At 62.1% G+C, this 450,337-nt stretch carries 413 protein-coding genes, 5 tRNA genes and 36 pseudogenes (2 of these 454 only partly in view); 230 read left to right on the forward strand and 224 right to left on the reverse strand.

Features of this window, described 5'->3' with window-relative positions; genetic code table 11:
- On the reverse strand, nucleotides 1-1,105 hold the 5' portion of the coding sequence (locus AC0L39_RS00350; RefSeq protein ID WP_473262451.1) for an SLC13 family permease. It extends 455 nt beyond the left edge of the window; 1,105 of the gene's 1,560 nt are visible here — the first part of the coding sequence; its start codon is at nucleotides 1,103-1,105; the stop codon falls past the left edge of the window.
- The gene (locus AC0L39_RS00355; RefSeq protein WP_473259802.1) at nucleotides 1,102-2,532 is read right to left on the reverse strand and encodes a lyase family protein; all 1,431 of its coding nucleotides are present in this window, start codon (nucleotides 2,530-2,532) and stop codon (nucleotides 1,102-1,104) included. Before AC0L39_RS00355 ends, AC0L39_RS00350 begins: the two co-directional genes overlap by 4 nt.
- A 33-nt stretch (nucleotides 2,533-2,565) precedes the next feature.
- Here AC0L39_RS00355 and AC0L39_RS00360 point away from each other — a divergent pair.
- Nucleotides 2,566-3,763: pseudogene (locus AC0L39_RS00360) on the forward strand (FAD-dependent oxidoreductase); the annotation flags it as partial.
- Here the strand turns inward: AC0L39_RS00360 and AC0L39_RS00365 are convergent.
- The 7 genes and pseudogenes from AC0L39_RS00365 to AC0L39_RS00395 all read right to left on the reverse strand — a co-directional run bounded on the left by AC0L39_RS00365 (nucleotide 3,664) and on the right by AC0L39_RS00395 (nucleotide 13,237).
- The gene (locus AC0L39_RS00365) at nucleotides 3,664-5,073 is read right to left on the reverse strand and encodes a dicarboxylate/amino acid:cation symporter (protein ID WP_473259804.1); all 1,410 of its coding nucleotides are present in this window, start codon (nucleotides 5,071-5,073) and stop codon (nucleotides 3,664-3,666) included. The pseudogene AC0L39_RS00360 and the gene AC0L39_RS00365 overlap by 100 nt on opposite strands.
- A complete protein-coding gene (locus AC0L39_RS00370) occupies nucleotides 5,067-6,566 on the reverse strand; it encodes an N-acyl-D-amino-acid deacylase family protein (RefSeq protein WP_473259806.1) in 1,500 nt (499 codons plus the stop codon). Before AC0L39_RS00370 ends, AC0L39_RS00365 begins: the two co-directional genes overlap by 7 nt.
- A gap of 96 nt (nucleotides 6,567-6,662) precedes the next feature.
- Nucleotides 6,663-7,448, reverse strand: coding sequence for a M14 family metallopeptidase (locus AC0L39_RS00375; protein WP_473259808.1), 786 nt, complete (start codon nucleotides 7,446-7,448; stop codon nucleotides 6,663-6,665).
- Between the two features lie 416 nt (nucleotides 7,449-7,864).
- A complete protein-coding gene (locus AC0L39_RS00380) occupies nucleotides 7,865-9,808 on the reverse strand; it encodes a TonB-dependent receptor domain-containing protein (RefSeq protein WP_473259809.1) in 1,944 nt (647 codons plus the stop codon).
- 685 nt (nucleotides 9,809-10,493) lie between these two features.
- A pseudogene (locus AC0L39_RS00385) lies at nucleotides 10,494-10,988 on the reverse strand (TonB-dependent receptor plug domain-containing protein); the annotation flags it as partial.
- Nucleotides 10,989-11,146: 158 nt separating this feature from the next.
- Complete coding sequence (locus tag AC0L39_RS00390) at nucleotides 11,147-12,025, reverse strand: LysR family transcriptional regulator (RefSeq protein WP_473259811.1); 879 nt, start codon at nucleotides 12,023-12,025, stop codon at nucleotides 11,147-11,149.
- 6 nt (nucleotides 12,026-12,031) lie between these two features.
- Nucleotides 12,032-13,237, reverse strand: a complete 1,206-nt coding sequence (locus AC0L39_RS00395; protein ID WP_473259813.1) for a M20 metallopeptidase family protein — start codon at nucleotides 13,235-13,237, stop codon at nucleotides 12,032-12,034.
- Nucleotides 13,238-13,478: 241 nt separating this feature from the next.
- Between AC0L39_RS00395 and AC0L39_RS00400 the strand changes: the two genes are divergently transcribed.
- Together AC0L39_RS00400 and AC0L39_RS00405 are read left to right on the forward strand one after the other, a co-directional pair.
- Nucleotides 13,479-14,516: a diacylglycerol/lipid kinase family protein gene (locus AC0L39_RS00400; RefSeq protein WP_473259815.1), complete on the forward strand. Its 1,038-nt coding sequence runs from the start codon at nucleotides 13,479-13,481 to the stop codon at nucleotides 14,514-14,516.
- A 25-nt stretch (nucleotides 14,517-14,541) separates the two neighbouring features.
- Entirely contained in the window at nucleotides 14,542-15,444 is a 903-nt protein-coding gene (locus AC0L39_RS00405) for a hypothetical protein (RefSeq protein ID WP_473259817.1), read from the forward strand.
- A 25-nt stretch (nucleotides 15,445-15,469) separates the two neighbouring features.
- On the opposite strand, the gene AC0L39_RS00410 is transcribed toward AC0L39_RS00405, so the two are convergent.
- Nucleotides 15,470-15,988, reverse strand: a complete 519-nt coding sequence (locus AC0L39_RS00410; protein ID WP_473259819.1) for a DUF2141 domain-containing protein — start codon at nucleotides 15,986-15,988, stop codon at nucleotides 15,470-15,472.
- Nucleotides 15,989-16,220: 232 nt separating this feature from the next.
- On the opposite strand from AC0L39_RS00410, the gene rpe reads away from it, so the two are divergent.
- The 8 genes from rpe (at nucleotide 16,221) to AC0L39_RS00450 (ending at nucleotide 25,247) form a co-directional block, all read left to right on the forward strand.
- Nucleotides 16,221-16,883, forward strand: coding sequence for a ribulose-phosphate 3-epimerase (gene rpe, locus AC0L39_RS00415; protein WP_473259822.1), 663 nt, complete (start codon nucleotides 16,221-16,223; stop codon nucleotides 16,881-16,883).
- Entirely contained in the window at nucleotides 16,880-18,787 is a 1,908-nt protein-coding gene (locus tag AC0L39_RS00420) for a heparinase II/III family protein (protein WP_473259825.1), read from the forward strand. Before rpe ends, AC0L39_RS00420 begins: the two co-directional genes overlap by 4 nt.
- A gap of 20 nt (nucleotides 18,788-18,807) precedes the next feature.
- The gene (gene purH / locus AC0L39_RS00425) at nucleotides 18,808-20,430 is read left to right on the forward strand and encodes a bifunctional phosphoribosylaminoimidazolecarboxamide formyltransferase/IMP cyclohydrolase (protein ID WP_473259827.1); all 1,623 of its coding nucleotides are present in this window, start codon (nucleotides 18,808-18,810) and stop codon (nucleotides 20,428-20,430) included.
- A 216-nt stretch (nucleotides 20,431-20,646) separates the two neighbouring features.
- Nucleotides 20,647-20,826, forward strand: a complete 180-nt coding sequence (locus tag AC0L39_RS00430) for a hypothetical protein (RefSeq protein WP_473259828.1) — start codon at nucleotides 20,647-20,649, stop codon at nucleotides 20,824-20,826.
- A gap of 20 nt (nucleotides 20,827-20,846) precedes the next feature.
- Nucleotides 20,847-21,533: a peptide-methionine (S)-S-oxide reductase MsrA gene (msrA, locus tag AC0L39_RS00435; protein WP_473259830.1), complete on the forward strand. Its 687-nt coding sequence runs from the start codon at nucleotides 20,847-20,849 to the stop codon at nucleotides 21,531-21,533.
- A gap of 69 nt (nucleotides 21,534-21,602) precedes the next feature.
- Entirely contained in the window at nucleotides 21,603-22,070 is a 468-nt protein-coding gene (locus tag AC0L39_RS00440) for a Fur family transcriptional regulator (protein WP_473259832.1), read from the forward strand.
- A gap of 142 nt (nucleotides 22,071-22,212) precedes the next feature.
- Complete coding sequence (gene dxs, locus AC0L39_RS00445; RefSeq protein ID WP_473259833.1) at nucleotides 22,213-24,156, forward strand: 1-deoxy-D-xylulose-5-phosphate synthase; 1,944 nt, start codon at nucleotides 22,213-22,215, stop codon at nucleotides 24,154-24,156.
- A gap of 56 nt (nucleotides 24,157-24,212) precedes the next feature.
- Nucleotides 24,213-25,247 (forward strand): serine hydrolase domain-containing protein, encoded by a 1,035-nt coding sequence (locus AC0L39_RS00450; RefSeq protein WP_473259835.1) that lies wholly within the window; start codon nucleotides 24,213-24,215, stop codon nucleotides 25,245-25,247.
- Between the two features lie 3 nt (nucleotides 25,248-25,250).
- On the opposite strand, the gene AC0L39_RS00455 is transcribed toward AC0L39_RS00450, so the two are convergent.
- Nucleotides 25,251-26,402 carry an endonuclease/exonuclease/phosphatase family protein gene (locus AC0L39_RS00455; RefSeq protein ID WP_473259836.1) on the reverse strand — a complete coding sequence of 384 codons (1,152 nt, stop codon included), beginning with the start codon at nucleotides 26,400-26,402 and terminating at the stop codon, nucleotides 25,251-25,253.
- Between the two features lie 235 nt (nucleotides 26,403-26,637).
- Nucleotides 26,638-27,096, reverse strand: a complete 459-nt coding sequence (locus AC0L39_RS00460; RefSeq protein ID WP_473259837.1) for a PaaI family thioesterase — start codon at nucleotides 27,094-27,096, stop codon at nucleotides 26,638-26,640.
- An 80-nt stretch (nucleotides 27,097-27,176) separates the two neighbouring features.
- Here AC0L39_RS00460 and AC0L39_RS00465 point away from each other — a divergent pair, with 80 nt between their 5' ends.
- Entirely contained in the window at nucleotides 27,177-27,509 is a 333-nt protein-coding gene (locus tag AC0L39_RS00465; RefSeq protein ID WP_473259840.1) for a winged helix-turn-helix transcriptional regulator, read from the forward strand.
- A 10-nt stretch (nucleotides 27,510-27,519) separates the two neighbouring features.
- The gene (locus AC0L39_RS00470) at nucleotides 27,520-28,317 is read left to right on the forward strand and encodes a crotonase/enoyl-CoA hydratase family protein (protein ID WP_473259841.1); all 798 of its coding nucleotides are present in this window, start codon (nucleotides 27,520-27,522) and stop codon (nucleotides 28,315-28,317) included.
- Between the two features lie 121 nt (nucleotides 28,318-28,438).
- Here the strand turns inward: AC0L39_RS00470 and AC0L39_RS00475 are convergent, their stop codons facing one another.
- The 4 genes and pseudogenes from AC0L39_RS00475 to AC0L39_RS00490 all read right to left on the reverse strand — a co-directional run bounded on the left by AC0L39_RS00475 (nucleotide 28,439) and on the right by AC0L39_RS00490 (nucleotide 33,524).
- Entirely contained in the window at nucleotides 28,439-29,113 is a 675-nt protein-coding gene (locus AC0L39_RS00475; protein ID WP_473259843.1) for an NnrU family protein, read from the reverse strand.
- A 48-nt stretch (nucleotides 29,114-29,161) separates the two neighbouring features.
- Nucleotides 29,162-30,485 (reverse strand): annotated as a pseudogene (locus AC0L39_RS00480) (amidohydrolase family protein).
- On the reverse strand, nucleotides 30,482-31,864 hold the full coding sequence (locus AC0L39_RS00485) for an amidohydrolase (RefSeq protein ID WP_473259845.1): 1,383 nt from the start codon (nucleotides 31,862-31,864) through the stop codon (nucleotides 30,482-30,484). Before AC0L39_RS00485 ends, AC0L39_RS00480 begins: the two are co-directional and overlap by 4 nt.
- 40 nt (nucleotides 31,865-31,904) lie before the next feature.
- A complete protein-coding gene (locus AC0L39_RS00490; RefSeq protein ID WP_473259848.1) occupies nucleotides 31,905-33,524 on the reverse strand; it encodes a peptide MFS transporter in 1,620 nt (539 codons plus the stop codon).
- Between the two features lie 201 nt (nucleotides 33,525-33,725).
- On the opposite strand from AC0L39_RS00490, the gene AC0L39_RS00495 reads away from it, so the two are divergent.
- Together AC0L39_RS00495 and AC0L39_RS00500 are read left to right on the forward strand one after the other, a co-directional pair.
- Nucleotides 33,726-34,064 carry a GntR family transcriptional regulator gene (locus tag AC0L39_RS00495; RefSeq protein WP_473259850.1) on the forward strand — a complete coding sequence of 113 codons (339 nt, stop codon included), beginning with the start codon at nucleotides 33,726-33,728 and terminating at the stop codon, nucleotides 34,062-34,064.
- Between the two features lie 210 nt (nucleotides 34,065-34,274).
- The gene (locus tag AC0L39_RS00500) at nucleotides 34,275-34,553 is read left to right on the forward strand and encodes an integration host factor subunit beta (protein ID WP_473259852.1); all 279 of its coding nucleotides are present in this window, start codon (nucleotides 34,275-34,277) and stop codon (nucleotides 34,551-34,553) included.
- Between the two features lie 35 nt (nucleotides 34,554-34,588).
- Here the strand turns inward: AC0L39_RS00500 and AC0L39_RS00505 are convergent, their stop codons facing one another.
- From AC0L39_RS00505 to AC0L39_RS00515, 3 genes and pseudogenes are all read right to left on the reverse strand, one after another.
- Nucleotides 34,589-35,071 carry an NAD-binding protein gene (locus tag AC0L39_RS00505; RefSeq protein WP_473259854.1) on the reverse strand — a complete coding sequence of 161 codons (483 nt, stop codon included), beginning with the start codon at nucleotides 35,069-35,071 and terminating at the stop codon, nucleotides 34,589-34,591.
- Between the two features lie 118 nt (nucleotides 35,072-35,189).
- A pseudogene (locus tag AC0L39_RS00510) lies at nucleotides 35,190-35,474 on the reverse strand (cation:proton antiporter domain-containing protein); the annotation flags it as partial.
- 73 nt (nucleotides 35,475-35,547) lie between these two features.
- Nucleotides 35,548-36,138 (reverse strand): annotated as a pseudogene (locus AC0L39_RS00515) (cation:proton antiporter domain-containing protein); the annotation flags it as partial.
- On the opposite strand from AC0L39_RS00515, the gene AC0L39_RS00520 reads away from it, so the two are divergent.
- Entirely contained in the window at nucleotides 36,028-36,291 is a 264-nt protein-coding gene (locus AC0L39_RS00520; RefSeq protein ID WP_473262495.1) for a hypothetical protein, read from the forward strand. The pseudogene AC0L39_RS00515 and the gene AC0L39_RS00520 sit on opposite strands and share 111 nt — an antisense overlap.
- Before the next feature lie 129 nt (nucleotides 36,292-36,420).
- A tRNA-Leu gene (locus AC0L39_RS00525) sits at nucleotides 36,421-36,505 on the forward strand.
- A gap of 275 nt (nucleotides 36,506-36,780) precedes the next feature.
- Here AC0L39_RS00525 and AC0L39_RS00530 read toward each other — a convergent pair.
- The 3 genes from AC0L39_RS00530 to AC0L39_RS00540 all read right to left on the reverse strand — a co-directional run bounded on the left by AC0L39_RS00530 (nucleotide 36,781) and on the right by AC0L39_RS00540 (nucleotide 39,704).
- On the reverse strand, nucleotides 36,781-36,897 hold the full coding sequence (locus AC0L39_RS00530; protein WP_473259855.1) for a DUF2188 domain-containing protein: 117 nt from the start codon (nucleotides 36,895-36,897) through the stop codon (nucleotides 36,781-36,783).
- 160 nt (nucleotides 36,898-37,057) lie between these two features.
- Nucleotides 37,058-38,461 (reverse strand): DEAD/DEAH box helicase, encoded by a 1,404-nt coding sequence (locus AC0L39_RS00535; protein ID WP_473259857.1) that lies wholly within the window; start codon nucleotides 38,459-38,461, stop codon nucleotides 37,058-37,060.
- 1 nt (nucleotide 38,462) lies between these two features.
- On the reverse strand, nucleotides 38,463-39,704 hold the full coding sequence (locus AC0L39_RS00540; protein WP_473259859.1) for a hypothetical protein: 1,242 nt from the start codon (nucleotides 39,702-39,704) through the stop codon (nucleotides 38,463-38,465).
- 171 nt (nucleotides 39,705-39,875) lie between these two features.
- On the opposite strand from AC0L39_RS00540, the gene AC0L39_RS00545 reads away from it, so the two are divergent.
- Genes AC0L39_RS00545 through AC0L39_RS00555 form a run of 3 tightly spaced genes read left to right on the forward strand, consistent with a single transcriptional unit; the run spans nucleotide 39,876 to nucleotide 41,096 of the window.
- Nucleotides 39,876-40,205 (forward strand): DNA cytosine methyltransferase, encoded by a 330-nt coding sequence (locus AC0L39_RS00545; RefSeq protein ID WP_473259861.1) that lies wholly within the window; start codon nucleotides 39,876-39,878, stop codon nucleotides 40,203-40,205.
- Nucleotides 40,108-40,860 carry a DNA cytosine methyltransferase gene (locus tag AC0L39_RS00550; protein ID WP_473262452.1) on the forward strand — a complete coding sequence of 251 codons (753 nt, stop codon included), beginning with the start codon at nucleotides 40,108-40,110 and terminating at the stop codon, nucleotides 40,858-40,860. The genes AC0L39_RS00545 and AC0L39_RS00550 overlap by 98 nt, the downstream gene beginning before the upstream one ends.
- A complete protein-coding gene (locus AC0L39_RS00555; RefSeq protein WP_473259863.1) occupies nucleotides 40,782-41,096 on the forward strand; it encodes a DNA cytosine methyltransferase in 315 nt (104 codons plus the stop codon). Before AC0L39_RS00550 ends, AC0L39_RS00555 begins: the two co-directional genes overlap by 79 nt.
- Before the next feature lie 12 nt (nucleotides 41,097-41,108).
- On the opposite strand, the gene AC0L39_RS00560 is transcribed toward AC0L39_RS00555, so the two are convergent.
- Together AC0L39_RS00560 and AC0L39_RS00565 are read right to left on the reverse strand one after the other, a co-directional pair.
- A complete protein-coding gene (locus tag AC0L39_RS00560) occupies nucleotides 41,109-41,627 on the reverse strand; it encodes a hypothetical protein (RefSeq protein ID WP_473259865.1) in 519 nt (172 codons plus the stop codon).
- A 1-nt stretch (nucleotide 41,628) separates the two neighbouring features.
- Nucleotides 41,629-42,135 carry a hypothetical protein gene (locus AC0L39_RS00565; protein ID WP_473259867.1) on the reverse strand — a complete coding sequence of 169 codons (507 nt, stop codon included), beginning with the start codon at nucleotides 42,133-42,135 and terminating at the stop codon, nucleotides 41,629-41,631.
- A 277-nt stretch (nucleotides 42,136-42,412) separates the two neighbouring features.
- Between AC0L39_RS00565 and AC0L39_RS00570 the strand changes: the two genes are divergently transcribed.
- Nucleotides 42,413-42,589, forward strand: coding sequence for a hypothetical protein (locus AC0L39_RS00570; RefSeq protein ID WP_473259869.1), 177 nt, complete (start codon nucleotides 42,413-42,415; stop codon nucleotides 42,587-42,589).
- A gap of 360 nt (nucleotides 42,590-42,949) precedes the next feature.
- On the opposite strand, the gene AC0L39_RS00575 is transcribed toward AC0L39_RS00570, so the two are convergent.
- From AC0L39_RS00575 to AC0L39_RS00615, 9 genes are all read right to left on the reverse strand, one after another.
- Entirely contained in the window at nucleotides 42,950-43,585 is a 636-nt protein-coding gene (locus AC0L39_RS00575) for a hypothetical protein (RefSeq protein ID WP_473259871.1), read from the reverse strand.
- Nucleotides 43,586-43,589: 4 nt separating this feature from the next.
- Nucleotides 43,590-44,132 (reverse strand): hypothetical protein, encoded by a 543-nt coding sequence (locus tag AC0L39_RS00580; RefSeq protein WP_473259872.1) that lies wholly within the window; start codon nucleotides 44,130-44,132, stop codon nucleotides 43,590-43,592.
- 534 nt (nucleotides 44,133-44,666) lie between these two features.
- Nucleotides 44,667-46,736, reverse strand: coding sequence for a VapE domain-containing protein (locus AC0L39_RS00585; RefSeq protein WP_473259873.1), 2,070 nt, complete (start codon nucleotides 46,734-46,736; stop codon nucleotides 44,667-44,669).
- Complete coding sequence (locus tag AC0L39_RS00590) at nucleotides 46,729-46,974, reverse strand: helix-turn-helix domain-containing protein (protein ID WP_473259874.1); 246 nt, start codon at nucleotides 46,972-46,974, stop codon at nucleotides 46,729-46,731. Before AC0L39_RS00590 ends, AC0L39_RS00585 begins: the two co-directional genes overlap by 8 nt.
- 228 nt (nucleotides 46,975-47,202) lie before the next feature.
- Entirely contained in the window at nucleotides 47,203-47,448 is a 246-nt protein-coding gene (locus AC0L39_RS00595) for a helix-turn-helix transcriptional regulator (protein ID WP_473259876.1), read from the reverse strand.
- Nucleotides 47,449-47,573: 125 nt separating this feature from the next.
- A complete protein-coding gene (locus tag AC0L39_RS00600) occupies nucleotides 47,574-49,073 on the reverse strand; it encodes a hypothetical protein (protein ID WP_473259878.1) in 1,500 nt (499 codons plus the stop codon).
- A gap of 16 nt (nucleotides 49,074-49,089) precedes the next feature.
- Nucleotides 49,090-50,241: a hypothetical protein gene (locus AC0L39_RS00605; protein WP_473259879.1), complete on the reverse strand. Its 1,152-nt coding sequence runs from the start codon at nucleotides 50,239-50,241 to the stop codon at nucleotides 49,090-49,092.
- A 129-nt stretch (nucleotides 50,242-50,370) separates the two neighbouring features.
- On the reverse strand, nucleotides 50,371-50,868 hold the full coding sequence (locus tag AC0L39_RS00610) for a tyrosine-type recombinase/integrase (RefSeq protein ID WP_473259881.1): 498 nt from the start codon (nucleotides 50,866-50,868) through the stop codon (nucleotides 50,371-50,373).
- Nucleotides 50,868-51,542 (reverse strand): integrase arm-type DNA-binding domain-containing protein, encoded by a 675-nt coding sequence (locus AC0L39_RS00615; protein WP_473259883.1) that lies wholly within the window; start codon nucleotides 51,540-51,542, stop codon nucleotides 50,868-50,870. The genes AC0L39_RS00610 and AC0L39_RS00615 overlap by 1 nt, the downstream gene beginning before the upstream one ends.
- A 504-nt stretch (nucleotides 51,543-52,046) precedes the next feature.
- On the opposite strand from AC0L39_RS00615, the gene AC0L39_RS00620 reads away from it, so the two are divergent.
- The 4 genes and pseudogenes from AC0L39_RS00620 (at nucleotide 52,047) to AC0L39_RS00635 (ending at nucleotide 56,666) form a co-directional block, all read left to right on the forward strand.
- A complete protein-coding gene (locus AC0L39_RS00620) occupies nucleotides 52,047-52,673 on the forward strand; it encodes a PilZ domain-containing protein (protein WP_473259885.1) in 627 nt (208 codons plus the stop codon).
- Nucleotides 52,674-52,776: 103 nt separating this feature from the next.
- Nucleotides 52,777-54,391: pseudogene (locus AC0L39_RS00625) on the forward strand (NAD(P)/FAD-dependent oxidoreductase).
- 26 nt (nucleotides 54,392-54,417) lie between these two features.
- Complete coding sequence (locus tag AC0L39_RS00630) at nucleotides 54,418-54,909, forward strand: GtrA family protein (protein ID WP_473259887.1); 492 nt, start codon at nucleotides 54,418-54,420, stop codon at nucleotides 54,907-54,909.
- On the forward strand, nucleotides 54,864-56,666 hold the full coding sequence (locus tag AC0L39_RS00635; protein ID WP_473259888.1) for a hypothetical protein: 1,803 nt from the start codon (nucleotides 54,864-54,866) through the stop codon (nucleotides 56,664-56,666). The genes AC0L39_RS00630 and AC0L39_RS00635 overlap by 46 nt, the downstream gene beginning before the upstream one ends.
- A 21-nt stretch (nucleotides 56,667-56,687) precedes the next feature.
- Here AC0L39_RS00635 and msrB (AC0L39_RS00640) read toward each other — a convergent pair whose 3' ends face one another.
- The 4 genes and pseudogenes from msrB (AC0L39_RS00640) to AC0L39_RS00655 all read right to left on the reverse strand — a co-directional run bounded on the left by msrB (AC0L39_RS00640) (nucleotide 56,688) and on the right by AC0L39_RS00655 (nucleotide 60,987).
- Nucleotides 56,688-57,188, reverse strand: a complete 501-nt coding sequence (msrB, locus tag AC0L39_RS00640; protein WP_473259889.1) for a peptide-methionine (R)-S-oxide reductase MsrB — start codon at nucleotides 57,186-57,188, stop codon at nucleotides 56,688-56,690.
- Nucleotides 57,189-57,282: 94 nt separating this feature from the next.
- Entirely contained in the window at nucleotides 57,283-58,617 is a 1,335-nt protein-coding gene (locus AC0L39_RS00645) for a cytochrome P450 (RefSeq protein WP_473259890.1), read from the reverse strand.
- 93 nt (nucleotides 58,618-58,710) lie between these two features.
- On the reverse strand, nucleotides 58,711-60,015 hold the full coding sequence (locus AC0L39_RS00650; RefSeq protein ID WP_473259892.1) for an ABC transporter permease: 1,305 nt from the start codon (nucleotides 60,013-60,015) through the stop codon (nucleotides 58,711-58,713).
- A pseudogene (locus AC0L39_RS00655) lies at nucleotides 60,012-60,987 on the reverse strand (ABC transporter ATP-binding protein). Before AC0L39_RS00655 ends, AC0L39_RS00650 begins: the two are co-directional and overlap by 4 nt.
- Nucleotides 60,988-61,057: 70 nt before the next feature.
- Here AC0L39_RS00655 and queG point away from each other — a divergent pair.
- Complete coding sequence (gene queG / locus AC0L39_RS00660; RefSeq protein WP_473259894.1) at nucleotides 61,058-62,119, forward strand: tRNA epoxyqueuosine(34) reductase QueG; 1,062 nt, start codon at nucleotides 61,058-61,060, stop codon at nucleotides 62,117-62,119.
- Here the strand turns inward: queG and AC0L39_RS00665 are convergent.
- From AC0L39_RS00665 to AC0L39_RS00700, 8 genes are all read right to left on the reverse strand, one after another.
- A complete protein-coding gene (locus AC0L39_RS00665; RefSeq protein WP_473259895.1) occupies nucleotides 62,103-63,353 on the reverse strand; it encodes an NAD(P)/FAD-dependent oxidoreductase in 1,251 nt (416 codons plus the stop codon). The genes queG and AC0L39_RS00665 overlap by 17 nt on opposite strands.
- A 51-nt stretch (nucleotides 63,354-63,404) precedes the next feature.
- Nucleotides 63,405-64,784 carry an NAD-glutamate dehydrogenase domain-containing protein gene (locus AC0L39_RS00670; RefSeq protein WP_473259897.1) on the reverse strand — a complete coding sequence of 460 codons (1,380 nt, stop codon included), beginning with the start codon at nucleotides 64,782-64,784 and terminating at the stop codon, nucleotides 63,405-63,407.
- A complete protein-coding gene (locus AC0L39_RS00675; RefSeq protein WP_473259898.1) occupies nucleotides 64,714-67,977 on the reverse strand; it encodes an NAD-glutamate dehydrogenase domain-containing protein in 3,264 nt (1,087 codons plus the stop codon). The genes AC0L39_RS00670 and AC0L39_RS00675 overlap by 71 nt, the downstream gene beginning before the upstream one ends.
- A complete protein-coding gene (locus AC0L39_RS00680; RefSeq protein WP_473259900.1) occupies nucleotides 67,928-68,128 on the reverse strand; it encodes a hypothetical protein in 201 nt (66 codons plus the stop codon). Before AC0L39_RS00680 ends, AC0L39_RS00675 begins: the two co-directional genes overlap by 50 nt.
- Nucleotides 68,129-68,376: 248 nt before the next feature.
- Nucleotides 68,377-69,372: an LLM class flavin-dependent oxidoreductase gene (locus AC0L39_RS00685; protein WP_473259902.1), complete on the reverse strand. Its 996-nt coding sequence runs from the start codon at nucleotides 69,370-69,372 to the stop codon at nucleotides 68,377-68,379.
- Nucleotides 69,369-69,689, reverse strand: coding sequence for a tetratricopeptide repeat protein (locus tag AC0L39_RS00690; RefSeq protein ID WP_473259904.1), 321 nt, complete (start codon nucleotides 69,687-69,689; stop codon nucleotides 69,369-69,371). The genes AC0L39_RS00685 and AC0L39_RS00690 overlap by 4 nt, the downstream gene beginning before the upstream one ends.
- Nucleotides 69,607-70,224 (reverse strand): hypothetical protein, encoded by a 618-nt coding sequence (locus tag AC0L39_RS00695; protein ID WP_473259906.1) that lies wholly within the window; start codon nucleotides 70,222-70,224, stop codon nucleotides 69,607-69,609. Before AC0L39_RS00695 ends, AC0L39_RS00690 begins: the two co-directional genes overlap by 83 nt.
- 14 nt (nucleotides 70,225-70,238) lie before the next feature.
- Entirely contained in the window at nucleotides 70,239-70,970 is a 732-nt protein-coding gene (locus tag AC0L39_RS00700; protein ID WP_473259908.1) for an alpha/beta hydrolase, read from the reverse strand.
- Nucleotides 70,971-71,075: 105 nt separating this feature from the next.
- Between AC0L39_RS00700 and AC0L39_RS00705 the strand changes: the two genes are divergently transcribed.
- The 3 genes from AC0L39_RS00705 to AC0L39_RS00715 are packed head-to-tail and all read left to right on the forward strand — an operon-like array spanning nucleotide 71,076 to nucleotide 73,095.
- The gene (locus AC0L39_RS00705; protein WP_473259910.1) at nucleotides 71,076-71,393 is read left to right on the forward strand and encodes a PhoD-like phosphatase N-terminal domain-containing protein; all 318 of its coding nucleotides are present in this window, start codon (nucleotides 71,076-71,078) and stop codon (nucleotides 71,391-71,393) included.
- 37 nt (nucleotides 71,394-71,430) lie between these two features.
- Nucleotides 71,431-72,717, forward strand: a complete 1,287-nt coding sequence (locus AC0L39_RS00710) for an alkaline phosphatase D family protein (protein ID WP_473259912.1) — start codon at nucleotides 71,431-71,433, stop codon at nucleotides 72,715-72,717.
- Between the two features lie 51 nt (nucleotides 72,718-72,768).
- On the forward strand, nucleotides 72,769-73,095 hold the full coding sequence (locus AC0L39_RS00715; protein ID WP_473259914.1) for a hypothetical protein: 327 nt from the start codon (nucleotides 72,769-72,771) through the stop codon (nucleotides 73,093-73,095).
- A gap of 70 nt (nucleotides 73,096-73,165) precedes the next feature.
- Here AC0L39_RS00715 and AC0L39_RS00720 read toward each other — a convergent pair whose 3' ends face one another.
- From AC0L39_RS00720 to AC0L39_RS00735, 4 genes are read right to left on the reverse strand one after another with little or no spacing between them, the layout of a single operon-like run.
- Nucleotides 73,166-73,357, reverse strand: a complete 192-nt coding sequence (locus tag AC0L39_RS00720) for a helix-turn-helix transcriptional regulator (RefSeq protein WP_473259916.1) — start codon at nucleotides 73,355-73,357, stop codon at nucleotides 73,166-73,168.
- Entirely contained in the window at nucleotides 73,354-73,947 is a 594-nt protein-coding gene (locus AC0L39_RS00725) for a hypothetical protein (RefSeq protein WP_473259917.1), read from the reverse strand. The genes AC0L39_RS00720 and AC0L39_RS00725 overlap by 4 nt, the downstream gene beginning before the upstream one ends.
- Nucleotides 73,944-74,555, reverse strand: a complete 612-nt coding sequence (locus tag AC0L39_RS00730) for a hypothetical protein (RefSeq protein WP_473259919.1) — start codon at nucleotides 74,553-74,555, stop codon at nucleotides 73,944-73,946. The genes AC0L39_RS00725 and AC0L39_RS00730 overlap by 4 nt, the downstream gene beginning before the upstream one ends.
- Complete coding sequence (locus AC0L39_RS00735) at nucleotides 74,552-74,728, reverse strand: hypothetical protein (RefSeq protein ID WP_473259921.1); 177 nt, start codon at nucleotides 74,726-74,728, stop codon at nucleotides 74,552-74,554. The genes AC0L39_RS00730 and AC0L39_RS00735 overlap by 4 nt, the downstream gene beginning before the upstream one ends.
- Nucleotides 74,729-75,108: 380 nt before the next feature.
- On the opposite strand from AC0L39_RS00735, the gene thrS reads away from it, so the two are divergent.
- Complete coding sequence (gene thrS, locus AC0L39_RS00740) at nucleotides 75,109-77,124, forward strand: threonine--tRNA ligase (protein ID WP_473259923.1); 2,016 nt, start codon at nucleotides 75,109-75,111, stop codon at nucleotides 77,122-77,124.
- Nucleotides 77,125-77,163: 39 nt separating this feature from the next.
- The gene (locus AC0L39_RS00745) at nucleotides 77,164-77,874 is read left to right on the forward strand and encodes a sulfite exporter TauE/SafE family protein (RefSeq protein WP_473259925.1); all 711 of its coding nucleotides are present in this window, start codon (nucleotides 77,164-77,166) and stop codon (nucleotides 77,872-77,874) included.
- Here AC0L39_RS00745 and AC0L39_RS00750 read toward each other — a convergent pair.
- From AC0L39_RS00750 to AC0L39_RS00760, 3 genes and pseudogenes are all read right to left on the reverse strand, one after another.
- On the reverse strand, nucleotides 77,871-78,005 hold the full coding sequence (locus AC0L39_RS00750) for a hypothetical protein (protein ID WP_473259926.1): 135 nt from the start codon (nucleotides 78,003-78,005) through the stop codon (nucleotides 77,871-77,873). The genes AC0L39_RS00745 and AC0L39_RS00750 overlap by 4 nt on opposite strands.
- Before the next feature lie 42 nt (nucleotides 78,006-78,047).
- Nucleotides 78,048-79,020: pseudogene (locus AC0L39_RS00755) on the reverse strand (agmatine deiminase family protein).
- Between the two features lie 46 nt (nucleotides 79,021-79,066).
- Nucleotides 79,067-80,770: pseudogene (locus tag AC0L39_RS00760) on the reverse strand (M28 family metallopeptidase).
- Nucleotides 80,771-80,995: 225 nt separating this feature from the next.
- Here AC0L39_RS00760 and AC0L39_RS00765 point away from each other — a divergent pair.
- The 10 genes and pseudogenes from AC0L39_RS00765 to AC0L39_RS00810 all read left to right on the forward strand — a co-directional run.
- A pseudogene (locus AC0L39_RS00765) lies at nucleotides 80,996-82,624 on the forward strand ([protein-PII] uridylyltransferase family protein); the annotation flags it as partial.
- Nucleotides 82,625-82,730: 106 nt separating this feature from the next.
- Complete coding sequence (locus tag AC0L39_RS00770; RefSeq protein WP_473259928.1) at nucleotides 82,731-83,576, forward strand: hypothetical protein; 846 nt, start codon at nucleotides 82,731-82,733, stop codon at nucleotides 83,574-83,576.
- A gap of 38 nt (nucleotides 83,577-83,614) precedes the next feature.
- The gene (locus AC0L39_RS00775; protein ID WP_473259930.1) at nucleotides 83,615-84,088 is read left to right on the forward strand and encodes a peroxiredoxin; all 474 of its coding nucleotides are present in this window, start codon (nucleotides 83,615-83,617) and stop codon (nucleotides 84,086-84,088) included.
- Nucleotides 84,089-84,101: 13 nt separating this feature from the next.
- Nucleotides 84,102-84,893: a ferritin-like domain-containing protein gene (locus AC0L39_RS00780; RefSeq protein WP_473259932.1), complete on the forward strand. Its 792-nt coding sequence runs from the start codon at nucleotides 84,102-84,104 to the stop codon at nucleotides 84,891-84,893.
- Nucleotides 84,894-85,050: 157 nt separating this feature from the next.
- Nucleotides 85,051-85,749, forward strand: a complete 699-nt coding sequence (locus AC0L39_RS00785; protein ID WP_473259934.1) for a M23 family metallopeptidase — start codon at nucleotides 85,051-85,053, stop codon at nucleotides 85,747-85,749.
- Between the two features lie 234 nt (nucleotides 85,750-85,983).
- A pseudogene (locus tag AC0L39_RS00790) lies at nucleotides 85,984-87,536 on the forward strand (acyl-CoA synthetase).
- On the forward strand, nucleotides 87,536-88,828 hold the full coding sequence (locus AC0L39_RS00795) for a cytochrome P450 (RefSeq protein ID WP_473259936.1): 1,293 nt from the start codon (nucleotides 87,536-87,538) through the stop codon (nucleotides 88,826-88,828). The pseudogene AC0L39_RS00790 and the gene AC0L39_RS00795 overlap by 1 nt, the downstream one beginning before the upstream one ends.
- Nucleotides 88,829-89,023: 195 nt before the next feature.
- Complete coding sequence (locus tag AC0L39_RS00800) at nucleotides 89,024-89,674, forward strand: YqiJ family protein (protein ID WP_473259938.1); 651 nt, start codon at nucleotides 89,024-89,026, stop codon at nucleotides 89,672-89,674.
- 72 nt (nucleotides 89,675-89,746) lie between these two features.
- Nucleotides 89,747-91,474: a flotillin family protein gene (locus AC0L39_RS00805; protein ID WP_473259940.1), complete on the forward strand. Its 1,728-nt coding sequence runs from the start codon at nucleotides 89,747-89,749 to the stop codon at nucleotides 91,472-91,474.
- Nucleotides 91,475-91,535: 61 nt separating this feature from the next.
- Entirely contained in the window at nucleotides 91,536-92,201 is a 666-nt protein-coding gene (locus tag AC0L39_RS00810; protein ID WP_473259942.1) for a DUF4259 domain-containing protein, read from the forward strand.
- On the opposite strand, the gene galU is transcribed toward AC0L39_RS00810, so the two are convergent.
- The gene (galU, locus tag AC0L39_RS00815) at nucleotides 92,198-93,079 is read right to left on the reverse strand and encodes a UTP--glucose-1-phosphate uridylyltransferase GalU (protein WP_473259944.1); all 882 of its coding nucleotides are present in this window, start codon (nucleotides 93,077-93,079) and stop codon (nucleotides 92,198-92,200) included. The genes AC0L39_RS00810 and galU overlap by 4 nt on opposite strands.
- A gap of 131 nt (nucleotides 93,080-93,210) precedes the next feature.
- On the opposite strand from galU, the gene murA reads away from it, so the two are divergent.
- Nucleotides 93,211-94,494, forward strand: a complete 1,284-nt coding sequence (gene murA / locus AC0L39_RS00820) for a UDP-N-acetylglucosamine 1-carboxyvinyltransferase (protein ID WP_473259946.1) — start codon at nucleotides 93,211-93,213, stop codon at nucleotides 94,492-94,494.
- On the opposite strand, the gene AC0L39_RS00825 is transcribed toward murA, so the two are convergent.
- Nucleotides 94,491-94,721, reverse strand: coding sequence for a ribbon-helix-helix domain-containing protein (locus AC0L39_RS00825; RefSeq protein ID WP_473259948.1), 231 nt, complete (start codon nucleotides 94,719-94,721; stop codon nucleotides 94,491-94,493). The two genes, murA and AC0L39_RS00825, sit on opposite strands and share 4 nt — an antisense overlap.
- A 345-nt stretch (nucleotides 94,722-95,066) precedes the next feature.
- Between AC0L39_RS00825 and AC0L39_RS00830 the strand changes: the two genes are divergently transcribed.
- The 3 genes from AC0L39_RS00830 to AC0L39_RS00840 are packed head-to-tail and all read left to right on the forward strand — an operon-like array spanning nucleotide 95,067 to nucleotide 97,105.
- Complete coding sequence (locus tag AC0L39_RS00830) at nucleotides 95,067-95,441, forward strand: hypothetical protein (protein WP_473259950.1); 375 nt, start codon at nucleotides 95,067-95,069, stop codon at nucleotides 95,439-95,441.
- Nucleotides 95,442-95,448: 7 nt separating this feature from the next.
- Nucleotides 95,449-96,534, forward strand: coding sequence for an alpha/beta fold hydrolase (locus AC0L39_RS00835; protein WP_473259952.1), 1,086 nt, complete (start codon nucleotides 95,449-95,451; stop codon nucleotides 96,532-96,534).
- Nucleotide 96,535: 1 nt separating this feature from the next.
- Nucleotides 96,536-97,105, forward strand: a complete 570-nt coding sequence (locus AC0L39_RS00840; RefSeq protein ID WP_473259954.1) for a GNAT family N-acetyltransferase — start codon at nucleotides 96,536-96,538, stop codon at nucleotides 97,103-97,105.
- A 12-nt stretch (nucleotides 97,106-97,117) separates the two neighbouring features.
- Here AC0L39_RS00840 and phbB read toward each other — a convergent pair whose 3' ends face one another.
- Nucleotides 97,118-97,840 carry an acetoacetyl-CoA reductase gene (gene phbB, locus AC0L39_RS00845; protein WP_473259956.1) on the reverse strand — a complete coding sequence of 241 codons (723 nt, stop codon included), beginning with the start codon at nucleotides 97,838-97,840 and terminating at the stop codon, nucleotides 97,118-97,120.
- Between the two features lie 118 nt (nucleotides 97,841-97,958).
- The gene (locus AC0L39_RS00850) at nucleotides 97,959-98,711 is read right to left on the reverse strand and encodes a hypothetical protein (protein ID WP_473259958.1); all 753 of its coding nucleotides are present in this window, start codon (nucleotides 98,709-98,711) and stop codon (nucleotides 97,959-97,961) included.
- A 371-nt stretch (nucleotides 98,712-99,082) separates the two neighbouring features.
- On the opposite strand from AC0L39_RS00850, the gene AC0L39_RS00855 reads away from it, so the two are divergent.
- From AC0L39_RS00855 to AC0L39_RS00880, 6 genes and pseudogenes are all read left to right on the forward strand, one after another.
- Nucleotides 99,083-99,535, forward strand: a complete 453-nt coding sequence (locus tag AC0L39_RS00855) for a DUF3576 domain-containing protein (protein ID WP_473259960.1) — start codon at nucleotides 99,083-99,085, stop codon at nucleotides 99,533-99,535.
- Between the two features lie 24 nt (nucleotides 99,536-99,559).
- Nucleotides 99,560-102,071, forward strand: a pseudogene (gene leuS, locus AC0L39_RS00860) (leucine--tRNA ligase).
- Nucleotides 102,071-102,578, forward strand: a pseudogene (gene lptE, locus AC0L39_RS00865) (LPS assembly lipoprotein LptE). The pseudogenes leuS and lptE overlap by 1 nt, the downstream one beginning before the upstream one ends.
- A 7-nt stretch (nucleotides 102,579-102,585) precedes the next feature.
- A complete protein-coding gene (holA, locus tag AC0L39_RS00870) occupies nucleotides 102,586-103,626 on the forward strand; it encodes a DNA polymerase III subunit delta (protein ID WP_473259962.1) in 1,041 nt (346 codons plus the stop codon).
- Nucleotides 103,627-103,734: 108 nt separating this feature from the next.
- Nucleotides 103,735-104,592, forward strand: coding sequence for a hypothetical protein (locus AC0L39_RS00875; RefSeq protein ID WP_473259964.1), 858 nt, complete (start codon nucleotides 103,735-103,737; stop codon nucleotides 104,590-104,592).
- Nucleotides 104,568-105,137 carry a sugar transferase gene (locus AC0L39_RS00880; protein ID WP_473259966.1) on the forward strand — a complete coding sequence of 190 codons (570 nt, stop codon included), beginning with the start codon at nucleotides 104,568-104,570 and terminating at the stop codon, nucleotides 105,135-105,137. The genes AC0L39_RS00875 and AC0L39_RS00880 overlap by 25 nt, the downstream gene beginning before the upstream one ends.
- Nucleotides 105,138-105,172: 35 nt before the next feature.
- Here AC0L39_RS00880 and AC0L39_RS00885 read toward each other — a convergent pair whose 3' ends face one another.
- The 3 genes from AC0L39_RS00885 to AC0L39_RS00895 are packed head-to-tail and all read right to left on the reverse strand — an operon-like array spanning nucleotide 105,173 to nucleotide 107,060.
- On the reverse strand, nucleotides 105,173-105,688 hold the full coding sequence (locus AC0L39_RS00885) for an LptA/OstA family protein (RefSeq protein WP_473259968.1): 516 nt from the start codon (nucleotides 105,686-105,688) through the stop codon (nucleotides 105,173-105,175).
- A 60-nt stretch (nucleotides 105,689-105,748) separates the two neighbouring features.
- Nucleotides 105,749-106,414 (reverse strand): LPS export ABC transporter periplasmic protein LptC, encoded by a 666-nt coding sequence (lptC, locus tag AC0L39_RS00890; RefSeq protein ID WP_473259970.1) that lies wholly within the window; start codon nucleotides 106,412-106,414, stop codon nucleotides 105,749-105,751.
- 25 nt (nucleotides 106,415-106,439) lie between these two features.
- Entirely contained in the window at nucleotides 106,440-107,060 is a 621-nt protein-coding gene (locus AC0L39_RS00895; RefSeq protein ID WP_473259972.1) for a ribonuclease D, read from the reverse strand.
- A gap of 100 nt (nucleotides 107,061-107,160) precedes the next feature.
- Between AC0L39_RS00895 and ung the strand changes: the two genes are divergently transcribed.
- The 4 genes from ung to AC0L39_RS00915 all read left to right on the forward strand — a co-directional run bounded on the left by ung (nucleotide 107,161) and on the right by AC0L39_RS00915 (nucleotide 109,433).
- Nucleotides 107,161-107,847, forward strand: coding sequence for a uracil-DNA glycosylase (gene ung / locus AC0L39_RS00900; RefSeq protein ID WP_473262453.1), 687 nt, complete (start codon nucleotides 107,161-107,163; stop codon nucleotides 107,845-107,847).
- A 32-nt stretch (nucleotides 107,848-107,879) separates the two neighbouring features.
- Nucleotides 107,880-108,206 (forward strand): TraR/DksA C4-type zinc finger protein, encoded by a 327-nt coding sequence (locus AC0L39_RS00905; RefSeq protein ID WP_473259975.1) that lies wholly within the window; start codon nucleotides 107,880-107,882, stop codon nucleotides 108,204-108,206.
- A 172-nt stretch (nucleotides 108,207-108,378) separates the two neighbouring features.
- Nucleotides 108,379-109,233 carry a TIGR00341 family protein gene (locus tag AC0L39_RS00910; RefSeq protein ID WP_473259977.1) on the forward strand — a complete coding sequence of 285 codons (855 nt, stop codon included), beginning with the start codon at nucleotides 108,379-108,381 and terminating at the stop codon, nucleotides 109,231-109,233.
- 71 nt (nucleotides 109,234-109,304) lie between these two features.
- Nucleotides 109,305-109,433 (forward strand): hypothetical protein, encoded by a 129-nt coding sequence (locus AC0L39_RS00915; protein ID WP_473259979.1) that lies wholly within the window; start codon nucleotides 109,305-109,307, stop codon nucleotides 109,431-109,433.
- Between the two features lie 105 nt (nucleotides 109,434-109,538).
- Here AC0L39_RS00915 and AC0L39_RS00920 read toward each other — a convergent pair whose 3' ends face one another.
- The 6 genes and pseudogenes from AC0L39_RS00920 to AC0L39_RS00945 all read right to left on the reverse strand — a co-directional run bounded on the left by AC0L39_RS00920 (nucleotide 109,539) and on the right by AC0L39_RS00945 (nucleotide 120,043).
- On the reverse strand, nucleotides 109,539-110,900 hold the full coding sequence (locus AC0L39_RS00920) for a carbohydrate porin (RefSeq protein ID WP_473259981.1): 1,362 nt from the start codon (nucleotides 110,898-110,900) through the stop codon (nucleotides 109,539-109,541).
- A gap of 240 nt (nucleotides 110,901-111,140) precedes the next feature.
- A complete protein-coding gene (locus AC0L39_RS00925; protein WP_473259983.1) occupies nucleotides 111,141-112,577 on the reverse strand; it encodes a glutamate synthase subunit beta in 1,437 nt (478 codons plus the stop codon).
- A complete protein-coding gene (gene gltB / locus AC0L39_RS00930; RefSeq protein WP_473259986.1) occupies nucleotides 112,577-117,217 on the reverse strand; it encodes a glutamate synthase large subunit in 4,641 nt (1,546 codons plus the stop codon). The genes AC0L39_RS00925 and gltB overlap by 1 nt, the downstream gene beginning before the upstream one ends.
- A 257-nt stretch (nucleotides 117,218-117,474) precedes the next feature.
- Nucleotides 117,475-118,011 carry a hypothetical protein gene (locus AC0L39_RS00935; protein WP_473259988.1) on the reverse strand — a complete coding sequence of 179 codons (537 nt, stop codon included), beginning with the start codon at nucleotides 118,009-118,011 and terminating at the stop codon, nucleotides 117,475-117,477.
- 10 nt (nucleotides 118,012-118,021) lie between these two features.
- Complete coding sequence (locus tag AC0L39_RS00940; RefSeq protein WP_473259990.1) at nucleotides 118,022-118,732, reverse strand: hypothetical protein; 711 nt, start codon at nucleotides 118,730-118,732, stop codon at nucleotides 118,022-118,024.
- Between the two features lie 43 nt (nucleotides 118,733-118,775).
- Nucleotides 118,776-120,043, reverse strand: a pseudogene (locus AC0L39_RS00945) (TIGR04063 family PEP-CTERM/XrtA system glycosyltransferase).
- A 104-nt stretch (nucleotides 120,044-120,147) separates the two neighbouring features.
- Between AC0L39_RS00945 and AC0L39_RS00950 the strand changes: the two are divergent.
- The 6 genes from AC0L39_RS00950 (at nucleotide 120,148) to AC0L39_RS00975 (ending at nucleotide 125,247) form a co-directional block, all read left to right on the forward strand.
- Nucleotides 120,148-120,333, forward strand: a complete 186-nt coding sequence (locus tag AC0L39_RS00950) for a hypothetical protein (protein ID WP_473259992.1) — start codon at nucleotides 120,148-120,150, stop codon at nucleotides 120,331-120,333.
- Between the two features lie 18 nt (nucleotides 120,334-120,351).
- Nucleotides 120,352-121,752, forward strand: coding sequence for a putative O-glycosylation ligase, exosortase A system-associated (locus AC0L39_RS00955; protein WP_473259994.1), 1,401 nt, complete (start codon nucleotides 120,352-120,354; stop codon nucleotides 121,750-121,752).
- Between the two features lie 133 nt (nucleotides 121,753-121,885).
- Nucleotides 121,886-122,335 (forward strand): MaoC family dehydratase, encoded by a 450-nt coding sequence (locus tag AC0L39_RS00960; protein ID WP_473259997.1) that lies wholly within the window; start codon nucleotides 121,886-121,888, stop codon nucleotides 122,333-122,335.
- A gap of 79 nt (nucleotides 122,336-122,414) precedes the next feature.
- A complete protein-coding gene (locus AC0L39_RS00965; protein ID WP_473259999.1) occupies nucleotides 122,415-123,596 on the forward strand; it encodes an acetyl-CoA C-acyltransferase in 1,182 nt (393 codons plus the stop codon).
- Between the two features lie 15 nt (nucleotides 123,597-123,611).
- Entirely contained in the window at nucleotides 123,612-124,571 is a 960-nt protein-coding gene (locus tag AC0L39_RS00970; protein ID WP_473260001.1) for a DUF5996 family protein, read from the forward strand.
- A 76-nt stretch (nucleotides 124,572-124,647) separates the two neighbouring features.
- Nucleotides 124,648-125,247: a DUF4126 domain-containing protein gene (locus tag AC0L39_RS00975; RefSeq protein WP_473260003.1), complete on the forward strand. Its 600-nt coding sequence runs from the start codon at nucleotides 124,648-124,650 to the stop codon at nucleotides 125,245-125,247.
- Between the two features lie 47 nt (nucleotides 125,248-125,294).
- Here AC0L39_RS00975 and AC0L39_RS00980 read toward each other — a convergent pair whose 3' ends face one another.
- On the reverse strand, nucleotides 125,295-125,747 hold the full coding sequence (locus tag AC0L39_RS00980) for a hypothetical protein (RefSeq protein ID WP_473260005.1): 453 nt from the start codon (nucleotides 125,745-125,747) through the stop codon (nucleotides 125,295-125,297).
- A gap of 103 nt (nucleotides 125,748-125,850) precedes the next feature.
- Nucleotides 125,851-127,101: a polyhydroxyalkanoate depolymerase gene (locus AC0L39_RS00985; protein WP_473260007.1), complete on the reverse strand. Its 1,251-nt coding sequence runs from the start codon at nucleotides 127,099-127,101 to the stop codon at nucleotides 125,851-125,853.
- A gap of 198 nt (nucleotides 127,102-127,299) precedes the next feature.
- Here AC0L39_RS00985 and AC0L39_RS00990 point away from each other — a divergent pair, with 198 nt between their 5' ends.
- The 6 genes from AC0L39_RS00990 (at nucleotide 127,300) to AC0L39_RS01015 (ending at nucleotide 133,075) form a co-directional block, all read left to right on the forward strand.
- Nucleotides 127,300-129,135 (forward strand): ABC transporter transmembrane domain-containing protein, encoded by a 1,836-nt coding sequence (locus AC0L39_RS00990; protein WP_473260008.1) that lies wholly within the window; start codon nucleotides 127,300-127,302, stop codon nucleotides 129,133-129,135.
- A gap of 151 nt (nucleotides 129,136-129,286) precedes the next feature.
- A complete protein-coding gene (locus AC0L39_RS00995; RefSeq protein ID WP_473260010.1) occupies nucleotides 129,287-130,060 on the forward strand; it encodes a hypothetical protein in 774 nt (257 codons plus the stop codon).
- Nucleotides 129,996-131,462: a M13 family metallopeptidase gene (locus AC0L39_RS01000; protein ID WP_473260012.1), complete on the forward strand. Its 1,467-nt coding sequence runs from the start codon at nucleotides 129,996-129,998 to the stop codon at nucleotides 131,460-131,462. Before AC0L39_RS00995 ends, AC0L39_RS01000 begins: the two co-directional genes overlap by 65 nt.
- Before the next feature lie 65 nt (nucleotides 131,463-131,527).
- Nucleotides 131,528-132,385, forward strand: a complete 858-nt coding sequence (locus AC0L39_RS01005; RefSeq protein ID WP_473260014.1) for an undecaprenyl-diphosphate phosphatase — start codon at nucleotides 131,528-131,530, stop codon at nucleotides 132,383-132,385.
- Nucleotides 132,386-132,485: 100 nt separating this feature from the next.
- Nucleotides 132,486-132,743, forward strand: a complete 258-nt coding sequence (locus AC0L39_RS01010) for a hypothetical protein (RefSeq protein ID WP_473260016.1) — start codon at nucleotides 132,486-132,488, stop codon at nucleotides 132,741-132,743.
- Between the two features lie 83 nt (nucleotides 132,744-132,826).
- A complete protein-coding gene (locus tag AC0L39_RS01015) occupies nucleotides 132,827-133,075 on the forward strand; it encodes a hypothetical protein (RefSeq protein ID WP_473260018.1) in 249 nt (82 codons plus the stop codon).
- Nucleotides 133,076-133,161: 86 nt separating this feature from the next.
- Here AC0L39_RS01015 and phhA read toward each other — a convergent pair.
- Nucleotides 133,162-134,101 (reverse strand): annotated as a pseudogene (gene phhA, locus AC0L39_RS01020) (phenylalanine 4-monooxygenase).
- A 64-nt stretch (nucleotides 134,102-134,165) separates the two neighbouring features.
- Here phhA and ppk2 point away from each other — a divergent pair.
- On the forward strand, nucleotides 134,166-134,942 hold the full coding sequence (gene ppk2, locus AC0L39_RS01025) for a polyphosphate kinase 2 (RefSeq protein WP_473260020.1): 777 nt from the start codon (nucleotides 134,166-134,168) through the stop codon (nucleotides 134,940-134,942).
- A gap of 511 nt (nucleotides 134,943-135,453) precedes the next feature.
- On the opposite strand, the pseudogene AC0L39_RS01030 reads toward ppk2, so the two are convergent.
- The 6 genes and pseudogenes from AC0L39_RS01030 to AC0L39_RS01055 form a co-directional block, all read right to left on the reverse strand.
- Nucleotides 135,454-135,792, reverse strand: a pseudogene (locus AC0L39_RS01030) (HTD2 family dehydratase); the annotation flags it as partial.
- Nucleotides 135,792-137,018, reverse strand: a complete 1,227-nt coding sequence (locus AC0L39_RS01035; RefSeq protein ID WP_473260021.1) for an acetyl-CoA C-acetyltransferase — start codon at nucleotides 137,016-137,018, stop codon at nucleotides 135,792-135,794. The gene AC0L39_RS01035 and the pseudogene AC0L39_RS01030, both read right to left, overlap by 1 nt.
- Complete coding sequence (locus tag AC0L39_RS01040) at nucleotides 137,015-138,271, reverse strand: CoA transferase (protein WP_473260023.1); 1,257 nt, start codon at nucleotides 138,269-138,271, stop codon at nucleotides 137,015-137,017. Before AC0L39_RS01040 ends, AC0L39_RS01035 begins: the two co-directional genes overlap by 4 nt.
- Nucleotides 138,272-138,374: 103 nt before the next feature.
- The gene (locus AC0L39_RS01045) at nucleotides 138,375-139,577 is read right to left on the reverse strand and encodes an acyl-CoA dehydrogenase family protein (RefSeq protein ID WP_473260025.1); all 1,203 of its coding nucleotides are present in this window, start codon (nucleotides 139,575-139,577) and stop codon (nucleotides 138,375-138,377) included.
- Nucleotides 139,578-139,617: 40 nt separating this feature from the next.
- The gene (locus tag AC0L39_RS01050; protein WP_473260026.1) at nucleotides 139,618-139,878 is read right to left on the reverse strand and encodes a hypothetical protein; all 261 of its coding nucleotides are present in this window, start codon (nucleotides 139,876-139,878) and stop codon (nucleotides 139,618-139,620) included.
- The gene (locus AC0L39_RS01055; protein ID WP_473260028.1) at nucleotides 139,875-140,207 is read right to left on the reverse strand and encodes a hypothetical protein; all 333 of its coding nucleotides are present in this window, start codon (nucleotides 140,205-140,207) and stop codon (nucleotides 139,875-139,877) included. Before AC0L39_RS01055 ends, AC0L39_RS01050 begins: the two co-directional genes overlap by 4 nt.
- Nucleotides 140,208-140,391: 184 nt before the next feature.
- Between AC0L39_RS01055 and AC0L39_RS01060 the strand changes: the two genes are divergently transcribed.
- Nucleotides 140,392-141,402 (forward strand): right-handed parallel beta-helix repeat-containing protein, encoded by a 1,011-nt coding sequence (locus tag AC0L39_RS01060; protein WP_473260029.1) that lies wholly within the window; start codon nucleotides 140,392-140,394, stop codon nucleotides 141,400-141,402.
- Nucleotides 141,403-141,406: 4 nt separating this feature from the next.
- Here AC0L39_RS01060 and AC0L39_RS01065 read toward each other — a convergent pair whose 3' ends face one another.
- From AC0L39_RS01065 to xth, 3 genes are read right to left on the reverse strand one after another with little or no spacing between them, the layout of a single operon-like run.
- A complete protein-coding gene (locus AC0L39_RS01065) occupies nucleotides 141,407-141,919 on the reverse strand; it encodes a GNAT family N-acetyltransferase (RefSeq protein ID WP_473260031.1) in 513 nt (170 codons plus the stop codon).
- Complete coding sequence (gene ribA / locus AC0L39_RS01070) at nucleotides 141,916-142,986, reverse strand: GTP cyclohydrolase II (RefSeq protein ID WP_473260033.1); 1,071 nt, start codon at nucleotides 142,984-142,986, stop codon at nucleotides 141,916-141,918. Before ribA ends, AC0L39_RS01065 begins: the two co-directional genes overlap by 4 nt.
- Nucleotides 142,983-143,771, reverse strand: coding sequence for an exodeoxyribonuclease III (xth, locus tag AC0L39_RS01075; RefSeq protein WP_473260035.1), 789 nt, complete (start codon nucleotides 143,769-143,771; stop codon nucleotides 142,983-142,985). The genes ribA and xth overlap by 4 nt, the downstream gene beginning before the upstream one ends.
- 101 nt (nucleotides 143,772-143,872) lie before the next feature.
- Here xth and AC0L39_RS01080 point away from each other — a divergent pair, with 101 nt between their 5' ends.
- The gene (locus AC0L39_RS01080; protein ID WP_473260037.1) at nucleotides 143,873-145,309 is read left to right on the forward strand and encodes an alkaline phosphatase; all 1,437 of its coding nucleotides are present in this window, start codon (nucleotides 143,873-143,875) and stop codon (nucleotides 145,307-145,309) included.
- A gap of 249 nt (nucleotides 145,310-145,558) precedes the next feature.
- Here the strand turns inward: AC0L39_RS01080 and AC0L39_RS01085 are convergent, their stop codons facing one another.
- The 5 genes and pseudogenes from AC0L39_RS01085 to pabB all read right to left on the reverse strand — a co-directional run bounded on the left by AC0L39_RS01085 (nucleotide 145,559) and on the right by pabB (nucleotide 149,623).
- Nucleotides 145,559-146,242: a LolA family protein gene (locus tag AC0L39_RS01085; protein ID WP_473260038.1), complete on the reverse strand. Its 684-nt coding sequence runs from the start codon at nucleotides 146,240-146,242 to the stop codon at nucleotides 145,559-145,561.
- A 106-nt stretch (nucleotides 146,243-146,348) separates the two neighbouring features.
- Nucleotides 146,349-146,516: a 50S ribosomal protein L33 gene (gene rpmG, locus AC0L39_RS01090; RefSeq protein WP_142787457.1), complete on the reverse strand. Its 168-nt coding sequence runs from the start codon at nucleotides 146,514-146,516 to the stop codon at nucleotides 146,349-146,351.
- A gap of 142 nt (nucleotides 146,517-146,658) precedes the next feature.
- A complete protein-coding gene (gene arfB / locus AC0L39_RS01095) occupies nucleotides 146,659-147,075 on the reverse strand; it encodes an alternative ribosome rescue aminoacyl-tRNA hydrolase ArfB (protein ID WP_473260040.1) in 417 nt (138 codons plus the stop codon).
- A gap of 10 nt (nucleotides 147,076-147,085) precedes the next feature.
- Complete coding sequence (locus AC0L39_RS01100; protein ID WP_473260042.1) at nucleotides 147,086-147,817, reverse strand: RluA family pseudouridine synthase; 732 nt, start codon at nucleotides 147,815-147,817, stop codon at nucleotides 147,086-147,088.
- Nucleotides 147,814-149,623 (reverse strand): annotated as a pseudogene (gene pabB, locus AC0L39_RS01105) (aminodeoxychorismate synthase component I). The gene AC0L39_RS01100 and the pseudogene pabB overlap by 4 nt, the downstream one beginning before the upstream one ends.
- 107 nt (nucleotides 149,624-149,730) lie before the next feature.
- On the opposite strand from pabB, the gene AC0L39_RS01110 reads away from it, so the two are divergent.
- The gene (locus AC0L39_RS01110; RefSeq protein ID WP_473260044.1) at nucleotides 149,731-151,305 is read left to right on the forward strand and encodes a helicase HerA-like domain-containing protein; all 1,575 of its coding nucleotides are present in this window, start codon (nucleotides 149,731-149,733) and stop codon (nucleotides 151,303-151,305) included.
- Here AC0L39_RS01110 and AC0L39_RS01115 read toward each other — a convergent pair.
- The 6 genes from AC0L39_RS01115 to AC0L39_RS01140 all read right to left on the reverse strand — a co-directional run bounded on the left by AC0L39_RS01115 (nucleotide 151,302) and on the right by AC0L39_RS01140 (nucleotide 158,029).
- Nucleotides 151,302-152,393: a glutathione S-transferase family protein gene (locus AC0L39_RS01115; protein WP_473260046.1), complete on the reverse strand. Its 1,092-nt coding sequence runs from the start codon at nucleotides 152,391-152,393 to the stop codon at nucleotides 151,302-151,304. The genes AC0L39_RS01110 and AC0L39_RS01115 overlap by 4 nt on opposite strands.
- 31 nt (nucleotides 152,394-152,424) lie before the next feature.
- On the reverse strand, nucleotides 152,425-153,843 hold the full coding sequence (locus AC0L39_RS01120) for a sensor histidine kinase (protein WP_473260047.1): 1,419 nt from the start codon (nucleotides 153,841-153,843) through the stop codon (nucleotides 152,425-152,427).
- Complete coding sequence (locus AC0L39_RS01125) at nucleotides 153,840-154,583, reverse strand: response regulator (RefSeq protein ID WP_473260049.1); 744 nt, start codon at nucleotides 154,581-154,583, stop codon at nucleotides 153,840-153,842. The genes AC0L39_RS01120 and AC0L39_RS01125 overlap by 4 nt, the downstream gene beginning before the upstream one ends.
- A gap of 156 nt (nucleotides 154,584-154,739) precedes the next feature.
- Nucleotides 154,740-155,441 carry an EF-hand domain-containing protein gene (locus AC0L39_RS01130; RefSeq protein WP_473260051.1) on the reverse strand — a complete coding sequence of 234 codons (702 nt, stop codon included), beginning with the start codon at nucleotides 155,439-155,441 and terminating at the stop codon, nucleotides 154,740-154,742.
- A 303-nt stretch (nucleotides 155,442-155,744) separates the two neighbouring features.
- Nucleotides 155,745-156,125, reverse strand: coding sequence for a VOC family protein (locus tag AC0L39_RS01135; protein WP_473260053.1), 381 nt, complete (start codon nucleotides 156,123-156,125; stop codon nucleotides 155,745-155,747).
- Between the two features lie 86 nt (nucleotides 156,126-156,211).
- A complete protein-coding gene (locus tag AC0L39_RS01140) occupies nucleotides 156,212-158,029 on the reverse strand; it encodes an aminopeptidase P family protein (RefSeq protein WP_473260055.1) in 1,818 nt (605 codons plus the stop codon).
- A gap of 183 nt (nucleotides 158,030-158,212) precedes the next feature.
- Here AC0L39_RS01140 and AC0L39_RS01145 point away from each other — a divergent pair.
- Nucleotides 158,213-160,347, forward strand: a pseudogene (locus AC0L39_RS01145) (S9 family peptidase).
- Between the two features lie 23 nt (nucleotides 160,348-160,370).
- Nucleotides 160,371-160,743, forward strand: a pseudogene (locus AC0L39_RS01150) (acyl-CoA thioesterase).
- Nucleotides 160,744-160,750: 7 nt separating this feature from the next.
- Here the strand turns inward: AC0L39_RS01150 and AC0L39_RS01155 are convergent.
- Nucleotides 160,751-162,481, reverse strand: coding sequence for a sensor domain-containing diguanylate cyclase (locus tag AC0L39_RS01155; protein ID WP_473260057.1), 1,731 nt, complete (start codon nucleotides 162,479-162,481; stop codon nucleotides 160,751-160,753).
- A 221-nt stretch (nucleotides 162,482-162,702) separates the two neighbouring features.
- Here AC0L39_RS01155 and AC0L39_RS01160 point away from each other — a divergent pair, with 221 nt between their 5' ends.
- Entirely contained in the window at nucleotides 162,703-163,788 is a 1,086-nt protein-coding gene (locus AC0L39_RS01160) for a substrate-binding domain-containing protein (protein ID WP_473260059.1), read from the forward strand.
- A 19-nt stretch (nucleotides 163,789-163,807) separates the two neighbouring features.
- Here the strand turns inward: AC0L39_RS01160 and AC0L39_RS01165 are convergent, their stop codons facing one another.
- The 5 genes from AC0L39_RS01165 to AC0L39_RS01185 form a co-directional block, all read right to left on the reverse strand.
- The gene (locus tag AC0L39_RS01165) at nucleotides 163,808-164,746 is read right to left on the reverse strand and encodes a sugar-transfer associated ATP-grasp domain-containing protein (RefSeq protein WP_473260061.1); all 939 of its coding nucleotides are present in this window, start codon (nucleotides 164,744-164,746) and stop codon (nucleotides 163,808-163,810) included.
- A 1-nt stretch (nucleotide 164,747) separates the two neighbouring features.
- Nucleotides 164,748-165,890, reverse strand: a complete 1,143-nt coding sequence (locus AC0L39_RS01170; protein ID WP_473260063.1) for a 7TM domain-containing protein — start codon at nucleotides 165,888-165,890, stop codon at nucleotides 164,748-164,750.
- Nucleotides 165,880-166,812, reverse strand: a complete 933-nt coding sequence (locus AC0L39_RS01175) for a hypothetical protein (RefSeq protein ID WP_473260064.1) — start codon at nucleotides 166,810-166,812, stop codon at nucleotides 165,880-165,882. The genes AC0L39_RS01170 and AC0L39_RS01175 overlap by 11 nt, the downstream gene beginning before the upstream one ends.
- 191 nt (nucleotides 166,813-167,003) lie before the next feature.
- On the reverse strand, nucleotides 167,004-169,406 hold the full coding sequence (locus AC0L39_RS01180; RefSeq protein WP_473260066.1) for an FtsK/SpoIIIE family DNA translocase: 2,403 nt from the start codon (nucleotides 169,404-169,406) through the stop codon (nucleotides 167,004-167,006).
- A gap of 74 nt (nucleotides 169,407-169,480) precedes the next feature.
- Complete coding sequence (locus tag AC0L39_RS01185) at nucleotides 169,481-170,017, reverse strand: thiamine phosphate synthase (protein ID WP_473260068.1); 537 nt, start codon at nucleotides 170,015-170,017, stop codon at nucleotides 169,481-169,483.
- Nucleotides 170,018-170,038: 21 nt separating this feature from the next.
- Here AC0L39_RS01185 and AC0L39_RS01190 point away from each other — a divergent pair, with 21 nt between their 5' ends.
- Nucleotides 170,039-170,704 carry a YggS family pyridoxal phosphate-dependent enzyme gene (locus AC0L39_RS01190; protein ID WP_473260070.1) on the forward strand — a complete coding sequence of 222 codons (666 nt, stop codon included), beginning with the start codon at nucleotides 170,039-170,041 and terminating at the stop codon, nucleotides 170,702-170,704.
- Nucleotides 170,697-171,152: a hypothetical protein gene (locus tag AC0L39_RS01195; RefSeq protein WP_473260072.1), complete on the forward strand. Its 456-nt coding sequence runs from the start codon at nucleotides 170,697-170,699 to the stop codon at nucleotides 171,150-171,152. Before AC0L39_RS01190 ends, AC0L39_RS01195 begins: the two co-directional genes overlap by 8 nt.
- Nucleotides 171,153-171,206: 54 nt before the next feature.
- Here AC0L39_RS01195 and AC0L39_RS01200 read toward each other — a convergent pair whose 3' ends face one another.
- The 4 genes from AC0L39_RS01200 to AC0L39_RS01215 all read right to left on the reverse strand — a co-directional run bounded on the left by AC0L39_RS01200 (nucleotide 171,207) and on the right by AC0L39_RS01215 (nucleotide 178,174).
- A complete protein-coding gene (locus AC0L39_RS01200) occupies nucleotides 171,207-171,752 on the reverse strand; it encodes a hypothetical protein (RefSeq protein WP_473260074.1) in 546 nt (181 codons plus the stop codon).
- Nucleotides 171,655-173,553 carry a TonB-dependent receptor gene (locus AC0L39_RS01205; protein ID WP_473260076.1) on the reverse strand — a complete coding sequence of 633 codons (1,899 nt, stop codon included), beginning with the start codon at nucleotides 173,551-173,553 and terminating at the stop codon, nucleotides 171,655-171,657. The genes AC0L39_RS01200 and AC0L39_RS01205 overlap by 98 nt, the downstream gene beginning before the upstream one ends.
- Before the next feature lie 104 nt (nucleotides 173,554-173,657).
- A complete protein-coding gene (locus AC0L39_RS01210) occupies nucleotides 173,658-176,432 on the reverse strand; it encodes a [protein-PII] uridylyltransferase (RefSeq protein ID WP_473260078.1) in 2,775 nt (924 codons plus the stop codon).
- A gap of 20 nt (nucleotides 176,433-176,452) precedes the next feature.
- Nucleotides 176,453-178,174, reverse strand: coding sequence for a class I adenylate-forming enzyme family protein (locus AC0L39_RS01215; protein ID WP_473260080.1), 1,722 nt, complete (start codon nucleotides 178,172-178,174; stop codon nucleotides 176,453-176,455).
- A gap of 198 nt (nucleotides 178,175-178,372) precedes the next feature.
- Here AC0L39_RS01215 and lgt point away from each other — a divergent pair, with 198 nt between their 5' ends.
- From lgt to AC0L39_RS01230, 3 genes are all read left to right on the forward strand, one after another.
- Nucleotides 178,373-179,248: a prolipoprotein diacylglyceryl transferase gene (gene lgt, locus AC0L39_RS01220; RefSeq protein WP_473260082.1), complete on the forward strand. Its 876-nt coding sequence runs from the start codon at nucleotides 178,373-178,375 to the stop codon at nucleotides 179,246-179,248.
- The gene (locus tag AC0L39_RS01225) at nucleotides 179,143-181,338 is read left to right on the forward strand and encodes a class I SAM-dependent methyltransferase (RefSeq protein ID WP_473260084.1); all 2,196 of its coding nucleotides are present in this window, start codon (nucleotides 179,143-179,145) and stop codon (nucleotides 181,336-181,338) included. Before lgt ends, AC0L39_RS01225 begins: the two co-directional genes overlap by 106 nt.
- A 302-nt stretch (nucleotides 181,339-181,640) precedes the next feature.
- Nucleotides 181,641-181,826 (forward strand): DUF2147 domain-containing protein, encoded by a 186-nt coding sequence (locus tag AC0L39_RS01230; protein ID WP_473262455.1) that lies wholly within the window; start codon nucleotides 181,641-181,643, stop codon nucleotides 181,824-181,826.
- Between the two features lie 6 nt (nucleotides 181,827-181,832).
- Here the strand turns inward: AC0L39_RS01230 and AC0L39_RS01235 are convergent, their stop codons facing one another.
- Genes AC0L39_RS01235 through AC0L39_RS01245 form a run of 3 tightly spaced genes read right to left on the reverse strand, consistent with a single transcriptional unit; the run spans nucleotide 181,833 to nucleotide 185,622 of the window.
- A complete protein-coding gene (locus tag AC0L39_RS01235; RefSeq protein WP_473260086.1) occupies nucleotides 181,833-183,371 on the reverse strand; it encodes a glycine betaine ABC transporter substrate-binding protein in 1,539 nt (512 codons plus the stop codon).
- A gap of 16 nt (nucleotides 183,372-183,387) precedes the next feature.
- Complete coding sequence (locus tag AC0L39_RS01240) at nucleotides 183,388-184,182, reverse strand: ATP-binding cassette domain-containing protein (protein WP_473260087.1); 795 nt, start codon at nucleotides 184,180-184,182, stop codon at nucleotides 183,388-183,390.
- A 27-nt stretch (nucleotides 184,183-184,209) separates the two neighbouring features.
- Nucleotides 184,210-185,622: a sensor histidine kinase gene (locus tag AC0L39_RS01245; protein WP_473260088.1), complete on the reverse strand. Its 1,413-nt coding sequence runs from the start codon at nucleotides 185,620-185,622 to the stop codon at nucleotides 184,210-184,212.
- Between the two features lie 312 nt (nucleotides 185,623-185,934).
- On the opposite strand from AC0L39_RS01245, the gene AC0L39_RS01250 reads away from it, so the two are divergent.
- The 7 genes from AC0L39_RS01250 (at nucleotide 185,935) to AC0L39_RS01280 (ending at nucleotide 191,729) form a co-directional block, all read left to right on the forward strand.
- Complete coding sequence (locus tag AC0L39_RS01250) at nucleotides 185,935-187,101, forward strand: isovaleryl-CoA dehydrogenase (protein ID WP_473260090.1); 1,167 nt, start codon at nucleotides 185,935-185,937, stop codon at nucleotides 187,099-187,101.
- Nucleotides 187,098-187,448 carry a hypothetical protein gene (locus AC0L39_RS01255; protein ID WP_473260092.1) on the forward strand — a complete coding sequence of 117 codons (351 nt, stop codon included), beginning with the start codon at nucleotides 187,098-187,100 and terminating at the stop codon, nucleotides 187,446-187,448. Before AC0L39_RS01250 ends, AC0L39_RS01255 begins: the two co-directional genes overlap by 4 nt.
- Nucleotides 187,445-189,052, forward strand: a complete 1,608-nt coding sequence (locus AC0L39_RS01260; protein ID WP_473260094.1) for a carboxyl transferase domain-containing protein — start codon at nucleotides 187,445-187,447, stop codon at nucleotides 189,050-189,052. Before AC0L39_RS01255 ends, AC0L39_RS01260 begins: the two co-directional genes overlap by 4 nt.
- A 3-nt stretch (nucleotides 189,053-189,055) precedes the next feature.
- Nucleotides 189,056-189,454 (forward strand): hypothetical protein, encoded by a 399-nt coding sequence (locus tag AC0L39_RS01265; RefSeq protein WP_473260096.1) that lies wholly within the window; start codon nucleotides 189,056-189,058, stop codon nucleotides 189,452-189,454.
- Between the two features lie 88 nt (nucleotides 189,455-189,542).
- Nucleotides 189,543-190,184 (forward strand): 1-acyl-sn-glycerol-3-phosphate acyltransferase, encoded by a 642-nt coding sequence (locus tag AC0L39_RS01270; RefSeq protein WP_473260097.1) that lies wholly within the window; start codon nucleotides 189,543-189,545, stop codon nucleotides 190,182-190,184.
- Nucleotides 190,177-190,977, forward strand: coding sequence for a DUF1295 domain-containing protein (locus AC0L39_RS01275; protein ID WP_473260098.1), 801 nt, complete (start codon nucleotides 190,177-190,179; stop codon nucleotides 190,975-190,977). Before AC0L39_RS01270 ends, AC0L39_RS01275 begins: the two co-directional genes overlap by 8 nt.
- A 113-nt stretch (nucleotides 190,978-191,090) precedes the next feature.
- Nucleotides 191,091-191,729 (forward strand): hypothetical protein, encoded by a 639-nt coding sequence (locus tag AC0L39_RS01280; RefSeq protein WP_473260100.1) that lies wholly within the window; start codon nucleotides 191,091-191,093, stop codon nucleotides 191,727-191,729.
- On the opposite strand, the gene AC0L39_RS01285 is transcribed toward AC0L39_RS01280, so the two are convergent.
- From AC0L39_RS01285 to AC0L39_RS01305, 5 genes are all read right to left on the reverse strand, one after another.
- A complete protein-coding gene (locus AC0L39_RS01285; RefSeq protein WP_473260101.1) occupies nucleotides 191,726-192,265 on the reverse strand; it encodes a nuclear transport factor 2 family protein in 540 nt (179 codons plus the stop codon). The two genes, AC0L39_RS01280 and AC0L39_RS01285, sit on opposite strands and share 4 nt — an antisense overlap.
- A gap of 67 nt (nucleotides 192,266-192,332) precedes the next feature.
- Entirely contained in the window at nucleotides 192,333-193,112 is a 780-nt protein-coding gene (locus AC0L39_RS01290; RefSeq protein ID WP_473260103.1) for a M50 family metallopeptidase, read from the reverse strand.
- A 3-nt stretch (nucleotides 193,113-193,115) separates the two neighbouring features.
- On the reverse strand, nucleotides 193,116-194,291 hold the full coding sequence (locus tag AC0L39_RS01295) for an AI-2E family transporter (RefSeq protein WP_473260105.1): 1,176 nt from the start codon (nucleotides 194,289-194,291) through the stop codon (nucleotides 193,116-193,118).
- Between the two features lie 55 nt (nucleotides 194,292-194,346).
- On the reverse strand, nucleotides 194,347-196,875 hold the full coding sequence (gene gyrB, locus AC0L39_RS01300) for a DNA topoisomerase (ATP-hydrolyzing) subunit B (protein ID WP_473260107.1): 2,529 nt from the start codon (nucleotides 196,873-196,875) through the stop codon (nucleotides 194,347-194,349).
- Nucleotides 196,876-196,971: 96 nt separating this feature from the next.
- Nucleotides 196,972-197,745: a PIG-L family deacetylase gene (locus AC0L39_RS01305; protein ID WP_473260109.1), complete on the reverse strand. Its 774-nt coding sequence runs from the start codon at nucleotides 197,743-197,745 to the stop codon at nucleotides 196,972-196,974.
- A gap of 271 nt (nucleotides 197,746-198,016) precedes the next feature.
- Here AC0L39_RS01305 and AC0L39_RS01310 point away from each other — a divergent pair, with 271 nt between their 5' ends.
- The 3 genes from AC0L39_RS01310 (at nucleotide 198,017) to AC0L39_RS01320 (ending at nucleotide 202,025) form a co-directional block, all read left to right on the forward strand.
- The gene (locus tag AC0L39_RS01310; protein WP_473260111.1) at nucleotides 198,017-198,697 is read left to right on the forward strand and encodes a PEP-CTERM sorting domain-containing protein; all 681 of its coding nucleotides are present in this window, start codon (nucleotides 198,017-198,019) and stop codon (nucleotides 198,695-198,697) included.
- Nucleotides 198,698-198,744: 47 nt separating this feature from the next.
- Nucleotides 198,745-200,367 carry a tetratricopeptide repeat protein gene (locus tag AC0L39_RS01315; protein WP_473260113.1) on the forward strand — a complete coding sequence of 541 codons (1,623 nt, stop codon included), beginning with the start codon at nucleotides 198,745-198,747 and terminating at the stop codon, nucleotides 200,365-200,367.
- Nucleotides 200,368-200,516: 149 nt separating this feature from the next.
- Complete coding sequence (locus tag AC0L39_RS01320; RefSeq protein WP_473260115.1) at nucleotides 200,517-202,025, forward strand: class I adenylate-forming enzyme family protein; 1,509 nt, start codon at nucleotides 200,517-200,519, stop codon at nucleotides 202,023-202,025.
- 1,011 nt (nucleotides 202,026-203,036) lie between these two features.
- Here the strand turns inward: AC0L39_RS01320 and AC0L39_RS01325 are convergent.
- Nucleotides 203,037-203,363, reverse strand: coding sequence for a UrcA family protein (locus AC0L39_RS01325; RefSeq protein WP_473260117.1), 327 nt, complete (start codon nucleotides 203,361-203,363; stop codon nucleotides 203,037-203,039).
- A 251-nt stretch (nucleotides 203,364-203,614) separates the two neighbouring features.
- Between AC0L39_RS01325 and guaA the strand changes: the two are divergent.
- The 6 genes and pseudogenes from guaA to AC0L39_RS01355 all read left to right on the forward strand — a co-directional run bounded on the left by guaA (nucleotide 203,615) and on the right by AC0L39_RS01355 (nucleotide 208,018).
- Nucleotides 203,615-205,190: pseudogene (gene guaA / locus AC0L39_RS01330) on the forward strand (glutamine-hydrolyzing GMP synthase).
- Nucleotides 205,191-205,288: 98 nt separating this feature from the next.
- Entirely contained in the window at nucleotides 205,289-205,732 is a 444-nt protein-coding gene (locus tag AC0L39_RS01335) for a CHRD domain-containing protein (protein ID WP_473260119.1), read from the forward strand.
- A gap of 29 nt (nucleotides 205,733-205,761) precedes the next feature.
- Nucleotides 205,762-206,637 carry a hypothetical protein gene (locus tag AC0L39_RS01340; protein WP_473260120.1) on the forward strand — a complete coding sequence of 292 codons (876 nt, stop codon included), beginning with the start codon at nucleotides 205,762-205,764 and terminating at the stop codon, nucleotides 206,635-206,637.
- An 8-nt stretch (nucleotides 206,638-206,645) separates the two neighbouring features.
- Entirely contained in the window at nucleotides 206,646-207,353 is a 708-nt protein-coding gene (locus tag AC0L39_RS01345; protein ID WP_473260121.1) for an endonuclease III domain-containing protein, read from the forward strand.
- A gap of 13 nt (nucleotides 207,354-207,366) precedes the next feature.
- The gene (locus AC0L39_RS01350) at nucleotides 207,367-207,873 is read left to right on the forward strand and encodes an endonuclease III domain-containing protein (RefSeq protein WP_473260123.1); all 507 of its coding nucleotides are present in this window, start codon (nucleotides 207,367-207,369) and stop codon (nucleotides 207,871-207,873) included.
- A gap of 22 nt (nucleotides 207,874-207,895) precedes the next feature.
- Nucleotides 207,896-208,018 carry a hypothetical protein gene (locus AC0L39_RS01355; RefSeq protein ID WP_473260124.1) on the forward strand — a complete coding sequence of 41 codons (123 nt, stop codon included), beginning with the start codon at nucleotides 207,896-207,898 and terminating at the stop codon, nucleotides 208,016-208,018.
- A 2-nt stretch (nucleotides 208,019-208,020) separates the two neighbouring features.
- On the opposite strand, the gene AC0L39_RS01360 is transcribed toward AC0L39_RS01355, so the two are convergent.
- Together AC0L39_RS01360 and AC0L39_RS01365 are read right to left on the reverse strand one after the other, a co-directional pair.
- Complete coding sequence (locus AC0L39_RS01360) at nucleotides 208,021-209,007, reverse strand: acyl-CoA desaturase (RefSeq protein ID WP_473260126.1); 987 nt, start codon at nucleotides 209,005-209,007, stop codon at nucleotides 208,021-208,023.
- Complete coding sequence (locus tag AC0L39_RS01365; protein WP_473260128.1) at nucleotides 209,004-209,321, reverse strand: ArsR/SmtB family transcription factor; 318 nt, start codon at nucleotides 209,319-209,321, stop codon at nucleotides 209,004-209,006. Before AC0L39_RS01365 ends, AC0L39_RS01360 begins: the two co-directional genes overlap by 4 nt.
- 137 nt (nucleotides 209,322-209,458) lie before the next feature.
- Here AC0L39_RS01365 and AC0L39_RS01370 point away from each other — a divergent pair, with 137 nt between their 5' ends.
- Together AC0L39_RS01370 and AC0L39_RS01375 are read left to right on the forward strand one after the other, a co-directional pair.
- A complete protein-coding gene (locus AC0L39_RS01370; RefSeq protein WP_473260130.1) occupies nucleotides 209,459-210,433 on the forward strand; it encodes an NAD(P)H-dependent flavin oxidoreductase in 975 nt (324 codons plus the stop codon).
- A 197-nt stretch (nucleotides 210,434-210,630) separates the two neighbouring features.
- A complete protein-coding gene (locus AC0L39_RS01375; protein WP_473260132.1) occupies nucleotides 210,631-211,248 on the forward strand; it encodes a hypothetical protein in 618 nt (205 codons plus the stop codon).
- A 163-nt stretch (nucleotides 211,249-211,411) separates the two neighbouring features.
- Here AC0L39_RS01375 and AC0L39_RS01380 read toward each other — a convergent pair whose 3' ends face one another.
- Nucleotides 211,412-211,798 (reverse strand): hypothetical protein, encoded by a 387-nt coding sequence (locus tag AC0L39_RS01380; protein ID WP_473260134.1) that lies wholly within the window; start codon nucleotides 211,796-211,798, stop codon nucleotides 211,412-211,414.
- 85 nt (nucleotides 211,799-211,883) lie between these two features.
- Entirely contained in the window at nucleotides 211,884-212,144 is a 261-nt protein-coding gene (locus tag AC0L39_RS01385) for a zinc-finger domain-containing protein (RefSeq protein ID WP_473260136.1), read from the reverse strand.
- An 80-nt stretch (nucleotides 212,145-212,224) separates the two neighbouring features.
- Here AC0L39_RS01385 and AC0L39_RS01390 point away from each other — a divergent pair, with 80 nt between their 5' ends.
- On the forward strand, nucleotides 212,225-213,178 hold the full coding sequence (locus AC0L39_RS01390; protein WP_473260138.1) for an ABC transporter ATP-binding protein: 954 nt from the start codon (nucleotides 212,225-212,227) through the stop codon (nucleotides 213,176-213,178).
- 15 nt (nucleotides 213,179-213,193) lie between these two features.
- Nucleotides 213,194-214,168, forward strand: coding sequence for an MBL fold metallo-hydrolase (locus AC0L39_RS01395; protein WP_473260140.1), 975 nt, complete (start codon nucleotides 213,194-213,196; stop codon nucleotides 214,166-214,168).
- A 30-nt stretch (nucleotides 214,169-214,198) separates the two neighbouring features.
- On the opposite strand, the gene AC0L39_RS01400 is transcribed toward AC0L39_RS01395, so the two are convergent.
- On the reverse strand, nucleotides 214,199-214,723 hold the full coding sequence (locus tag AC0L39_RS01400) for a hypothetical protein (RefSeq protein WP_473260142.1): 525 nt from the start codon (nucleotides 214,721-214,723) through the stop codon (nucleotides 214,199-214,201).
- 131 nt (nucleotides 214,724-214,854) lie between these two features.
- Here AC0L39_RS01400 and nadB point away from each other — a divergent pair, with 131 nt between their 5' ends.
- The 7 genes from nadB to AC0L39_RS01435 all read left to right on the forward strand — a co-directional run bounded on the left by nadB (nucleotide 214,855) and on the right by AC0L39_RS01435 (nucleotide 220,302).
- A complete protein-coding gene (nadB, locus tag AC0L39_RS01405; protein WP_473260144.1) occupies nucleotides 214,855-216,441 on the forward strand; it encodes an L-aspartate oxidase in 1,587 nt (528 codons plus the stop codon).
- Nucleotides 216,438-216,893 carry a hypothetical protein gene (locus AC0L39_RS01410; protein WP_473260146.1) on the forward strand — a complete coding sequence of 152 codons (456 nt, stop codon included), beginning with the start codon at nucleotides 216,438-216,440 and terminating at the stop codon, nucleotides 216,891-216,893. The genes nadB and AC0L39_RS01410 overlap by 4 nt, the downstream gene beginning before the upstream one ends.
- Before the next feature lie 142 nt (nucleotides 216,894-217,035).
- Nucleotides 217,036-217,392: a hypothetical protein gene (locus AC0L39_RS01415; protein WP_473260148.1), complete on the forward strand. Its 357-nt coding sequence runs from the start codon at nucleotides 217,036-217,038 to the stop codon at nucleotides 217,390-217,392.
- 10 nt (nucleotides 217,393-217,402) lie between these two features.
- The gene (locus AC0L39_RS01420; protein ID WP_473260150.1) at nucleotides 217,403-218,068 is read left to right on the forward strand and encodes a TraB/GumN family protein; all 666 of its coding nucleotides are present in this window, start codon (nucleotides 217,403-217,405) and stop codon (nucleotides 218,066-218,068) included.
- Entirely contained in the window at nucleotides 218,022-218,345 is a 324-nt protein-coding gene (locus AC0L39_RS01425; protein ID WP_473262456.1) for a TraB/GumN family protein, read from the forward strand. The genes AC0L39_RS01420 and AC0L39_RS01425 overlap by 47 nt, the downstream gene beginning before the upstream one ends.
- Nucleotides 218,346-218,588: 243 nt before the next feature.
- Nucleotides 218,589-219,062 carry a hypothetical protein gene (locus AC0L39_RS01430; protein ID WP_473260152.1) on the forward strand — a complete coding sequence of 158 codons (474 nt, stop codon included), beginning with the start codon at nucleotides 218,589-218,591 and terminating at the stop codon, nucleotides 219,060-219,062.
- Nucleotides 219,063-219,393: 331 nt separating this feature from the next.
- The gene (locus AC0L39_RS01435) at nucleotides 219,394-220,302 is read left to right on the forward strand and encodes an alpha/beta fold hydrolase (protein WP_473260154.1); all 909 of its coding nucleotides are present in this window, start codon (nucleotides 219,394-219,396) and stop codon (nucleotides 220,300-220,302) included.
- Here the strand turns inward: AC0L39_RS01435 and AC0L39_RS01440 are convergent.
- The gene (locus AC0L39_RS01440; protein WP_473260156.1) at nucleotides 220,299-220,889 is read right to left on the reverse strand and encodes an HD domain-containing protein; all 591 of its coding nucleotides are present in this window, start codon (nucleotides 220,887-220,889) and stop codon (nucleotides 220,299-220,301) included. The genes AC0L39_RS01435 and AC0L39_RS01440 overlap by 4 nt on opposite strands.
- Nucleotides 220,890-221,488: 599 nt before the next feature.
- On the opposite strand from AC0L39_RS01440, the gene AC0L39_RS01445 reads away from it, so the two are divergent.
- The 6 genes from AC0L39_RS01445 (at nucleotide 221,489) to AC0L39_RS01470 (ending at nucleotide 225,242) form a co-directional block, all read left to right on the forward strand.
- Complete coding sequence (locus tag AC0L39_RS01445) at nucleotides 221,489-223,549, forward strand: ribonucleoside-diphosphate reductase subunit alpha (protein WP_473260157.1); 2,061 nt, start codon at nucleotides 221,489-221,491, stop codon at nucleotides 223,547-223,549.
- 25 nt (nucleotides 223,550-223,574) lie between these two features.
- Nucleotides 223,575-223,832 (forward strand): hypothetical protein, encoded by a 258-nt coding sequence (locus AC0L39_RS01450; protein ID WP_473260159.1) that lies wholly within the window; start codon nucleotides 223,575-223,577, stop codon nucleotides 223,830-223,832.
- 90 nt (nucleotides 223,833-223,922) lie between these two features.
- Nucleotides 223,923-224,246 carry a PilZ domain-containing protein gene (locus AC0L39_RS01455; protein WP_473260161.1) on the forward strand — a complete coding sequence of 108 codons (324 nt, stop codon included), beginning with the start codon at nucleotides 223,923-223,925 and terminating at the stop codon, nucleotides 224,244-224,246.
- 159 nt (nucleotides 224,247-224,405) lie between these two features.
- Entirely contained in the window at nucleotides 224,406-224,636 is a 231-nt protein-coding gene (locus AC0L39_RS01460) for a hypothetical protein (RefSeq protein ID WP_473260162.1), read from the forward strand.
- Nucleotides 224,637-224,754: 118 nt separating this feature from the next.
- Nucleotides 224,755-224,943, forward strand: coding sequence for a hypothetical protein (locus AC0L39_RS01465; protein WP_473260164.1), 189 nt, complete (start codon nucleotides 224,755-224,757; stop codon nucleotides 224,941-224,943).
- A complete protein-coding gene (locus tag AC0L39_RS01470) occupies nucleotides 224,943-225,242 on the forward strand; it encodes a hypothetical protein (RefSeq protein ID WP_473260165.1) in 300 nt (99 codons plus the stop codon). Before AC0L39_RS01465 ends, AC0L39_RS01470 begins: the two co-directional genes overlap by 1 nt.
- 4 nt (nucleotides 225,243-225,246) lie before the next feature.
- On the opposite strand, the gene AC0L39_RS01475 is transcribed toward AC0L39_RS01470, so the two are convergent.
- From AC0L39_RS01475 to AC0L39_RS01490, 4 genes are read right to left on the reverse strand one after another with little or no spacing between them, the layout of a single operon-like run.
- Nucleotides 225,247-225,798, reverse strand: a complete 552-nt coding sequence (locus AC0L39_RS01475; RefSeq protein ID WP_473260167.1) for a hypothetical protein — start codon at nucleotides 225,796-225,798, stop codon at nucleotides 225,247-225,249.
- 9 nt (nucleotides 225,799-225,807) lie between these two features.
- A complete protein-coding gene (locus tag AC0L39_RS01480) occupies nucleotides 225,808-226,746 on the reverse strand; it encodes a phosphatidate cytidylyltransferase (protein ID WP_473260169.1) in 939 nt (312 codons plus the stop codon).
- A complete protein-coding gene (locus AC0L39_RS01485) occupies nucleotides 226,743-227,390 on the reverse strand; it encodes a lysophospholipid acyltransferase family protein (RefSeq protein ID WP_473260170.1) in 648 nt (215 codons plus the stop codon). Before AC0L39_RS01485 ends, AC0L39_RS01480 begins: the two co-directional genes overlap by 4 nt.
- Complete coding sequence (locus AC0L39_RS01490) at nucleotides 227,390-228,013, reverse strand: CDP-alcohol phosphatidyltransferase family protein (protein ID WP_473260172.1); 624 nt, start codon at nucleotides 228,011-228,013, stop codon at nucleotides 227,390-227,392. The genes AC0L39_RS01485 and AC0L39_RS01490 overlap by 1 nt, the downstream gene beginning before the upstream one ends.
- A gap of 307 nt (nucleotides 228,014-228,320) precedes the next feature.
- On the opposite strand from AC0L39_RS01490, the gene AC0L39_RS01495 reads away from it, so the two are divergent.
- From AC0L39_RS01495 to AC0L39_RS01505, 3 genes are read left to right on the forward strand one after another with little or no spacing between them, the layout of a single operon-like run.
- Nucleotides 228,321-229,367, forward strand: coding sequence for a ribonucleotide-diphosphate reductase subunit beta (locus AC0L39_RS01495; RefSeq protein WP_473260173.1), 1,047 nt, complete (start codon nucleotides 228,321-228,323; stop codon nucleotides 229,365-229,367).
- 5 nt (nucleotides 229,368-229,372) lie between these two features.
- Complete coding sequence (locus tag AC0L39_RS01500) at nucleotides 229,373-229,918, forward strand: super-infection exclusion protein B (protein WP_473260175.1); 546 nt, start codon at nucleotides 229,373-229,375, stop codon at nucleotides 229,916-229,918.
- 12 nt (nucleotides 229,919-229,930) lie between these two features.
- Nucleotides 229,931-230,479: a hypothetical protein gene (locus AC0L39_RS01505; RefSeq protein WP_473260177.1), complete on the forward strand. Its 549-nt coding sequence runs from the start codon at nucleotides 229,931-229,933 to the stop codon at nucleotides 230,477-230,479.
- A 99-nt stretch (nucleotides 230,480-230,578) separates the two neighbouring features.
- Here the strand turns inward: AC0L39_RS01505 and AC0L39_RS01510 are convergent, their stop codons facing one another.
- On the reverse strand, nucleotides 230,579-231,052 hold the full coding sequence (locus tag AC0L39_RS01510; protein WP_473260179.1) for a hypothetical protein: 474 nt from the start codon (nucleotides 231,050-231,052) through the stop codon (nucleotides 230,579-230,581).
- A gap of 133 nt (nucleotides 231,053-231,185) precedes the next feature.
- Between AC0L39_RS01510 and AC0L39_RS01515 the strand changes: the two genes are divergently transcribed.
- Both AC0L39_RS01515 and AC0L39_RS01520 read left to right on the forward strand, forming a co-directional pair.
- Nucleotides 231,186-231,443: a YdcH family protein gene (locus tag AC0L39_RS01515; RefSeq protein ID WP_473260181.1), complete on the forward strand. Its 258-nt coding sequence runs from the start codon at nucleotides 231,186-231,188 to the stop codon at nucleotides 231,441-231,443.
- Between the two features lie 305 nt (nucleotides 231,444-231,748).
- Nucleotides 231,749-231,877 carry a hypothetical protein gene (locus AC0L39_RS01520; RefSeq protein ID WP_473260183.1) on the forward strand — a complete coding sequence of 43 codons (129 nt, stop codon included), beginning with the start codon at nucleotides 231,749-231,751 and terminating at the stop codon, nucleotides 231,875-231,877.
- A 202-nt stretch (nucleotides 231,878-232,079) separates the two neighbouring features.
- Here the strand turns inward: AC0L39_RS01520 and AC0L39_RS01525 are convergent, their stop codons facing one another.
- Entirely contained in the window at nucleotides 232,080-232,532 is a 453-nt protein-coding gene (locus AC0L39_RS01525; protein ID WP_473260184.1) for a DUF4870 family protein, read from the reverse strand.
- Between the two features lie 414 nt (nucleotides 232,533-232,946).
- Between AC0L39_RS01525 and AC0L39_RS01530 the strand changes: the two genes are divergently transcribed.
- The 4 genes from AC0L39_RS01530 (at nucleotide 232,947) to AC0L39_RS01545 (ending at nucleotide 234,175) form a co-directional block, all read left to right on the forward strand.
- The gene (locus AC0L39_RS01530; RefSeq protein ID WP_473260186.1) at nucleotides 232,947-233,261 is read left to right on the forward strand and encodes a YdcH family protein; all 315 of its coding nucleotides are present in this window, start codon (nucleotides 232,947-232,949) and stop codon (nucleotides 233,259-233,261) included.
- Nucleotides 233,254-233,430 (forward strand): hypothetical protein, encoded by a 177-nt coding sequence (locus AC0L39_RS01535; protein ID WP_473260188.1) that lies wholly within the window; start codon nucleotides 233,254-233,256, stop codon nucleotides 233,428-233,430. The genes AC0L39_RS01530 and AC0L39_RS01535 overlap by 8 nt, the downstream gene beginning before the upstream one ends.
- A 150-nt stretch (nucleotides 233,431-233,580) precedes the next feature.
- On the forward strand, nucleotides 233,581-233,799 hold the full coding sequence (locus AC0L39_RS01540; protein ID WP_473260190.1) for a hypothetical protein: 219 nt from the start codon (nucleotides 233,581-233,583) through the stop codon (nucleotides 233,797-233,799).
- A gap of 88 nt (nucleotides 233,800-233,887) precedes the next feature.
- Nucleotides 233,888-234,175 carry a hypothetical protein gene (locus tag AC0L39_RS01545; RefSeq protein WP_473260192.1) on the forward strand — a complete coding sequence of 96 codons (288 nt, stop codon included), beginning with the start codon at nucleotides 233,888-233,890 and terminating at the stop codon, nucleotides 234,173-234,175.
- Between the two features lie 22 nt (nucleotides 234,176-234,197).
- Here AC0L39_RS01545 and AC0L39_RS01550 read toward each other — a convergent pair whose 3' ends face one another.
- Both AC0L39_RS01550 and AC0L39_RS01555 read right to left on the reverse strand, forming a co-directional pair.
- Entirely contained in the window at nucleotides 234,198-234,584 is a 387-nt protein-coding gene (locus AC0L39_RS01550; RefSeq protein WP_473260194.1) for a hypothetical protein, read from the reverse strand.
- Nucleotides 234,585-234,629: 45 nt separating this feature from the next.
- Nucleotides 234,630-235,268: a hypothetical protein gene (locus AC0L39_RS01555; RefSeq protein WP_473260196.1), complete on the reverse strand. Its 639-nt coding sequence runs from the start codon at nucleotides 235,266-235,268 to the stop codon at nucleotides 234,630-234,632.
- 295 nt (nucleotides 235,269-235,563) lie between these two features.
- On the opposite strand from AC0L39_RS01555, the gene AC0L39_RS01560 reads away from it, so the two are divergent.
- Nucleotides 235,564-236,322, forward strand: coding sequence for a sulfotransferase domain-containing protein (locus tag AC0L39_RS01560; protein ID WP_473260198.1), 759 nt, complete (start codon nucleotides 235,564-235,566; stop codon nucleotides 236,320-236,322).
- Nucleotides 236,323-236,342: 20 nt separating this feature from the next.
- Here the strand turns inward: AC0L39_RS01560 and AC0L39_RS01565 are convergent, their stop codons facing one another.
- The 3 genes from AC0L39_RS01565 to AC0L39_RS01575 all read right to left on the reverse strand — a co-directional run bounded on the left by AC0L39_RS01565 (nucleotide 236,343) and on the right by AC0L39_RS01575 (nucleotide 237,814).
- A complete protein-coding gene (locus AC0L39_RS01565) occupies nucleotides 236,343-236,699 on the reverse strand; it encodes a DUF4870 family protein (protein ID WP_473260200.1) in 357 nt (118 codons plus the stop codon).
- Nucleotides 236,700-236,785: 86 nt separating this feature from the next.
- Complete coding sequence (locus tag AC0L39_RS01570; protein ID WP_473260202.1) at nucleotides 236,786-237,340, reverse strand: thermonuclease family protein; 555 nt, start codon at nucleotides 237,338-237,340, stop codon at nucleotides 236,786-236,788.
- A gap of 135 nt (nucleotides 237,341-237,475) precedes the next feature.
- The gene (locus AC0L39_RS01575; protein WP_473260203.1) at nucleotides 237,476-237,814 is read right to left on the reverse strand and encodes a BufA1 family periplasmic bufferin-type metallophore; all 339 of its coding nucleotides are present in this window, start codon (nucleotides 237,812-237,814) and stop codon (nucleotides 237,476-237,478) included.
- Between the two features lie 223 nt (nucleotides 237,815-238,037).
- Here AC0L39_RS01575 and argB point away from each other — a divergent pair, with 223 nt between their 5' ends.
- The 5 genes from argB to AC0L39_RS01600 all read left to right on the forward strand — a co-directional run bounded on the left by argB (nucleotide 238,038) and on the right by AC0L39_RS01600 (nucleotide 241,785).
- The gene (gene argB, locus AC0L39_RS01580) at nucleotides 238,038-238,970 is read left to right on the forward strand and encodes an acetylglutamate kinase (protein WP_473260205.1); all 933 of its coding nucleotides are present in this window, start codon (nucleotides 238,038-238,040) and stop codon (nucleotides 238,968-238,970) included.
- 90 nt (nucleotides 238,971-239,060) lie between these two features.
- On the forward strand, nucleotides 239,061-239,360 hold the full coding sequence (locus AC0L39_RS01585; protein ID WP_473260207.1) for a YggT family protein: 300 nt from the start codon (nucleotides 239,061-239,063) through the stop codon (nucleotides 239,358-239,360).
- Nucleotides 239,360-240,253: a bifunctional methylenetetrahydrofolate dehydrogenase/methenyltetrahydrofolate cyclohydrolase FolD gene (gene folD / locus AC0L39_RS01590; protein WP_473260208.1), complete on the forward strand. Its 894-nt coding sequence runs from the start codon at nucleotides 239,360-239,362 to the stop codon at nucleotides 240,251-240,253. The genes AC0L39_RS01585 and folD overlap by 1 nt, the downstream gene beginning before the upstream one ends.
- An 84-nt stretch (nucleotides 240,254-240,337) precedes the next feature.
- Complete coding sequence (locus tag AC0L39_RS01595; RefSeq protein ID WP_473260209.1) at nucleotides 240,338-241,105, forward strand: hypothetical protein; 768 nt, start codon at nucleotides 240,338-240,340, stop codon at nucleotides 241,103-241,105.
- 59 nt (nucleotides 241,106-241,164) lie between these two features.
- Complete coding sequence (locus AC0L39_RS01600; RefSeq protein WP_473262458.1) at nucleotides 241,165-241,785, forward strand: MarC family protein; 621 nt, start codon at nucleotides 241,165-241,167, stop codon at nucleotides 241,783-241,785.
- A 20-nt stretch (nucleotides 241,786-241,805) separates the two neighbouring features.
- Here the strand turns inward: AC0L39_RS01600 and AC0L39_RS01605 are convergent, their stop codons facing one another.
- The 4 genes from AC0L39_RS01605 to AC0L39_RS01620 all read right to left on the reverse strand — a co-directional run bounded on the left by AC0L39_RS01605 (nucleotide 241,806) and on the right by AC0L39_RS01620 (nucleotide 244,512).
- Complete coding sequence (locus AC0L39_RS01605) at nucleotides 241,806-242,228, reverse strand: MAPEG family protein (protein WP_473260211.1); 423 nt, start codon at nucleotides 242,226-242,228, stop codon at nucleotides 241,806-241,808.
- Complete coding sequence (locus tag AC0L39_RS01610; RefSeq protein ID WP_473260212.1) at nucleotides 242,225-242,872, reverse strand: TetR/AcrR family transcriptional regulator; 648 nt, start codon at nucleotides 242,870-242,872, stop codon at nucleotides 242,225-242,227. Before AC0L39_RS01610 ends, AC0L39_RS01605 begins: the two co-directional genes overlap by 4 nt.
- Before the next feature lie 78 nt (nucleotides 242,873-242,950).
- On the reverse strand, nucleotides 242,951-243,562 hold the full coding sequence (locus AC0L39_RS01615; protein ID WP_473260214.1) for an LON peptidase substrate-binding domain-containing protein: 612 nt from the start codon (nucleotides 243,560-243,562) through the stop codon (nucleotides 242,951-242,953).
- Nucleotides 243,563-243,582: 20 nt separating this feature from the next.
- Nucleotides 243,583-244,512, reverse strand: a complete 930-nt coding sequence (locus AC0L39_RS01620; protein WP_473262460.1) for a tetratricopeptide repeat protein — start codon at nucleotides 244,510-244,512, stop codon at nucleotides 243,583-243,585.
- A 237-nt stretch (nucleotides 244,513-244,749) separates the two neighbouring features.
- On the opposite strand from AC0L39_RS01620, the gene AC0L39_RS01625 reads away from it, so the two are divergent.
- Nucleotides 244,750-244,824 (forward strand) — tRNA-Gly (locus tag AC0L39_RS01625).
- Nucleotides 244,825-245,018: 194 nt separating this feature from the next.
- Nucleotides 245,019-247,217 (forward strand): TonB-dependent receptor, encoded by a 2,199-nt coding sequence (locus AC0L39_RS01630; protein WP_473260215.1) that lies wholly within the window; start codon nucleotides 245,019-245,021, stop codon nucleotides 247,215-247,217.
- Nucleotides 247,218-247,273: 56 nt separating this feature from the next.
- On the opposite strand, the gene AC0L39_RS01635 is transcribed toward AC0L39_RS01630, so the two are convergent.
- On the reverse strand, nucleotides 247,274-248,449 hold the full coding sequence (locus AC0L39_RS01635) for a saccharopine dehydrogenase family protein (protein ID WP_473260217.1): 1,176 nt from the start codon (nucleotides 248,447-248,449) through the stop codon (nucleotides 247,274-247,276).
- A 308-nt stretch (nucleotides 248,450-248,757) separates the two neighbouring features.
- Nucleotides 248,758-249,312 carry a dCTP deaminase gene (gene dcd, locus AC0L39_RS01640; RefSeq protein WP_473260219.1) on the reverse strand — a complete coding sequence of 185 codons (555 nt, stop codon included), beginning with the start codon at nucleotides 249,310-249,312 and terminating at the stop codon, nucleotides 248,758-248,760.
- Between the two features lie 405 nt (nucleotides 249,313-249,717).
- Here dcd and AC0L39_RS01645 point away from each other — a divergent pair, with 405 nt between their 5' ends.
- Together AC0L39_RS01645 and AC0L39_RS01650 are read left to right on the forward strand one after the other, a co-directional pair.
- A complete protein-coding gene (locus tag AC0L39_RS01645) occupies nucleotides 249,718-249,963 on the forward strand; it encodes a hypothetical protein (RefSeq protein ID WP_473260221.1) in 246 nt (81 codons plus the stop codon).
- A gap of 469 nt (nucleotides 249,964-250,432) precedes the next feature.
- Entirely contained in the window at nucleotides 250,433-250,831 is a 399-nt protein-coding gene (locus AC0L39_RS01650) for a hypothetical protein (RefSeq protein WP_473260223.1), read from the forward strand.
- Between the two features lie 129 nt (nucleotides 250,832-250,960).
- Here AC0L39_RS01650 and AC0L39_RS01655 read toward each other — a convergent pair whose 3' ends face one another.
- Together AC0L39_RS01655 and AC0L39_RS01660 are read right to left on the reverse strand one after the other, a co-directional pair.
- Nucleotides 250,961-251,314, reverse strand: a complete 354-nt coding sequence (locus tag AC0L39_RS01655) for a hypothetical protein (protein ID WP_473260225.1) — start codon at nucleotides 251,312-251,314, stop codon at nucleotides 250,961-250,963.
- Nucleotides 251,315-251,465: 151 nt separating this feature from the next.
- Nucleotides 251,466-251,882, reverse strand: a complete 417-nt coding sequence (locus tag AC0L39_RS01660) for a DUF4279 domain-containing protein (protein WP_473260226.1) — start codon at nucleotides 251,880-251,882, stop codon at nucleotides 251,466-251,468.
- A 218-nt stretch (nucleotides 251,883-252,100) separates the two neighbouring features.
- Here AC0L39_RS01660 and AC0L39_RS01665 point away from each other — a divergent pair, with 218 nt between their 5' ends.
- Nucleotides 252,101-252,802: an acyl carrier protein gene (locus AC0L39_RS01665; RefSeq protein ID WP_473260228.1), complete on the forward strand. Its 702-nt coding sequence runs from the start codon at nucleotides 252,101-252,103 to the stop codon at nucleotides 252,800-252,802.
- A 70-nt stretch (nucleotides 252,803-252,872) separates the two neighbouring features.
- On the opposite strand, the gene AC0L39_RS01670 is transcribed toward AC0L39_RS01665, so the two are convergent.
- Together AC0L39_RS01670 and putA are read right to left on the reverse strand one after the other, a co-directional pair.
- A complete protein-coding gene (locus AC0L39_RS01670) occupies nucleotides 252,873-253,403 on the reverse strand; it encodes a hypothetical protein (protein WP_473260230.1) in 531 nt (176 codons plus the stop codon).
- 26 nt (nucleotides 253,404-253,429) lie between these two features.
- On the reverse strand, nucleotides 253,430-256,552 hold the full coding sequence (gene putA / locus AC0L39_RS01675) for a bifunctional proline dehydrogenase/L-glutamate gamma-semialdehyde dehydrogenase PutA (RefSeq protein WP_473260232.1): 3,123 nt from the start codon (nucleotides 256,550-256,552) through the stop codon (nucleotides 253,430-253,432).
- 236 nt (nucleotides 256,553-256,788) lie between these two features.
- Here putA and AC0L39_RS01680 point away from each other — a divergent pair, with 236 nt between their 5' ends.
- Genes AC0L39_RS01680 through AC0L39_RS01695 form a run of 4 tightly spaced genes read left to right on the forward strand, consistent with a single transcriptional unit; the run spans nucleotide 256,789 to nucleotide 259,446 of the window.
- A complete protein-coding gene (locus tag AC0L39_RS01680; protein WP_473260233.1) occupies nucleotides 256,789-258,003 on the forward strand; it encodes a class I SAM-dependent methyltransferase in 1,215 nt (404 codons plus the stop codon).
- Complete coding sequence (locus AC0L39_RS01685) at nucleotides 257,970-258,371, forward strand: hypothetical protein (protein ID WP_473260235.1); 402 nt, start codon at nucleotides 257,970-257,972, stop codon at nucleotides 258,369-258,371. The genes AC0L39_RS01680 and AC0L39_RS01685 overlap by 34 nt, the downstream gene beginning before the upstream one ends.
- 53 nt (nucleotides 258,372-258,424) lie before the next feature.
- Complete coding sequence (locus AC0L39_RS01690; RefSeq protein WP_473260236.1) at nucleotides 258,425-259,117, forward strand: hypothetical protein; 693 nt, start codon at nucleotides 258,425-258,427, stop codon at nucleotides 259,115-259,117.
- Nucleotides 259,118-259,131: 14 nt separating this feature from the next.
- Nucleotides 259,132-259,446, forward strand: coding sequence for a DUF1330 domain-containing protein (locus tag AC0L39_RS01695; protein ID WP_473260238.1), 315 nt, complete (start codon nucleotides 259,132-259,134; stop codon nucleotides 259,444-259,446).
- Here the strand turns inward: AC0L39_RS01695 and AC0L39_RS01700 are convergent.
- From AC0L39_RS01700 to AC0L39_RS01730, 7 genes are all read right to left on the reverse strand, one after another.
- The gene (locus tag AC0L39_RS01700; protein WP_473260240.1) at nucleotides 259,427-260,008 is read right to left on the reverse strand and encodes a VOC family protein; all 582 of its coding nucleotides are present in this window, start codon (nucleotides 260,006-260,008) and stop codon (nucleotides 259,427-259,429) included. The genes AC0L39_RS01695 and AC0L39_RS01700 overlap by 20 nt on opposite strands.
- Complete coding sequence (locus AC0L39_RS01705; protein ID WP_473260242.1) at nucleotides 260,005-261,198, reverse strand: CaiB/BaiF CoA transferase family protein; 1,194 nt, start codon at nucleotides 261,196-261,198, stop codon at nucleotides 260,005-260,007. Before AC0L39_RS01705 ends, AC0L39_RS01700 begins: the two co-directional genes overlap by 4 nt.
- The gene (locus AC0L39_RS01710) at nucleotides 261,195-262,115 is read right to left on the reverse strand and encodes a hydroxymethylglutaryl-CoA lyase (RefSeq protein ID WP_473260244.1); all 921 of its coding nucleotides are present in this window, start codon (nucleotides 262,113-262,115) and stop codon (nucleotides 261,195-261,197) included. Before AC0L39_RS01710 ends, AC0L39_RS01705 begins: the two co-directional genes overlap by 4 nt.
- A complete protein-coding gene (gene leuD, locus AC0L39_RS01715; RefSeq protein WP_473260246.1) occupies nucleotides 262,112-262,732 on the reverse strand; it encodes a 3-isopropylmalate dehydratase small subunit in 621 nt (206 codons plus the stop codon). The genes AC0L39_RS01710 and leuD overlap by 4 nt, the downstream gene beginning before the upstream one ends.
- On the reverse strand, nucleotides 262,729-264,108 hold the full coding sequence (locus AC0L39_RS01720; RefSeq protein WP_473260248.1) for a 3-isopropylmalate dehydratase large subunit: 1,380 nt from the start codon (nucleotides 264,106-264,108) through the stop codon (nucleotides 262,729-262,731). The genes leuD and AC0L39_RS01720 overlap by 4 nt, the downstream gene beginning before the upstream one ends.
- Nucleotides 264,109-264,118: 10 nt before the next feature.
- Nucleotides 264,119-264,547 carry a hypothetical protein gene (locus tag AC0L39_RS01725; protein WP_473260250.1) on the reverse strand — a complete coding sequence of 143 codons (429 nt, stop codon included), beginning with the start codon at nucleotides 264,545-264,547 and terminating at the stop codon, nucleotides 264,119-264,121.
- A gap of 105 nt (nucleotides 264,548-264,652) precedes the next feature.
- Nucleotides 264,653-266,038 (reverse strand): alpha/beta fold hydrolase, encoded by a 1,386-nt coding sequence (locus AC0L39_RS01730; RefSeq protein WP_473260252.1) that lies wholly within the window; start codon nucleotides 266,036-266,038, stop codon nucleotides 264,653-264,655.
- Nucleotides 266,039-266,092: 54 nt separating this feature from the next.
- Between AC0L39_RS01730 and AC0L39_RS01735 the strand changes: the two genes are divergently transcribed.
- From AC0L39_RS01735 to AC0L39_RS01775, 9 genes are read left to right on the forward strand one after another with little or no spacing between them, the layout of a single operon-like run.
- Nucleotides 266,093-266,776, forward strand: a complete 684-nt coding sequence (locus tag AC0L39_RS01735) for an isochorismatase family protein (RefSeq protein WP_473260254.1) — start codon at nucleotides 266,093-266,095, stop codon at nucleotides 266,774-266,776.
- A gap of 7 nt (nucleotides 266,777-266,783) precedes the next feature.
- Nucleotides 266,784-267,677, forward strand: coding sequence for a polysaccharide deacetylase family protein (locus AC0L39_RS01740; protein ID WP_473260256.1), 894 nt, complete (start codon nucleotides 266,784-266,786; stop codon nucleotides 267,675-267,677).
- Nucleotides 267,674-268,588: a polysaccharide deacetylase family protein gene (locus AC0L39_RS01745; protein ID WP_473260258.1), complete on the forward strand. Its 915-nt coding sequence runs from the start codon at nucleotides 267,674-267,676 to the stop codon at nucleotides 268,586-268,588. Before AC0L39_RS01740 ends, AC0L39_RS01745 begins: the two co-directional genes overlap by 4 nt.
- On the forward strand, nucleotides 268,585-270,003 hold the full coding sequence (locus AC0L39_RS01750; RefSeq protein ID WP_473260259.1) for an aldehyde dehydrogenase family protein: 1,419 nt from the start codon (nucleotides 268,585-268,587) through the stop codon (nucleotides 270,001-270,003). The genes AC0L39_RS01745 and AC0L39_RS01750 overlap by 4 nt, the downstream gene beginning before the upstream one ends.
- On the forward strand, nucleotides 270,000-270,461 hold the full coding sequence (locus AC0L39_RS01755; RefSeq protein WP_473260260.1) for a hypothetical protein: 462 nt from the start codon (nucleotides 270,000-270,002) through the stop codon (nucleotides 270,459-270,461). The genes AC0L39_RS01750 and AC0L39_RS01755 overlap by 4 nt, the downstream gene beginning before the upstream one ends.
- Complete coding sequence (locus AC0L39_RS01760) at nucleotides 270,458-271,018, forward strand: DUF1330 domain-containing protein (protein ID WP_473260262.1); 561 nt, start codon at nucleotides 270,458-270,460, stop codon at nucleotides 271,016-271,018. The genes AC0L39_RS01755 and AC0L39_RS01760 overlap by 4 nt, the downstream gene beginning before the upstream one ends.
- A complete protein-coding gene (locus AC0L39_RS01765; protein WP_473260264.1) occupies nucleotides 270,969-272,156 on the forward strand; it encodes a class I SAM-dependent methyltransferase in 1,188 nt (395 codons plus the stop codon). The genes AC0L39_RS01760 and AC0L39_RS01765 overlap by 50 nt, the downstream gene beginning before the upstream one ends.
- Before the next feature lie 10 nt (nucleotides 272,157-272,166).
- The gene (locus tag AC0L39_RS01770; RefSeq protein ID WP_473260266.1) at nucleotides 272,167-272,415 is read left to right on the forward strand and encodes a hypothetical protein; all 249 of its coding nucleotides are present in this window, start codon (nucleotides 272,167-272,169) and stop codon (nucleotides 272,413-272,415) included.
- A gap of 5 nt (nucleotides 272,416-272,420) precedes the next feature.
- Complete coding sequence (locus AC0L39_RS01775) at nucleotides 272,421-273,494, forward strand: zinc-dependent alcohol dehydrogenase family protein (protein WP_473260268.1); 1,074 nt, start codon at nucleotides 272,421-272,423, stop codon at nucleotides 273,492-273,494.
- Here the strand turns inward: AC0L39_RS01775 and AC0L39_RS01780 are convergent.
- The 10 genes from AC0L39_RS01780 to AC0L39_RS01825 form a co-directional block, all read right to left on the reverse strand.
- Nucleotides 273,491-274,645 (reverse strand): FAD-dependent monooxygenase, encoded by a 1,155-nt coding sequence (locus AC0L39_RS01780; RefSeq protein ID WP_473260270.1) that lies wholly within the window; start codon nucleotides 274,643-274,645, stop codon nucleotides 273,491-273,493. The genes AC0L39_RS01775 and AC0L39_RS01780 overlap by 4 nt on opposite strands.
- Nucleotides 274,645-275,367, reverse strand: a complete 723-nt coding sequence (locus AC0L39_RS01785) for a hypothetical protein (protein WP_473260272.1) — start codon at nucleotides 275,365-275,367, stop codon at nucleotides 274,645-274,647. The genes AC0L39_RS01780 and AC0L39_RS01785 overlap by 1 nt, the downstream gene beginning before the upstream one ends.
- Nucleotides 275,368-275,395: 28 nt before the next feature.
- Nucleotides 275,396-276,565, reverse strand: a complete 1,170-nt coding sequence (locus AC0L39_RS01790) for a nitrilase-related carbon-nitrogen hydrolase (protein WP_473260274.1) — start codon at nucleotides 276,563-276,565, stop codon at nucleotides 275,396-275,398.
- Nucleotides 276,566-276,928 (reverse strand): FAD-linked oxidase C-terminal domain-containing protein, encoded by a 363-nt coding sequence (locus AC0L39_RS01795; RefSeq protein WP_473260275.1) that lies wholly within the window; start codon nucleotides 276,926-276,928, stop codon nucleotides 276,566-276,568.
- The gene (locus AC0L39_RS01800; RefSeq protein ID WP_473260277.1) at nucleotides 276,895-278,127 is read right to left on the reverse strand and encodes an FAD-binding oxidoreductase; all 1,233 of its coding nucleotides are present in this window, start codon (nucleotides 278,125-278,127) and stop codon (nucleotides 276,895-276,897) included. The genes AC0L39_RS01795 and AC0L39_RS01800 overlap by 34 nt, the downstream gene beginning before the upstream one ends.
- Nucleotides 278,127-278,339, reverse strand: coding sequence for a hypothetical protein (locus tag AC0L39_RS01805; RefSeq protein WP_473260278.1), 213 nt, complete (start codon nucleotides 278,337-278,339; stop codon nucleotides 278,127-278,129). Before AC0L39_RS01805 ends, AC0L39_RS01800 begins: the two co-directional genes overlap by 1 nt.
- On the reverse strand, nucleotides 278,257-279,426 hold the full coding sequence (locus tag AC0L39_RS01810) for an MFS transporter (RefSeq protein WP_473260280.1): 1,170 nt from the start codon (nucleotides 279,424-279,426) through the stop codon (nucleotides 278,257-278,259). Before AC0L39_RS01810 ends, AC0L39_RS01805 begins: the two co-directional genes overlap by 83 nt.
- Nucleotides 279,423-280,625, reverse strand: coding sequence for a serine hydrolase domain-containing protein (locus AC0L39_RS01815; RefSeq protein WP_473260281.1), 1,203 nt, complete (start codon nucleotides 280,623-280,625; stop codon nucleotides 279,423-279,425). Before AC0L39_RS01815 ends, AC0L39_RS01810 begins: the two co-directional genes overlap by 4 nt.
- Entirely contained in the window at nucleotides 280,615-281,310 is a 696-nt protein-coding gene (locus AC0L39_RS01820) for a VOC family protein (protein ID WP_473260282.1), read from the reverse strand. The genes AC0L39_RS01815 and AC0L39_RS01820 overlap by 11 nt, the downstream gene beginning before the upstream one ends.
- Before the next feature lie 336 nt (nucleotides 281,311-281,646).
- Nucleotides 281,647-284,205, reverse strand: coding sequence for a TonB-dependent receptor (locus tag AC0L39_RS01825; RefSeq protein WP_473260284.1), 2,559 nt, complete (start codon nucleotides 284,203-284,205; stop codon nucleotides 281,647-281,649).
- Nucleotides 284,206-284,715: 510 nt separating this feature from the next.
- Here AC0L39_RS01825 and AC0L39_RS01830 point away from each other — a divergent pair.
- Together AC0L39_RS01830 and AC0L39_RS01835 are read left to right on the forward strand one after the other, a co-directional pair.
- Complete coding sequence (locus AC0L39_RS01830) at nucleotides 284,716-285,081, forward strand: hypothetical protein (RefSeq protein WP_473260286.1); 366 nt, start codon at nucleotides 284,716-284,718, stop codon at nucleotides 285,079-285,081.
- 131 nt (nucleotides 285,082-285,212) lie between these two features.
- A complete protein-coding gene (locus AC0L39_RS01835; RefSeq protein ID WP_473260288.1) occupies nucleotides 285,213-287,708 on the forward strand; it encodes a TonB-dependent receptor in 2,496 nt (831 codons plus the stop codon).
- Between the two features lie 213 nt (nucleotides 287,709-287,921).
- On the opposite strand, the pseudogene AC0L39_RS01840 reads toward AC0L39_RS01835, so the two are convergent.
- Nucleotides 287,922-288,086, reverse strand: a pseudogene (locus tag AC0L39_RS01840) (DUF1838 family protein); the annotation flags it as partial.
- A 79-nt stretch (nucleotides 288,087-288,165) separates the two neighbouring features.
- Nucleotides 288,166-288,735: pseudogene (locus AC0L39_RS01845) on the reverse strand (DUF1838 family protein); the annotation flags it as partial.
- A 144-nt stretch (nucleotides 288,736-288,879) separates the two neighbouring features.
- Between AC0L39_RS01845 and AC0L39_RS01850 the strand changes: the two are divergent.
- Genes AC0L39_RS01850 through AC0L39_RS01870 form a run of 5 tightly spaced genes read left to right on the forward strand, consistent with a single transcriptional unit; the run spans nucleotide 288,880 to nucleotide 293,791 of the window.
- Entirely contained in the window at nucleotides 288,880-289,704 is an 825-nt protein-coding gene (locus tag AC0L39_RS01850; RefSeq protein ID WP_473260289.1) for an HpcH/HpaI aldolase/citrate lyase family protein, read from the forward strand.
- On the forward strand, nucleotides 289,697-290,206 hold the full coding sequence (locus tag AC0L39_RS01855) for a MaoC family dehydratase (protein ID WP_473260291.1): 510 nt from the start codon (nucleotides 289,697-289,699) through the stop codon (nucleotides 290,204-290,206). The genes AC0L39_RS01850 and AC0L39_RS01855 overlap by 8 nt, the downstream gene beginning before the upstream one ends.
- A 23-nt stretch (nucleotides 290,207-290,229) precedes the next feature.
- On the forward strand, nucleotides 290,230-291,429 hold the full coding sequence (locus AC0L39_RS01860) for an acyl-CoA dehydrogenase family protein (protein ID WP_473260293.1): 1,200 nt from the start codon (nucleotides 290,230-290,232) through the stop codon (nucleotides 291,427-291,429).
- 20 nt (nucleotides 291,430-291,449) lie between these two features.
- On the forward strand, nucleotides 291,450-292,667 hold the full coding sequence (locus AC0L39_RS01865; protein ID WP_473260294.1) for a CaiB/BaiF CoA transferase family protein: 1,218 nt from the start codon (nucleotides 291,450-291,452) through the stop codon (nucleotides 292,665-292,667).
- A gap of 23 nt (nucleotides 292,668-292,690) precedes the next feature.
- A complete protein-coding gene (locus AC0L39_RS01870; RefSeq protein ID WP_473260296.1) occupies nucleotides 292,691-293,791 on the forward strand; it encodes a CaiB/BaiF CoA transferase family protein in 1,101 nt (366 codons plus the stop codon).
- Nucleotides 293,792-293,799: 8 nt separating this feature from the next.
- On the opposite strand, the gene AC0L39_RS01875 is transcribed toward AC0L39_RS01870, so the two are convergent.
- Entirely contained in the window at nucleotides 293,800-294,561 is a 762-nt protein-coding gene (locus tag AC0L39_RS01875; RefSeq protein ID WP_473260298.1) for a GntR family transcriptional regulator, read from the reverse strand.
- A gap of 41 nt (nucleotides 294,562-294,602) precedes the next feature.
- On the opposite strand from AC0L39_RS01875, the gene AC0L39_RS01880 reads away from it, so the two are divergent.
- Genes AC0L39_RS01880 through AC0L39_RS01930 form a run of 11 tightly spaced genes read left to right on the forward strand, consistent with a single transcriptional unit; the run spans nucleotide 294,603 to nucleotide 304,005 of the window.
- Nucleotides 294,603-295,832 (forward strand): MmgE/PrpD family protein, encoded by a 1,230-nt coding sequence (locus AC0L39_RS01880; RefSeq protein ID WP_473260300.1) that lies wholly within the window; start codon nucleotides 294,603-294,605, stop codon nucleotides 295,830-295,832.
- On the forward strand, nucleotides 295,829-297,112 hold the full coding sequence (locus AC0L39_RS01885; RefSeq protein ID WP_473260302.1) for an MmgE/PrpD family protein: 1,284 nt from the start codon (nucleotides 295,829-295,831) through the stop codon (nucleotides 297,110-297,112). Before AC0L39_RS01880 ends, AC0L39_RS01885 begins: the two co-directional genes overlap by 4 nt.
- Nucleotides 297,109-298,476: a phenylacetate--CoA ligase family protein gene (locus AC0L39_RS01890; RefSeq protein ID WP_473260304.1), complete on the forward strand. Its 1,368-nt coding sequence runs from the start codon at nucleotides 297,109-297,111 to the stop codon at nucleotides 298,474-298,476. The genes AC0L39_RS01885 and AC0L39_RS01890 overlap by 4 nt, the downstream gene beginning before the upstream one ends.
- Nucleotides 298,460-299,632, forward strand: coding sequence for an amidase (locus tag AC0L39_RS01895; protein WP_473260305.1), 1,173 nt, complete (start codon nucleotides 298,460-298,462; stop codon nucleotides 299,630-299,632). Before AC0L39_RS01890 ends, AC0L39_RS01895 begins: the two co-directional genes overlap by 17 nt.
- A gap of 4 nt (nucleotides 299,633-299,636) precedes the next feature.
- Complete coding sequence (locus AC0L39_RS01900; RefSeq protein ID WP_473260306.1) at nucleotides 299,637-299,945, forward strand: EthD domain-containing protein; 309 nt, start codon at nucleotides 299,637-299,639, stop codon at nucleotides 299,943-299,945.
- A 1-nt stretch (nucleotide 299,946) separates the two neighbouring features.
- Entirely contained in the window at nucleotides 299,947-300,747 is an 801-nt protein-coding gene (locus AC0L39_RS01905; protein WP_473260308.1) for an SDR family NAD(P)-dependent oxidoreductase, read from the forward strand.
- Nucleotides 300,747-301,175 (forward strand): GFA family protein, encoded by a 429-nt coding sequence (locus tag AC0L39_RS01910; protein ID WP_473260310.1) that lies wholly within the window; start codon nucleotides 300,747-300,749, stop codon nucleotides 301,173-301,175. Before AC0L39_RS01905 ends, AC0L39_RS01910 begins: the two co-directional genes overlap by 1 nt.
- A 7-nt stretch (nucleotides 301,176-301,182) precedes the next feature.
- On the forward strand, nucleotides 301,183-302,049 hold the full coding sequence (locus tag AC0L39_RS01915) for a polysaccharide deacetylase family protein (RefSeq protein WP_473260312.1): 867 nt from the start codon (nucleotides 301,183-301,185) through the stop codon (nucleotides 302,047-302,049).
- Entirely contained in the window at nucleotides 302,046-302,804 is a 759-nt protein-coding gene (locus AC0L39_RS01920; protein WP_473260314.1) for an enoyl-CoA hydratase/isomerase family protein, read from the forward strand. Before AC0L39_RS01915 ends, AC0L39_RS01920 begins: the two co-directional genes overlap by 4 nt.
- Entirely contained in the window at nucleotides 302,801-303,703 is a 903-nt protein-coding gene (locus AC0L39_RS01925) for a hypothetical protein (protein ID WP_473260316.1), read from the forward strand. Before AC0L39_RS01920 ends, AC0L39_RS01925 begins: the two co-directional genes overlap by 4 nt.
- On the forward strand, nucleotides 303,700-304,005 hold the full coding sequence (locus tag AC0L39_RS01930; RefSeq protein ID WP_473260318.1) for a YciI family protein: 306 nt from the start codon (nucleotides 303,700-303,702) through the stop codon (nucleotides 304,003-304,005). Before AC0L39_RS01925 ends, AC0L39_RS01930 begins: the two co-directional genes overlap by 4 nt.
- A 10-nt stretch (nucleotides 304,006-304,015) precedes the next feature.
- On the opposite strand, the gene AC0L39_RS01935 is transcribed toward AC0L39_RS01930, so the two are convergent.
- The 4 genes from AC0L39_RS01935 to AC0L39_RS01950 form a co-directional block, all read right to left on the reverse strand.
- Nucleotides 304,016-304,336: a carboxymuconolactone decarboxylase family protein gene (locus AC0L39_RS01935; RefSeq protein ID WP_473260319.1), complete on the reverse strand. Its 321-nt coding sequence runs from the start codon at nucleotides 304,334-304,336 to the stop codon at nucleotides 304,016-304,018.
- Between the two features lie 261 nt (nucleotides 304,337-304,597).
- On the reverse strand, nucleotides 304,598-305,125 hold the full coding sequence (locus tag AC0L39_RS01940; protein ID WP_473260320.1) for a YybH family protein: 528 nt from the start codon (nucleotides 305,123-305,125) through the stop codon (nucleotides 304,598-304,600).
- Nucleotides 305,122-306,099: a quinone oxidoreductase family protein gene (locus tag AC0L39_RS01945; protein WP_473260322.1), complete on the reverse strand. Its 978-nt coding sequence runs from the start codon at nucleotides 306,097-306,099 to the stop codon at nucleotides 305,122-305,124. Before AC0L39_RS01945 ends, AC0L39_RS01940 begins: the two co-directional genes overlap by 4 nt.
- On the reverse strand, nucleotides 306,096-306,731 hold the full coding sequence (locus tag AC0L39_RS01950; protein ID WP_473260324.1) for a hypothetical protein: 636 nt from the start codon (nucleotides 306,729-306,731) through the stop codon (nucleotides 306,096-306,098). Before AC0L39_RS01950 ends, AC0L39_RS01945 begins: the two co-directional genes overlap by 4 nt.
- Before the next feature lie 63 nt (nucleotides 306,732-306,794).
- On the opposite strand from AC0L39_RS01950, the gene AC0L39_RS01955 reads away from it, so the two are divergent.
- Nucleotides 306,795-307,565: a hypothetical protein gene (locus AC0L39_RS01955; RefSeq protein ID WP_473260326.1), complete on the forward strand. Its 771-nt coding sequence runs from the start codon at nucleotides 306,795-306,797 to the stop codon at nucleotides 307,563-307,565.
- A 3-nt stretch (nucleotides 307,566-307,568) separates the two neighbouring features.
- On the opposite strand, the gene AC0L39_RS01960 is transcribed toward AC0L39_RS01955, so the two are convergent.
- The 3 genes and pseudogenes from AC0L39_RS01960 to AC0L39_RS01970 form a co-directional block, all read right to left on the reverse strand.
- Nucleotides 307,569-309,467 (reverse strand): hydantoinase B/oxoprolinase family protein, encoded by a 1,899-nt coding sequence (locus AC0L39_RS01960; protein WP_473260327.1) that lies wholly within the window; start codon nucleotides 309,465-309,467, stop codon nucleotides 307,569-307,571.
- 4 nt (nucleotides 309,468-309,471) lie between these two features.
- Nucleotides 309,472-311,530: pseudogene (locus tag AC0L39_RS01965) on the reverse strand (hydantoinase/oxoprolinase family protein).
- Nucleotides 311,531-311,555: 25 nt separating this feature from the next.
- Nucleotides 311,556-312,464, reverse strand: coding sequence for a hydroxymethylglutaryl-CoA lyase (locus AC0L39_RS01970; protein WP_473260329.1), 909 nt, complete (start codon nucleotides 312,462-312,464; stop codon nucleotides 311,556-311,558).
- A 208-nt stretch (nucleotides 312,465-312,672) separates the two neighbouring features.
- Here AC0L39_RS01970 and AC0L39_RS01975 point away from each other — a divergent pair, with 208 nt between their 5' ends.
- Together AC0L39_RS01975 and AC0L39_RS01980 are read left to right on the forward strand one after the other, a co-directional pair.
- Entirely contained in the window at nucleotides 312,673-313,356 is a 684-nt protein-coding gene (locus AC0L39_RS01975; RefSeq protein ID WP_473262462.1) for a CaiB/BaiF CoA transferase family protein, read from the forward strand.
- Nucleotides 313,247-313,816, forward strand: a complete 570-nt coding sequence (locus AC0L39_RS01980; protein ID WP_473262464.1) for a CoA transferase — start codon at nucleotides 313,247-313,249, stop codon at nucleotides 313,814-313,816. Before AC0L39_RS01975 ends, AC0L39_RS01980 begins: the two co-directional genes overlap by 110 nt.
- Nucleotides 313,817-313,822: 6 nt before the next feature.
- Here the strand turns inward: AC0L39_RS01980 and AC0L39_RS01985 are convergent, their stop codons facing one another.
- On the reverse strand, nucleotides 313,823-314,500 hold the full coding sequence (locus AC0L39_RS01985) for a GntR family transcriptional regulator (RefSeq protein WP_473260331.1): 678 nt from the start codon (nucleotides 314,498-314,500) through the stop codon (nucleotides 313,823-313,825).
- Between the two features lie 175 nt (nucleotides 314,501-314,675).
- On the opposite strand from AC0L39_RS01985, the pseudogene AC0L39_RS01990 reads away from it, so the two are divergent.
- From AC0L39_RS01990 to AC0L39_RS02000, 3 genes and pseudogenes are all read left to right on the forward strand, one after another.
- A pseudogene (locus AC0L39_RS01990) lies at nucleotides 314,676-315,092 on the forward strand (TonB-dependent receptor plug domain-containing protein); the annotation flags it as partial.
- A 61-nt stretch (nucleotides 315,093-315,153) separates the two neighbouring features.
- Nucleotides 315,154-317,199, forward strand: coding sequence for a TonB-dependent receptor (locus tag AC0L39_RS01995; RefSeq protein WP_473260333.1), 2,046 nt, complete (start codon nucleotides 315,154-315,156; stop codon nucleotides 317,197-317,199).
- Between the two features lie 13 nt (nucleotides 317,200-317,212).
- Nucleotides 317,213-317,851, forward strand: coding sequence for an isochorismatase family protein (locus AC0L39_RS02000; protein ID WP_473260334.1), 639 nt, complete (start codon nucleotides 317,213-317,215; stop codon nucleotides 317,849-317,851).
- Here AC0L39_RS02000 and mtnP read toward each other — a convergent pair.
- The 3 genes and pseudogenes from mtnP to AC0L39_RS02015 form a co-directional block, all read right to left on the reverse strand.
- A pseudogene (mtnP, locus tag AC0L39_RS02005) lies at nucleotides 317,848-318,721 on the reverse strand (S-methyl-5'-thioadenosine phosphorylase). The gene AC0L39_RS02000 and the pseudogene mtnP sit on opposite strands and share 4 nt — an antisense overlap.
- A gap of 40 nt (nucleotides 318,722-318,761) precedes the next feature.
- Nucleotides 318,762-319,175, reverse strand: a complete 414-nt coding sequence (locus tag AC0L39_RS02010; protein WP_473260336.1) for a glutathione S-transferase family protein — start codon at nucleotides 319,173-319,175, stop codon at nucleotides 318,762-318,764.
- A gap of 82 nt (nucleotides 319,176-319,257) precedes the next feature.
- Nucleotides 319,258-319,467: pseudogene (locus AC0L39_RS02015) on the reverse strand (glutathione S-transferase N-terminal domain-containing protein); the annotation flags it as partial.
- 189 nt (nucleotides 319,468-319,656) lie between these two features.
- Between AC0L39_RS02015 and AC0L39_RS02020 the strand changes: the two are divergent.
- Complete coding sequence (locus tag AC0L39_RS02020) at nucleotides 319,657-321,084, forward strand: aldehyde dehydrogenase family protein (RefSeq protein ID WP_473260338.1); 1,428 nt, start codon at nucleotides 319,657-319,659, stop codon at nucleotides 321,082-321,084.
- Nucleotides 321,085-321,158: 74 nt separating this feature from the next.
- Here the strand turns inward: AC0L39_RS02020 and AC0L39_RS02025 are convergent, their stop codons facing one another.
- Nucleotides 321,159-321,623, reverse strand: coding sequence for a hypothetical protein (locus AC0L39_RS02025; protein WP_473260340.1), 465 nt, complete (start codon nucleotides 321,621-321,623; stop codon nucleotides 321,159-321,161).
- A complete protein-coding gene (locus AC0L39_RS02030; RefSeq protein WP_473260342.1) occupies nucleotides 321,568-322,500 on the reverse strand; it encodes an alpha/beta hydrolase in 933 nt (310 codons plus the stop codon). The genes AC0L39_RS02025 and AC0L39_RS02030 overlap by 56 nt, the downstream gene beginning before the upstream one ends.
- Nucleotides 322,501-322,595: 95 nt before the next feature.
- Between AC0L39_RS02030 and AC0L39_RS02035 the strand changes: the two genes are divergently transcribed.
- Together AC0L39_RS02035 and AC0L39_RS02040 are read left to right on the forward strand one after the other, a co-directional pair.
- Nucleotides 322,596-323,957 (forward strand): phosphotransferase family protein, encoded by a 1,362-nt coding sequence (locus AC0L39_RS02035; RefSeq protein WP_473260344.1) that lies wholly within the window; start codon nucleotides 322,596-322,598, stop codon nucleotides 323,955-323,957.
- 4 nt (nucleotides 323,958-323,961) lie between these two features.
- A complete protein-coding gene (locus AC0L39_RS02040; RefSeq protein WP_473260346.1) occupies nucleotides 323,962-325,248 on the forward strand; it encodes an acyl-CoA dehydrogenase family protein in 1,287 nt (428 codons plus the stop codon).
- Here the strand turns inward: AC0L39_RS02040 and AC0L39_RS02045 are convergent.
- On the reverse strand, nucleotides 325,245-326,597 hold the full coding sequence (locus tag AC0L39_RS02045) for an APC family permease (protein WP_473260348.1): 1,353 nt from the start codon (nucleotides 326,595-326,597) through the stop codon (nucleotides 325,245-325,247). The two genes, AC0L39_RS02040 and AC0L39_RS02045, sit on opposite strands and share 4 nt — an antisense overlap.
- A 259-nt stretch (nucleotides 326,598-326,856) precedes the next feature.
- Here AC0L39_RS02045 and AC0L39_RS02050 point away from each other — a divergent pair.
- Nucleotides 326,857-329,993: pseudogene (locus tag AC0L39_RS02050) on the forward strand (amidohydrolase family protein).
- 1 nt (nucleotide 329,994) lies between these two features.
- Here AC0L39_RS02050 and AC0L39_RS02055 read toward each other — a convergent pair.
- Together AC0L39_RS02055 and nhaA are read right to left on the reverse strand one after the other, a co-directional pair.
- Nucleotides 329,995-330,861 carry an alpha/beta hydrolase gene (locus AC0L39_RS02055; RefSeq protein ID WP_473260349.1) on the reverse strand — a complete coding sequence of 289 codons (867 nt, stop codon included), beginning with the start codon at nucleotides 330,859-330,861 and terminating at the stop codon, nucleotides 329,995-329,997.
- A 23-nt stretch (nucleotides 330,862-330,884) separates the two neighbouring features.
- A complete protein-coding gene (gene nhaA / locus AC0L39_RS02060; RefSeq protein WP_473260351.1) occupies nucleotides 330,885-332,090 on the reverse strand; it encodes a Na+/H+ antiporter NhaA in 1,206 nt (401 codons plus the stop codon).
- A gap of 231 nt (nucleotides 332,091-332,321) precedes the next feature.
- Here nhaA and AC0L39_RS02065 point away from each other — a divergent pair, with 231 nt between their 5' ends.
- Nucleotides 332,322-332,843 carry a flavin reductase family protein gene (locus tag AC0L39_RS02065; RefSeq protein ID WP_473260353.1) on the forward strand — a complete coding sequence of 174 codons (522 nt, stop codon included), beginning with the start codon at nucleotides 332,322-332,324 and terminating at the stop codon, nucleotides 332,841-332,843.
- Between the two features lie 14 nt (nucleotides 332,844-332,857).
- Here AC0L39_RS02065 and fghA read toward each other — a convergent pair whose 3' ends face one another.
- Genes fghA through AC0L39_RS02080 form a run of 3 tightly spaced genes read right to left on the reverse strand, consistent with a single transcriptional unit; the run spans nucleotide 332,858 to nucleotide 335,179 of the window.
- The gene (gene fghA / locus AC0L39_RS02070; protein WP_473260355.1) at nucleotides 332,858-333,703 is read right to left on the reverse strand and encodes an S-formylglutathione hydrolase; all 846 of its coding nucleotides are present in this window, start codon (nucleotides 333,701-333,703) and stop codon (nucleotides 332,858-332,860) included.
- 1 nt (nucleotide 333,704) lies between these two features.
- Entirely contained in the window at nucleotides 333,705-334,073 is a 369-nt protein-coding gene (locus AC0L39_RS02075; RefSeq protein WP_473260357.1) for a cupin domain-containing protein, read from the reverse strand.
- Nucleotides 334,073-335,179, reverse strand: coding sequence for an S-(hydroxymethyl)glutathione dehydrogenase/class III alcohol dehydrogenase (locus AC0L39_RS02080; RefSeq protein WP_473260359.1), 1,107 nt, complete (start codon nucleotides 335,177-335,179; stop codon nucleotides 334,073-334,075). The genes AC0L39_RS02075 and AC0L39_RS02080 overlap by 1 nt, the downstream gene beginning before the upstream one ends.
- Nucleotides 335,180-335,445: 266 nt before the next feature.
- Here AC0L39_RS02080 and AC0L39_RS02085 point away from each other — a divergent pair, with 266 nt between their 5' ends.
- The gene (locus AC0L39_RS02085; RefSeq protein ID WP_473262465.1) at nucleotides 335,446-338,862 is read left to right on the forward strand and encodes an AAA family ATPase; all 3,417 of its coding nucleotides are present in this window, start codon (nucleotides 335,446-335,448) and stop codon (nucleotides 338,860-338,862) included.
- Here AC0L39_RS02085 and AC0L39_RS02090 read toward each other — a convergent pair.
- The 5 genes and pseudogenes from AC0L39_RS02090 to AC0L39_RS02110 form a co-directional block, all read right to left on the reverse strand.
- The gene (locus AC0L39_RS02090) at nucleotides 338,859-339,191 is read right to left on the reverse strand and encodes a hypothetical protein (protein WP_473260360.1); all 333 of its coding nucleotides are present in this window, start codon (nucleotides 339,189-339,191) and stop codon (nucleotides 338,859-338,861) included. The two genes, AC0L39_RS02085 and AC0L39_RS02090, sit on opposite strands and share 4 nt — an antisense overlap.
- Complete coding sequence (locus AC0L39_RS02095; protein ID WP_473260362.1) at nucleotides 339,160-339,792, reverse strand: polyprenyl synthetase family protein; 633 nt, start codon at nucleotides 339,790-339,792, stop codon at nucleotides 339,160-339,162. Before AC0L39_RS02095 ends, AC0L39_RS02090 begins: the two co-directional genes overlap by 32 nt.
- A 39-nt stretch (nucleotides 339,793-339,831) precedes the next feature.
- The gene (locus AC0L39_RS02100; RefSeq protein ID WP_473260364.1) at nucleotides 339,832-341,652 is read right to left on the reverse strand and encodes an FAD-dependent oxidoreductase; all 1,821 of its coding nucleotides are present in this window, start codon (nucleotides 341,650-341,652) and stop codon (nucleotides 339,832-339,834) included.
- A gap of 79 nt (nucleotides 341,653-341,731) precedes the next feature.
- Nucleotides 341,732-342,106: pseudogene (locus tag AC0L39_RS02105) on the reverse strand (NAD(P)-binding protein); the annotation flags it as partial.
- 2 nt (nucleotides 342,107-342,108) lie between these two features.
- Complete coding sequence (locus AC0L39_RS02110; protein ID WP_473260366.1) at nucleotides 342,109-343,602, reverse strand: NAD(P)/FAD-dependent oxidoreductase; 1,494 nt, start codon at nucleotides 343,600-343,602, stop codon at nucleotides 342,109-342,111.
- 779 nt (nucleotides 343,603-344,381) lie between these two features.
- Between AC0L39_RS02110 and AC0L39_RS02115 the strand changes: the two genes are divergently transcribed.
- From AC0L39_RS02115 to AC0L39_RS02145, 7 genes are all read left to right on the forward strand, one after another.
- Nucleotides 344,382-344,972, forward strand: a complete 591-nt coding sequence (locus AC0L39_RS02115; RefSeq protein WP_473260368.1) for an Ig-like domain-containing protein — start codon at nucleotides 344,382-344,384, stop codon at nucleotides 344,970-344,972.
- 180 nt (nucleotides 344,973-345,152) lie between these two features.
- Nucleotides 345,153-345,470: a hypothetical protein gene (locus tag AC0L39_RS02120; RefSeq protein WP_473260369.1), complete on the forward strand. Its 318-nt coding sequence runs from the start codon at nucleotides 345,153-345,155 to the stop codon at nucleotides 345,468-345,470.
- A gap of 58 nt (nucleotides 345,471-345,528) precedes the next feature.
- The gene (locus tag AC0L39_RS02125) at nucleotides 345,529-346,575 is read left to right on the forward strand and encodes a hypothetical protein (protein WP_473260371.1); all 1,047 of its coding nucleotides are present in this window, start codon (nucleotides 345,529-345,531) and stop codon (nucleotides 346,573-346,575) included.
- Between the two features lie 28 nt (nucleotides 346,576-346,603).
- Nucleotides 346,604-347,590, forward strand: a complete 987-nt coding sequence (locus AC0L39_RS02130; RefSeq protein ID WP_473260373.1) for a hypothetical protein — start codon at nucleotides 346,604-346,606, stop codon at nucleotides 347,588-347,590.
- On the forward strand, nucleotides 347,587-349,200 hold the full coding sequence (locus AC0L39_RS02135) for a hypothetical protein (RefSeq protein WP_473260375.1): 1,614 nt from the start codon (nucleotides 347,587-347,589) through the stop codon (nucleotides 349,198-349,200). Before AC0L39_RS02130 ends, AC0L39_RS02135 begins: the two co-directional genes overlap by 4 nt.
- Entirely contained in the window at nucleotides 349,091-349,657 is a 567-nt protein-coding gene (locus AC0L39_RS02140; protein ID WP_473260377.1) for an RHS repeat-associated core domain-containing protein, read from the forward strand. Before AC0L39_RS02135 ends, AC0L39_RS02140 begins: the two co-directional genes overlap by 110 nt.
- Nucleotides 349,630-349,860, forward strand: a complete 231-nt coding sequence (locus tag AC0L39_RS02145; RefSeq protein WP_473260378.1) for a hypothetical protein — start codon at nucleotides 349,630-349,632, stop codon at nucleotides 349,858-349,860. Before AC0L39_RS02140 ends, AC0L39_RS02145 begins: the two co-directional genes overlap by 28 nt.
- A 716-nt stretch (nucleotides 349,861-350,576) precedes the next feature.
- Here AC0L39_RS02145 and AC0L39_RS02150 read toward each other — a convergent pair.
- Complete coding sequence (locus AC0L39_RS02150; protein ID WP_473260380.1) at nucleotides 350,577-350,966, reverse strand: TrbC/VirB2 family protein; 390 nt, start codon at nucleotides 350,964-350,966, stop codon at nucleotides 350,577-350,579.
- Between the two features lie 8 nt (nucleotides 350,967-350,974).
- Complete coding sequence (locus AC0L39_RS02155; RefSeq protein WP_473260382.1) at nucleotides 350,975-351,394, reverse strand: ATPase, T2SS/T4P/T4SS family; 420 nt, start codon at nucleotides 351,392-351,394, stop codon at nucleotides 350,975-350,977.
- 109 nt (nucleotides 351,395-351,503) lie between these two features.
- On the opposite strand from AC0L39_RS02155, the gene AC0L39_RS02160 reads away from it, so the two are divergent.
- Nucleotides 351,504-354,128, forward strand: coding sequence for a DUF3857 domain-containing transglutaminase family protein (locus AC0L39_RS02160; protein ID WP_473260384.1), 2,625 nt, complete (start codon nucleotides 351,504-351,506; stop codon nucleotides 354,126-354,128).
- Nucleotides 354,129-354,719: 591 nt separating this feature from the next.
- Here the strand turns inward: AC0L39_RS02160 and virB11 are convergent.
- The 14 genes from virB11 to AC0L39_RS02230 form a co-directional block, all read right to left on the reverse strand.
- A complete protein-coding gene (virB11, locus tag AC0L39_RS02165; RefSeq protein WP_473260386.1) occupies nucleotides 354,720-355,691 on the reverse strand; it encodes a P-type DNA transfer ATPase VirB11 in 972 nt (323 codons plus the stop codon).
- Between the two features lie 2 nt (nucleotides 355,692-355,693).
- Nucleotides 355,694-356,128 (reverse strand): TrbI/VirB10 family protein, encoded by a 435-nt coding sequence (locus AC0L39_RS02170; protein WP_473260388.1) that lies wholly within the window; start codon nucleotides 356,126-356,128, stop codon nucleotides 355,694-355,696.
- 56 nt (nucleotides 356,129-356,184) lie between these two features.
- Entirely contained in the window at nucleotides 356,185-356,754 is a 570-nt protein-coding gene (locus AC0L39_RS02175; RefSeq protein WP_473260389.1) for a hypothetical protein, read from the reverse strand.
- The gene (locus AC0L39_RS02180; RefSeq protein ID WP_473260391.1) at nucleotides 356,751-357,452 is read right to left on the reverse strand and encodes a TrbG/VirB9 family P-type conjugative transfer protein; all 702 of its coding nucleotides are present in this window, start codon (nucleotides 357,450-357,452) and stop codon (nucleotides 356,751-356,753) included. Before AC0L39_RS02180 ends, AC0L39_RS02175 begins: the two co-directional genes overlap by 4 nt.
- A complete protein-coding gene (locus AC0L39_RS02185; RefSeq protein ID WP_473260393.1) occupies nucleotides 357,449-358,183 on the reverse strand; it encodes a VirB8 family type IV secretion system protein in 735 nt (244 codons plus the stop codon). Before AC0L39_RS02185 ends, AC0L39_RS02180 begins: the two co-directional genes overlap by 4 nt.
- Nucleotides 358,180-358,974, reverse strand: coding sequence for a type IV secretion system protein (locus AC0L39_RS02190; RefSeq protein WP_473260395.1), 795 nt, complete (start codon nucleotides 358,972-358,974; stop codon nucleotides 358,180-358,182). Before AC0L39_RS02190 ends, AC0L39_RS02185 begins: the two co-directional genes overlap by 4 nt.
- The gene (locus AC0L39_RS02195; RefSeq protein WP_473260397.1) at nucleotides 358,874-359,374 is read right to left on the reverse strand and encodes a type IV secretion system protein; all 501 of its coding nucleotides are present in this window, start codon (nucleotides 359,372-359,374) and stop codon (nucleotides 358,874-358,876) included. The genes AC0L39_RS02190 and AC0L39_RS02195 overlap by 101 nt, the downstream gene beginning before the upstream one ends.
- The gene (locus AC0L39_RS02200) at nucleotides 359,374-361,749 is read right to left on the reverse strand and encodes a VirB4 family type IV secretion/conjugal transfer ATPase (RefSeq protein ID WP_473260399.1); all 2,376 of its coding nucleotides are present in this window, start codon (nucleotides 361,747-361,749) and stop codon (nucleotides 359,374-359,376) included. The genes AC0L39_RS02195 and AC0L39_RS02200 overlap by 1 nt, the downstream gene beginning before the upstream one ends.
- Entirely contained in the window at nucleotides 361,728-361,961 is a 234-nt protein-coding gene (locus tag AC0L39_RS02205) for a VirB3 family type IV secretion system protein (protein WP_473262467.1), read from the reverse strand. The genes AC0L39_RS02200 and AC0L39_RS02205 overlap by 22 nt, the downstream gene beginning before the upstream one ends.
- Nucleotides 361,962-362,155: 194 nt before the next feature.
- Nucleotides 362,156-362,446 (reverse strand): TrbC/VirB2 family protein, encoded by a 291-nt coding sequence (locus tag AC0L39_RS02210; protein WP_473262468.1) that lies wholly within the window; start codon nucleotides 362,444-362,446, stop codon nucleotides 362,156-362,158.
- An 86-nt stretch (nucleotides 362,447-362,532) separates the two neighbouring features.
- Nucleotides 362,533-363,567, reverse strand: a complete 1,035-nt coding sequence (locus tag AC0L39_RS02215; protein ID WP_473260401.1) for a hypothetical protein — start codon at nucleotides 363,565-363,567, stop codon at nucleotides 362,533-362,535.
- A gap of 123 nt (nucleotides 363,568-363,690) precedes the next feature.
- A complete protein-coding gene (locus tag AC0L39_RS02220) occupies nucleotides 363,691-364,161 on the reverse strand; it encodes a hypothetical protein (RefSeq protein WP_473260403.1) in 471 nt (156 codons plus the stop codon).
- Between the two features lie 338 nt (nucleotides 364,162-364,499).
- Nucleotides 364,500-367,595, reverse strand: a complete 3,096-nt coding sequence (locus tag AC0L39_RS02225) for an RHS repeat-associated core domain-containing protein (protein ID WP_473260405.1) — start codon at nucleotides 367,593-367,595, stop codon at nucleotides 364,500-364,502.
- Between the two features lie 175 nt (nucleotides 367,596-367,770).
- Nucleotides 367,771-368,988 carry a hypothetical protein gene (locus AC0L39_RS02230; protein WP_473260406.1) on the reverse strand — a complete coding sequence of 406 codons (1,218 nt, stop codon included), beginning with the start codon at nucleotides 368,986-368,988 and terminating at the stop codon, nucleotides 367,771-367,773.
- Nucleotides 368,989-369,720: 732 nt separating this feature from the next.
- Between AC0L39_RS02230 and AC0L39_RS02235 the strand changes: the two genes are divergently transcribed.
- The 4 genes from AC0L39_RS02235 (at nucleotide 369,721) to AC0L39_RS02250 (ending at nucleotide 373,227) form a co-directional block, all read left to right on the forward strand.
- On the forward strand, nucleotides 369,721-369,918 hold the full coding sequence (locus tag AC0L39_RS02235; RefSeq protein WP_473260408.1) for a helix-turn-helix transcriptional regulator: 198 nt from the start codon (nucleotides 369,721-369,723) through the stop codon (nucleotides 369,916-369,918).
- Between the two features lie 215 nt (nucleotides 369,919-370,133).
- A complete protein-coding gene (locus tag AC0L39_RS02240; RefSeq protein ID WP_473262497.1) occupies nucleotides 370,134-370,883 on the forward strand; it encodes a hypothetical protein in 750 nt (249 codons plus the stop codon).
- A 279-nt stretch (nucleotides 370,884-371,162) separates the two neighbouring features.
- Nucleotides 371,163-371,636: a hypothetical protein gene (locus AC0L39_RS02245; protein WP_473260410.1), complete on the forward strand. Its 474-nt coding sequence runs from the start codon at nucleotides 371,163-371,165 to the stop codon at nucleotides 371,634-371,636.
- Between the two features lies 1 nt (nucleotide 371,637).
- A complete protein-coding gene (locus AC0L39_RS02250) occupies nucleotides 371,638-373,227 on the forward strand; it encodes a type IV secretory system conjugative DNA transfer family protein (RefSeq protein WP_473260412.1) in 1,590 nt (529 codons plus the stop codon).
- Here AC0L39_RS02250 and AC0L39_RS02255 read toward each other — a convergent pair.
- The 3 genes from AC0L39_RS02255 to AC0L39_RS02265 form a co-directional block, all read right to left on the reverse strand.
- Nucleotides 373,157-373,378, reverse strand: coding sequence for an Arm DNA-binding domain-containing protein (locus tag AC0L39_RS02255; protein WP_473260414.1), 222 nt, complete (start codon nucleotides 373,376-373,378; stop codon nucleotides 373,157-373,159). The two genes, AC0L39_RS02250 and AC0L39_RS02255, sit on opposite strands and share 71 nt — an antisense overlap.
- A gap of 161 nt (nucleotides 373,379-373,539) precedes the next feature.
- Nucleotides 373,540-373,626 (reverse strand) — tRNA-Leu (locus AC0L39_RS02260).
- 146 nt (nucleotides 373,627-373,772) lie between these two features.
- The gene (locus AC0L39_RS02265) at nucleotides 373,773-374,783 is read right to left on the reverse strand and encodes a zinc-ribbon domain-containing protein (RefSeq protein ID WP_473260416.1); all 1,011 of its coding nucleotides are present in this window, start codon (nucleotides 374,781-374,783) and stop codon (nucleotides 373,773-373,775) included.
- 178 nt (nucleotides 374,784-374,961) lie between these two features.
- On the opposite strand from AC0L39_RS02265, the gene ftsE reads away from it, so the two are divergent.
- From ftsE to AC0L39_RS02285, 4 genes are read left to right on the forward strand one after another with little or no spacing between them, the layout of a single operon-like run.
- Nucleotides 374,962-375,714: a cell division ATP-binding protein FtsE gene (gene ftsE / locus AC0L39_RS02270; RefSeq protein ID WP_473260418.1), complete on the forward strand. Its 753-nt coding sequence runs from the start codon at nucleotides 374,962-374,964 to the stop codon at nucleotides 375,712-375,714.
- Complete coding sequence (locus tag AC0L39_RS02275; protein ID WP_473260420.1) at nucleotides 375,711-376,667, forward strand: cell division protein FtsX; 957 nt, start codon at nucleotides 375,711-375,713, stop codon at nucleotides 376,665-376,667. Before ftsE ends, AC0L39_RS02275 begins: the two co-directional genes overlap by 4 nt.
- Before the next feature lie 6 nt (nucleotides 376,668-376,673).
- Entirely contained in the window at nucleotides 376,674-377,210 is a 537-nt protein-coding gene (locus tag AC0L39_RS02280) for a YdcF family protein (protein WP_473260422.1), read from the forward strand.
- Nucleotides 377,207-378,028, forward strand: coding sequence for a lysophospholipid acyltransferase family protein (locus AC0L39_RS02285; protein ID WP_473260424.1), 822 nt, complete (start codon nucleotides 377,207-377,209; stop codon nucleotides 378,026-378,028). Before AC0L39_RS02280 ends, AC0L39_RS02285 begins: the two co-directional genes overlap by 4 nt.
- Here the strand turns inward: AC0L39_RS02285 and AC0L39_RS02290 are convergent.
- Together AC0L39_RS02290 and hisC are read right to left on the reverse strand one after the other, a co-directional pair.
- A complete protein-coding gene (locus AC0L39_RS02290; protein WP_473260425.1) occupies nucleotides 377,909-378,814 on the reverse strand; it encodes a prephenate/arogenate dehydrogenase family protein in 906 nt (301 codons plus the stop codon). The genes AC0L39_RS02285 and AC0L39_RS02290 overlap by 120 nt on opposite strands.
- Nucleotides 378,811-379,914, reverse strand: a complete 1,104-nt coding sequence (gene hisC, locus AC0L39_RS02295) for a histidinol-phosphate transaminase (RefSeq protein WP_473260426.1) — start codon at nucleotides 379,912-379,914, stop codon at nucleotides 378,811-378,813. Before hisC ends, AC0L39_RS02290 begins: the two co-directional genes overlap by 4 nt.
- A gap of 83 nt (nucleotides 379,915-379,997) precedes the next feature.
- On the opposite strand from hisC, the pseudogene metX reads away from it, so the two are divergent.
- Both metX and metW read left to right on the forward strand, forming a co-directional pair.
- A pseudogene (gene metX, locus AC0L39_RS02300) lies at nucleotides 379,998-381,111 on the forward strand (homoserine O-acetyltransferase MetX).
- Nucleotides 381,108-381,710 carry a methionine biosynthesis protein MetW gene (metW, locus tag AC0L39_RS02305; protein WP_473260428.1) on the forward strand — a complete coding sequence of 201 codons (603 nt, stop codon included), beginning with the start codon at nucleotides 381,108-381,110 and terminating at the stop codon, nucleotides 381,708-381,710. The pseudogene metX and the gene metW overlap by 4 nt, the downstream one beginning before the upstream one ends.
- Before the next feature lie 3 nt (nucleotides 381,711-381,713).
- Here metW and AC0L39_RS02310 read toward each other — a convergent pair whose 3' ends face one another.
- Entirely contained in the window at nucleotides 381,714-382,103 is a 390-nt protein-coding gene (locus AC0L39_RS02310) for a VOC family protein (RefSeq protein ID WP_473260430.1), read from the reverse strand.
- A 139-nt stretch (nucleotides 382,104-382,242) separates the two neighbouring features.
- On the opposite strand from AC0L39_RS02310, the gene AC0L39_RS02315 reads away from it, so the two are divergent.
- The 4 genes from AC0L39_RS02315 to AC0L39_RS02330 all read left to right on the forward strand — a co-directional run bounded on the left by AC0L39_RS02315 (nucleotide 382,243) and on the right by AC0L39_RS02330 (nucleotide 386,322).
- Complete coding sequence (locus AC0L39_RS02315; protein WP_473260432.1) at nucleotides 382,243-382,611, forward strand: hypothetical protein; 369 nt, start codon at nucleotides 382,243-382,245, stop codon at nucleotides 382,609-382,611.
- A 67-nt stretch (nucleotides 382,612-382,678) separates the two neighbouring features.
- Nucleotides 382,679-383,350 carry a glutathione S-transferase family protein gene (locus AC0L39_RS02320; protein WP_473260434.1) on the forward strand — a complete coding sequence of 224 codons (672 nt, stop codon included), beginning with the start codon at nucleotides 382,679-382,681 and terminating at the stop codon, nucleotides 383,348-383,350.
- Nucleotides 383,351-383,517: 167 nt separating this feature from the next.
- On the forward strand, nucleotides 383,518-383,922 hold the full coding sequence (gene msrB / locus AC0L39_RS02325; protein WP_473260436.1) for a peptide-methionine (R)-S-oxide reductase MsrB: 405 nt from the start codon (nucleotides 383,518-383,520) through the stop codon (nucleotides 383,920-383,922).
- 117 nt (nucleotides 383,923-384,039) lie between these two features.
- Nucleotides 384,040-386,322, forward strand: a complete 2,283-nt coding sequence (locus tag AC0L39_RS02330) for a transglycosylase domain-containing protein (RefSeq protein ID WP_473260438.1) — start codon at nucleotides 384,040-384,042, stop codon at nucleotides 386,320-386,322.
- A gap of 85 nt (nucleotides 386,323-386,407) precedes the next feature.
- Here AC0L39_RS02330 and AC0L39_RS02335 read toward each other — a convergent pair.
- From AC0L39_RS02335 to hflK, 3 genes and pseudogenes are all read right to left on the reverse strand, one after another.
- A pseudogene (locus tag AC0L39_RS02335) lies at nucleotides 386,408-387,942 on the reverse strand (Do family serine endopeptidase).
- A gap of 212 nt (nucleotides 387,943-388,154) precedes the next feature.
- Complete coding sequence (gene hflC, locus AC0L39_RS02340; RefSeq protein ID WP_473260440.1) at nucleotides 388,155-388,991, reverse strand: protease modulator HflC; 837 nt, start codon at nucleotides 388,989-388,991, stop codon at nucleotides 388,155-388,157.
- 2 nt (nucleotides 388,992-388,993) lie between these two features.
- Nucleotides 388,994-390,124: a protease modulator HflK gene (gene hflK / locus AC0L39_RS02345; RefSeq protein WP_473260442.1), complete on the reverse strand. Its 1,131-nt coding sequence runs from the start codon at nucleotides 390,122-390,124 to the stop codon at nucleotides 388,994-388,996.
- Between the two features lie 152 nt (nucleotides 390,125-390,276).
- On the opposite strand from hflK, the gene AC0L39_RS02350 reads away from it, so the two are divergent.
- The 4 genes from AC0L39_RS02350 (at nucleotide 390,277) to AC0L39_RS02365 (ending at nucleotide 396,131) form a co-directional block, all read left to right on the forward strand.
- Entirely contained in the window at nucleotides 390,277-391,266 is a 990-nt protein-coding gene (locus tag AC0L39_RS02350; protein ID WP_473260444.1) for an Mrp/NBP35 family ATP-binding protein, read from the forward strand.
- 3 nt (nucleotides 391,267-391,269) lie between these two features.
- A complete protein-coding gene (locus tag AC0L39_RS02355; RefSeq protein WP_473260446.1) occupies nucleotides 391,270-393,507 on the forward strand; it encodes a xanthine dehydrogenase family protein molybdopterin-binding subunit in 2,238 nt (745 codons plus the stop codon).
- A 116-nt stretch (nucleotides 393,508-393,623) separates the two neighbouring features.
- A complete protein-coding gene (hemH, locus tag AC0L39_RS02360) occupies nucleotides 393,624-394,658 on the forward strand; it encodes a ferrochelatase (RefSeq protein WP_473260447.1) in 1,035 nt (344 codons plus the stop codon).
- Between the two features lie 78 nt (nucleotides 394,659-394,736).
- Complete coding sequence (locus AC0L39_RS02365) at nucleotides 394,737-396,131, forward strand: cytochrome P450 (RefSeq protein ID WP_473260449.1); 1,395 nt, start codon at nucleotides 394,737-394,739, stop codon at nucleotides 396,129-396,131.
- On the opposite strand, the gene AC0L39_RS02370 is transcribed toward AC0L39_RS02365, so the two are convergent.
- Complete coding sequence (locus AC0L39_RS02370) at nucleotides 396,128-396,298, reverse strand: DUF1674 domain-containing protein (protein ID WP_473260451.1); 171 nt, start codon at nucleotides 396,296-396,298, stop codon at nucleotides 396,128-396,130. The genes AC0L39_RS02365 and AC0L39_RS02370 overlap by 4 nt on opposite strands.
- Before the next feature lie 60 nt (nucleotides 396,299-396,358).
- Here AC0L39_RS02370 and AC0L39_RS02375 point away from each other — a divergent pair, with 60 nt between their 5' ends.
- Complete coding sequence (locus tag AC0L39_RS02375) at nucleotides 396,359-397,606, forward strand: RsmB/NOP family class I SAM-dependent RNA methyltransferase (RefSeq protein ID WP_473260453.1); 1,248 nt, start codon at nucleotides 396,359-396,361, stop codon at nucleotides 397,604-397,606.
- On the opposite strand, the gene AC0L39_RS02380 is transcribed toward AC0L39_RS02375, so the two are convergent.
- Entirely contained in the window at nucleotides 397,603-398,433 is an 831-nt protein-coding gene (locus tag AC0L39_RS02380; RefSeq protein ID WP_473260455.1) for a hypothetical protein, read from the reverse strand. The genes AC0L39_RS02375 and AC0L39_RS02380 overlap by 4 nt on opposite strands.
- Before the next feature lie 27 nt (nucleotides 398,434-398,460).
- Entirely contained in the window at nucleotides 398,461-399,006 is a 546-nt protein-coding gene (msrA, locus tag AC0L39_RS02385; protein ID WP_473260456.1) for a peptide-methionine (S)-S-oxide reductase MsrA, read from the reverse strand.
- A 141-nt stretch (nucleotides 399,007-399,147) separates the two neighbouring features.
- On the opposite strand from msrA (AC0L39_RS02385), the gene AC0L39_RS02390 reads away from it, so the two are divergent.
- The 5 genes and pseudogenes from AC0L39_RS02390 to AC0L39_RS02410 all read left to right on the forward strand — a co-directional run bounded on the left by AC0L39_RS02390 (nucleotide 399,148) and on the right by AC0L39_RS02410 (nucleotide 402,420).
- Nucleotides 399,148-400,008: a class I SAM-dependent methyltransferase gene (locus tag AC0L39_RS02390; protein WP_473260457.1), complete on the forward strand. Its 861-nt coding sequence runs from the start codon at nucleotides 399,148-399,150 to the stop codon at nucleotides 400,006-400,008.
- Nucleotides 400,009-400,143: 135 nt separating this feature from the next.
- Nucleotides 400,144-400,929 (forward strand): SIMPL domain-containing protein, encoded by a 786-nt coding sequence (locus AC0L39_RS02395; protein ID WP_473260458.1) that lies wholly within the window; start codon nucleotides 400,144-400,146, stop codon nucleotides 400,927-400,929.
- 10 nt (nucleotides 400,930-400,939) lie between these two features.
- Nucleotides 400,940-401,816: pseudogene (gene aguB, locus AC0L39_RS02400) on the forward strand (N-carbamoylputrescine amidase).
- A 68-nt stretch (nucleotides 401,817-401,884) separates the two neighbouring features.
- Nucleotides 401,885-402,301, forward strand: a complete 417-nt coding sequence (folK, locus tag AC0L39_RS02405) for a 2-amino-4-hydroxy-6-hydroxymethyldihydropteridine diphosphokinase (protein WP_473262470.1) — start codon at nucleotides 401,885-401,887, stop codon at nucleotides 402,299-402,301.
- 43 nt (nucleotides 402,302-402,344) lie between these two features.
- Nucleotides 402,345-402,420, forward strand: a tRNA-Lys gene (locus tag AC0L39_RS02410).
- Between the two features lie 49 nt (nucleotides 402,421-402,469).
- On the opposite strand, the gene AC0L39_RS02415 is transcribed toward AC0L39_RS02410, so the two are convergent.
- A complete protein-coding gene (locus tag AC0L39_RS02415; protein WP_473260460.1) occupies nucleotides 402,470-403,186 on the reverse strand; it encodes a queuosine precursor transporter in 717 nt (238 codons plus the stop codon).
- 197 nt (nucleotides 403,187-403,383) lie between these two features.
- Between AC0L39_RS02415 and AC0L39_RS02420 the strand changes: the two genes are divergently transcribed.
- The 3 genes and pseudogenes from AC0L39_RS02420 (at nucleotide 403,384) to AC0L39_RS02430 (ending at nucleotide 409,639) form a co-directional block, all read left to right on the forward strand.
- Nucleotides 403,384-404,856, forward strand: coding sequence for a NupC/NupG family nucleoside CNT transporter (locus tag AC0L39_RS02420; RefSeq protein ID WP_473260461.1), 1,473 nt, complete (start codon nucleotides 403,384-403,386; stop codon nucleotides 404,854-404,856).
- 57 nt (nucleotides 404,857-404,913) lie between these two features.
- Nucleotides 404,914-405,881, forward strand: a pseudogene (locus tag AC0L39_RS02425) (isopenicillin N synthase family dioxygenase).
- A 281-nt stretch (nucleotides 405,882-406,162) separates the two neighbouring features.
- The gene (locus tag AC0L39_RS02430; protein WP_473260462.1) at nucleotides 406,163-409,639 is read left to right on the forward strand and encodes a TonB-dependent receptor; all 3,477 of its coding nucleotides are present in this window, start codon (nucleotides 406,163-406,165) and stop codon (nucleotides 409,637-409,639) included.
- Between the two features lie 105 nt (nucleotides 409,640-409,744).
- On the opposite strand, the gene AC0L39_RS02435 is transcribed toward AC0L39_RS02430, so the two are convergent.
- Nucleotides 409,745-412,708, reverse strand: a complete 2,964-nt coding sequence (locus tag AC0L39_RS02435) for an ATP-binding protein (protein WP_473260464.1) — start codon at nucleotides 412,706-412,708, stop codon at nucleotides 409,745-409,747.
- A 126-nt stretch (nucleotides 412,709-412,834) separates the two neighbouring features.
- Between AC0L39_RS02435 and AC0L39_RS02440 the strand changes: the two genes are divergently transcribed.
- From AC0L39_RS02440 to AC0L39_RS02450, 3 genes are all read left to right on the forward strand, one after another.
- Entirely contained in the window at nucleotides 412,835-413,527 is a 693-nt protein-coding gene (locus AC0L39_RS02440) for an energy transducer TonB (RefSeq protein ID WP_473260465.1), read from the forward strand.
- Between the two features lie 117 nt (nucleotides 413,528-413,644).
- On the forward strand, nucleotides 413,645-414,697 hold the full coding sequence (locus AC0L39_RS02445) for a mannose-1-phosphate guanylyltransferase (RefSeq protein ID WP_473260467.1): 1,053 nt from the start codon (nucleotides 413,645-413,647) through the stop codon (nucleotides 414,695-414,697).
- Nucleotides 414,694-415,524: a class I mannose-6-phosphate isomerase gene (locus tag AC0L39_RS02450; RefSeq protein ID WP_473260469.1), complete on the forward strand. Its 831-nt coding sequence runs from the start codon at nucleotides 414,694-414,696 to the stop codon at nucleotides 415,522-415,524. The genes AC0L39_RS02445 and AC0L39_RS02450 overlap by 4 nt, the downstream gene beginning before the upstream one ends.
- Here the strand turns inward: AC0L39_RS02450 and AC0L39_RS02455 are convergent.
- From AC0L39_RS02455 to AC0L39_RS02475, 5 genes are all read right to left on the reverse strand, one after another.
- The gene (locus AC0L39_RS02455; protein WP_473260470.1) at nucleotides 415,502-418,108 is read right to left on the reverse strand and encodes an HWE histidine kinase domain-containing protein; all 2,607 of its coding nucleotides are present in this window, start codon (nucleotides 418,106-418,108) and stop codon (nucleotides 415,502-415,504) included. The genes AC0L39_RS02450 and AC0L39_RS02455 overlap by 23 nt on opposite strands.
- On the reverse strand, nucleotides 418,105-418,689 hold the full coding sequence (locus AC0L39_RS02460; protein ID WP_473260472.1) for a biliverdin-producing heme oxygenase: 585 nt from the start codon (nucleotides 418,687-418,689) through the stop codon (nucleotides 418,105-418,107). Before AC0L39_RS02460 ends, AC0L39_RS02455 begins: the two co-directional genes overlap by 4 nt.
- Nucleotides 418,690-418,900: 211 nt before the next feature.
- Nucleotides 418,901-419,197, reverse strand: a complete 297-nt coding sequence (locus AC0L39_RS02465; RefSeq protein WP_473260473.1) for a polyhydroxyalkanoic acid system family protein — start codon at nucleotides 419,195-419,197, stop codon at nucleotides 418,901-418,903.
- Nucleotides 419,198-419,207: 10 nt separating this feature from the next.
- A complete protein-coding gene (locus AC0L39_RS02470; protein WP_473260475.1) occupies nucleotides 419,208-419,966 on the reverse strand; it encodes a hypothetical protein in 759 nt (252 codons plus the stop codon).
- The gene (locus tag AC0L39_RS02475) at nucleotides 419,966-421,198 is read right to left on the reverse strand and encodes a toxic anion resistance protein (RefSeq protein WP_473260476.1); all 1,233 of its coding nucleotides are present in this window, start codon (nucleotides 421,196-421,198) and stop codon (nucleotides 419,966-419,968) included. Before AC0L39_RS02475 ends, AC0L39_RS02470 begins: the two co-directional genes overlap by 1 nt.
- 222 nt (nucleotides 421,199-421,420) lie before the next feature.
- Between AC0L39_RS02475 and AC0L39_RS02480 the strand changes: the two genes are divergently transcribed.
- Nucleotides 421,421-422,974: a TIGR00341 family protein gene (locus tag AC0L39_RS02480; RefSeq protein WP_473260477.1), complete on the forward strand. Its 1,554-nt coding sequence runs from the start codon at nucleotides 421,421-421,423 to the stop codon at nucleotides 422,972-422,974.
- Nucleotides 422,975-423,131: 157 nt separating this feature from the next.
- Here AC0L39_RS02480 and AC0L39_RS02485 read toward each other — a convergent pair.
- A pseudogene (locus AC0L39_RS02485) lies at nucleotides 423,132-424,866 on the reverse strand (fatty acyl-AMP ligase).
- Between the two features lie 143 nt (nucleotides 424,867-425,009).
- On the opposite strand from AC0L39_RS02485, the gene AC0L39_RS02490 reads away from it, so the two are divergent.
- The 4 genes and pseudogenes from AC0L39_RS02490 (at nucleotide 425,010) to AC0L39_RS02505 (ending at nucleotide 427,179) form a co-directional block, all read left to right on the forward strand.
- Nucleotides 425,010-425,684, forward strand: coding sequence for a regulatory protein RecX (locus tag AC0L39_RS02490; protein WP_473260478.1), 675 nt, complete (start codon nucleotides 425,010-425,012; stop codon nucleotides 425,682-425,684).
- 223 nt (nucleotides 425,685-425,907) lie between these two features.
- Nucleotides 425,908-426,015, forward strand: a pseudogene (locus AC0L39_RS02495) (DUF192 domain-containing protein); the annotation flags it as partial.
- A 233-nt stretch (nucleotides 426,016-426,248) separates the two neighbouring features.
- Nucleotides 426,249-426,671 carry an NADH:ubiquinone oxidoreductase subunit NDUFA12 gene (locus AC0L39_RS02500; protein ID WP_473260480.1) on the forward strand — a complete coding sequence of 141 codons (423 nt, stop codon included), beginning with the start codon at nucleotides 426,249-426,251 and terminating at the stop codon, nucleotides 426,669-426,671.
- A gap of 10 nt (nucleotides 426,672-426,681) precedes the next feature.
- Entirely contained in the window at nucleotides 426,682-427,179 is a 498-nt protein-coding gene (locus AC0L39_RS02505; RefSeq protein WP_473262472.1) for a DUF2155 domain-containing protein, read from the forward strand.
- Here the strand turns inward: AC0L39_RS02505 and aat are convergent.
- Nucleotides 427,128-427,844 carry a leucyl/phenylalanyl-tRNA--protein transferase gene (aat, locus tag AC0L39_RS02510; RefSeq protein ID WP_473260481.1) on the reverse strand — a complete coding sequence of 239 codons (717 nt, stop codon included), beginning with the start codon at nucleotides 427,842-427,844 and terminating at the stop codon, nucleotides 427,128-427,130. The two genes, AC0L39_RS02505 and aat, sit on opposite strands and share 52 nt — an antisense overlap.
- A 142-nt stretch (nucleotides 427,845-427,986) precedes the next feature.
- Here aat and AC0L39_RS02515 point away from each other — a divergent pair.
- Nucleotides 427,987-428,062 (forward strand) — tRNA-Trp (locus AC0L39_RS02515).
- Nucleotides 428,063-428,487: 425 nt separating this feature from the next.
- Here AC0L39_RS02515 and AC0L39_RS02520 read toward each other — a convergent pair.
- Nucleotides 428,488-430,005 (reverse strand): alanine/glycine:cation symporter family protein, encoded by a 1,518-nt coding sequence (locus tag AC0L39_RS02520; protein ID WP_473260483.1) that lies wholly within the window; start codon nucleotides 430,003-430,005, stop codon nucleotides 428,488-428,490.
- 334 nt (nucleotides 430,006-430,339) lie between these two features.
- On the opposite strand from AC0L39_RS02520, the gene secE reads away from it, so the two are divergent.
- Complete coding sequence (gene secE / locus AC0L39_RS02525; protein ID WP_473260485.1) at nucleotides 430,340-430,549, forward strand: preprotein translocase subunit SecE; 210 nt, start codon at nucleotides 430,340-430,342, stop codon at nucleotides 430,547-430,549.
- Between the two features lie 41 nt (nucleotides 430,550-430,590).
- Nucleotides 430,591-431,127 (forward strand): transcription termination/antitermination protein NusG, encoded by a 537-nt coding sequence (gene nusG, locus AC0L39_RS02530; RefSeq protein ID WP_473260487.1) that lies wholly within the window; start codon nucleotides 430,591-430,593, stop codon nucleotides 431,125-431,127.
- A gap of 83 nt (nucleotides 431,128-431,210) precedes the next feature.
- Here the strand turns inward: nusG and AC0L39_RS02535 are convergent, their stop codons facing one another.
- Complete coding sequence (locus tag AC0L39_RS02535; protein ID WP_473260489.1) at nucleotides 431,211-431,903, reverse strand: PspA/IM30 family protein; 693 nt, start codon at nucleotides 431,901-431,903, stop codon at nucleotides 431,211-431,213.
- Nucleotides 431,904-432,032: 129 nt separating this feature from the next.
- A complete protein-coding gene (locus AC0L39_RS02540) occupies nucleotides 432,033-433,196 on the reverse strand; it encodes a sensor histidine kinase (protein ID WP_473260490.1) in 1,164 nt (387 codons plus the stop codon).
- A 465-nt stretch (nucleotides 433,197-433,661) separates the two neighbouring features.
- Between AC0L39_RS02540 and rplK the strand changes: the two genes are divergently transcribed.
- The 3 genes and pseudogenes from rplK (at nucleotide 433,662) to AC0L39_RS02555 (ending at nucleotide 435,177) form a co-directional block, all read left to right on the forward strand.
- A complete protein-coding gene (gene rplK, locus AC0L39_RS02545) occupies nucleotides 433,662-434,090 on the forward strand; it encodes a 50S ribosomal protein L11 (RefSeq protein ID WP_473260492.1) in 429 nt (142 codons plus the stop codon).
- Nucleotides 434,091-434,094: 4 nt separating this feature from the next.
- Nucleotides 434,095-434,788 (forward strand): annotated as a pseudogene (gene rplA / locus AC0L39_RS02550) (50S ribosomal protein L1).
- Between the two features lie 164 nt (nucleotides 434,789-434,952).
- Complete coding sequence (locus tag AC0L39_RS02555; RefSeq protein WP_473260494.1) at nucleotides 434,953-435,177, forward strand: hypothetical protein; 225 nt, start codon at nucleotides 434,953-434,955, stop codon at nucleotides 435,175-435,177.
- A 179-nt stretch (nucleotides 435,178-435,356) separates the two neighbouring features.
- Here AC0L39_RS02555 and AC0L39_RS02560 read toward each other — a convergent pair whose 3' ends face one another.
- Both AC0L39_RS02560 and AC0L39_RS02565 read right to left on the reverse strand, forming a co-directional pair.
- Nucleotides 435,357-436,118: a competence/damage-inducible protein A gene (locus AC0L39_RS02560; protein WP_473260496.1), complete on the reverse strand. Its 762-nt coding sequence runs from the start codon at nucleotides 436,116-436,118 to the stop codon at nucleotides 435,357-435,359.
- A 54-nt stretch (nucleotides 436,119-436,172) separates the two neighbouring features.
- The gene (locus AC0L39_RS02565) at nucleotides 436,173-437,681 is read right to left on the reverse strand and encodes a flavin-containing monooxygenase (protein ID WP_473260497.1); all 1,509 of its coding nucleotides are present in this window, start codon (nucleotides 437,679-437,681) and stop codon (nucleotides 436,173-436,175) included.
- Nucleotides 437,682-437,796: 115 nt separating this feature from the next.
- Here AC0L39_RS02565 and AC0L39_RS02570 point away from each other — a divergent pair, with 115 nt between their 5' ends.
- Nucleotides 437,797-439,833 carry a TonB-dependent receptor plug domain-containing protein gene (locus AC0L39_RS02570; protein ID WP_473260498.1) on the forward strand — a complete coding sequence of 679 codons (2,037 nt, stop codon included), beginning with the start codon at nucleotides 437,797-437,799 and terminating at the stop codon, nucleotides 439,831-439,833.
- A 206-nt stretch (nucleotides 439,834-440,039) separates the two neighbouring features.
- Nucleotides 440,040-442,610, forward strand: a complete 2,571-nt coding sequence (locus AC0L39_RS02575) for a TonB-dependent receptor (protein WP_473260500.1) — start codon at nucleotides 440,040-440,042, stop codon at nucleotides 442,608-442,610.
- Nucleotides 442,611-442,683: 73 nt separating this feature from the next.
- Here the strand turns inward: AC0L39_RS02575 and AC0L39_RS02580 are convergent, their stop codons facing one another.
- Nucleotides 442,684-443,847, reverse strand: coding sequence for an acyl-CoA dehydrogenase family protein (locus tag AC0L39_RS02580; RefSeq protein WP_473260501.1), 1,164 nt, complete (start codon nucleotides 443,845-443,847; stop codon nucleotides 442,684-442,686).
- Nucleotides 443,848-444,614 (reverse strand): annotated as a pseudogene (locus tag AC0L39_RS02585) (crotonase/enoyl-CoA hydratase family protein).
- A 116-nt stretch (nucleotides 444,615-444,730) separates the two neighbouring features.
- On the opposite strand from AC0L39_RS02585, the gene AC0L39_RS02590 reads away from it, so the two are divergent.
- Complete coding sequence (locus AC0L39_RS02590; RefSeq protein WP_473260503.1) at nucleotides 444,731-445,999, forward strand: acetyl-CoA C-acetyltransferase; 1,269 nt, start codon at nucleotides 444,731-444,733, stop codon at nucleotides 445,997-445,999.
- The gene (locus AC0L39_RS02595) at nucleotides 445,983-447,593 is read left to right on the forward strand and encodes an acetyl-CoA acetyltransferase (protein ID WP_473260505.1); all 1,611 of its coding nucleotides are present in this window, start codon (nucleotides 445,983-445,985) and stop codon (nucleotides 447,591-447,593) included. The genes AC0L39_RS02590 and AC0L39_RS02595 overlap by 17 nt, the downstream gene beginning before the upstream one ends.
- On the opposite strand, the gene AC0L39_RS02600 is transcribed toward AC0L39_RS02595, so the two are convergent.
- The gene (locus AC0L39_RS02600; protein WP_473260507.1) at nucleotides 447,523-448,167 is read right to left on the reverse strand and encodes a carboxymuconolactone decarboxylase family protein; all 645 of its coding nucleotides are present in this window, start codon (nucleotides 448,165-448,167) and stop codon (nucleotides 447,523-447,525) included. The two genes, AC0L39_RS02595 and AC0L39_RS02600, sit on opposite strands and share 71 nt — an antisense overlap.
- A 3-nt stretch (nucleotides 448,168-448,170) precedes the next feature.
- Nucleotides 448,171-448,707, reverse strand: coding sequence for a VOC family protein (locus AC0L39_RS02605; RefSeq protein ID WP_473260508.1), 537 nt, complete (start codon nucleotides 448,705-448,707; stop codon nucleotides 448,171-448,173).
- 138 nt (nucleotides 448,708-448,845) lie between these two features.
- On the opposite strand from AC0L39_RS02605, the gene hppD reads away from it, so the two are divergent.
- Both hppD and AC0L39_RS02615 read left to right on the forward strand, forming a co-directional pair.
- On the forward strand, nucleotides 448,846-449,976 hold the full coding sequence (hppD, locus tag AC0L39_RS02610) for a 4-hydroxyphenylpyruvate dioxygenase (protein WP_473260510.1): 1,131 nt from the start codon (nucleotides 448,846-448,848) through the stop codon (nucleotides 449,974-449,976).
- Nucleotides 449,973-450,337, forward strand: partial view of a VOC family protein gene (locus AC0L39_RS02615; protein ID WP_473260511.1) — the 5' portion only. It continues 193 nt past the right edge of the window; the window shows 365 of its 558 coding nt (coding positions 1-365); the start codon lies at nucleotides 449,973-449,975; the stop codon falls past the right edge of the window. Before hppD ends, AC0L39_RS02615 begins: the two co-directional genes overlap by 4 nt.

The raw sequence follows: 450,337 nt of genomic DNA on the forward strand, positions 1-450,337 counted from the left end.
GCAAACCGTTCTCGGCGTCTTTCCATACGAGCGCCATTTCGCGCCGGCCGCGCCCCGGCAGCAGGAACAGGGCAACACCCGCAGCGATGGCGATGACCGTGTCGTTAAGCTCGCCCAGCCACGGCGCAGCCGCCGCAATGGACGGCACTTCGGACAGCAGGCCCGGCACGATCCACATGAACGCCGCGCCGCCGAACACCAGAGCGACAACGCGCTCGCCCTGGCTCATTGCGCCGAGTTTGGTGATCTCGTCCTCGATCAGCTTGTCACCTCCGGGGATCTCCGCGAGGTCGAACCGGTAAAGCACCCGCGTCATCAGCGCCCACGCGATGAGGATGAAGATCGCGGCGAGCGGCACGCCGAGCATCATCCAGTCGACAAAGCCGATATCGATGCCCAGTTCATCGCTGGCATACCCTGCGATGATCGCATTGGGCGGGCTGCCGAGCAGCGTGCCGAGGCCGCCCATGCTCGCCGACCACGCGATGGCGAGGACGAGGCAGATACCGAAACGCGCAACATCGGGATCAGGATTGTCGCCCAGCGGGTTGCCCTCGCCCGACATGCTCCCGCCGGACACCAGCGCCAGCACCGAAAAGCCGATCGGCAGCATCATGAGCGTGGTCGCCGTGTTGGACACCCACATCGAGAGGAACCCGGTGGCGATCATCATGCCGAGCACGATGCGGCGCGGCGACACGCCCACGCGGCGCAAGGTCAGCAGCGCGATGCGGCGGTGCAGGTTCCACTTCTCCATCGCAATCGCGATCAGGAACCCGCCCAGGAACAGGAAGACAATCGGGCTGGCATAGGACGCGGTCGTCTCGCCAACGCTGCGCTCGGTCATGGCGGGGATCAACACGATGGGCAGTAGGCTGGTCGCGGCCAGCGGGATTGCCTCGCTCATCCACCACACCGCCATCAGAGTAGCGACGGCAGCCACCCAGCGCGCGTCGGCGGGCAGCTCTGCGGAGCCGAGCAGTGTGTAGACGAGCGCCGCGAGCGCGAGCCCAGCGATGCGGAACGTCCAGGTTGTCTTGGCCGAGCGTGCATGGGCGCCGCGCGGCGCGCCGTAATCTTCGAATTCGCCCTGATGATGCGCTATTGCGTCTCTCCCGGCTGGCGCGTTGCCTCGATCGTGCGCTCAACCTGCTCGATAGCGGGCGCGGCGACTGCATCGGTAGCCAGCAAGGCGGCAATGTCTTCGCCGGTCAGGTGCTGCGTGACGCGCCGCTCTGCGATGAGAGCCTCGGCAAACCCCTGATCGGCGGTGAGCGCGTCCGCGATCACCTGCTTGACCAACGCCTCCGCATCGGTGCGCGGCATATGATCTGCGAGCGCAAAGGCGACCTGCTGCGACATCGCGAAACCGCGCGTCCGGTCGATATTGCGCTGCATGGCGGCGGCGTCGACTTCCAGCCCTTCGAGCAACTGAGCAAGGATGCGCAGCGCGCGAGTGCTTTCGACCGAGATTTCCTCGATCACCGGTGTGAGGCGCGAGGTGTTGTCGCGCTCGAAGAAATTCACGACGTCATCGGCGAGCACTTCGCCGAGGCGCGGGATCGTGCGTCCGGCGTGGATCAGGCGTTCGGGCAGGCGCGGATTGCGCTTGTGCGGCATGGAGGAGCTGCCGACCGTGCCTGCCGGCAGGCTTTCGCGCACTTCTCCGATGTCGGTCCCCTGCAGCAGAAATATTTCCTGCCCGATGCGCTGGTTCGATTTGGCGATCAGGCCGAGCAGCAGGCCATATTCCGCGATCACGTCGCGCGCGCCGTTCCAGTCTGCGGGGTAAGGCGCATCGAAGCCCAGCTCGCTCGCAAACCGCTGCTCGACTGCGATGGCTTCGTCGCCAAGGCCCGAATAATTGCCCACCGCGCCTTTCAGAATGGCGGAGCGGCGCACGCGTTCGCGAAGCTGCGACAAGCGAACGCGGTGGCGGTCATATTCGCCAATCCAGGTGCTGACCTTCTTGCCGAAAGTGATCGGCTGCGCATGCTGGCCGAGCGTGCGCCCGATCATCGGCGTCGCCCTGTGCTCCTCGGCAAGCTCGCTCATCGCTGCAATGTTCCGGACCAGGCAGGCATCGAGCGACTGGACCGCCTTATCGAGCCCGAGCATGGTCGCCGTCCCGTAGATATCGACCGTCGTGGCGCCATAATGCACAGCGGCGTCTGCCTCGTCCGAGAGGCTTTCGCGCCAGACATTGAGCAGCGCGACCATGCGGTGACGCACGCGGGCATATTCCGTATCGAAGGCGTCTTCCGGTACAAGCCCGGCCCGGGCCTTGTCGGTGATTTCCTGAGCGGCGCTGGCCGGGATTATCCCGCTTGCCGATTGTGCTCGGGCCATTGCGGCCTCGACGTCGAGGATCGCCTGAGTGCGGGCCTCGTATTCGAACAGTTCCGAAACTTGGCCGACCGAGCAGGTGGCTGCAGCGGCGGGCGAGGCGGCGGCCATCAGCGCCGCGCCGATCACGCACCCGGTGCAGCCGAATTGCCAGATTTTCCGCCGTGCCCCTCGCATTCCTGCCATAGACCGCATTTATGGCAGAGCCGTCAATCGCTTATGGTGCAGCTGCGCGTCTGCGAACACCATAGGCGGACAAATTGGAATGAGGGGGCGCTCTTGGCGCGCAGGGCAATCGTGATCGGTGCAGGGGTGATCGGTATCGCCAGCGCTTATGCGCTCGCCCGAAGAGGCTGGGCCGTGACCATCATCGATCGGGCGGAGGCGCCGGCAATGGGAACCTCTCACGCCAACGGCGCGCAGCTGAGCTATTGCTATACCGATGCCCTGGGTAGCCCGGCCACGCTGGCCGCACTGCCTGCGCTGCTGCGCGGCAAGGGCGGCGTGTCGATGCGGCCCTTGGGCGGGCCTGATTACCTGCGCTGGCTTGCCGCGTTTGCGCGCAATTGCACCGCGGCCAGGTTCCGCGAAAATACGCTGGCAGTGCTCCAGCTGGGGCTCGAATCGCGCGCGGCGATGGACCGTCTGTGCGCGGCGCATTCGCTCGATTTCGGGAGGAAGGTGACGGGCAAGATGCTGCTGCTGCACTCGGAGGCGGAAAAAGCCCAAGCGCTCCAAAGCCGCGCGATCAAGCAGGGTGCAGCCGATTTCGAGCAGATCGTGCTGGAGCGTGAGGAGCTGGCGGCGCTCGACCCGGCGCTGGAAACGCTCGCGGACGACATTTGCGGCGCGATCCACACGCCCGAGGAAGAGGTCGGCGATCCATTTGCATTCTGCGCCGCGATGATGGCGCTCATGACGCGCGAATACGGCGTCGCCGCACGCTTTGGCGAGGGGGTCGCTGCGATCGAAGAGGCATTGCCCCGCGCCCGCGTCAGGCTGGAGAGCGGTGAGCATCTGGAGGCCGACATGGTCGCCGTCTGCTCCGGGATGGGCAGCAACCGCCTGCTTGCGCCGCTCGGCGAGCGCGCGGCGATCCAGCCGATGAAAGGCTATTCGTTTGAAATGCCGCTCGCCAATGGATCGCCGCGCATTTCGGTGACCGATGTGAAGCGGCGGATCGTTTTCGCCAATCTCGGCGACCGCATTCGCGTCGCCGGATCTCGCCGCGCTGGGGGAGGGTACGACCACGATCGAACCCGAGCGGATCGAGGCACTGCAACGCGTGGCGCATGATTGCCTGCCCAATGCCGGCGATTATTCTCGCGTTTCGAAACCGTGGGCCGGGCTGCGTCCGGCAACACCCAATTCCCAGCCGATCATCGCCCGGCCCCGGCCCGGCCTAGCCATCAATGCGGGGCACGGCGCGCTCGGCTGGACGTTGGCAATGGGATCGGGCGAGCGGCTGGCTGCGCTGCTGGAATAGGTCACACGTCGTCGGCGGATCTCGTATTCCTCGACATCGATCTCGCCCGCCATGCGCCCGACCGCTACCGCGACGGTCGCATCGCCCGTCACATTGGTCATGGTGCGCATCATGTCCATGATGTGATTGATCCCGGCGACCAGCGCGATCGTCTCCAGCGGCACGCCGATGGCGCTCAACACCAGCCCCATCATGATGAGGCCCGACCCGGGTATCCCCGCTGCCCCGACCGAGCCCAGCGTCGCGGTCAGCGCGATCAGGATGTACGACGTCCATGTCAGCTCGATCCCGTAGAGCTGCGCGCCGAACAGCGCGACCAGCCCCAGATACATCGCCGTCCCGTTCATGTTGATCGTCGCGCCCAGCGCCACGACGAAGCTCGAGACCGAGCGCGAGACGCCGAGATTGCGCTGGACGCAGCGCAAAGTCACCGGCAGCGCGGCGTTGGACGAAGCGGTCGAGAACGCAACCGCCTGCGCATCGATGATCCCGCGATAGAAATCGATCACCGGTAGCCGGGCGATCAGGCGCAGGATCAGCGGATAAATCACCAGGATGATGATGAAGCACCCTGCGTAATTGAGCGCCACCATCGTCGCGAGCGGCCAAAGCGCTTCGAAGCCGAATGTGCCGGTCACCCACGCCATCAGCGCGAACACGCCAAACGGGGTCAGCTCCATGACGATCATCGTCATCTGCTGCATCACCGCCGCGCCCGCATCGACCGCCTTGGTGATCGGCGCGGCTTCCTTTCCGGCCATCAGCAGCGAGATACCGAACAGCAGCGCGAACACGATGAGCGGCAGGATCTGACCCTCCGCCATCGTCATAACCGGGTTTTCCGGGACCATTGAAAGCAGCCGCTCGGTCCAGCTGAGCTGCGGCGGCTGGATGATCTCGGCATCGGCGGGCAGGGTGATGTCCAGCCCCTCGCCGGGTTTGAAGATCGTACCCATCGTCAGCCCGAGCGATATCGAAGCGAGCGCGGTCACCAGAAACAGGGCCATCGCCTTCCCGCCGACATTGCCGAGCCGTTTCAGATCGCCCAGCGCAGCAATCCCCGAAACCAGCGAGAAGAAGATGAGCGGCACGATCAGCATCCGGATCGCGCGGATGAACAGGTCGCCGATCCAGCGGATGCTCTCCGCGTCTTCGCCAAGCGCAATGCCGGCGGCGATGCCCAGCACCAGCGCGCCCAGCACGCGCTGCCACAGCGGGATCGCGAACCAGAATTTCAGCACGAAGTGTCCTTGAGCAGAGGCTCGCCCGGCAGCGCGCCGGTATGCTCGCCGCCTGCGATAACCGGCACGCCGTTCACGAAGAGGTGGACCACGCCGCGCGACAATGCGCGCGGGGCCTCATAGGTCGCTTGCGGGGCGAAGCGCTCGGGATCGAAGACGACGATGTCGGCGGCGTAGCCAGGGCGCAGATAGCCGCGGCCTTGCAGACCGATGATGTCGGCGGTCTGCCCGGTGCTGCGCTGGATGAAGCGCGCAAGGCTCATCGTGCCGCCCTGCACGAAATCGCGGTAGGCCTTGGGAAAACTGCCATATTTGCGCGGGTGGCCGGTCGATCCGTCGGAGCCGGTCACGACCCAATCCTGCGCGGCGAATGCGGCAATGTCGTCTGCGTTCATGTTGAAGGAGGCAAGCCGCGCATCGCCGCTTGCGAGGATGGCGAGCGCTGCATCGACCGGCTCGGACCCCTCGTCCTGCGCAATATCGGCGAGGGTCTTGCCTACAGGTGCATTTGAGCCTGACAGCTGGCCAGTCACCAGCAGCTTGTCCGCCCCGCCGCGCCGGGCAATGGCCTCGATCATTTCCGCGCGAATGCGCGCGCGCATTTCGGCGTCCACCAGCCTGCCGCGCAGGGCAGCAAGTCCGCCTTCAAGCGCCCAGCGCGGGACCAGCGCATTGCTGACGCGCGCGCCGGAGGCCGACCACGGATATTGATCGGCGGTCACGCGCTGCCCAGTTGCGCGCGCTTCCTCGATCATCGCGATCATCTTTGCGCTGTGACCCCAGACCGCCGGGCCAAGCGTCTTGATATGCGCGATATGAACCGGAAGCCCGGCCTTGCGGCCAATGTCGAGCGTTTCCGCAACCGCTCCGGTGACGGTGATGTTGTAAGTGCTCTCATCGCGCATATGCGTATCGTAATACCCGCCAAAGCCCGCCGCGATGCGGGCTAGCGCGATGACCTCTGCGGTCTCGGCATAGTTTTGCGGAACGTAATAGAGCCCGGTCGAGAGGCCCCAAGCGCCTTCGCAAAATGCGGCGCGGGTGAGCTGTTCCATCTGCGCCAGTTCCGCGGCGCGGGGCGCGCGGTTGTCGCTGCCGAGCACGGCGCGCCGGACCGGGCCGAAGCCGACGAGATAGGCTGCGTTGGTGCCGATGCCGCCGGTTCGCGCGGCTCTCGCGGTTGCGGCGATATCGAAATTGCCGCCGCCATCATTGCCGACGACGGTGGTGGTCACGCCCTGATAGGCGAAGGGCAGGTTGGCGCGGCGATCGCTCTCATCGGAGGCAAGGTCGCTGCCCGCATGGGTGTGGGGGTCGATAAAGCCGGGCGCAACGACCAGCCTGCTTGCGTCAATCCGCCTCGCACGCGGATAGCGCGAGCCCGCATTGTCGCCGATATGCACGATCCGGCCTCGCTTGAAAGCGACATCGGTCGCGACGCCTGCAGACCCGCTGCCATCGAAGACGGTCCCGCCGGTAATGAGCGTGGCCACGTCCTCTGCGGTACCGGGGGCGATGTTTCAAGCATCGTGACCATCATCGCCATGGCCGCTTCGCGCCCGATACGCTTGATCAGCTCGCGGTCCGTCTCATCGCCGATCTCGAATGTGATTCCCGGAGCCCCGTAAACGTCGAAAGCGTGCGCCTTGGAGATCGGCTCGTCCGGCAGTGTGGCGCGCATCGCGGTCCACTGCGTATCCCGGCATCCGCTCCTGATAGAGCTCGAGCCACTTTTTCGTGAACAGCGGCGGGTCCGTCGGCAGCTCGTCGGGAATGGTGTAGAACACGTCGCGATTGGTCGAGTGAAAGTCGATCAGCAGCCGCAGGTCGCGTGCCGGATCGCGCTCGATCGCGGCCAGCACCCCGTCCATCAGCGCCGTTTCGGGCTGGGTAAACGGCCCCCAATCGCGGTTGAGGTCGACGCCGCCGGTATTGTGCCGCCAGTGACCGCGCACCACGCCATCGGGGTTGAGCAGCGGGACCGTGATTGTCTCGAACCGCGCGCGGTAGGCTTTGGCCAATGCGCTGTCGCCCATGATCGTCTCGACGAACGGCAGCATGGCCAGGGCGCCGGTCACTTCGGGCGGGTGCTGGCGTCCGACAAGCACGACCGTTTCGCGGGGGGCGGCGCCGGGATCGGCGATCCGGAGCTGCCTGATATCGCGCCCTTGTGCGGATTTTCCGAGCAGCGACATCTGCGCAAACGGCGCTCTCGACATACGGTTCAGCCACGTATCGTAGACCGATGGCGGGAAAATTTCCTGCGCGGCGACGAACACCGGCTCATCGCCAAGTTTCAACGTGAGCCGGGCCGTGCGTTCTCCGCGTTCGCCTTCGACTTCAACGGCGCTTTTCGGCATGAAGAACCAGTTCACTCCGTCAGTGCTCGTCTTGGGCCAGTAACGGTGCCCGCAAGTCGTGTAGTCGAGATCGATGGTTATGCGCGCGGCGCGGCGCGGTGTGGCGCGAAAGGCGTACCACGGGCTGCAATTGATATCGCCGTCATCCTCTGGCGCGATCGTCAGCTTGAAATGGTCCGCGCCTTTCGTCTCGCAATCGGCATAGGCCCCTGTGGGAAAGCCCTTGTCGATGGCCGCAGCATTGCTCGCGCAGATTTCGTGCCGGTTCAGCGCTGCTTGCCGTTTGTGCCGCCAGCGGAGAAACTGCGCCTCCCGCAGAAAAGCAGGCGGCCACGACCAGAGGCAGTGCGAGCTGTCGCATGGGTTCCATCTCCATCACTGCAATTCAAAAACGGGCGGAGCTGCTGATCGCCGCTCCGCCCGTCATAACGCTAGAAGTTCTTGCGAATGTCGAAGGAGAACTGCCGACCGCGCCCGCTGTGGAGGCTGCCGTAATAGCCGAAGCTCTCATCCGCGATCGGCGGCGCTTCGTTGAAGATGTTGTTCACCCCGAAACGCAGGCGCGTGCCGTCGAGCGCGGTGTTGTTCTCGATACTGTAGGCGATCCCGAAATTGAGCGTAAACCAGTCATCGACGCGGAAGAACTCCGCAGTGTCATCCTGCTGCGCGCCGGGATCGAAAACCTGATCGACATAGCGGTCGAAGAAATTGATCCGCACCGGACCGCTTTCCCACGCAGCCGAACCCGACAAACGCCATTTCGGACGGCCATCGATTTCAAGCAGCTCGCCGAACCCGAATGGTTGCAGCGCGGCGACATCGCCGGTCGAAAGCTCCGGTATCTGCGAGAGCAGCGGCGTCAGTTCCGTGAACAGCAGCTCGGCATCCGGGCCGGCCGCCTGCTCGAAGCCGAGCAGGCGGGCGGCGTTCACCTGGAAATCGAAATCGCCGATGCCGGTCTCGAATTCATACAGAACGCTGAAATCGAGGCCCTCCGACGTGCGCTGGTCGAGGTTGCGATACGGGTTGAGGATCTGCTGAAGCTCGCCTGCCGGGTTGATGCCCGTCCCGGCATAAAGGTCGAGATCGTCCTGATCGGGTGCATCGCGCACGACAAACGGATTGGAGCTGCCTTGAAGGCGCAGCAGCAGGTCCAGCAGCAGAGCGTTCTGGTTGCCGAAGATGCCGATGATCCCTTCCTGTTTCACCTCCCAGTAATCTGCCGTGAGCGTCAGGCCGGGGATGAAGCTCGGCGTGAGGACAACGCCGAAATTGATGCTCTCGGTGTCCTCGGGTTCCAGATCGGAGCCGCCTTCACGGAAATCGATCGTGCCCTGCGTGCCGCAATCGGGCACATCATCCTCGATCCCCTGAATGATCTCGGCGACGCATTCCACCGCGCGCACGACCGAGTTCGACCGGGTTGTGCCCTGATCGTTGATCTGGATCAGGTTCGGCGCGCGGAAGCCTTGGGACCATGCACCGCGGAGCAGGATATCGCGTATCGGCCGCCATGCCAGCGCGGCGCGCGGGACGAATGCGCTGGAGGAATCGGAGAACTCCTCGAACCGGGCGGCGACCTGCAATTCCAGCTCGGTCACGAGCGGGATGTCCATGTCGTCCGATACAATCGGGATCAGCGCCTCGGCAAAGGCCGAATACACTTCGCGGTTGCCGCTGGTGTCGGGCGAGGGGCTGGAGCCGACCACGTCGCTGCCGAAGAAATCGCCGTTCGCGGCATTGGTGAAGGTGATCGACCCGTCGAGGCGCGGATCGCGGTCATCCTCGAAGGTCTCGCGCCGGAACTCGATCCCCGCCGCGATGCCGACACCGCCGGCGGGCAATTCGAACAGGCTCGAATTCGACACCTTGAAGTCGGCGAGTGCCAGCGTCGTTTCACCCTTGCGGAACACGTCGATAGTGATGGCGTCGATCACGCTTTGCGGGTTGGGCGTGCAATCGGCGCTGTTGGTGCCGAACTCGTCCGGGAAGCAGCCACCGTTGAACGGATTATAGGCCGATGGGTCGGTGCGGTTGATCGCGTCCTGCGCCAGTGTGCTGGAGATGCGGTTCTTTGTCAGGTCGGTCGTGTTTGCCTGAGCATAGAGGAAGCCGGTGTCGTAATCCCAGGCGCCGAACTGTCCGCGAAGCCCGGCGACGAGGCGGAACTCGTCCTTGGTCACCATGCCGCGGCGGGGGCCTGCATCGATGAAGCGGTAATCCTCCATCAGCAATGCGCGGCCATCGTCGCTGACGCCGGAACCGAGGCCGTTGGTGGCGCGGTTGGGGTTGGGCGAGCCATCCGCGAGGAGGACCGGGCCGAGCGGATTGTAATATGCGCTCGCCTCGACGCCCAGCGGGACGGCTGAAAGCATGGTGCTCTGTTCGCGTTCGCGGAAGTTTTCCGAACGGTAGTAGGAGCCCTCGAAATAGAACTCGTACCGCATCGCTCAGCTCGTAGTTGAACAGCGCCTGGACGTTGTAGCGGTCCTTTTGCGAATAGAGGAAGCGGTCGCCCCCAATATTGTAGCGCAGGACGCGATCGACCGTGCCGCCATTGTCGGCGCAAAGGCCATTGCCAAGGTCGATGAAGCGGCCATCGCTGGGCTGGCCGGACGCACCGAACAGGCTGCATGGCTGGATATGGAAATCGTCATCACGCAGGACGGTTGTGTTGGACGAGGTGGCGCGCGATCCCTGAATGTCGAACGCGCCGAACGGGGTGTTGATCGAGCGGTTGTCGAACTGCGTGTCGCCTTCGAAATCGGTGCCGACAAGAAAGGGCCTCAGATCGCTCGATGCGGAATAGGGCCGGTCTTCGGCGCGCAGACCGTTCTCGTGGAAATATCCGCCGTAAACCGTCAGATTGCCGCGTCCGTCGGCGAAATCGAAGCCGATCGAACCGTCGATCTGGTAATTGTAGAGTCCGGTGCCGTCCGAAGCGCGGTAGTTCGCGCGCAGGTAGCCGCCATCGCGCCCGCCGCGCAGGATCGTGTTCACCACGCCGGCCACCGCATCGGCGCCGTAGACCGCCGAAGCGCCGTCGCGCAGCACCTCGACGCGGCGCACGCTGCCGGGGGCGATGGTGTTGAGGTCAGGGGATACGACCGGCACAAACAGCTCGGTCTGGAATCCCGGATTGAGGAGCATCCGGCGGCCATTGATCAGCATCAGCGTGTTGCCGGTGCCAAGCCCGCGCAGATTGATCGAGGCAATGTCGCCGCGTGCACCGTTGACGCCGCCCGCGGTGCTCTGTTCGTTGAATTCGACAGAGCCTGCCTGCGGAATGGCGCGGAAAATCTCGTCGCCCGATGCCGGGTCGATGGCGTCGATCAAATCCTCACCGACGATCGTGACGGGAAGAACATCGTCGACTTGCGCGCCGCGAATTTGCGTGCCTGTGACGACGATGACCGGGCCATCGTCTTCTGCGGCGGTCACGGGCGGAGCGGCCTGCGCTTCGCCGCCTGCATCCTGGGCGGTCGCTGCCGCGCTCGCAAAAGCCAGTGTCGATGCGCCGAGCAGCGCCGTCACACGGAGTGCCGAAATTTTCATGTTACCCCCAATTCCTCAATCGCGGCGCTGATGGCCGCTCCCTTAGTCCCTCGACATCATTAGACGTCAATCGTCTGAAAAGCGCAACAGAATGTCCGCAACAAGTGCTGAAAGGGATATAACCGTGCGTTATGGCAACACTTCTGCCAGCGCCGCGTTCAGCCGAAGGAGGATTGCAGCGCTGCGACGCAGGATCGAACCAGCGGCTTGTCGCTGTCTTCGGCCAGGAACATGGCGGCAAAGGGCAGGGTCGGCGCGTCCACGAGAGCGAGGACTTCGAGGTCGTCGCTCGCAAACCGGCGGGCGGTAAAACCATCGACGATCGCCGGCCCGGCGCCCAGCTTCACCAGCTCGGCGGCGATGTAGTAGGTCTGGGCCGAAATGGTGACGACCGGCTGCGCGCCGCAATGTTCGAAATAATCCTCGATCCGCTCGGCCACCGGACCGCTCGCGCTTAGGCCGATGATCTCCGCCCCGTCGAGCGCAGTCGGTGCCACCGCGCCGCCATCGGACGTGAACGTCCCCTTCTTCGCGAGCAGCGCAAGCTCGACCGAATTGATCGCCTGGCAGCGGATCCGCTCGTCGAAATTCGTATCGAAACCGATGCACACATCCAGCCGTTTTTCGACGAGGGCCGAGGTGATCTCCTCGCTGTGCAGCGTTGTGAGGTCGAAGCTCAGTTCGGCGTTTTCGCTGCGCATCGCCGCGACCAGCGGCGGAACGATGGCAAAGGCAAGCGATGGCAGCGCGCCCAGCCGGACATGCCCGCCGCGCCGCGTGCGGATATTGCCCGCCGTCCGGTCGAGCGAGGACATGCGGGCGTAGATATCCTCGACATCGCGAAAGAGCTCGTCTGCCGCTGCGGTGGGGTGCAGCCGCCCCTTGCGGCGGTCGAACAGCGCAAAGCCCAGCTGGTCCTCGGCATGGCGCAGCACCTTGCTGACCGAGGGCTGCGAGACGCTGAGCCGCCGGGCGGCGGCGCTGATCGAACCTTCGCGGTAGACGTGAAAGAACACCTCGATATGGCGCAGCCGCATGGGCGCTCAGCCGAACCCGTTTTCGAAATATTCGAGCGCGCAACCCGCCAGCATCGCCGCACCGTGAGGCAATGCGTTTTCATCGACATGCATGCGCGGCGAATGGATCGCGCAGCACTGCGTCCAGTCCTCGCCTTCGGGAGCGACGCCCAGGAAGAACATCGCGCCGGGGGACTTTTCGAGAATGTAGGAGAAATCCTCCGCGCCCATGATCGGGTCTGGCAGGTCGCGCCAGCCGCCTGCGCCGCCGATTTCGCGCGCGACCTTCTCTCCGAGCGCCACCGCTCGGGCATCGCAATGGGTGACCGGAAAACCGAATTCGATGTCGCACTCTGCCTCCACGCCGTACGCCGCGGCGGTTCGCGAGGCTGTTTCGGCGATCAAGGTGTGAACTTTCTCGCGGTGGTCCGCGCTCAAGGTGCGGATCGTCCCGCCGAGCATGACGTCGTCGGGAATGACGTTGTGGGCCGTCCCCGCATGGATCTGCGTGACCGTCACGACGACGGCGTTGGTCGCCTTGAACCGGCGGGTCACCATCGCCTGGATCGCGCCGACGATGGCTGAGGCAGCAGGGACCGGATCGGCGCAGTCGTGCGGCATGGAGGCGTGTCCGCCCCGGCCCTTCACCGTGACCGTGAACTGGTCGGCAGCGGCCATCAGCGGCCCGGCGCGCCCGGCCAGCACGCCGTAAGGCGCGTTAGGCATGATATGCAGCGCAAAAGCGGCATCGGGCAGCGGGTTGATCAGCCCGTCATCGAGCATGAAGCGTGCGCCGTGATGCCCCTCCTCACCCGGCTGGAACATGAAATCGACCGTCCCGGTCAGCTCGGCCTGCTGATCCGCCAACAACCGCACGGCTCCGACCAGCATCGCTGTGTGGGTGTCGTGCCCGCAGGCGTGCATGCGCCCCGGAATGGTCGAGGCAAATTCGAGCCCGGTCTTCTCGTCCATCGGCAGCGCGTCCATGTCGCCGCGCAGCAGGACGCGCCTCGCGCCTTCGCCTGCCTTTCCGCCCGCCAGCGTCGCGACAGCGCCGGTGGTCGAGGCACCCTCGCGCCATTCGAGCGGCAATCCGGCCAGCGCCTCGCGCACCTTTGCCATCGTCATCGGGCAGTGAAGGCCCAGCTCGGGCTCGGCGTGGATCGCGCGGCGCAGCGCGACGATTTCAGGAGCGAGCGAGCGAGCGGATTCGAGCAAGGATGTGGTCAGCATGAGGCCAGATTAGCGCCCACAGGCCGCAGCGCCAGCGCGAATATCGAGTCCGCGGCCCGCTTCATCGCCGCGACAGGTCGGCCAGCCTATAAAATGAACGGTGGCGTAAAGAAACGTTCGCACCGGGGTTGCTAATTTTGCAATCAAGCCCGATGTAACCGCTCAGACCCGGCTAACGAATGTGACAAATGCACCGAATGATGGCAGAGGAGCGCCGCTTACCGGAGCGTTAAGGATAAAAATGGCAACTCCGATCTACGAATTTGCGCAAATGCACAGCGCGTCCGCTGGCCACCAGGCCGGGACAGCGCCGCGCCGTGCGCGGGCCGCGGGAGAGGCTCCTTGCGTCGGGGTGATCTACAATCCGCGCAGCCACGGCAATCAGGGCGCGGATTTCGATTGCGGCGTATCGCCTCATGTCCACATCGCCAAGCCGGGTGACCGCTCGCAGCTTCCGCTTGCCCTGAGCGAGCTGGCCGAGCGCGGGATCGAGCTGCTCGTCATCAATGGCGGCGACGGGACGGTGCGCGATGTGCTGACCTGCGGCGCGCCGATCTTTGGCGATGACTGGCCCGCCATTGCGGTGCTGCCCAAGGGCAAGACCAACGCGCTGACCGTCGATCTGGGCGTGCCGTCCGACTGGACGCTGCAAGACGCGATCGACGCGCTCGACAGCGGCTCGCGGGTGCGCCGCAGGCCGATCGAGATCAACACGCTGGGCGGGCCGTCTGCCTCGAAGGTGCTGGGCTTTATCCTTGGCGCAGGCTCTTTCACCAAGGCGACGCAGGCCGGGCAGAGCGCACACCGGCTGGGCGCGTTCAACAGCCTTGCCGTTGGCGTCACGACCGCATGGACCATCGCGCAGGCGCTGTTTGCGGGCGCAGAAAATCCATGGCGCAAGGGCTCGCGCATGAAGATCGAGCTGGGCGCAGCGCGCACGCCAATGGCGCATAGCGGACGCGGCGATCCCGAGTACCGCCAGCTGCTGTTCGCCTCCACGCTGGAACGCCTGCCTGCCGGGACGCATCCGTTCGGAAAGCTCAAATCGGGGCTGAAACTGGTCGCGCTCGATCAGATATCGCGCCGGACCGCTGCGCTGCTCCCGATTGCCATTACCGGCCGGGAGGTCAGCAATCTGCGCGAACGCGGCATCCACCAGCTGAGTGCACCCGAATTCACGCTCGAAATCGGCGACCCGTTCATTCTTGACGGTGAAGCCTTCCCCGCCGGGGAATACCGCATCGGCCAAGGGCCGGAGCTGCAATTCGTCGCGCCCTGAGCGGCGAGCGAAGGACATCGCTGGCGTGACAGACGCGCTCCAACAAAGACTGGCCCAGAGGCTCGCCGCGCCGGTCGATCCGGCGGTGGCCGATTTCGCACGCACTCTTGCCGAGCGCGCCGATGCCCGCGCGGTGCTGTTCTACGGGTCGAACCTGCGGACCGGATCGCTTGACGGCGTGCTCGATTTTTACGTGCTGCGCGCAGGCGAGGACGAGCCTGCGATCTGGCCCGTGGTGAGCTATCACGAGCGCGAGCATGACGGAACGACCTTGCGAGCCAAGGTGGCGACAATGACGCTGGCGACCTTTGCCAAGGCGGCAGCGGGAGAGCTTCGCGATACGACGATCTGGGCACGGTTCGTTCAGCCATCGGCGCTGGTGTGGCAGGCGGACGAGGCGGCGAAGGCGCAGGTGATCGTTGCCCTGTCTGCCGCAGCGCGAACGGCGGCGCGGCTGGCGGCGGCGCTCGGCCCTGACAGAGGGCACGCCAAGGACTACTGGCGGGCGCTGTTTCGCGCGACCTACAAGGCGGAATTCCGGGTTGAGAAGCCGGGGCGCGAAAATGATATCCTGAACGTGAATGCCGAGCATTTCGCGGGACTTCTCCCGCTCGCGCTGGAGGCGGACGGGATCGAATTTAGGCAGGACGGCGATCGGCTTAGCCTTGATATCCGGCACGCGCGGCGGGACAAAATTCTCGCGTGGTGGAAGCGCCGCCAGCGGCTCGGCAAGCCGCTCAATTTCGTGCGGCTGCTAAAGGCCAGCACCACGTTCGAAGGGGCCTCGCGCTACGCTGCGTGGAAGATCGAGCGGCACACCGGGATGCCAGTCGAGATCACGCCGTTCCGCGAGAAATACCCGATCCTCGCCGCGCCCGGCGTGCTGCTCTCGCTATGGCGGCACAAGCGCGGGCGTGGTCGGCCTTGAGGGCGGCGCGAAGCAAGCTTTCCGGTTAGCCGAAATACTTCATGGTGATCTCGATCGAGCTGACGCCCGATCCCACGTTGAAGCGGGTCTTGCTCACGCTCGGTTTGCCGAGGTTGAAGATGTTGATCGAGGGGTTGTTCGACATCGCGCCGCCGTCCTCGCGGATTTCGGTCGACCCGTTGCCGTTGACGTCATGGCGCGCGGCAATCGCATAGGCGCCGTCCGCCGGCACGGGCGCGCAAAACGTCATGCGCCCTTTGCGTGCGGGCATCTCGATCCGGTTCAGCCAGCGGCCTTTTTCCAGCCAGTCGGCCTTTGTGCCCTGATAGACCTGAACGCGCACCTTGCCCGACGCGCTTTTCACGCCATTCACGGTCACGCGCACGGCAGGACCGGCGCCGGGAGCGCAGGCGCGCATGTTGTTGGGAATCTTGTTGCGGTAATCGCCGGTGCTGGTCGCCTGTGCCGCAAGCGGAGCACTGACCATCGAGCCGCCCGCTGCAAACAGCGTCATCGCGGCAAGTCCTGTCGCAAAAGCTTTCATCTCGGTCTGTCCAATTAATGTCTTTGAGCGGGCCAGTGTATCAGCCCTCAGGTAGCAAGGTCGCGGTCCGAATTCCGCCGGTATGACGCCGGTTTGCCGGAATTGCGCTGAATTCTAGCTGAATTGCCCGTAAATCCAGCGGTGCGCGGTGGAAAAGGGGTCGGCCCGCGCTTGTGAGGCGATTCGCCGCTGCTGTAATGCGGTCGGGCCCAAGGAGGGCGCGCGACCCGTCATGCCAGCACCTTTGATCTCTCCCTCGATCCTGTCAGCCGACTTTGCCCGGCTCGGCGAGGAAGTGCGCGCCGTGGATGCGGTCGGGGCCGACTGGATCCACGTCGATGTGATGGACGGGCATTACGTCCCCAACATCACGATCGGTCCGGCGGTGGTAAAGGCGCTGCGCCCGCACACCGACAAACCGTTCGACGTGCACCTGATGATCGCGCCGGTCGATCCGTATCTGGAGGCCTTTGCCGAGGCGGGCGCGGACATCATCACCGTCCACCCCGAAGCAGGTCCCCACATACACCGCACGCTGCAGGCGATCCGCTCGCTCGGCAAGAAAGCGGGCGTTGTGCTCAATCCCGGCACGCCGGTGGAGGTGCTGGACAATCTCATGGACCTCGTCGACCTCGTCCTGGTGATGAGCGTCAATCCCGGTTTTGGCGGGCAGAGCTTCATCCCCTCGCAGCTCGACAAGGTGCGCCGCATCCGCGCCATGATCGAGGCAGAGGGACGCGAGATTCATCTCGAGGTCGATGGCGGGGTCAATCCGGACACGGCGAAGCAGTGCATCGAGGCCGGCGCTGACGTGCTGGTCGCCGGGTCGGCCACGTTCAAGGGCGGGCCGGAACGCTACGCCGCCAATATCGCCGCTCTCAAAGGGGAAACATGATGGCCAGCCTGTTTCGCGAGACCGATGGGGGGCAGGCAGAGGCGGATTTCGGTGCGACCGAGCATGCGCTGGAGCAGGGCGCGCTGGATCTGGGGGCGGAGGCGCTTGCGAATAGCGATGACCCGCTGCGTGCCGAAGGCGAGGACGAGCCGCTTGCCAACGACAATCTCGAGACGTCCCGCGCGCTTGCGCTGACAGACGTCATTGCACCGCGCGCCCGGCCCGGCGAAGCGCTGATCCGGATGGCGTACAAGATGGGCGTGCCGGGACACGCGCTCGCCGCACCGTTCCGCCGCCCGACACCCCTGCGGGTGCTGGCCACGGTCGAAAGCCCTGTGACAGGCGACCGCATGGCGGGGACGGCTTTGCGGGCGGGGCACTTCCTCGTCCACGGGGTCAAACTGCCGATCGCGCAGCTCGATTTCGACGGCTCGGCGCGGCTCAGTCCCGGTATCGAGCGGGCGCTGCACAGTTTCTCATGGCTCTACGATCTTGCGGCGAGCGCGCCGCGCGCCGACTGCGTAACAGTGGCCGAGCGGATCACCTCGCTATGGCTCGCTGCCAATCCCGAGCCTGCCAAAGGTTCAGCGTGGGAGGTCGAGTATGCCGGTCTGCGCCTTATGGCCTGGCTGGTTCATGCGCCGCTGGTCCTGTCGGGACAGGACGGTGCGCTCAAGCCCAAGCTGCTCGCTGCACTTGGCGAGACCGCGGCGTGGCTTGACCGCAAGGCTCCGCGCGATGGGGCGGGGCTCGGCCAGATCGCCGGGCTCGCCGCTGTCACCGCCGCCGGATTGCTGCTGCCCGAAGGCAAGCCGCGGCGGCTTTACGGAGAGGCCGCGCTGATCCGTGCGCTTGGCGATCTGGTGGGCGAGGATGGCGGCGTGCTGTCGCGTTGCCCAGAAGCGCAGATGCAGGCCATCGCCGTGCTGACCGACCTGCTCGCCTGCTATGACGCCGCCGGGCACGAACCGCCCGAGGCGCTCATCGTCATGCGCGAGCTTCTGGTCCCGCCGCTGCTTTCGCTGCGCCACGGCGACGGAGCGCTTGGCAATTGGCAGGGTCAGGGCGCGGTGCGTGCTGACCGGGTTGCTGCTCTGATCGAGGCGACCGGCGTGCGCACACGCCCGCTAAAGGATGTGCAGCATTGGGGCTTTCACCGACTGCGCGGCGGCAAGACCGTGGTGCAATTCGATGCTGCGCCGCCTCCGCGTGCGCGCCATGCCCGCACCGGATGCGCATCGACGCTGGCGTTCGAAATGTCGGACGGGCCATCGCGCCTGATCGTCAATTGCGGCGGAGCGGCGCTGGCAGGCGGACAGGTTCCGGCGCGCATTGGGCAGGGGCTGCGCGCGAGCGCGGCGCATTCGACGCTGGTGCTCGACAATGCCAATTCCACCGCAGTCCTTCTCCACGGCAAGCTTGGCAAGGGGGCCGAGAATGTCGAGGTCGAGCCGCAGGTGCTGCGCAAGAATGGCGGCGAGGCGGTCCGGGTCGAGGCCAGCCATGATGGCTATGCCGCGCGCTTTGGCCTGACCCACGCCCGCGTGCTCACGCTGCGCGGCGATGGCAGCGAGCTGGCGGGCGAAGACATCCTCCTGCCGGTTTCGCGCAAGGGCAAGCGCGGCAAGATCGGCCTTGCGATCCGGTTCCATCTCGGGCGCGGGGTCGAGGCGCACCTGTCCGAGGACGAGCGCGGGGCGAGCCTGCTGCTGCCGGGCGGCGGGCTGTGGCAGTTCCGGCTGCGCGGCGATGGCGCAGGCGCGCCTGAACTGGCGCTGCGCTGCGAGGACAGCCTGTGGGTCGACGGCGATGGCCGTCCGCGCGCCACCGAACAATTGGTGATTGAAGGTCTGACATCGCGCGGCGGGGGACAATTCTCCTGGCTGCTCAAGAAAATGGGGTAGAGCCCCAAGAGGAATAACACTTGGCTTCGACGACGATAAAACGGGCGCTGCTATCGGTGTCCGACAAGAGCGGTCTTGCGGATCTGGGCAAGGCGCTGGCCGCGCGCGGTGTGGAACTGGTCAGCACCGGCGGCACGGCGCGGACCCTGCGCGAGGCGGGGCTGGAGGTGCGCGATGTGTCGGACCTAACCGGCTTTCCCGAGATGATGGACGGGCGGGTAAAGACCCTGCATCCGGCAGTCCACGGCGGCCTGCTCGCGCTGCGCGACAATGACGATCACGTCGCCGCGATGACCGAACACGGCATCGGCGCAATCGACCTTGTCGTGGTCAATCTCTACCCCTTCGAAGCGACCGTGGCGAAGGGTGCATCGCGCGAGGAGATCATCGAGAATATCGACATTGGCGGGCCGAGCATGGTGCGTTCTGCTGCAAAGAACCACGGCTTCGTCACGATCATGACCGATGCGGCGGATTATGACGAATTGCTGTCCGAGCTGGACGCGAATGACGGCGCGACGTCAGACGCGTTCCGCATCCGCATGGCGGGCAAGGCCTATGCCCGCACCGCCGCCTATGATGCCGCCATCGCCAACTGGTTCGCCTTTGGCGATGCGTTCACCAATCCGCTGGGCGCAGAGGCGCTCCACGCAACCCCGTTCACCGACACGATGCCGCTTGCCTTCAAGCGCGCGGACGAGCTGCGCTACGGCGAGAATCCGCACCAGTCGGCCGCCATCTACGTGCCGCAAGTGGCAGGCACTTCAGGCGTTCCGCAGGCCGAGCAATTGCAGGGCAAGGCGCTCAGCTACAACAATCTGAACGATGCCGATGCCGCGCTGGAGCTGGCGGCGGAGTTCGCCGGGCAGGACCCGGCTGTGGTGATCGTCAAGCACGCCAATCCTTGCGGCGTCGCGCAGAGCGGCTCGCTGCTCGATGCGTGGAACGACGCGCTGCAATGCGACAGCGTGTCGGCGTTCGGCGGCATCGTCGCGGTCAACACCGAGCTCGACGGCGCGACGGCGGAGGCGATTGCGAGCATCTTCACCGAGGTTGTGATCGCTCCGAAAGTCAGCGCCGAGGCGCGCGAGATCTTCGCCAGAAAGAAGAACCTGCGCCTGCTCGAAACCGGCGGCCTGCCCGATCCGCGCCGCGGCGGGTTTGCGATGAAGTCGATTGCGGGCGGGATGCTGATCCAGGGCCGCGACAATGGCGCAGTGACGCGGCAAGACCTCAAGGTCGTCACCAAGCGAGAGCCGAGCGAGCAGGAACTCAAGGACTGCCTGTTCGCATGGACCGTCGCGCGCCACGTCAAATCCAACGCCATCGTCTACGCCAAGGACGGCTCGACCGCCGGGATCGGCGCGGGCCAGATGAATCGCCGCGATTCCGCGCGTATCGCCGCGATCAAGGCAAAGGAAGCTGCAGAGACCTATGAATGGGCGCAGCCGCGTACGGTCGGCAGCGCGGTCGCCTCGGATGCATTCTTTCCCTTCGCCGACGGGTTGATCTCTGCCGCCGAAGCAGGCGCAACGGCGGTGATTCAGCCGGGCGGTTCGATCCGCGACGAAGAAGTGATCGCGGCGGTCGATGACGCGGGCCTCGCAATGGTCTTCACCGGGATGCGGCATTTCAGACACTGATTTTGGCGCCTGAGGGCCCACAAACAATCAACTCAGCGCTCTCGATACACGTTCCATCGAGCGCTTAAGCGTCGTGCAAGTTTCGCATCCGTAACTTGTAACCAATCACGCAAATGTAACGAATTGTCTCACGAGCATTCCGTTCACTTTCGCGCAATTTTGCGCGGAGCATTCGGTGGCCGTGAACTCAAAAAAGCACACGAACAGAGACCAATAATGACCCTCTTCACCCCTGACCTTTACCGCAATTTCGCCATTGGCTTCGCCGCCGGAGCGCTCATGGTTGGCGCTGCCTCATTCGATCAGATCAGCGACCTGATTGCGCCGCCCGCACAGGCTGCGCAGTCGTTCGAAGCGCCGCAGCCTTCCGATGATTTCTGGATGCTCGAAGAGTGAAGCCGCGCATGAAGGTGGGCATGAAAGGCAGCCTCGCGCTCGCTCTTGCCGCCGCATCGCTCGGCCTCAGCGCCTGTTCCTCGCCCGCGCTCGCGCTCGAGGAGCCGGTCAATGCGCCTGCGCCCAAGCGCATCGCCAAAGAAGGCTCTGGCCTGAAAACCGCGATCTTTGCCGGCGGCTGTTTCTGGGGCGTCGAGGGCGTGTTCAGCCATGTCAAAGGCGTGAAATCGGCCGTCTCCGGTTTCCACGGCGGATCGGCGGGGACCGCGAGTTACAATCGCATCGTCTCGGGCGGCACGCAGCGCGCCGAAGCGGTCATGATTACATACGACCCCTATGTCGTGCGTTATGACGAGATGCTGCAGATATTCTTCTCGGTCGTCGCCGATCCCACGCTCAAGAACCGCCAGGGCCCCGATGTCGGCGCGCATTATCGCAGCGCCCTCGTGCCGGTGAACGCCGAACAGCGCGCGGTGGCGAAGGCCTATCTTGCGCAGATGGACGGTTCCGGCGTGTGGAGCCGACCGATCGTGACGCGCATCGAAAAGCACCGCAAATTCTACGCGGCGGAGCCCTATCACCAGGACTTCATGGCGAAGAACCCGCGCCACGGATACATCGTGCGCTGGGATGCGCCCAAGGTGCGCGCGCTGAAAGCCATGTTCCCCGCCGATTTCCGGCCCAGCTTCCTGCGCGACGACGCCTGACGTTCTTTCCGCGCGCTGATCCAGCGCCCGCGCTTGGCGAGGGCCTCATGAGCGCCTATATCTGCGCGCATGGCACAGACACACGCGCACGCACACGAAGAACATTCCGGAGAAACCCTGATCCAGGCGGCGCGCGCCGCGCTCACCGGGTCGGGCGAGCAATGGACCGGTATGCGCGAGACGGTCTTTACCGAGCTTGCGACGCACGAACGCCCGGTCTCCGCCTATGACATTGCCGACAATCTTTCCGCCGCGCGAGGCAAGCGTGTCGCGCCCAACAGCGTCTACCGCATCCTCGACCTGTTCGTGGCCAACAACCTCGCGCTCAGGGTCGAAAGCTCCAACGCCTATCTCGCCAACACCCATCCGGGCTGCGAGCACGATTGCATCTTCCTCGTCTGCGACGAATGCGGCGAGGCCACGCATATCGATGACGAGGATGTGAGCCGCACGGTCCGCAGCCTAGCGACGGCGCGCGGGTTCAAGCCCGAGCGCCCGGTGCTGGAGATTCGCGGCCTGTGCCGTGCATGCGCGTGAACAGAGGCGGCCAGCCCGCGCTGTCAGGTGCACTTGACGCAAGCATGGCCGGTCACGATTGACGATATAGAGACGAAACGTTCCGTATGAGCGGTAAAGCGTTCATCGACAGTTTCGTTTCGAGAGTGTAGAGCGAATCCCTATGACTTCGAAGCCCCAGACTCCGCTGCTTGACACGGTTCCGACACCTGACGAGCTCCGCAATCTCGAACCCGACCAGCTGCGCCAGCTCGCAGATGAACTGCGCACGGAAATGATCGATGCGGTCAGCACATCTGGCGGACACCTCGGATCGGGGTTGGGCGTGGTCGAGCTGACGGTGGCGATCCATTACGTATTCAACACGCCCGACGACAAGCTGGTCTGGGACGTGGGCCACCAATGCTATCCGCACAAGATCCTGACCGGGCGCCGCGACCGCATCCGGACGCTGCGCCAGGGCGGCGGACTGTCGGGCTTCACCAAGCGTAGCGAAAGCGAATATGATCCGTTCGGCGCGGCGCACTCCTCGACCTCGATCTCGGCCGCGCTCGGCTTTGCGATGGCGAACAAGCTGAATGACAAGCCCGGACGCGGCATCGCGGTGATCGGCGACGGCGCGATGAGCGCGGGCATGGCCTATGAAGCGATGAACAACGCCGCGCAGGCAGGCAACCGGCTCGTCGTGATCCTCAACGACAACGACATGTCGATTGCGCCGCCGGTGGGCGGGCTGTCGGCCTATCTCGCGCGGATGGTATCCTCGAGCGAATATCTCGGCCTGCGCAGCCTCGCGTCGAAAGCGGTCAAGAAAATGAGCCGCCGGATGCACGAAATGGTCGGCAAGGCGGAGGAATACACCCGCGGGATGGTGACCGGCGGGACGCTGTTCGAGGAGCTTGGCTTTTATTATGTCGGCCCAATCGACGGCCACAATCTCGACCACCTCATCCCGGTGCTTGAGAATGTCCGCGACACCTCCGAAGGGCCGGTCCTGATCCATGTCGTCACGACCAAGGGCAAGGGCTACAAATACGCCGAGGAAAGCGCCGACAAATATCACGGCGTCCCCAAATTCAACGTCGTCACCGGCGAAAAGAAAAAGGGCGCTGCGGGGCCGCCCGCTTACCAGAACGTGTTTGGCGACACGCTGGCGAAGCTGGCCGAAACCGACAGCCGCATCTGCGCGATTACCGCCGCCATGCCCTCGGGCACGGGCGTGGACCGCTTCGCGCAGGCGCATCCAGAGCGCAGCTTCGATGTCGGTATTGCCGAACAGCACGGCGTAACGTTCGCCGCCGGCCTCGCTGCACAGGGCATGCGTCCCTTCGCTGCGATCTATTCGACCTTCCTCCAGCGCGCTTACGACCAAGTGGTTCATGATGTCGCGATCCAGAACCTGCCGGTGCGCTTTGCCATCGACCGTGCCGGGCTGGTAGGCGCCGATGGCTGCACCCATGCAGGCTCGTTCGACATCACCTATCTTGCCACCCTGCCGAACATGGTGGTGATGGCCGCCGCCGACGAGGCGGAGCTGGCACACATGACCTACACGGCGGCAGAATATGACGAGGGGCCGATCGCCTTCCGCTACCCGCGTGGCAGCGGCACCGGCGTTGCGATCCCCGACACGCTCGAAAAGCTCGAGATCGGCAAGGGCCGCCTCGTCAAGGAAGGCACCAAGGTCGCAATCCTGTCACTCGGCGCGCGCCTGGAAGAGGCCAAGAAGGCCGCCGACACGCTCGAGGCCAAGGGGCTTTCGACCACGGTTGCCGACATGCGCTTTGCCAAGCCGCTCGACGAAGACCTGATCGCGAAACTGATGCGCACGCACGAAGTTGTCGTGACGGTCGAAGAGGGCGCAATAGGCGGCCTCGGCGCGCATGTGCTGACTTACGCCTCGGACGAAGGTCTGACCGACGCCGATAGCGGGAACGGGGGACTAAAGGTCCGCACCCTGCGCCTGCCCGATACGTTCATCGATCAGGACGCGCCCGACAAGCAATATGACGAAGCAGGCCTTAACGCGCCGCAAATCGTCGATTGCGTGCTCAAGGCGCTGAAGCACAATTCGGCAGGGGTAGCGGAAGAAGAAGCGCGGGCTTAATCCGCAACCGCGTTCGGTCATCGGCTAGCAATGATCGGGTGTATATCCTCCGCATCATGCACTCTATGTCCCGCGCAATCGCCGCCCTTATTGCCCTTTCCCTGTTCTCGGCCCCTGCACTTGCAGACGCCCCTATGGAACGGGTCGCGAGCGTCATCGAGGAAGGCCGGGCTGGCGATGTAAAGGCAGTCATCGTCGAGCAGGGCGGCAAGGTCCTTTACGAGCGCTATTTTAGCGGAGCGACAGCCGAAGATCGCCACGATATCCGCTCCGCAGGCAAGTCCATCACCGCACTCGCGCTCGGACAGGCCATCGCCGCCGGGCATATTGCATCGCTGGACGAAGCACCGCTGCCTGCTCTTGGCGCATCGAGTGATTTGAGCGGCATCTCCTTGCGCGACCTTGTCACGATGTCCTCGCCGCTCGATTGCAATGACTGGGACGAGAAGTCGCCCGGACACGAAGACAAGATGTATCCCAAGCGCGAATGGACCCCCCATGCCCTCGCCATCCCGCTGAACCCGGATTACTCGCGCGACCGCAATGGTTTTGGGCGGTTCTCCTATTGCACGGCGGGTGTGTTCCTGACCGGACGCTATATCGGGCTGCAAGCGGGAGAGCCGTTCGATGCGTTTGTTCAGCGCAATCTGTTCGATCCGATCGGCATTTCAGACGTCAAATGGAAGCGCTCACGCGCCGGTGAAGTGCAGGCTGGCGGCCAGATCGAGATGCGCCCGCGCGACCTTGTTCGTATCGGCAGGCTTGTGCTGGATGATGGTGCGCATGACGGCCGGCAGGTGGTGCGGGCCGACTGGATCGACGAAATGCTTACCCCCCATGTCCGAGCCACCGACAGCGACGACTACGGTTACCTGTGGTGGCTGCGGGCCTATCGTCACGGCGAATTTGCGACCCCCGGCTGGTACATGCTCGGCAATGGCGGGAATACAGTGGTGATCTTCGAAGAACTCGACGCGGTCGTGACTGTCGTCGCCGCCAATTACAACAAGCCCGGAATGCACCAGATCTCGCGTGATATCATCGAGCGCGGCGCGCTGCCCTTGCTGCTGGACGATAGGGCGCCGGAATAGGTTTCAGTGCGCCGGAAGCCTAAGCAGTCTCTTCGACACCGTAAGCCCGGTCGGCGCAACCGCAACGAGCACCTCATCAGTCCCCGCGCTTTGCGACCACACTTCGGCGCGCACCACGACCTGCCGGTTACCCCTCTTCACCCTCGATCCGGTCTTCGGCTTCATCCTCCTTAAAGTCCTGCATGACTTCCGAGGCTTCTTCCCTGACTTCCGCATCTGCGCCTTCGGCGGCCTCGTTGCGCTGCCTTGCCGGATCGGGATCGAGACACAATTCGGCGATGACCGGTACCGGTGATCGGACCCTACCGGCGCACCGACGCGCATGTCGCGCAACAGGAACTCCTCCGTCACGAACAGGTGATCCAGCGGCCAACCCAGCCACGTCATATCGGACGGGAACGTGGCATACGTCCCGCGCCCGATGCGCGGATCGAGGAAGCTGCCGATCTTCTTGAACAATCTGGTGGTGTCGGACCAGGCGACATCGTTGAAGTCGCCCACTGCAAGAACCGGCATATCAATCCTGCTCGCGTGGTTCGCAGCCACGATGATCTCCGCATCGCGCTCCTCGGTGTCCTGGTTCACGGTCGGAGGGCGCGGATGCAGGCCGATCAGACGGAACTGCCGCTTGCCCGCAGTCAGATTTGCGAAGACGGACGGGGTAACTTCCTGCGCGAGATCCTGAATGGTCGCATCGCTCATCGGCAGACGCGTCGCAAACATGATCCCGTAGGTGTTGTCCAGCAGACGCTGTTTCCGGCCGGTATAGTCCGCCATGATCGGCGTCATCGCTTCGGCCCATGCCGCGTCTGTCTCGGTCAGCAGGAGAATATCGGGATCGATGCGGCGGATCAGATCGGCTGTGCGCTGATAATCGCGGTTGGATTGCAGCACGTTGAGGGTCAGCAGCGTAAAGCAGCCATCGCCGTATTCCTCCTCGGGCAATGTCTGCGCGACCTCGCTGGAAGCGAGCGGCGTGTAGGGAAAAATGCGGTAGACTTGCCAGACGGCCAAACCCGCCAGGACAAGCGGGAGCCAGGGCCGCCATCTGCGGTCGAATACCCACAGACCGATACAGATCAGGATCATGAGGACTAGAATCTGCGCCCTTGGAAAATCCCAGATGCGTATCCACCACTGGTTGAGGTCGGTCATGCTCAACACCGACCCGACAATGAGCAAAGCCGCAATCAGGCGGAGCAGCCAAATCCCAGCTGTTTTCAAACCATTGCCCGAAGTGCGATCCAGCTCATTTCGTCTCATGCTTGGGCCGCTAATGGGTTTTCGGTCTGGAAACCAGCCCTTCCGCCACAATTACAATCGCCTGATTGCCGTTATTGCCGGGAAAGGTCCGGCGGCATAGCCCGCTGATGCCTTTGCTGGGCAATTCCTATGGCGTCTCTTTCGAGGTGGCGATCCCGGTTGGCACGATCGTCGCCTGCGCAACCGCTACCAGCACCTCATCGGTCCCGGCGCTTTGCGACCACACCTCCGCGCGCACCACGACCTGCCGTTTGCCCGCCTTCACCACGCTGCCTCTGGAGCGCAGCCGCTCGCCTCTAGCAGGCGCGAGAAAGTTGATCGTGTAGCTCCCAGTCACGACATCGCCCACGGCGCTGCTCGCCGCCCACGCGCAAGCATTGTCGGCCATCAGGCCTACGATGGCGCCGTGGGCAAAGCCGTGATGCTGCGTCATTTCGGGCCGCACCTCCATCTCGATCTCCGCCTCGCCTTCCCAGCAGCGCACCGGTTCGAGCTGCAGGAAATTGCTGAAGCCCGACCGCCCGACGGCAACGCGCTTCATGTAATCGAGGACCTGCTCTTCATTGTTGAAACCGGGGCGGGGCATGGGCATTCTCCATAAGTCTTGAAACGAGACTTACTTGATCGCGCTTGCGCAATGCTGCGTCAAGTCTAAAATCCAGACGCATGGACCGTTTCAAGCCCTCTCGCTCGCCCTGCCCGGTTGGCCGCGCCTCGCGCATCCTTGGCGACCGCTGGGTCATCCTGATTCTGCGCGAGGCGTTCCTTGGTGCGACGCGGTTCGAGGAATTCCCGCCCAATACGGGGATCAACCGTGCTGCGCTGACATCGCGGCTCGCGGCGCTGGTCGATCACGGCATTCTCGAACGCGATCCGCCCGAGGGCAGGCGCGCCGAATACCGTTTGACCGAGGCGGGCCGCGAGCTGGCCCCGATGCTGGCAATCATGCGCGAATGGGGGGACAAATGGCTGCTTGGCGAAGCTGCCGCGCAGGGCTAGCGTCGCGCGCATGACCCTCCTCGACATCACCCAAGACGGCCCCGTTACCACGCTGACCATTGACCGGGCAGACAGCATGAACCCGCTCGGCGCGCCCGGTGACGGGGACGAGTTTCGCGCCGCCTGCGATGCCATCAACCGCGACATGAATGTGCGCTGCGTGATCCTCACAGGAGCTGGACGCGCCTTCAGCGCGGGCGGCGATATCAAGGCAATGCGCGACCGCAGCGGCACGTTCGGCGGATCGACCCCCGCAATCTCGGACGGCTACCGCGACAACATCCACCTGATGCTGCGCGCGCTTTACAGCCTGCGCGTGCCGGTGATCGCCGCGGTCAATGGCCCGGCGATCGGGCTCGGCTGCGATGTCGCGCGCCTCGCCGATATCCGGATCGCCAGCGACAGGGCGAAATTTGGCGTGACCTTCCTCAAGCTCGGGATCATTCCCGGCGACGGCGGCACGTGGATATTGCCGCGCGTCATCGGGATGAGCCGGGCATCCGAATTGTTCTACACCGGAGATGTGATCGATGCGCATACGGCGCAGGACTGGGGCCTCGTCAGTCGCGTGACAGGGCATGATGCGCTGATGGACGAGGCGCTGGCGCTGGCGGGAAGGATCGCGAAAATGCCGCCGCATTCGCTGCGCCAGTCGAAGATGCTGCTGCGCCAAGGCGCGCAGGTGAACTACGACACCGCGCTGGAGATGGCGGCGAACACGCAGGCGATGATGCACACGACCGGCGACCATGCCGAAGGTGTCGCTGCCTTGATCGAAAAGCGCGAGGCCGAATTCAGGGGCGAATAGGCTTTCCTACAGTCCGCCTGGCGGGGTATCGGACGGGCGTTCTTTGACAATGCCGATCCTCCCGTTCGCCCCACGAGGTTTTAGGCCCCTGGACACTGTCTCATGTGTCTCATGGAAGGCCTCAGAACCAGCGCCAGATCCCTGCGCTGATGCCACCGAGCGGCAGGTGCAGCCAGCTGAAGAACACGAAGATGATGAGGCCCGCCGCCCACGGGAAGGCCCCCGCGCCGACAATCGCGCCCCAGCGCGGCCAGTAGCTGGTCCTGCTTTCCCACTGGCTCCACGCATCGCCCATCAGCCGCTCTTTCTTGCGGTCCTGCAAGCGCGCTCCGACCAGCGCCAGCGCGCCCATCGCCGCCGCCGTGATGGTGGTGCGCAGGCTGTAATGGATGACGATGTGCGACAGCGCCCAAAGCGCAAAGCCCCACATCATGGGATGGCGGGTCACGGTGAATACGCCTTTGGGTTCGGCAAGCGCCTGAGCCTGAGCCTGCGGCGTTGGCAGCGCCGGATTGCCGAGCAGCGATCCCGCCAGCAGGACCATCGCGGGCAGGGTGAGCGCGGTCGCGATGGCCCAGCCGATATCGCCGCTCCCCGGCAGGTCGGCAGGCGGCGCGGCCTTGAACGCGAAATACACCCATGCCAGCGCCGCAAAGCTGACTAGGGTATAGACCAGCTGGAAGCCGATCTCGCCAAACAGCTTGACCATCGGCGTGCGCAGCGGATGCGACATGGCAAAGTGCGAGCCGACGAATGCCGCATTCGCAGCGATCAGGTTTAGCAGTGCTCCGTCCATTCCGCCCTCCCGAAAGACAGGCGGATGGTAACCCGAAGCGAGGCCGCTTTACCAGTCGTAAGCCTTGGGCAGGTCGCTTTCGTCGAGATCGCGGTAGCGGTCGCGCAAGCGGCTCTGATGGTTGCCGAGCGGTTGTTCGACGCCGCCGATGAAGACCCTGGTCGGGACCGAGGTCACCTCGAGCGGATCGCCGTCCCAGATCACCACATCCCCCAGCGCGCCCTGCGACAGCACACCGGCCTGCCCGCCCATGCCGCTGATCTGGGCGGGGATTGAGCTGATCGAGGCGAAGGCTTCGCCCCAGCTGAGCCCGGTCGCACCCGGCACCTTGGCAAGCCCGACAAGGTTGCCCGCCTGCTGGGCGAGCCGCCGCGGGTTCTCCATGCTGGCCGCATTCAGAGCAACCATGACCCCGGCCTGCTTCATCCGCCCGATATTGCTCTGGGTGGAGGCAAGCTGGTCGAAGCCGGTCGGCAGCGCATCGAGCGCGTCGGCGATCACCGGCACCCCGGCGGCGGCGATCTCGTTCGCCACCAGCCAGCCCTCGCTGACGCCGACCAGCACCATATCGAGCCGCGGGAATTCGTCCTTGAGCACGAGTACGCTGCGAATGTCGACGGCGCGCTCGACCGCGATGTAAAGCTTCTGCGAGCCGCTGACGACTTGCTTCAAGGCTTCGGCATCGAAACGGCCGAGCATCACCTCGTCGTCCTTGACGATTTCGGTGGTCTGCGGTGTACCGCGGCTTCCTGTGAGCGCCTGTGCCTCGCGCAAGGCGGCACGGAACAGCACGTAGGCCGCGGCCCGGCTGCCGCCTGCGAGACGCGCTCCGCCTTCGCCCATCGCCGCCATCTGGAAGGCGCGCGGCCTGACGATCGGATTCGCGTCACTGTCGAGGTCGATGATTGCGCCCTGGCCTCCGAAGATCGAACCGTACCGGCATCATCGTGGTCGCAGCGCGGGTGATCCCGGCGGCGCGGTGGATCATGATGTTCTGTGCGTTTGGATTGACGATCGGAGCCACGTCGAGCGCAGCGCTGAATGGCGCTCCGCTGGCCCGGGTATCGTTGGACTCCCGCACCGCTCCGACATCGACGAGGCCGAGCGTCGTCAGCGTCGCGAACAGGCCGGGCGTCACCCAAGCGCCGTCTGCATCAAGGGTTGGAATTGCGGGGTCCGGGCGAACTTCACGGCCAACCGCCACGACCTTACCGCCGCTCACAACAACTGTCGCACCTTCGACCGGATCGCTTCCGTCGCCGATCACAACTGTCGCGTTGGTGATCGCGATATCCTGCGCAGCGGCAGGTGCGGCGAGCATAGCCAGCGCGCTTGCGGCGCCTAGGGCGGATGTTTTCAGGAGCCGCTTCATTTCACATCTCCTTCACCCGGCTGGCCGAGCTCGAAATCGCTCACCGGACGCCGCTTGGGATCCATCGCGTCGTAAAGCAGCGCGCCATCGACCCAGACCTTTTCGGGCCGCGAATAGACCGAGAGCGGATCACCGTTCCACAGCACCACGTCCGCCATCTTGCCTTCCTCGAGGCTGCCGGTCATGTCATCGATGCCCATTGCCTTGGCAGCGTTAAGCGTGATCCAGCCGATCGTGGTCGCATCGGAGATATCGATTCCCATGCGCTCGCCCGCGGCCTGAGCCTTGGCGGCTTCCTGGTTGAGGCGCTGAATATCGTTCTGGCTGTCCGAGTGGATCACGACGCACGCTCCTGCCTGCTGGAGCAGTGCGGCGTTCTCCATGATCCCGTCATAGGCTTCCATCTTGAAGCCGTACCAGTCGGCCCAGATCGCGCTGCACACGTCGTTTTCGCGCAGCAGGTCGCCGATCTTGTAGCTTTCGACCGCGTGGTGGAAAGCGCTGACCTTGTATCCGACCTCCTTGGCCATATCCATCACCAGCGCCATTTCGTCGGCGCGATAACAATGGTTGTGGACGAGGATTTCGCCTTCGAGAACGCCCCTGAGCGTTTCCTTGCCGAGGTCGCGCTTGGCCTCGTCATCGTTGGCGTAGTTGATCGCGTCGTACCATGTCTGCCGGTTCACCGCGAAATTGCCCATCCGGGTCGAAGGCTTGCGCCCGCGCCCGCCATAAACGCGCTTGGGGTTTTCGCCGCAGGCCATCTTGAACCCGTAGGGTGCGCCGGGAAACTTCATGCCCTGCACCGTGCGGCTAGGCACGTTCTTCAGCGTGACAGAGCGCCCACCCATGAGGTTGGCCGAGCCCGGCAGGATCTGCAGCGCCGTAACCCCGCCATTGGCGAGCGCGCGGCTGAAGCCGGGGTCCTGCGGCCAGACCGAATGTTCGGCCCAGACATCGGGCGTGGTCGGCGAGGTTGCTTCGTTCCCGTCGCTATGCGCCTGCACCGAAGGCGAAGGATAATCGCCAAGGTGCGAGTGGATGTCGATGATGCCCGGCGTCACGAATTTGCCGGTGCCGTCGATCAGCTGGTATCCATCGGTGGACAGATCGCTGCCGCCAACCGCGACGACCTTGCCTTCGCTGAATAGCACGGTGCCGCCATCTATCCGGCCTCCTGCGCCATCGAAAACGGTCGCGCCGACCAGCGCTGTCGCAGCGCCGGGATAGGGCGAGTAGGTCGAGGGGAACGGCCCTTCGGCCTCGGTCTTCGCAGCGAAACGCGGTTCATCGTCGCCATTGCTGTCGCCGCTGGCGCTTCCCGCCGTTCCCGTCGTCGCGCATCCCGCCAGCGCAACCGCGCTCGCTACGGCAATCAAGGCTTTGGTTCTCACATTTACTCCTAATACGGTTGTCAGTTCAGTCGCCTTGGCGGGTTGCCGGGTGAATGCCGGCAGCCTGCGGCTCTCCAACCTCACTCTGGCCGAGCAAGTCGTCACCGACATTGTCGTCCTGGAGTGTGTCGAGATGCATATATTTGGCCACGAACCGCGCAATCAGCACGACCGCGATTCCTACACCAATGGCTATGAGGCCAATGGTCCAATAAACACCTAGAGCGGCCTCTCGTGTCATAGCACCATCTTCGCCGCCAGTGGCCGCGCCGATAACGCCAGCGACGAATCCGCCCCCAGCGGTAGCAAAGAACCAAGCTCCCATAATCAGACTTGCCATATGCTTGGGCGAAAGCCGGTTCATGGCAGACAATCCGACCGGGCTTAGACAGAGTTCGCCGGTCGTGTGGAAGAGATAAATGCCGAACAGGAAGATCACCGGAATCTTCGCATCAATCCCGACGGTAGCTGCGCCCCAGACGAGCACCAGGAAACCGAATCCAAGCTGTACCAGTCCAAGCCCGAATTTCGCAGGGGTTGAAGGCTCGAGACCTTTTCTGCCGAGCCAGGTCCAGAGGCCTGCGAAGATCGGAGCCAGCAGGATAATGTAGATTGGATTGATCGACTGGAAGATCGGAGCAGGAACGCCCTGCAGGTCGATAAACTCATTCGTGAACAGATTAAGTGAACCGCCGCCTTGCTCGAACAGGCCCCAGAACAGAGGCTGCAATGCGATCAGGAAAAGGGCCGCAAAGATGCGTTCGCGCGGGTGCTTGTCGAGCTTGAACGCCTCGAAGAGAACGTAACCGAGCAATATTGCGCCCGCAATCAACATCAGCCCGCCCACGAGTGATTGGTACTGGATCAAGACCCACATCACCGCCACACCGACGATCCCGACGCCGTAAACGAGCATTTCCGTATTCTTCGCCAAGGGCGTGGCCGGCTCTCCCTTGCCCATGAGCAGTGGTTTGCCGACGACGAAGACGATGAGACCTAATAGCATGCCGAGTCCGGCCGCGCCAAAGCCGTATTCCCACCCTTTTACGAAACCCAGATAGCCAGCGAGGATGGCGCCGACTGCGGCGCCGACATTAATCCCCATGTAGAAGATGGTGTATGCGCCGTCCCGCCGAACATCGGTCCGCGGGTAAAGTTGCCCGACCAGAACCGAAATATTGGCTTTGAGAAACCCTGATCCAACAATGATGAAAGCAAGTGCAAGCCAGAAAATATTGATCGTCGGATCATTCTGGCCGCCCGTACCTTCAAACGCCATGAGAAAGTGCCCGAAGGTCAATAGAATGGCGCCGAACAGGACCGCTTTTCTCTGGCCGATATATTTGTCGGCGAGCCATCCTCCCAAAACGGGCGTGATGTAGACGAGACTGATATAGGCACCGTAAATTACGTTTGAGGCGCCATCATTAAACAGCCAGTGCTGAGTAAGATAGAAAATCAATAGCGCGCGCATGCCGTAATAGGAGAAGCGTTCCCACATTTCGGCGAAGAAAAGCATATAGAGGCCCTTGGGATGGCCGCCAAATTCGGGCTCCTTGCGAGTGACCGCGTAAGCTCCTCCAATGAGAAACAACCCGAGGACGGTACCGCTGCGATGGCAGCGATCCAGTCCGCTTCCGCCCAAAGTGCGAAATCTTTCATGAAAATTGATCCCCGTATTCTTGTTATCGGCCTCTCCCCGGGCCGGTCATGGCGGCGCACACTAGCGCCTGTTTCGCCTCTGTGAAGCATTTGTTGCAGATGAAACCTGAATGCGCGCCAGAAAGCCGGGAACCTTGACGCGCCTCGCTGTATTATGGCACTGATGCACTGAGCGAGGAAAACAATGAGCCAAAGCCGACCCGTCTACCTGAAATTGCGCGACCAGATCGCGGCGGCAATCATCCAGGGCGAATATCCCGAAGGCAAAATGCTGCCATCGGTCCGGGCGCTCGCCGCCGAACAGGGTGCAAATCCGCTCACCGTCGCCAAGGCGTATCAGCAATTCCAGAACGATGGCCTGGTCGAGGTTCAGCGCGGCGTCGGCATGTATGTCGTCGAGGGTGCAGCCGAACAGCTGCGCGCGCGCGAGAAGGAGCAATTCCTGCGCGAGGAGTGGCCGGAAATCCGTGCCCGAATGAAGCGGCTCGGCCTCGACCTCACTGAATTGGCCGAGTGCAACTGAGCGCAGCATCGCTCAAGTTGCTGTTCGAAAAGCAAACCTCTTGGTGAACCGCGGGTTAAGTAATTTGCGGCTCTTGCTTGCGGCGGCGGCTTCCCTCTGGCATTGATAGCGCTTGGAGTTGCTCGTCGGGTCCGGGCATTTGGGGAAAAAGCGGGGAAACCCGCCAGTGACAGGCCGGCCCTGCGACGCCGGTAGTGTCAGGAGATCGACATGATCAGATCCGAACTGCTGCAAGAGCTGCACAAGGATAATCCGGAACTGCGGGCCGAGGAGGTCGAGCAGGTTCTCGACATCTTCTTCGACGAAATTGCGCAGCGTCTTGCCGAAGGCGGACGCGTGGAACTGCGCGGCTTCGGGGCTTTTTCGACCCGCGAGCGTGAAGCGCGCACGGGGCGCAATCCGCGCACCGGAGAAGCGGTGGAAGTACCGTCCAAGCGTGTTCCGTATTTCAAGGCGGGCAAGGAAATCCGCCAGCGCCTCAACGATTAGGGCGTTCGGCGCGTAGATGGCGCGCCATTCGCCGGTCAGGCAACCTCGAGAGCGGCTTCCTCGTGAGCGCGGCTGGGCGGCGGGCGTTTGCGCTCGGTGCCAAGTGCCGAGAACACTTCTTCGACAACGCGCTCCGCTCCTTCTTCGCCGCCGCTTACGACGGGGATGAGGCCGAGCTCCTCGAATTCCCGTTTCAGATCGGCTGTGGGCAGCGCCACGATCCTGCTGATCGCCGGAAGCCGTTCCTCGACCAGCGGTGTAAGGTCGCGGGTCAGGGCGACATTCCCGGTCGCGACCACCAGCACTTCGCGCCGCTCCATGCCAATCGCGTCCCAGCTGCGCGGATCGGCGGGATGGGCGTGGTGCGCGTGGTAGCCATCGGCAATCGCCTCTTCGAAGCGCATGTGATCGGATTCGATGGCCAAGTATTCGATCTGGTTGAAGCTGAGCGCATCGGCCACCGCGCGTCCGACCGGGCCGAGGCCGATGACGACCACCGGCGCATTGTCGCCGTCCATCTTCTCGTCCGACGGACCCGAGCGCAGCTTGCCCGCGAGCTTGCGGTACGATATTCGAAACCAGCGGAGTGACCGCCATGCTGATCGCGATTGCGGTGACGAGGATCGCCAGGAACTCGCTCTCGACCAGACCGGCGACAGCGGGGATGGCGAACAGCACCAGCGCAAACTCGCTGCCCTGCCCGAGCAGGAATCCGAGCTGGATCGATCCTGGCACCGACCAGCGATTGGCCAACCCTGCAAGCACGTTGAACAGGCATTTGAGGGCAATCAGACCTATCGCCGCGCCGATGACCGTCACCCAATTGTCGGCGATAATGGCCGGGTCGATACCAAGCCCGACCGAGATGAAGAAGAAGCTGAGGAACAGCCCGCGAAAGGCATCGATCTCTGTCTGGACCATTATCCGGTAGCGCGAGATCCGCCACTGCCATCCCGCCGAGGAATGCGCCCAGCGTCAGCGACAGGCCCGCTATCCCCGTCGCCCAGCCCGCTGCGAGCGCGATGAAAAGCGCCGTGGCGGTGTAGACCTCGCTGCTGCCCGCGCGCGAGATCAGTCGGAACAAGGGACCGGTGAGGTACTTTGCGAAGATGACGGCGACGCCGAAAGCCGCCAGCGCCTTCAGCCCCGCCATCCCGAGAGCGGGCGCTATCGACCCGCCGCTGCCCAGCGCGCCTGCCGCGACGAGCAGGAGGATCGCCGCGATGTCCTGAAATATGAGGATCGATTGCGAAGCGCGCCCGACCGGACAGTCCTCCTGATCACGCTCGCGCACCAGTCCGATCACCACGGCGGTTGATGACAGCCCCATCGCAAATCCGCCGATGATCGCAAATTCGGTCGGCAGTCCGAACGCCCAGAACAGCGCCGCGAACGAGCCGCCTGCGACCAACATCTGCAAGCTGCCGAAGCCGAAGATATTCGCCGCCTCTGCCCGGATGCGTCCCAGCGAGAAATGCAGGCCGAGATTGAACAGGAGGAACATGACCCCTGCCTCGGCCATCGCCGCGACGACAGGTCCGCTGAACCCGTCGGCATAGCCAAGCGCCGATATGGCGAGGCCCAGCCCGAGATAGCCTACAATCGGATTGAGGCGGCACGCGCGCGAAACCAGCGCCGCACCAATGCCGAGGCCCAGCAGGGTGATCGCCGGCTGGATGGTCGCAACCACCGACTGCGCGTCGTGAATCTCGCCTGCCATTGTGCTCCGCGTCGATGAATGGGTGTTGCTCGTAGGAAATGGGCTATCGCGCGGTTTCTTGCAAGCCGGACGCGATCTGGCCGGTATGCTCGGTTGCCGAGGGACACGCGGCTGGCTATCGCGCTGGCAGGCTCAGGCAAGAGCGCTGCGGGTGTGGCGGAATGGTAGACGCCGGGGACTTAAAATCCCCTGATCCTTGATCGTGCGGGTTCGAGTCCCGCCACCCGCACCATTGTAAACGTTAGACTTTTTCGGCCCAAGGGTCCGAGATGGTCTGGCGTTCTACGTTTCTAGGCCCGAACTAGGCCCAACGGGTGCAGACGCTACTTCGCCCAATGACCGCTGATCCAATCCCACGCTCGCCGACCGTAGTCATAGCGCCAATGGCCTTTGACCCAGCGATTCTTGCCGATGGGCCTGATGGGCCGGATGCCTTCGATGCGGTCGATGGGTTTGGGCGGACGAGGCGGACGCGGTGGCCGTATCTTCTTCATAGTTCGTATCCCGTCAGTGCTTCGTGTCGCGGGGAGGGTTAGGGTCGTTCCCAGGTGCCACGGTGTCGGAGTCGCGGAAGCGACCATTGGTGCCCTGGATCCGAACTTCACCGCCTCCAAGATTGCCCACAATCTGCTTGGCCCTCGCTTCAGCTTCGCGCTGCGTCGGTGCAACCGCGCTCGCTCAGACTTCGGGCCTTTCACGGCCCAACCTTTCGGGTGCTTCACGACATAACGATCATTGCTGCCCATAATTTTCTCCAGCGTTAGGGATGGCTGCCCTCACAAGTTCACTCCGCATCCGGCAGCCGATTGGTGCGAAGCAATTGACAAAACTCGTCTTGAGTGAGCTGAGCGACAGGGTCGCCGACGGTGCTGTCGCCCAAGAGGCTCCTGGCCAGGGCGGACTTCCGCTCAAGCGACCTCGTGATCGCCTCCTCGATCGTGTCGGCGCCGATAAGGCGAAGGTAGGTGACCGGCTCGGTCTGGCCGATGCGATGGTTGCGGTCCTGACTCTGCGCAAAGTGGTCATAGCGCCAGGAAAGGGACTCGTAGATTGTGTAGCTTGCTGCCGTGAGCGTGAAACCGGTTCCCGCTGCGGCAGGGTTGGCGATGAGGAGTCGGAGCGTAGGATCGCCCTGAAACCGAGCAGCAATCTCCTGACGTTCTGCGGTCGGGGTCGCCCCATAGATCGCCGCTGACCTTTCGAAGCGCTCCAAGAGCATTTCAATCGTGCGGATGTAGTTGGACCAAAGGATGATCTTCCTGCCGGGCACCGAGAGGATGTCCGTGACGAGGCAGTCGAGAGCATCGAACTTGGCGGGCGTGCTGCTGAGATCTGGAAAGAGAAGCGCAGGGTTGCTCGCGATTTGGATGAGGCGGGTGAGCTTCGCGAGCGCCGTCGGCGCGAAGGCCCTGTATTGCTCGCCGCTCATCCCCTCAATCTCGCAGATCATCTCGTCCCGCATGTCGTCATAGAGCCGGCGCTGCCATGCTGGGAGCTCGACGATTACGTCGGTGAAGGACTTATCTGGCAAATCGAGGCACTCCTCCTTGGTGCGACGGAGGACAAGCCTATCGATAACGTCTCTCGCGAAAGTCGCGTTAGGGTCAGCGTCGAGACGGGCCTTGAAGGACTCGAGGGAACCAAGCAGTCCGCGGTAGGGAGCAATGATCTCCACCTGCGTGAAGATGTCGGTCGCAGTGTTAGTCACTGGCGTTCCCGAGAGGAGCCAGCGGAACTCGCAGTACGGCGCGATCGTCCGTGCCGCTGTCGAGGTGAGCGAGTGCCAGTTCTTCGCGGCGTGTGACTCATCGAGTACGAGGATGGTCCGCTGCCGTTGCGCCAAGGCTAGGAGGGCTGTGGTCTCGGCGCGCGCCGTTTCGTAGCTGGTTACGATAACTTGCGCGCGCGACCCCCTGAATGTCGTCCTACGCGAGCGAGGGGTGCCTTCGGCTACATCGACTGAGACCTCCGGTGCGAACTTCTCGAATTCGGCCACCCAGTTGCGCTTGAGCGAGTTGGGGCAGACCACGAGCATGCGGTCCGCGCGGCCCTCACGTACCAACGTACGAAACGCCTCAATAGCGACGAACGTTTTGCCGAGCCCCTGCTCGAAGGCGAGCAGGCCAGCGTCCCGACCCGTCAGGAAGCCCACGCCTTCGTGCTGGTGCTCAAGGAGCTCGAAAGTCACTTCAGGACGCCCCCTGACCATACTGTCCGACGAGGCCCTCGAAGTAGCCGAAAGCCTCGCGCAGCTCGTCGATGTCACTCTGGTCGAGATCCTGCACGTCCGCCCTGCTCGCCTTGTTGAGGGTGCGCGCCGCTTTGCGGACAGCAAGACGATAGGGGTGGACGCCCTCGTGCACCTTGTCCTCAATGAGGTCGATCGTCTGCTGAAGGCTCGCGATGTCCTCATCGTCGAAGGTGTCGTCGCCGCGCTCGATTGCGCGACGGACCGTCTGCGGGATGTTCGCAATGCGCGCCTTAGGGCTGCTGCTCTTGTCCTGCACCTGCTTTGCAAGCTGGTTTGCGATGTGCTTCTGGCCCGACTTGAGCTGATCCCAGGCGTCCTCGTCCTCGTGGAATTCTTTCAAGAAACGAGCGTCGCGGTATTCCTTGAAGACCTCATTGCGGACCATGTCGAAAACGTCGCTGCGGAGCTCGTCGTATGCGGAGTTGTCAAAGTCCCGGAGCTGAGGGCCGACGACGCGAGCCTTGCTGATTTCCTCCAGCACGCTGAACTTCTCGGCGGCGAGCTTACGGGGGTTGACCTCATCGTCGACGTGCTCGACGAACTTCAAGGCGAACTCGTATGCACTCTTGAGGCGTGCGACCCAAGATTCGGATTTACCCATGTTTTCCGCAAGGGTCGTCTGATTCATGAGGGGCGGATGGCCGGGACGACCGGCGACCGTTTCGTAGATGAACTTCGCCTCAATATAGCGGCCCCAGTCGCGGACACCCGATCCGCGAACATGGATGCCCGCAAGCAGGATCGCCACATCACGCTCGGAGAACTCGGGGGGCAGGATCTTCGCGTTGACTTGGCGGAAGACTCCCTCATTCTTTCCGCTCTTGAACTTGCGGTCCAGCTCACGGAGGATCGTGACGCGGGTGGCGCCTTCGAGGACGAGGAACTTTCCTGTGCTGGTGCGCTTGACGTAGATCGACTGCATCTGGCCGATCTCCTGAATGGATTTGCGCAGGCCATCGTAGCCGGGCGACAGACGCAGCGCCTCTTCCAGATCGGTCTCCGAAGAGAAGCCTTCCATAAGGGAAGTCTGCAGGCGCGGGTTGTCGGCCCACAGCGCAACCTCGTTATTCACGTCGAGCTGCACCTCCTCGAGAACCCACTCCTTGGTGCCGATCCTCTCATACACGGTCCGCTTCGCGGTGGTCGGGAGCTCTTCGAGTGCTGCGTCCTGCTCGGCCATCGGATTTCCTTTCATAACTTGCTCAGTCAAGATGTAGCAAGAATAGGCAAGGTTTTTCTGATGTCAAGGGGCTGAAACTCGGCGTGAAAGCCACGCAGGGGAAAAAATCGTTGACTCGGCGCAGAGAGGGGATTCCCCAACCGAGGGAGAACAAGTAGTGAATCTCGTACGATGGCGATCAAACACTACCCTCGGGAATCTGCGTTGGAGCGCGAGTATACCTGCGTCGACCTCTTCTCGGGCGCTGGCGGCCTTGGTGTCGGCTTTCGCGATGCTGGTTGGCAGATCCTGTCAGGAAACGACCTCGATGAGGCCGCGGGGTCGACCTTCCGTTATAACTTCCCTGAGGCGTCGTTCTTCGAAGGCAAGGTCAGCGACCTCGATGCCGACGACATCCTGGATGATGCCGGCTTTCGGCCAGGCGACCTTGACTGCCTGGTCGGTGGCCCGCCGTGCCAGTCCTTCAGCCACAACAACCACCACCGATCGGTACGAGGATGAGCGCGCGCGTCTGTTTGAGCACTACCTCTCGCTTGTGGACGACCTTCGCCCAAAAACTCTCGTTATGGAGAACGTCCCAGGTATCCGATCGATCGCTGGCGGCGCGATACTGACGGAAATTGAGGGGCGGCTGCGTGCCATGGGCTATGACGTGGCGAACACGACCCTCTCAGCAGAGGAGTTCGGTGCGCCGCAAGTTCGACGCAGGGTGATTGTGGTAGCGAGTAGGCTCGGACGCGCCACCGAGTTGATTCCGGAACCCACTCACTGGTCCCCAAACTTCCGCATCCACGCGCGGACGAACATCGTTCGCCCGATTACAGCCAAGAAGAGGCTCGTTACCGTGTGGCAAGCGATTGGAGATCTGCCGGAGCTAGAAAACGGCGGCGGCGAGTTTGCAATGCCGCGTTCTGGCTCGAAAGCCTTCTCTGAATATCAGAGGGAGGCGCGGCGAGGCGTACGGACGGTCTTCAACCACGTCTGCAGCGGCCTCACAGAGGTAAACATGCGCCGGATCATCCACGTTCCTGAAGGGGGAATTGGCGGTCGATCCCGTTTGATCTACTACCCGCCGGCATGCAGCGCGCGAGACCCGAGGACCACACTAAACGGTATGGCCGCCTCGATCGTCAGGGTCTGGCGTCGACGGTCCTGACAAAGTGCGATCCTCACTGGGGCGCCTACATCCATCCGACGCAGGACAGGGTCATCTCGGTTAGAGAAGCGGCCCGGCTGCAGGGCTTCCCGGACAAATTCAGGTTCGCTGGCGAGAGCTTGATGAAGCAGTATGTCCAAGTCGGTAACGCCGTCCCAGTCCAAGTGGCGCAAGCAATTGGCCGAGCTATTCTTGAGCACATCTCAGCAAGTGCGTCGAAGCGCCGAGCGGCCTGAATCAGGTCGGGCCTAATGCTGAATGGGGGTTTCGGCCTTCGCGAGCTCAATAGCCTGCACCAGCGAAACCAGTGTGCCAGCCTTCGCCTTCTCGACCTGAAGCCGCTTGGCGCGTTCGATGACCTCGTCCTCCGCAGCCTTCTGTGCCAGACGCTCGTCCAGGGCCTTGATTAGGCTCGGCGCGGCGGCCTCGATGCGCTCGGCCATGTCCAGGATGTCGGCGAGCGCCGAGCCCACGTCGGTGGCCTCCACCGCGCGCTCCGCCGCAGCACGGGTCATGGCGGGGTCGGCATCCATCACACGTGAGACCATCGTCTCGCGCCGCCTGCGCGCGGCGTCCGCCAGCGCCCCGGCGAGCGGCTGGAGGTCAACCTCGCCACCGTCGGCCTGATCGGTCGCAAGGTCCTCTGCGGCCTTGGCCAGCAGGCCCCACCCGCGCTTCTCGGCGTTCGGCGCGTCGTCGTGGACCATCAGGATCGCGTCCAGCAGGGGCTCACGGGTCCGGCCCACGGTCTTCTCGAACAGGGTCATGTCACTTCTCCTTCGGCTTGGTGTACAGGTTGGCCAGTGGGCGGAAGTTCCGCCGGCTGCCCGGCACCGCCGAGAGCCTGAGGCGCTTCGCGAGCGGACGGGCAGCGTGCCACACGACCGCGACGATGGCGCCGGTGCGGGCGTGTCCGACGACCAGGGGTCGGGCGCCGTCGCCCTCACCGGTCGCTCGTTCCAGCGTCACCGCCCGGTTCGCGAGAATCTCAAGCTCCTCGAAGGCGGCGCTCGCCTGTGCCAGTGCGCGGTCGAACTTCTTGGCCTGCTGGTGCTGTCTCGTGCGGACCTCGCGCAGCTCCTCGCAGGCCGCGGCCATAGCTTCGGCCTCGGCGCGCTCCTGAGCCGCACGCTCCTCGCGCTGGCGCTCCTCCTCGGCGAGCCGGTCGAGCTCCGCGTCCAGGTCGTCCGCCTCGTCGCGCGCCATCTCCTCGACCAGCGCCTTCTTCGCCTTCGCGCGGTCCCTGAGCACGAGCTCCCTCGCTGCCTCGAACATCGGTCCATCTCCTTCCTGGTGTCTGTGGTCCTCGCGCATCGTGCGAGCCGGGGCGCCGATTCCGGAGCCCTCGTTTGACCGCGGGGCCTAACGGCGGTGGAAGCGCGAGTGGGGACGGTACTGGGGCATGGAGCGCTCGTAGAACTGCCCGCGCTCGTCGGGCAGGTCGCCCGCCCGCATCTGGACCCCGTACCAGCGGAGCGTGGCGGGCGAGGTACGGTCCTGCGGTCGGAGCTCGGCCAGGACCTCGAGGATCCTAGCGTAGGTCAGGCCGACAGTGCGGCTCGTACCCGTTCACGCCCACGGTGTGCTCCAGCAGCAGCGCGCAGGCGTGACGGCTGGCGGGCCGCCAGTAGGGCGCCCAGGCGTGGTCGGTCAGGGACGCGGGGAGGTCGGGGTGCGGCTCGGGGAGGGCGAGGGGTCGCCCGAGACCGCCGCCAGCAGCCTGCGGTGATCGGTCACCGCGGCCACCCCTCGGGAAGTTGAAGCGTGCCGGTCGCGTCGACGGTGATGCCCACGTCCTTGAGGCGGCTCGGCCAGCCGCATCCTGCTCATGGGCGCCGGTCCGTAGGTCCGCAGGTAGTGGCCGTGCAGCTCGTCGAAGTCGGCGACGGGGCCGACACGCTGGAGCCAGGTCACGAAGGGCTGGGTGGGCTTTCCGTCCATGGCCAATGACTGCCGCGAGGGCGACCGTCGTTTATGCCAGCGTCTGGACCATCGTTTCGGGCCCGACGTCGGGTTCGGGTCCGGGCGCCCCGCAGGGCGCTGTTATCGCTGGGCAAATCGGGCCGTTTCGGGGGAAGGGGATCCGCGGTCACTCGACGCGACGCGGGAAGGTGCCCCCGAACAGGTCCACGACGTTCGTCGGGGCGTCCGATCCGAACTCCTGCGGCGCCTCCGGCGGTGACGGCTCGGGTTGCTCATCGTCCACGGTGGGAACCGCCACAGGGGGCTCCTCGACCTCCGGCAGGTCCGCGTTCGGCCAGGTGCAGTGGGGGCCGGAGCCTCCCACCGGTGTCCGGGCGACCCGCTCGGCGATGTCGTCCAGGTCGTTCCGCAGGCACCAGGTGGCGCAGCCGAGCCGCGCGGCCTCGTCGGCGAACGGTCGGCCCACGCAGCCCGGCACCGCCACGCCCCCGACGAGCATGGTCTCCGAGGTGAACACGGCGTGGACCTGTCCGGTCGTCTCGTCCCACAGCGAGGCGCCGAAGCGGTCCCAGTCGGGCGGCGACACGAAGGTCAGGAGCGTCTGCGCCTCGGCCGGGCTGACCACGCCGCGCGCGGCGTAGACCTCGGCCCCCTCCCGGTCGCCGTCCGCCATCGCGGCGCGCGCGGAGGCGAGCCTCGCCTCCTCGGTCAGGAAGGGCAGGTCGCGGCCCGTCATCGGTCGGACGTTGGCGTCGGCCTCGATCCCCTCCACGAGCGCCTTGCCGTCCTCGAAAAGGACCACAATCCTAGTCACCCTCGACCTCGGCGCGCAGCGCGTCCAGGTCGATCGGCGCGCCCCTCTCCACGCTCGTCGGCGGGGCATGGACGTTGTTCTGCACGGCCACGAGCGGGGCCGTCCTGGCGTTGAGGTCGCGCATCCGCAGCGCCATCAGCTTCACGGCGATCCGCGGGTCCACGTTCGAGCAGTCGAAGCGGAACAGCGGCTCGAAGTCGTCGTCGAGCTCGGGCTCGCCGGTCTCGTCGTCCAGCGCGGGCACCCAACGACCGGTGCCCATGTGGAGCGCCGTCTGGATGACGCGGCGGGTGAGAGTCTCCTCGAAGGCCTCGACCGCGTCGTCCCACCGCGAGGCGAAGACGGGGTCACGGCCCCGGCGGTCGTAGAGCGAGCGCCGGGCCATGCCGCTAACGTTGGCGGCGTAGGTCACCTGGCCGAACTCCTCCAGCGCCGCGAGGAATCGCTCCCCCACGTCGGCGGGTATCACTGCGCGGGTGTGGTAGCGACTGGGCGCGTCGGCGTCCGCCGGGGGTCTGATCTGCATGGCGCCCATGCTCGCTCTCCTGCTCGGCGCGGTGCCGGGGAATCCGGTCGGGTCGGTCGCGCGCTCGGGATGGATATGCCGCGCATTCCGCCACCGATACCGCCAGCGTTGCTCGTGGGGCGAGAGGCTCCCATCAACCACGGGTGTGTCCGGCCCATCGGGCCAGGTGCAACGTTGACTTTTTAGCGGGAAAATAAGCATCTGATTTCGTTGCCTTGTTTTACTTGTTGAACCTGTTGCACTTCGGTGCCTATATTGTCCCGGTGCGCCGCACAGGCCACGGTGTAGTGCCCTCTACTGCTCTTTCTCGTTATCTTTATAAATCAGTTCAACAAATACAACAGGTACAACAATGCAGTAAAATCAGCCACTTGCCGCGACGCGCTCAGTTCAACGCGGTTCAACGAGGTTCAACGCCCGAAGAAGCCCGCGTTCTCCGGTGCATCGATCAGATAGTACCCCGTAAAGGTCTTGTCGCCCGCACGCAGGCCCCTCCGATAGCGCCAGCCGCCGACGTCGTGCTCCATGATGTTCCTGATCCGCTTACTCTCGACCTGCTCTGGCCTTGCCGCCGCCGCACCCGACAGCATGCAGCAGCTCGGTGGTCGCTATCCGCGTCTCGGAAGGGGCCGGCTCGTCATCGAAGTTGGGTTCGTCAAGCCGATCGACGAGGTGGGCGCGAATCATGTCCGCCCACGGGTCCTCTACCGTCTCCGCCGCCGCGCGTTCGGTCGCCAGGTCCCAGGCCTCGTCTTCGAGCCACCACCGCTTGCCCGCAGCGAACAGAGCTTCTGCCTCGGCCCAGAGCTGGTCGCGGTTCGCGGCGATCCAGTCGACGTCGACGCGTGATCCCTCGGCCATCTCCATCGGCCAGAACCGTCTACCGCCCGTCGGGTCGCGCAGGTAGCCGGTCTCGTTCACGGTGCCGAAGAACACGCAGCGGCGGGGGTAGTCATCGACGGTCTTGCCGTAAGGTGCGCGGTAGGTGTCGACGGCGCGTGAGAGGAAGGCCTTGAGGGTGGAGATGTCCTGGTTTCCCATGCCTGCGAGCTCCGCGTACTCGTAACACCAAGTGCCGCGGAGCAGCATCGCGGCATCCTTCGACTTCAGGTCTGGTATCGCCGCGTCGGATGACCAGTCGTCGCCGAACAGCACCCTCACCCCGGTCGACTTTAGCGACCCTTGTGTCGAACAGACGACGGGCATCGTGTCGACCTTGCAGCCCGGCACCCGCGCGCGCGCGACGGCCGAGATCATGAAGCGCACCCCGCACTCGCGCAGGTAGCGCTCGTCATCAACGCAGGGGAAGCCGAGCGTGAACAGTTCGTGGCAGCGAGACGTGCCGTCCCACTCCAGACCGTCCAGATAGTCGATGACCGGGAGGAACTTGTTCTCGTAGGAGAGCGAGAGGATGGCCTCGTACACGTTCTCCTTGGACGGCTGGAAGTCGACGCCCTGGTACGCCTCGATCAGCAGGTCGCGGACCATGCGAGCTGTGGGTTCAGTGAGATCGCGCCCATAGCTCTCATCCCAGTTCAACGGTCCCACGAACGACACCGACTGCTTGAGCTCGTTGTAGGCGGGCCGCAGACCCTGCCCGAATACGCCCGCCTTGGCGTTCTTGTAGTCGTCGACTGCCCGATTGCTCTTGATGGTTAGCCCGCGATGATACGTCGGCCTGACCTCGCTGGAAGCGCAGGCGACAATGGCTGTGCTTGCATCGACCGGTTCGAGGTCGTCATCGAAGTCGTCCTCAGCCGACACGTGCGGGGGCAGCTTCGACCACGCCAACCCCATGTGGCGTTCGAGCTCGTCGCCAGCGAACTTTCCGTCGTCGTCACCGTGCTCGTCGAGCCAGTGCGGCGCGCGCTCCGACAGCAGATCATGCGCCGCGTCGAATGACACGCCCGAGCGCATGAGGTCGGCGACGACCTGGAACAGGTGCTCGTAACGCGGCCCCGCGCCTTCCGGGCCGTCGAGGCGGTCTCTTAGTAAGGCGACGTCCTCGTCGCTGACCTCGCGACCCTCAGCGCGGTCGAAGTCGACGTCGACCTCTGTGGTGGTAGACGTGCGCATCCGCTGAAAAGCGGCCACGCTGGCTGACTTGAAGTCATTGATGGTCGGCAGGGCCTCGGTCAGCTTGCGCAGCGCGTCGTCGGTCAGCCTGACCTGCCCGCCTGACGACCGAAGGTCGCCATCAACGATCTCGGTGTCGATGCCGCTTTCGTCCTCGAGCCTGAACTTCCAGTTGCGGACTGCTTCGGCGTCATTGCACCGCACCCAGACGTGCCCGCGGTCGGCCCGACCGCTCGTCGAGCGCGTGACGCAGACGACCACGTCGCCGTGGCGCTCGCGGACGAGTTCGGCGGCGGCTTCGGGTCCATCGCCATCGTCGCAGTCGAGTACGACGCAACCGGTTGACGCCGGCTGGATGCCGATCGCGTGGCGTTCCGGGTCCTTGCTGATGTGGGCGAGTGCCTCGGAAAGCGTCGGGCGGAGCTCCGGCCAGTCCTTCTTGAAAGGCCTCTTGTCGCGCAGCAGCACCAGCGCCGGATCGGGGAACTCGGTCTCGGCTGTCTCCATGAACGAGCTCAACAGCGTCGGGTCAGCCATGACGCGCCCCCCGCGAGTCGAGCCAGTCCAAGACCTCGTTCATGCTGTATGAGATGTGCTTGCCGTCCTTGTAGAACGGCGGGCCGAACCGCCTCCCGCGGGTGGACCGGTAGTCGCGCAGGGTGCGGACGCTGAGTCCGCTCATCTCGGCCACCTCGGCGGCGGTCAGGTGGCGGTCGCCGTCCGGCAACGCTGGTATCCCGACCCGCTCTGTCGCGGCAGTGTTCTTCTCGGACATTGCTTGGTTGCTCCTTCACTCGTTGCGAAGCTGTGTCTTCATGGCCCGTCGCGTCGGTAGGTCGCGGCGGGCCTTTTCGTTTCGTCGAAGACAATCGTAGCCCTCGACGTTCGTGAAGGATGCCAGCGCTTCAAGCGCCGCGTCTGCCCTTATTTACGATTCCATCGATATATCAGCTAGATAGAGGGCAATTTTTCGCTTGGTTTCCGCGAATCCGTGCGAATCATCTCACTGTAGAGGCTCTTGACGATGGGTCTCCATGAAGGCGCGAAGGTCCGCCAAGGAGTAGAGCACCCGTCGCCCCACACGGTGAACCGCCGGGCCGGTCGCTTCCATGCGCCACCTGTCCAGTGTCTGGCGGCTCACTCCGATGAAATCGACCGCTTCATCAATGTTCAGGTATTCGCGTGCCACTGGGTTCTTTGCGGACAGCATGCCCTCGATGCGCTCGAGTCTCTCAATGATCTGTTCCAACCTACCGCTCCGAATTTGCTAGCGCTTCAGCGCATCGTAGAGTGCCGTCAGGACTGCGAAGACCATTATGAGGCTTTGGACAGATGTAGGATTGAGGCATCTGGATGAACGAGAAAGGCAAACGTTCAAGGTTCGAAATAGTAGATCGTCGTTTCTGGGTTCGCCATGTAGAACCTTACGCGATTAATATCTTCGCGCATCTCCCTGATCACGCAGGCGCGTTCATCGAACTCGTCGTCGCACGCATAGATGGCATTATAGAAATATTCGTCAGCGCTTTCCACTCTGTCGCGGTTCTGCTCGGTAAGATCGTAGTATTTGCTAAGATCATAAGCTTCTTTGAATTCTCGCTCGATGGAAGCGAGGGTTGGGTCGAAGCAGATGAGAGCTTTCATACGACTTAGGGTTCCTTCGCAACTGAACGAAGGATCTGTTTCCTGCCGATTTCGCCGTGCTGACCTGCTCTCCCCAGAAAAGCTTGAGACAACCAAAATGCTGTCGGATAGATTGAGTCTCGTATCAGCTATCTTCGCCGAGAATCTGAATCTTCCTGGGTCTTCTATGTCGATTGGACAAAACACGAAGCCGGAGATTTCTGAGATTTCTTGACTACAGATAACTGAGGTCTTGCTTCCGCCAGTCTGCGTAACTTGCAGAGCTTGTTGGTCTGGGCTGGCAAACTTGAACTCCACCCTAATTGCATAAGCCGACGCCCCTCCACTTACTAGGGTCCTGCGCTTGGTTTCGAGATAACTCACATTCGCGACCGAACCTGAACGGAGTTTCACGAAAGCGATTTCTCCGAATTCGGGTTCTTTTGGGTTTAGGAATTTAGAGTTTATCCAAGCAACTTGGTCGTCTCCGCGAAACTCGGTCTCGTCTTGAATCGGCCCACCAAACCAAGTTTCTTCGTCTTTTTCGAATGACTGGTTGGCGAGGATTATGGTGCCCTCTTTAACCACTGATTCTTCTGCGTCATTGGGATCAGCACCGATTAGTGCTGGTACAGGCTTGCCGCCATTCATCGCCTCCCTAAGGAATGCACTTTCAACCGGTAATTGTTCCACAGGCTTGGGAATCAACCATGCGATCCCAGCGCCAACTGCAATCAGGAGGAGTAGGCCCAGCGTGAGCAGACAGAACCCGCGACCACCGTCTGCTTGTTTGTCTGCCTTGCGCACCGGAGGATGAGTGATCGTGGTGCGAGATCCTTCCTTGCTGTCTCCAGATCTAATGGCCACAGCTTTGCTTTCGAATTTTGGGCCATTCCTTCCGGTGAAGACAGAAATCAGTTGATCTACATGTCGCTGATGTTGGCCAAGCGAAAAGTCCGATTTGCTTCCAGTATCGTGGGCTGCTCGATTCCCGAGATTTGCTAGCCATTCCAAAGAAGCAGTCTGTTCGGCATTTAAGTGACCACGCCTTTTGAGCCGTTTACCAAAAGCCGCATTTCCCTCTGTTTTTCGCTTTTCTATCCCATGCTGTTCAGAGAGTACGGCAAGAACCGCTTCAACGAGCACTCTCCCGCAAACTGCAACCTCGCGCATAGACCCAGCATCGCTGGCTTTGCGCACGTCACTGTATGCCCGGGTACATTCAAGTTGGAGCGATTTGAGCGTGGGCATCTAACGTTTTGGAGGTCTATTCTTCGACGCCGTCGTTAGCCTCGTCACCATCCAAGCGGTCTTCGACGTGATTCACATGAATCCGTGAAATGTTGCCCGTGTATGCGGCGATAGAATGGTAAAGTGCGTCGCGGCCTCCTTCGGCCCGTTGTAGTTTGCCATCCTGTCGGATTTTTGCCTTCTCTATCTCAGCGGTGATTCTCTCGAGCTCGACAAAAAGCTCACGGTCTTCCGCAAGCAAGACGTCGCGCATTTCTATATTGCCATCTTTGAGCGCCTTAAGATGTCGAACGAATGAATCTCGCTTTCGATCGTCTATGAGAATGAGGTTCAGAGCCGATAGATGTTCTTTCTTCAAATCGAGCTGGAGGCGACTTTCTTCCAGAGCTTCGCTTAGATCAAATTCGCGTTTGGCATAGCCAATCTTGGTGACGTTTTCGCCATGAGAGATATTCGCAAGAAGTGCTTGCTCATTTGCATCCATCTCGATCTGGGCGCGCTTCTCGGCGCGCGCAATCTGTTTTTCAGCTAGCCGAAATTGAGATTCTCGCTTCATTGAACGCAACTTACGCCCCATCTCGCGCTCTTCCTGCTCCTCTTCTAGCCTACGGACTGGCTCCAACGTTTGATCAATCAACGGCTCTTTATCCGCCGCTTCAAATGAAGTGTCGACGTCGACGTCACTAGACGCTGAAATCGAAATGCTGACTAGCTTGTAGGGGACAAGTGCAGTTAGGCGTTCGCCTAGCTCGCTAAGCACATCTCGCTCGAATGCCTCGTCACCATATCTGATGTCCCGATAGACGAATCGTTTTGCAGCTATCCGGAGAGACTTGTCGAGGACTTCCTGAATCTCGTCGAATAGCGAGCCGCGACGTTTGATGATTTGGATCCAGTGTGGCTTGCCTTGTAGCGCTTGAATTCCGCACCTGCCGCTGAGATTATGAAAAATGCGGTCTTGAGACAGCAACTCTTCAGTCGAAAAATCAAAATAGTAGGGGTCAACTAGAACATATCCGGCTAGCTCGGGGCCAAAGAAAGGTGCGTAGCTGCGTTTCGGGAAGTGGATTTCGCCATCCCAATCAATGTAAAAAAGGCGACCACCATCTGCTTCGGGAGCGAGTGGTGAAAGCAACCCTGTTTTTCGTTCTTGAACTAGACCGCTCACATTAAATCCTTTGGGCGATGGATGAACCGCAAGCCTTGTTCGTGCCAACGCGGCTACTTACTATATCTTCGATTTGAACTAGCTAGATTTCTGAAACGTTAGCTAAGTTAGTCCTTCGCGGCAATTGAATCACTGCCCTTGGTTTTGGGCTGAGCGGCTTCTGGCCTCGAAGGCATCCGCGTTGCGATAACTAAGCAAGCGCTCACAGACCCGCTCCTGGCACTCGCGCAGATGGCCAGTCAGGTGGGCGCGGGTCACGTAGTTGAACGAGACGTGCGTGTTCGCGTGATCCATCAGCATCGTGACCGACTGGAAGTCGATGCCAGCCTCCAGCGCGTGGGTCCGGTACGTGTGGCGCATCTGGTGCGGCGCGAAGGGGAACTCCTTGGTCCGCGCCATCCTCTCGATGTAGCCCGACTTCGATCCTGACGACGGAAAGATTTGCGGGCTCTCCAGCGGTGCTGTCAGTTCCTTCACCTCGCCGAGCTCCTGGATGACGAGACGGGGGAGTGGTAGGCGGAAGCTGCGACCAGACTTCGCCTTGGGCACGAACAGCACGCCGTTGTCCTCTAGGTGCTCCCACCGCGCCGACCTCGCGTTGGTCGAGCGCAGTCCCGTGGTGAGCATCAGCAGCCAGGCCGGACCCTGTCCTCCATGTTGTCAAGCCGCCGCCACAAGAGCGGCATCTCTTGCGGACCCACCGCCCAGTCGCGCGGCTCCTCCTTGTTCATGCGGACGCCGCGCGAGACGGGGTTGGGGTCGAGGTCATGGGTCCGTGCCACGTCGTTCAGCAACAGCTTGAGCACCCGCATGGCGCCGTTAGCGCCGTACGGCCCCGCCTTCCGGGTGATCCTCTCGTGCAGGGTACGGACCGTCTCGCGGTCGATGCGGTCGACGGGCAGCTTGCGCAGCGGCGCCAGCGGCACCTCGACCTTCTTGCGATACCAGCGGACGGTCTCGGCGCTGAGGTCCGGCCTGCCAGCCAAGTAGCGCTCCATGGCCTGTTCGATGGTCGGCACCTTGACCTTAGGCCGCCTCGGGTCCTCGCCACGCCGCAATGCCAGCCTGAGCTCCGCCGAGCGTTCCCTGGCTGCTCTGAGCGAGACCTCGTCGGTCCTGCCGATGGTAACGGTCACGTACCGGTCGGTGCCGTCGTTGATCCGCCCGACGTGCTTGTAAGAGGTGCCCTTCTTGCCGACGACGAGCCTGAGGCCCTTCGCCTCGCTGTCGTAGAGCTGCGCGCCCGGCTGGCACTCCTCATTGAGCCGCGACACCGCGGCTTGGGTCAGTCTGGTGGTCATCTGCCTCATCCTTCTAGGCCCAGTCTCAGGCCCGGTTTCGGTGATGCCCCGGTAGGTCTCGGGGCATCGGATGAGGTGATGATGTCGTGTTTTCCTTAGCGCGCGGACCCTGATTAGGCGGCAATAGGTCGCCAGATATGGCCCGCCGAGCTACTTAAAATCCCCTGATCTTTGATCGTGCGGGTTCGAGTCCCGCCACCCGCACCAGTTTCAACTACACGAATCCATCCGGTGGATGGATTAGGGTTGAAACTCCCGAGCGCGAGCGAAGGGGTGCACAACTACACGAATTCATCCGGGGGATGGATCAGGGCCCGAACTCCCGCGCATTAGCGAAGGGGGAGTGCGCTGCGTGTTGTTCCAGGCTGGCAAATGGCGCGCGACCTGACCCCAAGCATTATCGCTCGCTTAATCCGGATTTCAGTAGTTCCGCGGTGCACGGCGTAAGGTCAGGCTACACCCCGTGGGGCATAGAGTGAGCGCACAAGGGGCAGGAACATCGATATGAATAAAGCAGCGATTTCTCCGCGTGTGGATGCCGATGCCGCCGGACCGTCCGAGATGCGCGGTGCCGAGCGCTTTACCCTGCTCATCCGGGCGGCGAAGCTGATCGGACCGCAGGGCGAATTTGTCTGCGTCATCCGCGATGTGTCGGAAACCGGCATCAGCGTCCGGCTCTTCCATGCCTTGCCGCACGGCGATCTCCTCGAGCTGCAAATGCCGGGCGGTCACACCTATCAGGTCCGCCCTGTCTGGGAACGCGGCAACGAGGCCGGCTTCGAATTCGTCAGCAGGATCGAAATCGAAAAACTCATCAGCGAGGCCGGAGAATACCCGAAGCGAGGGCTGCGCTTTGGAGTGTGCTTTCCTGTCGAGGCAAGCACACGCACATCGACCTGCGAGTGCATCGCGGAAAACCTGTCCCAGCAGGGCGCACGCCTTCAATGCAGCGGGTTGTTCTCGACGGACCAGACGATCAGGCTGCGAGCAAAGGGCCTCAAGGACATCTCGGCAAAGGTTCGATGGCGGCGCGATTCCTCGTACGGTGTCGTGTTCGATGACACGTTCACTCTGGGAGACTTCGCCCGCCTGCTCGTCCAGCTCCAGGCCCCGGCTTTGTTGAATGCTTGAGCGTTAAATGTCCCCGTTTACCGGTCGCTAACCATTTTCCTTCACTCCGGTATCCGCGTGGAAGCCGGGATCAGGAACCTGGCGCGCATAACGGGGGCCGTTAATGACTTTGGTTGGCGCAAAGCAGCCTGGAATACTCGACGTCGATGTTGCCATTATCGGAGCAGGCCCTGCCGGCCTGACCGCCGGATATCTGCTCGCCAAGCAAGGCAAGTCCGTCGCGATCATCGAGAAAGACAGCACCTATGTCGGCGGCATCAGCCGCACGGTCGAACACGAGGGCTATCGTTTCGACATTGGCGGCCACCGGTTCTTTTCGAAATCTCAGCAGGTCGTCGATCTCTGGAACGAGATCCTGCCCGACGATTTCATCCAGCGCCCTCGCATGAGCCGCATCTATTACGAGGGCAAGTTCTACTCCTACCCGCTGCGCGCCTTCGAAGCGCTCGGCAATCTCGGCATCCTGCGCTCGACCGCCTGCATGGTCAGCTATCTTCGCTACAAGCTGTTCCCGATCAAGGACGTGAGAAGCTTCGAGGACTGGACCACCAACCAGTTCGGCAAGAAGCTCTATTCGATCTTCTTCAAGACCTACACCGAGAAGGTGTGGGGGATGCCGTGCGATGAGATGAGCGCGGACTGGGCGGCGCAGCGGATCAAGGGGCTGTCGCTGTGGAATGCCGTGACCGATGGCATCAAGCGCTCGCTTGGCCTCAACAAGAAACCCAATGACGGGCAGGAGGTCAAAACCCTGCTCGAGACATTCCGCTATCCGCGGCTTGGCCCGGGCATGATGTGGGATGCCGCACGCGATCAGATCATCGCTAGCGGCAAGGGCACGGTCTTGATGGGCCACGCGCTCGACCGGTTGGCGAGCGACGGCTCTGGCTGGACGATGACGGCTGCCGGACCCGACGGCAAAGTGCAGATCCGCGCCAGGGATGCGATCAGCTCCGCTCCCATGCGCGAACTCGCCAAACGTCTTCACCCATTGCCCGAGAGCACGCTCCAGGCGAGCGAGCTCAAATACCGCGATTTCCTCACCGTGGCGCTGATGGTCAAATCCGAGGACCTTTTCCCGGACAACTGGATCTACATCCACGATGATCGCGTACAGGTCTAGCCGGGTTCAGAACTTCCGCAGCTGGTCGCCCGAAATGGTGCCGCACGAAGACATGGCCTGCGTCGGGCTCGAATATTTCTGTTTCGAGGGCGACGGGCTGTGGTCCGCCTCTGACGACGAGCTGGTCAAACAGGCGACGCGCGAGATGGAAATTCTCGGCCTGTGCGACCCGAGCAAAGTCGTCGGCGGAACGGTGGTGCGTCAGGAAAAAGCCTATCCGGTCTATGACGACGAATACGAAGCCAATGTTGATGCGATGCGCATCGAACTGGAAGAAAAGCACCCGTCGCTCCACCTTGTCGGGCGCAATGGCATGCACCGATACAACAACCAGGATCACGCAATGATGACGGCGATGCTGACGGTCGAGAACATCCTCGCCGGCGAGCGCGTCTACGATACGTGGTGCGTCAACGAGGACGCCGAATATCACGAAGCGGGCGACGAGGGCGCCGAGGTGTCGATCGCGGCGCGCGATGCGCAGCCGGAAACCAGGCCGCTGAGCGATGATCAAGTGGCCGCACTCACATCCTTGCGCGGAGTGCCTGAACGCATTGCCGCGGACGCTGACGAGCCAAAGCGCAAGTCGGCCTAAGGACAGCAACGGGGAGACCGCAACGCATGTCGCAGATGATCAGCACCTTGATTGCCAAGCTGCGCGACGTCCGCTTTGTGCGCTACGTTCTGGCAAGCGTCGGGGCGCTGGCGGTTGATGTCGGCGCCTTTCTCGCGCTGCTGGCAGTCGGCACTGCAGCGGCCCCGGCTTCTGCGGTGGGGTATTCGCTCGGAATCCTCGCGCATTGGCTGATGTCGAGCCGCGCTGTCTTCCAGGACAGTGTTGCCGCAGGCGGGGTCGCCCGCACCCGGCAAAAGGCGCTGTTCGTGATTTCCGCGCTCGTCGGCCTCGGGCTGACCACCGCAATCGTCGGCCTTGCCACTTATGGCGGCGGTGATCCGCGCCTTGCCAAACTCGTCGCAATCGCTGTCAGCTTCACTGCGACCTGGCTGATCCGGGCGCGCATCGTTTTCCGGCTCGCTCACCGAAACGGCACAGGAGGGGTGACGCTATGTTGGTCGAACGCCGCCGGAGCGCACTGCCGCTCGAATTTCTGATCCGGGTAGGGATCGCATGGGCGCTCGTCTGCGCGTTGATGCTGATCATCCACTTCAGCGCGATCGCAGCCGGGCGTTTCCCCGATCCCGACGATATCCTGAGGCTGGTCCAGGTCCGCGACCTGATTGCGGGTCAGAGCTGGTTCGATGTGACACAGTACCGCATCGATGCGGCTGGCGGCGGCGTGGCGATGCATTGGTCGCGGCTGGTGGACATCCCGCTCCTGCTGATCATCGCGCCACTGACCCCGATGATCGGCTCGGCTGCTGCGGAAACAGCGGCGCTCGTGATCGTGCCGCTCGTCACACTCGGTCTGGCAATGCTTCTGGCGGCGCGTATTTCGTGGAAGCTGCTCGGCGACGAGGAAGCGACGCTCACGTCGCTGATCCTCGCGATTTCGGTCCCGGTCCTGTTTCAATTGAGCCCGATGCGGATCGACCATCATGGCTGGCAGATCGTTTGTGCGCTCGCGGCGGTGAACGGGCTCATGGCACGCTCGACCCGGATGGGCGGCGTCGTCGTTGGCGCTTCGCTGGCGGTCTGGCTGTCAATTTCGATGGAAGGGTTGCCGCTTGCTGCTGCGATCTTCGCGGTGCTGGCATGGCGCTGGCTCAAGGAGCGAGGTGAGCGGTTCTGGCTGGTTAGCGCCATCCAGTCCTTTGCGCTCGTCTCCGCCGGACTGTTCGTGCTGACGCGGGGGATCGGTGACGTGGCCAGCTATTGCGACGCCGTCAGCCCGCTGCACCTTGCCATGTTCGCCTGGGGCGCACTTGTCCTGACGATGCTCGCCAAAATGGAGCCACTTCCGCGCGGAATCGTATTTGTAGGCTTTGCGGTTGCAGGCGGCGGAGCGCTCGCCATGCTGTTTGCCGGAGCGCCGCAATGTGCAGGCGGAGGCTTTGCCGATCTCGACCCGGTCGTCTCTCGGTACTGGCACTCGAATGTCGTCGAGGGGATGCCGATCTGGCGTCAGTCCATCCTGACTGCGCTGCAATATGCCGTCACTCCGCTGATCGGATTGATTGCGGCCTTCAACCTCGCCAGCCAGTCGCGCGATTGGCTGCGCCGGTTCTGGTTCGACTATGCGCTGATCCTGGGCGCAGCACTCGTGATCGCGCTGCTGGTCGCGCGCGCTGGAGCGGTTGCCTGCGTGCTTGCCGCACCGCCGCTGGCTTGGCAGGTGCGATCATGGCTGCGTTCGATCCGCTCGATGAAGCGGCCCGCGCCGCGTATGGCAGCGATGGTCGCCGTGGCCTGCGCGCTGCTTCCCGCGCTTCCGATGATGCTGCTGGCCAACGCGATACCCGCTCAGGCCGCTTTCGGCGGCGCGCGCGTTGCACCGACAACGACCGCACCTGCCAAACGCGCCTCCTCGTGCGAGGTCGGCAAGGTTACGGACCAGCTCGGCGCGCTCGAAAAAGGCGAATTCTACGCCCCGATGGACATCGCCCCGGACATCCTGCTCGCGACCGGTCACAGCGTGACTGCGACCGGGCATCACAGGGGCGATGCGGCGATGAAGATTTTGATCGAAACAGCCATCGGTTCATCGGAGGAGGCGCGCGAGAGTCTCGCGGCGCGCGGAACATCCTATGTGATGATCTGCCCTACCCTCAGCGAAGTGCGCAATTATGCTCGCATCGCGCCGGAAGGGTTCGCCGCCAGCTTGCTGAGCGAGGCGCCTCCAGCATGGCTTGAGCCGGTAACGATCGAAAGCGATAGCGGCCTCAAGGTCTGGAAGGTCAGGCCGCAATAAACGGGACCGGCAATCCGGCGCTTATGCCGGGACGAAGTCCATCGCGAGACCGTTGATGCAGTGACGTTTGCCGGTCGGGCGCGGTCCATCGCCAAAGATATGGCCCAAATGCCCGCCGCAATCGGCGCAGTGGACCTCGGTGCGCGGATAGCCGATCTTGTAATCGGTAGACGTGCCGACGGCGCCCTTGCCGATCGCCTTGGTAAAGGCGGGCCACCCGGTGCCGCTTTCATATTTATGCGCCGAGGAATAAAGCGCGTTCCCGCAGCCTGCGCAATTGTAGACGCCTTTGCGCTTTTCGTCGTTGAGCGGCGAAGTGAAGGCGCGTTCGGTCCCGGCCTCGCGCAGGATCCGGTACTCTCCGCTGGTCAATTCGCGTCGCCACTGGGCATTGGTCTTGCTGATGCGGAAGTCCTTGCGCGCCTGCGCGGGCGTGGCTCCGCAGCTCGCCAGGACCGGTATACTCGCAGTGATCGCGGCGGCGGCAATGAAGCGGCGGCGGTTGGTTTTCTCGAACGTCATGGCTTGCAATTCCGGTGCAAATAGAAGGGTTTCTTACCTCTATTTGCGGTGCAAATGCGCAAAAGGTTTCAGTTCGCAAAAATTTCCCGGAGGCCTAGAATTCGGTAATCTCGACCTCGAGCTTGCGGAAGCCGTGTACGAAGTTGGCACGTACCCGTTCCACATCGCCTGCCACGTGCACCCGCATCCGGCGCTTGTGCATTTCTTCAAGCAGGACGCGCAGCTGCAATTCTGCGAGGCGGGCGCCGACGCACCGGTGAATGCCATAGCCGAACGCAATGTGGCGCCGCGCATTCTCGCGGGTGATATCAAGTTTGTGCGGGTCTTCGAACACGCTCTCTTCGCGGTTTGCGCCGAGATACCACAGGACGACCTTGTCGCCCTTCTTGATGGTCTGACCGAAGACCTCGGTGTCCTCTGTGCAGGTCCGGCGCATATGGGCGAGCGGGGTCTGGTACCGCAGGCATTCCTGCACAGCATTGGGGATAAGTTCGGGCTGGTCCTCCAACAGTTTGCGCTGGTCCGGAAACTTGTCGAGCGAGTGGATGATCCCGCTCATCGTGTTGCGGGTGGTGTCGTTTCCGCCGACGATCAGCAGCACCAGATTGCCGATGAATTCTTCGGGCCGCATCTGGTTCATCGCGGGCGAATGGATCATCATCGAGATGAGATCGTTGCCCGGCTCCTTGTCCTTCGTGCGCTCGATCCAGAGCGACTGGAAATAGGCACCCATTTCGCGCAGGAAACCCCAGCGCATGTCATCGAGTTCCGGCACGCCGGCAAGCTCGGTATCGCCCGACCAGTCCGACCAGAACGTAAGCATGCGGCGGTCTTCCCAAGGGAAGCCGAACAGGATCGCGAGCATGCCGGTGGTCAGCTCGATCGAAACGGTATCGACCCAGTCGAACACTTCGCCGCGAGGCAAGGTGTCAAGCAGCTCGCCGGTTCGCGCGCGAATTTCCGGCTCCATGTCGGCCATGGCGCTGGGCGTGAATTTGGGAGCAACCGTGCGGCGCTGGCCGGTGTGCTGGGGCCGGTCCATCGCGATAAACATGGGGAGTTCGCGCGTGGCCCCGCTCTCGGCCTCGCTCTCATCCTCGCGGCGTTCGAGGATCGTTATGCCGCCATATTCCCAGCTGGAGGAGAAGACATCGGGCAATGCCTCGATATGCTGGATCGCCTTGTGGCCGACAACCGCCCAATACGGGCCGTAAGGGCTTTCGGGGATGTAATGCAGCGGGCCTGCATCCTGCATTTCCTTGAAGATCGGCTGCCAGCGGTCTTCGTAATAGATGTCCGACCGGCTCACGTCCCATTTGTGCGGGTGGCTCGGGCGCTCTTCGGGATGCTCTTCGTAATGCGCCTTCAACGCCTCATAGGCGGTTGGCGAGCTGTGAACTTGCGGACGCTCCGGTGCCATCGTGGCCATGTCTCTCTCCCATACGACCGGCTCTTACCTCATCGATGAGTCGCATCCTGCCGTAACTGACACAAGTGTCAATAGTCAGTTTCGATTTGCGACTTATTCGGCAGGTTCGGCGGAAGATTCTTGCGCAGCCCTGCGGTTGAAAAGCCTACGCTTTTTCTTGTCGCGCCCGGCGCCGCCCGATTTCATCACGCGTTTGCGGAACAACATGGACCCGCCTTTCACCAGGAGAACCACCGCCAGAGCCTGCCACAGCAAGGCGGCTGCGTGCGTCCACAGGGTCTCATCCAGCGCCGCGCGCGCCAGCATTGCAAAAGGTGACGAGAGCGGGAACAGGATCGCAAAGGTTTCGAGACCAGAACCGGGCATCGTGATCGTGTAGGCAGCGAGGAAGAATACCATCAGCTGCATCATCGTGACCGGCATCGACATGGTCTGCACTTCGCGCACCGTGCTCGCCATGCCCCCGATGGTCAGGAACAATGATCCGAGCAGCAGATACGCCATCGAGAAATACGCTATGGCCAGCGCCATGAACATCGGCCAGCCGACAGCCGGTCCCGGAAGCTCGCGGTAATTGGTCTGGGTGACGGTGACGATGGCGTCCTCGGCAACCGCCCAGAACGCCCAGCCGAAAACGCCCCATACGGCGAGCCCGACAAAACTCACGCCCAGCATCGCGAACAGCTTGCCCATGAAAACGGCATCCATCGGCAGGGCGGCGGCAAGGATTTCGATGATCTTGTTGCCCTTTTCCTCGGCAAGGTTCGACAGGACCATCCCGCCGAGCAGCATCGTGAGCAGGAACAGGATCATCTGTGCAGCGCCCGCCGTGCGCACCCGCAGCGACCGCTCCGAAGCAGCGCTGGATGCAACCACCGAGCTTGAGCTTTGCGGGAAAGTGCTGGGCGAGGAGCCCAAGGCTGTGCCCGCGAGCAGTTCGACCGGCCCTTTCCAGCGGTCGATCTGGCCCTGCGTTCCGATAATCTCGGGCGCGGAGAGACTGCCGCCTACGATCGCGGCGTAATTGCCCTTGCGCTCTTCGAGATAGGTTCGTGCATCGAAATCCGTAAGACCGCCCGCTTCCGGAACCGGCGCGAGTGTCGGCAGGCCTCCGCGCAATTGCGGCCTGAGGTTTTCGGCGGCTGCGATAATCGCAGCGTTGTCCTCGGCGCTCATCGCAAGACCGATTTCGGAGCTGACAGCGGCGCGCGAATTCTGGCCGCCAATGCTCCCGGCAAGCCCGCCCACAAGGACCGGGAAAAGCGGTCCGACAAGGAAAAACAGAAAGGCCCTGCTGAACAGGACGGCAATGAAATCACGCCGGGCGATGACCCACGCCGCTTCAAGGCGGGAGAGACGCGGGCGGGCATCGATGGCGGTCTGATCGTGAACGCTCATGACGAATCCCCCGTCTGGTCCGCTTCAAGCTGCCGCGCGGCAGCCTCGCCAGCGATCGCGACGAAGGCATCGTGCAATCCAGCGCGCTCGATCGAGAGCGAAAGAATGCCCGCATCGCCTTCGATCAGCTGTTTGAGCAGCGGCTCGACGCCGGTTTCGGGAAGCGAGAAGTAGAAGAAATCGCCCTCGCGCCGCGCGTCTTCCGGCAGGGCTGCGGTCCATGCGCCCTCGCGCGCACGGGTTTCCAGCCTCACCTGCGCCGGGATACGGTCGCGCGCCACCTCGACGCTTCCGGCATAGGGGACCTTGCCGCCTGCAATAATCGCGACGCCTTCGCACAGGCGCTCTGCATGGTGGATGACGTGGGTCGAGAAGATCACCGTCACCCCATCATCGGCGAGCGCGCGGATCATCCGCTCAAGCTTGCCCTGGTTGATCGCATCAAGGCCCGAAAACGGCTCGTCCAGCACGACCAGACGGGGACGGTGGACCAGTGTACCGAGCAATTGGACAGTTTGCGCCATGCCTTTCGACAATTGGCGGATCTGCCGTTCAGCGGCGTGAGCCAGATCATGGCGCTCGAGCAGTTCGCGCCCGCGCTCACGCCCTTCGGCAAGCGGCAGGCCGCGCAGTGCGCCCATGAATGCAATCGCCTCGATTGCTTTCATTGCCGGGTATAGGCCGCGCTCTTCGGGAAGATAGCCGATCAGCCGGTCGATATCATGCGAGCCGGTCATGCCCGAACACGCGGCGCACCCCTTCGTCAGGGTCGATAATGCCGAGCAGCATGCGCAAGGTGGTCGTCTTGCCCGCCCCATTGGGGCCGAGCACTCCGTAGATCGCGCCTTCGGGAACGGACAGGTCAATGCCCTTGACCGCCATCGTGCCGTCAAAGCTCTTGACCAGTCCGCGGGCCTCGATCGCCAGCGCCCGGTCGTCCAGTGTCGGAGCGGGGACATTGCTCGCCGCCATGTGTTCGCCTACTTGCATGTGCATGAGCGCGGGGATTAACGCGCGAAACTGAACGGGAGCAACCCCAAGCGTGGTTAACGGCGCAGCAACGCTTAACCTGGTGGAACGCCTTGGAGAGCAGGCGCGCGCGCTGGGTTTTGCCGCGTTCGGTGTGGCGAGCGCAGGCGAAGACCCGATGCGCGCCGAGCGGCTCGAGACTTGGCTGGGCGAGGGATATCACGGCACAATGGAATGGATGGAGACGCGGCTGGAGCACCGCCGCTCTCCGCAAGGATTGTGGCCCGAGGCGCGCAGCGTCATCGCGCTTGGCATGAGCTATGCCCCGGCAAGTGATCCGATGGCGCTCGAAGATGCGCGCAGCCAAGCGCGGATATCGGTCTATGCGCAGGGCAAGGATTATCACGACGTCGTCAAGAAAAAGCTCAAGGCGCTGGCCCGGTGGCTGGTGGCGGAGCAGCCGGAGGCAGAGGTCAAGGTGTTCGTGGACACCGCACCGGTCATGGAGAAGCCGCTGGGCGAGGCCGCCGGAATCGGCTGGCAGGGCAAGCACACCAATCTCGTCAGCCCGCAGCATGGCAGTTGGCTGTTCCTCGGCGCGATCTACACGACGCTGGACCTGAATGTGAGCGAGCCGCAGCGCGATCAGTGCGGATCGTGCCGCGCCTGCCTCGATGCGTGCCCGACCGATGCGTTTCCATCTGCGTACACGATCGATGCGCAGCGCTGCATTTCCTATCTCACCATCGAGCACAAGGGGCCGGTTGCCGAGGAGCTTCGCACTGCGCTGGGCAACCGGATCTATGGCTGCGACGATTGCCTCGCGGTGTGTCCATGGAACAAGTTCGCCGATCAGGCGCGCGCCATGCGCGAATTCCTGCCGCGTGCCGAGCTGGTCGCGCCGCGGTTGAGCGAGCTGCTCGCGCTGGACGATCCCGGCTTTCGCACGTTCTTTTCAGGGTCTCCGATCAAGCGGATCGGGCGGGACAGGTTCGTGCGCAATTGCCTATATGCGGCGGGCAATAGCGAAGACAGGGGACTGCTCGATCAGTGCGAGGCGCTGCGCGGCGATCCTGATCCGGTTGTCGCCGATGCCGCCGGCTGGGCGGCGGAGCGCCTCAGATCAGTTCCTTGATTGGCACATCGGGATCTGCCAGCAGCTCGCGGTCGACGCTTTCAGTCCCCGCTTCGAGCATTTTGCGCCCCTGGACATAATCCTTCATCGCCCCGACACAGTCGAACGCGATGGGTTTACCTTCCCGGAGATACACGACCGTGAACTTGCGGTTTGCCGGGTCGCCGCGCAGCACGGTCTCGTCGTAACCGAGGCTGAGCCCCGCGGTTTGCAACTTGAGGTCATACTGGTTCGACCAGAACCACGGCAACGCACTGTATTCCTGCTTGTCGCCCATGATCGCCTTGGCCACCGTATTTGCCATGTCGTGGGCATTCTGGACGGATTCGAGCCGGATGACCGCATTGTCGGCATAGGGATTTGCGTGCGCCGCGCAGTCGCCGATGGCATAGACATCATCGAGCGTGGTGCGGCAGCAGAAATCGACATCGACGCCGTTCGATCCGGCGGCGCCCGCAGCGATCAGCGGGGCGACCGCAGGCACGATACCGATGCCGACGACCACCATGTCGCAGTCGACAGTTTCCCCGTTATCGAGCAGCGCGCCGGTGACTTTGCCATCGTCTCCGAGGATTTCTTCCACCCCCGTCGACAGGCGTACATCGACGCCTTGGCGCCGGTGCTCTTCTTCATAGAAACGTGAAAGGTCCTCCCCGGCGACGCGGGCGAGCACCCGGTCCAACATTTCCACCAAAGTAACTTCGCTGCCGAGCTTGCGCAGGACCGCCGCCGCTTCGAGCCCGATATAGCCGCCGCCGATAACCACGGCGCGCTTCGATCCGGCTTCGAGTGCAGCCATCATCGCGTCGGCATCGCGCTTGTCGCGGACGTAGAACACGCCTTTCTGGTTTGCGCCGGTGAAGCCGAGCCGGCGCGGATCGCCGCCGCCGGACCAGATCAGCTTGCGGTAACCGATGGTGCTGTCGTCCGAGAGCGTAAGCGTATGCGCCACCGGGTCAATTTCGACGACGCCGCTGCCAAGGCGCAGGTCGATATTCTTGTCCGCCCAGAATTTCTCGGGCCGGATCATGATCCGCTCGAACCCTTTTTCGCCTGCAAGGTACTCCTTGGACAGTGGCGGGCGCTCGTAGGGGGGCGCGCTGTCGCGTCCGATCATCAGGATCGATCCCTCGTGCCCCTGCTGGCGCAGCGCGATTGCCGCCTGCGCGCCGCCGTGGCCGGTGCCGACAATTACGACATCGGCGCTGCTTCGCTTGCTTCCCTCTCGGTCCATGCGCCGGTGGGTCGCGTCAAAATCGCTCCGCGTCAAGCCGGATCAGCGACCTCAGCGCTCGAGCAGGTTGCGCGCCTGGCTCGCGATTTGCGCGAGCACGGCGGGGGCGACGGGCGGGCGTTCCTGGGCGCGGCCAACCATGCGGCGGAATTGCTCGACCGCCGCATCGTTGCGTTCTGCCCACTCCGCGATCGTGCCTTGAGGATCGTCTTTCCCCGATTTGCGGCGCATAAGCCGCTTGAGGAATTCTAGCCGCATATGCTGGAAATCGCGCGCCAATCCATCGACGAGCAGCCGCTCCCAGATATCCGAAGGCGACATGTGCGCCGCCGTCCCCTGCGCCCAGTCCAGCCCGATACGCTCGCCGATGTCGGTAAAGGCAAGAGTGAGTTTTTCGGGATCGATCCCGGTTGCGCGCGCGAGGTGGGCGAGACCGACCGATCCGTCGAAATCGAACAGGTTCGCGACCCGCATAGCAAGCGCCTCGGGCGCGCCGAGTGAGACGAAGTGGCCGCGCAGCTGCTCCGACCGCTCGCGCGTTTCGGCCGAAAGCAAGGTTTCGCGCGCGCTGGTGAGGACAGAGACGCCGTCCATCAGATTTGCGATCATTTCACCGGCCTGCACCTGGCCAGCCGCGGTGCGCAGAACGTCCGACATGAGGTTGCCAACAGCGGCCGCCAACCGGTCGAACAGGGCAAGGCGCGCGCCTTCATCCATCTTCGACGCATCGAGGTCGTCCCACAATTCTTGCAGGCCGAACAACCGCTCAACCACGACGAAGGCAGCCGCCACGTCGGACAGCCCCACGCCTTCTTCCTCCGCGAGCTCGAATGCGTGGACGAGGCCGATCCGGTTGACGATCCGGTTGGACAGGTCGGTCGCGATCAGTTCGCGGCGCAGGCGGTGCCCGCGGATCTGGTCGGTATAGGTGATCCGCATCGGCTGCGGAAACAGCTCGATCAGCGAATCCTCGAGGATGGGATCATCGGGCAAGCCGCTGGCTTCGATTGCGTCCTGCAGGACCAGCTTGGCCGAGGACAGCAGCACCGCCAGTTCGGGCCGGGTCAGTCCGTACCCATCAGCGGCGCGGCGGGTAAGGGCTTCGCCATCGGCCAGCCCCTCGGTGCGCCGGTCGAGATCGCCCGTGTCCTCAAGCTGCTCGATCAATCGCACATACGAAGCGGTCACGTCCGCGCCGCCCGCTTCGGCAACCGACAGCGCGAGCGCTTGCAAGCGGTTGTCCTCCAGCACGATCTCGCCAACCTCGTCAGTCATCCTGGCGAGCAGAGCATTGCGCTTCTTCTCGGTCAGCTTGCCCTCGCGGATCGCGGCGGCGAGCGCGATCTTGATATTGACCTCGTTATCCGAGCAATCGACGCCGGTACGAATTGTCGATGAAGTCGGTGTTGATCCGCCCCCCAGCCAGCGCAAAGGCGATGCGTCCGGCCTGCGTGATGCCGAGATTGGCGCCCTCACCGATTACCTTGGCCTGCACGTCGCGCGCGTCCACGCGCAGCGCATCGTTGGCGGGGTCGCCGACCGCGACATGGTTTTCGGCCTCGGCCTTGATGTAGGTGCCGATCCCGCCAAACCAGATCAAGTCGAGCTCGGCCTTGAGGATGGCGCTTACCAGCGCATCGGGCTCGATTTCCTTGTCCTCGATGCCCAGCATGTCGCGCGCCTTCTTGGACAGCTTGATGCGTTTGAGGTCGCGTGAATAGACGCCGCCGCCGCGCGAGATAAGGTCGGTATCGTAATCCTCCCAGCTCGAACGCGGCAAATCGTAAAGCCGCTTGCGCTCTTTCCAGCTGGCTGCCGGATCGGGGCCGGGATCGATGAAGATGTGGCGGTGATCGAAGGCGGCGACCAGCTGAATTGCCTTGGACAGCAGCATCCCGTTGCCGAACACGTCGCCCGACATGTCGCCGCAACCGGCGACGCGCACGCTGTCTTTCTGGACGTCGATGCCCATTTCGAGGAAGTGGCGCTGGACCGACACCCATGCGCCGCGCGCGGTTATGCCCATCGCCTTGTGATCGTAACCGTTCGAGCCGCCGCTGGCGAAGGCATCGTCGAGCCAGAAATCGCGGCTTTCCGCAATCGCATTCGCGACGTCGGAGAAACGCGCGGTGCCCTTGTCCGCGGCAACCACGAAATAGGGGTCTTCACCGTCGTGGATCGCAACTTTCTCGGGATGCACGACTTTGCCGTCGACGATGTTGTCGGTGACCGACAGCAGCGTGCGGATGAATACCTCGTAGCTCGCCTGGCCTTCCGCCGCCCATCCTTCGCGGTCGATTGCGGGTGAGGGAAGCTGCTTGGGATAGAACCCGCCTTTCGCCCCGGTCGGGACGATCACGGCGTTCTTGACCCGCTGGGCTTTCATCAGGCCGAGAATTTCGGTGCGGAAATCGTCGCGCCGGTCGGACCAGCGAAGCCCGCCGCGTGCGATTGCGCCCGAGCGCAGGTGGATCCCCTCGACCCGCCGCGAATAGACGAAAATCTCGCGCCACGGCACCGGCTTGGGCAGGTTCGGGACAAGGCTGGAATCGATCTTGAATGCCAGCGCTTCGGCGGCTGCGGGGGCAAAGGCATTGGTGCGTAGGACCGCATCGATCACGGCGCGGTAAAGGCGCAGCAAGCGGTCGTCATTGATCGCCGAAACCTTGGCAAGGCCGCGTGTAAAAGCGGAAGTTGCCGCAGCGATAGCTTCATCGCGCTTGCCGCCGAATTCGGGGTCGTGCCGGGCGGCAAACAGGTCGATCATGGCGCGCGTCACACCCGGCGCCCTGCCGAGCGCATCGACAACCGTGTAGATCGTGAAGCTCATTCCGGTCTGGCGCAGATAGCGGTAGATCGCCCGCAGCCAGCCGGTGTCACGCGCGGCCAGGGCTGTCCCGACAACAAGGCGATTGACGGCGTCGTCTTCGGCAAAACCGTTCAGGACTTCGGCAATTGCCGCCTCAATGGCCGAAGCGCGGCCGAGGATTGCATCGGCATCATCGCCGGGGAGCAGGCGCAGGGTGAAATCGTGGACTGTGCCCAGGGCTCCGCCTTCGAGCCGGGTGGCAGTTTCGCCGATGACCCGAAACCCGAAATTCTCAAGCGCGGGGACGGCATCGGATAACGCCAGTTCGCCGCCGATATGATAGACTTTCAGGCGCAGGCTTCCGGGCGGATCGGTAGGCAGGCGGTAGAGCCGGGCATCGCGGGGCAAGTCCTCGCCGCTGCCTCTCCCTGCCAGCGCGCGCAGGCGCACGATGTCGACCGCCGCTTCGGCAGGACCGTAGATCGTGCGAAACATCGGCGGAAAGGCGCCGGCATATTTCGAGGCGATCGCGGGTGAGCGCGAGGCATCATCGATCTCGGCAAGGCGCATCTCGACCGCATTGCTCCATCCGCGCAGCATATCTTCGAGCTGCGCTTCGATCGCTTCGCCATCGGGCAGGGCCTCGGCGCTGCGAATGTCGAGCAGGTATTGGAGCATCGCCAGCGCGCCGCCTTCGACCTCGAGCGTCCAGTCGAGCACTTCCGTCCCCGGAGCCATGCTGAGCAGGCTCTGGATCTGGAGCCTGACATCGGTTGAAAGCATGTCGCGCGGAAGCCACACGAACGCGAAGATGTGCCGGCCCAGTGGCGATTGCACCATGACCAGCCGCGGGCGTGGCCTGTCGACGAGGCTCATCATGGCGGTGGCGAGCGTCCGGATATCGGCTTCGGTAAAGGCGATGAGGACGTCGTGCGGCAGCGCTGTGAAGGCGTGGACCAGCGCCTTGCCCGCATGTCCGGACGGATCGAAGCCAAGGCCCTCGTTGAGCGACTGAAGCGCGGCGCGCAGCACCGGGACCGCGCTGGGCGGGGATGCGAGCGCGGCACTGGTCCAGACGCCTGCATGGATCGAAAGCGCGGTCACCTTACCCCTCTTGCCGCGCAAGGGGACGACAAACAGGTCGAGCGGCACGCGCCGGTGAACGGTCGAAAGCCGGTTCGATTTGATGATGAGCAGCTCGCGCGACTTGCCATCGCTGTCCGGGCTGTCGAACCAATCGAACGCGCGGTCATAGGATGTCTCGGCCAGCAATTGGCGCGCGCTCTTGCGGCAGATGCCGAGGATATCGGTTTCGCTGCCGTCGCGGTGGAGCGTGATGTGCCCGAGCTGCGTCAGCATCCCGGTGTTGAGCCATTCGAGCAGCGCCGCCGCTTCTTCATCGGCGGCGCGAATTCTGTCGGCATCGGCCTGATTGGCCTTTTGCAGCTTGCCCCAATCGCTCACAGACGCTCTCACATCGCCGAGCGTGACGCGCAATTGGCTGACCAGTTCGCGGCGCTGGCGTGCGTCGACCCGCGGCGTTTCGATATAGATTAGCGATTCGCTCGATGCGCCTTTCGCCTTTGCGCCGGTAAATTTGAGCAGCTCGCCATCTTCGCCGCGCTCCACTCCGATAACCGGGTGGACCAGCCGGTCGATGCTCAGCCCTTGCGCTGCGATGGTCGCCGCGATCGAATCGACCAGGAACGGCATGTCATCATTGATGATGGCAATCCGCAGGCGGCGACGCTCTCCGGTTGCGGATTCAAGCTTGAGCGCGGAGCGAGCCGGTTGGCGCGAGGCGGCGGCACGCAAGCAGGAAGTCGGTGGTCTCGTCGAGCTGGCGCCCGCTCAGCGCATCGTCGCTCGGCAGGACTGCCGCCTCAAGGTGCTTTTTCAGCGCCTTGTGCAACGCCTGATCGCCAGAAGACGCCGTCGGAGACTTGCGCTTGGGCTTGGTCACCATTTTCCTGCTCCGGGTAATATTATTATGCCGGTCTATTCTTATCGTGTTTCCGATACCCGCTTTTGCCGTGGCTGCGCAAGCACCATCGTGGCCGCCGCTCTGCGCCTGCGCGAATTTTTATTCAAGCTGCGCCCGCAATCGGTGTCGGCGATCTATAAGTTAGGTGTGGCGAATGCTCCGGCCCCCTCCTGAGGGCAATTCCGCCGCCTTTGGTGCCCACGTCCCGGGTCCGCTCGCCGAACGAAACGCTACGCTGTTACCCCCGCACCCAATGCGTCCAGCGTCAAGTTCAGCGAGCGGATCCGGGCTACGGGATCGTAGGTCGATCCGCACAGGATGATCTCGTCGGCACCCGTACGCTTGACGAATGCCTCGATGGTCTCGCGCACTTGCGCGGGCATGCCGACCGCCGACGCCTGCCCGACGTGATCGAGCATTGCGCGGTGCGGAGCGGGCAAGGTCCGGGTGTAGTCCTTGATCGGGGGTGGCAGTTTGCCAGGATTACCTGACCGGAGCGCAACAAAGCTTTGCTGCTGGCTCGATGCGAGCGTTTGCGCCGCGTCCTCGCTGTCTGCTGCGAACACGTTCATGGCGACGCTCACATAGGGACGGTCAAGCGCATCCGATGGCTGGAAATCGCGGCGGTATAGCTCAAGCGCGGCGTCGAGGTGATCGGGGGCAAAATGCGCCGCGAACGCGTAGGGCATGCCGAGTTTTGCCGCCAGCTGTGCCCCGAACAGGCTCGACCCGAGCATCCAGAGCTCGACCTTCGCGCCGAGGCCCGGTGTCGCGGCAATCGGCAGCTCGACATCGCCAGTGAGCAGGGCGCGCAGTTCGATCACGTCCTGTGGGAAGTATTCGGCAGCCTGATGCAGGTCCTTGCGCAATGCGCGCTGCAATTCCGGGCCCGCACCGGGTGCACGGCCCAGCCCAAGGTCGACGCGGTCGGGAAACAGCGCATCGAGCGCGCCGAATTGCTCGGCAATCTGGAAGGGCGTATGATTGGGAAGCATGATCCCGCCCGATCCGATCCGGATCGTGCTGGTTGCATTGCCGATATGCGCGAGCACGACCGATGTCGCACCTCCTGCGATCCCGTCCATGGCGTGATGCTCGGCCACCCAGAACCTCTTGCATCCCGCAGCTTCCGCGGCCTTTGCAAGCGCCGCGCTGGCTTCGAACGCTTCGCTCAGGCTTCCGCCTTCGCGCACTGGGACGAGGTCGAGGACAGAGAATTGCGTCATGGATCGCCTGTTTCACTTTCTTTGGGTGCCGCTCCCAGTTGCTCGAGATATTCCTTTGCCGTTTGTGCCGCGAGACTGTCAGGCTGCATGGCGATGACCGATTGCCAGCTTTGACGCGCTGCATCCTCGCGCCCGGAAAGGACCGCGATCACGCCTGCCTCCAGACCGATATCGGCCTCCAGCGGGGCGAGCTGCGCGGCTTGTTCGATGGCTTCCTGCGCATCGCCAAACCGTTCAAGCCGCCGGTAAAGGGTCGCGGTCAGCAGCCAGCCTTCCGCTTTCTCCGGTTCGAGGAGTGTTGCCCGCGATAACGGCACGAACGCATCGTGCGGCTCGTCCAAGCGCGACCAATACGCGCGCTGTGTCCAATGCGGCCAGGGCCTCCAGCGTCGCCGATGCGGCGTTTCGCGCATCCCTCTGCGCAGCCGCCAGCAGCAGCAAGGCGCCCTCCGCATCGTCGCCGCCATGTGCAGCATTGCCCGCCATCAACCCAAAGCGTGCGCGTGTGCGAAGTTCATCGGCTGGTGTCTCGTCACGCGCAGCGAGAAATGCCGCCTTTGCATCGTCCCACAGGCCCAGTTCGGTCGCTGCGAGGCCAAGGCAATGATTGGCGATAATCCGGTCTGTGCCGCTCACTTCGGTCCGCCTGATCTGCGCCTTCGAATGCGCGCGTGCGGGATCTTCGGCCAGTTGGTCGAGGCAATCCTGCAGCCATGCGCTCGTCGGATTATCGGGCGCGGTTATCACGTTGCCGCGCGGCGGGCGGTTCATCAGGTTATCCGACGCATCGAGAGGGTCGGTGGCATTCGGGTCGAGGCCGACCTGGAGCATAAGGGCAAGGAAGATGGACACGTATGCGGGTTCCGTCAGTAAAAGCTGGCGACCAGGCGTTTGAGCAGCGCGATATCGCTGTCCCGCGAGAGCCGGTGATCGCCGTCCTTTACCAGCGTCACCTGTACCGCATCCGAACGCAGGGCCTCGGCAAGTCTGAGGCTCGTCTCCCACGGAACATCGCTGTCGCGCTGGCCGTGCAGGAGGCGCACCGGGCAGCGAATATCGGCGCCGCTTTCAAGCTTCATGTGTTGCTCGGCATCCTTGAAAAAACCGGGATGCGTCGGGGTCGGCTCCGGGCCATAGGGATTGTCTTCGTAAATGATCTCCCCGGCGGCCAGCCTTGCGCGCTGATCGCTCGAATAGCCCCAGCGGGTAAAATCGGGCGCAGCCGCTATGCCGATCATCCCGGCCAGACGCGCGCCGAGGCTCTCGGCGACGAGCAGCATGAGCCACCCGCCCATCGACGATCCGGCGAGCAGGACTGGTCCTGAGATATTTTGATCAATCAGGACCAGCGCTTCCTCGCGCCATTTCGACAGCGTCCCGTCGGCAAACTCGCCCGCGCTTTCGCCGCATCCCGAATAATCGAGCAGCAGGCACGCGCGCCCTTTCGCGCGGGCTTCATCGAACAGCGCCGTCGCCTTGCCGCCCGCCATGTCGGACATGTAGCCGGGGAGGAAGACGAGCGCGGGGCCGTTGCCCTTGATGAAACGATAGGCGATTCGGTCGCCGCCGGGCATTTCGTGAAACTTGATGTCGAACATGGGCGCCACCTTGCCCGCCCGATCACGCCGGAGGCAAGTCTTGTCATTGCTTCGCCGCACATCCGGCGTAAAGTCCGCCCATGATCAAGAACGACCCGGTACGAAATGCCTGCCCGCCAGACCGCCGATCTTTCGCGCCGGAGCCTGTTCGGCCTCGCCGGTGCATCGGCAGCCCTTGCCGCCGCCCCGCTGGCCGCGCGCAGTTTCGGCAGCGGTTTCACCCACTCGGTCGCAAGCGGCGAGCCGCATGCGGACAATGTCCTGCTCTGGACGCGCTATGTCGCCGAAGCTGAAACCAGGCTGGAATGGCAGGTTTCCGAAACCAGCGATTTCAGCCGGGTCATATCCGAAGGCAGCGCCGTGGCGTCACCCGTACCGCGACTGGTGCGCAAAGGCGATCGCAAATGGGCTGAAGCCCGATAGCTGGTACTTCTTCCGCTTTATCGCACCGGGCGGCACGATGTCCGACACCGGCCGGACCCGCACCTTGCCCGAAGGGCCGACAGCCAAGTTCACGCTGGCGGTGTTTTCCTGCTCGAATTTCGGTTTCGGCTGGTTCAACGCGTATGGCCATGCAGCGCAGGCCAATGATTGCGACCTCGCCGTCCACCTGGGCGATTACATCTACGAATACGGCGCAGGCACCTATCCTTCGCCGGATCAGGCCCACCCGATGCGCACTCTACAACCCGATACCGAGATCGTCGCGCTGACCGATTACCGCCTGCGCTATGCGACCTACCGCGCCGATCCGGACCTCAAGCGCCTGCATCAGGTGCTCCCGATGATCGCGGTGTGGGACGATCACGAAAGCGCGAACGACAGCTGGGAAAGCGGTGCGCAAAATCATCAGCCGGAGACGGAGGGCGATTGGGAAGTTCGCAAGGCAGCGGCCAAGCGGGTCTACCGCGAATGGATGCCTGTTTCCGGTGAGCCCTATTCGGCCTATGATATTGGCGATCTGGCAACCCTGCTGCGGCTCGACACGCGGCTGGAGGGACGCGAGGAGCAATTCAGCCTCGCCAGTATTCTCGGCGGCGCCAAAGACGCCGACGGGGCGGCGGCAGCGCTGGTCAATTTTCGCGATGGCGATTGGGCTGACCCTGACCGGCAATTGCTCGGACAAGCGCAAGAGCAATGGCTTGCCAGTCAGCTTGCAGCGTCTTCGGCGCGCGGCGCGACATGGCAAGTGCTTGTCCAGCAGGTGCTGATGGGCAACCTCAAGACCCCGCCCAGCATCATAAGCGCGATCAGCGAAGACATGCCCGAATTCGTCCGCAGCAGCCTGATTGCAGCGGCACTCGCGAGCCAGACCGGCCTGCCTGCCAACATGGACGCGTGGGATGGATACCCGGCAGCGCGCGCTCGCGCGCTCGCTTCGGCGATGGACGCGGACGCCAACCTTTTCGTGCTGGCGGGGGATACGCATAATGGCTGGGCATTCGAGCTCGACCACGAAGGCGCAGGGGCAGGCGTTGAATTCGGCGTGCCGGGTGTCACGTCTCCGGGCCTTGAAAACTCGCTCCGTGCGATCCCGCCCGAAGACTTTGCCCGCACTGCAATTGACGCGAACGATCAGCTCAAATGGGCTGATACCTCGCAGCGCGGCTACATGGCGGTCGAGCTCACTGCGGAGCGGGCAACAACCGAATTTCGCTTTGTAGACACGATCAAGACGCGATCGACACGGCTGGCCGGAACAAAGCGGATTTCCTGTGATGCCGGGTCGAATACGCTGACCGTTTGATAGCGCAATCAGAGCAGCTCCCAGACGGCCACCGCGACCAAGCGAGGCGCTATGCAAGCCGAGTTGTCGGAACCTTGGCGCGCTTCTCCCGTTGGTAAAGCAACAAAGGAGATTGAAATGCTTGGTAAAATTATTGGAGCCGCAGTAGGCGGCAAACTCGCTCAACAGACCAAAGGGATCGGTGGAACCACCGGTGCAATGATCGGTGCAGCCGCACCGTTCATCCTCAGCCGCTTGAGCATCCCTGCGATGATCGCGCTGGGTGTCGGCGGCTATGCCGCGAAGAAATTCTTCGGAGACAAAGGCGAAAAGAGCCTGCCCGAATCGGGCACCGAAGCAGCGCCAGTGGCAAGCATTCCGCAGCCCGCCCCAGCCTGATCTCAGACCATCAGACGCAAGAGAGAGCCGGCGCCAGCGCGCCGGCTCTCTTTTTGTATGCGGACCCGGTTCAATCGCGGCTGAAAATGTCCTCGATTGCGAGGCCAAACACCTCGGAAATTGTAAAGGCCAGCGGAAGCGAGGGGTCATAACGCTCTTTCTCGATCGCGTTGACGCTCTGCCGACTGACCCCGAGCCGATTGGCAAGGTCCTGCTGGCTCCAGTCACGCTCCGCGCGCAGCACTTTCAGGCGGTTGTTCACCGGATTTCCCCGTAGGTGCCGTATTTGATCTTGTTGAAAATGGCTCCAATGCCGAGACCAAAGCACCAGATTGTCGGCCACCAGAACGCGGCAACCGGCTCCACGATGTTATAGGTCTCGAGGAAACCCCAGACCGCAGCCAGCGTGAAGGAGATTGCCGTCGCGATCAGCCCCTGCCGGACATAGAGCATTCGGTAGAACTCATCCTGCTCCTCGATAATGAGGCCGCCGAAAATCCACACCACTCCGGCGAAGGATAGGCCCGGCAGTAAGGCGAGAAAGGCGGCCAGAGGCCCGGTCACGCCGCGCTCCTCGATCATGTTTTCAGCCAGGAACAGCGTGAGCAGGTAAAACGCCATGACCAGCGCCATTCGGGTGAGGTAACGGTGGCTCGCCTTGCCTTCGGTCTGTCCGAGCGAGCGAACGAAGGCAAAAACCATGAGCGCGGTCGGAACGATCGAGAGGATATAGGCGGTGGTGATCCCGATTGCGTCCGATTTCCAGAGGAACAGCACCATCAGCGCGCTGACCACCGAAGATATGGCGGCGATCAGGCAGGTTCTGCCCGAAGGTGAGGAAGTCTCGGTCACATCGCTTCTCCCGCGGTCCCGAATTGCATTTTGTTGGCTATTGCGCCGACGCCCAGTCCGGCGAACCAGACGATCGGCCACCAGAAGGCGTCGACATGCGGCACCAGTCCGAAATTTTCGAGGAAGCCGTAGATCGATGCCGCCGCCATTGCAAAGCCGGTCGCGACGAGCGACTGGCGGACGATCAGCATCTTGAGAAACTCGTCTTCCATCTCGATCATGAGCCGCGCGATGGCCCAGAAATACGCCGCCACCGCAAGGCCGGGCAGCACTGCGAGAACGATCGTCACCAGGGTCAACGGGTCGCCCTGCGCAATGAATGTGAGCGCGGCTATCAGCGAGGCGATGTAGCATCCGGTGATGACCAGCATGCGCTTGACATAACGCGCATGCGGCTCACCCCGCCCGCCTTTTGTATGGCGATCATTGTGCATCGCATTGAGCGCGGCCTTGATCATCAGCAGCAGCGGGCTGGCAATCAGGAGGGCCGCAATCGTGCGGTTCTCAAGGCCGGACAGCGTGACTGCGAGCGGCATGACGATGGCTCCGAGCGCGAACAGCGCAAACCAGAAAATTACCGGTTTGCGGGTTTGCTGTGCGGTCGTCATTGCAGGCATCCCGAGGTGCATGTGTTGCCGGTCGCGAGTGTGGCCCATGCCGCGCCTGACAAGCCGCTCACCACTCCGAACGAAGCGCCCGTGCTGAGGCCTAGCACCGCGATAATCAGCGCCACCGAGATGATGATCGCCGCCCATAGCAACGCTTTGTTACGAATCGTCATTGGTAAAGCTCCCTTTCAAATATGGAAAGGATACTTGTCATCGAGTCGGCATATTGTCAAGCAAACTTTCCAAAGTGGAGCGGGTGCTTTCCGTTTGAGCGCGGGGATGGCAAGTAATGACATTGCAGCGTGCCGCGCCTATATCCCTGCTCATGGCCAAGCTGCTGACCACGACAACCGCAACTACCACCTCGGATTTCCGGGGGCGGGTGGTGGCGGATTGATCGCAGCGCACGCCGCCCGGTTCCGGGCGGCGCGGTGGCCTCCCGAAATCGGCAATACCCAACACCGCACTTCCGGTGCGCGCCCGCTTGTGGCAGTGCGCCTCCCGAATGAGCGCCGCATATGATCGGCGCCGGCAAACGAGACGGACGAGACGAATGACCGAACTGCTCAAAATCAGCCTGCCCGATGGCTCCGTGCGCGAAATGGAGCCAGGCAGCACACCGGGCGATGTCGCTGCGGCAATCGGGCCGGGCCTGGCCAAGGCAGCGCTTGCCGCGCGCGTCAACGGTGAAGTGCGCGATCTGGGCCGCCCGTTCGAGGGCGACAGCGAACTCGCATTGATCACGTCGAAGGACGAGGAAGACGCGCTCGAGCTGGCGCGGCACGATTACGCGCATGTCCTCGCCGAAGCGGTGCAGGCGCTCTATCCCGGCACGCAGATCACGTTCGGCCCGGCCACCGATGACGGGTTCTATTACGATGTCATGGCGCCGGCGGACCGCGAACCGTTCAGCATGGACGATCTCCCCGATATCGAGGAGAAGATGCGCGAAATCATCAAGGCGGACAAACCGCTGCGCCGTGAGGCGTGGACGCGCGAGCAGCTGATCGAGAAATGGCAATCCGAAGGCGAGAGCTTCAAGGCCGAGTGGGCCAAAGAGCTGCCTGAAAATGAAGAGCTGACCGTGTATTGGTCGGGCGACGATTGGCTCGACATGTGCCGCGGCCCGCATTTGCCCTCGACCGGAAAACTCGATCCACAGGCGTTCAAGCTGATGCGGGTGGCCGGGGCCTATTGGCGCGGCGACCAGAAGAACGCGCAGCTCACGCGCATTTACGGCACGGGCTGGCTCAACAAGAAGCAGCTCAATGCGCACCTCCACCGGCTGGAAGAAGCCGCCAAGCGCGACCACCGCAAGCTCGGGCGCGAAATGGACTTGTTCCACCTGTCAGACGTGGCTCATGGCAGCGTCTTCTGGCATCCGAAAGGCTACCGCATCTGGCGCGAGCTGGAGGCGTATATGCGCCGCAAGATGGATGGCGGAGGCTACCGCGAGATCAAGACGCCGCAGCTGATGGATGTGCGTCAGTGGGAGCAATCGGGTCACTGGGGCAAATATGCCGAGAACATGTTTGCCGTGCCCGACATGGTACCCGAAGTGGACGAGGCGGGTGACGGTGCGGCAAAGCCTTCGGTCGAGGCGGATGCCGACTGGATGGCGATCAAGCCGATGAACTGCCCGGCCCATGTGCTGGTATTCAAGCAGGGCATCACGTCCTACCGCGACTTGCCTGTTCGGCTCGGCGAAATGGGCTGCTGCCACCGCAACGAACCGCACGGCGCGCTCCACGGCCTGATGCGCGTGCGGCAGTTCACGCAGGACGATGCGCATATCTTCTGCACCGAAGACCAGGTGGTCGAAGAAGTGCGCAAGTTCTGCAAGCTCGCCGACGAGGTCTACCGTGATTTCGGCTTCACCTACCACGTGAAGCTCGCCACGCGGCCCGAAAAGCGGTTTGGCTCCGACACCGATTGGGACAAGGCCGAGCAGGAACTGCGCGATGCTGTGGCCGAAGCGGGCATGGATAACGAGGATTACGGCTGGGAAGAACTGCCGGGCGAAGGGGCGTTCTATGCGCCCAAGCTCGAATGGCACCTGACCGATGCGATCGGGCGGACCTGGCAGGTTGGCACGATCCAGTCGGACCGCGTACTACCCGACCGGCTCGATGCGACCTATATCGGCGAGGACGGTGACAAGCATCGCCCGGTCATGCTGCACCGCGCGATCTTCGGTTCATACGAGCGCTTCATCGGCATTCTGATCGAGCACTATGCAGGCCGCCTGCCCGTCTGGCTTTCGCCGGTGCAGGCAGTGGTTGCGCCGATCGTGTCCGACATTGATGAGTACGCGCAGCAGGTCGAGGCAAAGCTGGCTTCCGCCGGGCTCCGCGTGAAGAGCGACCTGCGCAACGAAAAGATCAACTACAAGGTCCGCGAGCATTCGCTCGCCAAGGTCCCGCACATCCTTGTGGTGGGCAAGCGCGAGGCCGAGGACGGCAAGGTCACGATGCGCACGCTTGGCGAGAAGGATCAGAGGATCCTCTCGCTCGATGAAGCGGTCGCCGCGCTGAGCGAGGCGGCAACTCCGCCCGACCTTCGCAGCTAGACGGGGCGGCGCGCTATCTTTGGCTTCGCGATCGAAGCGGTGATTGTCGCAGCGCTCACCGCTTTTGCCGCCGGTTTCGTGCGAGGGCTTGCCGGGTTCGGTCTGTCGGTCGTGCTGGTGCCGGTCTTGCAGCTGGCGATCGAACCATCTGCTGCGGTGCTGGTCGGGCTGGCGGCGCTGTTCCTTGTCGGCCTGACCGATATCGGCAGGATCAGGCGCGATGCCGACGGCTCTGCAGTGCCGATTATCCTCATCGCGCTTGCATGCATGCCGCTGGGACTATGGGCATTGAGCGTCCTTCCGCCTGATTGGGCACGGTTGCTGATCGCGCTGGTATCGCTTGGCGCGTTCGTGCTGGTGGTCGTGCCGCTTGGCAAGGTGACCATGCCGCGCCGGCCCGCTTTGGCGATTTCAGGCCTGGCGACCGGTTTCTTCGGCGGATTTGCCGGGATGCCGGGACCGGGGATGGCACCGTTTTATCTTCGGGGAAGGCTGAGCCCGGCAAGCGCGCGCGCTTCGATGATGGCGGTGTTCCTCGTAATGACCCCGCTTTCGGCGCTCCTGTTCATCGCGCTCGGCGTGGGATCATGGCGCGAGGCGGCACTGGCAGGCGCGCTACTGCCGTTTGTGCTGATTGGCGACTGGTTCGGTCACAAGGCGTTCGGGCGTGTCACGGCTGCGCAGTGGCAGGTCGCAACGGTCGTCGTTCTTGGAGGCGCGGCCATCGGCGCGCTGGCGAAGCTCGTTTAAAGTGGCAGCGGCTGGCCAGCAAGGATCAGCGCCGCTCCGCAGCCAAGCACAATCACGCTGCGCGCAAGGTCGGCACTGCGTTCCCGCGCGCACTCGAATGTGCTTCTGGAAAGGGCGATGGCTTTGCTCATATGCGCCATTCTCGCGGCCAAATCCTAACGAGGCGTTAATCTTTAGTCGCGCGCGGAAGGCATTTGCTGGCTAGCACAGTGGAAGCCGCCTCCCCCGGCTAGCACGGCATCGGCGGGGAGGCCCACGCATTCGCGATCCGGAAAGAGCTCGGCGAGAGCGGCCACACCGTCGGCATCATGTCGCGCGCCGAAGGTCGGCACGGCGACTAGATCGGAAGTGACAGCGAAGTTCACATAGCTGGCAGGCTCGATCTGGCCGTCTCGCTCCACCAGCCCCGGCGAAGGGATGCGCACGACATTGACTCCAAATTCCGCAGCCCGACGCGCTGCATCGGCGTAGATTTCTGCGTTGGGATCGCTGGCCCCCGTCGCCTCAGGCACGGCCAGACGGTTCGGCCCGACAAAGCGCGCGAGGTTATCGACATGGCCGTCTGTGTGGTCGTTAATCAGTCCGTCGCCCAGCCACAGCACCCGGTCAAAGCCGAGCGTTCGATGCAGCTCGGCCTCGATGGCCTTGCGGTTCATTTGCGGATTGCGATTGGGGTTGAGCAGGCACTGCTCTGTCGTCGCGGCGAGGCCGGTACCATCGCCGTCCACCGCGCCGCCTTCTAGGATCATCGGCGATATCTCAAGTGGCAGGGACGCGTCTCGGGCCAGCTCCGCGCCGATCGTTTCGTCTCCGGGCATCTCGTACTTCCCGCCCCAGCCATTGAAGTCAAAGCGCCGCGCAGCACGCCGTACCGTCTGCCTCGACCACCAACGGCCCGGTGTCGCGCAGCCAGATATCGCCGTAAACGCGCTGATCGAGAGTGACGGTGTCGCTCACCAATGCGCGCGCGCTTGCTGCATTGGCATCGCCGTGCACCAGCAGCCGCACGTCCTGACCGCTCTCTGCCACGGCGTTCGCAAAGGCCGCGATCTGCTTCTGCGCGCGCTCGAGATAGCCGGGCCATTCCTCGGCCAGATGCGGAAAGCCGATCCACAGCCAGTCCTGCGGCGCCCATTCGGGAGGCATCAGGATATTGGCCACGGACCGGCTCACAGTCGTCTCAGTCTCGTGATCAGCAACCGGCTTCGGCGCTGGCGCAGCTTTCATCGCGGATGGCCCGGAATTCATCGCCATCATTCCAGTTCGGCCAGCTGGTGCTCATCGCCATCATTCGTACCGATGCGGTAGTACAGCTGCAGGTCGCCCATCACGCCTGACCAGTCCCACTCTTCGTTGAACTCGTCTTTCGGGCCGTGATAGCGGTTCTCGGTGTAGTCTGCTGCGACCGCCGCACCTGCTTCGGTGCCGCCGTCGAGCAGGTCTTCGCCGCCATCGATATAGAGCATCGGAACACCCTGCTTGGCGAAAGCAAAGTGGTCGGAGCGGTAATAATACCCCGCTTCCGGCTTGGGGTTGGGCGTGGCGACGCGGCCATCGGCTTCCAGAGCGGCTTCCATAAAGGCGTCGAGCTGTGATTTGCCCGGACCAACCACGGTCACGTCCTTGGCAGGCCCGGCAACCTGGAACGCATCCATATTGATGCCGCCCACCGTCTGGTCGAGCGGGAAGACCGGGTTCGAGGCATAGTAATATGCGCCAAGCAGCCCGGACTCCTCTGCCGTCACCGCAAGGAACACGAGGCTCCGGCGCGGTGCGCCGGCCTTGGCATGCGCCTCCGCGAGCGCGACGAGCGCTGCCGTGCCAGTCGCATTGTCGACCGCGCCATTGCAGATGTCATCGCCGTCCGGTGCGGGCATGCAGCGACCGAGGTGATCCCAGTGCGCGGTGTGCAGCACATATTCGTCCGGCGCTTCGCTGCCTGGCAATACACCGATCACATTCTGCGAGGAGAAGGTGCGCATGTCGTTTTCGAAGCTGGTCGATGCGGTCATGCCGAGATCGACGTACCGCGAAATCTTCCTGTTTCGCAGCAGCGGTCAGATCGTCCAGATCCTGTCCGGCGGCGGCGAGGATTTCGCGCGCGACGTCCTTCTGCACCCAGCCGTTCATGGTGGTGAGCGGCGGCGGATTGTCGCCGCGCGCGGCATAGGCCTGCGGGCCGGACCACGAACTTTCGACTACGTTCCAGCCATAGCTTGCCGGTTCGGTATCGTGCACGATGAGCGCAGCTGCAGCACCCTGACGCGCGGCTTCTTCGTATTTGTAGGTCCAGCGTACCGTAGAATGTCATGGCCTTGCCATTGAAGGTGCCTTCGAGACCCGGCGTTTCGTAATCTGGATCGTTGACGAGGATGACCACGGTCTTGCCCGCGACATCGATGCCCTCGTAATCGTTCCAGCCGCGCTCGGGCGCGTTGATGCCATATCCGACGAAAACCATCTCGCTATTGGCAAGCTGGACCCGCTCTTCCTCGCGGTAGCTCACGCCGACCCATTCTTCGCCAAAATCGTAGACGAGGTCGGTGGCGCCATTGGTGATCGTGAGCGGAGCGAAATTCTTTCCGGTGATCTCAACCAGCGGCACTTCCTGCACCCAGCTGCCGTCATTGCCCGGCTGAAGGCCAGCGGCTTCGAAGCGTTCGGTGAGCAGCGCGACCGTCTTGGTCTCGCCTTCAGTGCCCGGCATCCGCCCTTCGAATTCATCCGAGGAAAGCGTTCGGGTCACGTCTTTCATCGTGGCTTCGGAAAGCTCACCGGCTTCTACTTCCGGGATATCGAGTTCAGGGACGCTTTCGCCGCCCGGCATCATGCCTTCGCATGCGGCCAATGCCAGCGCGCCTGCAACAAGACCGCCAAGGCCAATTGCGCGTTTCATCATCTCAGGTGTCCTCTCGTCCATTGCCAAGCGGCAAATTGATGCGCGCTTCTCTTGCAGAGCGCGGGGGTCACTGCAAGAGAAGCGGGTATGAGTGGAGGCGATCAAGCGGATTGGCAGGGAGCGATCGATCGGGCCGAGGCGCACGCGCCTTTCCTCTCGCGCGCGCTCGAAAAACAGCCCGATTTGCGCGCGCTTCTGGCTGGCGGCGATTTCGATGAGGCGATGCGGTGGGCGCGGGCGCAGGGCGAGCACGAGGATATCGGCATCGGTCTGCGGCGCGAGCGGCTGGCACTGGCGCTGGCAGTCGCCATCGGCGACCTTGCAGGTGCGCTGCCCCTGTCAGGCGTGGTTGGCGAGCTGTCGGATTTTGCCGACCGGGCGCTCGACCGCGCAATCCGGGCTGCGATCCTGGACCGCACGGGCGAAGACGATCCGGCGGGCTTCATCGCGCTGGCGCTGGGCAAACAGGGCGCGCACGAGCTCAATTATTCCTCCGACATCGATCCGATCCTGCTCTACGATCCCGCGACACTGGGGCGCCGGGACAGCGATGATCCCGGCGATGCCGCGCAGCGCTATGCGCGCCGGATCGTCAAACTGCTGAGCGAGAACACCGCAGAGGGCTATGTGCTGCGGGTCGACCTCAGGCTGCGCCCGGCGAGCGAGATCAGCCCGATGGCAGTCCCCTACGGCTCGGCGCTCGCGCATTACCAGGGACAGGCGCTGGCGTGGGAGCGCGCTGCATTCGTTCGCGCGCGCGCCGCGGCAGGCGACGCCGCGGCGGGCACGCGGTTCCTCGATGACATAAAGCCCTTTATCTGGCGCAGCGCGCTCGATTTCGGAGCGGTCGAGGAAATCCGCGATCTGACCCGCCGCATTCGTGAAAGCTATGCAGGACCGGCACGCCCCGGCCCGGGGTTCGACGTCAAACGCGGGCGCGGCGGTATCCGCGAGATCGAGTTCTACGCGCAGACACACCAGCTGATCCACGGCGGGCGCGACGTCAGCCTGCGTATCCGCGGCACCCGTGATGCACTCGATGCGCTGGCGGCGGCGGGGCGGATCGGTGCCGACGATGCGCGCGCGCTTGGCGAAGGCTATGACCGGCTGCGCGAGGTCGAGCATCGCCTGCAAATGGTGAATGACCGCCAGACACACAGCCTTCCCGAAGGCGAAGCGCTTGATGGTGTCGCGCGGCTCGATGGTCTGGAGGGCGGACAGGCGCTTGTGACCGAGCTCGAAGCCCTGACCGAGCGTACTGGCACGATCTACGAGAACCTCATCGGAGAGCAGAAGCGCGGCGACGTGCAGGTCACCGTCACCAGCGATCTTGCGCAGCGCCTTGCCGCGCGCGCGCTTCCGGACCCGGACAAGCTGGCCGAGCGGATCGAGGGTTGGCGCGATGGCAGGTTCCAGTCGCTGCGCTCTGCGCAGGCGCTGGAGGCATTCGACCGGCTGCTCCCGCGACTGCTCGATGCCGTCGCGCAAAGCGATGATCCGGAGCGCGCAATTGTTCGCTGGGAAGGGGTTCTTGGCGGCGCCTCTTCGGCGATCACGCTGTTCCGCCTGCTCGATGCCCGTCCCGAATTGCTCGACCGGCTGGTCGCCGCATTGACGCTCACGCCGACGCTCTCGGACGAGCTGGCACGGCGTCCCGAACTGCTGGATGTGCTGCTCGATCAGGAAGCGCTGGACTTGCCCGGTTCGGTGGAAGAGATCACCGCCAGGATAGAGGGCGCAGCGATACGCGGCGATTATGAGGCGGTGCTCGATGCCATCCGCGTCGTCACCGGCGAGATCCGGTTTGCGCTGGGCGCGCAACTGATCGAGGGGCTGGCCGACCCGCTCGATATAGCTGCAGCGCTGTCGCGCACCGCCGAGGCCGGATTGCAGCTTGCGCTGCGCGAGACCGAGGCGGAATTTGCGCGCGCGCACGTACCGGATCGATGGCAGCGAATTGCTGGTACTGGGGCTCGGCAGGCTGGGCGGCGGAGCGCTTACACACGCCTCCGATCTCGACATTGTCTATCTGTTCACTGGCGATTTCTCGGCGCAATCGGACGGCAAGAGGCCGCTCGGCGCAACGCATTACTTCAATCGCCTGGCGAGCCGGGTGAGCGCGGCCCTGTCCGTGCCCACCGCGCAAGGCGCTCTGTATGAAGTCGACACCCGCTTGAGGCCGCAGGGCGCGCAGGGGCCGCTTGCGGTGAGCTGCGCCGCGTTTGCCAAATACCAGCAGGAAACCGCGTGGACATGGGAGCACATGGCGCTGGCCCGCTCGCGCGCGCTCGCCGGGTCAGACGCGGCGCGCGAAGAGCTGGAGGCGATCGTTCGCGGCGTGATCCTGAAGCCCCGCGAGGAGGACGCCTTGCGCGATGCGGTGACGACGATGCGGGCCGAGATGGCCCAGCACAAGGTCCCCGGCGGACCGCTCGATGTTAAGCTGCTGCGCGGCGGGTTGGTCGATGCGGAATTCCTCGTCCATTTCCTCCAATTGCGCGGCGGAGAGGCACTGGCAGCGGCGTATCCCGGCGCCTTCGATCCCGATCTCGGTACTGCGATTGCCAGCCTCGCTAAAGCCGAACTGCTGCCCTCCGGCGCGCCGGCAGCCTATGACCTGATGACACGCTTGCTTGTGGCCGGGCGGCTGCTCGCACCGGGCGGAACGGTGCCACCGGCGAGCGCGGCAGCAGCCCTGGCGCGCGCGCGGAGCGGACAGCTATGGGGCGCTCCTCCAGCAGTTCGACGATGCCCGTCAGTGCATTGCGAAATGCTGGAACGTCTATTTCGGTCATGCCAATAGCGAGCGACTCTTTCCCGAATCGAAAATGGAGCAGAACGATGACTGATTTTCCCGCCGCCGGTGACGCGATGCCGAACATTGCAATGGGCACCCCCGATGGCGGCACGGTCAAACCATCCGATTTCAAGGGAAAGAAGCTGGTCGTTTTCTTTTACCCGAAAGACAACACGCCCGGCTGCACGACCGAGGCCAAGGATTTTTCTTCGCTCAAAAGCGAATTCGAGAAAGCCGGCGCGGCGCTTCTCGGCGTGAGCAAGGACAGCGCGAAAAAACACCAGAACTTCATCGCCAAACACGATCTGAAAACGCCGCTCGCTACCGATGCCGAAACCGGCGGGCTTTCGGACGCGCTCGGCATCTGGACCGAAAAGAAGATGTACGGGAAGACCTATATGGGCATGGTTCGCACGACCTACCTGGTCGATGAAAGCGGGGAAATCGCGCAGGTCTGGAACAAGGTAAAGGTGAAAGGGCACGCCGAGGAAGTGCTTGAGGCGGCCAAAGCGCTCTAGGCCGGCGGCTTTGATGCAATCCCTTTCCGCCGCCATTCGTTCGGCAATGCTGACCGCCGATCCGCGCGCCAAGTGCTTCGCGGCGCGCAGTGTCACTCGCCGCTTTCGCAGGGGCGAGCTTGCGTGGGAATTCGACGCCGCGATGCCGGATGCGCCTGCCCGTCCCGCTGCGCCCGCACTCCTTGCGCCCAACCAGATGCCGAAACGCGGCAAGTTCGGCTCCGAACGCGCCCGAATCGCTCTGTGGCACAGCCTTGCGCATATCGAGTTCGTCGCGATCGACCTCGCGCTCGATATGGCCGGGCGATTCGGCGAGCAGATGGGCGAGGAATTCGTGGCCGACTTCCTCTATGTCGCTTCGGACGAGGCCATGCATTTCGCATTACTCGCCCGCAAGCTGGAAAGCTTGGGCAGCCACTATGGCGATCTGCCTGCACATGGCGGTTTGTGGGAAGCTGCGCATTCCACGCGGCATGATGTCGCCGCACGCCTCGCAATCGTCCCGATGGTGCTGGAAGCGAGAGGCCTTGACGTCACGCCTGCAACGCTCGAGCGCGTGCGAAGGGCGGGCGATGAGCACGGTGCAAAAATTCTTTCGCGAATCCTTGACGATGAAATTCGGCATGTCGGATTCGGAACCAAATACTTTACGCGCTGCGCCGAAATGGCCGGAAAACAAGCAGAATCTATGTGGAAACGCTTGGTGCGGCAGCACTTCAGGGGTGCGATAAAGCCCCCATTCAACGACTCAGCGCGTCTTGCAGCCGGTTTGTCGCGCGAATTTTACGAAGAAGTTGCGCTTTAACTTTTCAGCCCGATAAGTGCTGTTCACGCAACGGGCGCATTTGGGCCCAGTCATGGTGTTGTAACGTGTGAGCAGTGGGATCGTTCCACGTTCCGGCAAAAATTTTTGCAGCAACACACTCAGAAAGCGGGATAAACCGCACGAAGGACGGGTCAGTATGATCACGCTTGTCAAGCGTCACTTTGCCAAGGCTGCTGCCGTATCGAGCGCCGCTGCGATTCTCGCAGCCGCAGCTCCTGCAGCCGCCAATTCCTCAGCCAACACCGCCGCAGATGTCACCGAACCTGTAAAGGAAGCGCAGGCCGAAGGTCTCGCTTCGGGCGACCAGCGGTTCCGTCAACTGTTCGCCAGCTGGACCGCTCTCGACACAGCAGGCCCCGACGCTCCGATTGAGCGACCGGTCGTGGCCGTGCCGTCGCGTATGCCGCTGGCCGGTGCGAAGTTGACCAGCAGCTATGGCATGCGCAACCACCCGGTCCTGCGCAAGCGCGCCCGTCACAAGGGCGTCGATCTGGCCGCCCCGACTGGCACGCCGATCTACGCAACCGCCGATGGCATCATCGAACGCGCCGACTGGTTCTCCAGCTACGGTCTTTATATCGCGATCGATCATGGCGCCGATCTCGAGACGCGCTATGCGCACATGTCGAAGCTCGCAGTTGCCGCCGGGGATACCGTGCGCAAGGGCGACGTGATCGGCTATGTCGGTTCGACCGGTCGTTCAACCGGCCCGCACCTCCATTACGAAGTCCGCGTCGACGGGGTTGCAGTCAATCCGATTCCCTATATGGTGGAAACCGAAGCGCAAGTCGCACTCTCGAATTCGAGCAGGCTGAACGGCGCGGGCGGCGAGTAAGCCTCCCTCATGGATAACCCGCCTGGAAGCGGGTCGGACATTGGAGAGGGTGTCCGAGTATAGGCGGCGGGTTTACCCGCCGCCTTTTTTATGTGCGCCATTCTCCAGCGCACTTGCTGCTCGTCCCCGGCCCGATCTTGCGGCGATTTCACTTGAGTGCCGCCCGCCTCCCGTTAGATTTCTCCCCGAGAGATAATGCGCCGGTCATCCTTGGCCTGCCTCAGGGAGATATCAATGAGCTTGCATCCGATCATTCACGCTGAAACCCGGCCCGATCACCCCGCCGTGATCATGGCCGGAACCGGCGCGCAAATGACTTTCGGCGAAATGGATGCTGCGGCCAACCGCTTTGCCAACATGCTGCGCGGGCACGGCTTGGGCAAAGGCGATGCCTTTGCAGTGCTGCTTGAGAACAGGATGGAGTTTTTCACGCTCATCTGGGGATCGCAGCGGGCGGGCACGATGCTGGTCCCGGTCTCGACGCGCCTGACCGCGCCCGAAATCGCGTATATCCTGCGCGATAGCGAAGCGAAATTTCTCATTACCTCCACCGAGTTTGCGGATGTCCTTCCCGGCATCCGCTCGGAATGCGCCGACCTGCCGATCCTTGTCATGGACTCAGGCGGGGAAGATGATTTCGGCGCTGCACTGGGGAACCAGAGCGCGCAGCCGATTGCCGACCAAAGCGCGGGTATGGTCATGCTTTACTCTTCGGGCACGACCGGTACCGGCCCAAGGGGATTCGCCCCGCTCCCCCGGAAGATCCCGATCCGAAGGCTGTCGTCCCGCTGGTTGCGCTCGCCACCATGGTGGTCGGGATGCCCGCCGACGGATCGATGGTCTATCTCTCGCCCGCGCCGCTCTATCACGCCGCGCCAATCGGGTGGTGTTCGATCGTCCATCGGCTTGGCGGGACAGTCGTGGTGATGGACAAGTTCGATCCCGAGGCGGCCCTTAAGGCGATCGAGACTTACAAGGTGACCGACAGCCAGTGGGTGCCGACGCATTTCGTCCGGTTCCTGAAGCTCGATCCCGAGATTCGCACCCGCTACGATCTGTCGAGCCACCAGCGCGCGCTCCACGCCGCCGCGCCGTGCCCGGTCCCGATCAAGCGCGAGATGATCGAATGGTGGGGACCGATCATCAAGGAATATTATGCCGGAAGCGAGGGGATCGGAATGACGCTGGTCAATTCCGAGGACTGGCTCGGCCATCCGGGCAGCGTCGGCAAGGCGGTCTATGGCACGCTTCACGTATGCGGCCCTGACGGCGAGGAAGTGCAGGCAGGCGAAGACGGTCTGATCTATTTCGAAATCGATCTGTTGCCGACCTATCACAACGATCCCGGCAAGACCCGAGAGGCCATGCATCCGAAGGGCTGGATGACGCTCGGCGATATTGGTCATGTGGACGCAGACGGCTTCCTGTTCCTCACCGACCGCAAGAGCCACATGATCATCTCGGGCGGGGTGAACATCTATCCGCAGGAAATCGAGAACCTGCTGGTGACCCACGACAAGGTGATGGACGCCGCGGTCATCGGTGCGCCCGATGCCGATCTGGGCGAAAAGGTCGTGGCGGTGGTGCAACCGATCGACATGGGCGATGCCGGGGAAGCCCTCGAAAGCGAATTGCGCGACTTTCTCGCGCCCCAGCTTGCGCGGATGAAGATGCCCAAGCTGTTCGAATTCCGTCCCGATCTCCCGCGCGAGGCAAATGGCAAGCTCTACAAACGGGAGCTGCGCGACGAATACGAAGCGAAGGCGAAAGAAGGCGCGGGCGCCTGATGGCAGGACCGGCCATTCTGCCGACCGATGTCGCCAAGCAGGTGATCGACCCGCATGCCTATGCTGCGTGGGATCCATTGCTCGACACATTCGACCGGCTGCGCGAGGAAATCCCCGTCGCCAAGGTCGTGCCCGATCAGGAAGGGCTGTTCGAGCCCTTCTGGCTGATCACACGCTATGATGACGTGATGCGCATTTCAAAGGATAATGCGACCTTCCTCAACAATCCGAGGCCAGTCGTTTTCAGCTTCAACCAGGCGATAGAATTCAGCCGAGCGGCGACGGGATCGGACATGCTGGTGGATTCGCTGGTAGTGTTCGACGCTCCGATCCACCCCAAGTATCGCAAGCTCACGCAGGACTGGTTCATGCCCCGCAATCTCGGGCGGATCGAAGCCGAAATTCGCGCACTGGCGCACCGCATGGTGGACCGCATGATCGAGCAGGGGCCCGAGCTCGATTTCGTGAAGGAAGTCGCAGGTCCCTATCCCTTGCGCGTTGTCATGCAGATTCTCGGTGTTCCGCCGGAGGATGAGCCGCGCATGCAGATGCTCACGCAGCAATTGTTCGGCGGACAGGATGCCGATCTTTCGGGGACGGGAATGGACGACATGACGCCCGAACAGGTCGTGCAACTGGTCGCGGGCGCTGTGTCCACCTTCGAGGACTACTTCGCGAAGCTTGCAGAAGATCGCCGCGCGAACCCGACCGAGGATGTCGCCAGCGTGATCGCCAATGCCAGCGTCGATGGAAAGCCGCTGCCGCCGCGCGATATGGCGGGCTATTACATCATCGTCGCGACTGCCGGGCATGACACGACCAGCGCCTCGACCGCCGGGGCGATGCAGGCGCTGGCCAGCGATCCGCAGCAATTTGCGCGGGTCAAGGCAGACCGATCCCTGCTGCCAGGGATCGTCGAGGAAGCGATTCGCTGGACCTCGCCGGTCCAGCACTTCATGCGCACCGCAGCCGAAGACGTCGAGATCGGCAGCCAGCAGATCAGGAAGGGCGACTGGATGATGATCAACTACGTCGCGGCAAACCATGATCCGGCGCAGTTCGAAAATCCGCGCCGTTTCGATGCGGCGCGTTCGCCCAACCGGCACCTCGCATTCGGGGCAGGCGCGCATCAATGCCTGGGGCTGCACCTCGCGCGAATGGAAATGCGCATCCTGTTCGAGGCCATGCTTGACCGGATCGAAAGCGTGGAGCCGGCTGGTGAGGCCAAGCGGGCGGTGAGTACATTTGTCGGAGGACTCAAGTCGCTTCCGCTAAGAATTGCGCCGACCTAAGCTTTGTATATGGGGATCGTGCGCAACAAAACAAGGGGCAATGAGCAATAAAAATGCAAAACGCGCATCATAACGGCATCTTGTGCGATTTTACTGTTATTTCGCCGCAACATGTGTTAATCATCCGTTCATGGGAAAAATCAGGATCGAGTTCGTTGCAGGCTTTGCAGCGCTCTTGTTTTCAGGTGTAATCGCATGAGCCTGCTGGAGCCGTACAACCTGCCATTCGCTGTCGCTATCGCACTTCTAGTGTTCGTGGCGATCATCCAGATATTCGGCCTTGCCGACATGTTTGGAGCCGATGCCGAGATCGATCTGGACCTTGATGCCGAAATGGACGGGGCGGATGCGATTTCCGGTTCGGGCTTCATGGAGGGGCTGCTGAGCCTTATCGGTCTGGGCCGGGTTCCGTTTCTGGTCTGGCTCACGATGTTCCTGGTGCTGTTCGCGGCAATCGGTGTTTCAGGACAGGCGCTCGCGATCAACCTGCTCGGAGCGCCGCTTCACTCAGGCGTCGCCGCTCTGCTCGCAGGGATCGGCACCTTGCCGGTCAACGGCATCGTGTCGCGCCCTATCGGAGCGATCCTTCCCAAGGATGAGACTAGCGCGGTCGGGCTCAACAGCCTTGTACGCCGCGATGCCGAAATCCAGACCGGGACCGCGAGAGCCGGCTCGCCTGCGCGGGCCAAGGTCATCGACATGCACGGCCAGCCGCATTTCGTGATGGTGGAGCCGCACGATCCCGCTGCCGAGCTTAAAGAAGGCGAAACCGTTATGCTGGCACGCCGCGAGGGAGGCACCTTCTACGCGGTGCAGTACGAAAATCCGTTGCTCGGCATCGACTAGGCCGGGCGACATACGAAGCGAGCGGTGCAGGATCGGTACCGTGGACGCTGACCACATTGGACAGGAGGAATAATGGAATATCTCGACATCTTCATCTGGGCAGGGATCGCGATCCTCGCCTTCATGGTCATCCTCATATCGATGACCATGCTTTATCGCCGCGCTTCGAAGGAAACCGCCTTCGTGCGGACCGGTGTGGGCGGAGAAAAGGTCGTGATGAATGGCGGCGCGCTGGTGCTGCCGGTCTTTCACGAAACGATGCCGGTAAACATGAACACGCTGGTGCTGGCGGTCATTCGCCGCGATGCCGAGGCGCTGATCACGCTCGACCGGCTGCGGATCGACGTGAAGGCCGAATTCTACGTCCGCGTTCGCCCCGATGCCGGGGCGATTGCGATGGCCGCGCAAACGCTGGGTCAGCGTACGATGCAGCCCGAAATGCTCAAGGATCTTGTCGAGGGTAAATTCGTCGACGCGCTGCGCTCGGTCGCGGCGGGGATGAGCATGAACGAGCTGCATGAACAGCGTGCCGACTTCGTGCAGAAAGTGCAGCAGGTTTCGTCAAACGACCTTGCAATGAACGGCCTTGAGCTGGAATCGGTCTCGCTCACCGGTCTCGACCAGACCAGCATCGAGCACTTCAACGCCAACAACGCCTTCGACGCCGAAGGTCTTACCAAGCTGACCGAGCAGATCGAAGCGCGCAAGAAACTGCGTAACGATATCGAGCAGGACACCCGCGTCCAGATGGAAACCAAGAACCTCGAGGCGGATCAGAAGAGCTTCGAAATCGGACGTGACACCGAATATGCGCGGCTGGGTCAGGAGCGCGAGGTGGAAATTCGCCGCGCTTCGCAAACCTCGGAAATCGCCCGCGAACAGGCCGAACGCCAGCGTGAGGCCGACGCCGCAAGGATCGAGGCGAAGAAGCAGGTCGACGCGCAGCAGATCGAGGCCGACCGCCTTGTCGAAGAAGCGCGGATCGATCAGCAGCGTGCTCTCGAGATCGCCCGGCAGGAACAGCAGATCGCGGTCCAGAACAAATCGCGCGAGGAAAGCCAGGCCAAGGCCGAAGCCGACGCTGCCCGCGCCAAGGCGGTTGCCGCCGAGGAGCAGGTTGCGACTTCGCGAGAAAGCGAGATCGCCGAGCGTCAGAAGAAGATCGAGCTGATCGAAGCGGCCAAGCAGGCCGAGCGCGACGCCATCGGGATCAAGGTCGAAGCCGAAGCCGAGAAGGACGCGGCGACCAACCGGGCAGAGGCAGCCCGCCTCGAAGCGAGGGGCGATGCCGATGCAGAAGTCCTGCGCGCCGAAGCGGACCGGGTCCGGTTCGAAGTCGAGGCAGCCGGTCAGGAAGCCATTAACGAGGCGGCCAACATCCTCTCGATGGACCAGATCAGCCTGCAGACGAAGCTTGCCCTGCTCAAGGTGCTGCCGGAAGTCATCCGCGAAAGCGCCAAGCCGATGGAGGCGATCGATTCGATCAAGATCGTCCAGGTCGATGGCCTGACCAATGGAAATGGCGGAGCCAAGGGTGGCGGCTCGATGGCAGGAGGCGGGAGCGGAAATCTCGCGACCGATGCCGTGTCAGCCGCTTTGGCCTACCGTGCACAAGCGCCTGTGCTCGACGGTTTGATGAAAGAGCTCGGGCTTGATGGATCCTCACTCGGCGCTCTGGCGCAGGGTGCAGCAATTTCGACCGAAGGAAGCGCCGCTCATGCGGAACCTCACGAGCTCAGCGACAATTCAGAGCCGGATATGGACGACACCGAAGCGGCGTCCGAACAGGCCGCCGAATAGCGACTAGCGCTTACGGATGGTAAAGACCTCTCGGGCACACACCGTGCTCGGGAGGTTTTTTATGGGTGCTTGGGGAGCTGGCTCGTTCGAAAACGACGCAGCGCTGGATTTTGCCGGTGAGATTTCCAGCGCTGAAGATCTGCTGAAGCCACTCAGGATCGAGACTCCCGAAACAGAAATCGACGCCGATCTGGCGCGCGAGATCATCGTTGTGGGCGAATGCGTTGCAGCGATGCGGGGGCACCCGTCAAACGACATGCCCGAAAGCCTTTATGAGACCGTCAATTCTTTCGGACGGCCATCGAAGTCGCTGTATCATCATGCGCGCGATCATCTCGCGGCTGTTATGAGCCGCGGCGAGCTCATGGAGCTTTGGGCCGAGGATGATCCCTCGGACTGGAACGCTGCCATGCATGAGTTGATCGAGCGCCTCAATCTGGAAGCGGGCAAGCCTCCAAAGCGCAAGGCCAAGATCGAATTCAACCATTCACCCTGCATGTTCTGCGACAAGCCAATGGGCGAGACCGAACTTTCGATGTTCAACTTCGATCTCGATGTGGGGTCCGGGTCGCCGATGGGCATGGGTGGTTTCGTCCATCTCGAATGCCTCAACGCCGCCTTGCACCCCAAATACATGATCCGGCGCTGGGTCATGCACGACGAGGATATGCCGTCGGACCTGGACCGCATGCTCAAACAAAGACCTTCACTTGACGATCCTGACTAGCCCAGCAGCCGCTTTGCCATTGCGCGCACGTCCGCGCCCATGTCTTCGCGCTCCAGAGCGAGCGCCAGTGTTGCCTCGACAAAGCCCAGCTTGCTGCCGCAATCGTAGCGATTGCCGTCGAAAGTCACCGCGTGGAACGGCTGCGTCCCGATCATCCGCGCCATCGCATCGGTGAGCTGGATTTCGCCGCCGGCGCCTTTGCCCTGTGTCTCCAGCGTGCGCATGACTTCGGGCTGCAGGATGTAGCGGCCCGAGACGATCTTGTTCGAGGGAGCCTCGGCCACGGGCGGTTTTTCGACCAGCCCGGTCACTTCGGTGAGCGCGTCGTTCTCTGCCCCCGGAGCGATCACACCGTAGCTTGAAACCTCTTCCATGGGCACTTCGAGCACGCTGATCAGGTTGCCGCCGACTTCCTCATAGGCATCGACCATCTGCTTCATGCAGCCAGTGCCGCCGCGTTTGCCGATCATCAATTCGTCGGGAAGGAAGATCGCAAACGGCTCATCGCCGACGATGGCGCGCGCGCACCAGATCGCATGGCCCAGGCCCATCGGCACTTGCTGGCGCACGGTCATGATGTCGCCCGGTGTCGCACGGGTCGATTCGAGCACCGACATGTCCTTGCCGCGTTCGTTCATCGTGTCTTCGAGCTCGTACGCCACGTCGAAATGTTCGACGATCGCAGTCTTGCCGCGCCCGGTCACGAAGATCATCTGCTCGATCCCCGCCTCGCGCGCTTCGTCCACGGCATACTGGATCAGCGGACGGTCGACGATTGGAAGCAATTCCTTGGGGATCGCCTTGGTCGCGGGGAGGAAGCGCGTGCCAAGCCCGGCGACGGGAAAGACGGCTTTCTTGATCGGTTTCTGAGTGCTCATGCGTTTCCGGTTACGGTCTGCGGGATCATCTCGTCAACTGGCGGGTTTAAACGCAAGGCGTTCGGCACGGGAGACTCATTCTGCTGGCGCTGCACATTTGCGATGCGCATCAAAAGGGGTAAGGGCACGCCATGGATAAACTCATCATTCACGGCGGCAACCGCCTTTCCGGGACGATCCCGATCTCCGGCGCCAAGAACGCGGCGCTTACGCTCATCCCTTGCGCGATTCTCACCGAAGAGCCGCTCACGCTGCGCAATCTGCCGCGCCTCGCCGATATCGACGGGTTTCAGCATCTGCTGACCCAGTTCGGCGTGTCGGTCAGCATCCAGGGCAAGCGGCCCGAGGATTTCGACCGGGTCGTCACATTCGAAGCCTCGCGCCTTACCTCCACCGTCGCGCCGTATGACTTGGTGCGCAAGATGCGCGCCTCGATTCTCGTGCTCGGCCCGCTGCTGGCGCGCGCCGGTGAGGCGACCGTTTCGCTGCCGGGCGGCTGCGCCATCGGAAACCGCCCGATCGACCTCCATCTCAAAGCGCTCGAGGCGTTCGGCGCGACGATTGAAATGGCGCAGGGGTATGTGAAGGCGATTGCTCCCGATGGGGGCTTGCCGGGGGGCGATTTCGATTTTCCGGTCGTTTCCGTGGGCGCAACCGAGAATGCCGTCATGGCGGCGGTCCTTGCCAACGGCACGAGCCGCCTGACCGGCGCGGCGCGCGAGCCGGAGATTGTCGACCTGTGCAATCTGCTCACCGCAATGGGCGCCGAGATCGAGGGCATTGGCACGTCCGACCTCACGATCCACGGCGTCGACCGCCTGAACGGGGCGACCTACAAGGTGATGCCCGACCGGATCGAGGCAGGCTCCTATGCCTGCGCGGCGGCGATCACGGGCGGCGAGGTCCGGCTTGAGGGGGCAAAGGCCTCCGACATGGTCTCCTCGCTCGCGGCGCTTCGCAATATCGGGGTGGAGGTCGAGGAAGATGCCAAGGGCGTCTCGATCAAGACCAACGGTGCGCTGAAGCCGGTGGACCTGACCACCGCGCCTTTCCCGGGCCTCGCCACCGACATGCAGGCGCAGCTCATGAGCCTGCTGTGCAAGGCCGAGGGCACCAGCGCGCTCAAGGAAACAATCTTCGAAAACCGTTTCATGCACGTGCCCGAACTCATGCGGATGGGCGCGGACATCGCAACCGAGGGCCGCACCGCCATCGTCAAGGGGCCAGTGGACCTGACCGGAGCCGAAGTCATGGCGACCGACTTGCGCGCTTCGATGAGCCTTATCATCGCCGCGCTTGCAGCCGAGGGCGAAACGCAGGTGCGGCGCATCTACCACCTCGACCGCGGCTATGAGCGGCTCGAGGAAAAGCTCCAGCTGGTCGGCGCGAATATCGAGCGGGTCGGCGACGACTAGAGCCGGCTGACCAGCCACACCCGAACCGCACTGGCGAGCCCCGGCGGCGTGTCTGAAGCGATACGCTCGGCATCGATCTGCGCCACCAGCGCGTTGATCGGCACGTCCTCGCTCGCCGCCGCATCGCGCAGCATGTCCCAGAACACCGGTTCGAGGCTGATCGAGGTCTTGTGTCCGGCGATCTCGACCGAGCGTTTGACCGGCGGATGATAGAGCGGCGTGGTCATGGCGCAGCTTGCTATCAGATGTTGGATACGCATGACAGATCGGGCAATGTGTCATGCGCATCCAACACGGCAAGCCACTGATTAATATGACAAAGCGCATGTTGGATACGGGTGACACATATCCAACATGAAACCGGCTTTTCGGGGTTGGGCCAGAAGCCAGCAATGGGCGCGCGGGAGAGCAGACAAACACGCTCGCCCCTAACCCGGCCCTTGCAAGTAGGAAAGCGGGGCCAGTATTGCGCAACCGCTCTCGCCAGCGTCCGCCTTGCACCTTCTTTGACAGTGCCGCTGGCGCATTCTTTGGTCTATCGCTGTGAAACACGCCGATTTGGGAGAGAAATCATGGCGAATGACACAGACCCGATGGATACGATCCGCAAGGCGGTTGGCGATCTGGAATCGCGTTTCGACGAGATGGCAAAGGCGGTATTCGGCACCGATGCCTTTGCCAGGGCCAGCGGAACCGCAACCGAGATCGGCGTAAAGGCGCAGAAGCAGATGGCGGACCAGATGTCGCGCAATCTCGAATTCTTCAACATGCCGAGCCGGGAAGACGTAACCGCTATCGGTCAGCGGCTGATGACGATCGACGATCGCTTGATCCGGATCGAAGCGGCATTGGCCAAGCTTGTTCCCCCCGATGACAAACCCGCCCCCGGCCCGAAACGCACCCGCAAGCCGCCGGCAAAGAAGCAGACCAAAGCCAAGGAGGAATAGGGCGCACATGGCCGGCACAAAAGAAGCGGAGCGGCAAAGCGAAGCGGGCAGCGCGATCCGAACGCTGGTCGAGCGCACGATCCGGCGCAACATCAAGGGTGTGGAATATTTCGCATCGGCAGCGCCGCCGGTAGGCCTTACTCCCAAGGACACGATCCACAAGCGCGGCACGCTGAACCTGTATCACTACAAGCCGCTAGTGGACGAAGTGTACCGCGCGCCGATCCTGATGGTGATGGCGACGACCAATCGCGGCTATGTCTTCGATGTCGCCGAGGAACACAGCTTTGTGCGGTTCCTGCTGAATGCGGGATACGACGTGTTCGTCATGGACTGGGATTATCCGCGGCCCGAGGAAAAGACGCTCAATCTCGATGATTATGCGAGCCGGTTCTTCGATGAATGCATCCGCAAGGTTCAGCAGGCGTCGGGCGAGGAAGAGGTTTCGCTGATGGGATATTGCATGGGCGGTGTTCTCTCCACCATCTATGCCGCGTCGCATCCGGAGGCTCCGATCAAGAACCTCGCGCGCTTTACCACGCCGATCGATTTCTCCGAAATGACGATCTTCTCGCACATGGCGCAGCCGGAATATTTCGATGTGGACCGGCTGGTCGACAATGTCGGCAACGTGTCGCCCGAACTGCTTCAGACTTCGTTCGACATGCTGCGGCCATCGGGCCGGGCGGCAAGCAACCGGATGCTGTGGGACAATATGTGGAACGATGAGTTCGTCGAATTTCATCGCAAGATGGATCGCTGGGCCAATGACATGCTGCCGCTGGCAGGCGAATATTTCCGCGATACGATCAAGAAACTGATGTGGGATAACCAGCTGCTCAAGGGAACGCTGGAGGTCGATGGGCGAACAGCGAAGCTCGCGAATATCACAGTGCCGGTGTTTCACGGCGTGGCGCAGCACGATCACATCGTCCCGTACGAATCGAGCCGGCATCTGATCGCGGAGGTCGGATCGCAAGACAAGGAAGAGCTGGTGATGAAGGGCGGCCATATCAGCTTGATCGCCGGTCCCAATGCGGCGCGCCGGCTTTGGCCCGCGCTCGACACATGGTTTGCCGAAAGGTCTGTTTAGAATGAGCAAGACACTCACCCTCAATGGGGCCGAATTCACCCTGCGCGAAATGACCGCGAAGGATAAGGATGCGGTGCTCGCCTTTGCGCGCTCATTGCCCGATCACGACCTGCTGTTCCTGCGGCGTGACATATCCAAGCCGCGCGTGGTCGATGCGTGGATCGAAGCGACGAAGGCAGGCGCGTTCAGCACCCTTCTGGCTGAGAGAGACGGGGAGATTGCCGGATGCGTGGCGCTCTACACCGATCCCCTCAGCTGGTCCCCGCATGTTGGCGATCTGCGCGCGCTCGTTGCGCAAGGCGCACGCAAGCACGGGCTGGGCCGGCATCTGGTCCAGCAGGGATTCGGCATCGCGCTGGGCAAGGGGCTGACCAAGCTGACCGCGCAGATGACCGCCGACCAGAAAGGCGCGATCACCGTGTTCGAAGAGCTGGGCTTTCGCGGCGAAGCTCTGCTGAAGGATCAGGTGCAGGATGCAGACGGAACGCTGCACGACCTGGTGACACTGTCCTGCGATGTCGCGAATGCGGCCCGCCGGATCGAGGCGTACGGAATCGGCGAGAGCGCCTGACCCGGAGCACCCTTAATACATGTGCTGCCCGCCATTGATGCTCATGGTCGAGCCGGTGACGAAGCCTGCATCTTCAGAGCACAGGAAGCTCACGCCGCGGGCGATTTCCTCGGCTTGGCCGAGCCTGCCAACCGGAATCTTGGCGATGATCTTGTCGAGCACGCCTTGCGGCACGGCGGCGACCATGTCGGTGTCGATGTAGCCCGGCGCGATCGCATTGACGGTCACACCTGCGCGCGCACCTTCCTGAGCAAGCGCCTTGGTAAAGCCGTGAATGCCTGACTTCGCGGCGGCGTAATTGACCTGTCCGTACTGCCCGGCCTGCCCGTTGATCGAACCGATGTTGACGATCCGGCCCCAGCCGCGCTCGCGCATTCCGGGGAAGCACGCCTTGGCCATGTTGAAGCACCCGCCGAGGTTGATGCGCATCACCTCGTTCCAGTCCTCGTAGCTCATCTTGTGCAGTGTGCCGTCGCGGGTGATCCCGGCATTGTTGACCACGACCTCGACCGGTCCGACTTCCGCTTCGATCTGCTCGCATCCGGTGAGCGTTGCTTCGTGGTCGCCCACGTCGAACTTGTAGCACTGGATGCCGGTCTCGTCGGCGCATTGCCTGGCCGCATCGTCATTGCCCGCGTAATTGGCGACGACATTGAAGCCGTCGGCCTTGAGCTGTTCGCACACCGCGCGTCCGATTCCGCGCGTTCCCCCGGTAACTACGGCGACACGGTTCATGGCAAATCCTCCAATGCTGTTGATCGTAAGCGATCCTAGGCATGACGTTACGGAACGCAAAGAAAAACCCCGCCGAAGCGGGGTCTTGCATACGAATGTCTAACGCCTGGCGGAGCGATCAGAAGCGGATTTGCGCGCCCACATAGACTGCCTGACTGTCCTGCACCGAATTGGTCAGCGGATCGAGGCGCTCACGTTCCTGCGAATAGCGGACACCGGCGGTTACATCGAGGTTGGGCGAGAGGCTGAAGCTGCCGCCGACATCGACCGTCTGCGAACTCAGGGAATCGAGCGTGTTGGGCGAACGCCCGGCAATCGCTTCGTCTTCAAGCTCGATCCGCGGCTGGAGGCGGCTCGGCTTGTCCGCTGCCTGCGACTTGGCCGGTTCAAACTCGGTAAGGTCTGGCATGGTCAGGCTGCGTACCGAGCTGGGCAGCTCGATCTGGCGCGCAAAGCTTTGATAACCGCGAGCCGTGCCAAGGTTGAACTTGCTGGACTTGAGCGCGGCAATCGATCTGCCTGCTCCCGGTGCAGATTCAATCGCCGAGCGGACCGAGATGGCCTGCGCGGTTTCTTGATCGACGCGGATCGCAACGGTGACTGTCTTGCCGCGGATCGCCGGATTGGATGCTGCCGGGGTAAAGCGGATACCCTTTTCGCGGGCCTTGTCGGCGACGCGCGCAGCCAGGTCGGGATCGACCGATGCGGGGGTAAAGAAATCGAAGGCGGAGGCATCATCTGTAATGCCGTCCTGGCCCAGGCCAACCACCGCAAGGCTTGCGGTAGGCAGTGCAAGCATCAGTGCGCCGGCCATGCCAAGCAGCGGCAGCTGGCGCTGCGTTCTCGCTGACTTGTTCACTCGGCGTGACATGATTGCTTCCGTATCCCTGTTACGCGCGCCTTGCCGGCACGCTTTGGCTATCATTCGGTTCAAGCAGTCATCGCCTTAACGCGGGCTGAGCGCGCTTTGATTCGAATTACAACGACTTAATCCTAGACCTGCGATCTGGTTCCTAGCAAACTTTTCTGCGGTTTCGCCGACTCTTAATGATAGGAGTGTTGCGCTGCGCACACACGCCAACCCGGCCAGATGCACAATTCAGCAATGCTTAAGGCGGCTCGAGGCTTCAACAAGAGCGAAAAACGGTCGATTTGCACGGGTGATGGGCGAAGCACAAAGCTTGCCGAGCGCGGTGTGCGGGTTATAGAGCCATGAACGACAGACAAAGGGATTTTCCAGCAGTGACACGCGCCAAACTCGCATTTTCGAAAACGACTCGGACCGCACTGGTATGCGGCGCGCTCGCATCCCTGGTTGCCTGCGGCTCGAACGAGCGTCCCACGACCGAACTGCAATCGGCGCAAATCAACACGATCGGCGTGAACGCCTTCCTGTGGCGCGCCGCGCTTGAGACGGTCAGCTTTGCTCCGCTCGCATCGGCCGACAGTGCGGGCGGCGTGATCGCGACCGATTGGTATGCGAACCCGTCGAACCCCGAAGAGCGCGTGAAACTGACAGTCACGATCCTCGATCAGGACCTGCGCGCAGATGCACTGCGGGTCGCCGCGAACCGTCAGGTTGCGCAAGACGACCGCTGGGTCGAAGCGCCCGTTCAGGCCGCGACCGTGCAGAAACTGGAAGACATCATCCTGACGAAGGCGCGCGACCTGCGACGCAAGGCCCTCGCTTCCTGATCCCGTTCGCACTAGCGGTTTCTCATGACTGATAATCGATTCGATCCGTCCACCGCCGACGGACGCTGGCAGCGTGCGTGGGAAGAGGGCGAAACTTTCGTCGCCGATTCGGACAGCGACAAGCCCAAGAGCTTCATCCTCGAAATGTTCCCCTATCCCTCGGGGCGCATTCATATGGGCCATGTGCGCAATTACACGATGGGCGATGTGCTCGCGCGCTACAAGAAGATGCGCGGACGCGAAGTGCTGCATCCGATGGGATGGGACGCGTTCGGAATGCCGGCGGAGAACGCGGCGATGGAGAAGAAGGTCCATCCCGGCAGCTGGACACGGGCCAATATCGAGGGGATGAAGGCGCAGCTGAAGCGCATCGGCTTCGCGCTCGACTGGACGCGCGAATTCGCGACCTGCGACCCCGAATATTACGGCCACGAACAGGCGCTGTTCCTCGACATGTACGAAGGCGGCCTCGTCTATCGCCGTTCCAGCGAAGTGAACTGGGACCCGGTCGACATGACCGTGCTCGCCAACGAGCAGGTGATCGACGGCAAGGGCTGGCGCTCGGGCGCGGAGGTCGAAAAGCGCAAGCTCGACCAGTGGTTCCTCAAGATCACCGATTTCGCGGAAGACCTGCTGGAGGGGCTGGACGACCTGAAGGACTGGCCCGAAAAGGTCCGGCTGATGCAGGAAAACTGGATCGGCAAGTCTTCCGGGCTGGAGTTCAGCTTCGACCTGTCGGACGGTGAAAAACTGCCGGTCTACACGACGCGTCCGGATACGATTTTCGGGGCGAGTTTTTGCGCGATCGCCGCCGATCATCCGATTGCAAAGGCCGTCGCTGAGGACGATCCGCTGGCAGGCCCGTTCATCGAGGAATGCAAGCGCGGCGGCACCACCGCTGCCGAGCTTGAAACCGCCGAGAAGCTTGGCTTTCGCACGCAGTTGACCGCCAAGCATCCCTTTACCGGCGAAGCGATGCCGGTCTTCATCGCGAACTTCGTGCTGATGGATTACGGGACCGGCGCCGTCATGGGCGTACCGGGCCACGACCAGCGCGATTTCGAGTTTGCGACCAAGTACGAATTGCCGATCCAGCGCGTCGTCGCCAGCGATCCTGCGCACGCCGAGGCCCCGATGGCCGGTGAGGCAGAGCCCGGAGACGGCGTGATCGTCAATTCCGAATTTCTAGACGGGATGAGCGTCGAGGACGCCAAGGCCGAGGTGATCGCGCGCGCCGAAAAGGCAGGCTGGGGCCAGGGCACCACCGTATGGCGGCTGCGCGACTGGGGCGTTTCGCGCCAGCGATACTGGGGTACGCCAATCCCGTTCATCCATTGCGATGCCTGCGGTGTGGTGCCTGTTCCGAAAGACCAGCTTCCGGTCACACTGCCCGAGGACGTCGATTTCGAGACACCGGGCAACCCGCTCGAACGCCATGAGACATGGAAGCACACGGCGCGCCCGAAATGCGGCGGCGAAGCGCGGCGCGAGACCGATACGCTCGACACGTTCACCAATTCCTCGTGGTATTTCCTGCGCTTTGCGAGCCAGCCGGAGGGCGCGCCCTTCGATGCGGAAGAAGTCGCAAAATGGTTGCCGGTCGAGCATTATATCGGCGGGATCGAACACGCGATCCTGCACCTGCTCTACGCCCGGTTCTGGACGCGGGCGCTCAGCTCTATCGGCAAACTCGAAGTGAAAGAGCCGTTCGCGGCGCTGTTTACGCAAGGCATGGTGACGCACGAAACCTACAGCTTGGGCGATGGCAGCTGGCTTTCGCCCGACGAAGTGCGAAAGGACGGCGCGGACTGGGTGACAATCGAAGACGGACATCCGGTCACCGCCGTACCGCGTCGTCAAAATGTCGAAATCGAAGAAGAACGTCGTCGATCCCGACAACATCATCGACCGGTACGGTGCGGACGCGGTGCGCTGGTTCATGCTGTCCGACAGCCCGCCCGAACGCGACCTGCCGTGGTCCGAAAGCGGGATCGAAGGCTGCGGCCGCTTCGTCCAGCGGCTCTGGCGGCTGATGGGCCAGATCGAACCGGCGGCGACCGGCGAGGACAAGGCGCTGACCCGCAAGGCGCATCAGGCGATCGTAGCGGTCGCGCAGGATATCGAGGCGCTTGGCTTCAACAAAGCCGTGGCCCGAATCTACGAACTCACCGCAGCGGCGGAAAAGGCCGAGCCGGGCGTGAGCCGTAATTTCGCGATCCGCACCATCCTGCACCTCATCGCGCCGATGATGCCGCACCTCGCCGAGGAGGCCTATGCCCAAATGGGCGCGCAGGGCCTGATCGCCGATGCCGCGTGGCCCGACCACGATCCGGCAATGCTGGTCGAGGACGAGGTGACCATCGCGGTCCAGCACAAGGGCAAGCTGCGCGACACCATCACCGCCCCCAAGGGCGCGGCTAAAGAAGACCTCGAGGCGCTTGCACTGGCGAGCGAGAACGTCCAGCGTTCACTGGATGGAGCGGACATTCGCAAGGTGATAGTTGTGCCCGACCGGTTGGTGAATATCGTCACATGATGCGCGCTTTCGCTGCCCTGTCCCTCACTGTCCTGCTCGCGGCCTGCGGGCTCCAGCCGATGTATGCGGGCGGCAGCAGTGCAGAAGTGGCGCAGGGCCTTGCGGCGGTCGACGTGCCTGCAATTCCCGGACGCGGCGGGTGGCTGGTGCGCAATGCGCTCAATGACCGGCTCGGTGCGGCTGGCGAAGCGGCCCCGGCCTACCGGCTCGACGTGCGGCTCGACGATTCTGCTGCAGGCACTGGGCGCGCTCAACGATGACACGATCAGCCGCGAACGCCGCATCCTGCGCGCGCGCTACCAATTGGTCGATCTGGCAACCGGCGAAATCATGCTCGATGCGACCGAAGGTTTCGATGCCGGGATCGACGTTGTGTCGAGCGAATATGCGACCATCGCGGCGGAGCAGAATGCGCTCGAGGATATCGCCAAGGAAATCGCCGACCGCATGGCGACCCGGATCGCGCTTACTCTGAGGAGCCGGTCGCAGGAATCATCGTCTCAATGAGGCAGCAATGAAGGCCACGCAGAAAGACTTTGCGCGGGGCCTGCCGCGCGGCGCGGACACAGCGAGCATCTTCTTCTTTTGCGGACCGGACGAGGCCGGAGCCTCTGCTGCTGCGGCAAAGATCGTCGAAGCATTGCCCGATCCGGGCGAGCGGGTCGATATCGCCGGAGCGGACCTGCGCCGCGATCCGGCCATGCTGGGGGACGAGGCACGCTCCGGATCGCTGTTCGGAGACACGCGCCACATCCTTGTCCGCGCCAGCGGCGACGAAGCGCACGATGCGGTCAAGGCTCTTATCGAAACCGGTGAAGCGGGCGGCGGCGATGCGGCCCCGGTTCTGATCGTGGCTACCTCGGCAACCGACAAATCCCGCACAGCCAAGCTGCTCGACAAGCGCAAGGATGCGCTGGTGGCGATGTTCTACCCGCCCGACATGATGAGCGTTGCTGCATCGGTGCGGGCAATGGCCGATGCGGCGGGCCTCAGGCTGGGCGGCGATCTCGCGGAGCGGATCGCGCGCGCGGCGGGCCTCGATGTCCGGCTGGCGCAATCGGAAGTGACCAAGCTCGCGCTCTATTGCGATGCTGATCCTCAATCGCCCAAATCGGCCAGCGTGGAGGATTACGCCCAGATTGGTGCGGCAACCGAGGAGGACGGGTTCCAGCCGGTTGTCAACGCGGTGATGGGAGGCGAGGTCAACCGGCTTTCCGCCGAAGTGCGGCGCATGCGCGAGCTCGGCCTCAACCCGGTCGGCCTGCTGCTCGCGCTGGAGCGGCGCGCGGCGCAACTGGCTCAGATCACGGCGAGGCTGGGGCCGCGCGGATCGTTCGACAATCTGAGCAAGGGCGAGAAAGCGCAGCTCGGCATCTTCTGGAAGGAAGAGCGCGACATTCGTCAGCAGCTTGCGCGCTGGCACCGGAAAAAGCTTGACCGGCTGATCCCGCGCCTTGTTGCGTTGCACCGCAGCCTGCTCTCAAACAGCCAGTCGGCGGAGCTCCTGCTCGCGCAAGACCTTGTGGAAATTGCAAGATTTGCGGTGAAACGGTGAATTTTTAGGAAAAACCGCCATTTCGCAGTCGCAATATCTACGCAAATGTGCGTAAACGCAGCTTAGGGGTTAACCCTAAATAATCGCGCTTACCAAGGCAATTGCCGAATGAATAAGCTTACGGGTCCGCTGATCGATGCGACCAAGCCTGATCGGCTTGCAGTCAAGATCGCGCCTTCGCTCGAGCGGAGACGTTTGCGCACCTACACCCTGATGCTGCTGGCCGATGCGATTCTCCTGCATGTGGCATTTGTGACGGCAGCTTTCGTTTATGACGGTTTCTGGTGGCAGAACCGGGCCCTGATCGCAGCCCAGACCATCCTGCCGCTCTATTTCACGATCGCGCTCTACAATGCGTCCTATGGCGCGCGCGCGCTGCGCGACTGGATATTTGCCGCGCGGCAGGCGCTGACTGCACTGGCGGTGGCAGCGGCTTTGGTCAGCTTTGTTGCGTTCTATACCAAGTCGACTGCGGAGTTTTCCCGCATCGGGGTCACGCTGGGCCTGATCCTGTCGGCGGTCCTGCTGGTGGCTTCGCGCTACTTGCTGCGCAGGGCGATCGATTATTTCTGGCAGGGCAAGACGCGCAACTTCCTCGTCATCCAGGATGGCGGCCCTGAATTCGCGCTTGCCACTGCCAATGTGATCGGAGCGCAAGGATACGGTCTCGACCCGGCAAGCCACGATCCCTTCATGCTTGACCGCCTCGGCAAGCTCCTGCGCAACCAGGACAAGGTCGTGGTCAGCTGCCACCGGTCGCGGCGGCATGATTGGGCATTCCTGCTCAAATCGTCCGGCGTTCATGGCGAGATCGTGAGCGAGCCTGCGCATGACCTCGGCGCATTGGGCGCGCACCGCTATGAAGATCCGGATCGCACGACGCTGGTCATTTCGACCGGTCCGCTCGGCCTGCGCGGCCGGATCGCCAAGCGCGCTTCGATGTGGTTGCCGCCCTTGCGGGGTTGATCGTGCTCTCTCCGCTGCTGCTGTTCATCGCGGCGCGAATCAAGCTGGCAGATGGCGGGCCGGTCCTGTTCATCCAGCGCAGGCTGGGGCGCAGCAACCAGTTTTTCGACTTGCTGAAATTCCGCTCCATGCGCGAAGAGCGGCTCGACGGAAACGGCGACCGCTCAACCTCGCGCGATGATGACCGTGTCACCCCCATCGGCGCCTTCATTCGCCGCACGAGCATCGACGAATTACCGCAGCTCATCAACGTGTTGCGCGGCGAGATGTCGATCGTGGGTCCGCGTCCTCATGCGCTGGGCAGCCGGGCGAACAACAAGTTCTTCTGGGAGGTCGACCGGCAGTACTGGCAACGTCACAGCCTCAAGCCGGGCCTGACCGGGCTGGCCCAGGTGCGCGGCCATCGCGGCGCAACCGAGCGGGAGAAAGACCTGACCGACAGGCTGCAATCGGACCTCGAATATATCGCCGGCTGGTCGCTCCGGCGCGATCTGGAGATTACATTCCGGACGATCTGGGTTCTGACCCACGACAACGCGTATTAGGGTCAGTGCCGGGAGCGCAGCCGCGCCCGCTCGGATCAATCGTCGTTCTGGGGGACCGAGAAGGTTCCGGTGACCCGCCCGCCCGAAGACCCGGCTTCACCCGGCCCGCCAGAGGGCCGTCCATCGACGCTCGACACGCCGCTTTGCAGATCGATCACCAGGCGCCCGCCATTGAGCGTGTCTGTGCCCCGGCGCAGGCTGACATCGCCTGCCATCGTGATGATCCGGCGATTGAAGTCATAGATCGCAACCCCGCCCGATGCGCGTTCGTTGCCGCGCGTGACAGTTACGCCTCCGGTTGCGGTGATGCGCTGGATATCGAGCGAGCCATCGTCGGTGAAATTCACCAGCATCCGGTTCGAGCGGACGGTCAGGCCGGCCTGCGTTACGATCACGCCGCCCGATAGAGTGACGCGGTTCTGGCGGTCCTGCAATTCGATGGTCCCGGCATCGTAGGTCACTGGCGCGCGCGTGTTGTGCGACGCGATGCCTTGCGCCTGCAGGCCGATCCCCCCGGCGAGCGCCGCAGTCAGCGCAAACCCGCCCGCCATCCAGCCAAAGGCGATACGTACCGAGCGGTTTTGTTTTCGGAGCGTTGCTGGTTGTCGCTGTCATGGCATCCTCAATTTGCCGGGAATCATTCTGAGCCGGGCATTCCCGTCTAGCGTCACTGTCCGCTCGCCCAGATCGGCGCGCATCGTGTCTACCGAGAACGTGCCCGCTGGCACCTCACCCTCCACGCCGTCATCGCCGCTCATCGTGCGCTCTTCGAGATTGACCGAAACGCCGCGCGCCATCATCGCATAGCCATCGGCGGCTCTCAGCCGAACCGCGCCATTGATCGACACGACCTCCCGATCGATGTCATAGACGCCGCCGGGCGCGGTCAGGCGGGCAGGGCCTTCGGGCAGCAGCAGTTGGGCAATCAGCTCGTCCATTCGCACGAGACCCTCGGCGCTGGACCGCTGGACCGCTTCGCCCGCGCTGATCGAGAACGGTCGGCCATTGTCGTCGCGCCCGCGGTACATGGCGTTGTCGACGCTCAGGCGTTCATCGATGACCGCGACCTTGTTGCGGTCGAGCAGGAAGCTGACTTCGCCGCGCGGGCTGAGCGGGGTAATCACCATCAGCGCGGCCAGCACTCCTACTCCCAGCGGGAGCGCGCGGGCGAGGAAGCCGACCAGCTTGTCATGCGATCCGCCGGGCGCGGCAAAATGCTGCCGCTTGCTGCGCAGCTCTTTCGCTTCACTCGTTTCAATGCGGCGCTTGAGAACCATGGCGAACCCGAAAAACCCTTACCCTTCAGGAGTGGCTGAAAATATCGTTCTCCGACCAGCCCGCAATGTCGAGCTCGGCGCGGGTCGGCAGGAAATCGAAACACGCTTGTGCAATGTGCATCCGCCCTTCGCGTTCCAGCCGCTTGGTCAGTTCATCGCGCAGCCGGTGAAGGAACCGCACGTCGGAGGCGGCGTATTCGCGCTGCGCCTCGTTCAAATCGGGCCCGCCCCAGTCGGAGCTTTGCTGCTGCTTGGAAATACTTTCGTTCAGCAGCTCGTCGGTCAGGTTCTTCAGCCCGTGCCGATCGGTATAGGTGCGCACCAGCTTGCTTGCGATCTTGGTGCAGAACACGGGCGCGGCCATCACGCCGAGATAATATTGGAGCGCGGCAAGATCGAAGCGACCGTAATGATACAGTTTCGTGCGGCTCTGGTCGGCCAGCAGCGCGGTGAGGTTGGGCGCTTCGTAGTCGCTTCCCGGGGCAAAGCGCACAAGATGCTCGTCCCCCGTCCCGTCGCCAATCTGGACGACGCACAGCCTGTCGCGGTGGGTGATCAGCCCCATCGTCTCGGTATCCACGGCGAGCGCCGCAGTCCCCTGGAGCACGCCTTCGGGCAGGTCTTCTTCATGAAAATGTACGGCCATATGGCGCAGCCCTACGCCACATAGAGATGGAGGGAAAGGGGGGATAGAGCGAAAGGGGTGAGTGGCCCGGCGCGCCTCGTCCGGTGTACCATGCGCGGGCATGGCCCATGACGATATCCCCGAAAGCTGGCGCGCTGCGCTCGAACCGGCGCTGGCGACGCCCGAGGCGCGCAAGCTGGGCGGCTGGCTGCGGGCGCAGGAGGATGCGGGCAAGACCATCTACCCTCCGCGCGGTGAGCGGCTGGCAGCGCTTGCGATGACCCCGCTCGAGGACGTGCGCGCAGTGATCCTCGGGCAGGATCCCTATCACGGGCCGGGCCAGGCGCATGGGCTGGCATTTTCAGTCCGGGACGGAGTGAAGGTGCCGCCGTCGCTGCTGAACATCTACAAGGAGCTGGAGAGCGATCTCGGGATCGAGCGGCCCCGGGCAGGCGACCTGTCGCCGTGGGCGCGGCAAGGCGCGCTGCTGCTCAACAATACGCTGACGGTCGAGGCTGCGCAGGCCGGTAGCCATGCCGGGCGCGGCTGGGACGCGCTCACCGATGCCGCGGTCGAGGCTGTGGCCGAGCGAGGCGATCCGACCGTGTTCATCCTGTGGGGCAGCCATGCGCGCAAGAAAGCGGGACGGGTCAGAGCCCTTGGGTCGGGCGATCACCACCTCGTCCTGACCAGCCCGCACCCCAGCCCGCTTTCGGCGTATAACGGCTTTTTCGGATCGCGCCCGTTCAGCCAGGCCAACGCTTTTCTCGAAGCGCATGGCCGAGGCGCAATTGACTGGCGGCTGTAAGCGCCGCACTCTTGAACCGTGAGAGAGCGGGCATGACCGAAGAGGAAGCGAAAGCGGCGCTGATCGCGCGCCAGGCTGAGCTTGCGGAAGAAGACCGCATCAGCGCCGAAGGCCGCGCGCCGGTGACCCTGCAACAGGACAGCGTCGGCAGGCTTTCGCGGATGGACGCGATGCAGCAGCAGGCGATGGCGCAGGCACAGGAGCGCCGCCGCGCACAAGAGCGCGCGCGGATCGCAGCAGCGCTCGCGCGGCTGGATGAAGGCGAATGGGGATATTGCGTGAGCTGCGGCGAGGACATTGCCGCGAAGCGATTGCAGCACGATCCGAGCGTAGCGGTCTGCGTGGGGTGTGCTGGCTGATGCCCAGTATGCGATGTCAGTCCTACGGCCCCCATTGGGTGGGGAGCGGAAATGCCCGAAGATACATTCTCGACCGGCACTGGCATCAAGACGTGTCTTATACCGGTTGAGAATTTGGTGATCAGCAGTTGGTGGCGCACAATGCAAGCAACCATCGGTTGGATGAGGCCCCATGTCCGCACGCATTGTCAAAATTTACTTGCCGGAGACCCATATCGGGCAGCTTGAAGAAGTTTTGCAAAAGCATGCGAGGCGGTTCTGGCGCGAAGCCGTGCCCGGCGGCCTTGAGAAATTCAGTTGCATTGTTCAGCAGCGATATACGGACCGTCTATTGACCGAGCTTAGTGCGACTTTCGCAGATAACCCTCAATTTACGGCCTATGTAGAACAGATTGAGGCAGTGCTTCCGCCAATCGACGAAACGCCCGAAACTGAATTGCCGCTCGACGGCGAGCTTTCCCCGCCGACGGCGCTTGAGCGTTTCTTCAGTCGTGACCGGCTTAGCACCGATGAACTTTACGACGATATCGAGGAGAGCTTGCATGTAAGGCCTTCCTATCTTCTCACTGTTACGCTGTCGGCTGTCATAGCGGGCCTCGGAATGCGGAGCGGTCAAACAGCCGTCGTAATCGGCGCCATGATCATTGCCCCCTTGCTAGGTCCGACAATGGGACTAGCTTTGGCAGCTACGGTAGGCGATCGCATGTTGGGCAAGCAGGCGGCATTTACCTTGATGACCGGATGCCTTCTTGCTGTGCTAGCAGGGTGCGCACTTGGTCTAATCGTCGAGATCGATCCCCTCATACCTGAACTCAAGAACCGTACGATGGTCCAACCAGCCGACGTCGCTCTGGCGCTCGCATGTGGAGCGGCAGGAGTGCTTGCCTTTAGCCGAGGAGCATCACTTGCACTTGTGGGCGTGATGATTGCAGTTGCGTTGGTACCGCCCCTGACGGTACCGCTGGCATTTACATTGGTGCCGACTTTCCCATTGCCGGTGCCAATGCTCTGTTCCTTTTTGCGGTAAACCTGGTGTGCGTGAACGTCGCTGGCATAGCCACTTTCCTGTTCCAAGGCCTGCCTCCCAAGAGTTGGCGAATGACCGGCGGTATTCTGTCGGTTTGGGGCTTCCTCTTAATCGCGATGATGTCGATGATGGCGGGCCGAATATTCCTGGGGTTCGGATCGTGGGATAATGTTCTCGATTTCATCAATGGGCAGATGTGAATTTGGCTGCCGCCACGTTTCGAGGCATGCGCGTCAGCTCAATGGCATTCTAACGCAGTTCGTGCCGAATGCCCGCAATCGGTCCGCAAGCGGACCCCCGCTCGGTCAAAACCCTGTCGTCAGCCGCAATCCAACCAGTACGCCGGTGTCGCGCGCGGCGACGGCGCTGTCGATGACCTGTGCGTTGGCGGTGACCTCGAACCTGTCGGCGATGCCGAGAGTGTAGAACACTTCGATCCCCTCCTCGTCCTCCAGCGCGAGGCGCGGGGCGAGGACATCGACCAGTTCATCGGTCAGTGAGTAGCGGAAATAGCCCGCGCCAAAGCGGTCCTGCGGGCGGCTGCGGGGATTGCCCGAGACGCCGAAGAAGCCACTCTTGTCGAGGAAAGTCGGGTCGCCGAGCGAGGTATAAACCTGTCCGAACACGCCCCAGCCCTTGCCCGGTGCCTCGGGATAGAGCTTCACGAACTGGTAGGCAGCGAGCACGGCGGCGAATTCGCCCCGCGTGTTGCCGAAACTGGTACCCGGCGGCGGGATCAGCACAGCGGGCAGGTTGGACGAGGAGATATCGTCGCGCGTCGACCCGGTCAGTTTCAGCGCATAATAGCCCGGTGCGCCGCCGATCTTGACCGGAACCGTGATCGAACCGAGAAAGCCGACGCCGCTTTCGAAACCGGTCTCGAACCCGGTGCGCTCATATTGCGAATCCGGGTCAAACACCCACAGCCGGTACAGCGCCTTCTCGGTCGGCACCTCGAGCATCGCGCCGGTCAGGGTGTTGGGAATAACGGCAGATGGGGGCAAGGCGAAGCTGAGGTTCTGGAACCCGTAATGCCCGTCGCTCCCCACCACCGGCAACTTTCCGCCGAGATCGAGCACGTTGACCTTGCCCACGGTCAGCTTCGCGCCCGAATTCCAGCGCTTCGATACGCTGACCGAGAGGTCGAAATCGCCCGCATCCTCGCCGCGGAACAAGGCCGTGTTGCTGGGGATGAGGCCGATCGTGCCGTTGGAATCCTCGCCCCATGTGAATTCAGGGCGGATGGTGAGCGTGAAACTGTCATCGAGCCCGAAAGCGCGGCCTTTGACATCGACATACGCGTCGACCCGCCCGGCATAACGCAGCGTATCGGCGGCATCGCCGGCGACCGGCATGTCGAGGAAGTGCGAGGCGACGATCCGCGCATCGATGGGGCCGGACTGTTTTTCAGGAGCGGTCGGGGATGCGGGCGCGACCTGCGCGAGCGGATCGTTGCGGGGCGCGCGGCTGTCGGCGATGACGATGGCTTCGCTGCGCTGGCGCTCCGATGAAGCAGTGAAGGTTTCATCGAAATCGGAAGCCAGATCGGACCGGGCACCGTCTGCCAGAGCTGGGCCGACTGAGGCGAAAGCGAGCGCGCCCGCAGCCACAAGGTTCGTCCCGCGCAGCAGCCTGGTCCGTGTTGTAAACGAATGTGCGACCGTCATTTTCCCGCCCTGACTGTCAGGGCCTATTCCTGGCCCTGCCGTCTTCTTGATACTTTTAGCCCCCTGAAGTGACCCGCCCGCGCCAAAGTCGTCAAACGGAACCCCTTCAAATCAAGCAGGACTATTCCAGCATCAATTGCAGCCGGGATTGTAGCCAAGCGACATTTGCCGCCAATTACTGGCTGCGCGGTAAGGCGTTGCTAACCTTCATAGCGCCGTTTTATGACCGCAATTGTCCGGTCAGCGCGGCAATTGGGTCGCACCCATCAGCGCTTCATCGACGCTGCGTGCACATTGGCGGCCTTCGCGAATGGCCCATACGACAAGGCTTTGCCCGCGCCGCATATCGCCGCAAGCAAACACGTTCTCGGCGCTGGTGGCATAGCGATCCGTATCGGCCTTCACGTTGCCGCGCTCGTCCAGCTCGACCCCGGCCTGTTCGAGCAGTCCGGCTTTCTTGGGTCCGACAAAACCCATCGCGAGCAGGATCAGGTCGGCGGGGATCGTGAAGGTGCTGCCTTCGACTTCCTGCATCTGACCGTCTTTCCATTCGACCCGCGCGCATTCGAGACCGGTCACTTTCTCTCCGTCGCCGATCACGCGCTTGGTCAGGACGGCCCAGTCGCGCTCGACGCCTTCTTCGTGGCTGGAAGACGTGCGCAGTTTCAGCGGCCAGTCGGGCCAGGTCAGCGCCTTGTCTTCGCGCTCGGGCGGTTTGGGCATGATTTCGAGCTGCGTGACGCTTTTTGCTCCCTGCCGGTTGGATGTGCCGACGCAGTCGCTGCCCGTGTCGCCGCCGCCGATGACGACAACGTCCTTGCCGGTTGCCAGCAGACTGCCGCGCGGCGCGGCGCGCACTTCATCGTCGCCGGCATTGCGCTTGTTCTGCTGGGTCAGGAATTCCATCGCGAGCCGAACGCCCGGCATTTCTGCGCCGGGGATGGCAAGCGCGCGGGCATCTTCCGAACCGCCCGACAGCACGATGGCATCGAAGTTTTCCTCGAGGCTCTTGAACGAGACATCGACGCCGACTTCCTTGCTGGTGCGAAACTCGACCCCCTCGGCCTCCATCTGGATGCAGCGGCGGCTGATTAGGTGCTTTTCCATCTTGAAGTCGGGAATGCCGTAGCGCAGCAATCCGCCGACGCGGTCGCTCTTTTCGAACAGGGTAACGCTGTGCCCGGCGCGCGCGAGTTGCTGGGCGCAGGCCATGCCAGCCGGACCGGACCCGACGACTGCGACCGATTTGCCGGTCTTTTTATCGGGCACTTGCGGCGTGACCCAGCCCTCGTCCCAGCCGCGATCTATGATCGCGCATTCGATGCTTTTGATCGTGACCGGCTGGTCGACGATGTTGAGCGTGCAGCTCGCCTCGCACGGGGCGGGGCAGATACGGCCCGTGAATTCGGGGAAGTTGTTGGTCGAATGCAGCAGGTCGAGCGCGTTTTTCCAGTCGCTCTCGTAGACGAGGTGATTCCAGTCCGGGATCAGATTGTTCACCGGGCAGCCATTGTGACAATAGGGAATGCCGCAATCCATGCAGCGCGCGGCCTGTCCGGCCAGCGTCGCATCGTCCGGCTGGACGACGAATTCGCGGTAATTGTTCAGCCGTTCCTTGGGATCGAGATAGTCGCGCTCGCGCCGCTCGATTTCGAGAAACCCGGTATCCTTGCCCATTATTCGGCAGCCTCCATTTCGGCATCGCGCCGTTCGGTTTCGAGAGCCTTGAGCGCAGCTTTGTAATCGCGCGGCATCACCTTGACGAAGTGGCCCAGCGCTGTGTCCCAGTTGGCAAGCATCTCCCCTGCAACTGCGCTTCCCGTGTGCAGTTGATGGCGTTCCACCAGGATACGCAGGCGCTCTGCATCGTGACGCAGCATGTCGCCCATGCCGAAATCGTGTACGGAACGTGGGCGCTGCGCGGGGCGTCCGGTTCCTTCCTCCGCGTCGGCCTCGGCAGAGATCGTTTCCAGATCGACCTGCGCATGGTTCACGAGCTCGCTGAAATTGCCGTCGGGATCATAGACGTAAGCGACCCCGCCGCTCATCCCCGCGGCAAAGTTGCGGCCCGTCTTGCCGAGCACTGCGACAACGCCGCCGGTCATGTATTCGCAGGCATGATCGCCCGCCCCTTCGACCACCGCGATGGCGCCCGAATTGCGCACCGCGAAGCGCTCACCTGCGACGCCGCTGAAAAACGCCTCGCCCGCAATCGCACCGTAAAGCACGGTGTTGCCGACGATGATGTTTTCGCTCGCATCGCGCGGAACGCCGTCCGGTGGGCGCACGATGATGCGTCCGCCCGACAGCCCTTTGCCGACATAGTCGTTGGCATCGCCCGAAAGGTCGAGCGTGACGCCGTGCGCGAGCCATGCGCCGAAGCTTTGCCCCGCAACCCCGGTCAGGTTGATGCGGATGGTATCCACCGGCAGGCCCTCATGGCCGTGCGCCTTGGCAATCTCGCCCGAAAGCATCGCGCCCACCGTGCGGTTCACATTGCGGATCTCGTAATCGAGCTGCACGGGCCTCGCCGCTTCGATGGCGCCCTTCGCGTCGGCTATGAGCGTATTGTCGAGCGCCGCGCCGAGGCCGTGATCCTGGCTTTCGGTATTTTGCAGCGGCGCGCCTTCCTCGATCTGTGGCACATGGAGCAGGCGCGACAGGTTGATGCCGCGCGCTTTCCAGTGGCGGTGCATTCGGGTCATGTCGAGCCGGTCCACCCGGCCCACCATTTCCTCGACGCTGCGGAATCCCATTTCGGCCATGATGCCGCGCAGTTCCTCCGCGACGAAGAACATGTAGTTCACCACATGCTCTGGCGTCCCGGTGAAGCGCTTGCGCAGTTCCGGGTCCTGCGTGGCAACGCCGACCGGGCAGGTGTTGAGGTGGCATTTGCGCATCATGATGCACCCGGCAGCGATCAGCGGCGCGGTGGCAAAGCCAAATTCGTCCGCGCCCAGCAGAGCGCCAATCGCGACGTCGCGGTCGGTGCGCAGCCCGCCATCGACCTGCACCGCGATGCGGCTGCGCAGATCGTTGAGCAGCAGGGTTTGCTGCGTTTCGGCAAGGCCGATCTCCCACGGGCTGCCCGCATGGGTAAGGCTGGTCAACGGCGATGCGCCGGTCCCGCCGTCATAGCCCGAAATGGTGACGTGGTCGGCGCGCGCCTTGGACACGCCTGCGGCAACCGTCCCGACGCCGACTTCGGACACCAGCTTCACTGAAATGCGCGCGTCGTTGTTTACGTTTTTCAGATCGTGAATCAGCTGTGCGAGGTCTTCGATCGAATAGATATCGTGGTGCGGCGGCGGCGAGATCAGGCCAACGCCCGGCGTCGAGTGTCGCACCGCGCCGATGCGCTTGTCGACCTTGTGGCCGGGCAGCTGTCCGCCTTCGCCGGGCTTAGCGCCCTGCGCCATCTTGATCTGGATATCGTCCGAATTGACGAGATATTCGGTCGTCACACCGAACCGGCCGCTGGCGACCTGCTTGATCCGGCTGCGCATCGAATCGCCGTTGTCCATCGGCTTGAAGCGGAACGGTTCCTCGCCCCCTTCGCCGGTGTTGGAGCGCCCGCCAATGCGGTTCATCGCCACGGCAAGCGTCGAGTGCGCTTCGTGACTGATCGAGCCAAAGCTCATCGCGCCAGTGCTGAACCGTTTCACGATTTCGCTCGCCGGCTCGACCTCATCCAGCGCGATCGGTTCATCGGCTTTTTTCAGCTCCATCAGGCCGCGAATGGTCAGCAGCCGTTCGGACTGTTCGTTCACCGACTTGGCGAATTCCTCATAATTGGCTGCGTCGTTACCGCGCACCGCATGCTGCAATTGCGCGACATTGGCGGGCGTCCAGGCGCGCTCTTCGCCGCGCAGGCGGTACTGATATATGCCGCCGACATCGAGCATGCCCTTGTAGAGCGGATTGTCGCCGTAAGCCTGCGCGTGTCGGCGCACGCTTTCCTCCGCCACCTGATCGAGGCCGACGCCTTCGATGGTGGTCGCTGTGCCGGTGAAGTACTTCTCGACAAACTGGCTCGACAGACCAACTGCGTCGAAGATCTGCGCGCCGCAATAGGATTGGTAGGTCGAGATTCCCATCTTCGACATGACCTTGCGGATGCCCTTGCCGATGGCCTTGATGAAATTTTGCTCGACCTCTTCGCGCGGGATGGCTGCATGTTTGCGTGCGCGGATATCCTCGAGCGTTTCGAACGCGACGTAAGGGTTGATCGCCTCCGCACCGTAGCCGGCGAGCACGCAGAAATGGTGCACTTCGCGCGGCTCCCCGCTTTCCACGATAAGGCCGGTCTGCATCCTGAGGCCTTGCCGCACGAGGTGATGATGCACCGCCGCGGTTGCTAGCAGCGCGGGCATCGGCACGCGGTTTTCGTCCTGCGCGCGGTCCGACAGTACGAGGATATTCTGGTCCTGCAGCACCGCTTCGGTCGCGGCCCAGCACATTTCCCTGATCGCCAGTTCGATCCCCTCGACCCCGGCGCTCGCGTCCCAGGTCGTGTCGATCGTGGTGCAGCGGAATGCGCCATCGACCACCGCTTCGACCGAGCGGATCTTCGCCAGATCCTCATTGGTCAGGATCGGCTGTTCCACCTCGAGCCGCTTGTGCGCGCCGGCCTCGTGACCGAGCAGGTTCGGGCGCGGACCAATCATCGACAGCAGGCTCATCACCAGCTCCTCGCGGATCGGGTCGATCGGCGGGTTGGTGACCTGCGCGAAGTTCTGCTTGAAATAATCGTAAAGCAGGCGGGCCTTGTCCGACAGAACCGCAATCGGCGTGTCGGTCCCCATCGACCCGATTGGATCGTCGCCTTTGATCGCCATCGGCTCGAGAAAACGCGAGACGTCTTCCTGCGTGTAGCCAAATGCCTGCTGGCGCTGGAGCAGCGTGGTCTTGGCTTCGGGAAGCTCGGACAGTTCCGGCTCGATATCGTGAATGTCCTCGAGCCTGACCTGTGCCTGCTCAAGCCATTTGGCGAACGGGTTGGACGCGGCGAGGTCGGCTTTCAGCTCGTCATCCTCGATGATGCGGCCCTGTTCGAGGTCGATCAGCAGCATCTTGCCGGGCTGGAGTCGCCATTTGCGCACGATGCTGTCCTCGGCAAACGGCAACACGCCGCTTTCCGAAGCGAGGCAGACGATATCGTCCTTGGTCACGCAGAAACGCGCCGGACGCAGGCCATTGCGATCGAGCGTTGCTCCGATCTGGCGGCCATCCGTGAAACAGACGGCGGCAGGGCCGTCCCACGGTTCCATCAGCGCGGCGTGATATTCGTAGAAAGCGCGCCGTTCGGGGTCCATCAGTTCGTTGCCGTTCCACGCCTCGGGTATCAGCATCATCATCGAATGGGCGAGGCTGTATCCGCCCGCGATCAGCAATTCGAGCGCGTTGTCGAGGCAGGCGGTGTCGGATTGGCCGTGCGGGATGATCGGCCACATCTTGTCGAGGTCCGGACCCAGCAGGTCGCTTTCCATTGTCCGGCGGCGCGCGTTCATCCAGTTCACATTGCCGCGAACCGTGTTGATCTCCCCGTTATGCGCGATGAAGCGGAACGGGTGGGCAAGCCGCCAGCTGGGGAACGTGTTGGTCGAGAAGCGCTGATGCACTAGGCCGAAGGCGGAAACGCATTCGGGGTCGCTGAGGTCATCGTAGAAACTGCCGACCTGCGTCGCGAGCAGCAATCCCTTGTAGACGATCGTGCGGCTTGAAAGGCTCGGCAGGTAGGTTTCGGTCAGGCCGGGGATGCCGTGCTTTTTGGCCAGTTTGGCGAGCGGGTTCAGCGTTTGCTTGCGGATCGCGAGCAGCTTGCGCTCGAACGCGTCCTGATCCGCGCAATCCTCTGAGCGCACGATGATCGCCTGTTGGATGACAGGCATCGAATCGATCACTGCCTTGCCCAGACCATCGGTTGAGGTCGGGACGGTGCGCCAGCCAATGACGTTCTGCCCTTCCTTGGCAGCGAGTTTTTCGAATCGTTCGATTACGAATTCGCGCGCGGCATCGTCCTGCGGTAGGAAGCACATCGCAACGGCGTAACTGCCCTCTGCGGGCAGCGTCAGGCCCTTTTCGCGCGCCCAGCGGCGAATCAGAGCGTCGGGGATCTGCATCAGCAATCCCGCCCCATCGCCCAGCAGAGGGTCAGCGCCCACAGCCCCGCGGTGGTCGAGATTCTCAAGGATTTCAAGCGATTGCTCGATGATCGAATGGCTGCGCTCGCCCTTGATATGGGCGACCATGCCTACTCCGCAGGCGTCATGTTCGTTGGCGGGGTCGTAGAGACCCTGGGAGGTGGGCTGTCCCATGGAAAAAATCCGTTCTGTCAGATGCCAATGCCTGAGACCGCCGCGGCCTCGCCACGCGGTTCCTGCACCGGCAGAATGTCGAGCGCACCGGGCGGGCAGCCCGGACCGCGCTTCGTTTCACACTCCTATTGCCGACGGATTTGTGATTTTGCAACCGCGAAGGGCGAAGTTTTATTACGCATAGGTAAGCATCAGCTATGCATTTCGTGCGATCGCTTTCGCAGTGTCGCCGTGCCGCCGCCTTTCGAAGGGCCCGGTCAGGCCGCTCCGCGCAGCTTTTGCAGCTTGGCGAGCGCCTCGCGCAGGTCGCGGGTCGTGTCTCCAAGCTCACTTTGCGCGGCGTCTGTTGGTGAAGCATTTGCTTCGCCGCCCTCGAATGCGCCGTCGGTGAACATGGTTAGAGCCTTGAGCGCTTCGGCGAGCGGAGCATCGCGGTCGGGCGATTTCGGCCTGTGCGGGTGAGCGCGCTCGTCATTCTGCCGCTCATGCAGGGCGGCGGCGAAACGCTCGACCATTTGGATCAGGCTCAGTTCGTCGGGCGGGATCTGGCGCAGCTTGGTGAGGGCAGCGGGCTGACGCGGCTCCGGGATATCGGCGACCTGCTCGGGCCCGGCTTCGGCCAGGATTTCAGGTTGATCGTCGACTGCGGGGTCCGGTTCGGCAGGTGCTTCCGGAGCGCTTTCGTCCGGTTGTTCGTGAACCCAGACTGCATTGCGCCCGGCCATCCCGGCAAATTCGGTCAGGCCGATATCGCGCGGACCCTCGCGGCTTTCGTGAAGGGCGGGCGCTTGCAAGCCCGGAATATCACTCGCTTGTGTCTGGCCTTCGTCGTACCGAACGCAGCGCCGATTCGAAGTCGCGCATGGTCAGGCAATCTGGCTCTGGGTCAGCGATATCGTCGTCGGTGAGCGGGTGAGCAGGCGCGTGTTCGTGTGCCCGCTCCGCAAGCGCACCCAATGTCGGCGCATGCGTGGCATTGCGCTCCGCCGCCTGTTCAGCGTCCTCTTCGACCAAGGATTGGCCGGTGATTGCGGCAAATGGCTCGGTTTCGATCGGCGCGTCGAAACTGTCGCTGCCAAGTTCTGTCGCCGGGTCGATAGGCTGGACGGCTGCCGACGCTTTTCTTGCAAGTATATGGCCGGCTGGGCCCGCCAGGCGCTGTTTCAGGAGTGCCGCTGCTGCAAACGCAGCGATGCCGCCGATCAGCGCCGCGATACCTGCGAGGACGAAGACCATCGCGCCGCCGAGGTTTCGTACCCCTGACGCAGCTTCAAACCGCAGCGCAAGCTGCTCCGGTGCTGCGAGAACCGACAGCCCGAGCAGCAAGGCGCCCCACGCTGTCAGCATCGGGGTAAACGCCGGATGAGCCGCAACCGAAGGCTGCTTGGGGCGCTTTGCGCGCTTGTTCTTTCTTGTAGCGGCTTCGGCCGCTGCCGGTGCGGACGCGTTCGCTGGGGTGTTGGCCGTGGCCTCACCCGTTTCACGTTCTGCGATCCGCTTCCTGATATTACGCATTTCGCCCCTGCTTCAGAAGGTGAAGCGCGTTTCTCGCGCGCTTCTAGGCCCGTATCTTTTTGTGCTGCGGAGCGGGCTTTGCCCGGTTTCCGCGCGCATTCTCGCTTAGCAAAGCTTGGTAAACGCTTAGATAACGCTGAACATTCACTGCCCAGTCGTGCCGGGTTCGGACATGCTGCTGCGCCTGGCTGCGAACGGTGCCCCATTCTTCGCGCGACGACAGCAAGTCGCCCAGCGCCTCGGCGCAGGCCTCGGGATCGTCCGGCGCGAACAGGAAACCGGTTCCGCCATGCGTGACAAGCTCGCGGTGCCCGCCGACATTGGAGGCCGCGACGATGCGGCCTTGCGCCATTGCCTCGAGCGGTTTGAGCGGCGTGACAAGGTCGGTGAGACGCGAAGCCTTGCGCGGATAGGCCAGCACGTCGATCAGCGAGTAATAGCGCTCGACCTCGGCATGGGGTACGCGGTACCGGTAAAGATCACTGCTTGCGGATCGGGCAATGCCGCCGCCGCAGTGCGCCATGCTTCGTCCATCTCGCCTGCGCCAACCAGCAGCAACCTTGCGCCGGGATGCGCGCGGCGAAGCCGGGGCATTGCCGCGATCAGGTCGTCGACGCCCTCGTAATCGTAAAAGCTGCCGATATAGCCGATCACCGGAGTCCCCGGCTCGATACCAAGCTCAGCGGCCAGCGCATCGTCGCGGGGTAGCGGCTCGCCGAACAGCGAGAGGTCGACGCCATTGGGCATGACCCCGATCTTGCCCGGCGATATGCCGCGCTTGATCAGGTCGCCGCGCAGGCCATCGCAGATCGTGAAGACCGCATCGGCGCGTTTGACCACCTGCGTTTCCAGCCCGCGTGTGAGGTGATATTTCGCTGACCCTTCTGTCCCGGTGCCATTACCGACCGCGGCGTCTTCCCAGAAAGCGCGGATTTCGTAGACAAGCGGGATGCCAAGCGCGCGCGCTGCCCGATAGGCTGCCGCGCCGCACAGCGAGGGCGAGTGCGCGTGGATAATTTCGGGCCGCCAGTCGCGTGCGAGCTTCCTGATGCTGGCCGAAAGCGCCGCGATCTCGCGCGTTTCGCTAACCAGCGCCGGCCCCGATGGCTGGCCGGCGGTCCGGTGAAAGGTGAGCCCGTCGACTTCCTCGTGATCCTCATCGGTCGGGGCCTCGACCTGATGGCGCTGTCCGGTGATACCGCGCACTTCCAATCCGGCGGCTTCCTGCGCTTTCAGGATGGCGCGCGCGCGGAAAGTGTAGCCGCTGTGCAGCGGCAGCGAGTGGTCGAGGACATGCAGAACCCTGGTCATGCAGAACCTGTGCCACGAATGTGCTTAACGGAGCGTCAACTGCGTTCCGTTAAGGCGCAATCTGGGCGCGGAGCTGCGCCTCAAGCCTGGACGCCTGCAAACGCATGATCGATTACATCGCCCTCACGATAGGACACGGCCTGTTGGCATACGCCTTCTGGCACCTGTTCCTGCGCGAAGGGCTGGATGCGGACCCGTTGATCGAAGAGCTGAAATCGGCACGAGTTGGCTGGCCGCAAAGAGACCAGCGCCACCGGGCGCGCGGCAGCGAGAAACAGGGAAATCGATGAGCGGAGCGAGCCTCAGTAATGCTCGATCTCGTTTTCCTCGCTTTCATCTTCTACGTCCTGCTGCTCGGCTTGAGGCGGCCGTTCCTGTGGGTGCTGCTGTATGTCTATATCGACATCATCGCGCCGCAGCGGATCGGCTACACGATCATCACCGATCTCCAGATTTCGCTGATCGCCTTTGCGGCGGCTTTCGGCGGCTGGCTTCTGCTCGACCGCAAGGAAGGCGCGCGCTTCTCATTCCGGCAGGGGCTGATCCTCGCGCTGCTGCTTTATTGCTGGTGGACGACGAGCAATGCCGATTTCCCGGATAGCGCGGTGACGAAATGGGACTGGGTGTGGAAAGCGATGCTGTTTGCGCTGTTCCTGCCGCTCACGCTGACAACGCGCGCCCGGATCGAGGCGCTGGCGCTCGTGCTGGTCCTGTCGATCGCGACAATCGTTATCGGCACCGGCATGAAGACCGTGCTGGGTGGCGGCGGGTATGAAAACCTCAAATTCTTCGTCAACGACAACAGCGGCATCTACGAAAGCTCCACGTTGGCGACGGTCTCGATTGCGCTGGTGCCGCTGATTGCGTGGTTCACCCGCTACGGCACGATCTTCAGGCCGCACTGGATGGTGAGCGCCTTTGCCGCGCTGCTGATCTTTGCCTGCCTGATGGTGCCGATCGGGACCGAGGCGCGCACCGGCCTTGTCTGCATCGCGGTGCTGGCTTTGCTGGTGCTACGTTATACGAAGCGGCGGATGATGCTTTTGACGGCGGGTGCGGCGGTTGGGCTCGCGGCGCTGCCGTTCCTGCCGCAGAGCTATTACGAGCGCATGGCGACCATCACCCAGCCCAGCGGCGATGAAAGCGCTTCGACCCGGATGGCGGTGTGGAAGTGGACCCTCGATTATGCCGCACGCAATCCCACCGGCGGCGGTTTCGACGCCTATCGCGGGAACAGCTTCACCTATGAATTGCCCGTGAGGGTGGAAACCGGTTCAACGACCGCGATCGAATACCGCGAGGTTACCGATAAGGCGCGCGCCTATCATTCGGCCATATTCGAGCTGCTGGGCGAACAGGGCTATCCCGGCCTGACATTGTGGCTGCTGCTGCAAGGCCTAGGCGTGTGGCAGATGGAGCGGGTTCGCCACCGGTGGAAGGACCGCGAGGGCGAGGAAGAGGCATGGATTGCGCCGATGGCCGCCTGCCTGAAACTTGCCACTTTGGTCTATGTCACCGGCGCGCTGTTCCAGGGGATCGCCTACCAACCGGTCATGCTGATGATCATCGGTCTCCAGATCGGCCTTCATACCTATTGCCGAAGGATCGATTCTGCAGCGCGCCAGATTGCCGCATGGGCAAGTGCCTTCCCCTGCCAGCAGCAGAGCATCGTACCGCAAACGAAGCCGAGAGCGCAGGCGATGCCGTAACGGCATAGCAGCGCGCGCGTCTGGCGCATTGCATGAACCTTCCTCGCCTGCCATGTAGCGGGCCATATAACGTAAACGTAAACCGGCTGCGCGGCGGGATGCCGCTCGGCGATAAGGCACGAGGAGAGCCCCCATGACCCCGCAAGAATTGGCCGCCAAGGTAGGCGAGAACATCGGTACCAGCGAATGGGTCGAGATGAGCCAGGACCGCATCAACAAATTTGCCGATGCGACCGGCGATCACCAGTTCATCCATATCGACGAGGAAGCCGCCAAGATGACGCCGTTCGGCGGCACGATCGCACACGGCTTTCTCACCCTGTCGATGATCCCGTATCTCGGCGCAAACAGCGACACGCCAAAGATCGACGGCGTGAAGATGGGCGTGAACTATGGCGGCAACAAAACCCGTTTCATCGCACCGGTCCGCGCAGGCAAGCGCATTCGCGGCCACTGGAAGCTCACCGAGATGATCGAGAAGCGCCCCGGTCAGTGGCAGCAGACCGCCGAGATCACGATGGAGATCGAAGGCGAGGAAAAGCCCGCGCTGATCTGCGAGTGGATCACTCAGTACTTCGTCTGAGCCAACCGGCACAGCCCGCTGAAACCTGCTCCGCCCCGCGCGGACGAACCCTGATACTCCTTGGAAAGGACACCCCTACATGTCACGTGACGCAGTCATCGTCTCCACCGCCCGCACGCCGATTGGCCGGGCTTACAAGGGCGGCTTCAACGCCACCCCCGGCGCCACCCTTGGCGCGTTTTCCTTCAAGCCCGCTGTCGAGCGCGCCGGTATCGACGCTGGCGAGATCGACGATGTCGTATGGGGCGCTGTCCTCACGCAGGGCACGCAGGCGGGCAATATCGGTCGCCAGGTCGCGCTGCGCGGCGGCGCGCCTGTTACCGTCGCTGCCCAGACCATCGACCGCCAGTGCTCATCGGGCCTGATGGCAATCGCTACTGCGGCCAAGCAGATCGTGGTCGACAACATGGATATCGTCGTCGGCGGCGGTCAGGATTCGATTTCGATGGTCCAGACCCCCGAAATGCGCGTCGCTCCCGATCCCTCACTGATCGCGATGCACAAGGACGTGTACATGCCGATGCTCAGCACGGCTGAAACCGTCGCTGCGCGCTACGGCATCAGCCGCGAAGCGCAGGACGAATACGCGCTGCAATCGCAGATGCGCACCGCAGCAGGTCAGGAAGCGGGCAAGTTCGACGACGAGATCGTCCCCGCCACCACCACCATGATGGTGAAGGACAAGGAGACCGGCGAGGTTTCGCAGGTCGAAACCACCATCACCAAGGATGAAGGCAACCGCCCCTCGACCACACTGGAAGGCCTTCAGTCGCTCAACCCGGTCATGGGTCCGGACAAGGTCATCACCGCCGGCAACGCATCGCAGCTGTCCGACGGTTCCTCGGCCAGCGTGCTGATGGAAGCCAAGCTCGCCGAGCAGAAGGGCCTCCAGCCGCTCGGCCGTTATGTCGGCATGGCTGTCGCCGGAACCGAACCTGACGAAATGGGTATCGGCCCGGTCTTCGCCATCCCGAAGCTGCTCAAGCAGACCGGCCTCAAGATGGACGATATCGGCCTGTGGGAACTCAACGAAGCTTTTGCCGTGCAGGTTCTCTACTGCCGCGACAAGCTGGGCATCGATAACGACATCCTCAACGTCAATGGCGGCTCGATCTCGATCGGCCACCCTTACGGCATGACCGGCGCACGCTGCACCGGCCACGCGCTGATCGAAGGCAAGCGCCGCGGCGCGAAATATGTCGTGGTGACCATGTGCGTCGGCGGCGGAATGGGCGCAGCGGGGCTGTTCGAGGTATACTGATAGGAAGCCGGACCGATGATTGCAGGACGCTGGCCTGATCTCGACTACGCCGCCGATAAAGCGGTTATCGAGACCTGCCATGCGTATCTGCAAGTTATCGGCAAGCTGCCGACCCGCGCACGGGTGTGGTGCAATCACGGCTGGCATCTGGCCCTGCGCGCCTGCCCGCGCGGCTTTCGCTCCTATCCAGTGGCGGTCGGCGAGCGCGATGCCGAAATCCTGTTCGATTGCATTGCAAGCGAAATGGTCCTCGAAACATCCGACGGGTTTCGCGGCGCAATGTCCGTGACGGGTCAGACGGTCGCGCAATTCCTCGACGAGTTCGAAGAGCTGCTTGGCAAGGCCGGTATCGCGACCGATGTTGCCGGAGCGCCAAACGAGGTCGATCCGGCAATCCCCTTTGCCGAGGACGAGCGAGAGCGAAGCTGGGATGCCGATGCCGTCCGGCGGTTTCACGCCGCTTTCCGCAGCGCCGACCGGGTGTTCGAGCATTTCCGCAGCGGCTTTGTCGGCAAATCGAGCCCTTCGCACCTGTTCTGGGGCAGTTTCGATCTGGCGGTCACGCGCTTTTCGGGACGCGAAGCGCCGCTGCATCCCGGCGGTTTTCCAAATCTGCCCGACCGCGTCACGCGCGAAGCCTACAGTCACGAAGTGGCAAGCGCAGGGTTCTGGCTGGGCGGCGGCGGCGTGGATGAGGCCGCGTTCTACGCCTACGGCTATCCTTCACCCGGCGGTCTGAGCGACGTGTCGCTCTCGTCCCCGGGCGCTTACTGGCACGGCGATCTGGGCGAATTCGTCCTGCCGTATGCGTCAGTGATCGCGGCGGACGACCCGGATGCGGCATTGCTCGCATTTCTCGAGGAAACCTACGCCGCGATTGCCCAGCGCGGCGGGTGGGACCGCTCGGCATTGGAGATACCCGGCGGCAATTTCGGCGAGCCGTATGACCTGGCAGCGCTGCGGAACCGCGATTGAGCGGCAGGCCTGACCCTCGCTCAAGCCTTGCCCTCACCGCCGATTGTCCGCATTCTTCGCGGCGGGAGGGCACGCTTTGGGCATCATGGAAATCATCGGGATCGCTGGCAGCGTCAGCCTGCTTTCGGGCTGGCGGCTTTACCTGTGCGTGTTCGCGACCGGGCTTGCGATGCGGCTGGATGCGCTGCCTGTGCCCGAGCACCTTGCGAGCCTCGCGGTGCTCGAAAACCCTTGGGTGATGGGCATCGCGCTGATTGGCGCGCTCGCGGAGTTCTTCGCCGACAAGGTGATGTGGCTCGACAGCGCGTGGGACACGGTCCACACGCTGGTGCGCCCGGTCGGCGGCGCGTTGCTGGCGCTGGCGATTGTCGATCCATCAGACCCGGCGATGCAGGTGGTCGCGTTCCTGCTGGGCGGCGGAGCAAGCTTCCTCGCGCATGGCGGCAAGGCCAGCGCGCGCGCCGTGGTGAACACCTCGCCCGAGCCGGTCAGCAATGTCGCGGTCTCGACCACCGAAGATATCGCGGCAGTTGGGTTGCTGTGGCTGGCTTATGAGTATCCCGTGGTCGCAGGTGGGATCGCAGCGGTGCTGCTGGCGCTGATGGTCGCGTTGCTCGTGATGGCACGGCGGGTTATCAAACGGGTGTTTTTCAGGACGCCCAAGGTTGAGGGGTGAGGTTGTGGGGTCGCACTCTATATACGTGATTAGACAAAAGCGGATTCTCAGAGAAGCAGGAAGTCCGCTACTTCCTCGCCGTTGAGCAATGTTGTTACATAGGAACCATGAAGGTCGTCCCCCGCATTTAGCGCTTTGCTCGCAGCATCGACCTCAGAGCTGCTTTCCGCAATTAACTTGAAGACAGCATGATCCATTGCCCCGCTTGTTCTATGGGATCGAGCGAGCTTCAGTGCCCCTACATATTCCGGTTGACGGTTTAGCTTTGCGGTTACTTCTCTCCCTTCGGAATTGGTCGCCGAAACAGTCGGAGAGAAACGCGTCGCTCCAAGCTCTTCAAGGATCGGCCTACTAAACGCCATCGGGAGAAAATTGATCAATCTCCACGCTTCGCCTTTGTCGAACCCCTTGCGTTGAAGTGCTGCGGCCTGTTCATCTTCATCGCAATGCCAAAAAGAAGCGAGTGTTTCTGCCGCAAGGATCAGTCGATTTCTGTCCATGGGTCGCGCGTGCCAAGGTAACCTCATAAAGCATGGAGTTAATCGCTACCGGAAAGCTCCACAACCGCGATCGCAAACAGAGGTTTGGTCGGGGCAGAGACCGTTACCCCGAATGCGCCGCTACAAATTCCTCGACCACCGGCGCCACCTGGTCCCGCCAGCGGCTGCCGTTGAAGATGCCGTAGTGTCCGGCGCCTTCGGCCATGTAGTAGCGCTTCTTGTCCTCTGGCAGGCCCGGCGTCAGTTTCAGCGCCGCGCGGGTCTGGCCGAGGCCTGAGATATCGTCGCGCTCGCCTTCGATGGCGAGCAGCGCGGTGTCGGTGATCTGCGCCAGGTCGACCACCTCGCCCTTGTGCTCGAACGTGCCGTTCGGGATCGAGTGCTTCTGGAACACTTCCTCGACCGTCTGGAGGTAGAACTCCGCCGTCATGTCGCACACGGCGCGGTATTCGTCGTAGAAATCCTTGGTCGCCTGCGCGCTGTCGGTGTCGCCTGCGGTGAGGTGCTTGAACATCTCGTAATGGCTCATCATGTGGCTGCGCAGGTTCATGCTCATGAACGCGGATAGCTGCATGAAGCCAGGATAGACCTTTCGGCCCGCACCCCGGTAATTCATCGGCACCTTCGTGATAACGGTGTTGCGGAACCATTCGATCGGGCGGTTCATCGCGTGATCGTTGACAGATGTCGGGCTTTCGCGCGTGTCGATCGGGCCGCCCATCATCGTGAGTGTCAGCGGGGTGGCAGGCGATTTGTGCTGGTTGAGCAGCGCGGTTGCGGCAAACGCCGGGACAGAGGGCTGGCACACGGCGAGCATGTGCGGACGCTGGCCCGGATTAACGCTCTCGATATATTCGAGGAATTCCATCAGGTAATCGATGTAGGTGTCGAGGTCGAAGTCGCCCTCGTGCACCGGCACCGTCGCGGCGTCGGCCCAATCGGTGATGTAGACCTCGTATTGCTGAAGCATCCGCCTGACCGTGCCGCGCAGCAGAGTGGCGTAATGCCCGCTCATCGGGGCAACGATCAGCATCTTGGGGCGCTTTTCGGTCTTGGCGTCGTCCACTCCGTCGAGCCGGAACCGCTTGAGGTCGCCGAACGGACGGTTGACTACGGTCGCCTCGATCACCGGATAGACCTTGCCGTCCGTTTCGATCTCGGTGATGCCGAAAGCAGGCTTGCCGTAATCGGCGGTCGCGTGGGCAAACACGTCGAGCGCGCTCGCGGCGAGCGGACCTGCGCCCATCTTGCCGAAGGGATTGGCTGGGTTCGTCAGGATCGAGGAACTGATCGACGCCCACGAACTGACGCTGTTCATCCAGCTGCGCTGTATTTCATAGGCGTGGTAAAGCATTGTGGGCCCCTGTTGGCGCTCTCGCGAAAAGATGCGATGAGCAGTCATTCGCCCTGCATGACAGGTACGTTGCAACGTAAATGGGGCTTTCGAGCCTATTGTGCAACGCACAATAATGAGGGCACGGGCATTCTGCCGGGGACCTGTGTGCTTTTTGCACGTGAAATTTCGGCAAGGCGTAGCTAGATCGGCGGCAAGATGGACGCGCAATCGACGCACGATACCCAGCTTGAAGAGCGGGGCAGAACCGCAGACGCGGCGGATGAGCCGCGCAAGCCGCGCTCGCTCGCGCCCTTGCGCATGGTCTACCGCGAGGCGGCCAAATATCCGCGGCAAGTGATTTTTGCGCTGCTGGCATTGCTGATCACGGCTGCCGGCACGCTGGCGATCCCCGCCGCTTCGCAGCTGATCGTCGATCAGGGATTTGGCGGCGCTGGCGGAGAGGCAGGCGATATCGGGCGCTGGTTCCGGTATCTGCTCGTGATCGTTGTCGTCATCGCATTCGGCACGGCGGCGCGGTTCTACTTCGTCAGTTGGATCGGAGAGCGGGTGGTCGCCGATATTCGCCGCAAGGTGCACCGCAACCTCTTGCGCATGTCGCCATCGTTCTACGAAGAGAACAGCCCCAAGGAAATCTCCAGCCGGATGACGGCGGATACCTCGATCATCGAGACGGTGGTGGGGACGACCGTCTCCGTGGCGCTGCGCAACATTTTCCTCGGCATTGGCGGGACGATCTACCTGTTCTGGCTGCTGCCCGGCCTCACGATCTGGCTCGCGGTCGGCATTCCGGCGGTCATCCTTCCGATCGTTTTCTTCGGGCGCCGCATCCGGAGCATCTCGCGCGACAACCAGGACCGGGTCGCGGATGTCGGAGCGATGGTGACCGAGGTGCTGGGCGCGATGAAGATCGTCCAGAGTTTCGGCCAGCAGGAGCGCGAGGCGGACCGCTTCGGCGGCGCTGTCGAGCGCACGTTCGAGACAGCGAAGCGCCGGATCATCCTGCGCGCGGCGATGACGTCAATTATCATCCTTGCGATCTTCGGCTCGATCGTCCTGATCCTGTGGCGCGGGGCAGAGGGAGTGGCCGCGGGCGATATTACTGGCGGTACGATCCTGTCCTTCATCATCGGCGCGATGATCGTCGCAGGTGCGTTCGGCGCGCTGACGGAGGTGTATGGCGAGCTGCTGCGCGGCGCAGGGGCGGCCAGCCGGCTTGCAGAGCTGCTCGAGGCGAAACCGACCATCGCGCCGCCTGCACGGCCCGAAAGCCTACCGCAGCCGCCGCGCGGGAGCCTGTCTTTCCGCAATGTCACGTTCCGCTATCCGGCACGGCCCGAAACCGCTGCGCTCAAGGACTTCACGCTGGAGATAGAGCCGGGCGAGACCGTTGCTATCGTGGGCCCGTCGGGCGCAGGCAAGTCGACGATTTTCCAGCTGGTCGAGCGGTTCTACGATCCGCAGCTCGGCACGATCCGCCTCGACGGTGTGCCGCTGACCAAGGCCGATCCTGCCGACATACGCGACCGGTTGGCGCTGGTCCCGCAGGACGGAGTGCTGTTCAGCGCCAATGCGCGCGACAATCTGCGCTACGGCAATTGGGACGCATCCGACGAGGATATCTGGGAAGCCGCGCGCGCCGCCAATGCCGAAGGGTTCCTGCGTGACCTGCCTGACGGCCTCGACACGTATCTCGGCGAAGGCGGGACCCAATTGTCGGGCGGGCAGCAACAGCGCGTTGCCATCGCCCGCGCGCTCCTGCGCGATGCTCCGATCCTGTTGCTCGACGAAGCGACCAGCGCGCTCGATGCCGAAAGCGAACAACTCGTGCAGCAGGCGCTCGAGACGCTGATGCAGCAGCGCACGACGCTGGTAATTGCGCACCGGCTGGCGACCGTCCGCGCGGCGGACCGGATCATTGTGCTGGAGGACGGCGAAGTGGTCGAACAGGGCAATCACGCCGAGCTTTCCGCAACGGGCGGGCTCTATGCGCGCCTTGCGAAGCTGCAATTCGCGGCCAACGAAGCGGCGTAGCCGGGCGGCGAAAGCCCGCGATATCCTTGCCCCGCGCGGCCAGAATTCGACCAATGCCATGCGCCGTCGGACAAACGACCCCATCGCCTTGTCCGGAAGGCTAAGCAGATTTCCGGGAATTCAAATCTAGTTCAAATCGGGACGCACATTCATGAATCGAACCAAAGCTCTTCTGGGTGCCAGCATCGCTGCACTCGCATTCACCGCGCCTGCCATTGCCGGCACTCACGATGCCGATCCGGCACAGACCATCGAAGCGCTTCTGGACGAGACCGAAGCGGAGGGATCGGGAGCGCCGACCATGGACTTTGGCACATGGGGCGTGGGGACCGAGCTGATCGACGACAGCGTCGATCCGGGCGACGACTTCAACGCCTATGTCAACGGCAAGTGGATCGCTGCAAACGAAATCCCTGCCGACCGCCAGCGTTTTGGCGCGTTCGACATGCTTCGCGAAGGCGCGACAACGGACGTGCGCCAGCTCGTGGAGGCGCTGGTCGCCTCCAATCCCGAGCCGGGCGCGCAGGCGCGGCGAATTGTCGATGCCTACAACGCCTTCATGGATGTCGAGGCCATCGATGCGAGCGGTCTTGTCCCGGCACAGCCTTTTCTCGCCGACATCTACATGGCCAGCGACCTTGACGCGCTTGTCTCGCTGTTCGGCAAGCCGGGCTATCCCTCGCTGGTGAGCGCGGGCGTGACCATCGATGCGCGCAACCCGACGCAATATGCGGTCGGGATCGGTTTCGATGGAATGGGTCTGCCCGACCGCGATTACTACCTCGTGGATTCGGAGAACAACCTCAAGATCCGCGCTGCCTATATGGACTATCTCGCGACCGTTCTGGGCGCAGCAGGATATGCCGACCCCGCTGATGCGGCACGAGGCAGTCTACGCATTCGAGCGCAAGGTTGCCGAGCTTGAATGGGCGCGGCAGATCTTTCGCAAGCCGACCTTGACCTACAATGAGCTGACCCCGGCAGACCTGACTGCGATGGCGGGCGATTTCCCGATTCAAACGCTGCTCACCTCGGCCAAGCTTGACGGCCAGACGCGCTTTCTCGCCTCGCAAATCCCGCCGACCGAAGAGGAGATCGCCGAAGCGGGCCTGACACCGGAACAGATCGACATGATCGGCGGCGGTCTTCCTGCAATGATGGAGCTCCTGACCGAAACACCGCTTGCCACGATAAAGGCCTATATGGCCAAGTCGTTCCTCACTGCGCACGCCCCGGTTCTCTCCAGCGAGCTCGATGATGCGAGTTTCGCGTTCTTCGGCCAGACCATCAACGGGCGCGAAGAGCAGCAGGAGCGCTGGAAACGCGCAATTGGCGCGGTCGAAGGTGCGCTCGGCGAACAGCTCGGCGCGCTGTACGTCGAACAATACTTCCCGCCCGACAGCAAGGCGCGGATGGATGAACTGGTCGCCAACCTCCAGAAAGCGATGAGCGAGGCGCTCGACAATAATGAGTGGATGACGCCAGGCACCATCGCCGAAGCGCGTGACAAGCTGAATGGCTTCGTGCCGATGATCGGCTATCCGGACGAGTTCAAGACCTATGACGGGCTCGAGATTTCGGCTGGCGACCCACTTGGCAATCGCATGGCACAGGCGCGCTGGAACGATGAAGACATGCGGTCGCGCCTCGGCACAGAGGTTGATCCGACCGAATGGGGCATGTTTCCGCAGACAGTGAACGCCTATTACTCGCCGCTCACCAACCGCATCGTTTTTCCAGCCGCGATCCTGCAGCCACCGTTCTTCAACGGCAGCGCCGATCCGGCGGTCAATTATGGCGGCATCGGCGCGGTGATCGGGCACGAGATCGGGCACGGCTATGACGACCAGGGCTCGCAGTTCGATGCGACCGGGACCTTGCGCAATTGGTGGCAGGACGACGACCGTGCAGGCTTCGTCCAGTTCACCGATCGCATGGCCGAATTCATCGAATCCTATTGCCCGGTCGACAGTCCCGAAGGCCCAGTCTGCCTGCGCGGCGGCCAGTCGATGGGCGAGACGCTGGGCGATGTGGTCGGCCTGCAAATGGCCTACCGCGCCTATCGCATCTCGCTGAACGGTGAAGAGGCACCTGTGATCGACGGCCTGACCGGCGACCAGCGTTTCTTCCTTGGTTTCGCGCAGATCTGGCGCGGGATGGAGCGTGAGGAGAGCCTGCGCAACCGCGTGATGACAGCCAACCACCCGCCGGGCGAATTCCGCCTCAACAACGCGGTGCGTCACCTCGATGCGTGGTATGAGGCCTTCAATGTCTCACCCGAAGACGAGCTCTATTTGCCCCCGAAAAAGCGCATTCGCATCTGGTGATTTAGCCCCGCGAGCATTCGCAAACGAATTGACATGGCCCGCGCTTCATCCAAGGAGCGCGAGCCATGACTTTTCTTCAGCTTCTCATCATCGCGGTCGTCCAGGGGATTACCGAGTTTCTCCCGATATCCTCATCGGGTCACCTGATTCTGATCCCGTTCCTGACGGATTTTTCCGATCAGGGCCCGCTGATCGATGTCGCGGTGCATGTCGGATCGCTGCTCGCGATCATCGTGTACTTCCTGAAAGACGTGCTGGTGCTGGCGCGCGGAGGGTTCGCCAGCATCGGGATCGGTGCGGACCGGCCCGATGCCCCGGCAGAGCGCCGCCTGGTCTGGTGGATCGTCCTGGGCACAATCCCCGCTGTCGCGTTCGGCCTCGCGATCAAGCTGGGCGCGTTCAACTCGATTGCCGAAACCTGGTTTGATATCACCGTAGTCGATGACGACCTGATGTCGTCGATCCGCTTCACCGACCTCATCGCCTTCAACCTGATCGTCTACGGCATCCTGCTCGGCATCGCCGACTGGATCGGCAAGGAAGTCAAATCCTTCGAGGACATGACCTGGCGCGATGGATTGATTGTCGGCATCGCACAGGCACTTGCGATCATACCGGGCACCAGCCGGTCGGGCGTCACCATGACCGTGGCGCGGTTCCTGGGGTACAAGCGGGTCGAGGCGGCGCGCTTCTCGTTCCTGCTGTCCATCCCCGCCGTCGCGGGCGCAGGGGTGCTCATCGTGCCCGAGATTTTCGAGGCCGGATCGGTCCTCGCGTTCGATGCGCTGATAGCGGGCGTGCTCACTTTTATCGCCGCATTTGCGACGATGGCGTTCCTGATGAACTTCCTGAAACGCGCCTCGATGCTGGTATTCGTGCTGTACCGCGTGGCGATGGGCTGCGCGCTGTTTTATTTCTTCTGATCCAAACCCCTGAAAAAATGCGGACATTTTGTTTGGAACCACAATGCTAGCGTGCGCATTATGCAAGTGAAAACAAAATTTTGAACGGAAGAATGACGAAATGGCATTGTTGGTGTTGATAGTGCTGGGAGCAACGATAGGCTGGCTGGCCTCGATCGTTACGCGCGTCGAGGCGTCACGCGACATCCTGCGCCTGATGGGTATCTGTGTCGGCGCGACGCTCGTCATCGGACTGATTGTGAACAATGGCACCTTCATTGGCGGCCTCTCGCTCGTCGCACTTGGCGCGGCGCTGGTCGCAGGCATCGGGGCGGTCGCGCTCTATCACACGTTGATCAGGCGCAGCGCCGAAGCTTAGACGAATCAATGGATTGATTTGGGAACAAATTTTCGCCACAATCGCTTTGTTTCCATATTCAACAAGGAACCAAGGGAAATTATATGAACATTCGCACACTCGCACTCGCTTCGGTCGCATCGCTCGGCCTCACCCTCGCCGCTTGTGACAGCGCTGCCGAAAACGAAGCAGAAGACAACATCGAAGCGATGGAAGACGCCCGCGACAACCAGGTTGACGCCATGGAAGAAGCCGGCGCGATCACCGAAGATCAGGCCGACGTGATGGACGACAACACCGACGCGATGGAAGAAGCCGCTGAAGAGCAGGCCGACGAAATCGACGAAATGTAATCGCAAAAAGCTTTTGCTAATGAAAAGGGCGCTGGAGCAATCCGGCGCCCTTTTTCTTTGCAATCAGTCCAGCGTGGCAAGCCGATTCAGACTGGCGCGGCCCCTGAGCCCCTGCCCCCGCGCAGGTGATATTCCTGCGTCCCGCGATGCACCACGTTGTCGACATCGATGATTGCCGAGTTGGCATAGGTGAAATTCGGCGCGAGGCTGCGGTAGAGCCGGTCGAAATCACGCTCGACCGTCTGCTTGAACAGGTCCTCGAAGCTTTCGATCACGAAATATGTCGGCTGCAAATCGCTGATGACGTAATCGGTGCGCATCACCCGGTCGACATTGAGCATGATCTCGGTTCGGGCTGGTCGCCTCCACCGCAAACTTCGCCTCGGTCGGTCCTGACAGGATACCGGCGCCATAGGCCTTGATCCCGTCCGCTTCCTCGATCAGTCCGAACTCGACCGTGTACCAGTAGAGCGCGCCGAGCGCCTTCAGCCGGTTGTAATGCATCGCCTTCCACCCGGCGCGGCCATATTCCTGCATGTAATCGGCATAGACCGGGTCGGTCAGCATCGGGACATGGCCAAAGACGTCGTGAAAGACATCGGGTTCCTGGATGTAGTCGAAGGTTTCGCGCGCGCGGATGAAATTGCCCGCCGGAAAGCGGCGATTGGCGAGGTGCCAGAAAAACACGTGGTCGGGGATCAGCATCGGCACCGGCACGACGCTCCATCCGGTGAGGCTGTCCAGTTCCTCGGACAAAGCGCCGAATTCGGGGATGCCGCCGCGCGCCAGGTCGAGCTTCTCCAGACCTGCCATGAAGGCGCTTGCAGCGCGGCCCGGAAGCACTTCCAACTGCCGCGCGAACAGTTCATCCCAGATCGCGTGATCTTGGGAAGAATAAACGGTTTGCGCAGGTTCCAGCCAATCGTCGCCGAGATGCGGCGGCTTCGCCAGCGGCGCAGTGAAGACATCCTCCGGAAGCTCGGGAAGGGCCGAAAAATCGGTTTCGGGGTCAGCGAGTGTAGCCATAACGTATCATTTGATACTACCACCGCCGCGAGACAAGGACAAACTGGGCCATGAAAGGGCGCACATGGGATTGAGGGGCAAGGAATACCGCAAGGCTCTGGAGCCGCTGACCGAGGAACTGGTTGGGATGGCTCGCTGGGCGAGGACGACGGGCGCACGGATCGTCGTGCTGTTCGAAGGGCGCGACACGGCGGGCAAGGGCGGCGCGATCCGGGCTGTGCGCGACAAGCTCAACCCGCGTCAGTGCCGCACCGTTGCATTGGGCAAGCCGACCGATGCCGAACGCGGGCAATGGTATTTCCAGCGGTATATCCAGCATCTGCCAACGACCGGCGAAATCGTTCTGTTCGACCGCAGCTGGTACAACCGCGCCGGGGTGGAAAAGGTGATGGGCTATGCCGACGACGCGCAGGTTCACGATTTTCTCGTCCAGACGCCCACTTTCGAGAAACTGCTGGTCGATGATGGCATCCTGCTTTTCAAATATTGGCTGACGACCGATCAGGACCGGCAGGAAGAGCGATTGAGGGAACGGCTCGAAGATCCCCTGAAACGCTGGAAGCTTTCCCCGGTCGATCTGGCAGCGCGCGGGAAATACGACGCCTATACCGCCGCACGTGAAGCGATGCTCGAGGCCACCCATACCGACCATGCGCCGTGGACGCTGGTGGATTTCAACGATCAGAAACGCGGGCGGCTGACCCTGATCCGCGACCTGCTCGACCGGATGCCGGACATGCATGTTGCGCCGCCGGAGATCGACTTCCCGGACCTTGGGCGGGAGCCAAAGAATGAAAGCTATTCGGTGCTGAAACCGATTGCGGATTATCCGATCGACTAGATCCTGGCGCTCGCCTTGGTGACCTGCCGCCCGTCATCGGCGAAGGCGGCGAGTTCGAAACCGGCATCGGTACCGTTCGCATGACGATGTGCAGGGGCTCACCCGCAATAGCTGGCGATAGTCCGCGGAACTCAAATGAGCGCAGCGTATTCTCGCCAAGCTGGCTTGCGGCCAGTTGCAGCAGCAAACTGGCAGTGAGCGGGCCATGCAAGACAAGACCGCGATACCGCTCGACCTCGCGCGCATACGGGGCGTCGTAATGGATGCGGTGGGTGTTGAAGGTCAGCGCGGAATAGCGGAACAGCAGGCGCGAATCGGGCGTGATGCTGCGATGCGCGTCCCACGCAGCGGCGTCGAATTTCCAGTCCGAAGGTTTCGGCGGCGAGAGCGGCGCAACGGCTGGGGCAGCTTCGCGGTAGACCAGCGTTTGGGTCTCAATCACCGAAAGCGTGCCGTTGGCGCGTGTTTCGTGCTCGACATTCACGAAGGCAAGAGGCCCGCTGCTGCCCTCTTTCTCGCTGATCGAGGCAACACGGCTGGTCCGTTCGATGACCGCACCGATAGGGATAGGCGCACGGAACTCGATTTCGGATGAGGCCCACATCCGGCGCGGCATCGGAAATGGCGGGAGGAAGCTGGCAGGTCCGGTGTCGCGAGACGGATGGCCGTCTGCGCCAAGCTGGCCGGTTCGCGCTTCGGGCGCGCACAGGCAGAAATGCACGCCCTGCGGCATGATCGGCTGTGCCGGTGCCGGAACATCGAAGGTCGCCAGCCAGCGCGCTGCAAATGCTTCATCGAGCCGGTCGGCGCTGCGCTGCTCACGTCCTATCCAGGCGTCCCAATCGCCCATCAAACGGCCCGTTCGAACACCGCCGCAATCCCTTGACCTCCGCCAATGCACATCGTCTCGAGGCCGTAGCGGACTTCGCGCCGGTGCATTTCGGCGGCCATGTCGGCAAGGATGCGACCTCCGGTCGCGCCGATCGGGTGGCCCAGCGAAATGCCCGAGCCGTTCACATTAAGCATGTCGCGGCGGGAATCGTCCGCAGACCACCCCCATCCCTTGAGCACGGCGAGAACTTGCGGTGCAAAGGCTTCGTTGAGTTCCACGAGGCCGATATCGTCCCAGGAATATCCGCGCCGCTCGAACAGCCGCTTCACGGCCGGGACGGGGCCGATGCCCATGCGCGAAGGATCGCAGCCCGCCGCTGCCCATCCGCCGAACCAGAGAGAGGGTGTGAGGCCGAGCTCATCAAGCTTGTCCTCGGCCACGACCAGACAGGCTGCCGCCGCATCGTTCTGCTGGCTGGCATTGCCTGCGGTGACGATGGCGTCCGCATCGCGCCTGCCATCGATGGCGCGCAATGTGCCGAGCGTCTCCATCGACGCATCGGCGCGGTACCCCTCGTCCTGCGCAAACGTCAACGGATCGCCGCGTCGCTGCGGCACATCGACGGTGACCAGATGATCGCCGAACTTGCCCGCTTCCCATGCCGCTGCCGCGTTCTGGTGGCTTCGCACAGCGAATGCATCGGCTTGCTCGCGGGTGATTTCGTAATCCTTGGCGAGGTTCTCGGCGGTTTCGATCATGCCGGTGATGATGCCGAAACGCTCGATCGGCTGGCTCATCAGGCGCCCGCGTGAAAGACGGTCATGCAGCGTGATATCGCCCATCCGCGCGCCGCCGCGTCCTTGCAGCGTGTAATGCTCGACATTGGACATGCTCTCGCACCCGCCCGCGACGACGACGTCCGCCATGCCCGTCTCGACCATCATGGCGGCGTTGGCGACCGCCTGCACACCGGAGCCGCAGCGCCGGTCAAGCTGGTATCCCGGCACCTCCAGCGGCAAACCTGCGGCGAGCCACGACCAGTGCCCGATCGCGGGCGCTTCGGCATTGCCGTACCCTTGGCTGAAAACGACATCGTCGACGCGCGCAGGGTCGATGCCCGAACGCTCGATCAACGCCTTGAGAATGATCGCGCCAAGTTCCCCGGCGTTGAGGCTGGAGAGCCCGCCAAGAAATTTGCCCACCGGCGTGCGGAGCGGCGATACGATTGCGGCGCGTCTGGTCATGGTCTGTCCTTGTCACTCAAAGCCACGGTCCCTGCATCGACGAGCTTGCCGATCGCCCCGCTCGAAAGTCCAAGCTTGCTGGCCAGAACTTCTTCGGAATGCTGTCCGAGATAGGGAGCGGGAGCGGGGTCGCCTGGCGCCTGAGCCGGCAAGTTGGCGAAGCTGCGGGTGGCGGGGTATTCAAAGCCCGAAGGGTTGGCGGGCGATGGGCCGAACAGCGGATTGTCCGCGACCAGCACAGGGTCGTTCGCGGCTTCATGCGCGGTGCGGTATCGCTCGAAAGTGCACCCCTGCGCGCTCATCAGCGATTCCAGCGCCTTGTAGTCATGGCTGCCCGCGACGGTCTGAAAGATGTCGAACAGCGCGTGGCGGTGCTCGAAACGCGGGCGGTCGCCGTCTGCGAACTTCACGCCGACCTCCGCTTCGAGCTGACCAATCGGAGTGGCCACACCAAAGGCATCGACAAGCCCATTCCACTGTTTGGGCGTGAGTGCCGCCACCATGAAGCGCACCCCGTCCTTGCTGCGGAAATCGCGCCCGAACGCCCCCCAGATCGCATTGCCGAGCCGCGCGCGGTCCGATCCGCGATAAAGCATTTCTGCCATCATCCCTGAATTGGCGACCGTACCGATGGCAACATCGCCCAGCGGCGCGCGGACCTCGCTGCCTTCGCCGCTTGCATCGCGGTGACGCAGGGCAGCCAGCAATGCGAAGGCGCAATAGGCGCCGGTGATGAAATCCCATGCCGGCAGGACCTGGTTGACCGGCGGCGCGGTTGCCATGTCCCAATCCTCCGGCCCGGTCATCAGCGGATATCCGGATGCCGCGTTGACAGTGAAATCCATCGCCTGCCGCCCGTCATGCCAGCCCATGATCCGAACCGATGTCATTTCGGGCGCGCCCCAGGTTGTATTGGCCTGCTGTGCGGCCTTCATCGCGGCATGGCTGAGAAAGCTCTTTTCCGGCAGGTTGGTGATGCACTGTCCGGTCTTTGCCGCCAGCTCTACGCACAGCTCGCGGCCTTCACTGCTGCGCAGGTCCAATGCGACCGATTTTTTCGCGCGGTTGAGGTTCTCCCACGACAGCGAGCGCCCCTCCTTGGTCAGCATGTAGCGGTCGTAATCCAGCCCGCCTGCCTTGTGATCGACGCGAATGACTTCCGCGCCCATCTGCGCGCAATACAGGCCCGCAGTTGGCGAGGCGACGAAGCTGGAGACTTCAATGATCGAGAGGTTGCCGAGGAGGTTGTACATTTATGTCCCTGTGGGTGCGCGAGCCCGTTCCCCTTCCTTAAACCCGAAAGCATTTCCTCAAGGGCGGAAGGAAGGGGGAGCGGGCTGGCAAGGCGAGCCAGGCCTATCCGTGCTCTTTTTCCCATTCGCGCAGCATGTGCTTGGCAATTTGGAGTTGCAGGATCTGCGTTGTGCCTTCGTAGATGCGGTAGATGCGCGCATCGCGATAGAATCGCTCGGCATCGTATTCGGCAAGGTATCCCGCGCCGCCGTATATCTGCACGACGCGGTCGACCACGCGCCCGCACATTTCGCTGGCGAAGACCTTGAAGGCTGCGGCTTTGGTGATGATGTTCTCGCCCCTGTCGGCGCGTTCGGTCACGTCTTTCATCATGCATTCGGCGGCGTAGATTTCGGTTTCGCTGTCGGCGAGCATCGCCTGGATAAGCTGGAAACGCGCGATCGGTTCGCCAAACGCCTTGCGCTCATTGGCGTAGCGCAGCGCGGAATTGAGCGCGCGGCCCGCATAGCCGGTTGCCGCCGCCCCGACCGAGATGCGGCCATTGTCGAGGCTCTGCATGGCAAACCGGAAACCTTTGCCTGTCTCCCCGCCGAGCAGCGCATCGCCGGGCACTTTGACGTCGTCGAGCATGATGTCCGAGATATGCGAGCCTGACTGCCCCATCTTCTTGTCGGGAGATCCGGTCGAGATGCCCGGCGTGTCCATCGGCACCAGAAATGCGCTGACATGCGCGTTCTTCGGCAGCGGCTCTTTCTCGGTGCGCGCCATGATCAGGGCGACGTCGGCATGCGGAGCATTGGTGATATACCGCTTCGTGCCATTGAGCACCCAGCCATTGCCATCCGGATCGGGCGTGGCGGTGGTCTGCATTGCGGCGCTATCGCTGCCCGAGCCCGGCTCGGTCAGGCCGAAGCAGGCGATCTTGCCTTCGACCAGCTTGGGATACCATTCGGCGCGCTGGTCCTCGGTCGCGCCGTTTTTCAGCGCGCTGGCGAACATGCCGACATTGATCGAGAAAATGGAACGGAAGGCGGGCGCGGCAAAGCTCATGGCGTTCACGACGCGCGCATATTGCGACACGTTGAGGCCCGCGCCGCCATATTCTTCCGGCACGCTGATGCCGAACAGGCCCATGTCGCGCATCTCGTCGATGATCTCGGGCGGGACTGCGTCCGCCTCGATCATTTCGGCCTCGGCCGGGATCAGCCGCTCGTTCACATAGCGGTCGAGCTGCTCGGCGAATTGTTCGAAAGTGTCCTCATCCATGCCGGGGTTCGAGCGGACGGGGTTGGTCGGGGCGTTCATCGCATGAGTCCTTGGAAGTGTGCGCGGAGTGTGCCCGCATTCAGTCGGAGTTGTCGCCTGTCATTTCGGCGGTCCGTTCAGCGGCTGCATCGCCGTCTGCGGGCGCGTCGATATCGGGCACGGCACCTTCGGGAAGGCGGCGCTCGTCGAGCATCTCGGCCGCTTCCTCCAATGCCCGCGCCTCACCTTCGCTCACCGCACCGGGAGCCGCGCCGGGCGGCTCGCTGCGCGCGGCAAGCGCAAACGGTGCAAGACCGGCTGCGATGACGCGCGTCGGCCAGCCCGGTGCGCGCAGGATCATTCCTCGACCAGTGCTGCGGCCGCATCAGCGGCGTCTGCGGCAGCGGCAGCTTCGGCAGCCTCTGCGGCTTCGACCGCTGCGGCCACGTCCTCTGCCGCGTCGGCTGCTTCACTGGCGGTTTCCACGCTGACCGGAGCGGGCTCTTCCACTTCCTCGATGACCGCAGCAGGATCCTCGACTGGCTCTTCGGTGACCGGCACAAGCGCTTCGTCAGCCGGAATCTCGACCGTATCGACCTCGAGATCGCTGGACGCATCGTCCGAGCTGCCGCAAGCGGCAAGCGCAAGCGACGCTGCGCCGATCGCGGCAAAGCTGGAGAGTTTCTTCATTGGGGCAGGCTCCTCGTGTATTTCTCTTTTCCCATGCGGCCTCAGCGCGATGCTGCGGCTGGACCGCGCAAGGCACGGGTGTAGCCAAGACTGCGCCCAATCGCCAAGCGCGAATTGCGCCAGCGAAGTGCAGAAATCCGGGATGGTTAACGAGGATTCAACCATTTGCCGTCAGGACGCGCGCATGGTTCGACGCAATTCATCCGATTTTCCGGCCCCGCCCGCTCCGCTCGTTTCGCGCGCGCTGATCTGGGTGAGCCTGGCCATAGCGGGCGTTTCGGTAGCGGCAATCCCGGTTGCTGCGCTGCTGGCACAGGTCCCGCAGCAGCCAGGCTTCACCATCGTCGAGACCGGTCGCGGCTTTGCTACCTTGCAGGACGCGGTCGATGCGGTCGGCTCGCAAAGCGGGACGATCGAGATCGCTCCCGGCACGTATCGCCAGTGTGCGGTCCAGACAGCGGGCGTCGTGACATACACGGCGAGCGATTACGGAAGCGCCGTGTTCGACGGCACGGCCTGCGAGGGTAAAGCCGCGCTGGTCCTGCGCGGAACCGGAGCGGAAGTGCGCGGGCTGACATTCCGGAATATCACCGTGCGCGATGGTAATGGCGCCGGCATCCGGCTTGAAAAAGGCGCGCTCAATGTCGCCTTCACCCGCTTTCTCGATAGCCAGCAGGGCATCCTGACGGCGAATGACCCGCAAGGGCGCATCTATATCACCCGCTCGACTTTCAGCGGGCTTGGCACCTGCGAGAATTCCGCCGGATGCGCGCACTCGATCTACACCGGCGATTACGGCCAGCTGACCGTGCGCGAAAGCCGGTTCGAGCGCGGACGCGGAGGGCATTACCTGAAAGCGCGGGCGCGCGATGTCACCATTGAGAACAACTCTTTCGACGACGCGCGCGGTCGCTCGACCAATTACATGATCGACCTGCCCGCAGGAAGCACCGGGCGCATCGCCGACAACTGGTTCGTTCAAGGGCGCGACAAGGAGAATTACTCCGCCTTCATCGCGCTGGGCGCGGAGCAGCGACTGCATTCCTCCGACGGGCTGGTGGTGACAAACAACGAGGCGCGCTTCGTGCCCGGCCTGCGCCGTTCCAGCACTTTCCTGGCCGACTGGACCGGAGCGAGCATCGCGATGTCGGGTAACCGGCTCGCCGAGGGTCTGCAGCAATACGAGCGGCGCTGAGCCGCTATCCGAAAGCGGGCGCGAATTTCACTTCGCCGCTGGGCAACTCACCTTCGAGCAGCAGGCACTGGAAATACTTCGCCTCCGGTCCCGGATAGGTCAATTGCGGCTGGTGCTCGAAACCGAAGCGCGGGTAATATTCCGTGCTGCCGAGCAGGACGATCCCTTTCGCGCCGCGCTGCCGCAAATCGGCGATCCCGCGCTTGATCAGGGCGCCGCCAATACCTTTGCCGTGCAATTCAGGCCAGACTGACACCGGACCGAGGCCAACCCAGTCTTTCGCGCCGTCACTGATCGTGACCGGCGAGAACGCGACGTGGCCCACAATGCGCTCTGCGTCTTCGGCGACCAGCGAAAGCGTGAGATCGCCGTCGGCGCGCAGCCGGTCGACAAGGTGGTGCTCATCGCCATCGGAAAACGGCATGTCCTTGAACGCCGCCTGTGTAAGAGCGTGGATCGCGGCTTCATCGCCGGACGCTTCGGGGCGAATGGTGATCGGGATTTCGGGACCAATCATTTCAGCAAGTGTCCTGATCTGTCTCGCTTCGTGGCGAGGTAGCGGGCGTTGTGCGGATTGTCCGGAAGCTGATGCTGCACGCGTTCGCTTACAGTGATCCCGGCCTGCTCCAGCGCCTCTACCTTGGCCGGGTTGTTGGTCATCAATCGGATGCTGCGCGCGCCGAGCAGATCGAGCATCCGCGCTGCGGTTGGAAAGTCGCGCGCTTCGTCGGGCAGGCCAAGCCGCCGGTTCGCATCGACCGTGTCGAAGCCTTCATCCTGCAGGCGGTAGGCGCGCAATTTGTTGACGAGCCCGATCCCGCGCCCCTCTTGCCGCATGTAAAGGAGCGCGCCCCAGCCGCCGTCCTGTTCGGCATGCTCGGCCATCGCGGCGAGCGCTGCATCGAGCTGCGGACCGCAATCGCATTTCAGGCTGCCAAGGATGTCGCCTGTCAGGCATTCCGAATGCAGTCGGACGAGCGGCGCGCGGTCGCCGCGCTGATCGCCGATGATGAGCGCCACGTGCTCGCGCGTGTCCTCCGATGAGCGAAACGCGACAATCTCTGCACTGTCGCTGGCGGTGACGGGCAGGCGCGCGCGGGTGACGATCCGGAGCGCTCCCGCGTCCGAATATTCGGCCAGGTCACTTGCGGCAACCCGCTGCGTCTCGCCGGCGTTGTCGGGGTCGACCATGAAAGCGGGCAGGATACCGGCGATGCGCGCCAGCTCCATCGCCGCACTCGCGGTGTCAGCCCAATCGAGATGCTCCGCCTTGAACGGTCCCTTGAGCGGGTTTCTGAGGTCGAGCGCGGGGTCTGCAATCGGCACGGCGCTGGCCATGTCGAAAGGCTCACCGCCCCGGATCAGGACAGGCGTATGCGGCTCGGCGGCCTCAAGCTGATTGGCGAGCTTGAGCGTCGCTGCACGTGCTGCCGAAATCAGCATGCGATCGGATGTCGCCCCGCTTGCAATCGCGGTTTCGACCGGTAGCAGGACCTGCCCGCCCTCGAATGCCAGCGGCCAGCCGTGGCGCAGCGCATCGACCGCCTGCGCGGCGCGGCGGGCCGGCGACGGGCTGCCGTTCAAATATCGAACTCCGTGATGAGCGGGATGTGATCCGAAGGCTTCTCCCAGCTGCGCGCTTCCTCAAGAATGCGGTGCGAGCTCGCCTGCCTGGCAAGCTCGGGGCTGGCCCACATATGATCGAGCCTGCGCCCGCGATCGTTCTTGCGCCAGTCGGGCGAACGATAGGACCACCAGCTGAAATACCGCTGCGGATCGCGAATGTGCTCCCGCCCGATATCGGTCCAGCCATGCGCGTTCTTGAATTTTTGCAGAGTGTCCACTTCCAGCGGGGTGTGGCTGACCACCTTGAGCAATTGCTTGTGGCTCCACACATCGCTTTCGAGCGGAGCGATGTTGAAGTCGCCGACGATCAACGTGGGTTTGTCGACCGCGTCCGCCCAGCGCGTCATGCGCTCGAGGAAATCGAGCTTCTGGCCGAATTTGGCATTCACTTCGCGGTCGGGCACATCGCCGCCTGCGGGTACGTACACGTTCTCGACAATTATGTCCTTGCCGAGAATTTCCACCCCGACATGGCGCGCTTCGCCGTTGTCCTGCCAGTCGTGGCGCGAGATTTCGCGCAGCGGCAGGCGGCTTACCGTCGCAACCCCGTGATAGCCCTTTTGCCCGTGCACGGCCTGATGCTCATAACCCATCTCCGCGAGCGCCTCGGCGGGGAACTGGTGCTCCTGGCACTTGATCTCCTGCAGGCACAGCACGTCCGGTGCCTCCTCGCGCAGGTATTTCTCGACGAGCGGCAGGCGCAGGCGGACGGAATTGATGTTCCAGGTAGCAACAGAGACCATGGGCGATGACTTAGGAGGGCAGCGAAAGCCTCACAAGGTTTAGCTTTCCTGTCACATTGGAAAACGATAGCGAGTGCGGCAATTCTTCAGGAGACCGTTCGATGATCCGCTCGCCCAAATTCGCCGTCCTTCTGGCTTCGGCAGTCATGCCGCTCGCCGCGCGCGCGCCATCCGAAGGCACTGCCGCCTTGCAAAGCGCCAGCGCACCCGCCCAGGCGGCTCCGGCGAAAGCGAAGAACGTCATTCTCTTCATCGGTGACGGCATGGGCATCTCGACCATCACCGCAGCGCGCATCTATGAGGGGCAGAAGCGCGGGGAAAGCGGCGAGGAAAACCTGCTCAGCTTCGAGAAATTCGAGAATGTCGCGCTCGTCAAAACCTACAATACCAATGCGCAGGTGCCCGACAGCGCGGGCACGGCAACCGCCATGCATTCGGGCGTGAAGACCAATATCGGCCTGCTCGGTGTGGGGCCGGCTACGGTGCGCGCCGATTGTGCGTCGGGCCTCGCCAATCCGCTACCTTTATTGGGCGAGGAGGTGAAGGAAAAGGGCCTGGCGCTAGGTATCGTGTCCACGGCGCGGATAACCCATGCGACGCCTGCCAGCGTTTACGCCCGCTCTCCCGACCGCAATTGGGAAGCGTTCATCGATCCCGATGCGCAGCAGGACGGACTGGGCTGCAAGGATATCGCGACCCAGCTGATCGAGGCCGATTGGGACGTAGCGCTTGGGGGTGGAACCGCGGCCTTCTTTGGTAAGTCTGCGGGCGGTCGCAGGACCGAGGAGAATGCGGACCTGCCTGCAACGTGGCGCGCGCGCACCGGCGGAACCTTTGTGACCGATACGGCGGAACTCTTTGCTGCACCGATGGACAAGCCGGTTCTCGGCATCTTTTCGCCCAGCCACATGGCGTACATGGCTGAGCGAATGGAAGAGGCAGCAACCGATGCCAGCGAGCCTACGCTCACCGAAATGACTGCGCAGGCGATCGCGCGGCTGAAGGCCGATCCGGACGGGTATTACCTGATGGTCGAATCGGGCAGGATCGATCACGGCCACCACGCGGGCCGTGCCGGTTGGGCGCTGGAGGAAGCGGTCGAGTTTGCCCGCGCCATTCAACATGCGGTCGACAGCACCGATCCCGAAGAAACGCTGATCATGGTCACGGCTGATCACAGCCACGTCTTCACGATTGCGGGATATCCGCGCCGGGGTAACGATATCCTTGGCCTCGTGGTTCCGCCCGATGAAGGCGGTGAAGAGGTGCGGGATGTGTCGACTGCCGAAGATGGCAAACCCTACACCACGCTCGGATATGGTAATGGGCCCGGCTCGATCGCCAACATGGCCGAGCGCCCGATGCCCGAAACCGGTGTGAATGCGCAGCAGCAATCGGCGATCCCGACCGGCAGCGAAACGCATGCCGGGGAAGATGTGGCGCTATACGCCACCGGCCCGGGCGCGGACGAAGCGCGCGGAGTGATCGAGCAGAACGTGATCTACGACATCATCCGCAAGGCGTTCGGCTGGGAATAGGCCAGGACCCGAACAAGAGCCCCCGAATTCGCAAACAAAAAACCCCTGTCCCGGGGGCGGTGGGACAGGGGTTCCGTTTGAGCGTTCGTCACGCTTGTTCAAAGCGGCTTATTGTGAAGGGTTGGGCAACAGGGGGGAAACCCGCTCTTCAACCGCCTTGTTAAGCATAAATACTCGTTTTTCTCTGTCAGGTATATGAATATCGACGGAGGCTTGTCGCATTCTTACAACCTGTGGGGGGCGAACCGTTCACCGTGGTCGACGAGATGAGCGGCGCGGATCCTGGAACTTAAACGCGCTCTCAGCGACAGACATTCCGTAACGGTGATTCGAAAGCCTTACTGTCGTCCTGTAATTCTGGGCATCGAGCGCGACCCAATGTGTCAGCTCAAGCCCTCCGGGCGCACTCGAATTGCGCACGAAGATAAGATTGATAACCCCAAATTCGGGCCGTTTCGGATCGCGCACTTCGATGCTGAGCACGTCCGAACTGCCGGTCGGGACGAGCTTGCCGTATTTTTTCATATCGCGATTCGGATCAAGCAGTGCGCCCAACGGCGAATTGCGGATCGGCCAGCGTTCGACCTGCCGCACCTCGTAATCGACCATGTAGAGCGAACGGCCATTGGATACGACCAGCAGGTCGGCATCCTTGCCGTAATCGAAGCGAATCTTGCCCGGACGCTTAAGCGTCATCGTGCCGTACGCGACATTGCCTGCGCGGTCGGTCTGGGAAAAATCGGCGCGCATCGTCGAAATCGCGCGCAGCGCGGCAACGGCCCGGTCGAGATCGGCGTTTGCGGTCTGCGCGTGAGCTGCAGGGACGGCGTCGGCCGAAGGCGAGACCGGCAGGGTCAGAGCCAGCGCACCGGCAATACCGGCGGTGGTTACCCGGGCAAGCCGGTTCGAGAGAAAACTGGTCAGCATTGTCATGCCTCGATCACTAGGGATGAAGCGTTGAACTGCGGCTGAACTGGAGAGATTTCAAGAGGCAAGGTGAGCTCGGCGAAAACGCGGAGCGCCTTTATCCGGCGAAGCCTTACTTGATCTTCGCTTCTTTGAATTCGACGTGCTTCTTCGCGACCGGGTCATACTTGCGGAACACCATCTTCTCGGTGATGTTGCGCGGGTTTTTCTTGGTCGTGTAGTAAAAGCCCGTGCCCTCGGTCGAGACGAGCTTGATCTTGACGGTTGCGGGCTTCGCCATGGCGGTATCCTAAATCTGTCTGGTGGGCCGATCATCGGCCAGAAAATATAAAGCGGCGCGCCCGTTTACGTGGTGCACCGCCCTCAGATGCGCGCCAATTGCCGATTCACGGGCAAAAGTCAAGCTTCGCAGCATCGCGCGGCTACCAATCCGATCGGCTGACCTTGCCGCGCTTGGCCTTAACATCGCCCCGCGCTTTCTTGGCTTTCAATCGCTTGGTCTTGCCGATCCGGTTCACTCGCGTCTTGGCGCGCTTCTTCGGCTGGCGATGCGCGGCTTCGAGCATTTCCTCGAGCTTTTCCCGCGCCGCCTGCCGGTTCGCGTCCTGCGTTCGGTGCTGGCGAGCGGTGATAAGGAGGTCGCCCGCCGCGGTCAGCTTCGACCCGGCAATATCGCGCAAGCGCGCGAACACCGGCGGGGGCAGGCGCAGCGCGTAGATGTTGACGCGCAATTGCACTTCGGTCGCGACCTTGTTGGCGTTCTGCCCGCCCGGACCGGACCCGGCGAGGAAGCTTTCCTCGGCCAGGGAATGGGCGCGGTTAAGCAGGTCCTTGTCCATCGCCGGGCGATCAGTCTTCCGGCGGCGCGGCGGGTGACGGTTCGCGCACGGGAGCAGGCGGAGGCTCGGGCGCGGTCAGACCGGCGCGTGCGAAATCCTCGGGGAACGGAGCGAAGGCGCTTACCGGATCCTTTCCTAGACGCGCCATGTAGATCGCCTCTGCGTGGAGCATCGTGCGCGGTGCGCCCTTGTTCTGCCCGCGCACTGGTCCGTAAACCGGATCGCCGAGCAGCGGCGTGCCGAGCCCCTGGAGCGCGTGGACGCGCAATTGATGGGTGCGGCCTGTCTCCGGGCGAAAGCGGATCAACGAGCGTTTCTTGCCCCCCTCCCCAATCGTCTGCAGCAGCTCCCAGTGCGACACCGCCGGTTTGCCCTTCTTCGCCGCGATCATGCGCCAGCCCTTTTCCGCCGAGCTGATCTTGGTCAGGTTCAATTCGATTGTACCCGATTGCGCGGTCGGTTCGAAATCAATCACCGCGAGATAGGTCTTGCCAACCAGCCGATCCTCGAACGCCTTGTTGAAGCGTTTGAGTGCCTTGGGATTGCGCGCCATCAGCAGGCAGCCGCTGGTGTCGGTATCGAGCCGGTGGACCGCAACCGGGGGGCGCTGAAAGCCAAGCTTCAATTGCTCGATATGGTCGAACAATGCCGGGCCGCCGCGCTTGGGCCGGTCGACCGGAAGGCCCGCTGGCTTGTTGATGACGAGAGCCTCGCCGTCTTCGAACAGGATCGGAATATTCATTTCAGCGTGCCTTTGAACAGGCCGCGCACGGCATTGCCGAGCAGAAAGCCATTGGAAAGATCGTCAAGCGTCAATTCGGCTTCGTACCGCGCGCTCCTTCTCGATCAGAAATTCGCGGAGGACGCCCGGTAACAGGCCGAGACGTGCAGGCGGGGTGAGCAGGGTGCCATCGCGCTCGACAAAGACATTCGTATAGCTGCCTTCGGTCACCAGTCCATCCTCGCGCACAAGGATCGCCTCGGCGGCGCCCGCGTCCTTCGCAGCGGCGAGAGCGTCTTCGTAAAAGCCCCTGTCACTGGTCTTGTGCGATAGCCGCCAGTCCGACGGGTCGAGCGGGTTCGGCAGCGCTATGACGGGGGCCGGATCGGGCAGCGGCGCGGGCATCGGCCCGGTCTCCAGCGCGGTCGCCCCGCTGCGCGCGGCGAGCAGTCGCAGCTTGGCCGGCTGGTCGAGTTCGAAGCACAGCGCCTGGATCTGGTTGCGCGCGGCATGCCGGTCGAATTCGAACCCGAGCGCGGCGGCGCTTTTCTTCATGCGCGCCAGATGCAATTCCAGCAGCGCGATCCCGATCTCCGGGTTGAATTCCATCGTTTCAATCAGGTCGAAAGCGGGTGCGGTGTGATCGGGCGTGGACCGGCGCACGAAGCCTGCCTTGACCTCGCATTCGCGCCGTTCGGCCAGTGGATCGCTATCGGCAACGATGGCCGAGCCGATCCCGAGCACCGCTGTCCCTTGCCCGTTTTCAATCGGCGTCAGGCGCAGGGTGCGGATCGCCACGTTGAAAGCGGCATTGCCACCTGCATCGATCCGCCCGATCGCCCCGCAATAGGGGCCGCGGGCATCGCGTTCATACCGGTCGATCAGCTCCATCGCGCGAATCTTAGGCGCGCCGGTGATCGAGCCGCAAGGGAACAGCGCGCGGACAAGGTCCACCGCACTCTTTTCCGGTTCAAGCTGCGCGCGGACGCTGGATACCATCTGGTGCACGGTCGGATAACTCTCGATGGCGAAAGGCGCATCCACCCGGACGCTGCCCGGCACCGCGACGCGCGACAGATCGTTGCGCATCAGGTCGACGATCATCAGGTTCTCGGCCTTGTCCTTGACCGAGGTCGCCAGTTCTTCGGCGAGCGCGACATCGCTTTTCTCGTCCTGACCGCGCGGGCGCGTGCCTTTCATTGGCTTTGCCTTCGCCTGATCGCCGTCCAGCGCCACGAAGAGTTCGGGGGAAAAGCTCAGCAGCCAGTGCGAGCCATCGAACAGCATGCCGCCATAGCCCGCTTGTGCAGACGGGCGGAGCGCTGCGTAAAGCGCGACCGGATCGCCGCGATACGAACCTGCTAGCGGATAGGTGAGGTTCGCCTGGTAGATATCGCCCGCGTGGATCGCCTCGCGCAACGCGGCGAACGCTGCGTCGTATCCGCCGGGCGAAAGCTGCGGATCGAGCGGACCGATGCTCGCTGTGCCCTGACCGCGCGCGGCAAGCCATTCGGGCATCTCGGCAGCCGCTATGCGCTGCGGATCGGCGAACAGGCCGAGCCATACGAGCGGGCCGTGGTCTCCGCTGCGCGCACCGGCCAGACCAGCCAGCTTCGGTTCCAGCGCAAGCCCGGATTCGTAGGCCATATAGCCCGCCAGCGTGCCGCGCCCCTCAGCCTGAGCCTGCGCAGCGCGGGAAAGCGTATCGGCAACTTCTGACGGGCGATAGGCGGCGAATGTTTCGGTTGGATTTTCGTACAGCAGCGCATCTGCCGCATTCTGCGCGCGCGCGTCATCCAGCAAGACGAATGGTACATCGGAACCCATGACAAGCGCCTTAGCCCATTGGCAGATCAAGTCGAGTGCTTGACCGCTTGGATTTGCCTCTGCATTCCCGCTGCTGAACCGTGAATGCGCAAGGGACTGTCAGGGCGATGAGTGAAATTTTTCTGGGACTGGGCGGAAATGGCGAGAAGCAGCATCTCGCGCTGAGCCGTGCGAACCGGCACGGCCTGATTGCGGGCGCAACCGGGACCGGCAAGACGGTCACGCTGCAAGGGCTTGCCGAGAGTTTCTCCGCACACGGTGTCCCGGTATTCGTCGCCGATGTGAAGGGCGACCTGTCCGGTGTCGCCATGCCCGGCTCGCCGACTTTCAAGCATGCCGACAAGCTCGAAGGCCGCGCGGAGGAACTGGGCATGGAAGATTATGCCTATTCCGACAATCCGGTGGTCTTCTGGGATCTGTATGGTGAGCAGGGCCACCCGATCCGCACCACGATCACCGAAATGGGGCCATTGTTGCTATCTCGGTTGCTTGACCTCAACGACACGCAGGAAGGCGTGCTCCAGATCGTCTTCAGGCACGCCGACGAGAACGGACTGCTGCTGCTCGATTTCGGCGACCTGCAATCATTGCTGAAATGGGCCTATGACAACTCGAAGGAGCTTTCCGGCGAATACGGAAACGTGTCGAAGCAGTCGGTGGGCGCGATCCAGCGGCAATTGCTGTCTTTTGAATCGCAGGGAGCAGACCACTTCTTTGGTGAGCCGGCGCTGGAGATCGACGATTTCCTGAAGCTCGATGAGAACGGTCGCGGCCATGTCAATGTACTCGCCGCCGACAAGCTGATGCGCAGCCCGAAGCTGTATGCGACGTTCCTGCTGTGGCTGCTTGCGGAACTGTTCGAAAGCCTGCCCGAAGTCGGCGACCCTGAAAAACCCAGCCTCGTGTTCTTCTTCGATGAAGCGCATTTGCTGTTCGACGATGCCCCCGACGCCTTGCAGGAAAAGATCGAGCAGGTTGTGCGATTGATCCGTTCCAAAGGGGTTGGCGTGTTCTTCGTGACGCAGAACCCGATCGACATCCCCGAGGAAGTCGCTGGCCAGCTCGGCAACCGGGTGCAGCGCGCCCTGCGTGCGTTCACCAAGCGTGACCAGCGCGCGATCAAGGCTGCGGCAGAAACCTTCCGGATCAACGAGGATCTCGATACCGAAGAGGTCATCACCGAACTCAAAGTAGGTGAGGCGCTGGTCTCCACCCTCGACGAGGAAGGCGCGCCGACCATCGTCCAGCGCACTTTGATCAAGCCGCCGCGCTCGCGTCTCGGCCCGGTGACGAAGAAAGAGCGCGCGATTATCCAGTCGGTCAGCCCGTTCGATGGAAAGTACGACGAAGCGATCGACCGCGAAAGCGCCGAGGAAGTGCTCGCGCAAAAGGCAAAGGACGCCGCCGAAACCGCCGAAGAGGTCGCGGAGAAGGGCGAGGAAGAGGTCCGCAAGCGTCCGCGCAAAACGAAATCGATCTGGGAAAAGGCGATGTCCCGCGGGACCAAGGTTGCCGCCGGTTCGATGGCCGGGGCTGCCGCGGCCGCCGTGCTCGGCAAGAAAAGCCGCGCCAACCCGATGCGGTCCGGGATCACCTCTGCTGCCGGATCGATTGCAACCGACCTCGCGGGGCCGATGGCAGGTCGGTTTGTGCGCAACCTGATCGGCGGGCTGATGCGTTAAGCGCCTGCGACTGCCAGCGTGTGATTTTCGTAGGCGAGCCTGACCGGCATTTGAAAATCAATCAGCGCTTCGCCGCCGCATTCCCGTAGCAGGTCTTCGCACGCCGCGCGGTTGTTTCCGCTCAGCGAATGCAGGTAATCGAGGGCGCGCTGGAGCATCCAGAGGCTGAAAGTGCGGGCGATCCCTTCGCCTTGCACGCCTTCGATCTCGAACGGAGCCATGCCGACACCGCGCGGGATTTCGGCGTTCGGATTTTCCGCATGCCATTTGCCCAGCAGCTGCGCTGTCGCTGCAAGAAACGGGACGTGCTCGCGCATCATCCGCGCAAGCACCGGGACCAGCGTCGCAGGCACCGTGTCACCTGGCAGGAATTCACCTGAGAGCGGCGCTTGGGGCTTGACCATTCGCTCTACCCATTCGGCCACACGCGGGGCGAGCCGCTCCATGATCTCGCCCGAGGCCGGGTCGCGGTAGAGATGCGCGTAGAGCGGTCCGATCAGGCCGTAATCGCCAATCGAGGGACGGTTGCCAAACAGGAAGTCGTGCTCGGCGAAATGCACATCGAGATCGGCCAGCAAGGCCTCGTAACTCGCCTCGATCGCCGGGATGGTTTGCTCGTTGATGCCAAGCGCCGGGACAAACCCGCGAAATTGCTCGCCGATCATCGTGCCCGCGGCGATCTGCTGCTCGCGCGGGGCCTCGGGCATCATGTTTCGGCCGAATTCCTCGAGGATCCATTCCGCGTTGTAGTTCCAGCGATAATGCATCGCGGGAATGACAAGCCATTCGTCGCCGAAACATTCGAGAAGCAGCGCGGCAAACCGCTGGCGCGCGGTTTCGGGATAGACCGACGGGCCGGCCTCCGCCTGTTCGAAATGGTCGATGATGAGCGAAGTGTCCTGCAGGATCGTGCCGTCCTCCAGCTTCATGACCGGAATGATCATGCGCCCGACCGCAGGTACGATTACCTCGTTGCGGATTGCGAGATCGGGCGAAATTTCACGGTAATCGACATCTTTCCAGTCGAGAAAAGCGCGCGCCTTCCCGGAGAAAAGCGAAGCGGGCGAGCCATACATTACGTGGGTCATGAGCATCCTTTCGCGCGCGCCGCGCCTTTGGTTACGCGCGGGCGGCCCTTTTCGCGAGGGGAATGCGGATCTCGGCTCTAAGGCCGCCTTCGTCGCGGTTGCGCAGCACCAGCTCGCCGCCATGCTGCTGCGCGATGGCGCGAGCGAGCGTCAGGCCGAGCCCGGCCCCGCCGGTCGCGCGGTTGCGGGACGCCTCTCCGCGCGTGAAGGGTTCCATCATCTCGGACATTCGATCCGGTGCAATGCCGGGTCCGTGGTCGTCGACCCGCAGGATCGCCTCGCCATTTTCCTCGAACACCGCGACCTCGGCGCTCTCGCCGTAGCGCACTGCATTGCTGACGAGGTTGCGCAAGGCGCGCTTGAGCCAAGTCACCTGGACCGGCGCGACCAGGCGCGTGAATTCCCTCAACGCGACCGGCTGGCCCAGATCCTCGAATTCATCGACAACGCTGCCTGCCAGCGCGCCAAGATCAACCGCTTCGGCACTGTTCTGGGATCGCCCGACGCGCGCCAGTGTCAGGATGTCGTCGAGCGTCGCTGTGATATCTTCTATACTGTCTGCCATGCGCTGACGCTGAACCTCGTCGGGCACGCTTTCGATGCGCACGCGCAAGGCGGCGAGCGGGGTTTTCAGGTCGTGGCCAATCGCGCCCAGCATCACGTCTTTTTCATCGAGCAGGGCGGCAATGCGGGTTTCCATCGCATTGTGCGCCGCGATCAGGCGGCGGGTGTCGGCCGGGCCGCTTTCCTCGAGCGTGAGAGTGTAGTCGGGTCGGCGCGAGAAATCGCTCACCCGCTCGGTCAGGCGCGCCAGAGGCTGGGTGATCCGGCGCAGGACGAGGAACAGGACCGCCATCAGCACGACGAACAGGATCGCGGTCTGAACGGCGATCCCGCCAATGACTTGTGGCTCGCGCCGGGGCACGGCGATCCGGGTGATCCGCCACGGACCGCCCGCTTCCAGCTGGATACCGGCGACGAGCAATGTCTCGTCGGCCCAGCCAGGACGCGCAGCGAAGCGAGGATTGCGCTGCGCACGTGCCTGCATCACCGGGTCATCGCCCGCACGCCGCTCGGTCAGCTGAACCGCGACTGTGTCGATGCCCTGACTGTCCAGTATTGCTGCAAGCTGCACGGCGCGGTCCTCCAGCTGCGCCTCACCGGGGAGCAGCGGCGGCGTTTCGCTAATGCGGGTGCGCAGCCTGCGCCCGGGACCGCGGCGAGGCGAGCGAAATTCACCGGACTGCTCGAGGTCGATGCGAAAGCGGCGCTCGCGGGTTTCCGGATCGGTCAGCAAGGCTAGCGCAGCGCGGTTGAGCAAGTTCGCCTCCAGCCTGCTTTCCGCCGCGCGGTAGAGCAGCGTTGCGGATATGATCTGCGTGATGAGCAGGGCCGCGCCGATCGCAAACAGGGTCTGGCCAAGCAGGCTTTTGGGAAACAACCGGGTCATGCGACCGCGTCCGGGACCTTCCGCTTAACATCTGCGGCAAAGCGGTATCCGCCGCCGCGCACTGTCTGGATGAATTGCGGATTGCGGCTGTCGGCCTCGATCTTGCGGCGCAGGCGGCTGACCTGGTTATCGACCGCACGGTCGAACAAGTGCGCCGTCCGGCCCTGCACCATGTCGAGCAGTTTGTCCCGGTCCAGCACTTTGCGAGGGTTATCGAGAAACGCGCGCAGCAGGCGGAATTCGGCGGTCGAGATCGGCACGGTTACGGCTTCGGGATCGGTCAGTTTGCGCTTGAGCGGATCGAGCAGCCAGCCTTCGAATGCGTAGAGCCAGTCTTCCGCCTCGACATGGGGCGCCGGTCCGCGCGCTACCCGCCGCAGCACTGTGCGTATCCGGGCGACAAGTTCGCGCGGTTCGAAGGGTTTGACGACATAATCGTCCGCGCCCAGTTCCAGGCCGACGATCCGGTCGGTGGGCTCGCTTCGGGCGGTGAGGAAGATAACCGGGATCTGCCGGGTTTCGACGAGGTGCCGGCAGAACGAGAGGCCATCTTCGCCCGGCATCATGATGTCGAGCAGGACGATATCGGGCTGCGCGCCCGAAAGCTCGCTGCGCGCTGAGGCCGCGCTGGCTGCTTCGGTCACGGCAAAGCCCTGGCCGCTCAGATATTCCGCCAGCGGTTCGCGCAGCGTCGGTTCATCATCGACCAGCAGAACCGATATGGGAGTGTCATTGCTCATGTCTCGTCTCGCATCGGCCCCGGATTGCGTGAAGCCGGGTCATGTAAGGAACCGGCCCGGCGCGCAACCCATCACGGGGAGCGGGCCGAGCCGGCGGAGGAGCGAACCGGGCGTTACGGGGCGCTGATCGGCCCGGATCGCAACAGGGGAGGCCGATCAGTTGGCCCGGGTGCCGCGGCTGGCGCGGCGCTCGGCGCGGGCCTGTTTGCGCGCTTCCTTGGCGGCGGCGCGTTCTTCGGCAGTAATGCTGCCCGAACCGTCCGTATCGACCCGGCTGAACCGCGCTTCGATGGCGGCGTCGAACTCGGCGCGCGATACGGCCTGATCGCCATTGGTGTCGGCCTCGCGCATCATCCGCATGCCGTGGCCGCCGCGCCGTCCGCCGCGCCGCATTTCGCCGCGCATACCGCGCCGGCCTTCACTTGCTTCGCCGCGCGCCTGTTTGCCGGCTTCGAGCTCGGCTTCGCTAAGGCCGCCGCTATTGTCGGTGTCGAGGCGCTCGATCCGGGCCGCCTGGCGCTCGGCCCGGCGCTCTGCTCGTTCGGCATGGCGGGCTTCGCGCGCGGCGGTCATTTCTTCTGCGGTCAGCTCACCATCGCCATTGGTGTCGGCAGCTTCGAACCGCATAGCGCGGCGCGCCGTACGGTCTTCCTGGTTGAGGACCCCGTCGGAGTTCACATCCATCTTGGTAAAGCGCTCTGCGCCGTGTGCCTTGGCCTCGGCCAAGGTAATGATGCCGTCACCATCGGCGTCGGCGGCCATCGGGCCGCGCTTTGCCCCGTGATGGTCGGCAAGGGCCACGCCAGCACCGCCAAGGGCGAGGGCTGCGGCCGAAAGGGTCAAGGTCAGTTTACGCATCGTTGTACTCCAGAAGGTGGTTTCAGGAGAGCTGCGGCGAGTAGCCGTTGACGATGATCGGCGGCTTTAGGGGAGGGGGCCGCGCTGTCAGGGGAGGGTAGTGCCGTCAGGGCCTACTCACCGCAACTCATGAAACCTGTTCTAGAGGGCGTATGTCGCAGGCTTATCCCGGATACCTGCATTATTGTCGCGAATTGTATCAGGGACGCGCGGGCGTTCATCCACACGCAATTTCGCCCGCGAATTCGTTCACTTGCGGGCAAGATTGCGGGCAATCACTCAGGCCCAATCATTCTGGCCCGATCATTCTGGCGCAGTCATGCAGAACACGTTGAGCTTGTTGCCGTCCGGATCGCGGAAATAGCCTGCGTAAAAGCCGTCATCGCCGCGCGGGCCGGGAGCGCCCTCATCGCTTCCGCCGTGGGCAATAGCAGTGTCGTAGACCGCCTTTACCTTGTCGGGATTGTCGACCTGCAGCGCGACCATCGTGCCGTTTCCGGCGGTGGCTTCCTCACCATCGAATGGCTTGGTAGCCGCAACACCGGGCGCGCCGCCCATCTCTCCCCATGCGACGAACGTGTCGAAGTCCATCATCCGGCCCACACCGAAATGCTGCGCGATGGCATCGTAGAATTTCGCCGCACGCGGCAAGTCGTTTGTGCCAAGGGTTACGTAGCCGATCATGCGATCATCCTCCTGCTGCGAGGGCGCTGGATTGCGACTCGCGAATTGAGAACATTACAGGAACAGATGGCTTGCGACAAGCGCGCTCAAAGCGAGGCGCACTCGCGCTCCAGCCATGCAAGGTCGTCGCCTTCAAGCTGCGGCGCGATCAGCGCGCGTACCTGTTCGTGATAGCTATCAACCCACGCTACCTCTTCGGATGTAAGCAGGCGCTTCTCGATAAGTGTCCGGTCGAGCGGTACGAATGTGAGCGTTTCGAAGCCGAGAAAACGCCCTTCCGCTCCCTCGATCTGCTTCTCTATCGTCAGCACCAGGTTCTCGATCCGGATCCCGTATTCGCCGGCCTTGTAATAGCCCGGCTCGTTCGAGAGGATCATGCCCTCGAACAGCTCCTGCGACGTCCCGGCCTGTCCGCCGCCAGGCTTGGCGATGCGCTGCGGCCCTTCGTGCACGCCGAGAAAGCTGCCCACGCCGTGGCCCGTCCCATGCGCGTAATCGACGCCCGCTTCCCACAGATATTGTCGCGCAAGCGCATCGATCTGTCCGCCATTGGTCCCTTGCGGAAAGGCAATGCGGTCGATCTGGATGTGCCCCTTGAGCACGCGGGTGAAACGGTCCTTCATTTCGGGCGTGGGCTTGGCCGAGCCATCGGCGGAACCCACCCACACGGTCCGGGTGATGTCGGTCGTGCCCGCTGGATACTGCCCACCGCTATCGACGAGATAGATCGATCCGGGAGGGATCGGGATATTGGTGTCCTCATCGACCTTGTAATGCGGCAAGGCGGCATGGCCGGAGGCTGCAGAGATCGTATCGAACGAGGTATCGCGCAGGTCGCCATGTTCGCGGCGGAAGCCTTCCAACTTGGCCGCGGCGGCCAGTTCGTCGATCTCGCCCGAAGGCGCGGTTTCCTCAAGCCAGCGTAGGAACCGGCTGACGGCGGCTCCATCACGTTCCTGAGCGTCGCGGTGGCCCTGTTGCTCGGCGGGGTTCTTGATCGCCTTGGCGAGGATGGTCGGGTCCTGCTTGAACACGAAGTTCGCGCTGCCGGCGCGCAGGCCCTGCGCGATGCCGACTACGCCGAAGTCCGGATCGACGCTTACGCGCTTGCCCGAAAACTCGCCCAGTGCGGTCTCGAATTCGGCGCGATCGCGCACGCTGACGGCGTTGCCGAGGTGCTGAGTGACCTCGGGAGTGATCTTGTCCGGTGCGATGAACAGCTCTGCGCGGCCATCCTTGTGCGCGATGACATAGGACAGCGCGACAGGCGTGTGGGCTACGTCCGTGCCGCGAATGTTGAGCAGCCACGCGATGGAATCGAGTGCGGGCACAACCACCGCATCCAGATTGTTATCAGTTAGCCAGTCGGCGATCCCCGCACGCTTTTCTGCCGAGGGACGGCCGGACATCGCGTCGTCATGGACGATGGCCTCTGCATTGGATCGTTCGGGTTGGTCGGCCCAAACCGCGTCGATCGGGTTGCCATCGGCAGGCACCATCGCAATCCCGCTCGGCTCGACCTCTCGTTCCAGCGCCTCGACCCAGTTCCATGTGTGGAGCCACGGATCGTAGGCGATCCGCGCGCCGCTCTGCACCTTGTCGGTGAGCCAGTTGCCAAGGCTGTCGCCGGGAATGGCGCGATATTCGAACAGGCTTTCATCGACCTGGTCCCTGACCTGCACGGTATAGCGTCCATCGACGAAGATCGCCGCGTGATCGCGCGTAACCGCAGCAAAGCCTGCCGATCCGCCAAATCCGGTCAGCCAATGCAGACGCTGCGCGTAATCGCCGACATATTCGCTCATATGTTCATCGGAGATTGGGACGATAAATCCGTCAAGGTCGCGGCGCTTCAGCTCTTCGCGAAGGGCTTTCAGACGGGCTTCGTGGGTCTGCATCAGCATCGTGGGATCGTCCTGCTAGCGGCGCGGCATTGTGCTGCGCGAATTTGTGATTACTACGCCAACACATAGGCCGCTTGGCCGCCGCTTTCCACCCAGGCGATTCCCCGCCCGCGCAGATCGAAGTCTCCCATGATCCCGTATTCGAAAACCCGTCTTGCTCTCACCGCAGCCCTGGCCTTCGCAATGCCGAGCCTGGCCAGCGCAACCACCAATGAGGAAAATACCGGCGTGACCACTTCCGACACCGCTGTTCCAACGTCCCCGCCTGTCGCCGAAAAGCGCGAGCACAGTTATACCTATCACGGGATCACGATCTCCGACCCGTATGACTGGCTTTATGACAAATCCTATCCCGTGGTCGATGACGAGGATGTGCTCGCATACCTGAAAGCGGAGAACGCCTGGTTCGAAGCGCAGATGGCACCTCAGAAAGAGCTGACCGAAGCGCTGTTCAAGGAAATGCGCGCGCGGATCAAGGAGGACGACAGCACCGTGCCGCAGCGCCGGGGCGACTACCTCTACTGGTCCGAATTCGAGGAAGGCGCGCAATATCGAAAGCATTACCGAAAGCCCGTCGCGGGCGGCGATGACCAGCTGATCCTCGATGAAACCGCGCTGGCCGAAGGGCTGGAATATTTCCGCCTCGGTGCGACATCGGTGAGCAGGAACGGACGTTACCTCGCCTATTCGACCGACACCAACGGGTCGGAGCGCTTCACGGTCCGGATCAAGGATTTGCAGACCGGCGAATTGCTCGCCGACGAAATTCCCGAGACTCTGTCCGGCCTGACCTGGCTGAAAGGCGACACGATCCTCGCCTACAGCCGCGTGGACGATAACTGGCGGGTCAACAATGTCCGCCTGCACACCATAGGCACACCGACCAGCGATGACGTGGAGATTTTCACCGAAGACGATATATCGTTCCGCGTCGGCGCAGGCCTTTCGGCGCAGGAAGACTATCTGATCATCTCGACCGGCGACAACGAGACGAGCGAAGTGCGCTTCGTTTCGGCCGACAATCCGACCGGCGAACAGACGCTGGTCAAGCCGCGCAAGAAAGGCGTCGAATACGATATCGACATCCGGGAAGGCGAGTTGTTCGTCCACACCAATGACGATCACCTCAATTTCCGGCTGGCCAAAGCGACTTTGGATGCTCCAGGCGAATGGGAGACCGTTATCGCGGGCTCGGACGAATTCTACCTGATGGATTTCGACCTGTTCAAAGAATTCTTCGTCACCGAAGGGCGCCTGAACGGGCTCGATCAGGTTCAGTTGCGCAGCTACGATGCCCCCGGCGATGCCAGTCCGATTGCCTTTCCCGAGGCGAGCTACAGCGCGGGCCTTTCCAACAATCCCGAATATGACCAAGCCAAGCTGCGGCTCTCCTATGAAAGCATGATCACGCCCGACACCGTGTTCGATTACGACGTCGCGAGCCGGTCGCTCGAGCAGCTCAAGCAGCAGGAAATTCCGAGCGGCTACGATGCATCGCTCTACACCACGGAGCGGACCGAAATTCAGGCGCGTGACGGGACCATGGTTCCGGTCAGCATCGTTATGCGCAAGGACCGGCCCGCTGGCGGTCCGCTGCACCTCTATTCCTACGGCGCATACGGATATGCCGTGCCGCCGGGCTTTTCGACCACCCGCCTGAGCCTGATCGACCGCGGCTTTGCCTATGCCATCGCGCATATCAGGGGCGGCGACGATCTGGGCCGGCGCTGGTATTTGCAGGGCAAGCTGAATGAGCGCACCAACACCTTCAACGATTTCGTCGATGCCGGGCGCGGATTGATCGCCAAAGGCTACACGGTACCGAAGGCAAGGTCACGGCCAGCGGCGGCTCGGCAGGCGGCGAATTGATGGGCGTGATCATCAACCAGGACCCAGCGCAATATGGCGCGATCGTCAGCCACGTCCCGTTCGTCGATGTGCTGAACACGATGCTCAACGAAGAGCTGCCGCTCACTCCGGGCGAGTGGCAGGAATGGGGCAATCCGATCCTGAGCAAACAGGCGTTTGCCTATATCCTGTCCTATTCGCCCTACGATCAGGTGACTGCGCAGGACTATCCTCCGATGCTGGTCACCGCCGGGCTCAATGACCCGCGCGTGACCTATTGGGAGCCCGCAAAGTGGGTCGCCAAGCTGCGCGAGCGCAAGACGGACGATAACATGCTGCTGCTGAAGACCAATATGGGCGCCGGGCATGGCGGCAAATCAGGGCGCTGGAATTCGCTCTATGAAACGGCGGAGGAATACGCCTTTATCCTGTGGCAGATGGGGATGGCGGACCAGAAAGGCGGCGAGTGAGCCTCAGCTTCACCAGACCCTTTATGGCCCTGCCGGAGCACATCGACGAGCTTGGGCACGTCAACAATTCGGTCTGGGTTCAGTGGATTCAGGATCTCGCCACAGCGCATTGGGAAGCGGTACGCTCGGCCAGCGGATCTCGCGCAGTTCTTCTGGGTCGTGATCCGGCATGAGATAGATTACCGCGGCAATATTGCAGCGGGTGAAACTGCGCATGGCAAGACGTGGATCCCCGATGCGCCGCGCGGGGCCAAGTCGGTCCGCCACGTCGAATTCATTGACGAGGCGGGCAAGCGGCTGGTGTCCGCGCAGACGACCTGGGCAATGCTCGACAGGGACACGCAGCGGCTCGCACGGGTGCGGCCCGAAGTGATCGCTCCGTTCCGGGACGCCTAGCGCATACTCAGGCGGCCCGCTTCTTTCGCCGCCAGCGAGAGGGCGGCGCTTCGTTGAAGACCTTGAGCCGTTCGTAAGCCATGCGATTGCGGCCCGCTTTCTTGGCATCGTAAAGCAGCTGGTCGGCGCGCGCGTAGAAATTCTCGAAGGTCATCTTGCTGCTCGATGAGCGCGGCATCTCCACCACGCCCATGCTGGCGGTCACCGGCCCATCGAGGCCGGGCAATTTGTGCGCAATGTGGAGCGGTACGGCCCGGCGCAGCGCTTCGGCTCTGGCGATCGCGTCGGGACCTCTCAGCAGAACCACGAATTCCTCGCCGCCCAAGCGCACCGGTATGCTGTCGCGGCTGCCCCTCACCCGCAGCGCTTCGGAACAGGCGACGAGGGCGGCGTCGCCTGCCTGGTGACCATGACTGTCATTGACCTGCTTGAAGCGATCCAGATCGACTAGAGCAAATGTATCGAAGCCTTTGGATACCAGTTCCGGGAAACGGGCCATGATCGCCCGGCGGTTCATCAATCCGGTGAGCGGATCGCGCTCCGACAGGCGTGACAGCTCCACCGCGTCCTCAACCGCCTTGTCGCGCTCCTGCCGGATTGCGAAGAAGCGGTCCGCGATCGCCAGGCTGATGACGGTCACCTCGAACCCGGTTGCGACGAACAGCAGCAGGTCGAGCTCCGGTGGTCCGGCATAGACACCGAGCCCGCGCCACAACCGCTCGATCGAGGCCAGGATGATCGGGATCCATGCAACGGTCACGAAACGCGCCGAGCGGCTTCCCCTGAGGACAGCCTCCGTCAGTGCCGCACTGATGACGGCGAGCGCGGGGAGGAAGGTGTAGAAATAGAAACGGTCGTCGAAGGTCTGGGTCGCGTGCAATTGCAACGCGAAGAAGCCGGGCACGAAGATTGTCCATACCCCAGTGGCCTTGACCAGGAACCGCATTGGCGCGGATTGAGCATCGTCTTCGAGGAATTCCGCCAGGAACAAGGTCGAGATCCCGCAGCCGATAGCCCACGCCAGCGGTCCGCCAATTGCAACTGCGGCGACCGGCAGGGTGACCACCAGGTTGATGACTCCGCCTGCAAACAGCACATAGCTCATCATTGCGACCACCATGGCCGCGTGCATGGCGACAAATCGCTCCCGCAATACGATGAAGAACCCGAGGTCGAACATCAGGGGCAGGATCAGCATCCCGATAACCATCGACAGCACCATCATCTGAGTGATCGACCAATGCGACGTCGTGGGATCCTGCGTCAGCCTTGCCTCGGCCAGCAGAGGCGCGGAATGGGGACGATCAATGCGCACGATCAGCATGCGGGTGTCCGGGCCGATTTCAGGCAAGGGCAGGCGGAACACCGGCCCTGCGGCAAAGGGCGTGGCTTCGTTTTCGCGGAACGAAGCGGTTCGCATCGATCCATCGCTATCGATGGCGGCGAATGTGATCGTTTCGAAGCGTGCGATCCGGCTGATGAAAAAGCGCGGCGGCGCCTCGCCGGCCCAGCTTTCGGCTTCAAAGCGGAGCCAGCCCGTCGGCTTGTCGGTGCGGAACCCGTTTGGCTCGCAAGTCCAGACGAGCCGCGATCTCATGTCCTCAAAACTTCGCGTCGGCGCCGATGCCGAGTGGCAGGCAGCGGTCAGGCCTGTCTCGCCGTGCTCGTGCGCAGCGGCCGGCACCGCGGCAAACGCGGTCAGCAGCGCGGTGATCGCAGCGCAAAAAGAAAGAAACACCGTTTTCAGCACACTCGCGCGATACGGCGAAACCCCTTACAATGGGTTTAAGGAAAGTCCGGTTACCCAATAAAATTCTGATTTGTTTGCAGAATATTGGCGGCACGCGAGACCGGTGTTAACCATCGTCAATGCCCGTCAGCGCTCTGCCCGCTTGCCTTGTCCGTCATGCCGCTGTCACAACCGGCGATTAGCGACTTGGCGCCTCTTGGAGATGAACCTTGATCAACGCAAAAACTCTCGCTTTCGGATTGCTCGGCGCGGCTGCAATCACGTTATCTGCCTGCGATGGCGGAGGCGGCGGATCGCGCGATTCCATCCGCGCGGTAGGGTCCTCGACTGTCTACCCGTTCGCGAAGCAGGTCGCCGAAAGCTACGCGCGCTCCAATCCCGATTACAAGTCGCCACTTATTGAATCGACCGGCACGGGCGGCGGTATCCAGTTATTCTGTTCCAAGGTCGGGGCGGATTCCCCCGATATGGCGAACGCATCGCGGCGCATGAAGCTATCCGAATTCGAGCGCTGCCTCGCCAACGGGGTCGAGGAAGTGATCGAATTGCAAGTCGGCCTGGACGGTATCGCCTTCGCCTCGGCTGCAGGGGGTATCGAACTGAACCTCTCACCTAAGATCGTATATGAGGCTCTTGCTGCGAACCCATATGGTGAGGAACAGACAACACAGAACTGGTCGGATGTCGACCCGTCGCTGCCCGATGTGCCGATCCTTGTCTATGGCCCGCCCAGCACTTCGGGCACGCGCGATGCGTTGAAAGAACTTGTTCTGGAGGCTGGCTGCGACACCAATCCGGCGATGAAGGCGCTTAAGGAAGAGGACGAGGACCGCCACCAGCAGATATGTACCGAAGTCCGTTCCGACGGCTCGTATGTCGATCAGGGCGAGCAGGACAATCTCATCGTGCAGAAGATCGAGAGCAATCCGCGTGCGGTCGGCGTGTTCGGATTCTCGTACCTCGATGAAAACTCGGACAAGGTGCAAGGCCTGCCGATGAACGGTGTCGATCCGACCTACGAAAACATCGCCAATTTCGACTATCCCGGCGCGCGTCCGCTCTATGTTTACGTCAAGAAGGCGCATATGCGCGCGATCCCCGGCCTCGACGCATTCTTGCAGGAATGGGTGAAGAGCTGGACGGCAGACGGCCCGCTGGCGCGGATCGGAATGGTTGCCTCGTCACCCGAAAAGATGGCCGAGAACGAGCGCAAGGTGAACGAGCTCGTCATTATGACCCGCGAAGATCTGACCGGGGAGCCCGAGCCAGAGCCGGTCATGGCAGCAGAGGGCTGAGCCGCCGCGCCCACCCGCTCTATTTGAACGACTCGCCGACCGCTGCCATCTGCGCTTTCAGGCCCAGCTGGCAGATGTTCTGGATTTCGATACCAGGGTGCGCGTTGACCTCGATGATCAGCGGGCCATCGTTCTTGTCGAGTACGATATCGGACCCGCTGTAACCCAGCCCGATCGCAGGACCGCACCTGCTCGACAGTTCGAGCGCGCGGTCCCAGCCGGGAACTTCGTAGCCGATCAGCTTCGTGCCGGTATCGGGGTGATGGGTGATCGATTCGCCCTGCACCAGTGCGCGCGTGATCCGTCCGGTTTCCAGTGAGATGCCGGCGCCGATTGCGCGCTGGTGAAGGTTGGCCTTCCCGTCGGACTCGTTGGTCGGCAAGCGCAGCATCGCCATCAGCGGTTCGTCGTGCAGGCAGATCACGCGCAAGTCGGGCAAGCCTTCGGGCACGAGGTCCGCGAGGCTGGGATCGGCGATGATGAGCGGCTCGATCAGCGCTGCATCCTCGCTTGCCGTGTCGCCCGAAAAACCCCCGTCGACCACTTTCTGGATGTGATGCATGACATCGGTTTCGGTCAGCGGCGTGCCGGACCCCTTGAACCACACGTCGCCTTTGCGGCGCACCGCCAGCAGGATGCCGTCGCCCTGCGATCCGCGCGCCGGCTTGATCGCCCAGGAATCGGGCATGTCGCGCGTTGGTTTGAAGGCATTGAGCTTCTGGTGATCGTCGATGACCGCAACGGTGCCAGTGCAGGCAATGCCCGCCGCCTCCAGCGCCACTTTCGCGGCCACCTTGTCGCGCGCACGCTCGATCGCGATGCGCGGATTGTATTTCGCAATCAGGGCGTTGCGCATGTTGATCCCGAGGATTTCCTCCATCGGGGTCATGGTTAGCGGATCGATGCGGGTCGGCGCGCTGCGGCGGCGCGCGAACATCTTTCCGAAGTCCATCAGCATGTCAGACGTCCTCTTCCGACTTGATTTTCCAGGCATTATGGATTGGCGGTCGTCCAGACGCGCCAAGGCGAGGCGCAAACTGTGCCTCGCTATCGGGTTGCCGCTCGGCATCGGGCCGGGGCTGAAGTGGCTGTTGCGGGATCCGCCTTCGCCTGAACGGTTTGAGGTCGCTGGGCGATTGGATCACCCAAATCCCTTCGAGGGGCGGAGCCCGCTCGTTTGCTGCGACGGTCACTTCGATAGGCGGCGGATGAACGGGGGGATCCTCGGCCGGTTCCTCCACCGGCTCGGCATCTTCGACCGGCTTGCGGCGATCAACGAGCACGCCTTCGGGCAGGGTATCGCCCCTGGTACTGCGCCTTCGCTCCAGCCAGATCGGTGCGAACCGTCCGATTTCAGTGAGGCGCAGGCCGCGATATCGTCCGAGGATGGCGATGGCGATTGCGGTCGCGCCCGGCATCAGCAGCGGCGATGCCTCGATCAGCATCAGCGCGAGGTGCGAAACCATGACGAACTGGATCACGACCGAGATCATGAACGTGTTGAACGCCATGCGCGCGGCCTCGTACGGCCCGTCCTTCTCCCACTGGCGCCACCAGCGTTCGACCACGAGAGCGCAGACCACGACCGGGAACGCATCGACCTGCAACTGCGTGTCGAGGATCATTTGCAAGGCGACGAGCACCAGGACGATCAGGGAGATGAGCGCGCCGAGAAAGCCGACGCGCGTCATGCGCAGCTTGAGCAGGCTGGGCGCCACGATCATGCCCACCAGCACCGAGGAACCGAGCACGATCGGACCCATGATCGGACCGATCTGGAGGAAGGCGAGCGCAACCAGCATCGGGGTAAATAGCCCGAATGCCTTCAGCCCGATAAAGCTGCGTGCCAGAACCACCAGAAATGCGCCGAGCGGCAGCACCATCAACAGGTTCGAGGGTTTCAGGCCCCAGATCGCCTGCGAGGTTGCGATGCCCTCCAGTTCGGACGGCATGGCGAAGAAGGATTCGGTGTTCTTCAAGCCGAGTGCGACAAGCACCGCCAGGCCCAGCCCGACGCCAAGCCCGATATGGAAGGGGCGCTTGACCTGCGGGGTCGCGCGCTCCCTTACCTGTCTGATTTTCGAGATCAGATCAGAAGACATACCCGACCGTCAGTGTGAGCCGATAGCCCTCGCGCTCGCGCGTCGGCAGGTTGCTGTCGGAAAAGATGTATTTCGCCTCGGCTTCGACGCGCCAGCGACCCGGCCACCACAGCATTTCGACCTCGGGCACGATCAATTCATCCTCACGCCGCTCGCCATCGGGCGTGAACCGCCCGTCGAAGCGGGTTTTCAGAACCTCGATAGCGGGCCTCACACGCAGGTCGGGCGTGATCGGCTGGGTGTAGGAAACCTTGGCGGATTCGCGCGCATAACCGCGGCGTGGATCGTCAGATTCTATCGACTCCGCGCGCAGGTCGAAAGTCAGGTAATTGTAGCGCCCGAACCGGTGACGATACTGCGCATCGACGCGCGGACCTTCGCCAGTGGTCTCGGGGTCCGCATCATTGTCGTATTGCCGGTCGCGCCAACTGCCTCGCGCGCGAAAGCGATCGGCGCGTGTCGGCTCGTAACTGACCCGCACCGATCCTTGCAATTCGTCGGTATCGCTCGATTCAGCGGTGACGAGGTCATCATAATACCGACCGCGCACCTGCACATCCCAATCGCTGTTCAATTCCTGGTCGAACTGGGCGGTGATCCGGTCGCGATTGGTGTCGCTGCGCCCGTCGCCAAGCCGGACGACTTCGATCCGGTCCGCTTCGAGCCGGAATCGGGTGTTATCATCCTCGAAATCGATCCCGACCTGCGCGCGGAAGGTCAAAGCGTCGCCATCGACCACGATCTGTTCATCGCGCGTGGCTGTTTCGGCGCTGACAATGCCGATTTCGACACGGGCACCCGGTTCGAGTGACCAGCCGCTGTCCTGCGCTGCAAGCTGCGCGGGGAAACAGGCCGCGAGGCCTGCACCCAGGAGGCAAGCAAACGCGCGCTGCGCCCGCTTTAAAGGGAAGTGTGCAACCATCCACGTAGCTCTACGCAGATGTGATTTAGAAATTCCTAACCTTAAATCTAAACCACGAGATTTCGGGCGAAATCAGCCGCAGGGCGCACAATCGCACCCGCCCGGACGCGGCAGCTGTTCACCACTCTGGTTGCATATGAAGGCTCCGCGCCAAGGCGGCACGACGTCACCGCCGGTGTCTGGACTTTGGCTTAAAGAGGATTGCCATCCTGATCGCGGAAGATTTCGCGGCGGTAGACATGGTTGGCCGGACCGACCAGCCCTTCGCTCTCCATCCGCTCGATCCACTTGGCAGCGGTGTTGTAGCCGACACCCATCTGGCGCTGGAGCCACGATCCGGAGGCCTTCTGGTTTTCGATCACGATCTGGCAGGCCTGGCGATATTTGCGCTCTTCGGGGCTGTCGGATGCGGTCAGGTCATCCTCGAAATTGAGACCTCCGCCATCCTCGGGCTCTTCGGTGACCGCGTCGATATATTCGGGCGAGCCCTGGGCGCGCCAGAAATCCGCCACAGCCTCGACCTCTTCGTCGCTAACGAACGGTCCATGCGCGCGGACCATCGCACCGGTATTGGGCTTGTAGAGCATGTCGCCCCTGCCAAGCAGCTGTTCCGCGCCCTGCTCGCCAAGGATGGTGCGGCTGTCGATCCGGCTCGTCACCTTGAAGCTGATGCGGGTCGGCAGGTTGGCCTTGATCACGCCGGTAATGACATCGACCGAGGGGCGCTGGGTCGCCATGATGAGGTGGATGCCCGCCGCGCGCGATTTCTGGCTCAGGCGCTGGATCAGCACTTCGATCTCCTTGCCCACTGTGACCATCAGGTCGGCAAGTTCGTCGACGATCAGCACGATCTGCGGCAGCGGTTCGTAATCGAGCTGTTCTTCCTCGAACAATTGCTCGCCGGTATCGGGGTCGAACCCGGTCTGCGCGCGCCGCCCAAGCGGTTTGCCTTTCGCGGCGGCAGAGCGGACTTTCTCGTTGAACGAGTTGATATTGCGCGAATTGACCGAGCTCATCATGCGGTAACGCCGCTCCATCTCCTCGACCGCCCATTTGAGCGCGCGAACGGACTTGTGCGGCTCTGTCACCACGGGTGAGAGGAGGTGCGGAATGTCGTCGTAGCTCTTGAGCTCCAGCACCTTCGGATCGATCAGGATCAGGCGGCATTCGGCGGGCGTGAAGTGGTAGAGCAACGACAGCAGGATGCAATTGAGGCCGACCGATTTGCCCGACCCGGTCGTACCCGCGACGAGCAGGTGAGGCATGGCGGCGAGGTCGGCGATGATCGGTTCACCGGCAATGTCTTTGCCGAGGATGATCGGCAGATTGCCCTTGTTTTCGGCGAAGGCGGCGCAGGCGGCGAGCTCCTTGAGCATTACCATCTGCCTGTCTTTATTGGGCAATTCGATACCCATGACGGTCTTGCCAGGGATCGGCGAAACGCGCGCGGAAATGGCGCTCATATTGCGCGCGATATCCTCGGCGAGGCCAATGACGCGGCTGGCCTTGATCCCCGGGGCCGGTTCAAGCTCGTACATGGTCACTACCGGACCGGTGCGAACGGCGGTTATCTCACCCTTGACGTTGAAGTCGTCGAGTACGTTTTCGAGGAGGCGCGCATTGCGCTCCAGCGCCAGCTTGTCGAGCTTGGGTCCGGCATCCTCGGGCGGGGTTTCAAGCAGGTCGAGGCTCGGCAGGTTGTAGGTGGCAAACATGTCGCTCTGTTTCTGCTTGGGCGACGCTGCCTTCTTGGGCGGGGCGGACGGATCGCTGATCTCGGGTGCCCGGCGCGGTGAGGGATCGGGCGCATTGGCAGGGTCCGACCTGGCCTTGCGCCGGGCCTTGGGAGCAGGTGCGGCGCCCTCGTCATTGGCGTAGGAGCGGCGCTCTTCGCGCTGACCGCGCCTGAATGACAGGCGCGGCAGCAGCGATCCTCCAAGCGCGCCTCCACCAAGGAAGTTGGGCAGGGTAAGCAATGCGCGCCAGTCGATGGCGAAGATCCGCGTGAGCAGGGTCACCCCGGCGGCAAGGCAGACGACCGCCGCGCCGAGGGTAATCCAGCCCGATGCCTGGTCGCCGAAACGCTCCGCCACCGCCTGGATGCCGCGCGCACCAAGCAGGCCGGACGCGCCGCCCAGTTGTGCGGGCAAGGTCCCGCTGGGGCTGCCGAATGCGAGCGAGAGCACCGTGCCGAGGCAGATCATCGCGATCAGCAGCATTCCAGCGGGCAGCCACCAGCGCGTCGCCTCCGTCTCGGCATGTGCGTCGTCATTTTCCACATCGCGCCATAGCTTGCGCGCCGAAACATACAGCAGCGGGAGCAGCAGCACTGCGGGCAAGCCGAATATGAACAGCGCGCGGTCGGCCACCCATGCCCCGGACAGGCCCATCCAGTTGCTCACCTGATCGGGCGAAGCGGCGGTGGAGGGGCTGGGATCGGTCTGGGTGTAGCTCGCCAGCGACAATGCAAAGAAGATCATCGCTGCGAGCAGAACGCCCGCACCCGTCATCTGCGCAGCGCGGCGGATGCTGCGGCGCAGCCCTGCGCGCCAATCTGCGTTTGATTTCCGGGTATTGATAGCGCGGCTCGCCATGATTTGCTCCTATTGGAACACACCATGAATCCTCGGCGAGTCCGGGTCAAGCTGTGTGCGGCAAGAGGAGCGGGTCAGGATAGTCCGTCGATCGCCGCCCAGCGCGGCCAGTCAAGCGAGCGGGCGCGTGCGCTATCCATGCCTCCCAAAGCGATAACCGGTGCAGACGAATAGCGCGCGAGGCTCCTGAACCGCGCCGGTCCCAGCACTTCTCCCCCCACATGCGACCGAGTGGAGAAAACCGGTGAGATCAATGTTGCATCTGAACCAAAACGGTTAGATTGACCGATTTCGCCGAGGTCATGCGCTGTCGCAAGGTGGAGCAAACCTCGCCTGCGGGGCCACAGCGTTCGCGGCGCGCCATAAATGCCGTCCGCGCCCCATTCGACCGCGGTGAACGCACTATCAGCCAGCACGACTAGGTGTCCGCGGCCTCGGGCAATCCTGCGCAGCGAAGCGAACCGCGCCAGCCGGTCCGCACCATCGAGATGATAATGCCGGTAAATGAACCCCGATCCGCGCGGCAATCGCGCGAGCGCCCGCTCCAGCACCGCATCATTGCGCTCATCGGAAATCAGCCAGAGGTTCGGCAGGGATTGGTCTTGCGCCACGCTGGTCTTATAGGGCGCTGCATGGAAAATGCAGCCTCAAGTCTCGCCGAAGTCCAAGCCAACATCGCGCGCATGTGCAAGCCCGCGCGGCGAGAGCCTGACGAAGTGACCCTGATCGCAGTCAGCAAGACGCATCCGGCGGAGAGGATCGTACCGCTGCTGGAGGCGGGGCACCGCGTCTTTGGCGAGAACCGGGTTCGGGAGGCGCAGGAAAAATGGCCGGCCCTGCGCGAGCGTTTCCCCGAGACCGAACTGCACCTGATCGGCCAGTTGCAATCGAACAAGGCGGATGATGCGGTCGAATTGTTCGACTGCATCCACGCGCTCGACCGCCCGAGCCTGCTGAAAGCGCTCGCCAAGGCGATGGACAAGGCCGACCGCCGGGTGCCGTGCTTCGTGCAGGTCAATATTGGAGATGAGGACCAGAAGGGCGGCTGCCGAATTGCCGAGCTGCCCGAGTTTCTCGCAAAGGTGCGCGCCGCGAATATCCCTGTCGCAGGCCTGATGTGCCTGCCGCCTGCGGACCTTGAGCCCGCGCCCTTCTTCGCACTTCTGGCAAAGCTCGCTGCCGATAACGGGGTCGAGGGCCTGAGCATGGGCATGAGCGGCGATTACGAAACCGCAGTGCAGCTTGGCGCGACGCATGTGCGGGTGGGCACCGCCCTGTTCGGCGCGCGCGGTGGCTGACGCGTTCGCCCGGTTCGAAGCCGCATGGCTCGCGCGTCTGAACAACGGTGCGCGCACGACTTTCCGATACGCTCCGCTGGCAAACGGAACCGGCATTCACTCGGCAATCGCAGACGCGTTCGCGACCAGTCTCGGATACAAGGGGATCGGGTTCAACTGGGAACTGCTCGATGCCGCTGGAGGTGCCGATACGCCGCGTTCGGCCATTGGAGAGATCACGCAGGCACTTGCCAAGGACATCTCGAACCCGTCGCAAGACTGGCTCGATCAGGAACAGGCGCGGCGATGCGCGGGCGAGCTGCTCGGATGCTTCGATCCGGCAATGCTGACGGTGGTTTCAAACCGTTATGACGGGCTGTGGAACCCGATTGCCGGCGCTGCGACCGAGTGGGGCTTTGTCTGCTTCGACGACACGAACATCGCGCTCCTGCTGATCGCCGAGCCATAAAAAAGGGGCGCTCCGAAGAACGCCCCTCTTGTGTCTCAGAGCTGATCGGTGAGATCAGAATTCGAACAGTGCTTCGACACCGACATTCCGGCCGCGTGACAGCGGCGAGAATGTGCCGGCCACGGGCGACTCGCTGAATGGCTGGCGCACACCGTCGGAGAGCGGTCCACCAAACGGCAGCTGAGTGTCGCCGCCGGCCTGCACTTCGTCGAACAGGTTGCGACCGTAGATCGAGAACGAGAGACCATCCATGGGAGTGACCCAGGTGATGTTCGCTTCGAGGTTGCTGATGTCCTGGATGAAGCCGAGGTTGTCATCGGTGTAAGCGAATTCGTCGCGGTACTGATAGTTGATCCGGCTCAGGATCTCGCTGTCGCCGATGAACAGTTCGTGGATGAAGCCAACGCCCCAGGTGACTTCAGGCGCGCGCGGAATGCGCAGATTGAAGTCGTCCTCGGTAATGATACCTCGGCCATCGCCTGAAATGTCGAACAGGATCTCGTCATATTCGTCGTCGATCAGGCCGATATTGGCGGTAAAGACGAGCGAGATCCGAAAGCCGCGCGCGGCTTTCCGCCTCGATACCCATGATGGTCGCATCGGCGGTGTTGACAATGTTCTGGACAACGCCCGCGCCCGGATCGGCCAGATTGACCTCACGCTGCATGTCCTGAACCTTCGTGACATACGCCGCGACGTTCAGGGTGAATGCACCATCGACAGTCTGGAACTTGCCGCCGATTTCGAAATTGTCGACCTGCTCTTCTCCGAAGAACAGATTGCCAGTTTCCTGAACCGAAAATTCGAAGACCGGAATGTTGGTGATGCGGAAGTTGTAGCCGCCCGAACGGAAACCGCGCGTCCAGTGTCCGTAGACCTGGCTGTCGGCGAATTCGTACTGGAGACCAAGCTTTGGTGAAAGGTTGCGGAACCGCACGCTGTCGGAAAAGCCGTTTTCCTCGGTCGGGATGAACGAATTGACGCCGGTCGTTGGACAAGTGCCGTCGAGAACCGAACATTCTGCGCGCGGACGGATATAGGTGATGTCCGCGTCCTTGGTTTCCTGACTCCAGCGAATACCGGCGATGACCGAAAGACCTTCAGTCAGGTAATACTGGCCGTTGGCGAATACGCCGAGAACCTCGTGGTCCTGACGTCCGCCGCCGAAGAAGCGCAGCGGTGTCGAGACTGGAATGTCGCGCCGCTCGGTATAGGCCAGGTCCTGGTCGAAATAGAACCCTCCGACGGTCAGATCGAAATTGTCGGTCGAGACCGCATAACGCAGCTCATTCGAAATCTGCTCCTGGGCCGTGTCCGTGCTCGAGTGGAACAGGAATAACGGAGTGGCATCGATATCTGCATCGGTCGCCGCGCTGTAATCGCGGTAGCCGAAGATATTCGTCAGCGTGCCGGGGCCGATATCCAATTCGGCGGTAAGCGATGTGGTCCAGATCTCGGTGTCGTAGAAACCGCGATTGTCGACCGAGAAATCGAACGTGTCGCGCTCGAAGATGCCGCGGTTCTGACCATTGGGGCCGTCACCGTTCGATTCGAAGTAATCGACCTTACCAGTGAGCGTCAGTCCGCCGAGACGCGCTTCAAGCGCGCCGCGAAGGATGGTGGTCTCGGCTTCACCGAAGTTCTCGCCATCGAACAGGTTGCGGAAATAGCCCTGGTCGTTGTTGTGATAGGCGGCGACCTTGAACAGCAGCACGTCCTCGACCAGCGGGCCGGTTACCACGCCGCTTACGGTGTAGTTTTCACCGCCGCGACCGCCATCGATCGGGCCATCGACTGCCGCACGGAACTTGCCGCGGAAATCTTCGGTCGGGTTGGTGGTGTTGATCAGAACCGCGCCGCCGGTAACGTTACGGTCGAACAGGACACCCTGCGGGCCGCGCAGGATCTCGACACTTTCAAGGTCGAAAATGTCGAACACGACGCCGCCATTGATGCCGAGATACACGCCATCGACAAACACGCCGACAGTCGGGTCGATCGAGGGGATCGAGGAGTTGATGCCGAGGCCGCGGATCGAGAAGTTCGCAGTGCCGCGGCTGGTGCCGATCTGGTCGAGGCTGACATTGGGTGCCTGGAAGGTCAGGCCTTGAACGTCGCGCACCTTGAAAGCTTCGAGCGTGTCGGCGTTGAATGCAGTGACGGCGAGCGGCACGTCCTGCACATCCTCAGGGTTCTGAGTCTTGGTGCCGGTAACCACGATATTGCCGATATTGGCAAGCGTGCCGCGTGCTTGCGGTTGTTCGCCGGCAGTTGCCTCATCGGACACGTCAGGCTCGTCTTCACCCGGTGCCTGCTGCTGTGCGTGAGCTGCAAAAGGGGTCGCAGCGGCGGTGCAAAGCAGAAGCGCTAGGGTGCGCTTTGTTGCGGTACGAAATTTCATGTTTGTCATCTCCCTGACGTAAGGGCATCGCCCATTACCGTTCGGTTCGTAGAATGCAACCTATATCGGTTAACCATTCTACAAGCCGTTAACAGGCTGCGACGTCAGGCGTTTTCCAGCTGTTGCTGTTTCCGGTCGCTCGCCGCTTCGAGCAAGGCCGCTTCGATCTCGGCGAGCCGATCCGGCGCCTCGATCTTGCTACCGGTCAGGTCGGTCACATAAAACGTGTCGGCAGCGGCCTCGCCATACGCCGTGATATGCGCGGACTGGACGATCAGGTTCGCCTTGTAGAGCGCATGGGCGAGACGATTCAGCAGCGCCGGCCGGTCGCGGGCCGTCACTTCGACTACGGTAAAATGGTTCGACGCCGAATTGTCGAAATTGACACCAGGTGCGACGGCAAAGGCTTTCGCCCGTGAATGCGCAAGCGGACGCGCGGCGAGTTTCGGGACCAGTTCGCCTTCGCCCAGCAGCGCCTTGCGAATGCCCTCTTTCAGGCGCGCGATCTGCGTCTCTTCGCTGAAGGGTTCGGCGTTGAGGTCCTGCACCAGGAAGTTGTCGACCGCATATCCGTTCATCGCGGTATGGATGCGCGCGTCGATGATGTTCGCCCCGGCAAGGTGGATGCCGCCTGCGATGCGGTAGAACAGGCCGGGGTGGTCGGGCGCAATAACGCTGACGAGCGTGGCACCGCGGTCCTCGTCCACCTCGCAGTGGATCGACAGGTGGTCCTCGATCCGGCGCGCTTCTTCGTACTGGATGAGGTTTTTCGCGATGATGTCTTCAGGTTCTGCGATCCAGTAGGCATCGCTCATCAAATCGCCCGCTTGCTCGGCGAGATATGCCTTGTCGCCCAGCACCTCGGCAGTCGCTGCCTTCTTCGCCGCCACGCGCTCTCCCCTGCCGCGGCGCTTGTGTCCCAGCCGCAAGCGCTCCTGCGAGGCGTCGTAAAGCTCACCCAGCAGCTGGCCTTTCCAGCTGTTCCAGGTCCCGGGGCCGACCGCGCGAATGTCCACCGCGGTGAGGATTGCGAGGTTGCGGAGGCGCTCGAGGCTTTGCACCTCGGTTACGAAATCCTCGATGGTCTTGGGGTCGGTCAGGTCGCGTTTTTGCGCGGTCGAGCTCATCAGCAAGTGTTGCAGCACGAGCCAGGCGACAAGGTCGGTCTCCTTCTCGTCCAATCCGAACCGAGGGCACAATTTCTGCGCGACTTCCGCGCCCAGAACCGAGTGATCGCCGCCGCGTCCCTTGGCGATATCGTGCAGCAGGACCGCGACGTAGAGCGCGCGGCGCGATGCGACCTTGTGCACCTGACGGGTGGCGCGCGGATGATCTTTCTCCAGCAGACCGCGCTCGATCTGGCTGAGCAGGCCAATCGCGCGGATGGTGTGCTCATCGACAGTGTAGTGGTGGTACATGTCGAACTGCATCTGCGCATTGACCCGGCCAAAATCGGGTACGAACCGGTCGAACACGCCCGCTTCGTTCATCCAGCGCAGGGCGGTTTCAGGATCGTTGCGCCCGCTCAGCAGGTCGAGAAACAGGGCATTGGCACGCGGGTTCCTGCGGACCTTCGTCTTGATGAGCCGCGCATCGCGGTCGGCCTGCCGCATCGTTTCGGGATGAACCTCCAGCCCTTCGGCTTCGGCAAGCTGGAATATCTCGACCAGCCGGACGGGGTCCTCGGCAAACCAGTCATCGCCGGGCGCACGGATGCGTCCGCCGGCAATGACGTAACCCTTGAGGGTGCGGCTCTTCTGGCTCCACCCGGCGAAGAACCCGCTGCGAACCTTGGAGCGCGTGGTCTCTTCTTCGAGGTGCGAGAGGAACACGCCGGTCAGGCTGCCCACGCGTTTGGCCTGCAGGAAATAGAATTGCATGAAGCGTTCGACCGCGCTCTTGCCGGGACGATCGGCGAAGTTCATCCGCTCGGCGACCTGCCGCTGGAGGTCGAATGTCAGGCGGTCTTCGGCCCGGTCGGTGATCACATGCATGTGGCACCTCACGGCGAGCAGGAACCCCTCGGCCCTGCGAAAGCCGCGATATTCGCTGTGCGTGAACAATCCTTCGTCAACCAGATCGGCAGCGGTTTCGACGCGGTGCGTGTATTTGCCGATCCAGTAGAGCGTCTGCAGGTCGCGCAGGCCGCCCTTGCCGTCCTTCACATTGGGCTCGACGACATAGCGGCTGTCGCCCATGCGCTTGTGCCGCAAATTGCGTTCTTCGAGTTTCTCGGTGAGGAACTGGCGCTCACTGCCTTTCACGACTTCCTGCCAGAACCGTCTGCGCAGCTCCTCGTAGAGCTCCTGGTCCCCCCAGACGAGCCGCCCTTCGAGCAGCGCGGTGCGGATCGTGAGGTCTTCCCTTGCCATGCGCATCGTGTCGGCGACCGTGCGGCTCGAATGGCCGACTTTAAGCCCGAGATCCCACAGCAGATACAGCATTGCCTCGATCACCTGCTCGCACCACGGTGCGCGTTTCATCGGGGTGATAAAGGCTATATCGACGTCCGAATGCGGGGCCATTTCCGCTCGCCCATATCCGCCCACCGCCAGCAATGTCAGGCGCTCCGCAGCGGTGCGGTTGTGGACGGGATAGACGTGGGCGGTGACGTAATCGTGGATCACCCGCACGATCTGGTCGATCAGGAACGTGTAGCCCGCCGTGCAGTCATGCCCGGCAGAGGGCTTTTCGAGCAGCCGTTTTTCCAGCTCGGCGCGGCCCTCGTCCAATGCGCTGCGCAGCGCTACGAGGATCGGCGCGCGCGCCTTGTCCCCGTGCTCGTCGACCAGCGACGCAACCGTAGAGGTCAGCTCGCGCCGGTTGACGATAGCGCGCTGGCGGGGAACGCGGCGGCTGGGCAGGCTCCAGGCTGTCATCGCGTTCCCGTATCCACTCGTCAGGCCGCTGCCATGCGTTCTGTGTAGAGCGCACGCAGCGTCTTCTTGTCGATCTTCTGGGTGCCAAGGCGCGGCAGCACTTCGTCGACGACGAAGATATGTTCCTCCAGCGGCACCTTGAACGGCGCGGTGTTGGTGAGAAGAAACTCGCGCATTTGCGCAGCGCTCATCGGTTCGCGCCCTTCCTTGACCCGGAACACCGCTGCGGGAACCTCTCCCATGCGTTCATCGGGCAGGCCGAAGACGGAGCATTCGGCGATATCGTCATGTGCATAGATCGAATCTTCGACCTCGATGCACGAGATGTTCTCGCCGCCGCGAATGATGATGTCTTTCTTGCGGTCGACGATGAAGAGATACTCGTCCTCGTCGAGATAGCCGAGATCACCTGTGCGGAAGAAGCCATTATCGGTGAAGGCTTCCTCGGTCGCTTCGTCATTGTTCCAGTAGCCTCGGAAATTTGCGACCGAGCGAATGCAGACTTCACCGACTTTGCCCTGCGGCAGTTCGTTGCCGTCATCGTCGAGGATGCGCAGGTCGACCATCGGTTTTGATGCGCGGCCCGTCGATCCGGGCTTGGCCATGTAGTTCTCGTTGAAGTTGCCGCAGCCCACCGCATTGGTTTCAGTGAGGCCATATCCCAGCAGCGGGAAACCGCCGGGAAAGGCTTCCTTGATCTTCGTGACATGCTCGACCGGGCGCGGCGCGCCGCCTGCGGCAAAGCTCTTGCGCGCGGACAGATCGTAATTGTCGCGGTTGTCGTGGGTCGCCATTTCATAGCTCATCAGCGGAACGCCGACAAAATAGGTCACCCGCTCATTTTCCATCAGGCGCAGCGCCTCTTCGGCGTCCCATTTGGGCATCAGCACCAGCTTGCGCGCAATCGCATAGCTTTGCAGGAACAGCGGCACTTCGCCCGTGACATGGAACAGCGGCACCGCGATCAGCGCGCATGGTTGGTCGGTAAGTTCCTCGCCCTGGCTTTCGAGCAGCAGCTTGGCCATCGCGCTCTGGCTGACATAGCTCATCACGCCGTGGACCACGCCGCGGTGGTCCGACCATGCACCCTTGGAATTGCCGGTCGAACCCGAGGTGTAGAGGATGGTGGCGATGTCGTCCGGACCGAGCTGGCCGAGCATCTGCATGGCGATGGGCGGCGTGCCCTCCTCTGGGGCGGCCCACACGCTCGAGAGGCCTTCGGACGGCGCGCCGCCATGTTCGAACAGCACCAGCTTGGCCGGATGGTCGGTGCCCTCGAGCCGTTTTGCGCGTCCGGTATCTGCCAGGACGATTGTGCATTCGGCCAGGCGCACCCCGTAGGCCAGCTCCTCGCCCGACCAGAACCCATTGAGCAGGGTCGCGCAGCCGCCGGCCATGACGATGCCCATATAGGCGATCATCCAGTTACCAGAATTGCGAGCGGCGATCCCGATCCGGTCGCCTTTTTTGACACCGTGATGTTTTACAAGCCCCTCGGCCACACACACGGCGGCAGCATAGGTTTCGCCGAAGGTCAGCCGCGTATCGCCGTCGACGATGAAGGGCACATCCTTATGCTCATTGCAGAAATGCGCGAAGTAATGCGCCATGGTGGGCGGTGCATTGACGAAAGCGGGCATTTCGATGCCGTCGCGATTGAATGGGACGGTCGCGAAAGGCTGGCCTTCCTTGGTCAGTTCGCCGATGATCGTTTCGAGCGCGGTGTCCAACTGTGTGGGCATGCTGGGTTTCTCTCCTTCAGGTCTCTCTCGTGTTGCCGCGTAAGCGCTGTATAGCGCTCCGCTGCTATTTGGTCCCGGACAAGCCTGAGCAATTCGCGAGCTCTCCCAAAGCTCTTTCCCCGAACGCAAGGCTGTGCCACAAGCCGCGCGGTCTGGTCGCCCATGCGGCTTTTGCATGGCTATTAAGAGGTTCCTTTGTTGCTGTCACTACTTGCTGCAAGCGGCGCCGTCGCCGACCCGATTTACTGGTCCGACCTCGGACTGCGCCCGGGCATCGACCTCGGCTTTTTCACCTTGCGGTTCTACTCGCTCGCATATCTGATCGGCGTAATTTTTGCCTATTGGCACTTGTCGAAAATGATCAAGCAGCCCGGTGCTCCGATGGCGCAGCGCCACGCCGATGACCTGTTCTTCTACTGCACGCTCGGTGTTATTCTGGGCGGGCGGCTCGGCTATGCGATCTTTTACCAACCGGGCCTGTGGGACAATCCGCTCGACGTGCTCAAGCTTTGGGAAGGCGGAATGAGTTTTCATGGCGGCCTTGTCGGCGTGCTGGTCGCGATCGCCTGGGTGACGCGGCGCGGCAACCTCTCTTTCTTGCGTGTATGTGACTATATCGCGGTCAATGTGCCGATGGGCATGATGCTTGGCAGGCTGGCGAATTTCAACAATGGCGAGCTGTGGGGACGTCCCACCGATGTCGCATGGGCGATGGTGTTTCCGGACCCGCGTGCAGGCGACGTCGCACGCCATCCCAGCCAGCTTTACCAGGCCGGACTCGAAGGTCTGGCACTGCTGATTATCCTGATGCTCTTGTTCTGGACAACAAAGGCGCGCTATCGACCGGGTCTGCTGGTTGGCGTGTTCACCCTGGGTATCGGGATCGCCCGCTTTGTTAACGAGTTTTTCCGCGAACCTGATACACAGCTTGCGGAATTTGCAGCCCGGACCGGGCTATCGATGGGGCAATGGCTGACAATACCGCTGATCTTGATTGGGTTGATTGTAACGCTTTACGCCGTGACGAGAAAGCCGGTGGGAACCGGCAGCGTCACCAGCACCCAGACCGCCTGAACGACGAAGACACCGCGTGGCGCCCGCGTGCGCTGCGCCTGATCGAACCGGACGGAACCGAGACCGAGGTTCCGGCTGCGATGTTCCTTGCCGACATGGCCCCCTCTGGAACCGGCACGGATATCAAGGCCGAACAGCAAGCCGCGGCCAAAGCGAAGGCCGAGGCCGAGGCGAAGACGAAGCGCGAGGCTGAGGCGCGGCGCGAAGCTGAAGAGAAAGCGAAAGCGGAAGCAGCGCAGAAAGCCAAGCTCGAAGCCGAGGCGAAAGCCAAGCGGGACGCTGAAGCGAAAGCGAAGAAGGAAGCCGAAGCCAAAGCCGCAGCCGAAGCCAAGGCCAAGAAAGAGGCTGAAGCGAAAGCCAAGGCCGAAGCGGAGAAAAAGGCCAAGCTCGAAGCCGAGGCAAAACTCGCCGCTGAAAAGAAGGCCAAGGCCGAGGCGGAAGCCAGGGCGAAACGGGAGGCCGAAGCCAAAGCTAAGGCCGAAGCCGAGAAGAAAGCCAGGGACGAAGCGGCGGCAAAAGCAAAAGCCGAGGCGCAAGCAAAGGCGAAGAAAGAGGCCGAAGCCAAGGCGAAAGCCGAAGCGGAAGCGAAGGCAAAGAAAGAGGCAGAGGCCAAGGCCAAGGCCGAAGCTGAGAAGAAGGCCAAGCAGGAAGCCGAAGCCAAGGCCAAGGCCAAGGCCAAGGCGGAAGCGGAGCGCAAAGCCAAGGAAGAGGCCGAGAAAAAGGCCAAGGCTGCAGCCGAGGAAAAAGCCCGCCTCGAAGCGGAAGCCAAGGCGAAGGCAGAGGCAGAAGCAGAAGCGAAAGCCAAGCGGGAGGCCGAAGCCAAAGCGCGGGCCGCAGCCGAGAAGAAAGCGGTCGAAGAGGCAGAGGCCAAGGCGAAACTCGAAGCCGAAGCCAAAGCCAAGCGCGAAGCCGAGGCCAAAGCCAAGCGCGAAGCCGAAGCCACGGCAAGGGCGCAAGCCGAAAAGAAAGCCGCCGAAGAAGCTGAAGCCAAGGCCAAGGCCGAGGCAGAGGCCAAGGCCAAGGAAGAAGCCGCCGCGCGCGCCAAGGCTGCCGATCTCGGCAAGACTTTCCGCCGCCTGATCCGCGAAACCGGCCCCATCAGCCTCGCGCAATATATGGGCGAGAGCAATGCGCGCTATTACGCCAGCCGCGACCCGCTGGGCGATGAGGGGGACTTCATCACCGCGCCCGAGATCAGCCAGATGTTCGGAGAGCTCGTCGGATTGTGGATCGCCGATGTGTGGGTCAAGATGGGTGCATCCAAGAACATCCATTATGTCGAGCTTGGTCCCGGACGCGGAACGCTCGCCAAGGATGTGCTCAAGACCGCCGGCAAATACGATTTCGATCCGCAAATTCATTTCGTCGAAGGCTCGCTTGAGCTGCGCAAGATCCAGCGCCAGGCGGTGCCTTCGGTCCGGTTTCACAACGACCTTTCCACGCTGCCCGATGACCGGCCGCTGCTGATCGTCGCCAATGAGTTCTTCGACGCATTGCCAATTCATCAGCTCGTTCGATCAGCCGATGGCTGGCACGAGCGCATGATCGGTCTGGAGGGCGACAAACTCGCCTTTGTGGCGGGAGACAAACCGATGGATTCGATCGTCCCGACCAGCTGGAGAAGCGCGTCACAGGGCTCGATGATCGAAACCAGCCCGGCGGCGGCGGCGATCATGACCGAGATTGCGCAGCGCCTCACCAATCAGGGCGGGGCGGCGCTGATCATCGATTACGGCTCGAGTGAGCTACGCGCCGGATCGACCCTGCAGGCGCTGAAGGACCACAAGAAGGTCGATCCGCTCGATTGTCCGGGCGAGGCCGATCTCACCGCGCATGTCGATTTCGAGATGCTGCAAGAGGTCGCGGAAAAGAACGGCGCCGAGGTCATGGGCCTGCAAATGCAGGGCGAGTGGCTGCGGCAGCTGCATATCGATACGCGGTTGGAGGCGCTCAAGCGAAAATCGCCCAATATGTCGGACCAGTTCCAGCGCCAGCGCGACCGCCTTGTTGAAGACAACCACATGGGTGTTCTGTTCAAGGTTCTTGGGCTGTGCGGCAGGCGCTGGCCGCGCGGCGAAGGCTTTGATTGATCCGATGTAACCTCGCAGCCCCGCGCAGCGAATTGCAAGTGAGACACCGGAGGCACTCATGACCTTGCGACTGACCCCTGCCGCCATTGCCGCTGCCGCGCTTGCGGCGATTTCCGTGCCTGTAAGTGCGTCGGATTCAATTTCCGGGCGCTGGGTGACCGCCGAAAAGGACGCCGTGGTCAGCATCGGTACCTGCGGCGCGAGCACATGCGAGCCGGATCGCGCAATTCATCGTCCCGCCGCCCGACGGGCTCGACCAGCGCGACATCAACAACCCCGATCCGCGCCTCAGGAAGCGCAAGCTGCTTGGCCTGCCGGTGCTGTTCGATTTCAAGCGTGACCGCGATCAATGGCGCGGGCGGATTTACGACCCGAAATCGGGCAAGGATTATCGCTCGGTCGTGCGGCGCAAGGGCGCTGACGCTCTCGAAGTCAAAGGCTGCATCGGACCGTTCTGCCAGACCCAGATTTGGCGGAAAGCGAAGTAGCGTAGCCTAAAGGCCGATCGCTTCGCCCAGCTGCGCCGCTGCCGCTTTGGGGCTGAGCTTGCCTTCGCCTTCGCGATCCACGGCAAAGTTCGCCTCGCGCATGGCTTCGACGCTGATGGCTCCGATCAAAGGTTCGAGCGCCCTTGCAATGTCCTCGTCACCGGCAATGCGCGGCGACATCATCAGCATAGCATCATAGGACGGCAGCGCCTCGCGCGGGTCTTCGAGCACGACGAGCCGGTCCGCCGCGATCCGCCCGTCCGAAGTGTAGGCGCTGATCACATCCGCCTCGCCAGAGCGCAGCGCGTTGTACATGAAGGTCGGCGAGAAATTGCGCGTTTCGCCGAACCGCATTCCGTAGGCTTCGCGAACCGCAGTCCACTCTGGCCGCTCGAAAAATTCGGGATCGCCCCCGACAGTCAGCTGTCCTGCGACGGGCACAAGGTCCTCGAGCGTCTCGACGCCCAAGGCCTCCGCGCGGTCCTCTCGCATCGCAAAGGCATACGCGTTTTCGAAACCGAGCCTGCCGAGGACGCGCACGCCGTGCTCCTCGGCCTCCCATGCCTTGATCGTCTCGTACATGGCGTCGCGGCCCGGATTGTCCGTGCGCTTCAGATTGTTGGTCCAGATCGTCCCGGTGTAGTCGACCGAGATGTCGATATTGGACGAGGTGACGGCATTGTGCACCACCGCCGAGCCCAGGCCATCGCGGTATTCGACATTGTACCCCGCCTTCTCAAGCTGGGATCCGATCAGCTGCGCGAGGATATATTGCTCGGAGAACTGCTTGGACGCGATCACGATAGCGTCGTCATCATCGCCGCCGGATTGATGGGCGAGTGCGGCCATCAGTCCGAGCGCGACGGCCAGCATTCCTCCGCCCCATTGCCAGGTCTTGCGCGCTGCCAGACCGCGCTCGATCAGGCCCAGCAGCAGGTCGGTGATGAGCGCCAGCCCGGCGCTTGCAAAACACCCGGCGAGCACAAGCGCCCAGTTCTGCGTTTGCAGCCCTGCGAAGATCGGATCACCCAGGCTCGGCTGCCCGATTGTCGTCGAGAGCGTCGCTGCGCCGATGGTCCACACGCTCGCAGTGCGAATGCCCGCCATGATGAAGGGCGCGGATAGCGGCGCCTCGACCAGTCGGAGCTTTTGCCAGTTGGTCATGCCGACACCGTCGGCGGCCTCTAGCACGCCGGGATCGAGATTGGCCTGCGCGGTCACCGCGTTGCGCAGGATCGGCAGCAGCGCATAGAGCGCGAGTGCAAGAAGGGCGGGCAGGAAGCCGAGCGTCGGCAGCCCCTCTCCGAACACTGCGCGCAGCGACAGCAGGATCGGGAAGAACAGCGCGAGCAGGGCCAGCGCCGGAATGGTCTGCACAAGGCTTGCCAATCCCAGCGCGATGCGGCTCACCGCCGGTGACCGGCTCGCCCATACCGCCAGCGGCAATGCCACTGCGATGCCAAGCCCGATGGCGCTGGCAGCGAGCACGACATGCGCGGTCAGCTTGTCTCCGAGCCCAAGCAGGATCTGTCCGAAGTTTTCCATCAGGCCGAGTCCCTGTTCAAGCCAGTCGCCCTTCCATCGCCGCCAGCTTCTCCGCCTGTTGGCGCGGGACGGACACGAGGCCCTGCGCGATGTCTCCGCCGCTTCCGGTCAGGAGTTCGCGCGGGGTGCAATCGGCTACCAGCTCTCCTGCATCCATCACCAGCACTCGGTCGGCAAGCAGCAGCGCCTCAGCCATGTCGTGAGTGACCATGATCGTTGTCAGGCCAAGCCGTTCGTGCAGTTCGCGCACCTTTTCGCCCAAGGCGTCGCGGGTGATCGGATCGAGCGCGCCGAAGGGCTCGTCCATCAGCAGCAGTTCGGGATCGCCCGCGAGTGCCCTTGCCACGCCAACACGCTGCCGCTGCCCGCCCGAAAGCTCATCGGGCATCCGGCTCGCCATGTCCGGCTCGAGCTCGACCAGCGTGAGCAATTCCGCGATCCGCTGCGGAGGCAAGGTTTCGCCGGCCAACCGGGGGCCGATGGCGATGTTCTCACCGACGCTGAAATGCGGGAACAGGCCGATGCCCTGAAACACGTAACCGACCCGCCGCCTGAGCTGCGACTGGTTGAGCTGGGTCACGTCTTCGCCAGCGAACAGCACCCGGCCTGCGCTCGGATGAACCAGCGTGTTGACCATCTTGAGAAGTGTCGATTTGCCCGATCCGGACGCTCCGACCAAGGCGACAAAACTGCCAGCTCCAATCGCGCAATCGACCCCGCCAACAGCAACGACCTCGCCATCGCCGCCATAGCGGCGCTCGACATTGTCGAAGGTAAGGAGGGTGGAGCCGGGCTGGTCGGGTGAAGTCATGTGGAGGAGAGGGTAGCGGGCGGCCCCTTATTCGGCCAGCCGCGCCGCGGGGATCGTGATCGCGGTCGACAGGCCTTCGCTGCGCCAGTCCTGCTCGATCGTGCCGCCCAGCTGGTTCCTGATCGCCATCGTCAGCAGGCGTGAACCGAAACCCGCGCCGTCAGGCGCGCTAGCAGCCGGTCCGCCGGTTTCAACCCAGGTGATCGCGACATCCTCGCCCGTCTGCCGGATCGAGATTGCAAGCTTCCCCTCCGCGACGCTGAGCGCGCCGTACTTTGCTGAATTTGTCGCAAGCTCGTGAAAGACCAGCGCGATAGGTGTCGCGGCGCGCGTGCCCACCGCAACGTCGTCGCCCGAAATCTGCACTGCGCTCTTGTCTGCGGTGCCATAGGGGGCCATCAGTATGCCCAGCAGTGCGTGAAGATCGCTGTCGGAGGGACTGTCGATCTTCAACGCAAATTCCTGTGCACGAGACAGGGCGCGGATATTGTCCGATAGCATGTCGGCAAACACCTTTATCGTCGCATCGCCGCGCGAATGCAGCGAGATCAGGCCGATGACGACGGAGAAGATGTTCTTGATCCGGTGCGCAAGCTCACCTGCGAGCAGCTCGCGTTCCTGCGACATTCGGTACGCGTCGTCGATATCGGTCAGTGTCCCGAACCAGCGCGCGGTCTTTGGATTGCCGGTCGAAGGGATCGCGCGCGACAACACCCAGCGATAACTGCCATCGGCCTGCCGCATCCGCCATTCGTCCTCGAACAATTCGGCTGCCAGGACTGCTTCGGAAAACTTCTTCAGCGTCGCGTCGTAATCTTCGGGATGGATCGCCTGGCGCCAGTCTTCGACGGTCTTTGGCGCCGGAAGCCCGGTGATCGCTTCCCAGCGCGCGTTGAAATAGTCGAACACGCCGCCCGCCGCCGATGACCATGCGATATCGGGCATGGAATCGAGCACGAACCTCACCCGCTCGGCGCTTTCCTCGACCTCCGCGAAAGCACGGCTGAATTCGCGGTGCGCATCGAGCCTTCGCCTCACAGCCATCGCCAGCACTTCGAGACCTTCCATCTGGAATTCGTCGAGCCCTTCGGCGCGCGGCTTGATATCGATAACGCACAATGTGCCCAGCGGCGCGCCTTCGCTGCTGATCAGCGGGATGCCGGCGTAGAACCGGATATGCGGCGCGCCTGTGACCAGCGGATTGTCGGCAAAGGTTGGATGCTCGCGTGCATCGCGAATGATAGTGGGCTTGCCGCCGACCATGGCATGCGCGCAAAAGCTCCACTCGCGCGGGGTCTCTTTTTCTTCCAGACCGGTCAGGGCAAGGAAGCGTTGGCGCTCCTCCTCGACGATGCTGACCAGCGTGATCGGGGCGTTGCACAATTTCGCCGCAAAGCTCGCGATCCGGGCTAGCTCGTCATCGCCATCCAGATTATCCATCCCGTAGGTGGCCAGGACCGTAAGCCGCTCATCCTCCGAGCAAAACTCGCTCGCAGGGGCGGCGCCGCTTGGCCACGTTCTGGATCTCGAATTGGGTCAGGTAGTGATTCCTCGAAGCCTCGTTTCGAAAGCGCCATACAGCAATGCTTCGCCTCGTCAAAACAGTGCCATACGGTGACACCGGGCTGCCAAACGGCAAGACGTTGGCCTTTGCCAGCGCCATTGCTAAGGCCACCGCATAGCAACTGCCGATCGCGGCGCCGGCCTGACCCGTCGGCGCGGCCCAGACGGCACAAAACGGACATAGTATTCATGCGAGCCACGCCCGATTTCGATTTCCAGCTCGGCGAAGCGGCCGAGATGATCCGCGACAGCGTCGACCGGTTTGCCAATGAGCAGATCGCCCCGCTGGCGGCAAAGATCGACCGCGAGGACTGGTTTCCGCGCGAATTGTGGCAGCCGATGGGCGAGCTCGGCCTGCACGGGATTACTGTGGAAGAGGAAGATGGCGGGCTGGGCCTCGGCTATCTGGAGCATGTGATCGCGGTCGAGGAAGTGAGCCGCGCGAGCGCTTCACTGGGCCTCTCTTACGGCGCGCACTCGAACCTGTGCCTCAACCAGATCCGCCGCTGGGGCAATGACGAGCAGAAGGCGAAATACCTGCCGGGCCTCATCAGCGGCGAGCACGTCGGATCGCTGGCAATGTCCGAAGCGAGCGCCGGGTCGGACGTCGTCTCGATGAAGCTGAAAGCGGAGGAAGTTCAGGGTGGCTATGTGCTCAACGGAACCAAGTTCTGGATCACCAACGCACCCGAAGCCGATACGCTGGTGGTTTACGCCAAAACCGACGGCCACGCCGGATCGCGCGGGATCACCGCGTTCCTGATCGAAAAGGGCGACGAGGGTTTCTCGATCGGCCAGAAGATCGAGAAAGTCGGCATGAAAGGCTCGCCCACGGCAGAGCTGGTGTTCGACGATTGCCACATTGCAGAGGACCGCGTGATGGGCCCGGTCAATGGCGGCGTCGGCGTGTTGATGAGCGGCCTCGATTACGAGCGCGTGGTGCTCGCGGGATTACAATTGGGCATCATGCAGGCGTGTCTCGACACGGTGATCCCGTATCTTCGCGAGCGCAAACAATTCGGCAAACCGATCGGCAGCTTTCAGCTGATGCAGGCCAAGGTCGCGGACATGTATGTCGCGCTGCAATCGGCACGCGCTTACACTTACGCGGTGGCGAAAGCGTGCGATGCGGGCCAGACGACGCGCTTCGATGCGGCGGGCGTGATCCTGCTGGCGTCGGAGAACGCGTTCCGGGTCGCAGCCGAAAGCGTGCAGGCGCTGGGCGGCGCGGGCTACACGCTGGACTGGCCGGTGGAGCGCTATATGCGCGATGCCAAGCTGCTCGATATCGGCGCGGGTACTAACGAGATCCGCCGAATGCTGATCGGGCGGGAACTGATCGGGGCGGCGGGGTGATCTGGCTCTGGCTCTCATCGGCTGCGATGATACTCACGGCTGTCATTCACTCCTATGCAGGCGAGAAAAAGCTGATCGGGCCGCTCTTGCAGGGCAGTGCGCCACCCCTCGACAAGAACCAGTCGCGCAAAGTCTTACGCAGCGCTTGGCACTTCACCAGCGCGTTCATGGTCCTGAGCGCAATCGTCGTAGTGTGGCCTGCAATCCCGGCGCAGTTGATCGTGTTCATCGGGGTTTTCTGGATCGCTTTCGGTCTGCTTTCCTTTTTCTCGTCGAGAGGGAAGCATGTCGGCTGGCCTAGTTTGATTGCCAGCGGTGGTTTTGCCGTTTTAGGAGCAATGTCATGAGCGCACCGGCCCTAACGACCAAACTCGACCGCGAGACACCTGAGGCGAAAACCCGCGCGGAGCATAACAAGGCGCTTGCCGAAAGATTGCGTTCGACCGTCGCGGATGCCGCTTTAGGCGGTCCTGAGCGCAGCCGCGATCGCCACGTTTCGCGTGGCAAGGTCCTACCCCGCGAGCGTGTCGAACGCTTGCTCGATCCCGGATCGCCCTTCCTCGAAATCGGCCAGCTCGCTGCGAACGGCATGTACGAAGGCGACATCAATGGCGCCTCGCTCATTTGCGGGATCGGGCGGGTTTCGGGTCGGCAGGTGATGATCGTGTGCAACGATGCCACCGTGAAGGGCGGCACCTATTACCCGATGACGGTCAAGAAGCATTTGCGCGCGCAGGAAATCGCGCAGGAGAACCGTCTGCCGTGTATCTATCTGGTGGACTCAGGTGGGGCGAACCTGCCGCACCAGGCGGAGGTGTTTCCCGACCGCGACCATTTCGGGCGCATCTTTTTTAACCAGGCGAACATGAGCGCGCTCGGCATTCCGCAGATCGCCTGCGTGATGGGCAGCTGCACGGCTGGCGGGGCTTACGTCCCGGCCATGTCCGATGAGACGGTCATCGTCCGCAACCAAGGCACGATCTTCCTCGCCGGACCGCCTTTGGTGAAGGCAGCGACTGGTGAGGAAATCACCGCCGAGGATCTGGGCGGCGGTGATCTTCACGCGAAGAAATCGGGCGTGGTCGATCACCTGGCCGAAAATGATGAGCACGCGCTCACCATTGTACGCGATATCGTTTCGCATCTCGGCGAAAACACGGATGCGGCAAAAGACATCGCGCTCAAAGATCCGCGCCCGCCCAAATTCGACGCGGACGATCTCTACGCCATCGTGCCAGACGATGTCCGCGCGCCCTATGACGTGAAGGAGGTGATCGCGCGGCTGGTCGACGGCAGCGAATTCCACGAATTCAAGGCGAATTACGGGAGCACTCTCGTGTGCGGATTTGCGCATATCTGGGGGATGCCGGTCGCGATCCTTGCCAATAACGGTGTCCTCTTTTCCGAGAGCGCGCAAAAGGGCGCGCATTTCATCGAACTTGCCTGCCAGCGCCGCATCCCGCTGCTGTTCCTGCAGAATATCTCCGGGTTCATGGTCGGCGGCAAATACGAAGCGGAAGGCATCGCCAAGCACGGCGCAAAGCTCGTCACAGCCGTCGCCACCGCGACCGTTCCCAAGATCACCGTGGTGATCGGCGGCAGCTTCGGCGCGGGCAATTACGGCATGGCAGGCCGCGCCTATTCGCCGCGTTTCCTTTTCACCTGGCCCAATGCGCGCATTTCGGTGATGGGCGGCGAACAGGCCGCGAGCGCGCTCGCAACCGTCCACCGCGATGCCGACAGCTGGACCGAGGAACAGGCCGAGGCCTTCAAGGCTCCGATCCGCCAGAAATACGAGGATGAAGGCAACCCCTATTACGCCACCGCGCGTCTGTGGGATGACGGCGTGATCGACCCCGTGCAAACGCGCGACGTGCTGGGGCTGGCCTTCGCCGCGACGCTTGAGGCTCCGATTGCAGAGCGACCGCAATTCGGCGTGTTCAGGATGTGAATATTGCTCTTTTGGACTGAACGCATTTCACTTTCTGACGTCACCGAGAATGGTCTGGCAAAGTCGCTCGGTCAGGAAGAAATCGATGAAGGCTGGATCGCTCAACTCGAGATCACCGGCCAAAATTACTTGCACGCGATGGCATTCGAGCGCCCCGACGGCAGGATGGGTTTCTACCTCGAACGCAGAGGTCCGGACATCGACGAATGGCATGAGGGTGTCACTCCAGACCGATCAAGAGTCGTACTGCCGCATCCTTGGTGGCAGTTCTGGGTGAAAAGCATCGAGGCCTTTCTGTTCGAGCGCGAAGAGATGCTCGTTGCATTTCGGCAGTTCTTGAACGGAGAGGATCGACCCAGTGTGGCGGATTGGAGAGCGATCCCTCCAAGTTACAAGGACTGATGCTCCGTGTATCCTGAAACCCGCACCCTTTCCCTTGCGTAACTCCCCCCAATGCGGGCAAGAACGCACGCAAGGGGAGAGACCTTAATTGTCAAACGACCAAACCCGTGATGCGCGGCGCAAGCCCACTTTGCTTTCGCGCATCGTGCGCCGGATCATCATTGCGATCTACGCGTGGAAAGGCTGGCGCATTGAGGGCGGCCTGCCTAGGAACCTCAAGAAATATGTGATCGCAGGCGCGCCGCACACTTCGAACTGGGATTTCGTGTTCTTCGCCGGCGCGACGCACAAGGAGAAAGTGCGGCCCAATTTCATGGGCAAGCACACTTTGTTTCAGGGCATGATGCGCAACTTCATGTTCGACATGGGCGGCATTCCCATCGACCGGACGAAGAAGGCCAATGCGGTGGAACAGGTCGCCGCAGAATTCGAGGCGCGAGACGAGCTCGCGCTGGTGATCGCCTGCGAAGGCACGCGGTCTTCGGATGGCAAATGGAAGTCCGGATTCTACAATATTGCGCAGGCCGCGTGCGCGCCGATTGTTCCGGCCTACGCCGATAACGAGCGGATGGTGATCGGTTTCGGGGAACCGCTGATCCCCACCGGGAATTATGGCGAAGACCTGCTGAAGCTGGCGGAATGGTTCCGCTCCAAGCTGCCCGACTATGACCGCTTCAAGGTTCTCGAGGCGCAGGCGAAGGCGATTATCGAGGGCAAGAACGATGTTTGAAGCTTTGGCAATCAACGCCGCGGTCCTGATCGTGCTGGTGCTGATCCAGTGGGCGATCTCCGTACGGATCAACGATGTCTCGTTCGTCGATGCGTTCTGGGGCGCAGGCATGGGCGTGATGGCGCTGGTGAGCTGGATCCAGCTCGATGAGCCCGGCCCGCTGGCGACGCTGCTACTGGCGATGACTGCCGCATGGGGCTTTCGCCTCGGCATCTACCTGTTCGCGCGGTGGTGGAAACATGGCGAGGACAAGCGTTACAAGATGATATTGAAAAAGGACCGCGAGAAGGGCAATTTCGTGATGGCCGCCCTGACCAAGGTGTGGCTGGGGCAGGCGGTTCTGCTATTTGCCGTCTCCAGCCCGGCGCAGGTCGGTATCCTCGCCAGTGAAGCGCCCGCGCCGATCACGACGCTCAGCTTCATCGGCCTCGCGGTGTATCTGGTCGGCATCTTCTTCGAGTGGGTTGGCGATTGGCAGCTGACCCGGTTCAAGAACGATCCTGCCAATGATGGCAAGGTGCTCGACACCGGCCTGTGGCGCTATACTCGCCATCCCAATTACTTCGGGGATTTCATGGCGTGGTGGGGCATTTGGCTGGTCTGCGCGAGCGCCGGGTGGGAATACGCGCTCTACACCGTGATCGGCCCGCTGTTCCTGACGTTCACGCTGACCAAGTGGTCGGGCGTGACCTTGCTGGAGAAAGGCATGGATAAGTCCAAGGGCGACAAATACGCCGATTACAAGCGTCGGACTTCGGCCTTCATCCCGATGCCCCCGAAGTCGGCGTCATAAACACGGCAAGGTGACGTAGCGCGTCGCTGCGACGCACAATATTTGTCGGCCCAAGCCTTTAACGAGACGCAATTGCACCCTATTTACGCGCGAGCGAGGAGGGCGCGGCGCGCATGGTACTGAGCGAACAGACGAAAGAGAGCGAACGCGAGCGGATCGCGCAGCTGGTGCTCGATCTGGTGAAAGAACGCGGGTCGGAAATCCCCCATGCGGTGGCGATTACGGAAAGCGGCCTGTCACGTGCCCGCTTCGACCAAGTCTTCGCCGATTACGACGATCTGTTCGATGCCATTGCGCAGGCCTGGCTGAAGCCGCACATGACCGCGATGGAGGAAGTGCTGGCGACCGACCTTCCGCCCAATCGCAAGCTCTACGAATTCTTCCGCCGCCGCTTCGAAATCTCGCGCGACAGGTTTCGCGCCGACCCGGAGTTTTTCACGAATATCTGCGAAATGGGCGCGGCCAATTTTGAGCGGGTGCGCTCCTATGTCGACCTTGCCGACCACTACCAATGCGAAGTCATCGCCGAGGCGCAGGCAGAGGGATATTTTGCCGGGCTTGAAATCGACGAGGCGCTTTCGCTCATCAACCAGATGGTTTCGAACTACACGCTGCCGGACGCGATGATCTATCTCGGCGAGAAGCTGACCGAAGAAAAGCTGGCGCGCATCATAGATACGATATTCATCGGGCTTTCGGGCGAGGCAGGCTCGCAGGCCGCTGGGGTCAATACGCTGCGCATCGCGACCTAGTCCTCGCCTGCCCACCACGTGCAAGACGGATCGTCCGGCGCGCGTTTGCCGCGCCGCGCGAGCGTGTCGAACAATCCGCCGCTTTCCCGCATCGTCGCAGGCTGCTGACGGTTCCAGTCCATGATGTAGAGCCGCTCTGCGATCTGCCACTGTTCCCCACGCCTGACCAGCCGGTCGAGGTACCGTCCGCCGACCACCAGTTCGGTTTCGTCAGTGCCGTGTTGGGCGGGCAGGATGTGGAGCGCGACACAATAGGTTTCGGCCCGCGCGCAATCGCCATTCACTTTGCAGATCACATTGCCGATATTGTGCTGGGTAAGCCGCATTGCCCCCAGGCCCGTCATCAGATCGGCGATCGTTTCACCAATCGGCTTGGGGCCGTCGCCATAATCGATCCTTGCGTCCTCGGTGAATACCTGCGCCAGCTGGTCCGCGTCGCAGCGGTCGATCCCGCGGCAACAGCGCGCAAGCACCTCTTCGATTGCAAGCCGGTCTGTAAGTGCCTGCACCTGCTGCATGGATGGATTACCGAACATGCGCGCACGCTAACCCGGAGCGGCGCGCGCGCCGATTAGCACTTTCGCTTGGGGGAGCGCGCAGCCCCTAAGGCTTGCGTTTGAATTGCAGCACGTTTGCAGGACGCTTCGTCCCGCGCGTTCGCAGGCGATTGCCATTGAGCGCGTATTTGAGGCTGGCGCCGATCATGAGCGCTGACATCAGCAGCAGCACGATGGCCCAGACCCAATGCGGCAAGGCCAGCGCCGCCTCGATCTGCCCGGTGTCGGACAGGATCCGCGCGCCGCCGATCACCGCGACTTCGGTGAAGAGGTAATTGAAATCGGCGAGCATGCTGATTGCAGCGAGCACTCCTAGGAATTGCAGCGTGAAGCGCGCCGCGCCAGCCGGTGCGCGCCATGCGATCACGGCCAGGCCCGCCCCGACCAGTGGCAGAACCGAATATCCCACCGGTGAGCGGACATAGACAATGACCGAGATCAGAATTGCCGCGGCGACGGCCCAGAGCATCGACCGCCATAGCTTGGGATGGGCGCTCGCCATGATCAGTCCGCCACCCACCACGCTCGGCGCAAGCGGTCCGCCCGCCGCGATGGCAGCCTGCGTGAATACCGACGCATCGCCCGCCACCATGCTTTCTGCCACGCCCGACCCATTGGCGAAGATCATCAGCCGCACGAAATCCTGGCCAAATGCGAGCGCGGTCAGGCCATGTCCCATTTCATGGAACCAAGTCGTAAGGATGACGAAGGGGTAGATCAGGTAATTGCCGAAAGGCAGCGCCGGGAGAAAGATGACGACCGCACCGGCGAGAAACAGTCGTCCGACCTGTTCGGCCTGGCTACCCGGTTCGACCAGCGATTGCACCGCTCAGGCCTCTTCACGCTGCGCGGCAGGCTGAGGGTTATCCGGGCCAGGCGTGTCGGAGCGGGCTTTGCCATCGACGTCGACACGGGTCCGGTACCGCGCTGCCGCCTCGGCGTCTTCGGCGCGCTGTTCCTGCAGGATCGACCAGCTGGCAAGGAACAGTCCTGCGACCAGCGGCCCGAGTACAATGCCGGAAAAGCCCGCAATCGAAAGACCGCCCAAAGTGGTCACCAGGATGATCCAGTCGGGAATGCCGGTGTCGCGTCCAACGAGGATCGGGCGAAGCACGTTGTCGACCGAGCTGATCACGATGAACCCTGCGCCGAGCACGAAAATGCCCTGCCAGACCGACCCTGTGACAAGCAGCCAGATGCCCACCGGTGCCCAGACCAGCGCGGTCCCGACGGCGGGGATCAGCGCGAGGATTGCCATCATCACGCCGAGCAGCAAGGCCGAGGGCATGCCCACGATTGCCATGGTGATACCGCCCAGCGTACCTTGCACCAGGCCGACGACGCCCGAGCCCTTGATCGTGGCGCGCACGATACCAAGGAACCGCTCGGCCAGCCGGTCGGCAATCTCGCGTTCGATTGGCGCGGAATGCAGGATCGTCTCGCCGATGCGCGATCCATCGCGCAGGAGGAAATAGGTCACATAAAGCGCGAGGCCGAAGCTGAGGATGAAACCCAGTGCGCCGCTGCCGATGGACACCGCCTGGCTCGCGAGCATCCCGGCGCTCTCGCCGAGGATCTCCTGCAAACGTTCCTGTGCCTCGCTTGTGTCGGCCCAGCCGCTCCGGTCGACCATTTCCTGAGCCGACGCGGGAAGCATCGCATATACATCGGTCGCCAATCCTTCGAGATCGATGGGGTCATCCTGCAAGGCGGCGATCAGGTCCAACGCCTCGCGAACCACCAGCGTCCCCACCCACAAGGCAGGTAGAATCACGGCGAGCAGGATGATCGTGAGCGAAATCAAGGCAGCAGGATTGCGCCGCCCGCGGCATTTGACGAGCGCCCATTTGTAGAGCGGCTGGAACATGATCGCCGCCAGCACGGACCACAGCAATGGCGTCGCGAACGGCCACGATATCCATATCAGCAAGAACGTGACAGCAGCCAGTATCAGCAGGAAGCTGATCTGTTGCAGTTCTATAGTGTGATGGGATTCAGTGGTCATGACGCTCGATGTCGGACCATAGGGTTCAAACAGCAAGCGTCAAAGCGACTTATCATCACACGTCGAGATTGGCGACGTTCAGCGCGTTATCCTGAATGAACTCGCGGCGAGGCTCTACCACATCGCCCATCAGGCGGGTGAAGATCTCATCCGTGACGTCGGCATCTTCCACTTTTACCTGCAAGAGGATGCGCGCTTCGGGATCAAGCGTGGTCTCCCACAATTGTTCAGCGTTCATTTCGCCCAGTCCCTTGTAGCGGGCGATGGACAGGCCCTTGCGACCGGCGGCGAGCACATTGTCGAGCAGCTCGGTCGGGCGGAAGATCGCATCCTCGGCGCTCGCCTCGATCACCTCGCCTTCCTGTTCGGGAACCTCGGGATCCTCTGCATCGGCCACTTTCGCCTTAACCAGCTGGGCGGCCTGCGCATAGACTTCGGCGTGTTCTGCCGCGAGCGTGTGCAGCTTGCGCGCCTCGGCGCTGCCCAGGAACTTCGCTTCGATCTCGTGCGCATCGGTTACGCCGCGCCAGACGCGGGCGAACATGACGGAGCCGTCAGCGCGCAGCTCTGCGGTCCATTTTGCATCATCATCGGCCATCGCCAGACGCTCTGCGGTAAGGGCCAATGCCTGTGCGCGCTTGGCGTCGTCGAGCGCAGGATCGAGCGCGCCCGAAAGCGCCATTTGCTCGACGATGGAGACGTCATATTTGCGCGGCACAAAGGCGATGAGATTGCGGATGCGCAGCGCGTGTTCGACGAGCGCGTGAAGGTCTTCGCCCGAACGCGCGCCGGTGGCGCTTTCGAGCACCCGGCCTGACAGCCCGGCATCGACAAGGTAGCGATCGAGCGCAGGCTGGTCCTTCAGATAGACTTCGCTGCGGCCCTTCGCGACTTTGAACAAAGGCGGTTGTGCGATAAACAGGTGCCCTGCCTTCACGATTTCCGGCATCTGGCGATGGAAGAACGTAAGCAGCAGCGCGCGAATATGAGCGCCGTCGACATCGGCGTCGGTCATGATCACGATCTTGTGATAGCGCAGCTTCTCCAGGTCGAACTCGTCGCGGATACCGGTGCCCATCGCCTGGATCAGCGTGCCGACTTCCTTGGAGCTGATGATCCGGTCGAACCGTGCGCGCTCGACATTCAGGATCTTACCCTTGAGCGGCAGGATCGCCTGCGTCTTGCGGTCGCGGCCCTGCTTGGCCGAACCGCCTGCAGAATCGCCCTCGACCAGAAACAGTTCTGCCTTCGTTGCGTCGCGTTCCTGGCAATCGGCGAGCTTGCCGGGGAGGCTGGCAACGCTCATCGCGCCCTTGCGGCTCATTTCGCGGGCGCGCTTGGCCGCCTCGCGGGCGGCGGCGGCATCAATGATCTTCTGGACGATGAGTTTTGCATCTACCGGATTTTCCTCCAGCCAGTCATTCATCTTTTCGCTCATGAGCGATTCCAGCGGCTGGCGCACTTCGGAGGACACCAGCTTGTCCTTGGTCTGCGAGGAGAATTTAGGATCGGGCAGCTTCACGCTGACAATCGCGGTCAGGCCTTCGCGCATGTCCTCGCCCGAGAGCGAGACCTTTTCCTTCTTCAGCAGACCCGAGCGGTCGGCATAACCATTGAGCGTGCGGGTCAGCGCCGCTCGGAACGCGGCCAGGTGCGCGCCGCCATCGCGCTGCGGGATGTTGTTGGTAAAGGTGAGGACGTTTTCGTAATAGCTGTCATTCCATTCGAGTGCGACGTCGATCCCGATTCCATCCTTCTCGGCGGAAACCGAGATCGGTTCGGCAATCAGCGCATCCTTGTTGCGGTCGAGATATTTCACGAACGCCGCAATGCCGCCTTCGTAATAGAGGTCATGCTCTAGCACTTCCTCGTGCCGCTTGTCGCGCAGCAGGACGCGCACACCCGAATTGAGGAAAGCAAGCTCGCGGTAGCGATGTTCGAGCTTGTCGAAATCGTATTCGGTGACGTTCTTGAACGTCTCGTTCGAATGATGAAACGTGACCCGCGTGCCTTTCTTGAAGCCGTTATCGTCCGGGTTCTGGTCGACCTTGGGCGCATCGCCGCGCACTTCAAGGCTGTTGACCGCCTCGCCGTGCTCGAAGCGCATCCAGTGCTCCTTGCCATCGCGCCAGATGACCAGTTCGAGCCATTCGGACAGCGCGTTCACCACAGAGACGCCCACGCCGTGGAGGCCCCCAGACACCTTGTAGGCGTTGTCGTCGGAAGTGTTTTCGAACTTTCCGCCTGCATGCAGCTGGGTCATGATGACCTCTGCAGCGGACACGCCCTCTTCCTTGTGCATGTCGACCGGAATGCCGCGGCCATTGTCTTCGACCGAGACGCTGCCGTCGGGGTTGAGTTCGATCAGGACGAGGTCGCAGTGGCCAGCCAGAGCTTCGTCGATGGCGTTATCCGACACCTCGAACACCATGTGGTGAAGGCCCGATCCGTCATCGGTATCGCCGATATACATGCCAGGGCGTTTGCGAACCGCATCCAGCCCCTTGAGAACCTTGATCGAATCCGCGCCGTAATCGCCCATTTGTTTTACTTTTTCAGGCGGTGTTTCAGTGTTTTCTTCCATTCGCATTATATAGGCGTTGCAATGGCGAAACCCAAACTTTCAAGGGGGATTGGGTGCCATTTTTCCACCGCCTCGCTCGGCAGCTTGCAGCGCCAGTCAGAAGGCCTCGCGAAAGGCCACCTCGCCCTGCCAGATTCTCTCATCGAGAAGCGGCATCAGCCCGGCGCGCGACGCGGCGTCGAATTGGGTTTCATGGCACTGCGCGGCCGCGTTCGAGCGGCTCATGTCAGCGCCGGTATAGCTGTAGCTTACCGTCAGCAGGTCCGGTGCAGTCTCAGCCCACACGCCGATCTCAGGCGCATCTTCGGTGCGGTCGCTGGCAATGCCGGAATAAAGCAGTGAAGGGCGGCTTGCTTCTCCCAGCGATTGCACGATTTCGGTGACGAGGCTGCTCACCATGCGGTGGTCGGGATGGCCGTACCCGCCATCCGCTCCCCATGTCATGATGACGTGCGGGCGGCGCGAGGCAATTTCCTCGCGCAGCGCCTTGCGCAGCTTTGCCGCCGTGCTTTCCGGGCTGCCAGCATCGTGCGCCAGCTGTCCATCACCAAACCTTAGGAAATGCGGGATGCCGCCCAGCGCTTCGGCTGCGCAGGCTGCCTCCTGTTCACGCTTGCGGGCGAGCGCTGTGCCTTTCTCCATCGCGCTCACGCCCGGACCTGCATCGCCGCTTGTGGCGTAGATGATAATGACCTGCGATCCGCTGCGGGTCTCGGCAGCAAGCGCGGGTGCGATGAACAATTCATCATCCGGATGAGCGACGATGGCCAGGACGAGGCGCTGCGCGGCGCCGGTGTCGGCGAGCGATGATGCTGGTGCGGCAAGTGCAACGGTCGCCGCTACCCAATGCTTCCAGTGACCAACTCGCATTTTTCTGCTCCCCGAAGAATTCGCCCGCACCGACCTTAGTCAGGCGCAAACTCAAGGCAAGTGAGGGGCGCGCTCTGCCGCGCTTCATATGAGCCGCGCCCTTTGTCCCGCGTTGAAACAGGCTTTCGGAAGTTAGGTTAGCAAACTTGTCTGAACTTCCATCTGCCCCCACGCAAGGGACAGCAACTTCACGGCTCGCGATTCGATTTCGCCGCGGCCAGATCACTTTGATACGGGGCCGGCGCCGCTCAGCCGGAACACGGGGGATTTTATGCGTAAGGCTCTTACAATTGCAGCTCTGACGGCGTCGGCATCGCTGGCCGTCGCGGCAGCGCCCGCATCGGCATCGATCATCGAATACGATGTGTCCGACTACAATGCCGGTTCGGGGTGCTCGCACGGCCTCTGGACGAATTCACGCAACAGTGGCTGCGATCGGAATTTCTCGTTTGAGGACGGAACCACTTTCACGGTGGATACCGATGCGCAGACCGGAACTTTCACCGGAACTGCGATCAACAATCTGGGCGAGGTCGCCACGCTCGACCTGTCGTTGACCGGACTTGTCGACGAACTTCCCGGCGGCAACACGTACAAGGCTGGCGGCGGTGCGTACGATCCTGCCAAGATCGATTTTTTCACCGATGCAACCGGAACTATCACCATCGACGGCACGGTCTACAGCCTGCAATCGGGCGATCCGTTCGCAGGCAACACGCTGTTCCAGTTCGGTGAGGGGGCCAATGACAAGACCTCCGTGTTTGGCGGTTCGTCGTGGCTGAACCTGCTCAATCCCAATGGCAGCGACTACACCGGAGGCTCGCATTGGGATATCAACTTCAACCTTTCCGGCGGCACCGAAGTGCCCGCACCGGGAATGCTGCTCCTGTTCGGCCTTGCGCTGGCAGTCTTGCTGCGCCGCAAGCATCACCGCGATGCGGCAACGGCCTGAGTGCGAACCGGGCGGCACTTTCGTATCGCCCGCTCTCGCCGCCTGACATGATCAAGCGCTTTTCTTTCGGTATTGCTTCGGCACTGCTGCTCGCCGCTTGCGATATTGCGAGCAGCGATCCGCGCTCCGAAGCGGATGCGGCGATCGCGGCCAATGACCTGCGCTCGGCGCGGATTCACCTTATCGCCGCGCTCCAGGATGCTCCGCAAGACACGGCCCTGCGCCTTCGGCTAGCGGAAGTGCTGGTCGATATGGGCAACGGCGAAGGGGCGCGCGGAGCGCTCGAAGAACTTTCCATTGCCGATCGGGAATCGTTCGAAGCTGCGGGTATCATGGCTCATGCGCTGCTGCTGACCGGCCAGACCGCTAAGGCGCTTGGAACAGCGCAGACTGTAAGTGAGCTTTCGCCGCGCGCTGCGTGGGTGGAAATCGGCGTTCTTCTGTCGGAAGGAGACACCGAAACCGCTTACGAAACCGCCGATGCCGCTATTGAGCGGTTTGCGCAGGATGCGCGGCTGCTTTCGCTGCGCGGTGAAATGGCCCTTGGCAGAGGCCGGATCGCATCGGCCCGCGAATTTGCAGCCCGCGCCTCAGCTTCCGATCCAGATAGCCTGCACGCCTTGCTCTTGAGCGGCAGGCTCGACCTGCTTGACGAAGACCGTGCGGCCGCGCGTGATCATTTCGCCGATGCGGCGCGGGCGCACCCGACCGTGATCGGGCCGATGCTTTACCTTGCCGCGACCGAGGCGGATCTCGGCAACCGCGATGCAGCGAAGGCCGCACTTTCCAATCTGAACACACTTGCGCCCGGCCATCCCGTCGGGACATTCCTGCGAGCCAAGTTCGCATTTCACGACAGCGACCTGGAAACCGCGCACACCCTAATGCAGACCGTCGAGGCCGATTTGCGTGATATGAGCCAGGCTTCGCTGCTGCTCGGCGAAATCGCCTATCTGCGCGGCAACCAGAAGACCGCAATCGGTCATTTGCGCCGGTTTCTCGATGCGAACCCCGGACATCTGCACGCTTCGCTGGTGCTAGCTCAGGCATACCTCGCCGAGGGTGACGCGAACGCTGCGTGGAAAGCGATCGAAGGCCCGGCGCAGCGCGCGGCAGCATCGCCGCAATTGCTTGATCTTGCCGTCAGGCTGTCACGCTCGCGCGGCGACGCCGAACGATTTGCCGCGCGCATGCCCGAACTGGCGCAGGCCAGCGATGCGCATGAAAAGCTGACAGCAGCGGACCGAGCCATCGCAAACGAAGACTGGGCCAACGCGGCTTCGATCTACCGCGAGCTCGCCAGCAACGGCTTTTCGAATAATGCGCTCGTTCTGAACAATGCCGCCTGGGCGGAGCTCAATTCGGGCAAGCCTGCCGATGCCCTCCGGCTGGCCCGCTCGGCGTATTCGCTGACACCGGACGACCCGCAGGTGCAGGACACGCTTGGCTGGATGCTGCTCGAGGCGGGAGGCGACAAGAGCGAGGCGCTTCGCCTGACCAGCAGCGCGCTCAAGGCGCGGCCCACAGATTTCACCATCCGCTGGCACCACGCTCACGCGCTGGCCGCCAATGGCCGCAAGGCCGAGGCCCGGCGCATCGCCGCGGCGCTGCGGCCATTCGGCGGCGAAGAGCAGGCCGCGCGGATAGACGCCTTGCTCGAACGGCTTTGACAGCGTCCGCGTGGGCCGCTGCGGCCTGATCTTTTCACAAACAAATCCTTTCCCTCGCTGGCCGCTTGCTCCGAATTCCCGGCAAAGCGGCATTGGCAAATGCCGCGGATCGAAGAGGGTGGACATGATCGACAAGCTGCGGACTGATTTTGGGTCCTTTCCCGCTATCCTGCGCGAGCACGCTGGTCGCGCATCCCGACCAGATTGCCCTGATCGACGACACGCGCGACTGCGCATGGGCGGAATTGATCGGACTGGTCGAGCGGCTCGCGGCGCGCATGATCGAGACCGGGTTGGAGCGCGGTCAGTCTGTCGCGATCCTCGGCACATCGTCGATCAATTACGCGCTCGTATTCCTCGCCGCTATCCGCGCAGGCGGCGTCGCCGCGCCGCTGACAACCAGCGCCTCACCGGACCAACTTGCCGGCATGGCGCGGGATTCGGGCGCACGGCTCCTGTTCATCGATAGGGCCAAGGCCGAGGAACTGGGCGCCGATTTCATGGCCGACCTCACTCGCGTGCCGCTGGAGGATATCGAGACATGGATGGCGCCGCCGGGAAGCACCGCTGCGCCCTTCGATCCAAAGCCAGGCGATCCGTTCAACATCATTTATTCGAGCGGCACGACCGGCATTCCCAAGGGGATCGTCCATTCGCACCAGATGCGCTGGCGGCAGTTTGCCTCGACCGCGCTGTCTTATCTCGAAGCGGGCCTGCCGGTGCGCTCGCTCGCCTCGACGCCGCTCTATTCGAACACCACGATGGTGGCATTCCTCGCGCCGCTCTTTGCCGGAGGGACGGTGCGGATCATGGGCAAGTTCGACTGCGCCAAGTGGCTAGAATACGCGCAGCGCGACCGCACCACCGTGACGATGCTGGTTCCGGTGCAGTACCAGCGCCTGATGGACTTTACCGATTTCGACGATTTCGACCTGTCCTCGCTGGCGATGAAGTACTGCACTTCCGCGCCGTTCTCACCCGAGCTCAAACGCCAAGTGCTGGACCGGATGCCGGGAGGGCTGGTCGAGATATACTCGATGACCGAAGGCGGCGTCGTGTGCCTGCTTCAGGCGGACCAGTTCCGGGACAAGCTGCACACCGTCGGCAGGCCGGCGCCGGGCAGCGTGATGAAAGTGGTGGACGATGACGACCGCGAAGTGCCGCCGGGCACTCCGGGCAATCTGATCGGGCGCAGCGAGACGATGATGTCCGGCTACAAGAACCGCCCGGAAAAGACCGAAGAAGCGCAGTGGCGGGATCCTGCGACCGGCGAGGTCTGGATGCGCATGGGCGATATCGGGCGGGTCGACGAAGACGGTTTCGTCGAACTGGTCGGGCGCGCAAAAGACATGATTATTTCGGGCGGGTTCAACATCTACCCCAGCGACCTCGAAGCCGAATTGGAAAAAGAGCCGGACGTGGCAGAAGCCGCTGTCGTCGGCATTGCCTCCAGGCAATGGGGCGAGACGCCGGTCGGCTTCGCGGTGCTGAAGGACGGCGCGCGCAGCTGCGAGGAGATTTGCGGCGCGGTCAATGCCCGGCTGGGCAAGACCCAGCGATTGTCGGCGCTGTACCCGATCGATGAAATGCCGCGCAGCCATATCGGCAAATTGCTCAAGACACAGCTTCGCGACTTGGCGGAACAGCTCGCGCCCTGAGGCTATTCGCTGGCTGCGGCTATGTCATCGATCCACGCGGCTGATGTCAGAGACTTAAAACTCAAATCGCGCCGCCTTGCCAACAGAGATACCGGCACAAAGACGCTAGAGGATTGGCTCCAAGAAGCATAATGCCGGGAGTGCCTACCCGTGTAATCACTCCCGGCAATGCTTGTTTGTCCGCCGGAGGTTTCCGGCGGCAGGCGGCTCAAACGATCAGCGTGTTGAACGAGATCGTGCTGAGGCCAATCGCGATAAGCAGCGCGAAGGTCTTCTCAGTGAACATGCTCATGTTTCTACTCCTGGTATCGCCTCTTGAGAGGCTCACCGGCTGCGGGATGGCGCCGGTCTTGCGCTTATAAATACGAAGTGAAGAGCAATATTGTTACCCCGATGCGCACAGTGATTACCGTTCAGTCTGATCGGGGAAGGCGATTGAAGTGCGGTGCGAGACGTCCGAAGTTGCGCGCAAAAGTGGAGACGCGGCCACCGGTTCAGGGGGAGAGAATGGGTGGCCGCGTCTCGCTCGCTGCTGGATCGCCAGATGGTTCGACACTCTCGGCGGCAAGGTCCTGTGGCGCGCTCATCCGGGCGCGCAGACCTTGCAGCTTCGTGTCCCGTAAGCAACCGAAGCGTAGGGGGAGTACGCTTGTTTCGCTGAATGTGCTGGACAGGTCCTGGAAGATACCTGTCCGCGTTCAGCGTCCGGTTGCTTGCTGGCGACAAGCAGACTGCACCGGGAGGGACCGAGATCGAACCCGTAGCGGTGCAATTTGCAGCGGGAGCAGGGAGGAGAGAGATGCCTGATTGCCCGTTGCAAGGAGCTAAATGATGTTCGATTGCATGAAACTCAAATGCGAAAATGCGCAAGTTCAGTGCAAAATATGCAACATCTGCCGTGCCGCGGCGTCAGACCGCCTCTGGCTCCCGGATCGCGCATGAAAAAAGGGCCGCCGGAACGATCCTGCGGCCCTTTTTGGTGTTTACGGACACCCCGGTAAGGGCGTCTGATCAGTTTGCCGCGACTTCGCGTCCGCTGCGTGCGCGGGCGGCGACTACGCGCTCCACCTGGGCGAGAGCTTCGGCGCGCGCATTGGCAACGCAGCTGTCATCGACAATATCGCGGCCATAGCCGTAGCGCGAATTGGCCTCGATGGTGCAGGCTTTTTCGACCTGCGCATCGATGCGCTGCCGGAGAGCGGCGCGGCCTTCGGTGGTGGCAAGGTCGACGTCGGCGAACGCGATGCGCACGTCGACGATCTTCTCGCCTGCCGGTGCAGCAGCCGAAACCGGTGCCGCGACAGCCGCGAGAGCGAGGATTGGGAGAGAGAAACGCATTGATGATACTCCGATGGAAGAGGGTTCGTGATGCCGCTGGCCGGCATTCGGTTGTTCTTTGAAACTCTGGTGCATTGCACAAGACAATGTTGCAAATGCGAAGTCCGCATCGAAGGTTCCCGGTTTCGCAATAATTTTTCCAGGTTTTTCATGGGATGCACTCTTGCTGCACTGCAATATCTGTCGATAGGTGGCGGGCTGACGTTACGGCATGCTGGACAGGGCCGAGCGCGCTGACGTAACGCGGCGCAATGGACGCAGAGCATCTCCCCGATTCCATCCTTATCGTCGATTTCGGCAGCCAGGTTACGCAGTTGATCGCCCGCCGCGTGCGCGAAGCAGGGGTCTATTCCGAAATCGCGCCGTTCACCGTGGCCGAGGATGCCTTCAAGCGAATGCAGCCGAAGGGGATCATCCTTTCCGGATCGCCCGCCAGCGTCCCGGACGACGGATCGCCGCGCGCGCCCCAGAGCTTTTTCGAGGCGGGCGTCCCGATCCTGGGCATTTGCTATGGCCAGCAAGTCATGAGCCAGCAACTCGGCGGCGAAGTGCGCCCGGGCCACGAAACAGGTGAAGGTGGCGAATTCGTACCGCGCGTACCTCACCGTGACCAAGGATTGCGCGCTGTTTGACGGCCTCTGGAAAAAGGGCGAGCGCCACCAGGTCTGGATGAGCCACGGCGACAAGGTCACGCAGTTTGCACCCGGTTTTGAAATTGTTGCCACCAGCGATGGCGCGCCTTTCGCAGTGATCGCCGATGAGGCACGCAAATTCTACGGCACCCAGTTCCACCCCGAAGTCGTCCACACGCCCGATGGCGGCAAGCTGCTCGCCAACTTCGTGCGCCACGTCTGCGGACTGGCTGGCGACTGGACCATGGCCGAGTTTCGCAAGACCAAGATCGAGGAAATCCGCGACCAGGTCGGCGAAGGAAAGGTGATTTGCGGGTTGTCGGGCGGGGTCGATTCCGCCGTCGCAGCCGTCCTCATCCACGAAGCGGTCGGTGACCAGCTCACCTGCGTCTATGTCGATCACGGCCTGATGCGGCTCAACGAAACCGAGCAGGTCGTTTCGCTGTTCCGCGACCACTACAACATCCCGCTGGTCGCGGTGGATGCCGAACAGGCGTTCCTCGATGGCCTTGCCGGGGTCACCGATCCTGAAAAGAAGCGCAAGTTCATCGGCGGGGCGTTCATCGACCTGTTCGAGAAAGAGGCAAAGGCGGTCGGCGGCGCGGATTTCCTTGCTCAGGGCACGCTCTATCCCGATGTCATCGAAAGCGTTTCCTTCACCGGCGGGCCGAGCGTCACGATCAAGAGCCACCACAATGTCGGCGGCCTGCCCGAGCGCATGAACATGGAGCTGGTCGAACCCTTGCGGGAGCTGTTCAAGGACGAGGTCCGCGATCTGGGTCGTGAGCTTGGCCTGCCAGAGGCCTTTGTCGGCCGTCACCCCTTCCCCGGACCCGGCCTCGCAATCCGGATTCCCGGCGAAGTTACCAAGGAGCGCTGCGACATCCTGCGCAAGGCCGACGCGATCTATCTCGAGGAAATCCGCAATGCGGGTCTTTACGATGCAATCTGGCAAGCCTTCGCCGTGCTGTTGCCGGTCAAGACCGTTGGCGTGATGGGCGATAGCCGCACCTATGACAGCGTCTGCGGCCTGCGCGCCGTGACCAGCACCGACGGGATGACGGCGGATGTCTATCCCTTCGACGCGGCCTTCCTGACCCAATGCGCGACCCGCATCGTCAACGAAGTGCAGGGCATCAACCGGGTGGTTTACGACTACACATCGAAACCGCCCGGCACGATCGAGTGGGAGTAGGCAGGTCTGTTCCTCTCTGCCCCCACTCGAAACGGGGAACACCCACCGCAGCGGTTCGTAGAATTAAGCATGGTGGGTTATCGAGAGAGGAAGACCTAATGAACCGCAACATCCTATTGCTTGGCGCCGCAGCGATCACCCTGACCGGCTGCGAGACGCTGCAGGAAGCCTATACCGAGACGATCTCTTCGACCTACACTGCGGACCTTTCGGGCGCGAACGAAGTGCATGACGGCGATCCCGACGGATCGGGCACGGCGGAGATCAGCTTTGCCGATGAACTCACCCGAGTGTGTTGGGATCTCAACGACCTCGAAGGGCTGGGGCCGATCACCGGGGCGCATATTCACAAAGGTGCGGCCGGAACCGATGGACCGGTCGTGCTCGCGCTGGCGCAGGCCACCGAAGGCGGCTGGCGCGGTTGCAGCAGCGACACATCATGGGTGCAGCAAGCCTTCGATGACGGGCTCGCCAACTATTACGTCAATGTGCACACCGCGGAATTTCCGGCGGGCGCTATCCGGGGCCAGCTGAAGCAATAGCGGGGCGGCTGCGGAACGGGAGAGGTTTGATGCAACGCATCGCGGTTGCCTGCACTGCTTTGCTTCTCATGGCCGGATGTGCGCCCCTTGCAGGCGCAGTTACGTCCGCCTCTGTGGCAAATATTGCCGCAGCACCTGACTGCTCGCAAGCGCCTCCAATCGGCCTGTTCGATCCCGCTCGTGATCTGCTCGTGGCGAATTACGACAGCAAGCCTGATGTCGACGATCTCCAGGCGGTCGCCGGGCTGGGATCGGTGCTCAAGCATCCCGATTTTGCCTGCGTCGATTTTGTCGCCACTGCCGGCGCCTATGGGACACAATCGGGAAAATTCCTGCCCGCAGCCGAGCTGTTCACCCTCGCGTTCGGCAATCGCTGGCTCGATGCGCATCGCCGCCGCGATGAAACCGTGGCGAAGCTGTCGGACCGCATGCGTGATACGATTGCGGCAGGCGGCAAGGTCTGGGTTGCAGAGGCGGGACAATCGGATGTCACGGCGGCAGCGGTCAGGAATTTGCCCGAGGCCATGTGGACCGCTGTGAACGTGGTCCAGCACAGTTACTGGAACGAGAGCCAAACGAGCGCGGATGCCATCCAGCTGGTCGTCTACAATACGCGGTATCACCGGGTTCAAGATGGCAATTTTTCCGGCAACGGATCACCCGCTTTCAACACGAAAGATGGTTCGCACTGGCAGACGCTGCTGTCCGACCCCCGCATCGGCCCCGTCTGGCGCGAGGCGAAGCGGCTTTCCGACCTGCACAATCCGGTCGCTGACTACGTGAACCCGGCCGTTGCCGAGGGCGGGCTCGATTTCTCCGACACGGTCGAGATCGCCTATATTTTCGGTTTCGGCGACATGGAGGGTGTGGGTGATTTCGTGGACCGTTTTGCGCAGGGCGATTGAACCGCTCCATGCAACTCGACCTCGGCTCCGATCCCCGCACCGATATCCTGCGCCGGATGCAGGCTGCCCTGATCGAGCGGTTCGGGCGCATCGTCCGCCCACCTGAAAAGCGCCGCGATCCGGTATGGGTGATGGTCCACGGCGTGATTGGCGCGCAGACGAAGACAGCGGCTTCCAATGCTTCGGCAGATGCGCTGCTCGCCGACTACGGATCATGGGAAGCGGTGGCGGCAGCTCCGATTGAAGAGCTTGAAACGCGGCTTCAGCGGCAGACCTTTCCATCCGTCGCCGCCAAGCGGCTCAAGGACTGCCTGAATGCCATCATCGCCGAGCGGGGCAGCGTGGACCTGCGCCATCTCTCCAATCTCGAAACCGCCGAGGCGATGGCGTGGCTGGAGACGCTTCCGGGTATCGCGCGCAAGAACTCTTCCGGTGTGATGAATGCGAGCAGCTTCAACCGCCGCGCGATGGTGATCGACGGGCATCACCGGCGGATCATGCAGCGTATGGGGATCGTACCTGCCAAGGCCGACACCGCGAAGACCTATGACGCGCTGATGCCGATCGTACCCGAAGACTGGTCCGCCGTGGATATGGACGAGCACCACCTGCTGCTGAAGAAACTCGGCCAGACATATTGCCGCCCGCGCAAGGCTGAATGCAAGGAGTGCCCGGTGCGCGCGGACTGCAAGACGGGAACCGCATCGCCGATCTAGACGCTGTCACTGCATGCTCAGCGAAACACAGGTCGAAGAGGTCTATCGACGCCTGTCGGCGGCGATGCCGGGGCGGACGCGAAACGCCAAAGGGCCAAAGGGCCAGCCCGATGCCTTTCGGTCCTGCATTTCCTGCATGCTCTCAGCGCAATCGCTCGATCGCAACACGGCGGCGGCGACCAAGGCGCTGTTTGCGCTCGCGACGACGCCCCATCAGATGCTCGCGCTGGAGGACGAAGCCATTGCGCAGGCGATCAAGCCGTGCGGGCTCTACAACAACAAGACGCGCAACATCCGCAAATTCTGCGCCGCGCTGATCGAGGATCACGGCGGCACGGTGCCAAGCACGCGGGAAGGGTTGATGAGCCTACCCGGCATAGGCCGCAAATGCGCCGACATCGTGCTGAGCTTCACTTTCGGCAAAGAGACCATCGCGGTCGACACGCATGTGCACCGTGTGTGCAACCGGATCGGGCTGACCGAGGCAAAGACGGCTCGAAAAAACCGCGCAGCAGCTTGAAGAGCGTAGCCCCGATTGGGCGATGCGCGACGGCCATTTCTGGCTGATCCAGTTCGGCAAGCGCGTTTGCCGCGCGCGCCTGCCCAAATGCGAAATCTGCGTCGTTAGCGAGTTGTGCGAGACGGGACCGATCGAGCGAAGTTGAGCCTATTCAGCCGGCTGACGAGCCGCCTTGCGCTGTTCGTGACTCACTGCGCCGAGCGCTCGCTCGCTTACTGGCGTAAGGCCACTGCGAGCGGGCAGAGTGTCCGGAGTCTTTACATCCCAGGCAAGGCCCATCCATCGCAGCAGCCGCACAAACTCCCAGCCGAGGTCGATCTGCCCTTTATATAGGCCGTGGCGCGCCGATGCGGGGAAAGCGTGATGATTGGAATGCCAGCTCTCGCCCATGGTCGGGATGGCGAGCCAGCCGATATTGTAACCCTGAACCGCCGCGTCATCGACAACCCAGTCCTGCGGACCATGGCGATGCGCGTGATGCGCGATGTACCAGTGCATGGTAAAGCAAACCGCGACGCGGACTACGACGCCCCAGACAACCCATGACCAGCCGCCCAGCCAATAGAGGACGAGTGCAACCGGTATCTGGTGCAGCATCCAGGTCTTTTGCAGGAACTGATAGAAGCGATCATCGCCAATGCCCGGGCCGGGATCGAACTGCGGCGGCTTGTCGAAAATCAGTCTGAAATTGAGATAATAGAATCCATCCGCGATCGCGCCTTTGCCGTGGCGCAAGAACCAGTGGCAATCCTTTTGCCGCTGCGCCCAGTGGCGTATGTCGTGCAGGCCCACAGTCCAGATCGGACCGCCCATGCCCACGAGAACGCCGACATAGATCATCGCCCGTTCCAGCCATTTGGGGCAATCGAAGCTGCGATGGATCAGCCGCCTGTGAAACCCGACCGAATGGCCGACGCACAGGGTCGCGCCCGAGAGGAACAGGAAGATGGCAACCCCGCTCCAACTGAAAAACATCGGGCCGAGTATCAGTGCGCCGATGATAAAGCCCATATTCCAGATCGACCGCGCTGGATCCCATACCAGCCTGCCCGATGAAGCATCCGCGGTGCCAAGGCCCCCAAGAGAATTGACCTTGTAGGCACCCGCATCGGCTTCTCCGCGGACCTTGCTCATACCGCGTCATCCTCGTCTTCGCGCGTCAGCTTGCGTTCGGCTGCCAGAGCGCGCGCCTCTGGGCAGAACGGAGTGAGAAACGAATACATCGCATTGGCCAGATTGTCGGCGGCAATGGAATAAATGACCTCCTGCCCGCGTTTTTGTCGGTGCAGCAGGCCCGCATCGTGCAGCATCGCGATGTGTTTGGAGATAGAGGGCATCGCCATGTCGAACTTCGACGCGATCTCGCCAACCGTCATCGGCCCACCGGCCAGATGATTGAGAATACGCCTGCGCGGTGTAGAGGCGAGGGCTTTGAATGCCTTTTCCATAGATACTTTCCTAAATAGGAAAATATCTAAATACAAGCGTCAATTGCTGGTGCCCTTTCCGCTGCGTCATGGTTGCGGCGGGGTGCGAATTTCGACAGGCTCCGAATCGACGACGAGAAATCAACCGGGAGAGATCTATGAAAACCGCCATCACCGAAATGTTCGGCATCCAGCACCCCATCATCCAGGGCGGAATGCACTATGTCGGCTTTGCCGAGATGGCGGCGGCGGTTTCCAATGCGGGCGGGCTGGGCATCATCACCGGCCTGACCCAGGGCACACCGGAAAAGCTCGCCAATGAGATCGCGCGTTGTCACGACATGACGGACAAGCCGTTTGGCGTGAACCTCACCATCCTGCCGACGCTCACTCCGCCCGATTATCCGGGGCTGCTCAAGGCGGTGATCGATGGCGGTGTGAAAGTGGTAGAGACCGCCGGACGCAATCCGGTAGAGCTGCTCCCGCCGCTCAAGGATGCCGGGATCAAGGTAATCCACAAATGCACCAGCGTGCGGCACTCGTTGAAAGCGCAGGACATTGGCTGCGATGCCGTGTCGGTCGACGGCTTCGAATGCGGCGGGCATCCGGGCGAGGACGACATCCCGAACTTTATCCTGCTGCCGCGGGCCGCCGATGAACTCGAGATTCCGTTCGTCTCTTCGGGCGGTATGGCCGATGGTCGCAGCCTCGTCGCCAGCCTCGCCATGGGCGCCGAGGGCATGAACATGGGCACCCGCTTCATTGCGACCAAGGAAGCGCCAGTGCACGACAACGTAAAGAAAGCGATCGTCGAGGCCTCCGAACTCGACACCCGGCTGGTCATGCGTCCGCTCAGGAATACCGAACGCGCGCTGCATAACGAAGCCGTCGACCGCCTGCTCGAAAAGGAAAAGGAACTGGGCGATGCGATCACGATCCAGGATATCCTTCCGGAGGTCGCGGGCGTCTATCCCTCGATCATGATGGAAGGCGAAATGGACAAGGGTGCGTGGAGCTGCGGCATGGTTGCAGGGCTCATCAACGACGTGCCGACCTGCAAGGAGCTGATCGACGGGATCATGAGCCAGGCCGACGAAATCCTCGCCCGGATGAACTCCATGTCGAAAGGTTAACGCGCTTCTCCCGTTCGGCGGACGGGCGGCACTGCGCGTTTGTACGTAGCCACCCGACAAACTCCCTTTAGATGTCGTCCACTTAGCTTGCTGAAATCCGGGCAGTCTCACTCATGTGAATGCTGCGCGGTTGGATGGGGTCATAAATTGGACAGCGTTACTGGTCACGCGCGCGTGACCGGCGGAGGGAATTATATATGATTGAGAATTTTACGCTCGAAATGTGGCTGGTGCTCATTGCGGCATCGAGCATTGCAAGCTGTCTTTCGGGTGAAATGTACGGAGCATGGCGGGTGCGAAAGCGGCTTGACACCGAACGGGCCGAAATGCACGCGGCAAGGGCGTTGCAAGCCCTCCAGCAGGGAAGCGTCGGCCCTGCGATCCCGAACATCATGAGCCGGGTTGCCTTCTCGGACAACCAGCGTCCTCTTGCGTCGCAAACGCCCCGGATGGCTCCGCGTGTACCGCGGGCACCGCGCGAGACATTCGAACACATGCCGAGCCTTGCCGACGTGCGCGGTGAGGCCGAGGACATCCGGAAAAGCGGGAGGGTGTGGGATGCTCGTGCAAGCGCGCTGCCTGCCGGTACCAGAGAAAATGCCCGTGCGGATGCCGTTTCCGGCGCGTGTGCTTGCGCGCGCGTCAACGAGCGCATGAGCATCGACGATCCGGTCGCCTCGCAGGTGCTGCATCACTACCAGAAATCGATCCGCATGCTCGATGCCTATGCGGCGCTGCAATCACGCGGCGCAGGATCGCCTGCATGCGGTCATGATGCCTCGCAGCCCACCGCCGAACCGGCGATGACGGCCTGATCGGCAAGGACCGGTACCGGCCAGGTCCGGCGAGCTTTCCTGAGAGCTTGTCGGACCTGCCGAGTTCAGCCGTTGTCTTCGGTTTGCTCGGCCCGGGTATAGGGCACGAAATCCTCGAAGAAGACCGCCCCGGTGAAGAAGCCCGCAACGCGGTCAGCCGTCGTCACGATATCGAGCTTGCACAGCTGGCTTGCGTTGAATTGGCGGGAGACCAGGATGTCATCGCGGTCGATGTCTTCCGGGTTCTTCGTGCGCTGCACATAGATCGCACGGTACCGCTGCCATAAACATAGGCCGTGTCATCGATCACGCGCAGACGGTTGTTGAGCCGGGTGCGAATGCATCGCTGGGGTTCGCCCGCAACGCGCCCTTCGAGCATTTCAGCGAGCTTTTTCTCGCCCTCGCTCAGTTCCTCGCTAGCTTCGGTCTCGTCCTGCTGTTCATCGGCGAGCGCCGGCTGACTGGCGACAAGCGCGAGAGCGGCGGCAGCGCCGAGGCCGAGGAAGCCGGGTGCGGCGGAGTGCTTGGAAAATATGCGCGGGCGGGTCATGGCATTCTCCTTTGGTTTGACCCACGGAGATACACCATAACACGCCTGAATGCACCCTGACCGGCGAGCTGGCGTTGGCAGCAGACTAGCGGTGGCCGGGATCTGCGCCTTCGGAAATGTCGGGCAACGCCGATTGATCCGCGCCATCGGCGGGGCCGCCCTTCAGCACGAACCGGCGATCGCAATAGCCGCAATCGACATAGCCGTGCTCGTCGATTTCGAGATAGATGCGCGGATGGCCGAGCGCAGCGGGGCGATAATCCTTGCCGCCGCGAATGGCGCTGGCGCCGTCGCAGCTCACGCTCTTGGTATCGACGAGGATCACTTCTGGTGGCGGTTGTATCATGGCCTCCGCGAATAGGCGCGCGCGCTGCCAAATTCAATTGCTGTTTGCGCTAGATCACCTCCCATCCTAGGGCGGCATCCATGTCAACGCCGCCCGCCATCCGCATCGAAAATCTCGTGAAACGCTACGCCGCCCCAAAAGGTGCGAAGGGCGAAGATGCGAAAGGCAAGCTGGCCCTGAACGGGGTGAGCTTCGACGTGCCGCAGGGCTCGATCTTCGGCCTGCTCGGACCCAATGGTGCCGGCAAGTCGACGCTGATCAATATCCTGGCCGGGCTGGTCAACAAGACCAGCGGATCGGCGGAGATATGGGGCTTCGATATCGATAATGCGCGGCGCAATGCCAGCCGCGCGATCGGGATCGTCCCGCAGGAAATCGTGTTCGACCCGTTCTTCACGCCTTACGAAGTGCTGGAGAACCAAGGCGGATTTTACGGCATTGCGGGCATGGATCGGCGCAGCGAGGAATTGCTAGCCGCCGTGCGCCTTGCCGACAAACGCGATGCCTATGCCCGCACGCTGTCAGGCGGGATGAAGCGCCGCCTTCTGGTGGCCAAGGCAATGGTGCATTCACCGCCGATCCTCGTCCTCGACGAACCGACAGCAGGCGTCGATGTCGAGCTGCGCCGCCAGCTGTGGGAACTCGTCACCGAAATGAACCGCGAGGGCGTGACCGTCGTGCTCACCACGCACTATCTCGAAGAGGCCGAGGAATTGTGCGACCGCATCGCCATCATCAATCACGGTGAACTCATCACGAACAAGCCAACGCGCGAATTGATAGAGATGGCGCGCGAAAAGATCGTGCGTGTCGAAACCGATGCCGACATTGCTTCTGCTCCCGAGCACGAGGCGTTCACAAAGGTCGAGATGCTCGATACCCGCGCGCTCGAAGTGACCTATGACAAGGACAAGTTGAGTGCCGGTCAGGTGCTCGCAATCCTTCAGGAAAAGGGCCTGACGGTCGAAGACGTCACGACGCGCGAGGCGGATCTGGAGGACGTCTTCGTCCAGCTCACCGGGACGGGCAGCTAAAGCGGGAGAGATGCGATGCGGGCAGCGCTGGCGGTTTTGGCGATTGCAGGCCTTGCAGGCTGCGACATGCCCGCGAGCCCCGAGCCATCAGCGCTGCTGCCGGGCGACATTCCGCGCGCCGAGCAGCCCGCTGACTGCCCTTCCGAAGGCGCGGCGCTGCAAGTTCTCGGCAGCGGCGGTCCGATTGCCGAGGCAGACCGGGCGGGCACGTCCTACCTGCTGTGGATCGATGGCGAGCCAAGGCTGCTGATCGACGCAGGCGCGGGCAGCTTCCTGCGCTACGCAGAGGCGGGCGCAAAACTGCAAAGCCTCGATGCGATCCTGCTCACACACCTGCATGCCGATCACGCGGGCGACCTTGCGGGCATTCTCAATTCCGGCGGATTTGAAGGGCGCAGCGAGCCGCTCGCCGTGGTCGGTCCCGATGCCGCGCCGCGCTTTCCTACGACCAGTGAATTCCTCGCAAGGTTGCTGTCCAAGGATGGCGGCGCGTTCGCCTATAATGGCGGTTATCTCGACGGAAGCGAGAACAAGCCGCTGATCGAGGCGCGCGATATCGTCACTGCCGAAGGCGCAGGCGGGCCGGTCGGCCTCGATGTATCGGACGACTTTTCGATCATGGCCCACCCGGTCAATCACGGCGTGGTCCCCGCGCTCGGCTACGAAATCGAGGTCGGCGGGAAAGCGGTGGTCATCACCGGCGATCAAAGCGCGGCGAGCGAACGGTTCGTGACCGACCTGACAGACAGCAAGCCTGCACTCCTGTTCGCGCATCACGTCATCAATGGCGAGCAGGGCCAGCCGCGCGGGCTGCACCGGACGCCTGCCGAGATCGGCGACCTGGCAGGCGCGCTTCAGCCCGAGCGGCTGGTCCTCACGCACAACATGCAGCGCTCGCTCAGCCGATTGGAGGAGGGTCTCGCTGCAATCGGTCAAAGCTATGCGGGCGCAGTCAGCATCGCCGCCGACCTCGATTGCTACGCGCTCTGACGAAATGCGGAGCGCAATGCCTGCCGCGCCCTAGTCGGTTTTCAACCGCTCGATATCTTGCCGCAGCTGGCTCTTGCGAAACCCCCTGCCCGATATCAGCCGCTTCCAGTCCGACAGGCGGTCTAAATGCTGCAATTGGCGGTGATAGTAATTGATGTATTCGAGTCCGGCGAGGGCTGCGGAAATGGTCGCAATCCAGCGATCCGCCGTCCCGGCCGCCACCCCGTCTACCGTCCATGCCGCAATTGCTGCGGCAATGGCCAAGGCGCTGGCGAGCGCCATCGGTTTGTCCAGCGCGGCGATAACTTCAATTGTCTTGTCCGGCGACGTGCCATGCTCGATCTGGTGCAGTTTCGCGCGCCAATAGATTGCCCCTATCGCGAGCAAGGCCATCATGGCCGCCATGGCGATGATCGATGCGGCGCTGATCCGATTATCGGCCAGAAACGCCATGAATGCCGGTAGAAGCACGACATTGCCCGCCTCCATCTTCCAATAGCCGGAGAGCCGGGCGATCAGGGCCTCTCGGTTCGATTGCGCATGCGGTTTTGCCATGAGACCCGCCTGACCGGCTATCGCGCCGGGTTCAAGCATTCTGTGCCAAGGAGAGTGCGTGCAACCGCGCAAGCATACGCAATTCACGCTCGGCGCTTGCCCGGTCCACTGTCTATCGGCATGACGCGCTGATGAAAAAAGCAGAATACGATTGTATCGTGATCGGCTCCGGTGCTGCCGGCCTCACTGCAGCGCTCGAGCTTGCTGAAACGAAGCGCGTGCTGGTGCTCGCCAAGGGTTCGCTGACCGGCGGATCGACCGCATGGGCGCAGGGCGGGATCGCTGCCGTGCTCGATGCGGGCGACACGTTCGACGATCACATTCGCGATACGATGGTTGCGGGCGCAGGCCTCAACGACCGCGAGACGGTCGAATTCGTGATCGAGCGCGCGCCTGCCAGTATCGACCGGTTGTGCGAGCTTGGCGCGCCGTTCAACCGCGATGAGGATGCGCTGCACCTCACCCGCGAGGGCGGCCATTCTCACCGCCGCATCGTGCACGTTGACGACGCAACCGGCTGGGCGGTGCAGGAAGCGTTGCTGAAAGCCGCCGACGCCAGCCCCAACATCACGATGCTTGCCGGGCGGACGTGCATCGATTTCATCACCGACCGCCACCGCGAGAAATTCTCCGCTGCGGGCCGGGTGTGGGGCGTCTACGCGCTCAACGAGGAAACCGGGCACGTCGAACGGCATATCGCGCGCGCGACTATACTGGCGGCAGGCGGCGCAGGGCGCGTCTACCAGTTCTCGACCGCGCCGCGCGGCGCGACAGGAGACGGGATCGCGATGGCGTGGCGCGCCGGATCGCGGGTCTCCAACATGGAGATGATGCAGTTCCACCCGACCTGCCTCTATAATCTGGAGGTCAAGAATTTCCTGATCACAGAGGCCGTGCGCGGCGAAGGCGGACATCTGCTTCACCCGGAAACGGGCCACAGGTTCATGGAAGATTACGACAAGGAGCGCATGGAGCTTGCCCCGCGCGATATCGTCGCGCGCGCTATCGATGATCAGATCAAGCGCTTTGGCCTCGACTACGTGCATCTCGATATCAGCCACCAGCCGGCGGAATTCGTGAAAGAGCACTTCCCGACCATTCACGAAAAACTCACCGGCCTCGGCATCGACATGACGAAAGAGCCGATCCCCGTCGTCCCGGCGCAGCATTATACCTGCGGCGGCGTGGTCGTGGACCTCGATGCGCGCACCGACCTGCCCGGCCTCTGGGCAGCGGGCGAGGTCACCGAAAGCGGCCTGCACGGCGCGAACCGGCTGGCGTCCAACAGCCTGCTGGAATGCTTCGTGTTCGGCGAAGCGGCGGCGGGCGATATTCTGCGCCAGTGGGACCGGCTCGAACAGCCGCCCGAAATTCTGCCCTGGGATGAAAGCCGCGTGACCGATTCCGATGAAGAGGTCGTCATCAAGCAGAACTGGACCGAGATACGCCGCTTCATGTGGAATTATGTCGGGATCGTGCGCACCACCAAGCGCATGGAGCGCGCCGCCAACCGGATCGATCTGCTCAGCCGCGAGGTCGAGGATTATTACGGAAGCTTCCGCGTCACCACCGATCTCATCGAACTGCGCAACCTGCTGCAAGCGGCAGAACTGATCGTGAAAAGCGCACTCGACCGGCACGAAAGCCGCGGCCTGCATTACACGCTGGACTACCCCGAGACGGCTGAGGCTGCGCGGGATACGGTGCTCGTGCCGTGAACGGGCCGATTGTCTACACTCCGTTCGACCTGGGACTAGGCTTTCCGATTGGCGACAAGCATGCAGTAGATACGGCAGGCAATTGCCTTGTTCAGTATGCCGATGAGCGAGCCGTTCTCATTTGGGAACTTGCAGGCGCGTCGATGCCGCTGATTGCAATCAAGTTCGACGAAGTGATGACTGTCCGCGTGCTCGATGAAACTTGGATGAGTGTGGAAACTGACTCAAGCCGATGGAGGGGTATAGACGGAAGCTTCGCGCGGACAGTTAATGGAGGCGAATATCCGACCCGAGTGGATTTGATGAACGAGATCGTAGGTCCGGTCGCTCACTATCAGTTTGTGACAATGAATGACTGCGTTGATGTGATTGCTCGCGACAAGCCGAAGGCGGAACTTATTGGTTGGGACGATGTCTCGGAGCAACGCTCGACATTCGGACCGGAGGACTAGCTCCTTTGTTCACCAATCATCTAGGCACGATCCGGCATTCCCTAAAACCATGATGCGCAGTAAAACCCCTTTCGTTGCGTTCGCTGCACTTGCAGTGACAGGCTGCAGCGGTGGTTCGCCAGATTACAGCGCTGCCATTTGCTTGGAAGACTTCGACAAGCGTCACGTCATGGAAATGGACTTTGTCGATACTTTCGAGCGCCACGGCTTCGAAGTTACGTCTTACAAGTATGGGGTTGGGAACCTAGCAAAGAAGGTTTGGGGGCCGACGATTGGCGTCTCATTCGATGCCGGGGGTACTTGGGAACCCGAACGACCAATGATGATAGTGAGCTGGCTCGACACGAATGGCGATCAGGACTCGATTGGTGAGTTCGAGGCCTTCTTTATCGAGAAATGGGGCGGGCTCCCGATTTCGCCAAAGGGATACGGGCACGATCTATGCGATCGGCATCGCGAAAATGAGCCATACAGCAGTGAGCAAGGTGGGTCGGGCTAACGCCCACGACATGTCATTCAGTTCAAGTGCCTGCAGAGATCTAGTCGCCGCCCTGACCTTCGCTTTTCCCGTCGCAGCAATCGCGCAGGACCCCCCACCCACCCAGAACCAGATCGTCGTCACCGCGCAGCGGTCCGGTGCGCCGATGTGGACGATCTATACCGATACCGGTGCGGTCATCCTCGTTGGCGAGATTCGTGCTGTGCCGGAAAGCACGCCGTGGCTGCCCGACCGGCTGGAGGAGGCGACTGGCGAGGCAAACCGGGTCATCATCCGTGCGCGTCCCAAGATCTCGCCGGGCGATATCTTCCGCCTGATATTTCGCGGCGGACGCTTCACCAAATTGCCGGATGACACCGTCGCGGCAGACTACCTCGATACCGCCCAGCGTCAGCGGCTTGCTGCGCTCGAGGCCCGATACGACAAGGATTATTCGCGCGGCAGTTTCCTGATGACCGCTTTCGACCTGCTCGCCCGCCGCCTCGATTTCGACGACGACACTGGCGACGATGCGACCGATATCGTGCGCGAAGCGGCGGAGGATGCCGACGTCACCATCGAACGAGCCGCAGCGTTTTCGCGGCGAAGACCTGCTCGACAATCTGGCGGAGGCCGAGCCAGCCTCGCACATCCCCTGCCTCGAAGCGGCGATGACCGCGACCGAGATCGGCCCTGAGCTGATCGAACAGAGAGGGCGCGACTGGCGCAGTCTCGACGTGCCCGCTGTCATGGCCAATCCGCTCGAAATCGCACTTGGCCGATGCTGGCCATGGGCCGATAACGAGCTGGGCGGAGAGATCAGGGGCATCTGGACCGACGCCATCGAAACCGCGTCAGCACAGGACGGGGTGACTGTCGCGGTGGTCCCCTTGCGGGTGCTCGCCGAAAAGGACGGCGTGCTCGATGCGCTGGAGGCGCGGGGCTTCGAAATTGGCGGGCCTGTGTGGCGCTGAAATTGCGCGCGCATTACGCCGGTCGAGGCCGGTAAGCAGTTTATCGGCATAACAAGCCGCTCAGGCGACATAAACGCCCCTCCGGCGATCCTGAATTGTAACTTTCTAATAATTTGGCATTCTTTGTCTCGACGCGGTGGGCAGCCTTTACGGTAAACTTTGCGACAAATCGCCCACCGCGTCTGATCGACCGACAAAGCCTAGCCACGAGTAATAGGGACTGGTGCTCGGCGCGTCTGGTCCTTGCGATCGATCATCTTCGGGATCTCGAAAGAGGATGATCCAATGACTACTATTGCCAAAACCATTTCCGCCGCCGCCTTGGCTGCTGCCCTCGCCCTGCCTTTGGCAGCCCCCGTTTCTGCTGGTGAGAAAACTGCCAGCCCCGCTTCTACCGCCGAAAGCGCACCGATCGTCGTGCGTTCGGTCAGTGCGATGAAGCAATGGCAGAAAGAGACCACCCAGGATCTCAATAGGGCGTTGATCCGCAATCCGATCACGCGCAAGTTTCAGCCCAACAATGCAATCGTCGAGGTCGCCTTTACCCTGGGTGCCGACGGCAAGGCTGAAAACATCACGCTGATCGAAGGGCGTGGCAACTGGGCTGCGCGCCGGGCCGCAGCCTATGCCGTGAGAACGCTCGATCTCGCTCGGCGATGTGCCGGTCGTCAATCCGTCGGGCACGCCGTTTCTCGCGCGAATTGTTTTCGCCAATAACGAGGAGATCAAGGAAGATCTCTTCGCCGAAATGAAAAAGGCCAGCCCTGCACGCTTCGCGGTTGCCGGGGCTCCGGACGAATACATTCTGCTTGGCGGCTAAGGGAGGAAAGGAACTCCCGACGCCGAGGCCGGCCCCCTAATCAGGGCCAGGCGCGCCGTATCTCCCTGTCTCCAGTCCCGCTTGGTAAGTACCTAGGGGCAGGGCGGGTGCGGCGCGTCTTCGTGTAGCAGGCCGGCCTGCTCCTGCACAAGTGACACTCACGGACTTGGGTTGGCGACGTTTTTCGGGCATCTCTCTGCGGCGAAGCACACGTTACGGAGCGCAAGAATGCCCAAAACCACCGCCAATGGCGTCGAATTGTTTTACGAAGAACAGGGAAATCCGAATGACGAGCCGATGCTGCTCGTCATGGGGCTGGGCGCGCAGATGATCCTGTGGCCGGACGAATTCGTCGAAGCCTTGCGCGGGCACGGTTACCGCGTGATCCGGTACGACAACCGCGATATCGGCCTTTCGCAAAAGATGGAGGGCGCCAGAGCTCCCGGCATCAAGATGCAGGTTCTGCGCAAGGTCATCGGCTTCCCTGCGAAGGTGCCCTACACGCTGGCAGACATGGCCGCTGACGGAGCGGGCCTGCTCGATGCGCTGGAGATAGAGCGTGCGCATGTGGTCGGCGCCTCGATGGGCGGGATGATCGCCCAGTTGATGGCCATAAACCACGCGGACAAACTGCACTCGCTCACCTCGATCATGTCCACGACGGGCCATCCCAAACTGCCGCAAGCCGAAAAGCCGGCTATGGATGCGCTGGTCGCTCCGCTGCCCTCAATGAAGGAGGAGGACCTGATCGCGCACGGCATCAAGGTACAGCAGGCGATCGGCAGTCCCGGCTTTCCCGCCGACCCCGATCGGCGGCGCGAGCGCGTATCCGCGCTGATCAAGCGCAGCGTCTATCCCGCAGGCCTTCCGCGCCAGCTTGCAGCGATCATCGATGACGGCGACCGGCGCGAGCGGCTGAAATCGGTGACTACGCCGACACTTGTGCTCCACGGCGAAGATGATCCGCTGGTGAAGCTGGAAGGCGGCAAGGACACCGCCGCGCATATCCCCGATGCGAAACTGGTCACGCTGCCGGGCTGGGGGCACGACCTTCCGCCTGAACTGATCGACCGGCTGGCGTCGGAGATCGCGGAACATGCCAGGGCTGCGACCCGGGAGAGGGAAGTGTCCGTCTAGGCTGCGAGAGCTGCGAGTGAGCGGGAGAGGTTCGCGCGCGCCTGCTGCTCGAAACGGTCCTGTCCCCATGCGCTGAAATAGAGCTGCTTGCGCTGAGCAAAGTGGCGCAGGACTTTCGCCCGGCCTTCGCGAAAGGCCTCCGCGGGCACGTGCGCGTATTCGGCGCGAATTTGCTGCTCATAGATGTCGAAGCGGTCCGGGGCCGCGCCCAGTATGGCGAGATCCATGTCGAGGAAATGTTCGCAATCCTTGAGCGCGGCACCGGACAGATCGTTTGGCAGGTAATGCCCCTCGGTCGCCTCGATCATGCGGCGCGCCAGCGAGAGGCTCTTTATTCCGATCGGCGGCGATGTCTCGGTCAAGAGGGCCGCGCTGCGCTGCTCATTGTCCCTTGCTTTCGGATCGTAGACCGCATCGTGGAACAGGACCGCGTATAGCACCGCAGCGTGGTCATTGATCCGGTCCTGCACCGCTTCGAAGTGACCAAGCAGCGCTTCTATGTGTGACCAATCGTGATAGCGCCGCTGCTCTTCGCTGTGGCGCTGGCGCAGATCGCCGAGCAATGCGGGCGGAACCGATTCGAGCATGATTCGAGACTAGCGCTGCGGCAGCAGGCCGTCGCCTCAAATCGCCTCGGCAGCATTTTGGGAAAAGGGATCTTGCCCGCCCTCGGGGGCAATCCGGATTCGATTGTTGCGTGCTTGGATTCGAATGATTCACAAGTGCGCCAGCCAGCTTTTGCCAATCAAAATTTTTTCGCAGATTCCTTTTTGGGGTTGCGCGTCTGACAAGTCTAGGAGTTCTGCCGCGTCGCGGCGTTGCAGTAGGGTAATACACCCATGGGACAAGCCGGCAATTTACCTTAATTCGGTATTTACCCTCTTGCGCGCTGGCGGCTCGTGATTCAGTATTTAGTGGTTGTTCGGGGCTGTATACCCACAAGACCTAGTGATCGCAGCGCATCGACCCCATATTGAGAATTGGGGCTTTTGCGTTAGGGATCGGAGTCTCAAACGGGGGGCGACGCTGCACCGGATAGGGTGATCATGGGGATAAATCGCGGGATAGGCTGTGGCCAGCCTGCGGAAATTCTGTTGATCGGTCGGTAGAGAACAGAATCGGAACATGCGCAATTCTTCGCTAGAAGGTCGCAGGGCTTCCGATTCGGGACACGAACGGGGCAGACATGGAATTCAAAGCGAGTGATAACGTGCCGAACGAGACAACAGGCGATATGCTGACCGAAGCGGATGCGGGCGCGACAACCGGCATTCCCGCTCAAGGCAAAGGCGCCAAAAAGGCAAAGGCTGTGAGCATGAAGACGAGCGACAAGGGCAGCGAAGAGCTGGTCGCGGAAAAGGCCGGAGAAGCGCTCGCAGGGGCGATGGCCGAAGTGGCCAAGAGCGCTGTCGACACCGACAGCAAGAAGGTCAACGACCGCCGGTTCTCCATCACCACCGATGAGAGCCGCGACGCGAACCTGACCGAGTTCGGCAAGGAAACGCTGACCGACCGCTATCTGCTCCCGGGTGAGAAGTACCAGGACCTGTTTGCGCGCGTGGCCGATGCCTATGCGGACGATCAGGACCACGCCCAGCGTCTCTACGATTACATCTCCAACCTGTGGTTCATGCCTGCGACCCCGGTGCTGTCCAATGGCGGCACCAGTCGCGGCCTGCCGATCAGCTGCTATCTCAACAGCGTGTCCGACAGCCTGAACGGTATCGTCGACACCTGGAACGAGAATGTCTGGCTTGCCTCCAAGGGCGGCGGCATCGGCACCTATTGGGGCAATGTGCGCGGCATTGGCGAGCCGGTCGGCCTCAACGGCAAGACCAGCGGCATCATCCCGTTCGTGCGGGTGATGGACTCGTTGACGCTCGCGATTTCGCAGGGCTCGCTGCGGCGTGGTTCGGCGGCGTGCTATCTCGACGTGTCGCATCCGGAAATTGAGGAATTCCTCGAAATCCGCAAACCTTCGGGCGATTTCAACCGCAAGGCATTGAACCTGCACCACGGTGTGTTGCTGACCGACGACTTCATGGAAGCGGTGCGCGAAGGGGCCGAATTCGAGCTCAAATCGCCCAAGACCGGCGAAGTGCGCGCCACTGTCGATGCACGCTCGCTGTTCCAGAAACTGGTCGAAACGCGCCTTGCCACGGGCGAGCCCTACATCGTGTTCAACGACACGGTGAACCGCATGATGCCGAAACATCACCGCGAGCTGGGCCTCAAGGTCTCGACCTCCAACCTTTGCTCCGAAATCACCCTGCCGACGGGGGTCGATCACCTCGGCAATGACCGTACGGCGGTGTGCTGCCTCTCCTCGCTCAACCTTGAAAAGTGGGACGAGTGGAGCGGCGACAAGCAATTCATCGAAGACGTGATGCGCATGCTCGACAACGTCCTGCAGGATTACATCGACCGCGCGCCCGACGAGATGGCCCGCGCCAAATACTCCGCCGAGCGTGAGCGCTCGGTCGGCCTCGGCGTGATGGGTTTCCACTCCTTCCTGCAGCAAAAGGGCCTCGGCTTCGAAAACGCGATGGCCAAGGCGCTCAACCTGAAGATGTTCAAGCATATCCAGGCCAAGGCTTCCGAAGCCTCCATGCTGCTTGCACAGGAGCGCGGGCCGTGTCCCGATGCGCTCGATATGGGCGCGATGGAGCGCTTCAGCTGCAAGATGGCAATCGCACCTACGGCGTCGATCAGCATCATCTGCGGCGGCACATCCGCCTGCATCGAACCGATCCCGGCCAACATCTACACACACAAGACCCTGTCGGGCAGCTTCATCGTCAAGAACCCGTATCTGGAGAAGGTGCTCGACAAGAAGTCGAAGAATTCGAACAATGTCTGGAACTCGATCCTGGAGAAGGGCGGCAGCGTCCAGCACCTCGATTTCCTTTCCGCAGAGGAAAAGGCGAGCTTCAAGACGAGCTTCGAGATCGATCAGCGCTGGCTGCTCGAATTCGCCGCCGACCGCGCGCCCTATATCGATCAGGCCCAGTCGCTCAACCTGTTCATCCCGGTCGATGTCGACAAGTGGGACCTGATGATGCTGCACTTCCAGGCGTGGGAAAAGGGCATCAAGTCGCTCTATTACCTCCGCTCGAAATCGGTCCAGCGCGCAGGCTTTGCCGGCGGGGTCGAAGCCGACAACACGAAAGACGCCCCCGAAATCGCGCTGAAAGCCGAACTCGGCGAACAGCAGACCGATTACGAGGAATGCCTCAGCTGCCAGTGATCCAATAATGGAGCTCTGGAAGGCAATGTTTCTAGCCGCTGCCGTCACCATCGGCAGCGGCTTTTCCATGCGCGGTCTTCACGATCGCAAGGTGCGCCTGCACCAAACGAAAATCGATGAACGGCTGGCTGCTGGTGAGGATCGGTATTTCGAGGAATTGCGCTCGCTGGAGGCCTACGATCCGCGCAACCTACTGCCGTGGAAGAATATCCTGAAGGACGTGCTCGTCCTTGCAGCAGGCTTTGTGACTTTGACCGCGTTGCTGAACCGGCTCGAGCTCTGACGGTTTCGCACGTTTACCCCGATTTAAGCACCCCGCGCTAATCCCGTCCGCATCATGCGGACCCGGAAGACATCTCGCAAAACCATAACATTGCCCGGCCGGTATCACACCGGGCTGGGAAGTCATGTCGACGTGATCCTGTCCGAGCTTTCAACCGGGGGATGCCGCTTTGCAGCAGAAGGCAAGAAACTGACCCCCGGCGCGCCGATCCAGATCTATATCGGCGCATCCGGTCCACACCGCGCGAACATTCGCTGGGCGGAAAACGGCGAGGTCGGGGTGACATTCGCCGCCCCGTTTTCCGAAGAACAGCTCGCAGAATTCGCGAGCAGCCACGTGCCCGATATCGCGGCAAAGACGACGCCCGGAGAATTCGAGGAAGAGCCCGGCGCAATGCCGCAGCGCTTCTGCTGATCGCCGCGCTGTCGCAAATGCGCGGCATCTGTGTCATGCTGATATCCTTGCAAGACACGCCGGACAGATGCGGCCAGGCAAACGGCATGATGAGAACGGCGATCCGGGCCGTGACATGCCGCATCGTCATAGCCATGCCGATCTGAGAGAAGGTAGGAAATGGCTGTCCTTACATCGCTGCTCTTGATCGGGATGGGGCTGTTTTTCGGTTGGAGCGGCTGGACAGTCTTGCGCAAAAGGCACGAGCCGATGAAGGGTTCAGGCAGCCCTTACACAAAAACGCCTCTCAATCGGGCCCTGCTCATGGGAACAGCTCGGATAGCAGTGGTCGTCGGCCCGGCGATAGCGCTGCTCGGTGCCGCGATGTTGATGGTCGAGATATCGCCGTGAACGCCAGCATGATCGCCGGTGCCGGATAGCGGCATTCTCGGCGGCGAGCGCGCCTCTCGCACAGTGGCTCGATCTATGTCATATTCTCCGCCGGACCAGACGGAGAGGACACGCAAGCATGGCACCCATACTATGGATCGGGCTTATCGGGACCGTTTTCGGCCTGGCATTCCTGATCAATGCATACCGCACATTGAGCGTGACGATCACCGGTCATGCCGCAAATGCTGCGCGCATCCACATCCCGGTGGTCATCGCGTTCCTACCGATCCTGTGGTTCGTGGTCGCCGTGAGATATTTCTCCTGATGAACCGCCCGGCGATTACCCGGATCGGAGCGGCCTGCGCGCTCGCGCTGCTGCTATCGGCCTGCGCATCGCAGATCGATGCGGGCGTCAGCGCGGGCGAGGACGCGCCCGGTTTCTGGTGGGGCCTGTGGCACGGTTTCATCTTTCCGTGGAGCTGGATCGGATCGCTTTTCAGCCCCGACATCGCCGTCTACGCCGTGCCCAATACCGGCGGATGGTACGATTTCGGGTTCTTCCTCGGCATCACCGTGCTGGGCGGGGGAAGCTTTTTCGGCTCGAAGAAACGCGGCTCGGGCTGACGTTTCAGAACCCCATCACGCTCCAGTACCAGGCGTAGAACCCAACCCATGCGAGCGCGAATGCGCTCCAGACAGGCCCCGCGCCAAAGCGGGCCCGCAGCTTTGGCCCGGCCCAGCCGGCAACCGCAGCGACCAGCAGGAAACGCGGCAGCCGGGCGAAGATCGAGGCGAGGAAAAACAGCGGCAGGGCCGCAAGGCCAGCACCCGGCGCGCTGCCCGCAGCCAATGCGTAGAGCTTGTACGGAACGCCGGAAAAGCTGCCGATCATCATGCCGAGCGCGCCGTTCGCGCGCCAGTCCTCCCGAACCTCGGCCACCATCGCGCCGTCGATTGCAGGGACAGAGAGCACCACGGCGATGACATCCTTGGGGTTGGTACTGGCCCAAACCCAGACTGCGGCTCCGCCAAGCGCCGCTGCAATCGCGGCCAGGCCTGCACCGATCATCGCCTTGCGCATCCCGGCCTTTATCCCGAGCGCCATGATCGGCACGTCAGCGACCACAAAAAACACGCTCGCTTCGGCAATCGCCCAGATCGCGATGAGAGCCAGCAGCACCCGGGCGCCCTAAACTGCGAAGAAATACGCGGTGAGGTGGAAGAATACCGGCGCTGCAAAACTGACCGAATCCATCCGGTCGAGCGCGCCGCCGTGCCCCTCGATCATGGTGCCCCAATCCTTTGCACCGAGCGAGCGCTTGACCGCCGACAGCACCAGCCCGCCCGCAAACCCGGCGAACACGATGGTGAGCGCAAGGCCGCCTGCCTCAAGCGGAGAAAACGGCGTGATCCAGAACAGCCCTGCGCCGATCGCGGCGGCGGACAGGCCGCCTCCGATCAACCCTTCCCATGTCTTGGCCGGGCTGACGCGGGGGGCGACCTTGTGCTTTCCAAACAGCTTGCCGAACACATATTGCAGCACGTCGGACAGCTGCACGACGGTGATGAGGAAGAACAGCAGCAGGAAATTCTGGTCGAAACCGGGTATGTCGAGCAGCAGCAATGCGGGCGCGTGACTGATGCAGAATACGTTGAGCATCAGCGCCCATTGAATGCGCGAGGAGCGCGCGAGGAAATCCTCGGTCTCTCCCTTCAGCACGGCGAGCAGCGGCAGCAGCAGGAACGCCCAGACCGGGATGAGGATCGCGAACAGGCTCGTCCAGCCGATATAGATCAGCCAGTATTGTAGCGGGATGAAGAGATAGAATGCGGCGACGGTGGCGCCGTGATCCTCCGCGCGTGTCGGCGTGATCGAGAGGAATTCGCGCAGGCAGTAGAAGCTCGTGAGCGCGAATAGAGCGACGGTGATTCCCTTGCCGAAGGTAAAGGCGACCGCGAAGATCGCGATCATCAGCCACCACGCCTTGATCCGCGCGTTGAGGTTGGAAACGGTCTCGATCCCGCTTTCGGTCTTGGCCCGCCGCGAGAGGACAAATCCGATGATCGAGGCGGTGAGCAGCAGCGCAAATACGCCGCCGAACAGGGTCATCATCACCGGGTCCATCATTCGCTCTCCTCGTTGGCGGCAGAATCGCTGGGCGCCGGCGCTGCTGCATCCGCCAGCGTGACAAGCGCGGCGCGCGCGCGGCCCAGGAATGCGGCCTTGTCCTCGCCCTCGGCCAAGATCAGCGGCGCGCCGAAATGTGCCGCCGAGCTGATCGGTGCAGGCAGCAGCGCGCCCTTGGGATAGGCGCGAGCGAGGTTGGTGAGGTAGACCGGCACCAGCTCGGTCTTCGGATACTTTTGCGCAAGGTGGTACAGGCCCGCCTTGAAATCGCCGGGGACGGGATCGCTGCGCCGCGCGCCTTCGGGAAAGATGATGAGCGATTCCCCGCGGTCCAGCACCTCGCACAGGGGCGCGAGCGGATCGCGGCTGCCCGAGCGTTCGACCAGCACCGCGTTCAGCACATCGAGCGCGACAAAGCGCTGCACCGCGCCCTTGCCCCAGTAATCGGCGGCGGCGACGGGGTGCGTGGTGCGGCGCAGATAGGGCGGCAGTGCAGCGCACAGGATGATCGTGTCGAGATGGCTTGCATGGTTGGCGAAGTAGATCCGCTGGCGGCGCGAAGGCTCGCTCCCGCGCCAGCGTGCCTGCCCGCCGACCAGGAATTGGGTGACGGCGAACAGCAGCTCGCCGATGATCCGGCCCATCACTTTGCGCCGCCTTTTGCCTTGAGCAGGTTCGCGATGCGCGCTGTCCGGACTGCGCAGGTGAGCGCGCTGCCGATGACGATGATCCAGAGCACCGCGACCAGCACTTGCGCGATACCGGCGAAGAACATCGCCAGCGCTCCCACGGTCAGCACGAACATCCGGTGCTGCTTTGCCATCGGGCCGACGAAGTCCTGCTCGAACCCGAGCGCCCTGCCGCTTGTGCGGATATAGGCGGTGGCAAAAGCGAGGATCGTCGCGCCATATCCGAGCTCGGGCTGGCCCACAGCGTAACCGGCGGCGATGAGCAGCAGCGCATCCTCGGCGCGGTCAGGCAGTTCGTTGAACAGCGCGCCCGTCGCGCTCGACTTGCCTTCCTCGACCGCGACCAGACCGTCGAGCATATTGGCGAGCAGCCGCAACTGGATGCCGAATGCCGCGCCCAGCCATAGCCAGCGATTGCCCGGCGCCTCGATAAAGCACCACGCGCCGATTGCGGCAAAGCCGATCCCGATCACCGAAATCGCATTCGGCGTCAGCCCCATGCCTGCAAGCGCGCTAGCAAGCGCCTTCGCCCAGCCCGCGCCGCGCGTCTTGAGCGGACGCCTGTTTCCGGTCGTCATGTACTGCGATCCCCCCGAACAAACCCTTGATCGGCCTATGAAGCTAAACGCTTTAGCAATGGCTAACCAGCCGCAAATCGCCGGGTCCGGGCAGATGTGCTATGGATCGGCGTGCCTGCCGAAAACGGTACCGGTGTTGCGCAGCGCACAATCGAAGGTGTTGAGCGCCGCGCAAGACACCGCCCCGCGCAATCGGTTCGACTCGGAATATACACGGTTTATCCCCGCTTGAATCTACCTGCTTGCCTTCGAATCCGCACGATGATTCCCTATATGAGTCGCTGGACCCAATCGAAGGAAACACAACATGTCGTTGCTCGAAGCCCGTAAGACCTACAAGCCGTTCGAATATCCGTGGGCTTACGACTTCTGGAAACGCCAGCAGCAGATCCACTGGATGCCCGAGGAAGTGCCTTTGGGAGAGGACTGCCGCGACTGGGCGCAGAAGATCACCGAGCATGAGCGCAACCTGCTTACCCAGATCTTCCGCTTCTTCACCCAGGCCGATGTCGAGGTGCAGGATTGCTACCACGACAAATATGGCCGCGTGTTCAAGCCGACCGAGATCAAGATGATGCTCACCGCGTTCTCCAATATGGAGACGGTCCACATCGCGGCGTATTCCCATCTGCTCGACACGATCGGCATGCCCGAAAGCGAATACAGCGCCTTCCTCGATTACGAGGAAATGAAGGACAAGCACGATTACATGCAGCAATTCAGCGTCGACACCGACGAGGATATTGCCCGCACGCTCGCCATGTTCGGCGGCTTCACCGAAGGGCTGCAGCTGTTCGCAAGCTTCGCCATGCTGATGAACTTCCCGCGCTTCAACAAGATGAAGGGCATGGGGCAGATCGTATCGTGGTCGGTCCGCGATGAAAGCCTCCACTGCGAAGGCATCATCAAGATGTTCCACACCTTCTGCGAGGAACGCGACTGCCTGACCAAGGCGGTGAAGGAAGACATCATCGATGTCTGTCAGAAGACCGTGCGGCTGGAAGATGCCTTCATCGACCTCGCGTTCGAAATGGGCCCGGTGAACGGGATGACCGCGACGGAGATCAAGCGCTACATCCGCTACATCGCCGACTGGCGGCTGAAACAGCTGGGCCTGCAACCGGTCTACATGATCGAAGAGCACCCGCTTCCATGGCTCGCCCCGCTGCTGAACGGCGTGGAGCACGCCAACTTCTTCGAAACCCGCGCAACCGAATATTCGAAGGGCGCCACGACCGGCAACTGGAACGACGTGTGGTCAAGCTTCGACAAGCGCCAGAGCGCCAAGGCCGTCAACGAGGACGAAGCTGCGGATGACGGGCCGGATATGTTCGAGGTTGACGCGGCGGAGTGATCTAGATGCTTACCGGCGTTGATTCGAGCTGGCTCAAGCTTTTCGAACAACGTGTTTGGGTTTTTTGGGCGCTTGCCGTTTTTCTCAGTCTCTTATTGTATTTGACCAGAAGCGGCGCACTGCCGCTCCTTGCTAAAGTGGGTTGGGTTCCTGAGGCGCTGACAGTTAGCGCGCTCTTATTCGGTGTTTTGAGCGTATTCAGTTCCATCAGTTCCGTTTGGAACTGGGCATCGCACAGAGCTCGATCGAAATCGCATAAGCAAGCCACTATCGCGCATCTGGATTCGCTTAGCGATGTTGAAGCCCAGATTTTGGGGGCTCTCGTCCACACTAATCGCAGGTCGTTCAACACGCGGCTTGATAACGGCGATGTGCACACTTTGGTCCTGAAACGCCTGCTCATTCAGGGTGGAGGGACAATCAACATTCTTGAAGCTCCCTACATGGTTCCAGATCTGATTTGGCCTGAGTTGGTAAAAAGGAAGTCGGAGTTTCCAGCGCCTGTCCGGGGTGAGCCAGCTCCTTGGCATCGTCACTGGATGACTTATTGAGAGACCACACCTATGCGTTTCGTGTCCTATCTTTCTGCTGCAGCAATACTGCTAGTCTCGGGGTGGGTCGCTATACAGATCATTCTCGAGGTGCTTCGACTCTATGGAAAGGCGGATTCGGACGTGAAACTTGGAGTGATGACCGCAGGTGGATCCGCTCTGGCTTTCGTAATCAACAATGCAGTCCAAGCTTCAAGAGAGCGTAAGGCGCGCCTCTTTGAGTCGAAGCGTGAGGCCTATGGGTACTTTTTTAAGGCCTATATGTCGTTCTTTCACAGAATGGCCATTGGCGAGAAGGTCGAGGCCGAAGAGATGGTGAAGTCGATACAGAGCCTATCAAGGGATGTAATGACTTGGGGAAGCGCTGAAACCGTGAACGCATACAACAAGTTTCAGAAAGAGAATGCTAAGCCTACTGACGATCACAAGACGCTCTTTCTGCGAAATGAAGAATTCCTGCGAGCTCTCAGAAAGGACCTAGGTCATAGAGATGGAGCTCTCGAGAAGTATGCGCTGACAAAACTGATTTTGAAGGCTGAAGAGCACGATGGTCTCAACTGATTTTTTTGTTCCATAGCATGAACCTTGTTTCGTCGCTCTGACGGCGCATTAGGCCAATAGTAAGCCAAGGGCTGCTGTTCATGGTCGCTGCATTTGCCCTCATCCTAGCGCAACCCCACCCAACAGCACCTTCGAATACCACACATGCGCTGACAACATCGCGCGCCAACCCGACTCGTCGATCCCGCCGACCCACGATCCAAACAAGAGTCGGGTGCTTGCACCGCGCGGCTCGACCGCAAACCAGCTTGCCGTGTTCGTGCCTTTCGAGACCGCCAGCGCTTGGGTTGAGGTGCGCTCCACCAGCTTCCACGCGCCGAACCTCTCCGTCTCGCCGTGCGCAAACGCGCGGGCGTCGGCGCTTGAGGCGGGGGTGCCGAGGGCCTTCAGGATCAGGCGTTCCGGTAGAAACGCCATGCTGCAATAAAACCGCTCGATAAACTCCGCGAGCGTCACCTCGTGCCCTTCGATATTGGGAACGACGCGGCAGAAGCAATCGCGGTAGTCACCCGGTCCGCCAAACTCGGCGAGCAGGCTGCCGAGTGGGACGTCAATCGGTTCGACCTTGGCCATGACGCAGCGATAGCGCGCCGATGCACCCGCCGCATAGTCTTTCCCGAGCGCGGAGACGTTTTGACCTGCATCAAAGCCGCGCCCGCACGCTCCGCTAATCTGCCCTCACACACCAAGGCAGAAAGGCCCCACCATGTCGCAGCACACGCCCAATGAACTCACGACCGTCTTCAAGCGCGACCGTGATCTCATAACCCGGCTCAAGCAGGAGGATGCGCATTATGCGCGGCTTGCGGACGAGTATCACGACGTCAACCGCGAGGTGCACCGGATCGAGGCCGAGGCCGAGGCGGCGAGCGATGACCGGATGGAGGCGCTGAAGAAGAAGCGGCTGGCCCTTCTCGATGACATCACCGCCATCGTCGCCAAGGCGCGCACGTCGGCGGTGTAACACCCTGGCGGGTAGCCACGCAAAAACCGCTTCGAAATCATGGACGTAGGGGATGGGCGCGCGCACCTTCTCGGAACAGTGAGGCGCGCGGCTGCGTTGGTTAATCAAACAGACACAGCAGACAGGCTTACCATGACCAACCGATTTCCCCTTCCCGCCAAGCTGATGACCGCCGCGACCGCTGCGCGCTTCGCCCTCGCCGCCTGTACGGTACCGAAAACCGCGAACCCGCCGACGGGACAGAGGACGGCATCACCGCTCCCGCTGACGGCGCCGACCTGACAGGCGAGCAGATCGAGCAGGCCGTGCCCGGTATCGAAAACGCCGATCCCGAAGGCGAAACCGGCGTGACCGCCGATCTGGGCGAGCCGGGGAATGTCGAATACACCGACGACGCCGACAGCGACCGCGCCGCGCAGCCCTCGGACGACTGATCGCCGCGCGCCTTTCAGCACGAGCGGACAGCTTTCCTACACGGCCATGCCCGCGCTATGCCGGGTGAATGGCGCCTCTCCTGCCCTCCCGCCGCATTCTGGCAGCATCACGAACGGGGGCTAATCCGAGGGGAGCCTTTTTTGCCCCAGGACACTGTCTCAAGTGTCTCATGGGCACACTGCGCAGGACTGCGGACGCGGCTCAGAACAGCCAGGTTTCGGGCCGCGGCATCGGCTTGCGCTCGCCAGCGCGGACCATCGCGATGATGCTGCGCGCGCAGAACCACCCCGCCAGCGCCAGCCAGACGACAAACCCTCCAAAGAAGACGATGAAGAAAGCGGGCGAGGGCGGCTCGCTCTGCCCCGCATCGCCGGCAGCGATCGCGAAGATCGAGCCGAGCCACAGCGCCATCATGACGGCAGCTACCGCAAAGCCGATCCAGAACGTGCGGATCAGGTAGGTGTAGTGAGTCCTCTCCCACTCCTGCACATCCGCCTCGCTGCGCCAGACATAGGCGAGCACGAGACCGACAAACACCGAAAAGCCCAGCACTATGGTGAGCAGGTACAGCAGTGCCACGATGAACGGGCGCTGCAAGGTGACGCCGGTATCCCTCGCGGGTTCTGCCTGATCGCCCTGCGCTGTCTCGTTCATGCCGTGTCCTCCGTTTGTGCCCTTAGGCCCATGTTAACGATGTCGCCCTCGAGGCGTAAAGGCGCGCGTGACCGGGACTTAAGCAAATACGTGCGAGCAGGGTCAAAAAAGCGTTACCGAACAGCCACTTTTCTGCAAACCGGTAACACTTTGTTCACGCCCGTCTTGGATAGGAAGTCTGGTTAATTCAAAGAGGGTTTCACATGGTTTTTCTGGAAGCAATTGGTGGATGCGTGCTCGGCCTACTGGGCGGATTGGCCGTGTTTGCCTACCTCGTCTGAGGCTTCCGGACGGCTCGGGATAAACCGGGCCTGACCCAGTTGGGCGGTGCATTATGGCCGCTTTGACACACATCAAAGACGGCACGCCCGGCGGCACTTACGCTCCCCTCAATATCGAAGGGAGATTGCCGCAATGCCTGCCCACACAAAGCCCGACCTCAAAGGCGGACTGGCAAGCCGCGCCGCTGCGCTGCTGCAAGACACGTTTCCGCACGATGCCGAAGCGCTGCAAAGGCTGGGCCGGGGCGATGCGCATTTCGGCAAGCTTGCCGCGCGCTTCCAGGCGCTCGACCGCGCGATTCACCGGTTTGAAACCGAAGTGGAGCGCTGCAGCGACTTCCATGTCGAGCGGCTGAAGAAACAGCGGCTCGGTCTGCTGGATGAGATTGCGGTGATCCTCGAACATGCCGACGCGCAGGCCTTCGGTAAGGAGGCGGTCCATGCGTAACCAGTTCACGCCTGGCAAGTTCATCCCCGACCGCCGCCGCTTCGATCCCATCACGCAGCTAAGGCATCGGCGGCGTGCGCGTCATGCCGGTGTGGCGGCGATCGGTGCCGTGATTGCCGCGCGCCGAGCGGCCAAGGCAGCGCGCACGCTGGCGCGGCGAATGGGATAAGCTGACAACAACCGCCCTGTCGCCTCTGCGCAAATAGGGCGATCATCCGCGCCGGGCCAAGGCCACCGGGAGAGAGGCGCGGATATCAATGGGGGCAGCGTATGAGGCGATGCGCTGTCCCCGCCAATTCATTTTGGAGAGACCATCTATATGACCGAACCCACCTTCCCTGTCCCCGCCATCATCGCGCTCGCCCTCGCCGCGCGCGGCGGCGGTAGCGAGCGAGAGACCTATGAGGTCGATGCGTCCGATGACAGCGGAGGTGAATTCATCGCGCGCGACCCTTATCCGGACGAGGTTCAGGTGGACCTGCCGGAAACAGCAATGACCCCCGTCCCTGCGGGCGATGACAATGGCAAGGCCGATTAGCTGGTTTGACTGCCGATACGATTCCCCGGACCTTGGAGGGTCTTTGTGCATTGATGGCTTGCAACAATAAGCAAGAAGAGACCCTGCCATGCGAAACCCACTGCCTTTTGCCCTGCCGCTCTGTATCGCGGCGATCGGCCTTGCCGGCTGCACCGGAGAGACCATGCCCGACAGCGGCGACGATGTGAGCGAGGAGGTCATCGACGCCACGTCGAGCGATCTCGAGGTCTCCGATCCCGTGGCGCGCGAAACGCCGATCCCGCCTGATCTCAATGGTGAGAAAAGCGCCGATACCGAGCAGCCAACCCTCGGTACAGATGCGGTTTCCGGCGATCTTGGTTCGGGCGCGGAGCCGGTCAATCCGCCGGGCGGATGATCTGTGAGGCGGCCGGACGATCTTACCGTTTCGGCAGCACTTTGATCGCAGCCAGCGGCAGCAATGCGAACGCGGCCTGACCGAGCAGGCCATAAACTCCGGGAGGCCGCAGCGAGCCGGTGAGCCACTCGCGCATGGCTTGCGCGGCGTCTGTCCCGGGCTGGGAGAGCGCAATACTCGCAGTGAGCGCCAGTTCCGCCGCCATCAGCAGCACGAACGCGCTGGCGCCCATGAGGAGCGCGTCGGCAGCTTTGCGCACGGCAAAGCGGCGGGTCAGCCAGCGGGCCGCGAACCAACTGGCGAGCAGGATCACCGGTATCTCGATCAGGATGAACGCGCCTTCGCCCATCGCCTCAGCGCCCCAGAATGTCCGCACTGTCCCGAGCACGAAGCCAAGCGCGAAGATCACCGCCCAATAGGCGAGCCCCGCTTTTATCGGCGCGAGGGCCCCGCGCTATTCATGACCCCATGCGGGCGGAGGTGCCTCCACCTCTTCGCCGAGGTCGAACTCAACCCTGAAGAATCGGTCCTCGGGCGCGCCGCCCTCTCTCGTTCGCTGCAACTGATAGGCGAAGATGCCGTCTTCGGACGCTGCATCATCGACTTCGGCGGTCCACACATTGGTCACCGATGCCGCCAGCCCCTCACGCTCGAACAGCGCGATGCTTTCGGCATCGACCGGAAAGTCCTGCATGCGGTCCGTCCCTTCGCTCGCCGTGTCGCCGCCATACATCGTGACCGTGTCGCTCTCGCCGTCCTCGTGGCGGTGATCATGCTTGAGCCGGAGACCCTGATCGGTGCGCGTGAAAACCCATGTACGTGACCGGTCCCACTCACCGCCGCTCCGCACATGGAATGGAACCGCGATCCGGTCGTCCGAGCATTCGCGCACATGCATGACCATCTGGGCGCCGGCGAAATCGGCATCGGCTGCGTCACCACTTACGAGACTGCCCGCATAGGCATTCCCGCAATGGCTGGCGAGGCTCTCCCAGAACCGGTCTTGCGGGCTTGCCGCAGCTAATTCGCCGGGCTCATCGGAAGCGGGCTGCGCGCAGGCCGACAGGACAAGCGCCGCGGTGATGACGGCCAAAGCCAAGTTTCGTGATGTCATTCTGTCAGTGTAACCCTTGTTGGCGCGCGTTCCTACTCGGATGACCTGCTCGCTGCCCTTGCTGCGAGAAATTCGTCAGATATACCTTGGCGCAGGGCGCCAGATTTGGGGGATGACATGAGCAACGAAAAAATCGGTCAGGCGCGCACGATCGAGGGCTTTGGCGAGGTGATGGGCGCCGCATCGCAGGGGGAGCGTACCGGGCCACCGGCCATACGAGCCGCAGCCCGGCGATACCTTCATCACAAGCTGGGCGAAGAGCGGCACCACCCTCATGCAGCAAATGTTCCATCAGCTGCGCACCGGCGCGCAGGGCGGGGACATGGATTTCGACGATATCAGCCGCGTCACGCCGTGGGACGATACCGCCTACCTGCTCGATTTCGACATGAATGCGCCGCAGCCAGCCAGCCCGCGCGGCTTCAAGTCGCACCGCGAATACGAACGTTTACCGGCGGGCATGCGCTATGTCGTGACCCTGCGCGATCCCAAAGAAACCTATGTCTCGTTCTACCGCTTCATCAATGGCTGGCATCTTGAACGTGACGCGGTGTCGATGGAGGAATTTCTCCCTCTCTGGATGAGCGGCGGGCCGGGCGGCTGCGATTACTTTACCCATTTGCTCAGCTGGTATGACAGGCGCGCCGAGCCCGGCAGCCTCGTGATGACCTATCGCTGGGCTGTGAAAAACAAGCGTGAGGCGATCCGGCAATTGGCGCAGTTATGCGACATTGAACTGACCCCTGAAATCGAGGCGCTTGTCATGGAGCGCACGACGCGCGAATTCATGCACGATCACAAGGACCGCTTCGATGACGGCATGATCTGCCGGGTGCTCGAGGACAAGTGCGGAATCCCGGCGGCGAGCGATTCCAGCAAGGTCCAGGCCTCCGGCAGCAGCGCCGACGCCCTGCCAGCCTCGATTGCAGAGGCGATCGACGAAATGTGGGCGGAGCGCGCGGCGTCCGTGACAGGGCACCGCGATTTTGCTTCGCTCGCCGCCGAAGTGGATGCGATGTTTGCGCCTGGCTGACCGGGCGCTTCGCACAGTCGTCAGAACAGCAGCGTTTGCGGGTCCGGCATCGGCTCATGCTTCTGGGCCTTCACCAGGCTCATGACACTGCGTACGCCGAACCAGATAGCGATAACCGGGAACATGAAAAACCCGATCAGGACGAATGTCATGAAGATGGCGATGATGGTGGCTGCGAAGCTGATCCAGAATGTCCGGATGAGATAGGTGAAGTGGGAAGCAGCCCAGTCCTCGCTGTTATCGCCTTGCCAGATATGCGCGAGCACGATGCCCACCAGAGCCATTAATCCGCCGCTTACAAGCCCACCTAGATAAAGCAGGTTGATAATGGTCGGTTGATTGAAATCGAAACCGCTATTGGCGTTCTGGCTGGTCATGGCTGATCCCCTAATGCCGCTGACAGGTATGGTTTGCAGTCTATGCGAGGCGCTCGCCAGGGCAAGTGTTTCCTGTGTATCGGGCGTTACCGGCACCAATCGACCGGCAATGCGCCCCACCCGCTTTCCGAGGCAAGCCCGCGCTCGATCATGGTGCGCGCGACATATTCACGCGATCCATCGGGCAGGATCCTGCGGACCTCGCGCAGTTCCCGGCCATATTGGTCGCGCGGCGGATCGCTGTCGCCATTCCATTCGAAGGGACCGCGCGCGAGCCATTCGTGCAGCGCTTGCTGCGCCTCCTCGGCTCGCTGGCTTTCCGCTGCGCAGGCGCCGTTCAGTTCAGGGGTGTCGAAACCGGTCAGCCTGATCCGGCGGCGCTCACGCCCATTGCCGAGCACGACCGTATCGCCATCGACCACGCATCCCGCTGCGCCGGACCACGGCTGTCCGCATAGCGCCAGTTCTTCGGACATGGTCACCCAGCCCTGTTCGTGCACATAGGGCCGGTAAAGGAACCACCATGCGGCACTGACGATGCCGAGCAGAGCTGGCACGCGCCACAGCATCCACCAGCTTCGCAATCGGCTCTGTCTGGAAAACTTCGGGCGGAAGGCGTTGGAATTGCGACGCTTGGGCATTGTCTTGCAAGCTTAGCAGGAACGCGCATCAACCCAAGGGGTGCGGCGCTGGCCATGCAGCAAAAAAGCCGCCCGGTTGTTCCCGGACGGCTTGTTTGCAAGCGCAGCCACGGCCGCGCGCTGTTCCTTGACGGCTCAGGCTTCGATCGGATCGAGTGAGCCAGTGCCGTTCGGAGTTTCGATCTCGAGGCAGGTGCCCGCATCGACATACGTCCACGCATTGCCTTGGTAATCGACAACGGAAGTGCCCGCACAGCTGGTGCCCGGACCGGCAGCGCAATCATTTTCGCCAGCCTTCGAGACGCCGTAGCACTTTTCCTTTTCACCGCTTCCGGCAGCCACCAGCGCGGCTTCTTCGGTGTTTGCGGCTGCGCTTTCCGCTTCTGCGGGCGCATCGGCGCCGCCCGAACATGCAGCGGCAAGGCCGGCAGCTGCGGCGAGGGTAATCGTGCCTTTGATACGTGCGGTGTTCATAAAATTTCCTCCAATCCAAGATCTCGATGAGGGCGCAAACCGCGCCGACACCAAGCGATTCGCAGTGAACAGGCAAAAGGTTACAGTGCCAAGTGCAAAATGTTGAACTGTGCCGTGGGTGCAGCGTGATGACCTTGTGCTTTGCAGTCGCTAGGCGAAGCGGCTAAGCGCGCGGCGTGGTCGATACACGACGCTGCACCTGCTAGCCAAAGGACTGGGCCGAATGACGACGAATGCCGACACCATTGCCGATCAGGCCTCCGGGTCGCTCGACCTTTCGAAGGCGGAAACGCTGATTGAGGCTCTTCCTTATTTCCAGCGCTATGCCGGACGCACATTCGTGGTCAAATATGGCGGCCATGCGATGGGAAATCCGCAGTCGGCGCGCGACTTCGCAGAGGATATCGTCCTGCTTAAGGCCGTCGGCATCAACCCGGTCGTCGTCCATGGCGGCGGCCCGCAGATCGGCGAGATGCTGGCGCGGCTGGGCGTCGAGAGTACGTTCGTCGACGGCCTGCGCGTCACCGATGAAGCCACGGCGAAGGTCGCCGAAATGGTCCTGTCCGGTGCAATCAACAAGGAACTGGTCGGCTGGCTGTCCAACGCCGGCGGCATGGCGATCGGGATTTCGGGCAAGGATGGCCGCCTTGTCACCGCGCGCAAGGTGGAACGCACAACTCGCGATGCCGAAAGCCTGATCGAAAGCGTCGTCGATCTCGGCTTTGTGGGCGAGCCGGCTCATGTCGATACGAGCGTGATCGATACTGCAGTTGCCGCTGGAATGATCCCGGTCGTCGCTCCGATCGCAGGCGGAGAGGACGGCGCGACCTACAACATCAATGCCGATACGATGGCAGGCGCAATCGCCGCAGCACTCGGTGCGGCGCGGCTGTTCCTGCTCACCGATGTTGCCGGGGTCATGGACGGCAATGGCGAATTGATCAGCGACCTTACCCCCGGCGACATCGCCAAACTTCGCGCCGATGGCGTGATCAAGGGCGGCATGGTGCCAAAGCTGGAAACCTGCGTTTCGGCGGTCGAATCCGGCTGCGAGGCGGCGGTTGTACTCGATGGCAGGGTGCCGCACGCAATGCTGCTCGAATTCTTCACCGCGCGCGGCGCTGGGACGCTGGTGCGCGCCGATCCCCACTGCTAGCGACTTGATACTGGATTTTAGCGTATTACATCGGTAACACGCCTCACAGGGCCTGACCGCGAAGCGACTTAAAGAAACAGGAAATCACGAATGTCCGGATTGATTGCAGTTCAACAGATCATCAGCCTGATCACGAGCGCCTTCATCATGCTGATCATCATCCAGTTCGTTATCGGACTGCTGTTTGCGTTCAATGTGGTCAACACCTCGAACCAGTTCCTGATGCAGGTGTACGAATCCATCAATCGCCTGCTCGATCCGGTGCTGCGGCCTATCCGCAACCTGATGCCGAATACGGGCGCCATCGACTTTTCGCCGCTGGTGCTCATCATTCTCTTGCAGATCCTCCAGATCGTGATCGGATCGGTTGTGAGCTCGGCAGCCTACTGATGCCAGCCACGCGGATTGACGGGAAGGCGTTCGCCGCCCGCCTGCGCGAGCGCGTGGGCGAATATGCCGCGCGCTTTGCCGAAGCCGCCGGACGCAAGGCAGGGCTCGCCGTTGTTCTGGTCGGCGATGATGCCGCCAGCCAGGTCTATGTCGGCGCGAAGAACAAGGCGACGCTGGCTGCGAACATGGCAAGCTTTGAACACCGCCTGCCTGCCGATACGTCTGCGGCTGCGCTGCTTGCGCTGGTCGAGCGGCTCAACAACGATGACAGCGCCGATGGCATCCTTGTGCAATTGCCGCTGCCGGATCACCTCGACGAACAGAGCATCATCGCTGCAATCAGCCCGGACAAGGATGTCGACGGCTTTCACGTCATCAATGCGGGCCGATTGAGCGTGGGGCAGAGCGGGTTCGTGCCGTGCACACCGCTCGGCTGCATGATGCTGCTGACCGATCGGCTGGGCGATCTGTCGGGCCTCGAGGCGGTCGTGATCGGGCGCTCCAACATCGTCGGCAAGCCGATGGCGCAGCTCCTGCTCGATGCCAATGCGACGGTTACCATCGCCCACAGTCGGACCAGGGATCTGGCAGGTGTGGTGCGCCGCGCGGACATCGTCGTCGCCGCAGTCGACCGCCCTGAAATGATCCGCAAGGACTGGCTGAAGGACGGCGCCACCGTGATCGATGTCGGTATCAACCGCCTCCCGCCCGAACCCGGCAAGGAGAAGGGCAAGCTGGTTGGCGACGTCGCCTATGACGAGGCCAGCGAAGTGGCCTCTGCGATCACGCCCGTGCCTGGCGGAGTGGGTCCGATGACCATCGCCGTGCTGCTCCGCAACACCCTCGTTGCGGCGCACCGCAATGCCGGGCTGGATACGCCGAACGATTTGTGATCGCAATGAGCACCGGCGCCCTCTAGTCAGCTTGAGTAAATCGCGCGCACCGCAATTGCGGATCTGTGCATCTCTGGAGGCTCGATGAAAAAATTCCCGCTCGCCCTGATGACCGGCACGCTCGCGCTTTCGCTCACAGCCTGCTCGGGCGGTCAGCGTCCCGGACCGCCGACCAAGGTCATCGACCGCGCGCTGAAGAGTGCACCCGGTGCAGCCCAGCCCAGCACCATCGTGAAAACCGAACTCGCCTTTGCCAGAGCTGCGCGGGAGGACGGGCAATGGACCGCCTTTCGCCAGTTTGTCGCACCCGGAGCACTGCTTCATGGCCGCAATGGACCGATTGACGCGAATGCCTGGCTTGCCCCGCTAAGCGATCCCGACGCCGCTGTGCAATGGGCTCCCAAGACCGTGGTGATGAGCTGCGATGGAGCCCTCGCGGTGAGCCTGGGACGATACCGCGATCCCGCGGGGATTGTCGGCAATTTCGTGACCGTGTGGGAGCGGCAGGACAATAATGAATATCGCTGGCTGTACGATGTTGGCGGACCCGATATTCCGCAACCTCCTCCGCGCAAGGAGTTCGAGGATGGGGACATCGTTGTCACCGCCATCGACGCGGTTGACGGGCTGGTCGCAACTTGCCCGCGCGGCGGCGAGGTTGTTCCTCCACCGCCATCGCTGGCAATTGGAGAGGACGTCCCGGGCGACACGCGGCTGTCCCGCGACGGCACCTTGCGCTGGCGCTGGCAGCATAAATCCGATGGTACGAAATATATCGCAGCGGACTATTTCTATCTCGGCGAATGGGTGACCGCTATCGAAGAAGGGCTTGCATCTGCTGGCGAAGGGTGATGAGGGGCTGGGAAACCTGATCGCTGCAATTTTTCTCGGGTGAGCCCGGCCCCATGGTCCTGACCGAACTTTTCATCTCTGCCTTCATCACGCTGTTCGTGGTGATCGACCCGCCCGGCTGCGCGCCGATCTATGCGGGCCTGACAAAGTCTGCGCCGCCAGCATTGGCGCGCAACATGGCGCTTCGTGCGACGGCAATTGCAGCGGTGATCCTGACGATCTTTGCATTTTTCGGTGAAGACCTGCTCAAGGCGCTGCATATCGAACTCGACAGCTTCCGGATTGCAGGCGGGCTGATGCTGTTCTTCATCGCGTTCGAAATGGTGTTCGAAAAGCGTACCCAGCGGCGGACCGAACGGGCAGAAAAGGTCACTGCGTCAGAGGTCGAGGACGTGTCGGTCTTTCCGATGGCAATGCCGATGCTGGCCGGACCGGGCGCGATTGCTGCGATCATGCTGCTGATGAACGAGGCGGAAGGCACCCAGCAGACGATCGAGGTTTTCGCCGCGCTCGCCGCCGTGCTGATTCTTACCGCTGCGGCGCTGGTGGCCGCAGGGCCGCTGATCCGCCTGCTCGGCGACAAGGTCGAGGCTGTCATCACCCGGCTGCTCGGCGTGCTGCTATCGGCGCTGGCCGCGCAATACGTGATCGACGGCCTGCGCGGCAGCTTCGGGGTCTGACATTCCGGGCTTGGGCTCGCCTAAACCAGCGCGCTTGCGATACCGAAGGCCGAACCGAGGGCGACGCCCAGCGTCCCGAACGCGCCCATCGCTCTCATGCCCGCAAAGGCTTTGCGCGCGCCGGTAAGGTCTTCGCCGTGAGAGCCTGCCAGCGATGAGAACCCGAGCGCATGCAGCAAGCGGGCGGCGGCGAACACTGCGCAGAGCGCCAGCACGAAAGTGGTCTGACCGACCAGCATCTCAAACAATGCGATCACAACGAGGAACAGTCCCGAATTTTCAGCGAGGTTGCCGTGGCGTCGCACCTTGCGTTCAAGATCGCGGTCGTCTCCGATCCCGATGAATTGCCCCTTCGAGCGGTGCAAGCCAACGCTCAGCATCAGTGCGACCTGTAGGACTATGAGAAATGCGCCGAGAGCGGCGGTGTAAACCGGCAAGTTCATGAGCCTTGTTGCTCCTTATCAAGTATCGATTTGTCAGGAAATCCGATCAACGCGAGCGATGCGTGCCCCGCGTCGAGAATGCGTCCGGCGTCGGAAGCGACGCGGGCCGATGCAAAGGCACCGTGCAGGAGCTGCGTCAATGTCCGGCCCTGCAGGCTCGCATCGACCGGGACGCGTGTGCGCGCAGCGGCGTCCTCGGCGATCTTGCAAAGGTAGCCTTCAACCTGATCGAAAATGCGCTGCGCTTCCTCTCGGATCTCAGGCATGTCCTGACCAAGCTCCAGTGCAAGCCCCACGATTGGGCAGCCGTGCAGGTCTCCGGTCTCACGCTCCATCCCCAGATGCGCGCCGTAAACCATCCGGTAAATGGCAGCGAGGCGGTCTTCGGGTTTGCTGCAGGCGTCGAAATTCGCCTCGAACACCTCAGCAATCGTCATCTCGCCATTATACCGGATCACTGCCAGAGCGAGGTCGCGCTTGTCGGCAAAATAGCGGTACACTGTCGCCTTGTTCACCTTGGCAGTCTCGGCAACCAGGTCGACGGAGACGCCGTGGAAACTGCGGTGCCAGAACAGGCCTGACGCCGAGGCGACTATATGTGCGCGGGTGCGTTCGCCTTTGGTGGGGAATGCCGCAATGTTCATATGCAACTGAATAGTTACTTATGGGCTTTCGGCAAAGCGCTCTCATGCGACAGGTTGTCGCGCTTGTTCCTGCGCTCGTTATTGCAGCGTCATGATCTCTTCGCCGCCATCGCTGCGGCCAAAGAACTGCATGAGCTGCACCAGCAGTTCGCAGCGCGCGGACAGGTTCTCCGCCTCCAGCAGCGCCTGTTTCGACGCAGGATCGAATGGCGCGATCTGCGACACGCCATTGATGAGCGACTGGTCATCGAGCCGTTCTACCGAGTCCCAATCCACCGAATACCCTTGGCGATCGGCAAACTTTCGCGCCTCGCTTTCGAAGCCGCCGCGCTGGGCGTAGCTGAGCGTCTCGTTCTCATCATCCTCGATAAGCTCGCCTTCGACCTGCCGGAACGCGGTCGCGACATCGAGTTCGCGGATCAGCTTGAAACGGCTCTGCCCTTCGAGGATGAGGTTGTAGCGCCCGTCATCCATCGCCTCGATCTCGCCGATGCGGCCAACGCATCCAACCGTGTAGAGCGGCGCGCCTTCGACGGGGCGCTGCGGCTGGATCATCGCGATTTGCCGGTTGCGCACCAGCGAATCACCGATCAGCGCCTGATAGCGCGGCTCGAAGATGTGGAGCGGCAATTGCAGTCCCGGAAACAGGACCGCGCCGGGCAGAGGGAATATCGAGAGACGGGTTTTCATAGCGGGAATATCTGGCCTGCTTATCCGAACAGGATCTTCGACAGGCGGCGGCGGGCGGCGACCACCCAGTCATCTTCAAGTCCAACCGCTTCGAATATCTGGAGCAACTTGGCGCGCGCAGCGCCGTCGTTCCATTCGCGGTCCTCCTCGATCATCGCGAGCAGCGTGTCTGCAGCGGCATCGCGCTCGCCTGCGGCAAAGGCTGCTTCGGCATAGGCGAGCCTGGCGTCCATTTCGGCGCCGTCTGCCTCTGCTGCCGCTTTGAGGCTGGCAAGCTCGCTATCGTCAACCTGCGTCCCGGCAAGCTCCAGCGCGCTTTTCGCTGCGGCAATAGCCGGGACCTCGGCCAGCTTCGGGTCGGCTTCGATCGCGGTCATGACCTGACGCGCTTCATCGACCTGGCCCAATTGGACGAGCGCGCGAACGAGGCCGGCATGCGCCGGACCGTTGTCTGCGGCAAACTCGGTCACCTGCGCGAATATTCCGGCAGCGCGCTGGGCGTCGCCTTCGGACAGGGCATCTTCGCCCAGTTTCACAAATTGCTCAATTTCTTCGGCGGACGGCCCTTGCGGGTTGCTGGCATCGCCTTCGCCGGCCTGGATCGGCAACTGCGAGAGCAGTTGGTCGAGCGCCTGTTTGAGCTGCGATTCGCTGCGAGCGCTGGTAAGGTCGGCAACCGGCTGTCCCTGGAACATCGCATAGACCGTCGGGATCGACTTCACTTGGAACTGCCCGGCGATGAATTGTTCTTCATCGACATTCAGCTTGGCCAGGATCACGCCCTTGTCCGAATATTCGGCGGCTACTTTTTCAAGCATCGGGGCGAGCGCCTTGCACGGTCCGCACCATTCAGCCCAGAAATCGAGGATCACGAGCTTGGTCTGCGACGGGTCGACCACCTCCTTGCGGAACCGCTCGACTGCCTTCTGCTCTTCGATATTCAGACCCATGCTGGCCAAGTGTACGCTCCTGTTGCGAGTAATTGAAATCGTGTGCGCTCAATGTGGTGCGTCTTGGCGCGATGTGAAGCGCGCTTTTCCGCCTCGGGATTTGCTGGCGGGTTGCAGGCGGGCGATCAAGGCAAATTTGCGCGAACTTTGGGCTTGCAGGGTGCGCGCGGCGCTGTTAATTGCCCGCCTCCCCAGCAGATGGAGTGGCGTATGCCCGAATCTGCTTGGCGCCAGTGAGCGGGCGTAGCTCAGGGGTAGAGCACAACCTTGCCAAGGTTGGGGTCGGGCGTTCGAATCGCCTCGCCCGCTCCATTTTCTTCCAGCCAATCGGTCTGTCACGAGGATCTCGCGCATTTGCGCGTTCCCTTGGCGGTCGCCAGTCGTCTTTTGCCGTGCGCAGTTTGTCGAGGCGAACGTTGCACCGCCGCAAAGGGGCTTGCGATTGGAAAACAACCTGCTAGGGGCATGATACGTTATCACATTATTACGGCAGGTATCTCCCCTTCATGAAACCCCTCACGTCGCGCCTTGCACTCGCCACCGCCATCGCTTTTTGCGCCTCGCCCGCCTTGTCGCAGGACACCGGTGCCGGACAGGATAGCCAGGTAGGTTCGGGCCCCGAAGCCGATGAGCGGATCGAAGACGACCTTCACAACCGTCAGACCGACTACCAGGGCAACATCATCGTCAGCGCGTCCGGGCTCGAGCAGCTCGACATCCTTGCCGGGACCAGTGTGTTCGAAGCGGACGATATCCAGCGCAACCTTGCCGGGCAAATCGGCGAAGTCCTCGCCAAGCTGCCGGGTGTGTCGGCAACCAGTTTTGCCCCCGGATCCTCACGGCCCGTGCTGCGCGGATTTCAAGGCGAGCGCGCGCGCGTCCTCGTCGACGGGATCGGCACTGCGGACGTGTCGAACACCTCTGTCGATCATGCGACCTCGATCGATCCGCTGACCGCCGAGCGCATCGAAGTGCTGCGCGGACCTGCGGTGCTGCTCTACGGGAGCCAGGCGATTGGCGGCGCGGTCAACGTGATCGACAAGCGCATCCCGACCCGCGCGCCGGAGGAAGCTGTCCACCTCGATGCGCTCGCGGCGGTCGATACGGCGAGCGACCTTCGCACCGCCGGCGCATCGGTCGACGTTCCGGTCAGTCCGAATTTCGTCATCCATGTCGACGGGAGCTGGCGCGAGAGCGACGATCTCGACATTCCGGGGTTCCAGTTGTCGCCTCAACTGCGCGCAGAATTGCTCGAGGAAGCTGCTGAAGAAGAGGCCGAGGGCGAGCTTGAGGAAGCTGCAGAAATCCGCGAGGCTGCGGGGCAGCGCGGCTTCATTCCCAACAGCGCCAGCGAAACGTGGACAGTGAATGGCGGGTTCGGCGTCATCCTTGGTGAAAGCACTTTCGGCGCGTCGATCGGATATTACGACACGAATTACGGCGCGCCGGGCCGTCCCGGTGTCGAACATGCGCACGAAGATGGTGATGATGATGCCGGTGATGCCGGTGATGACGGGGACGAGGAGGAAGGCGAGGAGATCGTCACGATCGATCTCGAGCAATTCCGCGCCGATTTCAAAGGCGATATCGCACTGGGTGGAGGCTTCTTCTCACAGCTGAAGCTGCGCGCTGGCTATTCGGACTACACCCACACCGAGTTCGAAGGCGACGAAGTCGGCACCGTTTTCGAAAGCAACAGCATCGAAGCCCGCGCCGAGCTCGTCCAGAACGAAAGCGGCCCCTCGCGCGGCTCAATCGGTATTCAGTATCGCCACCGCGATTTCTTCGCCGAGGGCGCGGAAGCATACGTCCCGCCAAACCTCACCGACCAGTTCGCGGTCTTCGGCCTCCAGGAGTTTGGCACCGGTCCGTTCCAGATCGAGCTTGCCGACCGCTTCGAGACCACCGACGTCGAGGACACGGCAAACCGAATTGCCCGCGACTACGATACATTCTCGGGCGCGGTCGGTTTGATCTGGGAGGGCGATGACGCCCTGCGCGCCGGTGTAAACCTGTCCCGCGCCGAGCGCGCACCGAGCGCCGAGGAGCTGTTCTCCAACGGCCCGCATATCGCGACGCAAGCCTTCGAGATCGGCGATGCGGGTCTCGAGGTCGAGAGCGCCTGGGGGGCCGAGGCATTCGTGCGCGGCACTGTCGGCACAGCCAAGTTCAACCTCGCGGTATTCCAGCAATGGTTCGATGATTACATCTACCTCACCGAAACCGGCGGAGAGGAGGACGGCCTGCCGATCTTCGTCTATCTCCAGCAGGAAGCCGACTATTTCGGGGTCGAAGGCGACATCACTTTCCCCGTATTCGACAATGGCGATTTCGGCCTCGTCGCCGATCTTCGCGGCTCCTTCGTCCAGGCCGAGCTGGCCGACAACACCGCTGTCCCGCGCATCCCGCCGCTCACACTGCTCGGTGCGCTCGAGGCGCAGACGGCGGCGTTCGACATTCGCGGCGAGGTCCAGTGGTTCGCCGAACAGGACGAGGTTGCCGCATTCGAGACCGCGACCGACGACTTCGCGTTCGTCAACTTCCTCGTTTCGTGGCGTCCGCTGCCGAGCCGGGAAGGCCTCACCGTGCAGCTTTCGACCGACAATGTCTTCGATGTAACCGACCGGCGCCATGCCAGCTTCACCAAGGATTTCGTGCCCTTGCCCGGACGCAATATCCGCGCCAGCGCGCGGCTGAGTTTCTGATTTCAAAGAGCCGCGAAGGGGCGGGGCCGGCGCGAACCGGCCCCGCCCAATCGATCCTAATTCTCCGCTGCGAAGGTCAGCTCGGCGTGTTCCTCGAGCCGCTTCACAAGGCCTTCGCCCAGGAATGACCCCGGCGTCCCGATCCCGCCCGGCGCATCGCTGTGCAACAGCGCGATGGCCGTTTCGGCGATCATCCGGCTGGTCGAGCCGTATCCCGGATCGTACTTGCCCTTGACGCTGTAATGCAGCGCCTTTCCGTCGGGCATTTCGCATACGAACAGCACATCGTAAAACCCGTTCTCGCGCTCTTCCGCGGTCGGACCTTCGCCGGGCTTGGGAGGTTTTGCACCGAAGGGGTTTTTCATCATTTCGGTCGCGGCTTCGGCCATCTTCTTGCCCGCTTCGCCGGGGCTGGTGAGGACCATCTCATCATATTTGAAATCCTCGCCGTAAGGGTGTCCGAGCAGGAAGTTCGTGCGGTGCACGTTCTTCGTGTTGATCGGCGCCATCACAAAGGGTGCTGCCCACTTGTCGAGGTCTTTCTCATGTTTCGGCACCATGCCCGATGGCTGATCAGGACCCTCGAAGCCGGGCGTCAGCGCAAACGGATCGCGCAGCACGTTGATCAGTTTCGGGTTCTTGGCTGCCGCCTTCATCGTCGCGCCAAGGCTGGCTGCGGTGCCGCCCGAGAACGTCCCCTGCATCGCGCGCACGCTGCCGCGAATGCGCGGGGCGGGTTTGCCAAAGCGCTTTTTCGCTTCCTTCTGCGCCATCAGCACGCCGAGGTCGAAGGGGATCGAATCGAAGCCGCTTGAAAAACAGATGCGCGCGCCGCTTTCCTTGGCGATGTCTTCGAGTTCCGCGATCTTTTCCGCCATCCATGCAGGCTCACCGGAGAGGTCGCAGTAATCGGTCCCGGTGCGCGCGCAGGCGGCGACCAGCTCGTCGCCGTAAAGCTGGTAGGGGCCGACCGTGGTGATGACGACCTTGGTCCGGTTGCACATCGCCTCGACCGCTTCGCGGCTGTCTGCGTCGGCGACCACCAGCGGCGTATCGCCGGGCGCGCCGATCAGGGTGCGGACATCTTCCAGCTTGGCCTTGTTGCGCCCGGCCATCGCCCATTTCGGCGCATCGGCCTTGCCGCCATATTCGCGCACGAAATGCTCCGCGACGAGGCGTCCGGTGTAACCGGTTGCGCCGTAGATGATGATATCGAATTCACTGTCAGCCATGAGAAATTCTCCTTTGCCCACCCGCAATGGGGATGGGCGTCCGCAGAGTCAAAGCCTCGCGCGGGCCGCTTGGTTTCCTGTTGGGAACGCATGACACTTTGCGGCAGGTGTCATGCGTATCCAACAGGTCTTTATCGTTTAAAGTCAGCAGGTTGTCCGTGTATGATACGCATGACAATTGTCCAACATCAAACGCGCCCGCTTTGAACGTGGAAACACAGCAGGACGGCAGGATGGCGAGGGCGGGCATGGCGCCGCCAGCATGGCAGAGGCCCGCCTTGTAGGAAAATGTCAGAAAATTCCGCGCCCTATAGCCGCGGCAGCGTCACGCCGCGCTGGCCCATATATTTGCCCGCACGGTCCTTGTAACTCGTCTCGCAGCGCTCGTTCCCCTTCATGAAAAGGAACTGGCACGCGCCTTCATTGGCGTAGATTTTCGCGGGCAGCGGCGTGGTGTTGGAGAATTCGAGCGTCACATGCCCCTCCCAGCCCGGCTCCAGCGGAGTGACGTTTACGATGATCCCGCAGCGCGCATAGGTGCTCTTGCCAAGACAGATGACCAGCACGTCTTCGGGCACGCGGAAATATTCAACCGTCCGGGCGAGCGCAAAGGAATTGGGCGGGATGATGCAGACATCGGTCTCGCGGTCGACAAGGCTTTCCGCATCGAATTTCTTCGGGTCCACGGTGGCCGAATTGACGTTCGTGAAAATCTTGAACTCAGGCGCAACCCGCGCGTCATAGCCATAGGAGGAGAGCCCGTAGGAGATCACCCCCTCACGCCGCTGCGCCTCGACGAACGGCTCGATCATGCCATGCGACTGCGCCTGCTCACGGATCCACTTGTCGGAAAGAATCGCCATGGGTCAGTGATTCCCGATTGTGCGGTGGGCGGCAAGGAGCGGGCGAGTTTTAGGTGTGGGAGGTTTGGGGGCAATTGCGCGAATGATGAGCAGAAGCGGACTGACTGTTTACAACCCAATTGCGGACACCCCCGCTCTCGTGGAGCTCGCCATTCACGAGCATTTCATTGGCACCGACGGACGTTTTGAGAGCTCGAATGCATCAAATCAAAATCGGTAAGTGCAAACTTCCTCGAGAAAAAATCTTTTTATCGAGACTATAGGTTTTCTGAAGGCCGCGCTTTTAACGAAATGCTTCATAAAGTCGATGATTTATTCGAGCGAATCAAAAAGTCATTTTTGAAACAGTACGCTCGATTTTGTTAGTTTTTTATTTATCCCGCCCATAAAAAAATGAGAATCTCTGTGAAATACCAATCGCCACAATTGTATGACTTTCACTTCGATATGGAAGCCCGCGAATCCGCCTATATGGAAAGGTGTGCGCAACAGTCAGCTGCAGATTTTCTGCGGGTGATTCAGACGGCGTATCAAGACGCAGGACTGAGCGTATCAGTCGGATCGCAGAAAAAGCTTCAACTATTGGATCTTGCGTCAAAAGGGGATTTGGAGGCGCTGGTATATCACGCGATAGTTGGGGTTGCGAAATAAAGGCAGAGCGAGAAATCCTAATCATTATTGGATTGAAAGATGGAGATAAGTATAGCAATCGCGCTTGTGGTGATACCTTTGGCCGGCGCTATTTTGTGTTGGACTCGATTATTCTCTCTCAAGTTTAACGACGAGCGAGGTCGCGCCAATCTTGAGCTTTGGTTCACTTCAGCCTCCGCACTTACCACATACTCGCTTGTCTCGCTCATCCTGATATTTACCGTTCTGCCGCACGATTAATCGCGGGGCTTTGCGATGCGGCTTCTACTGTTGAATGGTGGTTGCAGAGTCAGGGAAATGCACTGACTAATGTCCGCCTCCACCTCATTAGCGGCATTACAGCGGCCACAGAAGCGATCCCGAGAGCAGACTGGCGTTTACGGCATACCGGCCGAAAGCGACTCGTTCCGCTTCCGACCCGATTGCGGACATTGGGTCAATAGTAAGATTTTGTCAGTATCCTGACTGGATGGACCCAATCGCTGCCTTGGCTGAGAAGTTATCGAGACGCACCGAGTTTGTGTGGTCGAAAGGCGATCAGTGGCTCAAAGTCGAAGCACCCTGTTCTGAAGGCTTTGCAGTTGAGCTTCATCATGAAGGCGATGAATGGGTTGTCTATTTGGGTGAGGGTGGTTGGCACCAACACTTCGATGCCCCAGAAGAAGCAATGGAGTTCATTGCATGGTGCTACTCAGGCAATGCGCGGGTTCGAGAGGTCTGGCGAGGCAGCATAGTTTCAAAGGCCATCCTTGAATCAAGCGGCGGGCAAGGTTGGCGCGCTGTGTCCGAGACCGGTCTTATTTTCAGTCCTTTCTGGAGAAAGCGGCGCGAGGTTGTGCTTGAGAACCCTAACCTTCTTGCCGACTGAGCTTCCGCTTTCCACCCATTAGCGGCCTTACAGCGGCCACAGAAGCGATCCCGAGAGCAGACAGGCGTTTACGGCATACCAGCCGAAAGCGGTCGGTCTGATAACGACCCGATTGCGGACATCGGAGGGTCAGGATTGCGGGATGAAATTCGCAGCTTCCGCGCGGAAGGCCAAGCGTCCACGTCTCGAAAGGAATGAAGGTCTAGCAAGGTAGAGAAGCCAATGATTGCCGTCCAATTTGAGTTCGCTGACAAAGCGACCCGCGACCTTCTCAACGTTGCCTTCTAAGATTTCCGCTCTTTCGAATGACAGCCAACCTCCAGTAGTGGCGACCTCATCATTCGTCCGCGAAACGTTTGGCCACTCATCGTCAATTTGAATAGTCAACGTCTGTCCGTCTAGCGTGGCCGACAGGGCCTTAGCATCGTGTAAGGCTGCTCGATCCGCTAGCCAGCCGTCGGAAACGGATGTTTTAATGGTCATTCCACATCCTATGGCAGATGATACCTAACGTCTGCTTTCCACGATGAGCTGACATTCGCGACCAACCGGGAAGCTGCCGAAAACGGACCGGCTGCTATCACGCTCCCTGCCCCGGAAGCGGACTTTCCGCTTTCGACCCGAATGCGGACATTCACTCGTCAATTGTTCCGCTGTAAATACTAAAGTCGAGTATGAGCCCCCGCTCTCCAACCGCGGTTAGGGTGCTAGGTTGTAGGCTGATGCCCTCGTTAATATCCCGCAAGAACAATCCGCAGAAAATGTCAGCTTTGCAGCGTTGACTAAGATCGATCCAAACCGACATGTCATTACTCAGTTTTGCGAATAGATCATCAACGTGAGCATCTACATCACCGGGGTTTTGATCGGCACTATCGAGGATCCACATGCCACTCTTTGCAATCTTCTCCGTCCCGTTCTCGGAATGCCAAATACCGCCTTTCTTTGCCCCCTTTGTCGGAGCTGAACCAAGTCTATTTGTGAGTTCATTCGGATCAAGCATGTCTCCGAAGAAACGAAGCGATGCGGCGGTCTCGTTGAGTTTGCTCATGCCGATGGCCTATCTCGCTCCAATAGCCGTTTCAACGTGGTCTAATCGAAGTGGTTGCGATGTGCGCTTTCCACCCACTAATGGCCTTACAGCGGTCTAGGACGCAATCCTGACGGCGGACCGGCAGCTTTCGTTGGATGCCAGCCGATAGCGGATGGTCTGCTTTCAACCCGCTTGCGGACATTGCGATTGAGGCGCGTTCAAAGTAGGCTGGCCCAATGGCAGATACTCTTGATCTCGACCCAGAATGGGGTGCTATCGACGTAATCGAAGAGCTTGAGGCGGTCTTTACATTCAAGATGACGGATGAAGAAGCAGAGGGCTGCTGCACGGTTGGTGACGTCTATGACGTCGTGTGCTCCCACACCTCCGATTGGGAAGCCCAAGGCGGAAATTGTGCTTCAGCGATGACGTTCTACAGGTTGAGAAAGGCGCTCGCGCCTGAAGACAAACGTTCTGTTCGACCAAGCACAAACCTCGACACGTTGGGCCTAACACCAAGTGCTTTTTTCGATCTGCTTGCCGAACGTAGTAATCTTCGACTGCCCTCACATTCTCTCGACAAACTTGGCGTTTTCGGAAGCTGCTTGCTCTTTGCTGGTGGCGTCATTTCAATCGTGACCCTGTTCAATTCCTACTGGTCCGCCGCATCGATGTTCGCAATCGTCGCATGTGCTGGCCTGCTGCTAATCTGGCGCGATCCGGGCCGTTGGCCGAATGGTATCAAGACATTTGGGGATTTGACGAGAAGGACTGCACCGCTGAATGTGCAAACACTCAAGGAGGCAGGTGGCAAGCCCTCGGATAGGTGGTCAATCTTGACTGCAATCGCTTCGGAGTATGGGCAGCTCGAACCTGATGCGATTTCACCGGAGACTTTTCTTCACAAGAGAAGCATGGACGAGGCGCTGGCCGCTTAACGTCCGCTCTCACCCCCAAAAACGGCCACTCCGCTCCCGAAACTTCGTGTCCTGACCGGACGCCGAACACCTATTTGACACGTTTCGCCTTCAGCTGCGGATTGAGCGTTGTCACGTGGTTGAGCCACTTCTTCGGGCGGCGCAGCATCTTCTCGGGGTATTCGACCGTCAGGCCCAGGATCTGCGCCATCCTGCCGACGAAGTGGATACAATTGCGCTCCTCCAGATCGTAATATTTGCCGGGCGCATTTTCCCATGCGCGCACTTCCCGGATGATCTCGCGATATTGCTCGTCGGTGATCGTGAGCGTGAAGTGGCGGTTGGTGCTGGTGAGGTATTTCGGTTTCTCGATGCTGATTTCGTGAAACACCGGGCCGTTTAGGATCGCGGGCGAGACCTTCCTGGCGGTGAAGCCGTAATTCTCGTTTACGGCCTCGCCGGTTTCCTCCAGCTCGCCATCGAGCACGATGAAGGTGTGCGGGTAGCGCCCGAACAGCACCGATCCGTTGAAGCTGTGAAAATGGATCTGCACATCGGCGAGCGCAGGCCCGCTCCAGACAAGCGCGATCAGGGCGGCGATGTGAATCATGAAGCGCGGCATGGTGCGGCTTTTATCGCGTAATGGCTTCAACTCGCAAGCAAACTTGCGTTGCCTCCCGCCGCCGTCGTGTCGATGCAGGTAACCCGCTCGGTCGCGAAGCGCGCGAGGTAATGCGGGCCGCCCGCTTTCGGCCCGGTGCCGGAAAGGCCCTCGCCGCCGAACGGCTGGCTTTCGACGATCGCGCCGATCTGGTTGCGGTTGACGTAGAAATTGCCGACCTTGGCGCGCGCCTGCACGAACCGGCGGGTGGCGGCGATGCGGCTGTGCAGGCCGAGCGTGAGGCCGTATCCGGTGGCGTTGATGTCGGCGATGACCTGCCCCAGATCCTCTGAAGCAAACCGCACCACGTGCAGGACCGGACCGAAGTTCTCGCGCTTCAGGTCGAGGATGGAATCGAGCTCGATAATGGTCGGCGCGACGAAGCAGCCCTTGGCCATGCTGTCATCGAGGGCGAGCCGCCACACGGTGCGCTCGTTCTGCTGGCGGCGCGCGACGTGGCGTTCGAGCGCGGCCTGCGCGTCGGGATCGATCACCGGGCCAACATCGGTTGCAAGCAGCGCCGGGTCGCCGACATGCAGCGCCTCGAACCCGCCGCGGATCATGGCGAGCATTTCGTCTGCGACATCGTCCTGGAGGTACAGGACGCGCAAGGCCGAGCAGCGCTGGCCTGCGCTCTGGAACGCGCTCGCAAGCACATCGCGCACGACCTGTTCGGGCAGGGCGGACGAATCGACGATCATGGCGTTCTGTCCGCCGGTTTCCGCGATCAGGGTGGCAATCGGGCCATCGCGCCCGGCGAGCGACTGGTTGATGAGCCGCGCGGTTTCGGTCGATCCGGTAAAGGCCACCCCGGCAAGGCGCGGATCGGCGGTGATGAGCTGGCCGACCTCGCCAGCACCGGGGAGCAATTGCAGCGCTTCGGGCGGGATGCCGGCCTCATGGCACAGCTTCACCGCGAGCGCGGCGATCAGCGGGGTCTGCTCGGCAGGCTTGGCGATGACGGCATTGCCCGCAGCCAGCGCGGTCGACGCCATGCCGGTGAAGATCGCGAGCGGGAAATTCCATGGGCTGATCGTCGCAAACACGCCTCGGTCGTGCATGCGCAGCGTGTTCTTCTCGCCGGTCGGGCCGGGGAGGGAGACGGGATGTTCGAACTGGCGGCGCGCTTCGGACGCATAATAGCGCAGGAAATCGACCGCCTCGCGCACTTCGGCGACCCCGTCGAGCAGGGTCTTGCCCGCCTCACGCTGGCATAGCGAGAGGAACTCGTCGGTGTGATCCTCGAACAGGTTCGCCGCCTCTTCCAGCAGGACCGCGCGCTTTTCGCCGCCGAGCGCATCCCAGCCCGGCTGGATCAGCTCGGCGCGGGCGAAGGCGGCGCCGACTTCTTCCTCGGTCGCATCGCGGCGAGTGCCGACCGTCGCTGTCAGGTCGTGCGGCATTGTGATCGGCGCGGTTTCTCCCGCATCCTCCGCCGGGAATGTCGGCTGCGCGCGCCACTCGATATCGGCAAGGTCGGCAAGGCGTTTCTGAAGCGGGCCGATCACCAGCGGATCGGACAGGTCGACGCCCGCGCTGTTCAGCCGCTCTCCGAGAATATCTTCGGGCAGCGGGATCGCGGGATTGCGCCGCGGTGACATCGCGGCAAGCTGCGCCACCGGATCGTCGACCAGCTCCTCCGCCGGAATATCGGCATCGCCCATCCGGTTGACGAAGCTCGTGTTCGCTCCGTTTTCGAGCAGGCGTCGCACGAGATAGGCGAGCAATTCCTTGTGCCCGCCAACCGGCGCGTAGACGCGCACCGGGGTCGCGTCATTGCCCTCTAACTTGCGAAGCGCATCGTACACTTCCTCGCCCATGCCGTGGAGGCGCTGGAATTCGAAGGGTCTGGCAGATGCCATCTCCTTCACCGCCGCCACGGTGTAGGCGTTGTGCGTTGCGAAGGCAGGGCGGATCACGTCGTCATGTTCGAACAATCGCGCAGCGCAGGCGAGGTAGGACACGTCCGTGGCAATCTTGCGGGTGAAGACCGGGTAGTCGGAGTAGCCGCCGACCTGGGAAATCTTGATCTCGCTGTCCCAATAGGCGCCCTTGACCAGCCGCACGAACAGCTTGCGCCCATGACGGCGGGCCAGCTTTGCCACCCAGTCGCAGAGCGGCACTCCGCGCTTCTGGTACGCCTGGACCGCAAGTCCGAAGCCTTCCCAGCGCGAGCCGTCAGGGCGGGTGAACAGCTCATCATCGACGACGAGATCTTCGATGATGTCGCGCGAAACCTCGAGCCGCTCGGCCTCCTCGGCGTCGAGCGTGAAATGGATGTTGGCATCGCGCGCCTTCAGCGCCAGCCGCCTGACCACCGGCACGATGCCAGCGCGCGCTTCATCGGCATGGAAATGCGTGTATTTCGGGTGCAAGGCGGAAAGCTTGACCGAAATGCCGGGCGAAGGTCCGATCCCGCCCTGCGCCTCGGCTGCCAGCCGGTCGAGCGCGCCTTCGTAAGCGTGCGCATACCGTTCGGCATCGGCGAAGGTCATCGCCGCCTCGCCCAGCATGTCGAACGAATGCGTCAGACCTCTGGCGCGCTCTGGTCTGGCGCGTTTGAGCGCCTCGCCGATGGTCCGGCCATAAACGAACTGTCCGCCAAGGATGCGCATGGCCTGCAGCACCGCCTTGCGGATGACCGGTTCGCCGAGCCGGTTGACCGTGCCTTTCAAGACCCGGCCCATGCCCTTCTGGTGCGCCTCGGGCTGTTCCAGCACTTCGCCGGTCAGCATCAGCGAGAACGTCGCCGCATTGACGAAGGTCGAAGAGCTTTCGCCGAGATGGTCGCTCCACTCGATGTCGCCGATCTTGTCGCGGATCAGCGCGTCGGCGGTGTCCTCGTCGGGCACGCGCAGCAGCGCTTCGGCAAGGCACATCAGAGCGATGCCTTCTTCGGTATCGAGCCCGTATTGCTGCAGAAACGCATCGACCCCGCTCGCCTTTTGCGCGCGCGCGCCCTCGATCAGTTCAATCGCCAGATCGCCTGCCGCCTCGCTCACCTTGCGCGCGGGCGCGGCCTGTTCGAGCCGCTGGGCAATGCACGCGTCTTCTTCTGCGCGGTAGGCCCGGCGCAGCTCGGATCGGTCGAGGTAATGGTCTGAATTCATGGGCTGACTGCTTGTGGTCACTGCGTGCGGTTCACTTTTCCCTGATCGCGACTCGGTGCCTGACGAGCTTGGACCCGCAGGCGCGCGACTTCAAGAAAAGTCGCGCCAGCAGCGGCTAGTGCGTTTGCGCCCTACCGCCCTTTGCAGGAGCCGGAGAAGCGCTTACGCGTTGACAAATGCAGTGGTTCTGGCAAATTTGTCCGGACAAATATTCGACGCCCTAGCGAGGTAGACCAATGGCTTCCGATCTTCCCCCGCCATACACCGCCATGACGCGGCACGAGATGATGCCGCGCGCGAGCCATGATGAGACCGCGCGGTTCAATTTCCTGACGCATTTCAATCGCTACCTGTCCGGCCCGATCGGTGGGGGGAACAAGCTGGCTTATGAAAAGCGTGTGCTTCCCGCGTTCCGGCAAGAACATGGCCGCGATCCGCAGCACCGCTATGAAATCCGCGACGCGATGAACCGCGATGACTGGCACCGGACATGGTCGGCGCTCAAGCGCAATTCGATGGAGATGCGCCAGCATTTCGGGCGGCAAGTGGTGCTGCGCCAGATCGATGAACTGGATGCGATGGCCAAGCAGTATAATGAGCATTCGGGTATGCTCGAACTCGACCCGGCAATCGAGCAGCCGCATTACCAGACCGCTGTCGATATCCATTGCCAGCCGGGCGGGTACCACACCGAGGAACGCAGCGGCGATGTGACCGTCGGCGCGAATTACGATGTCGGTTTGTTCGCGACAACCGGCGGCGCGCTGGGCGGGCTCAACGATGGCGGCGGGCAGGCCGTGGTCGAATGGGTCAAGTCCGAGCGGCCGGACTGGCAGCCCAAACGCATCCTCGATATCGGCTGCACGGTCGGACACAATGCCGTGCCCATCGCGCAGGCTTTTCCCGAAGCGGAAGTGATCGCGATCGATACGGCTGCTCCCTCGCTCCGATATGGCGCGGCGCGCGCTGCGGCGATGGGCGTCACCAATATCAAATTCGTGCAGGCATCCGGCGAAGATCTCTCGCGCTGGGCCGATGAAAGCTTCGACTGGGTGCAGACGACGATGTTCCTGCACGAGCTTTCCTCAAAGGCGATGCCGCGCATCCTTGCAGAGGCGCACCGCGTCCTCGCGCCGGGCGGGTTGATCTTGCATATCGAGCAGCCGCAATATTCGGACGAGATGCCGCTGTTCGAACAATTCATGCGCGACTGGGATGCCTTCAACAACAACGAGCCATTCTGGTCCGCGATGCATGGGCAAGACCTGAAACAGGTGATGGCCGATGCCGGCTTTGCGCGCGATGACCAGTTCGTCGCGGGCGTGCGCGCGGTCGTCGACCCGGAGATTTTCCCGCCATCGCCCGATGACGGCGAGGAGGATTTTGGCCGGGCGGCGATCTGGAACGCTTACGGTGCATGGAAACCGTCGAGACAGGCAGCCGCCGCGTGAGCGCCGGAGACGAGGACGGGTTCGACTGGGTCGCGGCATCGGGCAAACGCGCCAAGGGCAAGCGGCCAGAGTTCTTCGACGAACCCGCGCTCGACCGGCTGTATTCGACCGTCTTCGCGCTGGCTGCCGAGGTTTCCGCGCTGCGCGAACGGCACGACACGGTCGAACGGCTGCTCGATGAAAAGGGCGTGCTCAAACGCGGGGATATCGAAGGCTACAAGCCCGACCGCGCGGCGGGCGAAGAACGCGGCCTTGCAACGCGCGCCTATATCGCGCGCATTATGAGAGGGTTCCAGCAGGAGGTCGAGGCAATGGAGGCGGGCGATCCGCCGATCATGGACGTCGTGGAGCGATTGAAACGGGATTAGGCCAGGCGCAGGGCACTGGAGGGATCACAGCATGCAGCGGGGGATCGGTTGGCATGGAATTTCTATATCTCAATGAGCTGAGCATCCTACGCTGGGTGCATATCCTGGCGATGGTGTACTGGTTGGGCGGCGAATGGGGCGTGTTCCAGACGAGCTACCACGTCACCAATCCCGCGCTGTCCCTCGAAGAGCGCAAGCGGCACATGGAAACCGCCTACCGCATCGATATCCTCGCGCGCACCGGCATCGTGCTGCTGCTGCCGCTGGGTCTGCACATGGGCAAGATTTATGGCTTCGTCCCGCTGCTTGACGGTGCGGGCGTGTGGTGGATGTGGCTGTTCTTCGCGATCTGGCTGGCGATGACATGGACGGCATTTCTCAAGCGGGAGACCGATATCGGGATCACGGTGACGCGCGCGGAAGAATTGCTGCGCTATCCGCTGATCCTCGCGCTCTTCGTGACCGCGTTTCTCGCGTTCGGCGGCAGCGGCCCGATCGAGACGGGTGAGGGCAATCACTGGTATCCGGCCAAGATGGCGCTGTATGCCTTTGCGCTGTGCATCGGGCTGTTTCTGCGGCTCGTCATGCGCCGCTGGACCGAGCGGTTTCGCATCCTTGCGCAGGGGCCGAATGCCGAGCAGGAACAGGCCTTGCAGCGCGAGATCGGGACCGCGCGCCTGTCCGCCTATATCTACTGGATCACCATCGCGTCCGTCTGTTTCCTCGGCGCGGTTAAGCCCTTCTGACCGGAGCCCAAGCCATGCCAGCCTACATGATCGTGACCGCCGCCATCCATGACCGCGAGAAATTCGTGTCCGGCTACGGCGCGGCTGCGGCCGCGCTGATCGAGAAGTTCGGCGGCGAATACCTGCTGCGCGGACCCGGCGCGGAATGCCTCGAAGGGGATTTCGGCGACGGAGCGTCGATGGTGATCTCCAAGTGGCCCGACCGCGCTGCGATCAAGGCGTTCTGGAACAGCCCCGAATATGCCGAGGCGAAGAAACTGCGTGAAGGCCTCGCCGATGTGCAGGTGCTCGTGATCGACGGTCCCGATCTCATTCCAGGATCTGGTTGAGCTCGATCAGGATTCCGTCGGGATCGAAGAAATTGCATCCCATCACGCGGATATCCGGCCCGCCGCCGCGTCCCGGATAGACCTGCAGGCGCGGCTCTGCGGTGAAGGTCACGCCGGGCACCGATTTGGCGGCCTCGCAGCGCCCTTCGACATCGTCGGTGTTGAGCACCATCACGAAATCGCCCGGCCCCATTCGCCTGGGATAATCCTCCGCCGGGATTGCCGGGTCGAGCCATTCCATCAGGCCGACCCAGCCGACCCACGGATCGTTCGAGTTGAGCAGCACCAGCCGCGCGGTGGCGCCCGGCTCGCCTGCGGGCAGGGCAACGCCCGAGGTCGTGACGGTGGTGTCGTAATTGACCTCCAGCCCGATGACGTCGCGGTAGAGCTTCAGAGAGTTCTCGATATCGCGCACGATAATGGTCGAGCGGCGCACATCGGTGGGAATGCGCTGCTCCGGCGCAGCGATCCCGGCCGCGGAGGGCTCTGCCGCGCCGTGATAATTGGTGATGCTGCACCCTGCGAGCAGGGCGGCTGCCACAGCCAGTCCAATGATCTTCATGCGCTCTCTCCCACTGCGCCGCTCGCGATTAGCGCGTCCAGTTTGGCCGCGTCGTAGCCCAGCCGCTCAAGCACCGCGCGCGCATCCCTGCCGGGCTTTGGCAATTGCTGCGGCGCACCGATCCGCTGCCCGTCCATTTCGAGCGGGATCGTGGGCAGGCGCACCTCGGTGCCGTTGTCGAGCGTGACGTCCTCCAGCCCGCCTTGGGCAAGATGCGGATCGCCGAACATGTCCTGCGGCCTGCCAATCGGGGCGAACGGCAGGCCGCTGCCATCGAGCTTCGCAATCACTTCGTCGCGGGTCATGCCGGTGATCAGCTCGCGGATCACCGGCATGATCCGCTCCCTTGCATCGACGCGGGCATTGTTCTCGCGAAGGCTCTCGTCCGCCCACAATTCATCGAGACCGAAGAGCGCGCAGAATTTCTCCCACAGCGCATCGGTCACGACGCCGATGAAGACCGGCTCATCGCGGGTTTCGAACACGTCGTAGATCGCCCAGGCGGAGACGCGCGCGGGCATGGGCGCGGCGGGCGTGCCGGTGACGGCGTATTGCGCCATGTGCTGCCCGACGAGGTAGATCGTCGTCTCGAACAGGCTCGCGGTCACCTTCTGCCCCTTGCCGGTGCGGTGGCGCTCCTCAAGCGCGGCGAGAATGCCGATCACGCCGAACATGCCGCCGGTGACGTCGATCACGCTCGCGCCCGCCCGCAGCGGCTTGCCAGGAGGTCCGGTCATATAGGCAAGCCCGCCCATCATCTGCGCAACCTCGTCAAGCGCGGTGCGCTGCTCGTATGGGCCGGGCAGAAAGCCCTTCTCGCTGCAATAGATCAGGCGCAGATTATCCCTGGCGCAATCCTCGTAGGACAGGCCCAGCCGGTCGAGCGCGCCGGGGCGGAAGTTCTCCACCAGCACGTCTGCACCGGCGATCAGGTCTTTCGCGACCTGCACTCCTTCGTCCGATTTGAGGTCGAGGCAGATCGACTGCTTGCCGCGATTGTACATCGGGAAATAGCCTGCGCCCGATCCCTTGAGGCGGCGCGTGCGGTCGCCGCCGATCGGCTCGACCCGCACGACATCTGCGCCAAGTCCGGCGAGGATATGCCCGACGGTCGGCCCCATCACCATGTGCGTGAACTCGATCACCGTGATCCCTGCCAGCGGAGCCGGAGACGATTGGGATGCGCTCATGCGGCGGTCCTCTGCTTGTAATCGAGCATCGGCCCCGCATCGGGGGTAAAGCCGTAAAGCGGCTCGCCGGGGAGGGCCTCCTCGATAATGGCGCGGACCTCGAGCAATTTCTCAAGGTCGATCCCGGTCGTCAGCCCCATCGAATTGAGCATCAGCACGAGGTCCTCGGTGACGAGATTGCCCGACGCGCCCGGCGCGAACGGGCAGCCTCCCAGCCCGCCGAGCGAGGCATCGAAGGTCGTGATCCCCTCTTCCAGCCCCGCGACCACATTGGCGAGGCCGAGCCCGCGCGTGTTGTGAAGGTGCAGCGTGGTGAGGAGGTCTTCGCCCACTGCTGCCCTGACCTTGCGGGTCAGCCGCCGAACCTGCGCGGGGTCAGCATAGCCCGTCGTGTCGGACAGGCTCAGCTCCTGCGCGCCCGCATCGACCGCCTGTTCAGCGAGCCGCACAACCTGATCCTCGCTTACGGCGCCTTCCATCGTGCACCCGAACGCGGTCGAAAGCCCGACGGCGAAGTGGACGCCGTGCGCGCGCGCGATAGCGGAGGCGGCGCGGATCTCCTCGATCATCGCCGGGTGATCCTTGCGCACATTCTTGAGCGAATGCGTTTCGCTCATCGAGAACGGAATGCTCATTCCATCGACGCCCGCCTCAACGGCGAATTGCGCGCCCTTGGCATTGGGCACAAGGGTCACGGCGGTCAGGCCCTCGATGCCCTTGGCGAACTTCACCAGCTCGGCAGTGTCCGCCATTTGCGGCAGCAACCTCGCAGGCACGAAACTGCCCACCTCGATCTCGCGCACTCCGGCAGCAGCCTCGGCAGCGATCCAGCGCTTCTTTGCCTCCAGCGGCATCACCCGGTCAATCGATTGAAGCCCGTCGCGCGGGCCGACTTCGGAAACGAGAATGTCTGTCATGCGGAGGGCTCCAGGTAGATCCAAGGGCGCAGCAGCCGGTCGGCTTCGGTCCAGTTTTCGATAGAATGCGATTGGGTCAGCGTGAGGTCGATCGCGTCCAGCCCGTCTGCCAGCATCAGCTTGGCTTCGGGATCGATTTCGAACCGGTGGGTCTGTGTCTGCGACCGCACTTCCTGCGCCGCGAGGTCGATGCAGATGATCTTGCCCGCCAGTGCCTCGACTGCTTCGCGGGGCAGCACGACGGGCAGGACCGAATTGCGCAGGCAATTGCCGTGAAAGATCGGCGCAAAGCTTTCTGCGATGATTGCCCGGATGCCGTATTCGGCGAGCGCCCAGACAGCGTGCTCGCGGCTTGACCCGCAGCCGAAATTGGCTCCGGCAGCGATAATGCTGGCACCGCGATATTGCGGCTGGTTAAGCGCGAAGTTCGTATCCGGCGTTCGTGCATCGGCGTCTGTGTAGCGCCACGGCGCGAACAGACCGTCCGCCAGTCCGTCGCGCCCGGTGGAGCGCATTTCGCGGCTCGGAATGATCGTATCGGTGTCGATATTGTCGCCCAGAGATGGACCGGGGATCGGCGCGGCAATTCCGGTGAGGGGTTGGGGGAAGGCGGTCATGCCATCGCCTCCTTGCGCGCATAGTCGCGCGGATCGGCAATCGCGCCTGCAATCGCGCTCGCGGCGACGGTTTCGGGCGAGGCGATATGCGCGCGGATGCCGGGGCCCTGGCGCCCTTCGAAGTTGCGGTTGGTGCTCGAAATGACGCGCGATCCTGGGGCAAAGCCCTCTCCGCCCGCATAGAAACACAGTGAGCAGCCGCTCATGCGCCACTCGAACCCGGCGGCCTCGAAGATACGGTCCAGTCCCTCGGCTTCGGCCTGGCGCTTGACCGCAAGCGATCCGGGCACGACCAGCGCGGTCTTGATCGAAGGGGCGATCCGGCGGCCTTCAAGGATCGCTGCTGCACGGCGCAGGTCCGAGATCCGGCTGTTTGTGCAGCTGCCGATGAACGCCGCATCAAGCGGGGTTCCGGCAAGGCGCGCTCCCGTATCGAGGCCGATATAGTCATGTGCGCGCGCCGGTCCCTGCGGCACTCTTTGATCGATCGGGACCGCGTGCTCCGGACTGGTCCCCCAGCTAACCATCGGGGCGATCGCTGCCGCGTCCAATACTATCTCTCGGTCGAAAGCCGCTCCCTCATCGGTGGAGAGTGTGGCCCAATAAGGATCATCGAAGCGGGCGGGCGCGTATTTGCGTCCGGCGAGGTGATCGAATGTCCGGGTGTCCGGAGCAATCAGGCCGGTCATCGCGCTGAACTCCGTCGCCATGTTGCACAGCGTCATGCGCGCTTCCATGTCCATCGCGCGCACCGCCTCGCCCGCGAATTCGACCACGTGCCCTGCGCCGCCGCCTGCGCCGTGATCGGCGATGAGAGTGAGCACCAAGTCCTTTGCGGTCACGCCGGGCGCGAGCGAGCCTTCGAAAGTCACGCGCATCGTCCTGGGCTGGTCGAGCCGCAAGGTGCCCGTGACCATCGCATGTTCGGCTTCCGACGAACCGATGCCCCATGCCAGCGCTCCGAATGCGCCCTGCGCGCAGGTGTGGCTGTCGGGCGCGACGAGGGTGCAGCCCGGCAGGACGATGCCTTGCTCGGGCGAGATCACATGGACGATGCCCTGATCGCGGTCATTGACGTCGAACAGGGTGATCCCTGCCGCTTTGCACGCCGCGCGGGTCTCTGTGATGAAGGCTTCGCCGCCCTCCATCAGCGTCCCGTCGCCGCGTCCGATGCGCGTGTCGACGATATGGTCCATGACCGCAAATACGCGCGCTGGATCCCGCACCGTGCGCTTCATCTCGGCCATACGCCCGAGCGCCGCTGCGCCCGTGCGTTCGTGCAGGAAAACGCGGTCGATCGCGATCAGGACCGCGCCGCCAGCGGTCTGTCCGACCGCGTGCGTATCCCAGATCTTTTCGAACAGCGTTTTCGCCATGGGGCGGGTTCTATCCTCCGAATTCGACCTGCCGGCCATCTTGCGCCGCTGCCTTCATCTCCGCATCGACGCCGCGCCAATCCCTGGTCACGAACCGCTCCTGAATGGCGGTGCGGGTCTCCAGCATACCATTTCTGATCCAGTGCCAGGTACGGCAGCGGTTCTGGCCGTCGTCGGAAATCTGGATCTGCTCATACAGGTAAAGCGAAGGATCGCCCGTGCGCTGCCAGTAAAGCATCATTGTGCGGTTGTATTCGTCGAGCGGAACTTCGGCGGCCCAGCCCTGGATCAGATCGTTGTCCCACCAGATGCGCCCGTCGCGGTATTCGTACCGGAAATTCGCGAATTTCGGTCTTGCCGTCCGGCCAGCGGTAATGGTTGGTTTGGTGATAGGGCGTTTCCGGGTCATCGGTGATGCGGCACAGCAGGCGGCTGGCATGTTCGTCGATCTTCTCGTTCGCGGCGTTGAAATAGGAGTAGGTGCCGTCCCACACCCCTTCGTGGCGGGCGAGCAGCGGCATGGCGGTCTTGAAATCGGTCATCGTCATCCTCGGTTGAGCGTGGTGAGTTCCTCGTGCCAGCGGCGCGCGGCGTCTCCGGCGCGGATGCGGGCGAGCGCGCGATTGTGCAAAGCCTCGGGGTCGAGCCGAGCGGGATCGAGCGGGACTGCGTTGTCGGCGCTGGCCTCGTACCACGGTTCGAAAAAGCACTCCGCTCGCGCCGCCGACCATGCGCGCTGGAGATATTGGCCAAAGCGGTCGGGCGTCATGTCGGGATAGAGCCGCTCCGGATCGCCGTGGGGCACATCGGGCCAGGCACCGACCTCGGTGTCGAGCGCCTGCGCGGCTTTTCGAACCGCGCCTGCAATGTCGGCGAAATCATCGGACTGGCCGTGGCCGGGAATGTCGATCGCGATCTCTCCCGCGCCCGGTTCCGCCATTTCGGCAGCGGGTGCGTGCAGGACCAGCCGCTCTGCGCCTCGCGCACCCTTCCAGTGGATCAGGCCCTCATCGAACGCGAGCCAGCCCTCCTCCGCGTCCTCGGCAAGCGGCGGGCACGGATCGCCGCCGCCATGCTCCTGCAGGAAAGCTAGGCTCGCTGCCTGATGGTCCGCTGGCGCGCTCACCTTCTCAGCGCGCCAGCCCTCCGGCATCTTGCCCAGCCGGTCGATATGCTCCTGCAGCGGGTCGCCGTCATAGGCGGTGATGAGGCACGGCGGCACGTCGTTGTCTGCGCCAGGTATATCGCGCGGCGCACGCAGTACCGCGCCGTACCCCGCCTGATAGGCATTGCCCGCATCGAGCATTTCGGAGACCGCCTGCGCCACGCGCGGCACATCGGCGTGCGCGACCGACAGACGCGCTTCCTCGCGCGTGTCGAACCACGGGAACACCCAGCTTTGCTCGAGCATCCGGTTCCACAGCCATGTGAGATGCTCGCCATAGGCCGAGGGGTGGAATTCGGGCAGGTAGCGCTCCCCGAAAACGCGCATTTCCGCCTCGGTCCAGATCGCATATCCGCCCACGGCGAGGCATTCGAACCGATGCGGCTGGCGCTTCAGCGCGGTGACGAGAATTATGCCGCCGGAATGGAAACCGTAGGCCGCGCAGCGCGCAATCCCGAGCGCATCGAGAAATTCGCACAGGCCGTCTGCAAACTCGGCGATCTCGGGGTTCTTGCCGCCGGCTTCGGGTAGCGGGTCCGACTGGCCAAAGCCGGGGGTATCGGGCGCGATGCAGGTGAAGTGCTCGCCCCAGCGCCGCATCAGCTCGGCATATTCTGCGCTGGAGCGCGGGCTTTGATGCACCATCAGCAGCGCCGGACCGCTGCCGCAGCGGCGGTAATGGACCTTGCGCCGGGAGCCCGGCAGCGTGAGGATATGGCGAGTGATCGGCTTCAAAAAGTTGTCCGGACAAATTTTGCTCGACAAGGCTCTACGCGCCTTTATTGTGGATTGTCAAAGCTGAATTCGCAGAGGAATAGCATGCCCGATATGGTCGGTACGAAAATGGTCGAAGACGGCAGGACCGCGCGCCAGATCTTCGAGGAAGTCATGGCCAATCCCGCGCGCAAGAAGTTCGGCTTTGGCGAGAAGCTGGCCATCGTGAATGTCGATGTGCAGCAGGCCTATACTCGCACCGACCTGTTCAAGACCGCGTACGAAACCGATCCGCAGCAAATCGATTACATCAATCGGATCAGCGGCCTTGCCCGCACCAGGGGGATGCCGGTCATCTGGAGCCGCGTCGCCTACAAGGACGATGCAGCCGATGCAGGCGTATGGGGAACCCGCACCAATACCGAGGACAGCCTGCAGAACATCAAGTATGGTAGCGAGCGGCACGAATTCGATCCGCGCTGCGACATTCATGATGACGACTTGCAATTCACCAAGCGTATGCCGAGCGTCTTTTTCGAAACGCCGCTGGCGAGCTACCTGACATTCCACCGGGTCGACACAGTGGTGGTCACCGGCGGCTCAACCAGCGGCTGCGTGCGGGCCACGGCGGTCGATGCGCTCAGCCACGGATACCGCACGATCGTCCCGATCGAGACCTGCGCGGACAAGCATGAAAGCTATCACTTCGCCAATCTCACCGACCTCCAGCTGAAATATGCCGATGTCGAGCCGGTCGCAGCGGTGATCGACTGGCTGGAGGCGCGCTGAACCATGCATGAGGGCGCGCCCGATCCGCAGCTTTACGACTATCACCCCTATCGCGGTCCGCTCGAAGATCACCTGGCCGGGCGGAAAGACGTGCGCCGTCTGGGTAGCGCCCAATCTCGAATATTACGAGATCGACCCGCCGATCCATCCCAAGCGCAATCCCTGGCCGCATCTTGCGCCCAGCGTGGCGGGCTATTCGCACCGCGATCATTCGAACCGCGTGAGCCATTGGCGCATGGCCGATGTCATGTCCCGGAACGGCTTTCCGGGATCGGTCAGCCTGTCGGTTGCGCTGTGTCAGCACCATCCCGAAGTCGTCGAGGATGCAAGCGAGCGCGGCTGGGAGTTCTTCAGCCACGGCATCTACAACACGCGCTATTCCTACGACATGACCGAGGCGCAGGAGCGCAGCATCATCGAGGATTCGATCCGCACGGTCGAGGGCGCCACCGGTCAGCGCATTCGCGGCTGGCTCGCGCCCGCGCTCACGCACACTCCGCGCACGCTCGACCTGCTGGCGGAATACGGGCTCGATTACACCTGCGACCTCTATCACGACGATCAGGTGCAGGAAGTGAAAGTGGCGAAAGGCCGGCTCGCCTCGATCCCCTACAGCCTCGAGGTGAACGATCATTACGGCTTTTTCGTCTACAACATGTCGGGCCGCGAATATGCCGATACGCTCGTGCGCCAGTTCGAGCGGCTGGCGGCAGAAGGCGAGACATCGGGCACGGTCATGTGCATCCCACTGCACGCCTACCTGATCGGCCAGCCGCACCGGATCGGCCCGTTCGAGGAGGCGCTGGAGCATATCGCGAAGGATGACCGCGCGTGGATCGCGCGCGCGGGCGAGATTGTCGATGCTTGGCGAGAACAGATCGGGAGGGCGCAGTCCTCATGAGCACGCTCCCCGATAGCTACACCCAATATCCGCGCCGCAGCGAAGGCTACGATCACGACCTCTACGAATGGTCGAACATGCACGAGCGCGCGCCGGTGAAATGGCCCGGCGGATCGGTCGCGGTTTGGCTGTGCGTGAGCCTCGAATGGTTTCCGATTACTCCCGGCGGCCCATTCAAGGCTCCCGGCCACATGGTCACGCCCTATCCCGATTACCGTCACTACACTTCGCGCGATTACGGCAACCGCGTGGGCGTGTGGCGGATGCTCGACGCGTTCGAAGCGGCGGGCGTGAAAGCGAGCTTTGCGGCCAACGCCGCGGTGGCCGAACGCTATCCCGATCTGATCGCAGCGATCCAGTCCGGCGGGCACGAGATCATCGCGCATTCCACGGACATGAACGGGACCATCGATGCGAGCCTTGGTGAGGACGCCGAGCGCGCGCTGATTGGCGGTGCGATGTCGCGGCTGGAAGCAGCAACCGGAGAGCGGCCCAGGGGCTGGCTATCGATTGCGCGCCAGCAGAGCTTCCACACGCTCGGCATCCTCAAGGACGAGGGGCTGTCCTATTGCTGCGACTGGGTGAACGACGAACTGCCCTATCGCTTCAACAACGGCCTGATCGACCTGCCGCTCAACCACGAGCTTTCGGACCGCACGATCATCACCGTGCAGCAGCAGAGCGCGGATAGCTGGGCGACGAGCATGCGCGATGCGTTCGACTGGCTCAGCAGCGAGGCTGCGCGCAGTGGCTCCGGGCGGATGCTGCCGATCCATCTCCTGCCTTACATCATGGGCCTGCCCTACCGGATCGGCGCGCTCGAAGGCCTGCTCGCAGATTTCGCCAAACGCGGCGAAGCATGGTTTGCGGCGGGCAGTGACATCGTCAGCGAATGGGAGTCCCAGCAATGAAGGCCCGCAATCCCCGCACTGGCGAGGAAGACTACGAATTTGCCGCCAGCACCCGCGCAGAGATCGCTGCCGAGGCGGCTCGGCTGCGCGATGCTCAGCCCGCATGGGAGGCAATGGGGCCGGAGGGACGCGCTCAGGTGCTCAACCGACTTGCCGATGCCATCGAAGCCGCTGCTCCGCAGATCGCCGCTGCGCTCACCGTGGACACCGGTCGCGGCGCGGTGTCCTGGATCGAGGTGCAGGGATGCGCCGGCAATATCCGCGGCTGGGCTGCCAAAGGCCCGGCATTGTTCGCCGGGCTCGAGCGCGGTCCCAAAGCCTCCGCCACACCGGGCATCGAGATCGTCACGGAATATTCCGCCTTCCCGCTGTTCGGAGCAATTGCGCCGTGGAACTTTCCGGTCATCCTCTCGCATATCGACGCGGTCCCGGCGCTGATGGCGGGCTGCGCGGCGCTGGTTAAGCCTTCCGAAGTCACGCCCCGCTTTGCCGAGCCGATGCGCGAGGTGCTGGCGCAGGTTCCCGAACTGCCGCTCGCCTATGTCATGGGCGGACCGGATGTCGGTCAGGCGCTGATCGAGGAGGTGGACTACATCTGCTTCACCGGCTCGACCGCGACCGGGCGCAAGGTGGCCGAAGCCGCGGCGCGTCAGCTGATCCCGGCCAATCTCGAGCTTGGCGGCAAGGACCCGATGATCGTCACCGCAAGCGCCGATCCCGAATGGGCGGCAGGCGTCGCACTGCGATCCTCGATTGTCGCCACCGGGCAGGCGTGCCAGTCGATCGAACGCGTGTATGTCGCGCGGGAAATTGCCGAACCGTTCCTCGCAGCTCTGGTTGCGGGGGCGGAGCGGGTGGAGATCACGCACCCCGATCCGGCGCAGGGTCATCTCGGGCCATTCATCTTTCCCGCCCAGGCAGGCAAGGTTCAGGCGCATATCGACGATGCCCGCTCCAAAGGCGCGCTTGTGCTCACCGGCGGAGAGGTCGAAACGCTCGGCGGAGGCAAATATCTGCGCCCCACGGTGCTTACCGGCGTGACGCCGGAAATGGACGTGATGCGCGAGGAGACATTCGGCCCGGTGATCCCGGTCACCGTCTTCGATGATCTTGAAGACGCCATCGCGCAGGCCAATGACACCGAATACGGCCTCTCCGCCGCCGTGCTTGCCGGGTCGCTGGACGAGGCGGCGACAGTCGGCGCACGCCTCGACGCGGGAGCGATTTCGCTACAGGACGGCGCGCTTACGAGCATGGTGGGCGATGCGGCGAACCAGTCGCGCGGGGCATCGGGCCTCGGGCCGAGCCGGATGGGCGATACCGGGATGCTGCGCTTCCTGCGCGAACAGGCGATGATCCGCCAGACCGGGCAGCCGCTCCCCATCGAGGCCTATGCCGAGGGGCAGGGCGGATGAGCAACCGCGCCGAGATGGACGCGGTCATGCCCGCAATGCTCCTCCACGAAGGGTGGTGGGACGGCTGGTATCGCCATTTCGACCTCCAAGGCGGGCTGATCGATGCGCACACGGTCAAGACCCACTGCGAATTTCCCGATGCGGGGACGTGGCATTATATCCAGCACAACTGGCTCAGCTGGGAGGATGGCCGCGAGGCGGTCTACGAATTTGGCGGACGGCTCGAAGGCGAACGGATCGTGTGGAAGACCGACCGGTTCGGCGGCTATGGCTGGCAGACCGGCGAAGAGACGCTGATGCTGAAGCTCGACCGGCTCGACGTGCCGGGAGCGTATTATATCGAGATGATCAATGTTGCGCCCGATGGGCAGAGCCGCGCGCGGACATGGCAATGGTTCAAGGACGGCAAACCCTGGAAGCGCACCTTGTGCGACGAACACCGGATCGAGGCCCCATGATATCCGCCACTCTTGTCCTGTTGCTTCAAGGCGTGCCTGCAGGCGCCGCGCCGCCCCCGCCATCCTCGACCTGCGATGCGCCGGTCTACATGGTGGTCGAAGGCCGCACGCTCGATCGCGCTCGCATGATGGCCTACGGACGCGCGATTGCCGAAAGCGAAATATACCGGAAGCTCGGCGGATATTATGTAACGGTCCCGCGCCCGCTCGAAGTGTTCGAGGGCGAGGTCCCGCCCGATTACGTCAACCTCACCGTGCGCTTCCCGTGTATCGAAAACGCGCGCGCGTTCTGGAACAGCCGCATCTACCAGGAGGAAATCCTCCCCATCCGCCAGAACCCGACGAGCGCAGGCGATTACACTGTTAGCATTTATGCCGAGGCTCCCCTGCGCGAAGATATGATAGGACGGGTGGGAGACGGTACCGGTTCACGTCCGATTTTTCAGGCCACGGTGTCCCGCAGGTTGAAACGCCCGTGGTCGGCCCCGCAGCACAAGGAGAAACACCATGACAGTCGAACTCCAGCATCCCATGAAAGCGGACGCCACGCCGGATGAAACTGCGCGCGGGCGCTTTGTTTCGGGGATGCGCAGCCTGATCCTCAACGATCTCGCCGCCGATATGCGCGATGCCTATGACCGGCGCGCCGCGCCCGCTTTCAAGAAAGAGCACGGGCATGAGCCGCAAACCAGCCGGGAGGCGCACCAGGCGCTGCGCGGCGATCCGGCATTCAACATCTATTCGGCAATGCGCGCGCAGGCGCAGAAAATGGTGTGGTCGAGCGTCGCCGACAGCGTCGAGCGCGAGGCCGACCGGCTGGCACAGGAGGCCGAGAAGTCCAGCGACGCGCCGGGATCGCTGACGCTCGATCCGGGGCTCGATGTGCCCAAGAATGTCCACGCCATCGATGTGCACCTGATGCCCGGCAGCTATGTGCGCGGTGCGGACAGCCTTGAGGCGGGCGCGGTTTACGACCGGGGCCTGGCAGTGTTCTCGATGGGGCTGATGGGCGCGAACCTCGACGATATCGGCCTTTCGATGAGCCAGTATATCAAGCAGCGCTATCCCGATTTCGCGCCGAGCCGCATCCTCGATACCGGCTGCACGATCGGCCACAACACGCTGCCGTGGAAGCAGGCCTACCCCGACGCGGACGTGATCGCCATCGATGCCGCACCCGGACCGCTCGCCTATGGATCGGCGCGCGCGAAGATGCAGGGGCAGGAGGCGCATTTCCAGCAGATGTGCGCCGACGATCTCGCCTTCGAGGATGAAAGCTTCGACGTCGTCTGGTCGAGCATGTTCCTGCACGAACTTTCGAAAAAGCAGCGCGCGAGATGTTTCGAGGAAGCCTACCGCGTGCTCAAACCTGGCGGGCTGATGGTCCACATGGAGCTGCCGCCTAACGAGCAAATGGGCGCGTTCGACGGCTTCTACCTCGACTGGGACAGCTATTACAACAACGAGCCCTATTACAAAGGCTACCGCGACGAAGTTCCGAGCGAGCTGTGCGCCCGCGCCGGGTTTGGTGCCGACGGATTTTTCGACTTCGTCGTGCCCTCGGTCGGGATCTACGGGGAGCAGGCGGTTGCCGATGCCGCCAAGGGCGACCGCGCCGAAGGGGTCGGTCAGCAGACCACAGGCCGCCTTGCCGAAGGCGTGATGTGGTACGGTTTTGGAGCGTGGAAGAAGTGAGGGGGACAAAATGAGCGAAAAGCTGCGCCCGGAAGATGCTCCGCCCAGCCTCTACGACGATCAGGGCAATCCGCGCTTCTTTGCCGATCCCGGCATGGACCGGTTTGTCGCCGTGGTGATGAACCTCGCTCAGGAAGTCTGGGTGCAGGAAGAGCGCCTGCTCGCGCTCGAAGAGGCCAAATCAGGCGCCAGCGTGGACCGCGACGCGAAGGCAAAGGAATTCATCGACCGCGTGTTCGCTCCGATCCGGGAGGCGTGAGTGCCATGAAAGCATGGGAAATCGGCCCGAGAGAGAATGGGCGAGGCGGCCTTGAGAGCCTCAGACTGGTCGAGCGCGAGGCTCCCGCAGCGGGTGCAGGCGAAATCCTGGTCAAGGTCACTGCGGTCGGTCTCAATTACCGCGACCTGATGGTGCTGCGCGGCCAGTATGGCAGCGACCTGCCCGACACACGCATCCCGCTCACCGACGGGGTCGGCGTGATCGAGGCGCTGGGCGACGGGGTCGAAGGGCTGAGCGTGGGCGACCGGGTCATCGCGCACAATTTTCTCGATTGGCTCGATGAGCACGGTTTCGGCTTTCACATTTTCGCGCGCGATATTGGCGTCAATGTCGATGGCTGGCTGGCAGAGAAAATCGTTCTTCCCGCCAGCGCAGCGATCAAGGTGCCTGGCAGCGTATCGGACAGCACGGCAGCGGCGCTTGCAGTGGTTGGCGGGACGGTGTGGCACGCGATGGTCGAATTCGGCGGCGCAGGCCCCGAAAACGCCGCCGGCAAGCTTGTGCTCGCGCAGGGGACAGGCGGCGTCTCGATTTTCGCGCTGCAACTGGCCAAGGCGTTCGGCGCCGAGTTTGCAATCACGTCTTCCAGCGACGAAAAACTGGCCAGAGCGCGCGAAATGGGCGCCGACTATACGGTGAATTATCGCACGAACGAGGATTGGGCGGCGGCCTTGCTTGAGCAGACCGGCGGACGCGGCGCGGATGTTGTGATCGATACGATCGGCTTTGCCGAGTTCGGCAAGACCATCGCAGCGACCGCTGTCGAGGGGCGGATCGGCACGCTCGGCGCGCTCTCCGGCACTCCGCAGGACACACCCGATTTCGACCAGGGGTCGCTGATCGGCAAGAACATCACGATCAAGGGCATCGCCTCTGGTCACAACGGAATGCTGAAGAACGCGCTCGATGCGGTGGCCGAGCATGGGATAGAGATCCTGATCGACCGCAAGTTCTTCTTCGACGAAGCAAGAGCGGCTTACAAGCATCTCGATAGCGGTGCTCACATGGGCAAGGTCGTGATCCAGGTCGCCGAACAGCGCAATACGCCCAGAAGCTAGACGAATGCGGCGGTGGGATCGAACTCCATCATGGCCCGGTTGTTTACCGGCGCGCCTGCCAAGGCAAAGTCGTCCGGGTCAATGCTCTGAGTGATCTCGCCCTGGATTTTCGAGGCCATGTGCACATCCGCGGTGCGCGGGATACGCCGCGTCTCGTATTCGGCCAAAGCGCGCTTCACGTCTCCATGCCGCGCCAGCATTTGCGCCAGTACATACCCATCCTCGACCGCCATCGCCGCGCCCATCCCGAGGAAGGGGAGCATCGCATGGGCGGCATCGCCAAGCATCGTCACGCGGCCCTGCGACCACGTTTCCAAAGGCGCGCGGTCGTAAAGCCCCCACTTGATGATCCCCCCCGCCTCGCCGATCAGTCCGGTGACGTCCGGATGCCAGCCTTTGAATGCCGACAGCAATTCTTGCCGCGAAGCCTCGTGCGACCAGCCCTCCGGCACTTCTTCGCCTGTTTCGACCAGCGCCGCGCCGTTGACGATGCTGCCCTGCGCCATCGAATAGCGGTTGAAAGTGCGCTGCGGCCCGATGAAAATCGCGCTGCGGCCCAGCCCCATGAAGGGGGCGGCACGCTCCATCGGCACCAGAAAACGGTAGGCGACGTGGCCGGTAAAGCGCGGGGCATCGCCGGGGACCAGCTGCGCGCGTATGGCCGAGCGCACCCCGTCCGCGCCGATCAGCACCGGCGCGCTGGCGCTTTCGCCTTGCGCGAAATGAGCCGTGGCCGCCTCCTGCGATTGCTCGAAATGTGCAAGGCGGTGGCCGGTATGCGTCCATCCGCCGAGGCGCTTGAGCTCTGCCAGCAGAACCTTCTGCAAGTCCGCGCGGTAGATATGCCGCACGATGTTCGCCTCGCCATCATCGCCCAGTCCGTCACCTGTATCGAGCGCGCCCATCAGCACGGCCCCGGTGCGGTAATGCAGGAAGGGGAGATTGCCAGCCGGGCACGCCTTCGCCGCCACCGCGCCCTGAACGCCGAGCGCGCGGAACACATGCTGCGCGCCGAGGCCCAGGGTCAGTCCGGCGCCGGTTTCCTCGATCCGCTCGGCGGCTTCGTAGACATCGACGTCGATCCCCAGCTGGCGCAGCGCAATCGCGCAGGTCAGCCCGCCCAGTCCCGCGCCGATGATCGCGGCCCGCATCAGCGCTCAAGTTCGACGAGTTCGTAGCGGTTCATCATGTACCCGTCGATCGAACCATAGACGAGGACGCTGTCGTCATCGGCAGTCACCCACATGTCGAAATCGGGGTGCCGTGTGCCGCCCATCCCCTCGTCGCTGTCATCGACATAGCGATAGCGGCGGCACTGGAAGGTGCCCGCCTCGACGGTCTTTTCCTCCTCGCCGACATATTCCATCACCATTTCGAGATAGGCGATCTGCGGGGCAGTGGCTCCGCGGTGATCGGGCGAGGGGAGGAAGAAGCGCAATCTCCGGCGATGCGGGCCTTTGCTCACGTCCATCAGCCGCGTCGTGAAGCCATCGCCAGCAATCGGATGCGTACCGAAAGCGTCGAACTCGCCCGCCGCGCGAGTTTCGGAATTGCGCCCAATGCCGGGTCCAAAGCTCTCGCACACGATCTGCTCCGCTTCGGCGTCATAGGCCATCCAGCCCGAGCCGAGGAACTCATCGCCCAGCGTCAGGTGGACGAGCAGGTTGCGCGGAATCCGGTCCGGGCCGATATGGCATGTGATGTTGCGCAATACGGCGGGGTCGGGCTCCTCGATTTCGCACTGCGCGCTCATGATGACCGAACCATCGCCGTGGTGCGAGAAATTGAACCATTCGCGCCCGCGCTCCTGACCTTCCATACCCGGCTTCATCGAGGTGTAGCGGATTTTCCCGCGCACGTTCCTGTGTTTCATCGGGCGATGTTCCCCCGGCGATGCTCCATCAGATCACTCCTGCTTTGCCGAGCCGCTCGATCACTTCCGCCTGCGCGCGGCGGAAATATTCGCGGTCGGGGACGGCAGGCGCGCCGCCTTCCATCATGCCGTCAGGCCCCCGGAAAGGTTCAGCGGCGGCGTCATAGGCCTGCGCGAACAGTGCGGGACGCTGGCGCGCGAGGTAATTGGTCATGGCAGGCGTGCGGCGGGCTTCGCGCAATGCGCCAAGATCGACCGGGGCGAAAGCGGTGAAGGTCTCCCCGTCGCCCGATTGCGCGACGATGTTGCCTTTCCAGTCGACCACCTGGCTGTTTCCTTCGGCGCTGGAAAGCGGCATGGCTGTGCCCGAAATCCCGGCGGTGTTGGCCGAGACGACATAAGCAAGGTTTTCGAAGGCGCGCGCCTGTTTGGCAATATCCTTATTGGTCGCGAGCGGCGATCCGACCTCGGATGAGCAATGGCAAAACACCTCCGCGCCGCGCAGCGCAAGCGCGCGGGCAATCTCGGGATAGAGGATTTCCTCGCTGGCGATGGCGGCGAGATTGCCGATCTCGGTGCGTGCCACCGGGAAAACGCCTTCGAGTCCGTATTTATCGAGATAGGCATCCCACACGTCGTGCGGGCTGGGTGCGAACATCGAAAGCAGGCGGCGATAGCGCAGTACGACTGCGCCCGAAGGCGCGACGATGAAGCTTGTCTGGAAATAGAAATCGGGAAACGCCTCGTCGGTTTCGTAGGCGTTCCCGGCGAGGAACACGCCAAGCCGCTCAGCCACCGCCCCCAGCGCCTCGTATTCCGGCCCATCGGCAGCGAACCCCACCCGCTGCGCGAAATCGGGGATCGAGACGCGGCCCGGATAGGAAGTGAAGAGATATTCGGGCAGCACGACCAGCTTCACCGGCTTGCCCGAATATTGCCCCACAAAGATCGCGCTGGTGCGGATTTGCCCTTCGATCTCGGCGATATGTTCGAGTATGGCGGCGCGCGCCGCCGCTCCATCGGGCAACCGCTCAAGCGAGCGCGCGGTCAGCTGCATCGCCATCGCGGAATAGGTCGACCCAGGATCGTTAGTATCGGTCACGTCATCTCCTTTGGCAGCGGCGAGCGGCACATGAGCGACCAGCGCCGAGCACATTCCGGCAGCGATAGCTCGTCTGCGGTCGAGCGCCAGCGACATTTACAGCCCCAGCGATCCCGGATTCATCAGCCCCTTGGGATCGACCTGCTGCTTGAGCGCGCCGAGGATATCCCACGCCGCCGGATCGTGGCTTTCCTTCAGCGGATAGGCGCGCGCGATCTGCAAATGGATCGCTCCCATGTCGCGGAAAATCGCGATAACCTTGCGGCGCAGCTCTTCCACCAGGGCGGTGGCCTCGGGACTGTCGGGCTGCGCCTTGAGCTTGGCGAGGTGATCGGGCTCGATCGCCTGTTTGTGCAGCGGATTGTGCTCGCCGGGCCAGAAGAACACCGGTTCGATCAGGCAGCTGGTGCGTCCCGTCGCCGCGATCAGCGCGCCGGTTTCGACGCCAAGCCGCTCCATGTCCTCGGCATTGTCCGCCCAGAGCCGTTGCAGGCGTTCCCACGCCTCGACCAGCCTGGAATGCGGCAGGAAACCGTGGACCGGAACCCAGCGCTCGCCATCGGGGCCGAGCATTGAATTGGGCGGGGGAAAGGATTGGCGCGCAGGATTTTCGGGATCGAGTTTTCGACCACGCTGCCGCCATGTTCGCGGGCGATCTCCTCGATGCGCTGCATGTCGGCATCGACTGCGCCCTGGTGCCGTCCTTCGGCGACGCAGTGCAGGCTGAACGGCACATCGTCGAGGAAGGAGCGCCCGGCAACCGCGACCTTTGCGCCTTCCTTCACCGCCTTCAATATTCCGCGCGATTTCGCCTGCGCCTTGACCATGTTGCCGAGCTGTCTGGCGTCCTTCAGCAGCGTATCGCGCTTCATGCGCTGGGCTTGCAGGAACGGGTCGAAGGCGAAACTTTCCGCCGCCAGCTCGGCGCGGGCAATGTCGCTCATCGCCCCAAGCAGCGCGTCGTGCTGTGCGAAACTGAACGAGCCATAGGCAAAAGCGCTCGCCTCGCGCACCAGCTTGAGCGTCACCCGCGCTTTCACGCCAAGCGCTCCGCAATCGACCGCGAACAGGCCCGTGAGGTCGGGGCCGAACGGGCGGAAGAATTGCGAGCCGGTGGAGATGATCGTGCCGTCTGCCAGCACGACGTCCATGCTGAGCGCGCTGTCGACCGCGCTGCCGTTGCGCGCACCCCAGAACAGGCCGTTCTGGCTCATCCCGCCGCCAATGCTGGCGCGGATGCCCGAGAGCGTTCCCCATGCAAGGACGCGCAGGTCGTGCGGCTCGAGCTCGCGGTAAAGCCGGTCCCAGCTGCATCCGGCCTCGACCGTCACGGTCATGTCGGCCTTGTTGATATCGAGCACCGCATCGAGGCTGGCGGTATCGACCAGCAGGAAGGGGCCGCCATCGTAGAGGTAGCCGCCGGTATAGCTCATGCCTCCGCCGCGCGGGACAATCGCGATGCCCGCCTTGGTCGCCGCACCGATACCGGCAGCGAGGTCTTCGACGCTAGCCGGGCGGAACACTGCGAGCGGCTGTTTGCCATGCGAAAGCACGTCGTGACTGTAGAGCGACAGGGTGTCGGCATCGGTCAATAGCGACGCATTGCGCACCGCCTCCCGGATGGGGGCAAGGGGGTTATCGGCTGCGAGCGTTGCCATCAGGCGGGCTCCATCTTTGCGGTCGGGGGCTGGGTTTCGGCTTCGGGAAAGTCCTCGGGATAGCGGCCAAGCAGCAACAGCAGCGCGCCGCCGGCGATGAACATGAAGATCGAGATTTCGAGCATCGGATCATAGCTGCCGGTGCGGTCGTAAACCTGCGCATAGATGACCGGCGATGCGGCACTGAACAGGCCGAAGGGCATGTAGAGCATTCCGTAGATCTTGCCGTAATTTGCCATCCCGAAATACCGGTACGGTGAGATAGGCGATCAGGTCGCTTTCCGCTCCTGCTGCAAAGCCGAGCAGGAACCCGGCGAGTGCGGCGAGCGGGAAGGTCATGCTGTCGCCAAGCAGCAGCCACGCCGAAATGGCGGGCAGACACAGCAGCGGGAAGGCCACGATGCCCTGCCAGAACCGGTCGAGCAGCGCGCCGGTAATCAGGCGGCCTGCGAAGATGCCGAGGCCAAGGATGCCCATCACCGTGGCGGCGGTCTGCGCATCGACGCCGCGCAGACGCAACATGGTCGGCATGTTGATGAAAGCGCCTCCGAAAGCGGCGGCTATGAGTGCGATGGAAAGCCAGATCACCCAGAAGCGGTAATTGGCGAGCGCGGAACCCAGAGTGACCCCGGTCAGATTGCCGCTGTCGCTTTCGATTGCCTTGGGCCGCTCCTCGGGACTTGGCTCTCGAAACAGGAAAAAGGCCACGATCAGCGCCGCGATCGGGAATACGGCGACGGCTGCAAACATGGAGCGCCACCCGTAACTTTCGATCACCCACACCGCGAATTTGGGCACGACCATCGCTGCAATGCTGGTCCCCATCAGCAATATGCCGAGCGCAAGTCCGCGGTGCTTGAAAAACCACAGATTGATCGCGCGGCTCCAGGTCACCGGGGTCGAACCAATCCCGACGAATCCGACAACCACCCAGAACCCGTAATAGATGTACAGCGTCTGCGCGTCGTTCGCGGTGGGCGTCAGCGATATCGCTCCGAAAGCGAGGGCGAACGCGAAGAGCGACCACAGCGCCACCGGGCGCACGCCGAAACGGTCCGCCATCCATCCGAATACCGGCGCAAGGAAACTAGCGATCACGCCGAACAGGGTGATCGGCAGAAGGACCTGTGTCTGGCTCCACCCGAATTCTGCCTGCAGCGGCTCGGCGGTGAAGCCGATGACATTGTAGGGGATGGGCGATGCGCCGCACATCACACCGAGCACACCGGCGAGCAGGACAGTCCAGCCCTTGGAGAACTCGCCGCCGGTCTGGCCTGGCTGGTCGGGGCTGGCGGTCACTCGGAATCTCCTGAAGCTGATGCTCCCCGCCATACCACATTGGGCAAGACCGCGTCGTCCCATGCCTCCGGCCAGTCGCGCGCGGCGCGCACTATGACTAGGGCCTTGTCCGGCATCACATAGACTCGCTGTCCGCCGTGCCCGTGAAAGATCACGACCTGAGGCGCGGCGAACGGTTCGCTCTGCCACGGCACCAGCGGAACCCTGGGCGGTCGCTCTCCGCCGACCTGCTGGTTATGCACCCAGACCTGATAGCCGTAGCCGGGATAGGCAGGAGACGGTTCAAGCATTTGCGCGATCCATTCCTCGGGCACGATCTGCGCGCCGTCATGGCGTCCGCCGGTGATGAACAGTTCGCCAAGCCGCAGCCAATCAGCCGGGCGCGACAGGATGCAACAACTGGTCATGACCATCCCGCCTTCGCGGTCCAGCGGCATCGCCGCGTCGGCCAGCCCCAGCGGCTGCCACAGCCAGCGCGAAAGCAATTGCTCGTAATCGTCCCCGCTCGCCCTCTCCAGCGCGAGGCCCAGCAGCTGGTTGACCTGATTGTTGTAATCGAAGGTTTCGCCCGGCGCTCCAACCGGATCGAGCGATAGCAGCAAGCGCTTGTAATCGCTTCCCAGGCTGTGGCGCACGATCGGGTTTTCCGGCGTGACCTGATAGCCGTAGCCGTCATCGCCCTGCTCAAGCCCGGATGACATCCACAGCATCTGCCGCAGCGTAATCTCGCCGCGCGGTTCGCCCTGCCATTCGGTGATATAGCGTCCGATGGAATCGTCCACCGAGGCGATAACCTGCTTGTCGATGGCGATACCGACCATCATCGCCAGCACCGTTTTCGACATGCTTTGCGGATTGAACCGCGTATCGCGGCCAGTCCCCTGCCAGTATTCTTCGAACGCAAGCTTGCCGCCGCGCGCAACCAGCAGCGCGGTCGAATTCTGCGCCTCGGCCCATGCGCTTGCAGCAGCGAGCGCGGTTGGCGAGAGGCCTGCTCGCGCCGGGTCAACAATCGCCGTTGGCCTTTGCGCCCCTTCGACATCGGCGACGGGATCATACCAATCGACCGGAATGGTCAGCGGTTCGTACCCTCCGGCGGCAAGGCTTTGCCAGCGCCGCTCGAACTGAGGATCGTCCTGCGCAGCGACGGGCGCGGTGGCCATCGCCGCGAGCAGCAGGGCAGCCCGATCAATCCGCATGATAAAACTCGGTCAGATTGCCATCGGGATCGCGGAATGCGGCCAGATCGACGCTGCCAAGCCCGCCGACCGGCACGTCCCGACCGGCATATTCGGCCTCAATCCCGCGCGCTTTCAAGTGTTTGAGGTATGCGCTGAGGCCGCGAACCGGATAGCGCACCGAGATGATGCCGAAATTGGGCGGCGAGGCGAAAGCGGAGAAGTCGCGGCCCTCGAAGCCTTCGAACTGCATGACTTCGATCCGGCCCGTCTCGCCCGGAAGGACCGGCTGCGCGACCGCAGCACGGCGCACGAGCTCGGCCGCGAGGTTGGCAGGTACGGAGAAATTGTTGGAGCGCGGCTCGGGATCGGTGAAAGGCGCGTCGAACAGCACTCCGAAACCTAGCCGATCGCGGTACCATGCAAGGCTCGCCGGCTGGTCCTTCACCATGCGCATCGTGTTGAATGCCTGGCTCAGCGGCCCGACCGGGAATGTGGTGAAAGTCGGGGCTTCGCGCTCGTACAGGGCGTAATTGACGCCGTGCGGGCCGCGCACCACGACATTGACGAGGTCCGAGCCTCCGAAGCTGAAGCGATAGGGCTGGCTTTCGGCCCACCACCCGCGCTCGATCGCTGCGTCGAAAGCGGCATTCGCATCCTCGGTCCGCAGCATGATCGAAAAGATGCCGCCAGTGTCCCACGGCACGAGCCGCCAGCCGGATCGGGCGCTGGCCCGCCGCGCCTGCAAATGTCACGAAGCGGACGCAGCCCGTGATTGCCTGCGCCGCGCAGACCTTGCGAAATTCGCCCGTGACCGCCTTTGGAAGCTTCCAGTAATCGAGCTCGCCGCGTGCCAGAGAGCCGTCTGCAACCACTTGCCACCCGCCATGTTCGACCAGCCAGCTCGAACTTTCCGAGAGGTCAGCGACACTTACAACGGCTTCGGACCAAGGCTCTACACCGTGGTCCGAGGCGGCTTGGGCAGAAAGAGGAGAGGCAGCGGCGGCGGAGAAAGCCACCGCCGCCGCTACAGATCTAAGCATCAGAAATCGAACTTCGCCCGGACCGTCCAGGTGCGCGGAGGATTGAGGTAGCTGAAATTGGCAAGCGCCGATTCGACCGCCTCTTCATCGAAGCAGTTCTTGCATTCGGCTATCAGCGACCAGCCCGCGACATTGCTGAGCGTGAGGCCGGCATTGACGATCCAGCGCGCTTCGCTGAACGATCCGCTGATCGGATCGATGGGATTGCCGAGGCCAAGGGTGTTCGACGGGAATACCGCGCCCGATGGTCCGGTGACCGATTGGTCGAACAGCGTCAGCTCGCTCGTCCCGACCTCGCTATCGCTGCGCCAGCTGGCATTGATCGACGGGGTCAGAGTGAAGTCGCCGAAGTCCGCATCGTAGCTGCCGCCGATTGCAACGGTCCAGTCGGGCGTGCGGACCGGTTCGGCCAGCGAGCCGTCCGGTGCGACAATACCGACGCCGCACGACGCCGCATTGTCCGCGCCCGCCGCATTCGGGAGCAGCCCGGCGGCAAGCTGCGTGAGGCAATTGGCCTGCTGCGCGGCAACCGATTGCGCGCCGAAAGCATCCAGCGCGGGGGCGTTTGCGTCGATATTGTACTGATCGTCCTGGTAACCGATGGCGGCAAACAGGTTCAGCCCTGCAACAGGGACGGCAGTGATCTCGACCTCGACGCCCTTGTTCTCGTAATCGGCAAAATTGCGCGTGATGAACGCCAGCGATCCGTCGTTGCGCACGAAAGCGGACGGGGTCTGGAGGTCTGATACGTCGAGGTAGAAGCCGGTGATGTTGAACCGGATAAGCCGGTCGAACAGCTCCGTCTTGGCGCCGACTTCATAGCTCCACGCGGTTTCCGGCCCAAACGGCAACAGCTCGCTGGGCGAGGTGCCGCGCGCGTTCCAGCCGCCCGATTTGAAGCCGCGCGTGGCCGAGGCGAACAGCAGGATGTCGTCGGTCACCTCGTAATTCACGGCAAAGCGCGGGGTCCAGATATCGACCGATTGCTCGGTCGGGATCGCCGATCCGTTGGTGGCGATCAGGTTGACCGAATCGATGCAGGTCGACGGTCCGAATTGAGCCGCAGCAATGCACAAACCGCCTCCAAGCCGCGAGCGATTGTCGCGGATGTCGAATTCCTTGGTCTCGTCGGTGTAACGGATACCGGCGGTCACCGTCAGCGCTTCGGTCAGGTTGATATCGGCCTGGATATACCCGGCCCATGCCTCGGTCGTGTTGGTAAGCGTCCGGTCGGCGAGGACCAGCGGGAACCCGTCGGGGGCATTGAACGGGCCCGGTCCGAGATTGAGCGAGAAAATGTCGCCGAAATCGGTGCGATTGTCCTCGTAGAAATAGTACACGCCGCCCACCAGATCGATGAAGCCATTGCCCAGCGAGGCGTTGAACTTCACCTCTTGGGTGAACTGCGTGTGCTCGCCTTCATTGGCGATGGTGAACCCGCCAAAGGTGAAGCCCGTAACCGGCGGCACCGGGTTCGACGTGCTTGGCAGGCCGCGGCCATCGGCGAAATCGAGCGCGAAATCCTGCCCGATATCGACGAAGCCGGTGATGATGTTGACCGAGAAATCAGGCGATAGCTCGAACTCGAAATTGCTCGAGATGAAATCCATCTCCGCTTCATTGCCGAGCCCGAAACCGTTCTTGCGTCCGGTCAGGAGCGGGCCAAAGATCGCGCTGTCGAATGTGCTGTTCTCGCCCAGTCCGGTCGAAACGAACCGCCCGTCGCAATTGGACGGGTTAGTCGGGTCGCAATCGAAATTGAGGACGTTGGCCGAATCCGCATAGGTGTGGATATACGAGCCGGTCCAGCGCGCCGTATCGGACAGCTCGCCGCGCAGCCCAAGCCGCACGCCCCAGCCATCGTTTTCATTGGTGCGCTCGCCATTGAGGTTGTTGATCGCGTAACCCTCATCGTCCTGCCAGTAGCCGGAGACCTTGATCGCGAAGGTGTCGGCCAGCGGGATATCGACCGAGGCGCGCGCCATGTAGCGTTCGTAGCTGCCGTATCCTGCCTCGACATAACCGGCGAATTCGTCGCCCGGTTCGGTGAGGAAGACATTGACCGCACCGCCGGTGGTGTTGCGTCCGAACAGCGTGCCCTGCGGACCGCGCAGCACCTCGACCCGCTCGACATCGAAGAAGGACAGGTTGTTGGCGTTCTGGCGAGAGAGGTAGATGTCATCGACATAGGTGCCGATCGGCGGATCGAAGGTCGCGATACTTTCGGTGTTGCCGATGCCGCGCAGGTAATACGAGTTTGCCGTGCCAAGACCGGTATTGTTCAGGCCGACAAGGTTCGGCACGAATTGCGCGACTTCGAGCGCGTTGGCGATGCCGCGGCTTTCCAGCTCTTCCTGGTTGAAAGCACTGATAGCGATGGGGACATCCTGAACGTTTTCATCGCGCCGCTGGGCGGTCACGATGATGGTAGAGACACCGGCCTGCGGCTCGTCGGCCTGGTCCTGGTCTTGTGCGGATGCCGACGTGGGGATGGCTGCGATGGCGATGCAGGATGACATGCCCAGCAGCGCAAGTTTCGTTGAAGTGCGCGGAGTCATAAACCCAATTCCTTCCTCATCATGTCGGCGTCGCTACTCGCGCGCCGGTCATCTTTTCCTATCCCTTCCGCAAATTTGTCCGGACAACCTCTTGCTTGTCAAGCACAGAAGTGCAAATTGTCCGGACAAATTTTCCGAATGTGTCGCTACGAGTGCCGTTTCGGCAACAGTTTTGCGAAAGGGGAGTGATGGGGATTTCCGACCTTGCATATCCGGCGCTGGTGTATGCGCACCTGTTGCTGTTCGTCCTGTGGCTGGGGGCGGATGTCGGCGTATTCGTGCTCGGCCAGCACTTTCGGCGGCGCGAGGATTATTCGCTCGACCAACGGATTGCTCTGCTCAAATTGCTGGTCGAGATCGACATGATCCCGCGCAGTGCCTGGGCGCTGATGGTCCCTCTGTCGCTGAGCGTCGTCGACCTGGGTAATTGGTGGGACGTGCCTGCTTGGCTGTTGATTGCGGCCTGGGTGATCGGCCTGTTCTGGCTGTGGCTCGTGTGGGATTCTGCACATGCACGATCAGACCCCGCGCGCGGCGCGCAATCGCAAGGTCGAAGGCTGGCTGCGCTGGATCATCGGCGGCTTCTACCTCTGGCTTGGCGGGCAGAGCCTGATCGCGGGCGCGCCGCTGGCCCCCGACTGGCTGGCGTGGAAGGCGCTGCTGTTTGGGTTCATTTTCGTCGCCGCCATCATGATCGACGTCGCTTTCAAGCCGGTCGGCGCGCAGCTCGCCGCTGTTCTGGAACAGGGATCGAGCGACGAAACCGAGATTCCCTTGCGCCGCACAATGGACAAGACCCGGATCTGGGTGTGGGCAGTCTACATTCTGCTGCTGATCACCGCATTTCTCGGAAACGTGAAACCGTTGCTCGAATGAGTCACAGGGGGATGCTTGACGCGGGCCCATGAAAATTTGTCTGGACAAATTTTCGGCGGTCGGCAGAAATAGCGATTGGGACGGACATTCGCCGGAAGTGGGATTCCGGTGTTCGATGGGAGGAAAAATTGATGAAACGCCTGACTTACGGGGCATTGCTTGCCGCGACCATGCTGACGCCGGGAGCGCTCGCCGCTCAGGATCAACCGGGCGAAGAAGCGGAGCAGCAGCCGCGGCCGGGGATAAATAGCGAGATCATCGTCACCGCGCGCAAGCGCGAGGAAACTCTGCAAAGCGTGCCGACAAGCGTTGCGGTTGCAACGGCGGAGGCGATCGAGCGGCTGAACCTCAACAACCTCACCGACATTGCCCAGACCACGCCGGGTCTCATCTTCGATGACAGCTTTGGTCGCGACGGCAACCGACCGGTCATACGCGGCCAGGCGAATATCCTCGGCGATTCCGGCGTCGCGTTCTTCATCGACGGCATCTATTACACCGGCAGCCTTGCCGATTACGACGTCGATACCATTCAACGCGTCGAGGTCGTCAAGGGCCCGCAAAGCGCGCTCTATGGGCGCAACACCTATTCGGGCGCGATCAACATCATCTCGAAAGTGCCCGGCGACACCTGGGAAGGCCGCGTAACCGCCGATATCGCGGAACACGATCGGTACGAGCTGACCGCCGGCATTCGCGGTCCTATCGGCAATGGCCTGTCGCTCGGGGTGAACGGGCGCTATTACGAGTTCGGCGGCGAATACACGAACCAGTTCGACGGCAACAAGATCGGCGAGCAGATGTCGTGGTCGGCATCGGGCGCGCTGCGCTTCGACGATGGCGGGCCGTTCACCGCCCAGCTGCGCGGCTATTACAACCGCACCGATGACGGACAGCCCGCGATTTTCGCGCAAGGAGCCAACCAGAACAATTGCCTGTTCGACGATGGCGCGCTGTATGGCGGGGGAGGCCGCTATTTCTGCGGCGTCATCGAGCCGGGCACGATCAACACCGATTACACGCGCCAGTTTGCCGATCCCGAGGATGTCGGGCTCGAAGCGGACACCTACAACGTATCCCTTCGCATGGAATACGACCTGACCGACGAGCTGCGCCTCGTCTCGCTGAGCGGCTACAACAACCGCACGGAGACGCTGCTGACGGATGGCGATTACGGGCCGAACAGCTTCCAGACGGCGGTGTTTGCGCGTTTCCCGCGCGGTGCGCCGGTTGGCTTTGGTCCGGCCGGGCCGATCTTTCCGTTCGCTTTCGTAGGCACGACGGTCGATTTCAGCTTCGCCAATCGCGGCGAAACCGAGGATATCTCGCAGGAACTCAAGCTCGTATATGAAAGCGACGCCTTCGATTTCATCCTTGGCGGCTACTACTTCGACCAGAAAGATGACGGGTTCAGCATTCGCGAAGTGCCTGCCGATGCGGCGGCACGCGCGGGGGCAAGCTTCGGAGCCGCGTTCGGCAACGAAATCGCGATGTGCGCCGCAAACCCAATATGCGACAACATCATCCCGTTCTTCGGCCCGGCGACTCCGAACGATCGCAGCGAAAGCCTGTTCGATATCGAGAACATAGCGGTTTTCGGCGCGGTCAACTGGCACATCACGCCCGACATCAATCTCGGTCTCGAAGCGCGCTATGCCGAAGAAACCATCGAGCAAACCCTGTTCGACTTCGACGAAGGCGATCCGCGACCGGCTGGCGAGCAATTTCGCGCAAAGTTCACCAAGTTCTCGCCCCGCGTGACCTTCGATTGGCAGTTCGCGCCCGACAACTTGTTCTATGCGATCTTTGCGCAGGGGCAGAAGCCGGGCGGCTTCAACGGGGTCAACGCTCGCAATGCGGGCGCCGGGACGTTCGAGGAAGAGGAGAACACCTCTTACGAAATCGGGCTGAAAAACGCGTTCGCCGATGGCAGCGTGATCTTCAACATTGCCGGTTTCTACACCGATATCGAAGGCTACCAGCTCACGCAGAATATCTCCGATCCGCCCAACCAGGTGAGTGCGGTCGTCAATGCAGGCGACGCGGAAGTCTGGGGCATCGAGGCCGAGTTGATCGGCGAGATCAGCCCCGGCCTTGTGTTGACGGCCAATTATGCGCTCGCCGATAGCGAGTTCACTCGCGGCTTCGACGAGAACCAGGGCGTGCTCAACGATGTGGCCGACGACCGCCTGGTCAATTGCTCGACCGGGGATCAGTTCCCCGATGTCGACGGATGCCAGAGCCTGTTCGGTTCGATCGCCGGCAAGACCATCCCGCGCGCCCCGCGGCATCGCGCATTCTTCGACGTGAGCTACCGCTCGGCGACCGAGATCGGCGTGGCCGACGACTGGGACTTCTTTGCCGGTGCCAACCTCACCTACACCTCGTCCAGCTTTGCGCAGGTTCACAACCTTGCACGGACCGGCGATGCCACGGAGGTCGATGCGAGGATTGGGGTAGAGAACGACAATTTCCGCATCCAGCTCTACGTCAACAACCTGTTCGATGAAGATGCGGTGCAGCAGATCATCCGCTACGCCGATGGCGACCTGGACTTCCGCCGCAGCTTCATTGCCGGGCTTCGTCCCGGACGGCGCGTGGGCGTGGTCCTCTCAGCAAAATACTGACCGGTAGGGGTCGCAAATCGAAAGGGGGCTGGAAGCGTGAACTTCCGGCCCCCTTTTTCATTGCGAGCCCTCTAAGTCAGGCGCGCGCGGCGATCATTCCTCGCGGCCCTCGCTGGGCTGCGTGCCAGCGGCTTCGCGCTCGGCGTCGGTCAGCATCTTGAACTTGGTCCAGGTGGTTTCGTTGCGGCGCGTGTCATCCACTGGCGGAGCCTGCTCGTAGATCGGGTAATTCGCCCTGATCTCGGTCTTGAGCACGTCGGGCAATTCCTCGAAACCGCCGGGCAGCTTGCGGCCCATCGCGTTGAACACCATCTGGCCGGGCCGTCCGCCCATCTCCATCCACGGCGCCCACGGTGACAGGCGGACCCAGCTGATCATCGGATAGGCGGTCGGCCGGGTCGAGATCGTAGAGTTCGTCCTTCAGCGCCGCGAAGTCGAATATCTCCATCGCGTGATACATGTTGCCGACATATTGCTGGTAACCGCCCGCGAGCGGGTTGGGGTAGAACAGCGGCACTTCGAACGGAATGAAAACATACGGTCCGGCCTCTGTCAGCGTGGAAAGCTCGAACGGCGCGCCATCGCTGCCGACTGCAAAGTTCGGGCGCCCGTTTACCGGGTCGTTGTGGATCTGCATCACCTTGACCGTTTCGCCGGTATAGGGGTTTTCCCATTCATTCACGACCTCACCGGTGTCCGGGTCGAGCATGAGCATGATCTCGCGGCTGATCAACCGCCATCCGGTGCCGCGTTCCGGGTCGGTCACCTCGACGCAGCGCCGGATGTTCATGCCTTCGCCCTTGAACAGCAGCTTGTCACGGACGCCCGGCGCGCGGCCATAGATATTGCCCGACCAATGATACACCGCCGGTTCGTCCGCCGAGACGCCGCATTGCAGGCGTTTGGATATCTCGAGCGCATCCTCGGGATTGCCGGGATCGAGCGTGCGGGCCTGCGCCGTTCCAGCCACCGCCCCCAGACCGGCGAGCAGGCTGGTTGCAACCAAAAGCGTCTTTGTGAATTCCATCAGTTCCCTCCCAAGGGATTGCCGGATAGGAATTTGTCCGGACAATCGTGCATTTCTTCCTTGACTTTAGATTTGTCCGGACAAATTGTGAAGCCTCAAATTCGCCCGCTGTTCGGGCCGCCATTGGGATGAAGCTCCAAACCCGTGCTCACTGCAACCAGCCTCCTGTTCGTTCCCGGATCGCGCGCCGACCGTTTTGCCAAGGCGAAGGCGGGGGGTGCGAACCTGACCGTAATCGACCTTGAAGATGCGGTCGCCGCCGGGGACAAGCCGAGCGCGCGCGATGCCGCACTCGGCCAGATTGCCCAGGAGCGTAAAGGCTGGGCCATCCGGATGAACGCAGTGGCGACCGCTGCGGGCATCCGCGACCTTGCCGGTTTGGTGGAAGCTGACGCTCTGCCCGAGACCATGCTGGTCCCGATGGTGGAATCGAGCGCGGAAATTGCGATTATTGCAGGAGCGCTTGGAGAGACCTGCCCCGATCTCGTCCCGCTCGTCGAGACACCGCGAGGGCTGCGCCATGCGCTGGACATTGCCTCGCATTCCAAGGTTGCGGCCATGATGTTCGGCGGCGGCGATTTCTCCGGTGAACTGGGCGTCGAACTTGAATGGGAGCCGCTGCTCGCCGCGCGCCAGCACTTCATCCTCGCCTGCGCCGAAGCGCGCAAGCCTGCTATCGACGTACCTTTCATCCGGCTCGAAGATGATGCCGGGCTTGCCGAAGAATGCGCCCGCGCCCGCGCCATCGGATTTGCCGGCAAGGCCGCGATCCACCCGCGGCAAGTAGCGGCAATCCGGGCGGCCTTTGCCCCGAGCGAAGCCGAAGTGACCGAAGCGCGTGAAGCGCTCGCCGCCTATGAGGCAGGCGGCCAGCGCGCAATCCGGTTCAAGGGGCGCATGCTGGAGGCGCCTTTCATCAAGAAATACCGCGCGGTCATCGCGCAGGCTGAGGAGCAGGTTAATGCGTGACGGCGTGATCGAAGTTTCACCGGGACGGTTCCGCGAGGTGCAGGGGCGCTACTTCGAGGATTTCGAAGAGGGCCACGTCTACGAACATCGCCCCGGACGCACGATCACCGATGCCGACAATGTCTGGTTCACGCTGCTGACCATGAACACGCATCCCGCTCATTTCGACTACGAGCTGTCGAAGGACACTGAATTCGGCAAACCGCTGGTCGTCAGCCCCTTCACCATCGCGCTGATGACCGGCATGAGCGTCTCCGATACCAGCGGCAAAGCCATTGCAAATCTCGGCTGGGACGAGGTTCGCATGGTCAAACCTCTGTTTGTCGGCGATACGGTCTATTGCGAAAGCGAAGTGCTCGAAAAGCGCGAAAGCAAGAGCCGCCCCGAACAGGGCATCGTCACGTTCAAGACCATCGCTAAGAACCAGCACGGCGACATCGTAAGTCATTACAAGCGCACTGTGCTTGTCTGGAAGCGCGGCTTCGGCTCGCTCGACGACTGATCCACCCCCTCAAGGAAACGAAAATGGCTACCGCCGCAAATCTCGAAGACCAGATCCGCACCATCGACCCGGACGAAGAACGCGCATTCATGGACGCCATCGACCGCTGGATGGAGCGCGAGGTCATTCCGGTGATCCAGCACCACGATCACGGCGATATCTGGCCGGAAAAACTGGTCGAGCAAATGGCAGAAATGGGCCTGTTCGGCGCCACCATAGGGCAGGAATATGGCGGGCTGGGCCTGCCGGCGACAACCTATGCCAAGATCGTGATGCGCATATCGAGTCACTGGATGGCGATCACCGGTATCTTCAATTCGCATCTCATCATGGCAGCCGCTGTCGAGCGCTTCGGGACACCCGAGCAGAAAATGAAGTGGCTGCCGAAATTCGCGACCGGAGAAATTCGCGGCGGGCTCGCCTTGACCGAGCCGAATGCGGGGACCGACCTGCAGGCGATCCGGACCGTCGCAAAGCGCGACGGCGACGATTACGTGCTCAACGGGACCAAGACATGGATATCGAATGCGCTGAACGGTCACGCCTTCGCGCTCCTGGCCAAAACCGATCCGAACGCCGATCCGCGCTACAAGGGCATGAGCCTGTTCATCGCCGACAAACGGTCCGACGAAAATGGTGGGGGCCTGACGACAGGCAAGAAATTCGACAAGCTCGGTTACAAGGCAATCGACAGCGCCGAACTGATCATGGAGGATTACCGCATCCCCGCCGACCAGTTGATTGGCGGGGTCGAGGGACAGGGCTTTTTCCAGGCGACAGGCGGACTTGAGCTTGGCCGCATCAACGTCGCCGCGCGCGGCGTGGGTCTGGCCGAGGGATCACTCCGGCTCGCCACCGAATATGCGCAGCAGCGCGAGACGATGGGCAAGCCCATTGCGCAGCACCAGGCAATCCAGCTCAAACTCGGCGAGATGGTCACCCGCGCCCGCGCTGCGCGGCTGCTGACACTGGACGCGTCCGAGGCCTATGACAAAGGCGTACGCTGCGACAAGGAAGCGGGCATTGCGAAATACTTCGCCTCCGAAGCGGCGGTTGAAAACAGCCAGGAGGCGATGCGCGTCTTCGGCGGCTATTCCTATTCCAAGGAATACGACATCGAGCGCTATTATCGCGATTCCATGCTGATGTGCATCGGGGAAGGGACCAACGAAATGCAGCGGATGATCATCGCCAAGCAGCATCTCAAAGAAAACCAGATCTGAAACCGGGCGGCACGGGCGACATGCACCTTCCGCTAAAGGGCTTTCGGGTCATCAGCGCCGAGCAATACGGCGCCGGACCCTATGGCACGATGTTCCTTGCCCAGATGGGTGCGGAGGTCATCAAGATCGAGCCGCCCGGCAGCGAAGGCCCCGATGGCAAGCGCCGCGGCGGCGGGGACACCGCGCGCGCGGTCGGACCGCATTTCCTGCGACCGGGCGAAAGCACCTATTTCCAGAGCTTCAACCTCAATAAACGCTCGCTCACGCTCGATCTCAGGAGCGATGAGGGTCAGGCGATCCTGCGCAAGCTGGCGGCGACTAGCGATGTCGTGGCCAACAATATGCGCGGCGATCTGCCCGCGCGGCTCGGGCTCGATTATGCCGCGCTCAGGCAAGCCAACCCGGCGATCGTGTGCGCGCACCTGTCCGCCTATGGCCGCGACAACGCGCGCGCGAAATGGCCGGGCTACGACTATTTGATGCAGGCAGAGGCAGGGTATTGCCAGATGACCGGCGAACCCGGCGGCGATCCTCAGCGCATGGGGCTGTCGATGGTCGATTTCATCACCGGGACGATCTTCTGCATCGGCCTGCTTGGCGCACTGGTCGATGCGCAGCGCAGCGGCAAGGGCCGCGATGTCGACACCGACCTGCTTTCGGCGGCAGTCCACCAGACCAGCTATCCGGCGCTGTGGTACATGAACCACGGCGATGAGACCCAGCGCACGCCGCGCAGCGCGCATCCCACCGCCACCCCCAGCCAGATGTTCAAGGCGGCGGACGGCTGGATGTTCGTCATGTGCCAGTTGCCCAAGTTCTGGGATATCCTGACCACCCGCATGGGCCGCGAAGACCTGAAGGACGATCCGCGCTTTGCCGGCAATGCTGACCGGCTGGCCAATCGCGAGGACCTGACACGGGCGCTCGATCAGGAATTCGCGCAGCACCCGATGGCGTACTGGCAGGACTTGCTCGCGGGGCATGTTCCGGTCGCGCCGGTCTACACGCTCGGCGATGCGCTCGATAATCCGTGGCTGGACGAAATCGGCATGCGTGACAGCGTTGCCCATCCGGACAAGCCGGACCTCAACGTGCTCGCAAGCCCGCTCAGATTCGATGGCGAGCGTCCGCCAAATCGCGCCGCCCCGCTATTGGGTGCAGATAGTGACGCGGTCCTGACCGATCTCGGCTATGACGAGGCTGAAATTGCGCAGCTTCGCAAAAGCGGTGTGGTCTGAACAAGCGGGAGCGGACGGATAAGATGGGCAAATTGTCGGGCATCCGGGTCGTGGACCTGTCGCAATTCCTCCCCGGTCCGATGATGACGGTGATGATGGCCGATCAGGGGGCGGAGGTCATCAAGGTCGAGCCTGCGCACGGCGATCCTGCGCGTGAACAAGCGCCATTCGATACTTACGGCGATACCGAGCATTCGGTGTGGTTCGCCAACCTCAATCGCGGCAAGCAAAGCGTCGTGCTCGACCTGAAGAGCGAGGACGGCAAGGCGGCTCTGCGCGATCTCGCCCGGACTGCCGATGTTTTCGTCGAAGGCTTTCGTCCCGGCGTGATGAAGCGGCTGGGTTTCGACTATGACAGCGTGAAGGCGATCAAGCCTGACATCGTTTACTGCTCGATCTCCGCCTTCGGTCAGGACGGAGCGCTCGCACACCATCCGGCGCACGACATGGCGGTGCAGGCACTTGCGGGGTTTCTCTCGGTCAATGACGGCGCGGACGGTGTGCCGGTCGTGCCCGGCGCTCCGAGTGCGGACATGGCCGCCGGGCTTACGGCACTGTCAGCGGTGCTGATGGCACTTGTCGACCGGGATCGCAGCGGGGAGGGCGCGTATATCGATTGCGCGATGTTCGACAGTCTGCTCCCGTGGTGCGCGCACACTGCGGGAAGCGCGATTGCCGGAGGCGACAGCCCCCAATCGGCCTCGCAGCGCTCTTTGGGAGGCGCGGCGTTCTACCAAGTCTATTCCACGAAAGACGGCAAGCACGTCGTGCTCGGCGGGCGCGAGATCAAGTTTGCGCGCAACCTGCTGAGCGCGCTGGGCCGCGAAGACCTGCTCCCGCTGGCCGAAGCGCCCGCCGGGGAGCAGGGCGAACTGATCGCATTCCTGCGCACCACCTTTGCAGGCAAGACCCGCGAGGAATGGGTGCAATGGTTCGAGGGCAAGGACGTCGCCTTCTCGCCCGTGCTCGACTTTCGCGAAGCGCTCGACGAACCGCACATTGCCGAACGTGGGCTGTGGGCGGAGAGCGACGGCGGCGGAAAACACATCGCTCCGGCCATCCGCTTTGCCGGGGAGGACTGGAAACCCGGAGCCGTGCCCGCAAAAGGCGCGCACGACAAATGATGCGGCGCCTACCCCTCGACGTCGATATGCATCGCGTAAGCGAAGCGATCACCGGGGTGATGGCTCATCGAAATCTCGAAAATCTGGCCTTCGGGATCGTAATAGCAGCGCAGGATCCGCAGCACCGGACAGCCCTCGTCGATTTCCAGCGCAGCGGCCGTATCGGTATCGGCGGCGACCGCCTGAATATCCTGCGTGACCTTTCCGATCCGCGCCCCGGCCAGCTTTTCGATCTGGCTGAACAAGGTGCCCGCTGCAAGGTCGAGCTCCCCGATCGCATCCCCGAGCATCTCATGGAAATACGCATCGGTGACGGCGATCGGCAAGGCATCGTCGCTGTGACGGCGCACGCCGCGAAAACAGCTCCATTCGCCGGACGTCGGATCGGCGATCTGCTCGGCGACCTTTTTAGGAAGTGCGCCGCATTCGCTCGGAGCGTATGTGACCTTGCTGTCGCGCGCATATTGCAGCAGCTCGCCGACATTGGACAGCGGCTGGTGCAAGGCGCCGCCCCTTGCCGCTGCGGGCTGCACGGTCGTTCCCGAACCGCGCCGCCGCTGGATCAGCCCTTCGGCTTCCAGCCTGCGCAGCGCCTCTCGCACGGTAAAGCGGCTGACGTCGAACCGCTTGCAAAGCGCCGTCTCGGTCGGGAACTGCTTGCCGTCTGCAAAATCTCCGGCAAGGATCGCTTCGCGCAATTCTCCGGCAAGTTGCAAGTAGCGCGGCGTTCGCGCAGGCTTCTTTTTCGTGTTGGTGGGCTTGGTCGCCAATCCCTACTCCATCGACCCTCTGGCTGCTGCGGAGCGGCGCTGTGAGCGAGCCGTTGCTAGCCTCGTTTGCGCCGACATTAGCGCGGTCGCCCGCGAAAAGCGAGCGAAGACGCGCGCGGCTGCACCTGCTCGATTGGCTTGCCTGCGTCGCGGGTGCACGGCGCAGCGAAGCAGGCACGCTGGCCAAGGCAATATCGCCGCGGGGATGGGAGCGCGCGACCTATCTCGGCAACGTGCTGGAGATGGACGATGTCCACCGCTCGGCGCTGCTCCATCCCGGCCCTGTCATCTGGCCCGCAGCGATGAGCGTGACCGATGCGGACATGGACGCGCGGCTCGATGCAGCTTTGCGCGGATACGAGGCGATGATCGCGGTTGGCGCAGCTTTCGATGCGCACCATTATGCTCACTGGCATCCCACCGCGACCATGGGGGTTTTCGGGGCGTGTGCGGCAGCCGGGTCACTCATGGACTTTAAGGCGGGCCAGTACGCCGATGCGCTGGCAAATGCCGGATCGGTGGCAGGCGGGCTGTGGCATATGCGGCACGATCCGGGTGCCCAGACGAAGCAGTGGCACATCTTCCACGCGGTGCGAACGGGCCGCGATGCGGCGATGCATACAAGGCATGGGGCGAGGGGTCCGCACGCGGTGATCGAAGGACCTCAGGGCCTGTTTGCCGCGATGACGCGCGAGCCGGGACAACTCGCCCGAAGCGCGGACGGCTGGCTGATGAGCGAGGTTAGCTTCAAGCCCTATGCCGCCTGCCGTCACGCACATCCAGCCATCGACGCGGCGATGGAACTGCGCTCGGCGGGCAAGCTCGAGGCGCCCTTTACGGTCGAGACCTTCAAGGATGCGCTCATCTTTTGCGACCGGCCCGATCCTGCAACGGAGCTGGAAGCGAAGTTCTCGCTGCAACACGCCGTGGCAGTGGTGGCCGATGGGCGCAGCGCAAATCCCGAGGATTTCACTCAAGACGCGATTGGGGCGCTGGCCGGTCTGCGGGAGCAGGTTGCGGTTGCCGAAGATCCAGAGATCACGGCGCGCTATCCGGCGCATTTTGGCGCGCGCGTCAACGGGCTGGAACTGGTCGATACGCGCGGCGATCCCGAGCGGCCCGTGGGCGAGGCGGAGATTATCGCCAAGCTCCATACCCTCGCTGCATGGGGCGGTCTCCCGGCAGCCGATGCCGAGCGCGCTGTCCGGCTCGCGCTTGAAGGCGATGATCCGCAGGCGCTGGACTCGCTGCTGGAGGACTGGACCGGATGAGCGCGACCGCCGCCCTCCTCGAATTTGCCGTAGCCGATCACTCGCTGCCCAAAGCCGCGCGCGCCGATGCGCTGCGCCTTCTGGGCGATACGCTCGCGGTCGGCGCGGCGGGGGCAGGCGCTCCCGGTGCGGACGCGGTACTTACAGCCGCCCGGGCAATGGGCGAATGTGAGGAAGCCAGGCTGATCGGGACGCCGGAGCGTCTGCCCGCACCCTCGGCGGCATTCGTCAACGGTTACCGTGTGCACTGCCTCGAATGGGACGCGGTGCACGAGCCTGCCGTCGTCCACGCGCTGAGCACAGTCGTCGCTGCGCTCGGAGCGGCGATCGACCGTAAGGGCGGATGCGAGCCGGACGAGGCCCTCACAGCGCTTGCAGTGGGCGTCGATATCGCCTCAGGTCTCGGCATTGCGGCGACCAGTCCGCTCAGCTTTTTCCGCCCGGCGACCGCCGGGGTGATCGGCGCATCGGCGGCAGTCGCGCGGATCGACGGGGCGCCGATGGCCGACACACTGGGTATCGCCTACTCCAGCGCAGCCGGCACGATGCAGGCGCATGTCGAGGGCCTTGCGACACTGCCGTTTCAGATCGCCAATGCCGCACGCGCCGCCGTGACTGCCAGCGATCTGGCCAAGGCCGGCTTTCCCGGCCCGAAAGACCCGCTCGAAGGCGAATACGGGTATTTCAAACTGTTCGATGAGGGCGACTTGTCCCGCTACACTGCCACGCTAGGCAGTGTCTGGCGGATCAGCGAGGTGAGCGTCAAACCCTACCCATCGGGCAGGGCCAGCCATGCGCTTGTCGCGGCGATACAGGACCTGCGCCTGCGGCCTGCCGACGTCACATCGCTTGAGATGCGCGTGCCGCCGCTGGTGCATCGCCTGATCGGACGGCCTTTCCGCGCGCAGATGGAGCCAGCCTATGCAAGGCTGTGCGGCCAATGGCTGGGCGCGCTGGCGATCACCGACGCTCTGATCGATCCGCGCCGCTTTACACAAGTGGACTTTGCCGATCCCGAGCTTGGCGCGCTGGCGCAGCGCATCGCGATTGTTTGTGATGACAATCGCGATCCCAACGCGCTCGGGCCGCAGGAGCTGACGGTGGAAACCGCCGACGGACAAATCGTGACCCAAATTCCGCACACGCTCGGCAGCCCGGAAAGCCCGCTCAGCGAAGCGCAGCGCGATGCCAAGCTGGCGCTCGCGCGCGATCTGTCTCCCGCCGATGCGAACCCGCGCATCTTCGATGACCCCCTTGGCTACTTCACGGAATGCCCATGACCTATCCGAACTATTTCGAAGCGCTCGATCACAAGCAATTGCTCAAGGATTACCCCATCGGCGACGCGTTCACCGCGCGCTATTGCGACATGAGCCTCGACGAGCTGTTCGCTGTCCAGAACGGGCAGTTCAAGCGGCTGATGCAGCGCGGCTGGCAGGTGCCGTTCTACCAGCGGCTATGGGGTGCGGAGGGGATCGAAGCGGGCGATATTCGCGGGCTCGAGGACATCACCAGGCTGCCGGTCTATGACAAATCCGACCTGATGGCATCCATCGCCGAGCACCCGCCTTACGGCGATTTTCACGGCATGGGCGATCCTGCCACGCGCCCTCCCACGATCTTCCACACGACCAGCGGCACGACGGGCAAACCGCAAACGCTGATGTTTGGACCCAAGGGCCGCGAGGTCGGCAATCTGCTGGTCGGGCGGATGTATCGCTGGATGGGACTGGAGCCGACCGACGTCGTGCATTCGGTCTACGGCCACGGCATGATCAATGGCGGGCACTATATCCGCGAGGCGGTTACCCATTTTACCAACAGCGTGTTCCTGAGTGCGGGGACGGGGATCGAGACCCGCAGCATCAATCAGGTCCGTTTGATGGCCGATTTCGGTGTGACGGCAATCGTCGGTTTCGTCGATTACGTGCGCAAGCTGGCCGGAACAGCGGAGGCCGAGGGGCTGTTCGATCAAATCGATATCCGCATGATCATCGGTCATCTCGGCACGGAGGACCGCGCCAGCACCGAGGCGGCCTGGCACGGCGCGAAAGCGTATGACTGGTACGGCGTCGGCGACACCGGCACCATCGCGGGCGAGGGCCCGGAGCGCGACGGCATGTATGTCTGGGAAGACGCGCAATATCTCGAACTGCTGGACGTCGATAGCGGCGCACCGGTCGCGAAAGGCGAAACCGGAGACATGGTTGTCACCTGCCTCTACAAAGACGATATCGCGCCCTGTATCCGCTTCAACACGCACGATATCACCCACGAACTGGACGGACGCGGGGAGATTGCTTTCAAGCGGATCGCCGGGTTCAAGGGGCGCAGCGACAATATGGTCAAGCTGCGCGGGATCAACGTCTTCCCCCATGCCATCGGTGCGATCATCGAGAACCGCGGCGACCTTACCGGCGAATATGTCTGCCACCTGCGCCGCGACGATGCGCAGAAGGACCACATGAAGGTGACGCTGGAAAGCCGGGGCGGGACGGACGAGGCGGCGCTGGCCGAAACGCTCAAGCAGGGGCTCGGCGTCGAAGTCGAGATAGCCTTGACCGAACCGGGCGGGACGGCCAGCGCGACCGAGATCGATACGCGCCAAAAGCCGCTTCGCCTGATTGATGAGCGAGGCGTATGATGCCGCTATGATCGACCGCTATAACGCCTTTCAATACCGCGACGAGGACGCGGCCGGCGGCGAGGGACCGCTTGCAGGGGTCACTGTCGGCGTGAAGGCGAATATTGCGGTCAAGGGCATGCCCTTCAATGCCGGGCTGGGCGCATGGGCGGATCGCCGCGCGGAGCAGGATGCAGTGGTCGTCAGGCAATTGCGGGACGCCGGAGCCGTCATCACCGGCATCCTCAACATGGAGGAAGGCGCGCTGGGTGCGAAGAGCGACAACCCGCATTTCGGCGCGGTCATGAACCCGCACCGCGATGGCTATTCGCCCGGCGGATCATCCGGCGGCAGCGGAGCGGCGGCTGCAGCGGGTTTGGTCGATGCCGCGCTCGGCACTGACACGATGGGATCGGTCCGCATCCCGGCGGCGCATTGCGGGATTTACGGCTTCAAACCGGCGACGGGCCGGGTGAGTCAGGACGGGCTTATCCCCGCCGACCTCTCGCTGGATGCGATCGGGCCGCTGGCGCGCGATCTCGATATGCTTGAGCGTGTTGCGCGGGTGATGAGCGATTTTGGCGAGGGGGCAATCGAAGGATCTGGAGCGACTTTGACCGCGCACGGGGTGGAACTGCATCCAGCCATCGAGCGCGCTTTCGAACGCGTGCTGGATCTGCTGGCTTCACCCGAAGAACGCCACCTTGCACATCCGCTCTCGCGCATCCGTTTTGCCGGCTTCATCGGGGTGTCCAAGGCGATGGCCGCTGACCTTGAGGGCGTTGCCATGTCGGATCATCTGGCAAAGCTGCTGACCTACGGGCCGCGCCGCTCCGAGGCGGATTATGGCGCGGACCGCGAAATCCTTACGCAGACGCGGGAGGCCGTTCGTGGTATCGCCGAGAAGCACGGCTTCCTCGTCCTTCCCGCCGTTCCCAATCCGCCGTTCCCGCATTCCGAGCCCGAGCCTGCCGCGCAGGCGGATTTTACGTGCCTCGCCAACATTGCGGGCCTCCCCGCGATCGGCATACCGGCCGGATGGACCGACGGTGGCCTGCCAGTAGGTGTGCAGATCGTCGGCAGCGCCGGGGCAGAGGCGGGGCTGTTTCGCATCGCCCGCCAGCTTGATGGCAAATTGCGCGCCTACCGTGCACCAGACCAAACCGAAGGAGCCTGAACCCATGCGCATTATCGTTCCGTTCAACCTGAAACCCGGCACCGACGTTGCCGAATACGAAGAGTGGGCCAGGACCAAGGACGTGCCGACCGCCAGCGCGTTGCCATCGGTCACCAGCTTCACCGTCCACAAGGCGACCGGCCTATTTGGCGCGCCGGATACGCAGCCGCCCTATGCCTATTTCGAAGTGCTCGACATCACCAATCTCGATGACTTCGTGGCCGATGTCTCGGACCCGGAATTCCAGGCGAAGGCTGCTCCGTTCCAGGATTACGCCGACGCGCCGCAATTCATCCTGACCGAGGACTTGTAGCGTGCCCGGTTTCGCGGGGAAAACCATTGTCGTTACCGGATCGGGCAAGCAAAAAGGGCTTGGCCAAGGCATCTTGCAGGCCTTTGCGGATGAAGGCGCGAATTGCGTCGTTTCGGACCTGACGATCGACGATGAGGCAGACGCCGTAGCAAACGAGCTGCGCGAACGCGGCGCGCAGGTTGCGACCATCGCGTGCGACGTTTCGAAGGCCGAGCAATGCCGCGCCCTTGTCGGCGAGACGATCAAGACCTTCGGCGGCATCGACGTGCTGGTTAACAATGCCGGGATCGGGTTCAAGATGAAGCCGCTGCTCGACGTCGACACCGCCGATGAATGGGACCAGGTGATCGCCGTGAACCTGTCCGGCGCGTTCTACTGCACCCAGGCAGCTGCGCGCGCGATGGTCGATGGCGGCAAGGGCGGACGGATCATCAACATCGCCTCGCAGGCTGCCAAGACCGGCTTTCCGCACCTGCCCGCCTATGTCTCGTCGAAGCACGGCATGGTTGGTCTTACACGGGCGAGCGCTGTCGAACTCGGCGCGCACGGCATCACCGTGAACGCGGTCTGTCCCAACCATGTCACCACCGGCCTCGGCGCGAAGCAGAACGCATATTTTTCAAAGTTGCTCGGGTTCGATAGTGTCGAGGCGTATCTCGAGAACATGAGCGCCAAGAACCCGATGGGCCGTCCGGGTCTTCCCAGCGACACCGCGGCGGCATGTGTCTGGCTCGCAAGCGACGAGGCCTTCTATGTCACCGGCGAGGCACTGAATGTGAGCGGCGGAGAGGAGATGCATTGATGGCAGTCTATACCGGCTCTTGCCATTGCGGCACCTTGCGGCTGGAATTCGCGAGCAAGAAAGCACCAGCAGATTTGGGTGCACGAGCCTGCCAGTGTTCCTTCTGCCGCAAGCATGGCGGCGTTTCGGTGAGCGATCCAAACGGTGAACTGGCAATCTTGGCGCCGTCCGAAAGCGCGTTGCTGCGTTATCGTTTCGGGCTGGGCATTACCGATTTTCTGTTGTGCGCCAAGTGCGGTGTTTATGTCGCTGCCACCTCCGAGATCGAGGGCCAGCTGCTGGTGGTCGCCAATGCGAACGTGCTCGATGTCCGATCCGATATCCCGGTTGCCGAGCCAATCTCCTATGAGGGCGAGGATATCGCAGCGCGGCTAGCGCGCCGGGCAACCAAATGGACGCCTGCCAGAATGCAGATAGGACAGGGGTAAGAGCGCAATGCAGGAAGAACGGATCGATTGGCCGGGTGGCGCGAAGATGGCGCTGAGCGTCGTCGTCAATGTCGAGGAGGGCAGCGAAATGACCATCGCGCGAGGGGATCGCGGGATGGAACCGGTCGACGAGCTCGGCGTGTTCGTGAAATCGTCAATGCGCAATTATTCCAACGAGAGCAATTATCTCTACGGGATCAAGGCCGGTGCGCCGCGGATCGTCAGATTGCTGAGGCAACACGACATCATGGCAAGCTGGACCGTGGCGGCGCTCAGCCTCGAAAACCATCCCGAAATTGCCGAAGCCATCGTCGATCTGGGCCATGAGCCGGTGAGCCATGGCTGGCGCTGGGTCCATCAGTTCAAGATGGACGAAGACCAGGAACGTGAATTCATCCGCAAGGCTGTCACCAGTATCGAGAAAACGTGCGGCGTGCGGCCCCATGGCTGGCTTTCGCGCTACCTCCTTACCGACAACACCCGCCGCCTGCTGTCCGAGGAAGGCTTCAGCTATCATATGGACGATTATTCGGGCGACATTCCGTTCTGGGATCGCGAAACCGTTCCGGGCAAACCGATGTGCATCGTCCCCTATCAGCTCGATAATAATGATATGAAGATGTGGACCGATCCGGCGCTGACTCCGCATCAGTGGCTCGAATATGCGAAGGCGAATTTCGATCAGGTCTACCGCGAGGGCGAGGAAGGAAATCCGAAGATGATGAGCCTTGGCCTGCATCTGCGGATCATCGGCAGGCCGGGCCGCATCTGGGCGCTGGAGGAATTCTTCAAGCACATTCGCGCGCATGAGGGCGTGTGGGTGACAACGCGCAAGGCCATTGCGGAGCACTTCATGAAAAAGCACCCGGCATGACGGTTCGCCTTGAGACAGAGGGCCAAGTCGCGCACCTGCTGATCGACCGGGCGGAAAAGCGCAACGCCTTCAACATGGCAATGTGGGAGCAGGTGCCCGGCCTGCTCGAACAAACCGCACGCAATCCGGAGCTGCGCTTGCTCGTAATCCGATCCGCCGAGCCGGGCCGGGCGTTTTGCGCTGGCGCGGATATCAAGGAATTGCTTGCCAACAAGGATGATGGCGACTGGCGCGCGGCCAATCAGGCGGCGATCAACCGCGTGCAACACACGCTTGCGCGCCATCCCCTGCCTACGCTGGCTTTCGTCGAAGGGGATTGCGTTGGAGGCGGGTGCGGCATCGCGCTTGCCTGCGATTTGCGCGTGGCGACCCCTGCCGCGCGGTTCGGGATCACCCCCGCCAAGCTCGGACTGGTCTATCCGCTGCACGATGTGAAGCTGCTGACCGATCTGGTCGGGCCGGGCCAGGCCAAGCGGATTCTTTACACCGGCAGCCTCATCGACGCCGTCGAAGCGCATCGCATCGGACTGGTCGAAGAGCTGGCGGACCATCCTGACGAAATGATCGAGGCATTGCTCGCCGCGAGCCCGCATTCGATCCGCGAAACCAAGCGCTTTGTGCGCCGCGTGCTCGAAGGGCAGGTGGAGGATGATGCCGAGACGCTGCGCATCTTCGCCGAAGCGTTCACAGGCGCGGATTTTCTCGAGGGCACAAGCGCCTTCGTCGAGAAACGCAAACCGGAGTTCGGGAAATGAGTATCGCACACGGGACGATTCTGGGCGGGCTGTCGGTCGTGCCCGATCTTGAACGCGGGCTGGCGGCGTACCGCGACGTGCTGGGGCTTGAGCTGGTGGAGCAGGGCAAGCTGTCCGAAAGCCTCGCCGCAAGCTGGGGCTGCCCGGCCAACGCCGGATCGCGCTACGGGGCGCTGCGCCCCAAGAGCGGCGCGCCGTGCTGGTTCCGGCTCGTCGAACAGCCGGACCACCCCGATTTCAAGCCGACCACAACCTATGGCTGGGCCGCATTCGAGACGACGGTGGAAGATGTGTGGCATTGGCCTGGCGCACTGCCCGGCGACCTGTTCGAGATTGTCGGGCCGCCCAAGGTGCTGGAGAATATCGAGGCTGCCTTCATCCCGATGCAGGCGCTCGGCCCGGGACGCGAGATGGTCTATCTCAACCAGGTGACCGGGGAGCTTCCCGACACGGACCTGCCGCGTGCGTCGTCTCCGGTGGACAAGATTTTCATCGTCGTGCTTGCCACGCCGAGCCGGGAGGACAGCATCGCATGGTATTGCGAGCGGCTGCACCTGACGCGCGGTTCCGACTACACGCTGCCTTACAGCATGATCAACGACGCTTTCGGCTTTGCGCCTGAAACGCAGACGACAATCACGATGGTAAGCCGCGGGCGGATGCCGATTGTCGAGGTCGACGATTATCCCGAAGCGGCGGCTCCGCGTGCGCGTCACGATGGAATGCTGCCGCCCGGCAATGCCCTGGTGACGCTGGCGGTGGAGGATCTCGAGGCGTGCAGCGCGGACTGGATAACCGATCCGGCGCCGCGCGAGGGCGCACTCTACAATGCACGCCGCGCGGCCACCGCAATCGGGGCTGGCGGCGAATTGGTCGAGTGCGTAGAAGTGGGCGAATGACCCTTTACGCATTCTACTGCCGCGACGGTGAGCGAGGCGAAAGCCTGCGCGAAAAGTTCCTCGGTCAGCACCTCGCTCATATCGAGGCCAATATCGATGATTATGCTGTGGCCGGCCCGCTCAAGCAGGCCGGCGCGACGATCGGCTCGATGCTCGTCATCAAGGCCGAAGACGAGGACAGCGCGCGGGCCAAGTTCGAGGCCGATCCCTATTTCGCCGCCGGAGTGTGGCAGTCGATCCGCACCTCGGAATTCATGGGTGTTGCGGGCGATTGGGTCGGCGGCGCAGCTTGGAAGAAATAGCGCGAGGGCGTTAGTGCTCCCCGCGGCTCCAGCCCTTTGAAGCCAGAGTGTCCGCCGCGAATGCGGTCGGTGCTTCTTCGAGCGTCGTCGCGAGCGTGTCATTCCAGCGATTGAGAAACCCGAACATCGCGATCACCGCCATGATCTCGACCTGCTCGCGATTATCATAATGCGCGCTCAGCCGCTCGAAATGCACATCGGTCGCAGCATTGGGCTGCGCACCGGCGGCAAAGGCGAGCGCCAGAGCCGCGCGTTCTGCATCGCTGAACACGGACGATTGTTCGAAGTCGTAGAGCGCATCGAGCTTGGCCTCCTCGATCCCCTGCTGCACCGCGCCGTGCCCGGTATGCGCCTGGCAGTAGCGGCATCCGAGCCGCGAGACTGGCAGCGTGCGCGATCAACCGCTTGAACCCGTTATCGAGCCTGCTCTCGCCATAGATCACCGCCACCAACGCGCGGAACGCATCGAGCATTTCGGGCCAATGCGCCATCGTGAGGACCGAATTCGGGATGTAACCCATCATCCCGCGCGCAAATTCGGCGGCCTGCTCCCCGCCGAGCGCCTCTGCCGGATTCTTGGGAGCAATCCGTGTCACCGGTTAAAGCTTTCGGCGGTCACATCCGGCGCGAGATTGTCGATATCCCGCCAAAGCTTCCATGCGCCGTCTTCCCATTTGTAGACGAGGAAAGACCGGCCAGCGACAATCACGGGGTCGCGTTCTGGAAAGGCGATGTCCATGCGGTACTTCGCGGTGACGATGCCCAGTTCGCCCGCGCCCGTACCCTCCACGAGAACTTCCTCGTTGGCGAAGTGGAAATCGACTTTTGCGCCTGCTTGCGGGAGGCGCTGGAGGAAGGCGACGATATTGTCCGCGCCCACGATCTTGTCCTGCCCCTGCGTCATCAGCACTGCGTCGTCGGCGTAGAGCGCGCGCAAGGCCTCCCATTCGCCAGCTGCATAGGCTGCACGCCAGTCCTCGCCTGCTTCGGCGAGCTGGGCCTGCCGGTCCTGCCGCATGTCCGACCACGTTTGGATCGGCTGTTCCGATGGCGGACAGGCCATCAGCGACAGCGCCAGCGGCACAAGTGCGAGCGCTCTGATCTTTGCTCGGGCGGTCATGGCAACAGCACCGTCGATCCCGTGGTCGCTCGCGCCTCGAGGTCGCGGTGCGCCTGCGCTGCCTCTGCCAGCGGATAGGTCTGGCCGATGGTGACCTGCACCTTGCCGCTGGCGATCATGTCCCACACGCGGGCCATGCCGGCGGCGCGATCCTCCGGTGTCGCGTAATAATGGAAGAGGGTCGGACGGGTCACGAACAGCGAACCCTTTTGCGCCAGCACTCCGAGGTCCACGCCGTCGACCGGGCCGCTGGCATTGCCGAAACTGACAAGCAGCCCGCGCGGGGCCATGCTGTCCAGCGAGGCCATGAAAGTGTCCTTGCCAACCCCGTCGAAGACCACCGGCACACCTTCATCCCCGGTGATCTCGCGCACGCGCGGCGCGATGTCTTCGCGGTCATAGCGGATGACATGATCGCAGCCCGCCTCGCGCGCCAACTGCGCCTTTTCTTCGGTCGAGACGGTGCCGATTACCTGAGCACCGATCGCCTTGAGCCATTGCACCATGATCAGCCCGACACCGCCTGCTGCCGCATGGACCAGCACGCTATCGCCGGCCTTCACTTTGGCACAGCGGTCGACCAGTCCTTCGGTAGTGGCGGCTTTCAGGATCGCTGCGGCGGCGACTTCGTCGGAGATATCGTCCGGCACCTTGAACAGCGCGGAGGCGGGCATGATCCGATGCGTCGCGTAGGCGCCTAGACCGGGGCCCATATAGGCAACGCGGTCGCCTTGTGCATAATCGCTTACCCCCTCACCGACAGTTATTATGGTCCCTGCGGCCTCGAGGCCTAGCCCGCTCGGTAATTCGACCGGGTAGAGCCCCGTGCGGTGATAGGTGTCGATGAAATTGAGGCCGATGGCGCCATGCTCGATCAGCACTTCGCCCGGGCCAGGTGCGGGCACGTCCATTTCAGCCCATTCGATGACTTCGGTGCCGCCGTGCTGCGTGATCTGTGCGCGCTTCATTGTCATTGTTCGGTTTCCTTTTCGACCAGCCCGCAGCTTCCCTGCACCCAGCGCAAATTGATCCCGATCAGGCCCGCATCGGGGGAGGCCCAGCTGTAGCTTTCGGCGCGCTCGGGATCGTCCTTGTGCACGTATAGCACCAGCGAAGGACGATTGCGGCTGCCTTTCGCCCAGGTGACATTGCGCAGCCTGAACGTGACATCGGGCGCTGCGCCATCGCCGGAGACGAACACGCGCCCGCCCTGATCGAAGGTGGCGAGACCGCGGGTAAAGGACCAGTCGGCGCTGCCATCGGGCTTGCCCGCAAACTTTCGAGTGGAGACCCAGCAAGAGAACATGCGGGCCTTGCGCAGTTCGCTCGCGCCGACCTGCCAGCCGCCATCGCTGCGCGCAGAGATGTCCGGAATATCGCCCTCCTGCCAGTCACCACCTGCCTGGCCGAAGGAATCGATGCGGCGCCATCGACTATCCGGCGCGACCTCGAAGCCAGACCATGCGGGCTGTTCGCGGCCTTCCTCTTCGGCGAAATAGGCGTCCTCGGTGTTGGTCCAGATGCCCGGCGTCAGGCGATCTTCGGCAGCGGCCGGTACGGCAAGGGCCAGTGCCGCGAACGAAGGCAGAAAAACGAAAGGATGCATGCGACTTGCCTAACCCAGCGGCGCGTGGTTGAAAAGCTGTCCGGACAATTCGGGAGAGGCGCAGTGAACCCCTTTCGCATTCTGATCGCGGCGTTTGCTGCCTGTTCATGCGCTGCTTTCGCGCAGGCAGAGGAGCCGCGTACCCCGCAGGCAATTGTCGAACGGGCGGTCATGGCACATGGAGGCGATCTGTGGCTGGAGCCGGGGACGTTGATCCTCGAAGGCGAAGCCACCTTCTATTCTCCCGACAGCGCCGAGGCGCGCAGCCATGCGGACGATTACAGGATGTGGCGGCAGATGGGGGAGGACCGCGACAGCGCCCACGGCGCCGACGGAAAGGTACGTATCTCCGCCAGATCGGGCGAGCGCGTGATCTTCGAAGTGGGCTTTGACGGTGAGACCACATGGAATGAGCGCGGGATCGTGCCGAAAGCGCAAGCCGACGCTTTCTGGGCCAGCAATTTCGGATTTGGCATCATTCGCTCGGCACTGCGCGATGGCTTTGAGCTTCAGCCCGTCCCGCCCCGCCAGATCGAGGGCAATCCGGTCGATCTGGTGCGCATAATCGATCCGCAAGGCGCACCGACACTGTTTGGCTTCGACCGCGAGAGCGGGTTCATTCGCTATCTGGCATTCCGATCACCGCGCGGATGGCACGAGCGGCTTTACGGCGATTTCGTCCGTCTGGATAATGGCTGGGTGCAGGCCCGCCGCGTGACGCTGCTGTATGACGGCATCGTCAGCAACATGGTCCTTTGGACCAAGGTCCGCGTGGGCGAGGCAATCGACGCAGAGGTCTTTGCCCCGCCACCGGGTCTGCAGGCAACCGAATAGGCGCTATTCGGCGGCCTCTGCAAATTGCGGATGGTCGCCCCATTCGGGCTGCACTGGCGCGGGCAGGCCGGTTTCCTCTTCGCGCGCGGCGCGCAGGTCTTCGATGCTTGGCCCGTAATCGAAGAGCGGCAATTCGCCGCGCGAACCCTTCTTTTTCTCGCGCAGGGATTTGGTTGCGGCTGCATCTATCGCGCCCTTTTCATCCGCGACGACACCGTAAGCGCGTGCTCCTTCGGGCGTGACGAGGCCCTGGCGAATTTCGAGGCCGACCAGTTCGGGATCGCGTTCCAGCGGATCGCCCCAGCCGCCGCCGCCCCATGTGATAAAGTGGAGCAGCTCGCCTTCCTTCACGGCAACGTCCTCGATCTTGTTGCCGACGATTTCAGTTGAGCCGTCGGTGCGTTCGAGCACCTTCTTTGCCCGCGCACCGGGGTGCCCGCCATTGACGCCCCAAGGCGGCACGAACCAGCGATCGTCATGGATCGCGATTTCACCATCGGCGAGGAAGCGGTAAGTCATGTGAATGCCGTTGCCGCCGCGGTGCAGCCCGGCCCCGCCGCTGTCGGGCTCGGTCGAATAGCGCTCGATCCGCAGCGGGAAATACCGCTCGAGGAATTCGTTGGGCACATTGGTGAAGCCCGGCCACAGCGAATGCCCGTCCGGCCCATCGCCCAGCGGACGCCCCGGTATGCCGCCGAAGCCGATCTGGAACAGCTGGAACCACTCGCGCGAATTCCCGGTGCGCGTATCCCAGCCCGAATAGAACAGGTGCGGAGACGACGAGAAGCCTGCGGCGTTGAGAAATTCCGGCGTGCCCTGACCGAGCAACCCGCCAAGGATGTCGAAGATGCGGCCCAATGCGTGCGTGCGGCCCGACAATGCGGCGGGGAATTGCGGTTTGAGCAGCGATCCTTCGGGGATGCGGACCTCGATCAGGTCGTAGAACCCGTCATTGAACAGGATCTGCGGGTCGAAGACCATGATCATGTAGATCCCGAAGAACATCTTGAACATGTTCTCGTTCAGCAGGAAATTGATCGAGGCAGCGGATTGCGGATCGGTCCCGTCGAAATCGAGGATAACTCTCTCGCCCTCGCGCCACATCGTGCACTTGATCTTGTACGGGCCGAAGCCCTTGCCGTCATCGCACAGGTAATCCTCGAAGCTCACCGGCTTTTCGCCGACCGCCTGCGATAGAAGCGCCTTCATTGCGCGGTGGTTGCGGGCGAGCAGCTCCTGCGTGGCCGAGACATAGACGTCGTCACCGAACCGCTCAGCCATTTCGATCACGCGCTTGGACGCGACCCGGCACGAGGCGATCAGCGCGTTGAGATCGGCCTGACACCAATCGGGTTTGCGCGTCTGGTGCATGACGAGCTTCATCAGGTCGTCATTGTATTCGCCCTTCTTCCAGATCTTGACCGGAGGAATACGCACGCCCTCCTCGAAGATCGAACTGGCATTGATCGGCATCGAGCCGGGGACGGAGCCGCCAATGTCTGACTGGTGGCCGAACATCGCGGTAAACGCGATCAGGCGGCCGTCCTTGAAAACCGGGAGGAGGACGAGCCAGTCATTCGAGTGGCTGACCGCGCCGTCGCACGAATAGGGATCGCTGAGGAAGATCATGTCGCCATCTTCCAGCGTGTCATCATAGCCTTTCAGGAAGCCGTCGATGAAGCTGCCGAACTGGCCGACAATCATCTTGCCAGCCGGATCAGCGATCAGCGGAAAGGCGTCGCCCTGTTCGCGGATGCCGGGCGACATGGCAGTGCGCACGAGCGTCGCGTCCATCTCGATCCGCGCATTGCGCAGCGCGTTCTCGATGATGTCGAGCGTGACCGGATCGATGTCGATCTTCTCGAACGGGGTGTCGTTGGTTTCGATGATTTGTGCAGGCATCGGATCAGCCCTCGCTCGTCAGATTGATAAGGATATTGCCGACCGCATCCACGGTGGCGGTGCAGCCTGTTTCGACCAGTGTGGTCGAATCCATCTCGGTGATGATGGCAGGGCCGGGAATCGTGTCGCCCTGTTTGAGCTTGCTGCGATCGTAAATCGCGCCGTCCTGTTCCTCGCCGTCCATCCACAAGGTGTGATCGCGAATTTTCGCCGCCGAGGGGTTGCCGTCCCCCTTGGGCAGCTCGTTCGCTGGCAGGGCCGGAGCCTCGCCCAGGGCCACCGCGCGCAGGTTCACGATTTCGTGCGGCGTATCCATGTTGAAAGTGAAAAGCCGCAAATGCTCCTCGTCGAAGCGGGCGAGGATGCCGTCTATACCGTCCGCATCCAGCACTTCCTTGTCGATGGTGAGCGGGACTTCGAAAGCCTGCCCGGCATACCGCACATCGACCTCGAACTGCACGACCAGCTGTTCCTCTGGCACTCCATCGGCAAGCAGCTCGCCGCGCGTCTGCTCGGCCATTTCGTCGAGCACCGCCTGAAGGTCGGCAATTGAAGTATCGCGCGCCAGCTTCGAGAAGCTGCGCGCGGTTTCCGTCCGCATCTGCGTGGTCGCATCGCCTAGCGCGCACAGCACGCCGGGGGAGACGGGAGAGACTGCGGGCCAGCTTCCCATCAGCCGCGCGACCGCGTTCACGTGCAGCGGGCCCGCACCGCCAAAGCCCATCAGCGCAAATTCGCGCGGATCGTAGCCCTGCTGGACGCTGATCATCCTGAGCGCGCCGAACATGTTTTCATTGACGATGTCGATGATCCCGCGCGCCGCCTCCATCAGCGACACGCCCAGCGCATCGGCTATCGTTTGCACCGCCGCCTTCGCGCCTTCGCGGTCGAGCTGGAAACTGCCGCCCAGCAGGTCTTCGGGAAGGTAGCCGAGCACCACATTCGCATCGGTAACGGTCGGCAGTTCGCCGCCCTTGTTATAGGCGACCGGACCGGGGACGGCGCCCGCGCTTTCCGGGCCGACGCGCAAGGCCTTGGTCAGCTCCGGCACGTGGGCGATCGAGCCGCCGCCTGCGCCCACGGTTTTCACGTCGAGTGCGGAGGCGCGCACGGACAGGTGCCCGACTTCAGTCGTGCGCACCCGGCGCGCTTCCAATCCTTCTATCAGCGCCACATCGGTCGAGGTTCCGCCGACATCCAGCGTCAGGATGTTCGAGAGGCCCGCATTTTTCCCGACCCATTTCGCGCCGGTCACGCCGCCAGCGGGCCCGGACATCAGGATATTGACCGGATGCTCTTCGGCCTTCTGGCTGCTCATCAATCCGCCGTCAGAGCGTAGCAGCGAGAGGCGCCCTTCCAGCCCCTGATCCTCAAGCTTGTTGCGCAGATTGGAAACATATTTGCTCACAACCGGTCGCACCGCCGCATTGGCGACGGTGGAAAGCGTGCGCTCATATTCCTGCATTTCGGGCAGGACTTCATGGCTGAGCGATACGGGTATGCCGGGCAGTTCTTCGTACCGCAATCTCACCGATGCGCGCTTCGTGTGCGCCGTTGACATAAGCGTTGATGAGACTGACCGTAAGCGCTTCGATGCCCTGATCCTTGAGCTGCTTCAGCACCGCGCGCACAGCGTCCTCATCCAGCGGGCGCACTTCCTTGCCATCGGCGCCCATGCGACCGGGAACCTCCAGCGTATCCTCGAGGTGCGCGAGCGGCTGCGGCTTGGGCCAGACGATCCATGCGGCTAGCCCGCCGGGGACGAAGCTGCGCGCGATCTGCATTACGTCGCGGTATCCCTCGGTCGTTATCAGGCCGACCTTGGCACCTTTCCCTTCCAGGACCGCATTGGTCGCGACGGTCGTGCCGTGGAGGAAGTAGGCGATATCCTTGGCCGACACTCCGGCTTCCTCGGTGATCGCCTTTACGCCGGTTAGGATGCCTTCCGAGCTGTCATGCGGGGTGGAGGGGGTCTTGTGCCGCCAGAACTTGCCGTTCTCCTCGTCGAACAGCAGCAGATCGGTAAATGTGCCGCCGACATCGACGCCCAGCCTGTAAGTCATAAAGTCACCCTGCTCCTCAAACGTGTCAGGCCGCGCGTGCGACCCGGGAAGGCAATTCGCGCCCCAACCGGCTGGCGAACCAGCGATTGGCGGCGATGGCGGCATCCAGATCGATGCCGGTGTCGGTACCTGAACGCTCCATCATGTAGATGAGGTCCTCGGTTGCGATATTTCCAGTGGCGTTGGGCGCGAAGGGGCAGCCTCCAAGGCCGCCCAGCGAAGCATCGTACGTGCGCACGCCTGCTTCGTAAGCGGCCCATGAATTGGCGATGCCGGTCGCGCGCGTATCGTGGAAATGACAGCGCATCGGGATGCGTCCGCCGAGCAGTTCGCCAAGCTTTCCGAACAGCTCCTCCACCTGTGCGGGCGCGCCCACGCCGACCGTGTCGGCGAGCGCGATTTCCGCCGGGTCCTCGGCGGCCATTTCCTCGGCAATGGCGAGCACCGTTTCCGGCTTCACTTCGCCTTCGAACGGGCAGCCGAATGCGGCGCTGATCGTGACCTGCGCGCTCAGTCCTTCGGCTTTGGCAAAACGGATCATGTCGCGGTTTTCGGCGATCCCCTGCTCGATCGTCTGGCCCTGGTTCTTCTGTCCGAACGTGTCGCTCGCCACCAGTACGCAGCCGGCCTGGTCGATCCCGCGCTTCCCGCCTTCCTTGGTGGCGAGACCGCGCAGCGCGCCGCGTTTGTTGAGGGTGAGACCGATATACGTCACATCCTCGCGGTCCGGCAGGCAGGCAATCACGTCCTCGGCATCGGCCATTTGCGGCACCCGCTTGGGATGGACGAAGCTCGCCACTTCCAGCCGCCGCGCGCCGTACCCGATCATGCGTTCGATCATGGCGAGCTTGTCCGCCGTGGTGATGACCTCGGATTCGTTCTGCAGCCCGTCGCGCGGGCCGACTTCGACCAGTTCGATACTGACTTTTTCCATCTCCGGGATCGCCCGTAATGATTGGGGGTATTCCGCGCCTGATACGCAAATTGTATACAAATGCAAATGCTGAGACTATAGGCGCGGTCCATCGGGCCGGTCGGGGCCATCCGGCCACCCAGAATGAAGACGCGCGGTTTCAAGCGCAGCGAGATCGGAAAGGCGGCCTATGTCCCAAGGTGCATTAAGCGGACTGCGATTGATCGAGATGGGCCAGCTCATCGCCGGTCCGTTTTGCGGGCAATTGATGGGCGATCACGGTGCCGAAGTGATCAAGATCGAACCGCCCAAGGTCGGCGATGCGATGCGCAATTGGGGTCAGGGGATACCGCTGTGGTTCTCTGTCGTCGGGCGCAACAAGAAGTCGATCACGCTCAACCTGCGCGAGAAAGAGGGCCAGGCGATCGTCAGGCAGCTTGCCGAGAAGGCTGATTTCCTGCTCGAGAATTTCCGCCCCGGCACACTGGAGCGCTGGAACCTTGGTTGGGACCAGCTGTCTGCCATCAACGAAGCGCTGATCATGATCCGCGTCTCCGGCTATGGGCAGAGCGGCCCATATTCCAGCCGTGCTGGCTATGGCGGCATCGGCGAGGCGATGGGCGGGATGCGCTATGTCGCGGGCGAGCCCGACCGCCCGCCGAGCCGTGCAGGCCTTTCGATCGGGGACTCGCTCGCGGCGACCTATGCGTGCCTCGGCGCGCTCATGGCGCTCAATCACAGGCACAAGACCGGCAAGGGGCAGGTGGTCGATTCCGCGATCTACGAGATCGGTGCTCGCAATGATGGAATCGACCGTGCCGGAATACACCGTGGCGGGGCACATTCGCGAGCGAACCGGGTCGATCCTGCCAAAGGTCGCGCCTTCCAACGTCTACCCAACCAAGGATGGTAGCGTGCTGGTCGCGGGCAATCAGGACAGCGTGTGGAAACGCATGGCGACGATGATGGGCATGCCCGAACTGGGTGATGATCCGCGCTACAATTCGCACATGGGTCGCGGCGAGCGTCAGGGCGAACTCGACGACTTGATCTCCGACTGGACGAAAGAGCATACCAGCCGCGAAGTGCTTGATCTATGTGAAGAACACGGCGTGCCAGCGGGAAATATATACCGCGCTCCTGAAATGCTCGAAGACCCGCATTTCGCCGCGCGGGAGGCGATTATCGAGCTGCCGCATCCGCGCCACGAAAACTTCAAGATGCAGAACGTCGCCCCCAGACTTTCCGCGACGCCTGGCCATGTGGACCATGTCGGTCCGGAACTCGGCCAGCACAATGAAGAGGTCTACGGAGAATTGCTCGGGATGGATTCCAAGACGATGAGCGACCTGGCGGATCGCGGCATAATCTAGGCGGGTCTACTCGGCTGCGTCAGAAGCATCGTCGTTCGCGGCGAATCCTTCGGCGGCGTCGGCAAAGGTATGAAATGCGCGGCGCAAATGGCTGCCCATGACCGCTTCTGCCCATCCAGCATCGCGCGCTCGGAACGCTGCAATCAGCTCATCATGATCGCGCGCGGATTGCTTCAGGTCCTTGGCGGAATAGTGACGCGCCGTGCGCAGCACGACCGGCTGTTCGACCAGCATCGCGAGCACCTGGCCAAGGCGAGGTGATTTCGCAGCCTCGGTGATGATTTCATGGAAGACCCGGTTTGCATCGAGGAACCGCTCGATATCCGGAGCGTCGCCATCCACGGCTTCGTGCAGCTCCTGGTTTACCTGTTCCAATCGGTCGATCTCGTCCTTCGAAAGGCGCTGCGCTGCACGGTTGGCCGCGTGCCCTTCGAGCATCTGACGCAGGGTGAACATCTCGTCGATATCGCCGCGCGACCAGTCCGCCACGAAGATCCGCTTTGACGCATTGCGCACCAGCAGCATTTCGGTTTCCAGGCGGCGCGTGGCCTCGCGCACCGGTGTCCTGCTGACTCCGGCAATTTCGGACAGCTGTTCCTCGGTCACCTGTGCGCCTGGCTCTACTTGCCCGCCGAGCAGGAAACTGCGGATTTTAGCGTAGGCTGTGTCGGACGCCTTGCTCATCGGTTCGAGCCGATTAGGGTCATGCAACGCAATGTGTGGCTGAAAATCATCATTGGCGATCCCGATGCTCTGCAATTTGGCATGCCTATCAATTCTCCTTGACGCAGGCAAATTGTATACAATAGGGCGGGCGCGGGATTGGGGATGAACAGGGCGAGTTTAGGGAGTCCTATCGATGAGAAATGCGAAAACCGTTTTGGCTACAGGCGTCGCGCTTGGAACATTGCTGGCAGCAAATCCGGCATGGGCCCAGGATGCAGCCACCGATGATACGACAGCCAGCGAGAGCGACAACGCCATCATCGTGACCGCCCGCCGGCAGTCGGAAACGCTCGCCGAAGTGCCCAGCTCTGTCACCGTGTTCACCGCCGACACCCTGGAAAAGACCGGGATCGAGCGCGCGGACGAATTCGTTCAGCTGACCCCGGGCGTCACCATCGTGAGCGGCACGGCCGAGGCGGGCGACACCCAGATCAACATCCGCGGGATCAATGGCGCGCGCGATGCGGAAAGCTCGGTTGCACTGGTGGTCGACGGTATACTCAAGACCAACACCGCACAGCTGAACCAGGACCAGGGCGCGCTGCGGCAGATCGAAATCCTCAAGGGGCCGCAAGGCGCGCTGTACGGACGCAACGCCGCGGCAGGCGCGATTGTCATACAGACGCTCAAGCCGGTACGATTTCCTCGAAGCCGGGATCGAAGTCTCCGCTGCCGAGGACAACACCTATTCCGCCAACGGATATATCTCGACCCCGGTGGGCGAGAATGCCGGACTGGTGCTGTCGGGCAGCTATTTTACCACGGACGGGTTCTTCACCAACCGCTTTCTCAATGCCGACGTGGTCGACGATCAGGAAATCTGGTCGGTCGATGGCCGGTTTGTCGTCGATCTCGGCCCGGACACCGAAGTCGACATCAAGGCGCGCTATGCCGACCTGAAGGGCGCTTCGATCAACTACAACACCTCGTTCCACCTGCCCAATTTCGCAGGCGTCGATCCGGCGTTTTTCGAAGATGTGAACGAGCACCCATTCGGCTTCTACGGCAATATCCGTCCGATCAACGAACAGCAGACGTTTGAGGTTTCAGCCAAGCTCGAACACGACTTCGACGCTGTCACGCTGACCGCCTGGGCGCTCTACAGCGATGTCGATCAGCTGCTGATTGCAGATGGCACCTCGGCCGATTTTGCGCGCTTCACGTTCCCTACCGGCACACAGGCATCGCTCGATGCATCGAACGCCTGTTTCGCTTCGACCGCGCAGCTCACCGGCTTTCCGCTCAATGCGCCGACCTTCATCGGTCAGACGCCGATCCCGTTCATTTTTGATCCTGCGACAGGTTCGACCTTCGGCGGTTTCAGCCCGACGACCTGTGACGGCACGCAGTTGCAGATTCGCGAACAGACCGACATCAGCGGCGAAATCCGGCTTGCCTCCAACACCGGCGGACCGCTGCAATGGCAGATCGGGGCGTATTACCTGCATATCGACCGCGAAACCGGCGTCAGCCTCGGGGCTGATCTGGGGCAGGGCGCCTCGCGCGAGCTGTTCAACGCGCCCGGATCATTCAACCCGACCACGCAGCTCTACAACGATGACTTCTCGACCGACGTCTACGCAGCATTTTTTGCCGTCGACTATGAAGTCAGCGACCGCTTCGAGATCGGTGTGGCCGCACGCTATGATATCGAGGATCGCTCCGTAACCAGCCTCGTGCCCAATGCGACCGATCCCTTCACAGGCGGGCCGATCAATCCGGGTCAGTCGTTTGGCCCGATCCCCGACCAGTCGGAGACCTTCCAGCAATTGCAGCCAAAGATTTCGCTGCGTTACGAGCTGGGCGATAACCTCAATCTCTATGCCAACTGGGGCATCGGGTTCAAATCGGGCGGCTTCAACAACCAAGGCTCGGCTGCGATTGTGGACCAGGCATTCAACCAGTTCATCGGCACCAATGTCCTCATCGAGGATCTCTACCGCAAGGAAACGTCGAGCGCGTTCGAAGCCGGCTTCAAAGGATCGGCGCTCAATGGCAATCTGACCTTCGATGTCGCGGGCTACTACACCGAGATCGAGGACATGCAGTTCTTCGAATTCTTCGTTGGCGCCTTTGGCCTGCTCCGCGTTGTTTCCAATATCGACGAGGTCGAGGTTTACGGGGCGGAGGCAAACCTCAATCTCCAAGTCATCGAGGGCTGGGATTTCTTCGGCGCGGTCAATGTCACCGAGAGCGAGATCAAGGAAAACGCGTCCCGTCCCAACACGGTCGGGAACGAATCGCCTTACACCTCGGACTACACGATCAACCTCGGCACCCAGATCGAGGCGCCGCTTTCCGACGCCATGAACCTGCTGGTGCGCGCCGATTACCGCATTACCGGCCCGACATGGTTTCACACGGTGCAGGACGACACTTCGCCGACGCTGTTCAGCGGGCTGCTGCCCGGTTCCGCGCTGGCACTGCCGGCATTCGTGGGCGATGCCGATTATTCGGTGACCGAGCGCGAAGCTTTCGGAGTGCTTGACCTGCGCGTGGGGCTTGAGGGTGATCGCTGGAGAATCACGGCATTCGCCGACAACATGCTTAATCGCAAATATCTCAACGAGGTCATCCCGGCGATCGAGTTCGGCGGATCGTTCATCTCGCCCGGTGGTCGCCGCCGCTTCGGTGTCGAGCTCGGATACGACTTTTAAGGGGGTCGTTCGGGTGAGCGAGACCGAGGACGTAAAGAGCAATTACGCGGGCGTCTTCGAAGGGCGGATAGGGTTCGGGCAGCGCCCGGCTCTTATTCTGATCGATTTTGTCGAGGCGTATTTTGCGCCCGGCAGCCCGCTCTTCGCCGACGTCGCGCCCGCCCTTGCTGCCGCGCTTGAGCTGCGCACTGCGGCGCGCGCTGCGAATGTCCCGGTGATCTATACCAATGTCGAGTTTCATCCCTCGATGCGCGATGGCGGGCGCTTTGCGCAAAAGATCGGTGCGCTTTCCAGCTTCGTGCGCGGCAACCCGCTAGGCGCTTGGCCCAAGGGGCTCGAACCGGACGCAGACGAGCTTGTCATTTCCAAGCAATATGCGAGCGCATTTTTCGGGACGTCGCTGGCATCGACATTGACCGCCAATCGTCATGACAGCCTAGTGATCGCTGGCCTATCGACCAGCGGCTGCGTGCGCGCGACCTGCCTCGATGCCTGCCAATACGGTTTTATCCCGATTGTCGTGGAGGAAGCCGTCGGCGACCGTCATGAAGACGTCCACCGGGCAAACCTGTTCGACATGAACGCGAAATATGGCGACGTCGTCAGCCTGAAAGAGGCCCGTGAGCACTTTGCCGGCCTTGCAGGCGGTTAGCCCTCGCGCAGGACCCTGCCAGCGACAGCATCCAGCTTTGCCATCACTTCCGGGTCATGCTCGTCAGGCGCGGTAATGACCGCATCGTCCAGCGCTGTGTCGATCGGTGACGCCTTGCGCTTTTTCGGCAGGCTCGTGACAAATTTCGCGACCATGTCGCGCGCCAGTTCGCCATTGGCCTCCATCTGCGCGATGACCTGCGCGACATCGACCGCCTCGCCGTCACGCCAGCTATCGTAATCGGTCGCCATTCCGATGAGAGCGTAGGGCAGCTCAGCTTCGCGCGCGAGTTTCGCCTCGGGCATGGCGGTCATCCCGACGACGTCCGCGCCCCATTGCCGGTAGAGCCGGCTCTCTGCGCGGGTCGAGAATTGCGGGCCTTCTATGGCGATGTAGGTCGCTCCAACGGCAGCCTTGCCCTTGCAGGCGGAGATCGCTTTCGCTGCCATTTCGGACAGGCGCGGGCAGACGGGATCGGCCATCGAGACATGGGTGACAAAACCGCTGCCGAAGTATGTGCCATCGCGGCGCGACGTACGGTCGACGAATTGCTCGACCACGGCAAAGCGGCTAGGGCTCTATTTCATCGCGCAGGGACCCGACGGCGGAAATCGCGAGGATGTCGGTGCAGCCAGCCCGCTTGAGCGCGTCGATATTGGCGCGCGAATTGAGCTGCGCCGGGCTGATCGGGTGGCCCCGGCCATGACGCGGCAGGAAACGCACTTTCACATCGCCGAGCGTGCCGCATAGCACTTCGTCCGAGGGTTCACCCCAGGGGGTGTCGATCGCGATCCACTGCTCGTCTTCGAGCCCATCGATATCGTACAGGCCCGATCCGCCGATGATCCCGATACACCATTCGCTCGCCATGTGTGTGCGTGCCCCGTCAGATATTACTTACAGTGCGGCCTTAGGTCAGGTCGAAGCGCTCCGGCAAGGCCTTGCGAATAAAGCCGTCTGCTTTGGTAAAGGGTCCGGCGATGGAGGGCCGCGCCTGCATCCGCTCGAAATGCGCGGCGAGAGCGGGATAATCGTCCAGAGGAGTTTCCGCGACGAGCGAGATCTGCATCAGCGCGCAGGCGACGGTAATATCTGCAATCGACAATACCCCGCCGGCGTAGAATTCCTCATCGCCGAGGGTCGAATCCAGATATCCGAAAATCGGCGGCAATTGCTCCGCCCAGGTTTCGCGCGCCTTGGCGAGGTCGGGCTCCTTGCCCTGGTTCACCGAGAAGAAAATCGGACGGAAGATGCCAAGTCCGCCCGCTGCGGCAAGATTGGTATCGGCGAATTCCTCGATGAATAGCGCGCGGTACGTGTGCAAAGGCGTCTTGCGGATAGAGCGAGGGGGCCGGGTGCTTCTTCTCGATATAGGCACAGATGGCCGAGCTGTCGGCGATGGTGCCGCCGGTGCCCTCTTCGGCGATTGACCGGTCGCGCAGGACCGGAATGCGCTTCATCGGCGAGATGTCGCGGAACCATTGCGGCGGGTTGAACACATCGACCGGCTCAATCTCGAACGCAGCCTCCTTTTCGAGGCATACCGCTGCAACCTTGCGCACGAATGGCGATACCGGACTGCCATAAATCAACAGGTCTGCTTGTGAATCGGTCATCGCTCTCTCCTCTTGGCACCTTGCATAATGCTCATGCCAACCAAGGCAACGTATATGGCGCAACTGATAGGCGATGCAGCTCGCCGCGCCCTGTAAGATCGCTGCGGTATTCACGATTGATTTTCACGCGCGAAGGGCCACTTTCACGTGAGAGAGAAATTCCCCACGAGCTTCGAGAGAGGAAGAGACATGGTCACCCAGTACAAGAACCTGATTAATGGCGAGATGGTCGACACCGGCGAATGGCTGGATGTCGTGAACCCCGCGACCGAGGAGGTGATCGGACAGGTCCCCGCTTGCGGTCAGACCGAGCTCGATACAGCTGTTGCCGCCGCGCGCGCCGCTTTCAAGACCTGGAAGAACACTCCGATCGAGCAGCGCCGCGAAGCGATCATGGCGATTTCCGGCGCGATCAAGGAAAATGCCGAAGAGCTCTACCGACTGCTGACCAGCGAGCAGGGCAAGCCGCACGATCAGGCCAAGGGCGAGATTTATGGCGCGGCCGGGATTTCTGCGGCGCAGTCAACTCTCGAGCTCGAAGAGGAAATCATCGAGGATTCCGACACACGCCTGCACCGGCATCGCCGCGTACCAGTTGGCGTGGTTGGCGGCATCGTGCCGTGGAACTTCCCGGTGATGATGGCCATCCAGAAGATCGTGCCTGCGATGCTTTCCGGGTGCACCATCATCCTGAAGCCATCGCCTTTCACGCCGCTTACAACCCTGAAGATCGCGGAGCTGATCGCGGACAAGGTTCCGGCGGGCGTCGTCAACATCATCACGGGCGAGGATGATCTTGGGCCGATGATTACAGCGCATCCGGATATCGACAAGATCACCTTCACCGGCTCGACCGCGACCGGCAAGAAGATCATGGAGGGCGCCAGCGGCGACCTCAAACGCATTACGCTGGAACTTGGCGGCAACGACGCCTCGATCGTTCTGCCCGATGCCGATCCGAAGAAGGTGGCAGAGCAGCTGTTCTGGTCGAGCTTTTCCAACGCTGGTCAGATCTGCATCGCGGCCAAGCGCGTCTATATCCACGAGGATATCTACGACGAGCTCAGCCAGGCCATCGCCGAATACGCCAAGAATGTGAAAGTCGGCGACGGCGCACAGCAGGGCACGGGCGTGGGTCCGATCCAGAACAAGAAGCAGTATGACCGCGTGCTCGAGCTGATCGAGGACGCAAAGGACAATGGCTACAAATTCCTGCTCGGCGGCGATACCGATCCATCGGGAAGCGGATATTTCGTGCCGCTGACCATCCTCGACAACCCGCCCGAAGACGCGCGGATCGTGGCCGAGGAACAATTCGGTCCGGTCATGCCGCTGATGAAGTTCTCCAGCGAGGAGGAAGTCATCCAGCGCGCCAACAATTCCGAATACGGGCTTGCAGGCGCAGTCTGGACCGCAAACCCGGACAAGGGCGTGGAGATCGCAGAACAGCTCGAAACCGGCACCGTATGGGTCAACGAGTTCCTGCACCTGTCGCCCTTCGCGCCGTTTGGCGGACACAAGCAATCGGGCTTCGGCGCCGAATACGGCAAGGAAGGCCTGAAGGAATTCACCTACCCGCAGGTGATCACGGTCAAGAAGGACAACGTCCCGGCCTGACCCTGACGTTCAAGACAATGAAGATGGCCGCTCCGGGTTTCGGGGCGGCCTTTTTCGTCTTCAGCGACAGGCGTCTATTCGCCTGCGGTCTTGCTGTGCATCTCAAGCCCCAGCGCCCAGCGCCGCTGGAAACCGCGCCAATGCAGAGGCTCGTCATCGCCTGCCATCTTGCCATTGAGCTGCTCGCCGAATGAGGTTTCCCATTCGCTGTCATTCGCGTCCGTGGTTGGGACGTCGAGATAGGCAACCTTATCCGCATCGCCCTTCAAATGCAGGTCGAGAAAGGCGGCGACAAAGTGCTGGTTGATGCCGTTGATCCGGTCCTGCCGCCAGACCGGCTCATTCACAAACTCGATAGCGCGGTAGGGCACATCTTCGCCCTGCTCGAAAGCGTTGCCGACAATGTTGTGGCGGGCTTCGCGGAAAACCAGCATTTTCCGATCCGCGCCGGTCATCGCACCAAATATCCAGCTGATCCCGTCTTCAAAGCCTGACACATCGTCCTGATTGCCTGCGACAATCAGCACTGGCGTGGTCACGTTTGCCAGCGCGTCGGCGCTCCACACCCGGTTGCCGGGCGCGCCGCCCCACGGTGCGAAAGCGACGAGCGCATCGATACCGGCATCCGCGCTGGCTACGGCCTTTACCGGGCCCATCGCTGCATCCGGCACCGAAGAAAAGGGGCCGCTTTCGTAATCGTAGTCTCCACCCGCAGTGGCAATGGCTCCGTATCCGCCCATCGAATATCCGATCAGGCCGATCCGGTCGCTGTCGATCAGCGCATAATGTCCGCTCCCGCCGAGCCGCTTCGGACACGATCTGCTCGATCACCTGCCGCTGATCGAGCGAACGACTTGCGAGCACTTCGGCGAACGAGTGCACGAAATTGGTCAGCCCTTCCAAATTGCGGTCTGCGTGGTCGATCGAGGCCACGACGTACCCGCGTGAGGCGATGTGTTCGGCAAGGTTGCTGAACTGCGTGCTCCATCCGCCAAACCCGTGACTCATGACAACCAGCGGGAAGCTGTCCGCCTCGCCCGTGGCCGGGGCACCGACGAATGCGCGGCCCGCATATTCAAGCGTCACCGGCTCCATATCGGGCGGCGCGATGGTGTGCCGGTAGGTCACCAGCCCCTCCTCGCTCGCCGCCTCCGCAGGGTAATAGAACCGCACCTGCAAGACCCGGTCTTCCCGCTGGACCGAGCCGGTCAGCATTCCGGCTTTGGTGAAGGTCACGCGGTCCGGCAGCGCCATTGCGATTTCCTGTGTGCCCACCGCAAATTCACCGTAGCGGCCAAGCTCGGGCATTTCTCCGGCAGCGCCTTCGTGCATGGTCGGGCTGGCGACGTAGGCGGCGGTGCCCGCGCCGATACCGACAAGGGCAAAAGCGGCAAGGGCGATGCGGCGTTTCTTCATGGTCTGATTTCCGGCTGTAAAACTGGCATTTGCGAGGCTTGCGGCGGAGCGCGCGCCGGTGCACTCATTGCAGCGAATTGCAAAGAGGGGAAGCAATGGCTGCTTCGGTCGAAGACCTTGTGCCGGGATTAAAACGCGCGATGGGGCGTGCTGGCCTTGGTGCGCCGGAAGGGCTGGAGCGGCTGACCGGCGGCGCGACGATGGAGAGCTGGCGGTTCGATGCCGGCGGAAAGGCTTACGTATTGCGCCGCGCGCCGAGCCTCGAATTCATGCACGACCGCCCCTACGGCCACGATGTCGAGGCAGCGGTGATCCGCGCGGCGCGGGCGGCGGGTGTGACCGCGCCCGAGGTGGTAGCCGAGCTTGAGCCTGATGACACAATCGGCTCGGGTTTCGTGATGCGAGCCCTGCCCGGAACGCCGAACCCGAAGGAGATTCTGCAGTTCGACGAGGCCGATGCGCTGCTGCGCGGAGCAGCGCGCGATCTTGCCCGCATTCACTCGCTCGGACCCGGCGATGTGCCGGACGCGGTGCCGGTGATGGGTTACCGCTCGGCCATCGCGGACCTCAAACAGCAGTTTCAGGAGGCAGGCGGCGACCGTCCGATTATCGCGTTGGGCCTGAAATGGATGGAGGACAATTGCCCCGATCCCGTCGATCCCGTCCTGATCCACGGCGATTACCGGATGGGCAATTTGCTGGCCGAACCGGGTAAACTGACCGGAGTGCTCGATTGGGAACTTGCCCATTTCGGCGACCGGCACGAGGACCTCGCGTTCGGTTGCATGGCAGTGTGGCGCTTCCATCGATATGACCGCCCCGCTTTGGGGCTCGGAAGCCTCGAAGACTACTTCGCCGCCTACGAAGCCGAGGCGGGTGTGAAAGTGGACCGCGAGCGCTTTCGCTACTGGCTGATCCACCGAACCGTCTGGTGGGCGCTCGGCTGCCTCAAGATGGCAAAGATCTGGCGCAGCGGCGAAGACCGGATGCTGGAGCGCGTGGTGATTTCAAGGCGGACGAGCGAGCAGGAACTCGATTTGCTGATGTTGCTGGAGGAGGATGCGCCTGAGGAGGAGAAGCAGATTTTGCTTGGACCCGCACTCTTCGAGGGGCCTTCCTATGCGGGCGAAGCCACCGATCAGGAGATGTTGCAGGCTGTGCTGGAGTGGCTCGAAGCCTTGAAGCCGAAGATGGAAGGCCATGACAAGTTTCAGCTTGCGGTTGCGCGCAATGCGTTGGGCATGGTCGTCCGCAGTATGGCGTTTCGACCTGAGGAGTGGGACAAGAAGATTTGCGGTATGATCTTGTCGGGCGAGCTTACTCTCGCTGATCCGCACTTGCTCGCCAAACTGCGCTTTGAGGCGCTAACCAAACTCGAAGCCGATGTGCCCAAGTATCCGTCGTTGGCGGTAGCAAGCGAGCTCTGGCCTGGAATCAAATCAAGAGAATGGGACTAAGCCAATGGACTTCGCAATTCCCGCCGACCTTCAGGCATATCTCGACGAACTCGACGCCTTCATCGAGGTCGAGATCAAACCGCTCGAGCAGCAGGACGACAACATCCGCTTCTTCGATCACCGCCGCGAGCATGCGCGCACGAACTGGGAGGCGGGCGGCTTGCCGCGCGAAGAATGGGAGGAACTGCTCAGGGAAGCTACCCGCCGCGCCGATGCCGCTGGTCACTGGCGCTTCTCCGCGCCCAAGAAGTACGGCGGCAAGGATGGATCGAACCTCTGGATGGCGGTCATCCGCGATCACTTTGCGAGGAAGGGCCTCGGCCTCCACAACGACCTCCAGAACGAACACTCCATTGTCGGTAACTTCCCCTTCGTCGCGATGTTCGACCAGTGGGGGACCGAGGAGCAGAAGCAGGAATTTATCGCCGGCGGCTTCAACCGCGAACGCCGCGTTGCGTTCGGCCTCACTGAACCGCATCATGGCTCCGACGCGACCCACATGGAAACCCATGCCGTGCGCGAGGAGCGCGAGGGCGTCGAAGGCTGGCTCATCAATGGCGAGAAGATGTGGATCACCGGCATGCATGTCGCGACCCACTGTGCAATGTTTGCCCGCACCGGCGGCAAGGCCGGGGATGCGAGCGGGATCACCTGCTTCCTCGTCCCCAATCCCGCCCCCGGCCTCGAGATCGAGGAGTGGATGTGGACCTTCAACATGCCGACCGATCACCCGCGCCTCTCGGTCACAGACGTTTGGGTGCCCGACAGCGCGATCCTCGGCGTGGAGGGGCGCGGCCTCGCACTCGCGCAGAGCTTCGTCCATCAGAACCGCATCCGGCAGGCGGCGTCGAGCTGCGGCGCGGCGCAATTCTGCGTCGATGAGAGCGTGAAATACGCCCGCGCCCGCAAACCCTTTGGCGAGGAGCTCGCCAAGAACCAGGCGATCCAGTTCCCGCTGGTCGAACTGGAAACGCAGTGCGAGATGCTTCGTCTGCTGATCCTCAAGACCGCATGGGAAATGGACAACATGCCGCATGAGGAGATCGAGCGGACGATCTCGGACAAGGTCTCCATGTGCAATTACTGGGCAAACCGGCTGGTGTGCGAAGCCGCCGACCGCGCGATGCAGGTGCATGGCGGCATCGGCTATTCGCGGCACGAACCGTTCGAACACATCTACCGCCACCACCGCCGCTACCGCATCACCGAAGGCAGCGAAGAAATCCAGATGCGCAAAGTCGCGGCGTATCTCTTCGGCTATCTCGGTCCGAAGAAGGGGCAATTCGGTTAGTCGAATTCGGGTTCCGGCGTGTAGGTCTGGTCACGCCGCGCGATGAAATAGAGGCCGGTACCGAGCACAACCAGCACTGCCATCAGCGCAAACGCGGCAAGGCTCGCCTGGCTTGCGGCAAATAACGAATATGCTGCTGCCAAAGCAATGCAGACCCACCATGCCGGCCCGATGGTCTCGGAATGGCCGGCATGTCCCCTGAGCCGAAGAATTACGAACGCGCCAAGCGCCGAGAGCATGACCACCTGGCTGCCAACACCCATCAATTCGGCAAGGAATACGAACCCGCCGCTGAGCGATAGAAGCGCAATCATGCCCGAAAAGAGGTAGATCGCGTAATCGGGAACCTCGCTACGCGGCGACAGGTGGGTCAGCCAGCTGGGAAGCAAGCCGCGCCGCGACATGCCGAACAGGATCCGCGGTCCCGTCATGTAGAAAGTATGCTGGTTCGTCGCGATCGAGAATACCGCAGCGAGCGCCATCATCAGGACTCCGATTTCACCCATCAGCGCGCCGCCCATGGCCGAGAGCGGTGTGCTCGCATCAGACACATCGGGCGCAACCGCGTTGAAGGCGAACTGGACGAACATGTAGAGCGCAATGATCGCCAGCAGTGACTGAATCATGGTGCGCGGGATGGTGCGGCGCGGGTTCTTGATCTCGCCTGCCGCATAGCCATTGGCGATGCCGCCCGCGAAGGCATAATAGACGAGCAGCGCCGTGCTTTCGACCGCGCCAAAAGCTGGCAGCGCGAACTCTGTTGCCACGCCTGCGCTCGCATATCCTATGACGCAAATCAGCAGGATTGGTGTCAGTTTGAGCAGAGTACCGACAATCAAGCCGCCGACCGCGGCCTTCATTCCCAGGATATTGACGAATGTAAGCAGCGCAATCAGCGCCAGCACCGTGACGGAATGGACATTCGGATCGGCAAAGAAAGGAAAGATTGCCGCAAGGTAGGATACGAGAACATGAAAGTTGGCCGCGCGTGAAGCGATGATCGCCAGAAGCAACAGCCAGCCCACTTGAAAACCGGCGCCCGGCCCGAATGCGGCCTGCGCATACAGTTGCGGCCCTCCTGATTGTCGGAACATCGAGGCAAGCTGCGCAATGACCAGCGTGCCGCACCCTACCAAGAGCCCCACGATCAGGATCATCCAAGGCGCGAAACTGCCCAGCGTGCTGTAAAGGATCGCGGGCATTGCAAATATGCCTGCGCCGATCATGCCATTGATGTTCATGAGCGCCGACCCCACCGGGCCGACAGTACGCGGCGGCGTCTTGATCTCGCCTGTGCTGCCTGCGTGAGGCTGCGGCGTGCTTTCAATGTCGATAATCCGTTCCCCCAACAGGAACGCGCCCCGTAGGCCAAGAGGTACGCGAAACCGCAGGACTGTCAAATCCGCTGATCGAAAGCGCACGATCAGCTTCCAATATTGGACCGGCCCATTATGACTGCTTTTCCTCAGCAGGAGAGAGAATACATGCGCCGCCCAATCAGCCGTCCGTCCACCGCCGCACTGCTTGCAGGCTCGATGCTCGCCATGCCGGTACGTCGCTTTTGCCGACGATCATGATGGCGGCAGCGATGGCGGTGCGAGTTGGGATATCTCGGCACCTAAAGGCGCGACCATAGAACAGGTGGCAATCCAGACCGACGAGGGCACATGGATGGATGTCGATGTGTCGCCCGACGGTACGCTCGCTCGCCTTCACCATGCTCGGCGACATTTATACGATGCCGATTGGCGGCGGCACGCCAACGCGGATTGCCGAAGGGCTCGCATGGGAGGTCCACCCGCGTTTCTCTCCCGATGGCAGCCGCATCGCCTTTACCTCGGACCGGGGCGGGGGCGACAATATCTGGGTGATGAACCGTGACGGGTCGGACAAGAGGCAGGTGACGAAAGAGGATTTCCGCCTGCTCAACCAGCCGACCTGGTCGCCCGATGGGCGCTTCATCGCGGCCAAGAAACATTTCACAACGCAGCGTTCGCTCGGCACGGGAGAGATCTGGATGTATCACGTCTCCGGCGGGGGCGGCGTTCAGGTGGTCGAGCGCGCGAGCGAAGCGCTGCAAAAGGAACTGGGCGAGCCGACCTTCGCGCCCGATGGCAGCGCGATCTACTATACCCGCAACACGACCGGCGGAAACACCTTCATCTACGCGCAGGATTCCAACAGCGGCATCTTCGCGATCGAGAGATACGATCTGGATACCGGCGAAGTCACCACCGCCGTTGCCGGTTTTGGCGGGGCCGTGCGCCCCGCGCCCTCGCCCGATGGTCGCGAGATTGCCTTCGTGCGGCGGGACAAGGATCAGAGCCAGCTGTGGATCAAGGACATCGCCAGCGGTGCAGAGCGCATGATCTATGGCGAGCTCGACTTCGACCTGCAGGAAACTTGGGCCGTGACCGGGGTCTACCCGAACATGGACTGGACGCCCGACAGCCGCTCCATCGTGTTCTGGGCTGGAGGAAAGCTGAAACGCATCGACCGCGACGGGACGAACCTTGCCGAGATTCCGTTCACCATCGATGACACCCGCGGGATCGCCGATGCACCGCATCCCGCCATCGAAGTCGCGCCCGATCGTTTCACCACCCGCATGGCGAAATTCGGCACGCTCTCGCCAGATGGCAGGAGCGCCGTGTTCGAAGCCCTTGGCAAGCTTTACACTACGCCAGCACGGAGCGGTACGCCGCGGCTTTTGACCGGCGATACCAGCGATGCGGTCGAGGCGTTTCCAGCGTTCAGCCGCGACGGGCAGCGTCTTGCCTTTGTTCGCTGGACCGATGACGGGCTGGGGGAGATCGTGGTCGCGGGTGCAGACGGACGCAATGCGCGCGCCGTAACCTCGGCGCCCGGGCACTACGCCAATCCAGTGTTTTCCCCCGATGGCCGCACGCTCGCATTCGAGAAACGCGCTGGCGGGTACCTGACGTCACCGGAATATTCCGAGAATACGGGTATCTATACGATGCCGGTAGGCGGCGGCGACGCGGTGCTGGTCAGCCGCAATGGGTCGAACCCGCAATTCGGTGCGGATAACGCCCGCATCTTCATGAACACCTCCGATGCCGGCAAGCTGGCGCTGGTCTCAGCCGATCTCGACGGTGAGGCTGTGCGCACCCATGCGCGCGGCGCGCTCGCCAACGATTTCCGCATCGCGCCCGATGGCCGCACCATTGCTTTCCGGCAGAATTACGAGGTGTTTGCCATGCCGGTCATTCCGGGCGGCAAGCCAGTCGATGTCAGCGAGACGGGCGGCGCTCTGCCAGTAACGAAGGTCAGCGAAGGCGGCGCAGACTATTTCGGCTGGGCGCGCGGCGGCGAGACGCTGTTCTGGTCGATGGGACCGCAATTGATGAGCGCGCAGGTCGCGGACTTTTTCCGTAGCGAACCCAAGGGCGAGGGCGACGAGAGCGATGGCTTCTCTCCGCCTGAAACCGGCATCTCGATGGCAATCAGCGTCAACGCCGACAAGCCGCGCGCCACGGTGGCTATCACCGGCGCGCGCATCCTCACGATGGCCGCCGGACTGGATACGCAAGACGCGGGCGTGATCGAAAACGGGGTGATCGTGATCCAGGGCGACCGGATCGCGGCCATCGGTCCGGTGGAGGAAGTCGCCGTTCCGAGTGGAGCGGTTACGATAGATGCGAGTGGCAAGACTATCATGCCTGGCCTAGTCGATGCCCACGCCCATGGACCCCATGGCACGGGCGATCTGATCCCGCAGCAAAACTGGCTTCTGGTGCAGGACCTGGCGCTGGGTGTGACCACCATCCACGATCCCTCCAACGAGGCCAGCCATGTCTTCGCCTCGGTACGAGCGGCAGAAGGCGGGCGAGCTGCTCGCACCGCGCATTTTCTCGACAGGCGACATCATTTACGGCGCCAAGGATGCGAACATTTTCGCGCGTATCGACACCTATGACGACGCGCTGGCCCATGTCCGCCGGATCAAGGCGCAGGGCGGCATTTCGGTCAAGAACTACAACCAGCCGCGCCGCGAGCAGCGCCAGATGGTCGCGCGCGCGGCGGCTGAAGAAAACATGCTCGTCGTCGCCGAGGGCGGGTCGCTCTTCGGAATGGATATGAACCTCGTCGCGGATGGCAACTCGACCATCGAGCATAATGTGCCAGGTGATGTGTTTTACGAGGATGTGCTGCAATTCTTCGGTCAGTCGAACTCGAATTACACCCCGACACTGACCGTGACCTTTGGCGGGCTCGCTGGCGATCCGTATTGGCGGCAGGCGACCGACGTGTTCGATCATCCGCTGCTCGTGCACACCAGCCCCAAGCACCTGCTTGCATCCTCTGCTCGCCGTACAACCGCGCCCGACTGGGCGTTTGTCGACGATGACGCGGCGCGCGAGGCACGGAAGCTTGCGCAGCGCGGCGTGAAGGTGTCGATCGGCGCGCACGGCCAGCAGGCCGGGATCGCGGCGCATTGGGAAATGTGGAGCTTTGCGCGCGGCGGGATGAGCGCGGTCGAGGCGCTCAAGGCAGGGACCATCGCTCCGGCGCAATCGCTCGGCATGGCCAAGGATTTCGGCAGTCTCGAAGTCGGTAAACTAGCCGACCTCGTGGTCCTCAGCGCAGACCCTAGTGAGGATATCCGCAACTCCGACAAGGTCGAGCAGGTGATGCTCGGCGGGCGGCTGTACGATGCAACAACCATGAATGAAGTTGCCACAGGCGATGCCAAACGCCGCGCCTATTGGTGGGAGGAGTGAGCTATTCGCAAATTGCGGTCCGAATGATCTCCGCCGCATCGGCGGGGTCTTCGAACGGGTGGAAATGGGTGCGGTCGGGCCGGTGCAGATCGGTCCCTTGCGGCATGATCGAGGCCAGCTGCGGCCAGGTTGGCGAGCTCTTGAAATCCTGTAAATCGGTCTGTTTGGCGCGCACGATCAGGGCAGGGATATCGACCTGCCTCGCAGCGTCGTGAATGCCCGCATTGCTCCTGCTTGAGGCATAGACGCTGGCTTCCATTTCCGGGAGGCAGGCAAGCTCAAAGCCCGTGCCATCACCCTTCGGGACCAATCCGAACCGGCAGTAATCCTCGAATACGCGCGGATCGAACAATTCATACGGATCGCGCGATCCGAACCGTTCGATCATCGCCTCGGGACTTTCAAAATCCCGTTTCCTGCGGATTGCGGGATGCGGGGCGTCCGAGGTGTAGAGCTCGGCGTCCTGTGCGTAGAATTCGGGCGCGAGGATCACCGGATCGAACAGCACGAGCCGGCTGAATGCTTCGGGCATGTCGGCAGCGCATTGCAGCAGCGTGTGCGCACCCATCGAGTGGCCGATGCCGACAGCGCCGCGAATTCGCAACTGGTCCAGGAATGCGCACACATCGCTCGTCAGCGTAAGCCAATCGTCGATCGGACCGCCAGTTGACCGGCCATGACCGCGCAGGTCGAGCGAAAGGACGCGGCGGTCCGAGAAGTGCTCGATTATGGCATCCCACTCGCGGGCATGAAAGCCGGTGGCGTGGGCAAACACCAGCGGCGGCTGATGATTTCCCGGCTTCGCGCGCCATTCAAAATAGGCGAGCTTGATCCCATTGACCTCGATCGTGCGCGCGGCTGGCTTCACTTCGGATGGTCCTGCGCGGACATTCAGGCTGCGGGCGCGGGGTCGCCCGCTTTCTGCGTCGGCGCATCGGGCAGGGATACCTTGAGCATGAAAAAGCCCGATAGCGCTGCGACAAGCGATCCGGCCAGCACTCCGAGCTTGACCGCATCGACCTGAGCCGGATCGGCGAAAGCGAGGTTGCCGATAAACAGGCTCATGGTGAAACCGATCGCGGCGAGCAGCGAAAGCCCGTGGATCTGTTTCCAGTTCACGTTCTCAGGCAGGGTCGCAATGCCCGTTTTTACTCCGACATAGGCGAAGCCGAATATACCGACCTGCTTGCCGATCAGCAGGCCGAGCGCAATGCCAAGCGGCAACGGGGCGAGCAGGTCGGATGGCGACAATCCGATCAGGGTGACGCCCGCATTCGCGAAACCGAAGATCGGGATGATCAGGAACGCCACCCAGCTGTGGAGGCCGTGCTCCATCTTTTCCAGCAGCCGCTCTCCAGTGCGAGCGACCATCGGAACGGTCATCGCTGCAGCCACCCCCGCCAATGTCGCATGGACACCAGATTTGAGCACGAACACCCACATCAGCACGGTCAGCAGAGTGTACGGGATGCGCGAGCCGAATTTCAGCCGCCCGATCACGGCAAGCACTGCGAGCGTGATGCCGGCGCCGACAAGCATGTCGATCTTGAGCTCTCCTGAATAAAACAGTGCGATGATAGTGATCGCGCCGATATCGTCGATCACCGCGACCGCCAGCAAGAGCGCCTTGAGCGCGACCGGAACGCGCGGGCCGAGCAGGGATAGAATGCCGAGCGCAAAGGCGATATCGGTCGCGGCAGGGATCGCCCAGCCGTTGATGCTTTCCGGCGAATTCCAGTTGAACGCGACGAAGATCAGCGCCGGGATCGCCATGCCGCCAATCGCTGCGACGAGCGGGAGCGAGGCCTTGTCCCAGCTCGACAGTTGCCCTTCGAGGACTTCGCGTTTCACTTCCAGCCCGATGAGGAAAAAGAAGATCGCCATCAATCCGTCATTGATCCAGAGCAGCAGCGGCTTGTTGATCTCGAAACTGCCATAGGACACGTTCAGCTTCGTCTCGAGCATGCCGAAATACGCGCCAGCCGCAGGCGTGTTGGCGATAACCAGCGCCAGCATTGCGGCGGCGATCAGCACGATGCCTCCGGCGCTCTCCTGCTTGAGGAAGTCTTTCAGCGCAGCACCCACCCGGTCGATCATGGTTCCCGTATCCTGTAAAAGGAGGCGCAGTACGCCAGTCAATTTGTAACGCGTGACAGCGGCGTCCGTGCCCGCAAATCGAGGGCATTGACATGGTTTTTCCATGTCTGCGCCGATTGGCAAGTAGAAACGCACTCGGTCCGCCGCTTTGATTGACAAACAGAAAGCTGTAGGGGAACGCGCGTTGTCATCAGCCGTTTGCAGATCACGTCCCGCCGCGGAGATCCTTTTTTGTCCGACATCCTACCGGCAGACCCGGTCGACCAGACCGAGTTTCGCAAGCTGATGGGCTTGTTCACCACCGGCGTGTGCGTCGTGTCTTTCGGTGAGCAGGATGGCTCGGAACATCCACCGATTTCAGGCATGACCATCAATTCGCTGGTTTCGGTGTCGCTCGATCCGATGCTGGTCAGCTGGAGCTTGCAAAACTCCTCGAGCCAGTTTGAGGAATATCTCGAAGCGCAAAGCTTTGCCTTCAGCATCTTGTCGGTCAGCCAGCAGGTTCTGGCGCGCCGCTACGCCGCTCGCGGAGACACGGCGCTCAACCATAATGATTTCATCTGGACCAAACGTGGACTGCCGGTCGTGCGCGGCGCGCTGGCGACGATCGAGTGTCGCCGGTGGAAAACCTATCCGGTCGGCGACCACACTATCGTGCTTGGTGAAGTGCAGGCGACGGAGGCGGTGGACCCCGCCAGCCATCCGCAAGCGCTCGGCTTCTTCAATGGCCGGTTCTGCCCGGTCGGGGGCTAGGCCGCGCGGCCGGATCAGGCGGTCTTGAGCCTCTCGGCATGCCAGGCGATGTGTTCTGCCATGAAGGTCGAGATGAAGAAATAGGAGTGGTCATAGCCATCCTGCATCCGCACTTTGGCATTGACCCCGGCATCAGGGAGCGCCTGCGAGAGCAGATCGGTTCGCAATTGCTCGTGCAGGAAATCGTCCGCTGTGCCTTGGTCGACCAGTATGTGATCATGCCGCGCACCGTCCTCGATTAGAGCCACGGCATCGTATTTCCGCCAAGCAGCGCGATCTTCCCCGAGATACCGCCCCAACGCCTTTGCACCCCACGGCACGCGCGATGGTGCGGCGATCGGGCTGAAGGCGCTGATCGAGCGAAAGTGCTGAGGGGTCCGCAGGCCGATAGTGAGCGCGCCATGCCCGCCCATCGAATGACCGGTGATGCTTTGCCGGTCCACGTCGGCGGGAAAGCCGGCAGCGACAATGTCCGGCAATTCTTGCTCGATATAGCTGCGCATCCGGTAGTTGGCCGACCACGGTTTCTGTACGGCATCGACATAAAAGCCCGCACCTTTGCCGAAATCGTATTCGTCCTCGGTATCGGGGACATCGTCGCCGCGCGGGGAAGTGTCGGGCGCGACGAAGATAATGCCATGCTCGGCGCAGGCCGCACGGTATTCTCCCTTTTCCATGACATTGGCATGGGTGCAGGTCAGGCCGGAGAGATACCAGAGGACGGGCAAGGTCACGCCCGGTGCGTGATCGGGCACGAACACCGCGAAGGTCATCTCGGTGCCTGTTTCCCGCGAGGCGTGCGAATAGACGCCCTGCACGCCGCCATGGCTGCGAACCTCGGAGACGGTTTCCAGGCCCATTTCAGATATCCACCGGCTTGAACGCGGTGTCTGCATCGCCGGTATTGGGCGTGCCGTCGGCGTCCATCACCAGTAGCTTGACCTCGCCTGCGCGGGCACAGGGGCGATGTTCGACGCCGCGCGGAACGACAATCAGATCGCCTGTTGTCATGCTTTCGGTTCGGTTTCGGAATTCCATGTCGAGGTCGCCTTCGATTACGAGGAACAGCTCGTCTGTGTCTTCGTGGCAATGCCAGTGAAACTCGCCTTCGACCTTGGCGAGTCGCACTTCGTTGCCGTTATAACGCGCGGCGAGGCGCGGAGCCCAATGCTCGGAGAAAAGTGCAAACTTGTCGTCCAGGCAGACTTTCCGGGGCGCGGTTTCCGCCATCAATAGACCACCACGCTGCGGATGCTTTCGCCCGAATGCATCAGGTCAAAGCCTGCGTTGATCTCTTCGAGTGTGAGCACGTGCGTGATCATCGGATCGATCTCGATCTTGCCGTTCATGTACCAATCGACGATTTTCGGCACATCGGTGCGCCCCTTCGCTCCGCCAAAAGCGGTCCCGCGCCAATTGCGCCCGGTGACCAGCTGGAACGGACGGGTGGCGATCTCCTTGCCCGCTTCGGCCACGCCGATGATGATCGATGTGCCCCAGCCCTTGTGACAGCATTCGAGCGCGTCTCGCATCACATCGGTATTGCCGGTGCAGTCGAACGAGTAATCCGCCCCGCCATCGAGCATCTCGACCAGATGCGCGACCACGTCGGAGGTTTCCTTGGGATTGACGAAATCGGTCATGCCGAACTTCTCGCCCCACTCAGCCTTGGCTGGATTGATATCGACGCCCACAATCCGGTCTGCGCCAGCCATCTTCGCGCCTTGGATCACATTGAGGCCGATCCCGCCGAGACCAAAGACAACGACGTTGTCTCCCGGCTCGACCTTGGCGGTGTTGACCACCGCGCCGACCCCGGTCGTCACGCCGCACCCGACATAGCAGGAGGACTGAAACGGAGCGTCCTTGCGGATTTTCGCAACTGCGATTTCCGGAAGGACGGTGAAATTCGAGAAGGTCGAACAGCCCATGTAGTGGTAGATCGTCTCGCCTTTGTAGGAGAAACGCGACGTGCCGTCTGGCATCAGTCCCTGGCCCTGTGTTGCCCGGATTGCGCTGCACAAATTGGTCTTGCCGCTCAAACACATCTTACATTGGCGGCATTCGGGTGTGTAGAGCGGGATCACGTGATCGCCCGCTTCGAGCGAGGTGACGCCCGCGCCCACTTCGCGGACGATACCTGCGCCTTCGTGGCCGAGCGCGCTGGGAAAAAGCCCTTCGCTGTCGAGGCCATCGAGCGTGTAGGCATCGGTATGGCAGATGCCGGTTGCCATGATCTCGATCAGCACTTCGCCCGCTTTCGGTCCCTGGAGATCGAGTTCGACAATCTCGAGCGGCTGTTTGGCTTCGAATGCCACGGCGGCGCGGGTTTTCATGGGGCAAGTCCTCTGTTTCGCAGGGTGTTTTAGGGCGGCATAGCATGGCGCGCGCGGCGTGCGAGAACGAATGCGAAGATGCCTTACATGTCCAAGAGAGCCGCGCCCATTGTGTCTGGCGATCAATCTTGTAATCTGGCGGTAACGAGTGGGGGAAAAATGTCGGACATATTCCTCTCCTATAACCGGGAAGACCAAGCGGTACCGCTGACCTGTTTGTCGAAGGCTTCGAAGCTGCAGGTCTTTCGGTTTGGTGGGACCAGAGGCTGCGCGCGGGCGACGCCTATGACGAGGTTACCGAAGCGGCGTTGCGCAATGCGAAGGCCGTCGTCGTCCTGTGGTCGAAGCGGTCGGTCGCCTCGCGCTGGGTACGGGCCGAGGCTACGCTCGCCCAGCGCAGCGGGTCTTTTGTCCCATGCATGATCGAGGAATGCGACCGTCCGATCATGTTCGAACTCACCCAGACCGAAGACCTCAGCCATTGGCGCGGCAATCAGGACGATCCGGACTGGCGCGACTTTGTTGCTCACGTTCGCGATGTCGTGGGCAAGCAATCTCAACCAGACAAGGCAGAGCAGGAGGCCGCACGGCCTGCTCCGAAAGCGGCAATTCCTCCTGATGAGCCGGCGCCCTCCGTGCCCGTCAGCGAACGCCGACAAATTACCTTCGTCTCCGCCTCGCTCGACGGCGGCGATCAGTTGGTTTCGTCGATCGATCCGGAGGACTGGCACGATTTCCTGACGGACCTGCAGACACTCTCCAAACCGATAATCGAACGCTATGGCGGGCGGGCGACCTGGACGGGGCACTGTCTCACGATCACATTCGGCTTCCCGGTTGCGATGGAGGATGCAGCAAGGCGCGCGATCCGGACCGCCAAGGAATTGCAGTTCGCCGCTGGACAACTCGCATCACCAGGTCGCGGAGCCGACCAGACAAACTGCCAGCTGAATATCGGCGTGCGCGCCAGCGACATGCTGGTCCGGGGCGCAGGCGATAATCTCGAGCTCGTCGGGGACGGCGCTGCCACTTCAGAAGCCGCCCGCGATCGGGCAGATCCCGGCAGCATCGTGGTCACCGCAGCGATCAGATCGATGGCGTCCGCCGCGTACAGGATGGAGGAGATTGCCGACACCCACCACGGGCATCCGCTGTTTCGCGTGACCGGCACGGCCCGGGATACATCGACACGGCGCGATTGGGATACAGGAGAACAAACGGCCTTCGTCGGACGTGAGGACGAAATCGCGCATCTTCGACGGCGCTGGAGCCGCGCGCTCGATGGTGAGGGCCAATTCGTCCTGGTGCGCGGTGAGCCGGGTATCGGAAAATCGCGTCTAATCGATCATTTCGAAAGCGAGATCGAAGGCACAGAGCACACGTCCTTCACGCTTCAGGGGTCTTCGCTATTTCCCAACACGCCGTTCTATCCGCTCGCAAAAATGATCGAGTATGCGACCGATCACGGGAATGGTAACACTCAGGAAACGCTTTCGAGACGGCTCGAGGAACTGGGCTTTCCGCCTGAAATCGAGCCCGCCGTGGCTGCGGTGGTCGGCATCGGTTCGGATGCCGATCCGGCATCGGCCGTCACCATCGACGCTCAGCGACCCCATCTGCTGTCTTCGCTCGCCAATTCGGTTTTCCAATTGTCCGAGCGCAGCCCAGTCGTTCTCTGGCTGGACGACCTGCAATGGTTCGATCCCTCGACCCTCGAACTCGTGCAGATGCTGATCGAACAGGGTGATACCGAGCGCCTTATGGTTCTGGGCACCGCTCGGCCCGAATTCGAACTCCCCTGGTCGGAAAGGGACCATCACAGCCGCATCAACCTCGCACGGCTTTCCAACTCCGATATCACAGAACTGATCGCCGAGGCATCGGGCGACGCAGAAATCGGCGGCAAGACGCTTGAGGCCATTCTCGAAAAGGTCGACGGCGTCCCGCTGTTTGCCGAAGAACTCGCAAAGCTCGCCTCCAGCACTGAGGGGAAGGGTAATCTCGGTAAGTTACCGCCGACCCTGCGCAGCCTGCTGGCCGCGCGAATGGACCGGCTCGGTCCGGCTCGCGGTCTCCTGCAGGTCTGCTCGGTTCTCGGCGCGTGTCCCTATCAGGTGCTTTCATCGATGGCGGACATCGACACGGGCGATCTCGACAAGCAATTGCGGCAATTGACCGAGGAACAATTGCTCATCGTGCGCGGCGCGCCGCCCAATTCGAGTTACAGGTTCAAGCGCGCTCTGCTGCAGGACGGTGCCTATGAGACCTTGACGCGCAAGGCCCGGCAGCAGCTCCATGAACGCGCCGCGACAACAATCCGCGATCAATTTCCGGACATCGCCGAGCTCGAAAAAGAGCGCCTTGCCACCCACTGGACACGGGCGGGCAAGACCGAGGAAGCTGTGGCGGCATGGCTGGAGGCAGGCAAACGCGAATTCACACGCGGGGCGAGCAGGGAAGCTGCGGCGCATCTCAAGAAGGGGCTCGGACTGGTCGGCGACCTCCCAGAAGGGTCTGAGCGCGACCGTCAGGAAATGGAGCTGTGGAGCGCGCTCAACAATGCTCTCCAGCAATCGCTGGGCTATTCCAATCCGCAAACCCTTGAAGCTGCCGACAAGGCGAGCGCGCTCGCCAAGAAGCTCGGCTTGCTCAGCGACGTCATCACCAGCGAGGTCCAGCGCTGGCGCGGCACGGTCAATGCCGGGAACTATAAGGAGGCTGACGAGGTCGCGGCCCGCATCAATGACCTGGCGGGGCAACTTGGCACAGACGAACAGCCTGGATGGATGCCGTTTTTCTCCGCCAACGCGCTGGTGCAAACCGCGTATTACAATGGGCGGCTGCGCGATTTCGAGGAACCCTACGCCGAGCTGGAACATCTGTTTGGCCAGCATGAGGGCATGGTCAGCGTCAATGACGACGTGGTTGCGATGGGCGTTGCCAGCCTTGCCGCATGGGCGGCCGGGCGATCGCCTCTGGCGCGGCAGCGCATTGCCCAGACCATCGAAGTCGCCGAAGGCAACGGCCAGCCCTACGCAGCCGCGGTCGCGCACCATTTTGCCGGAACGCTGATGGCATTCGACCGCGACATGGAGGAGGCGCGCAGGCACACCGAACGCGCGCTCGAAATCTGCGACACGAACGAGATCGAGTTTATCGGCCAGTTGGTGCGCGCAAAGATCGGCTGGTTAAGCAACGATGCCGCGCCGTCTGCGCAAAACATTACTGCGATGCGTGAAATTCTCGAGGCGATGGTCGCGCTGAATGGCCGGGTCGGCCTTGTCATCAACATGAACCGGCTGGCCATGGCGCTCGAGGCCCGCGAAGAATTGGACGAGGCCTACACGGCCGCCTGCGAAGCGCTGGAAGCGAACCCGCAAGAACGGATCGTCCGGCCCGAAACGTTGCAGATCAAGGCGCGGCTCGAGGAAAAGGTGGGCCGGCCAGACGAAGCCGAGGCAGATTTCAAGGCGGCAATCGATCTGGCCGGGGAAACCGGCGCGGCGGCGTTCGAGCTATCCGCGTCAGCCGAATATGCGCGTTTTCTCCAGAGATCGGGGCGGCATGGCGAGGCCCTCGCGATCATTCGCGGCGCAATCGAGAATTGCCGACCCGAGATAGACACACCGGCGTTGGCCGATGTTAAAGCGCTCCAGGCCGAGCTTGCGGACGTCTCTGTCTAGCGGCCCGAAAGCTCGCGCGTGTAATCGACGAGCGTCATCAGGCCTTGCGGATTTTCGGTGTGGACCTGCGCTTCCCATTTCGCATCCTTGGCAAGCGCGTCCAGATGGCACTCCGCATCGGGCAGGTGTTTGAGCATGCGCTCCTTGATCGCCTGAAGGTCTGCGTCGCTCGGGTTGTCCCGGCAAAATTTCTCGCAGATTTCCTTGTCCTGGATGGCGAGGGCTGCCGGCAAGGTAAGGATGCCGTCGCGCAGGTCTTCCTCCCCTCCCCCGCCGAGCGATTCGAGGCCCTTCACATCACCCACATCGTCGCAGCCGTGGTAGAGCATGCCGATCAAGCGAGCAAGATCTGCGCAGGCTATCATCCCGGGTCGCAAGGCATGCGCATGTCTCGAACATCGAGCCTGTGTCCTCGCCCGCAATCTCTTCCCAGTCCGAGACGCCAAGTGGCTGGCGACGCAAGCGCCACTGCGCGCATTCGGCCACCCCGAGCCGGCGCAGAAGGTCAGCAAACAAGCGAATGTCGTGCGGGTCCTCGGCTGACATCGTGAACCCGTCCGCGACGATATAGCCCGACGCCATTAAGGCTGGCAGCATCCCGAACTTCGCATGGAGCGTCGCCTTGCTGCGGCGTTCGTCCGAATGATCGAGGATGTCGTCGATGACGAGCGACATGTTGTGCATCATCTCGAGCACAGCGGCAGAGCGGATCATGGTGTCGGGGATCGGCACATCGCCATGGACCGCGCGGTAACAGCCGAAAATCGTCAGGGGACGGAAATATTTCGACCCGGCCACGAATTGCCAGTCGAACAGCGGCTGCATTTCGGGCGAGGCTTCGCTGATCCAGTTATCGAGCAGCGTGCGCAGCCGGTCCATTTCCTCGTCGAAGCCCAAATTGCTGACGATACTCGCGGTTATCGTGTCCAAAAATTCACCCCTTCATTACTCCTCGTATGCGGCCTTGCGCTAGCGCTTGGTCCGCCACCTGCGGCGGTAGCGGCCCTTGACCTCGGGCCGGCGCTTGGCAAATCCTTGCGCAAGATCTTCGCCCAGATTGAGCGCCGTCTCGATCACTCCACTGGCGATATCGACAGCCCCGGCGAGCGGATCGGGCTTTGCTCCGCCGGTCTTGGCCGTCGCCTCTGGCGCATCCGGCTTTTCCCGGCCCGAGGCATATTCGAACACTTCGCGGGCCACCATGGCCATCGCTTCGGGAAGGCCGATAATGTGGTCGTCATCGTGAGAATGGATGTGAGCTTCCTCTGCGGCCAGATCTTCGTCTTGCGGCGTTTCTCCCATCGGATTGGGGAGGTAAGTGATGCGGTCGCCAAACGGGTCCTTATTGTCCTTGCCGACCGCCGCCCGCGCGAACCAATAGGCCGCCTTCCACCAGTCGATCACGAATTGCGAGGGCACCAGCAGCATATACTCGGCCAGCGTAAACTCATTCTCGTCGAGATGATGATCGCCGTTCTTCATCCGCTCGGCCCATTGCTGGAAAGCCGCCACGGAAAACGCCGCATAGGTGGCGGGAAGATAGAACAGCCGGGCGAAGCGGAACGTCGCGGTGCTGTAGACCGTGTGCGGCGTCACTTCGATCGGCTGCCCCCGGCGCGCATGGCCGTTGAGTTCCGCATCCTGCGCCTGGATCGCAGCGGCGGCCTGCGCGCCTGTCTGGATCGCACCTTCGACCGTTGCCATGTCGACATCGCTGCGGGTGCAATCCCCTGCAAAGGCGACCCTGGGGAGCGCGTCTTCGTACAGGGTCTGCGGCCTCGCGCTCCAGCTGCCGGTGTCGTTGAGAAACAATTTGTATTGCCGGTTGGTGCGTATCCACGATTTGCTCCAGTCGACGTCGCTGTTCGTATCGCCCCAATGTTCGCCCGGATTGAAGCCCGGGAAGAATTCGGCGAATTCCTCCAGCATCAACTCGCCCATTCGCTCGATCTCGACCGAGGGAATGGCTGCGCCTTCGGATGCGGCGAGAACCAGCGCCGTCTTTCCGCCGAACTCGTGCGTGTCTTCCCACAATTGCGAAATATCGAGCACCGTCAGACCGAATTTCGATTCAGCCAGGGCGACGTGATCCCTCGGGAAATCCTCCAGCTTGCGATTGAGATAAAGATCGACCACCGGGATCGATACCGAGCTCAGGTTCTGCATTCTTGAGAGTTCGGGAAGGCGATCCACGATCCGCGTCCCATTGCGCCCGCCCGATGCGCCCATCACCATGTCGGTCATCGGCTCGACCGGCAGCGACATGATCGCGTAGTCGAAATTGTCTTTCGTGACGCGGTTTTCATTATCGCTGTCGCGCTTGGAATCGTGCCTCAGGTGATCGTCGCACGGAACGCGCGAGTAAATCTCGGGCCGGTCCTGCTCATCCAGCCGCACCGCAGTCACCTCGCGTTTCAACCTGATCTTGCAGCCCGCCTCTTCAAGCTTTTCGGTAAAGGGTCCGATCAGGCCCGTCTGGAGGCTGTCTTTCAAGAGATAGTTGAACGGCGCATGGTTGGGGAACTGGAACGTGTGGCGCAGGAAGTTCTGGTACGTTGCTGCCGCTGTCCATGAACTCGGTATCGACCAGATGAGCGTCAGCAGGTAATTCTGCATCGCCGCGACGTCTTCGGTGCCGTATCCGCGCGAATAGATAAAGCCGTTGACGCTCAGCATTTCCATAAGCTTGGAGCCGCTCCGGTCGAAGGGATGCGTTGCAAGGTCGAGTCCCGAATAGCCCAGAAGCCACATTTCGGCGGGGCTCATCACGCCCGATTTCAGATTGCTCACGTACCGCCTCGATCGAGGTTGGGTTGAGCAATTCGCCAAACTCGGTCTCGCCCTTTTGCAGCACCTTGCTGCCCTCGCGCGGTTCGAAGAGATCGTCGGCCTCCCGCCCGAGCTCATCCTCGTAAAGGTCCCAGAAATTGTCGTACCAGGAACAGAACATGTGCGGATACACATCATGTTCGACGCCGTTCACGTGTCGTGAAGACGTATTGCCGCCAAGCCGTTCCTGCATTTCGAAAATCGTGACGTCAAACCCGACCTTGGCCAGCTTGAGCGCCGCGGTCATGCCCGAGATACCGCCTCCGAGCACCGCGACGGTGGGGGCTTTCGGGCCGCTCCGCGAACCGCTTCTGCTCTTTGCTGCGGTCTTGCTGCTAGGCGGCGCCTTTTTGGACGCTGCTGCTTTCTTCGCCTTGGTGGCGGTACGCGTATTCGTCTTTGCTGCTTTCGCCATGGCTACACTCCAATCCAGTCAAACGGACCGCGCAAGCGCGGATTTTCTTTCATCAAGAACGAAGGGGCCAATCGCGCGGCGGACTTCAGGACATCGCCCAGCCATTCCCGGTGCCATGCCGGGTCGGCTTTTAGAGAGGCTTCCCACCCGCGCCGGAACGCCGCCAGGTCGCCTGCCAACCCGTCGGCAGCGAGGCCGCGCCCGGACAGCAGGTTCATGATACCCATCGCGCCACCGCGAAAGGCGTGCTCGAACAGGCTGCGCCAGATCTGGCTGGCCATCGCCATGGGCTGGACATTGAGACCGCCGAATGCCGCACCCGATATCTCACCGAAACTGCGATCATGCTGCGCTTTCTCGAAGCCCTGCCGGGTCGAGCGAAAGCCGAATTCCGCGAAATGGCGGTTGCGCAGGATCGTCGCGCAAAAGCAAAGATACAGCATCGCAGGATCGAAATAGGCCCTGAAATCGCCTTCGTAATCCGCAAAGTCAGCCTGCTCGAATTGCCCTTTTTCGAGCGCATCGAGCACGGTCGCGGAGCCGAGGATCGAGGACTCCATTCCTTGTGTGATGCCTTCGCCGGTCATGGGATCGACGAAGCCGCCCGCATCGCCGACCAGGATGCCGCCTGCAAAATGGTTGCGGCGAATCCCCCCATACATATGAACCGCGCCGCCCAGCGGCTTGCTTGCGACCTGGGCAATGGTGCAGCCGGGATGCCTTATGCGCAGGCGTTCGACCGAATCGCGAAAGCTCTTTTGCACCGAGAGATCGAAGATGTCGCAGGTCTCGCCCAGCAGCCCGACACCCATGTTCGCCCGGTCGCCCTCCATCGGGAACATCCAGCCATAGCCGGGATAGTGGTCCTCATCGAACCAGATCGTGGCTTCGCCCTCTTCGACGTCGATGCCTTCGACATAAACGCGCTGCGACACCCCGGTATGCTTGCGATCGTCGCGCCGCAGACGCAGCGCCTTGGCAACCACCGATTGCACGCCGTCCGCACCCACGACCACCGGCGCGGTCAATGTGTAGCTGCCCTCATCATCCTTGACCTCGACATGCATCAGGCCCTGGTTCCGACTTATGTCCCTGACCGTCGTCCCCTCGATCACCGTTGCACCAGCCTTGCCGGTATTGGTGAGCAGCACCGTGTCCAGCTGGTCTCTGGGAATGATGTAGCCGTGCGGCGGCATCCCGTGCGCGCCATCGTAATACGGGATTTCTCCGTGATATGGCATGCGCGGGCCGAAATAGACCCGGTTCTTGGTGATCGGCAGCCTGCGCCCGAGATCGAGAGCGTCGCGGCAACCCATGATGTCGAGAATGCGCAGTCCGGCCGGTTCGACGAAGTCGCCGCAGACCTTTTCGCGCGGGAATACTGCGCGTTCGACCACGGCCACCGACACGCCTTTGCGCGCTAGCGCCCAAGCCATCGCCGATCCAGCCGGACCGCCGCCCACTACAATAGCGTCGAAACGCGTTCGCTTTCCCATCCAAACTCCGCAAATCTCTGCACTTTGGCGGAGCGACCACGAGCGGAGAATGCAGTCAGTCGGTGCACTATGCAAGGGATATCTGGTTTGTCCTCAAGCACTTCGGAAGACCGCGCCGGCTTACCGGCCTAACCTGCCGCTGCGAGCGGAACGTTTGCATCCCGTCTGCTGGCTAACACAGCGGAAAAGGAGCGGCGCACGTGGTTGGCGCGATCAAGGCGGCACACCGCATCGCAGCGCGCCACGCGCAGTGGTTTGCCGGAGGAGGACAAATTGCGATCCTGGAAGGCTAGGAAAGTATGGTGCGCTCGAGAAGCACCTTCGCTAGGCTTTAAACTATTGAAATGATGAGCGTCAGTTCGATGACCAATATGACGAACCACCTTCCAAGCCACCCTCTTGAGTGACGGCATGGAACGGGTAAGCAGAACATCGACCAACTGAAAGTGCACGATGGCGATCCGAGGCGCGCGACCTAACTTGCCACCTTTCCAGCTAATAATGAGCCATGTTGCCGAGTGAGACCCCGAAATGGCCCTTACTTTATTCTGTAGGGCTCAATCTCATAAATCGCCAATTTCTGCGATTCGTGATCTGAGCTGTGAAATACTTCAATCATAAGTCGTTGACTAATCAAACGGCCAGCGACGATCCTCTGGCGATAATTTAGTTCGCACCGACCCAAAGAATGGGCAGTCGAATTAGATCGGGCACAGGGGAGATATGTAATCAACATTCGTCTGATAGCTTCGACCAGCGCCGGCGTCATCGCGATCGCTTTGACCACCATCGCTGCTGCACAATCTGAAACCAAGCAGCATACTTACGGCCCTCTTGGACGCCTGATAATCACGGAGGTTACAGGCGGAAGCAACAACGACGACACCCGGAAGCTCTGCTACGACGAGATGGGCAACCGGACCGAATTCCAGATCCGGAACGATGGATCGATACCGACGTGTAGTGCTCCTCCAACACCGACACCGACACCGACACCAACACCAACACCAACACCGACACCGACGCCGCCACCGCCTCCTCCATCGAACAATCCACCGGTGGCGAACGATGATCAGTCAGGCGGAGAATGTTCGACGCTCAAGCTGGTGGATGTGACCGCGAACGACACGGACCCCGAAAGTAACTACCCGCTCGCTGTGACAGCCGTGGTCAAGACTTCCGGCGGAGCTAGCCTGTTATCGTTCTCGGGCGGGATCATCGAGGTGCTTCTCGGCCCAGCCTTGGACGCATCGACTTTCACATACACCGTCCAAGATACGCTGGGCGCAACTGATACGGCCACGCTGACAGTCTTTAGCGGCTCGTGCGGTCTCGGCGGCGGCGGTGGACCAGGGATCGACGATCCCTAGACCTGTGCGGTCCACGATCGAATTCTTCAGCACCATCAACAGGGGGCTCAAATGCCGAACTTGGTATCAATCCGTGCGCTAGTCCTGTCTCTGCCTGCTTTTCTGTGTTTGAGTATGAGCGGCATCGCTCATGCTCAGGCAGCACAGGCTCCGTCTATCGGAGGAGAACCTCCACTTTGCATGGCCCGCCCACATGACGATGTTGCACAGGTCAAATCGGCGCAGCGCGGCAAACCTTTTCACATCCTCGCCGTGGAGAGAGCGGTTCCCGGGCTTGAAGCTAAAGGGTTCAAGATCGTCGATTGCACCGAGGCCAAGCTCGCACAGCAGGGGCAAGTAAAGCGATACCGGGACGAAATGTGCAAGCTGGCGTCAACCGGGAACGAGGCTGTCCAGAACCAGATAGAGCGAGCGCTCGGAGAGCGCGCAGCCACGCTTTGCGCAAACGCGCAAATGATCGCCGGTCGATGGCAACGCGGACAATCCACAAGTCAGTAGAGGCCGTCAGGACAACCTCTCGCAGTTACAAACGAAATTCAAACATTCGAGGTCCACAATGCAGGCCAAGCACCTACTCCTTTCGACCGCAGCCGTGTTCGCACCCGCTATGCTTGTTGCGTCGCCATTGGCAGCGCAGTCGGTGACACTGGATCCACCGGAAATCCGCCTGCCACTAGACGAGCATGGCATCAATTTAGCAACCGGCGAGATCGTGACGCCCTCCTCGAGCATCTCGATCGGCGGGGCGAATGGCCTGACGCATACACGTACGCGAGTCGGGAATGGGTGGCGGCACAATTACATGATCTCTGCAGAGATAGAGTCAGGCAATCCCAATGCAGCGATTAATCTTGGCGGCGCGCGCCTCACATTCACGTGGAACGGCACGGTTTACGCATCGGATCAAGGGACCGGCGAAACAATTGCTCATAACTGGTCGACCGGAACCCATACATATACCGCTCGCGATGGAACCGAGATTGTCTTCAAAGAGTCCTATGTCAACAATGGTGAGAGCTATTATGGTACCGCCGATGCCCTCGCCGAAACAATCACGAGCCCTGATGGTCGAACGACTACGCTTCATTACGTAAATAGCCTGTACGCATTCGAGATTTCTCCAGGGTTTTTCGTTGACGTTTATGTGGTTAGGCTTCAGTCGGTAACCAACAACGCGAGCTATCAGCTGCGTTTCGACTACGCCTTTGATTCGATCTGGTCCGGTAACCGCGATGCTTGGCATCGGATTACAAAAGTGACCGCGATCAATAACGCCGAAGAATACTGCGATCCGGTTGGAGCATGTACTCCAGCAAACAATTGGCCCTCGCTCGCTTACGACGTGTCCTACAGCGGCTCGGAGACGCTCGAAACCGTTAGTGATGTTCTGGGACGCACCTCCCGGTTTCGTACGGACTCGTCGGATCGCCTGACCGGTGTGAAGCGCCCCAATGAAACGACTGACGGTGTCGCCATCAGCTACGACAGTAATGGCCGTGTTTCATCGGTGCAGTATCAGGGAAGCTACACACGCAACTATACTTGGTCGACACTTGGGAATCAATTGCAGGCAACTGCGACCGATCTCGCTCGGCAGAAGTAGAACGACAACAGCGTACACCGACAAGGGAGTGGTCTATTACATTAAGAACGCCCTGAACGATGTAACCCTCTATCAGCACGATGCCGAGGGCCGAGTGGAATGGGTCGAGGCTCCGGACGGGCAGCGCACCGAATACACATATGACGCTCGCGGAAATGCTACGGAGGTCCGGCAGAAAGCTAAGCCAGGCACGGGTCTTGCTGACATCGTTTCTACGGCGACCTACCCGGCCTCCTGCTCCAATCAGGTCACTTGCAACAAGCCAACAGCGACAACCAGCGCTGGCGCTCAACCAGTCAGCTATTTCTATGATGCAACGCATGGTGGCGCCACACGGATCGAAGGTCCGCCAAATGATAATGGCGATCGCACGGTCACGAAAATCGATTATGTCGTGCTAACGGGCAAGAAGAAGAATTCATCCGGCGCGCTGGTCAACCAATCGACCTCGCTCACATTGCCATCGAACACTCGCGCTTGCCGGACGCAAGAGCTGTGTGCGGGCAGCGCTAATGAAGCCAACACCGACATCGCCTACGATGCAAACTTCGAGCCGAACCTCAATCCGGTCTCGGTGACAAACCGCGCTGGCAACAACACACTCACATCGACCACTAGCTTCACATACACTGCGCTTGGTAACGTCGAGACAATCGATGGACCACTTACTGGCTCGAACGACGTGAGCACCTATCGTTATGACGATGTGGGGCAAGTGGTCGGCGTAATATCGCCGGACCCCGATGCGGGCGGCAGCTTGCGGCACCTTGCAACCCGAATGACCTACAACAGCGATGGTCAAGTGACACTCACCGAAAGCGGTCACGTCTCTGGTACGAGCGAAGCGGCTTGGAATGCGTTTACCGTCGTCACAGCAGCCGAAAACATCTATGATGACTTTGGACGCGTCACGTCATCTTCGCAACTCTCGCCTGATGGCGCCACGCGTCATTCGATCATGCAGTACGGATATGATTATGCCGGTACCGGCTCGAATGCACCGCGATCCGCATGAATCTAACCAACGCGACCGCGACCCTACCCGCCGATGCTTGCGTGAAGATGACACCCGGCACGTTTGGAGAGGATCGCATTACCAAGCGATACTATGACACTGCTGATCGGGTCACTGAGGTATGGGCCGGGGTCGACACCAGCCTCAGCCAGCAATCTGCCGAGATGTCCTACAACCCCAACGGTACTATCGCCTGGGTCGAGGATGCTTCTGACAACCGGACCACATACACCTATGATGGGCATGACCGCACCAAGCGCACCGTCTTCCCCTCGGAAACGGCAGCCAATACCAGCAACAGCAGTGACTATCAGGAACTCACCTATGACAGCGCCGGCAATGTCAGCACGCTACGGACGCGCCGGGGCGAGACGTTCACGTTCTTTTACGATCCAGCTCGCCGCCTGATCGAGAAGCGCGTGCCTGCGCGCACCGGCCTCAACTCGACCCACACCCGCAATGTCTACTACGAATATGATCTGTTCGGAGCGCTAACCGAAGCGCGGTTCGATGCTTCGAACAAGATCGTGCTTGGCTACGATGGACTCGGTAGGCGGACCAGCGAGACGCAGGTCATGGACGGCACTTCCCGCCTAATTGGCTATCAGTATGATGTTGCCGGACGCCAATCGCGCATCACCCACCCGGATAGCGCATATTGGACGTTTGAGTATGACGAACTGAACAGGCTGCAGCACATTAAAGATGACCAGCCAACGACGCAGATTTCACACACCTTTGATATTGCCGGGCGCCTGATCAAGCGAACGCGCGACTACAACGCACCCGACGAGAATTTCTACTTCGATGGTGCCGAACGGCTGGATCGGATTTTCACGGAGCATCCCGCTTCGACCTACCAGACCTACAACCGCGAATACACGTACAACAATGCCGGTCAGGCCGTCTCCGAAGAAGTTGATCGTCAACAATATGTCTGGGACGGGCATGTTCCGGGCAGCGCCGATGTCGCATATACCCCCGATGGCCTGAACCAGTACGATGCCGTCGACAGCAACAATTTCGCCTATGACGACAATGGCAACCTGATATCGGATGGAAGCACAACCTTCGTATACGACACTGAAAACCGTCTGGTGGGTGCATCGGGCACGAAGAACGCTGACCTACGATATGATCCGCTCGGACGGCTCTATGAGATTAAGGACGGCGGCGCTAACATTACGCGGCTGCTCTACAGCGGCAATGATCTGATCGGAGAGTACAATGCCAGTGGTACTATGCTCAACCGGTATGTGCACGGCTTGTCTGGCGGCGATGATCCGTTGATCTACTACGATGGCGCCAATGCGTCCCGCTCTTATGCGCGGCACCTTTACACCGACCGACTTGGCTCTATCGTGACCAGCTACGACCGCAGCGGAGTTAACAGGTCCCGCAACAGTTATGACGAATTCGGGCTGCCGGGGCCGAGCAGCGGCATCGAGAATATCGTACCGGTTCCGCTATACGGGTCAGATCTATATTCCCGAGCTGGGGATGTATCACTACAAGGCGCGGGCGTATTCGCCGGGGCTGGGCAGGTTCATGCAGACCGATCCGATTGGGTATGGCAATGGTATGAACATATATGCCTACGTTGGGAATGACCCGGTGAATGGAGTCGATCCCTTTGGACTTAGCACAGTCTGTATTGGAGGAACCAAAACGATCACAACATCGCGCTGGGTCTTTGTTCCCGTTAGAACAACTGATGGCTCAATCGAGGTGGTAAGAAAGCGAGAAACTACTACGACGGAGATTCCAACTGAAACCTGTTACTCTGGCCCGGACGGCGGCGAAGGCGGACCAAATGGCACGGGCTCGGGTTCAAATGCTGTGGTTGATCGAGACACGAAATTTTGCCCAGTTCCGCCCGGTAATAGACCGGTCGGTACAACCGGTCGCTTAGTCGCATCGCTTGTCGATCCGTTGGCGTTGGGATCAATTAAAAAAATAAGGAGTGATGCGATTCGTGAGACGCAAACCCGATTTGGTGGCCAGGGGGGGATGACGCCAATGCTTTCCGTCATGTCTATTTGTCGGTTGCGCTTACACGAGCCTTAGGTGCGGATCGTGCTAACTATTGGCTCAACGCAAACGAAGTCAGAAACGTAGACAAGGTTCCGAGCGACACAGCAGCTGATACATACAATAATGCTGTTGGCATTGCGTTAGCCCAAAATTCAGAGAATGATGGAATTTCGCCAGAGAATCTGGCTCTAAGCGCCCTTCAAAGCGGGTGTACTGCAGTTTCTGGAAAACAATAGTTGAAAGAATTTAAACATGCTAAGAAATAACCATTCAATCAAAGTTGGTGTGGTATGTGGACTAGCTTCATTCCCATTCATATATTTGTATTCTTTTGATTATTTGATGGGAGACTGCTTTTTCGAAACAGGCTGCGGAAGATATGAGAATTTTTTGGTCATCGCGATCATTTTATGCTCCATGATATTGTCAGTTGCGTTGGGCGTAAGCGCGAAGATTGTATGTGATCGACTTTAGCTATCTGCCCAGAGGTTCCACGCGGCTCAAATTTGAGCCATTTCAACTGCAGTTGCCCTAAATTCAAGCCTATAGCCGCTTTTTGTTTCATCAGAAGGCGAGGGTTGCAGGAGTTCCATTCGATCAACGCCGATACCAATTATCCTATCGATTCCAAATCCTCTAGCACACCCTTCTGCGGCCCGCTTTGAAAGCCTAAAAATTCTTATCGCGAGAACTGGCCGACCTAAGAGCATAAGGCAGCAAATTAAACCCCGCCGCGCACGGACAGCTTTCCCGTCAGCATTAGGGCTCCGATGAATCCCGCCGCATCGCGCCCAAGCTAATAACTAGTTGTCAGAATAGGACTCGCTAATCCATTTGATTGAAAGGTTCGGATTGTCTGGCTGGACGGTGATCATAGAATCTAGACGTTTAGTGTCAGCGTTGCATCATCGAACAAACGAGTATATTCGATAGCACCAGTTCTCGCTCGACCTCACCAATCGACTGACCCTGAGCGGTCATCTCTAACCGAAGCTTGAGCGTAGGGGTTGTGTTCGGCAGGCGGCGATTCTCCTCGCTCGTCATACGCTTTTTCGGCGATAGGGAGCGGCGGTTCCGCAGAGCTTCGCTCCAGACCGGAAACCAGAAAGACCGAAGCAATCACTGGCGCACCAAGCAGTATCAAGCACCCCAGCACGACGCGTATCCCGTCGCGTACCGGCAGCCTTCCGGTGAGCATCAAAGCTCCGACAAGAGCTACGGCCAGCACACATAGGCCGATGGCCAGCTGTCCGAACAGCACTCCGCTCACCCATTCCATTGAGAAGGATATAGGCGCTCCTCCGGCAGGCTCAAGCAGACTTCGTTGCGTGATGACAGACATGGGCTACGCTACCTCGCCACCAGCACTTGGCTCACCTGTCGTTTGCCAGCGCGCCGTTCCAGCTGGACAAACACATCAACACTCTCGCGCACATAGTGGCGCACATCCTCGCGGCTGAGCTTTGATCCTGCTTGCAGCACGAGCAAGGCAAGCTGTTCGATAGCCCGCTGCGGCGTGTCGGCATGGATGGTGGTCATAGAGCCGGGATGGCCGGTGTTGACCGCGCGCAGGAAGGTGATCGCTTCGATGCCATGCAGCTCTCCCAGAATGATTCGGTCAGGCCGCATCCGCAGTGCCGCGATCAGTAAATCTTCGGCGGATCCCTGCACTTCGCTTTCTTCGCCGCGCGCTGCGATCAGGCCAACGGCGTTTTCATGCGCCAGATGCAGCTCAGGCGTATCCTCGATTAGGAGCAGACGCGCTCTCAATTATTCGCTCGACCGGCACATGGCTAGTCAAGAAACTGTCTGTGTAAGCTATTGTTCTGAATTGCCGAAGATGTCATCACTCATGATGCACCATACAAAGGATCAACTCTTGATACGCTTCGCATTTCTTTGTTCTATCCTCTTGACCGTTTTCGCCACTCCGTCGATTGCAGGCGACGACATCCTCTACGATCCGCGACCAGATTGGGTCGAGATCACCGAGATTGACGGAGAAGACCGCTACTCCGATTCTCCCTTCGTCCTCGTCGATCAACAAGCGCGGATAGAAGCCGGGCAGCTATGGACTTATGTCGAAACCGCAATCGCATTGGATACCCCTCAGGCGCTAACACAATTCGGGACACTTTCCGCCAGCTGGCTCCCCGATAAAGGCGACCTTATCATCCACCGGGCTGAGCTTCTACGCGGCAAAAAAGTCATCGACCTTCTGGAAGGCGGCGGCGAGTTCGAGGTTCTCCGCCGGGAAGAAGGTCTGGAATCGCGCCTGCTGGATGGTGTGCTCACCGCAACCATGACGGTGCCTGGAGCGCAGCTTGGCGACACAATTCGGCTCGCCTATTCCACGACCACCAGCGATCAGGCGATGGGCGATAATGTGCAGTGGCAATCGTCGCTGCCCGCTAGACCTGCCCCCATCGGTTCTGGCCGCGTGTCGATTTCATGGCCGAAGGACATGCCCATCTCACGTAAGCGCCTTGGCGAGGCCGATGTGGCGGACCCGAGTGAGCGGCAAGGGTACCTGGTTTGGAGCACCCAAATTCCTGTCGCGGAACCGAAGGACAAGCCTCTCGACGCGCCGTTCCGCTATCTTGTGGGCGAACTCATGCAAGTCTCCACCTACCCGGATTGGAGCTCTGTTTCCTCGCAGATGGCGACGCATTACAGCGTAGACAATTCAATCAAGCCTGGCGGAGAACTGGCTGCCGAGATCGCCGATATCGCAGCAGCTAGCGATGATCCGCTCACCCGCGCAGCGCTCGCCCTCCGACTGGTTCAGGACGATATCAGCTACCTGATGAATGGTCTTAATGGCGGCAATTACCTCCCGCAATCTCCGGAAGAGACCTGGGAAAAGCGCTTTGGCGATTGCAAGGCCAAATCGGTGCTGCTCCTGGCGATGCTGCGCGAACTTGGCGTCGATGCGGAAGTAGCTCTGGTCCGTTCGCGCGGCGGCGATGCGCTGCCGATCCTTGCGCCGATGCCAGGCAATTTTGATCATATGATCGTACGGGCGGAAATAGGCGGCAAGAGTTTCTGGCTTGACGGAACGGTCTCAGGAACAAGGCTTGATACGATCGATATTGTGCCGCGCTTTGACTATGCATTGCCGCTTCGCATGGACGGCGCAGAATTGATTCCGCTCGAAGAGCGACCCAGTTCAATTCCCGATCAGGTAGTGCGGCTGCAGATGGATCAGAGCGCGGGCATTCGCCTGCCGGCTCTCATCAATATCGAAATTGAACTTCGAGGTGCGCGCGGCGCACAATGGCGACCGGTTGCAGAACAAGCCGATGCTCAAATGGCCGAAGATGCGATCGATGCTATTCTAATGCAGTCTGCCGGAGAGACGCTGATTATCGAACGTTCGGTAAGCTACGACGTGGAAGCTGGTGTCGCTCGGCTGAAAGGTCGGGGCATCCAGGCTTCGCAGTGGAGCAGGGATCGTACCGTCTATGAACTCGAACCACCTGCGCAGACTGCAAAGAACGTATCATTTGAATCCGACCGAGCGCGAGCTGCTTGGCGCGAAATTCCTCTGCGGCTCAATGGTCCGATTCATTTCGCCAGCGAATTTGAGATCGATCTCCCATCGGATAGCGGTGAGTTCGAAATTGAAGGTTCGCTCATGTCGGAAGCGGATGTTGGGGGTGTAGAACTTTCCTCGGTCGTCTCAATGGAAGGCAATCGAGTTCAACTGTCGCAGACAATGCGCAGCGTTCGGAATGAACTTCCCGCTTCCCAGATCTCCGCCGCTCGGCGGAACCTGACACGTTTCGACCGAGCCTTACCAATCGTAAAAGCGCCAAGCGATATTCGCGAGCTATGGGAGTATTTCGGTGATGATCGCGCGCGCCTTGCTGCTCTCGAGGAAGCGTATTCTCAGGCGATCGCCGAAGCCGAACCGGACGAGACATTACAGTTGCTCAATCGGGCGCGCTTTCGTTCGGGGGTGTACGATCACGCGAAAGCGATGGAAGACATCGAGGCAACGATTGCGATTGAGGCATCGCGAGATCTCTATATCTTTAGCTCATACTTACGGAGGGAATTGGGCGATCTCGAGGGCGCCTTGGAAGACCTGAAACTGAGCGAAGATTTGCAGCCTGATGGTTCCACATACGAGACGCAGATCGAGATTTTGGCACAGCTGGGCCGCGCTGACGAAGGGCTTGCATTGGCCGAGGACTTTCGCGGCCTTGCCGATAACCCCGTTGATGAAGACACGGTGTTAGCCACCGCGCTGGGTTGGAGTGGATCGATAGACGCAGGGATCGAAGTGCTGTCGGAGCGATCTGCACAGCGCCCGGGCGATGGCAATTTACTGAACAATCTCTGCTGGTATTCCGCGACGTGGAATGTGATGAACGAGAGCCGTCTCCAGACGTGCATCGATGCGGTCGAGAAGAGCGATTTTTCGCCGAGTCGCTTTGGACAGCAGGGCGCTGGCTCACTTGCGGCTCGGCAACTTGGATGCTGCGAAAGCCGACATTGACGCGGCGTTGCTTGCCGAGCCCAGCCTCGCCGCTTCTCGGCTTCTGCGGGGGATTGTGAGGAAAGCACAAGGCGATGCATCGGGCCGCGAGGAAATTCAGCTGGCGTTGAAAATGCAGCCATCGCTTGCCCGAACCTATCGAGCCTGGGGCCTCGATTTCGACTAGGCTGTGCAGACCCTCAAGGCTTGCATCCGATTGCGAAGGGCCAAACGAGCTAGCGATCGTCCCTTACGGAGGCCTGCGCATACGGGTTGTATTGGGCTGGTTCCAATTCGCTGCGCTCTTGGCCTATTGACTGCTGTGGCACGGGCGGAGGCAACGGGACATCGGCTGACTGCCACCCGGTCAATCTTGCGGCGATAATGGGCGCTCCGAGAAGCAGAAAGCACCCGAGCACCGCGCGCATGCCGCGGCGCAGTGGAAATCGCCCGGTCAGCATAATCGCACCCACCGCTGCTACTGCGAGGATGCACAGGACGAGCCGCAACCTCTCCAAACAAGACGCCGCTGATCCATTCAACGGACGAGCCGAGCGGTGTGTTCGGCAATGGGTCGAAAAGGCTGGCCTGAGATGTCAATGTCATCGCCATCTATTGCGCCACGAGCACTTGGCTCACCCGCCGCTTGCCAGCCCTGCGCTCCAGCTGAACGAACACGTCCACGCTCTCGCGAACATAATGCCGCACGTCGTTGCGCCCGAGCTTCGAACCCGCTTGGAGCACAAGCAAAGCCAGCTGCTCGATCGCGCGCTGCGGCGTGTCGGCGTGGACGGTGGTCATCGAGCCGGGATGGCCGGTGTTAACCGCGCGCAGGAACGTGAACGCCTCGACCCCGCGCAGCTCGCCCAAGATGATCCGATCGGGCCGCATCCGCAGCGCTGCGATCAGCAGGTCTTCGGCGGTAATCTGAGCTTCGCTTAGCTCTCCGCGCGCCGCGATCAGTCCGGCCGCGTTTGTGTGTTGGAGCTTAAGTTCCGAGGTGTCCTCAATCGTAATCAGCCGCTCATCCAACGGGATTTCAGCGAGCAGCGAATTTAGAAATGTTGTTTTCCCGGTCGACGTCCCACCGGAGACAAGGATGTTGCGCCGCTCGCGCACCGCTTGGCGAAGGAACGCCGCCGCCTCGCGCCCTGCGAGTGACCGGAACGTCCGCTCCGCCGCGAGTACTGCGCCGCCGCCTTCGACCTGTTCGAAGGCATCGCTATCCTCCCAGTCGGTCAGCGACAAGTCCGCCGAGACATGCTTGCGGATTGCAAAAGCGTAGCCATCGCGCGTCGCGGGCGGCGCCACCACTTGAACGCGCGAGCCGTCTGGCAGTGTCGCAGCCAGCAAGGGCTGCGCACGGCTGATCCCTTGCGAGGAATGCGCCGCGATCTGTTTGGCGAGCCGTTCGAGCAGCTTCATATCGAGGCTGGGCTCCTCGATCCGTTCGATTCCGCCTCCGAGGCTTTCGATCCAAATCTCGCCGGGGCGGTTGATCCAGATATCGGTGACGTCCGGTCGCTCCATCACCGGCGCAAGCGGCGCGAGGAAGCTGTCGAGATAGTATCGGGCTTCAGCCACGCTTATGGATCGACGCTCGAAAAATCGAGATCGCGCGCAACGAACACCGAGACGCTGGTACCGTGTTTGACCTTGAGTGTGGGCTGGATCGATTCTGGTTCGGTAATCTGCAGGTTTTGCGTGCTGCCGGGAAGCGCGACGATCACTCCGTCAGAAGCCTCGTTGACCGCAATGCCAACCCCGATATCGAGCACCGATTGCAGGATCGCCCCGCCAAAGCGCTGGAGGAACTTACTGTCGACCTTGCCCTTGATTCCGGCGCGCCCGAGCGGATCGGACGAGGGGGAATCGAGCGCAATGGTGACGCCGTCGGGCCGGATGAGCCGGGTCCACTGGACGAGCGCGCGCTTCTGCCCGCGCTGCAGGTTTGCCTCATATTCGCCGTAGAGGCGGCTGCCGCGCGGGATGAGCGCGCGGGTGCCATCGAAGCTGTACATGTCGCGCTGAACAAGCGCCCGCACCCCGCCGGCCCTGGTCGAGATCCAGCGCGGTCTCAAGCACCGCGGGTATCACCGTCCCCTGCGGGATCGTGCGCGATGGGTTGACGAGACGGTCCGCGCTCACCCGTGCGGCGCCTTCGCTGACTGCCGCTGACGTGGGTGCAGGAGGGATCGGCGCACGGTTCTCGAACACTACCTGCGGACCTGGCGGCGGAGACGCGGGCCGGTCGAACTGAGGAAGCGAGCAGAGGCGGTAACGGGACAGGCGCGCGGGGCGGGGCAGGTTGCGGAGTGCGCGGCTGCACTGAGGGCCCAACCAGTTCGTCCGCCCGGAGCCGCGGCTCCAGCTGTGAGGGCCGGTCTTCAAGAAACCGCTCGGGTACGCGCAGCGGCTCTGGCGAGGCGATGCGCCCGGTGGCCGGCTGCGCAGGGACCAGAACCGACGGCGCATTGGCGGCCTCGCGCGCTGACGACAGGACGCTGAACAGCCAGATCCCGCCGATCGCCAAAAGCGCTAGAAAAGCCCACAGACCCCAATTGCCGCTGCTGCCGGTCGCGATCACGGGACGCACGTCATTGGCCTGCTCGCCGGCTCCGGGCTCGATGGCCACGGTGTTGCTCATTGCTCGCTATTCCGCTCTTTGGCTCGCCGCGCGGTCGCCTTTTCCTTATCGATGCGGAAGACGAGTTCTTCGTGAACCCGGTCGATGATGAACCGTCCCCCTCGCATATATCCTGCAACCACCTCTTCATCGCCCGAGGCGCCAATCGCAAACACAGCCGGAAGCGGCTGCCCCCGAAAGTATTCGATCACGGTCTTTGCGCCGTTGTCACGGATCGAGGCCGGGCGCACCGATTTGTCGCCGCGCAGGCGGTAAGACCAGGCAAGATCGCCGACGGGTTCAGTTTGCTGTGTCGCTTGTTCGACCGGCGGAGGGCCAAATTCGAGACGGACAAGGTAGGCTGCCCGCAGTCCGCGTCCTGTTTCGAGGGTAAACTCATACACTCTCGTGTCTGTTTCCAAAGTAAGGCTGGCGGGCGCAGCCTGCGCCTGCGGGGTAATCTGGAAACTGTCGGCCTCCGCCGATACTGTGAACTGCCAGGACCGGTTGCCGCCGAGCGTCACGCGCCGGATGGTCTCGCCCGGCTCAAGCATGACCGTAAGCGCGGTCTGCGGCAGCGCCGTCAGCACGACCGGTTCGCCCGGGCGCCATTGGACGGTCTGGATCCGCGGGGTCTCGCCGCCGGGTGTGGGATAGACCTGCGCATGGCCAGCAGTGGATGCTGCGATCAGCAGGAGCGGTGCGGTCAGGCGGATCACTGCGCCAGCTCCGCGCCCTCAGGCCGTTCGATCCCGTTTATTATGCCTGCCTCGGGCAGCGTTTCGGCATCTTTCCGGTAGCTGGTCACCTGAAAGCCGAGCGGATTGATGTGGCGGTCAGCCTCGCTCATCGCAGCGGCGCTGAACCCGTAGCCGATCACCGCCACCCAGTGCTGCGCAGGCTGCGGCGCTGCGCCCGGATCGATCCGGGTGGTGATGAAGCGTACCATTGCTCTGCCTTCGCCAAGGCTCGATATACTTTTCACCTCGGTTTTGAGGACCGCGCGCGGCGGCAGATAGGCGAGCGGGCTCAACGGATTGGTGGCGGTCATCTCGCGGCTGTAGCGCGTCCGCGCCTCGCCTGCCGACCACAGCGCAACCCGGCGGTAGTCCTCCTGCAAACTGGCAGCGGTGAAACTCTCTCTCGCGATCACGTATTGCACCAGAAATGACCGGGTGAGCGCTGCATCGGGCGCAATCACCTGCGTATCGAGCGGCGCCAGCGCCTCGACACTGCCGGTCTGGCGGTCGACCAGCAGCGTGTAGGGCTCAACTGTCTTGAGGGGGATCAGGAACACCAGCGCGAGCGCCTCGATCAGGGCTATCAATGCGGCGATGATCGCGACAATCCACGCGCGGCGACTCGAGCGTTCAAGGTCATCGGTGACGCTGGTCGCCCAGCTTTCGGCGACCGGCAGGTCGGCAAGATCGTAGTCGGGCTGGGCGGTCATGAAGCGGTGTCCCGGAGATTTGCGGCGCGCGAAGGCCTGGTCGATGAGCGCCGGTACGAACTGCCAAGCCGCGGCGCGGCGGTCTCGCGGCCTGCGGTAGCTGTTGACGCAGGCCGGTCATCGCCGCTGGAAATGCGAACGATGCGTTCGCTCAAAGAGCTCTGTTCGCGCCGGATCGAGTTTTCGATCGTGTTGCTGATCCGCTCGGCGCGCAGGATCCGCGGCTGCGTTTCGATCGCGCGAGCGGATGCAAGGCTTGGCGAGGTCGCCGCCGGTTCGGCAGCGCGCGGAAAGTCCGGCAATGTGAGCCAGCCGCGATGGAACACGACCTTTGCCAGGAACCATAACATGACGAGCTGGACGACCGCGAAAGCAAGCGTGATCGCGAACAGCTCGGTCGGCGCCGACGGGGTCGCATATCCCAGGCTGCGCACCCGCAGCGCATCGGCAAGCCAGGGCTCAAGGATTGCGAGCTGCGCGCTTAGAACCATGGTCGCGCCGATCGATCCGGCAAGGGTCAGCACAAGCCCTTTGAGCCATCCGGCAAAGATACCGCGTGTCTGGTTGAAGAAATATAAAGCGGCCACAATTGGCGCGAGCGCAAGCAGCAGTCCCCCCGCAATACGCAGCAACGCAAGCGATCCGATGACGCTTGAAAGATACAGCAGCCGCGCCGACCCAAACGCGCTGTCATCGCCGAGCGCCTGACCCTGAAACGTTGCGCCAGGCGTGTCGCTGTCGATGAACGCGCCGGTGTTTCTGCCCGCGCCGATTTCGGTCAGACGCACCATCGCGTTGTCGGCCTGCTGAAGCCGCGACGCGAAGCTGGCTGAACTTCCAATTCCGCTGCTGGTCTGGATCACGCTGGCTATCTCGTACCGGTCCCTTGAGCGTCACATCGTAGACCACCGTTCGAAAGGCAGGCCATGAGAACGCCAGCGTCAGCACAATCCCGATCTTGAGCACATCGTAGACGAGATCGCGCGCGCCCGGCGGCGGGCCAAACAGCAGCCGGATACCGAAGAACGCGATGAACAGCGTCAGCAGGCCCGCGACCAATGTAGATGCAATGGAACCCGGCTGTCCCAGCGCCTGATAGCCATAGCTGCCGATCACCTGCGCCTGGCAGTCGATGTGCGCCAACACTCGTTCAAGAAACCGGTCACCGGTGATGATTGCCGGGCAGGCCATCACGCAGCCTGCTCGAGCAAGAGGTGCAGCCAGTTGGCGGGATCGGGTCCGGTCCGCCCGACCAGCTCGTCAAACAGGCGCACGGTCTTTTCGCGGCCTGAGAGGATGGTGAGCAGGTCCTGCTCGCCCGAAAGGTCGAGCCGCGCAACCACGCTCTCGCGGCCATGCTTGATCAAAAAGCAGTGCGAGGTATCCGGCAGCGTGCGCACGAGGTCGAATTCGTGGCGCGAAAGCCCGAACCCGTTGATATAATCCTCGGCGCGCGCCTTGGGGTTGATCATGAATATCTGCGTTGCCGCCTGTTCGATGATTGCGCTCGCGATCCGGCTTTCGAGCGCGTCAGCCGCGCTCTGGGTCGCGAACCCGACCACTCCATTGCGTTTTCGGATCGTCTTTTCCCAATCCTTGATCCGGCGCACGAACACTTCATCATCGAGCGCTTTCCAGCCTTCGTCGATGACTATGATTGTCGGATCCCCATCGAGCCGCTGTTCGACCCTGTGGAAGAAGTAGAACATGGCAGGTGTGCGGACCGCCGGATCATCGAGGATCGCGGTCATGTCAAACCCGACCGTTTCGGCTGAGAGATCGGTCATGTCGCGCTCGTTATCGAACAGCCATGCGCGCTCGCCCTCGCCCCACCATGGCCGCAGGCGTGCGGCCAGATCGTCGGCAGCGGGGCGGGCGCCGCCGCGAAACAGCTCGACCAGATAGCGCAGCCGGCGGCGCCCGACCGGCTGCTGGAAACTGGTGTCGACCGCATCGCGGATCTGGTCGAGCTCGCCGCTCGAAGCGCCGCCAGCAAGCAGCGACAGCCACTCGATCAGGAACTGCCGGTTCGCGGGCGTATCCTCGAGCTGCAGCGGATTGAGACCCGAAGCGGAGCCCGGACTGAGGCGGTCATACTGCCCGCCGATGGCGCGAATGAAGAGTTCGGCGCCGCGGTCCTTGTCGAAGAAGATGGTCCGAGGAGCAAACCGGCGCGCTTGCGCCAGCAGGAAATTGAGCACCACCGTTTTGCCCGAGCCCGAGGGCCCGATGACGGTGAAATTGCCCGAGTCCTGCTGGTGGAAATTGAAGAAATAGGGGCCCGCCGCTGTCGTTTCGAACAAAGTGACTGCCTCGCCCCAGTGATTGCCCTGCGCGCGCCCGACGGGAAAATTATGCAGGCTCGCAAGGCCTGCAAAGTTCGTTGTCGAAACGAGCCCGTGCCTGCCGATGTAGCGGAAATTCGCAGGAAACTGCGCCCAGAAGGTGGGTTCGAGCGCGATATCCTCGCGCACCGCATTGATCCCGAGATCCGCGAGCATTGCGGTGACTTCGGCGACGTGGTTTTCAAGGGTCTCCAGCGCTTTGGCATGGACAGCAATGGTGGTGTGATGCTCGCCAAACCCGGCTCGCCCGGCGGCGACCTCGTCCTTGGCAAGCGCAAGTTCCTCGCGCAGCGACAGGGCCTCGTCCTCGGCCGATTTCATCCGCCGCAGCGCGAGGTTCATCTGGCCGAGCGCAGCCCCGCGCTCCACAAACGCGAAACTCTGTGTAACGTGCAGTTCGAATGGCAAACGGTAAAGCTCGTCGAACATGCCCGGGAAGGTCGTGCCGGGATAATCCTTGACCGACAGCATGGCCAAAAAGCGGCGCGGCAACCCGCCGGTCGGTGCCAGCTCGACCGCATCCTGTCCAAAGCTGATCCGGCGCGCCGGAATGAAATGCCCCAGATCGCCGTGGGGCAGCGCTACAGGGCGCATATCGGCATTGAACAGGCAGGACAGGAATTCGAGCGGTTCGGAGCGCTTGCCCCCGTCGGCATCGTAGACGCTGAGCGCGCGCGGGTCGTACGCTGAAAGTGAGGCCATCAGCGCCTCTCGCGCACGGTCAAGCGCATGCTTTTCTGCAGCCATCAGTCCTGCATTGCGTTTCGAGCTGCGCGCGAACCAGCTGCGCATCCGGTCGAGCGTCCCGATCCGTCCCTGCAGCGGGCGCCGCACGATGGTGACGAACAGTTCGTTCACGTAGAGCTGCTTGGCTCCAAGCTTTTCCTGCCAGCGCTCGTCGAGCCGGGCCGAGAAATCGTCTGCAGTGACGGGCCTCAGTTCGGCTTCCGCCCGCCTGCGGATGACATGGTGATAAACCGCATAGCGCGAGCTGCCGAGCGTGCGCAGCATCGCATCGCGAAGTCCGGCGCGGTAATTGAGTTCCTCGCTGTCAGCCGTCTCGAACAACAGTCCGCCGAGCCGGATTGTCTGGACCAATAGCCCGTCCCGGGTTTCGATCGTCACATCGTCTATGTGCCTTGCATAGGGCAAGTGCGCGCCTGCGGGCGCTTCATTTTGAATAGTCTTGGGATCGCGCGTCAGGGCCGGTAGGAATTGCATTTCCACACCGAATGGTTCTTGATCCGCGGGCAGTTGCGCACCCGCGTAATCCACAGATCGAATATGCGCGGATCGCGCAGGCTCACGAGCATGCCGATGCCGTGGATGGCCACCGCGATCAGCAGCACCCACCAAGCCCGGAAGATCAGGAACAGTTCCAACGCTATGACCGCGTTTATGATGAAGAAGGTGTAGGTAACACCTGCGAACATCTGCGGCCGCGTGAGCGCGACAAACAGCGTATCTCGGCGGAGTTCGTCAGACAATTGCGACCTCTAATTTGGTTTGATGAGTGTGCTTATTTGCGATCGGAATGCAAGCAAAGTCTCGTGTCGCAACGCTAAAACAGGGCTGAGATCGCAATATTCGATCAATCTAGAAGCAGAAATACGGCTTACGTCTCAATTCAATTGGTTGGTCGCTCCCCAGTATAGGGATCGAACGGATTGCCACGCCTTGCGGGCAAAATGGGCGCGAGCTCGCCCCAATCGGTGGGATTGGCCTCAGGTCCAACTTGATAGCTGCCAAACGTATGGGACGGAGATGTCTCTGCCAAAGAAGATGAAAGAGTCAGAAACTGTGCAAGCGAGGCGGCGCCTAGCAAAACAAAGCAACCGATCACCACATTTAAGCCATGCCGCAGCGACGCCCTACCGGAAAGAAGTCTAAATCCGAGCAACGCAATTGCCAGGGTCATCAGCGTAGTAGCAAATGGCCCTGCGACTAGGCCCTGCAGCCAACTCACTGCAGCCCCCAACGCGTTCGAATCAGGAGCATCGCCGATCAAGGCGCGGTGGTTCCGAACTGCTGGAAAACCGCTGTCGAGAAGCTGGCGGAACCCGCCCGCAATCCTAGACCGATTTCATCGAGGCTGCCGCCTGCAGCATTCAAGTAAGCTGACAAGCTTTCTGTGCCGATCAACATCCAGTTGTGGCCGTTGGGGCTGACATAGAGTGAAACCGTATTGCCGTTAACATTAACCCGCACCCACTTCGTTGTATCGGCCAGGAAGTGCACCGCGATCCCGTCGGACGCATAGGAGGTCGCGCTGCTCCAGCGCTGGATGCCGACCGGCCACGTTGGATCCTTCGATGATCGCCCTCGACCGAGATAGACGTGCAGTATGCGACCTGACTGTGAGTTTCTGAGGATGATGGTCGGATAGGAATAGTAGCTTGCCGAGATACTGGTCGAGCCGACGATCTGGTCCACCCGCATGAAAATGTCGAAGTCCGGCGATGTCGGTGCGGCCTGCATCAGGCCGTGGATCTCGCCGTCCATGTCTGCGGTGATCATGAGGCCCTGCGTGGTGTCAGTCGCGACTGCGCTGCCCTGATTAAGCCAGGTGAAATTGGCGAGTGCAGGGATGTCTTGCGGAGAGGCTTCGTAGGCTGATCCCCCGCCCCCTCCACCGCCGCTACCATTGGTGGCCGAGGTGATGCGCCCCTTGCTGTCGACGGTGATGCTGGGGCTGGCGTAGGTGCCTGCAGTGACACCCGAATCCGCCAAGGTTGTGACCGTCGAACCCAAGGTGGTAACATCGCCAGTGAGGTCGCCGCCGGTAATGCCCGTGGCGCTGTCGAACACCGCGATTTCGCCGGTTGTGGGCGTGCCTTCGTGGGTGACGGTCTCGGCTTCAAGATCATCGACGCAGGCGGCGACCGCGTTGAAATTGTCCATCACCTCGGTCGCATCGGCGACTTGGCCATTGGTGAGGGTAAAGGGGACGGCGCATTGTTGAGGTTGGGCGTGAACGATTGCTGGCGCAACGGTAAGAAGCAGGGCCGCAAGTGTCGAGGTTCCAAGAAATATGCGCATACTTGATTTCCTTACTTAGGGGGAGCTCTTCCACTCTTCCTCTGACCTACTACAACGGTAATTAAGTTCGATCGGACTTGCGTCCTTAGGGTCGCCAAAGATGGTTTGAAAATCAGTCGATCTTCATGGGTGACGCCCCACAAGCGAAAGGGGCCTAACAAGCTCATTCCAGGTTGAATAGCTGGCAATCCGCGCGTTAAACTCAGTTTCGTCTTCTCCATTGTGCGCCCACCATTTCTTCTTTGACATAGCAGAAATGTAAAGGTCTCGAGCTTCGTCAAACGTCAGTTGTTCATACTCGTCGTCAAACACATACTCAAACGACAAAAAGACCTTATCTTTGCGCTGGAACAGGTTGAGCCAAGTCCAAGCCATACCTTTGATCTTAACGTCCAAAAGCTCGAAACGGCGCATATCCGCATCAATCGCAAAGCATCCTGCGTCCCACCAGCGTTTGGCTAACGACTTTCGAGTTGCCTGAAACTCCCAGCGTTCCACCACACCACGACCATGCCCGACTTTCTCGATGAATTTTGGATGGAATAGAAGGAAAGGGACGCTTGGTTCAGTCACTGAATGCACCTTCGGCGCCATTCAACCCGCCAGCGACGATCACCGTAGCGCCGAGGCCCTGAACCGGAGGTGGCGCTCCCAAAACCAGTCGAGGCGCATAAGGCAATGGATTGAGTATTGTCTGATGGAACCTTCTTGGTACCGGGTTTAGATTCCATGGTCGATTGAAGGCACGATTCACTAAATCACGCCCTCTCTGGCTTCTCATTCGACCTCGCATGGCCTTCATCATGTTCTGCGTAACTAACCAATGGTGGAGATCAACATCCTTGCCGACAAGACCGTTTTCTCCTCTAAGTCTTTGACTAACCCTTGGGAACTTCCATGATCTGAACCCTCTGGCGGTCTTTGGAGCGGGACTACGAAGCATGCCGGTGAAGAAGCTTCGTACCGAACCCAAGGCCAGTCCCTAGTAACGCGAAGTCGGCCACTTCCCACCAGTTGACACATTCGAGGCGCCCACCATTCTGATGAAGCTGATAACCGAGGTTCGCTCCTCCAAAGATGACCGCTCCCCCAACTTGGCGCAACCACAGCCCATCTGGGTCCATTCCATTCACTGGGTCAGCATTCGCGTACAGATATGGGTTCAGATCCCCCAGCAGCCCGATGGGGTCGGCTTGAATGTACCGCCCAGTCAGCGGATCATAATCCCGCGCCCGGTTGTAATAGAGATCGCTCAGCACCTGGCTCTGACCCGGAAAACCGGGCCGCAGGAAGTCGCTGCCGGGCGCCACCACCTGGCCCGATGCGTTAGTCGTCACCAACGGCACGCCGAGGTGGTTGCCGTGGACCCAGAAAAGCTCAAGCTGGCTCGATCCGTTCTCGGTCACCAGCGCCAGAGGGGCGTAGCCCATGATCTCGTCGCCCCCGCCGAAGGGTGAGACATCGCTCGCACCGGGCGGAAGCGCCCAGATGAACTCGGCCTTCACATCGCTCGCCGAAGCGCCGTATTCACCGATCACCCGCCCGTCGGTGTCGTAAACGAAATGCCGCGTGCCGGTCGGCTTGTCGACGCGCACCCGGTCACCCATGCCGTTATAGCTGTAGGTCTGCGCGCCAATATTGGTGCGGTCGTAGCTCGCGAGCCGCCCGTAGCCGTCATAGGTCGCGGTCACTGCGATACCGCCGGGGCGGCTCTCGCTTACAGTATTGCCGCGCCCGTCATAGGCTATGGTGCGCGTCCCGCTGCTGTCGGCGAGCGAGGCGAGCTGGTTGGTGCCGCCGTTGTAGCTGTAAGTTTCGGCATTGCCGCTCGAGCCGTCCGAGACCGCCATTGTCAGGCGTCCGACCTCGTCATAGCCATAGATGATCGAGTTGGGCGGACTCACCAGATCGGCAATCGCACCGATCCGGCCCACGGCATCGCGGCCATAGGCAAGGTGCGAGACATCGGTCCCGCCGATCGTGGTGTATAGCCTCCGCGAAGCGAGCCGTCCGTCGGATCCCCATTGGTTGGTAACCGACAGACCGTTGCCGAACGCCATCGACTTGATCGGACCGAAGGGTTCGTACTGGTGGCCGCTCGCAACCAGTTCCCAACCCGGTGCAGACGCGTTCTCGCGTGTCTCGACCAGTGCGACGCGTCCCTCAGTATCGTATCCGTAGCGAACCTGCCGACCCGAGGGATAGTTGATCTGCGTGATGCGATCTGCGGTATCGTATTCATAGGCAAGTTGTGCCGCAGCGCTAGTACCGATTGCCTGCTGCTGCGCTGTCTGGTTGCCGCGGTGGTCGTAGGCGAACAGCGTAGTCCCCGACCCGTCGACGACCTTCGCAAGGCGACCGATTTCGTAGGAACCGGATAGTCCGCCGCTGTCATAGTGGTACTCGATCGCTTCTGTTGCGGGGCGACCGACCGGGGTCATCTGCGTTACACGCCCGAGCCAATCATGGGTGTAATTGATCACCTGCTCACGCCCATCGCTCGATTGGGTCATGCGGCCCGCGGCATCATACCAATAGGTGCTGGTCCCGCGATCAGGCGAGACCTCCTCGATCACCTCGCCAAAACCGTTGTAGGTGAAGCCGGTGGTGACCGAGATCGGATCGGTGAAGGTGAGCGGGTTGTCCTGCTCGTCATAGGTCGCGCCGGCGCTTCCGCCATCGGGCGCTATCGTCGAAACCACCCGGTCGAGCGCGTCGAATGATGTCGTAGTGGCAAACCCGTTGGGATCGGTGGCTGCGACAACGTTGTTGACCTTGTCGTATCCCCAACTCGCCGGCGAGCGCGTGCCGAGCGTTTCACGCAGCAGACGCCCAAGCTCGTCGAACTGACGCCGTACCAGCATCGATGTCGAGCCATCGGTGCGAGTTACCGTCTCACGCTCGACATTGCCCGCCGCGTCATAGGTGTAATCCCAACGCTCCCCTGCACCCGAACGCATGACAGCGAGCCGGTTTGCGGCATCGTACTCCATGATCAGCGGGGTCGTGTCGGGCAACGTCAGTTGGGTGACATTACCGACCGCGTCGTAGGCCATCGATGTCGTGGCGTTGAGCGCCGGATTGCTCGGGTGCTGAGCGACAATCGTCGTGACCCTGCCGAGTGGATCGTATGTGAAGCTGGTGACCGCCCCATTGGGATCGGACATTGAGCCGGGGCGTCCGTTGGCATCGTAACCCGCATAGGTTGTTGTGTGCCCCATCGCATTCGTGGCGGTCAGCAGGTTTCCGCTCATGTCGTAGGCGTAGGTGGTGAGGTCATCGTCGGACCCGCTCGCCGCAAGCGGTCCATTCTCGGACAGCAATCGTCCGTTGCTATCCCACGCGTAAGTGTATGTGCGTGTTTGCCCGTTGGTCGCGTAAGGGGTGGCGTGGCTGGTCGTGTCGGTGAGGGTGACCGAAGTTAGTCGACCTTGGGTGTCGTAGCTGCGAACCTCGGTCAGGCCAGGAGCGACGATTGTCTCTGGCACATTGAAAGTCGCATGCCAGGCGATCGTGGTCGTTCGCGCGTCTGCCGTTCCGCTCGCCTCGGTGATGCTGATCGGACGTCCGCGCGCATCACGCGTGGTCGTGATAAGCCGCCTTTCGGCGTCGGTCGTGCTAGTAAGGAAGGTTCCGCCCGGATAGGCAAGGGTAACGTTGGTCGCTTCGGTCGAATTCGTTGCACCGGTGTCGATCGACGTGAGCTGATATTCACGATTGCTCGCGGAGAGTTCGCTGAATGTATACTCGCTCTGCTTGCTGTATTCGTTGGTTATGGTGCGAATGCGGTCGGACCCGCTGTTCGAGTAGGCAAAGGTATTGCGTTCGGCTCCATCTGCCAGTTCGCTTGAGATGGTCCGGCCCGACTCGTCGTAGTCGAATGTAGCGATCCGCTCTCCTCGGTGATCAATGATCCCGGTTACATTCCTCCCGTAAATCTCGTGCTCGTAGAGATATTGAACGGAATCCAGCAGTTCGCTTGTTGCTGATCGACGTTCGACCCCGGCAAGGCGCTCAAACTTGGGCATGTATCGCTTGATTGCACTCGATCCAACACCGCCGGGAGCGGAGCCTCCCCGCCAAGTGTTTGACCAGATTGCTCCCCCTCCATAAGTTGCGACAGGATCTGGAGGGGGGATGTCTTCATATAGGTACTTGAGCGTGGTGCCGTCCGGAAGGCTGATTCTCTCAATCGCGACCGGTTCAGGCGCCGTTCCCGAAGGTGTTGGCACATGGGTGGTAATTTGAAAGATCTTCCACTCGAACGTTGCCGTTCGTACCGAAACTATCAGATATCGAAGCGAGACTTCCATCCGCCGCGTAGGAAAAGGTCTGCTGATATCCGGAGCGCGCTTCCATTGTCGTAGGCCAACCGCGAAGATATTGCCCTCCATTGGGTCCGACGCGAGTTTCAAGCGTCCAAACCGTGTCATCCTTGTCAGTCAACTGCCAGACCGTCGCAGCATCGCGCATTGTCGCCAGATCGGACGGCAAGGCTCCGATTAACTCCAGCTTCAGCGCCCCAGATGAACCCGAGAAATTGGCTCCGCTGTCCTCCGCCCACGTCCCATTTGATTGAAGTTTGAACCCGTAACCCGTGCCATCGGGGAGCAAAATCGCTACTGTTGCATCAGGGGCGGAGGGTGAGCCTTGAAAGATTCCGAGCTGAATCTCGCGATTGAACTCGAAATTCCACGAGCCTTGCAGCCCACTTAGCTGCGCACGCGGCAGCACGCTCTGCTGAATTGGCCGTCCGACCTGGTAACTGCGGTATTGCCTCCCTATTCGAAGAAGGCCATCCGAAGATGTATAGTCAAGAGCCTCGAGATACTTAGCTCCGGTCGAAACTACGACCGGATTGCCAGTCCGGGGGTTGGGCTTTCCATTGTCGTCACAGGGATCACTACAAGTGCGCTCGCGCGACGCACTCAGGCGACAGAGACCATCCTGCGTTATATAATAGCCAACCGGGCAGACGATTTCGGCGTTCGCCGGGTTAATTGTCCCGCAATTTCCAATTCCGCCGGACTGTCCTGGTTCGGGGCATAGATATTGCCATCTGGTCCACTCGCAGTCCACGCGCCGGAAATCATCGCTTTTCTCACGGATTCCTAGAAACCGAGAGGATGGATTATCGCTCTGATACTTTTCCCACTGCGCGTAGCAGGCAGCGTATGCACTGCTGTAGATTCCTCCCGGACCAGCTGGCGAAATCCAGCCCGCCAGCACAGTGTCAGGCGGATCCGATTGAGCTTGAGCAGGATGAGCAACAAGGAGGCTCAGAAGAACCAGGCCAAGTAAGTTCAGCAGAGCTCGTGCAGAGGAAGTGAGTATTGCAGCAAAGCACTTCATTCGGAGCACCTTTGTCTCAGGACACAACGTTTTTGATGGAATTGAAATAGCCTCGACCGCTGCAGCCACCGAATACTAGTTCCATTTTGCGCAACCATAAACCGAAGTTCCCCAAGTCGAGCTGCTTGCAGGAATAGATGAGCTCGTAGAAGAGACGCGATTGCCATTCTCGTCGTAAGTAAAGTAGAAACAGGTGCTGGTGACTGGAACTGAGACGACCAGAAGCGATGCAACTTGCGGAACAATCAGGATCATCGGTCCAGCATGAGCAGGCGTCGCGACAGTAAGCAGGCTAAAAGCTAACAGGAAAATGCCCTTCGGTCCCGTCGCGTGCTTCCTGCGAATACCTTTATTGCCGAAGACACGAAAACTCGCGCAAGGTTTACTAACCCTGATCATTATGATCCACCTTTTCACTTCGTCGATGGTAGTCGTACCTGCATTTGAACGAAACTTTAAGTCAAGCATTTAATAGGTTCGCCCGCTGCAGATGCTTCTTGAAGCGCGCTTTTCTGTGAATTCGTGTACAAGAAATCTCGGGAGAAAACTCTGGAAAGCGAACGATCGGGAGTCTGACTCCCAACGTTGAAGTTACCGAATCAGCAGCGAGTGATTCGATCGAATGTAGCAACCAGAATGAGGTGTCGGACTGCCAGAACAAGGCTTTTGATCACTCCCGCCCAGTCGTGAGACACTTGCTCTTCTTGCGCTTTAGTTCGGATAGGCTAACTTGACTGGGCCTCGAGGGCTATTGCCAACCCTTGAGCATCGCGATGCTCTTTAAATCAAGGAGACATCGTGATGAGGATTTTGTCGAAGCGTCAGGTCAGGGAGTTGGTTCTGTATTCCTCTCAACACATCGCGCGCCTGGAAAAGGCCGGCCTATTCCCCAAGCGGGTACAGCTGGGCCCGTGCCGGGTCGGATGGGTTGAGGACGAAGTGCTGGACTGGCTCCAAGAACGCCTGGAAGCCCGAGACCAACCTGTCCGGCACTCCTGAATAGGAGCGGGTGATCGGGGGTGCACACCCCGGTCACCCATTTGCTTTGGGGGAAGCGAATGATCGAATGCAATAAATGCGGGGCGGCGCTTCAAGCTCGCCAGGCTTTCTGCCCTAAATGCGGGGAACTGAGCGCGCGCAGTGCGCCGCTTGTTGATCGAGCGGGTTCGGTTTTGGGTGGCGGAGCCAATGGCGCCCTAAGGGGCTTGTCTGCGATGTCAGACCATGCTCGCCGACCGGAGAACCGCAGGCGCGGCATTGGCGGGGTAATGCTGCTCGCGGTTCTCCTCATCGCCTTCACCAGCAATCCGATCTCGAGCGGCATCGGAACGATGTTCGAGCGTGAGCCTGAGGCGTCAAAGCTTACTGCTGACGGACTGCCCGACTTGGCCAGTTATGAAGATGTCTATGTGTCTGAGGCGCTCGCTTACACTGTCACGGGTAATGCCAATGTGCGGGCCTTCCCCACCGGCCAAGGCACGGAAGCGCTCTATATTCTCTCCCAAGGATCATTCGTCACCGCTCGTGAAGTCAAGGCTTTCGATCCGAGCTCGCAATGGTTCAAGCTTGGCGACGGTCAATATGTCTGGGGACGCAATCTGGAGAAACTTGAACACACGGCGACAGGATCAGCGGCAGTCTTTCCGGACGTCTTCAGCGGGACATGGTCGTCGATGGACACATGTCGCGGGTATCCGATGAACGCCGAACTCACTGTGAACCCGAAGCAGATACGACTCTATGAAGGCCGCGGAACGCTTGAGAGCATTGCGAGCGATGATCGCGGCAACTCGATCTACAATCTTTCATTCGTCGGTAAAGGCGAGGAATGGAGAGAAAGCTACAGGATCTGGATCTCGGCCAATGGTCTGTTTGTAACGCTCGAGAGTGTCACCAATCCAGCTCAAGGCGACCGGATTTTCCATGACCCTGATGCAGGGTGTGACCGGGTGTTTTTCGAGTGATCAGATGGGGGATACGAATGCGGCGTACTCTATCCCCATCGGACCGCCTCTTCGATCCCCATCCATACTGGTGCATGGCTACCCATGCCGTCTCGCATTGCCATGGGGATGCAGAATGACTTCAAGATCTTTTCTCTCAAATATCAAGAAAAGACTTGGACCTGCGCGGCCACGAGTCGGCGCCTTGAAGGCAGGATAACGATTTGGCGATCAACTTGGGGGGACTATTTGATGAAGGTGCTGCTTAAGCGAGAACAAACGCGTAAAGGGCTAGGACGAGTGAGCTTTAGGCTCTGGGCCATGCTTGCAACCGATGATGACGAGCGCGCGCTCATCGAACGCTACGATATGGACGAGGCACTAGTCCTGCTCGGCGATGACGAAGGCCTCTGGAAGCACGGCGTCCTAATAGGCCTATTGGGGGCAATAGTCGCGTTCTCCATCCTTACCCTAATCGGTTTCGATGCGACGCTTGCCGGTCCCCTTTCACTCGCTGCTTGGATCGGCACTGCCTATTGGTGGGTCAACGAAAAGCGCGAGACGATATTTCTGAAAGACCTGCTTCACGGGCGCAGCTTCAAATGTGCAAGTATCGTCGATCTCGCCAAGAAGGAAGCCGAGCTCGAAGGCATGTGTCAGGCGCTGCGCCAAGTGGTCGAAAGCGCCAAGCACTGGGACGGGGTCGAGCACCGCGATGTGGTCGTCCTCCCGCCCGAAGAGGCCAAGACCTTTATCGTAAAGGCGTTCTTCTAAAATGGTCTGGCGCGCCGGAGCCCGGCTGCATGCTCTCGCGCATGGCCTGCTTCGTCCCAGTGAAGCCGGGCAGACGCGCACGCTTTATGACGAGGTTGCGGTCCGGCTCGATTACCAGAACCTGCGCTCCGAGACCGGCAGGCTGGCGCTGGCGAAGGTGCTGGCCGAGGATGTGCGCGAGGCGCTATCGATCCCCGAAGGCCATGAGCAAGCGGCAATCATCCTCTATCTCATCTGCGGCCTGCTTGCAGGCGATGACCTCTTCGACCTGCCTGAGGTGGATTGGTCGCGGAGGCACACGATTGCCGGGCTCTGGGATATCCGCGAAGAGGTATCGCGCCAGCGCGCGCTGCTCGACCATTTTGAAGAGAACTGCCGCTTGCTCGTCCAAGCTGCTCATGCCCTGATCGCGCCGATCCATGAAGCATGCCCTTCACTCCTTGAGCAAGGGGATAACGATGACGGCATCGCCATCCCGACCGACCTGCTGCGAAGCCTTGGCAATGTCGCTGAGCCGGTCCAGACGATGCTCTCGGTCGGCTTTGATGAAGAGCTTGCCGAAGCGGGACTGCTCACCCGGCTTGCCGAACGTCTTGAGCGCAATCTGATCGCAGCCTCGGGCGGTAATCCGGCCGATCCGGCCAGCTTCAAGCGCGCACCCAAATGGCCCGAGCAGTTCGACGCCAAGACGCCCGAACAATTGGTATCGGCCTATCTCGGGGGTACGCCGCTCGCCGATCTGTTCGACCAGCAGCTGACCTTTACGATCCCCACAAGCGCCCGCTTCGAGCATCACCACATCGTGGCAGGCTCGGGCCACGGCAAGACCCAGACGCTGCAATTTCTTATCGCGCAGGACTTGGCCGCGATGAGCCAAGAAAAGCGCTCACTCATCGTGCTTGATAGCCAAGGCGATCTCATCAAGAACATCGCCAAGCTTGATGTCTTCGGTCCTGGCGGCGCGCTGCACGACCGGCTCGTGCTGATCGATCCCACCGATGTCGAATACCTAGTCTCGCTCAACCTGTTCGATGTCGGTCAGGAGCGTCTATCAGGCTACGAACCGCTCGAGCGCGAGCGGCTAACCAATTCGATCCTTGAGCTCTATGATTTCGTGCTCGGGACACTGCTCGATGCGCAGATGACGCAGAAGCAGAACGTGATCTTCCGCTATGTGACGCGGCTCATGCTCCATATTCCCGATGCGATGATCCACACGCTTCGCGAGCTGATGGAACCGAAGAGCGAGGTAAAATTCGCCGAGCACATCGCCAAGCTTGAAGGCACCGCCAAGCACTTCTTTGAGACCGAGTTTGCCTCGCGCGAATTCGAGCAGACCAAGAAGCAGGTTCTGCGCCGCCTGTGGGGCATACTCGAAAACCAGACCTTCGAGCGGATGTTTGCGCATCCGCGCTCCAAGCTCGATCTGTTCACCGAGATGAATGCGGGCAAGGTGATCCTGATCAACACCGCCAAGGATCTCCTGAAGGAGCAAGGCACTGAGGTTTTCGGACGCTTCTTTATATCCTGCCCAGCTTGCTCGACACGGTATGTCGTGCCTGAGAAGCCCGTTCACGCGCTTCACCGATAGAAACGTCTGGCCAGCGGCAGAGTCCCATTTCGCGGCGCCTTCCATGAACGACTATCTTCAGCATCCAGCGCCCGGCACTCTTGTCGCGTTTAACTAGCCACAAACCTTGGCCATCGGCATGCTTGCCTGGCCCCAGATTCTTGGCTTTCATTTGCGTGAGTGCGCTTAACTTCACAGACCACCTTTCTATCCACCCTGACGTGCGTGAAACAGAGATATGCAATGCTCCGCCATGCGTCAACGCGATCGCGCCAAACCCTCAGGATTTCTGGGCCTTTAGCGATGATATGTTCAGCAATGCTAGAAGAGTAATGGTGCGGTCGAGAAGACTCGAACTTCCACGGGCGTTAGCCCACAACGACCTCAACGTTGCGCGTCTACCAGTTCCGCCACGACCGCACTCAGGTATTCAGGGCGGCGAACCATGCGCTGCCCCTGGTAGGAGCGCGCCCGTAGCAAGGGGTTCGGTGCGGCGCAAGCGCTTTGAGGCGGGCAATCGCCGAACGAGTCGGATTTTCTGGCCGCGTGACCCGCAGAAACCGGAATCAGTTGGGAGACCAGCCAATTTCGACCATGCGCGCTGCAGGCGGAATGTCCGAAATGGCCTCGGTCACATTGAGGCTCTCGCCCGGGGCAAGCTCGCGCTTCGACGGGACGATTGGCCACGTGCCAACCTGCCGCTGTCGTTCGTCGCGGAAGACCACCAGCAACGAAGGCACTGCAACAGTATCGCGGCCCGAATTGGCAATGCTGCCGCGAACGCGGAAAATCTCTGTGCCCGTTTCCAGCTCTTCGGTGCGCTGCTGCTCTGCCGGGAAGTCCAGCGTGAGATCAGGCTTGCCGATACCGAAGGTTGGCTGGTTCACGGGTAGCCAGCTGGGCAGCCCGTAATAATTGACCGCAAACACCGTGGCCGTGGCGAGCAGGGCGAAAACCGCAGCTGCGATGGTCCACATCTTGAGCGGATTGCGCCGCGCGCTGAACGGCGCGACGTAATCGAATGGCGAACTGTCCTCTTCGTACTCGCCTTCTTCAAAGGCTTCCTCGACCGGGTCCGATTCGAAAGCAGGTACAGCCGGTTCTTCCAGAGCGTCTTGCGTTTCCGGCTCTTCTCTGGGTTCGGGGCGCTCGGGGCGGCTCAGTCCCTGGCGCAGCGCCTTGGCGGCAATACCCCCGGCGACGGGGTCTTTCGGGTCGACGCCCTGCGATTTCGGACGGTCCCCGGTCCTCCAATGGCTGACCGACGGTGCGGCTGCGGCATCCTTGCCTCCATCCGTGTCTTGAGGCTGGTCCGCCGCAGGCGCTACCGTCTCTTCCGCTGGCGGAGAGGGCGGCGGTGAAGGTGGTGGAGGCGCAGGGCGAGGCGGCGTTGCAGGCGTTTCAGCCGCGCTGCCGAAAGTTTCCGGCTCACTTGCCCGTGTCGTCAGGTCCAGCGGCTCTGAATCCTGAAACCAGCTATGCTTGCACTTTGCGCAGCGCACCGTCCGGCCTTCGATCCCGATGGCGGTATCCGGCACGACATACCGTGTCGAGCAAGCTGGGCAGGATATAATCATTGCACCCCTCGCATTATAGCAGGGTGTACCGTGCACAAGGGCGGTTGAGCCGTGAGCCCGCAAATCAAGCCTTTTTTCCACACTGGAGCGCGAAAATTGCGCTTTCAGCCCGGTAAACCCACATGTTAGTTGCCATGAACCGCTTCCACCCTTCGAAGGCCGCTGATAAGCCCGCGCGATGAGCGAACGCCCAAGTGAGATTGTGAAATTCGACAATGTCGGGCTGCGCTATGGCACTGATCCCGAAGTGCTGAGCGATCTCAGCTTCACGCTGCATCCGCGCAGCTTCTATTTTCTGACCGGCGCGAGCGGGGCGGGGAAGACCAGCCTGCTCAAACTGCTTTACCTCGCGCAGCGCCCCTCGCGCGGTGCGATCCGCATGTTCGGCAAGGACATGATCACCCTCCCGCGCGAGCGCCTTCCTGATTTCAGGCGGCGGCTCGGCGTGGTGTTCCAGGATTTCCGGCTGGTCCAGCACCTGTCGGCCTTCGACAATGTCGCATTGCCGCTTAGGCTTGCCGGCACGAAGGAGGGCAAGGTGATGAAGGCCGTGTCCGACATGCTCGATTGGGTCGGGCTAACGCACCGTGCGCATGCGGTTCCTGCGACGATGTCCGGCGGAGAGCAGCAGCGGGTTGCGATTGCGCGCGCGGTCATCGCGCGGCCGAAGATGCTGATCGCGGATGAGCCGACTGGTAACGTCGATCCGGAAATGGCGCTGAAGCTGCTGCGTCTGTTCGAGGCGCTCAACAATCGCGTGGGTACAACGGTGGTGGTGGCGACGCACGATGTGCATTTGCTGAAGAAGGTGCCGGATTCGCTCATCATGCGGCTGAGCAAGGGCCGCCTGTCCGATCCTACTGGCGCACTGCGCTTCCCGCCTCGGCCTGAACCGGGCCGGCCAGGTGTGCCGCAGGCAGGCCCATCATGAACACGCCGCCTCTCCCGCAACAAGGCTCGCAGGACGCCGCCGCCGATACTGCGCAATCGGACTATCCCAAGATGCGCGGCGGGTTGGCGGCGAAGCTGCTTCCGCAAACGCGCTTCGGCGGTCCGATACCGTGGGTCATCGCGATCCTCATCGCCCTCGTCGTGATCGCTGCAGCGGGCGGATTATCGCTGCGCAACCTGGCCGAGAACGCCCGCGCTGATTTGTCGGACGCGGTGACGGTCCAGATCCTCGAGGCCAATGCAGAGCGGCGCGCTGCGCTGGCAAGGGCTGCCGCCGATGCGCTGGTGGAGCGGTCGCTGGTTACCTCGGTCCGCGTCGTTCCCGAAGAGGAGCTTGCCGCATTGCTCGAACCGTGGCTCGGCTCCGCTGCGCAGAGCGAGGATGTGCCGATCCCGGCGCTGATCGACGTCGAACTGACACGCCGTGTGACACCGGCAGAGATTGCAGAGTTGCAGACCGCGTTGAACAGCGTCGCGCCCGGTGCCCGGATCGATGCGCAATCCGACTGGCTTCGCCCGGTCTACGATGCGCTCTCGGCACTCCAGTATCTCGCTCTTGCGCTGATCGCATTGATTGCCTTTGCCACGGCTGCGGCGGTCTGGCTGGCTGCCCGCAGCGCATTTGCGAACCACCGCGAGACCGTTGAAATCCTGCACCTGCTGGGCGGGACGGATACGCAGGTGACGCGGATATTCCAGCGATCGGTAGTGCGAGACGCCGCATTCGGGGCTGTGATCGGGCTCCTGCTTGGGCTTGGCGCGGTATGGCTGCTGGGCCAGCAATTTGCCGCGCTGGACAGCGGGATGGTCGGAGGCGGCGGGCTGCGCGTTAGCGATTGGGTGATTATCGGCATGATACCGGTTATCGGCGTCTTGCTCGCGCTCTTGACGGGGCGCATCACGATTAAGCTTGCCCTCAGGTCAATGCTATAAGGCTGAATGATGGTGTTTCGAAGGGCTATTTCTGCGGTTGTCTTGGTGTGGGTGCTCGGCTTTGTGTGGTTTGCGTTTGCGCTGCCCGAGCCGGCGGGTGAGACGGTCACCGACGCGATTGTGGTCACGACAGGGGGCGAAGGGCGGATCGCCCAAGGTCTCGAAGCTCTGGATCAGGGACTTGCAGACAAGATGCTCGTAACCGGCGTTGATCGCGAAGTAACACCGGACGAGTTCGCCGCCGAATTCGAGGTCGAGGAAGCGCGCCTTGAATGCTGTATCACGCTGGGATTTGCCGCGGTCGATACGCGCAGCAATGCCGCCGAAACCGCTCAGTGGGTCGCGGATAACCAGGTGCGCTCGCTCAGGCTTGTCACGACAGACTGGCACATGCGCCGCGCGGCTGGCGAATTGTCACGGGCCTTGCCTTCCGATGTCACAGTGCTGCGCGATGCAGTGCCGTCGGAGCCAAGCTTTGCGAGCCTCTTTCTCGAATATCACAAACTGCTTGCCAGCTGGGCTGCGGGATTGTTCGGATTTTGAAGACCTTCGCCGCGATCCTGCGCAGCTTGCTGTTCTATCCCGTTTTTTACGGGTTTTCCGCCGTGCTCGTCGTGGCATCGGTGCTGGCAGTCCCGTTTGGCCGCGAGCGGCTGAGAGGGGTCGTGGCGACATGGGGCGTGTGGCATCGCTGGTGCGTTCGCAACCTGCTCGGGATCACGATCAGGCAGGAGGGCGAGATACCCGACGAGCCGGTGCTGATCGCGGTCAAGCATGAAAGCTATTTCGAGGCTATCGACATGCCGCGCCTGTTCAGCTTTCCAACCGTGTTCGCCAAGCGGGAACTGTTCATGATCCCCGGATGGGGATTTTCGGCGAAGGTCTATGGGCTGGTCCCGGTGGCGCGTGATGGGGGTGCGAGCTCTCTGCGGCAAATGATCGCGACAGCTCGTCAGCGCGTAATGGAAGGGCGGCCGCTGGTCATCTTTCCGGAAGGAACTCGCGTTCGCCACGGGCAGAGCCCGCCGCTGCAATCGGGTTTCGCCGGCATCTACAAGCTGCTTGGCCTGCCGGTGGTGCCGATCGCGGTCAACAGCGGACCGCTCTATCACCGCCTCGACAAGCGGTACGGGCACGATCACCTACCGGGTTGGAGATACAATCCCGGCGGGATTACCGCGCCGCGAGATCGAAGACCGGGTGCATGCTGCGATCAACGCGCTGAATTGAGCGCTCCGGCCTCATGCATGATCTTCGCGCCCGAAATCGGGGCGATCGTCATCTTGGCCTTCTTCGATCACCTGCCGCCGGATCGCGCGCGCGCGGCTGAACAGGTCGTGGAGCTTGTCGCCGTCGCCTGACCGGATCGCTCGCTGCAGCGCGGTCAGGTCTTCGCTGAATCGGCCCAGCATTTCGAGCACTGCGGACTTGTTCGACAGGAACACGTCGCGCCACATCACCGGATCGGACGCGGCGATCCGGGTGAAGTCGCGAAAGCCGCCGGCGGAATACTTGATGACTTCGCTGCGCGTCACTTCCTCCAGATCGCTGGCAGTACCGACGATGGTGAAGGCGATGAGGTGCGGGATGTGGCTCGTCACGGCAAGCACGAGGTCGTGGTGCTCGGCATCCATGATCTCGACATTCGCACCGACCTTTGTCCAGAACGCGCTCAGCGCCTTCACGGCTTGAGGATCGGCATTGTCTGCGGGGGTCAGGATACACCAGCGGTTGGTGAAGAGACTGGCGAACCCTGCCTCCGGCCCGCTCTGCTCGGTTCCGGCGACCGGGTGGGCGGGAATGATTGTGCGCCCCGGTAGCGCTTTCACCAGCGCTTCGCCGACACTCTGCTTGGAGGATCCCACATCGCTGATGATCGTGTGGCCGGGCAAGGCACTCGCGAAGGCGCGCGCTGCGCTTTCCATCGCGCCGACGGGTACGCAAAGGATCACGAGGTCGGCCTCGCCCACTGCTTCTTCTGCCGTTTCGCATACCGACTGCACCAATCCGCGCGCCTTGGCTGCCTTGCGCACGTCCGGGTCATGATCGAAGCCCGTGGTGCGAATGTCGGGCGCGCGCTCGCGCACAGCGAGGCCGATCGACCCGCCTAGCAGGCCGAGCCCGATTATGGCGACGCTGCGGATCACGGCGCTTCTCCGCACAATTGCCGAAGCGAGGAGATGACCTTGTCCATGTCCTCGCTTCTGCCGATCGTGATGCGAAGGGCGTGCTTCAGTCCGGGTTCGGGCAGGTGGCGAACGGCGTAACCGGCCCCCGCAATGGCATTGAGCGCTGCCCCGGCGCTGACCTCACCGTTGAACTCAACCAGCAGGAAATTCGCCTCGCTCGGTACGGAAGACAGCCCGTGATTGCCTAGCGCAGCGACCGCGTCTTCGAGGCGCACCCGTTCGGCGCAATTGTGCGCCCGGCTTCGCTCGACAAAGTCCTGATCACCCAGCGCGGCCAGCCCGGCTTTCTGGCCGCTTGCCGTTACATTGAACGGCCCTCGAATGCGGTTAAGCACGTCGATCAGTCCCGGCGCGCCGGTCGCCCAGCCGATCCGCTCGGCAGCGAGTCCGTAAATCTTGGAAAAGGTGCGGGTGACGAGCACGTTTTCACTCGCCTCTGCCAGTTCGAAACCGACCTGCTGCAATTCCGGATCGAGATACTCGGCATAGGCCTCGTCGATCACCAGCAGCACATTTCTCGGTATCCCTGCGCGCAATCGCCTGACCTCGCCCGGCGTAATCCAGGTGCCGGTCGGGTTGTTGGGATTGGCGAGAAAGACGACGCGCGTCCGGTCCGTGATCGCTTCGACAAGGGCATCGACATCAGCGGTGAAGTCGCGGTCCAGCGCTTCGACCGGAGTGGCGCCGCAGCGCCTCGCGGCGATGTCGTAGACCGAGAAGGAGTGGCGGCTGAACAGCACTTCATCGCCCGGTCCGGCAAACCCCTGCGCTGCAAGATTGAGGAGTTCATCCGAGCCCGTCCCGCATACGATCCGGTCCGCATCGAGACCGTGCAGCTCGGCGATTTTTTCCCGCAGCGCAGCCGAGGACGGATCGGGATACGTGGCCGCCTCGGCGCGCGCATGCGCAAGCGCTTCGAGAGCGGCCGGACTGGTCCCGAGCGGGTTCTCATTCGCTGACAGCTTGATCAGCGCGCGTCCATCGCTCGCGGTCGATTTGCCCGGTACGTAAGCATGGATGCCTAGGATCCAGGGTTTGGGAGTAGGAAGTGTCGACATGAGGTGCGCCGCGATAACCGCTTCATTCGCTCAAGAACAGTGGAATTGACACGGGCCAGTCTCTCGCCCAATCCGCACGGCCAATGAATACAAGCGCGGCCTCGAATATCTACAGCATTCCCGGCGACCTTCCGCTCGATAGCGGGCAGGCGCTTGCGGATGCCCGGATAGCCTATGAGACCTATGGCGAGCTTGCACCGGACAAGTCGAATGCGGTGCTGATCTGCCATGCGCTGACCGGCGACCAATATGTCGCAAGCAAGCATCCGATAACCGGCAAGCCCGGCTGGTGGGAGCGCATGGTCGGCCCCGGCAAGCCGATCGACACGAACCGCTACCACGTGATTTGCGCCAATGTGATTGGCAGCTGCATGGGTTCGACCGGCCCTGCCAGCAAAGCCGCTGATGGCCAGCCCTATGCGATGCGGTTTCCGGTCATCACGATCCGGGACATGGTGCGCGGCCTTGTGGCTCTGCTCGACGGGTTTGGGATCGAGACGCTTCACACCGTTGTCGGCGGGTCGATGGGCGGGATGCAGGCGCTCAGCCTTGCGGCGCACTGGCCCGAGCGCGCGAGCCGCGCGCTGGTCATCGCATCTACCGCGCGGCACTCGGCGCAGAACATCGCCTTTCACGAGGTCTACCGGCAGGCGATCATGGCAGATCCGGCATGGTCGAACGGCGATTATTACGCGGGCGGGCAATCACCCGACAATGGCCTCGCAGTGGCGCGCATGGCGGCGCACATAACCTATCTGTCGGAAGAGGGGCTGACCGAAAAGTTTGGACGGCGCTTGCAGGACCGGACCTCGAAAAGCTTTGGTTTCGACGCGGATTTTCAGGTCGAAAGCTATCTTCGCTACCAAGGCAGCGGCTTCACCCAGCGTTTCGATGCGAATTCCTACCTCTATATCACTCGCGCGATGGACTATTTCGATCTCGCCGAAGAATTTTCCGGCGGTGAGGCGGGCAGTAAGCTCGCAAATGCGTTCGAGGGAACTGCCGCCCGTTTCTGCCTTGTCAGTTTTGACACCGACTGGCTGTATCCCACGTACCGAGAGTCGCCACATTGTCCATGCGCTCAACGCCGCCGGGGCAAAAGTCAGCTTCGTCGAGCTAAGCGCGCCCAACGGGCATGACAGTTTCCTGCTGGAGCACGAGCAGCTCGACCGCGTTGTGCAGGGGTTCATCGAGTGAACGCCAGCGCACCCACATTACGCCCCGACCTTGCCGCCATCGCCGCGCATGTGAAGCCGGGCACGAGGGTCCTTGATATCGGCTGCGGTGACGGTGCGCTGATGGCAGAACTCGAAAGCGCGAGCGGCGTCGATGCGCGCGGCATGGAGCTCGACGCGGCGCAAGTCGAACGCTGCGTCGCGCGCGGACTTTCGGTGGTGCAGGGCGATGCCAACACAGACCTTGCCAATTATCCGGACAAGGCGTTCGATTACGCGATACTCAGCCAGACCCTGCAAACAGCGACGCGGCCCGACCTGATCCTCGACGAGCTGCTGCGCGTCGGTGAAAAGGCCTTCGTCAGCTTCCCCAATTTCGCGCACTGGCGCACCCGCGCGGCCCTGATGTTCGGAGGACGGATGCCGGTGACCCGCGCGCTGCCGGTCAGCTGGTACGAGACAACCAATATCCACCACGTGACGGTGGACGATTTCCGCGAGCTCGCCCGAAGCAAGGGAGCGGCGATCGAACGCGCGTGGTATTTCGCCAACGAACAGCAAATCGGCGCGCCAGCCGCTAACTTGCGCGCCGAATTCGCCGTGTTCCAGCTTTCGCGCTAAAACCTAGCCGCGATTGATGCCGCAGACCTTGTGGCCGTCGGGATCAAGGAAATAGCACAGGTTCATCGTGCCCATCGTGCTTTCGCGCGGTCCTGGAGGGTCCTCCACACTGGTGCCGCCATTGGCGATCGCCGCATCGTGCAGTTCCTTTACCTGCTCCAGGCTGTCACAGGCAAAGCCGATCGTGAAGCCGTTGGCGCAGTCTGCTGGCTCACCATTGATCGGTTCGCTTACCGAAAAAGTATGGCCGCCATGCATATAGAACAACCGGGTCTGCCCGGTATCATTGACATGTTCCATCGGCTCTCCGGCTCCCAGAACGCCCAAGACGGCATTGTAGAATGCCTTGGACTTCTGGATGTCGTTGCTGCCGATCATCACGTGGCTAATCATGGGTGGAGGTCTCCTCTCGTGGGTGGAGTGCCTGCGTAAGCGAGCCGCCACGGCGCGGCAAGGGTGCGTTTAGGGCGTGCGTTTAGCGAGCACATTTATGTAGTGGGTCGTTCACATCGCGCATGATATGGCGCGCGTCATGATCACACATATTCTTGGCGCAGCCCTGCTCGCCGCTACCCCGCAGGCCGCGGCTCCCGACCTCTCGCGGGAAAGCCCTGACCTCTCGCAGGAAAGCAAGGCGCTGCTGCGCTGCTCGGCGGCGTTCGCCATGGTTTCGCACGGACAATCTATCGGCAATGAAGCCGCGCTGAAATGGCCGAAACTGGACACGCGCGGGCGAGAATTCTTTGTCCGCTCGCTGGCGCAATTGATGGATGAGACGGGCCTTGATCGCGGCGGAATCTCGCAACTGGTCAGCGCCGAAGCGCAGCGCTTGTGGGACGATGGAGAGATCGAGGCGGTCATGCCGGCCTGCCTCGTGATGCTTGAAGCTTCGGGCCTGTGAAAACTTCTCCCGGCCCGCTGCAATGCGATGGATTTCCGCCGCATTTTCAGGCATTGGGTTAACCGTAATGTGGAAGCTGTATCAATTCCCCCTCTGCCCGTTCAGCCGCAAGATCAGACTGCTGATGGGCGAAAAGAACATCGCCTATGAACTGGTCCGCGAAGACCCCTGGACGGCGTCCGATTTCTTCTTCAACCTCAATCCGGCAGGGCGCACGCCCGTTCTGGTGAACGACGACAAGGGCGTCGTCATCGCTGACAGCCGCGCGATCGGCGAATATTTCGAAGAGACGGTCGATCGCTCACCGATGATCAATGGCACTGCGACCGGGCGCGCGGAAATCCGCCGACTCACCGCGCTGTTCGATGAGAATTTCTATCACGACGTGACCGCGCCGCTGCTGTCAGAACGGATGAAGAAGCGCATTGTCCTGCGCCAGCCGCCCGATAGCCGGGCGCTGCGCGAGGCGATGAAGATGGCGCATGGCCACCTCGATTACATGGACTGGCTGATCGACAATCGCCCCTGGCTCGCCGGATCGACGATGAGCATGGCCGACATCGCCGCCGCCGCGCAGGTCAGCGTTGCCGATTATCTCGGCGGGATCGACTGGACCGGGCACGAACAGACGCGCGGCTGGTATGCGGTGTTCAAAAGCCGCCCGAGCTTCCGCCCGCTACTCACCGAACGGATGGACGTTATCAAACCGCCTGCCCATTATGCGCTGGTCGATGGGTAGGGTTGGAACCTCCGTTTAGCCGCACCATTTATGGTGTAATTGAAAGCGAAACGGTTGTGAAACGACCGCAAGGCCGAATGGCTGTCCGCAGCGACGCGATGTCTGATCGCATCAGCTAGGATAGCCAAGCGCGCAAATGTGCCCGCCGGCGTTTGAGGAGAAGAGAAGTGTCTGACGAACCCAAGGCCCTTACCGATGCCGATTGGCGCGAAAAGCTTACGCCAGAGCAATATCATGTGCTGCGCGAGGCCGGGACCGAGCGAGCTTTTGCCGGCGAGTATGACAAGCATTATGAAGAGGGCGAATACACCTGCGCCGGGTGCGGCACTGTTCTGTTCGAAAGTGATGCGAAATATAACAGCGGTTGCGGCTGGCCCGCTTTTACCAAGCCTGCCGAAGACGAGACAGTCGAGGAAAAACGCGATGTGTCCTTCGGGATGATCCGCACCGAAGTCCTGTGCGCAAAATGCGGGGGGCATCTGGGTCACGTCTTTCCCGATGGGCGGCCCGAAGAAGGCGGGATGCGGTACTGTATCAATTCCGCTGCGCTCAATTTCGACAAGGACGATTGACTCTGCGCGAGAGCCGATCCTGTGCTCAAACCGCCGCGCCGGTGTTCACGCCGGGTTACAACTTGCCTAAGCAAAGCCTATGCGGCGAACGCAGGATTGATGGACAGATAAAGCAGCATGTCGAAACGGGGTGACCGATTGCAGAACAAGGGCAAGCGCGGGTCGCGCCGTGCTGCCACTGAGCGCGCATCGTCCCGGTCGCGCAAGAAGCGCAGGAGCAGCACCAAGTCCGGCGCAAGCTCGCCGTTCTGGCGTCTGACGAAACGGGTCATGATTTGGGGCGGCGCAGCGGCGCTGCTCGGCGCAGTCTTTCTCGCCTTCGCGGTGGGTTTCGCGGCGCGCTCGATCCCGAGCTTTTACCAGCTGAAATCCACGCAGAATGCGCAAACGATTCTAGTAAGAGCACGCGACGGAACCGAAATCGTCGAACTCGGCCCGAATTTCGGGGAATGGCTCGACTACGAAGAAATCCCTGAAAACATGAAGAATGCGATGGTCGCGGTCGAGGACCGGCGGTATTTCTCGCATTTCGGGATCGATCCGTACCGGCTGACCGGTGCAATCGTTGAAGGCGTGACCGGCGATGACCGGATCGGCGGCACTTCGACCATCAGCCAGCAGCTTGCGCGCAACATCTTCCTCAATTCCAACCGGACCTTCGACCGCAAAGCGCGCGAGGCGGTGCTGGCAATGGCGCTCGAATGGAAGTTCTCCAAGGAACAAATCCTCGAGCTGTATCTCAACAAGGTCTATTTTGGCGGAGGCTCCTACGGCGTCGACAGTGCGAGCCGGACCTTTTTCAGCCACCCCGCAACCGATTTGAGCGTGGCCGAATCGGCGATCATCGCAGGTCTCGTAAAGGCGCCGAGCCGCTATTCGCCAACGGCCGATGTGGATGCAGCCGTAGCCCGCGCACGCACGGTGCTGCGCCTGATGCGGGAGCAGGGATACATCACCGCGCAGCAGGCATCGGTCGATGTCGATACGGTCGAATTGAAGCAGCAAGCGGGCCAGAATTCGGTGCGCTATTTTACCGATTGGGCGCTGCCTCAGCTCGACATCCTGCTGCCTGAAACCTTTGCGCCGATCGAGGTCTGGACGACCCTCGATGTCGGGATGCAGCGCGCAGCGACTGCTTCGATCGAGGCCAACACGCCCGGCGGAGCTCAGGGCGCGCTGGTGAGCGTGGACCGCGACGGTGCGATCCTGGCGCTGGTGGGCGGCACCGATTACGTCGAAACCAACTTCAACCGCGCGACCAATGCGATGCGTCAGCCGGGTTCCTCGTGGAAGTTGTTTGTCTATCTCGCCGCGCTCGAGGCAGGTTATACCCCGGATGACCGTGTGGTCGATACGCCGGTGACCATCGACGGCTGGAGCCCGCGCAATTCCAACGGGCGCAATATTGGCGAGACGAATCTGCGCACCGCCTTCGCTTATTCGGTGAACACCGTCGCCGCGCAGCTTGGCAACGAGGTCGGCTTTGGCACGGTCGCGTCGATGGCGCGGCGTTTTGGCATCAGCGCGCCGGTATCGACCTTCCCTTCGATGGTGCTCGGCTCCTCCGAAGTGCGTTTGATCGAGATGACCCGCGCTTTTGCGACCGTTTCGGCCAAGGGTGTAGCGGTCGAGCCTTACGGCATTACCAAGGTTGCGACTGCCGATGGCGAGCTGCTTTACGAACGCGAAGAATCGCGCAGGGATAATGCGGTTGTCGCCAGTTATGTCGTGGCTGGCATGACCGACCTGCTGCAAACCGCAGTCCAGACCGGCACCGGGCGCGCGGCGCAGATTGGCCGTCCGGTCGCGGGCAAGACCGGGACGACAAGCTCCAACAAGGATGGCTGGTTCGTAGGATTTTCCTCCGGCATCACGACCGGCGTGTGGATGGGGCGCGATGACGCGCAGGCGGTCCCCGGACTACAGGGCGGGCGCGCGCCGGCCCGCGCGTTCGCAGCCTATATGCGCTATGCGGTAAAGGACCGCGCGGTCGAGCAGTTCGACACCGATCTGAACCTGCCCGAATGGCGGCTGGAACCGGATGACGAATACCTGTTCGGCGATCCGGAAGATTACTACTTCATCGACGAAGACGGCAATCTGATCGAACCGGGCCAGCGCGATCCGTCCAACAATCCATTCGGAGTCGATGGTGAGCGGCGCGATTCCCCTGTCGGCCAGGGGCAGATCGATGTGCCAACGGTCGAGCCGCCACCAGCGGTTAGCGAGGATTTCCTTGAGCGCGCAACCGGCGGCGAGCTGCCGGGCAGGGTAAACGATCCTCCGCCGCCCCAACCAGATCGGGCGCCGCCGGGGCAGCAATCGTCCACGCGCCAGCCAGAAGGGGTCAGGATCATCCGTCCCCGCGCCGCTTCGCAAGCGCGTGAAGAGGCAAATTGAGACAAAAAAGGGGCGCTACGATGCGGATCGTAGCGCCCCTTTTCAATAGCAGAATAACCGCCCAAATATTGGGCTGGCTCAGTCGCTAGCGAAGCCGTACCGGCAGGAAACGCGGAGGCTGACCGCGGCGCTGGATGCGCAGCAGGACCGCATCGCGGCCAGCGGCTTCGGCTGATGCGATAGCGCCGCGCAGGTCTTCGACGGTCGTCACTGCATTGTACTGCGCGGAAAGGATGATGTCGCCGCGGCGCAGGCCCTTGCGCGTCGGCATCCGAGTTCGGATCGACCTGGCCGATGACAAGGCCGGTTGTGCTTTCATCGACGCCCAGTGAGCGCGCGATACCCGGATTGATGGCGAGCACCTGGAGGCCGAGCTTTTCAGCGATCTCGGTGTCCATGTCCTCGGGGTCCATCGGTTCCTCGGATTCGGGATCGAAGGTCTGCTGGCTTTGCAGCAGTTCTTCGTCACTCGGGCGGCGACCCAAAGTCGCGTTGAGCGTAAGTTCGCGGCCATCGCGCAGGACCGAGATCGGGATGCTGGTCCCCGGCTCGAGATTGGCGACGAGGAAGGAGACCGTCTGCTCGGACGTAACCTCGTTGCCGTCGATCGCGGTCACGATATCGCCTGGACGCAGTCCTGCATTGTCGGCTGCGCTGTCATCCTGCACGTTCTGGATGATCTCTCCGCGATTGCGCGCCAGGCCGAGCGAGATCGGCCAGATCGTCGCTCATCGGTTCAAGGCCCACGCCGAGGAAACCGCGCTCGATTTCGAGCCCGTCCTTGAGCTGGTCCACGATCGGGGCTGCGATCTCGGAAGGAATGGCAAAGCCAATACCGACGCTGCCGCCCGAAGGTGAGAAGATGGCATTGTTGATGCCGATCACATTGCCCTGCATGTCGAATAGCGGGCCGCCGGAATTGCCGCGATTGATGCTGGCATCGGTCTGGATATAGCGGTCGTATGCGCCGCCCTGGCCGGTGTTGCGGTAAACGGCGGAGACGATCCCGCTGGTGACCGTTCCGCCAAGCCCGAAGGGGTTGCCGATTGCCACGACCCATTCACCGACGCGGGTCTGCGCCGAATCGCCGAACCGGACGAACGGGAATGTGCGCTGCGCATTGATTTTCAGCACTGCGAGGTCGGATTGCGGATCGGCACCGACCAGTTCCGCTTCGTATTCGGTACCGTCCGGCATCGTGACAGTGATTTCTTCAAGCGTCGCGCGGTTGTTTGGGGAGACGACGTGGTTGTTCGTGACCACGAAGCCATCGGCAGAAATGATAAAACCGCTGCCGAGCGATTGCGCCTCGCGGGTTTGCGGCTGCTGTCGTTCCTGCTGCTGCCCGCGGCGGCGATTGAACAGCTCTGCAAACGGTGTTCCCGCGAACGGGTTGCGGGTGACTTCGACGCGCTGGCGGGTGGCGATGTTGACGACAGCCGGCTGCAGCTGCTCGGTCAGGTCGGCGAAGCTCGCCGGTGCGCCTGCGCGCGGCACCACATTGCTCATCACACTGGAATCGTTCTGCGCGACCTGCGCTCCGGCAGGCTGACCGGTCATCAGCGACACCGCAGCACCGCCAACCAGCAGCGCACTCGTCAAACCATAAACATACCGCACGTTGTTCACGTCCTCTTATTCCTCTTAACAGGGCCGACAACGAACGAGCTTTGCCGCGCGTTCCGGCCTCAGGCTTCCATACACTTACGTGCCCACCATGCGCCTAGACGCACTTAACCGCGATTGAACACGGCTGTAATCGGTAGTCCGGTGTCAACGGTTCGTCGGACGCGGACCCTTAGATTGGCGCGCCCGAAAACTGATAACGAGCCTTAGCGTTGGCCCCGGAACTGACGCAGGTATTCGTTATCGGGCGACAGGATTATGGCGCTATCGCCGCGTCCCTCGCCCCTTGCAAAGCTCTGCTCATAGCTCTGCATGGCGCGGTAGAAGTCGTAGAAATTGCCATCCTTGCCAAAGGCTTCAGCAAAGATGCGGGCAGCTTCGGCGTCGGCTTCTGCACGGATAATCCGAGCATCGCGCGTGCCTTGTGCACGGATAGTGCGGGCTTCGCGTTCACGGTCCGATTCCATCCGCTGGAACGCGGATTCGAGCGGGCGGCCTTCGGGAAGGTCGGTGCGCTTGATCTGAACGTCGATCACTTCAGCACCGTATTGGCGGGCCTCGCGGTCGAGATTTGCGCGGACATTGGCCAAGGCGTTTCCGCGTTCGGCGGTCAGCATCGCGGCAAAGGTGCGGCGGCCAAGCTCCTGACGCAGCGCCGAGTTGAGGATCGGCTCGAGTGCAACCCGCACACCGTCAGTTGACCCGGCACGTTCGACCATGCGGATCGGATCGACGATGCGGAAGCGCGCATACGCGTTCACTAGCAGGCGCTGCTGGTCGTTCGAGAGCACTTCCTCATCGGTCATTTCGAGGTCGAGCACGCGCTTTTCGATCGTGCGCACCGATTCGAAGATCGGAACCCGGAAATACAGTCCGGCTTCGCTGTCGCCGCTCGGGGTGTTCACCGTGCGAACGGGTTCACCTGTGCGGACAACCACGACCTGCTCTTCTTCATTCACGACATAGGCGCTCATGAAAAAGCCGATCACGATGAGAGCGACCGCGATGACCGCCCAGCGATAATTGTTCCAGAGACTTTCCATGATTACTGCCCCTGCTGACTAAGTGTTGGCTGCGCGGTGATCTGCGCCGGCTGCGAACGGCGCCGCAGTTCAGGCAGCGGCAGGTACGGTGTCACGTTGTTCGCCTCGACAACGGTCTTGTCGGTTTGCGCGAGGACCCGCTCCATCGTTTCGTAATAGAGCCGCTGGCGGGTCACTCCCGGTGCCAGGCGATATTGTTCGTATACCTTGTCGAACGCTTCGGCTTCACCTTCTGCGCCCGCAATTGTCTGCTGGGCGTAACCGCGCGCCTGGTTGCGCGCGGCATCGGCGTTCTGTTCGGCGACCGACACGTCGCGGAAGGCGTCGACGACTTCGCTGGGCGGGTCGGCCTTGGCGATTTCGACACCCACGACCTGGATTCCGGCCTGATAGGCATCGAGTGTTTCCTGCATCCGCTCACGAACGTCTTGCTGGATTTCGGCGCGGCCAGCACCGGTAAAGGTCGCATCGAGCGTTTTCTCCGCGACAGAGGCGCGCATCGCGGCCTCGGCCACTTCGTTCACGGTCTCGATGGGTTCGGCGAGCTCGAACTTGAAATCAGCCAGGTCATTGATGCGCCAACGCACGATATAGCTGAGGTCGACGAGGTTCTGGTCTCCTGTCAGGATCAGCTTGGCGCGCTCACCGCTGGACGGAATGTTGACTGCCCGAACGCCCTCGACGTCTTCGATATCGATTGTTTCAATCGGCCACGGCGCTGTAAACTTCAGACCGGGTTCGACCGTGCGGCTGTAATTGCCCAGCGTTTTGACAACGCCGCGTTCGCCGGGCTGGATCAGATGGGTGCTTGAAAGAAACAGGCCGATCAGAGCGATCCCGACGATGATGATCGGAACGAGGCTGCGCCCGCCCGGTCCTTGCGGAAGGCGAAAATTCGGGCCTCCGGTGCCGCCGCCGCGGCGCGGTCCTTCGGGTCCGCGGTTCTTGAAAATGTCCTCGATGCTGGCCGACCGGCGCTTGCCGCTGCCAGAGCCGCCGCCCGGCAGCCACGGATTGCGCGGTCCATCAGAGCCGCCCTCGCCCGGCTTGTCTCCGGTGGGGCCATCACCGCCGACCCCGCCTTCGTTCTTGCCGCCGGAGCCACTGCCCCACGGGTTTTTCTTTCCAGCCATGGCAAGTCCCTGTCCGGCTGTGCCAAAGCGTGCTCTGAAACGATCAAAAATCTGCATACACCCCTTATAGGTATGCACTTCGGCGAAAAACAGGGGTTCTTGTTTGAAAAGAGGAGTGGGCTGGGCAATTTTGATGATAGAGGCTCGTCGCCATGACTGAGGATGAAAATCCAGAAGCCGCAGAAGCGCGCCTGCGCGCGGCAATGCCGGAGCAAATCGAGCGCCGCGCGCAGTCGGTCAGGCTATCGAATGGCCGAGCAATCGTGGTCGCCGATGCCGGCGATTTGCGCCCGGAAGAACGCGAGGTGCTCGAAGTCGCCTACAAGCAGGCGCTGGCACCGCTCGAAGGCGTCGATGAAGTGCGCGTAGCACTCGTCGCCGACCGCAAGCGCACCCGGATCATTGCGATCGGATCGGGCAAGGGCGGTGTGGGCAAATCGACCTTGACGACAAATATTGCCGTGGCTCTGGCGCGGCAAGGGCACAATGTCGGCGTAATCGACGGCGATATCTATGGCCCGTCGCAGCCCAAACTTCTCGCTACTGAAAACGCGAAGCCCGAGGCGAAGGGCGACACGCTGATCCCGCTGAAAAGCCCGCACGGCGTGAAGGTTTTGTCGATGGGACACCTTGTCGCGCCGGGCAAGGCGCTGGCGTGGCGTGGCCCGATGGCGGGCAAGGCACTCGCACAGCTTGTCGACGCCGATTGGGGCGACACCGACCTGCTGCTCATCGATCTCCCGCCGGGCACAGGCGATGTGCAGATATCGATGATGGCCGACAACAAGCCCGATGGCGCCGTGCTGGTCTCCACCCCTCAGGACCTTGCGCTGATCGATGCGGCGCGAGCGGGACAATTGTTCGAACAGGGCGAGGTTCCGATCATCGGTCTTGTCGAGAACATGGCCGGATATGAATGTCCGCATTGCGGCGAAGTGAGCGATCCGTTCGGGCAGGGCGGGGTCGAGAAATTTGCCAAGGCGCTCGACATCCCATTCCTGGGACGAGTGCCGCTGCGGCTGGAAACCCGTATCAGCGGAGATGCGGGCAATCCTCCTGCGGCAGCTGGAGGAGAAGGCGCGGCCCCTTTCGAGGCGATAGCGCAGCGAATTGCAGCCTGGCTGAGCGGCAGGGAAAACTAGGCGATGCAGGTTTCGCGGCGCGGAATATTGGCGGGAACGGCTGTGGGCGGCGGCTTGCTCGTCGCGTGGTACCTGCTTCCCCGTAGTTATCCCAATCCGCTCGATCCGGCGCCCGGCGAGCATGCATTCGACGCATGGCTGAAGATTGCCGAGGACGGCGTGGTCACGGTTGCCGTGCCGCAGCTCGAAATGGGGCAGGGGGTCACGACTTTGCTGCCGCAGATCGTCGCTGAGGAACTGGGCGCGGACTGGCGGCAGATCGCGATCGAGCCTGCGCCGATTTCCGCCGCCTATGCCAATATCCCGCTCGCGCGGCGGTGGATGGCGCTGTGGGATCCGCTCGGGGAGGGGTTGAGCGATGCCACCGATGCCATGATCGCCGAGCGCTTCAGCCGGGAGCGCCGTTTCAACGCGACCGCCGATGGGACATCGATAGAGGCTTTCGAGCTTCCCTGCCGCGAAGCCGCCGCCGCTGCGCGGGCCATGCTCGCGCAGGAGGCCGCGTCACGCTGGGATGTGTCATGGGAGGAGTGCCGGGTGGCGGACGGCATCGTTTCGCAAGGCGACAACCGAGCCACTTTCGGCGACCTTGCAGCTGGCGCAGCCGAACGCACGGCTCCCGATCCTCCGCCTCTGCGCCCCGAGGCGTCACAGGCCGGCAGTCCGCCCGATATCGCCGACGCGCCGCCTTTCTTTCCGCGCATCGACTTGCCCTCCAAGGTCGATGGCAGCCTCCAGTTTGCGAGCGACATTCGCCTGCCGGGCATGGTCTTTGCCGCGATCCGGCACGGACCCAATGACGGATCGGAACTGACCGGCTTCGATGCGGATGCTGCGGACGGCATCAGCGGCGTGGTCGGAGCTGTCAGATCACGCAGCTGGCTTGCAGTTGCGGCGACAACCTGGTGGAGCGCGGAAAAAGCGCTTGCCGCGATGAAGCCGCAATTCCGTGTCGCATATCCGGTCGGCAGCGCGCAGATCGCCGCCCGGCTCGATACGTCGGTCGATCGCGGCGCATCCTTCCGCATCGCCGAAACCGGCTTCGGTGAAGAGGCGATGACGCGCGTCGACATGGCGCGCCGGTACGAAGTCGAACCTGCGCCCGCCGCGCCGCTCGAAACGGCGAGCGCAGCGGCCCGCTATCAGGACGGACGACTTGAGCTGTGGATCGCGAGCCAGGCGCCCGAGCAGGCGCGCAAGGCAGCGGCAAAGGCGATTGGCGTGCCCGTTGAAGATGTGGCGCTTTATCCCATGCCCGCCGGGGGTAGCTTCGATGCGCGGCTCGAGCATGATCACGCTATCGAAATTGCCGTTATTGCCAAGGAACTGGGCCGCCCGGTCCAGCTGACCTGGCCGCGCCGCGACGAGATGATCGGGGCGCGCCCGCGCACCCCGGCTTACACGCTGATCGGGGCGCAATTTTCGCGAAGCGGCGATGCCTCGGTCGAAGCGCTGCGGATGCGCATCGCGTGCCCGCCGGCTGCCCACGAATTTGGCGAGAGGTTTTTCGGCAACCGTACCGCCGCCGCCGCCATTCGCGAAAGCGAGGGTAAAAAGGATCCGCTCGCCTGTGAAGGGGCGGTGCCGGTCTACCGTTTGCCGAGCGTCGTGGTCGAACACATTCCGGTCGAGATCGGTCTTCCGGTCGGGCGCGTGCGCGGCAACTCGCACAGCTACACCGCCTTCGCGATCGAGAGCTTCATCGACGAGATCGTGCAGGAAAACGGGCGCGAGCCGCTGTCCTACCGGATGGCGATGCTGGGCGACGATGTGCGCCTTGCCGCCTGTTTGCAAAGGGCTGCGCAAATGGCGGAGTGGGATGGCGGGAGAGACCAGAGCGGACAGGGCATTGCCTGCTACCGCATCGGCGATGCGGCCACTGGCGGGCGCATTGCGCGCGTGGCAACTGCGCGGCAGGGTGAAGGCGGCGTACGGGTCACTCGGCTGAGTGCGGCGGTCGATATTGGCCGGATCGTCAATCCGGACATTGCGCGCCAGCAGATCGAAGGCGGGCTGATTTTCGGGATCGGCATTGCGCTCGGCAACGCACTGCGGTTTCGCGCCGGGCTGCCGGAAAGCTTCGATTACGCTGACCTCGGCCTGCCCAGCCTGGAGGATTGTCCCGATATCGAGATCGATTTCATCCCGAGTTCCGCCGCTCCGGTACCGATCCAGGCGAGCTTGGCGCGGTCATCGCCCCGCCAGCGATTGCAAATGCGCTGTTTTCTGCGACAGGCTTGAGACTGCGGCGTCTGCCCCTACTTTCAGGCGGGTTATAATCCGGATTATCGGCCACAGCCTGGCGTCCGACCACAAGAGCGAAGGATAAACATCGCCTCCCGGGCGTTACCGAAACCATGACCTGGCAAAAGCAGCGCCTTCCAAGCGACCATCCGCCGGTCAAGAGCGGGTTCATCGGCGTCTTGCTGGTCAATCTCGGCACGCCCGACGGTCCCGATCCGGCTTCGGTCAAGCGCTACCTCAGGCAATTCCTCTCCGACCCGCGTGTGATCGAGATCCCCAAGCTTGCCTGGCAGCCGATCCTGCGCGGCATCATCCTCAACACACGTCCGCAAAAAAGCTCCGAGGCCTATACAAAGATATGGACGGCGCGCGGTTCGCCGCTCGCGGACATCACCGCGCAGCAGGCCGAAGCGATCGCGGACGACCTTGGTGAAAGCATCGTGGTCGATTACGCGATGCGCTATGGTTCACCCTCGATCGAGCAGCGTTTGACCGAACTGACCGAGAAGGGCTGCGACCGCATCCTGATCGCGCCAATGTATCCGCAATATTGTGCCGCCACGACCGCGACCGTGTTCGACGAGGTTGCACGCGTGCTGGGCGAAATGCGCTGGCAGCCCGCGCTACGGTTCGTGCCGCCCTATCACGACGATCCCGCCTATCTCGAGGCGCTGGCTGATGACCTCACCCGGCAGGTGGCCGGGCTGACTTTCAAGCCCGAAGTCATGCTGCTCTCGTTCCACGGAATGCCGCAGCGCACCCTCGAAAAGGGCGATCCGTATCACTGCCACTGTCACAAGACCGCGCGCCTGCTGCGCGAGCGGCTGGCCGAACGTCCTGAGTTTGCGGACGTGCGGTTCGAGACGACATTTCAATCGCGTTTCGGCCCCGCGCAGTGGCTTGAGCCTGCCACCGATGACACGTTGATTGCCGAAGGCGAAAAAGGGACCAAGCGCCTGATCGTGGCCGCGCCCGGCTTCGCTGCAGATTGTGTCGAAACGCTCGAGGAACTTGCGCTGGAAGGGCGCGATGAATTCCTGGAGGCGGGCGGACAGGATTATGCCGTGCTCGATTGCCTCAATGTCAGCGCGAGCGGCGTAAGAATGATCGATGCCCTGATCCGCCGCGAGCTTTCCGGGTGGATCTGAGCATTCGCGCTGGATTTGCGCGCGCCGCTTACTTACACTGAGGTTAGTTGTTAATCCGAACCTGATAACGGACACGTCATGGCCACCTTAGCAAAAGCCGATCCCGCTCCCCCGAAGCACTGGTCCGAGGGCGTGCCGTCCGATGATGACCTGGCACATATCCCCGGAGAGGGTGGTTGGCCGGTTGTCGGCAACACCTTCAAACAGTTGGCCGACCCGCACGGTTTTACCAACCGGATGGTCGAGACCTACGGCAAGGTCTACAAGACTTTCGCATTCGGCGGCTGGAATGTCGCGCTTATCGGCGCCGAAGCCAACGAGATGGTGCTGTTCAACCGGGACAAGATTTTCTCCAGCGAGCAGGGCTGGGGCCCTGTGCTCGACCAGTTGTTCCCGCGCGGGCTGATGCTCATGGATTTCGACCATCACCGGATCGATCGCCGTGCGCTTTCCATCGCGTTCAAGCCCGAACCGATGCGGCATTATTCGGGCGCGCTCAATCGCGGCATCGCCAAGGATGTGGCGAATTGGGAAGGGGCGATGGAATTCTATCCCGCGATTAAGAAACTGACGCTCGATCTCGCCGCAGACAGCTTCATCGGCATCCCATGGGGGCCGGAGGCGGACAAGATCAACGTCGCGTTTGTCGATATGGTGCAGGCATCGGTCGCACCGGTGCGCAAGCCATTGCCCTTCACCAAGATGAAGCGCGGGGTCGATGGCCGCAAATACCTCGTCGACTATTTCACTGCCGAAACGCACAAGCGGCGCGAGCAGGGCGGCGGGCAGGACATGTTCAGCCAGTTCGCGACCGCGACGCGCGAAGACGGATCATTGCTGCCGGTCGATGAAGTGGTCGATCACATGAATTTCCTGATGATGGCCGCGCATGACACGATCACCTCCAGCGCGACCTCGCTGATCTATCACCTCGCGAAGAACCCCGAATGGCAGGACAAGCTGCGCGAGGAGATCGTTGCGGTTACCGGCGGGCCGGACGGTTCAGGCACTCCGCGCGCGCTCGATTACGAAGACCTTGGTAAGCTCGAGCTGACCGAAATGGCGTTCAAGGAAGCGTTGCGGATGGTCCCTCCCGTGCCATCAATGCCGCGCCGTGCGCTCAAGAGCTTCGACTATGAAGGGTATCACATCCCCGCTGGCACGCATGTCGGGATCAACATTTACTGGACGCACCATTCCGAGGAATATTGGGACGATCCCTACACCTTCGACCCGATGCGCTTCACGCCGGAAAAGGTGAAGGCGCGGCACAAATACGCGTGGGTCCCCTTCGGCGGCGGTGCGCATATGTGTCTGGGGCTGCACTTCGCCTACATGCAGGTGAAGATCCTGCTCGCGCAAGTGCTCCAGCGTTACCGGATAGAAGTCGCCGAGGGCTATGATCCCGACTGGCAGGAATGGCCAATTCCGCAGCCCAAGGACGGGCTGAAAGTGGAGTTCAAGACTCTCTAGAAATCCCAGGCGATACCGTCTTTTTCCCAATCGCCGTAGCGGGTGGGAGAAATCTCGCGCGGTTCGTCCTTGAGCGGATCGACCGCCTTGGGCTGGGGCGGTGGTTCGTTGGTCCAGTGCGCTGGCTTCTGAAAGTTCCGCGCGGCATCTGATTTCTGTTTGGTCATGGCGGACTATCAACGCACATACTGGCGCTTGGTTTCAATGCTGGTATGGCGCATCCGCATATGGCCACAGCTCCTGGATTTCCCGCGCGCCGCGCCGCGCTCAAATTGCTCGATGCCGTCCTGCGCCGGGGCGAGACACTCGAACAGACCGAAAGCGCCGCGATGAAGGGGGTCGATGGCCCTGCCGACCGTGCGCTTGCCCGCGCGATTGCAGGTGAGACGCTTCGCTGGCTGACCGATCTCGACACCCTGATCGACAGCGCCACGAAGAAGCGTCTGCCAGATGATGCCAAGCCGCGCACCGTGCTGCGGATGATGCTCGCGCAGGCACTGCGGCTTGATACGCCGCCCCATGCGGTCATCGCGACCTGCCTGCCGCTGCTGAGCGGCGGTCCGCGCCGGCTGGCACACGGCGTCTTCTCGACTTTGATGAAGCGTGAGGTGTTGTTGCCTGAGGTGCCGATCCTGAACGACGCCGTGCTCGCGCGGTGGGGCAAGCGGGCTCTCGAGATTGCACCGGGCCTGATTGACCCGCCCGAGGTCGATCTCGCGCTCAAGGAGCATGATCAGACCGCCGCGCGCGCAACCGATATGGGCGGGACCAGCCTGACGCCGGGCCATGTGCGCCTGCCGCGCGGAACGCCCATCGAGCAGATGCCCAGTTATGACGAAGGCGCATGGTGGGTGCAGGACCTCGCCGCGCAATTGCCCGCGCGTCTACTGGGAGGGGGAGAGGGCAGGCGCGCGCTCGACCTGTGTGCAGCACCCGGCGGAAAGACGCTCGCGCTGGCGGCGAGCGGGTGGAACGTCACCGCGCTTGATATCAGCGGAAAGCGGCTGGAAATGCTGCGCGACAACCTGAAACGGACACAGCTGGAAGCCGAAGTCGTGAAAGCCAATGCGCTAACCTATCATCCGGCCAAGCGCTTCGATGCGATCCTGCTCGATGCGCCGTGCACCGCGACCGGGACATGCCGCCGGCACCCCGACGTGCTGCACCGGATCGGCCCGCGCGCAATCGGCGAAATGACGGAGGTCCAGCAATCGCTGATCCACCAAGCGGTGGAATGGCTGCCGAGCGGGGCAATGTTCGTTTACGCGGTTTGCTCGCTCGAGAGCGACGAGGGCGAGGACCAGGCGGCGTGGATTGGCGAAACCTTCGATCTGCAACAGGTGCCTGTAGCTGTCGATGAATTGCCCGCCGGTATCGAGCCGACGCCGGAAGGCTGGGTCCGCACGCATCCGGGTATGCTGCCCGACGATGGCGGGCTTGACGGGTTCTTTATTGCGCGCTGGCGAAAGCGCTAATCTGCATCCCAGCGCAGGGTGAGCACCGCGCATTCCTTGCCAAGCTGCTCAAGCGTGAAGCGGGCCTCTCCCTGGCCATCGGATGCTGTTGTCAGCTGAAACGGGGCGCCCAGTTCGACATAGCGATTGAGCTCCATCTCGCCGCCGGTCACCGAGATATCGCGATTACTCCGCAGCAGGCTCAGCGCTTGCCTTGCAGCCTCAATCATATGGACCGAATTGACGTGGTCGCCGGAGCCGCCAAGCATCGGGTTGGCCGGAGGCAGTCCATTTTCAGCCGTGATCAGGGCATCGAATGTCGCCAAGCCTGTCCCGCAGCCTTTGCTGACCAGCGGATGCTCGGTCGGTCCGATACCAAGTGCGCCGCGCGGCGCGAATGCGATTGAATGGCCAACCGAAGAGGCTTTTGCTTCGGATTTGGCCGAACCGCGCCATTCTTCGAAATTGCGGTTGCGGAAGACAACCCCGCGTCCGCGCATCCGGACAATCTGGCGGTCGGCCCGGTCGAAAAGCACGATTACGTAACGCTCGCCATCACCCGCTCTTTCGCGCGCGTAGACACCGCGGACCGCATCTCCGACTTCCGCTTTGCCGCAGGTCCAATCGGTCCAGGTCAGGGCAGACCATTGGCCATCCTCCATCCCGCCCAGAGCCATGATGGCGCCTACGCTTGTCCAGAAGTTCTGAGCCTGGATCACGACTGGGTGGTGCGGCCCTAGCGCCAGCCAGGGCCATTCGGATGTATCGGTCGAACACTCGAACGCCACCGATCCATCAGCGTTGACCGTGTGGCCGAATGCATACGAGCGGGAAAATTGCCGGGCCATCTCTCCTCCCGTAATGGCAAACCGCCGCTAGGCCTTCACCTTGTTCTGAAAGCTCTTTCTGAGCTTCATCAATTTGGGCGGGATCACTGCGAGGCAATAGGGGTTTCGCTGGCCTTCGCCTTCCCAGTATTCCTGGTGATAGCCCTCTGCCGGATACCATTCCTTGCCCTGCGCGCCGCCATCGAGACCCTCAATGGTCGTGACGGCCATTTTGCCATTCTCGGCATTCCAGCGCCCGATAGCCGCTTCGGCCTCTCGAGCCTGCTCGTCCGAGAGCGGGAATATCGCCGAGCGGTACTGCGCGCCGACATCGCCGCCCTGGCGATTGAGCTGGGTCGGATCGTGCGCGCCGAGAAACACATCGTAGATTTCGGGCAACGAAATCGTTTCCGGATCGAAGGACACCCGGATCGCTTCGGCATGGCCGGTCTTGCCGGTGCACACTTCCTTGTAGGTAGGGTTCGCGGTCTCCCCGCCGATATAGCCGCTTTCGACCTCGCTCACGCCCACGACATCGCGGAAAACCGCTTCGGTGCACCAGAAGCACCCACCTGCTATAATCGCCTGTTCCATGGCTCTCGATCTCCTTTATTCGATGAAGGACATAGGAGGGCGGACCAGTATTGCCAGTGCAGTGCGCGCAGACCTTGTCATAAATTCCCACCTGCGTAAGGAATGCGGCACAGAGTTTTGAAGAAGAGAGGACCCCCCGTAATGAAACCGCTCAATCTTGCCTCGCTCGCCGCAATTGCCGGTGTTGCCACATTCTCCCTGTCCACTCCGGTGATCGCCGATGATCACGTTGCTGGCGCACCGACACTCGAAGAAGTGCTCGCGCATGAACGCCGCGATAATGATCGTGCGCGCGACCAGTATCGCCATCCGGCAGAAACGCTCGCTTTCTTCCAGATCGAACCGACAATGACCGTTGCCGAATATGGCCCCGGCGGTGCGTGGTACACCCGCGCGCTTGCACCTTGGATCATGCCGCAGGGCGAATATATCGCCTTCAACGGCGACAGCGACGCGCGCACCTACAACAACCGCGCACAGGAAGCGCGCGCCAAAGGCTGGACCGAGCGCTTCAAGTCCGGTGTTGCCGAGGCGATGGGCGTCGAGGCCGATGCCGTGACGGCGTTCGAAACCGACGAGATGCCCGACGAAGTGGCGGGCACTGTCGACCGGGTCGTGATCTTCCGCTCGATGCACGGCCTCAATATCGGCAACAGCGCCGATGACGTGCTGAAGGCGGCTCGCACAATGCTCAAGGACGACGGTATGGTTGGCGTCGTTCAGCACCGCGCGCCTGAAGGGGCGAGCTATGACGATTACGGCGCACGCCAGCGGGGCTATATGCGCCAGCAGGACGTCGTGAACATCTTCGAGGCGAACGGCTTCGAACTTGTCGCCGAAAGCGAGATCAACGCCAACCCCAATGACCCGGCCAATTGGGAAAACGGCGTGTGGACCCTGCCGCCAGTGCTCGCGACTGGTGCCGACGATCAGCGCCGCGACGAATACCTCGCCATCGGGGAAAGCGACCGCATGACGCTGCTGTTCAAGAAGGCAGATTGAACGACCTAAACAATTGAAAATCAAGGGCACGGCGGATGGATGATACAGAGTATCATTCATCCGCCGTTCATTGTACGGCACCGAAACGGTAGGCCTCAACGGGGCCGCACAGGGGCTCCCGAAAAGGAGGTCCTCATGTCCCGCTTCATGCCGCCCATCGTGATCGCATCGTGCATTCTCTTGACCGCCTGCGGCGGCAGGCAAGACGAGGTGCGCGGGGTCGATCGCAGCGAAACGCTTTTGTCGGTCAGCGCCACGGGAGAAGCCGACATGCGCCCGGACGAGGCCCGCTTTCAGGCTGGCGTGCAGAACTGGTCGCGCAGCGCGCAATCGGCCTCGAGCGAAACCGCTGAGGACATTGCCGAGATCGTCACCGCCCTGAAAGAGCTTGGCGTAGCTGAAGACGACATTCAGACTAGCACCGTCAGTGTCCGGCGGATCAACTGGGGCGACCGGCGCGGGCAATTCCAAGCATACAATACCGTGGCTGTCCGGGTGCGCGATATCGAGCAGGCGGGTGCTGCAGTGACCGCCGCGACCAGTGTCGGCGCAAATATCGTTTCCGGCCCTGACCTGCGCCTCTCCGACCCGGAGGCTGCTGCCAACACCGCTTATGCCGCTGCCTACGAAAACGCCCGCAAGCGCGCGGAAGCATATGCCGAGGCTGCCGGGATGGAGATTTCGCGAGTGCTGTATATCCGCGACGGAGGTGGATCGCAGGGTAACCGCTATTTCGCCGGCGCGCAGGCAACCGCGATGGATGCGATGGTGCGCACCCGCCCCGTTGCTCCGCCGCCCCCGCCGACGGCTGACGCAGTGCCGGAGATGCTGGACCAATCCGCCAATGCAGCCAGCATCATGCCGGGCCAGACAACGAGCGCGGTTACGGTGCAAGTGGACTTCGCGCTACGAGAGAAGTAACCGCGCCTGCATGAGCACGATTACCCTCGCCGCCCTTCAGCTAGCCCTCTCCCATAAGGACGAGGCGGAAAATATTGCCGCAGTGTCGCGGCTGGTCGAGCAGGCCGCCGACAAGGGTGCAAAGCTGATTCTGCCGCCCGAGCTGTTTTCCGGGCCGTATTTCTGCCGCGAGGAGGACGAGGCGCTGTTCGCGCTTGCTCGTCCGACAACCGAGCATCCCAGTGTCACCGCGATGCAGGCGCTCGCGGCCAAGCTGAAGGTCGCGATCCCGACGAGCTTCTTCGAGCGCGACGGGCATCACTACTACAATACGCTCGCCATGATCGGCCCCGATGGCGAGATCATGGGCACATACCGCAAGAGCCATATCCCCGATGGGCCGGGTTATGAGGAGAAGTTCTATTTCCGACCGGGCAATGACGGGTTCAAGGTGTGGGACGTGCCAGGCGATCAAGGGGCGCCCGTCCGCATCGGTGTCGGCATTTGCTGGGACCAGTGGTATCCCGAATGCGCGCGGGTCATGGCGCTGAAGGGCGCAGAAGTGCTGCTGTATCCCACCGCAATTGGATCCGAGCCTTACGACGCCGATCTCGACACCAGCCGCATGTGGCGCCGCGCGATGATCGGGCACGCCGTATCCAACTGCATGCCGGTGGTAGCCAGCAACCGCATCGGCGCGGAGGGAGATGACGGCGAGCAGAGCTTTTACGGCCATTCCTTCATCTGCGACGAGTGGGGTGATATCACCGAAGAGTTCGGCGCTGAGCAAAGCGGCGCCCTTGTCACCACGCTCGATCTCGCCCGCGCGGCCACGCATCGCGCAGGAATGGGCTTTTTCCGTGATCGCCGCCCGCAACTTTACGTACCGGATTGCGCAAGACATTTGAGCAGCACCTACCTTGTCGCGCTCGGATCGAACCGGCGGCACCCTCTCTATGGGCGCCCGCGCGAGGTCGTGCGAGCAGCGATGGAGGAGCTCGCCGCGCTCGGGACAGTCAGCGACCGGTCGCAAATTATCGCCAGCGCGCCAATGGGGCCCGCGCAGCGCCGCTTCGCAAACGCGGCAATATTGCTCGAAAGCGAATACAATCCGCCCGCGCTTCTGAGCGCTCTGAAGCGTATGGAGCGCGAGTTTGGGCGGCGCACAGCACGGCGCTGGGGCGACCGGGTTCTGGACCTCGACATCGTCCTGTGGAGCGGCGGAGTGTGGGAGGACCGCAGGCTTACCATCCCGCACCGCTACATGCGCAATCGCGCGTTTGTGCTCGGCCCGGCAAGCGCGATTGCACGGGGCTGGCGCCATCCGATTTCCAATTTGTCGCTCGCCCACCTCAATGCACGCTTGACCAGTCCGCGCGCGCTCCTTAGGTGAGCGCTCCGTTCGGCACGCATCGCGCAGCGCCGAATGCCCGTGGGGGCCCTTAGCTCAGTCGGTAGAGCAACTGACTTTTAATCAGTAGGTCGCTGGTTCGAACCCAGCAGGGCTCACCACCTTTTTGAGCGCTTTGGTTCCCGCGCTGCTGCATCGGCGGTTAGCGCCTCAAGCCGCGGCAATCTCTCCGCGCTGGTCCAGCCATTCCGCCAGTTTCACGCCGAAGGTGATGAGAAACGGTACGAGCACAAGGCTCAGCGTAACTTTAGCCAGCACTTGTCCGATTAGGAGATTCGTGATGTCGAACTCGCCGTAAAAGGCGAGCGTGACGAAAATGATCGAATCGAGCGCCTGGCTCAGCGCAGACGCTATGGCGCCCCGGATCATCAGGCCGATCGTCGTCGCCTCCCCGCCGCCGCGCAGGCGCGAGAATATCCAGACATTCAGCAGCAGCGAGGTGATATAGGCCGCGGGACCCGCCATGAGGATGCGAGGCGTTTGCCCAAGGACGGTTTCGAACGCTGCCAGGTCGGTCGCGCGGAACTCCAGCATCTCAGGCGAAGCCGGCAGCGACAACACGAGATAAATCAGCGCCGCCGAAAGCGCGAGCGGGATAAACCCGATCCAGATCAGGCGATTGGCGAGCTTCTGGCCGTAAAGCTGCGCGACCGTGCTCGTAATCACCACCAGCATCAGGAAGGGGAATATCCCCGCCTCGACCGCAAGCTCGGACGGCCACAATTGCACCTGTTTGAAGGCAACCACCCCGGCGAGCACGGTCATCCCGCCATACAGGATGATGTATACGAACAGCGCCATCGGCGTGGCCATGGCGCGCGCCGCATTGGGGCCAGAGGCCTGCGTTTGGGAATTGGTATCGCTCATGCTCGTGGGCGTAAGGTGCCCGCTTGCAAAAAGGAAGCCAGCACACTGCGGCTTTCACCCGGTTGTACTGCCTGGCTAGGGACAGAGGCGGTTTGGGAGTTGCGCTACCATCTGCAAAATGCCACCCCGGCCCAATCGCGCCGCGTCCACGGCGCTCGGGATCGATCTAGACTTACTATCCGGGGGCACCAATAGCCGTGAGCGACAGTATCACGTCCAACCTGTTCAGCCTGCTTGGCATCGTCGCCATTCTTGGCGTCGCCTTCCTTCTCTCGTCAGGCAAAAGCCGGATCAGGCTGCGCGTCGTGACGGCGGCCTTTGCGCTGCAGGCCTTCATGGCGCTGCTGGTTTTGCGAACGGACTTCGGGGTCGCAACGATCCAGGCGCTGTCTAACGGCGTGATCGCGCTGCTCGATTATTCCAAGGTCGGGATCGAAGCGGTGTTTGGGCCGATGGACACCAACCCCTTCACCAACACTTTCGTGATCGCGGCGCTTCCGGTTATCGTGTTCTTCGCGGCGATCGTGTCGATCCTCTATCACCTCGGCATCATGCAGCGATTGGTGCGCTGGGTCGGTGGAGCAATCGGCTGGATCACCGGGATCAGCAAGGTCGAAGCGCTGGGCAGCGCGGCAAATATCTTCGTGGGTCAGTCGGAAAGCCCACTGGTCGTGCGCCCTTATCTGGCATCGCTTTCGCCGGCGCGGCTGTTCACTCTGATGACGGTCGGCATGGCCGGGGTCGCGGGCACGATCCTTGCCGCCTATGCGAGCTTCATCGGGTCGGAAGCGGTTCCGTTCCTGCTGGCCGCCGCGTTCATGTCGGCGCCGGGCGGTATCCTGATGGCGAAGATCATCATGCCGGACGAGGAAGAGGTCTCACACGAAGCGAGCGTGGCAAAAATGGCCGCGGCGCAGGCGCGCGGGGGATCCACTGTCCCTGCGCAGGCGACGCGGGTGACCATGTATGACGAGAACGGCGACGAAATCGAACTGCCGCAATCGCGTATTTCCGGAGAAGGCCCTGCTGCCATTGTCGAAGGCGGAAAGCCTGCCGAGGTCGAGATGGCCGAGACTTTCGAAGAAGGGCAGCGCCCCGCCAACATTATCGAAGCGGCGGCGCAAGGCACGCAAACAGGCGTGAAACTGGCCGTCGCGGTTGGGGCGATGGTGATGGTGTTTGTCGCGCTGGTGGCGCTGGCCAATGGGATGCTCGGCGGGCTTGGCTCGGGCCTTGTCGCGCTTGCGGCAGGCACAGGAGTTCCCTTCGGCGAGGAAACCGCGACGTGGCTCAGCACGATCAGTTTCCAGAAGCTGCTCGGATACCTGTTTGCGCCCGTCATGTTCCTGATCGGAATCTCGGACTGGGATCAAGCGCAGATCGCAGGCGGATTGTTCGGGACCAAGATCGTGCTCAACGAATTCGTCGCATTCATCGATCTGGGCGCGATGACCGGGAATGAATTGACGGAGCGCAGCCGCGCGATCGTCACGTTCGCATTATGCGGCTTTGCCAACTTCTCCTCGATCGCGATCCAGATGGCGGTGACCGGCGGGCTCGCGCCGAACCAGCGCCCCGTGATCGCGCGCCTGGGGCTGAAGGCGCTCGCCGCAGGGAGCCTCGCCAATCTGATGAGCGCGGCGCTGGCGAGCATTTTCCTGCCCCTGTAGGGCGGAGCGAAAGCACCCTCTTGGCAGGATCGCGCTGGCGGGTGTAAAGCCGCACCCATGAGTGAAGTTACAAATGCAACCACCACCCGCTCTACAGCGGGCATCGCCAGCGTCTCGCTTGCCCAGCCATCGGAAGATATTGCCGATGAGCTTGGGAAAAGCTTTGCCGAATACGGTTTCGCAATCGTGCGCGATCACGGCATTCCCCGCGACCTGATTGCCCGCGCCGAAGCCAAGTCGAAGGAATTCTTCGCGCTGCCTGATGCCGTGAAGCGCTCGTACAAGATCGAAGGCGGAGGCGGAGCGCGCGGATACACGCCGTTCGGCACTGAAAAGGCCAAGGATGCCGAAATCTTCGACCTGAAGGAATTCTGGCATGTCGGTACCGCTCGCTAGGCGATGGTCATGAGCTTTCGGAATACATGGCTCCGAACATCTGGCCCGAGGAAGTCCGTAGCTTCAAGGACACTTTCACCGAATTGTTCGGCGCATTCGACGAAGCCGGCCTGCGCGTGCTCGAAGCCATAGCCCTGCATCTCGGGCTTGAGCGCAATTTCTTTGCACCGACGGTCGAGGACGGGAATTCGGTGATGCGCCTGCTGCATTATCCGCCGCTCGGTCCCGAAGCCCCCGAAGGCGCAATCCGCGCAGCCGCGCACGGCGATATCAACACGATTACGCTGCTGCTCGGCGCAGAGGAAGCCGGGCTGGAACTGCTCAGCAAGACAGGTGAGTGGCTGTCGGTCGACGTGCCCGAAGGCGCTCTAGTCATCAATGTCGGCGACATGCTCGAGCGGCTGACCGGCGGGGTATTGCGCTCAACCACGCACCGCGTGGTCAATCCCAGCGGAGAGGCGGCGCGGCGCTCGCGCTATTCGATGCCGTTCTTTCTTCATTTCCGGCCCGACTACCTGATCGAACCGCTGCCGGGCTGTGTCGACGAAAATTCGGGCGAACCCCTGCCAGAACCGATCACTTCGCACGATTTCCTCCTGCAGCGCCTGCGCGAGATCAACCTGGCCTGACGCTCGGGGATTCGCACCGCTGATGCGGGGAATCCCGGTGTGTTTGTGAGAATCTCAGAGGCCGCAAAATACAATATTCTCGTGGCTTGGTTGCAACACTGGACCGCGAATCGGCTGGATTCCGTGCCTTAGCGCGCCGCGTTTTGACGCATTGCAGCAAAACCGCCTAGGCGGCTCACTCCGTTTCATCGAATTGTCACAAAACAGTCGCTTTTGTGCAGCGCAACGCGCCTAGTCAGAGCGCCGTTCACCGTCATTCCTTTGTGACCAGGGGCTAATTCATGAAACTCAAGTATCTCTTGGCAGCGAGCGTCGTCAGTCTCACTGCCGCCACAACTTTTACAACACCGGTAGCTGCCCAGCAGATTACTTCTGGCATCGAAGGTTCGGTTACCGACGATACCGGCGCAGCACTGCCCGGAGCGGTCGTCACCATCACCGACGAGCGTACCGGTTCGGTCCGCACCGCGACCGCAGGCTCCGAAGGCGGCTTCCGCGTCGGCTCGCTCCCGCCGGGCGGTCCATACACAGTAACCGTCACCGCGTCGGGCTATGAAGGCCAGACCGTCGAGGACGTGTTTACCAGCATTTCGGGTAACACCGGCTTCAACTTCACGCTCGCCGCGACCGCTGCTGGCGGCGCGGACAATGTCATCGTCGTTACCGGCGCGCGCGCCGGCGTGACCCAGCTTGCCGTCGGCCCGGGTACCGCATTCGACACCGCGACGCTCGAAGCATTCCCTTCGATCACCCGCGACGTTCGCGACATCATCCGGATCGACCCGCGTGTCAGCCTCGAGCAGAGCAACGACGTCGATCGTATCTCGTGCCTTGGCGGCAATGACCGCTCGAACACCTTCACCGTTGACGGGATCATCCAGTCCGACGTGTTCGGTCTGAACGGCGCGCCATTTGCTGCACGTAACTCGCTGCCGCTTCCGTTCGATGTGATCGAGCAGACTTCGGTCGAGTTCGCTCCGTTCGACGTCGAGTATTCCGACTTCACCGGCTGCCTCGTGAACGTCGTCACCAAGGCCGGTCAGAACGAATTCTCTGGTTCGGCATTCTACACCTACTTCGACGAGAGCATGCAGAATGACTCGGTCGTCGAAGCCGACGGTACGACAACCGGTATCAATGCCGGCCGCGAAGAGCGGTGGGGCGCCACGCTTTCGGGCCCGATCATTCCCGATCGCCTTTTCTTCTCGCTCGGCTACGAAGAAGTGAAGCTGGCCGACGGCTTCAACCGCGGACCGTTCGGTTCGGGCGCTGCCGACGAGGAAAACTTCGTAACCCAGGCCCAGTTCGATCGCTTCGCGCAGATCGCCAACGACGTCTATGGACAGGACATTGGCGGTCTTCCTTCGCAGCTTCCGGAAGGTAACGTCCGCTATTTCGGCCGTCTCGATGCGCAGATCACCGACGATCACCGCCTTGAGGCTACCTATCAGCGTCTCGAAGAAACCAATGTCGAATTCGACGGCGGCGGGGAGACCTTCACCGGCTTCAACTCGTTCGAAGACGAAGGCACGATCTCCGATTACTACTCGGTCCGTCTGTATTCCGACTGGAGCGACACGATCTCGACCGAACTGCGCCTCAGCCGCGCCGAAGTCGGCGACGTTCAGGGTCCGGTCGGTTTTGGCGAAGCCCAGTCGGACAATCCGACCGTGCGCCTCGTTGTTGGTCTCGACAATGAAAACAGCGGCCTGATCCCCGACGGGGAAGCTGGCGGCCTCGCTACCGGTCCGGGCATCTTCCGCTCGGCCAACCAACTCGACACCAAGATCGATCAGGCCCGCTTCATCCTCAACGTGGATGCAGGCGAAGGTCACTTCCTGAAGTTCGGTGCCGAGATCAACGACCTCGAAGTGTTCAACCTGTTCGCGATCAACGCAACCGGTACGCTGTTCTTCAACGGCCTCGACGATTTCGAGCAGGGTCTGCTCGCACCGGGAACGGGCGGCGACTTTGACGGTCCTGCCGATGTCGTGGCCGGTGATGCGGGTGGCGGTGCCATTCGTGCCGGTATCGACGGCGATATCAACAACGCTGCCGCGCTGTTCAGCCGCCGGGTGTATTCGGTGTTCGCACAGGACGAATGGCAGGCGACCGACCAGCTGAGCCTGACCGCCGGCGTGCGTGTCCAGCTCTATGATGGCGACGCGCCGCGTGCCAACGGTCTTTTCCAGGAACGTTTCGGTTTCACCAACGCGGTATCGTTCAGCAAGATCGATCCGGTCGTGCTTCCGCGTATCGCTGCGACCTACGAATTCGACAATGAAGGCTTCTTCTCGGCAAGCCGTGTGACCGCCGGTCTCGGTGTGTTCGCGGGCGGCGATCCGGTTGTCTATTTCTCGAATGCGTTCTCGAACGATGGATTTGCATCGGTATCGGGCGACACGGGTGACTGCGCTACCGCAGATCTTCCGATTGATGCGGCTACCGGCCAGATCGACGTCGTAACCGGCGGCGGCTTCACCGGCTTCCCGCAATGCGCCATCGATGCAGCGGCCGCTGGCGCGGCTGCCGGTAATGGCGACCTCCAGTCGATCGCACCCGATTTCGACATTCCGACCGCGGTTCGCGCCAATGTCGGCTTCGCAACCGAAATCGGTACCGACAGCGGGTTCTTCTCCGGCTGGCGTCTGAACGTCGATTACATTTACACGCGGTTTAACGACACGCTCAACGTGAACGACCTCGTGCAGGTAATCGATCCGTCGCTCGGGCTTAACGGCTTCACGGTCGATGGCCGCGAACTGCGCCGTCCGATCGACCCGCTGCGGGCCGGCTGTAACGCGACCTTCGTAACCGGCAATCCGCCGACTTTCGATAATGTCACCCCGGAATGTTTCGGCACCAGTCTCGACGACTTCGTGCAGTTGAACAATGGCCCGAGCTTTGACAGCCACAACGCCTCGTTGATTCTGACCAAGCGCTTCAGCGAAGGTCTGTTCACCGACACCGGCAGCGTGAATGTGAACTTTGGTTACGCATTCAGCGATAGCGAGCAGACCAACAACTTCCGCTCGTCGACCGCGACGTCGACCATCGACAACTTCCCGGCCTTCAACCGTCAGAGCCCTGCGGTCTCGCAGTCCGGCTTTGAAACGCGGCACAACTTCACCGCATCGTTGTTCGTCCGTGAAGAATTCATCGATGGTTTCGACACCGGCCTCGGCATCTTCTTCCGTGCTTCGGAAGGTCGTCCGTACAGCCTCGTGTTCGACGATGGCCGCCCGTTCTTCGACGATGCCAGCGCGCGTGAGCAGAACGCGCTGCTTTACATCCCGACCGGCCTGAACGATCCGAACCTTTCGCCTGACAGCGATCCAGCTGCGGTCACCGCACTGCTGGCGGCGATTAATGACGGTACCGGTGTCGTGAGCGACTTGAACTGCGAATTCACTCCCGGTGAAACGATCAAGCGCAACTCCTGCCGCAACGAGTGGTTCTTCGACATGGATATCCGTTTGAGCCAGGAACTGCCGTTCCTCGGATCGTTGACGGGTATCAAGGAAGACCGCATCGAAGTGTTCGCGGATTTCGCAAACTTCCTGAACCTGCTCGACGGCGACTGGAACACTCGCCGCGCACTTGGCGGGTTTGACGGACGGGTCGATCTTGTTGACGGCGCGTTCGACGATCAGGGCCGTTACGTGATCGACAACTTCAACGGCTTTGCCGGTGAAGCGGATACCTTCGTCAACAACAGCATCTGGCGTATTCAGGTCGGTGCCCGCTACGAATTCTAGTTCGTCGCACTCCGATTACAGGAAAAAGCAGCGGCGGGGCCTTGGGGTCCCGCCGTTTGCTTTTGTGGCCGGGTTGCAGCGCATGGCGCGCGGCTCGCTTGCCTATCAGGCGTGCCTTGCTTCTCGCGCTCCGGCCGCGCTTTCGTCGGCAAGATTAAGCAGCTCGGTCGCCAGCGCATGCTGGACGGAGCCATCCAGCTCATTCCTTAGCGCGCGTTCGAGCGCAGCGGCCTGATTGCCGAGTTCAGGCTCGCCAAACATCGCGGCAGTGCCTGCCAGCTTGTGGACGGTCCGCGCGAGTTCGATCCGGTCTTCGTCCGTGAGCGAAGCATTGGCGAACAGGCCTTTGCGCGCGGCTCCGCGAACCGCCTCGACCGCTTCGCTCCGCCGCAAATGCCAGCGCTCGATCAGCTTTTCGGACTTCACCTGCGGAACCGCTGCGAAGTCTGAAACTTGGCCGTTCCTCGGCATCCCTTCTGACCGGCTGTCGGTGCCATCAGCCTGCTCTTGGCCCGGCGCCTGCGCGCCGGACACAGCCGTATCCTCTGGTGCGGTCTCGACGATACGCGTGGGGAGCCAGCGCTGCAGCGCGCGGGCGAGATCGGCGAACACCAGCGGCTTTGCCAAGTGGGCCTGCATCCCTGCATCGCGCGCCGCGGCAATATCTTCGGGAAATGCGTTGGCGGTCAAGGCGACGATAGGCAGCGTATCTGCACAGATACCTTCTGCGCGAATGGCCCGCGTCGCGGCATAGCCGTCACAGCCGGGCATCTGAATATCCATCAGGACAAGGTCGAACGGCGATCCACGCATCACGCTGTCGATCACCATCGAAATTGCCTCGTTCCCGTCATGGGCCACCGCGACCTTCTGGCCGCAGCGCTCAAGCATTTCGGTTGCCAGGAGACGGTTGATGTCGTGGTCCTCGGCCAGAAGAATGCGGGCATCGCTCGGCATGTTTTCAAGAGCAAGTTCGGTTTGAACGGGGCCGTCCGACCGGACCGGTTCTGCGTGCACAGCGGGCAGCGTGAGGGTGAAGCAAGACCCGGAGCCCGGCGTGCTTTCGGCCTCGATAAAACCGCCGAGCAATTCTGCGAGCTGGCGGCTGATCGTCAGGCCAAGGCCGGTTCCGCCGAAGCGCCGCGACGTGTCGCTCTCGGCTTGGGTGAAGGGCTGGAAAATCGTCTCGAGGCGTGATGGGCTGATGCCTATGCCAGAATCGCGGACCTGTACGCTGAACTTGTTTTCATCGACCGTGTAACTCACATTTATGGAGCCGCTTTCGGTGAATTTCACTGCGTTGCCAATGAGGTTGAGCACGATCTGTCGCACGCGCAGCCCGTCCGTTTCGATCCAGCTGGCTCCTCTCTGCTGATCGCCCGATGCCTCGAATATGAGTTCGACACCCTTCTTCTTCGCATTGGCCCGGTGCAGCGATGCGCATTCCTGCAGTGTCAGGTGAATATCGACAGGGGCATGCTCGATCGTGATCTGCCCCGCTTCGATCTTCGACAGGTCGAGTATATCGTTGAGCAGCAGCATCATCGAACGGGCCGATTGCACGATCAGCTGCGTCTGGCGGCGCTGGTCGGCGTCGAGGTCGCTCTGCAGCATGAGCTCGGAAAATCCGAGCACACCGTTCATCGGCGTGCGGATTTCGTGGCTCATATTGGCGAGGAATTCCGACTTTGCATTGGCCGCGTTTTCGGCGTGGCGGCGGGCGCGGGTCAGCAGCAATTCCAGCTCGACCCGCTCGGTCACGTCCCTCGCGGACACGACAATTCCCTCGCGCTTCAAGTTCTCTGGATTGTACGCGATAGCGCAATCGGCTTCGATGAAAACAGGTGTACCATCATCGCTATCGAGGAGGCGGCGATATGTGAAACGCTCCTTGTCGGATTCGCCGGAGACGAGCCTCCTCTGCGCGAGCGTAATTCGGTCCCTGGCATCCTCATGCATCCGGTCCGTGGGCCGCTGTCCGACCAGAACCTCGGGATCTTCGCCAAGCACATCACGGACCGAGGGCGAGGCATAGGTGCACACTCCCTCGAGGTCATAGCGCATCACCGCGTCGGTTATATTGCCCGCCAGCAGATCAAGCTTGCGCTTGCCCCCGTCCAGCTCCTGCATGATCCGGTCACGGCCCGCGAGGATTGCCGCGATCGGCAAACCCGTCAGGAAATTGGCCGCGATGAATGTCTGAACGAGATAGACCTGCGTGACAGGAGACGCGGTTACCCTGTCAATCGGCCCATAGCCCCACCAGGTCATCGCGCTGGTCACGGCGGCGACCGCTAAGACATGAAAGGCCGTGCCGAGGCTTCCCATGCGAAAGGCGTGAAGCAGCGTGATCGGCGGTATGAGGAACAGCAGCGGGTAGATATCCTGACGAAAGACGAAATAGGCGCAGGCCATGCCGCCAATCAGCAAGGTCACCCGCTCGGCGAGCTCAGCGCCCGAAATGCGCTGAGAAGACCGCGCAGCATCGACGATCAGCAGGACTGTGGGTACGATCAGCACCATACCCATGCTGTCGGTCAGAAACCACGCGGTTGCCCCGGACCACATTGCCTCCACATCCGGGCCCATGACGGTTGCTGCAATGATCGCTGAAACAACCGGGCCGGCAACCCCGCCAGCCCAGATGAAGCGCGTGAGATGCGGCAGCTGAGTCATGTCGGGCCGGTCACCGCAGGCCTTACGTGTCAGACCTGTGACGAGGGCGATGTCGACGATATTGGCCAGCGAAAAGACCGGCGTCATTGCCGCCGGGATACCGCCCATCAAATTGCCAAGCATGCTCGCGGCGAAGACGCAGGCGTAAAACGGTATCTCGTTTCGCAGCCTGACGGTCAGGAGAAACGCAACCGCAGCTGCATTGGGAAACCATACGCTGGCGAGCGCCGCGTCGAATTTCGACAGCGACAGGCTGAGCACTGCGAGCAGGAAAAAGCCAAGCCCCCCGAGCGCCGCGACACCCAAATCTGCGGCATCGATCGGGCCCGTTGCGAAACCGCCAGCGCGCTTGCGCGTTACATCCGGGTCTATGCCAGTAATAATCCTCTCCATCGCACTGCGCTCCAGCTTTGGTATAGGAAAACGCACGATCCAGAGGCGCTATCGCCACCGAAATGGACCAGAAAGACAGCAACCCAGTTGACGAGTACCTCCGTAAAAACCCGTTACGCAGGCCCGATGCGCCGCCCTCGCTGGTGGCTGGTCGTGATCATTATCCTGCTACATGTGGCCGCGCTTTATGGATTGGCGCGCGCGCTTGCGCCTGATTTCACCGCTTCGGTCGAAGACAGCGTCGTCTCTGCTTTCACGGTGACGATCACGGCGCCTCCCGATCCGCCGCCGCCTGAAAACGAGTCCGAGCCCGATGAAGGCGCCCAGGGTGCGCCCGGCGAGCAGGCCGTCCCTCAGCCAGTGACCGCGCCCAAGACGCCGATCGAGCAGCAGCCCAGGCCGCTGCCCGAGGCATCATCGACCGGCACCGCAACCAGATCGGGCGCGCGCGAAACGGGCGAAGGCACCGGTGCGGCAGGCTCCGGTCCCGGAACCGGCAGCGGAAATCGCGGCGGCGGGCAGGGCGGAATAGCTGTCAGCAAGCCGGTGCACATCTCCGGCGGGATCGACAACGCACGTGACTATCCGGTCCCGCCCGGCGGGCGGCAGGCGCGCCGCGGGACAGAGGTGATCGTTCGCGTGATCGTCGGGGTCGATGGCCGCGCGCGCCAGTGCTCTGTCTACCGCGCCAGCCCCGATCCGGAGGCCGACCGCATCACGTGCCGGCTGGTCGAGAACCGGCTTCGCTTCCGCCCGGCGCAGGACGGCAATGGCAATCCTGTCCCGGCGCCGTTCTATTGGCGGCAGAGATGGTTCTGAAACAGGCCAGATAGAACGCCGAGCGCACGAAATCAGGCTGGTATCGCGCGGTCCGGCTGATATAGGCGGCGCTATCGCTGCCTTCCACGAATTCTCACGGATACGAAAAGCCGTCTCATGCCCAATACGATCCACCCGGTCATCCTGTGCGGCGGCAGCGGCACGAGGCTCTGGCCGGTCAGCCGCAAGGACAAGCCCAAGCCATTCCTGCCGCTAATCGGCGAACAGACCCTGTTCGAACAGGCGGTTAGCAGGGTCGCAGGCGATGCGCGCTTTGCTGCGCCGGTAGTCGTCGCTGGCGAGCGGCACATCGATCTGATCGAGGCGCAGATCGCTACTTCAGGTGCGGCAGAATCTTCGCACCGCATCATTGTCGAGCCGTGTGCGCGCAACACCGGTCCGGCAATCGCGCTCGCCGCTGCGATGCTCCCGGATGACGATATCATGCTGGTGTGCCCCAGCGACCACCATATCGCGGATGAAACCGCTTTCCGCGCAGCCGCTCTTGCCGCTGCGGAGCTTGCCGCAGATGACTGGCTGGTGTCTTTCGGCATTGCACCGACCCATCCCGAAACCGGCTATGGCTACCTGCATCGGGGTGAGACACTTGGAGCAGGTTTCACGATTGCCCGCTTTGTCGAAAAACCCGATCTTGAGCGGGCCAAGGCCTATCTGGAAAGCGGCGAATACAGCTGGAATGGCGGGATCTTCGCGTTTCGGGCAGGCTTTCTGATGCAGGAGCTCGCCGCGCATCGCCCGGACATGGCGAGCCTCGTGAAACAAGCCGCCGCGCAGGGGCGCGAGGATGGCAGCCTGTTTCATCCCGCCGCCGAACCATTCGCCGCGATCGAGGGAGATTCGATCGATTACGCGGTCATGGAAAAAACTGCCCGCGCCGCGATGGTCCCTGCCGACATGGGCTGGTCCGATATCGGCAGCTGGGCTGCGCTTCATGACGCTCTGAAACAGGGCAGCGATGACGGAAATGTCACGCGCGGCGACGTCGATCTGGATGGCTGCACCGATGTCCTGGCGTTCAGCGACGGACCGCGCATTTCTGCCGTCGGTCTCGACGATATCTGCATAATCGTTTCGGACGGCGAAGTTCTTGTGACTACGCGCGATGGCGCCCAAAGGGTCGGGAAATTGCCCGGCGCTGCCAATCAATGACGACGCGCGCTATTTCTGAGGAGCCGCGCAAGCTTTCGACGAAATTGGTCGAGAAAGTCTGGGGACGTGACACCTTGCCAGCCCCATTTTCGGCCAAGTCCGGACGGCGGATCGGAGAAATCTGGTTCGAGCCTGCGCCCGAATTGCCGCAGCTGCTCGTCAAATATCTCTTCACCAGTGAAAAACTCTCGGTCCAGGTCCATCCCGGAGACGCGAGCGCGCTTCCCGGTGAGGCGGGCAAGGAGGAATGCTGGCTCGTACTCGATGCCGAACCGGGTGCGAAACTTGCTATCGGGTTCGAGGAGCAGCTGGCGCCGGAGACGGTCAGGGAGGCGGCGCAGAACGGGTCGATCGAAGAACTGCTGACCTGGCATGACGCCAAGGCTGGCGACATATTCTATCTGCCCGCCGGGACCGTCCACGCCATCGGGCCGGGCCTGTCGCTGGTCGAAGTGCAGCAGAACAGCGACACGACCTTCCGGCTGTACGACTACGGCCGCGCGCGCGAGCTTCATCTCGAACGCGCGATGGCCGTGGCCGATACGGGGCCATATTCCGGCGCGCATCGCAGTTCGGTGTCGCAGCGCGGACCGGTGCTGATCGATGGCGAGCATTTTCGTCTCGACCGTATTGAAGGAACGCCCGGTGCGTCCTGCGAAGCCGCCTATGCAGGCGGTCTGCTCGCGCTACCGCTTTCGGGCCGGGTGCTGCCGCGCGATGGAAACACGAGCGCCGAAGCGGGCGAGTGCTTATATGCGCCGAACATTGGCGCGCTCGATTTCAGCGAAGCGGGCGTGACGCTGCTTACGCGTCCTTCACATCCCTGACCGGATCCTGCGCCTCACAAGCGGTTTTCAGCAATTGCTCTATATCGCCGCGCCCATAGGGCTTGCGCAGCAATGCCTGCGCTCCAAGCTCTTCGATATTGTCCGCCATCTCGGCATAGCCGGTCGCTAGCACGAAGCGCGCGCCCTTTTCCTTGAGAGCCAAGGCCACAGGTTCGCTGGATTCGCTGCCGAGGTTGTAATCGATAATGGCGAAGTCGGGCAGTTTGGCTTTCAGCGAGGCCAGGGCGCCGGACACGCTGCTCTCGACGCTGACCGATTTCACACCAAGGCGTTTGAGGTTTTCCTCGGTGTCGAGCGCGATGATCATGCTGTCTTCGACCACGAGCACATGGGTCGGCATGGCGGTGTCGCCGTCATTGTCCGGTGCTGCGGCAGGGCTCGAAGCGGTGTCATTCGCGGCCTTCCTGGCCGGATTACTCGGCGACCAGGCTGAATTCTCGGCGAGAAAACGATGCGGAACCGTGAAATCCGCCTCCAGCCCTGTCAGCTTGAAGCGCAGAACGGCATCGCCCTTGAGCTCGTGCGGTATCGAGCGTTCGATGATGGTCGAGCCAAAGCCGCGCCGCGTCGGCGCCTTCACCGGCGGTCCGCCGCGCTCGCGCCATTTGATCTCCAGATCGCCGAAAGCGTTCGCGCCTATGTCGACCGAAATGCTTCCCGTGCTGTCGCACAAGGCGCCGTACTTGGCGGAGTTGGTAACCAGTTCGTGCACCACAAGCGCGAGCACGGTGTAGGCTTCCGGCTTGATCAGGACATCGTCGCCCGTCAGCTTGAAACGGCCCTTCTTCTCGTTGAGATAGGCCCCAAGTTCGGTTTCGAACAGCGCCGAGAGCGGCGCTGGCGACCAGTTTTCGCGGGTAACGTTGTCATGCGCAGAGGCAAGCGCGGATATCCGCCCGCCAATGATCGCGGCAAAATTCGACACGCTCATCGCGTCGTCCTGCGATTGCGATACGAGGCCGCGAATGAGGTTGAGGATATTGCGGACGCGGTGATTGAGCTCCGCGATCAGCAACTCCTGGTGCTCCTGTGCGCGGGCCCGCTCGCGCGCCGTCTCATCGGTCATCCGCAGGATTACCTCGAGCAGGATGACGCGCAGGGATTCCGCTATCTGGAGTTCGTCATCGGACCATTCTTCGCTGTGGCCCTCGACGCTTTCTTCCCACGCGGCAAAGCTGCTGCGCGGCTGGAGCCGTTCACCGGGTGCAGCAATCGCCTTGGTCGGGTCGCCTGCCCATTTCACTGTCTGCGTGAGCGGCTTGCGCCACAGAACCAGGTAATCGCGCGGACTGCGCGATATCGGCAGGATGAGCGCGCCCGCTGCCACATCGCCGAATACCGAAGCGCTGGGTATTTGCCGCTTCAGTTCAGCCGAGGCGATGATCGCGCCGTTCGGCGCGCTGCTCAGCGCCGGGCCGAGAGCCTTGAACTCCTGCTCGCCCGGGGCGGCACCTCTCGCGCTGTATTGCTCCCCGATCCACAATGATGCCCCGTCATGCGGGATGACGTCTTGCAGGACATCTTCGAGGATCGGCAGGCTATCCGCGAGGTCGTTGCCGCCTGCAAATCGCAGCATCAGCTGGTCGTGCAACTCTCGCCCGCGATTCCTCTGCGCATCGGACCGCGCGATCAGGATGCGGTCAAGCATGAGCGAGAACATCTGGCTGAACATTTCCGCCACGGTGCGGAGCGAATACGCTGGCAACTTCGGCTCGGCATGGTGGCATGAGAACATGCCCCAGAGCCTGTTGTGCCGAACGATCGCAATGGTGAGCGAGGCCTGCGCGCCCATATTGCGCATATATTTGACGTGAACCCGGGAATGCGACCGCAGCGCGCTCATCGACAGGTCGAGTGGCTCACCATACATCGACAGGGCCGGTTCGATAGCGACCGGCTCCTCATCCATATCGGCAATGATCCGGAAGCGGTTGCGGCGGAACAGCTCGCGTGCCTGCTGCGGAATATCGGCTTGCGGATAGCGCAGTCCGAGGAACGGTTCGAGGTCATCGCGCCGGTCCTCGGCAATGACTTCGCCGCTTTCGTCGCGGTGGAATTTGTAGACCATCACGCGGTCGTAGCCGAGCATCTGCCGCACGAGCTCCGCGCCTTTATCGCACAGCGCGCCCATATCCCTGATCGGCTCGAGCTGGGACAGGACCGGGCCGATAAGCGCGAGGTGGTCGGAATATTCGGCGTCCGCATGGCGCTCGAATTCGATCACAAATTTGCCGCCGCTGGGATGGATTGCGCAATCGAACAGCTCTCCGCCGCTGGTGAGCCGGAGGCCGAAGATGCGCTCGACCTGATCATCTTCCGATTGCCGGGAAATGGCGCTTTTTAGAGCGTCCATCGCGTTCGGCGTAAAGTGATTGGCAAGCCGGTCACCGACATCCGGGAGGGTGCCGATACCGAGAATGTCTGCGCAATTGACCGAACGCTGGGCGATCACCCAATCGGCATTGACAGCGATCAGGCCGCCAAAGCCCTGGATCGCTGCAATCTGGTGGATCGGTTCCCGATCGCATTCGGTCAGGGCGGAATTTGGATGGCTGTAATTCATGGAGGGCCCATCGGACAGGAATGGTCGGAGGTGCGCAGGTCGGACGTCAGCGCAACATTGCCTTGCGCGTGAGCGAGAAAGTGATCGAACGCCGCTGTAGCGCCGCTGGCGGCAGCTGCAATGTCTTCCAGGGTAGCGGAGCGCTGCATGCGGCGCTTGAGACCGCTCCAGAACATCAGCATCGCCGGATCGCCGAGGAATTCGCTGGGCCAGTCCCCATGATCGGCGCGGCTCAGTTCCTTCAGGATCGAGCGATTGCCGAGCGCCGATCCAGCGAGAACCCACGACACACCGACGGCCTGAGCCTCGCTGTGCCGGTCGAGATCGAAATCCTCCCCGTCGTCGGGAATGGCTGAGCCAAGGGCCGAGAGGTCATGCGCGATCAGCGCAGACTGCACCGGGGGGCGCAATTCGGTGGGCGCATTTTCTGCAAGCCAGGCCTCGACCGGCGCGCGGGCCGCATATTGCAGGTTGAGAAAGCGCGCATAATCCTGACGGTTTTCCCAACCGCTGGCAGCTCGCATCGCTTCGTCCAGCCGGTCATGCGCAGCCGCCGTCGACCTGCGGAGGCAGGACCGCATGTCATCTCTATTGGCCACGTTGCCGATCGGAATGCGCCTCTTTGCGACCGAATTCTAGGCTGTAAGCCGAATTTGTCGGTCAATCTGTAAGCGCGAGATGACAGAATGACGCGCAAAACGCAATGAACTTCGCGAAGCCACTGTCCTGACGCGCTTTCTAAGCTATTGGTTTTGGTCTGTTTCGAGGGATATCCATAATTCTCGAGCTGGATCACTCCAGCAATTTTGATCCCTGCGTCCGCACGGCGTTTTCGAGCGTTCCGCGCAGAAATCCGAGCATCGCCGGCAGGTTCATTTCGATCACGACATGTTCGTCATGCACCTCGACCGCGCCTTCGATCCGCTGGCCGACTGCGGTGACGACCATGTCCATCTGGTCTTCATCGGACCACGAGGTGTCGATGCTCGCCATTCCGGGCGGGAAATAGCCTGCGATCTCGTGGCTGCGCTCGCGCATTCGCTTGCGCACTTCCTCTTTGCCGAGGTCATGGGGGAGACTTACGCGCATGCCCCGTCCTTCAGCTCGACTTGCCGCGAAGGTCTTCGATCATCTCGTCGCCGCCATAGCGGTATTCGAGATAGCGATCCTTGATCGCGAGATCGTCCAGCGCCCCTTCGGCAAGGCGGCGGGTCACGCGGTCGACCTCGGCCGAAAGCTTGGTGAGGCTGTCGGTCAGGCGGTCATCGGCTGTCTTGCCCGCATGGTCTTCGGTTCGCAGGTGTTCAGGCACCTTGCGGTAATTGTCGATCGTCTCCGGGATATATTCGCCGACCAACTCGCGCACTTCGCGCGCCGAAGGGTGATTGGCGTCAATAGTTTCCAGCTGAAGGCCCAGAGCATCGAGCTGCACGCCCAGCTGGTCGACCACCTTCACCGCAGGCGGAGGCAGGGCCGGGCGCTGCGATTCGAGCCACAGCTCGGTCCGGGCGACCATCTGCTTGGGATCGCCCTTGGTGAGTTCTCCCCGTTTGGGGATCTTCACCTTGGGGAAGTTGGCAAATATGAACGCCGCCGCGATCATCGCGAAGAAAGCCGAGACGATCCCCCAGAACCCGATGCCTCCCAGCACGGCTCCCGCTACCGAGGTCGCGATCATGATCGCGATCAGGGCGACTCCGAAATACCCGGCCCGCATGAGCCACGTCTTGAGCTTCGCATTGGCCGAACCCTTGCCGATCGAGGCTTCCATCCGGTGGCGACCACCGGTGCGGTTGTCGCGGACAAGCATCTTGCCCTCCGACAGCGCGCGGTCCGTTTCCTGACTCAAATTCGTCATCAGCTATCCAGCGCCAGCAGCGAAGGCTCGGAGGCGACCTTGGCCTGCGCCTGGGCCTGGCCTTCGGCGCGGGCGATGTAGCCTTTCGACTTCTCGACCTCCTCAGTGAGCACGTTGACGGTCTGTTTCATGCTGTCGAGCGCGCGGACCTTGAACTCGTCGACCTCGTCCATCGTGTCGTAAATGTTCTGGAAGGCGCGTTGCAGCGTCTCCAGCGGGATCGTCGAGGACGCAGCTTGCTCGTGGATTTGCGCGGTCTGTTCGCGCAGCAGCGTGCTGGTCGAATCGATGATGTCGGTCGTGGTCTGGTTGAGCGAGGTGATCTGCTGCAACACCAGTTTCTGGTTGGTCATCGCCTGCGCTACCGTCACTGCCGTGCGCAGCGCGCCGACCGTGGTGGTGCTGGCGCGATCGACGCCCTTCACGAGTTCGACATTGTTCTTCTTGACGAGATCGAGCGCGAGATAGCCCTGCGCGCTCACCGCCATCTGGGTCAGCAAGTCCTGCGTGCGCTGGCGGACATAGAACAGCGCGCTTTCGCGCAGGGCCTTGGCTTTTTCGGGGTCGCTGGAATCGAGTTCGAGCGCCTTGGCCTCAAGCCGCTCGTCCAGCGTCTTGGCGATGTGGATCATCTGTTCCAGCTCGCCCATCGCCTCCCACAGCTTTTGCCGCTCGGTATCGATTGCCGCGTTGTCGAGGTGCAGTTCCTTCTTGCCGCCTTCGAGCCGTTCGAGGATCGCCTGGATGTGGCCCTGCGCGCTGGTGTAGCTGTCGAAGTAGTTCTTGAGCTTGCTGCCGAAGGGAATGATGCCGAACAGCTTGCGCGGGGACAGCAGCTTGTTCTTGCGGCCCGGATCGAGGTCTTCGACCGTGCGGCGCAATTCGGCAAGGTCGCTGCCGACGCTGCTGTCAGCGTCCATCGCGCGCACCGGGCGGTCGAGGAAACGGTTGGAATGCGCGGCAGCGGCGCGAATCTGTTCCTGACCCATGCGCGTGATCTGGTCGACTTTTTCGCCGAACGCGGGGGAATTGGCATCGGATGCGACGAGGTCGGTGACGAAAGCATCGACCTTCATGTCGAGCTTCGACTTTTCCTCGGCAGAAACCGGCACCAGTCCGGCAGCCTTTTCCGGAGATACCTGCGGCACCGGATCGGGAGGCGTAAGCTCGAAATCCGTAGCGGTCTTGGTCGCCGTGGCGATGTTCGTTTCCGGCGTAGGTTCGGTGCTCATACCTGTTGTCTGCTCCCTCGTACACGCGCGCTAGAGATGAAGGTTCGCGGCGCTGATCTGTCTACTGTATTAGTGATCTAAAACACGGCTTTCAAGATTTTCGGCAAGCTAGCGGGTTTCCCCTCCTCGATCCAACGATTTGCGTTTCCGCTATCTATCGGTCTTTATGGCTCGTAAACGGGCCGTATAGACGGCTTTCAAAAGACGGGATCAAAATCAATCGTGACCGAAACCAGCACTCCCGCGGCCTCGCCCTCGACCGAGGAGAAGGAAACGACCGAGGTGAAGCCAAAAGGCTCCACCTTCGGCAGCGTCAAGTTCAGTCTGCTGCGATGGTGGAGGGCGGATGTTGTCGGCACGGTCAACCAGGCCGAAGTCATCGAAAAGCGGCGCGAAGACTGTCTGCTGTCGGAACGCTACCTGTTCATGACCGCGATGAGCGCCGGTATCGCGGTGCTCGGCCTGCTGCTGTCCTCGCCTGCGGTTGTCATCGGTGCCATGCTGCTGTCGCCGCTGATGGGGCCGATCATGGGCCTCGGGTTTGCGCTGGCGATTGGCGACTACCAATGGCTCAAGCAGTCGGCGCGCAGCCTTGCATGGGGCAGCGCGATGGGCATCGGGCTCACGGGCCTGCTCGTCTATATGTCGCCGATCCAGACAATCACGCCGGAGATCGCGGCGCGCACCCAGCCGAACCTGTTCGACCTGTTCGTGGCGCTGTTTTCTGCGCTTGCAGGCGCGTATGCGATGATCCGCGGGCGCGAGGGTACGATCGTCGGCGTGGCCATCGCCACCGCCTTGATGCCGCCGCTCGCAGTGGTCGGTTTTGGCCTTGCAACGTGGAACTGGACGGTCTTTTCCGGCGCGCTGCTGCTGTATGTGACCAACCTCATCACCATCGCGCTAACCGCGTGGGGGATGGCGCGGCTGTATGGGTTCAAGACGACCCTGAGCGCGCGCAATACGATCTTCCAGAATGTCGCGGTCGCCAGCGTGTTCATTGGCCTCGCGATCCCGCTTGCATTCTCGCTCCAGCAGATCGCGTGGCAGACGAATGCGCAGCGGATCGTGCGCGCCGAGATACAGGAAAAGTTCGACAACCGCTCGCTGATCGATGCGCTCGATATCGAGTTCGGGACCGAGCCGCTCACGGTGAATGCGACGATGCTCACCCCGACGCTTCTGGCCGAGGCGGAGGGGCAGATCGAGCGTGCGCTGTCGAGCCGGCTGGACCGTCAGGTCGAATTGTCCCTGATCCAGTATCAGGTCGGAACCAGCGCCAGCGCAGCGGAGCAGGCCCAGCTATCCGCAGCGCGCGCAAGCGAGGAAGCCGCCGCGACTGAACGCGCCGACGATCTTGCCCAGCGGCTCGCCCTGGTTGCGGGCGTCCCTGAAAGCGACGTCCTGATCGACCGCAGCAGGCGCCGCGCGCTTGTCCGGGCCGAACGGCTGGAAGACGCAAATCTCGGTGTTTACCGCGCGCTGGAGGCGCGCATTGCCGCGACCGAGCCGGAATGGACCGTAGAATTGCTGCCGCCCGCAGGCGCGTTGCCGAGCCGAAATACCGTTCGATGCCGATGGCCCGACGATGGAAGGCGCGCGTGCGCTCGGGATTATCGAGTGGGCAGCGACGCGGATCGAGATTCCGATCGTGCTCACCGGCAATGCGGAAACCGCCGCTGCGGCAGCAGAAATCCTGTCCCGGCGCGGGGTCGATGTGGAAGTGCGCGAGGGCGCGGGCCCGCTGCGCGCACAATGGGGCCAGCTGCGGACTGAATAATTCGGTCACGTGGCCGGTCCAGGCAGCCTTTCCACCAGTGCAATCCAATCCGGATCGCGCGCGAGCATCTGGCGGGCAAAGCCTGATCCGACAGCAAGGTAAAAGCGCTTTTCAGCAGTTGAGGACGCCGGAATTATCCGGCCACCGGCCGGATCAGGCGGCCAGTTCCAGCGGCACGATCTCGCCGGTCAGGTAAAGCTTTTTCGCCTTGGCGCGGCTGAGCTTGCCCGAACTGGTTCGCGGCAGGGTGCGCGGCGGGACCAGTTCGACCACGCAGCTCATGCCGGTGACCGAGCGGACCTTGTCGGAGATCTGCTCGCGCAGCTTCACCCGCTCGACCGGATCGGACACGCGGCAATGGACCAGCACTGCCGGGGCTTCCTCGCCGCCTTCGGTCTCGACCGAGAACGCCGCGATATCGCCGTGGTTGAAGCCGGGCAGCTGCTCGACCGCCCATTCGATATCCTGCGGCCAGTGGTTCTTGCCGTTGATAATGATCATGTCCTTCGCCCGGCTCGACGATGAACAGGTAGCCATTGGCGAGGTAGCCCATGTCGCCGGTGTCGAGCCAGCCATCGACAAGGCAGTCCTCGGTCGCTTCCTCGTTGCGGAAATAGGAATGCATGACGCTGGGACCGCTGCACCACACCTTGCCGATCTGGTGATCGCCGCGCGGGTGGCCGTCTTCGCCGCGAATTTCGACCTTCATGTCGGGCAGCGCCTTGCCGCAATTGACGATCGCGCGATAGCGGGCCGGGCGCGATATGTCGCGCGGCGTGCCGGACAGGCGCTCTTCCTCGACCAGTTCCACGCGGATGCCTTCGCCCGGCGGCATGACGGTCACGGCGAGCACCGCTTCGGCGAGGCCATAGGACGGGGTGAAGGCGCTTGCCTTGAAGCCTGCATCGCTGAAGGCGTTGACGAAGTTCTGCATGACATCGGGCCGGATCATGTCCGCGCCGTTGCCTGCGACCCGCCAGCGCGACAGGTCGAACCGTTCAGCCACGTTCGACTGGCTGGAAATGCGCCGCGCGCAAATATCATAGCCGAAGGTTGGTGAGTACGAGAGCGTGTTGCCCTTGTTGCTGCTGATCATGTCGAGCCATGCAAGCGGGCGGCGTGCAAAGGCATCGGGCTTCAGCATGTCGCCGGACACCTGGTTGGCAACCAGCGAGAGGAAACATCCGACAAGGCCCATGTCGTGATACCACGGCAACCAGCTGACGCAGCGATCGTTCGCGCCAAGGTGCATCGTGGTCGAGTGGCCGTAAAGATTGTGCAGCAGCGCCTCGTGCGTGACCGCGACGCCGGTCGGAAACCGAGTCGAGCCGCTCGAATATTGCAGGTAGCAGATATCGCTCGATTTAAGCTCGGGCAGGTCGCAATCCGGTGCTTCGCGTGCGGCGAAATCCTGCCAGCTTGTCCCCGCGCAGCCTTGCTTTGCAGCGGCGGCCATCGCCATTTCGCCAATGTCTTCGGGAAAGATGAGGATCGCCGGGTCGGAGCTCTTGAGCTGGACGGCGAGCTGGTCGATATAACTGTCCTTGCCGCCGAATGTTGTCGGTAGCGGCAGCGGGACGGGCCACGCTCCGGCATAAACGCAGGCGCAGAACAGGCTGGCAAATTCAGGAGCGGTTTCCGCGATCAGGGCAACGCGGTCCTGCGGTTTGATCCCGTAGGCGATAAGGCGGCGCGCCATTACCAGGGCGTCGCTGCGCATCTCGGAATACGGATAGACCCGTGAAAGTTGTCCACGCGTATCGTGGAAATTCAGGCCCTTTTCGCTCTTTGCGGCGTAATCGATTGCCTCGCCAAACGTCTCAAATTGTGCGCGGATGCGCGGCAAATCGCAATCATTTGGTGTCGGCGTCAATGCGTCGTCCCTCATTTTTCTTAGCGATACCCGTAATTTGCAGCGCGCTTAACCGCGCCCTATCATATCCCTCACACGATCCCGGCTCGTTGGCCGGAAACGCTTCAGTCTGTTCCATTTGATAACGACTGTGGCACGAATAAGGCGAAAAAGTTACAATGGGTACGAATTCGTCACCAGATAGTAGCGCTTCGGGCACGGCTGGTCAGGGCCGTAAACAGGCTCGCCAACGCAAGAAATCGCGCCCGTTAGACGAGGCGATGCTGCGCGATCTGGCGCTTTCCTATGCCGCGCGGTTCGCCACGACCGGGGCGAAACTCGAAGGGTACCTCGCCCGCAAGATCCGCGAACGCGGTATTGCAGAGGATGAGGATGGCCGCACGAACGACCTCGATGTGACCGGCCTTGTCACGCAGCTGATCGGGCTCGGCTATGTCGATGACGATGCCTATGCGCGGATGAAGACGCGCGACCTGACTGCGCGAGGGTACGGCGCGCGCCGGGTCGAGCAGGCGCTGTGGGCGGCAGGGGTCGAGGAAAATGTGCGCGAGGACAATGCGCCGGGGGAATATCGCTGCCGCGAGGCGGCTGTGCTGCTGGCGACCAAGCGCCGCTTTGGCCCGTTCGGCCATCCGGTTGGTGACGATGACGACGCTCAGGATTTCGACCAGCGCCGCAAGCTCCGCGAAAAACAGGTTGCCGCCATGTTGCGCGCAGGCCACCAATACGAGCATGTGCGGTTCATCCTCGATGCAGCGAGCCTGCGGGATGTAGAGGACTGGCTCGGCGAAGCCCGAGAGGATGAGGACTATGAGGGACGCGATGGCTTTTGATCTTGTTCGCCCGGTGCTGGGGACGCTCGCGCTGCTGGCTGCCGCCTGCGCGCCTGTCGGTGCGGCAGAGGACGCGCCCTCCTCCCCTGCCGAGCAGGCCCAGCCAAACCGCCATCCGGTCTCCGGCCTCGAAGTGATCGACCTCGAAGTGGTCAGCGGCGCTGAGCGTCATTCCTTTCGGGTCGAGGTCGCCGCCTCCGCAGAGGAGCAGCGACAGGGCCTGATGTTCCGCACCGAAATGGGCGAGGACGAGGGGATGATCTTCCCGAGTTATCAGCCGCAGTCGCGCAGTTTCTGGATGAAAAACACGCCGATGTCGCTCGATATCATCTTTATCGGCACCGATGGGCGCATCACCAATATCGCTGCAAACACCGTCCCCTATTCGCTCGAGTCGGTGCCTTCATCGGGCCTGACATCGAGCACGTGCTGGAACTCGTGGCGGGCCGCGCAGCGCAGCTCGGCATCGAGCCGGGCGACGAGGTTGTATACACGCTGCCCGACCCGCAATCGGAGTGATGTTCTCGCTTGGCGCAGGGCATCAATTGAGCTAACTGCGCGCCCATGGGAATCTTCGGAAAGATCTTCACCTGGTGGGACGGCGCGACGCTCGGCGCGCTATGGTGGGCTAAGCGCGCGGGCGGCGACCATGTCGGCACCGATGCGCAGGGCAACAAGTATTATCGCAAGAAGGCGAGGGACACAGGTGCATCGACCGGCTCCTACACGCAAGGCGAAAAGCGCTGGGTGATCTATAACGGCCCGAACGATGCGAGCCGCGTGCCGTCCGAATGGCATGGCTGGCTGCACGGCGCTTTCGATGATGTGCCCGAAAGCAATTTGCCGCCGGCAAAGATATGGGAGGTCGATTACACTCCCAACGCCACCGGCACTGCGCAGGCTTACCGCCCGCAAGGCGCGCTCGAACGCGGCGGCAAGCGGGCCCGCGCCGATGGCGATTACGAGGCCTGGTCGCCCGAGGGCTGACCCCGTGCCGATGCGCGCTTTTTTCAGGCCCCTGCCGCTATTGCTAGGACTTGCCCTTGCCGCGTGCGGCGGGGAGGCTGAAGAGGCGGAAACCGCCGAGGCTCCGAGCGAAGAGGAAGCGGAAAGCGCCGCGCCTGCAGGTGTCGGAGGCGACGCGCCGCCTGCGCAAACCGGCGCAACCCCGATGGAAGAGCGCGTCGCCACGATCGGCCTGCTCAACAAGCGAAACAATCTGAGCCAGGATTTCGAGATGCGCCCCGGTGAAACCGTCGAGGAAGGGCCGGTGATCCTGACGCTGGCCGCTTGCGAGCGCACCGCGCCCTGGGAAATGCCGCGGGAGACCGGCGCGTTCGTTCAGGTTGATATCCAGAACCGGCGCGACAGCGAGCACACCCGCGTTTTTTCAGGCTGGCTGTTCAAGGATTCGCCGAGCCTCAATGTCGTCGAACACCCGATCTACGATGTCTGGGTCAAAGACTGCGCGATGAGCTTTCCCGGCGACGAGTGAGGCGCTGACAGCGCTGCGTCCTGCAAATTTGCGAACGCTTCACCAAGCGATTTAAGCGCCGGATCTTGCGCCTTTTCGACCAGCGCAAGATAATCACCCTGCGACAGTTCCACTGCGCCCATCGACGCAAGATGATCGGTCATGAACTGGCAATCGAGCAGCTTGTATCCGGCATCCTGCATCAGCGCGACGAGCCAGCACAGCGCGACCTTGCTCGCATTGTCCGCACGGCTGAACATGCTCTCCCCGCAGAACACGGCGTCAAAGGATACCCCGTATAACCCTCCGACGAGCCGCGATTTGCCGCGTTCATCATCCTGCCAGCATTCGACCGAGTGGGCATGACCGGCGGCGTGCAATTGCTCGTAACTCGCCACGATGCGCTCGCTGATCCATGTTTCGGGATGGCCGGGGCGGGGCTGGGCGCAGGCGCGGATGACATCGCCGAATGCGTGGTCGATCGTGACCCGGTAGCGGTCGCTGCGCAGCACTTTGCGCAGGCTTTTCGATACGTGCAGTCCGTCCAGCGGGATGATCGCCCGCTCGCGCGGCTCGACCCAGAATATGTCTGTGTCCTCGCGCCGGTCCGCCATCGGAAAAATCCCGCTGCGATAGGCCAGCAGGAGTGTGTCGACCGGGATAAGGGCGCTGAAGGGAGAGTGCATCGCGTCAGCGTCAATAGCGCGCGCGGCTCTGCAGGCCAGCGCCCAAGCGGCAAAGCGTTGCGCCTGCGCTATCCGAGGCAATTGGGTTGCGTTTCAGATGTTGCCTATCGCCAGCGGCGCGGCTAAAGCGCGCGTCTCGTGCAGGGGCGTAGCTCAGTTGGTAGAGCGTCGGTCTCCAAAACCGAAGGTCCAGAGTTCGAGTCTCTGTGCCCCTGCCAATTTTTTCAGAAACACAATTCTCCTAAAATTTCGTGCGAATTGCGCGGCCTGCGGGTCGTTCGCCGTGCGTGAGGTGCGACTGATCGCCGGGCATACGGGAACCAACTTACTGGATCGCGGTTGAATCCGGCAATATGACAAGTTGATTACCCAAGGAGTTCAATACGATGACACCTGTCCCGATCCGATCGAGCCAGCCGGATAGATGGTCTAATCCGCGCCCGCATACCGATGCCTCCATTCGGCAGATGAAATACGGCCGGATCCAGCCAATGGAAGAGCCAAGCTTCATGGAACGCTTGTTTGGCCGCGTCTGAACCGAACACTTAACCCCGCACGAAAAGGGCGCCGCGGACCAGACCGCGGCGCCCTTTTGTTTTGGCGGATGTGATTGGAATGGCAGCGCGCCGAGGCGCGCCAGCCATCAATACTCTTCCGGCTCTTCCGGGGTTTCCCGCCCGTAGGTCTTGCCGGCGTTTTTCTTGCCCTTGGCAATCGCGAACACAACGCCCGACAGCAGCGCCAGCGCCAACAGGTTGGGCAGCGCCATCGCCGCGTTAGAGATATCGCCGAGGCGCCAGACAAGCTCCGAGGGCTGGGCGGCGGCAAGCCAGATCACGACGCACCAGACCACACGCCAGATGATGTGCAGGATTTTCTCACCACCCCTGCTCGATCCCGGTGTGCGGTCATAGATGAAGGTGATTGCCCGCTCGCCATAATACGACCACGTGAGCAAGGTCGTGAAGACAAACAGGATCAGCGCAATACTGGCGATGAGCGTGCCAATGGGAATGCCCGCCAATTCGATGGGAAACGCTGCGGCAAACGCCCCGCTGGTCATTTCGAACCCGACCCGGTCGGACTGCCATGCATGCAGCACCGCTTCGCCGCCCGAGGTGAAGTCCCCTCGCACGGTCAGGATAACCAGCGCCGTCATGGTGCAGATGATGATCGTGTCGATGAATGTGCCGAGCATCGCCATGCGGCCCTGCTGTTCGGGATCGTTGGTCTGCGCCACGGCGTGCGCGATAGCGGTGGAACCCTGGCCAGCTTCGTTCGAGAACAGGCCGCGTGCGACACCGGCCCGGATCGCGATGATGATCGCCGCCCCGGCAAAGCCTCCGGTCGCCGCCTGCGGGTTGAATGCGCCGTAGAATATAAGGCCGAACGTCTCGGGCAGGTCACCGAAGTTCAGGATCAGCGCAATAGCGGCCATGATGACATAGGCTCCGGCCATGAACGGAATAACCTTTTCCGCCACGCTACCGATCGACTTGATCCCGCCGATGATGACGATGAAGACAAGCACGGCGACAATCGCGCCGCCAATGGCTTCCTCGATACCGAACAGCTCGTTCAGACCATCGGCCACGGCATTGGCCTGGATCGAGTTGCCGGTGACGAGTGCCGAGAACAGCGTCCCGATACAAAAGACAATCGCGAGCCACGTCCATTTCGGGCCGAGGCCCATCATGATGTAGGTCATCGGACCGCCCCGCAGCGCGCCGTCACTGGTGCGCTCGCGGAAGCGGATTGCGAGTGAGCCTTCGGCAAAGGCGAGCGCCATGCCGAACAGCGCCGTGATCCACATCCAGAAAATCGCTCCGGGTCCTCCCAGCGCAATCGCGGTCGCGACGCCTGCCAGGTTACCGGTGCCGACCTGTCCGGAAAGCGCGGTCGAAAGCGCAGCGAAGGGGGAAATCTCACCATCGCCCGAGCCCTTGCGGCTGGCGAACAGCCCCTTGAACGCGCTGCCGAGATTTATCAGCGGATAGAATTTCAGGCCGACCATGATCCACAGGCCGATGCCCAGCAGGATGATTGTCATCGGCGGGAAGGGGAGCACTTCAACCCCGTTCCACGTGCCGCCCCAGATGAAATCCGAAACGTTGGTAATCGGCGCGATCCAAGCTTCCGCGCCGGTCGGTGCTGCAGCCATTATGGCTTCCCCTCAAACATTGATAAGCGTCCCCGAACGGGTGATCCCGAGTTTAAGCGGCGCACGCTAGAGCGGTGTTCCGGCCTTGACTAGTCCCCCAGCGACGCTTTTGCGCCGGCTCGCCGCCGAGTGTATCCGTGCAGTCACGCTTGCTTTTGCCAGGGGCGCAGCCTAAAGGCCGTGACGTCTTCCGACATTGTCAGTATGAAATGCCCCTCCGGCGATCTTGTCCCGGACGCAGACGGCACTTACCTGACAGACATTGGCTGCGGCGTTTCAGGCGCCAAGGTCACTGGCGGAAGCAACGCAGTTTTAGAAGGACGAGGCTGATCCGATGGCCGAAGAGAAAAAGAACAAGACATCCCTGCCCGAGTTCGTGAACCAGGTTCGCACCGAAACGAGCAAGGTCGTATGGCCCACCCGCGAAGAGACGGTTCGCACCGCGATCTTCGTGTTCATCTTCATGGTGATCCTGTCGCTGTTCTTCTTCGGGATCGACTCCCTGTTCAACGCAATCGTCAATTTCCTGCTGACCCTCGTCTAAGACGAAGCGGTATTGGGGCAGGCAGTCTTCAAGGATAATCCATGGCTCGCTGGTACATCATCCACGCTTATTCAGGCTTTGAAAACAAGGTCAAAGACGCGATCCTTTCCGAGGCGGAGCGTCTTGGCCTGTCCGAAGGCGTCGAGGAGGTCGAGGTTCCGACCGAGACCGTGACCGAAGTCAAGCGCGGCAAGAAGGTCCAGGTCGAGCGCAAGTTCATGCCCGGCTATGTCCTCGCAAAGCTCAACATGACCGACGATGTCTATCACCTCGTGAAAAACACGCCGAAGGTCACCGGCTTCCTGGGCAGCGGCAACAAGCCGCAGCCGATCAGCGAAAAAGAGGCCGCGCGCTATTTCGGCGGTGTCGAAGAAGCCAAGTCCGCGCCCAAGCAGCAGGTCAGTGTCGATTACGAAATCGGCGATCAGGTCAAGGTGCTCGACGGCCCGTTCGCGAGCTTCAATGGCGTGGTCGAGGAGCTCGATTTCGACAAGGCGAAGGTCAAGGTTTCGGTTTCGATCTTCGACCGCGCAACGCCGGTGGAACTCGACTTCGAACAGGTCGAACTGGTCAAGTAACGCAGCACGATCCCGCGAGGCGCGGGGTGTCTGCAACCGATACGAGAACTGACGGGCCGCGGTGACGCGGCCCGTTTGCGCTTTTACTTCGCCTTTTTTCGCGGGGCCCGTTTCGCAGGCGCTTTCTTGGTGCCGCTTTTCATGGCTTCGAGCTCCGCATCGACAGCGCTTTCCCGGCGCATTTCGTCGATTTCGCTCTCTACGCTCGCATTGCCGCGCGGCACGGCGCTATCTTCGGCGGCGAACTCGGTGCGTTTTTCCAGCGCCGAGATACGGCTCAGGTGCTTTTCCGCCTTGCTGCCCGCATCGCCGCCCCAGCCGCAGGCCGAACCCGAAGCGCCTCCATCGGCAGCGGCCTGCGCCTTGGCCTGCTCGCGCACTTCGCTCCGCTTGGCTTCAAGCTGTTTGATCGCCGCATCGATCTCGGCGAGGTCTTCATCGGCCTTGGCAATGTCGTCCTTGGTGTCAGCGATGGCCTCGCGGCAATCCTCGCGTGCCATCAGCGCTTGCCGGGCGAGATCTTCGCGGTCGTGATCCATCGCGGTCTTGGCCTTGTCGCCCCAGTCGGCCTCGCGCAGTTCGTTCTGCGTGATGGAAGCTTCGAGCCGGGTCTTGCGCTGGCGTGTCTTGGTCCGTTCGCCTTCGAGCGAGATGATCGATTCCTCGATTTCGCGCTGGAGTTTGTTCAGCAGCTTGGCCGAATTGGACGCGGCCTCGACCGCGCTCGTGACATTGCTCGAGATCAGTTCCTTGACCTGAATGGCTACCCGCAGCATTGAAATTCCCCCTATTAAACAGATCGTTCTTCCCGCCCTTATGGCAATTGGGACGTTTCGATAATGTAAATTACGCCGATATTATTGGAGCAGCGCGGCAGGGGCGCATGTGCGCGCCGCGATATGGCCTTATCCGAGGTCGAAGCTGCGATCGAGAATCTCGGCAGCGAACCCGTCTTCGCCCGATTTCTCCTGGTCAGCGACAATGGCGGGCACTGGGAGGACAAGCCGGTATCGGAATCTACCGTCCTCGATCTCGCGCGTGGCTTGCCCCTTGAGGACGACGGGGATGATGCGGGTCAGCAGCTTGGTGCCGAAGCCTTCGCGCCCTTCTTCGCCGAAAGTGGCTTTTTCAAGCTGCGGGCGCTGTTCGATCCATTCGAATACGAATTTGTCGCCGGCATCGTCCTGCTCGACAAACCAGTGGACCAGGATGGTATCGCTCGGACCGGGGGTAAAGCCGTGCTTGCGGGCATTGGTCGCCAGCTCGTGCACTGCCAGCCCGATCTGCTGCGCAGCTTCCGACCCGATCAGGAACGGCGGTCCTTCGATGACAACCGCCGGTTCCGCGTCGCCCAGCAGCGGCCCGATCTGCTCTTTCACCACCAGGTCGATTTCCTCGGAGGATTCGTCTGCGCCGCGCAGGACCGTTGCGGTCGCCTTGGCAAGCGCGCGCAACCGGTCGATCAGGGTCGCGACATAGGCGTCGATATCGTCGGCCGAGCGGGCCGATTGTTGGGCCAGCGAGCTGACCACGGCGAGCAGGTTGTTGGAGCGGTGCACCGCCTCGCGGGCCTGAACGGCGAGCTTTGCATTCAGTTCGCTTAGCTCGGCGGTGCGCGCATCGACCTTTGCCTCGAGCGAGGCGAGCGTGGTTTCATGCGCGGCGATTTCGGCGCGCAGCCTGTCATTGACACTGGTCATGTCCGAAGGGGATGGCAGCTTTGCCAGCACCGGCACGAGCCGGAACAGCGCAATGGCGGTAACCGCCGAGACGATCCCCGTCGCCATTTTTATAACCGCGACATAGGGGTAGATCGGATACCACAGGGTCACGATGCCCAGCAGGTGGGTCAGGCCGCACAATAGGATAAACGAGGCAAACAGCACGACCAGCCCGGAATGCGGCACGTCCTTGCGCTTCCTGAGCACCGCGAGAAGTGCCAGCGGAATGACGGAATAGGACAGGAAGATCAGCAGATCCGATCCGGCCCACATTGCCACCAGCCAGGGCTGCCATAGCAGGCACATTCCGTGCGGCATATATTGCCAGGTGTCGAAAAAGTGCTGCATTTCGCCCTCCATTGGACAGCGGGTCGGCGACCCGCCAGGCGTCGATCGCAGAAACGCTTAAGCCCTGGAATTTCCAATCGACGAAACTTGCGAATGACGCAACATGGATTTTCCTACACGGTGCGCGATTGGTAGAGGAGGCGGCGATGTCGCTCTTTCACCCTTTCAAGATGCAGGAGGCGCGAGCCTCTCGCCGGCCAGCGCACGGCGGACGACATGGCGGCAGCTTTTTGGCCCCTGGACACTGTCTCATGTGTCTCACGGACTGCGCCCCGGCTTGGTGCAAACGCTCCGCTTGGCGCTTGCAATCTGCGGGCAAACCGCTATGTGCGCCGCTTCCCTGGCAATGCTTTGGAAATCCGCGCGGGAGGCAGGCCGTCAGGCCCGCCGCTGGACCGCTTAACATGAGCCGAGTTTGTGTGAAATGACACGCATACACGGCAACAGTGAGAAAGGAGGCCCTTCGTGGCCAAGAAAATCGAAGGCTATATCAAGCTGCAGGTGCCCGCGGGCACCGCAAACCCGTCGCCGCCAATCGGCCCGGCGCTGGGTCAGCGCGGCGTCAACATCATGGAATTCTGCAAGGCGTTCAACGCCGCGACGCAGGACATGGAAAAGAACGCACCGATCCCCACCACGATCACCGTTTACGCGGACCGCTCGTTCACCTTCACCACCAAGACCCCGCCAGCGTCCTACCTGCTGAAGAAGGCCGCCAAGGTTAAAAAGGGCTCGGGCGAACCGAACAAGGACAAGGTCGGCAAGATCAGCCGCAGCCAGGTCAAGGAGATCGCCGAAACAAAGATGGCCGATCTCAACGCAAACGATATCGATCAGGCCATGAAGATCATCGAAGGCTCCGCGCGTTCGATGGGCCTCGAAGTGGAGGGCTGAGCAGATGGCAAAGCAGACAAAGAAGCAAAAAGCAGTCGCCGAACTGAACCCGGAAAAGCTTTACGGCATCGACGAAGCAATCGCGACGCTGCGTGAGCACAAGGCGAAATTCGACGAAACCGTCGAGATCGCAATGAACCTAGGTGTCGATCCGCGCCACGCTGACCAGATGGTCCGCGGCATGGTCTCGCTGCCATCGGGCACGGGCAAGGACGTGAAGGTCGCGGTGTTCGCCAAGGGCGACAATGCGGACAAGGCCAAGGCGGCCGGCGCTGACAAGGTTGGCGCGGAAGACCTGATGGAAGAGATGCAGAACGGCGATCTCGATTACGACCGCGTGATTGCGACACCGGACATGATGGGCGTCGTCGAGCCGTTTGGGTAAGGTGCTCGGTCCCAAGGGCCTGATGCCGAACCCGAAGCTGGGCACCGTCACTCCGAACGTGGAGCAGGCCGTAAAGGACGCCAAGGGCGGCCAGGTCGAGTTCCGCGTCGAGAAGATGGGCATCATCCACTCCGGCATCGGCAAGCTGTCGTTCTCCGACGACGCGCTGAAGGAAAACTTCGAGGCGATGACGCAGGCCATCGTCAAGGCAAAGCCGTCGGGTGCCAAGGGCAAGTATGTGAAGAAGGTCTCGCTGACCACGACCATGGGTCCGGGCCTGAAGATCGATACGGCAGCCATCGAAGGCGCGTAAGCCAGATCAAATTTCGCTTTCCTACTTGGGAAGCGGCAGACAAAGAGGTCGGGAGCCCAAGCTTCCGGCCTCTTTTGCGTCCAACCGACACGATTTCAGCACGAAATCAACTCCGCCGGGGAACGATGCGCGGCGCGCGCGTTAATCTTCCAAAGGAGTTTAAAATGAAAAGCTTAGGTTGGATTCTCGCGATCATCGGCGCGGTAATCCTGGGCGGAAGCCTGTTTGTCGAAACGCGGCTCGGGCCGCTGATCGGTGCAGTGCTGCTTTCGGGCGGTATTCTCTACGCGACGCTGCAGAATGCGCAGGCGGGCCGCTCCAACCTGCTGAAGGCGGAACGCGCGGCGCGTCGGCGCAAGAAATCGCAGGCGAGCAGCACCAGCGCGTAACGATTGGCCCAGTTGTCGCGAATTGCCTTGGGTGCCCGGTCCGGTCCCGGTGAACCAGAATCTGGGCGAACGGCGATGAATGACCGGTTCATCAAGTGCGCGCAATCGCCAGCTCGTGCGGGTGAATGAGGGCGGTGTGAACAGACCCGGCAGGAAGTTCGGCGTTTCTGTGTGGTGCTTCAAATCCCGCCGGGGGTAAAGTCCCAGCCGCTTTCCGCGAGTCCATCGCAAAGCGATTTCAAACAGCTCTGGAGCGCTTCGCGTTCGGTCGAGCGGATCACGAAGTTCGATCCAACCTTACCGTCGCGGAAGAACGGGTAGGACCCGATCTGGCAGTTCTCATGCGCCTGCTCGACCACCCGCAGAATGTGCGCGACCTCGCTTTCGGGGATGAAGCCGCCCACTGTCTCCGAGATCAGCGGAGCGCCGCCTTCAAGCTTGCCGGTGAGCGCATCGAGCATTCCGGCGGTGATGTGCGGCACGCCCGCCATCAGGATCACGTTTCCGCGGCGAATTCCGGGTGCGCCGGACATGCGGTTCGGGATGAGTTCGGCGCCTTCGGGGACGCGCGCCATGCGCAGGCGGCCCTCGTTGATACCGCCCTTGTCGGCGTAATACCGCTCAAGCAGCGCGCGCGCTTCGGGATGGATGATGACCGGCACGCCCAATGCCTTGGCCACGGCATCGACGGTGATGTCATCGTGCGTGGGACCGATGCCGCCGGTGGTGAAGAGATAGTCATTGGCCGCGCGCAAGGCGTTCACCGCCTCGACGATCCGGTCCTCGTCATCGGCCACGACGCGGACTTCGGCAAGGCGAATGCCCTGAACCTGGAGCCAGCTCGCGACCTGCGCGATGTTCTTGTCGTGGGTGCGACCGGAGAGGATTTCATCGCCAATGATGACGAGCCCGGCGGTCCAGATCTTGTCGGAAGAGGTCATGCGAAGCGATGTAAGCGATGGGGCTGGCGAACGCCACCTGCAACCGCGCCGATTTTACTCGGCCGCTTCGAGCTGCTCGTCCGCACTGCGCGCATTGGCCCCGGCGCGAGTGAAGGTCAGCAGACCGTCATCGACCGGGTCTTTCGCCATCAGCTTGCGATCGACGACATATTCCTGATTGAGCCGCCAGGGATAGCTTATCGAGTTCTTCGGCTGGATATGCTTGGCGCGCTGGATATAGCCGCTGGAGAAATCGTAGATGTCGTCCTCCTCGATGCCCGCTTCCATCTCCGGTGTGAGGACAGGAGTGACGACATCCGCACCCTTGGCGCGCATTTCGTGGAGCGCGCGGCAGACATAGTCCGAATTGATGTCGGCGCGCAGGGTCCAGCTGGCGTTGAGGTATCCGAACACGACCGCAAGGTTGGGCAGGTTCGAGAACATGCAGCCCTTGTAATAGAAGCGCTTGCTGAAATCGACCGGCTCGCCGTTGACGCTCACCGCGATCTTGCCCGCGACCGCCATCTTGAGGCCTGTTGCCGTGATGATGATGTCCGCTTTAATCAGCTCGCCTGATTTCAGGCGGATGCCGTCCTTTTCGAACGCATCGATGTGACCGGTGACGATATCGGCCTTGCCCGACTTGATCGCTTCGAACATGTCACCGTCCGGCACGAGGCAAAGCCGCTGCTCCCAAGGGTTATAGGGCGGGGTGAAGGCTTGCTTGTCGTAATCCGGGCCGAGTGCCTTCTCGATACCCTTGTACAGGCTTTTCTTGACCTTCTCGGGCTTTTCGCGGGCCGTCTTGAAGACGAGGTCCTGCATCTTGATATTCTTGAACCGGGTGATTTTGTACGCGAGATTTTCTGGCAGGATCTTTCGGATGGCGTTCGCCAGTCTGTCCTTCGCCGGACGCGACGCCATCCACGTAGGCGTGCGCTGGAGCATGGTAACATGCGCTGCCTTGTCAGCCATCGCGGGGACGATTGTAACAGCGGTCGCGCCGGAGCCGATCACGACCACTTTTTTGCCAGCATAATCGAGGTCTTCGGGCCAGAATTGCGGATGCAGGACCTGCCCCTCGAATTCACCAAGCTGGAAGCCCGGATCGTAGGGCTCGTCGTAATCGTAATAGCCTGCACCGAGATACAGGAAGTTCGCGGTCAGCCGGGTGCGCGAGCCATCGTCCAGCTCCATTTCGACATGCCAGCGCGCCTCGTCCTCGCGGAAATCGGCGGAAATGACCTTGTGCCCGTGGCGGATATGTTGGCGGATACCGCGCTCATCGACGATCCGGTTCAGATATTCGAGTATTGAAGGCGCATCGGCGATGCTCTTTTCATGCTTCCAAGGTTCGAAATCGAACCCGAGCGTGTGCATGTCGCTGTCCGAACGGATTCCCGGATAGCGGAACAGGTCCCACGTGCCGCCCAGATTTTCGCGTCGTTCGACTATCGCATAGGAGTGGTCCGGCGCCTTCATTTCCATATGCGCTGCCATGCCAATTCCGGAAATACCGGCGCCGACAATCAACACATCGAAATCGGGGGGTGTGGCTAACATGTGTGGCTCTCTCTTCCCTTACTGACATCGATGTAACCATAGGCAGCGCCGAAAAGCGAGTCTTCATGGCGATTTGCAACTGACTTTGAGCGCGGTGTCCGTTACGCGGCTCGTCATGTCTTATCGATCTTGCTTGTCGTATCGCCTGACCGTCTGCGCTCTGGCTGTTTCCGTTTCTGCTCCGCTGTCGGCCCAGGACGAGCGGCAGGACGAGGAGGGCCAAGGCGAGATCGTGGTGACGGGCACCGGGCTTGATGAGCCGCCCTCTGTCGGCGCGTACGCCGTAACCGATATCGACCGCGAGCAGATCGTGGCCAGCGCGTCCGGCCGGATCGAGGACGTGCTAGAGAATGTCGCAGGGTTCCAGCAATTCCGCCGCTCGGACAGCCGCTCATCCAACCCCAGCGCCCAAGGGGTCACGCTGCGCGCGCTCGGCGGCAATGCGACAAGCCGCGCGCTCGTGCTGCTCGATGGCGTGCCGATTGCCGATCCGTTTTTTGGCTATATCCCCTTCTCCTCGATCACGCCTGAAACGCTGGGTAGCATCCGTGTGACGCGCGGCGGCGGTGCGGGCCCGTTCGGCGCAGGCGCGCTCGCCGGGACGATCGAAATTGAAAGCGCCGATGCCCGAACACTTGGACCGGTTTCGGCAAGCCTGCTGATTAATAATCGAGAAGAGACCGAAGCCAGCGCAGCGATTGGCAGCCAACTGGGCGGCGGCTTTGGTGTCATCAGCGGGCGCTGGGACCGGGGGCAGGGCTTCTTCACCACGCCCGCCGGGCAGCGTGTGCCCGCGAGTGCCCGCGCTGCTTTCGACAGCTGGCAGGCCGGCTTGCGCGCAGTCGCACCGCTATCGGATACGGTCGAATTGCAAGCGCGCGGCAGCGTCTTCGAAGATGCCCGCACCTTGCGTTTCGAAGGCGCAGATTCTCGCATCGAGGGGCAGGATGCGAGTCTGCGCGTGGTCGGCAGGGGCGAATGGGAATTCGACGCGCTGGGTTATGTGCAGGCGCGCAACTTTTCCAACGAAATCATCAGCTCGACCCGGTTCGTGCGGGTGCTTGACCAGCGTAACACTCCCTCGACCGGCCTTGGCGGAAAACTCGAAGTGCGCCCGCCGCTGGACGAGGCGCACACAGTGCGGCTCGGCGTCGATTATCGCCGGGCCGAGGGCGAATTGCAGGAAGAGGCCTACAGCGCATTCACTGGTGATTTGCGCGAGCGCCGCCGGGCGGGCGGGACCAACAGCAATCTTGGGTTTTTCCTCGAAGACGATTGGCAGATTGGACCGCTGCTGCTGACCGGCGGTGTGCGGGCCGATTACACCCTGATCGAAGACGGTTTCTTTCGTGCGGTCGACGCCAGCAATGTGCTGGTGAGCGAGACCGTTTCGCCGGACCGCGACGACTGGACGCTGAGCTGGCGGGCGGGCGCGGTCTTCTATGCAACCCGGGATCTGGACCTGCGCGCGGCGGCATATACCGGGCTGCGCTTACCGACTTTGAATGAGCTGTACCGGCCATTCGTGATCTTTCCCGTTGTTACGCAGGCGAACGCGGCGCTTGAGAATGAGCTGCTGGAGGGGTTCGAGATTGGCCTGACCTGGCAGCCGGTCGGCGCGGTGGTGCTGTCGCTCACTGCATTCGACAACCGCGTGGAGAATGCGATCGCCAACGTCACGCTTACGCCGACGCTGCGCCAGCGGCAGAACCTGCCTGCCATCGATGCGCAAGGGATCGAAGGCGGGCTTGCGGTAAAGCTGGGCGATTTCAGCCTCGATGCATCGCTGGCTTACACGGATGCGGTCATAGAGGGTGATGGTTCGTCGCTGGCTCTCGGCGGCAATCTACCGCCGCAAACGCCGGAATTCGCAGCATCATCGACCCTGGTATGGCAACCCGCCGAAGGTTGGCGCATTGCAGGCACACTGCGCCACGTGAGCTCTCAGTTCGAGGATGATCAGGAGAGCGACCGGCTCCCCGCCGCGACGACGCTGGACGTATTTGCCACTGCACCGCTATTCGATCGCATCAGCGTGGTGCTCCGCGGAGAGAACCTCCTGGACGAGGAAGTCGTGACGCGGAATTCAGGCGGAGCGATCGATTTGGGCGCGCCGCGCACAGTCTGGATCGGGCTTCGTCTAGGATACTGAAGCTCGTTCGCCGATTATGCTCGAATGCAACATTATTGCTTTTGCACCACCGATTGAGTTCTCTTGCTGCGGTGCAACATCGCATGTTGCATTTTTGCTACGGTTTGCGAAGAAGCGTCGTAGAGTCTTGGCAGCGCGAAACTCGCTGATAGTCTCTCCCTCGACCAATGGGCCAAAAGGCCATGGGCATTGTGGAGAGGAAACCTATGACACGTAAGCTCGCAGCCTACGCTGCCGGCCTGATGGCCTGCAGTTCGTTTACAGTCCCAGCGTTCGCGCAAGCTGTTTCGGCAGATGACCAAGGCGATACCACCCTTGCGCCGGACCCGGATGACAGCGTCATTATCGTTACCGCAACCCGCCGCGCACAGGATGTGCAGGACATTCCCATCGCGGTGACGGCAGTTTCGCCGCAGCAGCTTGAAAACCAGGGTGTCGACAATATTCAGGAAGTGACCTCGGTCGCTCCGAGCTTTTCTTCAAGCCAGGCACAAATCGCATCGGGTTCGGTGGTGCTGCGCATTCGCGGTGTCGGTACAACCTCGAACAACATCGGATTTGAAAGCGCGGTCGGCATCTTTATCGACGGTGCATATCAATCGCGTCCGGGTGTCGCGCTGAGCGAGTTTGTGGACATTGAACGGGTTGAGGTTCTTCGCGGTCCGCAAGGTACGCTGTTTGGCCGCAACACGTCGGCCGGCGCGCTCAACATCACGACCAACCGTCCCGACGTGAGCGAGTTCGAAGGGTTCGTGAACGCTTCGTATGGGAATTTCGACGAGATCAGCCTTCAGGGCGCGATCAATGTTCCGATCGTCGAGGACACCCTCGCATTCCGCCTGACCGGCGCATATCGCGAGCGCGACGGGTTCCTGACGGTCGTCGATGAGAATGGCACGCCATTCGACGACACCAACAATGTCGATCAGTATCTTGTGCGCGCACAATTGGGCTTTGATACGGAAAGCGGCCTGCGCGGCCGCCTGATCGCGGATTATTCGAACAGTACATCCAGCTGCTGCGGTGCGATTGAGCTATATCAGACCCCGCTCGTGCCGGCTGGCGCATATGCCCTGGTCGGTCTTGGAGCCAATGGCGGCAATGGCCAGCCAAGCGTTTCGGACAATCCGTTTGGGCAGAAGGAGTTCGAGGAAGCGCTCGATAATCGGATCGTCTCGGCCAATTTCGCACCTGTGGCCGACGTCGATAATTATGGCTTCACCGGAGAGCTGGAATTCCCAATCTCCGATAGTGCCGATCTCATTTTCATCGGCTCGTACCGCAAGTTTGATTCGCTGGAAAACTACGATTCTGACTTTACGGCAGCCGATATTTTCGACGTTCCCGAACTGGATCTCGAACTCGAAACCTGGACGGCTGAGCTTCGCCTTCAAGGTGAGGCAGTGGGCGGACGGCTGAACTACCTGATCGGGGGCTATTTTTCTGATGAGAGCATCGATCAATCGGTCACTTTCCTGCTCGGTGAGGATTATGACACGAATGTCGGCGCGTTGTTCGGCGGTGCCGCGGGGCCTGCGCCGCTGCAACTGTTTTCTGGCGGCGTCGATCCAGCTGGTACGAACGTAACCAACCGGTTCCAGCAAAGCGCGCAGAGCTACTCGATCTTTACGAACAACTCGTTCGAGATCGTCGATGGCCTCGAATTCACTGTCGGTGCCCGGTATTCATGGGAAGAAAAGGAAGGTGGGTTCACTCAAACATCCGCTAACAACCAGATTTGCCCGGCAATCCTTGGCTCGCTGGCTGCCGGCGCTGTTCCCGCAGCTCTGGCCGACCCGGTTTTCGCACTCGGTTGCTTTGGTTTCACGGCTCCTGCCGATCTGCCGCAATCGGCGGTTCTTCCGCTGGTTCGGACGTTCCAGGACGACTTCAGCGATGAAGAGCTGATCTATACGGTTCGTCTTGGCTATGCCTTCGCCGCGCCTGTGAACGTCTACGCGAGCTTCACTCACGGCTACAAGTCCGGCGGGATCAACCTCGACACAACTGCTGCGGTTGCTGGTGCCGATCCAACCTTCCTGTCGGAAGAGGTCGACGCCTATGAAATCGGCCTGAAGAGCCGGTTGATCGATGACGCCGTGACGCTGAACATCGCCGCGTTCTACGAAGAGTTTACGAACTTTCAGGTGCTCGAATTTACCGGCACCGCGTTCCAGACTTTCAACGTGCCGGTGGCGGAATCCCGCGGCCTCGAGATCGAGAGTGTCATTCGTCCGACGAGCGAGCTGACCTTCAACGCATCTGCAACGATCCTCGACGCGTCTTATCCGGACGATTGCGCTGGCACTGTCACCGCAGTTCAGGTCGTTTCCCTTTGCGGTAACGACCTGACGAACGCGCCGAACGTGGTCGCGATTTTCGGCGGTCTCTGGGAAAAGCCGATCAACCTGACGACCGAGTTCTTCCTGTCGGGTCAGATCCGGCTCGAGGACGACCAGCGGACCTCCACACAGGCGATTGTTCCGCCTAATGCAGCCGCGATTGCTGCAGCAGGTAGCGTGCAAGCAGCTGTCGATGCGGCACCGCTGATCATTGCAGATGTTCAGGACGGCAAGGAGTTCATAAACCTCCGCGCCGGTCTGCGCTTTGCAGACGGTGCCTATTCGATCGAAGGGTTCGTCAATAATCTGACGGACAACGTGGTTCGCGGGGTAACCTTCAACACGACCTTGCGCGGAAGCGGCGCGGCTAACTCCAGGTCGGCATTCTCGCTCCAGCCGCGCACATATGGTGTGGCAGTCCGCGCGAAGTTCTAAGCGGACAAGCTCAAACGAAAAAGGGCGGCTCGGGTGAAACCGGGCCGCCCTTTTTCGTGCACTCGAGAAATCGCTACATCGAACGTGCGATCAGCATCTTCATGATCTCGTTCGAACCGCCGTAAATGCGGGCGATGCGCGTATCGCGATACATCCGGGCGATCGGGTAGTCGTTGATGTACCCGGCGCCGCCGTGAAATTGCAGGCATTTGTCGACGACTTCGCTCTGCAGTTCTGTCACCCAATATTTCGCCATGCTGGCGGTGGCCACATCGAGCTTGCCTTCGAGCAGTTTCGCAATGCAATCGTTGACGAAGACCCGCGCTGCCGTGCCGCGCGCCTTGAGATCGGCAAGCGTGAATTGCGTGTTCTGGAAATCCCAGATCGTCTTGCCAAATGCCTTGCGGTTCTTGACGTATTCGACCGTCACTTCGAGCGCTTTCTCGATCCCCGTCATCGCGCCCATCGCAATCACGAGCCGTTCCTGCGGTAGCTCGCCCATCAGCTGGTAGAAGCCCATGCCCTCTTCCCCGCCGAGGATGTTGTCACCGGGGATGAATACGTCATCGAAAAACAGCTCCGAGGTGTCCTGCGCATCGAGCCCGATCTTGTCGAGTTTCTTGCCGCGCTGGAACCCTTCGGCGCCGTCGGTCTCGAGTAGCATCAGGGAGATTCCCTTGGCGCCCTCGCTGGGGTCGGTCTTGGCGACGACGATGATGAAATCGGCGGTCTGACCGTTCGAGATCCACGTTTTCGATCCGTTCAGCCGATAGCCATTGCCGTCTTTCAGAGCGGTGGTCTTGATGCTCTGAAGGTCAGAACCTGCATCCGGCTCGCTCATCGCGATTGCGCTGACCAGTTCGCCAGTCACAAGCTTGGGGAGGTATTTCTTTTTCTGCTCCTCGGTCCCGTGGCGCACGAGATAGGGGAGTATGATCGTGTTGTGCAGGCTTGCAGCAAAACCCTCGACGCCATTTTTCGCCTGCTGGTCGATCACGACCATATCATGCCGGAAATCGCCGCCGTGGCCGCCATATTCCTCGGGAACGGACACGCCGAGCAACCCGGCTTCGCCGGCCTCGTTCCAGAACTCGCGTTCAACCTGGCCGTCTTCACGCCATTTCAGGATGCGCTTTTCAGGGGCATGCTGCCTGTAGAATTTGCCAACCGCATCGGCGAAGATTGCGATCTCCTCTTCTTCCATGAATTCCGGCTGGGGTACGTCGATAACTGGCATTTACTTGCCCTTCCAGTTGGGTGCGCGCTTTTCGGCGAAGGCGGCTGCGCCTTCGCGTGCGTCTTCAGATACGAAAACCGGCGCGATAAGCTGCGCCTGCTTGGTGTAGCGTTCGTCCATGTCCCACCCGCGCGATTCCTTCATCACCTGCTTGGACACGCGCACAGCGAGCGGGCCGTTGGCGGCAATCTTTTTCGCGAGCGCCTTTGCGCCGTCCAGCGCCGATCCATCGGTGACTTCGTTGATAAGGCCGAGTTCGTAAGCGCGGTCCGCTCCGATGAATTCGCCGGTCAGCGCGAGCTCCATCGCGATCCGCTCCGGGATTTGGTCCGGCAGCATCATGACGCCGCCCGCTGCGGCCACAAGCCCGCGCTTTGCCTCCGGAATGCCGAATTTCGCATCCTTGTGAGCGACCACGAGGTCGCATGCGATCATCAGTTCAAGCCCGCCGGCCAGCGCATAGCCTTCGACCGCTGCGATCAGAGGTTTGCCAGGGGGGCCTGCACCACGCCGCCAAATCCGCGGCCTTCGACCGTCGGGCTCTCGCCGCGCAGGAAGCCTTTCAGATCCATGCCCGAACAGAACGTCCCGCCAGCGCCGGTCAGGATGCCGACGCGCAGGTCGTCTTCGGCATCGAGCCGGTCCATGGCGGCTGCAATGCCTTCGGCAGCGGCTTTGGACATCGCGTTCTTTGCTTCGGGCCGATTGATGGTGACTACGAGCACGCCATCATCGACTTCGGTTAGGACTTCCGGATGTTCGGACACAGAGCTCTCCCTAGCTAATTTGCCATTTCGAATTGAAACTCATTTCTTGTGCGAGTGGTGCAGGGGGCTTACGGATACGTCAACCGCATTTTCAATAAGAGAATCAGAGGATCCCCATGGCCGAGGCATACATCATCGACGCAGTCCGCACTCCGCGCGGTATTGGCAAGCAAGGCAAGGGCGCGCTCGCAGCCGAACATCCGCAGCATCTGGCTGCGACCGTGCTGAAGGCGATTGCAGAGCGTAATGGACTGGATACCTCCACCGTGGACGACGTGATCTGGTCGGTCTCGACGCAGGACGGGATGCAGGCTGGCGATCTTGGCCGCATGGCTGCGCTCGATGCGGGCTATGACGTGACGTCTTCGGGCACGACGCTGGACCGGTTTTGCGGCGGCGGCATCACGTCCGTGAACCTCGCTGCGGCACAAATCATGAGCGGCATGGAAGATTGCATCGTCGCTGGCGGCACGGAGATGATGAGCCTGACGGCGGCGATGTCGAAAGAGAAGATGCAAGCCGGGATCAAGCCGCCGATGATGGGCAGCTACAATGAGCGGCTGCAAGCGGTTCACCCGCAATCGCACCAGGGCATCTGCGGCGATGCGATTGCCACGATGGAAGGTTTTACCCGCGAAGAGCTGGACGAGGTAGGTTACCGTTCGCAGCAGCGCGCCGCCGAGGCCTTGGGCGAGGGACGCTTCGACAAGTCGGTTGTGCCGGTCACCGATGATGACGGCAACGTTCTGCTCGACAAGGACGAGTATCCCCGCCCGCAGACCACTCTTGAAGGGCTGGCGCAGCTCGAACCGGCCTTTAGCAAGATTGCAGACGTGCCGCTGGACAAGAACGGGACAACGTTTCGCGGTCTGATCAACCAGAAATATCCGGACCTTGATATCCAGCACTTCCACCATGCCGGAAACTCGTCGGGCGTGGTCGATGGCGCGGCTGCGGTGCTGGTGTGCAGCAAGGAATATGCACAGAAGCACGGCCTGAAACCACGCGCGCGGATCGTGCAGACCGCCAATATGGGCGATGATCCCACGCTGATGCTCAACGCGCCTGTCCCGGCGGCGAAGAAGGTGCTCGAAAAGGCGGGCATGAGCCTTGGCGACATCGACCTGTTCGAGATCAACGAGGCCTTTGCGGTTGTCGCTGCCAAATTCGTGCGCGACCTTGGGCTCGACTGGGACAATGTGAACGTCAATGGCGGCTCGATCGCATTGGGCCACCCGATCGGCGCAACCGGCTCGATCCTGATCGGCACGATTATCGACGAGCTCGAGCGCCGCGACCTCAAGACTGGCCTTGTCACGATGTGCGCAGCAGGCGGAATGGCACCTGCCATCATTGTCGAGCGGGTGGATGATTTCGTTGACTGAGATCGCTGACAACACGCCTGTCATTATCGGGGTAGGCCAATACTCGGAACGAGTGGATCAGCCCCATTATGAAGCCTTGTCCTATATGGACCTGGCCGGGCGCGCATTGGCGGCGGCGATAGCGGACACCGGAGCGGGTGAGCCGGTTTCGCCGGTTATAGATACGCTTGCCGCCATCCGCGCCTTCGAAATGTCGCGGCCTGACCGCGAGCCGCCGTTCGGAGCCGCAAACAATGTGCCGCGCGCGATTGCGAAGAGGGTCGGTGCCGATCCGGCGCGCGCGATCCTGACCACGACGGGCGGGCAGACCAACCAGCACCTCGTCGGAGAATTTGCCAGCGCCATCGCCGCAGGTGACAGCCAATGCGCGGTGATCGTAGGCTCCGAAGCGATTTCGACCGTGCTGGCGCTTTCGGCCAAGGGCGAGAAGCCCGATTGGTCCGAAGATGTCACGGGCGATTTCGAGGATCAGGGCTTCGGGGTCGAAGGTCTGATGGAGCACGCTCTGTTCGCGCACGGCGCGACCGGTGCTATCCCGCTTTATGCGCTGGCCGAAAATGCACGGCGCGCGAAGCTGGGAAAGAGCCTCGAGGAATATCGCCGCGATATCGGCGAGCTGTTTGCGCCTTTCACGAAGGTTGCGGCGGCCAATCCTCACGCAGCCGCCCCGGTCGAACGGAGCGCAGAAGAACTTGCCACCGTGACGGAGCGCAACCGCATCGTCGCAGAACCCTACACCCGCATGACCGTGGCGCGGGATCAGGTGAACCAGGCCGCAGCGATCATCGTGGCAAGCGCCGGAACGGCGCGCGCGCTCGGCATTTCGGAAGACAAATGGGTGCATATCCATGCCGTGTCTGCTGCGACCGAATTGATGCTGTCAAAGCGCCCGGACCTCTCCGCCAATCCAGCCTCTATCGCCAGCGTCGAAGCGGCACTGGGACGGGCGGGCAAAGGGATGGCGGACATGGGCTATCTCGATTTCTATTCATGCTTTGCGATCCCGGTGTTCAATCAGATCGACCATTTCGAATTGTCGCCAGATGACCCGCGCGGGCTGACGCTGACCGGCGGCTTGCCGTTTTTTGGAGGAGCCGGAAACAACTACTCAGCCCACGCCATTTGCGAGGCAGTGCAGGCGGTGCGCGCGGATCGCGGCTCTTTCGCGTTGGTCGGTGCGAATGGCGGCTGGATGAGCAAGTACGCGGCCGGCATCTATTCCACCGAGCCCGCTGACTGGTCGGACAATGACCGTTTCGGGAAGCTGCCAGAGGCCGATGATGCGGTGCCTGCCGGCAACGGGCCATTCGGCAGCGCGACAGTGGAAACCTACACGATCAACAATGCGAAGACGGGCAGTGTCGCAGTGTTCCTTGGGCGCAACAGTGACGGAGAGCGGGTCTGCGGGAATGCCGACTTGACGCATGAAGCGACCCGCGCGCTGTTTGAGGGCGGGGAACCTTTCGGTGCGAAATTGTCAGCCAGTCAGGATGAGAGCGGTACCGCAATATCGGGCGTGTCGATTAGCCCTCGCGGCGCTCGCCGCCGAGGAAATCCGCCGCATCGAAGCCTTCGGGCGCGGCTACTTCGGTGACCGGATCTTCCCGGTCGTCAAACTCGGTTCGCAGAGCCCGGCTCATCACGGCATGCATCTGGTACATGCAGGTGATGTAGGTGAGCTCGAGAATCTCCTCGTCTAAAAACTCGGCTTTCAGGTCTTCGAACAGAGCATCGGGCACGCGGCCCGCATGGGTCACCAACCTGTCCGCATAGGCCAGCACCAACCGTTCGCGCGCGTCGTAGCAGGTGGCGGTCTGCCACACGGTTATCGCCTCGATCTTGTCCTCCGCTACGCCGAGGCCGCGAAGGCTCTTGCAATGCTGCGAGAACACGAACTGGCTGCCGGTGGCCCATCCCGCCCAAGTCTGCCCAAGCTCGCGCAGGACCGGATCGAGCTTGCGCTCCTCGCTGCGATAATAGGCAAAGCCCTGTGCGGCGTGCTTCAAGGTCGCGGGGGAGTTGGCAAATACGGTCCACCAGTTGCCCGGAGTACCAGTTGCCGTGCCAGGCTCGTCGACCGGGTCGCGCGATCCGAACAGCATCGCATACATAGGCAGCGCGATCTTTTCGTCGGCTTCGTCTCTAGGCACTTGTCTGAGGCGCGGCATCGGTCAGGCGTCCTCGCGCTTCGCCGCGGCGGCTGGTTCGTGAGCGATATCGTCAGGTCCGAATGTGCGGGTCGTGGCCGCGAATTCGAGCATGATGCCATTGGGGTCGGTGAAGTAGACCGAGCGCACAAATACGCCGTCATGCATTTCCTTCGAATAGCCCGAAGGGCTGTCGTCATGGTTGAAGACCGTGTGCGTGTGTTCGACGCCCGCCTCCTCCAGCCGGTCGAGCGCAGCTTCCAGCTCTTCTTCCGCCAAGTCGAAGGCGAGGTGGTTCATCGATCCCACAGCGGTCTTTGCATCGAAAGGAAACTTTTTCACCGAAGCGATGCCCGGTGCGGCGGGCGGGGCGTCTTCCCACCAGAAAAACGCAACGCTGTTGCCATTGCCGCAGTCGAAGAAAAAGTGCTGCCCGCCGCCGGGAAGCTCGACCGTCTTGAACAGCGGCATTTTGAGAACTTCGGTGTAGAACTGCACCGTTTCGCGCATATCGCGGCACACCAAAGCGACGTGATTGATGCCGGTCGTCTTGATCATCATGTTTCTCCCGCTGTGAGCCTGCCCCGATCGCCGCGAACATGCAATTGCGCCAAGGTGGTGCGCCCTTTGACAAATACGCCCAAACAGCGTATTTAGTTTCAAACGTAACTAAATTGACATATTCAGAGGTTTGATCCCATGACCAAGCATCCTGGCGACCTGTTCGACAATCCAGCCGGTCTCGACGGATTCGAGTTCGTCGAGTTTTGCGCGCCTGAAAAAGGGCAGCTTGAACCTGTATTCGAGGCGATGGGCTTCACGTTGGTCGCCAAGCATCGTAGCAAGGATGTGCACCTGTGGCGTCAGGGCGGCATCAACCTGATCGCAAATTATGAACCACGCAGCGCGGCCTGGTACTTCGCCCGCGAACACGGCGCAAGCGCCTGCGGAATGGCGTTTCGTGTGCGTGACGCCAAGCAGGCTTACGAGCACCTTCTTGAAAAGGGCGCCGAGCCAGTGAATGTCGACACCGGTCCGATGGAGCTGCGTATCCCGGCCATTCGCGGCATTGGCGGCGCTATCCTCTATCTCGTCGATCGTTATGCGGGCGCAGAGGACAAGAGCCTCACGATTTACGACATTGATTTCGATTACCTGCCGGGCGTCGATCCCTATCCCGAAGGCGCTGGCTTTCACACGATCGATCACCTGACGCACAACGTCTATACGGGCCGGATGAAGTACTGGGCGGATTATTACGAGACGCTGTTCAACTTCCAGGAAATCCGCTTTTTCGACATCAAGGGCGAATATACCGGCCTGACTTCGAAGGCGCTGACCGCTCCCGATGGCAAGATCCGCATCCCGCTCAACGAAGAGGGCGAAGGCGGCAAGGGCCAGATCGAGGAGTTCCTCCGCGAATTCAACGGCGAGGGAATCCAGCACATCGCGCTGATCTGCGACGATCTCGTCGCCTGCTGGGACCGCCTCAAGGAGTTCGGCGTGCCGTTCATGACCGCGCCGCCTGAAACCTATTACGAAATGCTCGATGAGCGCCTGCCCGGTCACGGTGAGGATGCCGAAGCGCTGAAAATGCGCGGCATCCTGCTCGATGGCACGACAGAGGGCGGTCAGCCGCGCCTGCTGCTCCAGATCTTCGCCGAGGCCCAGGTCGGCCCGGTGTTCTTCGAATTCATCCAGCGCAAGGGCGATGACGGGTTCGGCGAAGGCAATTTCAAGGCGCTGTTCGAAAGCATCGAACGCGACCAGATCGCGCGCGGCGTGCTCGACACGAAAACCTCCGAGCCAGCTGGCGAGCCTGCCGAATGAGCGCGGTAAAGCCCTCCGGGATTCACCACGCCGCCTATCGCTGCAAGGACGCGAAGGAAACGGTCGAGTGGTATGGCCGCGTACTCGGCATGGAATATACTACCGCTTTTGCCGAGGATCATGTGCCCTCGACCGGCGAGTACGATCCGTACATGCATGTCTTCCTCGATGCAGGAAACGGCAACATCCTCGCCTTTTTCGAGCTGCCTAACCAGCCCGACATGGGCCGCGACGAGAATACGCCGCAATGGGTCCAACACCTCGCGTTCCGGGTCGGAAGCGAAGAAGAACTGCTGGCGGCCAAAGCGCACATAGAGGGCGAAGGCATCGATGTGCTGGGGCCGACCCATCACGGCATCTT

It is taken from the genome of Erythrobacter sp. K21-9 (assembly GCF_055808355.1).

What these genes read in the sequence shown, in the direction of transcription:
- AC0L39_RS00355 (WP_473259802.1), bottom strand. Translation starts at nt 2,532, where the DNA reads ATGGCAGGAATGCGAGGGGCACGGCGGAAAATCTGGCAATTCGGCTGC.
- AC0L39_RS00380 (WP_473259809.1), bottom strand. Translation starts at nt 9,808, where the DNA reads ATGCTTTCAGCCGTCCCGCTGGGCGTCGAGGCGAGCGCATATTACAAT.
- AC0L39_RS00390 (WP_473259811.1), bottom strand. Translation starts at nt 12,025, where the DNA reads ATGCGGCTGCGCCATATCGAGGTGTTCTTTCACGTCTACCGCGAAGGT.
- AC0L39_RS00395 (WP_473259813.1), bottom strand. Translation starts at nt 13,237, where the DNA reads ATGCTGACCACATCCTTGCTCGAATCCGCTCGCTCGCTCGCTCCTGAA.
- AC0L39_RS00400 (WP_473259815.1), top strand. Translation starts at nt 13,479, where the DNA reads ATGGCAACTCCGATCTACGAATTTGCGCAAATGCACAGCGCGTCCGCT.
- AC0L39_RS00410 (WP_473259819.1), bottom strand. Translation starts at nt 15,988, where the DNA reads ATGAAAGCTTTTGCGACAGGACTTGCCGCGATGACGCTGTTTGCAGCG.
- rpe (WP_473259822.1), top strand. Translation starts at nt 16,221, where the DNA reads ATGCCAGCACCTTTGATCTCTCCCTCGATCCTGTCAGCCGACTTTGCC.
- AC0L39_RS00420 (WP_473259825.1), top strand. Translation starts at nt 16,880, where the DNA reads ATGATGGCCAGCCTGTTTCGCGAGACCGATGGGGGGCAGGCAGAGGCG.
- AC0L39_RS00430 (WP_473259828.1), top strand. Translation starts at nt 20,647, where the DNA reads ATGACCCTCTTCACCCCTGACCTTTACCGCAATTTCGCCATTGGCTTC.
- msrA (WP_473259830.1), top strand. Translation starts at nt 20,847, where the DNA reads ATGAAAGGCAGCCTCGCGCTCGCTCTTGCCGCCGCATCGCTCGGCCTC.
- AC0L39_RS00440 (WP_473259832.1), top strand. Translation starts at nt 21,603, where the DNA reads ATGGCACAGACACACGCGCACGCACACGAAGAACATTCCGGAGAAACC.
- dxs (WP_473259833.1), top strand. Translation starts at nt 22,213, where the DNA reads ATGACTTCGAAGCCCCAGACTCCGCTGCTTGACACGGTTCCGACACCT.
- AC0L39_RS00450 (WP_473259835.1), top strand. Translation starts at nt 24,213, where the DNA reads ATGCACTCTATGTCCCGCGCAATCGCCGCCCTTATTGCCCTTTCCCTG.
- AC0L39_RS00455 (WP_473259836.1), bottom strand. Translation starts at nt 26,402, where the DNA reads ATGACCGACCTCAACCAGTGGTGGATACGCATCTGGGATTTTCCAAGG.
- AC0L39_RS00460 (WP_473259837.1), bottom strand. Translation starts at nt 27,096, where the DNA reads ATGCCCCGCCCCGGTTTCAACAATGAAGAGCAGGTCCTCGATTACATG.
- AC0L39_RS00465 (WP_473259840.1), top strand. Translation starts at nt 27,177, where the DNA reads ATGGACCGTTTCAAGCCCTCTCGCTCGCCCTGCCCGGTTGGCCGCGCC.
- AC0L39_RS00470 (WP_473259841.1), top strand. Translation starts at nt 27,520, where the DNA reads ATGACCCTCCTCGACATCACCCAAGACGGCCCCGTTACCACGCTGACC.
- AC0L39_RS00475 (WP_473259843.1), bottom strand. Translation starts at nt 29,113, where the DNA reads ATGGACGGAGCACTGCTAAACCTGATCGCTGCGAATGCGGCATTCGTC.
- AC0L39_RS00495 (WP_473259850.1), top strand. Translation starts at nt 33,726, where the DNA reads ATGAGCCAAAGCCGACCCGTCTACCTGAAATTGCGCGACCAGATCGCG.
- AC0L39_RS00500 (WP_473259852.1), top strand. Translation starts at nt 34,275, where the DNA reads ATGATCAGATCCGAACTGCTGCAAGAGCTGCACAAGGATAATCCGGAA.
- AC0L39_RS00505 (WP_473259854.1), bottom strand. Translation starts at nt 35,071, where the DNA reads ATGGACGGCGACAATGCGCCGGTGGTCGTCATCGGCCTCGGCCCGGTC.
- AC0L39_RS00520 (WP_473262495.1), top strand. Translation starts at nt 36,028, where the DNA reads ATGCAGGCCGAGATTGAACAGGAGGAACATGACCCCTGCCTCGGCCAT.
- AC0L39_RS00540 (WP_473259859.1), bottom strand. Translation starts at nt 39,704, where the DNA reads ATGGCCGAGCAGGACGCAGCACTCGAAGAGCTCCCGACCACCGCGAAG.
- AC0L39_RS00545 (WP_473259861.1), top strand. Translation starts at nt 39,876, where the DNA reads ATGGCGATCAAACACTACCCTCGGGAATCTGCGTTGGAGCGCGAGTAT.
- AC0L39_RS00550 (WP_473262452.1), top strand. Translation starts at nt 40,108, where the DNA reads ATGCCGGCTTTCGGCCAGGCGACCTTGACTGCCTGGTCGGTGGCCCGC.
- AC0L39_RS00555 (WP_473259863.1), top strand. Translation starts at nt 40,782, where the DNA reads ATGCAGCGCGCGAGACCCGAGGACCACACTAAACGGTATGGCCGCCTC.
- AC0L39_RS00560 (WP_473259865.1), bottom strand. Translation starts at nt 41,627, where the DNA reads ATGACCCTGTTCGAGAAGACCGTGGGCCGGACCCGTGAGCCCCTGCTG.
- AC0L39_RS00565 (WP_473259867.1), bottom strand. Translation starts at nt 42,135, where the DNA reads ATGTTCGAGGCAGCGAGGGAGCTCGTGCTCAGGGACCGCGCGAAGGCG.
- AC0L39_RS00580 (WP_473259872.1), bottom strand. Translation starts at nt 44,132, where the DNA reads ATGGGCGCCATGCAGATCAGACCCCCGGCGGACGCCGACGCGCCCAGT.
- AC0L39_RS00585 (WP_473259873.1), bottom strand. Translation starts at nt 46,736, where the DNA reads ATGGCTGACCCGACGCTGTTGAGCTCGTTCATGGAGACAGCCGAGACC.
- AC0L39_RS00590 (WP_473259874.1), bottom strand. Translation starts at nt 46,974, where the DNA reads ATGTCCGAGAAGAACACTGCCGCGACAGAGCGGGTCGGGATACCAGCG.
- AC0L39_RS00600 (WP_473259878.1), bottom strand. Translation starts at nt 49,073, where the DNA reads ATGCCCACGCTCAAATCGCTCCAACTTGAATGTACCCGGGCATACAGT.
- AC0L39_RS00610 (WP_473259881.1), bottom strand. Translation starts at nt 50,868, where the DNA reads ATGCTCACCACGGGACTGCGCTCGACCAACGCGAGGTCGGCGCGGTGG.
- AC0L39_RS00615 (WP_473259883.1), bottom strand. Translation starts at nt 51,542, where the DNA reads ATGACCACCAGACTGACCCAAGCCGCGGTGTCGCGGCTCAATGAGGAG.
- AC0L39_RS00620 (WP_473259885.1), top strand. Translation starts at nt 52,047, where the DNA reads ATGAATAAAGCAGCGATTTCTCCGCGTGTGGATGCCGATGCCGCCGGA.
- AC0L39_RS00630 (WP_473259887.1), top strand. Translation starts at nt 54,418, where the DNA reads ATGTCGCAGATGATCAGCACCTTGATTGCCAAGCTGCGCGACGTCCGC.
- AC0L39_RS00635 (WP_473259888.1), top strand. Translation starts at nt 54,864, where the DNA reads ATGTTGGTCGAACGCCGCCGGAGCGCACTGCCGCTCGAATTTCTGATC.
- msrB (WP_473259889.1), bottom strand. Translation starts at nt 57,188, where the DNA reads ATGACGTTCGAGAAAACCAACCGCCGCCGCTTCATTGCCGCCGCCGCG.
- AC0L39_RS00645 (WP_473259890.1), bottom strand. Translation starts at nt 58,617, where the DNA reads ATGGCCACGATGGCACCGGAGCGTCCGCAAGTTCACAGCTCGCCAACC.
- AC0L39_RS00650 (WP_473259892.1), bottom strand. Translation starts at nt 60,015, where the DNA reads ATGAGCGTTCACGATCAGACCGCCATCGATGCCCGCCCGCGTCTCTCC.
- AC0L39_RS00665 (WP_473259895.1), bottom strand. Translation starts at nt 63,353, where the DNA reads ATGGACCGAGAGGGAAGCAAGCGAAGCAGCGCCGATGTCGTAATTGTC.
- AC0L39_RS00680 (WP_473259900.1), bottom strand. Translation starts at nt 68,128, where the DNA reads ATGGTGACCAAGCCCAAGCGCAAGTCTCCGACGGCGTCTTCTGGCGAT.
- AC0L39_RS00685 (WP_473259902.1), bottom strand. Translation starts at nt 69,372, where the DNA reads ATGACGCAATTCTCTGTCCTCGACCTCGTCCCAGTGCGCGAAGGCGGA.
- AC0L39_RS00700 (WP_473259908.1), bottom strand. Translation starts at nt 70,970, where the DNA reads ATGTTCGACATCAAGTTTCACGAAATGCCCGGCGGCGACCGAATCGCC.
- AC0L39_RS00705 (WP_473259910.1), top strand. Translation starts at nt 71,076, where the DNA reads ATGCCTGCCCGCCAGACCGCCGATCTTTCGCGCCGGAGCCTGTTCGGC.
- AC0L39_RS00710 (WP_473259912.1), top strand. Translation starts at nt 71,431, where the DNA reads ATGTCCGACACCGGCCGGACCCGCACCTTGCCCGAAGGGCCGACAGCC.
- AC0L39_RS00715 (WP_473259914.1), top strand. Translation starts at nt 72,769, where the DNA reads ATGCAAGCCGAGTTGTCGGAACCTTGGCGCGCTTCTCCCGTTGGTAAA.
- AC0L39_RS00730 (WP_473259919.1), bottom strand. Translation starts at nt 74,555, where the DNA reads ATGACGACCGCACAGCAAACCCGCAAACCGGTAATTTTCTGGTTTGCG.
- AC0L39_RS00735 (WP_473259921.1), bottom strand. Translation starts at nt 74,728, where the DNA reads ATGACGATTCGTAACAAAGCGTTGCTATGGGCGGCGATCATCATCTCG.
- thrS (WP_473259923.1), top strand. Translation starts at nt 75,109, where the DNA reads ATGACCGAACTGCTCAAAATCAGCCTGCCCGATGGCTCCGTGCGCGAA.
- AC0L39_RS00750 (WP_473259926.1), bottom strand. Translation starts at nt 78,005, where the DNA reads ATGAGCAAAGCCATCGCCCTTTCCAGAAGCACATTCGAGTGCGCGCGG.
- AC0L39_RS00775 (WP_473259930.1), top strand. Translation starts at nt 83,615, where the DNA reads ATGACTGATTTTCCCGCCGCCGGTGACGCGATGCCGAACATTGCAATG.
- AC0L39_RS00780 (WP_473259932.1), top strand. Translation starts at nt 84,102, where the DNA reads ATGCAATCCCTTTCCGCCGCCATTCGTTCGGCAATGCTGACCGCCGAT.
- AC0L39_RS00785 (WP_473259934.1), top strand. Translation starts at nt 85,051, where the DNA reads ATGATCACGCTTGTCAAGCGTCACTTTGCCAAGGCTGCTGCCGTATCG.
- AC0L39_RS00795 (WP_473259936.1), top strand. Translation starts at nt 87,536, where the DNA reads ATGGCAGGACCGGCCATTCTGCCGACCGATGTCGCCAAGCAGGTGATC.
- AC0L39_RS00800 (WP_473259938.1), top strand. Translation starts at nt 89,024, where the DNA reads ATGAGCCTGCTGGAGCCGTACAACCTGCCATTCGCTGTCGCTATCGCA.
- AC0L39_RS00805 (WP_473259940.1), top strand. Translation starts at nt 89,747, where the DNA reads ATGGAATATCTCGACATCTTCATCTGGGCAGGGATCGCGATCCTCGCC.
- AC0L39_RS00810 (WP_473259942.1), top strand. Translation starts at nt 91,536, where the DNA reads ATGGGTGCTTGGGGAGCTGGCTCGTTCGAAAACGACGCAGCGCTGGAT.
- galU (WP_473259944.1), bottom strand. Translation starts at nt 93,079, where the DNA reads ATGAGCACTCAGAAACCGATCAAGAAAGCCGTCTTTCCCGTCGCCGGG.
- murA (WP_473259946.1), top strand. Translation starts at nt 93,211, where the DNA reads ATGGATAAACTCATCATTCACGGCGGCAACCGCCTTTCCGGGACGATC.
- AC0L39_RS00825 (WP_473259948.1), bottom strand. Translation starts at nt 94,721, where the DNA reads ATGACCACGCCGCTCTATCATCCGCCGGTCAAACGCTCGGTCGAGATC.
- AC0L39_RS00830 (WP_473259950.1), top strand. Translation starts at nt 95,067, where the DNA reads ATGGCGAATGACACAGACCCGATGGATACGATCCGCAAGGCGGTTGGC.
- AC0L39_RS00835 (WP_473259952.1), top strand. Translation starts at nt 95,449, where the DNA reads ATGGCCGGCACAAAAGAAGCGGAGCGGCAAAGCGAAGCGGGCAGCGCG.
- AC0L39_RS00840 (WP_473259954.1), top strand. Translation starts at nt 96,536, where the DNA reads ATGAGCAAGACACTCACCCTCAATGGGGCCGAATTCACCCTGCGCGAA.
- phbB (WP_473259956.1), bottom strand. Translation starts at nt 97,840, where the DNA reads ATGAACCGTGTCGCCGTAGTTACCGGGGGAACGCGCGGAATCGGACGC.
- AC0L39_RS00850 (WP_473259958.1), bottom strand. Translation starts at nt 98,711, where the DNA reads ATGTCACGCCGAGTGAACAAGTCAGCGAGAACGCAGCGCCAGCTGCCG.
- holA (WP_473259962.1), top strand. Translation starts at nt 102,586, where the DNA reads ATGAAGGCCACGCAGAAAGACTTTGCGCGGGGCCTGCCGCGCGGCGCG.
- AC0L39_RS00875 (WP_473259964.1), top strand. Translation starts at nt 103,735, where the DNA reads ATGAATAAGCTTACGGGTCCGCTGATCGATGCGACCAAGCCTGATCGG.
- AC0L39_RS00885 (WP_473259968.1), bottom strand. Translation starts at nt 105,688, where the DNA reads ATGGCGGGCGGGTTTGCGCTGACTGCGGCGCTCGCCGGGGGGATCGGC.
- lptC (WP_473259970.1), bottom strand. Translation starts at nt 106,414, where the DNA reads ATGGTTCTCAAGCGCCGCATTGAAACGAGTGAAGCGAAAGAGCTGCGC.
- AC0L39_RS00895 (WP_473259972.1), bottom strand. Translation starts at nt 107,060, where the DNA reads ATGGCCGTACATTTTCATGAAGAAGACCTGCCCGAAGGCGTGCTCCAG.
- ung (WP_473262453.1), top strand. Translation starts at nt 107,161, where the DNA reads ATGGCCCATGACGATATCCCCGAAAGCTGGCGCGCTGCGCTCGAACCG.
- AC0L39_RS00905 (WP_473259975.1), top strand. Translation starts at nt 107,880, where the DNA reads ATGACCGAAGAGGAAGCGAAAGCGGCGCTGATCGCGCGCCAGGCTGAG.
- AC0L39_RS00910 (WP_473259977.1), top strand. Translation starts at nt 108,379, where the DNA reads ATGTCCGCACGCATTGTCAAAATTTACTTGCCGGAGACCCATATCGGG.
- AC0L39_RS00915 (WP_473259979.1), top strand. Translation starts at nt 109,305, where the DNA reads ATGACCGGCGGTATTCTGTCGGTTTGGGGCTTCCTCTTAATCGCGATG.
- AC0L39_RS00920 (WP_473259981.1), bottom strand. Translation starts at nt 110,900, where the DNA reads ATGACGGTCGCACATTCGTTTACAACACGGACCAGGCTGCTGCGCGGG.
- AC0L39_RS00925 (WP_473259983.1), bottom strand. Translation starts at nt 112,577, where the DNA reads ATGGGCAAGGATACCGGGTTTCTCGAAATCGAGCGGCGCGAGCGCGAC.
- gltB (WP_473259986.1), bottom strand. Translation starts at nt 117,217, where the DNA reads ATGGGACAGCCCACCTCCCAGGGTCTCTACGACCCCGCCAACGAACAT.
- AC0L39_RS00940 (WP_473259990.1), bottom strand. Translation starts at nt 118,732, where the DNA reads ATGCGTAATATCAGGAAGCGGATCGCAGAACGTGAAACGGGTGAGGCC.
- AC0L39_RS00950 (WP_473259992.1), top strand. Translation starts at nt 120,148, where the DNA reads ATGATCGATTACATCGCCCTCACGATAGGACACGGCCTGTTGGCATAC.
- AC0L39_RS00955 (WP_473259994.1), top strand. Translation starts at nt 120,352, where the DNA reads ATGCTCGATCTCGTTTTCCTCGCTTTCATCTTCTACGTCCTGCTGCTC.
- AC0L39_RS00960 (WP_473259997.1), top strand. Translation starts at nt 121,886, where the DNA reads ATGACCCCGCAAGAATTGGCCGCCAAGGTAGGCGAGAACATCGGTACC.
- AC0L39_RS00965 (WP_473259999.1), top strand. Translation starts at nt 122,415, where the DNA reads ATGTCACGTGACGCAGTCATCGTCTCCACCGCCCGCACGCCGATTGGC.
- AC0L39_RS00970 (WP_473260001.1), top strand. Translation starts at nt 123,612, where the DNA reads ATGATTGCAGGACGCTGGCCTGATCTCGACTACGCCGCCGATAAAGCG.
- AC0L39_RS00980 (WP_473260005.1), bottom strand. Translation starts at nt 125,747, where the DNA reads ATGGACAGAAATCGACTGATCCTTGCGGCAGAAACACTCGCTTCTTTT.
- AC0L39_RS00985 (WP_473260007.1), bottom strand. Translation starts at nt 127,101, where the DNA reads ATGCTTTACCACGCCTATGAAATACAGCGCAGCTGGATGAACAGCGTC.
- AC0L39_RS00990 (WP_473260008.1), top strand. Translation starts at nt 127,300, where the DNA reads ATGGACGCGCAATCGACGCACGATACCCAGCTTGAAGAGCGGGGCAGA.
- AC0L39_RS00995 (WP_473260010.1), top strand. Translation starts at nt 129,287, where the DNA reads ATGAATCGAACCAAAGCTCTTCTGGGTGCCAGCATCGCTGCACTCGCA.
- AC0L39_RS01000 (WP_473260012.1), top strand. Translation starts at nt 129,996, where the DNA reads ATGCCGACCCCGCTGATGCGGCACGAGGCAGTCTACGCATTCGAGCGC.
- AC0L39_RS01005 (WP_473260014.1), top strand. Translation starts at nt 131,528, where the DNA reads ATGACTTTTCTTCAGCTTCTCATCATCGCGGTCGTCCAGGGGATTACC.
- AC0L39_RS01010 (WP_473260016.1), top strand. Translation starts at nt 132,486, where the DNA reads ATGGCATTGTTGGTGTTGATAGTGCTGGGAGCAACGATAGGCTGGCTG.
- AC0L39_RS01015 (WP_473260018.1), top strand. Translation starts at nt 132,827, where the DNA reads ATGAACATTCGCACACTCGCACTCGCTTCGGTCGCATCGCTCGGCCTC.
- ppk2 (WP_473260020.1), top strand. Translation starts at nt 134,166, where the DNA reads ATGGGATTGAGGGGCAAGGAATACCGCAAGGCTCTGGAGCCGCTGACC.
- AC0L39_RS01035 (WP_473260021.1), bottom strand. Translation starts at nt 137,018, where the DNA reads ATGACCAGACGCGCCGCAATCGTATCGCCGCTCCGCACGCCGGTGGGC.
- AC0L39_RS01040 (WP_473260023.1), bottom strand. Translation starts at nt 138,271, where the DNA reads ATGTACAACCTCCTCGGCAACCTCTCGATCATTGAAGTCTCCAGCTTC.
- AC0L39_RS01045 (WP_473260025.1), bottom strand. Translation starts at nt 139,577, where the DNA reads ATGAACGCCCCGACCAACCCCGTCCGCTCGAACCCCGGCATGGATGAG.
- AC0L39_RS01050 (WP_473260026.1), bottom strand. Translation starts at nt 139,878, where the DNA reads ATGATCCTGCGCGCACCGGGCTGGCCGACGCGCGTCATCGCAGCCGGT.
- AC0L39_RS01055 (WP_473260028.1), bottom strand. Translation starts at nt 140,207, where the DNA reads ATGAAGAAACTCTCCAGCTTTGCCGCGATCGGCGCAGCGTCGCTTGCG.
- AC0L39_RS01060 (WP_473260029.1), top strand. Translation starts at nt 140,392, where the DNA reads ATGGTTCGACGCAATTCATCCGATTTTCCGGCCCCGCCCGCTCCGCTC.
- AC0L39_RS01065 (WP_473260031.1), bottom strand. Translation starts at nt 141,919, where the DNA reads ATGATTGGTCCCGAAATCCCGATCACCATTCGCCCCGAAGCGTCCGGC.
- xth (WP_473260035.1), bottom strand. Translation starts at nt 143,771, where the DNA reads ATGGTCTCTGTTGCTACCTGGAACATCAATTCCGTCCGCCTGCGCCTG.
- AC0L39_RS01080 (WP_473260037.1), top strand. Translation starts at nt 143,873, where the DNA reads ATGATCCGCTCGCCCAAATTCGCCGTCCTTCTGGCTTCGGCAGTCATG.
- AC0L39_RS01085 (WP_473260038.1), bottom strand. Translation starts at nt 146,242, where the DNA reads ATGACAATGCTGACCAGTTTTCTCTCGAACCGGCTTGCCCGGGTAACC.
- rpmG (WP_142787457.1), bottom strand. Translation starts at nt 146,516, where the DNA reads ATGGCGAAGCCCGCAACCGTCAAGATCAAGCTCGTCTCGACCGAGGGC.
- arfB (WP_473260040.1), bottom strand. Translation starts at nt 147,075, where the DNA reads ATGGACAAGGACCTGCTTAACCGCGCCCATTCCCTGGCCGAGGAAAGC.
- AC0L39_RS01100 (WP_473260042.1), bottom strand. Translation starts at nt 147,817, where the DNA reads ATGAATATTCCGATCCTGTTCGAAGACGGCGAGGCTCTCGTCATCAAC.
- AC0L39_RS01110 (WP_473260044.1), top strand. Translation starts at nt 149,731, where the DNA reads ATGAGTGAAATTTTTCTGGGACTGGGCGGAAATGGCGAGAAGCAGCAT.
- AC0L39_RS01115 (WP_473260046.1), bottom strand. Translation starts at nt 152,393, where the DNA reads ATGACCCACGTAATGTATGGCTCGCCCGCTTCGCTTTTCTCCGGGAAG.
- AC0L39_RS01120 (WP_473260047.1), bottom strand. Translation starts at nt 153,843, where the DNA reads ATGACCCGGTTGTTTCCCAAAAGCCTGCTTGGCCAGACCCTGTTTGCG.
- AC0L39_RS01125 (WP_473260049.1), bottom strand. Translation starts at nt 154,583, where the DNA reads ATGAGCAATGACACTCCCATATCGGTTCTGCTGGTCGATGATGAACCG.
- AC0L39_RS01130 (WP_473260051.1), bottom strand. Translation starts at nt 155,441, where the DNA reads ATGCGTAAACTGACCTTGACCCTTTCGGCCGCAGCCCTCGCCCTTGGC.
- AC0L39_RS01135 (WP_473260053.1), bottom strand. Translation starts at nt 156,125, where the DNA reads ATGATCGGCTACGTAACCCTTGGCACAAACGACTTGCCGCGTGCGGCG.
- AC0L39_RS01140 (WP_473260055.1), bottom strand. Translation starts at nt 158,029, where the DNA reads ATGCTGATGCAGACCCACGAAGCCCGTCTGAAAGCCCTTCGCGAAGAG.
- AC0L39_RS01165 (WP_473260061.1), bottom strand. Translation starts at nt 164,746, where the DNA reads ATGCTGATGGACTTCGGAAAGATGTTCGCGCGCCGCCGCAGCGCGCCG.
- AC0L39_RS01170 (WP_473260063.1), bottom strand. Translation starts at nt 165,890, where the DNA reads ATGTCTTCTGATCTGATCTCGAAAATCAGACAGGTAAGGGAGCGCGCG.
- AC0L39_RS01175 (WP_473260064.1), bottom strand. Translation starts at nt 166,812, where the DNA reads ATGGTTGCACACTTCCCTTTAAAGCGGGCGCAGCGCGCGTTTGCTTGC.
- AC0L39_RS01180 (WP_473260066.1), bottom strand. Translation starts at nt 169,406, where the DNA reads ATGGCGAGCCGCGCTATCAATACCCGGAAATCAAACGCAGATTGGCGC.
- AC0L39_RS01190 (WP_473260070.1), top strand. Translation starts at nt 170,039, where the DNA reads ATGGAAAATGCAGCCTCAAGTCTCGCCGAAGTCCAAGCCAACATCGCG.
- AC0L39_RS01200 (WP_473260074.1), bottom strand. Translation starts at nt 171,752, where the DNA reads ATGCGACCATCATGGGTATCGAGGCGGAAAGCCGCGCGCGGCTTTCGG.
- AC0L39_RS01205 (WP_473260076.1), bottom strand. Translation starts at nt 173,553, where the DNA reads ATGAAATTTCGTACCGCAACAAAGCGCACCCTAGCGCTTCTGCTTTGC.
- AC0L39_RS01210 (WP_473260078.1), bottom strand. Translation starts at nt 176,432, where the DNA reads ATGACAGCCTGGAGCCTGCCCAGCCGCCGCGTTCCCCGCCAGCGCGCT.
- AC0L39_RS01215 (WP_473260080.1), bottom strand. Translation starts at nt 178,174, where the DNA reads ATGCCCACACAGTTGGACACCGCGCTCGAAACGATCATCGGCGAACTG.
- AC0L39_RS01225 (WP_473260084.1), top strand. Translation starts at nt 179,143, where the DNA reads ATGGCTGACAATACCGCTGATCTTGATTGGGTTGATTGTAACGCTTTA.
- AC0L39_RS01235 (WP_473260086.1), bottom strand. Translation starts at nt 183,371, where the DNA reads ATGGAAAACTTCGGACAGATCCTGCTTGGGCTCGGAGACAAGCTGACC.
- AC0L39_RS01240 (WP_473260087.1), bottom strand. Translation starts at nt 184,182, where the DNA reads ATGACTTCACCCGACCAGCCCGGCTCCACCCTCCTTACCTTCGACAAT.
- AC0L39_RS01245 (WP_473260088.1), bottom strand. Translation starts at nt 185,622, where the DNA reads ATGGATAATCTGGATGGCGATGACGAGCTAGCCCGGATCGCGAGCTTT.
- AC0L39_RS01250 (WP_473260090.1), top strand. Translation starts at nt 185,935, where the DNA reads ATGCGAGCCACGCCCGATTTCGATTTCCAGCTCGGCGAAGCGGCCGAG.
- AC0L39_RS01260 (WP_473260094.1), top strand. Translation starts at nt 187,445, where the DNA reads ATGAGCGCACCGGCCCTAACGACCAAACTCGACCGCGAGACACCTGAG.
- AC0L39_RS01275 (WP_473260098.1), top strand. Translation starts at nt 190,177, where the DNA reads ATGTTTGAAGCTTTGGCAATCAACGCCGCGGTCCTGATCGTGCTGGTG.
- AC0L39_RS01280 (WP_473260100.1), top strand. Translation starts at nt 191,091, where the DNA reads ATGGTACTGAGCGAACAGACGAAAGAGAGCGAACGCGAGCGGATCGCG.
- AC0L39_RS01285 (WP_473260101.1), bottom strand. Translation starts at nt 192,265, where the DNA reads ATGTTCGGTAATCCATCCATGCAGCAGGTGCAGGCACTTACAGACCGG.
- AC0L39_RS01295 (WP_473260105.1), bottom strand. Translation starts at nt 194,291, where the DNA reads ATGACCACTGAATCCCATCACACTATAGAACTGCAACAGATCAGCTTC.
- gyrB (WP_473260107.1), bottom strand. Translation starts at nt 196,875, where the DNA reads ATGGAAGAAAACACTGAAACACCGCCTGAAAAAGTAAAACAAATGGGC.
- AC0L39_RS01305 (WP_473260109.1), bottom strand. Translation starts at nt 197,745, where the DNA reads ATGCGAGTTGGTCACTGGAAGCATTGGGTAGCGGCGACCGTTGCACTT.
- AC0L39_RS01310 (WP_473260111.1), top strand. Translation starts at nt 198,017, where the DNA reads ATGCGTAAGGCTCTTACAATTGCAGCTCTGACGGCGTCGGCATCGCTG.
- AC0L39_RS01315 (WP_473260113.1), top strand. Translation starts at nt 198,745, where the DNA reads ATGATCAAGCGCTTTTCTTTCGGTATTGCTTCGGCACTGCTGCTCGCC.
- AC0L39_RS01325 (WP_473260117.1), bottom strand. Translation starts at nt 203,363, where the DNA reads ATGCGTTTCTCTCTCCCAATCCTCGCTCTCGCGGCTGTCGCGGCACCG.
- AC0L39_RS01335 (WP_473260119.1), top strand. Translation starts at nt 205,289, where the DNA reads ATGAACCGCAACATCCTATTGCTTGGCGCCGCAGCGATCACCCTGACC.
- AC0L39_RS01340 (WP_473260120.1), top strand. Translation starts at nt 205,762, where the DNA reads ATGCAACGCATCGCGGTTGCCTGCACTGCTTTGCTTCTCATGGCCGGA.
- AC0L39_RS01345 (WP_473260121.1), top strand. Translation starts at nt 206,646, where the DNA reads ATGCAACTCGACCTCGGCTCCGATCCCCGCACCGATATCCTGCGCCGG.
- AC0L39_RS01350 (WP_473260123.1), top strand. Translation starts at nt 207,367, where the DNA reads ATGCTCAGCGAAACACAGGTCGAAGAGGTCTATCGACGCCTGTCGGCG.
- AC0L39_RS01355 (WP_473260124.1), top strand. Translation starts at nt 207,896, where the DNA reads ATGCGCGACGGCCATTTCTGGCTGATCCAGTTCGGCAAGCGCGTTTGC.
- AC0L39_RS01360 (WP_473260126.1), bottom strand. Translation starts at nt 209,007, where the DNA reads ATGAGCAAGGTCCGCGGAGAAGCCGATGCGGGTGCCTACAAGGTCAAT.
- AC0L39_RS01365 (WP_473260128.1), bottom strand. Translation starts at nt 209,321, where the DNA reads ATGGAAAAGGCATTCAAAGCCCTCGCCTCTACACCGCGCAGGCGTATT.
- AC0L39_RS01370 (WP_473260130.1), top strand. Translation starts at nt 209,459, where the DNA reads ATGAAAACCGCCATCACCGAAATGTTCGGCATCCAGCACCCCATCATC.
- AC0L39_RS01375 (WP_473260132.1), top strand. Translation starts at nt 210,631, where the DNA reads ATGATTGAGAATTTTACGCTCGAAATGTGGCTGGTGCTCATTGCGGCA.
- AC0L39_RS01380 (WP_473260134.1), bottom strand. Translation starts at nt 211,798, where the DNA reads ATGACCCGCCCGCGCATATTTTCCAAGCACTCCGCCGCACCCGGCTTC.
- AC0L39_RS01385 (WP_473260136.1), bottom strand. Translation starts at nt 212,144, where the DNA reads ATGATACAACCGCCACCAGAAGTGATCCTCGTCGATACCAAGAGCGTG.
- AC0L39_RS01390 (WP_473260138.1), top strand. Translation starts at nt 212,225, where the DNA reads ATGTCAACGCCGCCCGCCATCCGCATCGAAAATCTCGTGAAACGCTAC.
- AC0L39_RS01395 (WP_473260140.1), top strand. Translation starts at nt 213,194, where the DNA reads ATGCGGGCAGCGCTGGCGGTTTTGGCGATTGCAGGCCTTGCAGGCTGC.
- AC0L39_RS01400 (WP_473260142.1), bottom strand. Translation starts at nt 214,723, where the DNA reads ATGGCAAAACCGCATGCGCAATCGAACCGAGAGGCCCTGATCGCCCGG.
- nadB (WP_473260144.1), top strand. Translation starts at nt 214,855, where the DNA reads ATGAAAAAAGCAGAATACGATTGTATCGTGATCGGCTCCGGTGCTGCC.
- AC0L39_RS01420 (WP_473260150.1), top strand. Translation starts at nt 217,403, where the DNA reads ATGTCATTCAGTTCAAGTGCCTGCAGAGATCTAGTCGCCGCCCTGACC.
- AC0L39_RS01435 (WP_473260154.1), top strand. Translation starts at nt 219,394, where the DNA reads ATGCCCAAAACCACCGCCAATGGCGTCGAATTGTTTTACGAAGAACAG.
- AC0L39_RS01440 (WP_473260156.1), bottom strand. Translation starts at nt 220,889, where the DNA reads ATGCTCGAATCGGTTCCGCCCGCATTGCTCGGCGATCTGCGCCAGCGC.
- AC0L39_RS01445 (WP_473260157.1), top strand. Translation starts at nt 221,489, where the DNA reads ATGGAATTCAAAGCGAGTGATAACGTGCCGAACGAGACAACAGGCGAT.
- AC0L39_RS01450 (WP_473260159.1), top strand. Translation starts at nt 223,575, where the DNA reads ATGTTTCTAGCCGCTGCCGTCACCATCGGCAGCGGCTTTTCCATGCGC.
- AC0L39_RS01460 (WP_473260162.1), top strand. Translation starts at nt 224,406, where the DNA reads ATGGCTGTCCTTACATCGCTGCTCTTGATCGGGATGGGGCTGTTTTTC.
- AC0L39_RS01465 (WP_473260164.1), top strand. Translation starts at nt 224,755, where the DNA reads ATGGCACCCATACTATGGATCGGGCTTATCGGGACCGTTTTCGGCCTG.
- AC0L39_RS01470 (WP_473260165.1), top strand. Translation starts at nt 224,943, where the DNA reads ATGAACCGCCCGGCGATTACCCGGATCGGAGCGGCCTGCGCGCTCGCG.
- AC0L39_RS01480 (WP_473260169.1), bottom strand. Translation starts at nt 226,746, where the DNA reads ATGATGGACCCGGTGATGATGACCCTGTTCGGCGGCGTATTTGCGCTG.
- AC0L39_RS01485 (WP_473260170.1), bottom strand. Translation starts at nt 227,390, where the DNA reads ATGGGCCGGATCATCGGCGAGCTGCTGTTCGCCGTCACCCAATTCCTG.
- AC0L39_RS01490 (WP_473260172.1), bottom strand. Translation starts at nt 228,013, where the DNA reads ATGACGACCGGAAACAGGCGTCCGCTCAAGACGCGCGGCGCGGGCTGG.
- AC0L39_RS01495 (WP_473260173.1), top strand. Translation starts at nt 228,321, where the DNA reads ATGTCGTTGCTCGAAGCCCGTAAGACCTACAAGCCGTTCGAATATCCG.
- AC0L39_RS01500 (WP_473260175.1), top strand. Translation starts at nt 229,373, where the DNA reads ATGCTTACCGGCGTTGATTCGAGCTGGCTCAAGCTTTTCGAACAACGT.
- AC0L39_RS01505 (WP_473260177.1), top strand. Translation starts at nt 229,931, where the DNA reads ATGCGTTTCGTGTCCTATCTTTCTGCTGCAGCAATACTGCTAGTCTCG.
- AC0L39_RS01510 (WP_473260179.1), bottom strand. Translation starts at nt 231,052, where the DNA reads ATGGCCAAGGTCGAACCGATTGACGTCCCACTCGGCAGCCTGCTCGCC.
- AC0L39_RS01515 (WP_473260181.1), top strand. Translation starts at nt 231,186, where the DNA reads ATGTCGCAGCACACGCCCAATGAACTCACGACCGTCTTCAAGCGCGAC.
- AC0L39_RS01525 (WP_473260184.1), bottom strand. Translation starts at nt 232,532, where the DNA reads ATGAACGAGACAGCGCAGGGCGATCAGGCAGAACCCGCGAGGGATACC.
- AC0L39_RS01530 (WP_473260186.1), top strand. Translation starts at nt 232,947, where the DNA reads ATGCCTGCCCACACAAAGCCCGACCTCAAAGGCGGACTGGCAAGCCGC.
- AC0L39_RS01535 (WP_473260188.1), top strand. Translation starts at nt 233,254, where the DNA reads ATGCGTAACCAGTTCACGCCTGGCAAGTTCATCCCCGACCGCCGCCGC.
- AC0L39_RS01540 (WP_473260190.1), top strand. Translation starts at nt 233,581, where the DNA reads ATGACCGAACCCACCTTCCCTGTCCCCGCCATCATCGCGCTCGCCCTC.
- AC0L39_RS01545 (WP_473260192.1), top strand. Translation starts at nt 233,888, where the DNA reads ATGCGAAACCCACTGCCTTTTGCCCTGCCGCTCTGTATCGCGGCGATC.
- AC0L39_RS01560 (WP_473260198.1), top strand. Translation starts at nt 235,564, where the DNA reads ATGCAGCAAATGTTCCATCAGCTGCGCACCGGCGCGCAGGGCGGGGAC.
- AC0L39_RS01565 (WP_473260200.1), bottom strand. Translation starts at nt 236,699, where the DNA reads ATGACCAGCCAGAACGCCAATAGCGGTTTCGATTTCAATCAACCGACC.
- AC0L39_RS01570 (WP_473260202.1), bottom strand. Translation starts at nt 237,340, where the DNA reads ATGCCCAAGCGTCGCAATTCCAACGCCTTCCGCCCGAAGTTTTCCAGA.
- AC0L39_RS01575 (WP_473260203.1), bottom strand. Translation starts at nt 237,814, where the DNA reads ATGAACACCGCACGTATCAAAGGCACGATTACCCTCGCCGCAGCTGCC.
- argB (WP_473260205.1), top strand. Translation starts at nt 238,038, where the DNA reads ATGACGACGAATGCCGACACCATTGCCGATCAGGCCTCCGGGTCGCTC.
- AC0L39_RS01585 (WP_473260207.1), top strand. Translation starts at nt 239,061, where the DNA reads ATGTCCGGATTGATTGCAGTTCAACAGATCATCAGCCTGATCACGAGC.
- folD (WP_473260208.1), top strand. Translation starts at nt 239,360, where the DNA reads ATGCCAGCCACGCGGATTGACGGGAAGGCGTTCGCCGCCCGCCTGCGC.
- AC0L39_RS01595 (WP_473260209.1), top strand. Translation starts at nt 240,338, where the DNA reads ATGAAAAAATTCCCGCTCGCCCTGATGACCGGCACGCTCGCGCTTTCG.
- AC0L39_RS01605 (WP_473260211.1), bottom strand. Translation starts at nt 242,228, where the DNA reads ATGAACTTGCCGGTTTACACCGCCGCTCTCGGCGCATTTCTCATAGTC.
- AC0L39_RS01610 (WP_473260212.1), bottom strand. Translation starts at nt 242,872, where the DNA reads ATGAACATTGCGGCATTCCCCACCAAAGGCGAACGCACCCGCGCACAT.
- AC0L39_RS01615 (WP_473260214.1), bottom strand. Translation starts at nt 243,562, where the DNA reads ATGAAAACCCGTCTCTCGATATTCCCTCTGCCCGGCGCGGTCCTGTTT.
- AC0L39_RS01620 (WP_473262460.1), bottom strand. Translation starts at nt 244,512, where the DNA reads ATGGGTCTGAATATCGAAGAGCAGAAGGCAGTCGAGCGGTTCCGCAAG.
- AC0L39_RS01630 (WP_473260215.1), top strand. Translation starts at nt 245,019, where the DNA reads ATGAAACCCCTCACGTCGCGCCTTGCACTCGCCACCGCCATCGCTTTT.
- AC0L39_RS01635 (WP_473260217.1), bottom strand. Translation starts at nt 248,449, where the DNA reads ATGGCTGACAGTGAATTCGATATCATCATCTACGGCGCAACCGGTTAC.
- dcd (WP_473260219.1), bottom strand. Translation starts at nt 249,312, where the DNA reads ATGGCGATTCTTTCCGACAAGTGGATCCGTGAGCAGGCGCAGTCGCAT.
- AC0L39_RS01650 (WP_473260223.1), top strand. Translation starts at nt 250,433, where the DNA reads ATGGACCCAATCGCTGCCTTGGCTGAGAAGTTATCGAGACGCACCGAG.
- AC0L39_RS01655 (WP_473260225.1), bottom strand. Translation starts at nt 251,314, where the DNA reads ATGACCATTAAAACATCCGTTTCCGACGGCTGGCTAGCGGATCGAGCA.
- AC0L39_RS01660 (WP_473260226.1), bottom strand. Translation starts at nt 251,882, where the DNA reads ATGAGCAAACTCAACGAGACCGCCGCATCGCTTCGTTTCTTCGGAGAC.
- AC0L39_RS01665 (WP_473260228.1), top strand. Translation starts at nt 252,101, where the DNA reads ATGGCAGATACTCTTGATCTCGACCCAGAATGGGGTGCTATCGACGTA.
- AC0L39_RS01670 (WP_473260230.1), bottom strand. Translation starts at nt 253,403, where the DNA reads ATGCCGCGCTTCATGATTCACATCGCCGCCCTGATCGCGCTTGTCTGG.
- putA (WP_473260232.1), bottom strand. Translation starts at nt 256,552, where the DNA reads ATGAATTCAGACCATTACCTCGACCGATCCGAGCTGCGCCGGGCCTAC.
- AC0L39_RS01680 (WP_473260233.1), top strand. Translation starts at nt 256,789, where the DNA reads ATGGCTTCCGATCTTCCCCCGCCATACACCGCCATGACGCGGCACGAG.
- AC0L39_RS01685 (WP_473260235.1), top strand. Translation starts at nt 257,970, where the DNA reads ATGGAAACCGTCGAGACAGGCAGCCGCCGCGTGAGCGCCGGAGACGAG.
- AC0L39_RS01690 (WP_473260236.1), top strand. Translation starts at nt 258,425, where the DNA reads ATGGAATTTCTATATCTCAATGAGCTGAGCATCCTACGCTGGGTGCAT.
- AC0L39_RS01695 (WP_473260238.1), top strand. Translation starts at nt 259,132, where the DNA reads ATGCCAGCCTACATGATCGTGACCGCCGCCATCCATGACCGCGAGAAA.
- AC0L39_RS01700 (WP_473260240.1), bottom strand. Translation starts at nt 260,008, where the DNA reads ATGAAGATCATTGGACTGGCTGTGGCAGCCGCCCTGCTCGCAGGGTGC.
- AC0L39_RS01705 (WP_473260242.1), bottom strand. Translation starts at nt 261,198, where the DNA reads ATGAGCGCATCCCAATCGTCTCCGGCTCCGCTGGCAGGGATCACGGTG.
- AC0L39_RS01710 (WP_473260244.1), bottom strand. Translation starts at nt 262,115, where the DNA reads ATGACAGACATTCTCGTTTCCGAAGTCGGCCCGCGCGACGGGCTTCAA.
- leuD (WP_473260246.1), bottom strand. Translation starts at nt 262,732, where the DNA reads ATGACCGCCTTCCCCCAACCCCTCACCGGAATTGCCGCGCCGATCCCC.
- AC0L39_RS01720 (WP_473260248.1), bottom strand. Translation starts at nt 264,108, where the DNA reads ATGGCGAAAACGCTGTTCGAAAAGATCTGGGATACGCACGCGGTCGGA.
- AC0L39_RS01725 (WP_473260250.1), bottom strand. Translation starts at nt 264,547, where the DNA reads ATGCCAGCCGCCTGCTGTGCCGCATCACCGATGACCCGGAAACGCCCT.
- AC0L39_RS01735 (WP_473260254.1), top strand. Translation starts at nt 266,093, where the DNA reads ATGCCCGATATGGTCGGTACGAAAATGGTCGAAGACGGCAGGACCGCG.
- AC0L39_RS01740 (WP_473260256.1), top strand. Translation starts at nt 266,784, where the DNA reads ATGAGGGCGCGCCCGATCCGCAGCTTTACGACTATCACCCCTATCGCG.
- AC0L39_RS01745 (WP_473260258.1), top strand. Translation starts at nt 267,674, where the DNA reads ATGAGCACGCTCCCCGATAGCTACACCCAATATCCGCGCCGCAGCGAA.
- AC0L39_RS01750 (WP_473260259.1), top strand. Translation starts at nt 268,585, where the DNA reads ATGAAGGCCCGCAATCCCCGCACTGGCGAGGAAGACTACGAATTTGCC.
- AC0L39_RS01755 (WP_473260260.1), top strand. Translation starts at nt 270,000, where the DNA reads ATGAGCAACCGCGCCGAGATGGACGCGGTCATGCCCGCAATGCTCCTC.
- AC0L39_RS01760 (WP_473260262.1), top strand. Translation starts at nt 270,458, where the DNA reads ATGATATCCGCCACTCTTGTCCTGTTGCTTCAAGGCGTGCCTGCAGGC.
- AC0L39_RS01765 (WP_473260264.1), top strand. Translation starts at nt 270,969, where the DNA reads ATGACAGTCGAACTCCAGCATCCCATGAAAGCGGACGCCACGCCGGAT.
- AC0L39_RS01770 (WP_473260266.1), top strand. Translation starts at nt 272,167, where the DNA reads ATGAGCGAAAAGCTGCGCCCGGAAGATGCTCCGCCCAGCCTCTACGAC.
- AC0L39_RS01775 (WP_473260268.1), top strand. Translation starts at nt 272,421, where the DNA reads ATGAAAGCATGGGAAATCGGCCCGAGAGAGAATGGGCGAGGCGGCCTT.
- AC0L39_RS01780 (WP_473260270.1), bottom strand. Translation starts at nt 274,645, where the DNA reads ATGCGGGCCGCGATCATCGGCGCGGGACTGGGCGGGCTGACCTGCGCG.
- AC0L39_RS01785 (WP_473260272.1), bottom strand. Translation starts at nt 275,367, where the DNA reads ATGAAACACAGGAACGTGCGCGGGAAAATCCGCTACACCTCGATGAAG.
- AC0L39_RS01790 (WP_473260274.1), bottom strand. Translation starts at nt 276,565, where the DNA reads ATGTCGCTGGCGCTCGACCGCAGACGAGCTATCGCTGCCGGAATGTGC.
- AC0L39_RS01795 (WP_473260275.1), bottom strand. Translation starts at nt 276,928, where the DNA reads ATGGAGCGGCTTGGCGTCGAAACCGGCGCGCTGATCGCGGCGACGGGA.
- AC0L39_RS01800 (WP_473260277.1), bottom strand. Translation starts at nt 278,127, where the DNA reads ATGGCAACGCTCGCAGCCGATAACCCCCTTGCCCCCATCCGGGAGGCG.
- AC0L39_RS01805 (WP_473260278.1), bottom strand. Translation starts at nt 278,339, where the DNA reads ATGCTCTACATGCCCTTCGGCCTGTTCAGTGCCGCATCGCCGGTCATC.
- AC0L39_RS01815 (WP_473260281.1), bottom strand. Translation starts at nt 280,625, where the DNA reads ATGCGGATTGATCGGGCTGCCCTGCTGCTCGCGGCGATGGCCACCGCG.
- AC0L39_RS01825 (WP_473260284.1), bottom strand. Translation starts at nt 284,205, where the DNA reads ATGACTCCGCGCACTTCAACGAAACTTGCGCTGCTGGGCATGTCATCC.
- AC0L39_RS01830 (WP_473260286.1), top strand. Translation starts at nt 284,716, where the DNA reads ATGCACGATCAGACCCCGCGCGCGGCGCGCAATCGCAAGGTCGAAGGC.
- AC0L39_RS01835 (WP_473260288.1), top strand. Translation starts at nt 285,213, where the DNA reads ATGAAACGCCTGACTTACGGGGCATTGCTTGCCGCGACCATGCTGACG.
- AC0L39_RS01855 (WP_473260291.1), top strand. Translation starts at nt 289,697, where the DNA reads ATGCGTGACGGCGTGATCGAAGTTTCACCGGGACGGTTCCGCGAGGTG.
- AC0L39_RS01860 (WP_473260293.1), top strand. Translation starts at nt 290,230, where the DNA reads ATGGCTACCGCCGCAAATCTCGAAGACCAGATCCGCACCATCGACCCG.
- AC0L39_RS01865 (WP_473260294.1), top strand. Translation starts at nt 291,450, where the DNA reads ATGCACCTTCCGCTAAAGGGCTTTCGGGTCATCAGCGCCGAGCAATAC.
- AC0L39_RS01870 (WP_473260296.1), top strand. Translation starts at nt 292,691, where the DNA reads ATGGGCAAATTGTCGGGCATCCGGGTCGTGGACCTGTCGCAATTCCTC.
- AC0L39_RS01885 (WP_473260302.1), top strand. Translation starts at nt 295,829, where the DNA reads ATGAGCGCGACCGCCGCCCTCCTCGAATTTGCCGTAGCCGATCACTCG.
- AC0L39_RS01890 (WP_473260304.1), top strand. Translation starts at nt 297,109, where the DNA reads ATGACCTATCCGAACTATTTCGAAGCGCTCGATCACAAGCAATTGCTC.
- AC0L39_RS01895 (WP_473260305.1), top strand. Translation starts at nt 298,460, where the DNA reads ATGAGCGAGGCGTATGATGCCGCTATGATCGACCGCTATAACGCCTTT.
- AC0L39_RS01900 (WP_473260306.1), top strand. Translation starts at nt 299,637, where the DNA reads ATGCGCATTATCGTTCCGTTCAACCTGAAACCCGGCACCGACGTTGCC.
- AC0L39_RS01910 (WP_473260310.1), top strand. Translation starts at nt 300,747, where the DNA reads ATGGCAGTCTATACCGGCTCTTGCCATTGCGGCACCTTGCGGCTGGAA.
- AC0L39_RS01915 (WP_473260312.1), top strand. Translation starts at nt 301,183, where the DNA reads ATGCAGGAAGAACGGATCGATTGGCCGGGTGGCGCGAAGATGGCGCTG.
- AC0L39_RS01920 (WP_473260314.1), top strand. Translation starts at nt 302,046, where the DNA reads ATGACGGTTCGCCTTGAGACAGAGGGCCAAGTCGCGCACCTGCTGATC.
- AC0L39_RS01925 (WP_473260316.1), top strand. Translation starts at nt 302,801, where the DNA reads ATGAGTATCGCACACGGGACGATTCTGGGCGGGCTGTCGGTCGTGCCC.
- AC0L39_RS01930 (WP_473260318.1), top strand. Translation starts at nt 303,700, where the DNA reads ATGACCCTTTACGCATTCTACTGCCGCGACGGTGAGCGAGGCGAAAGC.
- AC0L39_RS01940 (WP_473260320.1), bottom strand. Translation starts at nt 305,125, where the DNA reads ATGACCGCCCGAGCAAAGATCAGAGCGCTCGCACTTGTGCCGCTGGCG.
- AC0L39_RS01945 (WP_473260322.1), bottom strand. Translation starts at nt 306,099, where the DNA reads ATGACAATGAAGCGCGCACAGATCACGCAGCACGGCGGCACCGAAGTC.
- AC0L39_RS01950 (WP_473260324.1), bottom strand. Translation starts at nt 306,731, where the DNA reads ATGCATCCTTTCGTTTTTCTGCCTTCGTTCGCGGCACTGGCCCTTGCC.
- AC0L39_RS01960 (WP_473260327.1), bottom strand. Translation starts at nt 309,467, where the DNA reads ATGCCTGCACAAATCATCGAAACCAACGACACCCCGTTCGAGAAGATC.
- AC0L39_RS01970 (WP_473260329.1), bottom strand. Translation starts at nt 312,464, where the DNA reads ATGGAAAAAGTCAGTATCGAACTGGTCGAAGTCGGCCCGCGCGACGGG.
- AC0L39_RS01975 (WP_473262462.1), top strand. Translation starts at nt 312,673, where the DNA reads ATGGGCCAGCTCATCGCCGGTCCGTTTTGCGGGCAATTGATGGGCGAT.
- AC0L39_RS01980 (WP_473262464.1), top strand. Translation starts at nt 313,247, where the DNA reads ATGGAATCGACCGTGCCGGAATACACCGTGGCGGGGCACATTCGCGAG.
- AC0L39_RS01985 (WP_473260331.1), bottom strand. Translation starts at nt 314,500, where the DNA reads ATGAGCAAGGCGTCCGACACAGCCTACGCTAAAATCCGCAGTTTCCTG.
- AC0L39_RS02020 (WP_473260338.1), top strand. Translation starts at nt 319,657, where the DNA reads ATGGTCACCCAGTACAAGAACCTGATTAATGGCGAGATGGTCGACACC.
- AC0L39_RS02030 (WP_473260342.1), bottom strand. Translation starts at nt 322,500, where the DNA reads ATGAAGAAACGCCGCATCGCCCTTGCCGCTTTTGCCCTTGTCGGTATC.
- AC0L39_RS02035 (WP_473260344.1), top strand. Translation starts at nt 322,596, where the DNA reads ATGGCTGCTTCGGTCGAAGACCTTGTGCCGGGATTAAAACGCGCGATG.
- AC0L39_RS02040 (WP_473260346.1), top strand. Translation starts at nt 323,962, where the DNA reads ATGGACTTCGCAATTCCCGCCGACCTTCAGGCATATCTCGACGAACTC.
- nhaA (WP_473260351.1), bottom strand. Translation starts at nt 332,090, where the DNA reads ATGATCGACCGGGTGGGTGCTGCGCTGAAAGACTTCCTCAAGCAGGAG.
- fghA (WP_473260355.1), bottom strand. Translation starts at nt 333,703, where the DNA reads ATGGGCCTGGAAACCGTCTCCGAGGTTCGCAGCCATGGCGGCGTGCAG.
- AC0L39_RS02075 (WP_473260357.1), bottom strand. Translation starts at nt 334,073, where the DNA reads ATGGCGGAAACCGCGCCCCGGAAAGTCTGCCTGGACGACAAGTTTGCA.
- AC0L39_RS02080 (WP_473260359.1), bottom strand. Translation starts at nt 335,179, where the DNA reads ATGAAAACCCGCGCCGCCGTGGCATTCGAAGCCAAACAGCCGCTCGAG.
- AC0L39_RS02090 (WP_473260360.1), bottom strand. Translation starts at nt 339,191, where the DNA reads ATGCTCTACCACGGCTGCGACGATGTGGGTGATGTGAAGGGCCTCGAA.
- AC0L39_RS02110 (WP_473260366.1), bottom strand. Translation starts at nt 343,602, where the DNA reads ATGGGAAAGCGAACGCGTTTCGACGCTATTGTAGTGGGCGGCGGTCCG.
- AC0L39_RS02120 (WP_473260369.1), top strand. Translation starts at nt 345,153, where the DNA reads ATGGCCCGCCCACATGACGATGTTGCACAGGTCAAATCGGCGCAGCGC.
- AC0L39_RS02125 (WP_473260371.1), top strand. Translation starts at nt 345,529, where the DNA reads ATGCAGGCCAAGCACCTACTCCTTTCGACCGCAGCCGTGTTCGCACCC.
- AC0L39_RS02135 (WP_473260375.1), top strand. Translation starts at nt 347,587, where the DNA reads ATGAATCTAACCAACGCGACCGCGACCCTACCCGCCGATGCTTGCGTG.
- AC0L39_RS02140 (WP_473260377.1), top strand. Translation starts at nt 349,091, where the DNA reads ATGTATCACTACAAGGCGCGGGCGTATTCGCCGGGGCTGGGCAGGTTC.
- AC0L39_RS02150 (WP_473260380.1), bottom strand. Translation starts at nt 350,966, where the DNA reads ATGTCTGTCATCACGCAACGAAGTCTGCTTGAGCCTGCCGGAGGAGCG.
- AC0L39_RS02170 (WP_473260388.1), bottom strand. Translation starts at nt 356,128, where the DNA reads ATGTACAGCTTCGATGGCACCCGCGCGCTCATCCCGCGCGGCAGCCGC.
- AC0L39_RS02175 (WP_473260389.1), bottom strand. Translation starts at nt 356,754, where the DNA reads ATGAGCAACACCGTGGCCATCGAGCCCGGAGCCGGCGAGCAGGCCAAT.
- AC0L39_RS02185 (WP_473260393.1), bottom strand. Translation starts at nt 358,183, where the DNA reads ATGACCGCCCAGCCCGACTACGATCTTGCCGACCTGCCGGTCGCCGAA.
- AC0L39_RS02190 (WP_473260395.1), bottom strand. Translation starts at nt 358,974, where the DNA reads ATGGTGCGTCTGACCGAAATCGGCGCGGGCAGAAACACCGGCGCGTTC.
- AC0L39_RS02195 (WP_473260397.1), bottom strand. Translation starts at nt 359,374, where the DNA reads ATGGCCTGCCCGGCAATCATCACCGGTGACCGGTTTCTTGAACGAGTG.
- AC0L39_RS02200 (WP_473260399.1), bottom strand. Translation starts at nt 361,749, where the DNA reads ATGCAATTCCTACCGGCCCTGACGCGCGATCCCAAGACTATTCAAAAT.
- AC0L39_RS02205 (WP_473262467.1), bottom strand. Translation starts at nt 361,961, where the DNA reads ATGTTCGCAGGTGTTACCTACACCTTCTTCATCATAAACGCGGTCATA.
- AC0L39_RS02210 (WP_473262468.1), bottom strand. Translation starts at nt 362,446, where the DNA reads ATGACCCTGGCAATTGCGTTGCTCGGATTTAGACTTCTTTCCGGTAGG.
- AC0L39_RS02215 (WP_473260401.1), bottom strand. Translation starts at nt 363,567, where the DNA reads ATGCGCATATTTCTTGGAACCTCGACACTTGCGGCCCTGCTTCTTACC.
- AC0L39_RS02220 (WP_473260403.1), bottom strand. Translation starts at nt 364,161, where the DNA reads ATGGCGCCGAAGGTGCATTCAGTGACTGAACCAAGCGTCCCTTTCCTT.
- AC0L39_RS02225 (WP_473260405.1), bottom strand. Translation starts at nt 367,595, where the DNA reads ATGCCCAAGTTTGAGCGCCTTGCCGGGGTCGAACGTCGATCAGCAACA.
- AC0L39_RS02235 (WP_473260408.1), top strand. Translation starts at nt 369,721, where the DNA reads ATGAGGATTTTGTCGAAGCGTCAGGTCAGGGAGTTGGTTCTGTATTCC.
- AC0L39_RS02240 (WP_473262497.1), top strand. Translation starts at nt 370,134, where the DNA reads ATGTCAGACCATGCTCGCCGACCGGAGAACCGCAGGCGCGGCATTGGC.
- AC0L39_RS02250 (WP_473260412.1), top strand. Translation starts at nt 371,638, where the DNA reads ATGGTCTGGCGCGCCGGAGCCCGGCTGCATGCTCTCGCGCATGGCCTG.
- AC0L39_RS02255 (WP_473260414.1), bottom strand. Translation starts at nt 373,378, where the DNA reads ATGAAAGCCAAGAATCTGGGGCCAGGCAAGCATGCCGATGGCCAAGGT.
- AC0L39_RS02265 (WP_473260416.1), bottom strand. Translation starts at nt 374,783, where the DNA reads ATGATTATATCCTGCCCAGCTTGCTCGACACGGTATGTCGTGCCGGAT.
- ftsE (WP_473260418.1), top strand. Translation starts at nt 374,962, where the DNA reads ATGAGCGAACGCCCAAGTGAGATTGTGAAATTCGACAATGTCGGGCTG.
- AC0L39_RS02275 (WP_473260420.1), top strand. Translation starts at nt 375,711, where the DNA reads ATGAACACGCCGCCTCTCCCGCAACAAGGCTCGCAGGACGCCGCCGCC.
- AC0L39_RS02280 (WP_473260422.1), top strand. Translation starts at nt 376,674, where the DNA reads ATGATGGTGTTTCGAAGGGCTATTTCTGCGGTTGTCTTGGTGTGGGTG.
- hisC (WP_473260426.1), bottom strand. Translation starts at nt 379,914, where the DNA reads ATGTCGACACTTCCTACTCCCAAACCCTGGATCCTAGGCATCCATGCT.
- AC0L39_RS02310 (WP_473260430.1), bottom strand. Translation starts at nt 382,103, where the DNA reads ATGATTAGCCACGTGATGATCGGCAGCAACGACATCCAGAAGTCCAAG.
- AC0L39_RS02315 (WP_473260432.1), top strand. Translation starts at nt 382,243, where the DNA reads ATGATCACACATATTCTTGGCGCAGCCCTGCTCGCCGCTACCCCGCAG.
- AC0L39_RS02320 (WP_473260434.1), top strand. Translation starts at nt 382,679, where the DNA reads ATGTGGAAGCTGTATCAATTCCCCCTCTGCCCGTTCAGCCGCAAGATC.
- AC0L39_RS02330 (WP_473260438.1), top strand. Translation starts at nt 384,040, where the DNA reads ATGTCGAAACGGGGTGACCGATTGCAGAACAAGGGCAAGCGCGGGTCG.
- hflC (WP_473260440.1), bottom strand. Translation starts at nt 388,991, where the DNA reads ATGGAAAGTCTCTGGAACAATTATCGCTGGGCGGTCATCGCGGTCGCT.
- hflK (WP_473260442.1), bottom strand. Translation starts at nt 390,124, where the DNA reads ATGGCTGGAAAGAAAAACCCGTGGGGCAGTGGCTCCGGCGGCAAGAAC.
- AC0L39_RS02350 (WP_473260444.1), top strand. Translation starts at nt 390,277, where the DNA reads ATGACTGAGGATGAAAATCCAGAAGCCGCAGAAGCGCGCCTGCGCGCG.
- AC0L39_RS02355 (WP_473260446.1), top strand. Translation starts at nt 391,270, where the DNA reads ATGCAGGTTTCGCGGCGCGGAATATTGGCGGGAACGGCTGTGGGCGGC.
- hemH (WP_473260447.1), top strand. Translation starts at nt 393,624, where the DNA reads ATGACCTGGCAAAAGCAGCGCCTTCCAAGCGACCATCCGCCGGTCAAG.
- AC0L39_RS02365 (WP_473260449.1), top strand. Translation starts at nt 394,737, where the DNA reads ATGGCCACCTTAGCAAAAGCCGATCCCGCTCCCCCGAAGCACTGGTCC.
- AC0L39_RS02370 (WP_473260451.1), bottom strand. Translation starts at nt 396,298, where the DNA reads ATGACCAAACAGAAATCAGATGCCGCGCGGAACTTTCAGAAGCCAGCG.
- AC0L39_RS02375 (WP_473260453.1), top strand. Translation starts at nt 396,359, where the DNA reads ATGGCCACAGCTCCTGGATTTCCCGCGCGCCGCGCCGCGCTCAAATTG.
- AC0L39_RS02380 (WP_473260455.1), bottom strand. Translation starts at nt 398,433, where the DNA reads ATGGCCCGGCAATTTTCCCGCTCGTATGCATTCGGCCACACGGTCAAC.
- msrA (WP_473260456.1), bottom strand. Translation starts at nt 399,006, where the DNA reads ATGGAACAGGCGATTATAGCAGGTGGGTGCTTCTGGTGCACCGAAGCG.
- AC0L39_RS02390 (WP_473260457.1), top strand. Translation starts at nt 399,148, where the DNA reads ATGAAACCGCTCAATCTTGCCTCGCTCGCCGCAATTGCCGGTGTTGCC.
- AC0L39_RS02395 (WP_473260458.1), top strand. Translation starts at nt 400,144, where the DNA reads ATGTCCCGCTTCATGCCGCCCATCGTGATCGCATCGTGCATTCTCTTG.
- AC0L39_RS02415 (WP_473260460.1), bottom strand. Translation starts at nt 403,186, where the DNA reads ATGAGCGATACCAATTCCCAAACGCAGGCCTCTGGCCCCAATGCGGCG.
- AC0L39_RS02430 (WP_473260462.1), top strand. Translation starts at nt 406,163, where the DNA reads ATGAAACTCAAGTATCTCTTGGCAGCGAGCGTCGTCAGTCTCACTGCC.
- AC0L39_RS02435 (WP_473260464.1), bottom strand. Translation starts at nt 412,708, where the DNA reads ATGGAGAGGATTATTACTGGCATAGACCCGGATGTAACGCGCAAGCGC.
- AC0L39_RS02440 (WP_473260465.1), top strand. Translation starts at nt 412,835, where the DNA reads ATGCGCCGCCCTCGCTGGTGGCTGGTCGTGATCATTATCCTGCTACAT.
- AC0L39_RS02445 (WP_473260467.1), top strand. Translation starts at nt 413,645, where the DNA reads ATGCCCAATACGATCCACCCGGTCATCCTGTGCGGCGGCAGCGGCACG.
- AC0L39_RS02450 (WP_473260469.1), top strand. Translation starts at nt 414,694, where the DNA reads ATGACGACGCGCGCTATTTCTGAGGAGCCGCGCAAGCTTTCGACGAAA.
- AC0L39_RS02455 (WP_473260470.1), bottom strand. Translation starts at nt 418,108, where the DNA reads ATGAATTACAGCCATCCAAATTCCGCCCTGACCGAATGCGATCGGGAA.
- AC0L39_RS02460 (WP_473260472.1), bottom strand. Translation starts at nt 418,689, where the DNA reads ATGCGGTCCTGCCTCCGCAGGTCGACGGCGGCTGCGCATGACCGGCTG.
- AC0L39_RS02465 (WP_473260473.1), bottom strand. Translation starts at nt 419,197, where the DNA reads ATGCGCGTAAGTCTCCCCCATGACCTCGGCAAAGAGGAAGTGCGCAAG.
- AC0L39_RS02470 (WP_473260475.1), bottom strand. Translation starts at nt 419,966, where the DNA reads ATGACGAATTTGAGTCAGGAAACGGACCGCGCGCTGTCGGAGGGCAAG.
- AC0L39_RS02475 (WP_473260476.1), bottom strand. Translation starts at nt 421,198, where the DNA reads ATGAGCACCGAACCTACGCCGGAAACGAACATCGCCACGGCGACCAAG.
- AC0L39_RS02490 (WP_473260478.1), top strand. Translation starts at nt 425,010, where the DNA reads ATGGGTACGAATTCGTCACCAGATAGTAGCGCTTCGGGCACGGCTGGT.
- AC0L39_RS02500 (WP_473260480.1), top strand. Translation starts at nt 426,249, where the DNA reads ATGGGAATCTTCGGAAAGATCTTCACCTGGTGGGACGGCGCGACGCTC.
- AC0L39_RS02505 (WP_473262472.1), top strand. Translation starts at nt 426,682, where the DNA reads ATGCGCGCTTTTTTCAGGCCCCTGCCGCTATTGCTAGGACTTGCCCTT.
- aat (WP_473260481.1), bottom strand. Translation starts at nt 427,844, where the DNA reads ATGCACTCTCCCTTCAGCGCCCTTATCCCGGTCGACACACTCCTGCTG.
- AC0L39_RS02520 (WP_473260483.1), bottom strand. Translation starts at nt 430,005, where the DNA reads ATGGCTGCAGCACCGACCGGCGCGGAAGCTTGGATCGCGCCGATTACC.
- secE (WP_473260485.1), top strand. Translation starts at nt 430,340, where the DNA reads ATGGCCGAAGAGAAAAAGAACAAGACATCCCTGCCCGAGTTCGTGAAC.
- nusG (WP_473260487.1), top strand. Translation starts at nt 430,591, where the DNA reads ATGGCTCGCTGGTACATCATCCACGCTTATTCAGGCTTTGAAAACAAG.
- AC0L39_RS02535 (WP_473260489.1), bottom strand. Translation starts at nt 431,903, where the DNA reads ATGCTGCGGGTAGCCATTCAGGTCAAGGAACTGATCTCGAGCAATGTC.
- AC0L39_RS02540 (WP_473260490.1), bottom strand. Translation starts at nt 433,196, where the DNA reads ATGCAGCACTTTTTCGACACCTGGCAATATATGCCGCACGGAATGTGC.
- AC0L39_RS02555 (WP_473260494.1), top strand. Translation starts at nt 434,953, where the DNA reads ATGAAAAGCTTAGGTTGGATTCTCGCGATCATCGGCGCGGTAATCCTG.
- AC0L39_RS02560 (WP_473260496.1), bottom strand. Translation starts at nt 436,118, where the DNA reads ATGACCTCTTCCGACAAGATCTGGACCGCCGGGCTCGTCATCATTGGC.
- AC0L39_RS02565 (WP_473260497.1), bottom strand. Translation starts at nt 437,681, where the DNA reads ATGTTAGCCACACCCCCCGATTTCGATGTGTTGATTGTCGGCGCCGGT.
- AC0L39_RS02570 (WP_473260498.1), top strand. Translation starts at nt 437,797, where the DNA reads ATGTCTTATCGATCTTGCTTGTCGTATCGCCTGACCGTCTGCGCTCTG.
- AC0L39_RS02575 (WP_473260500.1), top strand. Translation starts at nt 440,040, where the DNA reads ATGACACGTAAGCTCGCAGCCTACGCTGCCGGCCTGATGGCCTGCAGT.
- AC0L39_RS02580 (WP_473260501.1), bottom strand. Translation starts at nt 443,847, where the DNA reads ATGCCAGTTATCGACGTACCCCAGCCGGAATTCATGGAAGAAGAGGAG.
- AC0L39_RS02590 (WP_473260503.1), top strand. Translation starts at nt 444,731, where the DNA reads ATGGCCGAGGCATACATCATCGACGCAGTCCGCACTCCGCGCGGTATT.
- AC0L39_RS02595 (WP_473260505.1), top strand. Translation starts at nt 445,983, where the DNA reads ATGATTTCGTTGACTGAGATCGCTGACAACACGCCTGTCATTATCGGG.
- AC0L39_RS02600 (WP_473260507.1), bottom strand. Translation starts at nt 448,167, where the DNA reads ATGCCGCGCCTCAGACAAGTGCCTAGAGACGAAGCCGACGAAAAGATC.
- AC0L39_RS02605 (WP_473260508.1), bottom strand. Translation starts at nt 448,707, where the DNA reads ATGATGATCAAGACGACCGGCATCAATCACGTCGCTTTGGTGTGCCGC.
- hppD (WP_473260510.1), top strand. Translation starts at nt 448,846, where the DNA reads ATGACCAAGCATCCTGGCGACCTGTTCGACAATCCAGCCGGTCTCGAC.